The organism is Salisaeta longa DSM 21114 (assembly GCF_000419585.1).
In the GTDB taxonomy this organism is placed as follows: Bacteria; Bacteroidota; Rhodothermia; order Rhodothermales; family Salinibacteraceae; genus Salisaeta; species Salisaeta longa.
In genome coordinates this window covers 284,994-746,366 of record NZ_ATTH01000001.1, presented here as the reverse complement: position 1 = coordinate 746,366, position 461,373 = coordinate 284,994, and the positions used below count along the sequence as shown (strand labels likewise).

Annotated in this window: 364 protein-coding genes, 6 tRNA genes, 1 other RNA gene, 1 CRISPR repeat array and 2 riboswitches (1 of these 374 cut by a window edge); of the genes, 169 read left to right on the top strand and 202 right to left on the bottom strand. The window is 64.1% G+C overall.

Annotation, left to right across the window (positions count from 1 at the left end):
• The 4 genes in view from SALLO_RS17580 to SALLO_RS14835 are tightly spaced (at most 50 nt apart) and all read right to left on the bottom strand, a layout consistent with a single transcriptional unit that may run on beyond the window.
• On the bottom strand, positions 1–1,445 hold the start of the coding sequence (locus SALLO_RS17580) for an efflux RND transporter permease subunit (protein ID WP_022834872.1). Its footprint begins 2,446 nt before the window's first position; only the first 1,445 of its 3,891 coding nucleotides appear in the window; the start codon lies at positions 1,443–1,445; the stop codon falls past the left edge of the window.
• 42 nt (positions 1,446–1,487) lie between these two features.
• Entirely contained in the window at positions 1,488–2,678 is a 1,191-nt protein-coding gene (locus SALLO_RS14840; RefSeq protein WP_051141273.1) for an efflux RND transporter periplasmic adaptor subunit, read from the bottom strand.
• A gap of 50 nt (positions 2,679–2,728) precedes the next feature.
• Complete coding sequence (locus SALLO_RS0103165; RefSeq protein WP_028566844.1) at positions 2,729–4,351, bottom strand: TolC family protein; 1,623 nt, start codon at positions 4,349–4,351, stop codon at positions 2,729–2,731.
• 45 nt (positions 4,352–4,396) lie between these two features.
• A complete protein-coding gene (locus SALLO_RS14835; protein WP_040605714.1) occupies positions 4,397–5,104 on the bottom strand; it encodes a TetR/AcrR family transcriptional regulator in 708 nt (235 codons plus the stop codon).
• A gap of 413 nt (positions 5,105–5,517) precedes the next feature.
• On the opposite strand from SALLO_RS14835, the gene SALLO_RS14830 reads away from it, so the two are divergent.
• The 8 genes from SALLO_RS14830 to SALLO_RS0103120 all read left to right on the top strand — a co-directional run bounded on the left by SALLO_RS14830 (position 5,518) and on the right by SALLO_RS0103120 (position 18,618).
• Positions 5,518–6,753, top strand: coding sequence for a hemolysin family protein (locus SALLO_RS14830; RefSeq protein WP_228702763.1), 1,236 nt, complete (start codon positions 5,518–5,520; stop codon positions 6,751–6,753).
• Between the two features lie 94 nt (positions 6,754–6,847).
• Positions 6,848–6,921 (top strand) — tRNA-Met (locus SALLO_RS0103150).
• A 229-nt stretch (positions 6,922–7,150) separates the two neighbouring features.
• Positions 7,151–8,146 carry a LacI family DNA-binding transcriptional regulator gene (locus tag SALLO_RS0103145; protein ID WP_022834869.1) on the top strand — a complete coding sequence of 332 codons (996 nt, stop codon included), beginning with the start codon at positions 7,151–7,153 and terminating at the stop codon, positions 8,144–8,146.
• Between the two features lie 317 nt (positions 8,147–8,463).
• Positions 8,464–11,544 carry a SusC/RagA family TonB-linked outer membrane protein gene (locus SALLO_RS0103140; protein WP_028566843.1) on the top strand — a complete coding sequence of 1,027 codons (3,081 nt, stop codon included), beginning with the start codon at positions 8,464–8,466 and terminating at the stop codon, positions 11,542–11,544.
• A 99-nt stretch (positions 11,545–11,643) separates the two neighbouring features.
• Positions 11,644–13,107 carry a RagB/SusD family nutrient uptake outer membrane protein gene (locus tag SALLO_RS0103135; protein ID WP_157621177.1) on the top strand — a complete coding sequence of 488 codons (1,464 nt, stop codon included), beginning with the start codon at positions 11,644–11,646 and terminating at the stop codon, positions 13,105–13,107.
• A gap of 157 nt (positions 13,108–13,264) precedes the next feature.
• The gene (locus SALLO_RS17575) at positions 13,265–15,016 is read left to right on the top strand and encodes a PKD domain-containing protein (protein WP_022834866.1); all 1,752 of its coding nucleotides are present in this window, start codon (positions 13,265–13,267) and stop codon (positions 15,014–15,016) included.
• Between the two features lie 86 nt (positions 15,017–15,102).
• Entirely contained in the window at positions 15,103–17,634 is a 2,532-nt protein-coding gene (locus SALLO_RS0103125) for a glycoside hydrolase family 3 N-terminal domain-containing protein (protein WP_022834865.1), read from the top strand.
• A gap of 81 nt (positions 17,635–17,715) precedes the next feature.
• Positions 17,716–18,618, top strand: a complete 903-nt coding sequence (locus SALLO_RS0103120) for a glycoside hydrolase family 16 protein (RefSeq protein ID WP_084696123.1) — start codon at positions 17,716–17,718, stop codon at positions 18,616–18,618.
• Between the two features lie 297 nt (positions 18,619–18,915).
• Here the strand turns inward: SALLO_RS0103120 and SALLO_RS17570 are convergent, their stop codons facing one another.
• The gene (locus SALLO_RS17570) at positions 18,916–19,422 is read right to left on the bottom strand and encodes a Dps family protein (protein ID WP_051141271.1); all 507 of its coding nucleotides are present in this window, start codon (positions 19,420–19,422) and stop codon (positions 18,916–18,918) included.
• A 214-nt stretch (positions 19,423–19,636) separates the two neighbouring features.
• Here SALLO_RS17570 and rsmH point away from each other — a divergent pair, with 214 nt between their 5' ends.
• The 4 genes from rsmH to SALLO_RS0103095 all read left to right on the top strand — a co-directional run bounded on the left by rsmH (position 19,637) and on the right by SALLO_RS0103095 (position 23,788).
• The gene (gene rsmH, locus SALLO_RS0103110; RefSeq protein WP_022834862.1) at positions 19,637–20,608 is read left to right on the top strand and encodes a 16S rRNA (cytosine(1402)-N(4))-methyltransferase RsmH; all 972 of its coding nucleotides are present in this window, start codon (positions 19,637–19,639) and stop codon (positions 20,606–20,608) included.
• A 32-nt stretch (positions 20,609–20,640) separates the two neighbouring features.
• Positions 20,641–21,078: a hypothetical protein gene (locus tag SALLO_RS17565; protein WP_022834861.1), complete on the top strand. Its 438-nt coding sequence runs from the start codon at positions 20,641–20,643 to the stop codon at positions 21,076–21,078.
• 83 nt (positions 21,079–21,161) lie between these two features.
• Positions 21,162–23,105, top strand: a complete 1,944-nt coding sequence (locus tag SALLO_RS0103100; protein ID WP_028566839.1) for a penicillin-binding protein — start codon at positions 21,162–21,164, stop codon at positions 23,103–23,105.
• Between the two features lie 77 nt (positions 23,106–23,182).
• Positions 23,183–23,788 carry a DUF1684 domain-containing protein gene (locus SALLO_RS0103095; protein WP_022834859.1) on the top strand — a complete coding sequence of 202 codons (606 nt, stop codon included), beginning with the start codon at positions 23,183–23,185 and terminating at the stop codon, positions 23,786–23,788.
• A 63-nt stretch (positions 23,789–23,851) separates the two neighbouring features.
• Here SALLO_RS0103095 and thiS read toward each other — a convergent pair whose 3' ends face one another.
• Positions 23,852–24,082 carry a sulfur carrier protein ThiS gene (thiS, locus tag SALLO_RS0103090; protein ID WP_022834858.1) on the bottom strand — a complete coding sequence of 77 codons (231 nt, stop codon included), beginning with the start codon at positions 24,080–24,082 and terminating at the stop codon, positions 23,852–23,854.
• Entirely contained in the window at positions 24,079–25,206 is a 1,128-nt protein-coding gene (thiO, locus tag SALLO_RS0103085; protein WP_022834857.1) for a glycine oxidase ThiO, read from the bottom strand. Before thiO ends, thiS begins: the two co-directional genes overlap by 4 nt.
• Positions 25,207–25,329: 123 nt before the next feature.
• On the opposite strand from thiO, the gene SALLO_RS14810 reads away from it, so the two are divergent.
• On the top strand, positions 25,330–26,409 hold the full coding sequence (locus tag SALLO_RS14810; RefSeq protein ID WP_022834856.1) for an NAD(P)/FAD-dependent oxidoreductase: 1,080 nt from the start codon (positions 25,330–25,332) through the stop codon (positions 26,407–26,409).
• Here the strand turns inward: SALLO_RS14810 and SALLO_RS0103075 are convergent.
• Both SALLO_RS0103075 and SALLO_RS0103070 read right to left on the bottom strand, forming a co-directional pair.
• The gene (locus SALLO_RS0103075) at positions 26,392–27,858 is read right to left on the bottom strand and encodes a M20/M25/M40 family metallo-hydrolase (protein WP_028566838.1); all 1,467 of its coding nucleotides are present in this window, start codon (positions 27,856–27,858) and stop codon (positions 26,392–26,394) included. The genes SALLO_RS14810 and SALLO_RS0103075 overlap by 18 nt on opposite strands.
• A 28-nt stretch (positions 27,859–27,886) precedes the next feature.
• Positions 27,887–29,245: a class II 3-deoxy-7-phosphoheptulonate synthase gene (locus SALLO_RS0103070; RefSeq protein ID WP_022834855.1), complete on the bottom strand. Its 1,359-nt coding sequence runs from the start codon at positions 29,243–29,245 to the stop codon at positions 27,887–27,889.
• A gap of 533 nt (positions 29,246–29,778) precedes the next feature.
• Between SALLO_RS0103070 and SALLO_RS0103065 the strand changes: the two genes are divergently transcribed.
• The gene (locus SALLO_RS0103065) at positions 29,779–33,792 is read left to right on the top strand and encodes an ATP-binding protein (protein WP_022834854.1); all 4,014 of its coding nucleotides are present in this window, start codon (positions 29,779–29,781) and stop codon (positions 33,790–33,792) included.
• Here the strand turns inward: SALLO_RS0103065 and SALLO_RS14805 are convergent.
• The 8 genes from SALLO_RS14805 to SALLO_RS0103025 form a co-directional block, all read right to left on the bottom strand.
• Positions 33,789–34,499, bottom strand: a complete 711-nt coding sequence (locus tag SALLO_RS14805; RefSeq protein ID WP_051141270.1) for a sulfite exporter TauE/SafE family protein — start codon at positions 34,497–34,499, stop codon at positions 33,789–33,791. The genes SALLO_RS0103065 and SALLO_RS14805 overlap by 4 nt on opposite strands.
• Entirely contained in the window at positions 34,496–34,966 is a 471-nt protein-coding gene (locus SALLO_RS14800; protein WP_022834852.1) for a copper chaperone PCu(A)C, read from the bottom strand. Before SALLO_RS14800 ends, SALLO_RS14805 begins: the two co-directional genes overlap by 4 nt.
• A gap of 17 nt (positions 34,967–34,983) precedes the next feature.
• Positions 34,984–35,592 carry an SCO family protein gene (locus tag SALLO_RS17560; RefSeq protein WP_022834851.1) on the bottom strand — a complete coding sequence of 203 codons (609 nt, stop codon included), beginning with the start codon at positions 35,590–35,592 and terminating at the stop codon, positions 34,984–34,986.
• A 112-nt stretch (positions 35,593–35,704) separates the two neighbouring features.
• Positions 35,705–36,175, bottom strand: a complete 471-nt coding sequence (locus SALLO_RS0103045) for a nucleoside deaminase (protein ID WP_028566836.1) — start codon at positions 36,173–36,175, stop codon at positions 35,705–35,707.
• A gap of 74 nt (positions 36,176–36,249) precedes the next feature.
• A complete protein-coding gene (locus tag SALLO_RS0103040; protein WP_022834849.1) occupies positions 36,250–37,242 on the bottom strand; it encodes a 3'(2'),5'-bisphosphate nucleotidase in 993 nt (330 codons plus the stop codon).
• A 30-nt stretch (positions 37,243–37,272) separates the two neighbouring features.
• Positions 37,273–37,728, bottom strand: coding sequence for a type I restriction enzyme HsdR N-terminal domain-containing protein (locus SALLO_RS0103035; protein WP_022834848.1), 456 nt, complete (start codon positions 37,726–37,728; stop codon positions 37,273–37,275).
• The gene (locus SALLO_RS0103030; RefSeq protein WP_022834847.1) at positions 37,715–38,218 is read right to left on the bottom strand and encodes a dihydrofolate reductase; all 504 of its coding nucleotides are present in this window, start codon (positions 38,216–38,218) and stop codon (positions 37,715–37,717) included. The genes SALLO_RS0103035 and SALLO_RS0103030 overlap by 14 nt, the downstream gene beginning before the upstream one ends.
• An 83-nt stretch (positions 38,219–38,301) precedes the next feature.
• On the bottom strand, positions 38,302–40,392 hold the full coding sequence (locus SALLO_RS0103025; RefSeq protein WP_022834846.1) for a peptidylprolyl isomerase: 2,091 nt from the start codon (positions 40,390–40,392) through the stop codon (positions 38,302–38,304).
• 254 nt (positions 40,393–40,646) lie between these two features.
• On the opposite strand from SALLO_RS0103025, the gene SALLO_RS0103020 reads away from it, so the two are divergent.
• From SALLO_RS0103020 to SALLO_RS14780, 5 genes are all read left to right on the top strand, one after another.
• Complete coding sequence (locus SALLO_RS0103020) at positions 40,647–41,360, top strand: acetylglutamate kinase (RefSeq protein ID WP_022834845.1); 714 nt, start codon at positions 40,647–40,649, stop codon at positions 41,358–41,360.
• A 145-nt stretch (positions 41,361–41,505) separates the two neighbouring features.
• Positions 41,506–41,697: a histone H1-like protein gene (locus tag SALLO_RS0103015; RefSeq protein WP_022834844.1), complete on the top strand. Its 192-nt coding sequence runs from the start codon at positions 41,506–41,508 to the stop codon at positions 41,695–41,697.
• A gap of 133 nt (positions 41,698–41,830) precedes the next feature.
• Complete coding sequence (locus SALLO_RS14790; protein WP_022834843.1) at positions 41,831–42,721, top strand: DUF3078 domain-containing protein; 891 nt, start codon at positions 41,831–41,833, stop codon at positions 42,719–42,721.
• An 8-nt stretch (positions 42,722–42,729) separates the two neighbouring features.
• Positions 42,730–44,955 (top strand): hypothetical protein, encoded by a 2,226-nt coding sequence (locus SALLO_RS14785; protein WP_022834842.1) that lies wholly within the window; start codon positions 42,730–42,732, stop codon positions 44,953–44,955.
• 103 nt (positions 44,956–45,058) lie between these two features.
• A complete protein-coding gene (locus tag SALLO_RS14780) occupies positions 45,059–46,021 on the top strand; it encodes a hypothetical protein (protein WP_022834840.1) in 963 nt (320 codons plus the stop codon).
• Positions 46,022–46,094: 73 nt separating this feature from the next.
• On the opposite strand, the gene hpt is transcribed toward SALLO_RS14780, so the two are convergent.
• Together hpt and tilS are read right to left on the bottom strand one after the other, a co-directional pair.
• The gene (gene hpt, locus SALLO_RS0102985) at positions 46,095–46,676 is read right to left on the bottom strand and encodes a hypoxanthine phosphoribosyltransferase (protein WP_022834839.1); all 582 of its coding nucleotides are present in this window, start codon (positions 46,674–46,676) and stop codon (positions 46,095–46,097) included.
• 83 nt (positions 46,677–46,759) lie between these two features.
• Complete coding sequence (gene tilS, locus SALLO_RS0102980) at positions 46,760–48,178, bottom strand: tRNA lysidine(34) synthetase TilS (protein WP_051141268.1); 1,419 nt, start codon at positions 48,176–48,178, stop codon at positions 46,760–46,762.
• A 276-nt stretch (positions 48,179–48,454) separates the two neighbouring features.
• Here tilS and SALLO_RS0102975 point away from each other — a divergent pair, with 276 nt between their 5' ends.
• Complete coding sequence (locus tag SALLO_RS0102975; RefSeq protein ID WP_084696120.1) at positions 48,455–50,137, top strand: Eco57I restriction-modification methylase domain-containing protein; 1,683 nt, start codon at positions 48,455–48,457, stop codon at positions 50,135–50,137.
• 69 nt (positions 50,138–50,206) lie between these two features.
• Positions 50,207–50,962 (top strand): PaeR7I family type II restriction endonuclease, encoded by a 756-nt coding sequence (locus SALLO_RS0102970; protein WP_022834838.1) that lies wholly within the window; start codon positions 50,207–50,209, stop codon positions 50,960–50,962.
• A gap of 171 nt (positions 50,963–51,133) precedes the next feature.
• Here SALLO_RS0102970 and SALLO_RS0102965 read toward each other — a convergent pair whose 3' ends face one another.
• Complete coding sequence (locus SALLO_RS0102965) at positions 51,134–52,621, bottom strand: aldehyde dehydrogenase family protein (RefSeq protein WP_022834837.1); 1,488 nt, start codon at positions 52,619–52,621, stop codon at positions 51,134–51,136.
• 846 nt (positions 52,622–53,467) lie between these two features.
• Here SALLO_RS0102965 and SALLO_RS0102955 point away from each other — a divergent pair.
• The gene (locus SALLO_RS0102955; RefSeq protein ID WP_022834835.1) at positions 53,468–54,382 is read left to right on the top strand and encodes a DMT family transporter; all 915 of its coding nucleotides are present in this window, start codon (positions 53,468–53,470) and stop codon (positions 54,380–54,382) included.
• Between the two features lie 129 nt (positions 54,383–54,511).
• On the opposite strand, the gene nadA is transcribed toward SALLO_RS0102955, so the two are convergent.
• From nadA to SALLO_RS0102940, 3 genes are all read right to left on the bottom strand, one after another.
• Positions 54,512–55,504: a quinolinate synthase NadA gene (gene nadA / locus SALLO_RS0102950; RefSeq protein ID WP_022834834.1), complete on the bottom strand. Its 993-nt coding sequence runs from the start codon at positions 55,502–55,504 to the stop codon at positions 54,512–54,514.
• A 72-nt stretch (positions 55,505–55,576) separates the two neighbouring features.
• Positions 55,577–56,290, bottom strand: coding sequence for an ABC transporter ATP-binding protein (locus SALLO_RS14775; RefSeq protein WP_022834833.1), 714 nt, complete (start codon positions 56,288–56,290; stop codon positions 55,577–55,579).
• A gap of 38 nt (positions 56,291–56,328) precedes the next feature.
• Positions 56,329–58,242 carry an ATP-binding cassette domain-containing protein gene (locus tag SALLO_RS0102940; RefSeq protein ID WP_022834832.1) on the bottom strand — a complete coding sequence of 638 codons (1,914 nt, stop codon included), beginning with the start codon at positions 58,240–58,242 and terminating at the stop codon, positions 56,329–56,331.
• Between the two features lie 128 nt (positions 58,243–58,370).
• Here SALLO_RS0102940 and SALLO_RS0102935 point away from each other — a divergent pair, with 128 nt between their 5' ends.
• Positions 58,371–59,507 carry a glycosyltransferase gene (locus SALLO_RS0102935; protein ID WP_022834831.1) on the top strand — a complete coding sequence of 379 codons (1,137 nt, stop codon included), beginning with the start codon at positions 58,371–58,373 and terminating at the stop codon, positions 59,505–59,507.
• Here SALLO_RS0102935 and SALLO_RS0102930 read toward each other — a convergent pair.
• The 6 genes from SALLO_RS0102930 to SALLO_RS0102905 all read right to left on the bottom strand — a co-directional run bounded on the left by SALLO_RS0102930 (position 59,480) and on the right by SALLO_RS0102905 (position 68,534).
• Positions 59,480–60,652 (bottom strand): glycosyltransferase, encoded by a 1,173-nt coding sequence (locus tag SALLO_RS0102930; RefSeq protein WP_028566831.1) that lies wholly within the window; start codon positions 60,650–60,652, stop codon positions 59,480–59,482. The genes SALLO_RS0102935 and SALLO_RS0102930 overlap by 28 nt on opposite strands.
• Positions 60,653–60,655: 3 nt before the next feature.
• Positions 60,656–62,635 carry a S9 family peptidase gene (locus SALLO_RS0102925; RefSeq protein WP_028566830.1) on the bottom strand — a complete coding sequence of 660 codons (1,980 nt, stop codon included), beginning with the start codon at positions 62,633–62,635 and terminating at the stop codon, positions 60,656–60,658.
• A gap of 137 nt (positions 62,636–62,772) precedes the next feature.
• Positions 62,773–64,653 (bottom strand): hypothetical protein, encoded by a 1,881-nt coding sequence (locus SALLO_RS0102920; protein ID WP_022834830.1) that lies wholly within the window; start codon positions 64,651–64,653, stop codon positions 62,773–62,775.
• Complete coding sequence (locus tag SALLO_RS0102915; protein ID WP_084696117.1) at positions 64,650–65,657, bottom strand: T9SS type A sorting domain-containing protein; 1,008 nt, start codon at positions 65,655–65,657, stop codon at positions 64,650–64,652. The genes SALLO_RS0102920 and SALLO_RS0102915 overlap by 4 nt, the downstream gene beginning before the upstream one ends.
• Positions 65,658–66,046: 389 nt before the next feature.
• On the bottom strand, positions 66,047–67,102 hold the full coding sequence (metX, locus tag SALLO_RS14770; RefSeq protein ID WP_022834828.1) for a homoserine O-acetyltransferase MetX: 1,056 nt from the start codon (positions 67,100–67,102) through the stop codon (positions 66,047–66,049).
• A 97-nt stretch (positions 67,103–67,199) separates the two neighbouring features.
• The gene (locus tag SALLO_RS0102905; RefSeq protein WP_022834827.1) at positions 67,200–68,534 is read right to left on the bottom strand and encodes an O-acetylhomoserine aminocarboxypropyltransferase/cysteine synthase family protein; all 1,335 of its coding nucleotides are present in this window, start codon (positions 68,532–68,534) and stop codon (positions 67,200–67,202) included.
• A 172-nt stretch (positions 68,535–68,706) separates the two neighbouring features.
• Positions 68,707–68,834, bottom strand: a riboswitch (SAM riboswitch).
• A 307-nt stretch (positions 68,835–69,141) separates the two neighbouring features.
• On the opposite strand from SALLO_RS0102905, the gene SALLO_RS0102900 reads away from it, so the two are divergent.
• Complete coding sequence (locus tag SALLO_RS0102900) at positions 69,142–69,816, top strand: SIMPL domain-containing protein (protein WP_022834826.1); 675 nt, start codon at positions 69,142–69,144, stop codon at positions 69,814–69,816.
• 111 nt (positions 69,817–69,927) lie between these two features.
• Here SALLO_RS0102900 and hslU read toward each other — a convergent pair whose 3' ends face one another.
• The 20 genes from hslU to SALLO_RS14745 form a co-directional block, all read right to left on the bottom strand.
• Complete coding sequence (gene hslU, locus SALLO_RS0102895; RefSeq protein WP_022834825.1) at positions 69,928–71,361, bottom strand: ATP-dependent protease ATPase subunit HslU; 1,434 nt, start codon at positions 71,359–71,361, stop codon at positions 69,928–69,930.
• A 36-nt stretch (positions 71,362–71,397) separates the two neighbouring features.
• Positions 71,398–72,522, bottom strand: coding sequence for an NYN domain-containing protein (locus SALLO_RS14765; RefSeq protein ID WP_022834824.1), 1,125 nt, complete (start codon positions 72,520–72,522; stop codon positions 71,398–71,400).
• A gap of 80 nt (positions 72,523–72,602) precedes the next feature.
• Positions 72,603–73,172 (bottom strand): ATP-dependent protease subunit HslV, encoded by a 570-nt coding sequence (gene hslV / locus SALLO_RS0102885; RefSeq protein ID WP_022834823.1) that lies wholly within the window; start codon positions 73,170–73,172, stop codon positions 72,603–72,605.
• A 90-nt stretch (positions 73,173–73,262) separates the two neighbouring features.
• Positions 73,263–74,738 (bottom strand): D-alanyl-D-alanine carboxypeptidase/D-alanyl-D-alanine endopeptidase, encoded by a 1,476-nt coding sequence (gene dacB / locus SALLO_RS0102880; RefSeq protein ID WP_028566826.1) that lies wholly within the window; start codon positions 74,736–74,738, stop codon positions 73,263–73,265.
• Between the two features lie 55 nt (positions 74,739–74,793).
• Complete coding sequence (gene mreC, locus SALLO_RS0102875; RefSeq protein ID WP_022834821.1) at positions 74,794–75,615, bottom strand: rod shape-determining protein MreC; 822 nt, start codon at positions 75,613–75,615, stop codon at positions 74,794–74,796.
• Positions 75,616–75,692: 77 nt separating this feature from the next.
• Positions 75,693–76,700 (bottom strand): rod shape-determining protein, encoded by a 1,008-nt coding sequence (locus SALLO_RS0102870; protein ID WP_022834820.1) that lies wholly within the window; start codon positions 76,698–76,700, stop codon positions 75,693–75,695.
• Positions 76,701–76,845: 145 nt separating this feature from the next.
• On the bottom strand, positions 76,846–78,477 hold the full coding sequence (gene purH / locus SALLO_RS0102865) for a bifunctional phosphoribosylaminoimidazolecarboxamide formyltransferase/IMP cyclohydrolase (protein WP_022834819.1): 1,632 nt from the start codon (positions 78,475–78,477) through the stop codon (positions 76,846–76,848).
• A gap of 13 nt (positions 78,478–78,490) precedes the next feature.
• The gene (gene purN / locus SALLO_RS0102860) at positions 78,491–79,135 is read right to left on the bottom strand and encodes a phosphoribosylglycinamide formyltransferase (protein WP_028566824.1); all 645 of its coding nucleotides are present in this window, start codon (positions 79,133–79,135) and stop codon (positions 78,491–78,493) included.
• 90 nt (positions 79,136–79,225) lie between these two features.
• On the bottom strand, positions 79,226–80,089 hold the full coding sequence (gene pyrF, locus SALLO_RS14760; RefSeq protein WP_022834817.1) for an orotidine-5'-phosphate decarboxylase: 864 nt from the start codon (positions 80,087–80,089) through the stop codon (positions 79,226–79,228).
• Between the two features lie 40 nt (positions 80,090–80,129).
• Complete coding sequence (alaS, locus tag SALLO_RS0102850) at positions 80,130–82,976, bottom strand: alanine--tRNA ligase (protein WP_040605712.1); 2,847 nt, start codon at positions 82,974–82,976, stop codon at positions 80,130–80,132.
• 81 nt (positions 82,977–83,057) lie between these two features.
• Positions 83,058–83,228 (bottom strand): hypothetical protein, encoded by a 171-nt coding sequence (locus SALLO_RS18360; protein ID WP_022834815.1) that lies wholly within the window; start codon positions 83,226–83,228, stop codon positions 83,058–83,060.
• A gap of 164 nt (positions 83,229–83,392) precedes the next feature.
• The gene (locus tag SALLO_RS0102840) at positions 83,393–84,328 is read right to left on the bottom strand and encodes a DUF5655 domain-containing protein (RefSeq protein ID WP_022834814.1); all 936 of its coding nucleotides are present in this window, start codon (positions 84,326–84,328) and stop codon (positions 83,393–83,395) included.
• 174 nt (positions 84,329–84,502) lie between these two features.
• The gene (locus SALLO_RS18660; RefSeq protein WP_051141266.1) at positions 84,503–84,751 is read right to left on the bottom strand and encodes a PIN domain-containing protein; all 249 of its coding nucleotides are present in this window, start codon (positions 84,749–84,751) and stop codon (positions 84,503–84,505) included.
• Complete coding sequence (locus SALLO_RS0102830; protein WP_022834813.1) at positions 84,744–85,022, bottom strand: ribbon-helix-helix domain-containing protein; 279 nt, start codon at positions 85,020–85,022, stop codon at positions 84,744–84,746. Before SALLO_RS0102830 ends, SALLO_RS18660 begins: the two co-directional genes overlap by 8 nt.
• Positions 85,023–85,222: 200 nt before the next feature.
• On the bottom strand, positions 85,223–85,462 hold the full coding sequence (locus tag SALLO_RS0102825; protein ID WP_022834812.1) for a CopG family transcriptional regulator: 240 nt from the start codon (positions 85,460–85,462) through the stop codon (positions 85,223–85,225).
• A 2-nt stretch (positions 85,463–85,464) separates the two neighbouring features.
• Positions 85,465–85,917, bottom strand: coding sequence for a PIN domain-containing protein (locus SALLO_RS0102820; RefSeq protein ID WP_022834811.1), 453 nt, complete (start codon positions 85,915–85,917; stop codon positions 85,465–85,467).
• Between the two features lie 56 nt (positions 85,918–85,973).
• Positions 85,974–89,471: a methylmalonyl-CoA mutase family protein gene (locus SALLO_RS0102815; protein WP_022834810.1), complete on the bottom strand. Its 3,498-nt coding sequence runs from the start codon at positions 89,469–89,471 to the stop codon at positions 85,974–85,976.
• Between the two features lie 112 nt (positions 89,472–89,583).
• Entirely contained in the window at positions 89,584–90,984 is a 1,401-nt protein-coding gene (locus SALLO_RS14750; RefSeq protein WP_228702762.1) for a sugar porter family MFS transporter, read from the bottom strand.
• A 31-nt stretch (positions 90,985–91,015) separates the two neighbouring features.
• Positions 91,016–91,924, bottom strand: coding sequence for a carbohydrate kinase family protein (locus SALLO_RS18655; RefSeq protein ID WP_022834808.1), 909 nt, complete (start codon positions 91,922–91,924; stop codon positions 91,016–91,018).
• A 25-nt stretch (positions 91,925–91,949) separates the two neighbouring features.
• Positions 91,950–93,479, bottom strand: a complete 1,530-nt coding sequence (locus SALLO_RS14745) for a glycoside hydrolase family 32 protein (RefSeq protein WP_022834807.1) — start codon at positions 93,477–93,479, stop codon at positions 91,950–91,952.
• A 671-nt stretch (positions 93,480–94,150) separates the two neighbouring features.
• Here SALLO_RS14745 and SALLO_RS0102795 point away from each other — a divergent pair.
• The 5 genes from SALLO_RS0102795 to SALLO_RS0102775 all read left to right on the top strand — a co-directional run bounded on the left by SALLO_RS0102795 (position 94,151) and on the right by SALLO_RS0102775 (position 102,628).
• Positions 94,151–96,292, top strand: a complete 2,142-nt coding sequence (locus SALLO_RS0102795) for a TonB-dependent receptor (protein ID WP_157621171.1) — start codon at positions 94,151–94,153, stop codon at positions 96,290–96,292.
• 205 nt (positions 96,293–96,497) lie between these two features.
• Positions 96,498–97,499, top strand: a complete 1,002-nt coding sequence (gene dhaK / locus SALLO_RS0102790; protein WP_022834805.1) for a dihydroxyacetone kinase subunit DhaK — start codon at positions 96,498–96,500, stop codon at positions 97,497–97,499.
• A 48-nt stretch (positions 97,500–97,547) separates the two neighbouring features.
• Positions 97,548–98,174, top strand: a complete 627-nt coding sequence (dhaL, locus tag SALLO_RS0102785; protein WP_022834804.1) for a dihydroxyacetone kinase subunit DhaL — start codon at positions 97,548–97,550, stop codon at positions 98,172–98,174.
• 69 nt (positions 98,175–98,243) lie between these two features.
• The gene (gene ptsP, locus SALLO_RS14740; RefSeq protein WP_022834803.1) at positions 98,244–100,829 is read left to right on the top strand and encodes a phosphoenolpyruvate--protein phosphotransferase; all 2,586 of its coding nucleotides are present in this window, start codon (positions 98,244–98,246) and stop codon (positions 100,827–100,829) included.
• Between the two features lie 221 nt (positions 100,830–101,050).
• Positions 101,051–102,628 carry a glycerol-3-phosphate dehydrogenase/oxidase gene (locus tag SALLO_RS0102775; RefSeq protein WP_022834802.1) on the top strand — a complete coding sequence of 526 codons (1,578 nt, stop codon included), beginning with the start codon at positions 101,051–101,053 and terminating at the stop codon, positions 102,626–102,628.
• A 97-nt stretch (positions 102,629–102,725) separates the two neighbouring features.
• On the opposite strand, the gene SALLO_RS0102770 is transcribed toward SALLO_RS0102775, so the two are convergent.
• Complete coding sequence (locus SALLO_RS0102770) at positions 102,726–103,502, bottom strand: DeoR/GlpR family DNA-binding transcription regulator (RefSeq protein WP_022834801.1); 777 nt, start codon at positions 103,500–103,502, stop codon at positions 102,726–102,728.
• 231 nt (positions 103,503–103,733) lie between these two features.
• On the opposite strand from SALLO_RS0102770, the gene glpK reads away from it, so the two are divergent.
• From glpK to SALLO_RS0102755, 3 genes are all read left to right on the top strand, one after another.
• The gene (gene glpK / locus SALLO_RS0102765; RefSeq protein ID WP_022834800.1) at positions 103,734–105,242 is read left to right on the top strand and encodes a glycerol kinase GlpK; all 1,509 of its coding nucleotides are present in this window, start codon (positions 103,734–103,736) and stop codon (positions 105,240–105,242) included.
• Between the two features lie 69 nt (positions 105,243–105,311).
• Positions 105,312–106,082, top strand: a complete 771-nt coding sequence (locus SALLO_RS0102760; RefSeq protein WP_022834799.1) for an MIP/aquaporin family protein — start codon at positions 105,312–105,314, stop codon at positions 106,080–106,082.
• Positions 106,083–106,130: 48 nt separating this feature from the next.
• Positions 106,131–107,342, top strand: a complete 1,212-nt coding sequence (locus SALLO_RS0102755; RefSeq protein ID WP_022834798.1) for a hypothetical protein — start codon at positions 106,131–106,133, stop codon at positions 107,340–107,342.
• A gap of 92 nt (positions 107,343–107,434) precedes the next feature.
• On the opposite strand, the gene SALLO_RS0102750 is transcribed toward SALLO_RS0102755, so the two are convergent.
• The 26 genes from SALLO_RS0102750 to SALLO_RS0102625 all read right to left on the bottom strand — a co-directional run bounded on the left by SALLO_RS0102750 (position 107,435) and on the right by SALLO_RS0102625 (position 133,743).
• Complete coding sequence (locus SALLO_RS0102750) at positions 107,435–109,402, bottom strand: aconitate hydratase (protein WP_022834797.1); 1,968 nt, start codon at positions 109,400–109,402, stop codon at positions 107,435–107,437.
• 198 nt (positions 109,403–109,600) lie between these two features.
• An RNA gene (rnpB, locus tag SALLO_RS17950) (RNase P RNA component class A) lies at positions 109,601–110,013 on the bottom strand.
• A 107-nt stretch (positions 110,014–110,120) separates the two neighbouring features.
• Positions 110,121–110,897, bottom strand: a complete 777-nt coding sequence (locus SALLO_RS0102745) for a zinc ribbon domain-containing protein (RefSeq protein WP_022834796.1) — start codon at positions 110,895–110,897, stop codon at positions 110,121–110,123.
• Between the two features lie 185 nt (positions 110,898–111,082).
• Entirely contained in the window at positions 111,083–111,421 is a 339-nt protein-coding gene (locus tag SALLO_RS18355) for a hypothetical protein (protein ID WP_157621168.1), read from the bottom strand.
• A 300-nt stretch (positions 111,422–111,721) separates the two neighbouring features.
• Entirely contained in the window at positions 111,722–113,017 is a 1,296-nt protein-coding gene (locus tag SALLO_RS14735) for a peptidoglycan DD-metalloendopeptidase family protein (protein WP_084696114.1), read from the bottom strand.
• Positions 113,018–113,121: 104 nt separating this feature from the next.
• Positions 113,122–113,715, bottom strand: a complete 594-nt coding sequence (locus SALLO_RS14730; protein WP_022834794.1) for a cob(I)yrinic acid a,c-diamide adenosyltransferase — start codon at positions 113,713–113,715, stop codon at positions 113,122–113,124.
• A gap of 43 nt (positions 113,716–113,758) precedes the next feature.
• Positions 113,759–114,583, bottom strand: coding sequence for an ABC transporter ATP-binding protein (locus SALLO_RS14725; RefSeq protein ID WP_022834793.1), 825 nt, complete (start codon positions 114,581–114,583; stop codon positions 113,759–113,761).
• A complete protein-coding gene (locus tag SALLO_RS0102715; protein WP_028566820.1) occupies positions 114,576–115,334 on the bottom strand; it encodes a segregation and condensation protein A in 759 nt (252 codons plus the stop codon). The genes SALLO_RS14725 and SALLO_RS0102715 overlap by 8 nt, the downstream gene beginning before the upstream one ends.
• A 42-nt stretch (positions 115,335–115,376) precedes the next feature.
• Entirely contained in the window at positions 115,377–116,357 is a 981-nt protein-coding gene (gene galE / locus SALLO_RS0102710; RefSeq protein WP_022834791.1) for a UDP-glucose 4-epimerase GalE, read from the bottom strand.
• Between the two features lie 108 nt (positions 116,358–116,465).
• A complete protein-coding gene (pnp, locus tag SALLO_RS0102705) occupies positions 116,466–118,613 on the bottom strand; it encodes a polyribonucleotide nucleotidyltransferase (RefSeq protein WP_022834790.1) in 2,148 nt (715 codons plus the stop codon).
• Between the two features lie 192 nt (positions 118,614–118,805).
• On the bottom strand, positions 118,806–119,072 hold the full coding sequence (rpsO, locus tag SALLO_RS0102700) for a 30S ribosomal protein S15 (protein ID WP_022834789.1): 267 nt from the start codon (positions 119,070–119,072) through the stop codon (positions 118,806–118,808).
• Between the two features lie 123 nt (positions 119,073–119,195).
• Positions 119,196–120,131 carry a bifunctional riboflavin kinase/FAD synthetase gene (locus tag SALLO_RS0102695; protein ID WP_022834788.1) on the bottom strand — a complete coding sequence of 312 codons (936 nt, stop codon included), beginning with the start codon at positions 120,129–120,131 and terminating at the stop codon, positions 119,196–119,198.
• Positions 120,132–120,159: 28 nt separating this feature from the next.
• Positions 120,160–120,897 carry a tRNA pseudouridine(55) synthase TruB gene (gene truB / locus SALLO_RS0102690; protein WP_022834787.1) on the bottom strand — a complete coding sequence of 246 codons (738 nt, stop codon included), beginning with the start codon at positions 120,895–120,897 and terminating at the stop codon, positions 120,160–120,162.
• Between the two features lie 11 nt (positions 120,898–120,908).
• On the bottom strand, positions 120,909–121,310 hold the full coding sequence (gene rbfA / locus SALLO_RS0102685) for a 30S ribosome-binding factor RbfA (protein WP_022834786.1): 402 nt from the start codon (positions 121,308–121,310) through the stop codon (positions 120,909–120,911).
• A gap of 115 nt (positions 121,311–121,425) precedes the next feature.
• A complete protein-coding gene (gene infB, locus SALLO_RS0102680; protein ID WP_022834785.1) occupies positions 121,426–124,596 on the bottom strand; it encodes a translation initiation factor IF-2 in 3,171 nt (1,056 codons plus the stop codon).
• Positions 124,597–124,710: 114 nt separating this feature from the next.
• Positions 124,711–126,312, bottom strand: coding sequence for a transcription termination factor NusA (gene nusA, locus SALLO_RS14720; RefSeq protein WP_022834784.1), 1,602 nt, complete (start codon positions 126,310–126,312; stop codon positions 124,711–124,713).
• A gap of 57 nt (positions 126,313–126,369) precedes the next feature.
• Positions 126,370–126,852, bottom strand: a complete 483-nt coding sequence (locus SALLO_RS0102670; protein ID WP_022834783.1) for a ribosome maturation factor RimP — start codon at positions 126,850–126,852, stop codon at positions 126,370–126,372.
• Between the two features lie 278 nt (positions 126,853–127,130).
• Positions 127,131–127,724: a CvpA family protein gene (locus SALLO_RS14715; protein WP_022834782.1), complete on the bottom strand. Its 594-nt coding sequence runs from the start codon at positions 127,722–127,724 to the stop codon at positions 127,131–127,133.
• A gap of 9 nt (positions 127,725–127,733) precedes the next feature.
• Positions 127,734–128,183 (bottom strand): GatB/YqeY domain-containing protein, encoded by a 450-nt coding sequence (locus SALLO_RS0102660; protein WP_022834781.1) that lies wholly within the window; start codon positions 128,181–128,183, stop codon positions 127,734–127,736.
• Between the two features lie 42 nt (positions 128,184–128,225).
• Complete coding sequence (gene ptsP / locus SALLO_RS14710; RefSeq protein ID WP_084696113.1) at positions 128,226–130,019, bottom strand: phosphoenolpyruvate--protein phosphotransferase; 1,794 nt, start codon at positions 130,017–130,019, stop codon at positions 128,226–128,228.
• Entirely contained in the window at positions 130,016–130,291 is a 276-nt protein-coding gene (locus SALLO_RS0102650; RefSeq protein WP_022834779.1) for an HPr family phosphocarrier protein, read from the bottom strand. The genes ptsP (SALLO_RS14710) and SALLO_RS0102650 overlap by 4 nt, the downstream gene beginning before the upstream one ends.
• 89 nt (positions 130,292–130,380) lie before the next feature.
• Complete coding sequence (locus tag SALLO_RS0102645; protein ID WP_022834778.1) at positions 130,381–131,355, bottom strand: polyprenyl synthetase family protein; 975 nt, start codon at positions 131,353–131,355, stop codon at positions 130,381–130,383.
• A gap of 35 nt (positions 131,356–131,390) precedes the next feature.
• Positions 131,391–132,023 carry an adenylate kinase gene (locus SALLO_RS0102640; protein ID WP_022834777.1) on the bottom strand — a complete coding sequence of 211 codons (633 nt, stop codon included), beginning with the start codon at positions 132,021–132,023 and terminating at the stop codon, positions 131,391–131,393.
• A gap of 23 nt (positions 132,024–132,046) precedes the next feature.
• The gene (locus SALLO_RS0102635) at positions 132,047–132,559 is read right to left on the bottom strand and encodes a hypothetical protein (protein ID WP_022834776.1); all 513 of its coding nucleotides are present in this window, start codon (positions 132,557–132,559) and stop codon (positions 132,047–132,049) included.
• 34 nt (positions 132,560–132,593) lie between these two features.
• Positions 132,594–133,082, bottom strand: a complete 489-nt coding sequence (locus tag SALLO_RS0102630; RefSeq protein WP_022834775.1) for a phage holin family protein — start codon at positions 133,080–133,082, stop codon at positions 132,594–132,596.
• Positions 133,083–133,173: 91 nt separating this feature from the next.
• Complete coding sequence (locus SALLO_RS0102625; protein WP_022834774.1) at positions 133,174–133,743, bottom strand: DUF4126 domain-containing protein; 570 nt, start codon at positions 133,741–133,743, stop codon at positions 133,174–133,176.
• Positions 133,744–133,919: 176 nt separating this feature from the next.
• On the opposite strand from SALLO_RS0102625, the gene SALLO_RS14705 reads away from it, so the two are divergent.
• The 19 genes from SALLO_RS14705 to SALLO_RS0102530 all read left to right on the top strand — a co-directional run bounded on the left by SALLO_RS14705 (position 133,920) and on the right by SALLO_RS0102530 (position 152,667).
• The gene (locus SALLO_RS14705) at positions 133,920–134,882 is read left to right on the top strand and encodes a R2-like ligand-binding oxidase (RefSeq protein WP_084696112.1); all 963 of its coding nucleotides are present in this window, start codon (positions 133,920–133,922) and stop codon (positions 134,880–134,882) included.
• A gap of 86 nt (positions 134,883–134,968) precedes the next feature.
• Positions 134,969–135,913, top strand: a complete 945-nt coding sequence (locus SALLO_RS14700) for a cation diffusion facilitator family transporter (protein WP_157621165.1) — start codon at positions 134,969–134,971, stop codon at positions 135,911–135,913.
• A 138-nt stretch (positions 135,914–136,051) separates the two neighbouring features.
• Complete coding sequence (gene icd, locus SALLO_RS0102610; RefSeq protein ID WP_022834771.1) at positions 136,052–137,320, top strand: NADP-dependent isocitrate dehydrogenase; 1,269 nt, start codon at positions 136,052–136,054, stop codon at positions 137,318–137,320.
• Between the two features lie 248 nt (positions 137,321–137,568).
• Positions 137,569–138,297: a DUF3047 domain-containing protein gene (locus SALLO_RS0102605; RefSeq protein WP_022834770.1), complete on the top strand. Its 729-nt coding sequence runs from the start codon at positions 137,569–137,571 to the stop codon at positions 138,295–138,297.
• 662 nt (positions 138,298–138,959) lie between these two features.
• Positions 138,960–142,169: a hypothetical protein gene (locus tag SALLO_RS17550; protein ID WP_157621162.1), complete on the top strand. Its 3,210-nt coding sequence runs from the start codon at positions 138,960–138,962 to the stop codon at positions 142,167–142,169.
• 288 nt (positions 142,170–142,457) lie between these two features.
• On the top strand, positions 142,458–142,997 hold the full coding sequence (locus SALLO_RS18065; protein ID WP_022834768.1) for a PAS domain-containing protein: 540 nt from the start codon (positions 142,458–142,460) through the stop codon (positions 142,995–142,997).
• A gap of 64 nt (positions 142,998–143,061) precedes the next feature.
• Complete coding sequence (locus tag SALLO_RS0102590; RefSeq protein ID WP_157621159.1) at positions 143,062–143,826, top strand: hypothetical protein; 765 nt, start codon at positions 143,062–143,064, stop codon at positions 143,824–143,826.
• A gap of 51 nt (positions 143,827–143,877) precedes the next feature.
• On the top strand, positions 143,878–144,858 hold the full coding sequence (locus SALLO_RS18060; RefSeq protein ID WP_022834766.1) for a helix-hairpin-helix domain-containing protein: 981 nt from the start codon (positions 143,878–143,880) through the stop codon (positions 144,856–144,858).
• Positions 144,859–144,990: 132 nt separating this feature from the next.
• Complete coding sequence (locus SALLO_RS14680; RefSeq protein ID WP_022834765.1) at positions 144,991–145,236, top strand: gas vesicle protein GvpG; 246 nt, start codon at positions 144,991–144,993, stop codon at positions 145,234–145,236.
• A 20-nt stretch (positions 145,237–145,256) separates the two neighbouring features.
• Positions 145,257–147,134: an ArsA family ATPase gene (locus tag SALLO_RS18650; protein WP_022834764.1), complete on the top strand. Its 1,878-nt coding sequence runs from the start codon at positions 145,257–145,259 to the stop codon at positions 147,132–147,134.
• A gap of 22 nt (positions 147,135–147,156) precedes the next feature.
• The gene (locus SALLO_RS18055; protein WP_084696111.1) at positions 147,157–147,399 is read left to right on the top strand and encodes a gas vesicle protein; all 243 of its coding nucleotides are present in this window, start codon (positions 147,157–147,159) and stop codon (positions 147,397–147,399) included.
• A gap of 58 nt (positions 147,400–147,457) precedes the next feature.
• Positions 147,458–147,742 (top strand): gas vesicle protein K, encoded by a 285-nt coding sequence (locus SALLO_RS14675; RefSeq protein ID WP_022834762.1) that lies wholly within the window; start codon positions 147,458–147,460, stop codon positions 147,740–147,742.
• Between the two features lie 81 nt (positions 147,743–147,823).
• A complete protein-coding gene (locus SALLO_RS18050; RefSeq protein ID WP_084696110.1) occupies positions 147,824–148,228 on the top strand; it encodes a gas vesicle protein in 405 nt (134 codons plus the stop codon).
• Between the two features lie 281 nt (positions 148,229–148,509).
• Entirely contained in the window at positions 148,510–148,734 is a 225-nt protein-coding gene (gene gvpA, locus SALLO_RS0102555; protein ID WP_022834760.1) for a gas vesicle structural protein GvpA, read from the top strand.
• Between the two features lie 168 nt (positions 148,735–148,902).
• Positions 148,903–149,865 carry a gas vesicle protein GvpN gene (gvpN, locus tag SALLO_RS14665; RefSeq protein WP_022834759.1) on the top strand — a complete coding sequence of 321 codons (963 nt, stop codon included), beginning with the start codon at positions 148,903–148,905 and terminating at the stop codon, positions 149,863–149,865.
• Positions 149,866–150,061: 196 nt separating this feature from the next.
• Positions 150,062–150,280, top strand: coding sequence for a hypothetical protein (locus tag SALLO_RS0102545; RefSeq protein ID WP_022834758.1), 219 nt, complete (start codon positions 150,062–150,064; stop codon positions 150,278–150,280).
• A gap of 48 nt (positions 150,281–150,328) precedes the next feature.
• Entirely contained in the window at positions 150,329–151,069 is a 741-nt protein-coding gene (locus tag SALLO_RS0102540) for a GvpL/GvpF family gas vesicle protein (RefSeq protein WP_084696109.1), read from the top strand.
• Positions 151,070–151,129: 60 nt separating this feature from the next.
• Positions 151,130–151,924 carry a GvpL/GvpF family gas vesicle protein gene (locus tag SALLO_RS0102535; protein ID WP_084696108.1) on the top strand — a complete coding sequence of 265 codons (795 nt, stop codon included), beginning with the start codon at positions 151,130–151,132 and terminating at the stop codon, positions 151,922–151,924.
• 11 nt (positions 151,925–151,935) lie between these two features.
• Positions 151,936–152,667: a GvpL/GvpF family gas vesicle protein gene (locus SALLO_RS0102530; RefSeq protein ID WP_022834755.1), complete on the top strand. Its 732-nt coding sequence runs from the start codon at positions 151,936–151,938 to the stop codon at positions 152,665–152,667.
• A gap of 61 nt (positions 152,668–152,728) precedes the next feature.
• Here SALLO_RS0102530 and hisB read toward each other — a convergent pair whose 3' ends face one another.
• Positions 152,729–153,337, bottom strand: coding sequence for an imidazoleglycerol-phosphate dehydratase HisB (gene hisB, locus SALLO_RS0102525; protein ID WP_022834754.1), 609 nt, complete (start codon positions 153,335–153,337; stop codon positions 152,729–152,731).
• 201 nt (positions 153,338–153,538) lie between these two features.
• Between hisB and SALLO_RS0102520 the strand changes: the two genes are divergently transcribed.
• From SALLO_RS0102520 to SALLO_RS0102510, 3 genes are read left to right on the top strand one after another with little or no spacing between them, the layout of a single operon-like run.
• Complete coding sequence (locus SALLO_RS0102520) at positions 153,539–153,865, top strand: hypothetical protein (RefSeq protein ID WP_228702760.1); 327 nt, start codon at positions 153,539–153,541, stop codon at positions 153,863–153,865.
• Between the two features lie 48 nt (positions 153,866–153,913).
• Positions 153,914–156,013 (top strand): methionine--tRNA ligase, encoded by a 2,100-nt coding sequence (metG, locus tag SALLO_RS0102515; RefSeq protein ID WP_022834752.1) that lies wholly within the window; start codon positions 153,914–153,916, stop codon positions 156,011–156,013.
• Between the two features lie 58 nt (positions 156,014–156,071).
• On the top strand, positions 156,072–157,268 hold the full coding sequence (locus tag SALLO_RS0102510; RefSeq protein WP_022834751.1) for a hypothetical protein: 1,197 nt from the start codon (positions 156,072–156,074) through the stop codon (positions 157,266–157,268).
• On the opposite strand, the gene SALLO_RS14660 is transcribed toward SALLO_RS0102510, so the two are convergent.
• Both SALLO_RS14660 and SALLO_RS0102500 read right to left on the bottom strand, forming a co-directional pair.
• Positions 157,237–159,153: a penicillin acylase family protein gene (locus SALLO_RS14660; protein ID WP_157621156.1), complete on the bottom strand. Its 1,917-nt coding sequence runs from the start codon at positions 159,151–159,153 to the stop codon at positions 157,237–157,239. The genes SALLO_RS0102510 and SALLO_RS14660 overlap by 32 nt on opposite strands.
• Before the next feature lie 48 nt (positions 159,154–159,201).
• Positions 159,202–160,881 carry a helix-hairpin-helix domain-containing protein gene (locus SALLO_RS0102500; RefSeq protein WP_040605709.1) on the bottom strand — a complete coding sequence of 560 codons (1,680 nt, stop codon included), beginning with the start codon at positions 160,879–160,881 and terminating at the stop codon, positions 159,202–159,204.
• Positions 160,882–161,020: 139 nt separating this feature from the next.
• Between SALLO_RS0102500 and pgl the strand changes: the two genes are divergently transcribed.
• Positions 161,021–161,743: a 6-phosphogluconolactonase gene (gene pgl, locus SALLO_RS0102495; protein WP_022834748.1), complete on the top strand. Its 723-nt coding sequence runs from the start codon at positions 161,021–161,023 to the stop codon at positions 161,741–161,743.
• Between the two features lie 185 nt (positions 161,744–161,928).
• Complete coding sequence (locus tag SALLO_RS0102490) at positions 161,929–164,010, top strand: thioredoxin domain-containing protein (RefSeq protein WP_022834747.1); 2,082 nt, start codon at positions 161,929–161,931, stop codon at positions 164,008–164,010.
• Positions 164,011–164,105: 95 nt separating this feature from the next.
• Here the strand turns inward: SALLO_RS0102490 and SALLO_RS0102485 are convergent, their stop codons facing one another.
• Complete coding sequence (locus tag SALLO_RS0102485; protein WP_157621153.1) at positions 164,106–164,423, bottom strand: hypothetical protein; 318 nt, start codon at positions 164,421–164,423, stop codon at positions 164,106–164,108.
• 181 nt (positions 164,424–164,604) lie between these two features.
• Positions 164,605–165,900, bottom strand: a complete 1,296-nt coding sequence (serS, locus tag SALLO_RS0102480; RefSeq protein WP_022834745.1) for a serine--tRNA ligase — start codon at positions 165,898–165,900, stop codon at positions 164,605–164,607.
• Positions 165,901–166,085: 185 nt separating this feature from the next.
• On the opposite strand from serS, the gene SALLO_RS18350 reads away from it, so the two are divergent.
• The 3 genes from SALLO_RS18350 to SALLO_RS0102465 all read left to right on the top strand — a co-directional run bounded on the left by SALLO_RS18350 (position 166,086) and on the right by SALLO_RS0102465 (position 170,048).
• Complete coding sequence (locus tag SALLO_RS18350) at positions 166,086–166,262, top strand: hypothetical protein (protein WP_022834744.1); 177 nt, start codon at positions 166,086–166,088, stop codon at positions 166,260–166,262.
• Positions 166,263–166,516: 254 nt separating this feature from the next.
• A complete protein-coding gene (locus SALLO_RS0102470) occupies positions 166,517–167,827 on the top strand; it encodes a thiolase family protein (RefSeq protein ID WP_022834743.1) in 1,311 nt (436 codons plus the stop codon).
• 55 nt (positions 167,828–167,882) lie between these two features.
• Entirely contained in the window at positions 167,883–170,048 is a 2,166-nt protein-coding gene (locus SALLO_RS0102465; RefSeq protein ID WP_022834742.1) for a 3-hydroxyacyl-CoA dehydrogenase NAD-binding domain-containing protein, read from the top strand.
• Positions 170,049–170,057: 9 nt separating this feature from the next.
• Here SALLO_RS0102465 and SALLO_RS0102460 read toward each other — a convergent pair whose 3' ends face one another.
• Entirely contained in the window at positions 170,058–171,827 is a 1,770-nt protein-coding gene (locus tag SALLO_RS0102460; RefSeq protein WP_022834741.1) for a SulP family inorganic anion transporter, read from the bottom strand.
• Between the two features lie 246 nt (positions 171,828–172,073).
• On the opposite strand from SALLO_RS0102460, the gene SALLO_RS0102455 reads away from it, so the two are divergent.
• Positions 172,074–172,742 (top strand): RNA polymerase sigma factor, encoded by a 669-nt coding sequence (locus SALLO_RS0102455; RefSeq protein ID WP_022834740.1) that lies wholly within the window; start codon positions 172,074–172,076, stop codon positions 172,740–172,742.
• A gap of 31 nt (positions 172,743–172,773) precedes the next feature.
• On the opposite strand, the gene phoU (SALLO_RS0102450) is transcribed toward SALLO_RS0102455, so the two are convergent.
• The 4 genes from phoU (SALLO_RS0102450) to SALLO_RS14655 form a co-directional block, all read right to left on the bottom strand.
• Positions 172,774–173,445: a phosphate signaling complex protein PhoU gene (gene phoU, locus SALLO_RS0102450; RefSeq protein WP_022834739.1), complete on the bottom strand. Its 672-nt coding sequence runs from the start codon at positions 173,443–173,445 to the stop codon at positions 172,774–172,776.
• A 112-nt stretch (positions 173,446–173,557) separates the two neighbouring features.
• Positions 173,558–174,466, bottom strand: a complete 909-nt coding sequence (gene pstA / locus SALLO_RS0102445; RefSeq protein ID WP_022834738.1) for a phosphate ABC transporter permease PstA — start codon at positions 174,464–174,466, stop codon at positions 173,558–173,560.
• Between the two features lie 3 nt (positions 174,467–174,469).
• The gene (gene pstC / locus SALLO_RS0102440) at positions 174,470–175,402 is read right to left on the bottom strand and encodes a phosphate ABC transporter permease subunit PstC (RefSeq protein WP_022834737.1); all 933 of its coding nucleotides are present in this window, start codon (positions 175,400–175,402) and stop codon (positions 174,470–174,472) included.
• Positions 175,403–175,453: 51 nt separating this feature from the next.
• Positions 175,454–176,530, bottom strand: a complete 1,077-nt coding sequence (locus SALLO_RS14655) for a PstS family phosphate ABC transporter substrate-binding protein (protein WP_084696312.1) — start codon at positions 176,528–176,530, stop codon at positions 175,454–175,456.
• A gap of 270 nt (positions 176,531–176,800) precedes the next feature.
• Between SALLO_RS14655 and SALLO_RS0102430 the strand changes: the two genes are divergently transcribed.
• The 3 genes from SALLO_RS0102430 (at position 176,801) to SALLO_RS0102420 (ending at position 180,752) form a co-directional block, all read left to right on the top strand.
• On the top strand, positions 176,801–177,838 hold the full coding sequence (locus SALLO_RS0102430; RefSeq protein WP_022834735.1) for a polyprenyl synthetase family protein: 1,038 nt from the start codon (positions 176,801–176,803) through the stop codon (positions 177,836–177,838).
• A 133-nt stretch (positions 177,839–177,971) separates the two neighbouring features.
• Positions 177,972–179,684 (top strand): S8 family peptidase, encoded by a 1,713-nt coding sequence (locus SALLO_RS0102425; protein WP_228702759.1) that lies wholly within the window; start codon positions 177,972–177,974, stop codon positions 179,682–179,684.
• Positions 179,685–179,747: 63 nt separating this feature from the next.
• Positions 179,748–180,752, top strand: coding sequence for a zinc-binding dehydrogenase (locus SALLO_RS0102420; protein ID WP_022834733.1), 1,005 nt, complete (start codon positions 179,748–179,750; stop codon positions 180,750–180,752).
• A 105-nt stretch (positions 180,753–180,857) separates the two neighbouring features.
• Here SALLO_RS0102420 and SALLO_RS0102415 read toward each other — a convergent pair whose 3' ends face one another.
• On the bottom strand, positions 180,858–182,246 hold the full coding sequence (locus SALLO_RS0102415) for an alkaline phosphatase (RefSeq protein ID WP_022834732.1): 1,389 nt from the start codon (positions 182,244–182,246) through the stop codon (positions 180,858–180,860).
• A gap of 494 nt (positions 182,247–182,740) precedes the next feature.
• On the opposite strand from SALLO_RS0102415, the gene SALLO_RS0102410 reads away from it, so the two are divergent.
• The 3 genes from SALLO_RS0102410 (at position 182,741) to SALLO_RS0102395 (ending at position 185,730) form a co-directional block, all read left to right on the top strand.
• Positions 182,741–183,283, top strand: coding sequence for a hypothetical protein (locus tag SALLO_RS0102410; RefSeq protein WP_022834731.1), 543 nt, complete (start codon positions 182,741–182,743; stop codon positions 183,281–183,283).
• A 730-nt stretch (positions 183,284–184,013) separates the two neighbouring features.
• Entirely contained in the window at positions 184,014–184,943 is a 930-nt protein-coding gene (locus tag SALLO_RS0102400) for a patatin-like phospholipase family protein (protein ID WP_022834729.1), read from the top strand.
• Positions 184,936–185,730: a YdcF family protein gene (locus SALLO_RS0102395; RefSeq protein WP_022834728.1), complete on the top strand. Its 795-nt coding sequence runs from the start codon at positions 184,936–184,938 to the stop codon at positions 185,728–185,730. The genes SALLO_RS0102400 and SALLO_RS0102395 overlap by 8 nt, the downstream gene beginning before the upstream one ends.
• Here SALLO_RS0102395 and SALLO_RS0102390 read toward each other — a convergent pair.
• A complete protein-coding gene (locus SALLO_RS0102390; protein ID WP_022834727.1) occupies positions 185,712–186,725 on the bottom strand; it encodes a DUF4382 domain-containing protein in 1,014 nt (337 codons plus the stop codon). The genes SALLO_RS0102395 and SALLO_RS0102390 overlap by 19 nt on opposite strands.
• Positions 186,726–187,794: 1,069 nt before the next feature.
• On the opposite strand from SALLO_RS0102390, the gene SALLO_RS0102385 reads away from it, so the two are divergent.
• The 7 genes from SALLO_RS0102385 (at position 187,795) to SALLO_RS17540 (ending at position 196,529) form a co-directional block, all read left to right on the top strand.
• Complete coding sequence (locus SALLO_RS0102385) at positions 187,795–190,071, top strand: acyl-CoA dehydrogenase family protein (RefSeq protein WP_022834726.1); 2,277 nt, start codon at positions 187,795–187,797, stop codon at positions 190,069–190,071.
• A gap of 106 nt (positions 190,072–190,177) precedes the next feature.
• Positions 190,178–191,533 (top strand): Trk system potassium transporter TrkA, encoded by a 1,356-nt coding sequence (gene trkA / locus SALLO_RS0102380; protein ID WP_022834725.1) that lies wholly within the window; start codon positions 190,178–190,180, stop codon positions 191,531–191,533.
• Positions 191,526–193,061 carry a TrkH family potassium uptake protein gene (locus SALLO_RS0102375; protein WP_022834724.1) on the top strand — a complete coding sequence of 512 codons (1,536 nt, stop codon included), beginning with the start codon at positions 191,526–191,528 and terminating at the stop codon, positions 193,059–193,061. The genes trkA and SALLO_RS0102375 overlap by 8 nt, the downstream gene beginning before the upstream one ends.
• A 144-nt stretch (positions 193,062–193,205) precedes the next feature.
• On the top strand, positions 193,206–193,565 hold the full coding sequence (rpsF, locus tag SALLO_RS14650; RefSeq protein WP_022834723.1) for a 30S ribosomal protein S6: 360 nt from the start codon (positions 193,206–193,208) through the stop codon (positions 193,563–193,565).
• A gap of 41 nt (positions 193,566–193,606) precedes the next feature.
• Entirely contained in the window at positions 193,607–193,819 is a 213-nt protein-coding gene (gene rpsR / locus SALLO_RS0102365; protein ID WP_022834722.1) for a 30S ribosomal protein S18, read from the top strand.
• A 45-nt stretch (positions 193,820–193,864) separates the two neighbouring features.
• A complete protein-coding gene (gene rplI, locus SALLO_RS0102360) occupies positions 193,865–194,323 on the top strand; it encodes a 50S ribosomal protein L9 (protein ID WP_022834721.1) in 459 nt (152 codons plus the stop codon).
• 100 nt (positions 194,324–194,423) lie between these two features.
• Complete coding sequence (locus SALLO_RS17540) at positions 194,424–196,529, top strand: protein-disulfide reductase DsbD family protein (protein WP_051141261.1); 2,106 nt, start codon at positions 194,424–194,426, stop codon at positions 196,527–196,529.
• Between the two features lie 3 nt (positions 196,530–196,532).
• Here SALLO_RS17540 and SALLO_RS0102350 read toward each other — a convergent pair whose 3' ends face one another.
• The 3 genes from SALLO_RS0102350 to SALLO_RS0102340 all read right to left on the bottom strand — a co-directional run bounded on the left by SALLO_RS0102350 (position 196,533) and on the right by SALLO_RS0102340 (position 200,236).
• Entirely contained in the window at positions 196,533–199,022 is a 2,490-nt protein-coding gene (locus tag SALLO_RS0102350) for an endonuclease MutS2 (RefSeq protein ID WP_022834720.1), read from the bottom strand.
• Between the two features lie 103 nt (positions 199,023–199,125).
• Positions 199,126–199,629 carry a hypothetical protein gene (locus tag SALLO_RS0102345; protein ID WP_022834719.1) on the bottom strand — a complete coding sequence of 168 codons (504 nt, stop codon included), beginning with the start codon at positions 199,627–199,629 and terminating at the stop codon, positions 199,126–199,128.
• Positions 199,630–199,750: 121 nt separating this feature from the next.
• Positions 199,751–200,236 (bottom strand): BrxA/BrxB family bacilliredoxin, encoded by a 486-nt coding sequence (locus SALLO_RS0102340; RefSeq protein ID WP_407689954.1) that lies wholly within the window; start codon positions 200,234–200,236, stop codon positions 199,751–199,753.
• 293 nt (positions 200,237–200,529) lie between these two features.
• On the opposite strand from SALLO_RS0102340, the gene SALLO_RS0102335 reads away from it, so the two are divergent.
• Positions 200,530–201,099 (top strand): hypothetical protein, encoded by a 570-nt coding sequence (locus SALLO_RS0102335; RefSeq protein WP_169577872.1) that lies wholly within the window; start codon positions 200,530–200,532, stop codon positions 201,097–201,099.
• Between the two features lie 201 nt (positions 201,100–201,300).
• Positions 201,301–202,068 carry an MBL fold metallo-hydrolase gene (locus SALLO_RS0102330; RefSeq protein ID WP_022834716.1) on the top strand — a complete coding sequence of 256 codons (768 nt, stop codon included), beginning with the start codon at positions 201,301–201,303 and terminating at the stop codon, positions 202,066–202,068.
• 17 nt (positions 202,069–202,085) lie between these two features.
• On the opposite strand, the gene trhA is transcribed toward SALLO_RS0102330, so the two are convergent.
• A complete protein-coding gene (gene trhA / locus SALLO_RS0102325) occupies positions 202,086–202,730 on the bottom strand; it encodes a PAQR family membrane homeostasis protein TrhA (protein WP_022834715.1) in 645 nt (214 codons plus the stop codon).
• A 188-nt stretch (positions 202,731–202,918) separates the two neighbouring features.
• Between trhA and ccsA the strand changes: the two genes are divergently transcribed.
• The 5 genes from ccsA to SALLO_RS0102300 all read left to right on the top strand — a co-directional run bounded on the left by ccsA (position 202,919) and on the right by SALLO_RS0102300 (position 209,704).
• The gene (gene ccsA / locus SALLO_RS0102320) at positions 202,919–203,632 is read left to right on the top strand and encodes a cytochrome c biogenesis protein CcsA (RefSeq protein WP_051141260.1); all 714 of its coding nucleotides are present in this window, start codon (positions 202,919–202,921) and stop codon (positions 203,630–203,632) included.
• A gap of 10 nt (positions 203,633–203,642) precedes the next feature.
• Entirely contained in the window at positions 203,643–203,900 is a 258-nt protein-coding gene (locus SALLO_RS14640) for a CcmD family protein (protein ID WP_051141259.1), read from the top strand.
• 19 nt (positions 203,901–203,919) lie between these two features.
• Entirely contained in the window at positions 203,920–204,318 is a 399-nt protein-coding gene (locus tag SALLO_RS14635; RefSeq protein ID WP_022834714.1) for a cytochrome c maturation protein CcmE domain-containing protein, read from the top strand.
• Between the two features lie 3 nt (positions 204,319–204,321).
• Complete coding sequence (locus SALLO_RS0102305) at positions 204,322–204,723, top strand: DUF1499 domain-containing protein (RefSeq protein WP_028566808.1); 402 nt, start codon at positions 204,322–204,324, stop codon at positions 204,721–204,723.
• A gap of 658 nt (positions 204,724–205,381) precedes the next feature.
• The gene (locus SALLO_RS0102300) at positions 205,382–209,704 is read left to right on the top strand and encodes a S8 family serine peptidase (RefSeq protein WP_211214072.1); all 4,323 of its coding nucleotides are present in this window, start codon (positions 205,382–205,384) and stop codon (positions 209,702–209,704) included.
• Positions 209,705–209,766: 62 nt separating this feature from the next.
• Here the strand turns inward: SALLO_RS0102300 and SALLO_RS17535 are convergent, their stop codons facing one another.
• The gene (locus SALLO_RS17535) at positions 209,767–213,219 is read right to left on the bottom strand and encodes a T9SS type A sorting domain-containing protein (protein WP_169577871.1); all 3,453 of its coding nucleotides are present in this window, start codon (positions 213,217–213,219) and stop codon (positions 209,767–209,769) included.
• A gap of 197 nt (positions 213,220–213,416) precedes the next feature.
• Between SALLO_RS17535 and SALLO_RS0102290 the strand changes: the two genes are divergently transcribed.
• The 3 genes from SALLO_RS0102290 (at position 213,417) to SALLO_RS0102280 (ending at position 224,132) form a co-directional block, all read left to right on the top strand.
• Positions 213,417–213,875, top strand: a complete 459-nt coding sequence (locus SALLO_RS0102290; protein WP_022834711.1) for a DUF4385 domain-containing protein — start codon at positions 213,417–213,419, stop codon at positions 213,873–213,875.
• Between the two features lie 1,011 nt (positions 213,876–214,886).
• Entirely contained in the window at positions 214,887–219,059 is a 4,173-nt protein-coding gene (locus SALLO_RS0102285) for a hybrid sensor histidine kinase/response regulator transcription factor (RefSeq protein WP_022834710.1), read from the top strand.
• Positions 219,060–219,440: 381 nt separating this feature from the next.
• The gene (locus tag SALLO_RS0102280) at positions 219,441–224,132 is read left to right on the top strand and encodes an FG-GAP-like repeat-containing protein (RefSeq protein WP_028566807.1); all 4,692 of its coding nucleotides are present in this window, start codon (positions 219,441–219,443) and stop codon (positions 224,130–224,132) included.
• Positions 224,133–224,268: 136 nt separating this feature from the next.
• On the opposite strand, the gene SALLO_RS18045 is transcribed toward SALLO_RS0102280, so the two are convergent.
• The 10 genes from SALLO_RS18045 to SALLO_RS14625 form a co-directional block, all read right to left on the bottom strand.
• Positions 224,269–224,439, bottom strand: coding sequence for a His/Gly/Thr/Pro-type tRNA ligase C-terminal domain-containing protein (locus SALLO_RS18045; protein ID WP_022834708.1), 171 nt, complete (start codon positions 224,437–224,439; stop codon positions 224,269–224,271).
• 152 nt (positions 224,440–224,591) lie between these two features.
• Positions 224,592–225,965 (bottom strand): hypothetical protein, encoded by a 1,374-nt coding sequence (locus SALLO_RS0102270; protein WP_022834707.1) that lies wholly within the window; start codon positions 225,963–225,965, stop codon positions 224,592–224,594.
• A 333-nt stretch (positions 225,966–226,298) separates the two neighbouring features.
• The gene (locus tag SALLO_RS0102265; RefSeq protein WP_040605877.1) at positions 226,299–226,907 is read right to left on the bottom strand and encodes a Uma2 family endonuclease; all 609 of its coding nucleotides are present in this window, start codon (positions 226,905–226,907) and stop codon (positions 226,299–226,301) included.
• A 511-nt stretch (positions 226,908–227,418) separates the two neighbouring features.
• Complete coding sequence (locus SALLO_RS0102260; protein WP_157621138.1) at positions 227,419–230,106, bottom strand: TonB-dependent receptor; 2,688 nt, start codon at positions 230,104–230,106, stop codon at positions 227,419–227,421.
• A 22-nt stretch (positions 230,107–230,128) separates the two neighbouring features.
• The gene (locus tag SALLO_RS0102255) at positions 230,129–231,157 is read right to left on the bottom strand and encodes a FecR family protein (RefSeq protein ID WP_022834704.1); all 1,029 of its coding nucleotides are present in this window, start codon (positions 231,155–231,157) and stop codon (positions 230,129–230,131) included.
• Positions 231,158–231,349: 192 nt separating this feature from the next.
• Complete coding sequence (locus SALLO_RS0102250) at positions 231,350–232,234, bottom strand: hypothetical protein (protein WP_022834703.1); 885 nt, start codon at positions 232,232–232,234, stop codon at positions 231,350–231,352.
• Positions 232,235–232,370: 136 nt separating this feature from the next.
• Positions 232,371–232,988, bottom strand: coding sequence for an RNA polymerase sigma factor (locus SALLO_RS0102245; protein ID WP_028566805.1), 618 nt, complete (start codon positions 232,986–232,988; stop codon positions 232,371–232,373).
• 110 nt (positions 232,989–233,098) lie between these two features.
• On the bottom strand, positions 233,099–233,281 hold the full coding sequence (locus SALLO_RS18345; RefSeq protein ID WP_022834701.1) for a hypothetical protein: 183 nt from the start codon (positions 233,279–233,281) through the stop codon (positions 233,099–233,101).
• The gene (locus SALLO_RS0102235) at positions 233,244–233,726 is read right to left on the bottom strand and encodes a hypothetical protein (RefSeq protein ID WP_022834700.1); all 483 of its coding nucleotides are present in this window, start codon (positions 233,724–233,726) and stop codon (positions 233,244–233,246) included. Before SALLO_RS0102235 ends, SALLO_RS18345 begins: the two co-directional genes overlap by 38 nt.
• Positions 233,727–233,776: 50 nt before the next feature.
• Positions 233,777–236,125, bottom strand: coding sequence for a S9 family peptidase (locus tag SALLO_RS14625; protein ID WP_022834699.1), 2,349 nt, complete (start codon positions 236,123–236,125; stop codon positions 233,777–233,779).
• A 240-nt stretch (positions 236,126–236,365) separates the two neighbouring features.
• On the opposite strand from SALLO_RS14625, the gene alr reads away from it, so the two are divergent.
• The 6 genes from alr (at position 236,366) to SALLO_RS0102200 (ending at position 244,684) form a co-directional block, all read left to right on the top strand.
• On the top strand, positions 236,366–237,535 hold the full coding sequence (gene alr / locus SALLO_RS0102225) for an alanine racemase (protein WP_084696103.1): 1,170 nt from the start codon (positions 236,366–236,368) through the stop codon (positions 237,533–237,535).
• A 145-nt stretch (positions 237,536–237,680) separates the two neighbouring features.
• Positions 237,681–238,394: a response regulator transcription factor gene (locus SALLO_RS0102220; RefSeq protein ID WP_022834698.1), complete on the top strand. Its 714-nt coding sequence runs from the start codon at positions 237,681–237,683 to the stop codon at positions 238,392–238,394.
• Positions 238,395–238,508: 114 nt separating this feature from the next.
• Entirely contained in the window at positions 238,509–239,933 is a 1,425-nt protein-coding gene (locus SALLO_RS0102215; RefSeq protein ID WP_022834697.1) for a sensor histidine kinase, read from the top strand.
• A gap of 58 nt (positions 239,934–239,991) precedes the next feature.
• Positions 239,992–241,122: a tRNA guanosine(34) transglycosylase Tgt gene (tgt, locus tag SALLO_RS0102210; protein WP_022834696.1), complete on the top strand. Its 1,131-nt coding sequence runs from the start codon at positions 239,992–239,994 to the stop codon at positions 241,120–241,122.
• 72 nt (positions 241,123–241,194) lie between these two features.
• Complete coding sequence (locus SALLO_RS0102205) at positions 241,195–242,607, top strand: DUF2851 family protein (protein ID WP_022834695.1); 1,413 nt, start codon at positions 241,195–241,197, stop codon at positions 242,605–242,607.
• A 241-nt stretch (positions 242,608–242,848) separates the two neighbouring features.
• Positions 242,849–244,684 (top strand): SLC13 family permease, encoded by a 1,836-nt coding sequence (locus tag SALLO_RS0102200; protein ID WP_022834694.1) that lies wholly within the window; start codon positions 242,849–242,851, stop codon positions 244,682–244,684.
• A 95-nt stretch (positions 244,685–244,779) separates the two neighbouring features.
• Here SALLO_RS0102200 and glgP read toward each other — a convergent pair whose 3' ends face one another.
• The 4 genes from glgP to SALLO_RS14610 all read right to left on the bottom strand — a co-directional run bounded on the left by glgP (position 244,780) and on the right by SALLO_RS14610 (position 249,881).
• Complete coding sequence (gene glgP, locus SALLO_RS0102195) at positions 244,780–246,831, bottom strand: alpha-glucan family phosphorylase (RefSeq protein ID WP_022834693.1); 2,052 nt, start codon at positions 246,829–246,831, stop codon at positions 244,780–244,782.
• A 141-nt stretch (positions 246,832–246,972) separates the two neighbouring features.
• A complete protein-coding gene (locus SALLO_RS17530) occupies positions 246,973–247,434 on the bottom strand; it encodes a luciferase domain-containing protein (RefSeq protein ID WP_022834692.1) in 462 nt (153 codons plus the stop codon).
• 64 nt (positions 247,435–247,498) lie between these two features.
• Positions 247,499–249,046 (bottom strand): formate/nitrite transporter family protein, encoded by a 1,548-nt coding sequence (locus tag SALLO_RS18580; RefSeq protein ID WP_022834691.1) that lies wholly within the window; start codon positions 249,044–249,046, stop codon positions 247,499–247,501.
• Between the two features lie 124 nt (positions 249,047–249,170).
• Positions 249,171–249,881: a DUF3047 domain-containing protein gene (locus SALLO_RS14610; RefSeq protein ID WP_051141256.1), complete on the bottom strand. Its 711-nt coding sequence runs from the start codon at positions 249,879–249,881 to the stop codon at positions 249,171–249,173.
• Between the two features lie 298 nt (positions 249,882–250,179).
• Between SALLO_RS14610 and secA the strand changes: the two genes are divergently transcribed.
• The 6 genes from secA to SALLO_RS0102150 all read left to right on the top strand — a co-directional run bounded on the left by secA (position 250,180) and on the right by SALLO_RS0102150 (position 260,456).
• Positions 250,180–253,659, top strand: a complete 3,480-nt coding sequence (secA, locus tag SALLO_RS0102175) for a preprotein translocase subunit SecA (RefSeq protein ID WP_022834689.1) — start codon at positions 250,180–250,182, stop codon at positions 253,657–253,659.
• Positions 253,660–253,706: 47 nt separating this feature from the next.
• A complete protein-coding gene (gene recN, locus SALLO_RS0102170) occupies positions 253,707–255,425 on the top strand; it encodes a DNA repair protein RecN (RefSeq protein ID WP_022834688.1) in 1,719 nt (572 codons plus the stop codon).
• Between the two features lie 95 nt (positions 255,426–255,520).
• Entirely contained in the window at positions 255,521–257,149 is a 1,629-nt protein-coding gene (locus tag SALLO_RS0102165; RefSeq protein WP_051141255.1) for a peptide chain release factor 3, read from the top strand.
• Positions 257,150–257,251: 102 nt separating this feature from the next.
• On the top strand, positions 257,252–258,250 hold the full coding sequence (locus SALLO_RS14605) for a glycosyltransferase family 2 protein (protein WP_022834686.1): 999 nt from the start codon (positions 257,252–257,254) through the stop codon (positions 258,248–258,250).
• 136 nt (positions 258,251–258,386) lie between these two features.
• On the top strand, positions 258,387–259,418 hold the full coding sequence (locus SALLO_RS0102155; RefSeq protein ID WP_022834685.1) for an exostosin domain-containing protein: 1,032 nt from the start codon (positions 258,387–258,389) through the stop codon (positions 259,416–259,418).
• Positions 259,419–259,430: 12 nt separating this feature from the next.
• On the top strand, positions 259,431–260,456 hold the full coding sequence (locus tag SALLO_RS0102150; protein WP_022834684.1) for a sulfotransferase family protein: 1,026 nt from the start codon (positions 259,431–259,433) through the stop codon (positions 260,454–260,456).
• A 77-nt stretch (positions 260,457–260,533) separates the two neighbouring features.
• Here the strand turns inward: SALLO_RS0102150 and SALLO_RS0102145 are convergent, their stop codons facing one another.
• The 5 genes from SALLO_RS0102145 to SALLO_RS0102125 all read right to left on the bottom strand — a co-directional run bounded on the left by SALLO_RS0102145 (position 260,534) and on the right by SALLO_RS0102125 (position 267,037).
• Entirely contained in the window at positions 260,534–261,739 is a 1,206-nt protein-coding gene (locus SALLO_RS0102145) for a thiolase family protein (RefSeq protein WP_022834683.1), read from the bottom strand.
• Positions 261,740–261,779: 40 nt separating this feature from the next.
• The gene (locus SALLO_RS0102140) at positions 261,780–264,185 is read right to left on the bottom strand and encodes a 3-hydroxyacyl-CoA dehydrogenase/enoyl-CoA hydratase family protein (protein WP_022834682.1); all 2,406 of its coding nucleotides are present in this window, start codon (positions 264,183–264,185) and stop codon (positions 261,780–261,782) included.
• A gap of 245 nt (positions 264,186–264,430) precedes the next feature.
• On the bottom strand, positions 264,431–266,041 hold the full coding sequence (locus tag SALLO_RS0102135; protein WP_040605872.1) for a trehalase family glycosidase: 1,611 nt from the start codon (positions 266,039–266,041) through the stop codon (positions 264,431–264,433).
• A gap of 5 nt (positions 266,042–266,046) precedes the next feature.
• Positions 266,047–266,643, bottom strand: a complete 597-nt coding sequence (gene coaE / locus SALLO_RS0102130) for a dephospho-CoA kinase (RefSeq protein ID WP_022834680.1) — start codon at positions 266,641–266,643, stop codon at positions 266,047–266,049.
• 49 nt (positions 266,644–266,692) lie between these two features.
• On the bottom strand, positions 266,693–267,037 hold the full coding sequence (locus SALLO_RS0102125; RefSeq protein ID WP_022834679.1) for a histidine triad nucleotide-binding protein: 345 nt from the start codon (positions 267,035–267,037) through the stop codon (positions 266,693–266,695).
• Positions 267,038–267,235: 198 nt separating this feature from the next.
• Here SALLO_RS0102125 and SALLO_RS14600 point away from each other — a divergent pair, with 198 nt between their 5' ends.
• The 4 genes from SALLO_RS14600 to SALLO_RS0102105 all read left to right on the top strand — a co-directional run bounded on the left by SALLO_RS14600 (position 267,236) and on the right by SALLO_RS0102105 (position 272,690).
• Entirely contained in the window at positions 267,236–269,155 is a 1,920-nt protein-coding gene (locus tag SALLO_RS14600) for a PAS domain-containing sensor histidine kinase (RefSeq protein WP_022834678.1), read from the top strand.
• 98 nt (positions 269,156–269,253) lie between these two features.
• A complete protein-coding gene (locus SALLO_RS0102115) occupies positions 269,254–270,309 on the top strand; it encodes a hypothetical protein (protein WP_022834677.1) in 1,056 nt (351 codons plus the stop codon).
• Between the two features lie 88 nt (positions 270,310–270,397).
• Complete coding sequence (locus SALLO_RS0102110) at positions 270,398–271,135, top strand: SDR family NAD(P)-dependent oxidoreductase (RefSeq protein WP_022834676.1); 738 nt, start codon at positions 270,398–270,400, stop codon at positions 271,133–271,135.
• 25 nt (positions 271,136–271,160) lie between these two features.
• Positions 271,161–272,690 (top strand): cryptochrome/photolyase family protein, encoded by a 1,530-nt coding sequence (locus SALLO_RS0102105; protein WP_022834675.1) that lies wholly within the window; start codon positions 271,161–271,163, stop codon positions 272,688–272,690.
• A 206-nt stretch (positions 272,691–272,896) separates the two neighbouring features.
• On the opposite strand, the gene SALLO_RS0102100 is transcribed toward SALLO_RS0102105, so the two are convergent.
• The 14 genes from SALLO_RS0102100 to SALLO_RS0102035 form a co-directional block, all read right to left on the bottom strand.
• Positions 272,897–273,622 (bottom strand): energy transducer TonB family protein, encoded by a 726-nt coding sequence (locus tag SALLO_RS0102100; protein WP_022834674.1) that lies wholly within the window; start codon positions 273,620–273,622, stop codon positions 272,897–272,899.
• A 21-nt stretch (positions 273,623–273,643) separates the two neighbouring features.
• The gene (locus SALLO_RS0102095) at positions 273,644–274,780 is read right to left on the bottom strand and encodes a PorV/PorQ family protein (protein ID WP_022834673.1); all 1,137 of its coding nucleotides are present in this window, start codon (positions 274,778–274,780) and stop codon (positions 273,644–273,646) included.
• A gap of 104 nt (positions 274,781–274,884) precedes the next feature.
• On the bottom strand, positions 274,885–276,189 hold the full coding sequence (locus SALLO_RS0102090; protein WP_022834672.1) for an RsmB/NOP family class I SAM-dependent RNA methyltransferase: 1,305 nt from the start codon (positions 276,187–276,189) through the stop codon (positions 274,885–274,887).
• A gap of 75 nt (positions 276,190–276,264) precedes the next feature.
• The gene (locus SALLO_RS0102085) at positions 276,265–277,848 is read right to left on the bottom strand and encodes a phytoene desaturase (RefSeq protein ID WP_028566796.1); all 1,584 of its coding nucleotides are present in this window, start codon (positions 277,846–277,848) and stop codon (positions 276,265–276,267) included.
• 107 nt (positions 277,849–277,955) lie between these two features.
• Complete coding sequence (locus SALLO_RS0102080; RefSeq protein WP_022834670.1) at positions 277,956–278,363, bottom strand: hypothetical protein; 408 nt, start codon at positions 278,361–278,363, stop codon at positions 277,956–277,958.
• Positions 278,364–278,368: 5 nt separating this feature from the next.
• Entirely contained in the window at positions 278,369–279,022 is a 654-nt protein-coding gene (locus SALLO_RS0102075; RefSeq protein ID WP_022834669.1) for an NUDIX hydrolase, read from the bottom strand.
• A 3-nt stretch (positions 279,023–279,025) separates the two neighbouring features.
• A complete protein-coding gene (locus SALLO_RS0102070; RefSeq protein ID WP_022834668.1) occupies positions 279,026–279,694 on the bottom strand; it encodes an SDR family oxidoreductase in 669 nt (222 codons plus the stop codon).
• An 18-nt stretch (positions 279,695–279,712) separates the two neighbouring features.
• The gene (locus SALLO_RS0102065) at positions 279,713–280,009 is read right to left on the bottom strand and encodes a hypothetical protein (RefSeq protein WP_022834667.1); all 297 of its coding nucleotides are present in this window, start codon (positions 280,007–280,009) and stop codon (positions 279,713–279,715) included.
• Positions 280,010–280,033: 24 nt separating this feature from the next.
• On the bottom strand, positions 280,034–280,852 hold the full coding sequence (locus SALLO_RS14595) for a ParA family protein (RefSeq protein WP_022834666.1): 819 nt from the start codon (positions 280,850–280,852) through the stop codon (positions 280,034–280,036).
• 114 nt (positions 280,853–280,966) lie between these two features.
• Positions 280,967–281,794: a ParA family protein gene (locus tag SALLO_RS14590; protein ID WP_022834665.1), complete on the bottom strand. Its 828-nt coding sequence runs from the start codon at positions 281,792–281,794 to the stop codon at positions 280,967–280,969.
• 239 nt (positions 281,795–282,033) lie between these two features.
• Complete coding sequence (rlmD, locus tag SALLO_RS0102050; protein WP_022834664.1) at positions 282,034–283,437, bottom strand: 23S rRNA (uracil(1939)-C(5))-methyltransferase RlmD; 1,404 nt, start codon at positions 283,435–283,437, stop codon at positions 282,034–282,036.
• 78 nt (positions 283,438–283,515) lie between these two features.
• A tRNA-Pro gene (locus SALLO_RS0102045) sits at positions 283,516–283,592 on the bottom strand.
• A gap of 71 nt (positions 283,593–283,663) precedes the next feature.
• A complete protein-coding gene (locus tag SALLO_RS14585; protein WP_022834663.1) occupies positions 283,664–284,194 on the bottom strand; it encodes a shikimate kinase in 531 nt (176 codons plus the stop codon).
• A gap of 51 nt (positions 284,195–284,245) precedes the next feature.
• The gene (locus tag SALLO_RS0102035; protein WP_022834662.1) at positions 284,246–284,791 is read right to left on the bottom strand and encodes a GNAT family N-acetyltransferase; all 546 of its coding nucleotides are present in this window, start codon (positions 284,789–284,791) and stop codon (positions 284,246–284,248) included.
• A 156-nt stretch (positions 284,792–284,947) separates the two neighbouring features.
• Between SALLO_RS0102035 and SALLO_RS14580 the strand changes: the two genes are divergently transcribed.
• The 5 genes from SALLO_RS14580 (at position 284,948) to SALLO_RS17525 (ending at position 292,850) form a co-directional block, all read left to right on the top strand.
• Positions 284,948–286,093: a glycoside hydrolase family 113 gene (locus tag SALLO_RS14580; RefSeq protein WP_022834661.1), complete on the top strand. Its 1,146-nt coding sequence runs from the start codon at positions 284,948–284,950 to the stop codon at positions 286,091–286,093.
• Between the two features lie 62 nt (positions 286,094–286,155).
• Entirely contained in the window at positions 286,156–287,400 is a 1,245-nt protein-coding gene (locus tag SALLO_RS0102025; RefSeq protein ID WP_022834660.1) for an ABC transporter permease, read from the top strand.
• A 45-nt stretch (positions 287,401–287,445) separates the two neighbouring features.
• The gene (locus SALLO_RS0102020) at positions 287,446–288,663 is read left to right on the top strand and encodes an ABC transporter permease (protein WP_022834659.1); all 1,218 of its coding nucleotides are present in this window, start codon (positions 287,446–287,448) and stop codon (positions 288,661–288,663) included.
• Positions 288,664–288,760: 97 nt separating this feature from the next.
• On the top strand, positions 288,761–291,664 hold the full coding sequence (locus SALLO_RS0102015) for an FAD-binding and (Fe-S)-binding domain-containing protein (protein WP_028566795.1): 2,904 nt from the start codon (positions 288,761–288,763) through the stop codon (positions 291,662–291,664).
• A 124-nt stretch (positions 291,665–291,788) separates the two neighbouring features.
• On the top strand, positions 291,789–292,850 hold the full coding sequence (locus SALLO_RS17525; RefSeq protein ID WP_022834658.1) for a glycosyltransferase: 1,062 nt from the start codon (positions 291,789–291,791) through the stop codon (positions 292,848–292,850).
• 2 nt (positions 292,851–292,852) lie between these two features.
• Here the strand turns inward: SALLO_RS17525 and SALLO_RS14570 are convergent, their stop codons facing one another.
• Positions 292,853–293,755, bottom strand: coding sequence for a sucrase ferredoxin (locus tag SALLO_RS14570; protein WP_022834657.1), 903 nt, complete (start codon positions 293,753–293,755; stop codon positions 292,853–292,855).
• 61 nt (positions 293,756–293,816) lie between these two features.
• A complete protein-coding gene (locus SALLO_RS0102000) occupies positions 293,817–295,517 on the bottom strand; it encodes an amidase (RefSeq protein ID WP_022834656.1) in 1,701 nt (566 codons plus the stop codon).
• Positions 295,518–295,677: 160 nt separating this feature from the next.
• Between SALLO_RS0102000 and SALLO_RS0101995 the strand changes: the two genes are divergently transcribed.
• The 4 genes from SALLO_RS0101995 to thrA all read left to right on the top strand — a co-directional run bounded on the left by SALLO_RS0101995 (position 295,678) and on the right by thrA (position 301,631).
• Positions 295,678–296,418, top strand: coding sequence for a YggS family pyridoxal phosphate-dependent enzyme (locus SALLO_RS0101995; RefSeq protein ID WP_022834655.1), 741 nt, complete (start codon positions 295,678–295,680; stop codon positions 296,416–296,418).
• A gap of 177 nt (positions 296,419–296,595) precedes the next feature.
• Complete coding sequence (locus tag SALLO_RS17520; RefSeq protein ID WP_022834654.1) at positions 296,596–298,248, top strand: DivIVA domain-containing protein; 1,653 nt, start codon at positions 296,596–296,598, stop codon at positions 298,246–298,248.
• A 51-nt stretch (positions 298,249–298,299) separates the two neighbouring features.
• On the top strand, positions 298,300–299,160 hold the full coding sequence (locus SALLO_RS0101985) for a purine-nucleoside phosphorylase (protein WP_040605708.1): 861 nt from the start codon (positions 298,300–298,302) through the stop codon (positions 299,158–299,160).
• A gap of 20 nt (positions 299,161–299,180) precedes the next feature.
• Entirely contained in the window at positions 299,181–301,631 is a 2,451-nt protein-coding gene (gene thrA, locus SALLO_RS0101980; RefSeq protein WP_022834652.1) for a bifunctional aspartate kinase/homoserine dehydrogenase I, read from the top strand.
• A gap of 188 nt (positions 301,632–301,819) precedes the next feature.
• Here the strand turns inward: thrA and SALLO_RS0101970 are convergent, their stop codons facing one another.
• Entirely contained in the window at positions 301,820–303,109 is a 1,290-nt protein-coding gene (locus tag SALLO_RS0101970) for a dihydroorotase (RefSeq protein WP_022834650.1), read from the bottom strand.
• 231 nt (positions 303,110–303,340) lie between these two features.
• Between SALLO_RS0101970 and SALLO_RS0101965 the strand changes: the two genes are divergently transcribed.
• From SALLO_RS0101965 to SALLO_RS0101935, 7 genes are all read left to right on the top strand, one after another.
• The gene (locus SALLO_RS0101965; protein WP_022834649.1) at positions 303,341–303,856 is read left to right on the top strand and encodes a carboxymuconolactone decarboxylase family protein; all 516 of its coding nucleotides are present in this window, start codon (positions 303,341–303,343) and stop codon (positions 303,854–303,856) included.
• A 225-nt stretch (positions 303,857–304,081) separates the two neighbouring features.
• The gene (locus tag SALLO_RS0101960) at positions 304,082–305,509 is read left to right on the top strand and encodes an OmpP1/FadL family transporter (RefSeq protein ID WP_051141252.1); all 1,428 of its coding nucleotides are present in this window, start codon (positions 304,082–304,084) and stop codon (positions 305,507–305,509) included.
• Between the two features lie 53 nt (positions 305,510–305,562).
• Complete coding sequence (locus SALLO_RS14560; protein ID WP_022834647.1) at positions 305,563–306,915, top strand: SGNH/GDSL hydrolase family protein; 1,353 nt, start codon at positions 305,563–305,565, stop codon at positions 306,913–306,915.
• Between the two features lie 223 nt (positions 306,916–307,138).
• Entirely contained in the window at positions 307,139–307,765 is a 627-nt protein-coding gene (locus SALLO_RS0101950; RefSeq protein ID WP_022834646.1) for a thymidine kinase, read from the top strand.
• Between the two features lie 172 nt (positions 307,766–307,937).
• Positions 307,938–308,996 (top strand): recombinase RecA, encoded by a 1,059-nt coding sequence (recA, locus tag SALLO_RS0101945; RefSeq protein ID WP_022834645.1) that lies wholly within the window; start codon positions 307,938–307,940, stop codon positions 308,994–308,996.
• Between the two features lie 144 nt (positions 308,997–309,140).
• Positions 309,141–309,968, top strand: a complete 828-nt coding sequence (locus tag SALLO_RS0101940) for a purine-nucleoside phosphorylase (RefSeq protein ID WP_022834644.1) — start codon at positions 309,141–309,143, stop codon at positions 309,966–309,968.
• Positions 309,969–309,997: 29 nt separating this feature from the next.
• Positions 309,998–312,385 carry a S9 family peptidase gene (locus tag SALLO_RS0101935; protein WP_028566792.1) on the top strand — a complete coding sequence of 796 codons (2,388 nt, stop codon included), beginning with the start codon at positions 309,998–310,000 and terminating at the stop codon, positions 312,383–312,385.
• Positions 312,386–312,395: 10 nt separating this feature from the next.
• Here SALLO_RS0101935 and SALLO_RS0101930 read toward each other — a convergent pair whose 3' ends face one another.
• Positions 312,396–313,478: an LptF/LptG family permease gene (locus tag SALLO_RS0101930; protein WP_022834642.1), complete on the bottom strand. Its 1,083-nt coding sequence runs from the start codon at positions 313,476–313,478 to the stop codon at positions 312,396–312,398.
• A 107-nt stretch (positions 313,479–313,585) separates the two neighbouring features.
• On the opposite strand from SALLO_RS0101930, the gene sucC reads away from it, so the two are divergent.
• From sucC to SALLO_RS0101910, 4 genes are all read left to right on the top strand, one after another.
• A complete protein-coding gene (sucC, locus tag SALLO_RS0101925; RefSeq protein ID WP_022834641.1) occupies positions 313,586–314,758 on the top strand; it encodes an ADP-forming succinate--CoA ligase subunit beta in 1,173 nt (390 codons plus the stop codon).
• A gap of 76 nt (positions 314,759–314,834) precedes the next feature.
• Entirely contained in the window at positions 314,835–315,326 is a 492-nt protein-coding gene (gene ispF / locus SALLO_RS0101920; protein ID WP_022834640.1) for a 2-C-methyl-D-erythritol 2,4-cyclodiphosphate synthase, read from the top strand.
• The gene (locus tag SALLO_RS14555; RefSeq protein ID WP_022834639.1) at positions 315,323–315,943 is read left to right on the top strand and encodes a DedA family protein; all 621 of its coding nucleotides are present in this window, start codon (positions 315,323–315,325) and stop codon (positions 315,941–315,943) included. The genes ispF and SALLO_RS14555 overlap by 4 nt, the downstream gene beginning before the upstream one ends.
• A gap of 96 nt (positions 315,944–316,039) precedes the next feature.
• Positions 316,040–316,112, top strand: a tRNA-Thr gene (locus SALLO_RS0101910).
• 119 nt (positions 316,113–316,231) lie between these two features.
• Here the strand turns inward: SALLO_RS0101910 and SALLO_RS0101900 are convergent.
• The 8 genes from SALLO_RS0101900 to nirK form a co-directional block, all read right to left on the bottom strand.
• Positions 316,232–317,029: a hypothetical protein gene (locus SALLO_RS0101900; protein WP_040605707.1), complete on the bottom strand. Its 798-nt coding sequence runs from the start codon at positions 317,027–317,029 to the stop codon at positions 316,232–316,234.
• A gap of 26 nt (positions 317,030–317,055) precedes the next feature.
• Positions 317,056–317,742 (bottom strand): heme ABC exporter ATP-binding protein CcmA, encoded by a 687-nt coding sequence (ccmA, locus tag SALLO_RS14550; protein ID WP_228702757.1) that lies wholly within the window; start codon positions 317,740–317,742, stop codon positions 317,056–317,058.
• Positions 317,712–319,064: a nitrous oxide reductase family maturation protein NosD gene (nosD, locus tag SALLO_RS14545; protein WP_022834636.1), complete on the bottom strand. Its 1,353-nt coding sequence runs from the start codon at positions 319,062–319,064 to the stop codon at positions 317,712–317,714. Before nosD ends, ccmA begins: the two co-directional genes overlap by 31 nt.
• Positions 319,065–319,078: 14 nt before the next feature.
• Positions 319,079–319,705 carry a hypothetical protein gene (locus SALLO_RS0101885; RefSeq protein ID WP_022834635.1) on the bottom strand — a complete coding sequence of 209 codons (627 nt, stop codon included), beginning with the start codon at positions 319,703–319,705 and terminating at the stop codon, positions 319,079–319,081.
• Between the two features lie 93 nt (positions 319,706–319,798).
• Positions 319,799–321,667 carry a Sec-dependent nitrous-oxide reductase gene (nosZ, locus tag SALLO_RS0101880; protein ID WP_022834634.1) on the bottom strand — a complete coding sequence of 623 codons (1,869 nt, stop codon included), beginning with the start codon at positions 321,665–321,667 and terminating at the stop codon, positions 319,799–319,801.
• A gap of 42 nt (positions 321,668–321,709) precedes the next feature.
• Positions 321,710–322,246 carry a plastocyanin/azurin family copper-binding protein gene (locus SALLO_RS0101875; RefSeq protein ID WP_022834633.1) on the bottom strand — a complete coding sequence of 179 codons (537 nt, stop codon included), beginning with the start codon at positions 322,244–322,246 and terminating at the stop codon, positions 321,710–321,712.
• Between the two features lie 141 nt (positions 322,247–322,387).
• Entirely contained in the window at positions 322,388–322,846 is a 459-nt protein-coding gene (locus SALLO_RS0101870) for a plastocyanin/azurin family copper-binding protein (protein ID WP_028566791.1), read from the bottom strand.
• A gap of 82 nt (positions 322,847–322,928) precedes the next feature.
• The gene (gene nirK / locus SALLO_RS0101865) at positions 322,929–324,026 is read right to left on the bottom strand and encodes a copper-containing nitrite reductase (RefSeq protein ID WP_051141251.1); all 1,098 of its coding nucleotides are present in this window, start codon (positions 324,024–324,026) and stop codon (positions 322,929–322,931) included.
• Between the two features lie 328 nt (positions 324,027–324,354).
• On the opposite strand from nirK, the gene SALLO_RS14540 reads away from it, so the two are divergent.
• The 5 genes from SALLO_RS14540 (at position 324,355) to SALLO_RS14535 (ending at position 328,150) form a co-directional block, all read left to right on the top strand.
• Complete coding sequence (locus tag SALLO_RS14540) at positions 324,355–325,047, top strand: helix-turn-helix transcriptional regulator (RefSeq protein ID WP_022834631.1); 693 nt, start codon at positions 324,355–324,357, stop codon at positions 325,045–325,047.
• An 888-nt stretch (positions 325,048–325,935) separates the two neighbouring features.
• Positions 325,936–326,358 (top strand): group III truncated hemoglobin, encoded by a 423-nt coding sequence (locus SALLO_RS0101845; protein ID WP_022834628.1) that lies wholly within the window; start codon positions 325,936–325,938, stop codon positions 326,356–326,358.
• Between the two features lie 65 nt (positions 326,359–326,423).
• Positions 326,424–327,155: an iron-sulfur cluster repair di-iron protein gene (gene ric, locus SALLO_RS0101840; protein WP_022834627.1), complete on the top strand. Its 732-nt coding sequence runs from the start codon at positions 326,424–326,426 to the stop codon at positions 327,153–327,155.
• Positions 327,156–327,161: 6 nt separating this feature from the next.
• The gene (locus SALLO_RS0101835) at positions 327,162–327,665 is read left to right on the top strand and encodes a DUF4149 domain-containing protein (protein WP_022834626.1); all 504 of its coding nucleotides are present in this window, start codon (positions 327,162–327,164) and stop codon (positions 327,663–327,665) included.
• Between the two features lie 182 nt (positions 327,666–327,847).
• Entirely contained in the window at positions 327,848–328,150 is a 303-nt protein-coding gene (locus tag SALLO_RS14535) for a hypothetical protein (protein ID WP_022834625.1), read from the top strand.
• A 77-nt stretch (positions 328,151–328,227) separates the two neighbouring features.
• On the opposite strand, the gene SALLO_RS0101825 is transcribed toward SALLO_RS14535, so the two are convergent.
• The 3 genes from SALLO_RS0101825 to SALLO_RS0101815 all read right to left on the bottom strand — a co-directional run bounded on the left by SALLO_RS0101825 (position 328,228) and on the right by SALLO_RS0101815 (position 330,592).
• A complete protein-coding gene (locus tag SALLO_RS0101825; protein WP_022834624.1) occupies positions 328,228–329,049 on the bottom strand; it encodes an ABC transporter permease in 822 nt (273 codons plus the stop codon).
• A complete protein-coding gene (locus SALLO_RS14530; protein WP_022834623.1) occupies positions 329,042–329,719 on the bottom strand; it encodes an ABC transporter ATP-binding protein in 678 nt (225 codons plus the stop codon). Before SALLO_RS14530 ends, SALLO_RS0101825 begins: the two co-directional genes overlap by 8 nt.
• Positions 329,720–329,812: 93 nt before the next feature.
• Complete coding sequence (locus SALLO_RS0101815; RefSeq protein WP_022834622.1) at positions 329,813–330,592, bottom strand: J domain-containing protein; 780 nt, start codon at positions 330,590–330,592, stop codon at positions 329,813–329,815.
• 290 nt (positions 330,593–330,882) lie between these two features.
• Between SALLO_RS0101815 and SALLO_RS14525 the strand changes: the two genes are divergently transcribed.
• The 6 genes from SALLO_RS14525 to SALLO_RS0101785 all read left to right on the top strand — a co-directional run bounded on the left by SALLO_RS14525 (position 330,883) and on the right by SALLO_RS0101785 (position 339,565).
• Entirely contained in the window at positions 330,883–331,764 is an 882-nt protein-coding gene (locus SALLO_RS14525) for a ParA family protein (protein ID WP_022834621.1), read from the top strand.
• A gap of 7 nt (positions 331,765–331,771) precedes the next feature.
• Positions 331,772–334,243 carry a penicillin acylase family protein gene (locus SALLO_RS0101805; RefSeq protein WP_022834620.1) on the top strand — a complete coding sequence of 824 codons (2,472 nt, stop codon included), beginning with the start codon at positions 331,772–331,774 and terminating at the stop codon, positions 334,241–334,243.
• Positions 334,244–334,303: 60 nt separating this feature from the next.
• Positions 334,304–334,672, top strand: a complete 369-nt coding sequence (locus SALLO_RS0101800) for a hypothetical protein (protein WP_022834619.1) — start codon at positions 334,304–334,306, stop codon at positions 334,670–334,672.
• Between the two features lie 3 nt (positions 334,673–334,675).
• Positions 334,676–335,374 (top strand): cell division ATP-binding protein FtsE, encoded by a 699-nt coding sequence (locus SALLO_RS0101795; RefSeq protein ID WP_228702756.1) that lies wholly within the window; start codon positions 334,676–334,678, stop codon positions 335,372–335,374.
• Positions 335,375–335,623: 249 nt separating this feature from the next.
• A CRISPR array of direct repeats spans positions 335,624–335,985; the repeat unit is 30 nt; unit sequence CTTTTAATCGCACCTTTGAGGTATTGAAAT.
• Positions 335,986–336,096: 111 nt separating this feature from the next.
• Entirely contained in the window at positions 336,097–339,051 is a 2,955-nt protein-coding gene (locus tag SALLO_RS14520) for a TolB-like translocation protein (RefSeq protein ID WP_022834617.1), read from the top strand.
• A gap of 133 nt (positions 339,052–339,184) precedes the next feature.
• A complete protein-coding gene (locus tag SALLO_RS0101785; RefSeq protein ID WP_022834616.1) occupies positions 339,185–339,565 on the top strand; it encodes a hypothetical protein in 381 nt (126 codons plus the stop codon).
• Between the two features lie 87 nt (positions 339,566–339,652).
• On the opposite strand, the gene SALLO_RS0101780 is transcribed toward SALLO_RS0101785, so the two are convergent.
• Entirely contained in the window at positions 339,653–340,522 is an 870-nt protein-coding gene (locus SALLO_RS0101780; RefSeq protein ID WP_022834615.1) for a fructosamine kinase family protein, read from the bottom strand.
• A 71-nt stretch (positions 340,523–340,593) separates the two neighbouring features.
• Here SALLO_RS0101780 and SALLO_RS14515 point away from each other — a divergent pair, with 71 nt between their 5' ends.
• Positions 340,594–341,328, top strand: coding sequence for a methyltransferase domain-containing protein (locus SALLO_RS14515; protein ID WP_022834614.1), 735 nt, complete (start codon positions 340,594–340,596; stop codon positions 341,326–341,328).
• On the opposite strand, the gene SALLO_RS14510 is transcribed toward SALLO_RS14515, so the two are convergent.
• Positions 341,321–343,390, bottom strand: coding sequence for a putative porin (locus SALLO_RS14510; protein WP_022834613.1), 2,070 nt, complete (start codon positions 343,388–343,390; stop codon positions 341,321–341,323). The genes SALLO_RS14515 and SALLO_RS14510 overlap by 8 nt on opposite strands.
• Positions 343,391–343,429: 39 nt before the next feature.
• Positions 343,430–345,088, bottom strand: a complete 1,659-nt coding sequence (gene pgm / locus SALLO_RS14505) for a phosphoglucomutase (alpha-D-glucose-1,6-bisphosphate-dependent) (protein ID WP_022834612.1) — start codon at positions 345,086–345,088, stop codon at positions 343,430–343,432.
• Between the two features lie 625 nt (positions 345,089–345,713).
• Between pgm and SALLO_RS0101760 the strand changes: the two genes are divergently transcribed.
• The 7 genes from SALLO_RS0101760 to SALLO_RS14495 all read left to right on the top strand — a co-directional run bounded on the left by SALLO_RS0101760 (position 345,714) and on the right by SALLO_RS14495 (position 354,235).
• Positions 345,714–346,097, top strand: coding sequence for a hypothetical protein (locus SALLO_RS0101760; protein ID WP_022834611.1), 384 nt, complete (start codon positions 345,714–345,716; stop codon positions 346,095–346,097).
• A 13-nt stretch (positions 346,098–346,110) separates the two neighbouring features.
• Positions 346,111–349,233 carry a S8 family peptidase gene (locus tag SALLO_RS0101755; RefSeq protein ID WP_157621135.1) on the top strand — a complete coding sequence of 1,041 codons (3,123 nt, stop codon included), beginning with the start codon at positions 346,111–346,113 and terminating at the stop codon, positions 349,231–349,233.
• A 131-nt stretch (positions 349,234–349,364) separates the two neighbouring features.
• Entirely contained in the window at positions 349,365–350,651 is a 1,287-nt protein-coding gene (locus tag SALLO_RS0101750) for an amidohydrolase family protein (RefSeq protein WP_028566789.1), read from the top strand.
• Between the two features lie 45 nt (positions 350,652–350,696).
• On the top strand, positions 350,697–351,896 hold the full coding sequence (locus tag SALLO_RS0101745; RefSeq protein WP_028566788.1) for an amidohydrolase family protein: 1,200 nt from the start codon (positions 350,697–350,699) through the stop codon (positions 351,894–351,896).
• Between the two features lie 43 nt (positions 351,897–351,939).
• A complete protein-coding gene (locus SALLO_RS0101740; RefSeq protein WP_022834609.1) occupies positions 351,940–352,935 on the top strand; it encodes an MDR family oxidoreductase in 996 nt (331 codons plus the stop codon).
• A gap of 93 nt (positions 352,936–353,028) precedes the next feature.
• Entirely contained in the window at positions 353,029–353,766 is a 738-nt protein-coding gene (locus tag SALLO_RS14500; protein WP_022834608.1) for an outer membrane beta-barrel protein, read from the top strand.
• 7 nt (positions 353,767–353,773) lie between these two features.
• Positions 353,774–354,235 carry a DUF4174 domain-containing protein gene (locus SALLO_RS14495; RefSeq protein WP_040605704.1) on the top strand — a complete coding sequence of 154 codons (462 nt, stop codon included), beginning with the start codon at positions 353,774–353,776 and terminating at the stop codon, positions 354,233–354,235.
• Here the strand turns inward: SALLO_RS14495 and SALLO_RS14490 are convergent.
• A complete protein-coding gene (locus SALLO_RS14490) occupies positions 354,229–355,920 on the bottom strand; it encodes a hypothetical protein (RefSeq protein WP_169577868.1) in 1,692 nt (563 codons plus the stop codon). The genes SALLO_RS14495 and SALLO_RS14490 overlap by 7 nt on opposite strands.
• A 112-nt stretch (positions 355,921–356,032) precedes the next feature.
• On the opposite strand from SALLO_RS14490, the gene SALLO_RS14485 reads away from it, so the two are divergent.
• Positions 356,033–357,475, top strand: a complete 1,443-nt coding sequence (locus SALLO_RS14485; RefSeq protein WP_022834605.1) for an HAD-IG family 5'-nucleotidase — start codon at positions 356,033–356,035, stop codon at positions 357,473–357,475.
• Positions 357,476–357,504: 29 nt separating this feature from the next.
• On the opposite strand, the gene thrS is transcribed toward SALLO_RS14485, so the two are convergent.
• Together thrS and SALLO_RS0101710 are read right to left on the bottom strand one after the other, a co-directional pair.
• A complete protein-coding gene (gene thrS / locus SALLO_RS0101715; protein ID WP_022834604.1) occupies positions 357,505–359,469 on the bottom strand; it encodes a threonine--tRNA ligase in 1,965 nt (654 codons plus the stop codon).
• Between the two features lie 227 nt (positions 359,470–359,696).
• Positions 359,697–359,770: transfer RNA gene (locus SALLO_RS0101710), tRNA-Val, on the bottom strand.
• Positions 359,771–360,547: 777 nt separating this feature from the next.
• On the opposite strand from SALLO_RS0101710, the gene SALLO_RS0101705 reads away from it, so the two are divergent.
• Positions 360,548–361,141 (top strand): hypothetical protein, encoded by a 594-nt coding sequence (locus SALLO_RS0101705; protein WP_022834603.1) that lies wholly within the window; start codon positions 360,548–360,550, stop codon positions 361,139–361,141.
• A 61-nt stretch (positions 361,142–361,202) separates the two neighbouring features.
• On the opposite strand, the gene SALLO_RS0101700 is transcribed toward SALLO_RS0101705, so the two are convergent.
• From SALLO_RS0101700 to SALLO_RS0101635, 14 genes are all read right to left on the bottom strand, one after another.
• Positions 361,203–361,847, bottom strand: coding sequence for a DUF6992 family protein (locus SALLO_RS0101700; protein WP_228702755.1), 645 nt, complete (start codon positions 361,845–361,847; stop codon positions 361,203–361,205).
• 33 nt (positions 361,848–361,880) lie between these two features.
• A complete protein-coding gene (locus tag SALLO_RS0101695; protein ID WP_022834601.1) occupies positions 361,881–363,188 on the bottom strand; it encodes an amidohydrolase family protein in 1,308 nt (435 codons plus the stop codon).
• Between the two features lie 41 nt (positions 363,189–363,229).
• The gene (locus tag SALLO_RS14480) at positions 363,230–364,609 is read right to left on the bottom strand and encodes an amidohydrolase (RefSeq protein WP_022834600.1); all 1,380 of its coding nucleotides are present in this window, start codon (positions 364,607–364,609) and stop codon (positions 363,230–363,232) included.
• A gap of 45 nt (positions 364,610–364,654) precedes the next feature.
• Positions 364,655–366,442, bottom strand: a complete 1,788-nt coding sequence (locus SALLO_RS14475; protein ID WP_169577867.1) for an amidohydrolase family protein — start codon at positions 366,440–366,442, stop codon at positions 364,655–364,657.
• A gap of 88 nt (positions 366,443–366,530) precedes the next feature.
• Positions 366,531–367,892, bottom strand: a complete 1,362-nt coding sequence (locus SALLO_RS14470) for a Na+/H+ antiporter NhaC family protein (RefSeq protein WP_022834598.1) — start codon at positions 367,890–367,892, stop codon at positions 366,531–366,533.
• Between the two features lie 90 nt (positions 367,893–367,982).
• A riboswitch (SAM riboswitch) is annotated at positions 367,983–368,095 on the bottom strand.
• Positions 368,096–368,230: 135 nt separating this feature from the next.
• Positions 368,231–368,752, bottom strand: coding sequence for a DUF192 domain-containing protein (locus SALLO_RS0101675; RefSeq protein WP_022834597.1), 522 nt, complete (start codon positions 368,750–368,752; stop codon positions 368,231–368,233).
• 26 nt (positions 368,753–368,778) lie between these two features.
• On the bottom strand, positions 368,779–369,264 hold the full coding sequence (locus tag SALLO_RS0101670) for a DUF192 domain-containing protein (RefSeq protein WP_228702754.1): 486 nt from the start codon (positions 369,262–369,264) through the stop codon (positions 368,779–368,781).
• Between the two features lie 12 nt (positions 369,265–369,276).
• On the bottom strand, positions 369,277–369,756 hold the full coding sequence (locus tag SALLO_RS0101665; protein WP_022834595.1) for a GNAT family N-acetyltransferase: 480 nt from the start codon (positions 369,754–369,756) through the stop codon (positions 369,277–369,279).
• Between the two features lie 104 nt (positions 369,757–369,860).
• A complete protein-coding gene (locus SALLO_RS0101660; protein WP_022834594.1) occupies positions 369,861–370,775 on the bottom strand; it encodes an alpha/beta fold hydrolase in 915 nt (304 codons plus the stop codon).
• Between the two features lie 58 nt (positions 370,776–370,833).
• Complete coding sequence (locus SALLO_RS0101655) at positions 370,834–372,348, bottom strand: AMP-binding protein (RefSeq protein WP_022834593.1); 1,515 nt, start codon at positions 372,346–372,348, stop codon at positions 370,834–370,836.
• Positions 372,345–373,865 carry a sodium:solute symporter family transporter gene (locus tag SALLO_RS14465; protein WP_022834592.1) on the bottom strand — a complete coding sequence of 507 codons (1,521 nt, stop codon included), beginning with the start codon at positions 373,863–373,865 and terminating at the stop codon, positions 372,345–372,347. The genes SALLO_RS0101655 and SALLO_RS14465 overlap by 4 nt, the downstream gene beginning before the upstream one ends.
• Before the next feature lie 18 nt (positions 373,866–373,883).
• Positions 373,884–374,879: a 3-oxoacyl-ACP synthase III family protein gene (locus tag SALLO_RS0101645; RefSeq protein ID WP_022834591.1), complete on the bottom strand. Its 996-nt coding sequence runs from the start codon at positions 374,877–374,879 to the stop codon at positions 373,884–373,886.
• A gap of 43 nt (positions 374,880–374,922) precedes the next feature.
• Positions 374,923–375,669: a 3-oxoacyl-ACP reductase FabG gene (gene fabG, locus SALLO_RS0101640; RefSeq protein ID WP_022834590.1), complete on the bottom strand. Its 747-nt coding sequence runs from the start codon at positions 375,667–375,669 to the stop codon at positions 374,923–374,925.
• 84 nt (positions 375,670–375,753) lie between these two features.
• A complete protein-coding gene (locus SALLO_RS0101635; RefSeq protein WP_022834589.1) occupies positions 375,754–378,225 on the bottom strand; it encodes a TonB-dependent receptor in 2,472 nt (823 codons plus the stop codon).
• 135 nt (positions 378,226–378,360) lie between these two features.
• Here SALLO_RS0101635 and SALLO_RS18040 point away from each other — a divergent pair, with 135 nt between their 5' ends.
• Positions 378,361–379,011 carry a Bor family protein gene (locus tag SALLO_RS18040; protein WP_084696096.1) on the top strand — a complete coding sequence of 217 codons (651 nt, stop codon included), beginning with the start codon at positions 378,361–378,363 and terminating at the stop codon, positions 379,009–379,011.
• Positions 379,012–379,100: 89 nt separating this feature from the next.
• Here SALLO_RS18040 and uvrC read toward each other — a convergent pair whose 3' ends face one another.
• Positions 379,101–380,999, bottom strand: coding sequence for an excinuclease ABC subunit UvrC (gene uvrC, locus SALLO_RS0101625; RefSeq protein WP_022834587.1), 1,899 nt, complete (start codon positions 380,997–380,999; stop codon positions 379,101–379,103).
• Between the two features lie 82 nt (positions 381,000–381,081).
• Between uvrC and cdaA the strand changes: the two genes are divergently transcribed.
• The 3 genes from cdaA (at position 381,082) to SALLO_RS0101610 (ending at position 382,894) form a co-directional block, all read left to right on the top strand.
• A complete protein-coding gene (gene cdaA / locus SALLO_RS14460; protein WP_022834586.1) occupies positions 381,082–381,885 on the top strand; it encodes a diadenylate cyclase CdaA in 804 nt (267 codons plus the stop codon).
• 26 nt (positions 381,886–381,911) lie between these two features.
• On the top strand, positions 381,912–382,730 hold the full coding sequence (locus SALLO_RS14455; RefSeq protein WP_084696095.1) for a lysophospholipid acyltransferase family protein: 819 nt from the start codon (positions 381,912–381,914) through the stop codon (positions 382,728–382,730).
• Between the two features lie 88 nt (positions 382,731–382,818).
• Positions 382,819–382,894 (top strand) — tRNA-Gln (locus tag SALLO_RS0101610).
• Between the two features lie 75 nt (positions 382,895–382,969).
• On the opposite strand, the gene asd is transcribed toward SALLO_RS0101610, so the two are convergent.
• The 6 genes from asd to SALLO_RS0101575 all read right to left on the bottom strand — a co-directional run bounded on the left by asd (position 382,970) and on the right by SALLO_RS0101575 (position 389,991).
• Positions 382,970–384,022 carry an aspartate-semialdehyde dehydrogenase gene (gene asd, locus SALLO_RS0101605; protein ID WP_022834584.1) on the bottom strand — a complete coding sequence of 351 codons (1,053 nt, stop codon included), beginning with the start codon at positions 384,020–384,022 and terminating at the stop codon, positions 382,970–382,972.
• Positions 384,023–384,080: 58 nt separating this feature from the next.
• Complete coding sequence (locus tag SALLO_RS14450; RefSeq protein ID WP_022834583.1) at positions 384,081–385,058, bottom strand: aspartate kinase; 978 nt, start codon at positions 385,056–385,058, stop codon at positions 384,081–384,083.
• A 242-nt stretch (positions 385,059–385,300) separates the two neighbouring features.
• Positions 385,301–386,527: a hypothetical protein gene (locus SALLO_RS0101595; protein WP_028566783.1), complete on the bottom strand. Its 1,227-nt coding sequence runs from the start codon at positions 386,525–386,527 to the stop codon at positions 385,301–385,303.
• A 1,032-nt stretch (positions 386,528–387,559) separates the two neighbouring features.
• Positions 387,560–388,609: a M24 family metallopeptidase gene (locus SALLO_RS0101585; protein WP_022834579.1), complete on the bottom strand. Its 1,050-nt coding sequence runs from the start codon at positions 388,607–388,609 to the stop codon at positions 387,560–387,562.
• Between the two features lie 71 nt (positions 388,610–388,680).
• Positions 388,681–388,950, bottom strand: a complete 270-nt coding sequence (locus tag SALLO_RS0101580; RefSeq protein ID WP_022834578.1) for a hypothetical protein — start codon at positions 388,948–388,950, stop codon at positions 388,681–388,683.
• 57 nt (positions 388,951–389,007) lie between these two features.
• Entirely contained in the window at positions 389,008–389,991 is a 984-nt protein-coding gene (locus SALLO_RS0101575) for a YpdA family putative bacillithiol disulfide reductase (RefSeq protein WP_022834577.1), read from the bottom strand.
• A gap of 216 nt (positions 389,992–390,207) precedes the next feature.
• On the opposite strand from SALLO_RS0101575, the gene SALLO_RS0101570 reads away from it, so the two are divergent.
• The 3 genes from SALLO_RS0101570 to SALLO_RS14445 all read left to right on the top strand — a co-directional run bounded on the left by SALLO_RS0101570 (position 390,208) and on the right by SALLO_RS14445 (position 396,098).
• On the top strand, positions 390,208–391,305 hold the full coding sequence (locus SALLO_RS0101570; RefSeq protein WP_022834576.1) for an alkene reductase: 1,098 nt from the start codon (positions 390,208–390,210) through the stop codon (positions 391,303–391,305).
• A gap of 339 nt (positions 391,306–391,644) precedes the next feature.
• Positions 391,645–394,632 carry a SusC/RagA family TonB-linked outer membrane protein gene (locus tag SALLO_RS0101565; RefSeq protein ID WP_022834575.1) on the top strand — a complete coding sequence of 996 codons (2,988 nt, stop codon included), beginning with the start codon at positions 391,645–391,647 and terminating at the stop codon, positions 394,630–394,632.
• Between the two features lie 59 nt (positions 394,633–394,691).
• On the top strand, positions 394,692–396,098 hold the full coding sequence (locus SALLO_RS14445; protein WP_169577865.1) for a RagB/SusD family nutrient uptake outer membrane protein: 1,407 nt from the start codon (positions 394,692–394,694) through the stop codon (positions 396,096–396,098).
• Between the two features lie 167 nt (positions 396,099–396,265).
• Here the strand turns inward: SALLO_RS14445 and SALLO_RS0101555 are convergent, their stop codons facing one another.
• Together SALLO_RS0101555 and SALLO_RS14440 are read right to left on the bottom strand one after the other, a co-directional pair.
• Complete coding sequence (locus SALLO_RS0101555; protein WP_022834573.1) at positions 396,266–397,006, bottom strand: ZIP family metal transporter; 741 nt, start codon at positions 397,004–397,006, stop codon at positions 396,266–396,268.
• 90 nt (positions 397,007–397,096) lie between these two features.
• On the bottom strand, positions 397,097–397,948 hold the full coding sequence (locus SALLO_RS14440; RefSeq protein WP_169577864.1) for an alpha/beta hydrolase: 852 nt from the start codon (positions 397,946–397,948) through the stop codon (positions 397,097–397,099).
• A gap of 179 nt (positions 397,949–398,127) precedes the next feature.
• Here SALLO_RS14440 and SALLO_RS0101545 point away from each other — a divergent pair, with 179 nt between their 5' ends.
• A complete protein-coding gene (locus tag SALLO_RS0101545) occupies positions 398,128–398,787 on the top strand; it encodes a deoxynucleoside kinase (RefSeq protein WP_022834571.1) in 660 nt (219 codons plus the stop codon).
• Between the two features lie 34 nt (positions 398,788–398,821).
• On the opposite strand, the gene SALLO_RS14435 is transcribed toward SALLO_RS0101545, so the two are convergent.
• The 3 genes from SALLO_RS14435 to SALLO_RS14425 form a co-directional block, all read right to left on the bottom strand.
• Positions 398,822–399,295, bottom strand: coding sequence for a septal ring lytic transglycosylase RlpA family protein (locus SALLO_RS14435; RefSeq protein ID WP_022834570.1), 474 nt, complete (start codon positions 399,293–399,295; stop codon positions 398,822–398,824).
• A 123-nt stretch (positions 399,296–399,418) separates the two neighbouring features.
• A complete protein-coding gene (lon, locus tag SALLO_RS14430; protein ID WP_022834569.1) occupies positions 399,419–401,935 on the bottom strand; it encodes an endopeptidase La in 2,517 nt (838 codons plus the stop codon).
• Between the two features lie 159 nt (positions 401,936–402,094).
• Positions 402,095–403,531 carry a hybrid sensor histidine kinase/response regulator gene (locus SALLO_RS14425; RefSeq protein WP_022834568.1) on the bottom strand — a complete coding sequence of 479 codons (1,437 nt, stop codon included), beginning with the start codon at positions 403,529–403,531 and terminating at the stop codon, positions 402,095–402,097.
• A gap of 139 nt (positions 403,532–403,670) precedes the next feature.
• Here SALLO_RS14425 and SALLO_RS0101525 point away from each other — a divergent pair, with 139 nt between their 5' ends.
• Positions 403,671–405,080 (top strand): cystathionine beta-synthase, encoded by a 1,410-nt coding sequence (locus tag SALLO_RS0101525; RefSeq protein ID WP_022834567.1) that lies wholly within the window; start codon positions 403,671–403,673, stop codon positions 405,078–405,080.
• Positions 405,081–405,172: 92 nt separating this feature from the next.
• A complete protein-coding gene (locus tag SALLO_RS0101520) occupies positions 405,173–405,505 on the top strand; it encodes a DUF3467 domain-containing protein (RefSeq protein ID WP_022834566.1) in 333 nt (110 codons plus the stop codon).
• A 19-nt stretch (positions 405,506–405,524) separates the two neighbouring features.
• Here SALLO_RS0101520 and SALLO_RS0101515 read toward each other — a convergent pair whose 3' ends face one another.
• From SALLO_RS0101515 to SALLO_RS0101505, 3 genes are read right to left on the bottom strand one after another with little or no spacing between them, the layout of a single operon-like run.
• Positions 405,525–406,445, bottom strand: a complete 921-nt coding sequence (locus SALLO_RS0101515; protein ID WP_022834565.1) for an SDR family oxidoreductase — start codon at positions 406,443–406,445, stop codon at positions 405,525–405,527.
• Between the two features lie 20 nt (positions 406,446–406,465).
• The gene (locus SALLO_RS0101510) at positions 406,466–406,918 is read right to left on the bottom strand and encodes a hypothetical protein (RefSeq protein ID WP_022834564.1); all 453 of its coding nucleotides are present in this window, start codon (positions 406,916–406,918) and stop codon (positions 406,466–406,468) included.
• 3 nt (positions 406,919–406,921) lie between these two features.
• Positions 406,922–407,425, bottom strand: a complete 504-nt coding sequence (locus SALLO_RS0101505; protein ID WP_051141246.1) for an acyl-CoA thioesterase — start codon at positions 407,423–407,425, stop codon at positions 406,922–406,924.
• A gap of 247 nt (positions 407,426–407,672) precedes the next feature.
• Here SALLO_RS0101505 and cysS point away from each other — a divergent pair, with 247 nt between their 5' ends.
• The 8 genes from cysS to hemL all read left to right on the top strand — a co-directional run bounded on the left by cysS (position 407,673) and on the right by hemL (position 416,321).
• A complete protein-coding gene (gene cysS, locus SALLO_RS0101500; RefSeq protein ID WP_022834562.1) occupies positions 407,673–409,223 on the top strand; it encodes a cysteine--tRNA ligase in 1,551 nt (516 codons plus the stop codon).
• Positions 409,224–409,269: 46 nt separating this feature from the next.
• Entirely contained in the window at positions 409,270–410,271 is a 1,002-nt protein-coding gene (hemB, locus tag SALLO_RS0101495) for a porphobilinogen synthase (RefSeq protein WP_022834561.1), read from the top strand.
• Between the two features lie 84 nt (positions 410,272–410,355).
• A complete protein-coding gene (locus SALLO_RS0101490) occupies positions 410,356–411,057 on the top strand; it encodes a response regulator transcription factor (RefSeq protein ID WP_022834560.1) in 702 nt (233 codons plus the stop codon).
• A gap of 30 nt (positions 411,058–411,087) precedes the next feature.
• Positions 411,088–411,957, top strand: coding sequence for a phosphate ABC transporter ATP-binding protein PstB (pstB, locus tag SALLO_RS0101485; protein ID WP_022834559.1), 870 nt, complete (start codon positions 411,088–411,090; stop codon positions 411,955–411,957).
• Positions 411,958–412,000: 43 nt separating this feature from the next.
• Positions 412,001–412,705: a phosphate signaling complex protein PhoU gene (phoU, locus tag SALLO_RS14420; protein WP_022834558.1), complete on the top strand. Its 705-nt coding sequence runs from the start codon at positions 412,001–412,003 to the stop codon at positions 412,703–412,705.
• Positions 412,706–412,854: 149 nt separating this feature from the next.
• The gene (gene hemH / locus SALLO_RS14415) at positions 412,855–414,231 is read left to right on the top strand and encodes a ferrochelatase (protein ID WP_022834557.1); all 1,377 of its coding nucleotides are present in this window, start codon (positions 412,855–412,857) and stop codon (positions 414,229–414,231) included.
• A gap of 19 nt (positions 414,232–414,250) precedes the next feature.
• On the top strand, positions 414,251–414,850 hold the full coding sequence (locus SALLO_RS0101470) for a class I SAM-dependent methyltransferase (RefSeq protein ID WP_022834556.1): 600 nt from the start codon (positions 414,251–414,253) through the stop codon (positions 414,848–414,850).
• A gap of 154 nt (positions 414,851–415,004) precedes the next feature.
• Entirely contained in the window at positions 415,005–416,321 is a 1,317-nt protein-coding gene (gene hemL / locus SALLO_RS0101465) for a glutamate-1-semialdehyde 2,1-aminomutase (protein ID WP_022834555.1), read from the top strand.
• Between the two features lie 14 nt (positions 416,322–416,335).
• Here hemL and SALLO_RS0101460 read toward each other — a convergent pair whose 3' ends face one another.
• Together SALLO_RS0101460 and SALLO_RS0101455 are read right to left on the bottom strand one after the other, a co-directional pair.
• Positions 416,336–417,964 (bottom strand): UDP-N-acetylmuramoyl-tripeptide--D-alanyl-D-alanine ligase, encoded by a 1,629-nt coding sequence (locus tag SALLO_RS0101460; protein ID WP_022834554.1) that lies wholly within the window; start codon positions 417,962–417,964, stop codon positions 416,336–416,338.
• 26 nt (positions 417,965–417,990) lie between these two features.
• Positions 417,991–418,782 (bottom strand): alpha/beta fold hydrolase, encoded by a 792-nt coding sequence (locus SALLO_RS0101455; protein ID WP_028566775.1) that lies wholly within the window; start codon positions 418,780–418,782, stop codon positions 417,991–417,993.
• Positions 418,783–419,375: 593 nt separating this feature from the next.
• On the opposite strand from SALLO_RS0101455, the gene rho reads away from it, so the two are divergent.
• A complete protein-coding gene (gene rho / locus SALLO_RS0101450; protein ID WP_228702753.1) occupies positions 419,376–420,464 on the top strand; it encodes a transcription termination factor Rho in 1,089 nt (362 codons plus the stop codon).
• Positions 420,465–420,548: 84 nt separating this feature from the next.
• On the opposite strand, the gene SALLO_RS0101445 is transcribed toward rho, so the two are convergent.
• The 3 genes from SALLO_RS0101445 to SALLO_RS14410 form a co-directional block, all read right to left on the bottom strand.
• Positions 420,549–421,247 carry a metallophosphoesterase family protein gene (locus tag SALLO_RS0101445; RefSeq protein ID WP_022834551.1) on the bottom strand — a complete coding sequence of 233 codons (699 nt, stop codon included), beginning with the start codon at positions 421,245–421,247 and terminating at the stop codon, positions 420,549–420,551.
• Positions 421,248–421,384: 137 nt separating this feature from the next.
• Positions 421,385–421,870, bottom strand: a complete 486-nt coding sequence (locus SALLO_RS0101440) for a YybH family protein (RefSeq protein ID WP_022834550.1) — start codon at positions 421,868–421,870, stop codon at positions 421,385–421,387.
• On the bottom strand, positions 421,870–422,424 hold the full coding sequence (locus tag SALLO_RS14410; protein ID WP_022834549.1) for a GbsR/MarR family transcriptional regulator: 555 nt from the start codon (positions 422,422–422,424) through the stop codon (positions 421,870–421,872). Before SALLO_RS14410 ends, SALLO_RS0101440 begins: the two co-directional genes overlap by 1 nt.
• Positions 422,425–422,678: 254 nt before the next feature.
• On the opposite strand from SALLO_RS14410, the gene SALLO_RS0101430 reads away from it, so the two are divergent.
• Genes SALLO_RS0101430 through SALLO_RS0101420 form a run of 3 tightly spaced genes read left to right on the top strand, consistent with a single transcriptional unit; the run spans position 422,679 to position 425,636 of the window.
• Positions 422,679–423,485 carry an SAM hydrolase/SAM-dependent halogenase family protein gene (locus tag SALLO_RS0101430; RefSeq protein ID WP_022834548.1) on the top strand — a complete coding sequence of 269 codons (807 nt, stop codon included), beginning with the start codon at positions 422,679–422,681 and terminating at the stop codon, positions 423,483–423,485.
• Positions 423,486–423,488: 3 nt separating this feature from the next.
• The gene (locus SALLO_RS0101425; protein ID WP_022834547.1) at positions 423,489–424,691 is read left to right on the top strand and encodes a hypothetical protein; all 1,203 of its coding nucleotides are present in this window, start codon (positions 423,489–423,491) and stop codon (positions 424,689–424,691) included.
• 36 nt (positions 424,692–424,727) lie between these two features.
• Positions 424,728–425,636 carry an RsmB/NOP family class I SAM-dependent RNA methyltransferase gene (locus tag SALLO_RS0101420; RefSeq protein ID WP_022834546.1) on the top strand — a complete coding sequence of 303 codons (909 nt, stop codon included), beginning with the start codon at positions 424,728–424,730 and terminating at the stop codon, positions 425,634–425,636.
• Between the two features lie 86 nt (positions 425,637–425,722).
• Here the strand turns inward: SALLO_RS0101420 and SALLO_RS14405 are convergent, their stop codons facing one another.
• The 3 genes from SALLO_RS14405 to cmk all read right to left on the bottom strand — a co-directional run bounded on the left by SALLO_RS14405 (position 425,723) and on the right by cmk (position 432,524).
• Entirely contained in the window at positions 425,723–428,335 is a 2,613-nt protein-coding gene (locus tag SALLO_RS14405) for an acyl-CoA dehydrogenase (protein ID WP_022834545.1), read from the bottom strand.
• A gap of 837 nt (positions 428,336–429,172) precedes the next feature.
• Positions 429,173–431,635 (bottom strand): 30S ribosomal protein S1, encoded by a 2,463-nt coding sequence (rpsA, locus tag SALLO_RS0101405; RefSeq protein WP_028566773.1) that lies wholly within the window; start codon positions 431,633–431,635, stop codon positions 429,173–429,175.
• Positions 431,636–431,831: 196 nt separating this feature from the next.
• Positions 431,832–432,524, bottom strand: a complete 693-nt coding sequence (cmk, locus tag SALLO_RS0101400) for a (d)CMP kinase (protein WP_022834543.1) — start codon at positions 432,522–432,524, stop codon at positions 431,832–431,834.
• A gap of 251 nt (positions 432,525–432,775) precedes the next feature.
• Between cmk and SALLO_RS0101395 the strand changes: the two genes are divergently transcribed.
• On the top strand, positions 432,776–433,417 hold the full coding sequence (locus tag SALLO_RS0101395; protein ID WP_040605700.1) for a LolA family protein: 642 nt from the start codon (positions 432,776–432,778) through the stop codon (positions 433,415–433,417).
• Positions 433,418–433,423: 6 nt separating this feature from the next.
• Complete coding sequence (locus tag SALLO_RS14400; protein WP_228702752.1) at positions 433,424–434,512, top strand: lysylphosphatidylglycerol synthase transmembrane domain-containing protein; 1,089 nt, start codon at positions 433,424–433,426, stop codon at positions 434,510–434,512.
• Here the strand turns inward: SALLO_RS14400 and SALLO_RS0101385 are convergent.
• From SALLO_RS0101385 to SALLO_RS0101340, 10 genes are all read right to left on the bottom strand, one after another.
• Positions 434,478–435,281 carry a CPBP family intramembrane glutamic endopeptidase gene (locus SALLO_RS0101385; protein ID WP_022834540.1) on the bottom strand — a complete coding sequence of 268 codons (804 nt, stop codon included), beginning with the start codon at positions 435,279–435,281 and terminating at the stop codon, positions 434,478–434,480. The two genes, SALLO_RS14400 and SALLO_RS0101385, sit on opposite strands and share 35 nt — an antisense overlap.
• 12 nt (positions 435,282–435,293) lie before the next feature.
• Positions 435,294–435,953, bottom strand: a complete 660-nt coding sequence (locus tag SALLO_RS14395) for a 4'-phosphopantetheinyl transferase family protein (protein WP_022834539.1) — start codon at positions 435,951–435,953, stop codon at positions 435,294–435,296.
• Complete coding sequence (locus SALLO_RS0101375; RefSeq protein ID WP_022834538.1) at positions 435,950–436,477, bottom strand: Na+/H+ antiporter subunit E; 528 nt, start codon at positions 436,475–436,477, stop codon at positions 435,950–435,952. The genes SALLO_RS14395 and SALLO_RS0101375 overlap by 4 nt, the downstream gene beginning before the upstream one ends.
• Positions 436,478–436,503: 26 nt before the next feature.
• Positions 436,504–437,994 (bottom strand): proton-conducting transporter transmembrane domain-containing protein, encoded by a 1,491-nt coding sequence (locus SALLO_RS0101370; RefSeq protein ID WP_022834537.1) that lies wholly within the window; start codon positions 437,992–437,994, stop codon positions 436,504–436,506.
• Between the two features lie 40 nt (positions 437,995–438,034).
• Positions 438,035–438,433, bottom strand: coding sequence for a Na+/H+ antiporter subunit C (locus tag SALLO_RS0101365; protein WP_022834536.1), 399 nt, complete (start codon positions 438,431–438,433; stop codon positions 438,035–438,037).
• Between the two features lie 41 nt (positions 438,434–438,474).
• The gene (locus SALLO_RS0101360; RefSeq protein ID WP_022834535.1) at positions 438,475–438,912 is read right to left on the bottom strand and encodes a Na+/H+ antiporter subunit B; all 438 of its coding nucleotides are present in this window, start codon (positions 438,910–438,912) and stop codon (positions 438,475–438,477) included.
• Positions 438,909–441,272, bottom strand: coding sequence for a putative monovalent cation/H+ antiporter subunit A (locus SALLO_RS0101355; protein ID WP_022834534.1), 2,364 nt, complete (start codon positions 441,270–441,272; stop codon positions 438,909–438,911). Before SALLO_RS0101355 ends, SALLO_RS0101360 begins: the two co-directional genes overlap by 4 nt.
• Positions 441,273–441,306: 34 nt before the next feature.
• A complete protein-coding gene (gene mnhG, locus SALLO_RS0101350) occupies positions 441,307–441,705 on the bottom strand; it encodes a monovalent cation/H(+) antiporter subunit G (protein WP_022834533.1) in 399 nt (132 codons plus the stop codon).
• Entirely contained in the window at positions 441,702–442,004 is a 303-nt protein-coding gene (locus SALLO_RS0101345) for a monovalent cation/H+ antiporter complex subunit F (protein ID WP_028566769.1), read from the bottom strand. Before SALLO_RS0101345 ends, mnhG begins: the two co-directional genes overlap by 4 nt.
• A 252-nt stretch (positions 442,005–442,256) precedes the next feature.
• Positions 442,257–442,871 (bottom strand): superoxide dismutase, encoded by a 615-nt coding sequence (locus SALLO_RS0101340; RefSeq protein ID WP_022834531.1) that lies wholly within the window; start codon positions 442,869–442,871, stop codon positions 442,257–442,259.
• Between the two features lie 343 nt (positions 442,872–443,214).
• Here SALLO_RS0101340 and SALLO_RS0101335 point away from each other — a divergent pair.
• A tRNA-Arg gene (locus tag SALLO_RS0101335) sits at positions 443,215–443,288 on the top strand.
• A 35-nt stretch (positions 443,289–443,323) separates the two neighbouring features.
• Here the strand turns inward: SALLO_RS0101335 and SALLO_RS0101330 are convergent.
• The 5 genes from SALLO_RS0101330 to SALLO_RS0101310 form a co-directional block, all read right to left on the bottom strand.
• On the bottom strand, positions 443,324–444,895 hold the full coding sequence (locus SALLO_RS0101330; protein WP_022834530.1) for a GAF domain-containing sensor histidine kinase: 1,572 nt from the start codon (positions 444,893–444,895) through the stop codon (positions 443,324–443,326).
• Between the two features lie 38 nt (positions 444,896–444,933).
• Positions 444,934–446,304: a nicotinate phosphoribosyltransferase gene (locus SALLO_RS0101325; protein ID WP_022834529.1), complete on the bottom strand. Its 1,371-nt coding sequence runs from the start codon at positions 446,302–446,304 to the stop codon at positions 444,934–444,936.
• Positions 446,305–446,406: 102 nt separating this feature from the next.
• Positions 446,407–447,975: a T9SS response regulator signal transducer PorX gene (gene porX, locus SALLO_RS0101320; protein ID WP_022834528.1), complete on the bottom strand. Its 1,569-nt coding sequence runs from the start codon at positions 447,973–447,975 to the stop codon at positions 446,407–446,409.
• A 136-nt stretch (positions 447,976–448,111) separates the two neighbouring features.
• Positions 448,112–450,679, bottom strand: a complete 2,568-nt coding sequence (locus tag SALLO_RS0101315; RefSeq protein ID WP_022834527.1) for an ATP-dependent Clp protease ATP-binding subunit — start codon at positions 450,677–450,679, stop codon at positions 448,112–448,114.
• A 318-nt stretch (positions 450,680–450,997) separates the two neighbouring features.
• Entirely contained in the window at positions 450,998–451,345 is a 348-nt protein-coding gene (locus tag SALLO_RS0101310) for a HesB/IscA family protein (RefSeq protein ID WP_022834526.1), read from the bottom strand.
• A gap of 446 nt (positions 451,346–451,791) precedes the next feature.
• On the opposite strand from SALLO_RS0101310, the gene SALLO_RS14390 reads away from it, so the two are divergent.
• Positions 451,792–454,515, top strand: a complete 2,724-nt coding sequence (locus SALLO_RS14390; RefSeq protein ID WP_022834525.1) for a TonB-dependent receptor — start codon at positions 451,792–451,794, stop codon at positions 454,513–454,515.
• A gap of 59 nt (positions 454,516–454,574) precedes the next feature.
• Positions 454,575–456,320, top strand: coding sequence for a gamma-glutamyltransferase (gene ggt, locus SALLO_RS0101300; protein ID WP_022834524.1), 1,746 nt, complete (start codon positions 454,575–454,577; stop codon positions 456,318–456,320).
• 52 nt (positions 456,321–456,372) lie between these two features.
• Here ggt and SALLO_RS14385 read toward each other — a convergent pair whose 3' ends face one another.
• Together SALLO_RS14385 and SALLO_RS0101290 are read right to left on the bottom strand one after the other, a co-directional pair.
• The gene (locus SALLO_RS14385; protein WP_084696091.1) at positions 456,373–457,209 is read right to left on the bottom strand and encodes a UDP-2,3-diacylglucosamine diphosphatase; all 837 of its coding nucleotides are present in this window, start codon (positions 457,207–457,209) and stop codon (positions 456,373–456,375) included.
• A gap of 169 nt (positions 457,210–457,378) precedes the next feature.
• A complete protein-coding gene (locus tag SALLO_RS0101290) occupies positions 457,379–457,852 on the bottom strand; it encodes a putative molybdenum carrier protein (RefSeq protein WP_022834523.1) in 474 nt (157 codons plus the stop codon).
• Positions 457,853–458,074: 222 nt separating this feature from the next.
• Here SALLO_RS0101290 and SALLO_RS0101280 point away from each other — a divergent pair, with 222 nt between their 5' ends.
• On the top strand, positions 458,075–459,265 hold the full coding sequence (locus SALLO_RS0101280) for a DUF819 family protein (protein ID WP_028566768.1): 1,191 nt from the start codon (positions 458,075–458,077) through the stop codon (positions 459,263–459,265).
• Between the two features lie 117 nt (positions 459,266–459,382).
• Positions 459,383–459,808: an EamA family transporter gene (locus SALLO_RS0101275; RefSeq protein WP_022834521.1), complete on the top strand. Its 426-nt coding sequence runs from the start codon at positions 459,383–459,385 to the stop codon at positions 459,806–459,808.
• 12 nt (positions 459,809–459,820) lie between these two features.
• Here SALLO_RS0101275 and SALLO_RS14380 read toward each other — a convergent pair whose 3' ends face one another.
• Positions 459,821–461,197, bottom strand: a complete 1,377-nt coding sequence (locus SALLO_RS14380; RefSeq protein WP_022834520.1) for a wax ester/triacylglycerol synthase family O-acyltransferase — start codon at positions 461,195–461,197, stop codon at positions 459,821–459,823.
• Positions 461,198–461,373 lie beyond the last annotated feature (176 nt).

Below are 461,373 nucleotides of genomic sequence, written 5' to 3'. Positions count from 1 at the left end.
ATGAGCGTAAGCGGCATGTAGCTCATAAACTCGCCCGTGATGCCCGGCCAAAAGAGCATCGGCGCAAACGCGGCCACCGTGGTGGCCGTTGCCGCCACTACCGGACCGCCCACTTCAAGCGCGCCCAGCTTCGCCGCCTCCCAGCGGCTGTAGCCTTCCTCGCGAAAGCGGTAGATGTTTTCGACGATCACGATGGCGTTATCCACCAGCATGCCCAGCGCGATGATCAGCGAAAACAGGATGATGAAGTTGAGCGTGTAGCCCAGCGCCTGAAAGACGACAAACGACACCATCATCGACAGCGGAATGGCAATGCCCACCAGCGTAGCGGTGCGCACGCCCAAGAAAAACAGCAGCACCGCCACCACAAAGATCAGCCCGCTGATGATGTTATTCTCCAGGTCTTTCACCAGCGTCTCCACATTTTCGCTGCGGTCGCCGGTAATCAGCGTTTGGGTGCCCGGGGGAAACGGAAATTCGTCGAGCGTGCTGCGAATCTTGGCCGCCGTCTCCAGGATGTTCTCGCCGGAACGCTTCGTGATGTTCAGGCTAATGACCTGCCGCGTGCTGGTATCTTGCACGGCCACCAGCTCGCCCTCGGCGTTTTCGCGCTTCAGAATGCGCAGCCGGGCGTAGCTCGATCGCTCCTTGTAGCCAAACACCACATCGGCGACGTCGCGCACGTAGATGGGCGCGCCGCCGGGCGGGGTCTTCACCACCAGGTCGCCAATCTCCTGGGCCGGATCGTCAAACTGCCCGTTCACGCGCACCAGGTAGTTCAACCGATCAACATCGATGGAGCCCCCTGGTATGTTGGCGTTCTCCTGCTGGATGATGCGCGTAATGTCGGCAAACGTGAGGTTGTACGCCTTCAGCGCCGTCAGATCCACATTGACCTGCACCTCCTGCTCAATGCCGCCAATCAGCGGTGCCTCCAGGATGCTCGGAATCTTCTCCAGCTCGTCCTGTAAATCCTCGGCCACCTCCTTCAACCGCGACAGCGGGTAGTCCGCCGCGAGGTTGACGGTCATGATGGGAATCTCGGAGGTGTTGATCTCATTGACGAGGGGCTCCTCGGCATCCTCCGGCAGCTCCGACTTGGCCACGTCCACCTTGTCGCGCACCTTTTGGTAGGCCTCGTCCATCGAGATGTCCGGCGTAAACTCCACGATGACGGTCGAGACGCCTTCGGTGGAGGTCGAGCGGATCTCCTTGATCCCGTTAATGCCTTGTATCTCCTGCTCGACCGGCTGGGTTACCAGCGATGCGATGTCGTCGGGACTGGCGCCCGGATAAATCGTCGTGACGACGATGTTTGGAATTTCGATGGACGGGAACGACTCCTTCGGCAGCGTGAGGTAGCTGTAAAGGCCGCCCAGCGCAAAGAGTACCGTCAGCACAAAGACGCTGGTGCGGTACTTGATGGATGTATTGATGATCTGCATAGCAGCAGGAGGAATCGGTGAATGAACGCGGCAAGCGGGCGACTACTGGGCCGAGGGGGCCGGTTGCGTAGGCGCGGGGAGCGCCGTTTCGGGTGCGGGCGTGCGCGGGCGGAAGCTGTTGGCGGCCTCTTCGATGCTTGTGTACTGCTGCACCACCTCCACGGCAACGCCTTCGGTAAGGTCGGTTTGACCCAGCACCACCACTTCGTCGCTGGGCTGCAGGCCCTGGGCGACCACCACGGCGCCGCCGTAGGCGGGCCCCAGCTGCACCGGCTGTCGTTGCGCGACCTTTGTGCTGTCGGTGGCCTTGACGGTGAATACGCTGTTGCCGTTTTCGCTACGGATCACCGCGGCCCGCGGGATGACCAGCGCGTTTTGCAGCTCGTTACGCGGGAGCACCACGCGTGCGACCATCTCGGGCTTCAGGAGGCCGCCGGGGTTCTCCAGCTCAATCTCAATCGGAAAGGTACGGCTCTGGGGATTGATGGTACGCCCCACAAACGTCACGGGCGCCGTGCGCGGCGCAATGCCGTAGGCCTGAAAGGCTACCTTTACCGACGTACCTTCCTCAATGTCGCTGGCGTATCGCTCCGGCACACCGACGCGTACCCGCACGCGCTGTGTGCTTACCAGACGCACCAGCGGCGCACCGGCTCCGGCTTGCTCGCCCACCTCGATGAAGTGCTCCTCAACCGTACCGCTGAAGGGCGCCAGCACCACGGTGTTGCGCAGCTGCTTTTGGGCCTGGGCCACGGCCGCCTTGGCTTGTACCAGCTGGGCCCGCGCCTGCTGGTAGTTGGTGCGCACCTGCTGAAACTCCAGCGCGCTCAAGATTGAATCCTTGTAGAGCGGCAGTTGCCGCTGGTAGCTGTCTTCTGCCAGGTCAAATTGCGCCTGGGCGGCCTCGTAATTGGCCTGTGCCTGCTGCGTGTTGGCGCGCGCAATGTCTTGGTCGAGCACGGCCAGCGTGTCGCCGGTTTGCAAAAACGTGCCAAGGCGGCGCAAGCGCTCGACGGTGCCGGCTGCTTGTGCCGAAATTCGTACGTCGTTTAGCGACTCAACGCTGCCGGTAATTTCAATAGCATCCTGAAACGACGTGGGCGTCAGGCGCAGCGTCTCGACGCGCGTCCGGTTGTCGGGCGCGGCGGTGGCATCGGCCGGTGGACCGCTTGAGCAGGCCGTCCACAGCACAGGCGCTGCGAGCAGCAGGATAACAAGAAGGCGAGAAGGCATGAGCGAAGGCATCAACGGTTCGGGGGTTGTTCGGTACACGAAAGTCGACATTAGCGCTGGGTGGTCAGGATCTCGGGCGCCGGTGCGGTGAGCGATACGCCGAGCGCGGTGCGTAGGCTGGCGCGCGCCACGCGGAGATCGTAGGCGGCCTGCAAGTAGTTGAGGCGGCTCTGGTCAAGCTGATCGGAGGCCTCGCGCAGCTCCAATTGGGTCGAGACGCCTGTGCGCACGCGCTGTGCCACGTAGCGGTAGTTGGTTTGGGCCGTCTCCACATTTTGCTGCTGCGCCTGCAGGCGCTGGCGGGCGGCGGCAAGGTTTCGCAGGGCCTGCCGCACCTCAATGCGAATGGTTTGCTGCAGGCGGTCGTACTGCACCTGCGCCTGGCTGATGGCAATTTCGTCCTGTTGCACGCGGGCGCTGGTTTGAAATCCGTTAAAGATATTCCACGTAAGCTGCAAGCCTACGCTGAAGGACGGATTCCAATACGAATCGGCGAAAAAGTCGCTGGAGGTTCGCTGGAATGCGAAGGGGTCGAGCGGGTCCGATACAATGCTGGTGCGGTCGTCGGGCACGCGACCGCTGTACGCAAAGTTGGCCACGGCGGAAAGGCGCGGGAAATACTGCGCTTGGGTGATATCTTTCTGGACGCGCTGCAGCTCGATGTTCAGCCTGGCCCGCTCCAGGTCGGCCCGCTGCATTTCTGCAATGTCCAGGGCTTGCGTGAGTGAGACCTGTTGAAAGCGCTGCGGGTCGTTCACCTGCAGCGCTCCGCGTACGGCCACGTTCAAATCGGCGCCCACGCCAAGCACACGCTTCAGATTGTCTAGGGCCCGCTGCGCGTTGTTGCGTGCCTGAATGAGCTGCGTCTTCTGGTTGGCCAGCTGCACCCTGGCGCTCAGGCGCTGGTACTTGGGGATGGTGCCCTGTTTTACCTGCAGGGTAATTTCCTGAAGTGTCTCGCGCGACCGCTGCACGCGCTCCTCCGCAACCTTCGCCTGCGCCTGCGCCAACATCGCACCGTAGAACGCCTCGTACACCGACTGCGCCACCTGCTGCCGCTGCCGCACGCGCGCCAGCTGACTGACGTTTTTGAAGGACTGCGCGCCTTCAATGGCGGAAAAGGCGCTTCCGTTATACAGCGTTTGCGTCAGCTGCACGCCCGTCAAAAACTCATTGTCTACGCCGAAGGGGTTGCCCGCACTGGCATTCGGATTCACACCAATGGCGCGCAGGCTGTCGTTCTGTCGCTCAACGAATTCCTGAAACGTAATGGGGTCGGTGGCCGGATCGCTGTCGAGTCGCCGGCGCTCGTTGAAGGCCACCCAATCGGCTTGCCCGCCGCCGCCCAAGAAGCTCGCCACGTCGCTGCCAGCAAAGGGGTTGGCCGTCACCACGTTGCGCGTGTAGCTGCTGGTCACATCAATGGACGGCAGTACGCTGCCCCATGCTTCACGCACCTGGGCATCGGCGGTGCGCACATCCAGAGAGGCGCTACGCAGGGCATGGTTGTTGGCAAAAGCCACCCGCAGCGCGCGCTCAAAGGTGAGCGTGAGCGACGAGTCGGGCGCAGATGGAAGCAGGTTCTGGGCCGCTACAGCCATTGGGTGCACCGGCAGCCATGCGGCGACGAGTACACATGCCAGCAACCAGCGCGGAGGAGCGAATACGGTCATAGAGACGTCAGACGGTGGGGATTCGTTCATGGGGTGGTTTGCGGGTTACAGCTGCAGCCCATCAAACAACATGGCCGTCACGAAGTCGGCCGCATCGGATGGACGATCGAGCAGCCCAGACGGGGTACAGACGGACGGCAGATCCTCGGATTGCGCCTGCTGCATGCGTTCGGTAAGGCAGCGGTGCACCACCATGCCGTTTACGTTTTCGAGCAGCATGTGGGCGACGGACCGGGGGGGCAGCGTGCGGATGGTGCCCGCCTCCATCGCCTGCTCAAGCACCGGCACAAGCATGCCTACCATGCGCTCTTGCTGCGCCCGAAAGTAGGCCGCGCGCTCGGGGTCTTCGCTAAAAGCCAACCGATACGCTTCTTTCGTCAAGATCAGAAACAGATCTTCGCGGGCCCTGAAAAAAGAAAACGCTTCTTTCACAAACTCACGAAAAGCCGCGCGAAGGCCGTTTTCCTCTACTGCCGCCTCGTTAAATGACGTCTGCAGAAGATCGCACACGTCGTCGTACAGCTCATCGAAGATGGCATACAAAATGGCCTCCTTGCCGCCGTCGAAGTAGTTGTAGAGGGTGCCCTTCCCAAACTCGGCACGCGTGGCAATTTCGTCGATGGTGGCACGCGCGTACCCCTTTTCGGCGAACACGGCGCGGGCCGCGTCGAGCATGGCATGGCGGCGGGCCCGGCGCTCGCGTTCGCGCCGCGAGAGCGCATCGGAGGCCGAACCGTTCGAGGTACGCGACATAGACGTATAGCGAAATTATGAACAATCAGTCAGTAGGTGACTACCCGGTCACGTGATGAATGATTCGTCACTTTGCATGGAAAAGATTCCGCGGCTGCGTAAATAAGCTGTTAAGCACGCCGCAAGGGCTCACAGATGCGCTGAGGCGCTGCCCATTGGCGAATCGCATGCCCGTTGCCCCGGCGCGGTGCATGAATCGCCGAAAACCTGGAACGCTTCCCGCCGTACGCGTTTGTCCTACGGCCTTTTGTTTGCATGTACCTTCAATGCATCATCGAACAGCGATACATCCGGTCCTACGTAGCTTGCCCGGCGGTCTTTGGGCCTTGATGCGGCTAAGTCAGCTACAAACGCTTCGGTGCTGACCGGCGCGTTACAGCACTCGTTGCCGTGCAATTGTTCTTCGCTGTCGAATGGATTTGTCTTTCCCTGCTCTTTTTCTGATGGTCCCCCCCGATGGAAGCCTCACGCTTCTAACGGTGTACATCGCCCTGGCACTGGGTGTCTCGTTTTTGTGCTCGATGATGGAAGCCGTCTTGCTGAGCGTAACGCCCTCGTATGTCGCGGCCCTCGAGCAGGAGGGCCACGACTTTGGCCAGCGCTTGCATGCGTTCAAAAGCGACATTGATCGGCCACTGGCTGCCATTCTGAGCCTCAACACCATTGCACACACCGCGGGCGCCGCGGGCGCCGGGGCCGAAGCCGCCGCGTACTTTGGCGAGGCATACGTGGGCGTCATATCGGCCGTGCTTACGCTTCTCATCCTCGTCCTATCGGAAATTATTCCGAAGACGCTTGGTGCGATGTACTGGCGACAGCTGGCTCCGGCCGTCACGCGCATGCTGGCCGTTATCATCATCTTGATGTGGCCGCTCGTGAAGCTCTCGAAGGGCATCACGCACCTGCTTTCCAGCGACGAGTCGACCAACACCTTTAGCCGCGAGGAATTTACAGCACTGGCGGAAATCGGCAAAGAGGAGGGCGTCTTCGAGGAGAAGGAATCGCGCATCCTCAAGAATCTGTTTCGCTTCAACTCGCTGCGCGTGAAGGATGTGATGACGCCGCGCACGGTGATGTTTGACCTGCCGGAGAGCCACACCATCGGGGAGGTGGTGGATACGTACAACGAGTTTCGCTTCTCCCGCATTCCGGTGTACGACCGGAAACGCGACGACGTAACGGGCTACATCTTGAAAGACGAGTTGCTGCTACGCGCGGCGCAGGAAGAGCTCGATGTAAAGCTGCGCGAGATGCGACGCGACATTTTGGTAGTGCACGAAACGCTGCCGCTGCCGGATCTGCTGGAGCGCTTGCTCGATCGGCTGGAGCATGTGGCGCTTGTGGTGGACGAGTACGGCGGCGTGGCCGGCATTGTGACGATGGAGGACGTGGTGGAGACGCTGCTGGGCCTCGAAATCGTCGACGAAGCCGACTCGGTGGAAGACATGCAGGCCCTGGCGCGGCAGCAGTGGTTCCGGCGCGCACAAAAACTTGGGATGGTTTCGGAGCAAGAAGCCTCGGAGGCATCGGTTGCGCCACGCCACGCCCGCTACAGCACGCCGGACGACGCCCCGGCCGACGCGCCCCCCACCGACGACGCCCCTATGGAGCCCGCCGAATCGTCCTCCAACGATGCCTCTGAGCAGTAGTGCGCGGCCCGCGGGGGTCCACTGCTTCTTCACGACGCCGCGGAAACAACCCGGCGGTCTCGTCGCATTCAAGCGCACGCTGCACGACGAAAACGGCGTGGTAGCTCAGGCGGTTAGAGCGTCGGATTCATAACCCGGAGGTCGAGAGTTCGAATCTCTCCCACGCCACCGTTAAGGCCTGAAGCGGTGCTCGCATTGCGCGGGCATCGCTTTTTGTGTATGGCCCCACCCGTCGTGGGGAGCGGCCGACGCGTTTGCGCAGAACGCGCACGAGCTGCGTTCACGCACAAACCAGCTACCGGCTGGAAGCTTGTGCCCCGAGCGCTTCCGAAACCGCGCAATACAGCTTACGTGTCATCTGTTCACTTCTCACTGTGTTAGGTTTTGTTTCTGTGCCATGGCCGTTACCATACGCGATGTTGCCAAAGCTGCCGGCGTCTCGGCAACAACCGTCTCGCGCGTGTTCAACCACAGCGACTTGGTTACCAAGCAAACGCAGGAACGCGTGCAAGCCGTGGCCAACCGGATGGGCTACCGGCCCAACGCCACCGCCAAAAGCCTAAGCCACGGACGTACCCAAACCATTGGCATTATCGTACCCGCGCCACACGGCGAGTTCTTTTCGGAAATCATCCGCGCGGCCGACGAGGTCGCCCAACAGTCTGAGCACTACCTTCTCATTTCGAGCGCACACTACAGCCTGGAAGAAAGTGAGGTGGCCCTGCAGTCGCTGCAGGGGCGCGTCGATGGGCTTCTCGTCATGACGACCCACGTGCAGGCTCAGGCCGAGCTGCTCGACCGATACGCGATCGACATCCCGGTTGTGTTCATGAATAGCCCGGTGGAGGCCTCGCCGTACCCGTCGTTCCAGATCGAAAACAGGGGCGGCGCGCAAGCCGCTACGCAGCACCTCATCGACCGGGGCTATCGCCACATCGGCATCATCTTGGGGCCTCGGGACAGCCACGATGTTCAGGAACGGGTTGCGGGCTATCGCGCGGCCCTCGCGGCGGCAGGACGCGACCCCGACGCGCAGCCCGTCATAGAAGGCGACTTTACACAGGCCAGCGGGTTCGACGCCGGCCGTCAGCTCCTGGCGCTCGATACCCTCCCGGATGCCGTCTTTGCTTGCAACGACTACATGGCGATCGGCGCGATGGCCGCGCTCCAAAAGGAGGGCATCGTGATTCCAGACGACCTGGCCATCGTCGGATTCGACGATATTCCGAGCGCGCAGTACACCACCCCATCGCTCACTACCGTCCGCGTGCCGGTGTACGAGCTAGGGCGCCGCGCCGCCGAGCGGCTCATTGCCATGCTCGGCGCCTCCGTTGCCGAGGCCCCGCTGCATACCACCATGCCGTCCGAGCTCGTCGTGCGCACGAGCACCTAAGCCCACCGTCTTCAGGCACTTGTGCGGCCCATAACGAACATCTAGCGCCGCCCCAGCGCTTCGATTCGAGAAAAACGCCGGGCCGACTTGCAATTGTGACCCGCGTAACACTATCATTATTTCCAGTAATGAAACCGGTTTCATTTTTTTTGCTACGCATTGTAACCGGTTTCACCCTTGGGTTTCGGGAGCAGATTGTTCGCTGAACGAGGCACATACGCCCGCATCGATACGCGGTCTTTTCGGAAGCGCTTTGCACACAGTCGCCCCTATCCAAGCCATCCGTTACCCTTCGCACGAAGAGTTCTCCAACCATCATGCTCTGGAAGAGGCTACTTTCACTTGTGGTGTGGTTTGCGCTTGGCGCTGCCGCGCTTCCCTCCACGGCTGCTCACGCGCAATCTGGCACCATATCCGGCGTCGTTACCGAAGCTGAAGGCGGCGCGCCGTTGCCCGGCGCTAACGTCGTGGTCGTTGGAACCACCAACGGCGCAAGCACCAATGCCGAGGGGCGGTATTCATTTTCTGTTGCGCCCGGTACCTACACCCTACAGGCATCGTTTGTCGGATACCGCACCGAGCTCAAGGAAGCGATTGTGGTGACGGCCGGCGAAACCACCACCGTCAACTTTGCCATGCAAACCGGCATGCAGCTCGATGAGATGGTGGTAGTGGGATACGGCGAGCAAGAGCGGCGCAACCTGACCGGGTCGGTGGCCTCTGTTTCTGCAGAGGAGATTGAAGATCGGCCGATTGAGAGCGTAGAGGAGGCCCTTCAGGGCAAAGCAGCCGGCATTAACATTGTGCAGAACTCGGGGAGCCCGGGCTCGGCCTTTACCGTTCGGATTCGTGGCACCGGCACCATTGGCAACAACACACCGCTGTACGTGGTGGATGGCATCCCGGTAAATGGCGACATCAGCTATTTGAACCCGAATGACATTGCCTCCATCGACGTCCTGAAAGGCGCGGCGTCCGCGGCCATTTATGGGACGCAGGCCGCAAACGGCGCGGTGCTCATCACCACCAAAAGCGGAAATCCCGGCGAGCGCTCCGTAACATTTCGGAGTTCGTTGGGGGTGCAGGAAACCCCGCGCACCATCGATATGCTCTCGGCTGCGCAGTACGCAACGTTGCGGAACGAAGCCCTCATCAACGACGGGAGCCCGCCCGCCTACTCGAATCCGGCTGAGTTTGTGGGACGAAGCACCAACTGGCAGAACGCGATCTTCCGCACCGGCCTGATTCAGGACTACGGCTTGGCCGTGTCGGGCGGAGAGGAGAGCTTCACCTACCGCCTCAGCGGCTCATACATGCGCGAAGGCGGCATCATTGAAGGATCGAGCTACGAGCGCTACAACGTGCAACTCAACTCGACCTTCGATGTGAGTCCGCTCCTTACCGTAGGCGAGCGCATCACGCTGACCAACTCGGCCCGGCAAACCTTGCCGGAGACCGATGACGTGCGCAACATCATGATCCAAACGCTTCAGATGGACCCCACGGTGCCCGTCTTTAATGCCGACGGATCGTACACCGCCCCCCGGTTCTCAAACACGCAGAATCCGGTGGCCGTGATCGACTTTAACAACAATACGTTTCGCATCAACCGTTTCGTGGGGAACGCCTTTGCGGAGCTTACGCCCCTGGATGGGCTGACCGTCCGCTCGGATGTGGGCCTCGATGTGCGGTACGGCAACAACTACTACTTCCTGCCGACCTACAACGTAAGCCCCGACTTCACGAACCCGAACAGCGTGGTGGCGCGCTACTCAGACCGGGTACGTTCCATTGTCTGGAACAACACCGCCACCTATACCCGCGCGTTCGGGAGCCACGATATGACGCTTTTGGGGGGCACCACCGTAGAAACCAATAACTACCAGTTCATCGATGCCTCAACGCTCGGTACGCCCAGCAACGATCCGTCGCTGCGGTACCTGTCTTCAGGCACGCAAATAAACGGCGCCGCAGGCAGCGCCTCGAACTCGCGCCTGCTTTCCTTCTTCGGACGCGCCAATTACAACTACAGCAACCGGTACCTGCTCACGCTCGTGGCCCGCTATGACGGCTCGTCGCGCTTTGGATCGCAGAACCGGTTTGCCTTCTTCCCGTCGGTATCGGCCGCCTGGCGCGTCTCCAATGAGCCGTTCTTCCCCGAAACGGACGTCGTCAGCGACCTGAAGCTGCGCGTTGGATGGGGACAAAACGGCAATCAGGAGGTGGGCGATTACACCTTTGCCGCCCTCATCACCTCGGGGCAAGACTATCCGCTGGGCACGGGCGAGTCGCGCGTTCCGGGATCGGCCCCGCTCGGCGCTCCGGCGCCCGACCTGAAGTGGGAAACCACCACCCAGTCGAACATCGGGCTCGATGCGTCGCTGTTGGACCAACGCTTTAACGTGACGCTCGACTACTTCATCAAGACCACGGATGACGTGCTCTTGTACCCGCCCAACATCCCCACGAGCGGCCTTACCTCGCTCTCGCCGTCCAACATCGGCAAGATCGAGAACCGCGGCTTCGAAGCATCGGTCAACTACTACGGTGAGGCGCTCGATGGCGACTTCACGTACGACGTGGGCGTTAACTTCTCGGCGCTGGACAATGAGGTCATACGCCTGGTAGAAGGCGTAGACATCGTGCAGGGCTTTTACCGTCAGGGCGCCATCACACTCACGCAGGCCGGAAGCGACGTTGGTGCGTTCTATGGCTGGGTGACCGACGGCATCTTCCAGACGCAACAGGCCATTGAGGAAGCCAACGCCCGCGACGGCGACGCCAGCACACCGTATCAACCCGATGCGCGTCCCGGCGACATCCGCTTCAAAGACCTGAACGGCGACGGCCGGGTGAATGACGAAGATCGGACCTTCATCGGCAGCCCGACGCCCGACTTCTCCTACGGGTTTACGTCACGTCTTTCGTTCCGCGGGCTTAGCCTAAGCCTCTTTCTGCAGGGCACGCAGGGGAATGAAATCTTCGCAGCCTACAAGTACTACACCGAAGGCGCTGCACTCTTTAACCTCTCGGAGGCCGCGCTGGATCGGTGGACGGGCCCCGGCACGAGCAACACCATGCCGCGCCTGACGGCCAACGACCCGAACCAAAATACGCGCATCTCCGATCGCTACGTGGAAGACGGGTCGTACCTGCGGCTGAAAAATGTACAACTGGGCTACACGCTGCCCACGTCGCTCCTTACCCGCATCGGCGGCCTGCAGAAGGCGCGCGTGTACGTAGGCGCACAAAATCTGCTTACCATCACGGGATACGACGGCTACACGCCTGAAATTGGTGTGGGCGACGACGAGGCGGCTACGCTCGACCGCGGCATCGACCGCGCGACCTACCCGCAGCCGCGCATCTACACGGTGGGCCTAAACCTGACGTTCTAGCGCACTCCGCAGCCGTCCCGTTTTTTCTGATTGATGATCGCTTTTGAACCCATGCGTACTCTCACACCTTTTCGCGTTGCCTTCGCGCTCCTCCTTAGCATGAGCCTGCTTATTGGCTGCGACAGCTTCTTGGAGGTCACGCCCCAGGGCCAACTGACAACCGCTAACTTCTACCGCAGCGCCGCGGATGCCGAAAAGGCCATCGCAGCGGCCTACAGCGGCCTGCAAGATCCCGCCGACTACCTCCTGCCCTATCCGATTGTGTTTGGTGGCGTTGCCTCCGACAATGCGGCAAAGGGCGGCGAAAGTGGGAATGACCAGCCGGACATCCAATCCATCCAGAACTTCGTCCATAATCCGTCCAACGGATATGTCGACCTGGCCTGGGACGAACTGTATGCGGGCGTTCACCTGGCCAACCTCGCCATCGCGAACATCCCAACTATCGACATGGACACCGCGCGCCGCGAACGGTTCGTGGCCGAGGCGAAGTTCTTACGTGCCTACTACTACCATTACTTGCTCCTGCTCTTTGGTCTGGAAGGCGAAGGCGTTCCGCTCATCTTAGAACCGGTGCAAAATGAAGAGGCCGATGTGCCCAAGACGCCTGAAGATGAGGTGTGGGCCCAAATTGAACAGGATCTCACCGAGGCTGCTGCGGTCTTGCCCGCGACCTATTCGGCCGCCAACGTAGGCCGCGCCACCCGTGGGGCCGCGCAAGCGCTGTTGGTAAAAGCCTACATGTTTCAGGAGAAGTGGGCCGCGGCCGAAGCCATGGCCGAGAACGTCATCGCCGGCCCCTACAGCCTAGCGCCCGATTACAGTTCCATCTTTACGCTGGAGGGCGAATACGGGCCGGGCTCCATCTTCGAAATCAACTACGCCAACATCAGCGCGCAGGCGGAAGGCACCGATGCAACGGTGTACCAAACCAGCCGCAGCACCTGGGGCTACGGCTTTAACTGCCCCACCGAGAGCCTGGTGGATGCCTACGAAGCGAACGATCCGCGCCTTGAGGCGACCGTCATCTTCGATGGCGAAATGATGCCCGACGGATCCACCATTGATACCGGAGCAAGCCCCACCGGCTATTACAACGAAAAAATATGGATTCCGCAAAGCGCGTGGCCCCAAAACGCCGGCGGCGACGTGCTCGATGGTCCCACGAACCGGCGCTTCATTCGTCTCGCACAGGTGCTGCTGTGGCACGCCGAGGCGGCCAACGAAAACGGCCATCCGATGGAAGCCCTGGAGTCGCTGAACCGCGTGCGACGACGGGCCCGCGATGCCGACGCCGACCCGACCAACGATCCGGCCGGCGTGCTGCCCGACATTACCACAACGGATCAGGCGCAGCTGCGCACCCTCATTTATCGCGAGCAGCGGGTTGAGTTGGCGATGGAGTACCACCGCTACTTTACGCTTGTGCGTCAAGGTCGCGCGGCCGAAGTGATGCAAGCATTCGGCAAACCCTTCCAGGAAGGCAAGCACGAGCGCCTGCCAATTCCGCAGCTGCAAATTGACCTTAGCAACGGCGTCATCACCCAGAATCCTGGCTACTAACCGCGCACCGCGCGTCGTTACCGTTCGCGCGGCCCGTGCACTGCGCAGCGGGGCCGGCCTCCTCAACCCGGGCCGCCCCGCGCGCTCCCACGGGGCTCCCGCGGATGCCTGACGCGCCCCGCTGGTTCGTTTCCGTATGCCTCAATCCACGACTGTCATGACCATGCACCCTTTTGCCTTCCGCTCGCTCGCTGTTCTTACCCTCGTTGGCCTTATGGGCCTCCTTACCGGCTGCGACTCGGGCGGCGGAAGCGGCATAGCCAGCAATTTTATGGTCCCCAATACGTCAGCCCTTAACTTTGAAGTGGAATCGGGCGAGACGCAAACGCAGGAGCTCACCTTGGTCTACCAGAAGTTGAGCGAGCGCCCAGCGCCCGAAGAAACCGAGCTGCAGTACTACACCATTGAGCGTACCGAAGATACCGGAACGCCCGAGGACGGCTCCAGCACGTTTCGGGTGACGTTCACCGCGCCCGACGAGGCCGGCTCGTATGCGCGGCCGCTCGTCTTTCGCGCCGGCACAGCAGCTGTGACCATCCGGCTTGCCGGCTTTGCCACCGGCGGCCCGCAGCCCATCACCGACTTTAGCGGTAACGAAACGGGCTTCACGCCTTTTAACGGCGCCATCAGCCTAAGCCTCGAAAATGAGCAGTTGGTTATGGAAGCCAGCAACGTCGGCGGCACGGGCGTCTTCCCGGGTATGTTCACGGCGTTCGACCAGCCCCTCAACTTCGAGCCGACGCCCGTCCTAGCCATCCGCATGAAGGTTACCACAGACAGCGACGGCCCGCTGCGGGTGCGCGCGGCCCTCAACCAGGCCGGCGATCTGCCCGATGCCAACGCCACGGTGCCCGAGTTGCTGGCCAACATACCGGCCGACGGCGAATACCGGACGTACTACTTCGATTTCCGCAACAACTTCGTGCAGTTCGACGGCCAACCGGTCGATCCGGGCAATATCAGCGAGCTGGTGCTGCTGTTCAACGACAACATCGCCGACACCTTTACCGGCACGTTGTACATCGACAGCATCGTGCGCCGCCCCGACATTCCCGATGACGCCGACATCGCCAACCAGGCGCCCACGGCGGCCTTCAGCTTTAGCCCAACGACGCCGGCCCCCGGCGCTGAGGTCTCGTTCACAGATGATTCCTCCGATCCCGACGGTACCATCGCATCGTACGCATGGGACTTCGGCGATGGCGCAACCGGCAACGGACCGTCGCCCACGCACACCTACAGCGCAGCGGGCACGTACACCGTGGGGCTTACCGTCACTGACAACGACGGGGCCACTGCCGAGGTCACACGCTCCATTACGGTGCAAGAAAACACCGGCAACACCTCGGAGCTGGTCTTCGATGACTTCGAGGACGGCTTGCAAACCGATGAATACTTCACGTTCTCGGGCGGCGGCGCATCCATTCAGCTGGCGACCATCAGCGACGTACCGAGCGGATCGAGCGGTACCACGGCGCTACAGGCCACCATCACGGGCGGAAGCGACGGCTTCGCGGGCTTCGGGAAAACATCGCTCACCGACCTTAGCACGCTCAGCGGTACCACGCGCTACATGAACTTCTACGTGCGCACCAGCGCCGCCACCGCATTTTCGCTGGAGATCAACCTCCAGGAAGACCAGGACGGCAACGGCACGTTCGATGGCAGCGGCGCGGTGGACGACGAGTTCCAGTACGTCTACGAGGCAACGTCCGGGAGTGGCTACACGCTCGTGAGCATTCCGATTGGCGACTTTGCCGATGACAACGCTGTAAACAACGGCGGCGATGGCACGCTTTCCAGTTCGATTCTGAACATTGTCTTTGCCATTGGCGGCATCAACGGAGCCGACTACACGCTGTCGGTTGACGACATCGTCTTCTCCACTGACCCGCTGGCGGGCAACTGACCTGTGCTGTCGATGCATCGAGGCGGCGCGCACCAACAGCGCGTCGCCTCATCCTTTTTGTAGACCTCTGATTTTTAGTTGCGATAATGCTTACCTCGAACGGCCCCTCGCTGGCCCGCACCCTCGCGTCGCTTCTGCTCATGGGCAGTCTCGTTTTCTTTGGATGCACGCACACCCAATCGACAACGACAGCGCCGGCTGATGAAGCGTCGCCAGCAACAAGCGACGGCTCAAGCACGCTTAGTCAGACGGGCGCCCGTGCGCCGGAAGAAGGCGCTCCGATGCCGCTCAACCGCTCGGTGTCGCTCATCGATGCACCCGGCGCGCCGGTTGCTGTAAGCGGGCAGTCGAGCCAGGCGTTTGCCAACCGTATCATCGCCGATAGTGCCGGCACTTCGATCCCCAACATCGACGCCCGCGTAGATTCCGTGCTGGCGCTGATGACACTGGAGGAAAAGGTGGGCCAGATGATGCAGCTGGAGCTGGGCATGGCCACCAACCGCGATACCTACCCCCAAACGATCAACGAGGAAAAGCTCCGGCGTGTGATCCGCGAATATCACGTGGGCTCGTTGCTCAACGTGGTTAATGCAGCGTTTACGCTCGACCACTGGCGCAGCCTCATGACCAAGATCCAGGCGGAAGCCGCCCAAACGCGTCTTGGCATTCCGGTGCTGTATGGCATCGATGCCGTCCACGGGGCCAACTACACCCGCGAGGCGGTTCTCTTTCCGCAAAATCAGGGGTTGGCCGCTACGTGGAACCTTCCCCTCGCCACCCGCGCCGCCGAAATTACGGCGCACGACGTACGGGCGAGCGGTATCCCCTGGAATTTTGCGCCCGTGCTTGATGTGGGCCGCGACCCGCGCTGGCCGCGCCTCTACGAAACCTTGGGCGAAGATGCACACCTTACAACCGCCATGGGGCTCGCCCTCATCCGCGGCCTGCAAGGCGACGACCTGAGCGCCCGCACAAACGTCGCCGCCACCATGAAGCATTTCATCGGCTACTCCGGACCGGAAAGCGGCCGCGACCGAACGCCCGCCCGCATCTCCGACATCGAGCTGCGCGAGCACTACCTGCCGCCGTTTCGGGCCGCTGTGGAGGCCGGCGCCGCCTCCGTGATGGTCAACTCGGGCGAAGTGAACGGCGTGCCGGTGCACAGCAGCCACTACCTGCTCACGGAGGTGCTGCGCAACGAGCTCGGCTTTGAGGGCCTCGTCGTCTCCGATTGGCTCGACATCAAGAAGCTGGTGTCGCTGCATCACGTGGCCGCCAACGAGCGTGAGGCCACCAAAATGGCGATCCAGGCCGGCGTCGACATGAGCATGGTGCCGTCGGACGTTTCGTTCTTCCATCACCTAACCGATTTGGTGCGCGACGGCGAGATCTCCGAAGCCCGCATCAACGCATCGGTACGGCGCATCCTCCGGCTGAAGTTTGCGCTGGGGCTCTTTGCTGACCCGCTGCGGGGCCTCTCGCTTGCCGATTCCGCTGGCACAGCAACCGACCGCCGGGTGGCGCTCCAAGCGGCCCGCGAGTCGATTACCCTGCTGCGCAATACCAACAACGTGCTGCCGCTACAACCCGATCAGCGCGTGTTGGTCACCGGCCCCACCGCGCACTCCATGCAGGCCCTCAACAACGGATGGACCTACACCTGGCAGGGCGGCGGGCGCGCGCAGTCGTTTTTCCACTCCGATCGCCCCACGCTTATGGAAGCCATTAAAGGGCGCTCACGTGAGAAACACGTTTCTTACGTACCGGGGAGCACGCTCACACAGCCCGATCGGATGGCCCAAGCGGTTGCTGAGGCCAGAGCCTCCGATGTAGTCGTGGTGGCGCTTGGCGAAGGCGCGTACGCGGAGACAGCTGGCAACCTGGAATCGCTCATGCTTCCGGACGCCCAACGCGCGCTGTTGCAGAAGATTGAGGCCACCGGCACGCCCGTTGTGCTTGTGTTGGTACAAGGGCGCCCGCGCACGCTTGGGAACAGTCATGAAGGGGTTGAGGGGATCATTGCGGCGCATAACCCCGGTACAGAAGGCGGCCAAGCACTCGCTGAAGTGCTGTACGGCGATGTGAACCCGTCGGGCCATTTGCCTTACACGTACCCGAACCAGCCCACCGGCTACGCCTTGTACGATCATAAAACGAGCGAGCAGCTGGCGGCCAACTTTGGAAACGAGGGCGCCAACCCGCTCTTTCCGTTTGGATTTGGTGCTTCATACACGACGTTTACCTACAGCGATCTCAAACTGAGCGCCCCAGCGGCCTCGCTCGATGCCATCCAGAACGGCCGTGCCGTAAGCGCAGAGGTTACCGTCACCAACACCGGCGCCCGCGCAGGAAAGGACGTCGTGCAGCTGTACATGCGCGACGTCGTGGCCTCCGTTACACCAGCCGTGCGGCGCCTGAAGCGCTTCGCCAAGGTGGACCTGGCCCCGGGCGAATCCAAGACCCTCACCTTCGCACTCACCGCTAAAGATTTCAGCTTCATCGGCCGCGATGCCCAACCGACGATCGAACCCGGGCGCTTCATCATCCAGGTCGATAGCCTACAAACCGAGTTTACCATCGAAAAGCACTCCCTACAGACCTCACAGGCCGTCCGCTAATCACTCCTCGATTGGTGCCGGCCCCAAACTATTGCCTGTAGCGGCTGTCTTCTGTTTCAGTACATAAACACGCCAACGATCATGACTCTACGAAAGAAGCGATTGCACGCATCAGCGCTCCTTGTGGCGCTGGTGGGCCTCTTGTTGATCACCGCCGGCTGCGACAACCCGGTACGCACGCGCGCCCAGCCCGTCGACGATCCTACGCCGTCCGACAACTGGCCCGACGATGTCACCTGGACGCATGTGTGGGGCGACGAATTCGACTACCAGGGCGCCCTCAACGGATCGAAATGGACCTTTGAGACCGGCGGCGGAGGCTGGGGCAACCAGGAGCTGCAGTACTACACCGACCGGCGCGAGAATACGCGCGTAGACGGCGACCACCTCATCATTGAGGCGCGCCGCGAGTCGTACGGCGGCAACCAGTACACCTCTGCACGGATCAATTCCGCCGCGTCGTGGACCTACGGGCGGTTCGAAATTCGGGCGCGCCTGCCCGAGGGCTTGGGCACGTGGCCCGCGCTGTGGATGCTGGCCAGCCAGGATACGTACGGCGATGCCTACTGGCCCGACAACGGCGAAATTGACATCATGGAGCACGTGGGCTACGACCCGGGCATTGTGCATGCCACCGTGCACACCGAGGCGTACAACCATGCCGACGGCACCGAAGTAGGCGCATCGAAACAAGTGCCTGATGCCACCGACGCGTTCAACGTATATGCCATTGAGTGGACGCCAGACGAAATTCGGGCCTACGTGAACGGCGAACAGTACTTTAGCTTCGCCAACGAGCGCCAGGTAAGCTCCAGCGCAACCTACGAAGAGTGGCCCTTCGACAAGCCGTTTCACCTGCTGATGAACATTGCCGTTGGCGGCACCTGGGGCGGCGCCCAGGGCGTGAACCCGGATGCCTTTCCCGCCACGATGGCCATCGACTACGTGCGGGTGTATCAGCCGGAATCGCTCGTCAACGACTAGGCTGTGTTTAAAAACACCTCGCGGACTACGCCCGGTTGGACAGCCGCTGCTGCTGCGTTGTTCTGCATCGCGGTAGGCCCGCTACAGCTGCTTCGAACGCCTTGCAGCTACGGCTTCCACCACGGGCTCGCGCTCACGTTGATTTTTCAAACACAGCCTAATGCCAGGGGAAACAGGCGATAGACCGTCTGCGAAGCAGCTTCTTACCCCGGCAACATACGCGCGCCGCCGCTTCGGAACGTCTGTATCGACGCTTCGAAGGGCGGCGCTTTTTGTTTGCGCTACGTTTCACGAAGCCTACGAGCCATCCATCACATCGCCCGCGTAGCTCTCGATTCCAACTTTTTGGATGAACTCGCGGAGGAACCACGCTTGCTGCTCGTGGACGCGCAAGTACTCAATGAGCAAGTCTTCGGTCGCAATGTCTTCCACGTCTTCGGCAAAGCTGCGGAGGGCCCGGCTGTAGGCGACCTCCATTTTGAAGGCTTCGCCCGCGATGGCCAAATCATCCGCCAGCGACTCATCGGGCGCCGGCAGGATATCTTGCTTCGAAAACTCGCTCGGGTTCCACACCGGCGTGCCGCCCAGCGTACGGATACGCTCGGCGAGGCCGTCAATTTCTTGCTCCAGCGTCTCCATGTGCTGATCGAACAGCTCATGCAGCGGGAGAAAGTGCGGCCCGGTGACCATCCAGTGGTACCGCTTGTACAAATCTTCAAAGTACAGCGCGCTGGACAGCATACGGTTCAAATCATCGATCAGCGATCCATGATCACCGGGTACAATCTGTTGTTGGATGTCCATATTCGGAGCGGGCATTGGGCACAAAAATTATGACACGTAGTGAACCTTCAGGCCGCAGGAGTAGATTCCCATGTTTTGTAACACTTGTTCGATACCCGCGGCCCGCTCAACAGCGCAGGGTATGGAGAACACGTGCGGCCCTTGACATTGCGCAACGTGCCGGTGCTTCTTGCAATATAGTGCCCTTCTGCCTTCTTGTAGGATCCTCCTGGTTATGGCTACCGCTGCCCCCCACACGCCGTACGCTACGGCCTATCATGCGCCGGTGCTGTGCGACGCCGTTGTTGCGCACCTCATGCACGACCCGTCCGGGTGCTACGTCGACGGCACGCTGGGCGGCGGCGGGCACACCGCCGCGCTGCTCGACGCCCTCGGGCCCGACGGCCACGTCATTGGGATCGACCAAGACCCTGAAGCGCTCGACGTCGCACGCAACCGCTTGAGCGAAGCGCGGGCCGCCGGTCGCTGCACCCTCCTGCGGGGAAACTTCCGCAATCTCTCGGCGCTCCTTGCCGACGCGGGCGTTTCCTCGGTCGATGGCGTGCTGCTCGACCTGGGCGTTTCCTCGCACCAGATTGACGAAGCCGCCCGGGGCTTCAGCTTCCAGCAGAACGGTCCGCTCGACATGCGCATGGACCCGACCCGCGGGCTCACGGCCCACCAAATCGTAAACAACTGGCCCCTTGCCGACCTGCGCGATGTGCTGCGTCAGTATGGCGAAGAGCGCCGCGCGCACAACATTGCCCGTGCCATTTGCCGCGAGCGCCCCCTCGATACGACCCTGGCTTTGGCCCATGTGGTACGCGGATGCGTGCCGCCGCCCGACGAGAAGAAAACCCTGGCCCGCGTGTTTCAGGGCCTGCGCATCGCGGTGAATGCCGAGCTGGATGTGCTTGAAACGGTTCTTGAACAAACGACCGACGTGGTGCGCATTGGCGGGCGGCTGGCCGTGCTCACCTATCATTCGCTTGAAGACCGGCGCGTAAAGCGCTACCTGCGCGACGGCAACTTTGAGGGAACGCCGCGGCGCGATATGTATGGAAATCGGGTGGCCCCGTGGACGCCGGTCCATGAAACCACTGCGACCGATGACGAGGTGGCTGCCAATCCACGGGCCCGCAGCGCGCGCTTGCGCGTCGGGCAGCGCCGCGACACCGCGGATGTTGGCCCGGCCATGCCCCAGTAGCTGTTCCTCTTGTGCTGCCCTGAGTCTCGCGTATGCCAAATCGCCCGCCACGCATTTCGTCGCCGCCCCGTAACGGCCGCAACGGCCACACCCGCTGGACGCGCCACGGGACGGCCCTGCCCGGCTGGAAGGAAATCGAACGCTCCACGCAAAACCATGCGCGCGAGCGGACGACGCCCCCGCGCCGCGACTCGTTCTTTGAGGGCCTATCGACCGGCCGCTTCGCACTGCTGGTGTTGTGCGTCGGCGTGCTGTTTACCGCGTATGTAGGCCATGTGCAAGCCACCCAAGAGCTGCTCAACAACCTGGAACGCGCCCGCACACTCAACCAAGAGCTGCATTTGCGGTACAACCGCGTGAAGGGCGCCTACGATCGGGCCACGGGGCCATCGGTCATCCATCGGCGGGCGCGGGCCCTTGGCCTGCAAGAAGCCCCGCCATCCGAACACGCCATCGTTGTGCCCAAATAAGTGCTTTTGGGGTACCGAAGCCGCCCCCTGCGCGCTCGTTTCCATATGTGCTCCGCACTGCTCACTGATTGCTGCTACGCGTTGTGACGCCGATTGACGAAACCCGCACCCGGATGTACCTGATGCTGGTCGTGCTTTTCGGCCTGCCGGTGGGCATTGTTGGGCAGATGCTGCACATCTACTGGAGCGAGGGCAACGCCCTGCAGGCGGCGGGGCGCGACCAGGCCCGCTCGATTGTTGACATCCCCGCGATGCGCGGTTCCATCCTGGATGCCAACGGCCGGGCCCTTGCCATCAACACCGCGCGCTACGACCTGGCGCTCGACCCAACCGTGGAGGGCTTTGCCGCCCGTGCCGATTCGTTCTACCACCAGTTGGGGGCCTTGCTGCCCGACCGCACGGCCCGCGAGCTCCGTACAGCCGTGCGGGAGCGTTACAGCCCGCAGTACGTGTTGCTGCAGCGCGGCCTCACCGACCGGCAGCAAACCGAGATTGTGTCGTGGGATGTGCCCGGCGTGATCCTGTCGCCGACGTTCGACCGTCGCTACAACTACGGAACCACCGCGGCCCACGTGCTGGGATATGTGGGCGCCAATGGGCAGGGGCTCGCCGGCTTGGAGCTTGCCTACAACGAGGCGCTGAGCGGAACGGATGGCTACCGCGTCGTGCAGCGCGACCGCCACGGACGCATCAAAGCGATGGTAGGCGGAACGGTGGTGCCGCCCAAACACGGCCAAAACCTTCGCCTGACCATCGACCTGGTCCGGCAGGCTGCACTTGAAGACGAGCTGGCCCGCGGCGTAGCGCGCACCGGCGCCGCTTGGGGCACAGCCGTTGCCATGAATCCCGAGACGGGCGCTATCCTGGCCATGGCGAATGTGCCCACCTACAACCCCAACCAACCAGCGGCCTACGGCAGCGCTGCGCGCCGCAACCGGGCCATCACCGACCGCTTTGAACCCGGTTCCACGTTTAAGCTTGTAGCCGCCACGGCGGCCATCGAACAAGGCATCATTAGCATAGACGACTCGGTGGAGACGGGCGATGGCTGGGCGGTCTTTCATGGCTACACGATGAAAGACGTTACGGCGCACGGCACGATTCCTTTTCGCGACGTGATTGCCCTCTCAAGCAATGTGGGCGTCGCCAAAACGGTGCAGAAGCTCAATCCGGGCACCTTTTACCAATACGCTCGCAACTTTGGCTTCGGCCAATCGACCTGGATTGACTTACCCGGCGAGGTGCGCGGGGTCCTGAAACGGCCTAGCGCGTGGAGCCAGACCTCGCAAACGTCGATGAGCATCGGGTACGAGGTGGCCGTCACGCCCCTGCAACTGCTTGCGGCCTACGCGGCGTTAGCCAACGATGGCGTGCTCATGCAGCCGTACGTGGTGGCCGAGCGGCGCAGCGCGTTGGGCACGCTGCTGTGGCAGAACCGCCCGGATTCGGTGCGTCGCGTCATGAAACGCGCCACCGCGCGCAAACTGCTGCCTGCGTTTGTGGAAGCTGTTGAGGATGGGACGGCGGAAAATGCGCAGGTGCAGCACCTGAAGGTGGCCGGCAAGACGGGCACCGCGCTTGCCATTTCGGAAGGATCCTACAGCGCCGAAAAAGCGCGGGCGTCGTTTGTGGGATTCTTTCCGGCCGACGACCCCAAAGTTGCACTGCTCGTTCTCATTGGCAGTCCGCAGACGAGCATGTACGGCGGACAGGTGGCTGCTCCCATCTTCCGCCGCATCGCGGAGCGCTGGCTGAGCACCTTCCCAACGGTGATGCATCAGGTGGTCGCCGAGGGCATCCCCGCCGATTCGATTATCCAGCAGGAGCCCCACCTTTCGCCGCCCGCGCTTCCCGACAGCACCACGACGATGCCCGACCTCACCGGCCTGAGCGTGCGGGCGGCTGTGCGGTGGCTACGCGCCCACGGCATCGAGCCGCAGGTGCATGGCCACGGCGTCGTGCATTATCAGTCGCCCGCCGCCGGTGCGCCCCTGGGCCGCCAAGCCGTTCTTACCGCCCGCTCCTAACGCGCCTCGGAAACTAACGAGCGGGCCTCGGTACAACGCAACGCACCGTTTTCCTTCCCGCCCAAACCGGCTCACCGATGCGAATTGCTTTGGCCCTTGGCCTGCTCACCAGTGCCCTCATCGCAGGCTGCGCATCCGACGCCCGCTCTTCGTACAGGCAACGGATTTTGCAAGAGCGCGTAGAGCGCGACCTGGAGATGCGTGAGGACGGCAGCCCGCTCAACCTCCAGCAGCGGAAAACATTTACGGGCCTGCACTACTACCCGGTCGACTCTACCTACCGCTTCCAGAACTTGCCGCTGCGCCCCCTCAGCCCGCCCGACACGGTGCAGATGCTCACCAACACCGGCGCCGTAGAAGCGCAAGCGAAGGTCGGCTGGGTTCACGTGCCCTTTCGGCGGGATACGGCCCGCCTGGCTGTTTTTCATGTGAGCGGCGAGCCGCCCAACGCGCTGTGGATGCCGTTCACCGATGCCACCAACGACTCCACGACCTATCCGGGCGGGCGGTATGTAGACCTCACCCTACAGCCCGACAGCACCGTCACGGTCGACTTCAACACGGCGTACAACCCGACGTGCGACTACAACCCACGGTTCAGTTGTCCGCTGCCTCCCCCCGAAAATCGGCTGTCGATTGCCATTCCGGTCGGCGAAAAGCGCTCCGGCCTTCATCCGTACTGAGGCACGACGCTAACCTCTTGGTGGATCGGGCAACTGCTGACGGTCAAACCAACGGTTGAGCCGTCATCCGCCCTGCAGGGCCTGTATGACCTCGACCGTGTCATCAGCGCCTATCGTGGATTCGGCCCACCTGCCGCGTGGCACGACCGATTCGTTGACGGCCACAGCCACGCCTGTCGTTTCCTCCGGATCGATGTCGAGCTGACGGAGGACCTCGGAGACTGTGGCGCCGGCCGGCACTTCCCGCGGCTCGCCATTCACCGTTACGGGTATCGCTGGTTCGGATGCACTCATGGGGACGAAGCGGTTGCCGATGAAAAACGCGTCGGCGCAAACGGCTCGATCCATTCGGAGGTTTCTCCCGCCAGCACGAGGCGCGCCACCTCTTGGGCCGTCACCGGCGTGAGCAAGATGCCGTGGCGGTAGTGCCCCGTGGCGTACACCACGCCCGGCGCCGCGCGGCCAAGCAGCGGCGCATGGTCGCGGCTGGCCGGACGCAGCCCGGCCCACGTCTCTTCCACCTCCAGCTCGCGAATCCCCGGCACCACCTCCCACGCGCCCTCCAACACATCGTAGATGCCGCCCGCCGTCACGCGGGTGTCGAAGCCCATCTCTTCGCTCGTCGCGCCTACCACCAGCCGCCCGTCGCTTTTGGGCGCCAGGTAGGCCTCTGGGCCGCGCACCACGTGCTGCATATCGAACGGGAGCGCCATGCGCAGTTGCAGGCTTTGCCCTTTCACCGGACGAATGGGCGGCGCCGGCACGAGGCCTTCGACTTCGCGTGACCACACGCCCGCGGCCACGATCACGGTATCGTAGGCCGTGCGCGTCCCCTCTGTCGGTACGATGGCGGGCTCGTTGCCGTCGGGCTGAACGGCCGTGACGGGCGCGTCCTCATGCAGCGTGCCCCCGGCATCCACAAACGCGGCCCGTAACGCCTGGACGAGCTTTCGGTTGTCGACCTGATGATCGGAGGGCACCCACACGGCGGCCGACAATCGCGGTGCCACAAAAGGTTCAATCTCGCGCGCCTGGCTTCCATCCAACCACTCTACTGCCAGCTCGTGCTCGCGCTGAAACGCGTAAAGCCGACGCAGCTGCTCAGCGGCGTCGTGGTCGTCGGCCACCAGCAACGTGCCCTCGTCACGGTAATCCACCGACTGGCCGCTGGCTGCTTCGAGGTCCCGTGCAAAATCGGGCCAACGCCGCAGGCTTTCCCGATTGAGCGCGTAGAGCTCCAGCTCCTCGAACTGCAACTCGGCATCGGGGGCCAGCATGCCTGCTGCCCACCACGAAGTGCCCCGCCCGGCGCGCCCGCGCTCCCACACCGTCACGTGCGCCCCGCGCTGTGCGAGAACCCAACCGGTGGCGAGTCCAATAGCCCCGCCGCCCACAATGCCAACCGATGGTGCTGCCATGTCCGTCCTGTGTTTTTTGAATAACTGCCGCCTCGCAAGAAACAGGCGCGCGTCGTTACGATAACGAGCGTGCCGCCCCAATGTGTCGGGGTCGATTCCGCTTTCTTGCAACGCATTCTCGCCATGAAAACCGATTTTATTGTCGTGGGCGCTGGCATTGCCGGTGCGTGTGCCGCCTTTGAGTTGAGCAGGAAGGGAACGGTGCGCGTGCTTGAGGCACAGACGCCCGCAGCGGGCGCCTCGGGGGCCGCCGCCGGGCTGGTGAACCCGCTGATGGGGCGCAAAGCGAATCCCACCTGGCGCCTCCACGAGGCGTTGGCGGCCACCCGGTCGCTCATCGCGCGGGCCGCGGCAGAGCATACCTTTTCGGACGACGGGGTGCTGCGCCCCACCGTGGAACCGGCGCAGGTGGACTTTTTCAAGGAGCGCCACGACGAATTTCCCGAGCTCACCGCATGGCTCTCGGAAGCGGAGGTCGCCGCGCGCTTTCCTGACGTGCAGACGTGCGGCGGCGCGCTCTTCATCCCGCAGGGCGGCGCCGTAGACGTCCCGTCCTTTGTGCGATGCCTCCTGCAGGCCGCACAACAGCGCGGGGCGGATGTTCTTACGCACACGCCCATGACGTCGTGGACCGCCGATGCCACCGGGGCGACGGTGACGGTCGGCACCAGCGATGGCCCGGCCACCTACCGCGCCCGCCATGTGGTGCTGTGCCTGGGCCAAGGCTATCCCGGGCATCCGGCGCTGGAGGCGCTCGACCTGGAGGGCATCAAGGGGCAAACCGTGCGTATGGCGCGCCCGGCGGCTACGGGCACCGGACCGCTCGTGCCCATGTCGGGCCGCGGGTACCTCGTGCCCAATGGCGACACGCTGATTGCGGGAAGCAGCTACACGCACACGTTCGATTCGCTTGCGCCCGACCCCGAGAATACGCGCTACATTTTGGAAAAGACCAACCAGATGCTACCCGGCGTGGCCGGTGCAGCGCCGCAATCCGTTACCACCGGCGTTCGGGTGAAGCACCGCAGCAGCAACCTGCCGCTGGTTGGCCCGCTGCCCGAAACAAACGAGCGCGTGTGGACGCTCACGGCCCTCGGGTCGAAGGGGTTGCTTACGGCACCGCTGCTGGCCCGCGCGTTGCCAACCTACATCCACGATCCCGCCACCATCCCCTCTGACGTGCGCCTACCCACGAACCGGTAGCTCGTCGCCCGCTGCCATCAGGTACCGGTAGAAGGCAATCATGCGGGCCACGTCGGCAGCCGATATGCGCTCGTCAACGCCGTGAATGCGCGACTGGTCATCGGGCGTAAGCCGGAACGGCGCAAAGCGGTACACACGGTCGGTGTAGGGCGCGTAGTGGCGGCTGTCGGTAGTGCCCGGCACCACGAAGGGCGCGACCACTACATCGCGGGGGCCGGTGGCATGAATGGCGTCCTTAACCAAGGCGAACGCGTCGGACGTTGTGGGGGCCACGGGCGTGGGCTCGCCTGCTTGCACCACGTGCGTTTCGATGGGCAGGTCTTCCAGCACATCGGCAACATGCGCGTGCACATCATCCACCGATTGGCCGGGCAAAATGCGGAAATTCATCGTGGCCCGCGCAGTAGACGGCACCACATTGTCTTTTACGCCGGCGGTAAGCCGCGTGGGGGCGGTGGTGGTGCGGATGGCTGCGTTGCTTGGCGCGCGTCGGGCAAGCAGCTTTTTGGCCAGCCCGTTGAACAGCCACCGATTCGCGAAGATGAGACGCCCCACAAACGGCATCGCGGGCGTTAGCGTGTCGAACGTCGTTCCGGTGACGCCGTCGAGGCGTGCGGGAAGCGGCGTGTTGCGGAGGCGCTGCACCGCCTCGGTGATGATGTCGACGCTCGTGCGAGTGGTGGGCACCGAAGAGTGGCCGCCGGGATGCGTCGCACGCAGCGCTAAGCTCAAGTAGCCCTTCTCGGCCACGCCCACGAACGCAATGGGCGCGTCGATGCCCGGCAACGCCCCCTCGGTAAGGGCACCGCCCTCGTCCACTACCAGCGCGGGCGGCGGGCCGTCTGCAGCAATACGGGCCGCCACCGCCGAAGCGCCCGCCGCGCCGCCCACTTCCTCATCGTGCCCAATGGCCAGGTGGATGGTGCGCTGCGGCTGGTAACCGGCCGCGAGCAACTGATCGACGGCTTCGAAGAGCGCACACACGCTTGCTTTATCATCCAGCGCGCCGCGCCCCCACACGTGCGTGCCGTCGTACACCCCGCCAAATGGGGGATGCGTCCAGTCGGCGGGCTCATCCACGGGCACCACATCGTAGTGAGCCATAAACACGAGCGGTGCGCGCGCCGCATTGCTCCCGGGCCACGTGTACAGCACGCTGTGCCCGTTCACCACGGAGCGTGTCAGGTGCTCGTGCACCCGCGGATATTTCGCGCGCAGGTAGGCCCGGAAGTCCGCGTACGCCGCATCGTCGCGGTCCTCCGGCGCGCGGGCCGTGATGGTCCGGTGGCGCAAGGCCCCCGCCAGCCGCTCCATGGCTTCATCGCTGATGGTCACATCGGCCGCTTCTACCGACGGCCGCTCGGGGCTCGTGGCCCACGCTGCACGTCCCACAACCGTTGCCGCGAGACCACCCAGCGCCGCCACAGCGCTCCACAGATACTTATTCATACGCTTTGGAAGGAGATGAGAACAGCAGTTACTGATGAAGTTGGCGGTACTTGCGCACCACGCTAAACGCCATTTCAAGGGCTTGCTCGTAATTGAGCCGCGGATCGACCCGCGAGTGATACGCGCGCTCCAGGTCGTGCTCGGTAAGCCCGCGCGCGCCACCGATGCACTCGGTAACGTCTTCGCCGGTGAGCTCGAAGTGGACGCCGCCCAGGTGGGACCCTTCGGCTGCATGGATATCGAACGTTTGCTCGAGTTCCGCCGAGATGTTGGAGAAGCGCCGCGTCTTGAGGCCGCCCTCGGTGCGTTCGGTATTGCCGTGCATGGGGTCGCAGCACCAGAGCACGGTGCGCCCGGTGGCCTGCACCGCCTTCAGCAGCGGGGGCAGCTTGGTGCCCACGGCATCGGCCCCGAAGCGCGTGATGAGCGTCAGGCGGCCGGGCGTATCGTCGGGGTCGAGCACCTCGATGAGGTCGAGCAGCTTCGTGCGCGTCATGCTCGGTCCCACCTTCAGCCCGATGGGATTGCGCAGCCCACGCATGTACTCCACGTGGGCGCCGTCCAGGTGATTGGTGCGTTTGCCAATCCACGGCAGATGGGTGCCCAGGTTGTACACGCCATTCTGATGCGGCACGTGACGGGTAAAGGCGGTCTCGTACGGCAGCAGCAGCGCCTCGTGGCTCGTGTAAAACTGCACGCGATCCAGCGAGCCGGGCGTGCCGTCGGCCACCACATCCATGAACCGGAGCGAATCCTCAATGGCCTGCACCAGGGCGTGGTACTCGTCCGCGAGGGGCGAATGCTGCATGAAGTCCACGTTCCAGTACTCCGGATGACGCAAATCGGCAAAGCCGCCCTCCGAAAGCGCCCGGACGAGGTTCAGCGTCAGCCCCGACTTGGTGTAGGCACGCTTCAGCCGTTGCGGGTCGGGCGTGCGCGCCTCTTCCGTAAACGCCGGGCTGTTGATGATGTCGCCACGGTAGCTGGGCAACGTAATGCCGTCGCGCGTTTCGGTAGGCGAAGACCGCGGCTTGGCGTATTGCCCGGCAAAGCGCCCCACCCGCACCACCTTGGTGTTGAGCCCGTAGGTGAGCACGAGGCTCATTTGCAGCAGAATTTTGAGCCGGCTGGTGATGATGTCGGCCGTGCAATCTTGGAACGACTCGGCGCACTCGCCGCCCTGCAGCAAAAAGCGCTCGCCGCGCGCGGCCGCTGCCAGCTCTTCACGGAGCGCATCAACCTCCCATGAGGTGACGAGGGGCGGAAGGGTCGTCAGATGGTCCACGACGTCATCAAGGGCCGCCGGATTGGGATAGGTGGGTTGTTGCCGGATCGTTTTGCTGGTCCACGAGTCCGGCGCCCAGGCAGCCACCGAAGAATGTGCCATAACATCAGAAGGGATTCGAGAGACTAAAGGAGTGTTTGAACGGCGCCCCGAACCCGGCGTTTCAGTGTTTATTGAAAGCGCTTCTCGGTGTGGGCTGCTGTCTTGGGCCGGCGCGGTATGATGAGGCGCTGTCCGCGGGGCCCGTTTACACATGACAGAAGCCGCCGGACCAGCGTGTGGCCCGACGGCTTCTGTTCTCCCCCTAGTACGTTTGATCGTCCCCTCGAGACGTCTGCAACACGAGTACGTCGTCTCGGAATGTTTTCTTTCGTTGCGCTGCGCTTGGCAGCATGTCGCGTGTTGTACTCAATGTTGCAGTCATACGATAGGAGCGGCTCAGGAAAGATGCTTGGAGATCTGTTCCAGAAGCTTGGGCTGGCGTCTCAAACCCTTTGGGATCTGTTTCAAACGCTTCGGATTTCGTCTCAACACGGATAATGCAACTCCATGGGGTGGCTCAGCCGTTGGAGGGACGAGCTGGCACCTTGCCTGCACACCGCGTACTGCTCGCTTATGATTACGCCTTGCCTGCTATGAAGAACACGCCGACGCGCTGGTGGATGGGCATCGGGGCGCTCCTCTTGATTGCAGCCCTAACCACCTGGGGCGCGCGCTCGGTGTGGCTGTCGCGCCTGGAGGCCCGCCCCGCGGTGCACCGGCAAGCGCAGGTTCAGGACGCGCTGCACCATGCGCAACGCGCCTTTGCGGAGGTCATCCACCAAACGCGCACGGCCGCCGAGCGGTGGGCCACGCGCCCCGCCCTTGTGCGTGAACTGTGGCAGGCCACCGAACAGGGCAAGGGCGCCGGCGCGCTGATGCGCATCGTAAGCACCGCTCGTCTGCCCGCGCGCACGGCGCTTGAGGTGTATGCCCCCACGCCGCGCCTGCTGGCCTGGAACGGCCCACGCCTTCCGCTATCGGATGCGCCCAACACGGCCTCTTTCCTGGAGCGCCCGCAAGTGCGCATCGTTACCGATGGCGACATACGCACGGCGCTTGCGGTGTGGTGGCCGATACAGCGCAACGGCGCGGTGATCGGGGTGGTGCGGTGGGTGCGCGTGCTTCGGTTTGAGCCCCCCATCCGCAACCGCTACCTGCAGGCGTACAGCATCACCGAAACCTGGAGCGCCGAGACGCCCTGGCCCGTTGCCCTCATCGTTCAGCCGTCGCCTGCCGCGCCCGCCGCGCAGTCCGCCACAGCCGTAGTGCGCACCGCGGAAGGACACCGCCTCGCCACATTGAGCGTCCGCGCACCATCGCTGGACGCGCTTCGTGAGCGCGCGGCCCAGTCCTTCGACGACGCGCTTTCGGTCATCGGACTCCTTGCCCTTCTCTGGCTGCTCACCGGCCTTTTGTACGGCTACGTGCACGCCGCCACGGCTGCACGCCGCCTCCGATGGCTTATCGGAATGCTCTGCGGGCTGATTGGATTACGCGTGTGGGCCCTGTGGGCCCACGTGCCCGCCCGGTGGATCGGCCGCGAGCAAACCCTCTACGCGCTCTTTGAGCCTACGTACCTCGCTTCTTCGCTGGGTATGGGCCTGATGCGCTCGGTGGGCGATTTGCTCCTCTCGGGCCTCGTCGCTTTTGCCCTCAGCGCCTTGCTGCTGTATCATGCCCGCACGCGATGGACCCTCCGCGCAACCGGCTACGCCACGTGGCGCCACGCCCTCACGACCTCTTCAGATGCGTCACGCCCGTTTCTCTTTGCCGGGGGCGTCGCGGTGCTCGCTTCACTCATGGGCGGGTTGTGCTGGGGCCTCTCGCACGTCGTTGAACGGGCGGTGCTGGATAGTACCCTAAACTTTTTTGCGCGTTCGGGCCTGCTGCCGGAGCCGCTGCTACTCGTGGTGCTCTGCGCACTGCTCCTGTTGACCGCCGCTGGTCTCATGACGGGGGGTGCGGCTGTGTGGGCCGCGGGCCCCTGGCTCGTGCGCCGTTGCCCGCGCACATGGGAAGGGCTAGGGCGCCTCCTGGCGGTGGCCCTCGTAACGGTGGGCGGCGCGTACCTCTTGAACAGCACCGCGATGCCCGTATCTCCTGGCGTACTGCTGGGGTGGATCGCGCTCATCGGCAGTGGGAGCTTGGTGCTCTTGGCCCGGCATACCTTTACGATGGGCGTGCTCGTGATGCGCGGGCTGCTCCTGGTCGTGCTGGTGCTTACTGCCATGCTGTATCCGCTACTGTACGAGGGCATGGACCAGCAGCGACGCAGCCGCATGCGCGAGGCTGCCCTTGCGTTTGACGAGGGCCGCGACCCGCGAGCGCTCTTTTCCATTGAGCAGGTCTTCGATACCGCCATCGACGTATTCCCGCGCCGCCCGCAACCGCCCGCAACGGTCGACTCTACCGTTACGCAGCTCTTGCGGCAATCGCTACTTGCTTCGCTTACCACCTACGCCACGTCCCTCGCCCTGCTGGATGCCACGGGCACCCCGCTCGCGTACGCGTCGACCGTGGGCGGCGGCATGCAACGCGCCGATCAGGCCGTGTTTCGCGCGTGGACGTCGGGGGCTTCGTGGGCGCCGGGCGAGCGGCGCGTATCGCGGTGGCGCTCGGCCAACGACGAACGCCTCCGCCCGCAGTACGTGGGCCTCATGGCGCTGCCCGGGCGGCCCCGCACGTGGCTCTTGATGCGCGCCGAGCCGCGGCCCCTACTGCCCGGCACCGGCACCGGCGTGCCGCGCGTGCTCCTGCCGGACGGGTCCTTCACCGATCTCTACGCCGAGTTGTCGTTGGCCGCCTTCCAAGACGGCCTCCTCACGCGCAGCCTAGGACGCGACTTCGACTGGGCCCGCCTGCCCCAACCGCTCCAGCAACAGCTTCAAACCACCTCCCCGATGTGGCGGCAGGCCACCATCAGCGGAACCGACTACCTCACCTACTACCAAAACGCTCAGGTACAGCCGCAAACCGTTGTTGCGGTCCGTATCCCGTCGGTGCGCCCCTTCGACCACCTCTACTACATGCTGCGACTTTCGGTCGCCGGTATGTTGCTCGCGCTGCTCGCGTACGTGGTGGGGTTGGCGGTACGCTACGACGCCGGTTATCTGCCCGCACCGCGCATCCGTTTTCGCGACAAAGTGCTCAATGCCCTCCTCGGCGTAGGTGTTCTGTCGGTCATTGCCGTTGGGGCTGTGGGCGTACAGGTCGTCACAACGGAAAGTGCTCGTGACGTGACCTATCGGCTGCACGATCAGCTCAGCCGTGTCGAGGAGCTTCTCGCGGCCCGCGCGCGTCCCGAAGAGCGCATTTACGAAGTCCTTGCCCGCACCGATGTGGACTCGCTGGCTGCCCAGGCCGGACTCGACCTCAACGTCTACATCGACGCCCGCCTCATGGCCACCAGCCGCCCGCGTCTCGTACGCGACCGCCTCATGGAGCGCCGCCTGCCGGGGCCCATCTATCACCGCATCTATTACGATCACTACCGCTTTGTGACCGCGCCCTCCGACATCGGCAGCTTTCGCTACGCGGTGGGTTACCAGGCCCTGCTCGACGACACCGGCACGCCGCGCTACATCGTGGCTGTCCCCACCATCGCCCAGCAAGAGCGCCTTCAGGAGGAGCGCGCCCGTACGCTGGCCTACTTCTTTGGGGGCTTGCTGCTGCTCGTCGGAGCGGCCCTGGCGACCGCGCTGCCCCTTGCAAACGCCCTCACGCGGCCCATCGGACGCCTCAGAACGGCGCTCGAAGCGGTGGGCGAGGGCCGCTACGTGCAGCCGCTTCCGGTAGAAACCCGCGACGAGATTGGTACGCTCGTGCACACCTTCAACGAAATGCGCGCGCAGCTCTCCGAAAGCCGACGGAAGCTGGCGCGCCAGGAGCGCGAGATGGCGTGGCGCGAGATGGCCCGGCAGGTGGCGCATGAAATCAAGAACCCGCTGACGCCCATGAAGCTCTCGGTGCAGCACCTGCAACGGGCCTTTCAGCGGGTGGAGGGTGAATCCACGCCCGCCTGGACCCGCTTCGCTGAGCTGTTTTCGCGCGTGACGGCCATGGTCGTCGAGCAGGCCGACACCCTCGTTCGGATCGCCGACGAGTTTTCGAGTTTCGCCCGCATGCCCAAGCGCGTCGCCGAGCCCCTCGACCTCAACGCGGTGGTGCAGGAGGCCGTGCGCGTGATGGAATCCGACGCGCCGCCCGACACCATCCGCCAAACGCTCGCCGATCGCCCGCTCATCGTATCGGCCGACCATGAGGAGCTGCGGCGCATCTTCATCAATCTCATCAAGAACGCGCTCCACGCGCTTCCAGACGGCGAAGGCACCGTTCATATCCAGACGCAGGAGGCACCCACGCGTGCATCACATGCGCGGGCCACGGTGCGAGATACCGGGACCGGCGTGCCGGACGATATCCGCGACAAGATTTTTGAGCCCAACTTTTCGACCAAAAACAGCGGCACGGGCCTTGGACTTGCCATCGCGCAGCGGGCTGTTGATGCCCTCGGGGGGCGCATGGGCTTTGAGACGGAAACCGGCGTCGGCACGACGTTTTGGATTGAGCTGCCGCTTGCCGACCACGCGCCCGACGCCTCTGATTAGCCGCCGACGCTACCTTCAATGGCCTGCTGCAGGGCGTGCACCGCGTGCTGCATGTGTGCCCCCATGGCCGTTCCGCGCAGCACGAGCAGCACTCCCACCACAAAAAGGCCGATCGGTGCAAAGCGTGTGAGGCGCTCGCGCCATGTTGCCGAGGCCACCCGCCCCGCCAGGCTCACCGCGAGCATCGCGGGAAAGGTGCCCAGCCCAAAGCCCGCCATAAAGGCCATGCTACCGGCAAGCGAGCCGGCCGCCACGGCCGTAGCGAGCGCCGCGTAGACGAATCCGCAGGGAAGCAGGCCGTTGAGGAGCCCCACGCCCAGCAGGGCGACCCACCCGCCCCGGGCATACAGGCGCTGGATCGGCTTCATCAGCGGACCAAACCACTGCGCCGGCCCGCGCTCCACGCGCCCCCATTGCTGCCGCACCCACGGCACCACGGCCGCCGCCATCATGCCGCCGCCCACCGCCACCGACACGACGCGCTGCAGGCCCGCAAACGACAACGCCAGTCCCACCGTACCCGCCAGCGCCCCAAGCAGGGTGTAGGTCACCACGCGGCCGCTGTTGTACACCAGCCGCTCGGCCAAAAACCGCCAGGGCGCATGCTGCGCACCCGGCAGCCCAAGCGCCAGCGGGCCGCACATGCCCACGCAGTGCACGCTCCCCACAAACCCAAACGCCAGCCCGGCAGCGATCCACTCCATCATGGCGCTGGGGGGGCCGATTGACGAACCGGAACCTGGACGCGCTGCGTGTCGGATTGGGCAAACACGAAGGTGGCCACGAGCGTGTCGCCCGGCTGCAGCGGCTGCGCAAGGGCTTTGAGCATCACATGCCGTCCGCCCGGCGCAAAGGCGATGCGCGTGCGCGGCGGCACGGCCACGTGGTCAATGGCGCGCATGCCCATCAGCGAATCACCGGCCGTATACGTCTCATGCAATGATGCCGCACCGGCAGGCGTGCGCACGGCGCGCAACGTATCTTCCGCCTGCGTGCCATTTGCGACCTGAAAGTAGAGCGCGCTCGTGCCCGTAGCCGGCGCCATTCGGGCCCAGGCTTGCTCAATGGTTAATCGATTGGCCGGAAGGGGTGGCTCGGCCGGGGCGGTAGACTCTGCTCCGCAGCCGCTCAGGAATAGACCGATGCACAGGAGAACAACAGATCGAATGGGCATACGTGCAGGAGAACCAATTAAAACATCCACTCCGATTGTAGCGCTTCAATGGTTTCCACCACCATGTCGGGCGGCGTGCGGCTCCCGCTGAAGCGCGCCCTTAGGCGGCCCTGCGCGTCGAGCACCACGATACGATCGGTGTGCAAAAAGGTGTATGCGCTGGCCGTGTCCGGATCTACCGGATCGCCGGCGGGCGTCACGGGCTTGTGTACGATGTTGAGCGTTGCCATTGCGCGGTTGATAGCCGACGTGTCGCCCGTCAGAAAGGGCCACTGAGGGTCCTGAATGCTATACAGCGCGCGGTATTCGGCCAAGCGCTGGGGCGTGTCGCGCTGCGGGTCGAACGTGATCGAGACGAACTGAACCCGCGCCGTATCGGGGCCAAGCGCGCGGCGGATTTCCTTCATGTTGGCCGTAATCAGCGGGCAAACATCCGGGCAATGTGTGTAGATGGCGCCCACCACCGTCGGTGTGCCCTCAAAATCGGTAGGAAAAACCACCCGCTGGCTGTCTTGGGTGACGAGCGTCACCGAGGCGTCCGCTAGCGGATCAATCACCCGCGGCGCGTCCGACTGACACCCCAACATGATGATCGCGAGTATCGCAATGCCAATGAAGCGCCCCATGTCATTTCCTACGTTAATCAACGTCTGGATTGCTTGTTATGACACGTCTAGAGTAGCAGTTTCACTCATTTGGTGTTAAGGCCCTCGAAGCAGCCGCAGCGGCGCGGGCCCGTCAGTATTCCACGCGTTCCTCAAAATCGTCCCACACGGCAAACGCCCGCTGGCCCTCGTCGCGCAGCAGGGGCTGCATCGGAAGCGAGCGCTCGCTCGGGGCGCGCTCAATCTCGTTGTAGATGTGCGCATCGTCGAACCCGGCAGCGGCCGCATCGGCCCGCGTGCTGGCGTACACCACACGGTCGAGGCGGGCCCAGTAGATCGCCCCCAGGCACATCGGGCACGGCTCGCACGACGCATACAACGTGCAGCCGGTCAGTTGGAAGTCGTCCAGCGTGTCGCAGGCGTGCCGGATGGCCATCACTTCCGCATGTGCCGTGGGGTCTTGGATCGTCGTCACGCGGTTGGTGCCGGCGCCCACGATGGTGTCATCGCGGACGACGAGGGCGGCAAATGGCCCGCCGCGTCCCGCCTTTACATTCTCAACCGCTCGGTCAATGGCTTCACGAATCCAGCGTGTATCGTTCATGTGGTGCAAAAGAGAAGATAAGCAATACCATCGAGAAGGAAGGCCGCGGCCTGTTGCCCGCAGCCCACTCGGCGTTATTCGTCTGAGAGATCCGCGTCGAGGGCCGCGAGCACGCGGTCGTGAAAGGCCCCATTCGTGGCCACGATGCCGGTGTTGTGCTCAAGCAACGGAGCCGCGGTGAAGTCGAGCGGCGCGCCGTGCATGTCGGTCACCGTGCCGCCCGCCGCCTCCACGATGAGCATGCCCGCGGCATGATCCCATATCTTTTCGACATACGTGCTCCCGGGCCGGGGCAGCCGGAAGTAGATGTCGGCATCGCCGCGCGCCACCGCCGCATACTTGGCCTGACTGTCCAGCCGCAGCGGATCTTCGGTAATGCCCAGGCGCCGCCCCACCGACACCGCGCGGTCGTGTGCGCTGTGCGCCGACACAAACGAATCGGTAAAGCGCCCGCCCGCCGGATCGGTCGTGTCGCTGGCCGTGATGGGCTGCAACGGCGCGTCTTCCGTCAGTCCCTTTTGGTACGCGCCCGCGCCACGCACCGCCACAAACGTTCGGCCGGCCGCGTGGGGATCGTCAAAATCGTCAGGAAGGTTGGGGCAGCACAACGCCGCTACCTGCGGCGTGCCCTCAACCACCAGCGCCAGCGCAATCGCGTACTGATCGCCGCGCACAAAGCCTTTGGTGCCATCGATGGGATCGAGCGTCCAAAAGCGATCGCTGTACGCCCCGGCGTTGCCGTAATCAATCCAGGCGCACACGTCGTCCACCGTGGCCTCGGGATGCTGCGCCCGCACGCGGGCCACCACCTGCTCGCGCACGGACCGGTTGGCTTCGGTTTGCAGCGCGCTGCTGTCTTCCTCGGCAATGATCGGGTCGTTGGGGAACGCATCCCGCAGGGCTTTGCAAATCACCGCCTGACTGCCAAAATCGGCGACGGTAACGGGGGTGCGGTCGTCTTTTTCGAGCACGCTGCCCGCGATGGATGCTTGCACGGTCTGGCAGAGGGTGGCGGCAGCGCGCACGGCCCGAAGGGCAACGGCGCGTTCATCGGCGTACGTCGGCATGAGGCAGATTGATTGGTGAGTACAGGCGGCTCAACAGGCGTCGAGCAGTTCGTTGTATGGCGGTAAATCGTCGAGAAACGTGTATCCGTCGGCAGACACCCGGCAGGCGTAGTGCTGCCGTCCGTTGGTGACCACGAGGTATGGGGCCTGGAGGGCCAGGTTGTACTGCGCGCCCTGGTCGAACGCGGCTTGGGCAATGGCTACGCGCGGCGCCTTGCACTCGGTGACGAGCAGCGGCGTGCCGCGCCGGGTGTACACCACCAGGTCGGCGCGCCGGTCCTGATCGTGCACGGTGAGGGTGGCTTCAATAGCTACCAGCCCCGGCGGCACCGCAAGCACTTCCACAAGGTAGTGGGCAAAATGCTGGCGGACCCACTCCTCGGGCGTCAGGCGTACGTAGCGGTCACGAAACCGATCGTACACCATGCGGCGGCCCGCGGTCTCCGTAATGCGCAGGTCGCATGCGGGCAGGTTAAGCGGTTCCATCGGCGCGCACATAGGTGACGAACCGAAAGCCATCGTGCGGCTCCTCGCGGGCGACGGTGAAGACGTCGCCCACCAGATGCTTGAACGGCGGAAAGTAGGTATCGCCCGCGTGGGCCCCCTCCACGAGCGTCAGCTCCATGCGGTCGGCGCGCGGCAGAAACTGCTTGTAGATGTCGCCGCCGCCGCCAATGTACACCACGTCGGCATCGGCCACGGCCGCCATCGCCGCATCGATGGACGAATAGGTCTCAATGTCCGGATAGTCGGGCAGGCCCTGCGTGGTGAGCACCATCATCCGCCGGTTGGGGAGCGGGCCGCCGAACTGGTGCACCACCGATTCGAAGGTATGGCGGCCCATCAGCAGCGGGTGGCCCGTGGTGAGGCGCTTGAAGCGCTTCAAATCTTCCGGCAGGTGCCACGGCAGATCTTTGTCCTTTCCAATGACGCGGTTCTCCTCAGCAACCGCTGCAATCAGTACAATGTCGGGCATACACACACATCAAAGGCCAACAGAAGAAGAGGCGGAGGCGCTTGTTTGCGAGCCTCCGCCTCTATCGCGTCGTCACGGGGTCGTTAGCGGAGGATCTCCGACCGGTTGTCTTGGATCTCGGCCGCGTCGCGCAAGCTGGCAATCCATTGCTGCACCACCTGCTGCTGCTGACGCTGCAGGAGTTGCTGCTCCAGTTCCTCCCGCTTCTCAGCCGTGAGCGGCGCCGGCTCGTTCCGGCCGGTGCACTGAACCACGAAGGCCGCGTTGTCTCCGCCGATGACGTTGCTCATCTCGCCGGGTTGCAGGGCCATGGCCGCGCCGGCAAACGCCGCATCGCGCCCAATACCGGCCACGGTGGTCGTGTTGAAGGTCACGTCCTGCTTCGTGCGCACACGGGTGCCCAGTGCCTCCGCAACGCCATCGAGGCTGCCGGTGGCGGCCAAGGCGCGGCGCATCATGGCCACCGCTACGTCGCGCTTCTTCTGCAGCTCAACCTGCGAGCGGACCTGCGCCTTCACATCTGCAAATGCACGGTAGCCTTCCGGCTGCACGCCCATCACCTTTACGACGGCAAACTGGTTCTGAAACTCCAGCACCGGACTGATGGCCCCTTCTTGCACGCCCTGCACGAAGTTGGTGAGCTCGTAGCTGCGGCCCAGGCCCGGCACGGCGTTCTGGTCGGCCTCAATTTGCACCGTTTGGACGTCCAGGTTTTGGCGCTTGGCCTCCGCAGCGAAGTTTCCATTTTGCTCCGCATAGTACGCCAGGTCGTCCAGGTCGGCCTCAATATCGTTGAGCGTCGCCATGCTGGGATTGAGCGAGAACGCCAGGTCGGCAATCTGCACCGCCTGCTCGGCGCGCGCTTCCACCTTGATGAGGTGATAGCCAAACTGGGTTTTTACCGGTCCCACCACCTCGCCGGGGGCCGCGTCAAACGCAGCGTCGTTGAAGGCCGCCACCATGCGGCCGCGTCCAAACCAGCCCAGGTCGCCGCCTTGCGAGGCGCTGCCGGGATCTTCGGAATACTCGCGGGCCAGCTCCGCAAAGCTCGCGCCGGTTTGCAGGCTGTCGCGCAGGCGCTGCATGAGGCCCAACGCCTCCATGCCGCCCGTTTGCCCGTCGGTCGGAATCAGGATGTGGCGGGCGTGCACAAACGTCTCATCCGAGGGGCGCGCGTCGATCACCTTCACGAGGTGCCCGCGCTCGTTGGCAAACACCGGACCAACGATTTCGCCCGGCTGCGCGTCGCCGTCGGCAAAGATGGCGTCGGCGATGGGCCCTTGCATGTTGGTGGGCGTGAGATAGGCGCTAGAGAACGAGCGGACGGATGCGTTCTCAGCAACAAAGGCCGAGTCGTTCGCGGCCGCCGCAAATTCGTCGCGGTAGCCTCGCAAATCCTCCGCGATGGCCGTGCTATCGGCCGCGGTGGCTTTCTTCGAGCGCGTGACGTACGACAGCTTGTACGTCTTGGGCTGTTTGAAGTCCTCTTTGTTCGCCTCGTAGTAGTCGCGCAGGTCCTGCGTCGTGACCGTGACGGAATCGTCTGGCACGGTGGCGTAGCGAACGGATACGTAGCGCGTGTCGACGGTCGTGTTTTGCCGCTCGTAGAAGGATGCTACATCTTGCTTCGACACGAGCACCGTAGAGGTGAGCAGGGTTTGCAGCTTTTGCTGGCGGCGCTGGCGGCGCAGGAATTCTTCTAGCTGCTTCCAGCGCTCGGCCATCTGCGGATTTTGCGCCAGGTTGCGAATCATCTGCCGGTTGATCGCGCCCGTCGAGTCGGCAAACTGCTGGCGGATGATCGGGTGCGGGTTTTCGCCGTACACCATGTCCAGCACTTCCTGGTCGGTTACGGTAATGCCCAGCCGCTGCATCTCTTGCTCAACAAGCTGCTGGCTCACGAGCTGATCGAACGTGCGCTGCCGGATCATGTCCTCCATGGCCGGCGACACCTCGCCCATGCGCTGCTGAAATTGCTGGCGCTGTTGCTGCAGGGCGCGCTGGTATTGCTCGTAGGGCACCGGCGCGCCGTTGACGACCGCAATATTTTGCGTCGGTTGCCCCACAACGTTAAACACATTGGAATCCTGGAGCGTCCAGATGACGCCAAACGCGATCACGAGAATCCAAAGAATGACCCCGGTGTTCTTCCGGAGCCGCATCATTACACCCATGAGAAAACCGTTCTACTAAATTAAGCGGACGACGACCATGCGCCACGTGTGCGCATGTTTGCATGCTCGTTGCATTCAATGCACAACCGCCCTACCCGCGCTCTGGCGGATTGTTCTTTTGTGGGCGCCGATGCGCACGCCCGGTCTCATTTTCCGTAGATTGTTCGCATCGCCCCTCGGACACACTGCACTGCGGCTGCGGTTGGAGGATGCTGTGCGGCTTGCCCTCTTTACGTCAATCGTTACACACGCCTATGCCTACGCTTCACCTTGTGTACCTCGACCGCGACCACCTGAGCGACCCGGTGTTTCTGAACACCTTGGCCCAAACGTTTGCGAAGGTGCCCCCGGCCCAGCGCACGCCCATGGTGCTCGTGCATGGATCGGGCGAGAAGGTAGAGCGCACGCTTGAAGCCGACGGCCGCCTCGTCGAGCGCACGGATGCCGGCACCCTGCCCGTAACCGACCCTGCCGACCGTCAACTGGTCGAGCGCGCCGTGCGGGAGACGAATAAACAAATTTTGAGCGCCCTCGCCGATGAGGTAGTGCCCGCGGTGGGCATCCAGGGCACCGACCGCGGGGTGCTGCGGCGCACCGACGACGGCGGCCTCACCACCGGCCCGCTCGGCTGGGTGGAAGCGCTCCTCTCGCAGCATGTGTTGCCCGTCATGTCCACGCTCGCGCCGCCCCAAGCCAACCAGTCCACTGCCGAGGAGGCCGCCCCCGCGCAGGTGCTGCAGGCGCTGGCCAAAGGCTGGAGCGACCGCTACGCGCCCGTCCTCACCTTCATTCAGCGGGCAGACTGGAGCGCCGTCCCCGATGGGCTCTCGGCCGATGCGCTCGACGCCTCGGCATACAGCGAGCCCGCCGTCGTTCGGTCGTGCCTCCACGCGGCGCCCATCCGCCTCACACGCCTCGAAGCCCTCCTGAACGGCGATTCAGCGTCTCAAACGCCGGTGGGGGAGTGAACCTTTGCCTAAGAACCCCCCGAATCCTGGAAAATAGCCGCCAAAAGCGGCAATGCCCCTTGACAGCCGCTCAGCCCGCACTTAGGTTCGTTCTATCGTTTTCACAAGCCAACGAACCATTCATACTACCGGAGGCGACTCGCATATGAGCAAATTTGAAGAGCGTTACGCAGAGCTGACAGACACCGTAGAAGAGGCCGAAGAGGACCTCATGAAGTTCTACGAGAAGGGCAACAAGGCTGCCGGGACCCGTGCCCGTAAGAGCATGATGGCCCTCAAGAAGCTGGCCCACGAGATTCGCCAAGAGATCCAAGACATCAAAAACAACGAGCTTTAAGCTTGTATCGGGATGCTTCGGCATCTCTGCGTTTTGATCCGGGGGCTGTGCCGAGCATATCGGCACGGCCCCTTGGCGTATCTTCTCCTCCCTACCGTTGCTACGTATGGTGCCCACACGTCCTCGCACCGCTTTGCTGGTTCGCCTGTGGCTGCTCCTCTTAGCCGCCGGTGGCTTTCTGAGCAGCCCGCTCTACGCGATGCCCGCTGATACTACCTGGTCGTTTGGTCTATCGGGCGAGGTGGCGGGCTCGCAGGCGGCGTACCGGAACTGGCAGAGCGGAAGCACAAGCTCCCTCATGTTAAAAGGCGCCCTCGATGCCCGCGCGGTGCATGCGGGGCAGCCCTGGCACACCACCATCAAGAGCCACCTGGCATTTGGCGTCCTGCGGCGCGACGAGGAGCGGCTGCAAACCGCCGATGACGTGATCCACGTTCAGGTGCTGTCCGATTACCGCACCAACGACTCGATCGACGACCTCCTCAACCCGACGCTCGGAGCCAGCGCGCGCACGCAGTTCGCCAAAGGGTTCAACTTCTCCCAAAATCCCTATCCGGCCGGTCATCCGCGGGCCGATGCCGACCTCCCCGTCGTAATATCGCGGTTTCTATCGCCTGCGTATTTCACGCAATCGGTCGGGCTTACGTACAGCTACGCGCCGGTGCTGGAGGTGCGTGTGGGCGGCGCTGCAAAACAGACGATGGTGCTCGATGATAGCGTGCGCGTGCTGTACAACCTGCAAACGTCGCAGGCCGTACGCTTTGAGGCGGGCGCCGAGGTGTCCTCGAAGCTCCAGTACGGCATCACATCAAACATTCGCTACAACAGCGCCCTGGATCTCTTCTTCGCGTTCAACCAGTCGGATACGCCGCCCGACATGAGCTGGGAGCATACGCTGAAGCTCACCGTGAACGATTGGATGCACACCAACGTCCTCTTTGTGGCGCTGTTTGACCGTGACACCAGCCGCGCGCTGCAGCTCAAACAACGCCTCTCGGTGGCGGTCTCTTTCGATATTATCTGACGTCAATCGTGCGCTCTACCACCCGACGCGTTGCGCTCACGTACGGCCTTACGGCCGTGCTGCTGTGGCCGCTGCCCCTCGTGCAGGTCCTGCACGTCGAATCGGCGGCCGTCGTGGCTACGGTTGGGTTTTTTGCAGGGGGATGGGCGGCGCTCCGGGAGTGCGCGCATGGCACGTCGGTGGCGCATGTTGCAGCACAACAGCTCGCTCTACTGGCGCTTCCGGCGTTGCTCCTCACCGTTTCGATGGCCTGGGCGCCAAACTGTGGCTATCTCGAAGGGCTTCTGCTGTACGCTGTGTTCACCATCCCGTCGGTGCTGCTGGGCGTGGCGTTGGGCTTTGCCCTTGGCGGTACAACCTGGCAGCATCCGCTGCGGATGCTTGGGGGCTTGGGCGTGGGGCTCATGGTGGCTGGACCGGTGTACGACCTCGGCTTTCATCCGCAGTTTTACACCTACAACCACGTGTTTGGCGGCGTGCTGGGCCCCATCTACGACGAGCAACTGGCCATCCGCGCGGGACTTTTCTTCTTTCGCGGTCTCACGATGCTGTGGGCGGCGCTTCTTGTGGGCGTGGGCCTGCGGCTTCGCGGACGCCTCGGCGGCTGGCGGCGCGCGTGCGTTCCGGCGTTGGCCCTCTGCATTGGGGCGGTGTACTACGCGGCCCCGGCGCTGGGCATCAACACGACGCCCGCGGTGCTCCGAAACGCGCTCGGCGGCCACGTCCAAACGCGCCACATCGACCTGTACTACGACCCCGCCGATCTGTCGCGGCCCGCGGCGCAGCGGCTGGCCCGCGAACATGCGTTCCAACTGGCCCGCCTGGGCCGTCGGCTCAACCTGTCACTCGACCGCTGGCAGGGCGCCCATCGCATCCAGAGCTACATCTACCCCAGCCCTGCAGCCAAAGCCCAACTCGTGGGCGCCCGCTACACCAGCGTGGCCCCGGTGTGGCTGGCGCAGCCGCAGATTCACGTGCTGGATGCCTACGTGGATGCAACGCTGGGGCACGAGCTGGCGCACGTGGTGGCTCGTCCGTTTGGGTTGCCTTTGCTAAAGGCCACGTGGGCCGTGGGGCTGGTGGAGGGATGGGCCGTGGCCCTGGAGCCGCCCAGCGGCCGTCCCTCGGTGCACGACCAGATGGTGGCGCAGCTCGCGGAACGCTCCCCCGAGGCCTGGGCCGCCGACGTCGCGGCCCGCTTGTCGCCGTGGGGCTTTTGGACGGGCCGCGGGGCGGTGTCGTACACGGCCACGGGCTCGTTTGTGGCCTTTCTTTTGCAGCGTTACGGCGCAGCGCGGCTGAAGCGGGTGTACGCGCGGGCCAACGTTGCCGCGGTGTACGGGCAGCCCGCCACGGCCCTTGCGCAAGAGTGGGCGCAGTTCTTGGCCCAGCGCCGGCTGGTGACGCGCGCGGCCCATGACCTCGTGACGCGCCGCTTCGCGCGGCCCTCGCTGTTTGAGACGCCCTGTCCGCATTACGTGCCGCCCTACCGGCGCCGCTACCAGGACGCCACCGCGGCGCTAGACCGCGGCGACACGACGCAGGCCCGGCGCGCCCTAAACGCTTCGCTCCGCCTCGCCCCTCGCTTCCTGCCCGCGCGCACGCTCTGGGCCCGCCTGTTGCTGCACGACGGCCAGGTGGCACCGGTTTACGCCGCGCTCGACACCATCGCTACGGCGCACCATACCCTGGCAACGCGTTACCTGCTGGGCGATGCAACGGCGCTTCGGCAACAGCCCGATACGGCACGCGCCCACTACACCGCCGCCCTCCAGCGCGTGCCGCGCTACGCCTATGCCCTCCGCAGCCGCATCGCATTGCGCCGTGCCCTGGCCCACCGCCCGGCGTTGCTGCGCGCCCTGCAACGACCGGGGCGCGTCCCGCCGCGCGATACCACCGAAGCCCTGGGGCGCCTGTGGGCCGGGTTGGGGGCGCTCGACGCAGGCCATCCCGCACGCGCCCTGGCCGCCTGGGAGGGACTCAGCCCGCCATTTCTTGCGCCTTCGGCCCCGCCGGCCCTGCGCGCTGTCATCCGTCATCAGTGGACCGTGTGGCAGGCGCGGGCGCTCCGAGGGGCGGGGCGCGCACCCGCGGCGCTGCCGCTGTGGACGCAGGCGCGCCGCGAGGCGCAGTTCTGGGGCGACCGACCGCGGACTGCGTTCCTTGCGCTGGAACATGCCCGTACGCGCTTCCAGATGGAACACCCGCTCCCGGCGACGGCTTCACACCCATGATTTTGTCGCTGCCGCTGCACACCAATGCCCTGCGCGGCCGCTTCATCGCTGGGCCCGCGCCGGCGCCCGCCGTTCTTCGCTATCCACGAACCACCGCTCTTCTGTGATTACTGACCGCATCAAGGCTCTCCGTGCAACGGCCACCCGGTGGCGCGAACCCGACGACGAGCGCCGTCACGCGGCGGTGCATGCGGCCTTAGACGGCGACGCGCGCTGGACCGAAGCCAGCGTGGCCTTTGCCATCAATCAGGTAATGGAGGAATTGCGGACGGAAGGCTTCGCTGAGCGGTTTCCGCCCATTGAGGGTGCCCCCACGGCGGCCGTGCTCCATGGAACGGCGTATCCGCTGCAAACTCTGCGCGTCGCCGCGGCGGCCTGGGTGATGGGCTACACGGTGCGCAGCGTCGCGCCCTCCCCCCTTCTGCCCGCGTTTTTGGACGACCTCGCGGCTGAATCGTGGACGCGCGGGGCACTCACGGGCGCCGATCGGGTGGTGCTGGGCGCCGGCACCACCGCCGATCCCAATGTCCTCCCCGACGATTCGCTGGTGCATCGCGTGCCCGACACGCCCCACATCGCGGTGCTCGACGGCCACGAGACAGACGACGAGCGGCTGCAATGGGCCGAGGATGTGCTCCTGTTTGACAACACCGGCCCGCGGCGCGTCACGCTTGTGTGGGCGCCGGCCGGCTGCTCGCCCGATCCCTACTTCGATGCCCTGGCGCAGCTGCGCGGGCTGTTTCCGGGGCACGACGCCACCCCCGGCGCGCTGCAGATGCAACAGGCCTTCCTGGAAGCCACCGATCAGCCGCACGCCTACGACGACGCCCTCACCTTCTTGATCAGCCGCGGCGCGCCCGAGGTTCAGTCGCCCGGGCACATCCGCTGGGTGGAATACGCGTCGCTCAATGACGTGGAAACGGCCGGCGCGCATGTGGTGGCGCGCACCGACTTGTCGCTTCCCACCAGCGATTATGCCACCATCCAGCCACCGGGCCACGTCCACCGGCCCACGTTCGACGCCCCAGCCATATCCGACGCCTGCGCCTTTTTAAGCGCTAATTAAACGCCCCCCACGCGCCAGATTACAAACAGCGCTTGGCGGAGGTGCAGCTGCTGCACGTTGTAGCTGCCCGCGGTCATTTATCCAAGATGTAGATGTCGGGCAGATTGCGCGCGATCTGGCCGTAGTCCAGCCCGTACCCGATCACGAACAGGTCGGGAATCTGAAACCCCACGTAGTCGAGGGGCACGTTGTGTTGTGTAGACGCCGGTTTATGGAGCAGCGTGCACACCCGCAGCGAGTTGGGCTTTAAGGGGCGCAGCTTCTCTATGATGTACTCCATGGAAAGGCCCGTGTCGACAATGTCTTCCACGATAATCACGTCGCGCCCTTCAATGTTGGCATCGATGCGCTTCAGCTCGGTCACCTCGCCGCTCGACACCTTGGCATCGCCGTAGGACGAGAGCTTCAGGAAATCGACCTCGCAGTCGATGGTGATGCCCCGCATCAGGTCGGCGGTAAACATGAACGCGCCGTTCAGCACGCTCACCAGAATGGGCGTCGTATTGCGGTAATCGCTGCTGATGGTGGCCCCAAGTTCGGCAGTGCGGGCCTGAATATCCTGCGCGGTAAGGTAACGCCGAAACCGCTCGCCGCGGCATTGGATGGTGTGCTCGTCGGAAGAAGCCGTGACGTCGGTAAGATCGTGGGCGGGCATGGAAGGGGGCATGCTGCTAATGAGAGAAACTCGAAGCCGTGGACCAACAACGTAGGGCGATGCCCGGAGGAATGCACGTCGTCCTATCGTTTTTCATCGGGGTGGAACGTGATGCGCACGCAGCGGCGGGTGTGTGGGCGGACGCGCACGGCATGGTTCAGGCGATAGCCCACCACCCACACAATTTTTTCTTCATCGCACAGCACGAGCACCCCGTCGCGCCGGTGCGACGGCACCTTCATGTCTGTTAACAGGTCGCTGACGCGCTTATGCCCGTCGGCCATGCCCAGCGGCTGCAGCCGATCGCCCTCTTGCCACGTGCGCACGGTGAGCGCCCCGCTGAGGGCATCGGCATCGGCATGCGCGATGAGGGGCGTGGTCATTTGGAGCGTGTCGGGCGGCGCGCCGCGTTCTTCCACCAGCAGACGGCCGTGCGGAAGCTCGATGGCCGTATCGAAGGGCACCGGGCGGGCTGAGAGGCGCGCGGGCACCGCATCGTGCGGCACAAAGTAGAGCCCTTCGCGCTCGCGCCACACCATCCCCGCCCCAAAGTCGACGTGGCGCCCCACCTGCGCATCAACCAGTTCCTCGATCGTTTCTGCGGTTTCGGTGGCGTACGGGGCCTGCGGAAGCGCCGTGCGGAGCGCCTCCAGGATGAGACGATGACGCCACACCGTGGGCTGTCCGCGCAGGGCCTCTAGGGCCAGCCAGCCGCCATCGGGGCGATCGTCGTAATGCTTCTGGAAGCGGGCGCGCAGCGCCGGCTGCAGCGTCTCGACCAGGTAGTCGCGCAGCAGCTCGGCCGCGTGGGCGATGTGGCCGCGGGCACCGGGAAACGACTGTTGGATGCGCGGCAGCAGCTGATTGCGCACGGTGCCGCGGGCATACTTCGTGGTCTCGTTGGAGGGGTCGGTGCGCCAGTTGATGCCTTGCGACGTGGCATACGCCTCGATGTCTTCCCGCGAGAGCTCCAGGAGCGGGCGCACCAGGTGGCGTTCGGCATCGTGCTTGAGTGGGCGGCGGGGCGGCATGCCCGCGAGGCCCTCTACGCCCGCGCCCCGAAACAGCTGCAACAGAAAGGTTTCGGCTTGATCGAAGCGATGATGCGCCACCGCCACCACCGGGGCGTCCGTCTGCTGGGCCAGATCCGTCATGAACGCGTAGCGGATGTCGCGGGCGGCGTCCTGAATGCTGGTGTCTTGGTGTTTGGCCCACTGCTTGACGTTGGAGCGCGTGACGTGGCACGGCACCGCGGGCGTTTGGCTCGCGCACCAGTTGCGCACGAACGTTTCGTCGCCATCGGCGCCGTCGCGCAGGCCGTAGTTGACGTGCGCCACCACGATGCTGTAGCCCAGGTGCAGCAGGACATGGGCGAGGACCATGGAGTCGACCCCGCCGCTAACGCCCACGACCACGCGCGCGCCGTCGGGGATGAGCTGGTGCGCGTCGATGTACCGCACGACGTGCGTCTCCAGTTCGGACGTCGTCGTGGCAGTACGCATCGGTACGAAGTGAAACTAAACGTGAATAAATGCAGCCGGCAGGGTGAACGGGGTGTACGCTATACCGTCGCCCCCCGCAACCGGTCCTGGGTCCCTCCCCAAGCGCGGACAGCCGTCAAGATAGAGCGCGCGCCATCACTTTTTCAAGCGGGCGCCGCGGGCTGCAGGGCCATCGCACCAATCCTTGCCGAGCCGCATCAGAGGTGGGTACTTGTAAAACGATCCAAGATGTGGCATACTGTGAAATGCTTTAGGGAAGCAATCATCTGACAACGCATGGCTCAGGCACGCCTCGGCTTGAAACGACCGCGCATCGTCCAGCAGGCGGTCAATGACTTGGCTACAGCGAGTAATGAAGACCGAGGTGCGATTTTGACGCGCCCCGAAGTGGTACGGTTCATTTTGGACTTGGCCGGATACACCACCGACCAAAATCTGTGCTCGTTTCGGCTGCTGGATCCGTCGTGTGGCCATGGTGCGTTCGTGTGCGAGGCTGTGAGCCGCCTCCTCACCTCGGGACAACCTGCCGTTGAGCAGATTGAAGGCGCAATTCGTGCAGTTGAGCTGAACGATGCGTCGTACCGGCGCACGCGCAAACGTCTTCACGACTTGCTTTCAAATGCGGACATCGATCCGGCGGGCATAGACCATCTGCTTGACGCTTGGGTGACTCAAGACGACTTCTTGCTTGCCGATATCGAAGGGCCTTTTACCCACGTGGTCGGCAATCCGCCCTACATTCGCCATGAGCAGATCCCAGACGTCCTGACGGCGGCGTACAAGCAGCGCTACGATTGCATTCAGGGCCGGGCGGACCTCTATGTCCCATTTATTGAACGCGGGCTAGACCTGTTAAGCGCCGATGGCCAGCTTGCTTACATCTGCCCGGATCGATGGGTCAAAAACGCATATGGCAAAGGCCTGCGCCGACGCATCGACCGAGCATTTCATGTCTCAGCCTTTGTGGATATGACGGGCACCGCGGCCTTTGCACAAAAAGCCACAGCCTATCCCAGCATTTTCCTGATCGAACGGGCGCGGTCGTCCTCTGCATCAACAAGCATTGTTCGCCGCCCCGCGATCGATGACTTGACCGCTTTGGTGGCACCGTTGCGTCAGCAAAAAAAGAACGCCCGGGTCCACGTCCTTCCTCGTGTGACCGATGACGACCAACCGTGGCTGTTGGATCGTCCAGAGGAGGTGGCGATTCTGCGTGGAATCGAGGAGCGGTTTCCGACAATTGAAGACATCGGATGCAAGGTTGGGATAGGGGTTGCCACCGGAGCAGATGATATTTTTGTTCGCCAATCACTACCCGTGGAAGGGTCCCGTCAACTGCCCGTGGTGAAGACTGCTGACATCCAAGAGGGGAAGCTTGATTGGGGGGGCTATCATGTCCTCAACTTATTCAACACAGATGGCAGCCTGGTAGACCTTTCCGAGTATCCGAAGTTGGCGGTATATCTCAAGAAGCACGAGGAGCGGATTCGTAATCGCTACATCGCCCGAAAATATCCCGACCAATGGTATCGTACGATTGACAAGATCCACACAGCACTTCTGAAGCGACCCAAGCTGCTCATCCCCGACATCAAGGGAGAAGCCGCTGTGGCCTATGATCCGGGCTCTCTCTATCCGCATCACAATGTCTATTATGTGGTCTCGGACGACTGGGATCTGCAGGCACTGCAAGCTGTGCTTCGATCGACGATTGCCGAGTTCTTCATTGCCATCTATTCGGTCTGGATGCGGGGCAATTACTTGCGTTTTCAGGCCCAGTATCTGCGCCGCATTCGCGTGCCCCGTTGGGACGACGTGTCGCGTACGATGCGTGACCGTCTGCGTGAGGCCGCTCGGCAAGATCAATCGGCCTGCGATACGGTCACGTTTGACTTATTTGGACTCTCTGATCGCGAGGCAGCGGTTATTCGTGCTGCAGTGGGCGACGTAAAGTCGTAGTCGATTGTCTTGGCTATTTCTGAATGACTGGCACGGCACTTTATAGCACGTCTGAAAATTACATCGCTTATGGCATTGGACCTAGCTAATTACGAAGCTCGTGCGGAGGAAGCCGTCCGTCTTTTCTGGGAGACGCGTGGAAAGGCGCGTGCAGCGCAGGAGGAACGAAGAACGGTTTCCGATCGGGGCAACCGTGCGGCTGTCACTGCTGGCAAGAACATGGATGGCTTTATTGGCCTGATCAAGCAGATCGTAATAGCCAATGGCCTTGGCCCAGGGGCTATTTACAGCGGCGCTGAGACTGAGACGGCCCATCGTCATGTGACCTTGCCTGGATTCTATCGACCCGTAAAAGACTGGGATTTCCTGGTAATCCACAAGAACCAGCTGGTGGCCGCCCTGGAATTCAAATCACAGATTGGCCCCTCTTTTGGCAACAACTTTAACAATCGATGCGAAGAGGCAATCGGTATGGCCTCTGATTTATGGGTAGCATACCGCGAGGGCACATTCGGAGACATTCCGCGGCCGTTTTTGGGATACATCATGCTACTGGAGGATGATGAGGGTTCGCGCCGACCGGTATCGATTCGTTCCGAACACTTTGATACCCTCGAAGTGTTCGAGAATGCAAGCTATGCTAAGCGCTATGATGTTATGCTTCGGCATCTTATGCAGGAACGCCTGTATGATGCCGGCACGCTTCTCCTATCGTCTAAAGAAGAAGGGCCGAGTGGCATCTACACCGAGTTGGGTCCACCGACCGGCCTTAAGCGCCTGGTCAGCGGATTGGCTGGTCATGTGGCCACTTCCTCAGTAACCTGAGGTTTTCAACCCCGTCCTCTTGTGGGTTGTGCTGTACTGCTTCTGTGAAATCCTCGATGCAACGACAATTCCGGGCTTTCCGCAGCTCGCTAGAGGATAGAGCAGAAACGGTACACGCGGGCCATCGGCTCCCCCGACCGCCCGCGCGCTACCCGTGCCGCCCTGCCCGAATCAGTCGTCTACGTTGTCCATCTGGGCTTTTTGGAGCTCGCCCGAGAAGTCGACGTACACGGTTTTCCATTCGGTGAAGAAGTCGAACACCGTCCAGCCGCCGTCGCGGTGCCCGTTGCCCGTCTCCTTCACGCCGCCGAAGGGCATGTGCGCCTCGGCCCCGATGGTCGGGCCGTTGACGTACGTGATGCCGGCCTCCAGGTCGTGCATGGCCCGGAAGCTGTGCCGCACGTTCTCGGTGTAGATGCTCGACGACAACCCGTAGCGCGTGTTGTTCGCCACGTCGACGGCCTCTTCATAGGACGACACCTTAAAGACGGAGAGCACCGGGCCGAAGATTTCTTCTTGCGCGATGGTCATCGCTGGCGTCACGTCGGTGAACACCGTGGGCGCAAAGAAGAAACCGTTGTCGCGGCCGTCGCCCGTCACCCGCGATCCGCCCAGGGCGAGCGTTGCGCCTTCTTCCTGCCCGACGGCCACATAGTGCTGCACCTTTTGCAGCGCCCCCTCGTTGATGAGCGGGCCGACGTCGATGCCGTCGGTGCGGCCGTCGCCCAGCGTGAGCGCCTGTGCTGCTTCGGTAAGCATGTCGACGAACGTGTCGTGGATGGCCTCGTGCAGGATGAGCCGGCTCGTGGCCGTGCAGCGCTGGCCGGTGGTGCCAAAGGCGCCCCACAGCACGCCCTCCAGGGCCAGGTCGAGGTCGGCGTCGTCCATGACGATCATCGGGTTCTTGCCGCCCATCTCCAGCGATACGCGCTTGTTGGTGCGCCCGCACACTTCGCCGATGGCCTTGCCCGTTTCCGAGGAGCCGGTGAACGAGATGGCGTCGACGTCGTCGTGCGCCACGAGGTGTTGCCCGGCCGGGCCCCCGCCATGCACCAGGTTGATGACGCCGTCCGGCACGCCGGCGTCGTGCAAAATCTCCACGAGCAGCACGCCGCAGTGGGGCGACTCTTCGCTGGGCTTGTACACCATCGTGTTGCCGGCCGCGAGCGCCGGGAAGATCTTCCACGTGGGCACGGCCACCGGAAAGTTCCACGCCGTGATGATGCCACACACGCCCACGGGCCGCCGAATGGCCATGTTAAACTTGTCCGGCAGCTCGCTCGGCACGGTGTGCCCAAAGAGGCGGCGCGTCTCGCTGGCCGCGTAGTACGCCGTGTCGATGGCTTCCTGCACGTCGCCCTTCGTCTCGGCCACGGTTTTGCCCATCTCGCGCGTCATGGCCTGGGCCAACGCGGCCTTCCGCTCGGTGAGCAGGTCGCCGATGCGCCGCAAGATCGTGCCCCGCTGGGGCGCGGGCGTTGCGCGCCAATCCGGCAGTGCCGCCCGCGCGGCCGCCACCGCGCGGTCTACGTCTGCTGCGCCAGAGGCCGGAAACGTGCCAATGGTATCGGTGGTGTCGGCCGGATTTGTGCTCGTAAAGGTGTCGCCGGTGGCGGCATCTACCCAAGCACCGTCGATACAGTTCTGAAACGTAGACATACAAGCAGGAGACATTTGTGAACGTGGGCGTGACGTAAAAGCGCTTTCAAAGTAGCCGACAGGCGCGCCGCTTTGCAAGCCCCCCGAACGAAGGTCTGTCAAAACTCAGGAGCTGTCTGAAATCCTCTGTCGAGTCTGCGTACACGCCGACGGTTCGAACCGCCCTTCGGACGGCGTTGTCCCCGGGCAATCGCATCAATCGTGCCGGCTCGCGCCGACGCCGCTCAGGGGTGATTTGTAAAGGGGTGACGACATGCCTCGGCAGCAAGAGCCGCCGGGGGTTCAGATGGTTGTTCGGATTCATTCGGGCATCTGCACGCTCAACGTCCGGAAAAGCAATTCCTTTCTTGTCATCGCGAGGAATGAGCGGACGCGAAGGACGCGGGGGCCGGACTCCATGTACGGGCAAAGGCGCCCCATTGCGGAGATTGCGCTTCCAGCATGACCTAAAGGCCCCACCTACGGCATGACCTAAAGCCCCCACGCTCACTTCGTTCGCTCGCAATGACAAGAGGGGGAAATGCAGAAACGATACGTTGATGGTTCAAGTGGCTGTTCGGACGGGTTTCACCAACTGCACGCCCAACGCACAAAAAAGCAATACGCTTCTTGTCATCGCGAGGAATGAACGCACGTGAATGACGTGGGGGCCGAAGGTCATATCTATGATGGGGCCGGAGGTCATGCCCCTGGTGAGATCTCCATGTGCGCGCAGGGGCGAATCAATGAGCGTTTTCCTGCTTGTTTGACATGCGGCATGCGGCATGGCAGCTGGCCGCTTCCTACATTGCCGGGGCAGCCTATTGCTGCGCATCCCCACGCATCCAACGGCAACGATCGCTCCTTATGAAACGCACGGATTGGCTCTCGGACGCGTCGCTTCTTGCCACCGTGTGCATCTGGGGCGCAAACTTTCCCATCTTGAAGGCGGCCCTCGCGGTGATGCACCCGCACGCCATCAACGTCTTCCGCTTCCTCATTGCGGCGGTCGTGCTGGGCGCGCTGTACGTGTGGAAGCGCCCGGCCGACGAGTCGTTTACGGCGCCGCTCCGGTCGCACGGCTACCGCATTGCCGGGTTGGGCCTGCTGGGCTACGTGGTGTATCAGGTTTTCTTCATCATTGGCGTACACAACACCACGGCCGGTAGCGCGGCCCTCATCCTGGCCTCGGCGCCGCTGTGGACGGCCCTCGTGGGGCGCGTGTTCGGGTACGAGACGCTCCGTCCGGGGCAGTGGATCGGGCTGGTGTGCTCGCTGGTCGGCACGGCGCTCGTCATCATTGCGGGCGCAAACGATGTGGGCCTCGGGGCGGGCAGCCTCTACGGCAACCTCATGATGCTCGCCGGGGCCATGCTCTGGGGCAGCTACACGGGCCTCAACAAGTCCGTGGTCGACGACGTCTCGCCCGTGGCCACGGCGTTTTGGGGCATTGTCGTGGCGCTGCCGTTCCTGGTGGCGGTGGGCGTGCCGTACCTGCCGGCCGTGGAGTGGGCCGCCGTGGGGCCGTGGACGTGGGCTGCGGTGGTGTACTCGGGCGCGCTCTCCATCGGGTTGGCGTTTGCCATCTGGACGACCGCCGTGCGCAACGTGGGGGCGTCCAACACTGCGGTCTACAACAACCTCGTGCCGTTTGTGGCGCTCATCGGCGGCGCGGTCTTTCTGGAAGAGCCCATCCACGCGCTGCAAATTGGCGGCGGCGTCCTGATTATTGTGGGCCTCGTGCTCATGCGCCGCCTGCGCCCCAACAAAACGGCGGCGTAGCAGCGGGCCATAGGAGCTCCGTGCAACGTGTCATGGCGCCTACGCCGCTCTCACCAGTTGCGTGCGCGAGCCTTCGAATGGGCCATGATCTGAACGGAGCAATGACGTGCCACCGCGGGGACGACCGGCCTATTTCACCCCCTGGCTCAACTCCAGCATCCGCTCGATGGGCTGTAGCGCCTCGCGGCGCAACTGCTCCTCCATCGTAATTTCCGGCTGCTCATGCTTCAGGCACAGGTACAGCTTCTCCAGCGTATTCAGGCGCATGTGCGGGCACTGGCTGCAGTTGCATCCGCTCTCGGGCGGCGCCGGAATGAGATTGTTGTCCGGGCAGTCTTTCGCCATCTGGTGCAAGATGCCCTCCTCGGTGGCCACTATGAACGCGGCCGGACCGTTCTCGCGGGCGTAGCGCCGGATCTGGCTCGTGGACCCCACAAAGTCGGCGTGCTGCAACACCGCGTCGCGGCACTCCGGATGCGCGAGCACCTCGGCATCGGGGTGTCGCGTCTTGAGGCGCAGGATCCGCTTTTCGCTAAACGTCTCGTGTACGATGCATACGCCGTCCCACAGCACCATGTCGCGGCCCGTCTCCTTGATCAGGTACTCGCCCAGGTTGCGATCGGGGGCAAACAGGATCGGCTGATCGTCCGGCACCTGGTTGATGATGTGCGCCGCGCTGGACGACGTGCAGATGATGTCGGAGAGCGCCTTCACCGCCGCCGAGCTGTTGACGTACGTGATGACCGTGTGATCGGGGTACTGCGCGCAGAAGTCGGCAAACGCCTCGGGCGGACACGTGTCGGCCAGCGAGCACCCGGCGTTTAGGTCGGGCAGCAGCACCTTCTTCTCCGGATTCAAGATCTTGGCTGACTCGGCCATGAAGTGCACGCCCGAGAAGACGATGATCTCGGCATCAGTGGCGGCCGCCTCGCGCGCGAGACCCAGCGAGTCGCCCACGTAGTCGGCCAGGTCTTGGATGGCCGCCTCCTGATAGTAATGCGCCAGCAGGAGGGCGTTTTTCTCCGCTTTGAGGTCCTGGATGGCGTCAACGAGGTTCAGCGTAGGGTCAACCGGCTCGTCGACAAAGCCAAGGGCCGGATCAAGCGTAGCTGTTGCAGGCATAAGAGGGAGCAAAAGTACCGATGGACTGAATCGTTGTGTGATATGCCCGCCCCGGGCCGATGTTGCAGCCGGCTACGCGCCGGCCGAGGCCGAAGATGCGGGAGCGTTGCGGTGCAAGGTGCCGTACACAAGATGCAGCGTGCGCCCCGCGATGCCCGCCAGGCTCGCGTTATGCGTCACAATGACGAACGTTTGATCGAGCTCGCGGCGCAGCCGCTGAATTTCGGCATGCAGCGGCTCGGCCGTGCGGGCGTCCAGGTTGCCGGTGGGTTCGTCCATGAGCACCACATCCGGCGCGTTCATGAGGGCACGCGCCACGGCCACACGCTGCTTTTCGCCGCCCGACAGCTGCTGCGGCCGGTGCGACGCCCGCTCGGATAACCCCAGCAGATCGAGCAGCTCGCGCGCCCGCCCTTCCACCGACGCCAACGCCCGCTGCTGGATGAGCGCCGGCATGGCCACGTTCTCCAGCGCGGTAAATTCCGGCAGCAAGTGGTGAAACTGAAAAACAAATCCAATCGACCGATTGCGGAAGGCCGCCAGCGCCTCGTCATCTTTCGTAAAGAGGTCGTTGCCGCGGAAGGTAACCGTGCCGCTGGTCGGCCGGTCCAGCGCGCCCAGCAGGTGCAGCAGGGTCGACTTCCCCGATCCGCTCTCGCCAACAATCGACACAATTTCGCCGGTGCGCACCTGCAGCGATACGCCCGAAAGCACCTCCAGCGGCTCATCGCCGCCGGTGTCGTACTGCTTCACGAGGTCCTTCGCTTCCAGTAGAAGATCGGCCATAGGCGTAGCGGAATATCAGTTGGTGAATCGAACCCGGCTCACGACGCCCGCTTGTCTTCGAGCGTCGCCCAGCGGTCGTAGGCGTCCTCAATGGCCTGCGCCAACGCATCCAGACGCTTCGAGGCGTCGGTGATGGCCGCCGCCTCCTGGTCATAAAACGCCGGATCGGCCATCTCCTCCTCCAGCGCGGCTTTTTCGTCCTCCAGCGCCTCAATCTTTTCCGGCAGGGCCGCCAGCTCCTTGCTCTCGTTGTAATGCAAGCTCTTCGTTTGCTTCTTGGGCTTGGCCGGTGCGGAAGCGGTGCGGGCCGCGGCCGACGATCCATCGCCCCCATCGCCTGCAGGCGTGGGGTCCGGACGCTGCCGCAGGTAATCGTCGTAGCCGCCGGGGTACTGCCCCACCTGCCCGTCGCCTTCCAGCGCCAGCGTGCGGGTCACCACGTTGTTGATGAACGTGCGGTCGTGGCTAACCAGCAGGAGCGTGCCCGGATAGTTCGTCAGCACGTCCTCCAGTAGCTCCAGCGTCTCGATGTCGAGGTCGTTGGTGGGCTCGTCAAGCACCAGCAGGTTCGAGGGCCGCGTAAACAGGCGCGCTAGCAGCAGGCGGTTCCGCTCGCCGCCCGACAGGTAGCGCACCTCGGTGCGGGCACGCTCGGGCGTAAACAGGAAGTCCTGCAGGTAGCTGATGATGTGCCGCTCCTGGCCGTTGATCGTTACCTGATCGCCCAGCCCCTGCGTGATGTTGTCGCGCACCGTGGCATCGGGGTCGAGCTGCGCGCGGTGCTGATCGAAGTAGGCCACCTGCAACTTGGTGCCGTGGCGCACCGATCCGGCATCCGGGGCGCGCTCTTTCAGCAGAAGTTCGATGAGGGTTGTCTTGCCGGATCCGTTGGGGCCCAGCAGCCCGATGCGCTCGCCGCGCTCAATGATCGTATCGAAGTCATCCACGATGGGGGTGTCGGCGTCGTACGCAAACGAGAGCCCCTCCACCTCGATCACCTTTTCGCCGGAGCGCTGCGCGGTGCTCACCGAAAAGTCGACGGTGCCCGTTTCCGATCGGCGGTTGCGGGCCTTCGCGCGCATCTCCTGCAGGCGCCGCACCCGGCCCATGTTGCGCGTGCGCCGGGCTTTTACGCCCTGCCGAATCCATTCTTCTTCCTTGGCCAGCTCTTTCTCGAACTGTTCTTGTTCGCGTGCCTCCACATGCAGCAGGTGCTCTTTGCGCTCGCGGAATTCCTCGTAGCCGCAGTTGAAGTCGAGCAAGCGCCCCTGCTCAATTTCCACCACGCGCTGCGCCGTGCGTTGCAGAAAGCGCCGGTCGTGGGTTACAAACAGGAGCGCGCCCTCAAAACGGGCGAAGAAGTCCTCCAGCCACCGGATGGCGTTGAAGTCGAGGTGGTTGGTGGGCTCGTCCAGCAACAGCAGGTCGGGGCGCTGCACGAGGGCACGGGCCAGCAGCACGCGCCGCTTTTGTCCGCCCGAGAGCGGCGCAAAGGGCGCATCGGCCGCGAGGTCCATGCGCGACAGGGTCTTCTCGACCTGCGTTTGCAGCTGCCACGCATCGGCAGCATCCAGCTGACTTTGCAGCTCCCCCAGCGCGTTGATGTGGGCCTCGGTGGGATCTTCGGCCACGTTGCGGCTCGCCCGGTGGTAGCGTTGCAGCAACGTGCCCTCCCGATCGAGCCCGCCCGCGACGACGTCAAACACGGAGCCTTCGGCATCGGGCACGCGCTGCTCCAGGTAGGCCACGCGCACCGCACCGCTTGTTTCGATGGTGCCCTCGTCGGGCGTGAGCTGTCCGCTGATGATTTTGAGGAGGGTCGACTTGCCGCAGCCGTTGCGACCCAGCAGCCCGATGCGCTCGCCCCGGTCGATGGTGAGCGAGAGGCCGTCGAGCAACGGATGGTCGCCGCCAAAGCGGTGACGAATGTCGCGGAGGGTGAGAAGCGGCATGGCAGCACAAGGTCAGGAACGAGATACAGCGTACGTTTACAAGCGCGCTGCGGGCGGGTGTTCGGGAAGGTTTGGGGGAAACGACGCCCACAGAACCACCGGCGCGCACGAATCGTTCGGACCGGCGCATGGTCCCCATCCACCCCACGGCACGCATGGCCCACGTCGTCCACCTTACCACCGTGCACCACGTGCACGACCCCCGCATCCTGCACCGCGAACTCAAGACGTTACAAGCGGCCGGGCATCGGGTGGTGCTGGTGGGCCCGCACGAGCGCCACGAGCGGATTGACGGCGTGCCGGTGCGGGCGTTGCCGCGGACGTCGGGCCGCTACCGACGCCTCGTACTGCAAGCGCCGGCCTTCCGCGCGGCCCGCGCAGAAAACGCCGACGTCTACCACATCCACGACCCCGAGCTCATCCCGCTCGCGTATATCCTCAAACACGTGACAGGCGCGGCCGTCATCTACGACATGCACGAAAATTACCGCACGAAGGGCGGGGCCGAGGGCCGCCTCGTACGCGGACTGGAGCGCTGGTGCTTCCGCTGGGTCGATCACGTCCTTCTCGCCGAACGCGGCTACCGGCCCATCCTGTCCGGCACCCCAACGCCACACACCGTGGTCGAAAACTATTTTCAGCCGCCAACCGCCACGCCCCCGCCGCCGCATCCGTACACCGCCGACCGCCCGCTACGGCTGGTGTGCTCGGGCGTCCTCACCGCGCGGCGCGGCCTGTTTGAGCTGTTGGAGCTCGTCCAGCGATGCGCCGCAACCGGCACGGACTGCCAGATTCGCCTCGTGGGATGGGCGCCCATCGCAGCGGAGCGCACAGCGGCGTTGCGCCAATTGGACGCGCATTCCGAGTGGCCGATCGCGTGGATCGGGCGCGGCCGGTACGTGAACCATCGCACGATTCAGGAGCAGTTGCGCTGGGCCGATGCGGGCCTTGCGCTGTACGACAATCATCCCAACTTTGCCTGCTCATACCCAACCAAGTTCTACGAGTACATGCACTATGGCCTGCCCATCTTGTACAGCGACTTGCCGCTTTGGCGCACGTTCATGGAACGGCATGGCTGCGGCGTGGCGGTGCCGGTGGGCGACATAGACGCGCTGCTAGCCGCCGTGCAGCGGTGGCAGGCGTCGCCCGATCGGTGGGCCAAGCTGTCCGAAGCCGCGCGGCACGCCGCCCCCTCTTTCTACTGGGAGCAGATGGGCGAGCGCCTGCTGACAGCTTACGACGCCGTGCTCACGCGCCGGTAGCAGTCCGTGAGCCGTCGGGCGATGGCGGAGGCTCCGTACGTGTCCGCGGCTGCCCGACGAATCGCTGCGGGGTCGTACGATGCGGCGGTGGTGCGCATCTCTTGCAGTGCCGCAGCCAGCGCCTCCGGCTGCTGGGGCGGTACGAGGAGCCCGTTGGCGTCTGTTACGATGTCCTCGGGGCCGCCGCAGGTTGTTGCAATAACGGGCATACCCGTCGCCAGGGCTTCGATGAGCACCACGCCAAAGGTCTCGCTGTGGCTGGGCAGCACAAACGCGTGGGCGCGCCACAGCCCATCGCGCACGGCGCCCCGGGTGAGGGCACCGGGAAACGCCACGTGATGTTCAATGCCCAACCTGCGCGCTTGCGCTTTTAGGGCCTGCGCCTCGGGCCCGTCGCCGCCTATCACCAGACGGGTATCGCGGCGGGTGCCAAAGGCGCGCGCAAACGCATCCAACAGGTCGTGCATGCCCTTGCGCTCGTGGAGGTGCCCCAGCGCAAAAAACGTGAAGGGGCCGGAGGGGCGCGGCGTCGGCGGGCGCGTGAAGAACGAGGTGTCGACCATGTTGGGCAGCACGTCCACCGCCTCCGGTGCCACCCAGCCGCGCGCCACGATCGCATCGCGCAGCGCGGAGCTCACGGCAAAGGCCTGCGCGGCCGTCTGTAGGCCGTACGCAGCCCGCGCGGCGGCCCGCTTGGAGACATGGGCAGACGGCAAGAACTTGGTGAAGTGCTCCGTCACCACGTGCGGCACCTCCAGGCGGGCCCCGATGTCGGCAGCGGCGGCAGCGGCCCAGCGTGCGCTGTGGGCATGCAGCACGTCGGGGCGGCCGAAGCGACGCACGTACCGGCGGGCCAGACGCCGCGCGTGGGCGATGCGTACGTCGTGCCGGCGGTCGTAGCGCCACCAGACGTTCCAGCCGTGGTAGCGCACCGTGGGCAGCCCCTCCTCGACGCGCACCACCGTCTGAAAGTGGTGCCGATAGAACGCGGCCGGCGTCCAGCGACGCAGGCTCTGTTGCTCCGGGTACACCACCCCCACGCGGTGCCCGGCGCGCTGCAGCGCCTGCGCCTGATCGACAAAGTACAACCCGTCGTGCGGCAGCTCGGCCGTTGGATACCACGACGGCACCAGCAAAACGTGCATACGCTACCGGCTCAGGTGCGTGTCAAACCAGTCCAGGATGCGCGGCGTCACGCCCATCAGCAGCTTGGGCTCGCGCGGGCCGTGCGGCGTACGCGGCAGCAAGATGAGCTCGGTGGGCACGCCCACGCCCTTCAGCGCACGGTACATCTCGATGCCCTGACTGGTCGGCACGCGGTCGTCTTCCATGCCGTGGATGATTTGTGTGGGCGTCTCGGCCTGATCGATCCGGTAGAGCGCCGAGTGCTTCTCATACGTCGCATAATCCTCCCAAAACGGACCGCCCATGTGGGCCTTCAGGTATTGCGGGATGTCCGTCGTGCCCACCATGCTGATCAGGTTGGGCAGGCCCGCGCCCATGCTGGCGGCCTTGAAGCGGTTGGTGCGGGTGATCGCGAAGCTCGTCATGTAGCCGCCGTAGCTCCAGCCCATCAGCGCAAGGCTGTCGGGGTGCGCCACGCCCTGTTCGATGACCGCGTCGGCGCCCGCCATGATGTCGTCGAAGTCGCCGTAGCCCCAGTCCTTGATGTTGGCGTACCGAAACGCCTTGCCGTAGCCCGTGCTGCCGCGCGGGTTGGGCCGAAGGACCGCGTAGCCGTGCTGCGCAAACACCTGCGTCATGTAGATGTCGGGGCCGCCGGTGAACGAGCGGCTGTGCACGCCCGCGGGGCCGCCGTGCACCTGCACCACGAGCGGCACGCGCTCGCCCGGCGTGTAGCCGACGGGGTAGGTGAGCAGTCCCTCGATGGGCATGTCGCCGGGGCCCGTCCACGAGAGGGCCTCGGTGCGGCCCATGGGCGGCTGCGGCACCTCGGCGTTGATGCGCGAGAGCTGTCGCCGCTCGGTTCCCCCCACGGCGCGCGCGTACACCTCGGGCGGCGTATCGGAATCCTGAAAGCTGAACGCCATCTGCGTGCCGTCGGCGCTGAATGACACGTCGCCGAACACGCCGTTAGCGGTGGTCACGGGCGTGGGCGCCGCGCCGTTGGTGGGAAGCCGCAGCACGTGCACATTCAGCTCCACCGCCTCCTGGATAAACACCGCATCGGTGCCATCCCAGGCGATGAGATTGGCGTTGCGGTCGGGCGTGTCGGCCAGCTTGCGCGGCTCGCCAGACCCCGCCAGCGGCAGCACGTACACATCCTGCAGCCCCACCGGCTCGGGCTGCCCGCCGTTCGATACAAACGCCAGCGCCTGCCCATTGGGCGCCACGTGCGGATCGGTATCCACCCCGGGGCGCGTAACGAGCGGCGTTACCGCGCCGCTGTCGGCCGGCACCTGCGAGATGTCCTGTTCCACAAAGCCGGTGTTGATCCGCGGATCGGCCTGGTGCGCAAAGACCAGCGCCGCCCCGTCCGGCATCCAATCGAAGCTGTTCACGCTGAACGTGCCGCCCGTGAGGCGCTGCACGGCGCGCGTGGAGTCGTCGTGGGGCGCTACGGTGGTGGTGTAGAGGTGCGTGTACCGAAACTCCTCGCCCACCACGGTCACGTCGCGTTTTGCGCTCTCGCGCGCCTTCTCGGCCTCCGACTTTTCGTCTTGCGCGGTGTACGCGATGCGATCGCCGGATGGGCTCCACTGAAAGGCCTGCACGCCGGTCGGCCGGTCGGTTACGCGGTAGGATGCGCCGCCCTGCACGCGCATCACCCACACCTGCGGCTTGTCCTCGTGAGCGGAGAGGAACGCCAGGTGCGAGCCGTCGGGCGAGAACGCCGGGGCATACGCCGATGCGGTGCCGTACGTGTACTGCACGGCGGACGAGCCGTCGGCGGCGGCGACGTGAATCTGCGAGCGGAACGTCGACGTGTTGTCGTCCATGATGGCCGAACGCACGACATAGGCCACATGCTTCCCCTGGGGCGACACATCGGTGCCCGCGATGCTCTGATACCGCATCGAGAGGGCGGGCGTCCACTGCGCGGCCGGTTGGCCGGTCGCGGGCGCGAGGGTACAGCAGGCAAGAAGAAGCGTGAGGAGCGTGCGCATAAGGGGGCGGGGCGGGGGACACAACATCGAACACCCGTAGTATAGCGCGCATCGCGCCGGACGTCAAGCAACGGCATGTCCCGGGGCCGTTGGCTCAAGCTTGAACGCTGTGGCACAGCCCGTAGGCGGTGGGCGGTTTAGCGACGAACCGGATGAGCGGAACCAGAGGAACGGAAGAAAAAAGGAGATTCGCTTCGTCTACCTAACTTGCTGGCGGAGAACGTGCTGTACGTGATGCGTACCATGAACTCCGCGTCGTTGTTGAAATATGGTTCTCCTTGCGGTGTGAACTCAAACAGCGTGTCGTTAGGCTCGTACTGCACTCCGTTTCTAAACGCAGTGTCATACCCAGTGAATGAACTGTAAATCTCAGATAAAAACGTAGCTTGACCACTTGATGTACTAAAGCTTGCAGTTGAGTTTTCGATGAACCGTCCTCGTGGTCTAACCCCGTTTCCTGGTGGCCCTTCTTCTATACGGGTTATGAGTGCGTTATTCCGGTCCTCGTAGATTTGTTCGAGTGGGTCGAACGTCAGTCGTTTCGCGTCGCTCGTTGGGACTGGTATGATTTTTCGTATGTCTGCGTATGCTTTTCGTGCGCGGTCGAAGAATGCTTGGCTCTGCCCGGCGTCGTAGAGGTAGACTTTGTCTTCGTCGAGGCCTTCCAGGCTCGTCCACCGTTTCGTCCTCCCTCCGTTGAGGTGGGGGAAGTACTCGCCGTAGACGCTGTATCCTTCAGGGCTTGTCTTGGGGATGACGCGGACTTCGTAGCTCGTGTCGATGTTGTCTGCGGGGAACTCGATGTTCTCGTTCCCATTCGTCGCGTTCCCAGCCGTTCCGTTCTTAAAATCTGGACTCCGCGTGTTTTTGTCGTAGTTGCTCTGGTAGTCGGGTTCGGGCGCGAACTCCGTTCGGGCTGCCCCTGTGATGGTGAGGTCCGGTGCGTCTTCACTCCCAGTGCGGTTGAGCATCCACGTGCTGATGTAGTCGTCGTCGCTCATCGTGACGCGCAGGGAGTCTGTGAGTCGAGTCGTGGGAACGGTGACGGTTCCGGAGCCGTCTGTCATATCCGTCGTGTACGTGTCGTCTCCGACGGTGACGCGTAGTTCTTCGAGTGTTCCGGGGGCGTCCCCGGTGTCGTAGAGGTCTTCTCCGACTTCGTGTAGGGAGAAGTCGATCACGTTTTGTTTCGGTGTGAGGACGTCGACGTTTCCGTCGAGGACGCTGTTTGCGACGACGGTGTTGTCCGTTGTCCGCATGGGGTCGTTGTCGACGATGGTCATGTCGTCTCGGAGGGTGAGGTGTGAGATCGTGCTTGAGCCGTCGGTGACGAGTACGCCGCTTGCTTCCGGCGCCTGGTTTTCGTTGACGACGACGTTTTCGAGGGTTGCGGTGCCGTCGATATAGAGCCCGCCGCCTTGTTCTGCTTGGTTTTGTTGCACCCATACGTTGTGGAGGTGGCCGCTTTCCACGTCTATGCCGCCGCCGCGTCTGAGCTCGTCGGGTCCGTCTGCGTTTCCGTGTGCGACGCGGACGTTGTCGAGTGTTCCGCCGTTGAGTGTGACGACGGTGTAGCTGTTGTCTGCTGCTCCGACCCCTCCGATTTCTCCGCTGAGCGTGGTGGGGTTTGCGCCGCGTGCGAGGAGGCGGTCTTCAGGGTTGGTTTCGGTTCCGGTGAATCGTCCGTGGATGGAGACGCCGCTTGGCACGGTGAACGTTGCGGTGCGGTCGCCGAGTTCGACGTTGTTTCCTTCGTCTGGGGTGTATGTGCCTTCTGCGACGTAGATTGCGTCGGTCCCATTGGTTTGTTCTGCTTCGCTGAGCGCGTCTTGGAGCGAGGTGTATGCGTCTCCCCAGTTGTTTCCGTTGTTTGCGCCTTGTGCGTCTTCGTCGACGTAGTGCGTGTGTTGCGCGTTTGTTTGTTGTCTGTGTTGTTGTGGTTGCTGTGTGCCTCCGAGCGTGGTGAGGGCGGTGATGCCTGCGAGGAGGTAGGTGAGGGGGGTGTTTGCTTTGTTCATTGCACTATCGTCAGTCGTTCGGTGGCCGTGCGCCCGTCTTCGTAGGTGAGGTGGAGGAAGTACTGCCCGCTGCTTACCGCTGGCAGATGCACCGTTTGTTGCGTTTGTCCTTCCGCGATGCGCACATCGTCCACACGATGCACGCGCTGCCCGAGCAGGTTGTAGATGGTGAGATCCGCCGTGCCCTGTCGCAGCGCCTCGATGGCGAGCGTCACGCGCCCCGTGCTCGGGTTGGGATAGGCGGTGACGGTGTTGCCGGCCGCGACGCGCTCCAGCGTGATGGCCTCGGTATACGTCGCTGCGCCGTCGGCATCCACCTGGCGGAGCCGGTAGCGGAGGGGGGCCGCGCCCGGAGAAACGCGAAGCACCGCGCGGTAGGACTGGGGCTGGTTGGTAGACCCGGCGCCGGGCACGCGCTTCAGGCGCTCCCAGCCCTCCTTTGTTTTGCGTTGGATGGCAAAGTACGCGTTGTTCGTTTCGCTGAGGGTGCGCCACGCCACGCGGACTTCGTCGTCGCCGGGGCCCGGCGCGTTGGGGGCATAGCGCACGCTAAACGACGCAAGCTCAACGGGCAGCGCGTCGCTGTGCGACTCGAAGGCTCCAAGGTCGCGGTCGGCAGGGTCGCCGGTTTCTTGCAGGGTCGAGCTATCGACGAAGGGTTGCTCGTTGAGCGCCACCGGAAGCGCCGTGTACGCCGGTTCGGCGGCATCCAGGAGGGGGCTGCCCTGTGTTTTGTCGCCACGGAAGTCGTCGTCGAGGGTCCCGAGGGTGCCGTCTGCGCCGCTGGGGTTGTAGAACGCGGGGGGGGCGACGACGGTGTTGGTTGCGGTGCCCGGAAGGGCGTTCTTCGCCACGTTGGTGTCGAACGTCTGCGCGCGGGTGGTGGCGACGCCCAGCAGGCCCGCGCCCAGCAGGGCCATCCACGCCACGACACGCGCGAGCGCCCGGAATCTGCGCGAGCTGCCCTGTGGCCTTCGGTGATGCGACGTGCGGAAATACGACATGCTGTGCTGGCTCTGTGTGTGCGCGTTAGAACTGATTCGACCGATGCAATGGATGATCCACGGTGCGTGAACTCACGTGCGCCGGGGATTTTATTCACAACATAATCTAGCCCATCGACGAGAAAAGATGCAAGTTTTGCGTGTACCCGCAGCAGGGTTTGCTCGTTCGTGGAGATTGCACCACAGGGATGACCTTCGGCCCCCCCCTGCGGCATGACCTAAAGGCCTCACTTCCAGCATGACCTAAAGGCCCAAACCTCGTTTTCATTGCATGGTGCGTTCCTGCTCGTCTGCGGAGATTGCACCACAGGCATGACCTTCGGCCTCCCCTGCGGGATGACCTAAAGGCCCCCACGCTCCCGTCCCGAACGAGCAGGCCCCAGCGCCCATCACGCGGCCGCCGGCACGTGCGTTTGCAGCCACGGACGCAGCAGGTCGTTCAGCGCGTCCAGCGCAATCAGGAAGCCATCGTGCCCGTGCGGCGTGTGGAGCGTCTCCAGCGTGGCCCGCGGCATGTGCCGGGCCAGCTCCTCTTGCTCGCGCAGCGGATAGAGCACGTCGGAGGGAATGCCCACCACGAGGGCGGGTTGCGCGATGGAGGCGAGCACCTCGTCGTACGCGCCCCGGCCGCGCGCCACGTCGTGCGTGTCCATTTGGCGCGTGAGGGCCATGTAGCAGTTGGCATCGAAGCGGTCGGCTAGCTTGTCGCCCTGGTACTGCAGATAACTTTCCACCGCATACGGCGCCGCGGCGCCGGCCGCGCCATCACCGCCCGGATGCTGCAGCGACCGCCCAAAGCGCGCGTCAAACGACGGCTGCGACCGGTAGCTGACCATCGCCATCTGCCGGGCTACCGCCAGGCCGGCGGCGGGCGGCTGCTCGTCTGTGTACTGCCCGTCGTTGTACGCCGGATCGGCGGCGATGGCGGCCCGCTGCGCTGCGCTCCACCCAATCTGCCAGGCGGTGTGGCGTCCGCCTACGGCGATGGGCACGAGGGCCTGCACAAACGATCCGGTAAAGGCCCATTCCAGCGCCTGCATCCCGCCCATCGACCCCCCCACGACGGCCGCGACGTGCCGCACGCCCAGCCGGCGCACCAGCCGGTGGTGCAGCCGCACGGTATCGCGGATGGTGACGGCGGGAAAATCGGGGCCGTACGGGCGGCCGGTGGCAGGGTTGGGGGTCAGCGGCGATGCGGTGCCGTAAGGCGACCCCAGCGCGTTGGCGCACACCACAAAGTAGCGGTCGGTATCCAGCGCGCGCCCCGGGCCGAGCAGCGGGCCCCACCAGTCGGCAACGTCGCAGGTGCCTGTGAGGGCATGGCACACCACCAGGGCGTTGGTTCCGGCGGCGTTGAGCTGGCCCCAGGTGCGGTACGTCACGGGAACGTCGCGCAGCACGGCCCCCGATTCGAGGGTGTGGCGATCAAACGTGAGGGTTGGCATAGGAGAGACGGCAGAACGAGAGGAGACATACGGAAGCCCCCGCGGATGGCGCGGCCGGCGCGGGGCACGGCCGCACGCCATTCCGTGAGGCGGCTGGTTAGGCGGTCACCGGCACGCGCTGGAGCGCCTGATCGAAGTCGGCGGTGAGGTCGTCGATGTGCTCGATGCCCACACTCACCCGCACCAGGTCGTCGATGACGCCCGCGGCGCGCCGCTCCTCGTCGGCCAGCTGCTGGTGCGTCGTAGAGGCCGGGTGGATGACGAGCGTCTTGGCATCGCCCACGTTCGCCAGGTGGCTGGCCAGCTCGACGTTTTCCACAAACGCCTGCCCGGCGGCTGTGCCGCCCTCCACGCCAAAGGCGAGCACCGCGCCATACCCGTGCGTGAGGTACTCCGACGCCCGCTCGTGGTACGGATGGTCCTCCAAGCCCGGATAGCTCACCCACGACACCGCCTCATGCGCCGACAGCCACTGCGCCAGGGCCAGGGCATTGTCCACGCTGCGTTGCACGCGCAGCGAAAGCGTCTCCAGCCCCTGCAGCAGCAAGAACGAGCCGAAGGGATTCTGCGACGCCCCCACGTCGCGCAGCCCCTCCACACGGGCGCGGATAGCAAACGCGACGTTGGTCTCCAGCACGCCCTCCGGACCAAACGCCTCCCAGAACTTCAGCCCGTGGTAGTCGGGCGAGGGCTCGGTAAATCGCGGAAAGCGGCCGTTGTCCCACGGAAACGTCCCCGCATCCACAATCACGCCGCCGATGGTTGTGCCGTGGCCGCCAATCCACTTCGTCGCACTCTCGGTCACAATGTCGGCGCCGTGGTCGATGGGGCGGCACAGGTATCCGGCAGCGCCAAAGGTGTTGTCCACCACCAGCGGCACGCCCTGATCGTGGGCCACGTCGGCAATGGCGGCAAAGTCGGGCACGCTAAACCGCGGGTTGCTGATCGTTTCGACGTACACCGCCTTGGTTTGGTCGTCGATCAAGTCCGCAATCTGCTCCGGATTGGGCCCGTCGGCAAACTTCACGTCGATGCCCAGGCGCGGAAAGGTGTTCTTGAATTGGTTGTAGGTGCCGCCGTACAGGTGGCTGGAGGCGACGATGTTTTCGCCGGCCTGCGCGAGCGTCGCAATGGTGAGAAACTGGGCCGACTGCCCGCTGGCCGTGGCCACCGCCATCGCCCCGCCCTCAAGCGCAGCCACGCGCTTCTCGAACACGTCGTTGGTGGGGTTCATGATGCGCGAGTAGATGTTGCCAAACTCCTTCAGGGCAAACAGATCGGCCCCGTGGGCGGCATCATCGAAGGTGAACGAGGTGGAGGCGTAAATGGGCACCGCGCGGGCGTTGGTGGCCGGATCGGGCTCCTGGCCGGCATGCACCTGCAAGGTGTCGTAGTGAAGCGGGCGCTTCGCGTTGGATTCAGACGTTGCCATGCGTAAGACGAGGTTGGATGCAGAACATCGAAAGTTCAGCATCCAGAAGAGCAGCGGCGGCCTGCCGCACGGGCACCACCGACGAGCGATCCGGCGCGACGAGGCATAGAAAAATCCTCGTCCGCGCGACGGCAGAAGAGGATGGCACCCTACACAGGCAACGAATCCCTTCCACTCATCTTCCCTCGCGGCACTTGTCACGTGCGAGGCAGGACGTAGCACCTTTCCCGTGCCGGGATCGACAGCGGGCGGTTGCCAGAGCTTCGTAGGGCCTGCACCCTCCACTCTTCTGGATGAGTCAGCAGCCGGGGCTGCTGGTTGTTCACGCCGGTAAATGAAGCCGGGACGCCTCGGTTCCGCCGCCCCGCCCGGCGCCCGTCCAGGGGGTTTAACGTCGCTGCAACACCGCCGCGCCGCGAACCCCACACGCCCCGTGCCATAGATGAACAGCCCCGGCGCGCGTGCTGTTGGAACGTACCCGGTGCAATAACGCCGCTGCTGCTTCGTTTCATGGAGGCGTATCGCCCGTACATGCTCCAACCGCCGCACGTTTATGCGACCTTCCCTGCTGCATCTTTGTTGTCTCGGACTCGGACTGCTCGTTGCTATGCCCGCTGCTGCCCAAGAGCGCGCCCCGCGTCAGGTGACCGTGAGTGGCGAAGCCACCGTGACGGTGCCGCCCGATCAGGCCCAGGTGCGCTTTGGCATCTCCACCACCGCCGCGACGCCCCAAGCGGCCCGCACGACCAACGCCGAAGCCTCCGCCCAGGCGCTCAACGCCGTGCGCGCCCTCGACATTCCCGAGGACCAGATTCAAACGACTACGCTGCGCCTGCAGCCCAACCGCGTGTACGACGAGGACACCCGCACGCACAAGACGAAGGGCTTCACCGCGGAGCGCTACGTGACGGTCACGGTGCGCGCCCTCGACCGACTGCCGACGCTGTTGGCGCGCGTGGTGGATGCGGGGGCCAACCGTGTTGAAGGCATCACCTACGAGGTGCAAGACCGCGATGCGCCCCGGAATGAAGCGTTGCAGCAAGCCGCCGCGCAGGCCCGCGCCAAGGCCGATCTGCTGGCCCGTACGCTGGGCGCCGCGCTGGGCCCGGTACAGCAAATCAGCGAGGAGAATCTTTCGTTTCCGCAGCCGCGCATGGCCTACGATGCGGCGCTCATGAAGCAAACGACAGCGAGCGGCGGCACGCCCGATGCCTTCGCGGCCGGCGAGATTGAGGTCACGGCCCGGGTGCAGGTGGCGTTTGCCCTCACCGACGCGCCGTAGCTGCACCCGCAGGCGCTGACCCCTAGGCTGCAACAAAAAGCGAGCGGAGCCTCCCATCGGGCGCTCCGCTCGCTGGTTTATGCTCCGTCGTTTGGGCCGGCTGCGTGCAGGTTACAGGATGTACTGGCTCAGGTCGCGGTTCGACACAATCGAGTCGAGTCGCTCCTCGACCATGGCGTCATCGACCTCGACGTGCGCGCCGGGCGGGAGCTCTTCGGGCACGTCGAACAGGATGTCCTCTAGCAGCGTCGTGAGGACGGTGTGCAGGCGCCGCGCGCCGATGTTTTCCACCTCGCTGTTTACGTGGGCCGCGATGGATGCAAGCTTGCGCACGCCGCCATCCGTGAACTCAATCGTCACGTCTTCTGCCGCCAGTAGCGCCTTGTACTGCTTGATGAGCGCATTTTTGGGCTGCGTGAGGATCTTGTAGAAGTCCTCCTCGTCGAGGTTGTTAAGCTCCACGCGGATCGGGAAGCGGCCTTGCAGCTCAGGAATCAGGTCGCTGGGCTTTGACACGTGAAAGGCGCCGCTGGCCACAAACAGGATGTGGTCGGTTTGCACCATGCCGTGCTTGGTGGTGACGGTAGACCCTTCCACGATGGGCAGCAGATCGCGCTGTACGCCCTGCCGCGACACGCCGGCACCTTCTTCCTTGCGGCTGTGCCCGGCGGCCACTTTGTCAATCTCGTCGATGAAGACGATCCCAGCGTTCTGGACCCGCTCCAGGGCGTCTTCCTTCACCTGCTCCATGTCGATGAGCTTCTGCGCCTCTTCTTGCGTCAGGAGCTCGCGGGCCTCTTCGATGGGCACCCGGCGCTTCTTGCGCTGCTGGCCCATGTTGCCAAACAGCTCTTGGAGGTTTACGCCCATCTCTTCCATGCCCATCGGGCCGAAGACCTGCATCATGGGCGACGACGCATCCGACGACACCTCAATCTCGACCTCGCGGTCGTCCAGCTCGCCCCGCTCCAGCTTCTCGCGAAATTTCTCACGAGTGCGCGCGCGGCGGGTGGCAGTGGCCGACGCGTCGCCAGACGTGTCGTTGGCTGCGGGGGCATCCTCCATGACGAAGAATCCGCCGGAGCCCGTGTCGCTCGATCCGTCATCGGCCGGCGGCACCAGCAAGTCAAGGATACGCTCCTCGGCCCGCTCGGCGGCCCGCTCTTGCACCTCGGCCTTGTGCTCATCGCGCACCATGTTCACCGCGATGTCGGTAAGGTCGCGGATCATGCTGTCCACGTCGCGCCCCACGTAGCCCACCTCGGTAAACTTCGAGGCTTCAACCTTCAGGAAGGGCGCGCGGGCCAGCTTCGCCAGGCGGCGGGCAATTTCGGTTTTGCCCACGCCGGTGGGCCCAATCATGATGATGTTGTTGGGCATGATCTCGTCGCGCATCGCCTCGGGCGCATGCTGGCGCCGCCACCGGTTGCGCAGCGCAATGGCCACGTTCTTTTTGGCGTTCTCTTGCCCAATGATGTAATTATCGAGCTCGGCCACAATTTGGCGGGGCGTAAGCTCGTCTATCGTCGGAGGGGTCGGGTCCATAATGAATCAACTAGAAGCAGGAAAGAGTGGTGGACTTTATGAAACGTCGGCAGACGGCCAAGAGGGTTCGCGGGATGTACGTGGCGAAGAGGTCTCTTCCGGAGATTCATCCGGCGCGTCGTCCGGGCCCTCCGCAGCCTGCGAGCGCTCTGAAGTCTCAGTCGTGCGCGGCGCACCTTCAGGCGAATCGGCGGCGGTTTCCTCCGCGGGCGTGGCACCGGACGCCTCGCCCCCACGTGTCGCGTAATAACCGTTGCTCATCTGGTTGATGCGGCTGTAGTAGGCATCGTGGATCTCTTGCACGTCGGGGTGCTGGTCGTTCACGATGAGCACGGTGTAGTCGTACGGGTAGCCGTCGCGCTTCTCCAGGACGGCCGCGCCCACCGCCTCCAGGTCGCTCACGATGGCCTTCGGATCGTACTCTTCGCCCAGCTCTTCGGAGAGCTTGCGCAGCAGCGGGGTGAGGTACACCTCGTCGTACTGGCCAAAGAACTCTTCGGTCACCTCAACGGCGCGCCGCAGGATCGAATCTTCGATGGGGGCCTGGTGTTCGGGCGGGGCGAACGATGCCCCGCTGGACGACCGGGCCGAGCGGGCCGCGCCGGCACGCAGGTCGTTGCGCGTATCCTCGTCGAGGAAGTTGCGGGCGTCGAGGTACACGTCTTCTTCGGCAAACGAGGTGTCGTACACCTCCGGCGGATTGAGGGCCGTCACCAGCACGCGGCGGCCGGCAGCGCGAATGGTGCGCACCAGCGGCAAGAACGGACGATTGCCCGTCACGATGAGGATGGTTTGGAGGTCGCCGCGCGTGTGCAGCACCTCGGTTACGTCAATGCACAACTGCTGCTCGGAGGCGTTGCTCTGGATGTCGCGGAGCGTCACCACCGGGTCGATGCCCATGCGGTGCAACTCGCGCTGGATGCGCGGGCCGTTGGCCTCTTCCATCGCGGTAAAGTCGGCGTAGGCGCGGCCCATCACCGTCGGCACGTCGTCGAGGTCGGCCAGGTAGCGCTGGGCTTCGCGCAGGATATGCTCTGCAAACACGCGGGGCAGGGCGTCCGGCGGACTCTGGGCCTGCAGGACCGCCAGGAGGTTTTCGTAATCGACAAACACGCCGGCGTGCTGAGCGGCCTGCGTGCTGGGGGAGGATACGTAGGTCATATGCTTGGTCTTTGTTGTATCATTAGAATGTAGGCGCATGCGCCGCTGGTGGGCAGAAGGCGCCGCGCATGCCAGCCCCATCAGTCCTCGGCGCTTTCAAGATCGAGGATCGTCCGATGGTGGTTCGTGTAGATGCAAATATCGGCGGCGATGGACAGGCCTTCATCCACCATGTCGCGCGCACTGAGCTCGGGGGCATGATTTTTTAGGGCCCGCGTTGCAGCCAGCGCAAACGCACCGCCCGATCCGATAGCCAAAATATCGTCGTCGGGTTCAATCACATCGCCGCTTCCGCTAATGAGAAGCAGCCGCTTGGGAGAGGCGACAGCCAGTAGCGCTTCCAGCCGCCGTAAATAGCGGTCGGTGCGCCATTCCTTGGCGAGTTCTACCGCGCCCCGGGTCACATTTCCGCCGTATTCTTGCAACTTTTCTTCAAACCGCTCAAAGAGCGTAAAGGCGTCGGCGGTAGAGCCTGCAAAACCGGCAAGGATTTCTCCATCGTACAGGTTGCGCACCTTTTCGGCCGTGTGCTTCATGACCGTGTCTCCCATGGTGGCTTGGCCGTCGGAGCCGAGGGCGATGCGTCCGTTGTGGCGCACGCCAAGCACGGTGGTTGCGTGAAGCGCGTCGGTTGAAGCAGCTGTGTTCATGCAGGAAACGGTTGGGTTGCGGCAGCTCGAGGGAATGCTATATTATCGGTATGTGTATACCGTGGCGCGTCATGAGAGTTCGCGCCGTTTCTATTGCGTTGCCATCGCGATCCGGCGCAGCAGCGCGTCTTGTGCGGCCCGCACGCGCGAGCCGTCTACGGTGTAATGGTTGGCCAGAATGGAGAAGAGAATGGGCGCGCGCGACGACCGTTCGATGTAGCCGCTAAGCGCCGATACGCCGGTCAGTGATCCGGTTTTCGCCCGCACGTTGCCCGCTACCATCGGGGCCTGCAGCCGGTAGGCCAGCGTGCCCGACCGACCGCCCGCGGGCAGCGAGCTGAAGAAGGCGGTTTGTACCGGCGGGGCCGCGGCGCGCATGGCCGCAAGCAGCGTTACGAAGGCGGCCGGCGTGGCCAGGTTCTGCCGCGAGAGGCCCGACCCATCGGCCATACGCACGGCCCCCGGACGCACGCCCAGGGTGCGCAGCGCGTGCTCGACCACGGCAATGCCGCGCGCGTCCGATCCACGGGGCGCTTCCAGCGTGTCGGATGCGACGTAGCGCCCCACCGTGCGCAGCAGGTGCTCGGCGTAGAGGTTGTTGCTCTCGTGGTTGATCTCCCGAACGAGCGCGGGCAGCGGCGGCGACGGCCAACGGTCCACCACCTGCATCGTGTCGTACGCCGGCGGTTGCGGCAGCCTATCAACGTCCAGCGCGCGGCCTTGCACGCTTATGCCTTCGCTGAGCAGCACCTCGCGGAAGACGTGGGCGGTGTAGCGCGTGGCGTTGCGCACGGCCAGCTCCTCGCGTTCTACGCGGCCCGCGGGGACCTTTGAGCGCACCACAAAGCGGTTGCCCCGGCCGTGCCGCGCGTAGTCCTCGTCAAACGTTCCAGCAGTGGTAAGCGACCGGTTGACAAACGAAACGTAATCGGTTTGCAGGGGCGCCCACGACAACCGGCCCGGCGCGTGCACCTGCTGCCCGGCCACCGTCAGATCCACGATGTTGTCATAAAACGACAGCCCGCTCGTCTCTGCGGCATAGTAGTACAACAGATCGCTCCAGGCCCACGCCCGGCCCAGCGTCTCGTCGGTAAACACGTTGTCGTCGCCGATCACGTCGCCCGCCACCTGCCGAATGCCCTGCGCCTTGAGCGCCGCGGCCCACGTGCGCAGCGGATGCAGCGGCGCGCCGCTCGCCTGGCTCCCAAACGACGGATCGCCGCTGCCGCGGACGTACAGGTCGCCGTGCAGCACGCCGTCTTTCACGCGGCCCGTCGAGTACAGGGTCGTCTCGTAGCGGAAGTCGGGCGGGAGGACCTGCAGGGCCGCGGCCGTGGTGAACAGCTTGATGTTGGATGCCGGCACGAAGCGCGCCTGCGCGTTGCGGGCATACAGCGTGTCGCCGGTCGCCGCATCCACCACCAAAACGCCCCACAGCGCGCCCGGCGCCGCGGCTTCAAGCACGGCATCTAGCTGACGCGCAAGCGCTCGGTCTTGGGCATGGCCGCTGTCTACGGCCCATCCCATCAGCAGTACGGCGCACACCACAAACCAACGACGTTTCATAAGCAATCGGGAACGGAGCAGTGAAGCAAATGAGCACGAGCGGTGCCACGCGGGATTACGTTGGGGTGCGCTGCTCCAGCGCCGTTCGCTCCGGCGCGGGCTGCGTGCGCAGCACCACCGCAAACCCGGTTTTGTAGAGCGGCGCAGCCGGCCGCAGGTAAATGCGCAACGCGTTGCGGCCCGGGCGCACCGCGACCGAGTCGACGGTTCCCACCGGGTAGCCCGCCGGAAAGACGCCGCTCAGTCCATCGGTAACGACCGGTTGCCCCGGACGCACCGGCTCGGTTTTTACGATGTGCTGCAGGGTCAGCCGGTTGAGTTGTTCGCCGTCCCACCGCACGATGCCTTCGGCCTGCAGCGGCTGGATCACCGCAGGCACGCGGAAATCGGTGTTGAGGTACGACATGACGCGGGCGTAGTGCGCGCTCACCAGAACCACCGTCCCCAAGATGCCATCGCTGTTCACCACCGGCATGCCCACGGCAATGCTATCCGCGCGGCCCACATTGATCGTGAAGTAGTTGCGCTGCCGGGTCAGGTCTTTCGATACGATGCGCGCCGGCACCAGCGGCACCTCGAGCGTATCGCGCAGGTTCAGCAGGCGCGTGAGCTCGCGGTTTTGCTGGCGCACGGCACGCGTGCGGGCCACGAGGCTAGAGAGCCGGATGTTTTCGCGACGCAGCGCTTCGTTCTGTTGCAGCGCCTGGAAGTAGCGGCCCATCCAGGCAAATCCGTGCTCCACCCGCGCCGTAGCACTCAGCAACTCGGCGCGCAGCCCGCGCACCAACGGCTGGTTTTGGCCAATCATGAGCAGCAGCGCCGCCAAGAGGAGCCCAAAGAGCAGCACCCAGTCCCGAAGTTGCTCCCACAGTTTCATAACGCGGCGCGGTGTTCAGCCGAAAGATACGGCGCATGGGGTGATTCGGTGGGCGAGAGGGCCCCGGCGGGGCGGGCTTACGTGAGCACGCGGGTGTACTTCTCCAAATTCTCCAGCACATTGCCCGTACCACGCACCACGGCCGTCAGCGGGTCCTCGGCCACGTACACCGGCAGCTCCACGCGGTTGCGCAGCATCTCGTCGAGCCCTTTCAGCATGGCCCCGCCGCCGGTGAGCATGATGCCGCGCTCCAGCACGTCGGCGCCCAGCTCGGGCGGCGTGCGCTCCAGGCACTGCAAGACGGCCGTCCCAATCTGATCGAGCTGGTCGCGCAGCGCCTCGCGCACGTTTACCGAGGAGACCGTGCGCAGCTTCGGGATGCCACCCACCAGGTCGCGCCCCTTCACCGAAAGCTCCATCTCCGGGTCCAGCTCCACGGCACTTCCAATCTCGCACTTGATGCGCTCGGCCGTGCGGGAGCCAATCAGGAGGTTGTGGTTGCGCTTGAAGTACTGCACAATGGCCTCGTCGAACTCGGTGCCGCCCACGCGAATCGACTCGTCGATCACGATGCCCGACAGCGCAATGACGGCAATCTCGGTGGTGCCGCCGCCAATGTCTACCACCATGTTGCCCACCGCTTCGCTGACGTCCAGCCCAATGCCCACCGCAGCCGCCATCGGCTCGGAGATGAGGCGCACCTTTCGGGCCCCGGCGCGCTCGGCGGAGTCGCGCACGGCGCGCTTTTCGACCTCGGTGATGCCGCTGGGCACGCACACCACCATGTTGCGGATGCTGGTGAGCCAGTTCTTCTTCACCTTCTGCATCATGCCGCGCAGCATCTGCTCGGCCACCTTAAAGTCGGCAATGACGCCGTCCTTGAGCGGCCAGATCGTTTCCAGATCCTGGTGGGTGCGCTCGTGCATCTGGAGGGCCTCGTACCCAATCTCGCGGACCTCGTGCGTGGAGCGCTCGACGGCTACGATGCTGGGTTCATTTAATACGATCCCCTCGCCTCGGATGTAGATGAGCGTATTGGCCGTGCCGAGGTCGATAGCGACGTCTTGCGAAAAGTTGAACAGCATTGAGGGCGGGTCGAAGGATCAGTGCAAAACAGTCCGTACACGGGGAAACGCCGGACGCGACAGGGATACTGTGACCTGATGCGTTACAAAGTCGTTCCCTGAAAAATTGCGCGGCGCGCGGCGCCGTGAGCCACGGCAAAGGGGATTAGTGGCGGAAATGGCGCTGACCGGTCATGACCATGGCCATGTCGTGCGCGTTGGCGGCTTCAATCACTTCGTCGTCGCGGATGGAGCCGCCCGGTTGCACGGCCACGCGGGCGCCGGCGCGGGCCGCCGCTTCGAGGCCATCGGCAAAGGGAAAGAAGGCATCCGAGGCGACGACCGAGCCGTCCAGGTCGAGCTCCGACTTCTGGCTTTTCATGACGGCCAGCTCCGAGGCGTCGATGCGGCTCATCTGTCCGGCGCCAATGCCGAGCGTGTGCCGGTCTTTGGCGTACACGATGGCGTTGCTTTTTACGTGCTTCGCAACGCGCCAGGCAAAGTCGATGTCGGCCCACTCCGCGTCGGTAGGGGCGCGCTCGGTGACCACGGTCCAGTCGTTGCGCGTGTCCTCCGCCGGGGGCAACGCCGCATCGGGGGTTTGGGCGAGCACGCCGCCCAGGGCCGAGCGCACGTCGAGGCGCGCGTCGGTACGCGCCGGGGCGGTGGCCCGTACGATCCGGCGGCGCTTTTTCTCTTGCAGAAAGCCCAGCACGCCGTCGGCAAAGTCGGGCGCGATGATGATTTCCGTAAAGATGGCGTCGATGGCTTCGGCGGTGGCACGGTCGAGCGTGCGGTTGACCACCACGATGCCTCCAAACGGCGACTGCCGGTCGGTGGCAAACGCTTGGGCGTGGGCTTCTTCGAGCGTGTCGGCCGTGGCGACGCCGCACGGGTTGGTGTGCTTCAGGATGGCGCACGTGGGCGGCGCGTCGCGGAATTCGTCGATGAGCCGCAGCGCCGCACTCAGATCCATCAGGTTGTTGAACGACAGGTCCTTGCCGTGCAGCTTGGTGTACTGCTGCGTGGGCGTGCCGTAGAGGGCGGCCTGCTGGTGCGGATTTTCGCCGTAGCGCAGCGTTTGTACGTGCGGCTCGTGCAAGGCCAGCTCCGAAGGCAGCGCATCCGTCGTGTCGTTTGCCTCGCCTGCCGATGCCGCGTCCGTCGCCTGGGCGTGCTGGGCCGCAAAGTACCGGTGGATGTGCCGATCGTAGGCCGCGGTGTGCGCAAACGCTTGCTCGGCAAGCGCGCGCCGGGTGTCGAGCGTCAGGTGCCCCTCGGTGGCGTTCAGTTCTTCGACGAGCGCCTCGTACAGGCTGGGCGCGGTCACGACGCCCACGAAGAAGTAGTTCTTGGCGGCCGCGCGCAGCATGGTGGGCCCGCCAATATCCACGTTTTCCATCGCGCGGGCCGCGCCGGTAGCGGGGGTCACCGCCTCGTCGAACGGATACAGGTTCCCCACCACCAGGTCGATGGGCGCGATGCCGTGCGCTGCCAGATCGTCCATGTCCGACGGGTCGGTGCGGCGCGCCAGCAGCCCGGCGTGAATGGCTGGATGCAGCGACTTGACGCGGCCGTCGAGGAGCTCGGGCGAGCCGGTGACGTCGGCCACGTCGGTGACCGGCAGGTCGGCGTCGCGAAGGGCCTGGGCGGTGCCGCCGGTTGAGAGGAGCTCGATGCCGTGGGCGTGGAGCTGCGCCCCGAGCGCTGCGATGCCGGTCTTGTCGTAGACCGAAAGGAGCGCACGCTGCACGCGCACATGATCGTCGGGCGGCGGCAGGTCTTTCGCGGGAATCATAAGCAGGAGGCGGTTAACGGGAGGAAGGATCGTCGATGCGTACCGTGCGGCCGTCCACCGCTATCCGGCCCTGCGCAAAAAGCCGCAGCGCGCGTGGGTACAGGCGATGCTCGACCGCCAGCACGCGGGCCGCGACGTCGTCGGGCGCGTCGCCGGGCCGCACCGGCACGGGTTCTTGCAGCACAATCGGCCCCTGATCGTACGCATCGTCCACCAGGTGGACGGTAGCGCCCGTCCAGTGCACGCCGTAGTCCACCACGGCGCGGTGCACGCGCATGCCGTACATGCCGCGCCCACCAAAGGCAGGAAGCAGGGACGGATGGATATTGGTCATGCGCCCGGCATACGCCGCCACCACGTTCGGCGGAATCTTGCGGAGAAAACCGGCCAGCGCCACGAAGGTGACGTCGTGCGTGGCGAGCGTTTGGAGCAGCGCCGCGCCATAGGCGGCCGGCGTATCGTAGGCGTCGGGGGTGCAGACGGCCGTGGGCACATCGTGCGCGCGGGCCCGGTCAAGCGCACCGGCGGTATCGCGGTCGCTCAGGCACAGCGCGGGCGTCGCGGGGAGGTCGCCCGCCGCCATGGCATCCAGGATGGCTTGAAAGTTGGTGCCTCCGCCGGAGGCAAAGACGGCCAGTCGGAAATCGGCAGCAGACACGGCATCCGGGGCTTGGGAGCGGCTCGGTACGCGCTTAACATCCGGGTTATTCGGCGGAAAGGCCACCGCGTTTTGCTGATTCGCCGGATTTTAGTCGACGGCGGCGTCGGCCGGGTCCGAGCCCTTCGCGGGCGTCGCGCGGAGGGCATCGCGCAGCGCTTGCGCAGCAGCAGCAGCGGCGTCGGCAAAGTCGCGCCCCGCGCTGGCGTAGAGGATGCTCCGGCTGCTGTTGACGAGCACCGGACCGTCGGCTGTTGCTGCGGCGGCCATCACCGCAGCGGGCGTGCCGCCTTGCGCGCCGACGCCCGGAATGAGGAAGGGCGCCGTGGGGCACGCGGTACGCACCGTGCGCAGCGCGTCTGGCGCGGTGGCGCCCACCACCAGCCCCCCGGTGCCGGGGGTCGCGCGCGCCCAGGCCTGCACCGCTTCCGCCACCTGTTGGTGCAGGGGCGTGCCATTACACTGGCAGGCTTCCTGGAAATCGGACGCGCCGGGGTTGGAGGTGCGGGCCAGCACGAAGGCCGCCGTGCCGGGGTGCTGCAGAAACGGCGTCACGCTGTCGTGGCCCATGTAGGGCGCTACGGTGACGGCATCGGCGCCGAGATCGTCGAACAGCGATTGCGCATAGAAGCGCGCCGAGTTGCCAATGTCGCCCCGCTTGGCATCGGCAATGACGAGAACATCCGACGGCAGGGCCGCCACCACGTCTTCGAGCACGGCGCGACCGTCGCGGCCCAGCGCCTCGAAGAACGCAAGGTTGGGCTTGAAGGCGCACGCAAACGGGGCCGTGGCCTCGATGATGGCCCGGCAGAAGCGCCGTACGGCCTCGGGCGTGTCGTGCGCCGCCCGCAGGTGCGCGGGCAGCCGCGCGGGATCGGGATCGAGACCGACGCAGGCCGCCGTTTCCTTTTGGGTTTGGATGGCGCGCAGGCGGTCGTTGAACGAAGCAGGCATGGGCCGAACGGTTGTGGGGGCAGGATGCGAGCGGAGGGACCTACGCGCGTTGTTTTTGGACGAGCGCCGGTACGTCGGCGAGCACATCGTCCAGCGCCTCCGGCTTCCGCCCGCCGGCCGCGGCCAACGTGGGGCGCCCGCCGCCGCCACCGCCCAGGTGCTGCCCCAGCGTGCCCACGAGGTCGCCCGCCTTTAGGCCGTCCTGGATGAGGTCGTCGGCCACGGTGGCCACCACGTACACCTTACCGTCCGCGCCCGGATCGCTTCCGAGCACGCCCACGGCGCCCGCGCCCAACCGATCCCGCAGCTGTTGGCCCAGCGCCTGCAAGTCGTCCATGTCGGCACCGTCGACGCGGCCCGTAGCCACGCGGATGCCGTCGACGGTCTGGGCATTATCGATGATGGCATCCAGGCGGCCGGCCAGCTGCTCGCGGTGCAGCGTCTCCACCTGCTCGGCCAGCGCGTCGCGTTCCTCCTGCAACGCGGCGATGGCGTCGGGCAAGGGCTGCTGGAGCGACTTGAACTGCTGCTGCGCCTGCCGGTAGGCGGCCAACTGCTTGTCGACGTGCAGTTGGGCCGGGACGCCCGCAACGGCTTCCACGCGCCGTACGCCCGCGGCCACCGAGCCTTCCGACAGGAACTTGAACAGCCCAATCTCGCCGGTGGCCTCCACGTGCGTACCGCCGCACAGCTCAACCGAGTGGTCCGGGTCGAAGGTGATGACGCGCACCTCCTCGCCATACTTCTCGCCAAAGAGGGCCATCGCGCCGCGTTCGAGCGCGTCGTCGATGGGCACGTTCCGATCTTCTTGCTTCGGAATGTTGCGCAAGATGGCGTCGTTCACGTGCTGCTCGATGGCCGCCAGCTCGTCGGCGGTGAGGCCCTCGAAGTGGCTGAAGTCGAACCGCAGCCGGTCGGGGGCCACGAGCGATCCCTTCTGCTGCACGTGGTCGCCCAGGGTGTTGCGCAGGGCCGCGTGCAAGAGGTGCGTGGCGGTGTGGTGCCGCGCCGTGTGCCGCCGCCGCTCGGCATCCACCATGGCCTCCACCGGGGCATCGAGCGCGTCTGGCAAGGCATCGACGGTGTGTACGATGCGCGCGCCGCGGCGCTGCGTATCCAGCACCTTCACCTCCTCGTCGCCCACACGCAGCACACCCGTATCGCCCACCTGACCGCCGCTCTCGGCGTAAAACGGCGTCACGCTCAGCTCCAGCTCAAAGCGATCATCCGCGTCGCGCGTCACGGTGCGCACCGCCCGCACGGCGCTGTCGGTAACGGCCAGCCGGTCGTAGCCCACAAACACCGAGGCCTCGCCGCTGGACACCTCGTGCCACGTGTCGGCGCTGCTCTGGTCGATGCTGAACGTGGAAGCCGAGCGCGCCCGCGCCTTCTGGCGGTCCATCAGCGTCTCGTAGCGGTCCATGTCCACCGCCAGCCCCTCCTCGCGGGCCATCAGCTGTGTAAGGTCGATGGGAAAGCCGTACGTGTCGTGCAGGAGGAACGCGATCTCACCCGACAGGCGCCCCGCGGCGGCGGTTGCCACAAACGAATCGAGGATGGCCGCGCGGTCGTCGGTATCTACGTAGGCCTTCTCCAGCAAATCGACCGCGGCCGCATCATCGGCCAGCTCATCGCGCACGGCATCGGCCGACCCGTCGGCCGCGGCATGCACGTACGGCGTGAGGCGCTCAAAGAACGACAGGCCGGTGCCCAGCGTCTGCAAGAAGCTTTCCTCCTCCGAGCGGATCACCTGCGCGATGTAGTCTTGCTGCCCGGCGAGCTCCTCAAACGCATCGCCCATCTTCTGCACGAGCGGGTCGACGAGCGTGTGCAAGAACGGCTCACGCAGCGCCAGCGTTTGGTAGCCGTAGCGCACGGCCCGCCGCAGGATCCGCCGAATGACGTAGCCGCGCCCCACGTTGCCCGGCATCACGCCGTCGGCAATGGCGAAGGCGATCGTGCGGATGTGATCGGCCACCACGCGCAGCGCCACCCGCACTTTCTCGCGGGCGTCGGGCGAGAGATCGCCCAGGGCATCGTAGCCGGGCACGTCCGCGCGGGGCGAGCGGTCGGCAGCGGCTTGCAAGAGCGGCGCAAACAGATCGGTGTCGTACGTCGACGACCGCCCCTGCAGCACCGCACAGATGCGCTCAAAGCCCATGCCGGTATCGACGTGCTGCTGCGCCAGCTTCTGGAGGCTTCCATCGGGCTGCGCGTTGTATTGGATAAACACCAGGTTCCAGATTTCCATCACCTGCGGATGATCCGCATTGACGAGCGAGTGGCCCGGCGTGTGGGCCCGCTCGGCATCGGAGCGCAGGTCGACGTGAATCTCGGAGCACGGCCCGCACGGCCCGGTGTCGCCCATCATCCAGAAGTTTTCTTTTGAGGGCTCAAACAGGATGTGCTTGGGGGGAATGGCGGTTTCGCTGCGCCACAGGTCGGCCGCTTCGGTGTCCGCGTCGAGCCACAGGGCATCGTCGCCTTCGTGAACCGTGGCGTAGAGCCGCTCCGGATCGAGGCCCCACACGTCGGTCAGCAGCTCCCACGCCCACCGGATGGCCTCCACCTTGAAGTAGTCGCCGAAGCTCCAGTTGCCCAGCATCTCGAAGAAGGTGTGATGGTAGGTGTCGTGGCCCACCTCCTCTAGGTCGTTATGCTTGCCCGACACGCGCAGGCACTTTTGGGTGTCGACGGCGCGGTCGTACGGCCGCGTGCCTTCGCCCAAAAACACGTCTTTGAACTGGTTCATGCCCGCGTTGGTGAAGAGCAGCGTGCTGTCGCCCGTGGGCACGAGCGAGGCGCTGGGCACGATCTCATGGTCTTTCGCGGCAAAGAAGTCGAGGAATTGCTGGCGAATGGTTTCGGACGACGGCGCGTCGGGCATGGGCAGAAGCCGGTGCAGGTGCAAGGAACGATGAATGCCTGGGGGTATCGTTCGTATTGCGCGGCCCGCGCCCGGTTTCTTTTATTTTGGATGGATGCCGCGACGGGCCTGCTGCGCGCCGCCGGCCGATTGCTCAACGGCCTCCACGCCCACGCCGTACCGATACACGAGCTGCCCGCCATTTTCGCCGACCCTCCACAGCGGCCCGCCCAGGGCGCGGGCGGCGATGGTTGCAGCGTGGCTATGCCACAACCGACCGCCGGAACTGCAACGCAGCAACGCACGACGCAACGCCGAACGCCTCCGAGGTACCAGACCCAAACTGCTTGAGCCACTCCACGCCGTATGCGCCGCAGAGCGCGTGGAGTTCAGCTTTGTAGAGTTAAATGTTGGGACTGAAGTCGGTCATGTGCTGCCTATCCACCAACTTTTTGATATGCCTTTTCGATAAAGGGCTTAGCTACTGCAAGCTCTTCTTCCGTGCTGACGGACAATTCAAGGTCTCCGGTGCCGTAATGCCCAATATCAGTGACATCCCGCGCTGTATCAGGCAGTTGACCCAGCGTCTTAGGTTCAAGTTTTAAGTGAAGCAGAACCCGCCGTTTTTGCACCTGAACGCATATTATGTTTTGCGATCCCTTATAAGCAATGTAATGCTTTTTTGGTACCTCTTCGATGGACGGATCGAGATTTACAACAAACTCTTGGACAGCCAACGTAAGATCCTGGATTTCCTCCGGTTTACCCTCTAGATGTTCGTCAAATGTGTAAGTTGCCGTTGCACGGGTGATGGCTGCTTTCTTGCCTGCCTCCACCATGACAGGATTTTTGCCGTCATGGCGCATTGATGGCGATGAGGCAACTGATGCCTGATAGACTTCTTCCAGGTATAGGGTCGAGTTCTCGAACAAGCGATACTTCCAAAGCTCGATATTTGCTCCCATCACCTGCACGGCGTGAATGTCATATCGCTTGTAGTTGGGCGCAATGCAGATGACGCGTATATCGGCCCAATCCACTTCTACATCTGGTCCGATTGCGTGCTGCACGGCAATCTCGAAATCGCCTTGATGATCCTGAAGCCAGTGCAGGTAAAATAAACTCTGGTTGATCAGCTCCGAGGATTTGACCTTCTTGTACTCGATAATCACCGGATGATTCTCTTCGGAGAGCGCGAGCGTGTCGATGCGACCCGCATGAACCGCACCCGTTGAGAACTCCGAAGCCACGAACCGGCAATTAAAAACCGGTCCCAAATTCTTCTCAATCAGCGTCTGAAGCTCTTTCTCGCGATCGAAGGTATCCTGCGAGATTGTGAAGAGCGTTTGGTCTTCGATTTGAAATATGGGCATCGCCGAAGGAATCTGACATTGATTTCCACGTTTCTTCCCCTATAACGCCCGATATGGGACGGTGACTTCCTCCAGCATCGGGACGTAACGCTCATTGAGGGTTACGAGATGCGCGCCGTGTACCTCTGCGGTGGCTGCAATGAGCGCATCGGCCAGCCCGGTACCGTGCGAGGGCTAATAGTCCCGCTTGAACAGCCCGCCGCGTTTCGCGATGGACGCGGTGACGGGGTAGATGTCAAAAGCACGGAGCGTCGTTGCCAACGCTTCGCGCTTACCGTCTCGTACGCCCGCATACAATTCCGCGACGACAACCGTCGGTAGCAGCAGGGGGCCCGTACGGCTCTCGATGTATGGAATGGCATCGTCTCTGCCCCGCAGATAATCGACCAGAACCGAGGTATCGAACAGTGGGCGTTCAGCCATCGGAAGCAGGATGGTCTTTGCCAGACGGGCCCTGCACATTACGGTCCATGCTCTCACGAATGGCCCGAAACGTCGCGTGGACATTCGCGCGGTCGTTCCACATCCCGCGAGCGGCTCTTAACTTTGCTAATCGCTCTTCGTGCGAACGGTCGTCAAGATACAGATCGACCGCCTCGCGTATTAGCGCACTCTGCGACGCACCACGCTCTGCCGCCAACCGCTGCAGCGCCGCCCGCTCCTTTTCCATGAGATAAATCTGTGTGCGAATCATGGGTGCGCACTAGGTGATGTACGTAAGCGATGTATAACACTTACAGAAAGCCCCCACATACCCGTTCCTCTACGGATTATATTTTACGCCCCTACATATTCCGCCGGTACCGGCCGCCGACGTTGAAGAAGGCGTGCGTGATCGGGACGAGCGAACACCCCTTCACGGCTGTCATCAGCGCAAGGACGCTCGGGGAACACCTACTCGATACGATCCCGCTCGTCCGGCTCGATATCCGGGACGCGCGACAGCGCCGCCTCGTACTTCTCCCGGCTGCCACGACGCCCTCGTCGTTCAAGGTATTCCTCTGTCATAAGTGCCGACATCTTTTCGGCAACCGCCGTGGCGATGAACTGATCGGCCGAAATGCCTTCTTGCTCGGCGAGCTCCCGCAGTTGGCGCTCCAGCGAGTTCGGAAGGGTAACATTGATCGTGCTCATGGCTAAACCCCCGGACCGGCTCCAATTTGTTTCAGAAATTCTCCCGGCGTGCGTACCTCTATGCCGAATTCTTCTACGCCGACAAAGTCGCTTTGGTTGAATGTGACGATTACATCGCAATTCGCGCGGACGGCCAACTCGAACACCATCCCGTCGTCCGGATCTTTCAGCCGCGGTCGCCACAGGTAAAATATGCGATGCTTGCGTGCCACACGGCAGTGAAAGTCAATCACGGCCTGGATGACCTCTTCGTCAACCGGCAGGTCCGGCTCCATATCGAGCAAAACGGCTTCATATTCAAGGACGAGGGGCACCGAAAGGTTGATGTCGAAACGGCCGGTACCCACCCGCTGCAACAGGCGGTGGGACCAGCCTTGGCTCGACCGAAGGCCAGACACGAGCACATTCGTATCGATGACGATCTGCGGCACGGGGCTGCTTTCAACATACGGCATATCGCCTACAGGATTCACGCCAGGTGCCCCTCACAATCTCACATCCTCACACGACATTACATATTCCGCCGATACCGGCCGCCCACCTCGAAAAACGCGTCGGTGATTTGCCCGAGCGAGCAGTACTTCACGGCGTCCATGAGCACGTCGAAGGTATTCCCCCCGGCGCGCGCGGTGCTACGGAGCGCATCGAGGGCGTCGGCGGCCTTGTCTTCATACCGCTGCTGAAACGCCCGCAGGCTGCGCAGCTGATGCTGCTTCTCGTCGTCGGAGGAGCGCATAAGGTCGACCTGCTCGTCCTCGGGCTGCTCGCTGTCTTCGTCGCGCGTGAACGTGTTCACGCCAATGATGGGCCGCTCGCCGGAGTGCTTTTTCTCCTCGTAGTGCATCGACTCCTGCTGGATCTTGCCGCGCTGGTACATGCTTTCCATGGCGCCCAGCACGCCGCCCCGCTCGTTGATGCGCTGAAATTCGTGCAGCACGGCCTCCTCCACCAGGTCCGTGAGCTCCTCAAAGATAAACGAGCCCTGCAGCGGATTCTCGTTCATCGTGGTGCCCAGCTCCTTGTTGATGATCATCTGGATGGCAATGGCCCGCCGCACACTCTCCTCCGTGGGCGTGGTAATGGCCTCGTCGTAGGCGTTGGTGTGCAGGCTGTTGCAGTTGTCATAAATCGCGTAGAGCGCCTGCAGCGTCGTGCGAATGTCGTTGAACTGGATCTCCTTCGCGTGCAGGCTGCGGCCCGAGGTCTGGATGTGGTACTTGAGCTTCTGACTCCGCTCGTTGGCGCCGTACTTCTCGCGCATGGCCACCGCCCAAATGCGCCGCGCCACGCGCCCAATCACGCTGTACTCGGGGTCCATGCCGTTCGAGAAGAAGAACGACAGGTTCGGCGCAAAGTCGTCGATGTCCATGCCCCGGCTCAAGTAGTACTCCACGTACGTGAAGCCGTTGGCCAGCGTAAAGGCAAGCTGCGTGATGGGGTTTGCTCCGGCCTCGGCGATGTGATACCCGGAGATGGACACCGAGTAGAAGTTGCGCACGTCGTGGTCGATGAACGACTGCTGGATGTCGCCCATCATCCGCAGTGCAAAATCCGTTGAGAAGATGCAGGTGTTCTGTGCCTGATCCTCCTTCAGGATGTCGGCTTGCACGGTGCCGCGTACCACATGCAGCGTCTCGTCGCGGATACGCGCGTACGTGTCGGCGTCCAGCGCGCCCCATTCTACAAGCTCAGCGCCGGTGCAGCCCAGCAGGCCCAGGCCGCTGCCGTCGTGCGTGGGCGGCAGGTCGTCTTCGCGGCCGTTGGGCCCGTACGGCACGTAGGAAGGCCGCTCGTCGCCCAGCTTCTCGTCAATGAGCCGATCCACGTCGTCCCAGCGGCCTTCGTCCTTCAGGTGCTTCTCTACCTGCTGGTCGATGGCGGTTTGCAGAAACATCGCCAGAATCATCGGCGCCGGGCCGTTGATGGTCATCGACACGCTGGTCTTGCGGTCGGCCAGGTCGAAGCCCGAGTAGAGCTTCTTCATGTCGTCGAGCGTGCATACCGAGACGCCCGCGTTGCCCACCTTCCCGTAGATGTCGGGCCGCTCGTCGGGGTCGAAGCCGTAGAGCGTGACGCTGTCGAAGGCGGTGGAGAGGCGGTTGGCGGGCGTGCCTTCGCTGACGAGGTGAAACCGCCGGTTGGTGCGCTCGGGCGAGCCCTCGCCGGCAAACATGCGGGTGGGATCTTCGCCGGTGCGCTTAAACGGATACACCCCGGCCGTAAACGGATAGTAGCCCGGCAGATTCTCCAGCAACGCAAACGCCAACCGCTCGCCGGGATCTTCGGTGGTGGGCAACGCCACGCGCGGAATTTTGGTGCCGCTAAGGCTCTCTTTGTACAACGGCACGGTGATGTCGCGGCCGCGCACGGTGTAGGTAAACTCGTCCTGCTGATAGTCCGCCGCCAGCTGGTCCCACTCCGAGAGGATTGTTTGGCAGCGGGCGTCGAGCTTGGCCCACCAGTGGTCGACCATCGCATCGAGGCGCGCGCCAAGGTGCTCGCGGTCTTCGGGGGCCCAGTCGTCAACCTGCGCGCGGGCGCCCTTGGCCTCGCCCCATTTGCGGGCATAGGTCACTTGCTGCTCGGCCCATGCGCGGTAGTCCTGGCACGCTTCCACAATTTCGCCCAGGTAGCGCTGCCGATCGGGCGGGATGATGGCGACCTCGGCCGGATCGGGCTCAGGGATCGTGTCGGCGTAGAGCGTCGAGCGGCGGTCGAAGTCGAACGCCTCGTTGAAATGTTCGAGCAGCGCCTGGTAGAGCCGCGTGACGCCCGGATCGCCAAAGTGCGAGGCCATCGTTGGGTACACGGGCATGTCCGCTGGGTCTTCGTCGAACCGCAGGCGGTTGCGCTGCACCTGCTTGCGCACGTCGCGCAGGGCGTCTTGGCTGCCGCGCTTCTCGAACTTGTTGAGCGCCACGAAGTCGGCCAGGTCGAGCATGCCGATCTTTTCGAGCTGCGTCGGCGCGCCAAAGTCGTGCGTCATCACGTAGAGCGACGCGTCGGTGAGGTCCACAATCTCGGTGTCGCTCTGCCCGATGCCCGCGGTCTCCAGGAGGATAAGATCGAAGCCCGCGGCCTGGCACACGCCAATGGCTTCCTTGAGGGCCTCGCTGGTGGAGCGGTGGGCCTGCCGCGTGGCAAACGAGCGCATGTACACCCGGTCGGCCGCGCCGTCGCCGTAGATCGCGTTCATGCGGATGCGGTCGCCGAGGAGCGCGCCCCCCGTGCGGCGCCGCGTCGGGTCCACCGACAGGATCGCAAGCTCCAGGTCGTCAAAGTCGTTCAGGAAGTGCCGCACGAGCTCGTCGGTAAGGGTCGACTTGCCCGCGCCGCCGGTGCCGGTGATGCCCAGGACCGGAGCCGTCGCCCGGTCGGACGCCGAGGTCTCCACGGCGGCGGCTTCTGGCAGTCCGTCGCCCCCGGTCGCCGATTCGGCCTCGCCGCCCGCGGCCACTTTGGTCTGCACCGCCTCGCCGGCCCCGTGGGCCAGCTCAAGGCGCGAGAGCAGGCGGGCGATGCGGCGGGCATCGCGGCCCGCGTACGCATCGGGCGCAAAGCCCTTCTCGATGATCGGATAGTCGCACGCCTCCACCATGGCGTTAATCATGCCCTGCAGGCCCATCGCCATGCCGTCTTCGGGCGAGAAGATTTTGGCGATGCCGTACGCCTCCAGTTCCTCAATCTCCTCGGGCACAATCACGCCGCCCCCGCCACCAAAAATCTGAATGTGGCCGGCGTCGCGCTCCTGAAGCAGGTCGTACATGTACGTGAAGTACTCCATGTGCCCGCCCTGGTAGCTCGACACGGCAATGCCCTGCGCGTCTTCCTGAATCGCCGTGTCCACAATTTCTTGCACCGCGCGGTTGTGTCCCAGGTGAATGACCTCAACCCCGGTGGCCTGCAAGATGCGGCGCATGATGTTGATGGCCGCATCGTGGCCGTCGAACAGGCTGGTAGCCGTCACGAAGCGCACCGGATGGTCGGGGGTGTAGGGCGACGTATCCATGGGCAGGGAGAAGCAGTTGGGGAAAGCGATGGAGGCAAAGCGCTTCCAAACAAATGCACAGCGCCCCCGCGTAGTTGCGTGGAAAGACTGTAGAGCGCAGCGCGCGAGCCGCTCAGGAGGCCGCCGGCGGCTCGGACGTCTCGGCAAGCTCCTCCACCGCTTCCACCGAGAGGCCCAAGTCGTCCTCCAGTTCTTCGAGCGTGCGGCCCTTCGTTTCGGGCATGAGCGCCCACACAAACGCCAGTTGCAGCACCATCATGCCAGCAAAGAAGGCAAAGATTTGTGCGCCGGAGAAGGCGCCCAGCACCGTTGGCGTGACGAGCGTGATGATTGCCGCGCACACCCAGTGCGTCCCCGACCCCAGCGACATGCCGTAGTCGCGCACGGCGTTCGGGAAAATTTCCGAGATGAACACCCAGATGACGGCGCCCTGCCCCACCGCGTGGGCCGCGATAAACGCGCACACAAACGCTACCACCACCGCCCCCTCGGCGCCCGTGGCAAACGCCCACGCCACGCCGCTCAGCGACGCGATGTAGCCCACCGAGCCGATGTACATGAGGCGCGTGCGCCCGGCGCGGTCGATGAGGTACATGCCCAACAGCGTAAACACGAGGTTGACCACTCCAATCGGGATGGAGGCGCTCAACACGTCGCCCGCGGCAATGCCGGCCTGTGCAAAGATGCGCGGCGCGTAGTACAACACGAAGTTGATGCCCGACATCTGGTTGAAGAAGGCCACCAGCACGGCCAGCGTAATGGGCACGCGAAAGGTGCCGGAGAAAAACTCGCGCAGCGGCACGTGCTTCGATACGGACGCGCGAATGGACGCAACCATCTGCTCCACGTCGTGCGACGGGTTGAGCTGCTTCAGCAGGGTGCGCGCGGTGGCTTCGTCGCCCTTCCGCAGGAGCAGCCAACGCGGACTCTCGGGCACGCCCAGCACAAACGTAACGTAAACGGCCGCCGGTAGCGCCTCGGCCCCCAGCATCCAGCGCCATGCATTGGCCCCAAAGGCTTCGCCGATCAGGTAGTTGGAGAAGTACGCGACGAGGATGCCAAAGACGATGTTGAACTGATAGAGCGCCACGAGCTTGCCGCGGTTGCGCGCCGGCGTGATCTCCGAGATGTAGATGGGCACCGCGACGGACGAGGCCCCCACGCCCAGCCCGCCGATGAACCGCGCGGCCGAGAACAGGTACGGCCCGGGCGCGAGCGCCGAGCCGAGCGCCGAAGCCAGATACAGCACGCCGATCCAGAAGAGGGTGCGCCGCCGCCCGTACCAGTCGCACGGCCAGCCGCCCAGCAGCGCGCCAATAACGGTGCCCCACAGCGCCATCGACATGATAAAGATGCCGTGGAACAGGTCGCTGGTTTGCCACAGCAGCTGGATTGGCCGGTCGGCCCCGGAGATCACGATGGTGTCAAATCCGAAAAGAAAACCGGCCAGCGAGGCCACGATGGTGCTGAGCAGGACGGAACCGTAGTTTTTCATGGCGAGGCAGAAAGACAAGGAGCGCGATGGAGCGGAGGCAAACGGTGCGTTAAACGGCCGATTCGTCAGGCGCGGGGTTGCGCGTGAGCGCCGGCAGCGATGCAAACCCGTCGTACGGGGGCGTGGCGCCTTGCTGCGAGGCCACGTAGGCCCCCAGGCGCGCCGCGTGGTCGAGCAGATCGGCATCGGAGCGGTCGTGCAGGTACGCCACGAGCAGGCCCGCCAGAAAAGCGTCGCCCGCGCCTACGGTATCGGCGACGGACACCCGATACCCCGGATGCGTCGTCCACCGGCCCTCGTGCCACAGCATCGCCCCGTGCGCGCCCCGCGTGACGCATACCATCGACAGGTGGAAGCGGTCGGCGAGGGCCTGCATGGCCGCGCGGTCGCCCGACGGCAGTCCGAACCACGCCTGCATCTGGGCGAGCTCCTCGTCGTTCATCTTGGCGATGGCTGCCGCGTGCAACGACGCCTCGATGTGCGCGCGCTCCACGTGCGGCGGGCGCAGGTTCACATCGAACACCAGCGGGGCGCCCGTAGCCCACAGCCCCCGTATCGTCGCCCGCGAGGTGTCGTGGCGTTGCGCCAGGCTCCCAAACACCAGCGCCGAGGCGTCGCGCGCCGCAGCGGTAAGCGCTTCCGACGACGCGATAACGTCCCACGCCGCCGGGGCCCGGATCGTGTACGCGGGCGTGCCGCCGCCATCGAGCGCCACCTCCACAAACCCGGTGGGATGCGCGGCGTCCACCTGCACGCAGTCATCGGACATCCCCCGCGCACGCACACGCCGCAGCGCCTCGTGCCCCAGCACGTCGTCGCCCACGCGGCTTGCGATGCGCGCGCTCGTTCCCAGCTGATGCACATGACACGCGACGTTGAAGGGCGCGCCGCCCAGAAAGAGGCCGCGCGGCAGCGCGTCCCACAACAGTTCCCCTACGCACAGCACAGACGTTGACATAGCCATGGTCTTGTTGAACCGATTGTCAGCGAACAGCCCAGGCCGAACGTAGCGTCCACACATCCATTGACACGATGCGCGCGTCGCCGCCCTCGGCGTACACGGCCACGCCCTGGTGTTGCGGTTGCGGAAAGATGCGATCGGTGATGACGGTGTAGCCCTCGTCGGCAAACACCTCTACCGATGACCAGTCCACGAACACGCGCAGGGTGACGCGGCCGTCGGTGATGGGCAGCGGTCCCTCGTGGCGGCCGGCAAAGTGCGCGCTGAAGTCGGTGACGCCCGAGCGCGACCGATCCACAAACACCTGCTCGCCGCGCACATCCACGCCCACCAGGGTCTCTTCGGTGCCGCCGCGGCGCACCTTCAGCCCCACCTCTTCGGCCGTGCCTACGTCGATGGTTGCTACAATTTCGAGCGCACGCCCGCTGATGCCGTGATCGCGCAGGCTGTGCGTGCCCGCGGGCACCGGAAGGTCGGTGAGGTGCCGGTGGATGTCGCGCAGCTGCTGCAGCTCCTGCACCGGATACTGCACGAGCCGAAAGCCGTCATCGGTGCGACGCAGCGCGAGCCGCCGCGGGATGCTCTGCGCGCTGCGCCACGGGTGCGTGGGAATCTGCTCGCCGTACTGCCAATTGTTCATCCAGCCGATCCACACGTGCCGGTTTTGCGCATCCGGCAGGTTGGCCCAGTCGATGGCCGCGTAAAAATCCTTCCCATAGTCGACCCAGTTGACGGTGCTCGTGTCGGCCGTGGGCAGCCGCGTGAACGTCGTGCCATCAAACGAACCCACAAAGTACTGCCCGCCCGAGCCGCCGTGCAGCGCGCCGGGATTCATGTCTACCTCCAGCACCCACCGCGTTTCGTTGGTTCCTTCCACCGGCAGCCGAAAGAGATCCGGGCATTCCCAGATGCCCCCCGTGCCGCCCTGCGGCCCGAAGGTGCTCATGAGGGTCCAGTCCTTCAAATTCTTCGATTCGTAGAACTGCACCTTGTACTCCGTCGGCAGCGCCACAAGCATGACCCACTTCTGCTCGGGCGCATACCAGAAGACGTTGGGATCACGGAAATTCTTTCGCCCGATGTCGAGCACCGGGTTGCCTTCGTAGGTCGTCCACGTGCGGCCGCGGTCGGTGCTGTAGGCCAGGTACTGCGCCTGCTTCGTGGGCTGATGGCCGGTGTAGATGGCCACCATCGGCGGATGTTCTGTTGTGCCGAATCCGCTCGTGTTTTGATGATCCACCACCGCACTTCCGCTAAACGCCATGACGCCGTTCTGCTCGGGGATGGCCACCGGCAGGTGCGTCCAATGCACCAGATCCGTACTCACGGCGTGGCCCCAGCTCATGTGTCCCCACTGGATGCCGTACGGATTGTACTGGTAGAAAAGATGGTATTCCCCGTTGTAGTACACAAGCCCGTTCGGGTCATTCATCCAGTTGATGGCCGGCGTGAAGTGGTACTGCGGGCGCTGCGGCTCCACGTACGTGGGCCGGTACGTGATGCGCTGTGCGGCTGCAGGCGCGGCCAGGAGCACAACAAGCGCAGCGAGCACACCGAGGGGAGAAAGTGAGGGCAAACGCATGGAAGATCGCAGAATCTGACGGGCAGAACCAGAGCACATCGGGGGATAACGTACAAACGAGTCATCAAGAATGCATCCCCCGGCGCGCAATCGCGTGGTGCCTGCTTCCACGGCACCATCACAGCCTTACGTGGTGGCCCCTGAAGGGCGTGCCGGCCGGGATCGTCTGTTTGTGGCGTTTGCCCGGTTGTGGAGATTGCCCGGTTGTGGAGATTGCCGCGCTCACTATGTTCGCTCGCAATGACATCATTGGTTGATGAGAAAATGAACACCAAATGGTTCAAATGGCCAATCGGGTTGGTTTGCCCAACTGCACGCCCAACACACCATAATAGCAGCCCCTTCTCTTGTCATCGCGAGGAGCCGAAGGCGACGCGGGGGCCGGAGGTCATGCCACTGGTGGGGCCGAAGGTTATATCTACGATGCGATCTCCGTGTACAAGCAAAACACGCTCAGTAAATTGCCTCACTGCCGGGATTTCCCCTACGGAATGACCTGTGGCGCCCTCCCTTCCAGGATGACCAAGCGGCCCCGTTGCAACTCCGAGGTGCGAAAGGCGATACGTGTGGGAGGCTCATTTCCCACGGCGCAACGCAGGGGGAAGCGGGCCCCGCGGTTTATTCATCAGAGAACCTGGCGCGTGCGCATCGTTTGGCTTGCTGTGTTCGGTATGGTGTGGGGATTGGGGCCCGTAGCGGCCCAGCCGGTACCCGCCGATACGCTTGTGCTATCGCCCCGCTACACCATGCCCCGCGGCCTCGCGCACGTGGCTGCGCCCTCCCGCTACGGACTGGCGCCCGACCGCAGCCTGCGCCTGCGCATGGGCCGCCGCGGACTCCCCACGCCGCTGCTTTTGCACACGGCCCCTGGGCGGTGGCTTGGCGCACAGCCGCTGGATGCGTCGTGGACGCCGCCCCTGGCCCGCGCTTCAACATACGCCGTCGCCCCGCACAACGCACTGCGCTACGGCACTGACGTCCTGGGCGGCGTGGTGCGCACCCGCTGGCCCAACACGCCGCTCCCGCTTACCACAACGCTGCGCGCCGGGCGCACCGGACCGGCCCGCGTTCCTTCCGACGGCGCCCACTATGCCGCGGCCCTCGCGCGCGGCTGGCGCCTGCCCAACGACGGCTTCCTCAACGCCTATGCCCACGGACAACACCGGGCCGTCACGCAGCGCGCCGTGCAGCCATCCCACGGCTGGTGGGGACAGCGTGCCGTGCGTCAGGCCGGCGCGTGGGTGGACGGCGCATGGCCGCTGGCCGATGGCCCCACGCTCTACGCGACCGGCGGTTTGCGGTGGAAAGCAACCGATACGCCCCGCTTCCGCTGGACGCCAAGGCCCGATGAGGCCCGCGCTGTACAACCGTGGAGCCAGACCGACGTGTACAGCGGCGCTGTGGTGGCGGGGGTGCGTGGGCCATGGACGCCTACGTGGCGCTACGACCTCTCGCTGGCCGCGCAGCACCACACCGTGCACCTCCGCTCAACCGCCACGGCCGCTCTGCCGCTGGGCACGCCCGTGCGGCCCGATGTGGGCGTCGGGGCGCGCATCGCACGCCTCGGCGCGCTGCGGGCTACGCTTAGCGGAACAGTAGATGTCGGCTTCGTGCGGCCGCTGGCCGTCCACGCCGGCGCGCGCGTCAGTCACGAGACGCTAACGCAGCAGGCAGGGGCTCCGGCCGGGACGCAGGTGGCCGGTCTGCAGCCGCTAGATCCCGCCCTCGCACCCGACGGGCGCCGCACGCGGGTCGATGCAACCGTCGACGTGGCCATCCCGCTGGCGGCGCGCCTCACGCTCGATTTTGGCGGCCGCTTTGCCTTTGCCTCCGACTCCAGCGCTACGCTCAACGGCCTCACGGGCCTTCGCCTTTCGGCTTCCCCGCGCCTCCGCTTCTTCCTGATCGGCCGCATGGGCTTGCGCCTGCCGACGCTCATGCAGCGCTACGCCACCACCACGCTGGACACGTGGGTCCTCCCGCTCCGCACAACCGGCGACCAAAACCTTGCACAACCGCCGCGCACCGTCGCCCGCGTCACGCATGTGGCGTCGGCGCAGCTGGCGCGCAGCGGCGATGCCAACCGGCTCCGCGAAGAAACCACGCTTCTAGCAGCCCTGGGCGGACAGTACCGCGGGTCGTCGCTCCGCCTAAGCGGCCGCCTCTTTTACCAGCTCATCCGCGACCGCATTACCCTCTCGCGGGCCCTGCCCGACCGGCTGTTTCGACAGTCCGCACAATCGGCGCCCTACATCCGGCACTTCGACAATGCGTTCGATCTGGCAGTCCCCGGCGTGCAAGCGCGGGCGGCGTACCGGCGCCCGCTCGGCGCCCACCGGCAACTCGTCGTGCAAGCGGCCGCGCTGTACACCGCGCCCCGCGTGCTCAAAACCGTCACGCGCGAGCCCGGATTCGGACGCGCCACCCGCCGCGCCCTCGTCGATGCGCAGCCCCGCGCCCTCACCGGCGCGGCCCTCACGTATGCCACGGCGCGCTGGCGGTGGGGCGTACGTGTCCAGCATGCCGGGGCCTTTCATTGGCGCGGGGTTCGGCCCGCCCACGACGTGCGCTTTGCTCCCGAAACGCGCGTGGCCCTGCACGTCCGGCGCTCCATGTGGGGCAACCGGCTACGCGTGGGCTTGCGGGTCAACAACCTGCTCGACCAGTACCCCACCGCGTGGCCCGCTCCGTATCAGGGCGACGACGTGGCGCGCTACCCCCGCGCGGCCCCGTACGGATTTGCCGGACGCTCCGTGGCGCTGTCTGTGACTTACCGCCCGTAACCACGCCCCGAAGCGTCAGCGCGCGGACCCGCAGCGCACATGCAAGAAAAGTGGCGCCGCCGGTTGCGTTTTCTGCCCCCAATGTTCATCTTACTTCAACACTCCGGAGTCATACAGCGCCTGTTGCCCCCTTCGTGCACAACGGCTTATGCTGGAAGGGCTTCCAAGAATCCACGCGGTCCATCGTCCATCTGCCTATCGGCCCATGAAAAAACTCATCAACGACCCGGAAGCCGTCGTCCGCGAATCGCTTCAGGGCTTCGGCGCCGCCCACCCTGACCTCGTCACGGTGCACACCGATCCCACGTACGTCGTTCGCGCCGACGGGGCCCAAACGGGCAAGGTGGGTTTGCTGTCGGGCGGTGGGAGCGGACACGAGCCCATGCACAACGGCTTCGTGGGCCGCGGCATGCTCGATGCGGCCTGCCCCGGCGAAGTGTTCACCAGCCCCACCCCCGATCAGATGCAAGCAGCCACCGAGGCCATCGACGGCGGCGCGGGCGTGCTCCACCTGGTAAAAAATTACACAGGCGACGTGATGAACTTCGAGATGGCCGCCGACCTTGCAGCAGACAGCGGCGTCGAGGTGCGCAGCGTGGTCATCAACGACGACGTGGCGGTTGAAGACAGCACCTACACGGCCGGCCGGCGCGGCGTGGGCGGCACGGTTCTGATCGAAAAGCTATGCGGCGCAGCGGCCGACGCGGGCTATTCGCTCGACGACGTTGCGGATTTGGCCGATCGCTGCAACGACACCGTGCGCAGCATGGGCATGGCCCTCACGTCGTGCCAGCTGCCCACCTCCGACACGCCAACCTTCGACCTGAGCGACGACGAGATGGAAATCGGGATTGGCATTCACGGCGAACCGGGGCGCGCGCGCAAACCCCTGGCGTCGGCCGATGAAATTGTGGACATGCTCATGGAGCCCATCATCAAGGATCTGCCGTTTACCGCGGGCGACGACGTCCTCCTCTTCGTTAACAGCATGGGCGGAACGCCGCTGATTGAGGTCTACCTGGCGTACCGCCGGGCAGCCGCTGTCGCCGAACAGCACGGCCTGCGGGTGGTGCGCAACCTCGTAGGGCCGTACATCACGAGCCTCGAAATGGCGGGGCTCTCCATCACGATGCTGCAAATGGATGACGAGCGCCTCCGCTTGTGGGATGCGCCCGTGCACACGCCTGCGCTGCGGTGGGGCGTATAGCTGTATCGGCTGCCCATTCACTGGCTTCACCAATGACTTTTGTCTTTCATGGCGCTCACCACCAACGACCTCGCACGCTGGATTCAGGCCTTCGCTGACCACGTGGCCGAACACAAGACGTATCTCACCACGCTGGATTCAGCGATTGGAGACGGCGACCACGGTCAAAACATGACCCGTGGCCTGCGTGCGGCCTCTGCGGACCTTGAGGAGGCGTCTACACCGCCTGCGCTCCTTAAAAGCGTGGCGATGGCGCTCATCTCCAAAACCGGCGGGGCCAGCGGACCGCTCTACGGGACGTTTTTTATGGAGGCGGCCAAGGCGGCCCCTGCCGATACGGTGGATCTTGCCGCGTGGACGGCCATGATGCAGGCGGGCCTCGATGGGGTGAAGCGCCGGGGCAAGGCCGACCTGGGCGACAAGACCATGGTCGATGCGCTTGTGCCCGCCGTGCGCGCCCTACACGCGGCGGCAGACAACGACGAAGCGTTTGGCGCTGCGCTGCAGCAGGCGGCCGCAGCCGCCAAAGATGGCATGAATGAAACAACCCCGCTCGTTGCACGCAAAGGACGCGCAAGTTACCTCGGCGAGCGCAGCAAAGGACACCAAGACCCCGGCGCCACGTCTACCTACTACCTGTTTGCCACCGCAGCCGAGGCCCTACGTCCTGCGTGAGCGCCAGCCCGTGGATGCCGCCCGTACAGCCCTCCGCGTTCTTTAACCGGGCCTTAGCGCCCTGCTTGCATGCTTCACCTTGTGCTTGTCTCCCACAGCCGCCCCCTCGCCGAGCGCCTGGTCGACTTCGTGCGGCAGATGGCGGGCGACGACGTACCCATCTCCATCGCGGCCGGTACCGACGACGGGGTGGCGTTTGGAACCGACGCGACGGCTATCGTAGCGGCCATCACCGACGGCCCGCCCGACGCCGAAACCCTCCTGCTGGTTGACGTGGGCAGCGCCGTACTCAGCGCAGAACTGGCCCTCGACCTCCTGCCCGATGCGGTGCGTTCCCGCGTGCGCCTGTGTCCCGCCCCGTTTGTAGAAGGCACCCTCAGCGCCGCCGTGCAGGCCAGCGTGGGTGCCAATCTCGACGCGGCGTATCGCGAGGCCGTGGGCGCCCTTCAGCAGAAAGTGGCCGCCGTTGCGGAGGCTACCGGCGACACCGTCCCCGATGATACAGCGCCGGAGGACGCTGCCGCGGCTGCACCGACCGATGCGACGCGTACGGTGGAGGTTACCCTGCCCAACCCGCACGGATTGCACGCGCGCCCCGCGGCCCAACTCATTCGCACCGCCAGCACGTTTGACGCAACGATTCGCATCGAGAACCGCACCGCCCGCCGCGGCCCCGTGTCTGCCCGCAGCGTGTCGTCGGTTATGATGCTGGGGGCCGGGCACAACGATCGATTGCGCCTCTCGGCCGAGGGTCCACAGGCGGAGGCGGCGCTCAGCGCACTTGCCGATCTCATCCGTGAGGGGTTTGGAGAACTTGAAGCGCCCCGCGACGCAGCACCCGATCCATCGACTGCTGAAGAACCCGCGGCGCCCGCTTCAGCCACGGGCCCCGAGGCAACCATTGTGGGGCAGCCGGTGGCCGGCGGCATTGCGCTTGGCCCGATCTACCAACAGCGCGCCACGCGTCCCGACCTGCCCGACACGCCCCCCGATGCCCCCGAAGCTGCCTGGAGCGATCTCCAGGACGCTCTCGACACGGTAGCGAAACAGATGGACGCCGAACAATCGGAGATGGCCGCTGCCGGGATGCACGACGCCGCTGCTATCTTAGACGCACAGGCCCTCTTGCTTGCCGACGAGGCCCTGCGCCGCCGGGTGCGCCGCGCGATTGTGGAGGCCCATCGCCCCGCCGCCCGCGCCTGGATGGAGGCCGTAACAGCACTCGCAGAGGAGTACGCAGCGATGGACGATGCCTACCTGCAACAGCGCGCCGACGACGTACGCGACGTAGGCCATCGGGTGGTGCGGCACCTCCTGGGCGAGGCGCCCGCCCCCATCGATCCTGGCGAGCCGTTTATCCTTGTGGCCCGCAGCCTCGCGCCTTCTGACGTCCCCGCACTGCAAGACCGACCGGTGCGGGGTATCCTCTGCGCCCAGGGCAATGCCACCTCGCACAGCGCCATCCTGCTTCGCTCGCAGGGCCTCCCGGCCGTTTTTGGCGCCGGCGCAGACGTGCTCGCGATCCCCGATGGCACGCGCGTGGCCCTTCGAGGCGACACGGGCGCCGTGTGGATCGATCCGTCGTCCGAAATTGAGCGAGACCTGCGCGGCCAGCAGTCTGCCGCGGAGGAGGCGCGCGCCGAGCGCGTGTCCGCGGCCCACGCGCCGGCCCACACCCCCGACGGGCCCCGGGTGTTCGTAACGGCCAACGTCAACCGTCCCGCCGACGCCGCAACCGCTGCCGCGATGGGCGCCGATGGCGTTGGGTTGCTGCGTACCGAGTTTCTGTTTACCGGCCGCAACGACCCGCCGTCAGCAGACGAGCAGGTTGGCGCGCTCAACGATGTAGCCACGCGCCTCGGCGGGAAGCCCGTGGTGGTCCGTGCCCTCGACGTGGGCGGCGACAAGCCGCTGCCCTACGTGCCGCTCCCGCCGGAGGCGAATCCATTTCTGGGGCTGCGCGGCATTCGCGTGCTGCTGCAGATGCCGTCGCTGTTCCAGTCCCAGCTTCGGGCCATTTTGCGCGTTGCAGCCACGCACGACGTGTCGCTGATGCTCCCGATGGTTGCCGTACCATCCGAGATTGAGCAGACGCGGGCGGCCCTCCACGCGGCCCGCGATGACCTGCAGCGCGCCGGCGTACCGGCCGCAGATGCGCTTCCACTGGGCATGATGATCGAAACGCCCGCCAGCGCACTCGCCGCCGCACGCTTCGCCGCCCACGTCGATTTCTTCTCGATTGGCACAAACGACCTCACGCAGTACACCATGGCCGCCGACCGCGAGCACGACGGCCTCCAGAGCTTGTCGGATGCCTTGCACCCGCCGGTGCTATCGCTCATCGATCAGGTGGCCACCGCCGCGCGCGAAGCGTCGGGGCCGCTTCCGGTGAGCGTGTGCGGGGAACTCGCCGCGCAGCCCGCGGCCGTTCCGTTGCTTTTGGGATTGGGCATCGAGCGCCTCAGCGTGGCTCCGCCGGCCGTTCCGCTGGTAAAGGCCATCGTCCGCCACTGCCCACGCGACCCGGCGCGCGCCCTCGCCCACGAGGCATTGGCCGCCCGGGACGCAGCCGACGTCCACGCCCTCTGCCGTGCGTTCTTGGAAGACACCGTGGGGCTTGACGCGGGCCCCGGGGGTACGGCCCGTCGCGCATGAAGCCTCTCGCGTCCCACCCCTCGTTCCATAACGCCTGGGTTACGTTTTGGCTTGCATTCAATCTTCGTTTTACCTATACTATCTTTCGTAACGAAACCCTGCGGGTGAACCCATTGCCCGCCATTTGTGAAGATCGCGCGCGATGACGTCCACAACGGGCGCCTCCAATAGCGCCCCACGTCATCCGTTGCCCCGCCTCCTTTCCTAACCCTAACAGCACCATGGATCGCGACGCAGCCCTGCAGACCCTTGAAGCCCACAACGAGCCGTGGGATTTTATCGTCATCGGCGGTGGCGCCACCGGGCTCGGCTGCGCCATTGAAGCTGCCGCCCGCGGCTACGACACCCTCCTCCTGGAGATGCACGACTTTGCGAAAGCCACGTCGAGCCGCTCCACCAAGCTGGTGCATGGCGGGGTGCGCTACCTGCAGCAGGGCAACGTATCGCTCGTGTTGGAAGCGCTTCAGGAGCGGGGCCTGTTGCAGCGCAATGCGCCGCATCTGGTGCACAACCTGGCCTTCATCGTGCCCAACTACGACTGGTGGGAGGGGCCGTTTTACGGGATTGGCATGAAGGTGTACGACATGCTGGCCGGACGTCAAAACTTCGGCCGCTCCAAAAACCTAAGCCGGGAAAAAACGCTCGAGCATTTGCCTACCATTGCGCCGGAAGGGCTGCGCGGTGGTGTTATCTACTACGACGGGCAGTTCGATGACGCGCGCCTCGCGGTAAATATGGCCCAGACGTTTGTCGAACAGGGCGGCACGGCGCTGAACTACTTCAAGGTGGACGACCTCACCAAGTCGGACGATGGCGTTGTGGATGGGGTCGTTGCCACCGATCAGGAAAGCGGCACCACCCACAGGCTACAGGCGCGCGCCGTGATTAACGCCACCGGCATCTTTACAGACAGCATCCGGAAGATGGACGACCCGGAGGCGCACGATACGCTGCGCCCCAGCCAGGGCACGCACATCGTGCTGGATCGCTCGTTCCTTCCCGGCGATGCCGCCATCATGATTCCGAAAACCGATGACGGGCGCGTCCTGTTTGCCATCCCGTGGCACGACCGCGTGGTGGTCGGCACAACCGACGAAGAAGTGGAGGGGCCCTCCCTGGAGCCTACGCCCACGAAGCAAGAAATCGACTTTCTCGTGGAGCACGCCGGGCGGTATCTGGTGAAAGCGCCGACCCACGACGACGTATTGAGCACGTTTGCCGGCATCCGTCCGCTCGTCACCGATCCCAGCCATCCGGCCAGCGACACGTCCGAGATTTCGCGGGAGCACGTGGTGCACATTTCCAAGCACGGCCTCGTCACCATCTCGGGCGGCAAGTGGACGACGTACCGCAAGATGGCCGAGGATACCATCGACCGGGCGGCGGTGCTGGCAGACGTTGAGGAGCAAGAGAGCGTGACGAAAGACCTGCACATCCACGGCTGGCACGAGCATGCCGAGCAGTTTGGCGACCTGGCGCACTACGGCTCGGATGCCACCAAGCTTCGCACCCTCATGCGCGACCATCCCGAATGGGCCGAGCCCCTCGACGATCGCCTCCCGCTGCGTCCGGTACAGGTGGTGTGGGCCGCGAAGCACGAGATGGCCCGTTCGGTGGAGGACGTACTGGCCCGGCGCACGCGCTCGATCCTGCTCAATGCACAGGCCAGTATCGACTGTGCCCCCGCCGTGGCCCGCTTAATGGCCGAAACGCTCGGACACGACGAGGCCTGGCAGCACGCACAGGTGGAGGCATACGAAGCGCTCGCCGCCAACTACCTCATCAGCAACCTGACGTAGCACCGATCCTGCGCCGTTCCAACCGCACGTGTCCGATACCCCCAAGCAGGCACCGTCTTCTTCCGAGGGCGGTGCCTGATCTACATCACGTCGCCCCCTACACCACGTCGACGGTGATGCCTTGCCCCTCCAACGCATCGACCACGCGCGGCTCCACAGCATCGTCCGTGATGACCCGGTGGATGTGGTTGAGCCCGCAGATGCGACGAAAGCCGCGCCGGCCAAACTTGCTCGCATCCGTAACCACCACCGTACGCTGCGCCGTGTGCATCATGGCCTGGTTGAGACTGGCCTCCAGCGCATTCGTTGTCGTTAGGCCGTACTCCACGTCAAACCCGTCAACGCCCATAAACATCGTATCGCAGGTGTAGCCCGTCAGCATCTCTTCGGCATGCCTGCCTACCGTCGACTCGGCGTTGTGCCGCACGATGCCGCCAAGCATCAGGATCTCGATGCCTTTACGCTGGGCGATGAGGCGGGCCACGTTCATCGCATTGGTGATGACGGTCAGCTCATTCGTCTCCGGCAGATGACGCGCCACCTGCAACGTAGTAGTGCCCGAGCCAATGATGATGGAGTCGCGCGCCGACACCAGCGCGGCCGCCGTTTCCCCGATGCGGGCCTTCTCGTCTGCAAACTCCGTTGCCTTCTCGCCCAGCGGCCGCTCGCCCACATACGGCGCCCGCAAGTTTGCCCCGCCGTAGGTGCGATGCAACAAGTTCTGGTCTTCCAACTCCCGCAGGTCTTTGCGGATGGTGACCTTCGAAACGTGTAGGGCCTCACTGAGCGCCGCAACCTTCACGTACCCCTCGTTCTTGAGCCGTTTCAGAATAAAATCGTGGCGCTCGGCCGGGCTGTGCGCATGCTCAGACATACATCGACAAGGGAAGTAGGGCAGTAGATGGAATGGAATGTGTGACCTGCGCCATCCAACGGCACACGACACACATCGTTTTATGAAGGAAACGTAAATAGGTGGTTGGGATACCCACCTGCACCCGCAAATAGTTTTCTTCTTCTTGACAAAAGCGCTTCCAGTGATTATGATTTGATAACCAATCGAAGGAAATCGAAACCAAAACCGATAACCAATCGGAAGATCGCCATGAAATATATTCTGGCACTGGATCAAGGCACCACGAGCTCGCGGGCGATAGTCTTCAATCATCGGGGGCAAACAAAAGCCGTCGCCCAAAAGGAGTTCGAGCAGATCTTTCCGGAACCGGGCTGGGTGGAGCACGACCCCAACGAGATCTGGTCGTCGCAGAGCAGCGTGATGACGGAGGTCATCAACCGGGCCGGCGTACAAGCGCGCGACATTGCCGGACTGGGCATCACCAATCAGCGGGAAACGACGATTGTGTGGGATCGCGAGACGGGCCAGCCCATCTACAATGCAATCGTGTGGCAAGACCGCCGCACCTCGGGCATCTGCGACCGCCTGCGCGATGCGGGTCACGTCGATACCTTTCGCGATGCCACCGGACTGATCCTCGATGCCTACTTTTCGGGTACCAAAATTAAGTGGATCCTGGACCACGTAGACGGCGCCCGCGCCAAGGCCGAGGACGGGCGACTGGCGTTCGGGACGGTGGATAGCTGGCTCGTGTATAAGCTGACGGGGGGCGATGTACACATCACCGATGCTACCAATGCGTCGCGGACGCTTCTTTACAACATCCACGAGGGGCGCTGGGACGATGAGCTCCTGGACATCCTCGACGTTCCGCGCGCCATGCTGCCCGATGTGCGCGACAGCAGCGAGGTGTACGGGCATACCGACCGCGACATCACGCCGGCGTCTATTCCCATCGCGGGCATCGCGGGCGATCAGCAGGCGGCCCTCTTTGGGCAAATGTGCACCGAGCCGGGCATGGGCAAGAATACGTACGGCACGGGCGCCTTCATGGTGCAGCACACCGGCACCGAAGCGGTCCGCTCAGAGAACAACCTGCTTACCACCGTCGCCTACCAGATCGACGGCGAAACGAGCTATGCCCTGGAGGGCTCCATCTTCATCGCCGGGGCCGTGGTGCAGTGGCTGCGCGACGGCCTCGAACTGATCCGCGACTCGGCCGAGGTGGAAGCGCTTGCGCGGCAGGTGGATGACAACGGCGGCGTGTACCTCGTACCGGCGTTTGTAGGCCTGGGCGCGCCGCACTGGGATCAGTACGCCCGCGGCGTCATCGCGGGCATTACGCGCGGCGTCTCGAAGGCACACGTCGCCCGCGCGGCCCTCGAAGGCATTGCCTATCAGGTGGCCGACGTCGTCGATGCCATGGAGGCCGACAGCGGCATCGAGACGCCGGAGCTGCGTGCCGACGGCGGGGCGGCGGCGAACAACCTGTTGCTGCAATTCCAATCCGACATCCTGGGCATTCCCGTGGTGCGCCCGCAAACGCTTGAAACCACCGCGCTGGGGGCCGCCTATCTCGCGGGCCTCGCGGTGGGCTACTGGGATACCCAAGAGGAAATCAAGAACCAGTGGACCGTCGACCGCCGCTTCACGCCCAGCATGGACGCGAGCTACGTCAAAGAGCTGCGCACCGGCTGGGACAAGGCGCTGGAGCGCTCGAAGGCATGGCAGGACGCCGAGAAGGCGACTGCTGCGTAACCGCACGGGGACTGCCCTGCGCTCCTGGCAGTCCCCTTTTTCTTTTTTCCATGAGCACACGCACCAACTATGTCTCCTTTTATAGCTGAAATCATTGGAACGGCCATCCTCATTCTCCTCGGCGACGGTGTTGTGGCGAATGTGGTGCTGAAAGACACCCTCGGAGAGAACTCCGGCTGGATCGTCATTACGTGGGGCTGGGGCATGGCCGTCTTCGTAGCTGTATTCTGCGTAGCGGCCTTCAGCGGCGCCCACATCAACCCGGCCGTTACCGTGGGCCTGGCGGCCGCGGGCATCTTTCCGTGGGCCAGCGTGCCCCTCTACCTCGCCGGCCAGTTCATTGGCGCGGCCATCGGCGCATTCCTCGTCTGGTTGCACTACCGGCCGCACTTTGCCACCACCGACGATGCCGACGCCAAGCTCGGCGTTTTCTGCACCGGCCCCGCCATTCCGGACGTGCCCGCAAACTTTATTTCGGAAGTCATTGGCACCGTCATGCTGGTGTTTGCCGTCCTCTACCTCACGGGGCCTTCCATTCAGCTCAACGGGCTCGAAACAGCCCTCGGCAATGGCGCGGCCATCGATACAGCGATTGGACTGGGCGCCCTCGATGCACTGCCTGTGGGCCTCGTGGTGCTCGTCATCGGTCTTGCCCTTGGTGGTACCACCGGCTACGCCATCAACCCGGCGCGCGACCTCTCACCGCGCCTCATGCATCAGATCCTTCCCATTCCGGGCAAGCGCGACAGCAATTGGGGATATGCCTGGATTCCAGTGGTGGGGCCGCTGGTAGGCGGCGTGTTGGCTGCCCTTCTCGGCCTCGCCATCGGCGGCTTCTAACACCCGTCTACGGCTTCTCGTGCCTTTTTCTTTACGCCCTTTACCGTCATGTACAAACCAACGGGTGCTCTCCACCATTCATCTTCTGCCCTTCGGCGCATTGCCCTGGGCCTTCTGCTCATCCTTTTGGCTGCGCCAACCGCATACGCCCAAGACGCCGAAACCGTCCAAACGCTGCTTCCCGAGCTCACGCTTGGGGCCCAAGTGATGCAAGGGGCGCAGTTCATCCAAACCGAAAATCCGGGCCCAGAGGGCAATGCCGAGTTTGGCTTCCAGCGCGTCCGGTTTAACTTCACCATCGATGCGCGCTTCCACGAGCGCATCACCGCAACAGTCGATCTCGGCCACGAGCCGAACGACTTCGGCGGTAACTTCGCGCCGGTCGTCGATTACGCTGCGCTCGACCTCGCGCTCTCCGATCACTACGTGCTGCGCCTCGGCACGCCCGTGGTGGGATTGTTCAACTTCCGCGGCTATTCCGATGGAGCGGCCGTGCAGGCGAATCCCCTGATTGGCAACTCGCCCATCGACTTCTTGACGGCAGAAACCGGCGTGCAGCTCGTGGGCACGTACGGAGCGTCGAGCTTCGACCTCACGGTCACGTCGCCCACCTTCTTTGAAACGTTTGCGCCGGGCACGGGACTCTCGCTCATTGCCCGCGGGCGCACGTCGCTCGGCGAGCAGTTGCAGGTTGGCGTTGCCATCGGACAGGGCACGAATCAAGTGGGCGGCGACCGCGCCAACTGGATCTTGGGCGACGGCGAGAACTACGTGGTGGGCACGCGCGGCCAGCCCAACCGCTACACGCATGCGTACTTGCTGCCCGGCGTTCAGCCCACGTTTTTGGCGGCCGATCTCCGCTTTTCGAGCGAGCGCCTCGTGCTGGATGCCTGGGGCGGCTTTGCCACCGAGCCGTACAGCTTTGCCACCGCGAGCGGTGCCCCCACCACGCCGCGCCTGGGCACGGCCGGACTGGTGGAAGAAACGAGTCAGATGTGGTGGGGCGGCACGACGGTTAAGCTGAATGCGTCGGAGGCCTTCTACGTCGCCTCGCGGGCTTCGTATGCGGCGAATAGTTCGTCGTGGGCTCCCAGCGACGAAACCGGCCTCTTCCGATTGCAAGTCGGGTTTGGGGTAAACTTCTGGGACGTTGCGCGCTGGAAAGTGGCAGGCGTCTCGCAGTGGGAAGGCCGCAACAGCCCCGGTCAGCTGGGCGAGCAGTGGTACGGCGCCGTTACCGAACTTTCCGTGAGCCTCTAGCCTCCTCGTACAGCAGGACGTCCACCAAAAAAGCGGGAGCCTCCGTACCTGGAGGCTCCCGCTTGTGGTTGGTCACACCAGCCGCGCTGTGTTTATGCGCGGGCGTCGGTAAATTCTTTCTTCACGACGCTGATCTGGCTGCCTTCCAGCACCATCTCCAGCTCGCGCTCCGAGAGGTCGTGCTCCGTGACGTAGGTTTCATCCTTCGTCGCGTTGTAGACCTCGACGGTGGAGCCGTCTTGAATCGTCTCACGGAGATTCCGCAGCTGCAGCGTATCGCCCTGCTCGATCTTCTCGTGATCGGCTGGATCTTTAAACATCAACGGCAGAATGCCGAAGTTGGCCAGGTTCTGCCGGTGGATGCGCGCGAAGCTCTCCACGATCTTGACGCGCGTGCCCAGGTAGCGCGGTGCAATGGCCGCATGCTCGCGGCTGGAGCCCTGGCCGTAGTTGCTGCCCGCCACAATGGCAAACCCGTTCTCCTGATGCTCCATGGCCCGGTCGTAGAACGTCTCGTCGACCTGCTCGAAAACGAATTTGCTGATTTCCGGGATGTTGGAGCGGTACGGCAGGATCCGTGAGCCGGCCGGCATAATCTCGTCGGTCGAGACGTCGTCGCCCACCTTGAGCAGCACCGGTACGTCGAGCGCGTCGGGCAGCGGCGCAAATTCAGGGAGCGACACCACGTTGGGGCCCTTCTCCAGCTCCAGATCTTCGGCTTCCTCGGCCGATGGTGGCTCAACGAGCTGATCGGTGTTGATGGTGATCTCCTCGGGCTCTTGCACGTGCGGGTACGACATCCCGTAGATCTCTTCCAGATCGCGGGGGTCCGTAATCTTGCCCGTGAGCGCTGAAGCGGCCGCCGTCTCGGGGCTTACGAGGTACACGGCGTCCTCCTTGGTGCCCGAGCGGCCCGGGAAGTTGCGCGGAACGGTGCGCAGCGCGATGCGCCCGGTGGCTGGCGCTTGCCCCATGCCAATGCATCCGTTGCATCCGGCCTGGTGGATGCGCCCGCCGGAGCGCGTCAGCATTTGCAGGTGGCCGGTGTTCATCAGGTTCTCGAGAATCTGTCGCGAGGTGGGGTTAATGTCCCACGAGACGCGGTCGTGTACCTGCTTGCCGTCCACGATCTCTGCCGCCACGGCAAAGTCGCGGAAGCCGGGGTTGGCCGACGACCCGACGTAGCTCTGGTAGATTTCCTGGCCTTCCACCTCACGCACCGGCACCACGTTGCCCGGACTGCTGGGCTTGGCGATGAGCGGCACGAGCTCCGAGAGGTCGATCTCTTCGTAGACGTCGTAATCGGCATCCGCGTCGGCCCTTACTTCGCGCCAGTCGTCTTCGCGGCCCTGCGAGCGCAAGAAGCGCTTCACCTCTTCATCGGACGGAAAGACCGTGCTGGTGGCGCCCAGCTCGGTGCCCATATTGGCAATGACGTGGCGGTCCATGCAGCTCAGGGTATCGAGCCCTGGGCCGTAGTACTCAATGATGCGGTTCACGCCGCCATCCACGTCGTGGCGCCGCAGCATCTCCAAGATCACATCTTTGGCACTCACCCAATCAGGCAGCTCGCCTGTCAGCTTCACCCCCCAAATCTCGGGCATGCGAATCGTGTATGGCTTCCCGGCCATGGCCATGGCTACATCGAGCCCGCCGGCACCAATCGCCAACATGCCCAGGGCTCCCGCGGCCGGCGTGTGGCTATCCGAGCCAATCAGCGTTTTGCCCGGCTTGCCAAAGCGCTCCTGGTGCACCGGGTGGCTGACGCCATTGCCGGGGCGGCTGTACCACACACCAAACTTCTTGCACGCGCTGCGAAGAAAGAGATGATCGTCCGGATTCTTGAAGTCCGACTGAATGAGGTTGTGATCGACGTACTGCGCGGAAAGCTCGGTTTGCACGCGCGGGATGCCCATCGCCTCAAATTCGAGCATCACCATGGTGCCCGTAGCATCCTGCGTAAGCGTCTGATCCATCGTCAGACTAATTTCCTCGCCTACGCTGAGGGTACCGTCGGCAAGATGGCTTTCGATGAGCTTTTCTGCGACGTTTTTGCCCATGGGATTGTAGCAATCGGTTAGGGGTTATGTGCGCTACAACATCCAATGCGTGAGCACCTCGGAAGACGTGAATCGGGTGTAATAATTGCGTATGTTGGCCGCATGAGTGGCCGTACCGAGCGGTCGCTATACGCTACGGCCCATCACGCTGCAGAACGACCCGAAGATAGGGATAAACAAAGATGGGGATAAACAAAAAAAGAACACGAGCCTGTAAGCCGAATTCTGTCTGCCGAGGCGCCGCGTGGACGCACCGGGAGGCTATCATCTATCTGGGACGCCGGTTGCCCGGCGCCTCAAGCGGTCGACCTGCGTCGTACGCGATGGGCCACCGCGGCCTGTGCGCTGCACAGGACGAACGCGTCTTGACCTTGCACCCCGTGGGTTTTGCCTGGCCGCCTTCGTCACCGAAGACGCCGGTGCGCTCTTACCGCACCCTTTCACCCCTTACCGCGGGCGCTGGGCCCGGGGCGGGACTCCTCTCTGTTGCATGTGCCGTCGTCGTGCCGAAGCACGACGCCTTCCCGTTAGGAAGCACGGTGCCCGCTGGTGTTCGGACTTTCCTCACCGCTGCCCGATCGGGTCAACGGAGCGACAGCCCGGCTCGTGTTCTATAGGCAGTGTACATGATGGGGCCGCGGATGGTGCCGGCCCGGGCTGGATGGAACGATGCGGGAGCCCAATTTAGGGCGTACCGGCAGGTGTCCTCACGCAGCGGCTACTCCAAATCCAGTTGCTTCTGCATGTCCTCGATGGTTTGCTCGTAGAGCTCCTGGTCGACGATGATGCGCCCGGTATGCTCGCAGGCCACGATGCGCTTGCGCTTGCGAATTTCGACCTGGCGCTGAGGCGGCACCGCAAAACCGGCCGCGGCCCCGCGCTTTAGCGGCACAACCGCCCGCCCATCACGCAGCCGGTCGCGCAGCTTCGTGTACGCATTCAGGTAGCGGTCGTCGACGGCCGCTTGTGCTTCCTCACGGATGCCTTCGAGGGCCTCTTCTTCGGCCTTCGTTTCGGCGAGGACCTCATCGAGCTTTTCGCGCTTTTCCTCAAGCACCGTCGTCAGGTCGTCCAGGCGCTCCTTCGTATCCTCGATGGCTTCTTCGTGCGCCTCGATGGTGCGCTCGGCATTGGCCGAAGCCTTCTCGGCATTTGAGATGCGTTCCTTCTGCGCTTCAATTTCTTTCGTGAGGGCCTCAAACTCACGATTGTTGCGCACCTGCAACTGTTGATCTTCATACTTGTCGATTTGCAACTCGGCCTCTTTCAGCGTGCGCTCGGCCTTGCGTTTGGCGTCTTTCTTCTCTTCAAGCTCTTCCTGGTAGTTCTCCAGACGCGTCTCAAGCCCCATCTTCTCATCCTGCAGGTCTTGAATCTCGTCCGGAAGGTCGCCACGCAGTTTATGAATCTGGGCGATCCGGTTGTCGATGTGCTGCAACCGAACCAGCGCGCGCAACTGATCTTCGGTTGTCGACTTTTTCTGAACGGTGGCCATAAGGCTGATAGTTGTGAGCGTATACGCTGGAGTGCTGAGAATATATCCTCATCTGTAAATAACGAAAACCACCGCCATGGGTTCGCCACGACGGTGGACCGTGTTTCTATTTTGTGCAAATCCTTTGTGCCCAAAGGATCCACAGGAGACGAAACTTCCCTTAGCTTAGTGCAAGGAAACGCAGCCTATGCCTTGGACGACGTGCGCGGGACCGTAAAGTCGAAGATGGAGCGCGTCTCGTCCACATCGCGCTCCAACTTGATGGTAATCGTGAGCTTCTGGTGCTCTTTGTCTACCGCCGTAACCCCTATGCCCACCGGCGTCCAACCGTGCGAGATAGCGTCGTTTAGCTTTTCCAGTGCGTAGTTGCCCTGTGGCGTTTGCACTACCTTAATCACGCGCCGCTCTTTTGCCGGTTCGCGCTTGGTTGAACGAGAGGGCGTCGCAGGCTGTGGTGCTGTTGCTTCCTCATTCAGTAGTGGATCGGATGACGGGTCGCCGAAGAGTTGTTTTGCACTGCGCATAATGACGGAGGAGGTCTGTTAAAGAAGCCTTTTGCGTCTGCCGAGTACGTACCACGACTGTGAGCTTTGGGGTTAGCAAATGCACACACCGTTTCCTGTGCCGCTGTCACACAGTATCAACAACATCCGTTCCGCACTAATGCGGAGGTTGCAATGTAGGGATTTTCCCTACAAGGGGTGCGTACACGTTTCGTTACAATCGCGCCTTTTGGCGGGATGGCTTCTTGCGGTTGCGTTAACAGCCGTTGACTCGTGTTACTTTTTGGTACAATTTGTAACGACGCAAGAGGCAATTATTTCTTATCCAACCTGCGAAATAGCGGGGGCGTACCGCTCGGTGATCATATGGCGCGGCTTGACATACGGCAAGAGGCGATCCACCAGCCGATCGTAGGCCGCGCGGTACGTGGGGTTCACCGGTCGCTCGGGCGGCATCTCGACGTCGCGCGAGTCCACCGGCTCGCCGTTTTTCCAGAAGTGGTAGTGCAGGTGCGGCCCCGTCGCCAGTCCGGTGCTGCCCACGTAGCCAATGACTTGGCCTTGCTTAACGTGCGTGCCGGCCCGTACCCCATCGGCGATGTCGGTCAGGTGCAGGTAGCCGGTGGTGTACACGCTGTTGTGGCGAATTTTGACGTAGTTGCCGTTGTAGCGCCCGTACCCGGCTTCGGTCACGAACCCGTCGCCCACGCTGTGCACGGGCGTACCGGTGGGCGCGGCATAATCGGTTCCTAAGTGCGCGCGCCGCCGCCCCAGCACCGGATGCAGCCGGCTGCGTTGAAAGCCCGAGCTGATGCGCGTGTAGCGCAGCGGTGCCTTCAACAGTGCCCGCTGCAGGCTCTGCCCGGCCCGGTCGTAATAGGTCGCGCCGGTGCCATCATCAAAGCGGAAGGCGTAAAACGGCTCCCCCCGGTGCTCAAAGTATGCCGCCACGACGGCCCCGGGCCCTATGACTTCGCCATCCACGGACTGCTGTTCGTACAGCACCCGAAACCGATCGCCCGGACGCAGCTGGAAGAAGTCGATTTGCCAAGCATACACCTCCGAGAGGGCAAGCGCGAGTTCTGGCGAAGCATTGGCGTCCATGAGCGTTGCGTAGAGCGACGACTGAATGACGCCGCTTGCGGTCTTCCAGTTCGTCTGTACCGGACGGGTGCGCTTGAACGAACGCTCGGGGCGCAGCACGTCGTACACCACATACAACACGGGGCTGCGCTGATACACCAGGTAGCGCGCCTGCCCAAGCCAGGGATCTACGTACACCTGATAGGCATCGCCCGTGCGAAAGTCGCGCACGTCGAATACGTCGCGGGTTTGCTCCGCCACCGCCACAATTTGTGCGTACGGCACGTTGTAATCCAGCAGCAGGTCGGCAAACGTCTGATACCGGTCGATGCGGTGCCGGTCGACGTTGAAACCGGTCACGGGCAGCCCAAACCGATCGACGGCCGCGGTCCGCTCGGGCGGCGACGCCGCGTACGATGCCGAAGAAGCGCCTCCGTCAGCCGAGAGCCGCGGCATCAGGAGCCAAACGAGGGCCGCGAGTGTTCCCAGGCTAATGAACAGGAGTGACCGTGAGCGTGTCATTGCAGCGGGCATACAAGAGACCGTGGGTGGGAGCAAGCAGGATGCGTCGTGCTACGTTAAAGCAAACAAGACGCTGCGGGGATGAATATCAAGCCCTGTGCCGGTGTCGTTGCGGCTTAGGAGGTCTCCTCGGCCGCTGCATCCGAAGACGTGGAAGCACCCGTCCAGCGCTCCTCGCGCGTGCCGGCCTGCCGATTGGCCCAGCGCGCCAGCACGAAAAAGAGATCCGAGAGCCGGTTGAGGTACGTGAGCGCGTGCTCATTGAGCGGGGTGGACGCGCTGGCCTGCACGCCCAGGCGCTCGGCCCGGCGGCACACCGTGCGCGCCGTGTGAAGGGCCGCCGCTCCAGGGGTGCCGCCCGGCAGAATGAAGTTTTTCAGCGCCGGCAGATCGTCTTCAAACGCGTCGATGTGTGCCTCCAACACGTCAACGTGGGCCACTTTCACCCGCGGCACTACCGGCTTGGCATCGGTGGGCGTGGCCAAATCGGCGCCCACTACAAACAGGTCGTTTTGCACATCACTAAGCACGGCGTCCAGCCGGTCGTTGCCCAGCGACGCTTGCAGGTGCGCGCGCGCCAATCCAACGAACGAGTTCACCTCGTCGACCGTGCCGTAGGCGTCGATGCGCGGATGGCCTTTGCGCACGCGCTCGCCCCCAAACAGGGCCGTGGTGCCGTCGTCGCCGGTGCGGGTGTAGATTTTGGGCATAGCAGGCTGAACGTTCTGAAGGATCAATGCGTCAGGTCGCACGCTACCGAGTGGCCCTCGTTTCCTGGGCGGGCAGCGCGTCGTGATACGTGATGCGGAGCTGTCCATCGGGGGCCGCATCTACCGAGGCCCGCATGCGAAAGACCTCGGCGATGCACGCGGGCGTCAGCACGTCGGCCGGCGCCCCGTGCGCCACGATACGGCCCGCCTTCATCACCAGCATGGAATCGGCAAAATGCGCCGCGCGCTCCAGATCGTGCACAATAGCCAGCACCGTGCGGCCGCCATCCACCAGGGCGCGCACCTGGCGGAGCAAGGCGTACTGATAGTGCACGTCGAGGTGAGCGGTGGGCTCATCGAGCACAAACAACTTCGGATTTTGCACAAAGGCTTGTGCCAGAAACGCCCGCTGCAGCTCGCCGCCGCTCAGGGTATGCACCGATCGATCGTCGTAGCCCTGCAGGTCGACGCGCGCCAGCGCATCGTCCAGCCGTTCCGCGTCGCCGCGCGACATGCTTAGCCATCCGCTGTGGGGCAGCTGCCCCATCTGCACCAGCTCGCGCACGGTAAAGTCGAACGCCAGGCGGGGCGCTTGCTGCACCACCGCCATCTGTTGGGCGCGGGCCCGGTCGGATAGCGACGCCAGCGGCTCGCCATGCGCGTGCACGGTTCCACGGTGCGGCAACACACCCGTGATGGCGCGCACGATGGTCGTTTTTCCGCACCCATTGGGCCCCACGAGGCTCGTCCACGTTCCTGTAGGCAAGGTAAACGATGCCTCGTCCACAATGGTCGTACCTCCCAGGACGACCGACAGATCGCGGACGGAAAGGGCCGGCCGGGCGTCATCCATGCGATCCTCATCCATGCGATTCGTGCGCAGCGGCTGCAAGCGACTCGCGCGGTTCAATGACAAAGGCCGTGGGATCTTCTCCGATGTACAGGTGAACGTGCTGCTGACGCGCCAGCTCCAGCACAGCCAGGAAGGTGGCGATCACAAACGGCTTGGTGCGTCGCTGCACGAGCGTCTTGAAGATGATTTGTTGCTCGGTCGCCAGCCGTTCCATCACGTAGGTCTGCTGCTGCTCCATGTTGTACGCCAGCGGCTCCACCTCGTGCACCACCGGTCCTTCGTCTTCCGCATCGGAGGCGGTGAGGAGCCAGCCCAGCGCCTGCACCAGATCGTACACCGAGCCGTCTACGCTGACCTCGTGGTTGGCCTCCGCCACGTTCCGGTCCATGGCCACGTCGCGCCGTGTGTAGCGCGCCAGGCGGTCTTCTTGCTTGAGCGCCAGCTGCTCGGCGGCCTCTTTAAACCGCACGTATTCGAGCAGGCGTTCCACCAGCTCGCGCCGCGGATCGACGCCCTCGCCCTCCTCCTCATCAGACGCATCGCTGGGCAGGAGCGTGCGCGCCTTGATGTTGATGAGGAGCGCAGCCATGTAGATAAAGTCGGCGACGCCGTCGAGGTCAATGTCTTCCATCACGCGGACGTACGCCAGGTACTCGTCGGCGATGTCGGCGATGGGAATGTCGTGGATGTCGACCTCGTCCCGGCGAATGAAGTAGAGGAGCAGGTCCATAGGCCCCTCAAACTGCTGCAGCTCAACCCGATACATGGGCATGGGCGGTCAGTTCGGAAAACACGCGGCGCGTCCGCATCAATCGTCGTAGCCGTGGGGATGCTTCTGATGCCATTGCCAGGCGGTTTCGATGATCGTTTCGAGGGCTGGATACTGCGGCGCCCACCCCAGGTCGTCGCGTATTTCGTCGCTACTGGCAATGAGGGTGTCCGGATCGCCCGGGCGCCGGTCGCTCACGGTGGCCGGAATGTCGCGGCCCGTCACGGCACGCGCCGTTTCGATGACTTCGCGCACGCTGTAGCCCCGGCCGTTGCCCAGGTTGTACGTGCAGCTTCCGTCGCCCAGCGCTTCGAGCGCGCGGATGTGCGCATCGGCCAGGTCGAGGACGTGGATGTAGTCGCGCACACAGGTGCCATCGGGCGTGTCGTAGTCGTCGCCAAAGATGGAGAGCCCGTCGCGCTGCCCGAGGGCCACTTCCAGCACGATGGGGATGAGGTGCGTTTCGGGATCGTGGTCTTCGCCCAGGTCTTCGTGCGCGGCCCCGGCGGCATTGAAGTAGCGGAGCGCAGCAAAGCGCATCGTATCGAGTGCGTCCATCCAGTGCAGAATGCGCTCCAGGATGAACTTCGACTCGCCGTACGGGCTGCCGGGGTCGATCCGTTCGGACGCGTCGATGGGCACCTGCTCGGGGGTTCCGAACAGGTTGGCGGTGGAGGAGAGGATGAAGCGCTCCACATTGTGCGCGGCCGCCGAGCGGATCAGGTTGAGGCCGCAGCGCACGTTACGGTCGAGGTATAGGAAGGGCTCCTCCATCGACTCGCCCACGAGCGTGTGCGAGGCAAAGTGCATCACGGCGTCGGGGCGGTGAGCCTGCATCACGTCGTCGATGGTGGCGCGGTCGTCGAGGTCGCCCCGGACGAACGCGGCCGCCGGGTGGACCGCCGCGCGGTGCCCCTGCGACAGGTTATCGAGCACGACGACGTCGTAGCCTGCCTTCACGAGCTGATGCACGCACGTGCTGCCAATGTATCCGGCCCCGCCGGTTACGAGGATGTTCATTACGATGGAAATCAAAAGAGAGTGCCTGTGAGTGGTGCCATACAACAAAGGCGAGGATCCGCTGATGGATCCCCGCCCCTGATGCGTTTCTGCAGCGATGGCCGCGTGTTACGGCTGGCCGTTGCTGGCGTCTTCGCCTTTCGCCACAAAGGGCTTGCGCGTCAGACGCATCTTGCCATCGTCGCGCACCTCCAGCAGGTGAACCTTCACCTTGTCGCCCACCTTCAGGTGCTCGCTGATGTCTTCCACGTAGTCGTGCGAGATTTCGGAGACGTGCAAGAGCCCGGTCTTGTCGGGCATGATCTCGATGAACGCTCCAAAGTCGCGGATGCTCTTCACCGTGCCGATGTAGTCCTCACCGGCTTCGGGCACCGCCACAATCTGCTTGATCCGCTCAATGGCGGCTTCCGCATCGGCCTGGTTCTTGGCCGCAATGGTGACGTAGCCGACGCCCTCATCTTCCTCGATGGTGACCTCGGTGTTCGTCTCTTTCTGGATGCTCTTCACAACCTTGCCGCCCGGTCCAATCACGGCCCCGATGTGCTCGGGATCAATCGTGATCTTCGTGAGGCGCGGTGCGGTTGCCGAGAGCTCGCCCCGTGGCGCGTCGATGGTCTCTTCCATCGCGTCCAGGATGTGGCTGCGTGCTTCGCGGGCCTGCTTCAGGGCCTTCAGCAGCACATCGCGCGAGAGCCCGCTGATCTTCATGTCCATCTGGCATGCGGTGATGCCGTCGCGGGTGCCCGTGATCTTGAAGTCCATGTCGCCCAGGTGATCTTCCTGACCGAGGATATCCGTCAGCACGCGGGTGTTCTCGCCGTCGGTAACGAGGCCCATCGCGATGCCGGCCACCGGCTTCTTCAGCGGCACACCGGCGTCCATCATGGCGAGGCTGCCCGCACACACGCTGGCCATCGACGAGGAGCCGTTCGACTCCGTTACGTCGGCGTTGATGCGAATGACGTACGGGAACGTGTCCTGATCGGGCACCATGGGACGCAGCGCGCGCTCGGCGAGCATGCTGTGGCCAATCTCGCGGCGCTTCGGTCCGCGCAGGAAACCGGCTTCGCCAACCGAGAACGGCGGGAAGCGGTAGTGCAGGTAGAACGACTTGTCGGCTTCGTCGAACACTTCGTCCACCGGCTGCACGTCCTTCGACGTTCCCAGCGTGACCGACCCCAGCACTTGCGTTTCGCCACGGGTAAAGATGGCCGATCCGTGGACGCGCGGCAGGTAGCCCACCTCCATCCACAGGTTGCGCACCTCGTCGAGGCTGCGCCCGTCGAGGCGGCGGCCGTCGTGGAGGATCATCTCGCGCATCTTGGTCTTCTCAACGGCGCCCACCGCATCGCGAACGTCGCCCGCGGTGTAACCTTCCGGCGTGGTGCGCTCGTCGCCCAGCAGTTCATCCACGGCGTCGCTCTTGATCTCGTCGATGCCGGTGTAGAAGGATTCCTTGCTGTACGGCGCCCGCACGTGGTCGGCCACGCGCTGCCCAAACTGCTCGCTGATTTTCGCCACGAGGGCCTCGGGCACCACGTCGGCCGTCCAGTCCATGGGTTCCGGCGTGCCAAACGCCTCCATCAGGTCGTGCTGGCCGCTGCACAGCGTGCGGATCGACTCGTGCGCGACGTCCAGCGCGTCGATCATTTCCTCCTCGCTGATCTCGTGCGCCTCGCCCTCAACCATCACCAGCGCATCTTGCTTGCCGGCAACGATGAGGTCCATGTCGCTCGCTGCCGTCTCTTCGAGCGTGGGATTGACGATGAAATCGCCCTCTACGCGGCCCACGCGCACTTCGGCAATGGGGCCTTGAAACGGCGCGCCCGACAACATGAGGGCCGCGGAAGAGCCCACGCCCGCCAGGATATCCGAGTCGAAGTCGGTGCCGGCCGAGATCACGAAGTTCACCAGGTGAACGTCGTGGTAGAATCCGTCGGGAAAGAGCGGCCGGATGGCACGGTCGACGAGGCGTGCCGTGAGGGTTTCTTTGTCGGTGGGGCGGCCTTCGCGCTTGATGAATCCGCCCGGTACTTTGCCGCCAGCGGCAAATTTCTCGCGGTAGTCAACCGTGAGCGGGAAAAAGTTGGAGCCTTCGCGCGGCGAGTCGCTGATGGTGGCCGTGGAGAGCACCATCGTGTCGCCGAGGCGCACAACAACGGCCCCGTCGGCCTGCTTGGCGATGCGCCCCGTTTCCAGGGACATCGTTTTGCCCGGCGCGAATGCGATTTCTTGAATGGTTGCTTGCGGTGTCATAACACGTAGTCTCGTTTGGTCAATCGGCACCGCCCGTCGAATGCGCGTCGGGGCGGCGGGTCAACATCGCGGGCACAACGCGCGCTGCCCGTGCTACTGCTGCGAGGGGTGATGCGCGGCAGGCGGCATACACACGCCCGCGGCCCACCCAAACAGCAACGGCGCCCTGCATGAGCGCCGTCGTCGTTGATTCTATTTGCGCAAGCCGAGTTCGCCAATGATGGCGCGGTAGCGCTCAATGTCGCGGTCCATCAGGTAGTTGAGGAGGCGACGCCGCTTACCGACCAGCTTCAGAAGGCCCTGGCGGGTGGAAAAGTCCTTCGGATGCTCCTTGAGGTGCTCCGTCAGGCGCTCAATGCGCTTCGTAAAAATGGCGATTTGCACTTCGGACGTGCCCGTGTCGTCGGGTCCATCGCCGAATTGCTCAATCAGTGCTTGCTTCTCTTCCTTCGTAATCATGTGGGTTGGGGTTTATCCTCTTTAGATTATGCCATCATAAAGAAGAACCAGGCGCCAGCGACGGTGCCGGCCCAGTCTGCCAAAGTGGTGCGTTGTGGGCGCGTCGGCGCGCCAAAACGGCAATTACTTCAGCGTCTCTATAACACTTCTGCAATGAGATTCGTCGGTTGAAAGTTGCGCCACGAGCGCGTCCACCGAATCGAATTTTTGTTCGTCGCGGAGTCTTTGCAAGAATTCAACGGTGAGCGTTTGGCCGTACAGGTCGCCCGAGAAGTCGAGCAGATGCACCTCGATGGTTACGTCCATCCCGTCGAAGGTCGGCCGCCGCCCGATATTCATCATGCCGGGCTGCTTGGTGCCGCCGGGCAAGCGCACGTACGTGGCGTACACGCCCCGTTTGGGTACGAGCTTGCGCGCGTCGGCCACTGCGATGTTGGCCGTGGGATAGCCGATGGTGCGCCCGCGGCCTTCGCCATGCCGCACCGTGCCGGTAAGGGCGTACGGGCGGCCCAGCCACGTTGCGGCCTGCGCTACGTCGCCCTCGTCAAGCAAGCATGCCCGTATTTTGCTGGAGGAGACGACCGTATCGTCAACAATTTGCGCCGGAATGACGTCGACAGCAAAGCCGTGCCGGGCCCCGAGCGTGCGCAGCAGCTCCACGTCGCCCGCCCGCTTGCGCCCGAAGCGATGATCGTAGCCCACCGTAATTTCCTGCAGCCCAATGCGCGACACGAGAACGTCTTCCACGTAGGCCGTAGGCGACAGCGTCCCGAAGTCCTCGTCGAACGGCACCACCACGAAGCGGTCGAGGCCGTAGCGCGCCAACAGGTCGCCGCGCTCGTCGATGGTGGACAGCAGGGGAACGTCTTCGTCATGCACCACGCTGCGCGGATGCGGATCGAACGAAAGCAGCGTGCTAACGCCGTCGCGCGTTGCGGCGCGGTCGATCAGGTACTCAATGATGGCCTGGTGCCCGCGGTGCACGCCGTCGAACGTGCCCACCGTAACGACCGATCGGTCGTCGTGCGTGATCGCATCCCATCCAATTTCTCGTCGCATAGGCACCGGCCGCTGCCGACTGATTGCATTAGGGGTGGTCATCGAGCGCATCACAGAGCACGTCGAGGGGCCACGCATCGGCCACGCGGTACGCCCCAATCGCCGTGCGCCGGAGGGCAGTGAGGTGGGCCCCGACGCCCAGCGCCTGCCCCAGGTCGTGCGCGAGGCTCCGGATATAAGTGCCCTTCGAGCATTCGACCCGGAACGAGACGTCTGCCCCGTCGCGCGCGGTGATCGTCGCGTCGTAGATGGTTACCTGCCGGGGCGGGCGGTCTACCGTTTCGCCGCGGCGCGCTTTTTTGTACAGCCGCTCGCCGTCTACGCGCACGGCCGAGTACATCGGCGGCCGCTGCATGATGGTGCCCTGGAACGCCCCCAGGGCCTCGGCAAGCGCAGCATCGGTGATGTGCGAAGCGTCGGCGCGCGCGGTTACCGCCGTTTCGGCATCGTACGAGGGCGTCACTTCGCCCAGGCGAAGCGTGCCGGTGTAGGTTTTGCGCTGCGCCATGAACGCATCTTGCAGGCGCGTGGCCGGGCGCGCCACCAGCACAATGAGCAGGCCCGTGGCCAACGGATCAAGCGTGCCGGCATGGCCTACTTTCTTCTGCTTCGCAGCCCGACGAACGGCCCGCACCACAGCGAACGACGTATCGCCCTTGGGCTTGTCAACCAAAAACGCCGCACCGCGCGACAGGTCGCGCGGCAGTGTGCGGCCCGCGGGATACACGAGCGCTTCGTCAATGGATCGATGGGCAGCCCCTGTCACAACAGCACGCGCTACTGGTCCGACGACTCGTCGTTCGACGCCTTGGCCCGCTCGCGCATCTCGCGCTCCTTCCGGAGGCGATCAAACAGGTCCTCCATCCGCTTCGCCTTTTGCAGCGACTCGTCCAGGAAGAACTTGAGCTGCGGCACGGTGCGCAGCTGATGACGCACCCGCGAGGCCAGCTGGTCGCGCACCTCGGGCGCCAGGGCCTTCAGTTGACGAAACGTCGCCTCGCGCTTGGCCGAGGTATCGCCCAGCACGCTCGCGTACACGTAGGCAATCGACAGGTCGCCGGTTACGCGGGCGTCGGTGATGGTCACCATCGGCTGCAGCTGATCGGCGTAATTTTGCTGCAGGATGCTGGCTACTTCTCGTTGAATGAGCGCAGCGACGCGTTTTTTTCGGATGCTCATGGCAGAAGTTGGGCAAACGGTGGACGGAACGCACAAGGCGCCTGGCCGCACCACACGGCGCCGATCATGCGGCGCCGCGGTGCAGTACAACAAGGCGTGACCTATCAACGACGCGCTAGACGTCGAGCGTGCGGCGCTCCTCAACGATCTCGTAGGTTTCGAGCTCGTCGCCCACCTTGATATCGTTGAAGTTTTCGACGGACATGCCACACTCGTAGCCGCTTTGCACTTCGCGCACGTCCTCCTGGAAGCGTTTCAACGACCCGATGGTGCCGTCGTACACCACCACGCCGTCGCGAATCACGCGGATCTTGTCGTTGCGGTGGATGCGGCCGTCGGTGACGTAGCATCCGGCCACCGTGCCTACGTTGGGCACCTTGAAGATGTCGCGGACCTCGGCGCGGCCGTTCGTTTCCTCGCGGCGCTCGGGCGAGAGCATGCCTTCGAGGGCGTCGTGCACGTCTTCGATCATGTCGTAAATGATCGAGTACGTCCGGATGTCAACGTCCTCCTGATCGGCGGTGGTGCGTGCGCCCGTAGTGGGCCGCACCTGGAAGCCAAGGATGACGGCATCGGAAGCGCGCGCCAGCATGACGTCGCTCTCGGTGATGGCGCCTACGCCGCTGTGGATGATGCGCACGGCAACCTCGTCGGTCTTCAGCTTCAGCAGAGCGTCGGAGATGGCCTCGACCGAACCGCCCACATCGCCTTTCACGATGAGGTTGAGCTCGTTGAACTCGCCGGCGGCCACGCGCTCGCCAATCTGTTCGAGCGACATCTGGCTCTTGCGGCGCAGCTTCTGCTCGCGGTGGATGCGCTGGCGTTCCTGCGCAATATCGCGGGCCTCGCCTTCTTCTTGCATCGCCACAAACTGGTCGCCCACTTCCGGTGAACCGTTGCAGCCCAGCACGAGCGCCGGGTGCGAGGGGCTTGCTTCTTCGATGCGGTGGTCGCGCTCGTCAAACATGGCGCGTACGCGGCCGCTGTAGATGCCCGCCACAAACGGATCGCCCACTTTGAGCGTGCCGTTTTGCACGAGCACCGTAATTACGTTGCCGCGGCCCTTCTCCAGGCGGCTCTCGATGATGACGCCCGAGGCTTCCCGGTTGGGATTGGCCTGCAGCTCCATCAGCTCGGATTGCAGGAGCACCTTCTCCAGCAGGTCTTGCACGCCTTCACCGGTTTCTGCGGAAACCTTCGCCACCTGCACGTCGCCACCGAACTCTTCAACCAGCACATTGTGCTCGGCCAGCTCGGTCATGACACGCTGCGGGTCGGCCTCGCGCTTATCCATCTTGTTGATAGCCACCACGATGGGTACGTCGGCGGCTTGGGCGTGGTTGATGGCCTCCACCGTCTGCGGCATCACGGCGTCGTCGGCCGCAATGACGAGAATCACGATGTCGGTAGCCTTCGCGCCGCGTGCACGCATCGCCGTAAAGGCCTCGTGGCCCGGCGTGTCGAGGAAGGTGATCGCGGCATCGCCGTCGGCGCCCATGTCGGGCAGCTCCACGCGGTGCGCGCCCACGTGCTGCGTAATGCCGCCTTCCTCGCCGGCCACTACGTTCTCGTTGCGGATATAGTCAAGCAGCGAGGTCTTGCCGTGGTCCACGTGGCCCATTACGGTCACAACCGGCGCGCGGCCCACGAGGTCTTCCGGGTTGTCTTCCCGCAGCTCAATATCCGCCTGCGAGAATTCGTCGATAAACTCGACCTCCAGGTCGTATTCGGCCGCGATGTACTCGATGGTTTCGCGGTCGAGGCGCTGGTTGATGGATACCATCATGCCCGCCTCAAAGAGCGTGCTGATCACCTCGTTGACCGGCTCGCCCATGAGGTTGGCCAGCTCGCCTGTCGACACGAACTCGGTGACGCGCAGCTTCTGCTCTTCTTCGCGGCGCTCTCTACGCCGGCGCTCGCGTTCTTCCTCGTGGCGGCGACGACGGCGGCGGCGACGGCGCTGACGCGCGCGGCTCGCCCCCTGCTCCAGCTCTTGCAGCGTCTCCTGAATGGTTTGCTCGACATCTTCCTCGTCGACGTTGTCGCGCTTGCTGCGACGCTTTTTCTTCTTCTGTTGCTTCTGTTGCTTCTTCTTACGTTTGCGCTTCTCGCGCTTCTTCTTCTTATCCTCCTCTTCTTGCTTGCTCTTCTTGCGCTTGCGCTTACGCTTGCGGCGCGGACGCAGTTGGTCGAGGTCCACCTTGCCCATTACCTGGGTACCCTTCAGGCGGTAGCGGTTCGCCTTCAGTGTAGCGTCGTCCTCCTCGTCTTCGTCTGCGGCCTCGTCGTCTTCCGTGTCAGCGTCGGCCGTAGCCTCGACGTCTGCTTCATCCGCAGCGTCCTCGTCGGCGGTATCCTCGTCCGTGGCTTCGTCTGCGGCCGTTGCGTCGGTGGCTTCTGTAACCGGTGTTCCGGCTGAATCAGACGCCTCGTCGTCCGCGGCAGCAGCATCTTCGGTGTCGCCTGTGGCGTCAGCGGTTGCGTCGGTCGCTTCTTTTTCATCAGAAGCTTCGGGCGCGGCTGCCGCGCTCGCACCTGCTTCGTCAGCGGCCGATGCCTCAGGGGCCGACGCGGCTTCTGCATCGGCGGCGGCCGCCGGTTCGTCTGATGCCTCTTGTGCTTCTGCACGGGCGGCGTCTTCGCTGGTAGCTTCGGGCGCTTCCTCGGCCGCGGGTGCAGCCTCGGTGCGTTCGGCTTCATCGGCCGTCGGTTCGTCGGCTTCGTCGGACGGCGCCGGCGCCTCTGTCTCGGGCGCGGCCTCCGTCTCGGCTGTCGCTTCGGCGGATGGCTCGGGCGTGGACGCCTCGGACGCCTCCTCAGGCGGTGCGGCGTCTGCTTCAGTCGACGTATCGGCGGGGGCGCCGTCTCCAGCGGCTACCGCAGCGGAGGACGTGGCATCAGCGGGCGGCTCCTCGGACGGCTCTTCGTCCGCCGTGTCCGCCGGCGCTTCGGCTTTCGCCGACGGCTCGTCTGCAGCCTCGGCAACGGGCGGTTCCGGTTCCTCCTCTTCTTCGATGGAGGCTACGGCTTCTTGGTCGGCCGTGTCTTCGTCTTTGCTGCGCAGCTCGCGAATCCGCTCGGCCGCTTCGGCATCATCGGCGTATTCTTCGCGGAGCCGCAGGTAGGCTTCCTCATCCACAATCGAGGCGTTCAGCCCTTTGCCTTTGAGGGCGTCCTCGTACCCTTCTTCCTCAAGAAACGCGACGATGCGCTCCTCTTTGACATTCAGCTCGCGGAGGACCTTGAAAAGGCGCTTCTTCTTAAATTTCGTCTCAGTCGTCGCCATGCAATCGGTATTGTGTTACTCAATAGAGGTACTGCTGGGCCTTGCTTGAAAACCCTCCGCGGGCTTACCCACACGCTGACTTTCCAAACAGGGCTTAAAAGAAGCGGTTAATCATCACGAATGAGAGGTCTCCTCCCGCACTGCATCCTCGTCGGATGCACTGCCGTCTGTGTCTTCGGTATCGTCGATGGTGTCGGCGGCCTCATCGGCCGCGTCATCAGTTGATGCAGCGGCCGCCGGCGTGTCGCCTGATTCTTCCGTGGCCACCGGCGCGTCTTCGCTCGTTTCGTCTTCCGTCGTTTCGTTCTCGGCCACCGTGTCTTCAGGCGCTGTGTCTTCAGGCGCTGTGTCTTCAGGCGCTGTGTCCTCGGTCGCTGTGTCCTCGGTCGCTTCGTCTTCGGTCGCCTCAGCTGCTTCAGCGCCCTGCTCCACAACGAACCGGCCCCGTTCGAGCGACTCTGCCAGGCTCGGGCCGCGTTCAAACTCTCGTTCAATAGTATCTAACACGTGCTCAGCGGTTTCACGATCCATGTCGGCGCGGCGTCCAAGCGCGGGCGCCGAGAGCTCCAGCACGGCCTTGGCCGTATCGCACCCAATCATTTTGAGCTTCTCGATGGTGTCCATCGACAGCTCGTCGGCAAACTCTTCAATGTTGATGTCTTCTTCGTCGGGCGGAATCTCGCGGTATACGTCGATCTCGTAGCCCGTCAGCTTGCCCGCAAGCTTGATGTTTACGCCGCGGCGGCCAATGGCTTGGCTCACCTCGTCGGCGGGCACCTCTGCGCGGGCCCGCGGCGGGTTGGCGTCTTGCTTCAGGGTTACGCGCGTCGGGTTGGCCGGCGACAACGCCCGGGTAATGAGCGTCCGCGGGTCGTCCGACCACTCCATCACGTCGATGTTTTCGTCGGACAGCTCGCGCACCACGGCGTGAATGCGCACGCCCTTCACGCCAACGCATGCGCCCACCGGGTCCACGCGCTCGTCATGACTCGTCACGGCCACCTTGGCGCGGTCGCCCGGTATGCGGGCCACGCGCTTAATCTCCACAATGCTGTCGTATACCTCGGGCACTTCAAGCTCGAAGAGCCGCTCGATGAAGACGTCTGCCGTGCGGCTGACCACAACCTGCGGGTCGCTGCCCGCGTCGCGCATCACCTCTTTCACCACCGTCCGCAGCATGTCGCCCTTGCGGTAGTGGTCGTCGGGAATTTGCTCCTGCCGCGGCAGCACCATCTCGACGCCCTCGTGCATCAGGAGCACCTCGTGGCGCCGCACCTGATAGATCTCGCCGACCACAATCTCGCCGATCAGCTCGGAATACTCCTCGTAAATCTGTTCCTTCTCGATGTCGCGGATGCGCTGCTGAAACGTCTGCTGCGCCGTCATGACGGCACGACGCCCAAAGTTGGTGATGTCGAGCGAGCTTGCCACTTCCTCGCCCACCTCAAAGTCTTCGTCGACCTTCCTGGCATCCGTGAGGCGGATTTCGGTGACGGGATCTTCGACCTCCCAATCGCCCACCACCTCTTGGATGTGCAAAATTTGGATGTCGCCCTGGTTGGGGTTGAAGATGATCTCGAAGGCCTCATCTGCACCGTAGCGCTTGCGGATCATTGCACGAATCACATCCTCGACAATGATCTGCAGCGTGTCGCGGTCAATATCCTTGACCTGAGCGATTTCCCCAAAGGAGGAAACAAGGTCTTCGCTTTGCATAATGAGCGTGGTTCGTTCGGAAAGCGTGAGCGCGGCGCGCTGGGAGCGGGCCGTCGTCTACCAGGGCAGTTCTATTTTGGCACGGGCGATGGCATCGTATGGTACGGTTTCGCGCGTTTCATCGGGATGCTCGATGACGACCGCTTCGTCGGTGGCATCGATCAGCGTGACGACTTCGTACTGCGTCCCGCGTCCATCATCCAGGTCGTACTTAACGCGGAGCGACCGTCCCACGTTCTTCTTGTACTGGCGCGGCATGGTAAGCGGCCGCTTGATGCCGGGCGACGAGACGTCGAGCGTGTAGCCGCCTTGCACCACCTCCTCAACCTCCAGCAGAAAGCCAAGCTCGCGGCTGATGGTTGCGAGGTTGTCGTGGCCGATGCCCGCGTCGCCATCCACGTACACTTCCACCACGCGCGTGCCGCGATGGCCGCGCACGTTCACGTCAACCAAAAAGTAGTCGGTGCCGGCGATAAGCTCTTCCGCCAACTGGCGGATGCGCTCGGGCAGGGGCTGCGCCGGGGCGTTGGCTTCAGTCATACAACGGTTGGTGCTATGCAGCAGGTGCTTCAGCGGTTGGTTGTTGCAGGTGGCGATCCATCGGAGCGCTACGATCTATAGCTACAAAACGCCCGACCCCCAAAGCGGGACGAGCGTTTCCGTACCGGATGCCTGTCGGGGGCATCCTTCGTCCGTGTAGGCAAGGCGCCCATTCAGGCGCTTGCTTTGTCCATCATCACGCAACGCCAGGCCACATCCGATGTTTCTCTGTAGCGCTGTGTTAACGGTTTCTGGATGGAAGGGGAGCGCCGCCCCCTTCACGGCGCGTCGGTGGTGTCGGCCGGCGGGGCGTGCAGCGATTCGATGGACTGGCGGGCGTCGCGGAGTTCGTCTTGCAGCGACATCGTAAGCTGCTGGGCGGCCGGAAGATACGGGGCCACGGCGTTCCACGTGGTAGGCAAGGCGTGGGCCACGGGGCGATACAGCTGCGAGCGGGCACGGACCTCGGCGGAAGGTACGCCCACGTGGTGAAGCACGAAAAAGAGCACGCTGAGCATCAGCGCGGCTTTGGCGGCCCCAAAGAGGCCGCCCGACAACCGATTCACGATGGTCAGCTTCAGCGCATCGAGGGTCTTTTCGAGCAGGTGCGCCAGCGCATACGTGATGATGAGCGCGCCGACGAAGGCCAGCACAAAACCGACGAGCGGCTCGGCCGCTGCGGCAAGGTTTAGGCTGTCGCCCACGGCGCGGCCGACGGGATGCATAAACGCGGCGCCCACAAGAAATGCGAGCCCCCAGCTCAGTAGTCCCGCCACCTGGCGCACCGCGCCGGCCTGCACGCCCCGAGCCAGTCCGATGGCAAGGACGGCTCCAATGAACCAGTCGATGGCCGTGAGGCTTCCTACATCCATGGCGATCGCTTAGCTGAGCAACTCTTTCGCCACCTGCTGCACCCGGCCGCCGTCCACGCGGCCCTTCAGGTCGCTCATGGCGCGGCCCATCACCGGGCCCATGTCGGCCATGGAGGAGGCCCCCACCGCGTCAATGACTTCCTGCACGTGGCCGCGCAGCTCCTCCTCGGTCATGGGCGCCGGCAGGTAGTCCTGCAGCACGTCCAGCTCCTCCTGCTCTTTGGCCACGAGATCCGAGCGGCCGGCTTCTTCGTACTGCGCAATGGCTTCCTTGCGCTGCTTGGCTTCTTTGCGAACCACCGCCAGGGCCTCCTGATCGCTCAGGTCCTCGCCGGCATCAATGGCTTTGTTCTTGAGCGCGCTGCGGAGCTGCCGGATGGTGCGCAGGCGCACCTTGTCCTTGGCGCGCATGGCATCTTTCAGGTCGTTGGTGAGGCGGTCGGCAAGGGATTCGGCCATAGGAAGCAACAAAAGCTAACGGGAGACAAATGGACGTGCGCTCTACTGCTGGGCCCGGTGGGGCGTTCCGGCACCGTCCGTGGCGTGCGCGTCCAGCAGGGCGGCCGATCGTTTGCGCACGACGGCGGCGCTTGGCGCGTCCAACAGCGAGGGGAGAAGCGCGCGGGCGGCGCGGTAGGAGAGGCCGCGGAGGTGGCGCTTCACAGCGGGCACGCGGGTCGGCGACATGCTTAGCGTATCGACGCCCATCCCCACCAAGGCCGGAAGTGCCGTGGGCTCGTGTGCCAGCTCGCCGCAAACGCTCACCTCGATGGACGCGTCGTGCGCGGCCGTGGTGGCGGCCTCCATGAGCCGCAGCACCGCGGGATGCAAGGCGTCGTACCGATCGGCCACGCGCGGATTGCCCCGATCGACCGCCAAGGTGTACTGGGTCAGGTCGTTCGTGCCGATGGAAAAGAAGTCGGCGTGTGCTGCAAATGCGCTGGCTTGCACAGCCACGGCGGGCACTTCCACCATCAGCCCCACGGGCAGGTCCGGGTCGTGCGCCACCCCGTCGGCGTCCAGCGATGCGGCGGCGGTTGCTACGGCGTCTTGCACGCGCTCCACCTCTTCCAGGTGGGCCACCATGGGCAGCAAAAGGCGGAGCGCCCCGTGCCGGTTGGCGCGCAGTACGGCCCGCAGTTGACGCTGCATCAGCGCGGGCCGGTCGAGCAGGATGCGAAGCCCGCGCCACCCCAAAAACGGATTTGCCTCGGCGCGGCTCGCCGTCACCAGCTTGTCGCCGCCAATGTCCAGCAGCCGAATCGTCGCGGGCGCTGGATGTGCGGCCTCCGCGATGCGCCGAAACGCCTGGTATTGCGCATCTTCGGTTACGCTGAGCGGTTGCTGGCTCACAAACAGCATCTCGGTGCGCACCAGCCCGATGCCCGCGGCCCCCACGCGGTCGAGAAGCTCCAGCTCTTCCAAAAACTCGATGTTGGCCTGCAGCACCACCCGGCGCCCGTCGGTTGTTTCGGCGGGTTGCTGCGCCTGTTCGCGCTGGGCCTCTTGTACGGCCGCACGGTGGGCCTTCCGCGCCTCGTAGTACCGCCGCGCTGTAGGGGTTGGCTCCACCACCAGCTGCCCCTCGCCTCCGTCCAGAATAAGCGGCGCATCGGCGGCCACGCGGTCGAGGGCCTGATCGACGACCAGCACCGGCACGCCCAGCGCCCGCGCAATGATTGCAACGTGCGAGGTGGCCGCCCCCTGCGCCAGCACGTACCCGCGCGCATCCTGCTGATTGAACCGGACGATGTCGGAGGGCGTGAGCTGCTCGGCCAGCACGATAGCGCCCGGAGGGGGCGACGGCCCGTCGCTTCGTTGCGAGAGGGCGTGCAACAGGCGTTTTTCCACATCCGCGAGGTCGTCCGATCGCTCGCGCACGTGTGGCGTGGCGCGCTCCTCCAGGCGCTCCCGGTGCGCGCGCATCACGGACCGAATGGCTGTATGTGCGCTTTCGTGCTGCTCGCGAATCCGGCCCCGCACCTGCTCCGTGAGCGCGTCGTCCGATAGGATCATCCGGTGCGCGCGCAGGATCGAAGCGCTGTCGGCCCCAAGCGTCTCCTGCGCCGTGGCGATGGTTTCGTCCAGCGTCGTGCGGGCCTGCGCGAGCGCCGCGGCAAAGGTGGCCAGCTCATCGTCTACGGCGTCTGAGGGAATGGTTTGCCGCGCAGCAGAGGCCGCCGCCGGCGCGTAGACGTACGCCGGCCCGGCCGCCAGGCCCGGCGCCAACACCTGCCCCGTCAGTACGTCTCGTCCCAGCGATGCCCTCGCCGGGGGCGCGTCGTAATCACTCATGGATCGATGGCCTCCCCAAACCCGTCGTCGAACAAGTGCGCCAGCGCATCGGCTGCTTCTTCCTCATCGGGCCCGTCGGCCACCAACGTGAGCGTAGCGCCCTGCTCGGCCGCCAGCGTCATGACCCCAATCACGCTCTTGGCGTTGATCTCGTAGCCATCGCGGCGCAACACCAGGTCGGACGCAAACTTGGAGGCGGTGCGCACCACCATCGACGCCGGCCGCGTGTGCAGCCCGGCATTGTTTCGAACCGTGAGCTCGCGCGTGGTCATGGACACGGGAAGGCTGGTGAGACGGGCTACTCGGTAATCCCTTCGGCTGCTAAAGTTCGCTGTGGGGCACGGTTGCCTTCAACCCATCGTCAGTGGGTCCGCTCGCGCAGCTGATTGACGAGCCCACGCAGATGAGTGGCAGCGGGCCCGTCGGGCAAAGCGGACAAGTGACGGAGGGCCGCTTCGCTGTAGCGGTGCACGGCCTCGCGGGCGGCGGTAAATACGTCCAACGCCTCCATACGGGCGCGGGCCTCGGGGATGCGTTCCGGCGCAAACCCGCCGTCCAGTCCCCTCATAAACCAGGCCCGATCGTCACCTTCCGCACGTTCCAGCGCGGTGAGGGTGATGTAGGTGCGTTTGCCCACGCGCAGGTCGCCCCCCACGGCCTTTCCCCAGGCATCGTCCTGCGCCACAACGTCCAGGAGGTCGTCCTGAATTTGGAAGGCGCGCCCCAGTGCCTTTCCGGCCCGATGCAGCGATTCAACGGTGGGCTCTTCCGCCCCTCCCATGAGGCCGCCAATGGCCAGGCAAGCGCCCAGCAGTGCGCCGGTTTTGCCATCGATCATGTCGAGGTACGCAGCCACCGACACCTCTCGCTGCGTCTCGAAGTCGGCATCCAGCGCCTGACCGCGACACAGCTCGGACACCATGGTGTGGTACCGGGTGAGGCTTTTGGAGACGGCTTCCGCAGGCCCCTGCGTGAGCAGCTCGTACGACAGCCCCATCAGACGGTCGCCCACCAGAATGGCAGTGCCTTCGTCCCATGCTTCGTGGACCGTTGCGCGGCCCCGGCGCTCGGGCGCGTCGTCCATGATGTCGTCGTGGACGAGCGTGAAGTTGTGAAAGACCTCAACCGCCAGGGCAGCCTCCCAGGCGTCCTCTACCGCACCCCCCGTCGCCTCGGCCGCCAGCAGCACGAGCAGCGGCCGCACGCGCTTGCCGCCGCCCGTCAGCACGTAGTGGGCCGGCGCGTAGAGCACGGCGGGCTCGCGATCATGAACGAGCGTCGCGAGGGCATCGTCAATCTGTTGGCGGAGCGCCACGAGGCGCGGGGCATCAAACATGGACCAGAGAGCCGAAAGCAGAGAAGCGGGTGCGTCTACGCAGCCTCTAAGGCCGCCGTGATGCGGTCGTAGATATCCTCGATGCCGCCGACACCGTCGACGGTGACGAGCGTGCCGCGCGCTTCGTAGTAGGCCTCCAACGGTGCGGTTTCCTCACGGTAGACCGCCAGGCGGTTGCGCACGGTCGCGGGCTTGTCGTCATCCCGCTGAATAATGTGGGCCGGGTCTACGTCATCCGGCGGCGGGTTATGCTCCAGGTGGTACGTGTCGCCGGTTTTCGTGTGCACGCGGCGCTTCGACAACCGGTCGACAATCACGTCGTCGGGCACTTCGAGGCTAATCACGACGTCGATGGGCGCATCGTGGGCCGCTCCAAATTCTGTCAGCCACTCGGCCTGCTGCGTGGTACGCGGGTAGCCGTCCAGCACGAAGTCGTCGTAGCCTTCATCAGCGATCGCGCCTTCGGCCAACTTCCGCACGACGCTGTCGGGGACAAGCTCGCCTTTTTCAACGTACGCCTTCGCCTCTTTGCCCACGGGCGTCTCGTTTTTCATGGCCGACCGGATGATGTCGCCAGTCGAGATTTGGGTATAGCCTTCGCGTTCTTCGAGCAGACGGGCTTGCGTGCCTTTGCCCGCGCCGGGCGGGCCAAACAGAATGATGCGCATAGAGCAAGTGCGTGGTGCGTCAGTTATGTTAGCGGATTATATTCGTCGAGCGTAGCCTGAACCGAAGGATCTTCGAGTGCGCGCGCCAGCACCTCACGGAGCACGAGCCCAACCGCGGCACTGCCCAGCGCGCGGGCCCCGGCGCGCACCCAGCTCGTTGAGGCGGGCGCATCGCCGGTGTGTACGACCAGCGGAACGCGTTGCTGCAGGGCCGCCTCCAGCGCATCGGCCGGATCGTCGCCCGCGTCGACCGAAGCGCGCACCTCGGAGGCGAGCGCATCGAGGTATTTGTCGGTGAGCTTGGTGTAGCGACGCTGGCGGCGCCGGGCGGGGCTTCCGCCAAACAGCAGGCCCACGGCCAGCCCAGCGGCCAGTGCGCCGCCCACGCCGATCCACGGGTTGTTTATGACGGCCGCGCGCACGTCATCGCCGGTGGTGGCCACTTCATCTTGCAGCGCAGCCGTTCGCTCGCGCATGTCGGCAGCCCGCGAGCGCAGCGTCTCTTTCAGTTCTTCTTTGGTCGATCCAAGCGGCATGGGCAATACGATATGCTACGAAGGAGAGCGGCAACTACGCGTCGGTAATGGAAACATCGTCGGGGGCGGCGGTGCGCTCGGGCCGTGCGGGCGCTTCGTCGGCCGAGTCGGCCGCGGCTTTTGCCGGCGTTCCGCGCAGCTTGGCTTGCAGGCGCGTGCGCACCGGGGCAATATCGGCGGCCCGCAGCACGGCGGTGCCTACGCCCAGCAGCACCGTCACGATAAGGAATCCCCAAAACGGATGCCCCAACAGCCACCCGAGTCCCCACGCCACCGTAAGCAGCGCAAAGAGTCCGGTGAGTGCGCCCACCGCCGCCACCACGCCTTGCTGAATGGCCTGATTGATGCGGGCGTCGGCCTGTTCCTCGGCCTCGATGAGCGCCAGGTCAATACGGGCGTCGACCCATTCGCGCAGGTCTTCAACCAGCCCTTGCGTGTGGGCGGCCATGCGTTGCAGCTTCGTACCCGTGGGCCGCGCAGGCGTGCGGCGCTCCGACGGTGGCGTGTCCGGAAGACCCTCCATGGCGTGCAGGTTTCGTCGAAAGGGGTGACGGATTCATAATATAGCGGTTGGCGCCCAGACTGCAAATGAATAACGCGTCCGGAAGCCCGGCCTACCGTGCATGGCTGCGTTGGCGCCAGGTGCGCCATACCCACAGCCCCAGTAGGCCCAAGACAAGCGCGGTTACGCCGGGCACGAGCAGCGCACCAATCGTCGCGCCCACCGATCCAATCATCTCGCCGGTCGCCACCAGCGGATTGGCCAGTCCCCCGGTAGTGGCCGTCGAGCCGCCCCGCACCAGCGTGGTGGCCCCTTGCGTGAGGCCCGCCGTACCGCCGCCCGCGATGGTCGCCACCGTCCACTGCACCACCGGCGGCACGTCGCCCAGCACCGACGCCGTCAGCAGCGTGCCCGCGCCCGTGGCAAGCGGCACAGCGAGGCCATCGAGCGCATTGTCGAGCCACGGAACGTAAAACGCCACCACTTCTACCGCGGCCGCCGCGCCGAAGGCAACCGTAGCCAGCGGCGTTCCCATCCACGCCATGTTCGCCGAGAGGTCCAACACACCCGCCTGTGCCGCCACATTCGCCCCAAGAAGCGGCACGAACACACGAAACCCACTGGCCGCGCTCAGCCCAATGCCCATCAGCACACCGAGAATAATTTCAGCAGAAGCTGTCATTGCAAAGGATTGTTCAACACCAAACGATAGCGCAAATGCAGGGCGAATAATTTTTCGGCGTCGCCCGCGGCACTTTTGTTGCTCTAACGTGTTACGTTACTGAAGTAATATAAAACATAATAATTAGCACCTGTAGTCGCGCGCTGCCCACTTTATTTCATCCTGCTACGTGCCTTATGCCAAACGCTGCCGAGTCGCCCTCCGCTGTCTCTCGCCCGCTCGAAATGGACCGCTACCCGATGCGCCTCTGGGCCAAAGCCAAACGCTTGGGTACATGGGACCCTGCTGCCATCGATCTGTTGCAAGATCGCGCCGACTGGCAGCAAATGTCTGACCGCGAGCAAGACCTATTGCTCCGCCTCACCACCCAATTCATGGGCGGCGAAGAATCGGTTACCCACGACCTCTTGCCGCTGCTTCATTGGACCGGCGCCCAGGGCTGGATCGAAGACGAAATGTTTTTGACGAGCTACTTGTGGGAAGAGGCCAAGCACGTGGAGGCCTTTCACCGCCTTGTGCAGGACGTGATGACGCCCCCGACCGATCCGTCGCAGTATTTCACGACGGCCTACGAGACGCTGTTCTTCGAGGAATTGCCCGCGGCCATGGAGGCGCTGCACGATGATCCTTCGCCTGCCACCGTCGCCCGCGCCGCGGTAACGTACCAGATTATTGTGGAAGGGGTGCTGGCGGAAACTGGCTACACGGCGTATTACAGCGTGCTCGACACGCACGACCTGATGCCCGGCGTGCGCGCTATCGTACGAAACATTCAGCAAGACGAGTCGCGCCACATCGGCTACGGCGTCTACCTGCTCTCGCGGCTGCTGGCAACGCACGGCACGCCGGTGCGCGCGGCCATCGACGAGCGGCTGGAAGCCCTCCTCCCGCTCATTATCGACCACATCACCGCTACGCTCGCCCCCTACGGCGACGACGTGCCCTTTGGCATTAGCGCCGAGGCGTTTGTGGACATCGGGATGGCACAGTTTGAAAAGCGCGCCGCGCGCCTGAACGTTGCGGAGGAAAAATCCCTCGACGAGATCGTGTACGCGCGCGAGGCGTCGGCCCCTACAGATGCTGGTACCGTCGCGGCTACGCTGCCGTCAACCGAGGAGGAGGCCAAGCGGAATGCGTAGCGCCCCCGCGCGGCCATCGAACATTGCCGTTTGGGGCCGTGTACGAGACGGTCCATGGCCTTTTTCACTCAGCGGCTCCGGTGCCCATGACGCACACGCATGATCACGCGCACACCTCCGGCGGCCACGCGCACGACGTGGGCGATGTGGGCACCACCCGCCTGGTCCTGGCCCTGGTGTTCAACCTGGCCATCACCCTTGCGGAGTTTATCGCGGGCCTCGTGGCGGGCAGCCTCAGCCTGATGGCCGACGCGGCCCACAACCTGAGCGATACGCTGTCGATGGGCACCTCCCTCGTGGCCCGCCGCGTTGCCACCCGCGCCGCCGACCGCCGCCGCACGTTTGGTTACGAGCGGGCCGAGCTCATCGGGGCGTTCATCAACCTCCTCACCCTCATCCTGATTGCGCTGTACCTGCTCGTTGAGGCGGTGCAGCGCTACCTGAACCCTTCGCCCGTTGACGGCACGCTCATGATTTGGGTGGGCCTCGCCACGCTGGTGGGCAACGTGGCCACGGCCGCGGTGCTCTACAAGCCGTCGCACGACAGCCTCAACATCAAGAGCACTTTCGTCCATATTGTGGCCGACGCGCTGGGGTCGGTAGCGGTTGTGGTCGGTGGCGTGCTCATCATGCAGTACGGTTGGACGCTCATCGACCCCCTGCTCACGGCAGCGCTCGCCTGCTACATCCTGGGGCACAGCTACAGCCTCTTGAAGCAAACCATCCGCATCCTCATGGAGAGCGCCCCGGCGGGGTTCGACTTCAACGGCCTCGTGGCAACCATGGAGGCCGTTGGCGGCGTGTGTGACGTGCACCACGTGCATGTGTGGCAGCTCGACGAGCATCGCACGGCCTGCGAGGCCCATGTCGTCATCGAAAAGCACGACCTGTCGGCCATGGAACAGATCAAACAGCAACTCAAACAGCAGATGAACGACGCCCACGGCATTGAGCATGCCACGCTGGAGTTCGAGTTTGAGCCTTGTGGCAACGCCCGGCGCGTGGCCCGCTCGGCCCACGTGCATGCATAGCGCCTGACAGTAGGCGCGCTCTTTCGTGTTTTCTAACAGACACAATGCGTGCGCCTTTGTATACTACTGGTTGTATGCCTCCCTTGCGTGGCCCTCGCGCCCTACGCAGACCTGTCTTTCCGATCAATAGCAACCGACATGAGCGATACATCCGACACGACCTACACCCACATCGAGCCCCCCGCCAACGGCGAAAAGATCACGAAAGAAGGCGGCACGCTGCAGGTGCCCGACCGCCCCATGATCCCGTTCATTGAAGGCGACGGCATCGGCGTCGACATCTGGCCGGCGGCGCAGACGGTTTTCGACGCTGCCGTGGAGCACGCCTACGGCGGCGACCGCGAAATTGTGTGGTTTGAGGTGTTTGCGGGCGAGAAGGCCCAGAAAAAGTACGGCGAGTGGCTGCCCGAGGATACGTTGGCCGCCATCCGGGAATACCTCGTGGCCATTAAGGGCCCGCTCACCACGCCCGTCGGCGGCGGCATTCGGTCGCTCAACGTGGCCCTGCGGCAGCAGCTTGACCTGTTTGCCTGTGTGCGCCCCGTGCGCTACTTCGACGGCGTCCCCTCGCAGGTAAAGGAGCCGGAAAAGGTCGACATGACGATCTTCCGGGAAAACTCCGAAGACATTTACGCCGGGATTGAGTACCGCGCCGGCACCCCCGAGGCCAAAAAGCTCATCGACTTCCTGCAAGACGAGCTGGGCGCCACAACCATCCGCTTCCCCGAAACGAGCGGCATTGGCATCAAGCCGATCAGCGAAGAAGGCACCAAGCGGCTGGTGCGCTCGGCCATCGACTATGCCATTGAGCGCGGCGACGACAGCGTGACGCTCGTGCACAAGGGCAACATCATGAAGTTCACCGAGGGCTCCTTCCGCGACTGGGGCTACGAGGTGGCCAAGGAAGACTACGGGGCCGAAGCCCTCGACGGCGGCCCGTGGCAGGTGATTACGCTCGACGATGGCCGCGAGATTGTGGTGAAGGACGTCATCGCCGATGCGTTCTTGCAGCAGATCATCCTGCGGCCCGAGGAATACGACATCATCGCCACGATGAACCTGAACGGCGACTACATCTCCGACGCGCTGGCCGCGCAAGTAGGCGGCATTGGCATTGCCCCGGGCGCCAACATCAACTACAACAGCGGGCAATCCATCTTTGAGGCAACGCACGGCACCGCGCCGAAGTACGCCGGCCAGGACAAGGTGAACCCCTCGTCCATCATCCTGTCGGGCGAGATGATGTTCCGCTACATGGGCTGGAACGAGGCTGCCGACCTGATTGTGGACGCCCTGGAGGAGACGATCCGCCAGAAGCGGGTGACGTACGACTTTGAGCGCGCGATGGACGATGCGACGCTGCTCTCCACGAGCGAATTTGGCGATGCGATCGTCGAAAACATGTAATCGCAACGCACAGATCGAAGCCGCGCGTTACGTGCGGCCCTGCAGCAGCCGGGATGCTTCCGCGTCTCGGCTGTTTTCTTTGGATGCTGCCCGGAACGGTAGCGGCCCGGCGCCTTAGCCATCAGGGGTTTAAACCGAACCTATCCTTACCAATCTGTTGCAGGGCGGCTGTTGCGCTTGTATGCCGCGTGTGGTACGCTACCGTTCCCCGGCACTTCATGACACCTACCCACTGAAGCTCCCGGGCCATGCGTACGCTCATCGTTTGTCTCCTCATCGGCGCCACCGCCGGCGCCGTTCACTCTGTGGATCCGCTCCGTGTAGGCCACTTCTCGGCCGCTGACACCACCGGCATGCTCCCCCACGGCTGGGAGTCGCTTGCCTTTACGTCCATCGACCAGGCGACGGACTACCGGCTGGTGCGCCTCGATTCGCAGCGGGTGGTGCGGGCACAAAGCGCGGGCGGCGCGTCGGGGCTCGTCACCCGTCGCACCGTCGATCCATCGGCCTACCCGGTGCTGGAATGGTCGTGGCGCGCAGAAAGCGTCGTGGAAGCGGCCGATGCCACCCGCAAGGCCACCGACGACTATGCGGCCCGGCTCTACCTGCTGTTCGACTACACACCCAGCGGCCTCGGGGCCCGCCTCAAACTGGGCGCGCTGCGCGCTTTGGGGTACGACGAAATTCCAGCGCGGGCCCTGTGCTACATCTGGGCCACCCGCGCACCGAAGGGCCAATTTCTGCCGAGTCCGTACACCGACTGGGTGATGATGCTTCCGGTAGAGAGCGGCCCGCAGCACACCGGCACGTGGCGCACGTACCGCCGCAACATCGTCGCCGATTACCGCGCGGCCTTCGGGGGCGACGGCCCGGTGCCGCCCATCAACGGCGTCGCGCTCATGACCGACACCGACAACACCGGCGGCACAGCAACGACTTATTACGGCGACATTGTCTTCCACAACGGGACTTTGTAGCTTCACACACTATCGGCAACATGGCTTAGAGTGACCACCGTGCACTGCCCACCGGAGGGTGGGCCTTTCAATACCAAATGGGCACGATCTTCAGTTAAGGCGCACGGGGGCTTGTGCTAAGAAAACATGCGGGTACTTATCTTGGGAAGCCGTAACGGCCACGAAGCGGTCGTTACGGTCGATGCGACGAAGCTGGTGCAGGACCTACTGGGTGAACATTGACGCACTGTGAAGTGTGTCGCTAAGACGATTCGGCAAGCACTTCTCTACGCCCCTTCTGCCCGCCGCCTCTGTTCCAAGAGGAGGGTGCGCCTAAGAAGACGGAGCGATCTGATGATCAATCCTCATTAATTGACGCTCGCCCAACAGCTTCTTGGGCATTCACATGCCCCCTCATCCGGTGGGCAGAAAATTCTAATATAGAAGCGAACGCTGAGAAGGTATGTTTTTTGTTGTAGTTTATTGTAAACTGGAAGCGACAATCCCGTACGCTGATGATTGCTACCCACTTGCTGCCCATGCATCGGTCCGGTGCTTGAGCGGGTATCGGCCAGCACCTATGCTCCTTGTATTCAAAACCCCTACGTTGCAGCTGTAGCGGAAGCATTACCCCAATGCTCCAGCAACGCATACGACACCGCTAGCACGCCGCGTGGCCATCGGTGTGGGCACAGTTAATCGCACCCAGAAGCAGCCAGTCGCACCCAGATGCGGGCTTAACCAGCGGCCACAAGTTTTCTACCCAAACGCACAAGCCAATGGCTACACAGCACGATTCGAGTACGCCCCATCCCAACCATTCAAGTGAAAGCGCATCCTCCACAAAACCCTGGAAGCAGCTGTGCGAAATGCTTGGCGCGGATTCGCCTGATGCAGTAGTCACCAAGGTGCGCATGCTACGCGCTCAAACAAACGTGCCGGACCCCGAGGCCCCCCACGCCTCTTCCGATGGCCTGGTGAGCGTATACGACGTTGAGGAAGTGTTGCAACGAATGCAGCACAAGCTCGAAACGCTCCGCGATCGCAATGCGGCCCTATTAGAGCGCCTGGAAGCTGAGGGCAGTGCATCCGAGATGGATACGCTTCACGTTGAGGTCAACCAACTGATGGACAACCTTGACGTGAATAGCCTGGAGGAAGTGCAAGCACGTGTTGAGAGCCTGCAAAGACAAGTTGAGACTCTGTATGATGAAAAAGAGCGCCTTGCAGCAGCTGGCTGGTCGAGCACCGAAGAGGCCCTGGACGAGATCCATGCGCTGCAGGAACGTCTAAACGAAGCCGAACAGACACAGCAGGCCCTGCGCGAGCGTGTAGACCGGCTGACGAAAGAACGCGCAACCCTAAAAGAGCAAGTAGATACATTACGCGAAGAGCGAGATGCGCTGCGCACGCGCTCCATTGATAAAGAGACCCGCGCCCTCCTCGACGCCACCACGTCTGTCCTTGGGATACGCACGCCCGAGGAGGCACGTAACCTAGCCCAGAAGGTGCGAGGCATGCAACGCCACCTTGATGACCTGCTGGCCGCAAAGGAGCAGATCACCGCGGAGGTAGGCGTCGACACAGCCGACGACCTGCTCGACATGATTACAAACATGGAGCAGCAGCTCGTAGACCTTTACGAGCAGCGCGACCAAGGGGACGCGACGCTTCCAAAGGTTATAGAGGACACTCTTGGCGTGTCGAATGCGGCAGAGGTCGACGCTCTCGCCCAAACGGTGCGACGCATGTCCGATAACCTGCACGTCCTTTCCAATCACAAGAAGCATCTCTCCAATGAAACCGGCTTAGAAGACGCCGACGACATACTTACCATGATACAAAGCCTGGAAGAGCAGCTCGCTGCTCTTTATGAGGAGCGAGAGGCAGATCTGGAGGCTTCGTCAGCCGCGTCTGATGCCGTTCTTGAGGAAATACAGCACATCCTGGGTGCACATACGCCCGACGAAGCGCGCGCGCTGCGCGAGCAGCTGCACCGCATGGGTACGCACATTCACGCGCTGTTGGAAACACCAGAACCTGCTGCAACCCATGAATCTTCTTCTCACGCACCGACCATGCGGGCGCTCATCGATACGATGGAGGAGCAACTGGTGGACTTGTACCTGACAGTGGATGAAGAGGAGAATGATGCGCTGGAGAATGATGCGCTAGACAATCCCCCTTCCTCTACAGCAGTTACGGACGAAGTTCATGAAATCCTTGGGGTTACGACCCCAGAGCAGGCGCGCGAATTGGAAGCTTTGGTGCACAATGTTACAGCCCGGATGGAGCACCTCGCGCAAGAGCAGGAAAAACTGCAGCATCATAACATCAGTGACGTGGATGCTGCGCTTGCTATGATCGATAGCATGGAAGAGCAACTGGTAGATTTATACAGGAACATAGATCGTTCGGAAGCCTCCTCCGGGGCGACTCCAGCATCTGCGCTTGTGTTAGACGACGCCCCGGAGGTTGCTGAAGCCCTGAACCACCTTGGCAAGCGGTTGGGAGCCCCTCCTGCACAGGCATCAACGCTCATGGCGGGCATTCAGGCGCTCAGCAACCACACCAACACCTTGCTGGATGCAGGCAACGCTTCGCTGCAGCGCGATGGGCAACCACCGGCCGAGCAGCTGGACGACCTTATCGACCGCACCAGCGACCGTCTTCGCGCGCTGAAAGATGAGCGCAACACCCTTCGCAAGGCGAAGCGCCACCTCCACCACATACGAGAAGCGCTGAACGTGAGCACCGCCAAAGACGCGTCGCAGCTCTCAAAACAGGTGCTGCGCATGAAGGAGCAGCTAGACATTCTGCAAACCGAGCAAGAACGCCTGGAAGAACTCGGCGTCCGCTCGGTGGCTGATGCCATCGACATGGTAAACAGCATGCAACAGCAGCTGCAAGAAATGTACATGGACAAAGAAAATGTGCAGCGGCGCGTTGACAGACACGACATGGGCCAAGATAACTTCGAGCAGCTTGAGGCGTTCTACGCGGAACAAGAGCTGCTAGAACGCGAAATCGGCGTCTCGTCGGCCGATGCCATTGTTGAGATGGTCCAGGGGCTTTCTACTCAGCTCATGGAGGTGTACTCCATGACTGAAGGCCGTCCGTATGACGAGTGGACGACGGGCGATGACGGCGAGAGCCTCAACGACGAAGACACCGAGCTCATGATGCAAAGCATGCAAGAGCAGCTTGATGCCTTTTACGAAGCAAAAGAACTGCTCTTTGCGAAAGGCATGACCAGCATTGACGAAGCCGTTGCAGAAATTGAAACCCTCGAACGACGCATCCAACAGCTTCAGCGCGAACAGGGTACGTACCAGCTGTGGCTGCGGCGGATAGAAAGCATCATTGGAACCGATGACCTTGATAAATTGGTGAGCCGGGTGCGGCTGCTTAAGGAGCGTGCTTTGAAGGACGCAGGATCATCAACAGACGCTTCGGGCACGCAACGCAACGCGTCCGGTGACGGCACGGGCTTCGTCTTCCAGGCCGCCCCGCAGTTTGCCGAACGTGCAACGCTTGAGCAGCTCGACGCCCTCGACAGCACGGCCCTAGACGCACTTCCCTATGGGGTCATTAAGTTGAGCGATCAAGGACGCATACAGTTTGTCAACGAGAACGCTCTTTCGCTCCCTGGTTTAAAAGAGGCGGACAACCAGACGACGCTGACAGGTAAAAACTTTTTTGATGACCTCGCCCCAAGCACCAAAAACAGTTTATTCCTGGGGCGCTTCAAAAAAGGAGTTCAACAAAAGGCAATGGACGCATGCTTCCCGTACACGTTCATCAGCCCCGGACGCGCACCGGTCGTTCTTACCGTGCACCTGTACCGTTCGAGCGATGAAAGAGCCAACTGGCTGCTGTTCGAAGCTATGTAGCGTTGCCTCGCACTATGGCCTCTGTATGGGTGCTTTATTCATGTAAGATGTAATTTATTTCAAAGAGCCCACGCGCCCTCGCAACGCACCGTCAGACCCTTGCCTCGTTTGGGACTCAAATGCCGGTTGGAAATTGCGGCATATGCCCCAGAAACCGCTGTAGGCATACAGCGGAACAGAACAACACCTAGACACCGGCAGCGCACGTTCTTGCATCCCCATGCTGGCACAGTTTTGGATCATATAATATTGCGTGAAGCCATGCCATCTTAACGTCGGTGCGATCATATGTCCACGCAAAGTCTGTACAGCTTTCTCAAAGATAAAGGATTTTCTCCTCAACAAACAAAGGAGTCTACAGCCTCTGGGGGCGAATCTCCCGCTGAGCGACGCGCAGCTCGTCCGCCGTCTTCAAAGCATGCCTCCGAGGAAGACCGGTCCGGCCCCCGCCCCCTTGTTACCTTTGATAGCCCAAACATAACAAAAACCTTTCGCCAAGCCAGCGAGGAGCAACTCCATGCAGCCGATTTCGGCATTGTGAGGGTTGACAACGAAGGCATCGTTTCGTTTTACAATCAGTACGAATCGGATCTCGCGGGCATCGAACCGGAAGAGGCGCACGGTAAAAACTTTTTTACCGAGCTGGCCCCTTGCAGCAACAACCGTATCTTCTACGGAAGGTTTAAGGAAGGCATCCGGAGCGGCAACCTGGACAAGTCGTTTACTTACACTTTTACGTACAAGATGCGTCCAACGCTCGTTGATGTGCGCATGTGTGGCGACGCTTCAGGACGCAATTGGATCTTGATACGCAAGCGTGGCGTGTAACTGCAACATGCTTGTAGGGTCTAGCGAGCGCACACATGTCCCTTCCATCAACCTACGCGGTTTCATGTCTGCTTCCCCTCACACGGTTTCCGAGATCCTATGCCGCGAGCTTGGCGCCAAGCATCCTGACGGCGCACTGCAACAAATCCGCACGATGAAGCGCGTGCTTCGGGCGCATTACCATGTGCACAAGCGATTGCAGGCACTCGGCGTTGAACAGATCGGCGATGCGGTAGGCACCATCGCAACTTTGCGCAAGCAGATACACGCCCTGAAGGCCGATCAGAAGGAGCAAGCGCGCGAGCATCTTTCCGTTACCGGCGAGGTTATGGAGGCGCTCGATCAAATCCGCAGCATGATGTACGGAGCAGGCGCTCCAGAAAAAAAGGCTCAAGCCCCGTCCCAATCTACAACCGTTCCGGCATCAGGCATCAACAATTTGCCCCCGGAAGAGGCCCTGCGTGTGCTACAATCTGCGCTCGACGAGTTGCGGCTTGAGCTCTGGGCCGACCCCTCGAAGCCAGATGTGGATGCCGCCAACCTGAGCACAGCGGAGGACGCGGTGACGCCGGACCAAGCGCTTGAGGCGCTACGGTCGTCTTTGCGCGATCTTGCAAAGCACCGCCCCGACGTACAGAAAGAAAACGAGGTGCTTCAGAAGGAAAACGAGGCGCTCGAAGAAGAAAACGAGCAGTTGCGCTTGCGTCTGCGGGCCGTAGAGCGTACCTTTTATCAGCAGAAGCATAAGCTACAATCGATCGCGCAGCGCTTCTCCAAGTCGGAATCGTTGGGCACCTCTGTGCTCGAAGATGCCCACGAAGCTGCTTAATCGATACATACTCCCGACTCGATAGCACCTTCATCTTTCCCAGCTGTAATCATGCAAGAGCTCGCTGACCAGATGCAGCAACTTCGTAAGGATTTTGCGGCTGCTCGGAATCTACAGAGAGAGCGTTTAGGCACCATCCGAGAGGACGTACACCAGATTGGGGAAGCGGTAGAAGACCTTCTGCATACCTTTCGTGATGAGCGCATCGGGGCAGCAAACGAACTGCAGGCGCAACGTCGCGAGTATTTGAACGAGTTGCAGCAGGAAGTGAAAGCGTTGAGCAGCAGAGTGGCTGCGTCGCTTCAAACGTATCGAGATGCACGCGTTGAGGCGGCGCAAACGAACCGGGCAGATCGGGCCGAAGCGGTCAGGGAAGCACAAGCCTTCGTAGAAAACTTGCGCGTGGAGGTCCGGGACTTCATGAAAGACATGGAAGGCGAACGGAGCCAACGTAAGGAGGCCGCGGCCAACGCGCGGCGCGCGTTCTTGTCCGGCGTCCGCGTTTCGGTGCGCACCCTTCTGGCTGAAGCCCGCACCGCTCGCCACCATCAGCACACCGCTTCGCGGCCCGCCGATACGAAACAGTCCTCCGCACCCAGCAGGTCCACCGAGCCGTCGGCATCATCCGCCGCATCAGCAACGAGCCAGGATTCGTCATCGACGGCCGATGACGCAACAGCCCCGGGAGGAGCGCAAGCTACAGCATCGGAGAGTGCAGCAGCACCCTCCGCTACGGAAGACACTGCTTCTTCGAACCCGTCGGCGGCGTCCTCTGCCGATCCCAAAGACACCTCTGGGAGTACCCGTCATGAAGAATCCAGTTCGAGCCGTACCTTTGACAACCTTGCCGCCATAAAGGGTATAGGGCCCAAAATGGCGTTTCGTTTGCGCCAAGCCGGGGTTGTCACGTTCGACGACCTGGCCGACCTAACGCCTGAGGATCTCCGAGAACTCATGGATGGCTTGCCCTCCTTTGCAGATGTTGAGTCGTGGATTGAGCAGGCGAAGCTGGAAGTCCGAAAGCAGTCGTAGGTGTTTCAATCCAACGGCTGTCGAAACGCGTGTGACGCCTGGTGAGTAGCTGCATTCCGGCGTGAAAGGGCGGGCCTGGCGGGCCTGCCTGCTGCTCACCTAGCAATTTATTTAGGGCTTACGTAACGGCTTGTGTTCTTAATTGATGACATTTTGCTTGCTCCCGTTCGTGGCGTTGCATTTATCGCGCAGGCCGTTCATGATGCAGCGGAAGACCATATCGAGAGCGAACAGCGCGCGCTGCGCGACGAGCTAAACGACCTATACATGCAACTCGATATGGGAATGATAGAAGAAGAGACGTTCGACGCGCGCGAGGAAGAAATACTTGACCGTCTCGATGAGCTTCATGCGATAGACGCGTCGCTTGAGTCGTAGGTTATGACTGTCCAGCACGCATGAACCATCTGCCCTTTTCACTCGCCGCTCCACTCCCGGCACTTCTCTTATTTGGCGGTAAGGGCGGGGTTGGCAAAACGACCATCGCGACCGCTACTGCCCTGCGGCTTGCAGATGAGGGCCCGGTGCGCCTCCTGTCGACCGATCCGGCGCACTCTCTGCGCGACAGCTTGGCTGAAGCGGCGCTTCCAGATACACTGACCGTAGAGGAGTTCAGCGCCGATACTGCGCTCGACGCATTTCGTGCGGCCCATCGCGCCACGCTTCATGAAATTGTTCGGCTGGGCACCCTTTTCGATGCGACCGACATTGAGCGTCTGTTGGATCTGTCGCTTCCGGGGCTCGACGAGATGATGGCCTTTATACGGTTGGCCGACCTGCTTGCGGACGATGACGATGGTGTCATCGTCGTCGACACCGCTCCCACCGGTCACACACTTCGGCTGCTTCATACGCCCGACCAGTTTAGTGCGTGGGTCAACGTGCTTGACGTGATGCTAGACAAGCACCGCTATATGCGGTCGGTGTTTGGGAACGGAGCATCCGATACGCTGGACGACTTTGTTGCCGCTATGTTTAGCAAAGCGGAGCGCGTGCGTGATGCATTTCGCGATGAGGCGCTGTGCCGTTTCTTCGTCGTTGCGCAAGCCGAACCGCTCGTCTTGCACGAGACGCAGCATATCGTGCAACAGCTTCAAATGGCCGATATCGTTGTGCAAGATATCATTTTCAACCAGTGGCCACCGAGTGGTGGCCGGCAGCGTCTGAAGGCGTTCGCAAACCATTCGGCGGTGCAAGGGCAGTCTGCGGTATGGACTGTACCTGCTGTCGACCCAGAACCGCGCGGGCCGGCGCGGTTGCGCAACTTGTTGTCAGACACAACCCGTTTACCCTATGACCGCATCGCGTCTGCCCCTACAACGACACCGCCTCATCCGCCCAAGGTGTCCCTCAGTGTGGCATGCCCGCGGGGCTCTCTCGTGTTTGTAGGCGGCAAGGGCGGGGTGGGCAAAACCACTATGGCTACCGCAACAGCTCTTCGGTTGGCCGAAACGGCGGGCACTCCCAACCGGCCCGTTTTGCTGACCTCTACCGACCCAGCCCACTCCTTGCATTCGTTGCTCGACGAATCCTTAGAACATACCCCCAGGCCGATTGGACAAACGCTTTGGGCCTGCGAAATTGACGCCGAGGCCCAGTTTGAATCGCTACGCAGCCGCTACGCACAGGCAGTTCGTCAATTCTTCGATCGAACAGGCGGCGCCGACGTCGACCTCACGTACGATCGGCCCGTGATGAACGCGCTCATGGATCTCGCGCCGCCCGGCATTGATGAGGTGATGGGGCTCGTGGCACTCATGGATTTTATGGACGAGCGTCCGTATACTACATGTGTTGTAGATACAGCTCCAACGGGCCACTTGCTGCGATTGCTAGAGATGCCGGGGGCCTTTGCATCTTGGATTCGAGCATTTTTCCGCATCTTGCGCAAGTACCGTACGGTGCTCCATCTTCCGCGCCTTACCGACCGGCTGGTACACCTGTCGAAACAGGTCAAACGATTGCAGAAGAACATGCGGCGCTCAGAAGAAACAACGCTGCTGGTAGTCACCCTTCCAACAGAGGTAGCTGCCGCAGAAACAGAAACACTGATCGAGCGCGCACACTCGTTGGGCCTGCCGGTAGGACCTCTCGTAATCAACCGCGTAGCCGCAACGGATGCCGCGGCCAAGCGACGCGCAAGGCATGCGGTTGTTTTGAATCACTACCGGCGCTGTCACGCAGCGCTTTCGCACGCTGTGGTGCATGAAGGTGCTCCGCCGGACAGCCGATCGGCCTGTCAGAAGCTCGGCCGCGACCTATTTCCGCGAATATGAATGCAACGCCACGCTACGTGTTATGCCCCCTGCTCCTCCTAACCGCCCACGCACTACCGAACTTGCCGAAGCGTTGGATCGCATCATGAATAAGGGCGCTGTGCTCCGTGGCGATTTGGTACTTACCGTTGCGGATGTTGACCTGATGTACCTGGATGTACGCATTTTGGTGAGCGCTGTGGATACCGCACTTAAAGCCCCCCACCCGCCGCATCATGCGGACAACACCGATGCCTCACCATCCGCGCCCCCTTCCAATGGCTAGTGCTTGGGGCTCGGTTAGTGCTTCGCGTTGCATGCTGTCTCGATACGTTTAAGCTGTTATGAATGATGACCCCACGTTTCCCTCCAATACAACGGATGGCACGACCACAAACGGTCTTGCCCACCTTGTGCTATCGGTAATCAATCTGATCCATGAGCTGCTGGAAAAACAAACCCTTCGGCGTATGGACAATGGCACGCTTACCGATGACGAAATTGAGCGGCTCGGCCAGGCGCTACAACAGCAAGCCGCAGAGATCGAGCACTTGTGTGAGGTGTTCGACCTCAGTCCGTCTGACTTGTCGCTCCCGCTGGGCACTATTGAAACCAGTGCTATGGAGTGAGCACCGCTTGCGGGCTGTTGTGCTTGACACCAGCAACCGCCGCCAATATTGTTCTTCTATCGTTTTGCTTACGTCTCCGCCATGCCTCGTTCTTCTCGCCGTACGTCGCTCGCCAATTCCGATACCCTCGCCGACATCTTGGAGCGCGTGCTGGAAACTGGCATTGTCGTCGCCGGAGACATCCGCGTGAACCTTAACGACGTAGAGCTGCTTACCATACAAATCAGACTCATCATTTGCTCGGTGGATAAGGCCCAGGAGATGGGCATGGATTGGTGGCGGCATGCCGATTACCTAACGGCCAATCATGGGCGCCTTAGCTCCAACGATCCTGAGGCCTCCCCCCCGCGCGCTGAAACGGCGCAGCGCCTTGAATCGCTTGATGACCGCATGCAGCGTCTAGAATCTCAAATTGCGCGCCTCAGCGATGCGCTTGACCAGGACAGAACGGACGACACGGATCCCCCCGACCCGGAAAAAAGGTAACGGCTCTTAGTAAACGATTGAACGGCTCGTGAACGATTGGGCTCGTCATGGCCCCCCGTTAAGGCTGGAATGGTATTTGGCACTATTTGAAAGTGGCTTGTGCGCCTTTCGGCTCCGCCACAGTACGGCAAACCGTTCTGCCCATGTATGGATGAGCTGTTGCAGTTTACCACGCGCCTTGCTACGTTATAATCGCTGTACGTATCATCAAAAGCAGGCAGTTCTTGTTGTGCTAATCAGCTGCCTCGTCACCTTCCTAATCAAAACCAGAGGACCATTCCATGGCTGAAGTCCAAAAGTCTACAGACGCAAGCGGTTTGGCAGAAGTTGTTGATCGCATTCTCGACAAAGGAATCGTCATCGATGTTTTTGCCCGGGTTTCGTTGGTGGGCATCGAACTCGTTTCCGTTGAAGCGCGCATTGTTGTGGCCTCCGTCGAAACATACCTGAAGTATGCCGAAGGCATTGGCCTGACGGCGATGGCGGCCTCACCGGCGTCGCAATAGGTATCGAGGCTATCACACGCGCTGCGGGTGCTAGTGAAGGAGAGTCGATGGACGGTTGGACCCAGGTCCTCGTCTTACCGGCTCTCCTTCGAACGTCTACGCCCCTAGGGGCATTAGCGATAGCAACGCGCTCGTCTTCACGTTCTCTGTTGAACTGACCGGCTTTTTATGCGACAGGCCGTAGAACATACGCCCACAACCATCCACACGCAGAAGACGGACGGTGCCTTCTTGCCGGTGCCTAGCCGTTCCTTTGTACAGACGCCGGAAGTACAACGGACGACGGCCCGAGCATTGGCGTATATGGACGCGGGCTACCCCGTGCACTTTAGCGGCGTGGCGGGTACCGGCAAAACCAGCCTCGCTTTTCATGTCGCTGCACAGCTCGACCAGCCGGCTGTACTCTTGCACGGCGACGACGAATTTGGACGAAGCGACTTGGTAGGAGGAGAAGTGGGGTACCGGAAGTCTAAAGTTGTAGACAACTTTATTCGCTCGGTCCTTAAGACCGACGAGCAGGTGAAACGCCTCTGGGAAGATAACCGACTGGCAACGGCATGCCGCAAAGGATATACTCTCATCTACGATGAGTTTACCCGCTCACGCGCCGAAGCCAACAATGTGCTGCTTAGCATTCTGGAAGAGCGCATACTGAACCTTCCGTCTCGCGCTGGCGAGGGCACCGGTTACATTCGTGTACACCCGAACTTCCGCGCGATCTTTACGTCGAACACCGAAGAATATGCCGGTACGCACAAGTCGCAAAATGCGCTCCTCGACCGCCTCATCACTATTCAACTGGAATTTCAGAGCCGCTCGGCTGAGGTTGACATTGTACAATCGCGTGCTGGCATAAGCGAGACGGACGCGGCCTGCATCGTCGATATTGTGCGCACCTTACGCGAGGCCCGCCTGTTGAAACGCGGCCCGTCGATTCGCCCGGCCATTGCGCTTGCTCGCATTTTTGCAGACCGGACGGAGGCCATCGACGCCTCCAACGCGCTATTTCGAGCTGCCTGCGTCGATGTTTTGCGTCCCAGCCGCCGCTCTCTGTTAACCGACCCATCGGCCGATGTAGCATCTCACATCCACGATGCTGTGGAAACGGTCCTGCGTTCTGCCGGCCGTTGAGTGCTCCGCGCCGCCGCGGACGCCTCCGTCATTTGTACTCTTGTTTCTCACCCGTTGCATCAATCTCTGACCTCGCATGGCCAACCGAACACGCCCAAATGGTGCTGCTCCGCGCCCTAACCGGCCCAGCCCGCCCTCACTCCGTCCGCCGTCTAGTCTGAACGCGGCCCGCCAACAAGCACCGCACGAGGTATTTGTGCAAATTGCCAACCTTCAGATGGCAAAAGCACGTCAGCAGCGCATCCAGGCGGCCCTTAGTAACCAAGTGGATCAGTGCGCGCGTGAGATTGACCGCATAGACGCCAAGATCAATGCGTTGTGCGAACACGTGGGTCTTGCCCCCATCGAGCAAGATGATGATCCTTCTGCTGACGCACCTGCGGCAGAAGATGATGGGTTCTCTTATGCCTACTGAGTGCTCCTGGGCGCTCCCCCCTTATTCTCTACCGTCCAATTTTGACGTATGTCTTCGCTTTACCTGTATGCTATCGCCCAAGCGACGCCGGAGCTTCCCGACGGCCGTACCGGCATCCAAGGCGCTGCATTGCGTCTTGTTAACGGCGGTGGGCTGTCGGTGGTTTGCAGCCCCATCTCTGCCGGCACGCCCCGCCCAAGGCGCCGTAACCTAAAAGTGCACCACGCAGTGATTAAGCGCCTTCACGCCACCACCACTGTGCTGCCTATGGCCTTTGGCGTGATCGCTGCCTCCGCTGCCGAGGTGCGTGACTTTTTAACAGCACACGCCACACCGTTTCTTGAGCGCCTCGATGCCCTCGAAGGCCGCGTAGAAATCGGCGTGCGTGTAACCTGGAACGTAGACGACATCTTTGCCCACTTTGTCAATCGTCACGACGCACTTCGCACGCAGCGCGATGCTGTGTTTGGAGGGCAAGGCCCTGTTAGCCGCCAAGATAAAATTGAACTAGGCGAGCACTTCGAGGCGCTGCGCGCCGACGAGCGCCACCGCCACCAGCAAACCATCACGTCGCACCTACATCCGGTGTGCGATGAAGTACTGATCGACGAGGTACGCGATGAAACCGATGTCGCACGGCTCACGTGCTTGGTCTCCGAGGCCGCCATCACAGATTTTGAGGCGGCTGTGCACAGGGCTGCCCAAACGTTTGATGACTCGTTCACCTTTACGTATACCGATGCCATGGCCCCGTACAGCTTTGCAGACGTAGCATACGACGCGGCCTAAGGACGTGGCTTGCCCTGCTGTATGCTTCCGTGCGCTTTCTAAAAGCACTACCATGCTGGCATGCCTTCTTCACCAAACGATGCATTGTACTTGTACGGCATCACCGGTGCCCCGTCGGTGTCTATTTCTGCATCGGGCGTAGCGGGTGCCGTGCGCACAATGCAATATGCGGACTGGACAGCCGTCGTAGATGCAGTGCCGTGCGACGAGTGGACAGGTACCACCGGCGAACAAAATCTACAGGCGTTGTCCTGGGTTGCCCCTCGTGCCATTGCACACGAGCAGGTAGTGGAGGCGATGATGCAGCACGGCCCCACGTACCCCGCTCGCTTCGCGACACTCTTTTCAACACACGATGCGCTGAAACAGTCTATCGACTCTTCTAAAGATAAGCTGCGTTCCTTCTTCGAAACCGTTCATGGTACCGAAGAGTGGTCGGTGAAGGTGCACCTAGACCGCGATCAAGCCCTGAAGGCGCGCGCGCAGCTTTCATCCGCGTCTCGGGCGGAAAAGCCGCTGTCGGGAACGGCGTACTTGCAACGCCGCCAACAGGCGCAGCAGGCGGACACTGCCCTCGATGCGTGGATCGACGATACCCTCACCGAGATAGAGCAAGCGCTGAGTGAGCTTGCGCGGGCCACGTCCGTCCGTCAATCGGTCACGCCCGAGTCGCCTGCCGAAGCCCCCATCACCCATTGGGCTTTGCTGGTGCCCACCACCAATCAGGCATCCTTTCTCAAACAAGTCGAGGCCTTTGACGCTGCATATGCGAACGATGGGATCTCTTTAACGCCCTCTGGACCGTGGCCGCCCTACACGTTTCGGCCATCGCTCAATGAGCAGTCACAGACCTAGGCCCTTCTGCCATGCCTCAAATGCCTGCTGCGGATACGCCACTTGTGCTGTACGCGCTAGGCCTCAAACGCACCCTTAGCAACAGAAAATCCCTTGCAGGGCGCTTGGGGCTTTTTGAGCAACCGGTGGACCTAGTATACACCGACCTACTCGCAGCGGTCGTTTCACCCGTCTCGGATACGAACAGGCTCAAGGAGGCTTCTGTAGAAACGCTTCTCCTCTATAAAGACGTTGTTGAGTCGGCATTTGTAAGTGGCACGGTACTACCCATGCAGTTTGGCACCTGCGTGCCATCTGCCGCTGCGTTAATGAACGCGTTGCAAGACCAAGGAAAACGCTACCGTGAGCAACTGCACGCTCTTGAGGGATGTGCCGAAATGGGCCTTCGGATGCGCCTCGTTCCGGCTGATACTGCCCCCGACGATGCCGAGGCCCCTGACGGTCGCGCTCCCGCCGAGCGGCCAGGCACATCTTACCTTCTTAGGCGTCAACGCGAACGGTCGGGGCTTTCAGCGAGCACCCACCGCATCGTTGGGGACGTGCGCAGCGCGCTCGATGCCTTTACGGTGGCGACATCAATCCCCAAACGCGTTGCGGGGAAGGCTCATAGCGTCGTATCTATCGCCTTCTTAATTCAACGCGCGCACGCTCAGTCCTTTCGTCAAGAGGCGCTTCGGCTTTCGGTGCCCGGTTTGAACGGCTTAGATGTGGTGGGGCCATGGCCGCCCTATTCGTTTGTGTGAGCTGTATAGCTGCTACCACACACGCGGCGCTGCTTCATGCAACTCGGTATGCAATGCGTTCCTACAGCTGCCCCTTCGTTGATGGCATGCGCGCGTTGCGCGCCTCGCGCCGCACCGCCGCACGGAGCGCGCGGGCCGCGGCTTTAAACAGCGCTTCGATTTTGTGGTGCGCATTGCGGCCGTGCAGCACCGTGAGGTGGAGGTTGCAGCGCACGTGCTCGGCAAACGAGTACCAAAAGTGCTCAACCATCTCGGTGGAGAGGTCGCCCACCGTGGGCCGCTCGAAGGCCGCGTCGAAGTGCAGGTAGAAGCGCCCCGAGAGGTCGACGACCGCCCGGGCGAGCGTCTCGTCCATCGGCACGTAGGCGTGGCCGTACCGGGCAATGTGCGCCTTGTCGCCCAGGGCCTGCCGCACGGCCTGGCCCAGCGCAATGCCCACGTCCTCCACGGTATGGTGGTCGTCAACGTACAGGTCGCCCGTGCAGCGCACCGCCACGTCGAACCCACCGTGCTTCGCAAACAGGTCGAGCATGTGGTCGAAAAAGCCAATGCCCGTATCGTTGGCGTACGAGCCGTCGCCGTCTAAGGTGAGTTCGATGCGCAGGTTCGTTTCGGTCGTGCCGCGCTCAACGCTTGCCGTGCGGGGCGCAAAGGAAGGGGTAGCAGCCATCGTGTGTTGAAAAACGAGAAGGAGAAAACGAGGAGCGCGCGTGCCCTTGCACCCACCCCTTGCCTACGGAGGGGAGTGCATCGGTATTTTCATGCACGGTTCGCGGCGCTGAACCTGCATGGGGCCGAGCAGATTGCTATACTTTGTATGCGTACTTTGTACGTGTTTGCTTGTTCGTATCACCCGATGCTTTTGCTTTCCATGGCAACGTACAGCGACGCCGACTTCAAGGACAGCCGCTTCTCGCATGGCGAACGCGTCCGCATCTTGTTGCGTCATCCCAAACACGGCGGCGTGTTTGGCGAGGCCGAAGGAACGTGCGCGGCCCGCGAGACCAATGTCGCGTTTGAAGCCAAAGACGGAACCAAACGAACCAAAACGCTCGTGTGGCTGAAAGACATCGAGGGCTACGAGAAGCCGCACCCCAATCTGCCCGACAAAACCCAGGCGGTCGACGAGGCCTGGTTTGCCGAAGAGGCGCTGCGCAAAAAAGAAGGCGACCTACTCGACGGTGTAAGCTTCAACTAACCAGCCGCCCGCCCGCTCGCTTTCCCTTCACCCCACCCCGGTCTTTTCATGGCTGACGCTTCCAACCGCCTTCTCGTAACCGCTGCACTCCCCTACGCCAACGGTCCGGTGCACATTGGGCACCTGGCCGGGGCGTACCTGCCGGCCGATTTGTTTGTGCGCTACCAGCGCCTCAACGGCCGCGACGTGGCCTTTATTTGCGGCTCCGACGAGATGGGCGTTGCCATCTTGATGCGCGCGCTGCGCGAGGGCCGCGACCCGCAGGACATCGTGGATACGTACCACCCGATGATCCGCGACAGCTTTGCCGACTTTGGCATGAGCTTCGACTACTACGGCCGCACCACCTCCGCGACCCATGCGGAAACGTCGCAGGACTTCTTTCGCACGCTCGACGCGCAAGACGCGTTCGACCTCAAGACGAACGAGCAGCTCTATGACCCGGAAGCTGAGATGTTTTTGGCGGATCGGTTTGTGGTGGGCACCTGCCCGGTGTGCGGCTACGACGAGGCCTACGGCGATCAGTGCGAGCAGTGCGGCTCCTCCCTCAGTCCCACCGAGCTGATTGACCCACGCTCTACGCTGACCGACGCGACGCCCGCGCTCCGCGAAACCACCCACTGGTACCTGCCGCTCGACCGCATGCAGCCGTGGCTCGAGGAGTGGATCGGCACGCACCCCGAATGGAAGAATAACGTCCTTGGCCAGGTGCAAAGCTGGTTCAACGAGGGCCTGAAGGGGCGGGCCATCACCCGCGACGTGCCGTGGGGCGTACCGGTGCCCGCCGATGTGGCCGCGCGCCACGGGCTGGAAGCCGAGGGGAAAGTCATCTACGTGTGGTTCGACGCGCCCATCGGGTACATCTCGGCCACCAAAGAGTGGGCCGCGGCGCAGGGCACGCCCCAGCGCTGGAAAGAATACTGGCAAGACGACGACACGGAGCTCGTCCACTTCATCGGCAAGGACAACATCGTCTTTCATTGCCTCATGTTTCCGGCCATGCTGCATGCGCACGGCGACTACGTGCTGCCGGAGCATGTGCCCGCCAACGAATTTCTGAACATCGAGGGCCAAAAGCTCTCCACCAGCCGCGGCTGGGCCGTGTGGCTGCACGAGTACCTGGACGACTTTCCCGACTACGGCGCCGACATGCTGCGCTACGCGCTGGCGGCTACGCTCCCCGAAACGAAGGACGCGGACTTCTCCTGGGATGGCTTTCAGAATCGCGTGAATGGCGAGCTGGCCGATGTGCTGGGCAACTTCGTAAACCGCACGCTCACCTTTGCGCATCGCTACTTTGACGGAGCGGTCCCCGAAGCCCGCGATTTGTCGGACGTCGACCGCGACGTGCTGGCGCAGCTCAAGCAAACGCCCGCCACCATTGGCGCCGCCTACGAGGACTATCGCATGCGCGAGGCCGTCTTCGAGACGATGCAGCTCGCGCGCCTCGGCAACAAATACTTCAACGACACCGCGCCGTGGCACACCCGCACCGACGATCCGCAGGCGGCGGCCAACACGGTGCACATCTGCGTGCAGCTCTGCGCGTCGCTGAGCATCCTGATGGAGCCGGTGCTGCCCGATGCCGCCCAACGGCTGCGCGCCATGCTGAACCTCACCAACGTACGGCCCAGCACACCCGGCGAGGCGCCCGACACCGCCCTCACGTGGGAGGATGCTGCCACGCCGCTTCTTGACGCGGGCCACGCGCTGGGCACGCCGTCGATCCTCTTCGAAAAAGTAGAAGACGAACAGATCGACGCGCAACTCGACAAACTACAATCACCCGACCCAACCCCCGACGATATGGGATACGAACCCCTGAAAGACACCATCACGTTCGGCGACTTTATGGACCTCGACCTTCGCGTGGGGACCGTAACAACCGCCGAGCCGGTGCCCGATGCCGATAAGCTGCTGCGCCTGGAGGTCGACCTCGGCTTCGAGGAGCGCCAAATCTTAGCGGGCGTCGCGCAGCACATGGCACCGGATGAGATTGTGGGCCGCACCGTGGTGGTTGTCGCCAATCTGGCCACCAAAGAGATGTTTGGGCTGGAAAGCCAGGGCATGGTGCTGATGGCCGAAGACCGCGACGGCAACCTGTCGCTCCTTTCCACCGACAGCGAAAACGGCGCGGTGGTGCGCTAATCCCTGCGACCCTTCCCTTCTACGCTTCGCCTTTCATCCACCGTATTGCTGCGTGGTTATGGCCGGATTAAACCTGAAACGTCACGTGCTCATCGCCACCGGATTGTTCGTTGCCGTGGTGGCCGGGCTTGTGGTGTGGAATTGGAAGACGGTGGGCGTGATGGTGGACAACGCCACGGCCATGAACGAGGGCGCACAGGCGGCCCAGGCCATCCAGTCGCCCGACGACTTGCTGGCCTACATGGCGGAGCACCCGGAGCACTTCTCGCTGGTGGCGTTTACCGCGGGCACAACGGGCGACACCCTCCGCTACCGGGCCCACGAGCCGCGCCCGACGGTACACACCGAAATGCTTCCGCTGATCTGGACGCTCGTCGAGGCGCGCCCCGACACCGTCCCGGCCATCCCGCGGCAGGCCCTCGATGCGTTTGCGCTGCCCAGCGCGGGCGGCGCGGCGCACCGGCGCGGGATGGAGGCCCTGGGCGACTCGGTGCTTTCGCCCCTGCAGGTGGCAACGCTCATGGCGCGATACAGCGACCGTGCCGCGGCCGACTGGTGGATGCTGCAGCACGAACCGGAGGCCCTGCGCCGCTGGACGGCAACGCTTGGGCTGACGCCATCGGCCACGCCGCGTCCGTACAGCGGACTGTTCTTGCGCTGGCGTACGCCCACCACCGACACGCCCGCTGTAGCATCCGCCGACGCGCTGCGCGCCCCATCGGTGGCCGCGCTTCTTGATACGACGTTTTTTTGGGCGCGACGCCTTCAGGTTGATCTGCCCTTTCGGATGCGCGTGCGCCAGCAGCTGAAGCAGCGCGGCTCGGGCCTCACCGTGCAGCAACAACGGGCGCTGGCATCGGCTTCGTTTCCGCAAGGCCGGGCCGACCGCTACGCGCGCCTGCTGTTGCGCCTGGCAGCCTCCACGAATCCGGTGGCGCAGCGCGTGCGCGGCTTGATGGAAACGCCGATTCGGGGCGACTCGGTGCAAACGCCGCTCACGGCGGTCGCGTCGTTGGGGGGTGCGTTTCCCGGGCACATCACCTTTGCCGGGTACGCGCGCCGCGCCGATGCCCTGCCCCGCATCGTGGTCCTCTTTGCGAGCGACCTCCCGATGGCTGTCTTTTACCAGCTGCTGCAGACGGGCATCGACAAGGGCTTTTTGCTTCAGCTCATGGCCGATGATGCGTTCTTTGCGGCGGTACGGACGCGGCTCGACACGGCGGTTACGGCATCATCGGGCGCAGACGGGTTGTAGGCGCTGTCGGCTCCACCCGCAGCGCGCGCGTCGGGGTGGGGGCATGCTCGTGCATCGCCCGATCAAACACGCCGCCTGGCAAGCGCCGGCGCCGGACGACCATCGTGTCGCGGCCGCCGCCCATCCACCCAAGCCATTGCACCGTGGGCCGGGGTGCAGAAAGGAGCAAGCTCGTTCCGAAGTGAGGCGCCGAGGGATGCCCCTGTCCCGGCCGCTGGTAGGGCCCGTAGCGCGGAGCGGATAGCTGCGCTCCGGCCGCCGTGCCCCATGCCGGAAAGCGTCGCACGTTGGGGGCCACGCGCTCCCAGCGCCACCGGCGGATGTTGGGGCCCAGGCGCTGCCGTAGCGTATCCACGGCGGCCCGAAACGCCCGCTGCCGCCGCACCGTCGCAAAGAACGTCGTGGTGTCGGGCGGCATGGGCCGATGCCCAATGCGCCGCTGGTAGTTGCGCATCCACGCGTCAAAGATCGATGCCCCAATGCTTGCGCGGGTGTAGCGGGCGTTCCAGTTGCGCAGGTAGAGCAGGGCGCGCGCCATCAGCGAGTCGGAGGGTGCCAGCGACTGCAGCGCAGGCCGCACCGAACGCAGCAGGTTGGCCGCCCAGGCGCTGGTGTCGCGGCGGGCCCACGCCGTCAGCGGTGCCGTTTGTGGCAACGTTTGCTGTATCGAGGCGCGCCACGGGCTGTAGCTCACCAGCAGATGCGTGCGGTCTTGCATGGTGACCGCCGCGGGGGCCCGGACGCGCACCGTGCCACCGTCCACAACCATGTGCCCCCCACTAAAGAGCCGAAAGGCGGTTGTATCGGCGGTTCCGTGGGCCAGTGCCCGCCACGCGCGGACGTCGGTGAGCGGCCGAAGCCCCGGCCAGCGCAACGCCCACTGCAAGCTATCAGCCGGCGCCACGGCATCCGATGAAGGAAAGGGCATCACACCGCGGTAGCGCGGCACAATGACCAGCGCTTCGTCGCCCGACGGATAGCGGAGCCGTGCGTAGCGCCTAGACGCGCGAGCCACCTCCCACGGCACGCGCTCGATGTGGGCCGCGCTGCGCAGCACCGTTCCCCACTGCCGCGGCCCGCGCTGGCCCGTCGGCCAAAACGGCGTCCCCGGAAGCGTCAGACCACGCACCACCGGCCCGCCCCCCACCCGAAGGACCGTCTCCTGAAACGTAGGCAGCGCCGATGCGCCGGTGACGTGGCGCTGCAAGAGGCCCGGCGGTGCCCCCCGCGTGGCGACGAGCACGCTGTGTTGAAAGTCGTGCAGCCGGAGCCAGCGATGTAGCATCCGGTCGCGGGCGACGAGCGAATCGAGCGCGGGCGGCGCGTTGGGGGGCGCCTGCAGGGGCGGGGTGGCCAGCCAGGCAAACAACCGCTCGATGGCCAGTGCGTGCCACGGCTTCCAGGGGCGCGGTTGCCGCCCCAGCAGGACCAGCTCGTCGGTGCGCTGGGCATGGGCACTAGCAAACGCCGCATTGACGCCGCGGGCGTAGGCGGTGAGGCGGCGGCGCGTGCTATTGGGGAGCGCCGCGAAGGCCGCGCGCGCCCCGGCCCCAAGGCCCAATCGGAGCGTCAGCCGGTCGATGGGGGCGGTGGCCGGACCAAACCATGACGAGGTGCGCCCCAGCGCCGTAAGCCGCCACAGCGCAAGCTGCCACGTGCGCCGCTGTCCGTGCGCATACCCGAGGGCCGCGTAGGCATCAGGCGTCGTCTCGGCCGCGATGGCCACCATGTCGTGCGCGCCCCAGCGAACGGTCGCCTCGGCCGTTAGCCCCTCCACGGGGGCCGTCTCGGGCGGCGCCGGGCGCTCGTACACCTGCGTCCACACCAGCGCCGCGACGCCCACAGCAAACAAACCGGTTAGCACCACCACCAACGAACGAGCCACAGGCACCCATCAACCGTGCAGAGAAGAAGCAAAACGAAGCGACAACAGCTACGCGGCCGTCGGCTGGCGCGCATCGAGCCACGCAGCAAAATCGTCCAGCGACAGCGCGTTTAGGCAACCCGCAGCCGTGAGGCCGCCCTTCCGCGCCACCGACACGCCCCAACGCATGTTGTCGAGCTCGTCGGTGGCGTGTGCATCCGGGTTGATGGACAGCAGCACGCCCTTGTCGCGGGCATAGCGCACCCACCGCCAGTCCACATCCAACCGGTACGGGTTGGCATTGAGCTCCAATGCCACATCGTGCGCAGCGCACGCATCGATAATTTTCTCGTGATCGAGCGGGTAGCCTTCGCGCACCAGGAGCAGCCGGCCGGTGGGATGCCCCAGGATGGTGGTGTGCGGATTGCGCACCGCGCGAAGCACACGCTCGGTGGCTTCCGCCTCGGGCATGTTCATGCCCACGTGCACGCTCGCCACCACATAATCGAAAAGCGCAAGCACGTCGTCGTCATAATCGAGCGACCCGTCCCGCAGAATGTCGCTTTCGATCCCATGAAAGATGCGGAAGGGCTGCCCATCATCGGCAAACTGTTCGTTGAGGCGTTGCACCTCGTCGCGTTGGGCGCGCACCTCGTCGGGCGAGAGGCCGCTGGCCACCTGCAGCGACTGGCTGTGGTCGGCGATGCCGAAGTACTCCAGGCCGCGGTCGCGGGCCGCCTTGGCCATGGCATGCAGGGTGTGCGCGCCGTCGCTGTAAGTGGAATGGTTGTGCACCGTTCCGCGCAGGTCGTTGGGGGTGATGAGCGCCGGCAGGCGCCCTTCGGTGGCCAGCGTCCACGCATCCTCCTGATCGCGCAGCTCGGGCGGAATCCAATCGGCGCCGGCGGCTTCGTAAAGCGCTGCCTCGGTCGTCACGTTGGTGGCTGCGCTGCTGGGATGCGCCTCGATGTGTGCGTGCGGCCCCGTAGCGCGCCAAAGTGCACGCCCCCAATCGTTGGGATTGGCCCAGTGCAGCGCCACAGGCACGCCGTCGTCGAGCTGTCCGCGGACGGTATCCTCAGTGGTTTCAAGACCGGCGGTGTAGTTGCCAAGCACGTCGAGCACCGGCTCGCGCTCGGATGCAGCCACGAGGAGGTCCACCTGCTCCACCACTTCCATGGCCCGCCGAAACGGCCCAGCGGCCGCGACATTGTGCACGGCCTCGTGGGTTTCCAGCGCCTCGAACAGCGGCGCCACGGCCTGGTGCGCCTCCGCATAACGCGTGTAGCGTTGGTAGCGCCGCAGCTGCTCCACGTTCTCCAGGATCTTGTCCTGCGTCTTCTGCCCAAAGCCGCGCAGCGACGTAATCCGATCCGCCTGCGCCGCTGCCTCCAGCGTATCCAACGACGTGATGCCCAGCTCGTCCCACAGCGTGCGCACCTTCTTCGTGCCAAGGCCCTTCACCTTCAGGACGTCGAGCAGTCCGGTGGGCACGGCGTTAAGCAACTCGTCGCGGAGGTCGAACGAGCCGCGGGCCAGCACCGATCGGATGTCGGCCGCAATGCCGTCGCCAATGCCGTCAATGGACATCAGTGTGTCGTCTTCCGCGTACTGCGCCACCGGTTCTTCCAGGCCACGAATGGTGCGCGCGGCGCGGCTGAAGGCCTGTGCCCGAAAGCTGTTGCCGCCGGTCAGTTCGATGAGCTTGGCGGTTTCGCGAAAGGCGCGGGCTACGTCTTTGTTCGTCATAGAAACGGTTGATGGGATAAACGCACAGAGCACTGCATGGAAAGCCGCGCCGCCTCGTTTTGTTGCGCGCAGGTAGGGCACTCCCCGCATCGTTTGGCGTTGGCGTTGCGCCTGTTTTCCCTAACTTTTTCCTAAGGCCATGGCCGCCGCTCCCGAAGCGCCCCTCGACGTGTACGACGATTACGAAGCCCTTAGCCGGGCCGCCGCCCGCGCTGTAACCGACGCCCTCGACGCGGCCCGCGCCAACAACCGGCGGTTGGCCGTGGCCCTGGCCGGCGGCAGCACACCCGACCGGCTCTACGCGCTGCTAGCTCGGCACCTCTCGCCCAAGCAGTGGGCCGCGCTAGACGTCTTTTGGGGCGACGAGCGCTGCGTGCCCTACGTGCACCCGCACAGCAACGCGGGCCACGCATACGATGTGCTGCTTCGGCATGCGCCCGTGCCGCCCGCACAGGTACACCGCATGCCGGTTTACGGTACGCCTGCAGACTGCGCCACGGCATACGACGCGCATTTGCACCGTGCGTTCGACCGCCGCACGCACACCTTCGACCTGGTGCTGCTGGGCCTGGGGGGCGACGGCCACACCGCGTCGCTCTTTCCGGAAACCCTCGATACAGCACTAGCGGCCACCGCCTGGGTGCAGGCCGTGCACGCGCCCCCGCGTCACGCCGTCGCGGACCGTCTCACGTGCACGCTGCCTGCCTTGAACGCGGCCCGCGAAGCCCTCTTTTTGGTGTCGGGCGATGAGAAGCGCGAGGCGCTCGCTGCTGTACGCGCCGGCGATCGCTCGTTGCCCGCGACGCACGTTGCGCCGGCCGCGTGCCGCTGGCTCGTAGACCGCGCCGCGGCGGGTCCGTGAAGCGCCCGCAAACGCGCGCGGCCGCCGGGCACAAGCGGTCCCCGTTCCCTGTTGGGAAGAACGTCGGTGGCCTGTCCCAACGATCGGCTGCGCTTCGCTGCTTAACGGCTAGCGCCCAGGCGTGCTGAAGCCCCACCGCCCCCGCCATCGCCGGAACGTGTTCTTCCTTCCATCCCCTTCTGCCCATGCCCAACCGTCTCGCTAACGCCCAGAGTCCGTACCTGCGGCAGCACCAAGACAACCCGGTCGACTGGTATCCCTGGGGCGCGGACGCCTTCGAGGCGGCGCGCACGCACGATCGCCCCATCTTCCTCTCCATTGGCTACGCCACATGCCATTGGTGCCACGTGATGGCGCACGAATCGTTTGAGGACGACGAGGTGGCGGCCGCCCTCAACGACACGTTTGTGTGCATTAAGGTGGACCGCGAGGAGCGGCCCGACGTGGATAGCATCTACATGAACGTCTGCCAGATGCTTAACGGCCAGGGCGGATGGCCCCTCACGGTGCTGCTTACGCCGGAGCGCAAGCCGTTTTATGCAGCCACCTACCTTCCGAAGCACGGACGCGGCGGACGCACGGGCCTCATGGAGCTCACGAAGCGCGTGGGCGAGCTGTGGGCCTCGGACCGCGAGAAGCTGGTGAGCGACGCCGATGGCATTACGCAGGCGCTCCAGCAATCGGAGGAGGAGATTGGGGGACGCGCGCCCCTCGACCCGGAGGTGCTGGAAACGGCCTACGGACAACTGGCGCGCCGCTTCGATTACGATGAAGGCGGCTTTGGCTCGGCGCCCAAGTTTCCATCGCTGCATAACCTGCTGTTTCTGCTGCGTTATGGCGATCAGGCCGAGCAGCCACGGGCCGAGCAGATGGTCCGCCGCACGCTGCACGCCATGCGACGCGGCGGCCTCTTCGATCAGGTGGGCTACGGCTTTCATCGCTACGCCACCGACGCCACCTGGACGCTGCCGCACTTCGAGAAGATGCTGTACGACCAGGCGCTGCACGTGGCGACGTATGCCGAGGCCTATCAGGCCACCGGCGACGAAGCGTTTGCGAAGACCACGCGCGACGTCATCACCTACGTGCTGCGCGACCTGCAAGCCCCCGAAGGCGGCTTCTACTCCGCCGAGGATGCCGACAGCCTCACCCCCGAGGGCACGAGCGAGGAGGGCGCGTTTTATGTGTGGACGGTGGACGAGGTGCGCGATGTGCTCGATGCCGACGCCGCCGACCTGGTCATTGACGCGTACGGCCTTACGCCGGAGGGCAACTACCGCGACGAGCGCACCGGCCAACGCACCGGCGCGAACGTGCTGCACCAAACGGCGCCGCTGGACGCCCTCGCCGCCCGCTATGAGATGTCGGAAGACGCCGTGCAGGCACGTCTCGATGCGGCGCGCGCTGCGCTGCTCGATTGCCGTGCCGAGCGCCCGCGGCCCACGCTGGACGACAAGATTTTGACCGACTGGAACGGCCTCATGATTGGGGCGCTCGCGCGTGCCAGCCGCATCCTCGACGACCCGTCATATGCCGACGAGGCTACGATCGCCGCGCACTTCCTGCTCGACGCCCTCCGCGATGACGAGGGCCGGCTGCTGCATCGCTACCGCGACGGCGACGCCGCCATCCGTGCGCACCTCGACGATTACGCGTACCTCATCTGGGGCCTCATCGCCCTTCATCAAACCACGCTCGACCCGCATTGGCTGGGCGAGGCGCTGTGCCTCACCGAAGAAATGATGGATGCGTGCTGGGACGACCAGCAGGGCGGCTTCTACTACACGGCGCACGATGCCGAAGCGCTCATCGTGCGGCAGAAGAAGCTGGATGACGGCGCGCTGCCGTCCGGAAATGCCGTTGCCGCGCTCAACCTGGTGCGCCTCGCGCGCCTTACCGGCACCACCGCGTATGCCGAGCGGGCCGACACCATCCTGCGCTTTGCCGGGCGCGCCGTGCGGAGCCGTCCGGGCGCCTTTACCGGCATGCTGTTGCCGCTGCTTGCGCAGCACGCCGACGCCCGCGAGATTGTGCTGGCCGGCACCGGCATCGACCCGTTGCTCGCGGTGGTGCATGATCGCTACGCCCCGCACGACGTGGTGCTGCACCGTCCGGCGGGCGACGCGCCGCGCATTGCCGCGCTGGCCCCCTTTACCGACGCCCAACGCCCCATCGACGGGCAGCCCACCGCGTACGTGTGCCGCAACTTCGCCTGCGACGCCCCCACCACCGATGCCGAGGCGCTCCGCAAGCAACTGACCCCGTAGCAGCTGCGCCTACCCGGCCGCATGCTCGTACTGCCACGGCGCGCCATGTCGGTACGCACGCCGTGGCGGCACCATCACATCCTGGTCCCTCGGCGCTAATTGAGGCAGAGCATGCAGCGCCGCGCGCCGTTGGCGTTGGAATCGGCCACCCGCACCTGAGCCGCCATATACCGCACGGTCACCATGTGGGCCGCCGCGGGGGGCTGCACGCCACGGTGCGCCTGCTCGCGCCGCGTGGTGGGCTCCGATACCGCCCGGCGGTTCAGCGCCTTGACCGGCACGGGCACCCGGCGCTTCAAAAGCACCGGCGAGGCGTCAACGACCGACGGATCTTCTTTCAGATACAGCGCAAGCAGCAAACCCGCAGGAAGCAGCCAACATGCAACAAGAAGGGTAAGGACCATAACAGACATGACGAGCGCGTGAGCCAATGACGTAGAGGGAAAGATACATTGGCTATCATCTGCAAGTGTAATGCCACCCCACAGTATTTCACGTTCGTTGCGTGCGCCGTCGCTACATGCGATCTATTCGCCGGCTCTATCTCGACCGACGGAATTTTTGTAACCCCTCGTCACGTCATATGCTTCATTCTTACCGGGAAGCGTCCGACCCAATGGTGGTAAATCCGGTGTACGGGTGCAGCACCTCTGGCAGTTGGATGGTGCCGTCGGCTTGCTGGTTGTTTTCGAGCAGCGCCGCCACCACCCGCGGCAGGGCCAGACCGCTGCCGTTGAGCGTGTGCACCAGCGCTGGCTTATCCTCGGGCGTGGCGCGGTAGCGGATCTGCATGCGGCGCGCCTGAAAGGCTTCAAAGTTGGAAATCGACGACACCTCCAGCCAACGCTCCTGCCCGGCGCTCCACACCTCCAGGTCGTACTTCTTCGCTTGCGTAAAGCCCATGTCGCCCGTGCACATGAGCAGCCGGCGGTACGGCAACTCAAGCAGCGTAAGCAGCCGCTCGGCATCGCTGCGCAGCGCCTCCAACGCGCGGTAGCTCTCATCGGGATGCACCACCTGCACGAGTTCTACCTTATCAAACTGATGCAGGCGGTTCAGCCCGCGCACATCCGACCCGTGACTGCCGGCTTCGCGCCGAAAGCACGGCGTGTACGCGCAAAACTTCTGAGGGAGCGTCTCCTCCTGCAGAATTTCGTCCCGCAGAAAGTTGGTGACGGGCACTTCGGCTGTGGGAATGGGGAAGAGGTCATCGCGCGGAATCTCGTACATCAGATCCTCCTTATCCGGCAGCTGCCCGGTGCCGTGGGCGCTATCGGCGTTGATGAACAGCGGCGGCTGCATTTCAATGTAGCCGTTGGACGAAGCTTGATCCAGGAAAAACTGCACCAGGGCCCGTTGCAAACGCGCCCCTTTGTCCAGGTAAAACGGAAAGCCTGCCCCTGTTACCTTAGCCCCGCGCTCAAAATCAACCAGATCGTGCTGGGCCGTGAGCTTCCAGTGCGGACGCGGCGTGAATCCGTCGAATGTGGGCTTCTCGCCCACCTCCTCTTCAACCTCATTATCCTCGGGCGAGGTGCCCACCGGCACGCTCCGATGCGGAATGTTGGGCACCTTGAGCAGCAAACGTTGCGTGTGCGTCCTCTTCTCACGCGCCGTCTCTTCTAGCGCCTTGATGCGTTGCTTCAACTGCTGGGTTTCCTCGATGACGGCTTCCGCTTCCTCGTCTTTGCCCTCCCGCTTCAGCGCGCCAATACGACTGGAGATTTCGTTGGAGCGCGCCTGCGCGTCCTGAAGTTCGGTGATGGCCGCCCGCCGCTCCTCGTCAAGCTCCAGCAAGCGGTCAACAAGTTCGGGCTGATCGAGGCCTTTGGCGCGCATCGCTTCCTTCACGCGGCGCGGTGCTTCACGAATGGCATTGAGGTCGAGCATGGAACACAGAAGACGCGTTTGAAGGGGATGGACGCCTATATCATAAGGAGGAGGCTCCGCATTGTGGAGGCAATGTGTTAAATCAACGGCTAATTCGTCTGCCCCATGTTACGATGCGCCCGGCCGCGGCGTCTTGATGAGTGAAGTGACTCACCCGATCTTGGGACTTGAACCGACGGTTTCGCATGGATAGCTCTCGCACCGATCCGTTCGACGCTTCGCGCACCCTTCGCCGCCAGCAGCTCCAGCACGGGTGGCAGCATGCCCGGCAGGCATATTTGGCCGCGGGCGCGCCCCTGGGCGCTTCGATGCGCGCCTTTGAGGTGTGGCTAACGTTTGGCGCTCCCACCACGCGCAACTAGGCGCGGCCGGTCCATCTTTCGCGGGCGGCATCTGCATGCCCCCCTACCACGCCCTTCTTCAGATCCGAGGCGCGCGCCTGCGCGTCACCCTAAGACGTTCAGCACAGGCGCTGCGCAACGAACCCGGCGATACGGACGTACATGAAGCCTGTTGTATCGCTTGCGTTAGTTAACGCTGTTAACTATACTCCGGCTAGCTGCGGTTCTACCCGCGGCCCGCGCCTGCCCACTCGTTTTTGGAACCGCTTCCTGCCATGGCTGCTCATACGCCCCACTCTCCCGATCGCACCCCTGTGCTTGTTGACGGCTGCCGCCTTCCGTTTCAGCGCGCGGGCACCGGCTATGCCGACCTCATGGCCTACGACATGGGCCGCATGGCGCTGAAGGGCCTGCTCGCACGCACGGGCCTCGATCCGGCAACGCTCGACCGCGTCATCATGGGCTGCGTGATTCAGGACGTGCAGACGAGCAACGTGGCCCGCGAGTCGGCGCTCGGCGCTAGCATTCCCAATCACGTGCCCGCGTTCACCGTCACCATGGCGTGCATCTCCAGCAACCAGGCGGTAACCAGCGGCATGGACCTGATTCGTGGGGGCATCGCCGATGCGGTGATTGCAGGCGGCACCGAAACGATGTCCGACCCGCCGGTGCGCTTTCGCAAGAGCGTGCGCAAGCGGCTCTTCAAAGCCCAGAAAGCCAAAGGGCCCGGCGACTACCTGGAGCTGCTGAAGGGCCTGGGCCCCAGCGACCTGCTGCCTGAAGCGCCGTCCATTGCCGAGTTCTCCACCGGCGAGGTGATGGGCGAAAGTGCAGACAAGCTCGCAGCCATGTTTGGCGTCTCACGCGAGGCGCAAGACGAATACACGCTACGCACGCACCAAAAGGCGGCCGCGGCGCAGTCTGACGGGCGCATGGACAAGGAGCTGGTTCCGGCTACGGTGCCGCCGTCGTTCGACCCGATTACAACCGACAATGTGGTGCGCCCCGATACGTCGCTCGAAAAGCTGTCGGGCCTGTCGCCGGTGTTCGTGAAGCCGTACGGCACCGTGACGGCGGGCAACAGCTCGGCGCTCACCGATGGGGCCTCGGCCACCTTGCTCATGAGTCAGGCCCGCGCCGAGGCGGACGGCTACACGCCCAAGGCGGCGTTGCGGCAGTACACCTACGTGGCGCAAGACCCCGGGCGCGAGCTCTTGCTGGGCCCCGCCTACGCCATCCCGCAGGTGCTGCACGCGGCGGGCCTTTCGCTCAACGACATTGACGTCATCGAACTGCACGAGGCGTTTTCGGGGCAAGTGCTCGCCGTGCTGGAGGCGTTGCGCTCCAAGACGTTTGCTGCCACCCACCTCAACCGGGGCGAACCGGTGGGCAATGTGGACATGGATCGCCTGAATGCCCGGGGCGGATCGGTGTCGCTGGGGCATCCCTTTGGCGCCACCGGCGCGCGCCTCGTCACCACGGCGGCCAACCGCCTGCACGAAGAAGACGGCCGGTTTGCCCTTGTGGCGGCCTGTGCGGCGGGCGGGCAGGGCCATGCGCTGTTGCTGGAACGCCTGGAGGGATGACGCCCGCCCCGGCCCCTTCCGCTGACACTCTTTTCTCCTGAACCGCTGCTGCCTTATGCCTGCTTCTGCATCCACTGCTTCGCTCCTTCGCTTCGATACGACCGACGACGGCATTGCGACGGTCTGGCTGGACGACCCCGACGCCTCGGTCAACAAAATCTCGGAGGCGGTCCTCGACGCCCTCACCGAGGCCATTGCGCGCATTGAAGACACGCCCGAGATTCGGGCGGCGGTGTTCATCAGCGGCAAAGACGACTCGTTTGTTGCGGGCGCCGATTTGGACATGCTCAAGCGCCTCGACACCCCCGCCGACGTCCGCGCCATCAGCGAGACGGCTCACCAGCTCCTGCACCGGGTGCGCACGCTCGGCAAGCCCACGGTGGCCGCGATCAACGGGGCGGCCATGGGCGGCGGCCTGGAGCTTACGCTGGGCTGCACCTACCGCATCGCCACCACGCACGACAAGACCAAGCTGGCGCTTCCGGAGGTGCAGCTGGGCCTGCTGCCCGGCGGCGGGGGCACGCAGTACTTGCCGCGCCTCGTGGGCCTGCAGCAAGCCCTGGGCATGATGCTCACCGGCAAAAACATCTACCCCAAGAAGGCCAAACGCATCGGCCTCGTCGACGCCCTCACCCACCCGCCGGGGCTGCACCACGCCGCGCTGATGGCCGCCCGCGAGCTGGCCGACGGCACGCGCAGCGCCGACCGCTCCGACCACGGCTCCCTCACCGATACGCTGCTCGAAAGCAACACGCTCAGCCGTCGCTTCGTCTACCAGCAAGCGGGCAAGCGCACCGCCAAGCAAACGCGCGGCAACTATCCGGCCCCGCCGAAGATCCTGGATGCCGTAAAAACCGGGCTCGAAAAGGGGCTGGACGCCGGCCTACAGCGCGAGGCGCAGCACTTTGGCGACTTAGTGTTTACGCCGGAGTCGCGCGCGCTCGTCAGCCTCTTCTTTGCCAAGCAAACCGGCGACAAGCATCCCAACCCCGAGGCCGCCCGGCCGGTGCGCACCGTGGGCATCATTGGCGCCGGTCTCATGGGCGCGGGCATCGCCAACGCCAGCGCCAAGCACGGCACCGAGGTGCGCCTGAAGGATCAATCGCTCGAACTAGCCGCCAAGGGCAAGAAGCACATCTGGCAGACCGCGCGCAAACAGGCCCGTAAGGGCATCATCAGCACGTTTGAGCGCGACCAAATCGTGGAGCGCGTGGTGCCTACCGGCGACTACGCCCCGTTTGCCTCGGCCGACGTGGTGATTGAGGCGGTGCCCGAGGATCTTGAGCTGAAGCAGCAGGTGCTCAGCGACCTGGAGGCTGTGGTACGCCCCGACTGCGTGCTGGCCTCCAACACGTCCTCGATTCCCATCGCCGACATCGCGGCGGCCGCGCAGCATCCGGAGCGCGTGCTGGGGATGCACTACTTCTCGCCGGTCGAGCAAATGCCGCTCCTGGAGATCATTGCCACCGAGGATACGTCCGACGAAGCCATTGCCACCGCGCGCACCGCGGGCCGCCAGCAGGGCAAAACAGTGATTGTGGTGCAGGATGGCCCCGGCTTTTACACCACCCGCATCCTGGCCATCTACATGAACGAAGCGCTCCTTCTGCTGGAAGAGGGGGCCGACGCGGAAGCCATCGACCGGGCCATGAAAGACTGGGGCTTCCCGATGGGGCCCTACGAGCTGTTCGACCTGGTGGGCATCGACGTCGCAGCCAAAATTACGAAGGTGATGGAGGCGCACCTCGACACCGAGCAGTACACCATCAGCCATAGCGCCGAAGACCTGGTTGACGTCAACCTGCTGGGCGAGAAGACCAAACGCGGCTTCTACAATCACGAGACGCAAGACGACGGCGACCTGAAGCGCACCGACTTCAATCCCGGCGTGTACCAGTTCTTTGGCGGATCAAGCCGCGCGGACATCGACGCGGCCGCCGTGCAAGAGCGCCTGGGGCTTATGATGGTCAACGAGGCCATCCGATGCCTTGACGAGGGCATCTTGCGCAGCCCCACCGACGGCGATCTGGGGGCCGTCTTTGGCTTGGGCTTTCCGCCGTTTCGGGGCGGACCGTTCCGCTACATTGATCAGGAGGGCCCCAACGCCATCCGCGCACGGCTGCGACGCCTGGCGCAGCAGCACGGCCCCCGGTTTGCGCCGCCCGCCGGACTGGAAGAGCGCGCCGCTGAGGGCCGCCGCTTCCACGACGACGCCCGTTGACGGAGCGGGCTACGAGGCCGCCGGCGTGGACTCTTTTTTCTCGGGCTCTGTTTGGCCCATGTAGCGCGATTCGCGGGAGGTGCTTGTGATATCATCGTCGCGGTCCCACTTCTGCAGCACGTGCGTCACCGCGTCGTGGGGGTCCAGGTGGAAGTGGTCCTCGCCCAGGTCTTGGTAGAGGTCGGAGCGCCGCACCACCTCGCGGACCGGTCCGATGAGGCTGGTAAAGTGCAGGTCGATGCCACGCTCGCGCAGTGTCTTGAGCATCGATTCAAGCGCCTCGATGGCCGTGGTGTCGAGGTCGTTAATGCTGGTACCATCGATGACCACCACCTTGATGGAGCGGCCCTCGCGCTCGCTCTTATCCAGAATAAAGTCTTTAAAGTACTCCGCGTTGGCAAACGAAAACGCAGCGTCAACGCGCAGCACCAAGATATCGTCGATGGGCTCGGCCTGCTCGAAGCGCTCTAAATCTCGGAAGAGCCGCGTGCCGGGCACGTGGCCGAGCTCCGCCACATTGGGGCGACTGATGCGATGCAGCACCAGCAGCACCGACGCCACAATGCCGATGATGATACCCGCCTGAATGCCGATAAACAGCACCGAGCCGGCGGTGAGCAACGCGATGGTGCCGTCGCGGCGACGCGTCTCAAAGAGCTCCTGAATCTCTTCCAGGTCGATCAGTCCAAACCCCGCGACCATAATAATGGCCGCCAGGGCGGGCGCGGGCAGCGGGCGGAAGAGGGGCGTGAGGAACAGCAGCGTGAGGATGATAACGACCGACGCCATCACGTTGGCCATGGGCGTGCGCGCACCGGCCTGATCGTTAACCGCCGAGCGCGAGAAGCTGCCCGACGCCGGAATCCCCTGAAACAAGCTGCCAATCGCATTGGCCGCCCCGATGCCCACCAGCTCCTGATTGGCATTGATGGTGTAGTTGTGGCGCGTAGCAAAGACGCGCCCCAGCGATGCGTTCTTCATAAACTGCACCAGGGCAAGCGTGAGCGCAGCTGGCCACAGCAGCTCGATGTTGGCAAGGGAAAGATCCGGCAGCCGCGGCTCCGGCAGCCCGGTGGGGATCGATCCCACAATGTCGACCCCCGCCGCCTGCACATTGCCGAGCCAGCTCACCAGCGTGGCCCCCACTACCACAACCAGCGCGCCGGGGACCCACGGCGCCAATCGCCGCAGCAGCACAAGCACAGCCACGCACCCGCCGCCAATGGCTAGCGACAGCAGGTGGGTACTTTCAACGTTCTGGATGGCGGCCGTCACCAGCACATGCACGTATTGCGACTGGGGCAACGAGATGCCCATGAGCGTGCCCAGCTGGCTGCCGGCGATGATGATGGCCGCCGCCGTGGTGAGTCCTGTGATGACGGGCCGCGAGAGGAGGTTGGCCGCAAAGCCAAACTGCGCCAGCCCCATCCCCACCTGAAACACCCCGGCGAGCGCCGTCAGGGCAATGGTAAGCGCAACATACTCAGCTGAACCCGTCGCCGCCAGCCCGCTCAAGCCCGCCGCCACAATGAGCATATCGAGCGCCACAGGTCCGATGGCCAAGTGGCGCGACGAGCCCAGCACGGCGTAGATGAGCGGCGGTGCAAGCGCTGCATACAATCCGTAGATGGGCGGGAGTCCGGCAATGACAGCGTACGCCATCGCCTGCGGAATGAGCATCACGCCCACCGTAACGCCGGCCACGGCATCGGCCCGCAGCGTCTCGCTCGAATACGACGTCGCCCAACGAGCGGCCGGTACCATGCGCAACCAGTTCATCAAGCGTCTTATGTTTTCACATCGTAGAAGAATGGCACACGGAGCGCCGCGCGTCGGCACGCCGCACCGCCTCTGAAGGCAGTGCGCACGCGCTACCCGCGCCGGTGTTTTGTCAAGACACGATACGGGCGGCAAGATCCGCTGTCCAGTGGGGCCCTTCCAAAATGGTTACGCCAGCAGATAAACAGCTGTCAAGGCGCTGCCGTAGCGGCATACGCGTTTTTTGGTACCAATTAGCCTGTTCCAATGTCCGATCTGCCAGCCAACGCTCGCGAGCTATTCACCGACGACGAGGCCTCGTTTCGGGAGCGCGTGGGGGCGCTTCTCCCCGTCTTGCGCTCAGCCGCTGCCTACGACATTGACTACTACGTGGCCCGCGACATCATGCACCCGGATAACCTCCATCCCGACGACGTGGTGGCCGAGACGCTCATCTATGCGTGGTCGCACCGCGCGCAGTGCCCGGCCGACATGAGCGCCCGCGGCTGGCTCCTGGGCGTGCAGGTGCGCGTCATCCGCGACATGGTCGACCGGATCGTCTCCTACCGCCAATCGAAAGCCCTTTCGCTCGACGAGCCGCTGCCGGCAACAACCGGCGCCCGCGACGGACAGGCGCAGCAAGACCTCGTACAGCCCGACGAAGCGCCCACCTGGGCCGAGGTTACCCCGGCTGCCGCTCCCGAAGACATCGAGGCGCCGCTGTTTGCGAACGAAGACACGTTTACGCTGGAGGCCGACACGCGCCACGTGGCCATGCTCCACGACGAGTTTGATGTGCCGCTCGCCGAAGTGGCCACGATCATGGAGCGCGCCGCGAAAGACACCGCCGCGCTGCTTCAGGAAGCCCGCACCCACCTGCGCGCGCATGACGACGCCTCGCCTACGTCGTCGGTGAGCGAACCACCAAGCGCGTAGCCGGCGCAGTTCCCGACGGGCAAGGCCATGCCTAATCCTGCGCTTGCACGCTCCGGTGACGAATGTCGGTGCCTTCGGCCAGGAAGACGACCGCCTTCGCGATGTTGTTGGCGTGGTCGGAGAACCGCTCCACCGCTTTATTCACGCCAATCAGGTGCGCGACCGCCTCGGCATGCTCCGGGTGGGACTTCAGGTAGGTCACCAGCGCCTCAAAATTTTGATCGTGCAGGCGGTCCACCTGATTATCCAGCGACAGCACCTGGCGCGCCACGAGCCGGTCGCGCTGCCGCAGGGCATCTTGCGCGCGGTGGAGCATGGTGCGGGCATTGTCGCCCATCGTTTCCAGATTCATCACCGCTAAGGCACCGCTGGCATCTTGAATGGACCGCACGTGGCGCGCCACATTCCGGCAGTGGTCGCCCATACGCTCCAGATCGGTGTTTACCTTCTCGGCCACCAGCAGCATCCGCAAGTCAACCGCAACAGGCTGATAGAGCGCCAGAATGCGCTCGCACTGCTTATCCACTTCCAGCTCCAAGGCATCAATCGACTGGTCTCGCGTCACCACTTCATCGGCCAACTGCTCGTCGCCCCCAAGTAGCGCGTTGAGCGCATCGGCCAGCTGCTCGTCGACCTTGGCCGACATGTCGAGCAGGAGCGAGCGCAGCGTTGCAATTTCTTTCAGTAAATTGTGACTGGACATACAAACCAGAAGGCGGATGAATGAACGTGCGGGAAGCCCTGTACAGCGTGCACCGTTAGATGTGCCACGCCTCTATATTAGTGCCCGTCACAAAGCATACCTGCACGTGCGCCTACTTGCCCTTCAGGCTTTTTTCGAAGTAGTTGCGCAATAGAATAGCACTCAGATTGGTGAGCATCAGGAAGACCATCAGCACAATGATGCCCGCAGCCGCCAGGTACTGAAATTCGTCCTGCGGGCGCTTCGTCCAGTTAAAGATTTGGATGGGAAGCACGGTGAAGCGGTCGAGCACCGATTGCGGCAAAAAGGGAATATACGTCGCGGCGCCCACCACAATAAGCGGTGCGGTTTCGCCCACAGCCCGGCTTACGGCCAAAATGACCCCCGTAAAGATGCCCGGCGCAGCGACCGGCAGCACATGATGCCAGATCACCTGCCAGCGCGTCGCGCCCAGCGCATACGCACTTTCCCGCAGCCCCTGCGGCACCGCCCGAATCGCTTCCTGCGTGCTGATCACAATGATGGGCAAAATCAGCAGGCTCATGGTAAGGGCCCCGGCCATGATGCTAGAGCCCAGCGCCACGAGGCGCACAAAGAGCGCGAGCCCCAAAATGCCATAGATGACGGACGGAATGCCGGCCAGGTTGGAAATATTCACCTGCACGATGCGCAAAAACCAACCGGACGTCGCATACTCTTCCAGGTAGACCGCCGCCGCCACGCCCATGGGCACAGCGATGAGCGCCGTAAGCCCCATGACCCACAACGAGCCTACGATGGCCGAGTAAATCCCCGCCTCCTCAGGGAAGCGCGAGGGAAAGTTGGTGAGGAACTCCGCATTGAGCCACGGCGTGCCCTTCACCACCACGTCTACCAGGAGCGTCACGAGCACAAGGATCCCGAACAGCGTGGCAATGCCGAAGAGCCCAGCCAGCACCATGCCTACCCGCCTGCGCTGCGGGAGGTTGATGGCAAACGACGCCTCGTCGCGCGAAGTAGTCGATGTTGACGAGTCAGCCATGGGTTAGTAGCGTTCCTGAAATTTGCGAATGATGGCGTTGGCAAACAGGTTCATGCCGAGCGTAATGATGAACAGCATGAGCCCCACTGCAAAGAGACTCTTGTACTCGGTGGTGCCCTGGGGCGTATCGCCGAGGCTGACCTGCACAATGAAGGCCGTCATGGTTTGCACCGATCCGGTGGGGTCCAGCGTCAGGACCGGGCGCGCGCCGGCCGCGAGCGTCACAATCATCGTCTCGCCAATCGCGCGGCTAATGGCCAAAATAAAGCTCGCTATGATCCCACTTAGGGCCCCGGGCACCCGGATCCGCGTGATCACCTCAAACTTGGTGGCTCCCAGGGCATAGCCACCCGCACCGAGCGCCTTGGGCACCGCCTGCAAGGCGTCTTCGCTAAGGGAAGCCACCATGGGGATAATCATGATGCCAACCACCAGCCCCGCGCTGAGCGCGTTATACACCTGCAGGCCCGGAATGAACGTTTGCAGCAGCGGCGTCACAAAGGTGAGGGCAAAATACCCATACACCACCGTAGGAACGCCCGCTAGCAGCTCCAATCCGGGCTTGAGCCATGTGCGCAGCCGCGGCGGCGCATAATCGGCGATGAAGATGGCACTGGCCAGACCAATCGGGAGCGCCACAATGGCCGCAATGGCCGTAATGAGAAAGGTGCCCGAGAGGAGCGGCCAGATGCCGTAATGCTTTTCCGCAAACTGCGGCGTCCACTGCGTTTCGGTAAAGAAACGAATCAGCGAAACGTCTTGAAAGAACCCAATCGACTGCCAGATGAGCACGCCGGCAATGGCCAGCGTCGTTGCAATGGTAAGCAACGCGCTAAGGGCGAGCACACGCTCAATGAGCCGCTCACGCGGCGCATCGTACACGTTCTCTGAAAAGTCGATCGACAGGCGATCTTCCGACGGGGGAGAATCGGACATGGCCCAGCGGCGGTTGGTCGGGAGGGCAGGGGATCGAATCCGGCGGAGCCGCTACTGCGCAGCGGTCGTATCCGGTTGGGTAGCGGTCGTATCCGGTTGGGTAGCGGTCGTATCCGTGGCCGTCGGCTGCGTGGCCTGACGGAGCAATGCTTCCATCTGCACGCCAACGGCCGAGCCATCAGCGAACATAGTGCCTGTTACGCGCTGCTTGAAGCGCTGCTGCGCCATCTGGTACGCGTCCCTGCTCAGCGGCACGTAGCCCACTTGTTTCGCGAGCGTGTCGGCATGCGTCAGGTAGTAGTTCACGAAGTTCTGCACCGCCTCGCTTTGCGCGGCCTCCCCGCGCACGTAAATGAACTCGGGGCGCGCCAGCGGCTGATAGGTTCCGTTGTTCACCGTTTGGAACGACGGCTTGATGCAGCCCTGGCCGTTGTTGGGGTTGTTGTCGTCAACGCCCAGCAGCTTCAGCTTGTCCTTGTTCTCCTCGTAGTACGCCAGCCCCATAAAGCCTAGCGCGTTCGGATCGCCGTTTACGCCTTGCACAAGCACGTTGTCGTCTTCGCTAGCGGTGAAGTCGGTGCGGCTTGCGCCTTCCTCGCCCACAATGGCCGCCGTGAAGTAGTCGTAAGTGCCCGAGTCGGTGCCTGCGCCGTACAGGTTGATGGGGCGATCCGGAAAGCTTGGCCGGATGTCGCTCCACTGCTCCACCGTGCTGTTCGGCTTCCAGATCTTGCGGAGCTCCGCAACGGTTAGGCACTCCACCCAATCGTTCTTCGGATGCACCACGAGCGACAATCCATCGTACGCCACCGGCAGCTCGATGTACGAGATGTTGTTCTGCTGCGCGAGCGAATCTTCCACCTGCGTGATGGGCCGCGAGGCGTTGTTGATGTCGGTACTGCCGCGCACAAACTTCGAGAAGCCGCCGCCTGTGCCGCTCACGCCCACAAGCACGCGGGCCTTCGGGTTGTCAGTCATGTACGACTCCGCAACAGCCTCAGATAGCGGGTAGACCGTGCTCGATCCATCGACACGAACGGTGCGCTGCGATGAATCGCTACCGCAGCCCACCAGAAGCAAAAGAGCCGCCGCAACAAATGCCCAGCGCGTAAAGACCGAAAGATGCATGCGTTTGAGAAACAGTTGGATAAAAACCGAGGGTGTGTACATTCACTATGCTCCAAGCATACGTGCCAGACCGTTCAGATGTGCGAACACGGCTTTAAGAGTGAATGCGCACTGTATTATAAAATTGTAACATGCGGGGCCCGCGCCTTGTGTGCTGTCGTTGCTGCTTGGCGGCACCAACGCTCTGCTGCCGGGTGTACAGGCCTCAAACATCTCTCCCGAACCGGCGTAGCATTGCGCCGAACCTTTCAATGGTAAATGAAAATCAAAATGCCTGACGCACCGCCTCCTTCGGTCGACGGTTCTGCGCATGCACCGCCCGAGCCGCCCATTCCCACCGACCTTGCGGCCATCCGGGCCCCCGTAGCGGACGAGCTTTCGGCCTTTCGCACCTACTTCCGCGAGGCCATGCGCGCCGATCAGTTCCTGTTGGATAAGGTGACGCAGTACGTGCTGCGCCAGAAGGGCAAACGGATTCGCCCGCTCCTTGTCCTGCTCTCTGCGCAGCTGTTTGGCCCAGTGGGGGAGCCGAGTTTCCGCGCGGCGGCACTCGTCGAACTGCTGCACACGGCCACCCTCGTACATGACGACGTGGTGGACGAAGCGGACGAACGGCGCGGCGTGTTTTCGGTGAACGCCCTGTGGAAGAACAAGGTGGCGGTGCTGCTCGGCGACTTTCTCCTGAGCCGGGGCCTGCTCCTGTCGCTCGACCATCAGGATTACGACATCTTGCATACGCTCTCCGACGCGGTGCGCCGCATGAGTGAGGGCGAGCTCCTGCAGATCGAGAAGTCGCGCCTGCTCGACATCGACGAGGCGACGTACTTTCAGATCATTGGCGACAAGACGGCCTCGCTCATTGCGGCGTGCACCAAAAGCGGCGCCGTGAGCACCACCGACGACGACACCGCCATTGAGCGGATGCGCGTGTTTGGGGAAAAGCTCGGCCGTGCGTTTCAGATCCGCGACGACTTGTTCGATTATGCCGGGGCCGACGTGGCGGGCAAGCCCATGGGCATCGACCTGCAGGAGAAAAAGATGACGCTGCCCCTGATCTACGCCCTTCGCGAAGCGCCGAGCGCCGAGCGCAAGCGTATCCTCAAGATCGTAAAGAAAGACGACAAGGATCGCAGCGATGTGCGGGCAGTCACCGCATTTGTGAAAACGCAGGGCGGCATTGCCTACGCCCGGCAGCAGATGACAACCCTCGCCGCCGAAGCCCGCGCCTGTTTGGACGACCTGCCGCCGTCCGACGCGCGCGCCTCGCTCATCGGCCTCACGCAATACACCATCCGCCGCACCCGATAGCGCTACGCGCACGGCTCAGCCGATCCGGCACTGCACCTCCGGTAGCAACATCACCGAACCGTCATCGTTCGGATGCTCCAACGGTTTGTTTCATAGCGCCTTCCGCTCCATGACGTCAGCGATACGCGTTTCCATGGGCCTGCTCCTGGCCCTCACCCTCACCGGGTGTGCCGCCTCCCGCTCCACCGCGCCCGCCACAACCGCCGCATCGTCGGGCGCAACGGCTCCCACAGCCGCCGCGCCCGACACCACGGCCCCTGCCGCCGCCACGGCACCATCCGCGCCCGACTCCGCCGCAACGCCGCCCCCCGCTGCGCTGGTGCCCAACACGGCCGGCAAGGCCTGGCACCTGCAAAGCGGGCAAACCTCGCCCTATCCCGGCCTCAACGTCACCGGCGCTTACGCCCTACTGGCCGACCGGGCGCCGAAGCAAACGGTAACCGTGGCCGTCATCGATGGGGGCGTGGACACCGCACACGTGGATCTGGACGACAACCTGTGGGTGAACTCCGACGAGGTGCCGGGCAACGACACAGACGATGACAAGAACGGCTACGCCGACGATGTGCATGGGTGGAACTTCATCGGTGGCCCCAACGGCCAAAATGTCAACCACGACACCTACGAGCTGACGCGCATCTACGACCGCCTGCACGCACGCTTTGCCTCGGTTGACAGTGCCGCTGTGGCCGATAGCGCGCGCCAGGCGTACCAGCGCTACCAGGAGATTAAGGCCACCTTCCAGAAACGCCGGTCCGAGCTGCAGACGCAGTACAACCGCATGCAGCAGGTCAACCAGCGCGCGCAGCGGGCGGTGGCCACGCTCAAAGAAACCACCGGCCTCGATTCGCTCTCGCAAGCCGCCGTGGAGGGCGCACAGCCGTCGTCGCAAGCAGCCCAGCGCGCCAAGGCGATGCTGCTCTTTCTGTACAATCAGAACGTATCGCCGAAGCAGCTCGACGACTACGTGACGTACCTGCACGACCAACTGAAGTACGGCTACAACCCCGACTTCAACCCGCGGCCGCGCGTGGGCGACACCTATGCCGACAAAACCGAGCGCTACTATGGCAATCCGGACGTGACCGGCCCCGATGCCGAGCACGGCACCCACGTGGCCGGCATCATTGGCGCCGAGCGCGACAACAACGAAGGCATCAACGGCATCGCTCCAGTGCGCATCATGGCCATCCGTGCGGTGCCCAACGGCGACGAGCGCGACAAAGACGTCGCCAACGCCATCCGGTATGCCGTAAACAACGGCGCCGACATCATCAACATGAGCTTTGGCAAGAGCTACTCGCCGTACAAGAAGGTCGTCGACCGCGCCGTGCAGTATGCCACCCAACACGACGTGCTGATGGTGCATGCGGCCGGCAATGACGGTACCAACATCGACTCCACCGCCAACTATCCCTCCAAGTATTACGCGGGCGGGGGGCAGTCGTCGACGTGGATTGAGGTGGGCGCCTCCTCCTGGAAAAATAACGGCCAGTTGGCGGCCGACTTTAGCAACTACAGCGCAACGCGCGTCGACGTGTTTGCCCCGGGCGTTGACATCTACTCAACGGTGCCGGGCGGCAAATACAAGCGCAACAGCGGCACGAGCATGGCCGCGCCCACCGTCTCGGGCGTGGCCGCACTGCTGATGGCGTATTTCCCTGAGCTGAGCGCCCAACAGGTGCGACAGATCATCCTGGAAACGGCCACGCCGTACGCCAGCCGGTCGGTCACGCGCCCCGGGGGCAAGGCATCCGTTTCTTTTGGGAAATTGTCCGTGACGGGCAGCATCGTTAACGCCAAAGCCGCCGTTAAGCGCGCCCAGCAGCTCACGGACGACTCGTAACGCGCGCCGCCGCGCCACGCGTTGCATCGTTCATCCATTGTGTCATCTTACCGTTTCCATCCTATGGCCGATACGTACGAGAAGTGGGTCGCCACCTCCTTCAGCACCGACTTTCGCGCCGCTGCCGAGCGCGTTGAGGAGCCGCTGCCCGACCTGGGGCCGCACGACGTGCTGGTGCGCAACCGATACGCCGGCGTCAACGCGACCGACGTCAACATCACCGCGGGCCGCTACACGCCGGGCGTCCGTCCGCCCATCGATCTGGGCGCCGAAGCGGTGGGCATCGTGGAAGCAACCGGGGCGAAGGTCCGCCACCTGCAGCCCGGCGACGCCGTGGCCACCAATACGCTGGGCGGCGGCTACCGCACGCATCACGTGGTGCGCGCGAGCCAGGCCGTTCCCATCCCCGAGGCCTCGCCCGAAGCCCTCAGCATCATGGTGAGCGGATTGACGGCTTCCATCGCGCTGGAGGAGGTGGGCGGGCTCTCGACCGACGAGACGGTGCTGGTAACCGCGGCCGCCGGCGGAACCGGCCAGTATGCTGTGCAGCTGGCGAAGCAAGCGGGCAATCACGTAGTGGGCACCTGCGGCACCGACGCGAAGGCCGCGCTGCTTGACGACCTGGGCTGCGACCGCCCCATCAACTACCGAACCGAAGATGTGGCGACGGTGCTCTCCGACGAATACCCCGACGGCGTAGACCTCGTGTACGAAGGCGTGGGCGGCACGCTATTCGACACCTGTGTGCAGGCCCTGGCGCGCCACGGGCGGCTGCTGAGCATCGGCTACGTGAGCGAGTACCGCGACGGCCCGTCCCCGGTCCAGGCGCCCCGCATCTACACGCAACTGCTCCAGAAGTCGGCCGCCATCCACGGGTTCTTTCTGCCGCACTTCGCCGAGCACTTCGCCGACCACATGCAACGCCTCATGAAGCGTCAGCAGACGGGGACGCTGCAGGTGGCCATCGACGAAACCGTGTTTGAGGGCCTTGCGACCGTGCCGGACGCCGTGGAGTACCTGCACAGCGGCGAGAGCCGGGGGAAAGTGGTGGTGCGCTTCCCCGAATAGCCCGGCCCACGGTCTCATCCACCCAACCATAAGTACCGACAGGGCGCGCCGTGTCGATGCGCGCCGTGTCGGTACGGCGTATGCAGCACAGGATGCAGGCGCGTGCTATTTTCCAGCGGCCGCTTTGGAGGCCATATCCTTGCGCAGCTGTGCGGTTTGGGCGTCCAGGTTCACGCCCATCAGCCGGGCGAGCGTGTCGCCGACGTACGTGTTGTCGTGGTGCCCGATGAAGTGCGCGCGCCCCGGGCCGAAGGCGTACAAATTCACGTCGCGGGCCGTGTGGCCGTGGGTCGTCCAGCCCGTGCGCACCCGGCGGCCCACAATGTCGGTGATGACACCACCAAACGTGTAAACATCTCCAATGGTGGCTGCTTCAGCAATGTGCTTGCGCTCCTCGTCGGTCAGGTTGCTGAAGCCAAGCATTTTCTGCACGACCTTGGCCGGTTCGCGGGCTTCTTTGGCGGCTGCATACATCGCGCCGTGCGAGGCCTGCACCTGCGCGAGCTTCTTCGGATACCAGTGGTATTCGCTTTCGCCGTCCACCTCGCGCGCCAGCGACAGGCCGCCGGTGGCATGATCCGAGACCACCACGACGAGCGTGTTGCCCTGCGCGCGGGCCGCGTCGAGCGCCACCTGTACGGCATCATAGAACGCAAGGATATCGCCGGCGTGGGCCGCGGCGTCGTTGGCATGCCCGGCGTGGTCGATCCGGCTCCCCTCAATCATGAGGAAGTAGCCCTCGGGATCGTCTTTCACCAGATCGATCGCCGTGCGCGCCATCTCCGCAAGGGACGGCTGCTGGGTCGTTTCGCGATCAATCTCGTACGCCATGTGGCTCGCGGCAAAGAGTCCGAGCACCGGCGGCTGCTCAATAGCGGCTAGTTCCTTGGCCGTCGCGGCATACCGGTAGCCGTCGGCCGTGGCCGCCTCGATCAGGTTGCGGCCGTCGGCGCGCCGCCCGTCATCCGATGTGGGGAGAAAGTGCCGCCGCCCACCGCCCAGCACTACCTCGATGTTATGCTTGAGCATCTGCGCCGCGATCTCGTTCTCCTGGTCGCGGTCGGGCACGTGCGCCGCGAAGGCAGCCGGGGTGGCATGCGTGATGCGGCTCGTAGCCACCAGCCCGGTTGCCATGCCGCGGGCCTCGGCGGCCTCCAGAATCGTCCCCAGCGGTTGCTTCTTGGGGTTTACGGCAATGGCGCCGTTGTACGTTTTGACGCCCGTGGCGTACGCTGTGGCCCCCGCCGCCGAGTCGGTGATCCGCTGGCTGGTGGAGTAGGTGTGCACCGAGCCCGTCTGCAGGCTATCCAGCACCGTCATCTCCTGCCCTCGCAGCGCGCGCAGCATGTCGCGCCCCATGGTGTGCGAGGCGGGCCCAAAGCCATCCGGAATGAGAAGGATCACTTTTTTTGGCGTATCGGACGTCTGGCCGTGGGCCATGGGAGCGCTTCCCAGCAGGAGGAATGCAGCAACGAGCAGCAGGCGACGGAGCATAGCACAAGTCATTTGTGGACAGAGGAGTGCGAGGGATGCAATGCGGCCTTTTTTTCATCAGTTCCCCCGCCGCAGCATACGCGGGCAAAGATAGCACTCCGTTAATCTGATGTGCGCCGCGGGGACATCGTCGCCTCACATACGAACGCGGGCCGCGGGGGGTAGATTGGAACGGTGGATGCAATTGCCTTGGAGCGCGTGCCACAGGATTGCGAATGATGCAGGAATCTGTTATTTTATGCAATGCTTGAAAGCTCGATTTTACGAAAGCAGCGCCGGATGCTGTCCGCCTTTGCCGACGCGAAGGTTAATCATCTGATCGAGACCAAACAGGCGTTAGGACGGACGCAAGGCTCCGGCATTTCACCCAACGCCGCGTGCTGTGTCGTAATTGTAATTCACCAGTGGTGCCAGGCTCCCCAGGGCTGCTAAGCTCAATCTCGTTATGCAGCAGATGTTATCGTTGACAATTCGAATTGAAAATCAAGACGCTTATGCTCCGTTCGATCTTTTTTCTGCTTGTACTGATTCTTATCTCCGATATCTCGTCTGTCACAGCACAGGATAGTACTTATGTGCCCGAGTATGAGCTCAAGGCTGGCACGGAACTCGTTGCTGTATATATGGGGGCTGAAAGCTGTGGCCCTTGTCATGCCCCCAAGGTGAAGCAGGCTATAAAGAGGATGAAAATTATCCTCGACCAGCGCGCGAAGGAACGTGGCTGGTATTTTTCAGCGATGGGAGTAGCCATGGACTGGAAGGTGTCCACTGGGTACAAATTTCTTCAGGAAAATGGCCGGTGGGACGAGGTGATCGTGGGGAAGAACTGGATAAATCTCGCCGTTTCTCGGTTTTTATGGTCCGATTCTTCAGCCCATACTGGAATCCCTCAAGTCGTACTCTTGAAACGCACGGTTAATCCTCAATCTGGATGGATTGAGTTGTCCGAGTATCAGGTACTGGCGCGTCATCACGGCTCGGACGATATTTCGAAATGGATTGGAAATGGTGCGCCTCTCCCAAAAAAAGTTAAATAATACATTGGATTTATTATTAATATAATTATTTAATATGTTACGTGACAATCAAGCCAAGAGATACCGCAACCTTCTGTTCGGTAGCCTTGCCGGCACACTGCTATTTCTGACCCTTGGCACACTGGCCGACCAAGCATGGCTGCTCGTTGGGGCGGCTGCCTCTGTGGGTGCGTTGGTTTTGCTTCTCGGGCGAGGCGTCGCCCTTCTTCTTGACGGTCTTCAACGCACCGAATTAACCGCGGCGCTGGTCGTAGGGGTGCTGATGGGGCTCCTTGGAATTGCACTCGGTGATTTACACGGATCCCTCGTCCTCATGCTGCTGAGCGAGGGAGCCGGTGGGGTGGCCGCAATGTTGCTTTGGCCGTCTGTGCGCCACACGTCGGCCGCTACACGTAAGCCGTAGCCGACATGCCGAGCGGATGTGTGGCACACAAGACGCTGTAGCCCCCGCAGGGCGTTGGCAAGCCAACCATCTTCCATCGGTTTCAGCACTTTGACACATTGGATTTAGGCAATGCCGGCAACCGCTCCGTATGGGTGCGGTGGGAGACCGGCACGCAGGGGGCTCCTTTAGCGCGGCCCTCCGATAAGGAGACGGGCAGTGATGCCCCGTGTGCCCCGCTGCAGCGTAGAATGCGGGGGAACCCCTCTCTGCGATCGATTGGGTTGATGTAGGGCGTGCCATCTCGTATGCTGCATACGTTACGCCCGTCACAACATCTACGGTTGTATGCCAGACGCACACACTGCATCGCAGCACCCGCATCGCCCCTTTACGCTGGTGTTGGCCGGCGGCGGCGCCCGCGGCTATGCGCACGTGGGTGTGCTTCGCGCGCTGGCCCAAGAGGGCTGGCGACCCCACGCCATCGTAGGCGTGTCGATGGGAGCCCTTGTGGGGGCAACCTATGCCCTGCGCGATGACTGGTACGAGGCGCTCTTGCGCATGGACACTACAGCCTTCCCCGATCCATTTCCCACGAGCCACGACTTTCGCCGGGGGTGGCGCCCGCGCATCGAGGCCATGTGGCACGTGGTCCGGTCGCTGGTGACGATGGGCACCGGATGGGGCGTCGGCGAGCCGTGCCAGGCGGCCGGCATGCGCGTGCTGCAGGACGTCACCAACGACCGCGACCTCTCAGACAGCCGCCTCCCACTCGCCATCTGTGCGTCCGATCTGCGGTCGGGGCAGCGGGTCGTCTTTCGTGAGGGCAATGCCGCCGAACGCGTCTACGCCAGCGTGGCCATCCCCGGCGTGCTTCCGCCGTATGCTCTCAACGATCGCCAGCTGGTGGACGGCATCTTTACCGACTCGGCGCCGGTAGACCTCGCCCGCACGTTTGATCCCTCGGTGGTCATTGCGGTGGACCCGACGCAGACCCTCGCGCCCACGTCGGTGTGCAACGGCTTTCAAGCGGCGTTGCGCGCGGTTGAGATCTGCCAGATGCGGCTGTCGGAGATTCGGTTTGAGCAGGCCGATTGCGTGCTGCGGGCGCGCTTCTCGCGCACCATCGACACGCTCGACTTTAGCATGCGGCGCGAGTGCATCGCGGCCGGCGCGTTTGCTGTGCGGCAGCAACGCGAGGAGCTGCGCCACCTGCTGCGCGCCTCCGTCTCACCGTCCGCTCCTGCCCCGTTGTCTTCCGCCCGGGCGCATGGGTAGCCTCTACCTCTCCAAGGTTCTGACGCTGCTGCTGTACCCGCTCACCTGGAGCCTCCTGGCGGTGCTGGGCGGCGGGCTGTGGGCGCTGCGCGCGCCGCGGTGGGGGCTTGGAGTGGTGTTCGCGGGCGGCCTCCTGCTGTATGTAACCGCTCTGCCCGTCGTTTCCACGGCGCTGCGTCGTTCGCTCGAACAGCAGCATCCACCCCAACCGATCGCCGCTACCCCCTCGGCCGATGCGATTGTGGTGCTGGGCGGTGGCATTGCGGCAGCCCACCCGCCGCGGCTCTATCCCGACCTCAACAGCGCAGCCGACCGGGTGCTGCATGCCGCGCGCCTCTACAAGGCGGGCCACGCGCCCTGTATCATCGCGAGCGGCGGTGCGGTGCCCTGGCATCAGCAGTCGGAGGCACCGGCCATGGAGATCGTATTGCAACAGCTTGGGGTGCCGCCGCGCGATGTGATCCTTGAGGCGGAGAGCCGCTCGACGTACGAGAATGCGCAACACACCGCCCAGCTTGCCCGCCGCACCGGGCGCGACACACTCTTGCTCGTTACGTCGGCGCTCCATATGCGGCGCGCGCTTGCCACCTTCCGGTCAACGGGCCTGGTGGTACACCCTGCCCCAACAGACTACGAAGCAGTGGAGCGGTCCGATACGGTGCTCGCATTTCTGCCCGATGCGGCCGCGCTCGCCGGTACCACCGCCGCCCTCAAGGAGTACGCGGGCTACGCCGTATACCGCTGGCGCGGATGGATTGCCGCACCGCCTCATTCTTCTTCAAACTGAACGTAGCGTGCCAGGTTGTCGTTGCGAAGCTCGCCCCAGCCAACGTTCACCCGTACGCCGGGCGCGAGGTCGTCCACCGCGTAGCCGGCTTCAAACTCCGTTTCCTCGACCACCATCAGGGGGACACCCAGCAGATCGAACGTCACGCGCTCGGCCGAAGTATCTACGGAGGCAATGGGGGCCTCAAAGACGTACACCGCCCCGCGATCGTAGGGCTCGATGTTTTCCACCTTGCGCGCCACCAGCGTCCCGTCGTCACGCAACACCGCGTCGATGCCCAGGTCGATGCCGTCGTAGTAGCTGTCGAGGCCGTTTTCCAGGACAAACACCGTAGATTCGTTGTAGTGCACCGGCACGCCGCCCACTTCAACGATGCGGGCTTCGGTGTCCAGTCCGTGCGAGATGCCATCGAGCTGCACCGTCGTCACGGGCTCGGCATTAAACGTAAACGATTGCACCCGCACGGTGGGCTTCAGCAGAAAGCGCCCCGGCGTTTCGATGAACGACTGCTCGACATTGAAGTCGAGCGTTACGCTTCCCACGTCGCTTCCGGCGTCGACCGTAAACGAGGGCAGCAGGATCTTGATGCCGGTTTGCGGCCCGCTGGGCACTTTCAGATCCACACGTGCGCCGTTCGCCTTTTCGACGTACCCCTCGGTGCCCACAATCAATCGGAGCTGTTCGTAAGTGCCCGGCGGCACCGGGGCATCGGCCAGTTGCAGCGTCCGGCCATCCTGCAGCGTCAGCAAATCAACGGTCTGGGCCGCATCGCTGAGCACCACCGGCTCGCGGGCCGCGCCGGAGGGCACTAGCGTCACCCGCTCGATGGTCACCACCGCCTTGGCCAGCTCGGCCGGGGCATCCGTGAGATGGACCTGCAGCCGACCATTGGCTTCAGGATACGGCACCGAAGAGGCGGTTGTGTCGCAGCCCACAAGCACAAGAAGGGCTACAGATAGTACGCCGAGGGCGCGCTTGATGAGATGGTGCGTCATACGTTCGATGTACGGTTGAGTAGATGTCGAGGCGGCAGGCCCTGCACCACGCATGCGGCGGCCCCACGGTCGTTCAGGATGCTTCCGCTCCCCAAGCCCCCCGTACCGCGAACCAATGCGCGGGTGTTGCCCGCTGTACAGACACAATCTGTAAACACAAAAATGATGCCGGCGCCGGTAGTTTCTACAGATCGGGAAGATCTTGCCACCTGTAGGGAGGAGGCAGACGGCGGCTTGCATCCACGCGGCCTGCAGGCCCATCGCACGCGTAATCGTGCATCCGTCTTGGGCACTTCAAAACTGGCTCGCGCTTCCGCGGCACGTCGGTGTCATTTTGCATATCACTTCCGAACAGCGTAAGCGCGAACAAGCACAATGTATGCAACGGCCCTGGACATCTTGGGAGAGAGTTTGGGCATGCCCGTGCCGAAGCCTCTAGCTAGGCCATCCAAGAAGGAGGAGCAAGGTCATGCTGAAAGGGCAATCTCCGCAATGGGACGCTCCTGCCTGTACATGGAGATCTCACCAGGGGCATGACCTCCGGCCCCCACGTCATTCACATGCGTTCATTCCTCGCGATGACAAGGAGTGTACTCCTTTTTTGTGCTTTGCACGTGCAGTTGGTGAAACCTGTCCAAACAGCCATCTGAACCACCAACATTGCATTTCTATCATCAACCACTGTTGTCATGGCGAGGAGCCGAAGGCCGCGCGTGGGCCCTTAAGTCATCCCGGAGGCGAGGCCGAAGGTCATGCCTGTGGTGAGGCCTTTAGGTCATCCCGGAGGGGCAATCTCCACAAGCGAGCAAAAACTTGCCGGATATTGCAATCGGAGAGAGACGCACTGACAGAACAACGGCATGAGGAATCGTGAGACCGCGCCGAGTGCTTTAAAGCCAGCTCATACTTCCGGGCCACATCATCGTCATTTTGCAAATCACTTCTGATCGGCATCAACACGAACCTAAAATTGATGCGATTGCCCTGACGCAGCGTGCAGGCGGTGGCCTTTGCCGCATGTGGTTTGTACATTGGGTGGGCATGTTTTACACACAAATCGCCCGGCCGTATGTCCTCCGCTTCCAATGTCCCCCGCCCGCTGCTTCCGCTGCTGTACCTGGCCTGGGCCGACGGCATCCTGACGCCCGCCGAGCAGCGCCTGATACACGACCGCTGCGCCGCGCTCGATGATGCCGCACCGGACCTCTGCAAACGACTCAAGGCATGGACCGACCCGTCCGATCCCCCCTCGGCGACGCAATACTTTCGATGGGTGCGCGCGCTGCAGACGGCTGCGGACGATATTCCCCAGGCGACGGCGCGCTCCCTTACCGAGCTGGCGCAGGCGCTTGCTACCAATGGCGATTTACCGGACGCCACCGCGCGGGCGCTGGCCGACATCGAAGCCGCACTGGGCGTGGACAGCCGCGAGGTGCTGGGGGATCTGCTGGGACACCGATCGGCCGACACGCCCCCGCCCGACGCGCCCGATCTTCCGTTTGCTGTGGAGCAGCTGCAGGCGGTGCTGGATGGCGACCGGGCCGAGATCAAAGACCGCCTGCGCACACTCCTCAACGACCCGGCATTGCACCCCGACCCGTCGCTGCCCACGCCGGCCTACCGCGAGGCCGTACTGGACGTTTGCAAGCGGCTGGCCGCACAGGGCCTCGGCGCCCTCTCCTATCCCAAGGCGTACGGCGGCCGCGGCGACATTGGGGCGTTCATCACCACCTTTGCCATGCTGGCGTATGGCGACCTCAGCGTGGTGGTGAAGTACGGCGTGCAGTTTGGGCTCTTTGGCGGCAGCCTGCAACAGTTGGGCACCCAACGGCACCACGAGACGTACTTAGAACGCGCCGGGACGCTCGACCTTCCGGGGTGCTTTGCGATGAGCGAAACCGGCCACGGGTCGAATGTGCGCGACCTGCAAACCACCGCGCGCTACGACCCTTCCGATGAAACGTTTATCCTGCACACGCCCCACGACAGCGCGCGCAAGGATTGGATCGGGAATGCCGCGGCCCACGGGCAGCTGGCCACGGTGTTCGCCCAGCTCGAAACCGAAGGCACCACGTACGGCGTGCACGCCTTCCTCGTACCCATCCGCACGGCCGACGGCGCCCCCGCCCCCGGCGTGCGCATCGAAGACTGCGGCGAAAAGATGGGCCTCAACGGCGTCGACAACGGACGGCTGTGGTTCGATCAGGTGCGCATCCCGCGCGCCAACCTGCTGGACCGCTACGCCACCGTGCACCCCGACGGCAGTTACGAAAGCCCCATCCCCAGCGCGGGCCGCCGGTTTTTTACAATGCTCAGCACCCTGGTGGGCGGACGCATCAGCGTGGCGCGCGCCGGGCTCAACGCGGCCAAGAAGGGCCTTACCATCGCCATTCGCTACGGCAACACGCGACGACAGTTTGGCCCTAAAGATCGCTCCGAGGTGCGCATCCTGGATTACCGCACGCACCAGCGCCGCCTGTTGCCGCCGCTCGCCACTTCGTATGCCCTGCACATGGCCCTGGAGGACCTGACCGAACGATTTGCCGCGCGCGCCGCGGGGGCGAACCTCTCCGATATTGAGGCCACGGCGAATGCCCTGAAGGCCTATGCTACTTGGCACACCACCCACACGCTCCAAACGGCCCGCGAGGCCTGCGGCGGGCAGGGCTACCTCGCCGAAAATCAGATTGCCCAGCTCAAAGCCGATACCGACGTCTTTACGACCTTCGAGGGCGACAACACCGTGCTGATGCTGCAGGTGGCCAAGGGCTTGCTCTCGGACTTCCAGCGCGAGTTTCGTGACCTCAACGTGCTTGGCATGATGCGCTTTGTGGCCGGCGAGGTCACCACCCGCGTCACCGAGATGAACCCCATCGTGAAGCGTGCCACCGACACCGAACACCTGCGCGAGGCCGATATGCAAGGCGACGCCCTGCGCTTTCGTGAACGCGCGCTCGTACAATCGGCCGCCCAGCGCCTCAAGCACCGGATGGACAACGGCGCGGCCCCGTTCGATGCGTTTGTGGAGGTTCAAGATCATCTGCTTACCCTTGCCCACGCGCACGCCGAGCGGGTCGTGTTTGAGCGCTTCGTCGATCGCATCGCTACAGTAGAAGACGCTTCCAGCCGCTCCGTGCTGAACACGATCCGTTGCCTGTACGGCCTGCATCGGTTGGAAGCGCACCGTGCCTGGTTCTTGGAAAAGGGCTACTTCGAAGCGCCCAAGTCGAAAGCCATTCGCACCGAAGTGAACACGTTGTGCGGCGAGATCCGCCCCTGGGCCCGCGCCCTAACCGACGCCTGGCAGATCCCGAGCGGCGCCCTGCAGGCCCCCATCGCCCAATGACGGCCCCGCTGCCCGCGCCACCTACCGGCAGGATCACCCCGCCCTGCTGCGAGTTGGCACGCCTGCACTTTTTTCCTCTCCATGATCCAATGCTGCGGCCCCTCCCATGCGAATTGTAGTCGTTGGCGCCGGCGAAGTAGGCTTCGATGTCGCCCAGATGCTGGCCACCGAGCAACACGATGTCGCCGTCATCGACATCAATCCAGAAATTTTAGATCGCGTCCGGCAGCAGCTCGATGTGCTTACGGTGGAAGGAAGCGGCACCTCCACCCGCGTTCTCGACCGGGCCGGCATCCAGGCGGCCGACATGCTCATCGCGGTAACGGCCATCGACGAGGTCAACCTCATTGCCTGCATGATGGCCGACCGCATGGGCGTTGAAACCACCGTGGCCCGCCTCCGGTCTGACGAGCTCAAAGATACCGACGCCGTGTTAGGCGGCGAAGATTTTGGCATCGACCTCATCATCCACCCCGAAGAGAGCGCCGCGCTGGAGGTGGTACAACTGATGGAGCGCGCCGGCGCTACGGATGTGCTTACGTTTGGCGACGGGCGGCTTCACCTGGTCGGCATCCGCCTCGACAAGTCGTCGCCCGCGGTGGGGAAAACGTTGCGGGCGTTCGTCAAAGAGCATCCGTCCCTGGCCTTTCGCGTGCAGGGCATTGTGCGCGGCGCGCGCTCCATTTTGCCGCGTGGCCATGAGACGTTGCAGGCCAACGACCAGGTGTTTGTCCTCGTAAAGCCCGACTGCGCCGCCGACGTAGCCCGCGCCATGGGTAAGGGCGACGTGCAGATGCGCGACGTGATGATCCTTGGCGGAACGCGCACCGGTGCCAGCATTGCCGAGCGGCTCAGCCACAGCCCCGAGCGGCGCGTGAAGCTTATCGAGCCCGACCGCGAGCGAGCCGCGGCCCTCGCCGAGCGCCTGGAGCATGTGATGGTGCTGCACGGCGATGCGACCGACGTCGACCTGCTGGTGCGCGAGGGATTGGGCGAAATGGATGCCTTTGTGGCCGTCACGAACGACGAGGAATCAAACCTCGTCACCAGCCTGCTTGCCAAGCACCTGGGCGTGTACAAAACCGTCGGCCTCCTTTCGAAAGGAGCGTACATCCCCATCAGCCAGGCGATCGGCCTCGACGCCGCCATCAGCAAAAAGCTGGCGGTATCGCGCGAAGTCCGGCGCTACCTGCGCGGCAAGCACGTGCTGAGCGTGGCGACGGTGCACGGCCTGGATGCCGAAATTTTGGAGATCGTGGCCGCCGAGGACGCGCCCGTCACCCGCCAGCCGCTCAAGGGCCTCGACATTCCCAACGGCGTAATGATTGCCGCGGTGGGGCACGACCAAGCAGACGCCGAGATTGCAACCGGCGACACCCGCATCGCGCCGCACGACCGGGCCATCGTCTTCGTTCTTCCCGACAAAGTTGAAGCCGCCGAGCGCCTGTTTCACCATGCGTGATATCGATACCTGGGATTTGTCGAAGGGCGTGCTGCACGTGCCGGTGGTGGTGCGCACGATGGGCGGGCTGCTGCTCTTTTTAGCGGCCGCCCTGCTCGTGCCTGCGCTCACGGGGGCGTATTACCTCGAAATGCAGGCCGCGCTCAGCTTTTTCACGACGGCGACCGTTGCCGGGGCGTTGGGCGGCGCCGCTTGGTGGGGCATCGACGATCCGGGCGAGGACGCGCTGCGGGTGCGCGAGGGCTTCGTGATCGTGGCCCTGGCCTGGGCCGTGCTCTCGGCCGTTGGTGCCCTTCCGTTCATCTTTGGCGGCGTATTGGAGAGCTACACCGACGCCTATTTTGAAACGATCAGCGGCTTTACCACTACCGGCGCTACCATCTTTGGCGGCGGTGGCAATATGGCCATCAGCGCCATGCCCCGCGCCCACATGCTGTGGCGCAGCCTGGCGCACTGGATGGGCGGCATGGGCATTATCGTGCTCACGCTGGCCATCCTGCCCATTTTGGGCGTCGGCGGCATGCAGCTCTTCAAGGCAGAAGTACCCGGCCCCTCGGCCGACAAGCTAACGCCACGCATTCGCGAGACCGCTCGCAAGCTGTGGCTCATCTACGTTGCCATCACCGGGGTGCAAATTGCGCTGCTAACCCCGGCCATCGGCCTTTTTGAAGCCGTAAACCACGCGTTTGCCACCATGGCCACGGGCGGTTTCTCCACCCAGGATGCGTCCGTCGCGGGCTTGCAATCGGTGTACGTGGAGTGGGTGATCATCGTGTTTATGTTTTTGGCCGGCATGAACTTCGTGCTCCACTTCCGCCTGCTGCGCGGGAACGTGGGCATCGTGGCAAAGGACACGGAGTTGCGCACCTACGCCGGCATTGTGGGCGGCGCGGCGCTGCTCATCACGGTGGCCACGTGGCGCCCGCTTGCCGATCTGCACGGCGCGGCCTTCGCACCCGTGTACGAGGGCTTCCACGAAGCCGTACGCGTGGCGCTCTTTCAGGTCATCTCGCTCGTAACCACCACCGGCTTTGCCACCGCCGACTACGAGCTGTGGCCGCCGCTTGCCATTGGCGTCGTCTTTCTCCTCTTCTTTGTGGGCGGCATGGCCGGGTCAACCGGCGGCGGCGTGAAGGTCATCCGGCACGTCTTGCTCTACAAAAACTCGTTCAAGGACCTCAGGCAGCTCGTGCACCCGCAGGCCATCTTGCCGGTGCGCCTCAACGGATCGGTGGTGCCCGACGACGTGATGCGCAACGTCCTTTCGTTCATGGTGTGCTACGCCGGGCTCATTGCCGTGGGCACGTTCTTGCTCTTCTGCACCGGCGTAGACCTGCTGACCGCCATCGGCGGCGTGCTCTCGTGCCTTGGCAACATCGGCCCCGGGTTTGGCACCTTGGGCCCCACCGAAAACTACGCCCACCTCTCGATGTTTGCCAAATGGGTGCTGTCATTTCTCATGCTGGCCGGGCGCCTGGAACTGTTTACCGTACTCGTGCTCTTTGCCCCCACCTTTTGGCGTCCGTAGGCGCTCGTTGGGGGTTTCCACGGGCTCTTCAACTGATGGCGGGACATTTCAGGCGTCACGCCGTTAGCATGAACTGCTATATTTTCCCTGCTCCGCTTGCAACGGGGCATGCATTACGTTCATTCCATAGGGAGCATCTATCACATGGCTCAACGCAAAAACCAGTACGAATTCACTTACGTCATCAGCGGCGTGGTGAAGCAAGACCAGGTCGACGGCATCATCCGCAACACCAATCAGTTTGTGGAAGAGCACGGCGGCGAGATTCTTGAGGTCGACGAGTGGGGCAGCCAGCGCCTCGCGTATGAGATTGACCGCAAGCGCAGCGGCTACTACGTGAACATGTACTTCAAGGCCCCCGGCACGCTGATTCAACAGCTGGAGCGCCAGATGGAGATCAACGACGACGTGCTGCGCTACCTCACGCTGCGCATGGATGCGAAGATGATTCGCCACTACGAGAAGCAAGCCTCGCGCCGCGCCGTGGCCTCCGACGACGCGTAACCGCCCCTGCCCGTCCATTCACTGAACGACACCAACGACTGATGGCTGACCAAAACGACCTCGAGTACGACCAGATTGAGTACATCGACTACAAAGACGCCGAGTACCTGGAGCAATTTGTGAACAAGCAAGGCAAGATCCTGCCGCGCCGCGTAACCGGCCTGCCGGCCCGCCTACAACGCCAAGTGACGCGTGCCATCAAGCGCGCCCGTCACCTCGCCCTCTTGTCCTTCGTGGAAGACAACGTGCGCTAACCCCGCGCCTCGCTTGTTACCTGTTGAACCACAACTTGTAAACGCATGAAAGTCATTCTGAAGGACAACGTTGATCACCTCGGCAACGCCGGGGAAATTCACGAAGTGGCCGACGGCTACGGCCGTAACTACCTCATCCCGCAGGGCCTCGCGCGCATTGCCACCGACGGCATGATTAAGCAAGTGCGCGAAGAAGAGCGTCAGGCGGCGCGTAAGCTTGCCGCCAAAAAGGAAGACGCCGAAGCCCTTAAAGAGGAGCTGGAGAGCATGCAGGTCGTCTTTACGGCAAAAACGGGCGAAGACAACCGCATCTTTGGCACCGTTACCACCCAACAGATTGCGGTGGAGCTGGCCAACCGCGGCTTCGATATTGACCGCCGCGACATCAGCCTCGACGAAGACATTCGCCGCGTGGGCAACTACACGGCGTACATTCAGGTGCACTCCGACGTCGAAGCCCGCTTGAGCTTGCAGGTCATCCCCGAATCGGGCGGTGATTTTTAGCACAGCCCGCACACGACGCTGAGCAACATCCGAAACGGGTGCTCGTTACGAGGACGTAGCGTGGCACCCGTTTGGTATGTAGGCTTCATGTAGGACGTTTATGACGGTTTCTTCTCTGCTTCGCCGCTGGTTGATGGCTGCTGCCGTGCTGTGGGTCGCGGGCCTCGCGGCGCCCACGGCCCAGGCGCAGCTCCTTGGCTCGGCCCAACAGGTGACCTGGACGGCCGAGGCGCCGCCGGTTGTCGCCCAGGGCGATACGTTCACGGTGCGCCTGCGCGCCCAAATCGCCGACGGCTGGAAGATGTACGCGCTCGACTCGCCACCGCCCAGCCGCGCCGTCAACCTTCAATGGGATTCCCTGGCTGCGGGCTTCGCGCCCAACGGCCCCACCCGGCAATCGCCCCCGCAGCGAGGGTACGCCCCGAATTTCAAAAAGGACGTCACCTACTTTACCGATACGGCCACGCTGCGCGCGCCGATGCGGACGACCGCTAGCGCCTCCACCGGCGCACGCTCGGTGACCGGCGTTGTGGAGTACATGGTGTGCGACCCCACCATGTGCCTCCCGCCTACCCGCACCACGTTTAACGCTGACTTGCGCGTGATTCCGGGACAAGCCCCATCGGCCGATGCACAGGCATCGCCGGTTACGGCAGACGCCACGACAGACACTGCCCCCGCTACTCCATCAACCGACGCATCGGCCCCTAAGACGACCCCAAGCACGACGCCGCCCGCTGCATCGTCGGGAGACGCTGCCGCGCCTGCTCCTTCCGCGAAGGCAAAGCCGGCGCCCACAACGGCCCCCGAACCGTCGCTCGCGGATGCTTCCGGCGTTACCGCGGGGGCCAACGGCGGCCTGTGGGGGTTTCTGCTGCTGGCCATTGGCGCCGGAGCGGCCGCCCTGCTCACGCCGTGCGTCTTTCCCATGATTCCGCTCACGGTGTCTTACTTCACCAAACACACCGGCGGCCGGGCCGAAGCGGTGCGCATGGCGGGGTGGTACGGCGTGGCCATCATCGCCACGTTTACCGGACTGGGCGTGCTCATGGCGCTGCTTGTGGGGGCCTCGGGGGCCCAATCCATTGCGGCGAATCCGTGGGTCAACCTGTTCATTGGCAGCATCTTCGTGATCTTTGCGCTGTCGCTGCTGGGCCTCTTTGAGCTGCGCCTGCCCAACCGCCTCATCAACTACGTCAACAGCCAGGGCGAGGCCCGCTCGGGCATGGCGGGCGTAGTATTCATGGGCCTCACGCTCACGCTCGTTTCGTTCTCCTGCACCGCACCGTTCGTGGGCGGGCTGCTGGCGGCCACCGCGGGCGGCGCGTGGTTCTATCCCGTCGTGGGCATGGCCGCTTTTAGCGCAACGTTTGCCACGCCGTTCATCGGATTTGCGCTGTTCCCGCATGCGCTGGAGCGGCTTCCCAAATCGGGCGAGTGGATGAACGTGGTGAAGGTGACGCTAGGCTTTGTGGAACTCGCCGCGGCGCTCAAGTTCTTGTCGAACGCCGACCTCGTGTGGGGCACCAACCTCCTCTCGCGCCCGCTGGCGATTGCGCTCACGGTGGTCATCTTCTTCCTGGCCGGCCTGTACCTCATCGGCAAACTGCGCCTTGCGCACCATCCGCCACCCGCATCGATTGGGGTGGGCCGCCTCCTCATGGCCGTGGGCTTCTTCGGAACGGCCTTGTACCTGCTGCCCGGCCTCCTGGGCGCGCCCCTGGGGGCGGCCGACGCCTACCTGCCGCCCCGCCAGGCCTCCGACGTGAGTCTGCTGGCGAGCACCTCAACGGCTACGTCGGCCCCCTCGCACGCCGAGCGCTGGCACACCGATGCCCCGAAGGACGCGTTCGAACAGGCGCGGGCTGCGGGCGAGCCGCTGTTCATCGACTTTACCGGATACACCTGCACCAACTGCCGGGCAATGGAGGCCAATGTCTTTCCCAAACCGGCCGTGGCGCGCCAGTTTGACGCGCACTACACGCTGCTGCGGCTGTACACCGACGGCGACGAGGGCCCGCGCTTCCAGCGGATGCAGTTACGCATGACCGGCACCACGGCGCTTCCCACGTATGCCGTCGTGGATCCCTTCAGCCGCACCGTGTTGGCGCAGCACAGCGGCACGGCCTCCGTTGACGCCTTTGCCGACTTCCTGGCGCAAGGCCGCGCGGCTTTTGCCGCCCAGCAGCCCCTCGCGCAGCGCTAACGGCTACGTCAGGCGGACGATGGTGACGCCGCTGCCGCCCTGCTCGATGGGCGCGATCTCGAACGACGCGATGTCGGGGCGCCGCGTCAGCATCTCATGGATGGCCGCGCGCAGCGCGCCGGTGCCTTTGCCGTGCAGAATTTCGACGGAGTCAAGGTCGGCGGCAATCGCATCGTCGATGAAGTGCTGCACCCGCAGGCGTCCCTGCTCGGCGCGCTCGCCGCGAACGTCAATGGACGGACTCGCCTCCAGCGCGCGCATCATATCGTCGGTGTAGCCGCCAGAGCGCGGGGTCTCGTTGGTTTTGGGGCCGCCCACCTTGGTCAGGCGCTCCAGGTCGACGCGCATGTGCATCTGCCCCATGATGACGACGGCCTCATCGTCCTCGACGCGCTCTACTTCCAGCTCGGTGTCGCCGTCATCGAGCACCACCCGGTCGCCGGCGGCAATGGGTCCGGCGACGGCTGCCGGTGCGGTTTGCGGCGCGGGCGATGGCTGGGCGGGGGACGAGGAGCGGGCGTCGGAAGGGGCCTCGGAAGGCGACGCTGTGGGTGTATCGTCTGCTGGTTCGCGGGCGTCGGCGGCCTGCTCTGCCTCGTCCTGCAGATCCTCCTTGAAGTCCTCAAGCGCCGCCCGCGCTTTCTGGGTGGCCGCCTTTTCGGCCTCGGCCTCCTTGATCTCACGGATGGTTTGCTCGATCCGCGCGTTTGCGTTCTTCACGATGCGCTCGGCCTCCTCCAGCGCCTGCTGGCGGTAGTCCTCGCGCTCCTTCTGCACGGCGCGCCACTTGTCCTCGTAGCGCTGCTGCTCCTTTTCGGCGGCCCGCCGGGTCTTGCGCGCCTCGGCCAGCTCGCGCTCCAGCGCCTGGGTGCGCTCCTCGAACGTGGTGATGAGGTCCTCCATCGCCGTCTTCTGCTCGCCCGCCAGCGCTCGCGCCCGGTCGAGCAACGACGCCGGCAAGCCCATCCGCGAGGCAATGTCGAAGGCGTACGAGGAGCCCGGAATGCCTTCCTGGTACTGATACGTGGGCTCCAGCGTCGCCTGGTCGAACGCCATCGACCCGTTTTCCACCCCCTCGGCCTCGTGGGCATACACCTTCAGCGTACCGTGGTGCGTGGTGGCCAGCGTGCGGGTGCCACGAGCCGTCAGCTCCTCCAGTACCGCCTGCGCCAGCGCACCGCCCTCGTCCGGATCGGTGCCGGTGCCGGCTTCGTCGATCAGCACCAGCGCCTGCTCGTCGGCGTGCTGCAGCATGTGCTTCAGGTTGCCCACGTGCGAGCTGAACGTCGACAGGTCGTCTTCAATGGATTGCTCGTCGCCAATGTCGACCATGAGGCGGCCAAACAGCGGCAACGTGGAGTGGGGAGCGACGGGCACCGGCAGGCCGTACGCCAGCATCAGCGACAGCAGCCCCACCGTTTTCATGGCCACGGTTTTGCCGCCGGCGTTGGGCCCGGTAATGACCAGCGTGTTGAAGTCGTCGCCCAGCGATAAGGTCAGCGGAACGACCTGATCGCGTCCGTTGCCCTCGTGCGCCTCGGCAAAATGAAGCTGCAGCACCGGGTTGCGCGCCTCGTGCAGATCGATACGCCCGGTGGTGTTAAGCTGCGGCACCACCGCTTCCAACCGATTGGCGAGGCCCGCCTTGGCCTGCAGCAAATCGAACTGCGCCAGCGCCTTCAGATTATCATCCATCGCCGCGCGCGCCGCACGTAGCCGACCGGTGGCTTCCCGCAAGATGCGTTCAATCTCGCGGCGCTCGTCGCTCCGCAGCTCGCGCACCTCGTTGTTAAGCGACAGGCACGCCGCCGGCTCGATGTACACCGTCTGCCCCGTGGCGGAGGTGTCGTGCACGAAGCCTTCCACCTTGCGCTTCGCCTCGGCCCGAATGGGAATGACCATGCGCCCCGCCCGCAGCGTCGGCTGCTCCTCGGTGGCGTAGCCTTGCCCCACGGCCTTGCGCAGCTCGCGGTCGAGGGCCGCGCGCAGGTCGGCCTCGCGCTGCTGAATCTGGCGGCGGATGTGCTGCAGCTCCGGCGATGCGTCGTCACGCAACCGCCCCTCGTCTGTAAGGATGGAGCGGATGTGCGCCCGCACATCATCCAGCGGATCGACGCGGGCCACGGCGTGTGCCAGCTGCGGGTAGTCCGACGCCCGATCGCCAAAGTAGCGCTGCAGGTCGCGCAGCGTCCGCAGCACCAGGCGCACCTGATGCAGCTCCTCGGGGTCTACGTACGCCTGCTCGGGTGCCGCCCGCTTCAGGATTGGCCGAAGGTCGTGCACGTGATGCAGCGGCACGGCCGCATCGTAGCGGAACGCATCTTGGAGCTCCGCCACACGCGTGAGCTCGTCTTCCAGAAATGACATCGTGCGGGCAGGCGCCATCTTCTCAATCCGCTCGCGCCCCAAGTCGCTCTTGGCACGCGCAAGCAGGCGCTGACGCAACACATCGAAGCCGAGTTTTTCTTCGAGCCCGGCGGGGTAGGTTTTCATAACAGGGACGGCAACGGAGCAACAGACGGCGCGATGCGCTCTACTCTGCCAAGCAGCGGGCGGTTCACCGCGCGTATGCACATCCTGGAAAATTTACGGACGGCTACGGCCGTTGCGCGCGCCAGGTGCCCGTTACGTGCACGGTGCCTTCCCACCCGCTGCCCGGGGCCGGAGGCGCCTGCAGCACAAGGTCGAGCGTGCCGCCAACGGTGGTTGGGCTCACGTGCGCAACGTGCAGCGACCCGGCTTCCGTTGTGAAGGTGTGGCCGCCGGTGAGCTCCAAAAACCCCGCCATGCCCGGACGCCCGCCGGGGCGCTTAACGGCAAGCAACGCCGGATCGATGACGTGGTAGGTGCGGCGGCGCAGCGGGAGCGGATCGACCTCCACCGAAAGGCCCATCGCGCCGGCCGCGCCAAGCTCCAGGCGCACCAGCCGATCGTCCGCCGTGAAAAAGTACGCCGGTCCACGCAGCGTGTCGACGCGCGCGCCGTCCACAAAAAGTTGATAGCGTCCGGCCGCGATGGGCGGCGGCGCACCGGACTCGTTCTGGGGCCAGCAGCCGATGCTGCATACGGTCAGAAAGAGAAGGACGGCGAAGCGGGGCATCGTTGATGAAACCACAACAGTGCACGGCTGGGGATGCAAACGAAACGCCCCACGGGCCAATGAGGCAGCGTGGGGCGCGATGATGAAGGTGCGCGCTGCAAGCAGGCAGCAACGCGCGGGGCTACATGATGGAACGGAAAGTGGACGGCACGTTGTCGTTGGACGCCGTGCGCGGATCGGCCGGATGCGTGGGCGCATCGGACGGCGGTTCCTCGTCTGTGCAATACGCCTCAAACGCGTGCTTTAGGTCCGCCGCAATGGCGTTGGCGCTACGCCCTTCAATGTGCTTCCGCTCGATGATATACACGGGCTCTCCGTTGCGGAAGAGGGCCATGAACGGCGACGACGGCGGGATGCCGGGCAGGTAGGTATCGCGCACGTGCTTGGTGGCCTCCAGGTCTTGCCCCGCAAACACCGTTACGTAGCGGTCGGGTTGCACGTCGGCCTCGCGGGCCATCGCGACCGCCGGGCGGGCGTTGCCGGCCGCGCATCCGCACACCGAGTTCACCACGAGGAGCATCGTACCGTCGGCCGCGTCAAATGCAGCGTCCACGTCCGCCGGCGTCTTCAATTCGTCAACGCCCAACTGCGTAAGCTCTGCACGCATGGGCTGTACCATTGCTTCTGGGTAAGGCATAAAACACCAATCAATCGGTCGGAAAATCAGCAAGGGGCTGCACTGCACCGTTGCAATGCAGCTTGTGAACGACACAGCCATCGGGCATGATCCACAGGCGGCCGTGCGCCAGACATCCGGGGGTCTTACAGGAAAGCGTACAGCTGGCTGCGCCAATTCTTCCGTTAACACCGCGCCAACGGCCCTACTTTGTTGTAGCGATCGTGGTGCATGTTGTGTGCGTCGTTCTTCACCACCTTCTGCCCTGATTTGGGAGCATGATTATGAGACGGTTAGCTGTTGTGAGCGGAATTGTAGCAGCGGCCTGGTTGGTCGTTAGCATTATTGGCGCCATGGTCAATCCCGGCCGCGCCGACTTCTGGAGCACGAGCGTTGTGGCTTCACTTGTGGTGAGCACGGTGCTCATCCCCCTTTCGGTATTTAACGCACGCCCGCTGCCCCCGCGCAGCACGCAGACGGTGCGCTGGTCGCGCGGCCGTGCCGTGCTGTACGTGGTGGGTGCCCTGCTTACGGGCTGGTACCTCACGAGCCTTGTGGGGCTTGGCTTTGCCGTCATGGACGGGAGCGACCCGCGCATTGCGTACTGGTCGACCCACATGTTTTGGGCCCTGGGCGTGCTGCTGAGCTGGCTGGGCCTGGCCCTCACCGTAGCCCTTATCCGGCGCTCCACAACCGACGTTGAGGTGGCGGAGCCGTTCGTTCCCGAGCAAGCGCAGCGGCTCTCGCTTGAGACGTTCGAGGATACCACGCCCGACGAGCCGTGGACGGCCGCCGATGAGGCAGTGCCCGCGGGCCACGATGTCAACCACGGCCGCACGTCCAACAACGGATAGTATCCCCGCACAGCTGCTCTCCGCTCGCAGCTCGATCTGAATGGCGCATCCGATCCGTCGGGTGCGCCATTTGGCGTTTCCCCTGCACGGGCTCGCGTCCAAGCGCTGTATGATCCCTTGCGAGCGCGGCCCGCTAGACATTGCGCCGCTGCTATGCGTACGTTACGTTCCCGCGTCTCGCCCATCAGATGCCCTGTGCTCATGCCCGCCCTTCACCTGCTCGGAACGGGCGCATCCATCAGCGATGCCCACCGGACCACCACCATGCTTGCCCTCTCGGACGCCACGGCCGGCGCAACGCTGTTGGTAGACTGCGGCGGCGATGTGTACCAGCGGTGGATGGCCACCGTCCCCGACGCCCACATCAACGACCTTGCCGCGCTGCTCATCACCCACGCGCACCCCGACCATACGAGCGGCTTTCCGCTGTTTATGGAAAAGGCCTGGCTGGCAGAGCGTACCGCGCCGGTGCCCGTATGCGGCATCGAACACGCCCTGGCGCAGGTCCAACGCACATGGACGGCCTTCGACGCCATCACCGACGCGTGGGACGTCCCACCAATTGACTGGCGCACGATAGACGCGGCCCGCGATGCCGTGGTGTGGGACACGCCCCCCTGGCACGTGACGGCCGCCCCGGTGGCCCACGGCAGCACTCCCAACGTGGGCTTTCGGTTCGAGCACCTTCCCACGGGGCACGTGGTGGCGTACTCATCGGACACGACGCCGTGCGATGGCGTGCGTCACCTGGCGCGCGATGCGCACGTGTTGGTGCATGAGGCCAATGGCAACGCGCCGGAGGTGCACTCCACCGCAGCAGAGGCTGCACAGGTTGCCGCTACGGCAGACGTCGACCACCTGCTCCTTGTGCACTTGCCCCCGGGGGATAAGCGGGCGGCGCTGCAGGAGGCCCGCGCCCACTTTCCGAATACCGACCTGGGCACCGAGGGCGGCACCTACGCTTGGTAATGCGCGCGCTTCGTGGCCTACGCCGGCAGCACGTACAGCGCGATGGCAAGGTAATGCAGGATGCTGCCAAGCAGCACAAAGCCGTGCCAGATGGCGTGACTAAAGCGGAGCGAGTGCCACCCGTAAAAGATGACGCCCGCCGTATAGGCGAGTCCGCCGGCAGCCAGCAACACGAGCGCACCCGTCGGCAGCGCGCTCCACATCGGTTCCACAAAGATGACACTCACCCAGCCCATCAGCAGATAAAAAATGGTGGCGCTCCAGTGGAAGCGGTGGCGCGAGAAGAGCTTAAAGAGCAGTCCGGCAACCGCGAGGCCCCACACCAGCGTGAGAATCGTCCAGCCCCACCCGTCGCGCAGCAGCACGAGCGTGAAGGGCGTGTAGGTTCCGGCAATCAGCAGAAAGATCGCCACGTGGTCCACCACCCGCAGCGCGCGCTTCATCCGCGGAGTCCGGGCGCTGTGATAGAGCGTTGAGGCCCCGTAGAGAAACACCAGCGTGCCGCCATAAATCAGGGAGCTGGTGATGTGCCACACGTCGCCAAACAGCGTAGCGAGCACAAGCAGCACCGCCCATCCGGCTGCGCTGAGCACGAGTCCAACTCCGTGCGTGAGACTATTGGCCACTTCCTCGGCGTGTGTTTGCTGATCCCAGACTTCCATGGGCGTGTTGGGTTGGTTGTATGCGGCACTTGCCTGTTAAAACGACAACGCACGCGTATGCTCCGCATGATCCAGTACGTGGTTCGATGATCAACTTTTGGTAACGAATTCGCACAGCATCCGACACCTGCACGCTGCCCTGCAGTTGAGGGATCATCCCACGCACTCTGTGCTGTTTCTACTGGCCCATGGCAACCGCTCCCCTGCCCACTCGGTCCTGGACCTACCGGCTCATTCGCGGCCTCAGCGCGCTCCTTCTTGTGGGCGTTGTGGTGGCCGGGTTTTTGGGGGCCATTCCACGGCTGAACATCATCGAGGAGTCGGCGCGCAACCTGTACTTCCACGTGCCCATGTGGTTTGGCCTGATGGCGGCCACGCTCGTGTCGGCGTACCATTCCCTCCGCTACCTGCAGACGCAAGCGCCGCTTCGGGATGTGCGTGCCCGTGAGGCGGCTCGTGTGGGCCTCGTGCTGGGGCTGCTGGGCATTACCACCGGAATGGTATGGGCCCGCTTTACATGGTACGCCGGGACCAATTTGTGGTGGAACTTCGACCCCAAACAGTCGATGGCCGCGGTGCTGCTTCTCATCTACGGCGCGTATTTTGTTTTGCGCGATAGCATTGAGGCCGAAGAAAAGCGCGGACGCATTGCAGCCGTGTACAACCTGCTCGCGTTCGTCACGATGCCGTTTCTCTTGTACATCATCCCGCGGCAGATGGTGAGCCTGCACCCGGGGGCCGAGGGAAGCCCAGCGTTCAGTCAGACCGACTTGGCCCCCTCGATGCGCTGGGTCTTTTACCCGTCCGTTTTGGCCTTTATGGGACTGGCGTGGTGCCTGTACACGCAGCGGGTGCGCCTGGCCTGGCTCAAGCTTACCCTTCGCCACGATCCCCTCCGCTAACCCGATGCCCATGACGATCCATCCGCTGCCGCAACAAGCCCCGGCCGACTCGGCGGTGTACGACTCGGTATGGACCGAACAGCCGCCCGTGCGCCCCTCGCAATCGGCGTTCGAGCAAACGATGATGCAGGATGGGAAAATCTACGTGGTGGTTGCCGTCCTTGTGCTGATCTTGCTCGGCCTGCTGGCCTTCGTCTTTCGTACCGATCGCAAGATTGCGAAATTGGAACGGCGCGTAGATGCAGGCGATTCGAACGACACCTTGTAGCTTAACCTCTTGATGTGCTATGAAGCCCAAAACGATTGTTGGATGCGTGTTGCTGCTCGGATTTGGCGGGCTGCTGTTTATGAACTTTGGCAGCCAAGTGGGCGGTTACATGACCTTTAAGGAAGCTACCGCGAGTGGCGCCCAGGCGCACGTGGTGGGTACCTGGGCCAAGCAGAAACCCACGCACTACGACCGCGCCCGTAACGTCTTCACGTTTTACATGCGTGATAAGAAAGGCAACCTCCACAAGGTGCGCTACGCCAACCCGATGCCCGCCAACTTCACCGAGGCCACGCAGCTGGTGGTGCAGGGCTATGCCCGCGACGATGCGTTTGCCGCCGAACACATTTTGGTGAAGTGCCCCTCGAAGTACAACGGCACCGGCAAGCGGCTCCAACAAACCAGCACGTCCCGCTGAGCCATGCGCCGCCTCGGTCTTCTCCTCGTCGCCTTGCTGCTGCCCATGCCTGCCGCCGGCCAATCGCTTATCGAACAGTCGCCCCTCGCGGCTTGTCCCGACACGCCCAACTGCACCCACGTGGCACGCACCTTTGAGGCGCCGCCCGACACCGTGCGTGCGGCGGCGCAAGCAGCCCTGCGCGCCCTCGGACCGCTGTCGGTTCGCCTCCGCGACGACGGCACCTTTGCAGCGGTCTACCGCGTGGCGCTTGTCTTTAAAGACGACATGACGGTCGCCGTAGCGCCGCACGAGACGGGCAGCGTACTGTTTGTACGCAGCGCCAGCCGCGTCGGCTACAGCGACCTGGGCGTGAATGACCGCCGGGTGCAGCGCTTCCTGCGCAAGGTCCGCGCACAGCTGTAGCCTTCGGCTTTCCATTCGGCTCCTCGACGTGACACAGGGGCAGGTGACGGGTCAGATGGCTGTTTGGGTCGGGTGGCCTACCTGTATGCTCAACACATCAAAGCAGCAGAAACCAATGCGGCGACGCGGGGGCCGAAGGTCATGGCTGTGGTGGGGCCGAAGGTCATATCTACGATGCGATCTCCATGTACGAAAGAGTACGCACTACTGCGGAGATTGCCGCGCTCACTGCGTTCGCTCGCAATGACAAGAGGGGGAAATGCAGAAACGATACGTGAATGGTTCAGATGGCTGTTTGGGCCGGGTTGCCCACCTGTACGCTCAACACACCAAAACAGCAGAAACCAATGTGTCATCGCGAGGCGCGAACGACAGTGAGTGACGCGTGGGCCGGAGGTCATGCCTGTGGTGGGGCCGAAGGTCATATCTACGATGCGATCTCCGTGTATGGGCGGAAGCATTCCAACGCAGATGAGTGCTCAATTGTAGAGACTCCCCTTCCAAAACAGCCGGTCGTTTGCATTGGGACCTTTTGGGTTCGTTTTTGAATACAGCCTGAGAACGAGCCCCTGTGCAGGCTGATGAGTAACACGAGCGATCGTGATGCTGCGTGCTGCCTCGGTCGTTCCGGATGTCCTCCTCCATGCGCCGCTTAACTGTGCCTCGCTCCGTGTATCGCTTTGTCCTTGCGCTCTTTTTCGTCGCGGCTTGGCCGGGCGTGCTCCTGAACGCTCCCTTCGCTTACGGCCAACCGGCGCCCGTCTCGTTCATCGTGCGGCTTGCCCCCACCGCGCCGCCCGCGCTTCAACAAGCCGCTCGGCAGCCCGCCGCCAAAACCAGTGGCCCGTACGCCGCCCTTACCGCGAGCGTCATCGCAAGCGCACCGCTGCTTCCCGAGGCCACGCCCCGCCCCAAAACCGGCGGCGCCGGCTGGACGACCGTCTACACCCTCACCGTCCCCGACTCGTCGTCGCTCGCGCGCGTGCTTCCCGCGTGGCAAGCCACCGACGGCGTCTCGTACGCCCACCCGAACGTGCGGTACCGGCTGGAAGACACCCTGCCGCCCGAGCCGCTTGCCGACAGCCTCGACCATCTGGACGTCACGCGCACACGGGCCGCGTGGCCCCTCACCACCGGCCGCGCCTCGGTGCAGATTGGCGTCGTGGACACCGGCATCTGGCCCGACCACCCCGACCTCGACGGTCAGTTTGCCATCAACCCCGGCGAAGATGTGAACGGCAACGGCCGCTTCGATGCGCCTGACCGCAACGGCATCGACGACGATGGCAACGGCTGGGTGGATGACGTGCGCGGCTACGATTTTGTCGACCAGCCCGGCACCTTTCAGGTCGGCGAGTACACCACGCGCGACCCCGACGCCGGTCCCGACCCCGACGGCGGCGGCTTTGCGCGTCACGGCACCGAAGTCGCTGGCATCATTGGCGCCGCGCGTAACGGCATTGGCATGGCCGGTGTGGCCCCGGGCACCCGCTTGCTGCCCCTGCGCGCCTTCAGCGCCGATGGGTTTGGCGAGACGGACGACATTGCCGCGGCCATCGTGTATGCCACCGAGCGCGGCGTGGATGTGCTCAACTTCTCCTTTGGCCGACGGCGCCCCACGCAATTGCTGGAAGACGCCATCGCGTATGCCATCAATCGGGGCGTGGTGGTCGTGGCTTCCGCAGGCAACAGCTCCGGCGACGAGCCCCACTATCCGTCCGATTACCCCGGGGTCATTTCGGTGCCGTGGCTGACTGAAGACGGCCAGAACCTGGCGCGCACGGTGCTGCAGGATCTCGTCATCATCCGCGGCCAGTACGGCAACGGGCTCGATGTGGGCGCACCCGGCACACGCGTGTTCACCACGTTGCTGCCGCCTGACCTGAACGCCTCGTCCTTTGCCGACGAGGAACTGTTCGGCGCGCTGGACGACGGGTCCTCCTTTGCCGCCCCGCAGGTCGCCGGGGCCGCCGGACTGCTTCGCTCGGTCGACTCGACGCTCACCCCCGCTTCCATCCAGAACATCCTCACCGGCACGGCCACCGATCTGCGGACGCCGGGCTGGGACTACTTCACGGGCAGCGGGCTGCTAAACGTGGAGGCGGCCCTTGCTGATGCGCTGCCGGCCCAAACGGCCCTTCTCTCGCCGGCGCACAACGCGGGCGTCGCTGCGGGTCCGGTGCCAATCGTGGGAACCGTCCTGGACCCTGGCTTCACGTCGTACGAGGTCTCGTATGCCGTGGGCACCCTGGGCCTCGATCAGCAGACCGATCCCTGGACGGTCATTGCGACGGGCACGCGCCAGGCCCTGCGCGACACGCTGGCGCAATGGCGTATCGACGCGCTGCCCGACACCAGCTACACGCTGCGGCTGGTGGTGCGCCGCCGCTCGGGGCGCGCGCTAGACAACCGGCGGCGCGTCTTTATCGACCGCACCGCCCCGCAGCTCACCCTCCGGGCCGTTACCGCAGCGCTGCATAACGACGGGCGATCCGTGGTGGCCGATGTGGCCACAGACGACCGCACCACCGTCACCATGCGCGTGCAAACCGCGCAAGGCACCGGAACCGAAGCCTCGGAATTCCTGACGACCCGCCACGGCCTCGCCTGGCCCCTGCCGCCCGACGCCCGCGGTGCGGCCCGCGTCACCCTCACGGCCACCAACACCGCCGGCGCCACCACAACCGCCACCCGCACCGTGCCGGTGCCCACGCCAGCCACCAACACCGCCTTGCTCACCCGCACGGAAACGCGCGTGCCCCGCGGCCGCCTCTTGCCGTTCGCCCCCGACTTCGACGGCGACGCCCTCCCGGAGCTCGTCTTTAACCAGTACGCGCAGGGCGGATTGGGCGACACCCTGAAGGCCTTCGAATGGACCGGCAGCGGCTTCCAACCGGCCGATGCCCTCGTGGCCAATGTCATTCCGCGCGACACCGGCGACACAGATGCCGACGGCCGCGCCGAGTTGCTCACGCAAATTGCAGGCGTTACCCTCCTCTTGGAACGCAACGGCACACGCCTGCTTCCCGCACAGCAGGCCTTTCTCGATACCACCGGCCTTGCCAACCCCTCGGCCCTCAACGCCCTGATTGGCGCCCGCCTTGGCGACTTTGACGGCGACGGGCGCGGCGCCATCCTGGGCAACAATCAGTCGGCGTGGCGGGTGCTGGAGCGCACCCCGAGCGGCACCTTCCGCGAAACGACGCGCCTGACCAACCCCACCGCCGGCGGCTCGACGCCCTATGCCAATCAAATCGGAAATGCGGCCGCCCTCACCGGCGATCTGGACGGCGACGGCCGCATCGAGGCGCTCTTTGGCGATGGCGACGGCGACTGGTTTGCCTACGAGTGGACCGGCAACAACACCGCAACGCATGTGTGGAGCTATCCGACCGATGGATTCTTTGCCGACGATCGCTTTGCCCAAGGCGAAACGGACGGCGACGCGGGCCGCGAGTTTGTGACGTTTACCGGCTCCTTTCCGTTGTCGCTGGATGAAGGCGCGCAGGCCCCGCCGCTCAGCCGCTACTACATCTGGCAGTCCACCGGCGACAACGCCTTTGCGCCCGAAGCCATCGTGCCGGTGTACGGCGCGCGCTCGGGCAACGGAAGCGTGGCGATGGGCGACCTGGACGGCGACGGAACCGACGAGGTCATCATCAGCCATCCGCCCTATCTGTACGTCCTCGACCGTGAACCCGACGGCTCCTGGCAGCGCATCTTTGTGGATGGCGCCGCGCCGGAGCCTGTGGTCCAAAGCCGGAGCCTGGTGGTGCACGACTTCGATGGCGACGGGCGCGCTTCCATTGTAGCAATGACGAGCGACGACACCTTTGCGCGCTACGTGCCCCAGCCGGCGGCCCTTGAGCGGCCCCCGCCCCGGTGGCGCGCGGCCCGCGCGGTGGATGCCACGTCGCTGCGCTTGTCGTGGACGGCCCCCGGCGCCGACTCCGTGACGGTCCTCACCGGGCCGATTGGCGGCACGCTCAACCGCCGCGCGTCCACAACCGACTCCACGCTCGTGCTTTCCGAAACCGCCACGCGGCGGTATGCGCTGCGCGCCTGGCAAAGCGGCACGGCCTCGCCGCTGTCACCTGCACGCGTCGTGCGCCCCCATGCCCCCGCCACGGTGGCAGCCATCGAATACCCAACGGACACGGCCGTGCGCCTCACGTTTACCGAGCCACTTGCTGCTGCCATCACGGCCCCGCAGTTTACGCTCGACGCCCAGCGCGCCCCCACGCGCCTGCTCCGTGCCGACGACGGCCGCGCGGTGGTGCTGCGCTTCGAGGCCCTCGCCCCCGGGTCGCACACGCTGCGGTGGACCGGCGTGCGGGACACCTCCGGCGTACCCGTTGCGCAAACGGAGGCCGTGCTGGCCGTCCCCGCTCCACAGCAGCCGCCCTTTATCGTGAAGGACTGGACCGTCACCGATCCGCATACCGTGCAGGTCACCTTCAGCGCGCCGCTGCGCCCCGCACAAGCCGAGCGCGCCGCCCGCTACCGGCTGGAGCCCGTCGGCACGGTGACCCGCGCGGCCCTCGATGCCGCCAACCCGGCACGGCTCAGCCTAACGGTTGCGGGCACCGCCATTGGCGCCACCGGCCGCACCACCACGCTGGTTCTCGACACGCTGCAAGCCGCCACAGGCGCCCGTCTTGCCGAGGAGAGCCGCCGGCTCCGCCTGACGCAGTTTGCCGAGACGCTGGCCAACGCGTACGTCTACCCCAACCCGTACCGCGCCGCGCGTCACAGCGCGCCCCTCATCGTGGCGGGCGTCCCGCGCGCGGCCACGGTGCGCATCTACACCGCCAGCGGGCAGCTCGTACGCGTGGTGCGCGCCGATGGCACGCGCGTGGGCGGCGTGGCCTGGGACTTGCGCGACCGCCGGGGGCAGCGCGTCCCCTCGGGCGTGTACCTGCTCCGCATCGAAGCCCCAGACACCGCGCCGGTCCTCCGCAAGGCCGCCGTCATCCGGTAACAGCGATTGCTTGCAGCAATGGCGCCGGTCCCGTAGCCCAAGCCCTCAGGATCAGCCCGGGGCTACCGTACCACCATCAGCTTCTGCGTGCGCGTCTGGCGGTTGGTGTGCAGGCGCACAAAGTAGATGCCGCTTGCCAGCTGCCGGGCATCAAAGACAACCTCCTTACGACCGGCCGGCTGCTGCTCGTTGGCCAAAATCGCGACACGGCGGCCCAGCACATCGTACACCGCCAGATGTACGTCGGCCGCACGGGGCAGCGCGTAGCGAATCGTGGTCTGCTGCGCGACGGGGTTCGGGTAGTTACCGTGCAATGCGAACCGCTCCGGGGCGTCGAGCTGGACCTCCACCACGTCGCTGTACGTGGCCGCTCCGTCGGTATCAACCTGCTTGAGGCGGTACGTCAGGCGCTCGGCGGCGTACGGCACGGCGTCGTCGGTGAAGCGGTAGCGACGGGGGCGGTTCGTGGTGCCCGCGCCGTCCACAAAGCCGACCGCGGTGAACGCCCCGCCGTCTACCCGACGCTCGACGGCAAACCCGGCGTTGTTCTGCTCGGCAGCGGTCTGCCACGTGAGCCGAACGCCGGCGTCCGTCTGCGCCGCGTCGAAGGTCGTCAGCTCAACGGGGAGCGCCGTCGCATCCGGGCCGATTTGCACGGCGAGGGGTGAGCCAAAGAGCGGCCCTCCGGTATTATCGTAGCGATACTGCAGTCCGTTGCCGCCCGATGCGTTCTCAATCCCCACCGTTGCGCCTTCTAGGTAAATCGACGCCCCGTGCGCTTTGTACTGGAGCTTGATCGCCCCATTCGTGCTGGCATCCGGACCGGCTAGCAACACAACCTGCGCTGTAATCCAGCCATCTGCGTCGGCTCCATGCTCCGGATAGTGCTCGAAGGTGATGACGTGCGCATCCACGCCGTTCACCGTCGTCGTTTGCACATAGAGATGGCGGCCGGTAACGTCTGTGTCGGACGGATCGAGGTCGTCCCAGAACCAGGCTACGAGCGCGTTGGGGGCGTCCGCATCCGGGATGATGGAATTGAACGACTCGGCCTCACCCCCTGGGTCCGAGAACGCAATCCATCCGTTCGAGCTGATCCAGTACTGGGTGTAGTCTTGACCGAAGAAGCGAAACGTAAAGCCCAAATCAAACGGGCCAATTACACTGTTATCGGAGAGGGCCCCGATACGATCGATCCCCGTGCTGGAGATGTCGATCCAGTCGAATGTGGGCTGCGAGGGCGCTTCATCCGAGAAGAACGTCGAGTTGGCGAAGAAGTAGCCTGCAGCTTGACCATAGTTCGGGTTAACGATCTGATCGGCCACGACGGGAACGGACGTGGTCGCCGAACCATCTCCATCGCCGTCGTGCGCGAGGTCGAGCGTGGCCGAGACGCTGCCGCTCGTCTCGGGCCCGACGACCTGCACGGCCACATCCACTGTCTGGCCCGTGCTGAGATCGACGGGGAAGCTCGGCTGGACGACATCGAACCGTGCCGCGTCAGCCCCGCTCAGCGACGCGCCAGAAAGCGTGAGCGTGCCACTGCCCACGTTCTCGATTTCAATGCGTTCGATAGCGCTGACTTCGGCATCACCGAAGTCGATATCAAGGGGTGAACGGTCCAGCAGCGGATAGGGCGTCTCGGTGATGTCGAGCGTGACTGCGTCGGTCGCATAGCGCATGTTTGCCGTGTACCCTGAGGGAACTGCCACCTGTGCGAAGGTGCCCGTAATGGTTTCCGATGTAGCAAAGTTAAGCGTGACGATTTCGTAGCTGCCGAGCGGTACGTCGTCCAACGTGAGGTCTAACGTTCCATCGAGCCCCACCGCGCCATTCACCTCCAACTCATCAACAGTGCCGGATCCGGCTGCCCCTTCGATATCCAGCGTAGCGTTTGGGCTCATTACAAAGTCGCCAACCACTTGCAGCCGCGCGTATGGAAAACCGGGACGACCCGGCGCAAAGGTACCGTCGTTGGTCACGGTGGTGGCCCCGCTCCAATCAAGCTGCCCGGTCCCGCTCACGATGCCGCTCGTGGCATTGGTGAAGGCTCCCGTGGCGGTCACGGTACCCAACAGTCGAAGCTCACCGTTGTTGGTCCAATCTGCCCCAAGCGAATAGTCGCCGAAATCAAAGACCACCCGTCCGTTGTTGGTTACCACAGGCGGCGTCGTGAATGAGCCTACCGTAGGAAATCCGTTTCCGTCGACCGTGAGCGTTGCATTGTTAATCCAGGCCGTTGCATCAGCCATCGTTACCGTACCCACCTGCAAGTCCACGTTATTGGTCACGCTCGCACCGCCCGTTAGACTGATTGTGCCAGAACTTCCGAAGCTTCCTACCCCATCGATGGTGACGGTGCGGTTGTCGATGGTGCCGCGGGTTACTTGAAACGCATCGGACACGGTGACAGCACCGCTGCCCCCAAGGGTACCTCCCTGCGTTTGCAGCGTGGCGAGGGCGATGTCGTGTTCGATGATGGCTGCTTCATCCTCCGTTGCGTCTTCGTCATAAATGAAAAGCGTCTTCCCGACGTCTACGAGCGTCATGGACGCGGGAAATGTCACCTCAGCTTCAGTAATGAGTGTCTCCGCCTCGGGCGCTCCACTCAGATCGTACGTGACGTCGGTCAGGGCAATCGGTGAACGGAAGTCTTGGAACTGCACTCTGCCACCGCCCTGAATGAGGGCTCCCGTGAGGTCGTGCGGTGTGATGCCAAACTGTTCCGTGAATCGCAGCGCAGCAATTTCAACGCCATCATCCGGTGTCGTTTCAGTCGGAACGATGAACGTACCATTCGAGGTGCCCCCGCCACTAAACATAACGGTATTGCCGGGAGGGACTTCCACAGTCCCTGCGTTGTTAAAGATGGCATTCGTACCCGCGCGCATCGTCGCATCGACCTTGTTGTTCACGATAGGATACGGCGTCACCTCTTCTTGCCCGTTGTCCAGCGCGCCGACGACCGAGATGCTCACGCCCGCCTCGATCACGCCGTAGTTGTCGATCGTCGTCCCGGCCTCCATGTCGACGAAGCAGCTGCCGGAGAGCGTGCCGTTGTTGGTAAACGTGTTGCCTTCCCCGATGCGAAGGCGCGTCCCGCACGAATTATTGCTGTCGGACGGCAGGGTGATGGCCACGCTGATCGTTCCGCCGCTGAAATCCGCTTGCTGATCGACCTCGACGTCGCCATCCCCGCTGATGCTGCCGGTATCCAGAAAAAGATAGTTCACGATGAGGGTAGCGCCCCCATCAATCGTGAGCGTCCCTGCCAGCTGGAGCTCGTTGACCGTCCGGCCGCTGGCGAGCTCGACCGATCCATTGATGATGGCCGTATCGCCCGCCCCCGGCGTGCACGGATCGCCGCTGGCATCATCCCAGTTGTCGGGGTCGCTCCAGAAGACGCCGTCCCCCTGCCCCGTCCAGGTGCAGGTTCGGGCTTCGGCTGGAGACGCCGTCGCCATCGCGACGAAGAGGAGAACGACAAATACGGCACACGTCTTTGCGTATCGCATAAACGAAAATGAGGTCGTGAGGCCCATACGGGGATCAAAGTGTTATAATATAATTAGCGTGCAACGATGAGTGGGCCGGACATGCGGTGGCGCTTTTTAGCTCGTTCCCGTCTTATCGGCCTCACGTGATCCGAAAGCTGAACAGCGCACCGCACCCCGGTGGCAACCGCATTCCTTCCCATTTCTTTTCCGCTTACATGGCTGGCGAATACGACCTCGACTTCCGCGCCCACCCCGAAGCATACCGGGTCCAGTCGGGCGAACAGGGCGTCTTCAAGGTGGAGCCGTACAAGAGCGCGCTGCTTCCGCACTGGCAGTTTAAGGACGAGGCCGCCGCTGAAGCAGCCGTCGCCGCGTTGCGCGACAAGTACGCGGCCTATAAATCGGAGGGCGACTTCGTGGGGATGGACATGGTGCGCAAGTACCTGCAGATGGGCTTCACCCGCGCCATGCGCTATGCGAAGTACCCGGGTGGGCAGAAGTACGATGCCGACGGCACCGAGCGCGCCCCGCAGCAGTGGGCCGATGCCGACAAGCGCCGCGCCGCTGTCGTCTTTCGGGACGCCTGGCAGGCCGTGCGCGACGACCCCGCCTACCAGCGCCTCAAGCAGCACCACATCGACGCGGTCTACGACGAGGAGGCCTGTCCGATGTAGCGCATCGGGGGACTTCCTAAAGGGGCATTGTCATCATGGGAATCAGGCTGATCGGCGCTGCATGTGAGATAACCATCGCGTGAGCGGCGCTGGCCGTACGATGACGACGGCACGGAGCCTGCAGCATAATGCCAAGCCCTCAACGCATCATATCAGAATGAGGCGCGGAGCGTGAACTTCGGGAGCACCGTTGCGCTGGAAAAAGTCATCCGAGACTGTCGCACCGGCGCTTCGATATGCGGTGTTATGCGCATCTCCACGTTGATCCCTGCACAGAAAGACCTGTCAGGTCTCGGCAGACCTGACAGGTTTGGAGCAGATGTGCATACTGAACCCTTGCATTTGGTATAAGAAGATGCATTCACGTCTTGTCATGTACAGTGCCTATCTTTACACTGTTCTGATCCCGACCGAAGAATACCTCCTTCAAAATAGAGCGGCTGTAGCCGCCTCAAAGTTGCACGGACTATTGAAGGGAAAAGTTAACTTTGTAGCACTATTCTATGGCCTGCCCATTGAACCTGCAAGCGACCGCCCTCTCGTCCAGGGGCGGGAATCGGGGGGCTTCCTTTTTGGCAGGACTTAGGCAGTTGAAAATACGACGATGGGCGTCGATGCTCCGTATTCTCATTCAAAGGGCAAACTGTTCATGACAAATTTTTGGACGGTGCTCAGCCCACCTGTCTTTCAAAACGGATCAGGCAGGGGCAGCGACGGAGGTCGAACGAGCAAAAGGGTGTTCATTTTTGGCTGGATCCAGACGAGCGCCGAGAGCGCTCAAACAGCGGTGATTTTGGCCGCGGATCCCTCCGGGTTGTCCAAGACGCCGTTCTCTTCAAGGCCGGGAAACCGTGCTTTGACATAGGAAACGATTCCAAGTGTGTAAGTCCCTTTTGACACTGGTTGACCCGGTGGGTCCGACGCGTGTCCGCACGGGTGGCAGAAGCGAACGCGTTTTCGTATCGTACAACTGCGCTGCTGAAGCCATTCCCGGCACCGCATTCATTCGACATGGTTGTCGCTCCCATCGTTCATCGCTGCCTCCTTGTGGGTGCTCTCCTTGCGACCATCGCGGTTGTATGGGGGCCACCCACTCTCCTCTGGGCGCAGCAGCCCGCCACGGCCTCCGGGCTGGAGGTGGCGGAGGGCTACCAGGCCGTGCACTGGACAGCCGAAGACGGACTTCCCGTAGATGCCGTTAACGGACTGGCGCGTGGCCCCCGGGGCTACCTGTGGGCGAGCACGTACGACGGTCTCGTGCGGTTCGACGGCGTCCGCTTTACGACCGTGCGGACCGACACGCATCCGGCCTTCCCTAGCAATCGCCTGGTTCAACTCGTGCGCGGGCCCGATGGAGCGCTGTGGATGACAACCGAACAGCCGGTGCTCGTTCGCTACGATCCACGGACCGACTCCGTACGCACGTTCCAGTACCGCCCCGACCGTGCGGCAGACCCGGTCGACTTTACCTATCTGCGCGTCGCTGACGACATCCTCTGGGTCGGCACGCAGCACGGCCTGCTGCGCGTGGCAGACGATGGGCGTCCAGCAGCAGGCCCGGCGCTCGTGCCCGTTGGGCCTCCCAACGGCGCCGTTGTGCATCTCGACGCCGTGGGAGACACGCTCTGGGTTCTGAACGACCGGCACCACCTCTGGCGATACGCCGAGGGAGATCTCCGCCCCGTACCGTTTGCGTCCCGGAACGTCCCGAAGCGCCCGCTGCGCCTTGCCATTGATGCGCAGCACCGCCCGTGGCTGCTGGCGGGGCTGACGCTCTACGGGCTTCGGGAGGGCGTACTGCAGGCCGTGGGATCGGTGCCGTGGTCGGGGCCGGACACGATCGGGCACCTGTTGCCGATGCCCAACGGGACGGTGCTGCTGGGAATGGAAGAGGGCGCCTATCGCTTCTCGGAGGCCCGCCTGACGGCGTGGCGCACCACGGGCGTGCCGATACAGCCGATGTGGGCAGAGGCCGCCACCTCACTCGACGATCTCCGCTACCCACGTGAGCGTCCGCATCGTGTGGAGGCGGCCCACGGGCACTGGCTGGGCATCAGTGCCACGCCGCGCCATCCGAGCGGCACGGTGTTCCACGACTCCACGCCGGTGCTGCACCTCCCGGGTCCCATCAACGGCGTGCTGAAAGACGGCGAAGGGCACGTCTGGATCGCCTCGGGAACGGCAGGCCTCGTCCGCCTCGCACCGACGCCGCTTCGGTCGTATGGGGCGCCCGAGGGCATGGCCGTTCCCAACGTGTACCCCGTGGTGCCCGACCCGACGGCAAACGACGCCGTATGGGCCGGGACGCTGCTGGGCGACGCCCTGGTGCACATTGCGGGCAACACGGTGACGCCCTACGACACGAGCCCGGTGCGCGTGGTGTGGTCGATTCTCCCACGGCCCGACGGCACCGTGTGGATGGGCACGAACGGCGACGGAGTGATTCGCCTCTCCCTGCCCCCCGACACGGCGAAGACCCCTCGCCCGCACATCACCCGCTTGACGACCGCCGATGGCTTGTCGAGCAATCTCATCCGCTCGCTCTACGAAGACCCAGACGGAAGGCTCTGGATCGGAACGGAGGACCGCGGGCTCGTCCGCCTGGACCGGCGCGGCACCGCATCGCCCACCGACGACCGCATCGCGCCGGTCACCACCGCCGACGGGCTCTTTGCCAACAGCATCCACCAGATCCTCCCCGATGACCAGGGCCGCCTCTGGATGAGCACCAATCAAGGCATCTTCTGGGTGCATCAGGAGGCGTTGAATGCCGTGGCCGATGGAGAGGCCGACCACCTGTTCCCAACCGCATACACCGAGCACCACGGCCTGCGCAACCGCGAGGCCAACGGTGGAGTGCATGCAGCCGGAACGCGCACCGCCAGCGGGCGCCTTTGGTTTCCCACGCAAGCCGGCGTGGTGGCCATGGATCCGGCACGGGTGCGGAGCGGGCCGCACAACGCCCCACGGGTTGTGATTGAGCACGCCACAGTGAACGGAGAGACGCGAAAGCCGCTCGGCACGTCGCTGCGGCTGGATGCGGAGGCCCGCGAGATGGCGATTCGGTATACGGGGATCAGCTTTTATCGTCCGCGTGACGTTCGCTTCCGATACCGCCTGTCGGGCGGACCCTGGACGGACGCGGGCACACGGCGCGTCGCGTATTTTACCAACCTGGATCCCGGTCGCCACACGTTCGAGGTGCAGGCCACGCATGGCAGCGACGCCTGGCATGCCCCGACAGCGCGCCTCACGTTCGTCGTGACGCCCCGGTGGTGGGAGACCGGATGGTTCAAGGCGCTGGTCGTTCTGGCGGGCCTGGGCCTCATCGGAGCCGCAGGATGGGGACGCGTCCGGTGGCTTGAAGTCCAGCGGCAGCGCTTGCAACAGCTCGTAGCCCAACGGACGGAGGAGATCCAAACCCAAAACCAGCGCCTCAGTCGCCAGTCGGAGCAACTGGTGAAGCAGGCCCGCCGCCTCCAGGAGGTGGACGCCGCCAAGTCGCGCTTCTTTGCCAACGTCAGTCACGAGTTGCGTACGCCGCTGACGCTCATCTTGGGACCGGTGCGCTGGCTGCGGCAGGGGGAGCGGTCGCCGGAGGCAACCGACGAGCAACTGGCTCTGGTGGAGCACCATGCTGCTCGTTTGCAGCGCCTCGTCGATCAACTGCTGGACCTCGCCCAACTCGACGCCGGGAGCCTGCGGGTGCAAGCCCGTCCCGTGAACGTGGTGGCTGCGGTTCGACGGTTGGCCCAAAGCTTCGCCGGGTGGGCGGAGGAAGAAGGGCTCACCCTCACGTTTCATCACGACGTTCGTTCGGAGGCGGCGAAGGACGTCGTCCAACCCCCGTCGGCGTCGACCGAGTCGGTGTACGCCGATCCGCAGCACCTCGACCAGATCGTGAGCAACCTGCTGGCCAATGCCCTCAAGTACACGCCGGCCGGTGGACACGTGGACGTGCGCGTGATGGAAGATGATGCGGGCGTTTGCTTGACGGTGACCGATACGGGACCGGGACTCAGCGCGGCGGCCCAAGAACGCGTGTTCGAGCGTTTCGTGCGGGGAGAGGAGTCGTCCGCAGGGACCGGTGCTGGCTTGGGATTACCACTCGCCCGCGATCTGGTCCGGCTTCACGGGGGCACCCTCACGCTCGACAGCGCACCGGGAGACGGAACGACGGTCACCGTTACGCTGCAACGGGGAAGCGACCACCTGCACGCCGATCAACTCGTCGCAGCAGCCGACGCGGAAGCCGACGGGCAGGGCGATGGATTGAGAGATCCAGGCGAACGGGGCGGCCCCTCGGGCGATGATCTGGTGGTCGTGCCGACGGGGGGCAACACAGACGCGATTACGGCCCAACCGCTTGGGCAGGGGGCGTCGCCCTCCGGCGATGGGCAGAACGACGGACGCCGACTCGTGCTCGTGGTGGACGACCACGCCAGTGTCCGGCAACACATCCGCACCGTGCTCGGTGATGCCTATCGTCTGGCTGAAGCTGCCACCGGCACCGAGGGGGTGGCGCAGGCCGAAGCGCTCTTGCCGGACCTCATTCTTGCCGACGTCATGATGCCCAAGATGGATGGCCTGACGATGACGCGCCAGCTGAAGGGGAACCCCGTGACGGCGTCGATCCCCATCGTGCTGCTCACAGCGCGGGGCGGGACGCATGCCGAAGCCGAGGGACTGGAGACCGGCGCCGACGACTACATCACCAAGCCGTTTGCGCCGCGTGTGCTGGAGGCGCGGGTGCGAGGGATGTTTGCGCTCCAAGAGCGCTTGCGGGAGCGCCTGCGAGACGAACGCAGATCCGAACCTTCCGACAGCGGGGCCGCCGTCGGTTCCACATCGACTCCGGACGAGGATCCACGGCCCCACGCAGCGGCGGCGCGCACGGTCGCTATGCGCCACCTGAGCGATCCCGACTTTGGCGTGGCCGAACTGGCAGCCGCGCTGGATACGACGCGCTCCACCCTCTACCGCCGCCTCCGTGCCGAGGGCAGTCCCTCACCGTCCGAGCTCCTCCGTACCGTACGCTTGGACGAAGCCCGTCGGTTGCTGGCCGAAGACGCCGGAACCGTCACCGAGGTCGCCTACGCCGTGGGGTACGAGAACCTGTCGGCCTTCAGCCGCGCCTTCCGCGAGCACTTCGACGCGACTCCGTCTGAGATGGCAGCCCCGTAGGGCACGGGTCGGCCCGTAGTGGTGGTGGAGGGCGTCTCGGGCAAAATCTGGCCTTGCAGGCGCTGAGGGTTGATCTTTGTATGTGTTTTCTATGAATATAGCACGTGTGCACGCTGCTGCACAGCCGTGCACGATGGCGCAAAACAAGAGTTCGCAGCGGCGTCTACGTTGTGCACCGCGATGACGCAGCACCGGCGCCTCAACGACGCGAAAGGCTCCACTGGAGAATCATCCACTGGAGGATCATTCGCGCCGAGGCGGGGACTGTGCCTCGCATCGACCCTTGGTGCACACCTTCGACCCCGCGCTATGTTTGTACCCACGTTCTGCTCCACGTCTGCACGCTGGTTGCTCACTCCTGGGACGGCGGCCGCCTGGAAGATGGCACTCATCACAGCCGCGTTGTTTCTTGGATTCCTGCCCACGGCGCACGCACAGATTTACGTCGACGCCGACAACACCTCCGGCATCCGGGACGGCACCTCCTGGGCCACGGCGTACTCCAGCTTTCGCACAGCGCTTCTCAACGCCAAAGAGGACGACGCCATTTGGGTCGCCGACGGGACCTATCCCACCGGCGACACGCGCGACAACAGCTTCACGTTTACGGGCGCCAAAGACGGCCTCAAGATCTACGGCGGCTTCCAGGGCCAAAGCCGGCCCGGCGGGGGCGAAACCACGCTCGACCAGCGCGACCCGGACGCTTACGAGGCGGTGCTCACCGGCGACGTGGACGGCGATGGGACGCTGGGCGGCAATGCCTACCACGTCTTCGTTCTCGACGGCACGAACGACCCCATCACCCCCACGACGGTGATCGACGGGGTGACCATCACCGGGGGCAACGCCAGCGGCAACAGTTTTCCTTTGAACGCGGGCGGCGGCCTCCTGTGCCGCGGCGAAGGCGGCCTGTGCAATCCGACGATTGTCGGCGTCACCTTCCGGGGCAACCGTGCGGGTTTCGGCGGTGCGATGTTCAACGAAGGCGAGCATGGCGGCCAAAGTCGACCGATGATCGTCAACAGCGTCTTCGTGGGAAATGAAGCGACGAGCAACGGCGGGGCGATGCTCAATTCCGGGAAAGGCACAAATGGCCAGGGCAGTCCGGTAATCATCAACACGACGTTTACGGGCAACACGGCCGGGGGCAACGGCGGCGCGATGATCAACAACGGCCTCAACGGTGGCCGCGCAGAGCCGCAACTGACGAACGTGATCCTCTGGAACAACGATGCTACGGACGGCGCGGAGCTCTATAACCTGGATGCGACGCCGACGCTCACGCACACGCTCGTCGAAGGCGGTCTACAAGGAAATGGCATTTCGAACAACAACGGTAGCAGCCTTCAGGATGGCGGGGGCAACCTGAACGCCGATCCGGACTTCGTGGATGCCGATGGCCCCGATGACACGTTCGGGACGGCGGACGATGACGTGCGTGCCCTGCGGACCAGTCCGGTGTTGGACGCAGGCACCAATGTTCCCTTCGAAACCGTGGCGCAGACCATTGAGACCGATGTTGCCGGCAACGACCGAATCCAGGACGATGACGGCGACGGCACGGCAACGGTGGACCTTGGGGCCTTCGAGGGCGGCGAGCCGCGCATCTGGTACGTCGATGCCGATGCGACGGGCGCTACCGACGGCTCGTCGTGGACGGACGCGTTCCGCGATCTCCAAAACGCCTTTGCAGCCGCGCAGGCAGGCGACGAAATCTGGGTTGCCGAGGGCACGTATTATCCAGACGAAGGACAGAACGTGGACGAAGACGACCGAACCGAAAGCTTTCTCATCCCTGGTGAGAAAGACGGTCTTCAGATCTACGGCGGCTTCGCAGGCGATGAGACGCAGCGCTTCCAGCGCGACCCATCGCAGCACCGGTCGATCCTCTCCGGTGACATCAGCACAACGGGGGATCCGAACGATCGCAGCCGCCACGTCGTCTGGCTCGATGGCACCAGCAACGACCCAATCACGCGAGCCACGGTAATCGACGGCGTGACCATCACGGAGGGGAACGCGAGCGGCAGCCCCGGCAGCTCCGACACTGCGGGCGGCGGTCTCTACTGCAACGGCTCGGGGAACAACGTTACGTGCAGTCCGACGCTCAGCAACATCATCTTCCGAAACAACAGGGCCTTCTATGGCGGGGCCATCTACAATGGCGGATACGATGAAGGCACGAGCAATCCGCTGATCGTCAACGCAGTCTTTATCGACAATCAGGCTGCCCGAGGCGGAGCCATCTGCAACGATGGGTCGAAAGATGCAATCACCGGCGGCGAATCCGGTTCGGCGGGCGGAACGAGCAGCCCCACCCTCGTGAACGTGACGGTCGCCAACAATACTGCTGGGAACTACGCGGGGGCGATGTACAGCTACGGCGGTGATAACGGCACGAGCCAGCCGACGCTCGCCAATGCCATTCTGTGGAACAATACGGCGGATCAAAGCGGCGATCAGCTGTTCAACAGCAACGCAACCCCGACGCTCACGCACACGCTCATCGAAGGCGGTCTAAGCGGAGACGGCATCGCGAACGACGACGGCGGCAGCCTCCAGGATGGCGGTGGGAATTTCGATGCCGACCCGCTCTTCGTAGACGTCAACGGCGCGGACAACGACGTCCGCCTCTTCGTTGGCAGTCCGGCGCTCAATGCGGGCACCAACGATGCTGTGCCTGCCGATACGCCCGACCTCGATGGCGATGGCGACACGACCGAGCCGCTGCCCATCGACCGTGCGGGCGAGGCGCGCATCCAGGTGGGCACGGTTGACCTTGGCGCCTACGAAGGCGGAATTTTGCGCGTCCGTGAGGGAACCAGCGGCTTGCCTCCCGTGCGAGGACCTGCCGACTGGGGCGACGTCGATAACGACGGCGACCTCGATCTTGCCCTGGCGGGCGGTTCTGCTGGGAATCCCGTAACGGCCCTCTATCGCAACGGAGGCGATACCGATGGAGATGGACGTCCCGACTTTACGGATGTGCAAGCCGGATTTTTGAAAATCAACCCGGATGGTGATATAGTGTGGGGCGACTATGACGCAGACGGCGACCTCGATCTTCTCGTCATTGGGCAGCAAGCGACGACAACGGGGGGCGCTACTGCGCGCATCTACCGAAACGAGGGCGATACCAACAACGATGGCACCGTAGACTTCACTACGCTCTCTGCATCTGATCTCAATCTCCCGGGATTCCGCTCCGAATCGACAGCCGCCTGGGGCGATTACGACAGCGACGGCGATCTCGATCTTATCATTGGAGGCCTCAACCCCAGCAGCCAACGCCTAACGTCCATCTACCGAAACGATGGGGATACCGATAACGACGGCATCGTGAACTTCATCGACATCCAGGCGGACCTTCCCGATCTGAGCGACCCGTCGATAGCGTGGGGCGACTTTGACGAGGACGGGGATCTCGATCTCATTCTCCAGGGCCTACCAGACACCGGCTCCCCTGTGACGGCCATCTACCGCAACGACGGCGACTCCGATGGGGACAACCTCGCCGACTTCACCGACATTAGTGCTGGACTGTTGAGCGTCGAGGATGGCTCGGTGGACTGGGGCGACTACGACAGCGACGGCGACCTCGACCTCGTCATTACAGGGAGCAACTCAAGCGGGAATGCAACGCGGATCTATCGCAATGAAGGCGACATCGACAGCGATGGTACGATCGAATTCGTGGGCCTGGCCGCGAGCACCACGGGGCTTCCCAATGTAGGCACCACAGGGGTTCCCAGTTCAAATGTAGAAAAGAGCAGCGTCGGGCAGTGGGGAGATGCCGACCTCGACGGGGACCTCGACCTCCTTCTTGTTGGGGTTGCCTCCACTGGTTCCTCAACCTTTGAAATCATCACGCGCCTGTACCGCAACGACGGGGGCGACCGCTTCACGCAATTTCCGGGCATCCTCGCGGGGGTCATCCCTGGCGATGGCACCTGGGGCGACTACGATGGCGACGGCGATCTCGATATTGTCGTCACGGGTTCCGTAAGTGGAAAATTTCTGACGCGAGTGATTGGCAATGAGCGTTTCACCACACCGCGCGACGATGCCGCCACCGTGTCGGTTGTCAGCGACGGACGCGTCGATTTCGGCACCACGGGCCTTGCCATCGACTTCGGACCTGGCACCACCCCCGGGTCCGTCACGGTTTCGCGCTTCAACACGCCTCCGCCGGACACCGATGGGCTTCCATCTGACGAAAATATCAGTCAGTACCGCTTCCTCATCACCACCGACGGAGACGCCCTTCCTGGTTCCGGAACCAGGGTCCGCTTCGACCCCGACGCCCTTGGCGGCATCACCACGCCCGGCAACGTGACCGTCTACACGCGCTCTGCACTCGATGCAGGCACGTTCGTCGAGCTGCCCACGACCGTCGAAAACGGCGAGATCGCGGCCACCGTGACGGGCTTTAGCGAGTTTGTGCTCACAAGCCCCACTGATCCGCTCCCCGTCGAACTGACCGCGTTCGACGCCCAGCAGCAATCCGACGCCGTCCTCCTCACCTGGCAAACTGCCGCCGAGACGAACAACGCCGGGTTTTACGTCCAACGCCGCGTGGGCAGCAGCACGGCCGCGCCGGGCTCTGTCAGCAAAGCATCATGGACAGAGCTTGGCTTTGTGGAAGGAGGCGGCACGACCAAGGAGCGGCAGTCCTACCGGTTCGAGGATACAGACCTACCGTACGAAGCCGAGAGCCTCACGTATCGGCTACGCCAGGTAGACCTTGACGGTACCGCCTCAACCAGCGACCCGGTGACCGTGAACCGCTCGTCTTTGGAAGCGGAGCTTTTGCCCAGCTATCCAAATCCGGCGCAGAGCATGGTTACGCTCCGCTACGCCGTCCCCGACAGAGGAGACGCAAGCGGTCCGAGCACAGTACGCATCGAACTCTATGACCTTCTGGGGCGCCATGTGAAAACGGTTGTAAACACCAAGGCTACCGGTCGCCACGAACAGGTAATCGATGTACGTGGGCTGGCCAGCGGTATGTACTTCCTGCGCATGCAGACCGAAGGGTTTACTGAGACGCGGCGCCTCACTATTGTACGGTAAGGCCTGCGTATGAGCGCACCTCACGTTCGTCGTAACCCAAACCTCGAAGGGCCACTCTCACACGGAGCGCCCCTTCGGGCATTGCATGCATCGGTTGGCAATGCGCAGCGGCCCATGCCCCCCTGTGGTGAAAAACCTACACATCCTCGCGGCTCCAGCCGATGGAGCGGTCGTTGATGTAGGCAATGCGCTGGTCGATGATGGCGCGGGCTTGCTCCATCGAGTCGCGGTCGCGTACGGTGTCCTGCCGGCTGTCGAGCGTGTCAAAGTTAGCGATAACACAAAACGGCGTGCCGGCTTCATCCATGTGGCGGCAGCATTGGAACCCTAGCGCTGTGCTATGCGCACATCACGTAGAAGGGTAGACGCCAGTCGTCCTCAATCGCGTGAGCGGCGCTGGCCGTACGATGACGACGGCACGGAGCCTGCAGCATAATGCCAAGCCCTCAATGCATCATATCAGAATGAGGCGCGGAGCGTGAACTTCGGGAGCACCGTTGCGCTGGAAAAAGTCATTCGAGACTGTCGCACCGGCGCTTCGATATGTGGTGTTATGCGCATCTCCACGTTGATCCCTGCACTGGAAGACGACTCGCGACGGCGCGCACTATCGGAAAAGAGGCCGTATGTGATGCCGAACCCTAGACCGGAACCGACAGCCTGCATAAGAGCTACGGCGCTCCCATTGGCATCGGACACCGCAGCTAGACCACCACCGAGTAGTGAGCCAGCCACCGAGCCCAGAAAGATCAGGTTGGCTTCGCCTTTGGAGAAGTTGCGCTCTTGAACGAGCGAGCGCCCTAGCGCCAACCCGCCGACACCGGCCCCTGTGATGAGTGCTGCGACGCCCCGGCGGTCTTCCATGCCGGTGGCCGCAGCCAACGATCCAATGAAGTTGGCGGCCTGAACGCCGGTCTGGAGATAGATCCGGGCATCGCCCTGGGTGTACCGTCCGGTGCACCCCATACGATGACCGATGTACGCCCCTGCAAGCGAGCTTATCAGCGAAGAAGCGGCGATGGTGCGCGAGACGGCACCGTCATCTGTTTCTCCGGCGAGTGCTGTACCCAGGCCGAGCCCCAACAGGTTGCCAGAGATGCCGGTAAGGCTGATCATCTCAGCATGGCCTCCACTCCACCCATTGCGTGTGGCAGCTAGGTAGCCCGCTGTGCCTTCCACCGCGCCGAACAGCGCAGCCAGTCCGGCAACCGATGAGCCGTCTGGATCTTTACTCACAAGCTCTGCAAGCTGCACCGCGTGGGCATACCCCTGCACACCACCGTAAAACGTGAGGTCGGACTCGGCCTCAGAAACGGATGCGTTTTGCGTAGCTAACAGCGGAATGAAAAACCCCAGCGCGCCCCCCATCAACGGAAGCGCTGCGGCGGCGTCGGATTCGGCTTCCAGCGCGCCGACCAGTAAGCTCCCCTCTACCAATCCCAAGAACGTAGTGGATGCCACAAGCCCCACCCGCCCCTCCTGGTTGAGTCCGACGCGGATGTTGGCCGCTTGGAGTTGCGACGCGACGCGCTGGCGCAGCTGCTCGACCTCCGCAGCCGTAAGGGGGCGTCGCTGACGCAGCATCTGGCCACCCGTACGGTATTCAACGACGAGTTCGTAGGTGCCGGGGCCCGTCCGGAATAAACGGGCGCGCTGAAAACCCGAAACGTCTGGAAATAAGCCGAGCGCGTTGCGAAGCTCAGCGTCGATGGTTGTGACGGTGCTGTCGGGGCTGAGGGGCACCTGCACCTCCTGTGCGACAGCCGGACCGGTAACAAACAATCCGACGCATAACATAAAAGGGATAAAAGAACGCAGCTTGCATGTAGCCATGAGGAGTGGCGTTTGGGGAATGGATAGAAACGAATCTCCGCGACGAGCCGTCACACGATACGTGCGGGCGTACCTACCCTATCAACACAGCGCATGCTTGTTCGACGTCAGATGCAGTGCTCTATTGCGGCTCCTGTTGGCTAGAACTTGAAATCGAGCAAAGCCATTACCCGCAGGAGCGTCCAGAATTGATCGGAGTGGCTGTATGAGGGCTCAAACATGGCTACTGTAGCTGCGCGCGATCGGCTTTAAGCTCCTTCGGCGATGAGGGCCCTGTGGACGACCGTAAGGGACGCGAATACTTCCACGGGAAGCTGGGGAGCCTCCTGCTGCTCACCTCGCGCGCCCAAAAGGATTCCAGACGCGGGCCATCGGCAGCGTAAAGCCGTCCACCACGGTTTCCGCTACGACCGTTGCCGGTTGGTCGAGGGTCTCTTGCGTGCCGTCGTCGCGGTACATTGTCACGGTTTTGGTTTGTGGGTCAATCAGCCACCCCAACCGCACGCCGGCCCGCATGTACTCGTTCATCTTATCCTTCAGGGCCGAAAGATCATCCGTTGGCGAACGCAATTCGATCACGAAGTCTGGGGCGAGCGGAACGAAGCCCTCACGCTCTGCTTCCGAAAGCGCCAAGAATCGGGCGCGCTGCACCCATGCAACATCCGGCATGCGGTGCGCGCCGTTGGGCAATCGAAACATCGTATTGGAATCGAACCCGAACCCGCCATGCTCCTCAATCCATGCGGCAAGGTGAAAACCAATCGTGAGATTTCGGTTACCAGACGCACCACCCGTAGGGGCCATGAGGACGAGAGAACCGTCGGGGGATTGCTCGATGATCAACTGTGGATTGCGCTGACACAACGTTTGGAACTCGTCGTCGGATAGCGGCGCGTCCAGGTGGATGCTCATCCGACGACGCGGCAGGACGGGTTGCATCATGCGGTCATCAATTCGCTCGGCCATTGGTGAGGCATCCGGAGGCATGGCGGCGGGCCAATAGTCACGTGTCGGTTCGTATACAGACATACGTTGATCTAGGCCAGCACGTTCGCGCTGCTCCCATCTTTGTCGTCTAGAACCTGTTTTGATTTTGCATCAGACGGCGAGCGCGAGCAACGATGGTGCGAAAATCGGACCTCGGGCGCGGTTCGCACCCCAAGGGCACTTGCTACGCAGCGTAGTGGCGCTACGGGCTAAGGCCGGGGCGATTTGCAGCCCATCGGGGCCGCGCGGAGCCCGGAGGCATGAATTAGGCTGTGTCTAAAAACACCTCGCGGACTGCGCCCAGTTGGAGAGCCGCTCCTGCTGCGTTGTTCTGCATCGCAGTAGGCCCGCTACCGCTGCTTCGAACGCCGTGCAGCTCCGGCTTCCCCCACGGGCGCGCGCTCACGCTGATTTTTCAAACACAGCCTAAAACAGGTTCTTAGTCCCCAGCGGCCCCGCCCAGCAGTTACCACTGAATGCTGAACGAAAACGCAGGCTGCAGGCCGAGGTCGTACACGGTGGCTCCGGTCCAGGACGCGGCGATGGCTGGGCCCGGCGCACGGAGGGGCGATTGCTCAATCGCCAAGACGGGCGTTCGGTACCACGGGTTGTCGCGGTTGTATATGTTGTGCACCGTTAGCTGTGCGGTGAGCTGCGCCGTGTTGACGGTTGCCGTCAGCGCGGCGCCCACATCCAATCGATGGTAGGGCCGGAGGCGGGCCGGTTCGCCGGGGAGGGCGGCGTACGTGTTGGGGACGCCGGTGCCGTAGTAGGCGCTGGAAAACAGCGTGAGGCCGGATCCTACGCGGGCTTCGAGGCGGGCGGTGGCCTGATGGCGGCGGTCCCACGGCGCGGGCCGCGAGCCACCAGACGGCGGATGCAGCTGCGCACGCGCCCACGTGTAGCTCGCACTCGCCGTTACGGGGCCCACATGCTGCTGGGCCAGCACCTCTAGCCCCCGAGCGGTTACGGTGTTGGCGGTGGTAAACGGACGGCCTTGCCCGCGCTGAGGCAACACGCTGCGCTGCGTAAAGGAAGTGTACTGCCACAGGTGATGCTGCGTCTTGCGGTAGCCCTCCACCTGGACCGTCGTCCCATAGCTGGCGGACGGGCGACGCGTCCAGTACACACCCGCGGTCCACTGATCGCTGGTGGTGGGCGGCGTGCGTGGCCCCTGAATCGCCCACAGGTCGATGCTATCGTTGGTGAGCGCGAGCCGATGCAGAAACTGGTGCGTGCGGCTGTAGCCTATCCCAAGCGTCAGCGGCGCCTGCGGATACAAGCGCACGGCCACCCGCGGGGCAAGCTGCGCCCGCGAGCCAAGACTGAAAAACTGCCCGCGCAGGCCGGCGCGTACGTCCAGTAGGGGATCCACCGTGTGGGCCCACTCCACATGCGCATCGGCCTGCCACGCGGTGCGGTCCAGGCGATACCGCGCGTCGTCATCTACGGCATCGGTCAGCGTGCCTCGGTGCATGCGCACGTCGTAGCCCATCGTCCACGTTCCGGGCCCGGTGGGCATCCATGCCAGCTGCTGCGCCCATCGGCCGGTAAAAAGCGTGTTGCGGAGCGTGTAACGGTAGGCCCAGCGGACCGGATCGGAGCGCGTGCGGAATCCGACACCAATAAAGTCGTCGCGCAAGAGGCGCGCATGGTAGTAGCTGCCGGCGGCCGTTGTGTGCAGCATCAGGCGATCCGACAGCGGCCAGGTGCTTTGCACGCCCACCGATTCGTTTCCCCAGGCATGGTTGGCGTCCACCGGTTCCTGCTGAAGGGTGCGGTCGCGCCGGTCCTCCCCCACCAAAAACACGCGCTGTGCCCTCTCCTGCGCCTCGTCGCCGCCCACGTACACACCAAGTGCGAAACGCCCGCCCGCGTCCGTTTCCCACAAGCCTTTGGCATGTACGTCATAGAACCGCGCCGTCCGCGCTTCAGACTGCACCACCGGGGGGCCCGATACCGTCCGATCGGCCGGTATCGCCTCCATCCGCGGGTTGATGCCCAGCCCTTGCCGAACGATCTGCGCATTGCCGAGCCAGTCTACGGCGTTTAGGTAGCTGTGCCGCGCGGCCACCAGCCAGCTGCCGTGCCCGCCAGCTACCGGTCCTTCGGCCATTGCCTGAAGCGCCGTGTTGCTGGCCCCCACCTGCAGACGCGTGGCGGTCTGGTCGCCGGCTTGCGTTTTGAGTGCGAGCACTCCGCCCGGAGCGGCTGCATAGGTCGCCGGCGGCACGCCGTAATAGAAACCCACCGCCTGCAGGGCTGCCCCGCTGTAGGCATCAAACAGCCCAAACAGATGGCTCGTGGCGTACATCGGGGCTCCGTCGAGCAGCACGCGGAAGGCATCGGGCGGGCTGCCGCGCATGCTAAGCCCACGCCCCAGTGTGGGACCGAGCGTGGCCGACGGCAGCATCTCCAGCGCATGCAGCACGCTCGCCTCGCCCAGTGGCGCCATACGCCCGGGGCGCACCAGCGCATGCAGGTCATCATTGAGCGGGGACTGCAACGCGACGGAGTGCACCGTTACGGCCGGTGCCTGCGTGGGCTTCGGCTGCAAGCGCACCGCGAGCTCACGGGGAAGCTGCTGCGGCCGCACGACCACACGAGCCGGCTGATGCCCTACGTATGAGACGCGCAGATGCAGCGTGTCGTGCGGCGCCACACCGCGCAGCTTCGTCTGGAACAGGCCCGACCCGTTGGCCACCGTCCCGCGCAACGCGCCGTCTGCCCACCAGCTAACCGTTGCATACGGCAAGCGGGCGCCAGTCGCGGCATCCAGCACGTACCCGCGCAATGTAGCCGGTGATGCACGGTCGCTGGTTGCGATAAGGATTGCCTGCTGGCCCGACGCGTCAAGCACCACGTGCAACCCAAGGGGCCGAAGGGCTGCATTGAGCGCCCGGGCCCATTGGCTTATGGGCGCTTGCAGCGAGACATTGACGCCCGCAACGAGCGCATCTCGATACAGAAACCGAACGTTCGTCTGCGCCTCGATGTCAGCTAGCACCGTCCGGAGCGGCGCCCGCGCATAGGCGAGGGCTGTTGTATCTGTCGCAACGGAGGGCCTTCGTGCATCGGAAGGCACAGCGTGTGTCCGATCTGCCCATCCCAGGAGCAGAACGACCGCAAGTCCCCACATCTGTAGCAGGCGCATGACGTGCAACCAATTGTGAACGCTAGGGGGCAACGGCGCCCGGGGCCGAACGCGCCTCCCACCGGTACGTGCGGGGCGCCGTGCGCACGAACTGCCCGCCCAGCACAAGGCCGAACTCACGCAGGGCGCGCGAGCGCTCGGTAAGCATGATGCGGCCGGTGAGGCGCTGCGTGGCTACCGTGTCGGGCATCTGCACGGCGATGTTGAAGTGCTGCTCCATCTCGCGGGCCACATCGCCCGCGGGCCGCGAGGTAAACGTGAGCGTCTGCTGCAGCCAGCCCATGTACGGGGCCGCGGCCGCTTGCGTAACCGCGACGGAGTCCTCGGCCACCAGGCTCCCGCGTTCGCCCGGCGCAATCGTCGCCGCAGCAGCGGTGGTCCGGCTCGATAGCCGCACGCGCCCTTCCGACACATACACGGTTGGGGCGGGCGCCCAGGTGCGCACAGTAAACGCGGTGCCCACCACCTGCACCTTGGCCCGGTCGGTGACGACCGTAAAGGGCGCGCCCTGCTGCGGGGGCACCTGAAAGTGAGCCTCGCCGGCCAGACGGAAACGGGGCGCGTCGGTCGCGTCCACGCGATACAACCGCGAATGCGGCCGGAGCCGGACCGTAGCGCCCCCGGCCGTCTGATACGTTACGATGGATTGCTGGGCCGCTGCAAGAAGTGTGGGCGCCGGCGGGCGGAGCACCGTCCACCACACCACCCCGATCAGCACGGCCACTGTGGCCGCTATGGCCCCCCACCAGCGCACGCCCATCGGCGGCTGCCTGCGGGGCTGCGGCGGCCGATCGGCTCGGCGCGCGCGCGCCGCATCGTCGCCGATTTTCTCCTGGATGCCCTGCCACATCCGCCCCGATGCGTCCGGCGCGACCTCGCGGTCTTGTTGGCGCACCGCACGATACGCGGCCAGCGCGTCGATGAGCGGGTCGTCTGCGAGCGCGGGCGGCGCATCGTCGAGCGTGCCCTGTGCATCGAGCACGTGGCCGATGCGCGCCGCAAGGGCACGGTGCCGGTCGTCGGGGGGAAGCGGTTCGGGAGATTCAGGCATACCCGCACGGGGGATGGATTGTGGGTGCACCGCGCCCCGTCTCTTTCAGACTATGACAGGTGCGCGGTGCCTGCTTTAGTACAAAACAATTGACGGCGTTGTGCAAAGGCCCAAAAAGCGAAGGCAGCCGGGCGAGTGTAGCCTCGGCCGCGCTGCCTCCGTCGTGCAATGCAGCAACGGCACGTCACTGCGTTACTCTACAACGTCTCCCGTTTCCAGGTTCGTGGTGAAGGTAAACGCATCGCCGTTGAAGCGCACGCCGTCTCCGGTGATGGTCACCGTGGCTTGGCCGTTCTCGATCTCGGCAACATACTCCAGCGCGATGCTCCGCGTAACACTTTCACCGTCGCGCGTGCGCTCCACCTCAGCGGCGTACGTTCCTTGGATGGTGCCGCTGTGCAGTCCGCTGCCCTGCACGAACACCACATCCTCAAACGTGGACGATGCCTGCGCATTGCGTATACGAATCGTCCGCGCGGTGGTCAGCGAATCGAACCGCGCATGGCTCCGCTGTCCGTTGACTGATAGGGTGTCGCTGTCGATGTTGGCAACGGTCCACTGCGAGGGGTCAGCATCGTTCAGGTTGATGGTGTACCGCCCTGCAAGCCGCGGGCCCTCGAAGTCGCCCGCGCCCTCCAGAATCGTGTACGTCAGCGACTCGGCGGTCTGGCCATCTGATGTTTGGTACCGGGGCTGCGGCGTGCCGCTGGCATCAAAAAACTGCAGCCGTACGGTCCGATCGATCGATAACGTGCGCAGGTTATTGCCGACAGAGCCGTCAACCGTGCAGGTCCACCAGACGTTTGCGTCGTCGTAGTCGCAGTCTCGGCTGAATGCTTTGCTCGTGAGTAGGCTGGAGGGGTCGCCGTGGTACACGCCGCCGGCCGCGTCTTCAACTTCGGCAATGGCCCCTCCGGTCGTTTCGCCTAGAGCGGCTGCAACCGCTTCGGCTGCGTCCGCGCTGGTAACCGTGAAATCGTCCGTCGCGGTGGGAGCGCCGGAATCGCACGCCGTCACGACGAGGAACAGGGGCAGGAGCAGGGCGACAAGGCGTCGCGTTATGGGTAAATGCATCATGGATCTAAAGCAGATCGTTGGTTGGTAGTGAATGTCGTGCAGTGTTGCTTCACCCGGCATACACGACCCCCCAACGGCTCCCCCCAATGCTTTTTATTAAGATATGATGAATCAAAGATAGATGGTATTCGCTGCCTCATGGGCCGCTACCAGCGGACCCGTCCTCCGCCAGGCGGAGCCGCTCACGCAAATCTTTGAGCGCGTGGCCCATGTGGTTTTCGACGGTCTTGCGGGTGATGCCCAGCACCTGCGCGGCCTCGCGGTACGTGAGTTCTTCGAGCATACAGAGCTCAATGACGGATCGGCGGCGTTCGGAAAGTTGCGCGATGGCGGCTTCGATCTGCTCGGTGCGTTCCTGATCAGCGAGCGCTCGGTCGGGCCGTTGTGCGGTGGCTCCATCGAGAGACGACGGATCGTCGGTGAGTTCCTCCCGCGTACGATCGCGCCTATGGTTGAGGGCGCGGGTGTATCCGATGCGAAAGAGATACGCCCGAAGCGACTGCTCCGGGTCGATGGCCTCACGGTGGGTCCAGATGTACAGGAACGCTTCCTGCACGATGTCTTCGGCCGCGCCTTGTGGCACACCGCGCGACCGCACGTAGCCCACAAGGCGCGCGTGGTGTCGATCGAAGAACGTGCGGAACGCCTCGCGGTCGCCCTCCCGGATGCGTGCGGCCAGCGCGGCCCCGTCGGGGTCGGTGTGCAGGGCACACGCCAGTTCCCAAAGAAGAACGGGCAGCATCGGACTTGTCATGGATCGGGAATGGATTCGGACCAAACGCGTGGCGGATACACCCAACGCGCCGCCCACTAGATGCCCATCGTCACACGCATCTCCTGAAACGGGAATCTTCCACGCAAAACCTAGTCGAAATCGCTGCACGACATGTAGTAATGGCATGCCGGGCACACGTACTTGCAGCGTTTGTTCTGCAGCCGGCTGCCGCAGTTGGGGCAGTAGTCCCAGTAGTTTTGCACCGCATCGGCCGGGGCGTCGCGGGGGGCGGGCTCATCGGTGGCTTCGTTGGGTGGTGCGGCCTCGGGCATGGTTGATGGCGTCGGTCAGTTCAGAGTAGCTGGGCCATTGACTCGGACGCAGAGTATACGTTTGTGTTTGCGTCACGAGCGTGACGTGGTCCCCCGCGAGGCGCGCGCCAAGGATCGGGGTCCATTGCAGCACGCGCCCGGCCAGCACGTCGTGCACGCGCCGCACCGCCACCTGATCGCCGCGCACCACCACCGCCGCCACCTGGGCCCGCACAATGAACGGCATCCAGGCGGCGGCAACGCCCACAGCGCCCGCGCTTCCCCACAGCGCCAGGGGCCAGACGCGCGCGCCGAGGAGGGCCTGCACCGTCACGCCAATGAACACCGGAAGCACGCACACCAGCAGGGCCTTCCCGAACCGGCGCGCATAGTACACCGCCGGCGTATCCGCGCCCGGGTGATGAATGCTCCGAAACGTCGACCGCGTGGCGGCAGCAGGCGGCATAGTACCCAACGAATTGCAACGTCCAACCGGCATGCGATCGTGCGGCAAAGCTAACGCGCGGCACCCACCATCGCCTCCTGCTCAATCAGCGACTCCTCAACGAAGGTCGTTAGCATCGTGAACAGGTGCAGCCGCGTGTTGCCGCCGTAGATGCCATGGTCGCGCAGCGGGTACACCATAAACCGAAACTGCTTGTTGGCCGCCTGCAGCGCCTTCACCATCTGCGCGCTGTTCTGGTAGTGCACGTTGTCGTCGTAACTGCCGTGCACCAGAAGCAAGTCCTGATCGACGTTCAGCTCGTCGGCATACGTGACGGGCGCCCCGTTGCGGTAGCCGTCCATGTTTTGCTGCGGCGTCTTCATGTAGCGCTCGGTGTAGATGGTGTCGTAGTTGCGCCAGTCGGTAACCGGCGCAATCGACATCCCGGCAGAAAACGTGTCGGGCCCCTTTTGGTACATCATCGACAACAGCGTCATGTAGCCGCCGTAGCTCCAGCCCCAGATGCCCACGCGGTCGTCGGCGATGTAGTCCATGGCCTTAAAGTGCTCAGCCGCGGCGATCTGGTCTTTTGCCTCGGGCTGGCCCAGTTGGGCATACGGAATGTCCTGAAACGCCTTGCCGCGCCCACCGGTGCCTCGGTTGTCGACGCTTGCAACCACAATGTTGTACGTGTCGGCAAGGTACTGATGCCACAGCATGCGCGAGCCGCCCCAGCGGTTGGTTACGGTCTGCGCGCCCGGCCCGCCATACACATACATCAGCAGCGGATATTCGCGGGCCGCGTTGAAGTCGGTGGGCTTGATGATGTAAGCGTTCAGCGGCATGCCGTTGGCGGCGGGCACCGAGGTGAACGTAGGCACCGGAACGCCCAGCGCCTCAAGCTGCCGATCGAGCGCCTGATTCGATTGCAGCACCGCCAGCTGTTCCCCCGAGGCGCGGTGCAGCGTCCACGACGGCGGCGTAGTCACGCTGGAGTACTGGTCGATGTAGTAGGACAGGTCGTTCGAAAAGTTGATGCTGTGCCAGCCCGTCTGTTCCGTGATCCGTGTGGGGGCAGGCGCCGCCTCATGACGACTCAGCGACACGGGTACCTTGTACAACTGTCGCTCGATGGACGTGTCGCGCGTAGCGGTAACGTACGCCGTCAGCGTCCCCTCGTCGATGCCATGAAACTCTGTAACTTCCCAGGTTCCATCGGTGATGGGCCCAAGGTACGTGCCGTCATTCCGGTACAAGTGCACATGGTTGTAGCCGGTGCGCTCCGAGAGGTATACGAAGTGCTTGCCGTCATCCAGGAACTGGAGCTTGCCGTCCTCAACGTCAATGTACGTCTCTTGCCGCTCTTCCAGCAGCACCTTGGGCTGCGTAGCGCCGGGTGCACCGAACAGCACATCGAGGCGATTTTGCTCGCGGTTCAGGCGAAACATCCACACCTGATGCGTCCCGTCTATCTTGGGCGTCCAGCCCATACGTGCGAGGTATTCATGCGGGTCGGTCGCCTCCTCCGCCTTCGTCAGTTGCGGGTCCCAGGTCTGGGTGTCGAAGTAGGTGATGGCCTCCGGCGTGCCCGCTTCGGCCATGTCAATCACGCCCACCTTAATGTCGCTGTTTTGCTCGCCCGCCTTCGGGTATTTGAACGTCGTGTAGGTGGGGTAGCGCGTGGTGTGATTCGTCATCCGATACTCCGGCACCACCGACTCGTCGAGCTTGTAGAATGCGATGTGCTGTCCATCCGGACTCCAGCGGAAGCCGTCTCGCAGTCCGAATTCCTCCTCGTACACCCAGTCGAACGTGCCGTTGATGATGCCATTCTCGCCCCCATCGGTGGTCAGCGCGGTTTCGGTGCCCGTCGCGAGGTCTACCACATGCAGGTCGCGCTCGCGCACGAAGGCCACTTTCGTAGCCGACGGGTTGAACTTGGCAAACATCTGATAGCCTTCATCGCGCGGCGCAATGGGCGTTAGCGTCTGCTCTTCGAGATTATAGACGTAGTAGAACCCTTTCGTGGCCCGGCGCCACACCATCTTCGAGTCGGTGTAAATGAGCACCTTGCTGCCATCGTTGCTGTACTCGTAGCCCTGAATTTTAATGAGGCGATCGACATCATCGGCATAGAGGTTTTCGCCGTTGATGAGGCGCGTGCGCTCATCCGTCTCCAAGTTGTAGCGCATCAGGTGCGTTGCCGCGCTGGAATCCGACGGCTCGATGTACGTAATCACCGGCCCGCTATCGGCCCAGCGCCCGCCCTGAAAGCGCTCGGGGCTGAAGGCGCCGCTGGCGTGGATGGCCTCAAGCGTGAACTGGACTGTGGTATCCGCCGGCGACGGCTGCGCCTGTGCCGGTCCGACGAACACAACACAAAGCGCAACGGCAACGAGGCAAGAAAATAAGCGATGCATGAGACCACCGATCTGTGAGCAGAAGCTTAGAGCATCGAAGGCTGCGCCGGCTCCGTAGCCACAGCCGGGAGGATCACCGCCGGGGGCCGAGCGAGCAGCCGTTCGTTTGTACACCAAACGTAGCACGAACCGCATCCGTTCGCAAGATGCCCACGAATCCTTCACGCCACGTTCCCGCAATGGGAGCGCTTCCTGCCGGAACCCATCATGAAGATCCGGCCTATACAACGTCTGTAGAAAATACACCTGCCAACGTCTGCTTGCACCATCGAGTCTCTTGCCTCCCCAACCATTGCGGCATGCGCCACGGGCCCGCAGGCCACTATCGACCTGGGGGCCTTGCGGCACAACGTGCGTGTTCTGGCGCGCCGCGCGGCGCCGGCCGGCCTCATGGCTGTCGTAAAGGCCAATGCGTATGGACACGGGACGGTGCGGGTGGCCGAAACGTGCATTGAGGCAGGCGCTGAGCAGCTCGCCGTCGCCCGCCTCGCCGAAGGCGCTGCCCTCCGCGAGGCCGGCATTAAGACCCCAATCCTGGTGTTGGGGGCGCCGGACACAGACGCCTTAACGCGCTATGCGCAGTTCGACCTCTCGGTCACGGCCTCGTCGGCCCGCGTGGTGGCGGCGCTTGCCAGCGCTCGTACCCCCCTGCGCGTACATCTGAAGGTGGATACCGGCATGGGCCGCCTTGGGTGCTCGCCCGCCGATGCGCCCGCGCTGTTGGAGCAGCTCCAGGCGGCTTCGCACCTGAAGGTGGACGGCCTGTGGACCCATTTTGCGACCGCCGACGAACCGGACAGCGCCTACGCCCGCGAGCAACTGCAGCGCTTTCAGCAGCTTCGCGCAACGCTCCAGCGGCCCCACGTGCCGGTGCATCTGGCCAACAGCGCCGCCCTGTTGTACCTAAACGAGGCGATGCAGCAAACCGAGCACAGCCTTGTGCGCGCCGGTCTTTCGCTGTACGGCGTGCCGCCCGCGGCCGACGCTCCACTCACGGTGTCCCTACGGCCCGTTATGCGCCTCAGCGCGCCGGTCGTGCACCTGAAAACGGTGTCGCCCGGAACGTCGATTTCGTACGGCGCGCGGTGGACCGCCTCACGACCCACACGCATCGCCACCCTCGGCGTAGGCTACGGCGATGGCTACCCGCGGCTGTGCTCAAAATATGGGCGCGTACGCATCAACGACACGCTCCGCCCGTTTGCCGGGACCATCTGTATGGACATGTGCATGGTCGATCTTGGCCGTCCGGAGGGCGCGCTCGCCCAACGCGTACACGAAGGCGATACCGCCGTGCTGTTTGACGCCGAAGGCCCCACGGCCCACGACGTGGCCACATGGGCGCGCACCATCCCCTACGAAATTTTCTGCCGCCTCGACGCCCGCGTGCCTCGCAACTATGTTGCATGAGCCGCCGTTTGAGCGCTGCTCCGGAAACAAGACAACATTATTACAACTTTAGCCGTAACGTTAATCCGCGCTCTGCTTTTTTGATGTGTGGACGACGTGCGCCTTACACCGTCCGTTTTTCCTGTTGACTACTTCCAGTACCCTTATGCCTATTACCGCTGATCCGAGTGACATCAATGTGCTCGTCGTTGACGACGAAAAGGATGTTGTGGAGGTCGTAAGCCACTTCCTGAAGGAAGAAGGCTACACCGTTCACACCGCCAACTCCGGCGAAGAAGCCATCGAAAAAGCGAGCCCCGACATCGACATTATCGTGCTCGACATCATGCTTCCGGAGCTCGACGGCTACGAAGTATGTCAACGCATCCGCTCGCGCGTCGAAACCGAAACCATCCCGATCATCTTCCTCAGCGCCAAAACCGAGGAGGAAGACCAGGTGCAAGGCCTCATGATGGGCGGCGACGACTACCTCACAAAACCCGTCTCCCCACAGGTGGTGGTGGCTCACGTGAAAGCCGTGCTGCGCCGCTCGGGCATTGAAGAGAGCAAAATCCTGGAGGTGGATGACCTCGTCATCTACGAAGACGAGTACCGCGCCGAGCTTGGCGGCGAAGACCTCGGGCTTACCCTCACCGAGTTTGAGCTGCTGCGCTACCTCGTGCGTCACCCGCGCAAGGCTTTTACCCGGCAGCAACTCCTCGAAACCATCTGGAAAGATGCCATGATGGTCACCGAGCGCACCGTCGACGCACACATCAAGAACCTGCGGGAAAAACTGGGCGACTTCGCCAAGCACATCCAAACCGTGCGCGGCGTGGGCTACCGGTTTGTTCGTGAAGAGGAATCGGCCGAGGCGTAATGCGGCCCGCCGTTCTGTTGATGCGCGCCTGCGACCCTACGCGATGGGTCCAGGCGCGCATTGCGTTTAGCTCTGCGCTGATGTGTTCGCTCTTAGCTCCGGCCCGTCCTGCTTATGTTTAAGAAATTAGGCGACCTCTTGCTTCCGAAGCGCGCCTCCACGCAAACGTGGATGGTGCTCACCTTCGCGCTGTTTGTGGGCACCGCCGTCGTGCTCGCCGCCCTCTACGTTACCACCGTGCTGCGCAGCGAGATGCACACGGCCATGCGCAAAACGCTGTCTTCCCAAATGCACCGGCTCGCCGTGCAGGTGACGGCCGACACGTCAACCGCCGACCTCCAGCGCACCGTGTCGGGCCTGGAGCAGCTCACGGATCTGCACGTCGCCATCGTAACGCCCGATACCACCTACGGCCACTTGCCGGACTACGTGCAACGCAACTCCGACTTCATGCAAGCGGGCGCCGCGCTGCACTACATGCGCCAGGAGAACGGCCCCTCGGGGCCCGTCTTTTTTGCAGCCCGAACGATTGCCCCGGCGCGCACGCTCGTCATTGGGCAACCCGCTCCGCCCCTCTACGCGCTCGCGCAACGCACGCAGGTGGTGCTCATCTTGGGTATGGTGCTCGCCCTCATCCTGGCCATCATCGGAAGTTGGGTGGCCGCTTATCAGGTGACGACGCCCCTGAAGGCCATCAGCAACACCGCCAAGCGCGTGGCCGATGGACGCCTTGCCGGGCGCATCTCGGTGGAGTCGCGGGCGGCCGAGTTCCAAGACCTCGCCGAAAGCCTCAACCGCGCCTCGGAGGCCTTCCGCGAAAAGATCGAGGAGCTCGAACGGCTCGCCCAGCTCCAAAACGAATTCATCGGCAACGTCTCGCACGAGGTGCGCAACCCCATCCTTGCCATCAGCGGGTACCTGGAGGCGCTCAGCAGCACCAACCTTACAGACGCAATGCAAAAACGCTTTGCCGAAAAAGGGCTCACAAACCTGCAGCGCCTCAGCAACCTCTTCGAGGACCTGATCGAGATCGCGCGCCTCGAATACCGCGAAGACCTCATCTCGCGCCAGGAGTTCAACCTGAAAGGCCTCGTCCGTGAAGTCGCCGACATGCTGCGCCCCAAGGCCGACAAGAAGGATCTCGTGTTTGACACGGACGTCCAGGAGTTTTACGTGAACGCCGATCGGGCGCGCATCCGGCAGGTGCTCGTCAACCTGATGGACAATGCCATCGCGTACACCGATGAGGGCTCCGTGCGCTGCCGCGTCACCAAGCGCCTCGATAAGGTTCGCATCGAAGTTGTGGATACCGGCAAGGGCATCCCGGAGGAGCACCTGGATCGCATTTTTGAGCGCTTCCACCGCGTCGATAGAGATCGCTCGCGCGAAAGCGGCGGCACCGGCCTCGGCCTCAGCATCGTGCAGCAAATTGTGCAGGCCCATGGCGAAAAGGTTCACGTCGAGAGCACCCAGGGCCGCGGCACGCGCTTCTGGTTTGAACTTCCGCACGCCTCGGTGCCCGCTTCAGTTGAGGCCTAACACGTTAACGAACGCGCACGCCAACCGCTCGCCCCTTTTCCCGCAACAGCCGCTGCCTGTGGATTTTACGCTGGAACACACGGATGCTACGTCAAACGCCCGCGCCGCCCATCTTCAAACCGCTCACGGTAGTATCCAAACGCCCATCTTTATGCCGGTGGGCACGGCGGGGAGCGTGAAAGCCGTGCAGCCCCGCGAGCTGAAGGCCGACCTCAACGCGCAAATTATCCTCGGCAACACCTACCACTTGTACCTGCGCCCCGGCCTGGATGTGCTGGAGACGGCCGGCGGGCTCCATCCCTTTATGCAATGGGACGGCCCCATCCTCACCGACTCGGGCGGCTATCAGGTGTTTTCGCTGGCCGACCGCCGGACCATCGACGAAGAGGGCGTCACCTTTCGCAGCCACATCGACGGCTCGAAGCACCTGTTTACCCCCGAGTCCGTCATCGACACGCAGCGTAGCATTGGCTCAGACATCATGATGGTGCTCGACGAGTGCCCCGCCGCGGATGTCTCCGAGGCGTATGCGCGCTCGTCCAACGAGCGCACCGTTCGGTGGGCGGCACGCGCGAAGGAGCACCTGGCCAATACCGCCCCCCGGTACGGGCACGAGCAGGCCGCGTTCGCCATCGTGCAAGGCGTTACGTACCCCACGGTGCGTCGCGCATCGGCACGTGCCCTGGTCGACCTCGATTTTCCGGGCTACGCGATTGGGGGGCTGTCGGTGGGCGAATCCCACGAGCTGATGTACGCCATGGTGGAGGTCGTCGAGCCGCTGTTGCCGCCGCACAAGCCACGCTACCTAATGGGCGTGGGCACCCCCGAGAACCTGCTCGAAAATATCGCGCGCGGCGTGGATATGTTCGACTGTGTGATGCCTACCCGCAACGGTCGCAACGGCACCATCTTTACCACGGAGGGCCGCATCAACATCACCAATGCGCAGTGGGCCAACGACCATAGCGCCATCGACCCCGGACTGGACAATTATGCCTCACAGTACTTCAGCAAGGCTTACCTGCGCCACCTCCTGAAGTCCAACGAGATCCTGGGCCTGCAGCTGGCCACGCACCAAAACCTGGCGTTTTACCTCTGGCTGATGGCCGAAGCCCGCGCGGCCATCCTGGCGGATCGGTTCATGCCCTGGAAGGATGCCATCCTCCCACAGATTACCCAGCGCTTGTAAACGACGTTACGAGCGTAAGGCGTGGCGTGTCTTAAATATCCCACACGCCTCCTCATTGCTTTGCGCTCGGTTATGCATGCTTCGTCGCAGGTCTCGCGTCATGTCTACACGGTGGGCGGCACCGATGTCGCGGTGCTGCTCTGCGAACCCGATGCGCAAACGGCAGCGGTGCCCGAGGCGTTCGTGCACGACCTGTGGCACCAGCAGCGCTTTTCTACGGACGGCCTCGAAACGACCACGCGGCGTCCCGTGACGGTGTTCGACCCGGGCACGCCCAATACCGATGCCGGCCCCGACTTCCTCGATGCCCACCTCAAGATTGGTCCCACCACGTGGCGCGGCGCCGTCGAAATTCATACGGCTTCGGGGGACTGGTTCGCCCACGATCATCAGGCCGATCCGCGCTACGACAGCGTGGTGCTACACGTGACGCTGTACCCCGATCTGTGGACGGGCGGCTTACTGCGCCACGACGGCTCTACGCTGCCAGAGGTGGTGCTTGCGCCACGCCTGCAAGACCGCGTCCGCACGCTGCTGCGCGCGTACCGGCTGCGCGATGACACCTTGCCGTGCACCCCGGCGTGGCCCGCGCTGTCCCCAGCCAAACGGCGGGCCTGGATCGCGCGCCTCGGGCGCGAGCGCCTAACGGCCAAGGCCCGTGCACTGCCCGCCCCCATTACGCTGACCGATGCGCTCCACCATCGGCTGTACGCCGGGCTGGGCTACGCCAAAAACGACGCCCCCATGACCCAGCTGGCCGAGCGCATCCCACTCGATCTGGTGCGCTGCATGGACGCGCCCCGCGATATTGAGGCGTTGCACCTGGGCGTGGCCGGCCTCATCCCGCAACCGGGCGACCTGCTCGATGCCGACCGCGCAACGGCCGACTACGCGATGGCGCTGCGCGACCGCTTTGCTCGGCTCAATGCACGCCTGCAGCTGCAAACGCTTCCGCGCACGGCCTGGACGTTCTTCCGGCTACGCCCCAACAACTTTGCTCCGCTACGCATTGCCCAGGCGGTGGCGTGGTGCCGTCCCGGGGGCTTCCTGCGCGACCGGCCGCTGCCCGCGCTCCGGCAGGCGCTGCGCGACGATGCCCCCGTGGAAGCACTCCGGGCGCTTCTTGCCGCCACCCCTTCAGACTTTTGGCGCACGCACTACCGGCTGGGCAAACGCGCCGCAAAACCCTTTGACCCCTCGATTGGACGCGCGCGCATCGATACGCTCATCACCAACGCCCTCTTGCCCGTGATGCTGCGCGATGCCCACGAGCGTCAGGACGAGGCCCAGGAGCACTCCGTCTGGCAGGTACTGCGCGCCCTTCCGGCACCAAGCAACGCCGTTACCCGACCCTACGAAGCCCTCGGGGCCGACCCAAAGTCGGCGCGCGATGTCCAGGGACTGCATCGCCTGCACCAGCACTACTGCACCCCGGGGCGCTGCCTGCAATGTCCCATCGGCCAGCAGATGCTTGGCGATATGTAATAACGTCTCAACGCTTCGGGTTTGCAATGAAGCAGCCAAACGGTCACATCTTTCCACGCCGCTAACACAAAGCGCCCGCACAGGCTGTCGATGTCTTTTGCTATGCGCCGGCTGCGTACTCAGCACCGCAATTGGGACGATTGAGCATTACGCCCCGCCACTTTGGTCGGGAACCGGCAGCCGTATCGGATTTACCTGCATCCCCTCCTGGTGCTATCTCCCGCAAAGCAGAAGGCGTACGATGAGCTTTAGTGTTGCATTCATGCTGCTGCTTTTGGTAGTGGTCCTCACCGCACTCATGCTCGACTGGTTGAGCCCCGACGCCGTTCTTGTGGCGGGCCTTCTGGCAACTATTGTGGCCGGCATCATTCCTCTGGAGCGTGCCATGCGTGGGTTCGGAAATTCCACGCTGCTAGCGCTTGGCTCGCTGTACGTCGTGGCCGCTGGCCTCCGCGAAACCGGGGCGCTAGATCGTGCCAGCAATTTCATTCTGGGCAGCACCCCGGATGTACAGCGCATCCTCCTGCGGATGTGCCCGTCGGTGACGGTTTACTCCGCGTTCCTGAACAACACGCCCGTGGTGGCCATGGGCATCCCGGCGATTCGCAGCTGGTGCCGCCGCAACGACGTCTCGCCCTCCAAGCTGCTCATGCCCCTCTCGTTTGCGGCCATCCTTGGCGGCATCAACACGCTCGTCGGAACGTCCACCAACCTGGTGGTGCATGGCTTGCTGCAGTCGCACAACATGGCGGGCTTCGGATTTTTCGAACTGGCGTGGCTGGGCGTGCCGTGCGCCGTCGTTGGCCTGTTCTATGTCATCTTTTTTGTTCCGTACCTGACCCCCGACCGGACGGACATCCGCGAACAGGAGGAAGAGGAGCGCGCCGAGCTTGTCGAGGTGGAGCTGACCGCCGACTCGCCCTACATCGGCCAATCGGTGGAGGAGGCGGATCTGGAGTTTGTGCCGGGGTTTGCCCTCGTGCAAATTGAGCGGGGGAACCGCTTCATCGCGCCGGTGGAGCACGACGAGACGATTAAGCCGGGCGATCGGCTCTTCTTCGCAGAGCGCGACGTCGTACGATCGCTCGAAGACGACACAAACGGCACTCCGGTGCCCGATGAACAACTCGATCTTGACCCGTATCCTGGGCTGCGCCTGGCGCTTACCGATGTGGAGCGGGCCGCCGAAGATGAGCGCGAGCTGCATCAGGTCGTCATTCGCGAAGGATCATCGCTGATTGGAGAAACCGTCGGAGAGGTCAAATTCCCGGAGCGCTTTGGGGCGGCTGTAACCGGCCTACGGCGCAAAGGCGAACGCTTTGAAGGGCCCCTGACCGATGTAGAGCTTAGGCCCGGCGACACCCTCTTGCTCGACACCGAGCGCGAATTCCGCGAGACCTTCGAGGAGTCCGAGGAGTTTTTCATTACCAGTGAGGAGGGCGGTGAGGCCACGGAGGAATCGGTCGCTCCGCGCCGGTTTGGCGGCTGGCGGCTCTGGTTGTCGGGTGCAGTGATCGTAGCCATCGTTGGGCTTGTGGCCTCTGGCCTGGCCAACATTGCAGTGGCTGGGCCGCTCGGCGCGCTCGTCATCGTGGCAGCGGGCATCCTCACGCCGGGCCAGGCCCGCGAGGCGGTCGATTGGAACGTACTGATTGTGATTGGCGCGGCCCTCGGGCTGGGCCAGGCGCTGGAAGCGAGCGGCGCAGCACGGCTGCTGGGCGAGGGCATCGTGGACGTCATGAAGGCCTATGGGCCGCGGGCAGTGCTTGCCGGCGTGACCATCAGCACCATGATTCTGACGCAATTGATCACGAACAATGGCGCCGTTGCCCTCATGTTTCCCATCGTCCTCTCCATCTCACAGACGCTCGGCTTTGACACCCGCGCCCTCATGATCTCCATGACGCTGATGGGCTCGATGGCCTTTATAACCCCCATTGGCTACCAAACCAACCTGATGGTGTACGGCCCGGGCGGCTACAAATTCTCGGACTTCATTCGCATTGGCGGCATCTTGCAGATCATCTTGCTCATCGTTGTCATCGTGCTCGCCCCCATCATCTGGCCGATGCGTTAACGGATCGATGGCTTGAGTAGATATTTTCAGACATAAAAAAAGAGCCTGCAAGCGGAATGCTCGCAGGCTCTTTTGCGCTGTGGTGGAGACGGGCTTTAGGAAAGCGCCGGAGTCCGATACATTTGCTCTACGTAGTCGAACACCATGCGCTGGGCCGAGAACGGTGCCGGGAGCCCCGTCATGGCGTTGCGCATCTGTGCGACCCACGCTTCGGGGATGCCATCGGTGCGGTCGTAAAACGTGGGGATGACGTGCTCCTCAAGCTGCGTGTAAAGCGATTCGGCATCTTGCTCGTCCTGCACCTCCGCATCGGCCGTGCCGTAGTCGCCCGTGGGCTCGGGGCCGATGGCCCACCCGTTGTCGCCGGTGTAGCCTTCCGGCCACCAGCCGTCGAGCACCGACAGGTTGAGCCCGCCGTGCGCCGCCACCTTCTGACCGCTGGTGCCGCTGGCTTCGAGCGGGCGGCGCGGGTTGTTCAGCCAAATGTCAGAGCCTGACACCAGCATCCGACCAATTTCCATGTTGTAGCCTTCCAGGAAGATCACCTTCCCGTGAAAGCCCGGCTGCTGACTGATCTCGTAGATGCGCTGGATGAAGCGCTTGCCGCCGTCGTCGGCCGGGTGCGCCTTGCCGGCATAGATCAGCTGAATGGGCCGCTCGGAATCCGAAAAGAGCGCCCGGGCGCGCTCCAGGTCGGTGAAGATCAGCGGGGCCCGCTTGTAGGTCGCAAAGCGCCGCGCAAAGCCAATCGTTAAAGCGTCGGGGTTGAGCGCGGGCTGCTGCGGCAGCGTTTGCTCCTTCACGTGCTTGTCGATAAACGCGATGAGCCGCTTGCGCAGCATCGTGCGGTAGTGCCACAGCGTCTCGTCGTCGAGATCGCCGAGGGGCGCCCAAAACGACGGCTTGTGCTGCTCGGTCTCGAAGTCGCCGGACAGATGCTCGCGCAAAAAGGCGCGGGCCGGCTCGGCCGTCCAGGTGGGCAGGTGCACGCCGTTGGTGATGTGGCCGATGGGCACCTCGTCGAGGCTCTTCTCGGGGTACATCCCCTGCCACTGCTGGCGCGCGACGTGGCCGTTGAGCTTCGAGACGCCGTTCGCAGCGCGCGACAGCTTGAGGCCAAGCACGGTCATACAAAACGACTCGGTGGCATCCGACGGGTCTTCGCGCCCGTAGGCGAGCAGCTCCTTGCTCGACAGCCCAAGCGCCTTCCGAAAAGGCGCCATCTGCTCCTCAAAGAGCGGCGGCGCAAACCGGTCGTGGCCCGCGGGCACCGGGGTGTGCGTGGTAAAGACGGTACGTTCGCGCACCCACGCCTCGGCATCGGGCAGCGGGTCGCCAGCATCGAGGCGCTCACGCAGCAGCTCCAGCATCAAAAACGCGCAGTGCCCCTCGTTGGCATGGTACACCTCGGGCGTCTCGCCCAGTGCGCGCAAGAGGCGCAGGCCGCCAATGCCAAGAATGATCTCCTGTTGGATGCGCTCGCGGTCGCCGCCCTGATACAAGCGGGTGGTAAGGCTGCGCAGCGCTTCCGGATTCGCATCCAGATCGCTATCGAGCAAATACAGGTCGGTGCGCCCCAGCGCGATCTTCCACGCTTGCACGTGCAGCGGCTGTTCGCCAATCTGCACCGTAACCATGAGCGGGTCGCCGTCGTCGTCCGTGACGCGCGTCATGGGGTGGTTGTCGGGGTCGAGCGCCGGGTAATCGTCCTGCTGCCACCCTTCCGCATCGAACGACTGCTTGAAGTAGCCCTCGCGCAAGAACAGCCCCACCGCCGTGAACGGAAGGCCGACGTCTGAGGCAGTCTTGGCATGGTCGCCCGCCAAGACGCCCAGCCCGCCCGAGTACAGCGGGAGGCTCTCGTGCAGGCCGTACTCCATGCAGAAGTAAGCCGTCGTGGGGGCATCGTCCACCAGCGGCGCGCGGTCCATGTAGTCCTGAAACCGCGCATACACGGCGTCAACATCGGCTTGGAACGTCGCGTCTGCCAGCACCTCCGGGTCGAGGTTTTCAAGCGCTGCCTGCGGACTGTTGCCCGCTGCTGCGTACACCTCCGGATTCAGGCGGCGGAAGAGCCCGCGAGCGCGCGGGTGCCAACTCCACCACAAGTTCTTGGAGAGGGCATCGAGCTTGTCACGTGTGTTCATCTAAATAGACGAGTGATTAGAGAAATCAAGCGGAACACCCGTGAGGCGGGACCGGCCTCATCGGACGATACGGCAACCCTGTAGCCAAAGGCTGCGTGAGACATTGTACTGCGCATTGGATCGAATGCGGTCCGTAGAGTTTCATTGTGCGCCATCTTTTGGGCCGCGGCGGCGCGCCAGCACGCGCTGATACCTATCCAGCACAGCCGGCGGCACATCGAGCGTGGCCAGTTCCTCGCGAAGCGCCTGCCACTCGGCGGCTGCATCGCTCCGCACGATACGGCGATAGATGTAGGCCAGGCGCAACAGCCGCACCGCCTCGGGCACGTCCTCCACCGAATCGATGCGGAGCACCACCCAGTTTTTCTTTTCGTCGATGGGGTGGCGGGTTGCGTTTGTCTCGTGCCGCAGCACCGCTGCAATACGCTCGGGAAACGGAATATCCAGCCGCCCGGCCGGGTGGAGATGCCCAATTTCGGTTGTGTTGAGCACGAAGGCGAGCACGCCGGGCGCCCGCGGCCGAATACGGACGCCCGTCCACGGGCGCACCGTGTCGAGCAGGGCCTGCAAGGCCGGCGTGATGGACGTCGTAGCTGCTGTCATAAGTGGGGATGGTGGGTAAAAGGGGGAACGATGCAGCGCATACGTTGCACAATACAGACACGCATTACGCCGGCACCGCCTCTTCGTTTGTGGGCACCGCGCGCATCCGTCGGATCGATCGTTGCAGGGCATCCGCAGTGAACGGACCGGGATACCGTACGCCGTTGATGAACAGGTTCGCCGTGCGCCGCACGCCGCTCTTGAGCCCCGACTCCCGATCGGCGCGCACCTCATCACGCAGCGTGTCGTCTGACAAGTCGGACCGAAACTGCTCCACATCAAGCCCGAGGGCCTGCGCGTGGGCCATCACATCATCGCGCCCCAGGTGGTCTTGCTGCTCAAAGAGGCAGTCGTGCATGCGCCAAAACGCATCTTGCCGCGCTGCCGCTTCCGCTGCAATCGACGCGAGCTCCGCGTGCGGGTGCCGCTGGCTCAAGGGCAGATGCCGGTACGCGTACGTCACGTCGTCGGTTGCCTCCAGCACGCCCTCTACCGCGTCGTAGATGGAGCGGCTGGTAGGACACTCGTAGTCGCCATACTGCGTGAGGACGATCGCGTCGTCGCCGGTTGCTCCCTTCGCGTGGTCGTCGGCATCGACCGGCGGCGCAAGCGTTGGCTCGCCACGCGGGTCGAACGTCTCGGGTCCGCCGCCTGTCCCCGTAGCCAGGAGGTCGGGCCGGCCTGATGCATGCCCAAAGATCCACTCGCTCCACGTCAGCTCCAACCGCCCGCAGTCACGATCCGGGAAGCGCCGATCACGGGTCTGTGAGTAGTTCAGGATGGCCACCAGCAACACGCCACCGGCCGTATTTCCCAAAACAGCCGGCACCAGGAAGTCGATCAGGTATGTGAGGATGCTTGCGTCGCCATGAAAGACCACGTACAGCACCTCGGCGGAGCCCACAATGCAGTGCGCCAGGCCCGCTGCCGATACGGTAAAGATCAGAAAGAAGGTGATAAAGAGCCGCGAAGTCATGTCGCGCACCGCGTAGTTGAGCCATACCATTCCCGCCACCAGCCAGCCCGCAAAAACGCCTTTCCAGAAGAGCTCGCTCCACGTCATCTCCAGCTGATGATGCCCCAGCTCCATCGCCACGGCGGCCATCTCGGGCTCAAACACCGCCGTGGTCGCCAGTACATAGGCCGTGATGCCCGCACCAATCACGTTGGCGAGCAGCACGCACCCCCACACGCGCAACAGTAGCGGAATGCTCGCGATGCGCGTGAGCACCAGCGCCACCGGCGTGAGGGTGTTTTCGGTAAAGAGCTGGTAGCGCCCCACCACCACAAACAAGAAGCCCAGCGGATACATCAGGCTGCCCACGACGGCAGCCCCCTCGCCCGGCACTGCAGCAGAAAGCGCCACCATGCCCACAAACGACAGACTAATGGACAGCCCGGCGGCCAATCCGCTCAAGAAGAGCAGCCGCGTCGAGCGGCTAAACTCTTCATCGGCCGCCACCACCAGCCGATGGAAGATTTCGTCGGTTGAAAACTGATCACGCAGCGTTTCGCCCGCCGCAGGCGCTCCACTCCGCGACTCATCGAGCGCGGCCCGCATTTCTTGTTGCGTTCCGGACGTCCCGTCGCTACGGGTACCATTTGCTTCCATACAACGGCCTAAAAGTTAGCAGCAAGATAGAACTGCGGTGTTGCACGAGCGGTACGTGAGCACCGTTCAACAAACGGCGGGGGTATTGCAATAACGTCGCGTCTACGAACGTGCCGCCAATCCGTCATCGCCGAAAAGGCGGCAGCAGTACGATGTCGTCGAAGTCAGCAAGGGCTCTGCCATGTGTCGTATCGGAATCGCTCCACACCGTGATGGAGACCGGGCGGTTCGGCGGCGTGCCGCCAAACACCTGCGCATAATCGTCTGCAACGCGGCGCTGCACCGTCTTCCACCGGCCAATTTTCCCATTGACCGCCGAGCTCACCACAATCACGTGCAGCGCGCCAAACGACACGACCGTGCCAACCGGCAGGCTTGAGCTGTACGTGTACTTGATGCTCTTGGGGCGCCCCAACCAATCGGAGCCAAACGTGACGTAAAGCGCAGCCCCGGTGTCGTTTTTGTCCTTTTCGCTGGCCCCTTCCGGCAGGTGCAGCGCGCGCCATCGCCACTGCAGCCGCGGATGCTCGTTCAGCGACCAGTCAAACTCCTCGCCGTTGCGCTGTGAAAACCGGAGCGCCTCATTTCTGGTGCCAACGCGCAGAAATTTGTTGCCATCCTCCGCTTTCACCGCAAACGTTTCACCCGGCTCCAGGGCCTGCTGGATGGACGTCACCTCTCGACTTTCCGTTACGTGAATCCAACCCTGGGGCGGTTGGCCCACCGCATTTGTCTCGAAGTTGTCAACGATCTGTGGGCCGTACATCCACGCACCAACCAGCAACATGGCACCGGAGGCCGCCCCCAGAAGCGTGCGAACAAAAAACTTCTTCATATGCAAACGCGCCGCTATTGAAAAGACAAGCGAGTTGAACGTCATGGCTCAAGCCGCTGGAGTCCCGGGAAAGGTAACGGTTACCCGTAACCGACGGCACAAAGGTCGTTCCGGCATATCGCGTGGGTGGTGCCAGGCAACCAGACGTTACAAAAAGTCTGCAAGCCCCCACCACCCGGCGGCCGCGCGGGGAACGGAAGGGGCCTGCTTGCGTGCCATGCACGCCGTAGCACACGGGCGCTCCTTGCCCGCTCCCTGCGGCACGTTCACTGTTCTTACGGCACGGCTTTGTAGGTACATGTTTGAGTGGCTTAAAGATCTGTTTGGCGATCGCAACAAGCGTCGACTGAACGAACTGTGGCCCATCGTCGACGAGATTAACGCCCACTACGAAACGCTTGAGTCGCTCACCGACGATGAGCTCCGCGCCAAAACCGACGCCTTCCGGGCCGAACTCCGGGACGCGGTGGCCGACATCGAAGCCGACCAGGAGGCCATCCGCGAGCAGCTCCAGGCCGCGCCCGCGCCGGCCCCCGATGCGGTGCAAGGCGACGGCGCGCCGCCCGCGGCTCCCGAAGCAAGCGTGTCGCTCAGCGAGCGCGAGGCCCTGTACGACGACCTCGACGCCCTGGAAGAGGAATGGCTCGACACGGTAGAGGACGTGCTGGCCGATCTGCTGCCCGAGGCCTTCGCCGTGATGAAGGAAACCTGCCGCCGCATGCTTGGCAAGACGTGGCACGCCGGCGGCTCCGAGATTGAGTGGGACATGGTGCCCTACGATGTGCAGCTGCTCGGTGGCATCGTGCTGCACCGCGGCACCATCGCCGAAATGAAAACCGGCGAAGGCAAGACGCTGGCCGCCATCATGCCGCTGTACCTGAATGCGCTGGTGGGCCGCGGCTGCCACCTTGTTACGGTAAACCCCTACCTGGCCAAGCGCGATGCCGAGTGGATGGGGCCGCTCTTTGAGTTTCACGGCCTGTCGGTGGACTGCATCGACCGCTACGACCCGCACTCGCCGGAGCGCAAGGCGGCCTACGATGCCGACATCACGTACGGCACGAATAACGAGTTTGGGTTCGATTACTTGCGTGACAACTCGTTCGTGATGCGCCCCGAGCAGCTCATGCAGCGCGGCCATCACTTTGCCATCATTGACGAGATCGACTCGGTGCTGATCGATGAGGCGCGCACGCCGCTAATCATCAGTGGACCGGTGCCCGATCCGCAAGACGATCAGTTCGCTGCCCTGCGCGATCCGGTCGAGCGCTTGGTGCGTGCGCAACGACGCCTTGTGAGCAAACTGACCACCAAGGCGCGCGGCCTCCTTGAGGAGATGGAGGAAGCCGAGGCCAACGAGGAGAAAAAGAAAGCCCGGCAGCTACGCGACGAGGCCGGGCTTGCCCTCTTGCGCGCCACGCGCGGCTTCCCCAAGGACGACGACCTGCGTGCGCTCTTGCAGGAACCAGGCGTGGAGCGCCTCCGCCAAAAGACGGAGTACTTCTACCTGCAGGATAATGCGAAGCGCATGCCCGAGGTGGATGCTGAGCTCTACTTTGCCCTCGATGAGAAGCAGCACGCCATCGAGATGAGCGAGAAGGGTCGCGCCTACATGGCCGAGCTTATGGACGCCGAAGAAGACCTGTTCGTGCTGCCCATGATTGGCGATCAGCTCGCCGAAATCGACCAGGCCCAGGAGGAGGCCGTCCGCGAGCTAGAGGCCGAGCTTAAGGAAAGCGATCTCTCGACCGAGGAACGCGAGGAGCGCCTCATCGATCAAAAGCAGGACCTGGCCCGCGAGGCACAAGAACAAAAGCGCGAGCTGTACAGCACCTACGCCGAGCGCGCCGAACGCCTGCATGCGATTGAGCAGCTCCTGAAGGCCTTTGCACTGTACGAAAAGGATACCGAGTACATCGTCGAGAACGGCAAGGTGCAGATTGTTGACGAGCACACCGGCCGCGTGATGGAGGGCCGTCGCTACTCGGAAGGGCTGCACCAGGCCATCGAGGCCAAGGAGCAGGTGGAGGTGCAAGCCGCTACCCAAACGTATGCCACCATCACCCTACAGAACTACTTCCGGATGTACGACAAGCTGTCCGGCATGACCGGTACGGCCGAGACGGAAGCCGAAGAGTTTGGGGAGATTTACGACCTGGATGTTATTGTGGTGCCGACGCACGAACCGGTGCGGCGTGAGGACAAGGACGACCTCGTGTTTAAGACGAAGCGCGAGAAGTACAACGCGGTGCTCGACAAGGTGAAGGCCTACCACGAGAAGGGCCAACCGGTGCTTGTAGGAAGCGCCTCGGTGGAGGTCTCGGAGCACCTGAGCCGCCTCTTTAAGCGCGCGGGCATCAAGCACAACCTCCTCAACGCGAAGCAAGACCGCGCCAAGCAGGAGGCCGAGGTGGTGGCCGAAGCCGGACGCAAGGGGGCTGTGACCATCGCCACGAACATGGCGGGCCGCGGCACCGACATCAAACTGGGCGAGGGCGTTCGCGAGTTGGGCGGACTGGCCATTGTGGGCTCAGAGCGCCACGAAAGCCGCCGCATCGACTTGCAGCTGCGCGGCCGCGCGGGCCGCCAGGGCGACCCCGGCGTGAGCCAATTCTACGTCTCGCTCGAAGACGATCTGATGCGCCTCTTTGGCTCCGACCGCGTGGCGAAGGTGATGGACCGCATTGGCCTGGAAGAGGGCGAGGTCATCACACACCCGTGGATCAACAAGAGCATCAAGCGTGCGCAGAGCAAGGTCGAGCAGAACAACTTTGCCATCCGTAAGCGCCAGCTGGAGTACGACGACGTGCTCAACGCACAGCGCGAAGTCATTTACACGCGCCGCCGCCAGGCCCTTACCGGCGACCGCTTCCACGGCCAAATCTTGAGCATGCTGCACGACCTCATCGAGGAGCTTGTGGAACGCCATTACGGCGATGGCAACCTCGCGGGCCTGCGGGAAGACCTACTGCGCCTGCTGGCATTCGACTTCGACGTCGACCGCGAGACCTTCGTGCAGCTCGGGGCCGACGGCGTAACCGACCGCATCTTTGAGGAAGCCACCGCGTACTACGACGAGAAGCGCGCCGTACTGGCACAACCCTTCTACGAGAGCCTCAAGCAGCTCAAGGCGAACCACGGCGACGACACCCCCGAGCAGGTCTTTGTGGATTTCTCCGAAGGCCAGCAGCTGCTACGCGCCGTGGCCGATGTCGACGAAGCGATTACCACCAACGGGCAGGAGATTAACGACGCGCTGGAGCGCGCCGCGATGCTGTCGATCATTGACTCGAAGTGGACCGACCATCTGCGCGAGCTTGACGAGCTGAAGGAGGGCATCAACCTCCGCTCGTTTGGCCGAAAGGACCCCGTGGTGGAGTACAAGATGGAGGCCTACGAGCTGTTTGCGGACATGATGCACGAGATCAGCCGCGAGGTCGTCTCGATGGTCTTCCGCGCCGGCCCGCTCGTCACCGACGAGCAAGAGCGCGCCGACGACCGCGCGCCCAAGGGCCGCCTCGATCCCTCGCGCGCCCAGACGCAGCACGACGCGGCCGACCCAAACTTTGCCATTCAGGGCGGCGACGGCACCGGCGGCGCCAACCAAGCGGCCGACCGCGACCCGACCGCCGAAGGCCAACAGACCGTGACCGTGGCCGACGAGCCCGGCCGCAACGACAAGGTCACCATCCGTAACAACGCGACCGGCGAAACGGCCGAGATGAAGTACAAGTACGCCAAGAAGAAAATCAAACAAGGCTGGTCGCTCATCGGATAGCCCCGCGTGCTGCCCAGCCCTGCCCCAACCGCCCCCATGCCGCTGCCATGCTTCGTTCGCTGTACGTTCGGGACTACGCCCTGATCGATGAGCTGGAAATTACGTTTGGCAGCGGCCTCAACATCATCACCGGCGAGACGGGCACGGGCAAGTCGATTTTGGTGGGCGCGCTGCGCATGATCTTGGGCGATCGTGCCAACACCGACGTGGTGCGCGAAGGCGCCAAAAAAGCGGTAATCGAGGGGGTGTTTGACGAGGCGAACCTCGACCGCGTCCGGCAATTGCTCGCCGAGCACGCCATCGACACCGATCCGCTGCCGCGCCTCATCTTGCGCCGCCAGATCACGAAGCACGGCAGCCGCGGCTTCATCAACGACACGCCTGCGACGCTCGATGTGATGCGTGCGGTTTCCTCCGAGCTAATGGACCTGCACGGGCAGCACGAGCACCAGAGCCTGCTTGACACTGCCACGCACCTCCGGCTTGTAGACAGCTTTGGCGGTTTGGGTGGACTTGTGCAGCACTACCAGCAGAAGCGGCGTGAGGTGGCGGCGCTTGTGGACGAATACGACGAGCTGGCCGCCCGCGAGCGCGAGCTGCAGGAGCAGCGGGAGCTGTACGGCTTTCAGATCAAGGAAATTGACGCCGTCGACCCGCAGCCCGACGAGGAGGAGCAGCTGCGGGCCGAGGAGCGCGTGCTGGAGCACGCTGAACGCCTCTACGACGCGACGGCCGCGCTGTATGAGATGCTCTTTGCCTCCGAGAACGCCGTGCACGATCAGCTCGTGGTGGCGCGCAACGAGCTGCAAGACCTGGCCCGCATCGACGATGCGTTTGCGCCGCAGGTCGAGGAGATGCAATCGGCGCAGATCATCGTGAACGAGCTCGCCAGCTTCCTGCAGGACTACAACGCCCACGTCGAGTTCGACCCCGAGCGGCTGGAGGTCATCCGCGAGCGCATCACCGAGCTGGAGCGCCTGAAGCGCAAGTACGGCGGCTCGCTGGAGGCGGTGCTCGACCACCGCGCGCGCATCGGCGAACAGTATGCCCTCGCCGAAGATTTTGAAGGCAACCTGGAGCGCCTGGCCCATCAGATTGAAGCGGCCCAGACCGAACTGACCGATGCGGCCCAGCGCCTGTCGGCGAAGCGGCGCGAAGTGGCCGGCCGCATGGAGGCAGCTATCGAAGAGGAGCTGCGCACCCTGGGCATGCCCGACAGCCGGTTTGACGTGCGCTTCGAGCAGCTCCCCGCCGACGACGGCTGGATCCGTCCTACCGGCACCGAGGCCCGCTACAAGGCCCTCCCGCGCGGCATGGACCAGGCGGCGTTCTACCTGAGCACCAACGTCGGCGAGCCGCCCAAGCCGCTGGTGGACGTGGCCTCCGGCGGCGAAATTAGCCGCATCATGCTGGCGCTCAAAACCATTTTGGCCAAAAGCGAACGCCTGCCCATCCTCGTGTTTGACGAGATCGACAACGGCGTCTCGGGCGATATGGCGCGCCGCGTGGGCGAAAGCATGTACAGCCTGGCGCGCTACCATCAAATCGTGGCCATCACCCACCTTCCCCAAATTGCGGCCCTGGGCGATGTGCATTTCGTGGTCGACAAAACGGTAGCCGACGGCCGCACCCACACCACCATCCGCCGCTTGCCTGAAGACGAACACGCCGCGCAGGTGGCGACGCTCATTAGCGGCACCGACGTGACCGATGCCGCCCTCAAAAGCGCACGCGAGCTCATGCACACGCCCGGCAACTCGTGCTGAGCGTCCGTGGGCACCTATGCCGTTTGCAACTTGCGCGTGCGTCGGTCGTTTTTACCCGCTCCATCTTGTTGTTTTCCGATCTGTTGCCTGTGCCCATGGAAACCGCTGCTCCGCCCCAGAAACACCACAAGCAGTCGCCGCTGGAAAAAGAAATCGCAAAGCGCCGCACCTTTGCCATCATCAGCCACCCGGATGCGGGAAAGACAACGCTCACCGAGAAGCTGCTGCTGAAGGGCGGCGCCATCCGTGAGGCCGGCGAGATTAAAGCGCGCAAGGCCGACCGCCACGCCCGCTCCGACTGGATGGACATGGAAAAGGAGCGCGGCATCAGCGTGACGAGCTCCGTCATGAAGTTTCCGTATCGCAACCTGGAGCTCAACCTGCTCGATACGCCCGGCCACCGCGACTTCTCGGAGGACACCTACCGCGTGCTCACGGCCGTCGACAGCGTGATTATGGTGCTGGACAATGCCAACGGCGTGGAGGAGCAAACCCGCAAGCTGATGGAGGTGTGCCGCATGCGCGACATGCCGGTGATCACGTTCATCAACAAGATGGACCGGTTTGGGCTGCCGCCGCTTGAGCTGCTGGACGATATTGAACAAACCCTCGACCTGGAGACCGTGCCGCTGTCGTGGCCCATTGGCATGGGCGATCGCTTCCGCGGAACCTACAACCTGTACCGCGACGAGCTGCACCTCTTTTCGCACGCCGACCTGGAGGGCAACCACGAACGCCTGCCCATTGACGACCTGGCCGATCCGCAACTGGACGAGGTGCTGGGCTCGCAAGCCGACGACCTGCGCTTCAACGTGGAGCTCATCAGCGAGGCCGGCAACGACCTCGATGCGCAGCGCTACCTGGACGGCAAGCAGACGCCGGTTTTCTTTGGCTCGGCCCTGAGCAACTTTGGCGTGGGCGATATGCTGGATACCTTCGTGGAAATCGCCCCGCCGCCACAGCCGCGTCCGACCACCACGCGCGTGGTGCAGCCCAATGAAGACGAATTTACGGGCGTGGTCTTCAAGATCCAGGCCAACATGGATCCCAACCACCGCGACCGGATGGCTTTTGTGCGGGTGTGCTCGGGGACCTTCGAGCGCGGCATGCGTGCGGTGCATCAGCGGACCAAGGACGAGACGCGCCTCAACAACGCCACCACCTTCATGGCCCGCGACCGGGCCGGCGTCGAGCAGGCGTTTCCGGGCGACATCATCGGGATTCACAACCACGGCACCATCAAAATTGGCGACAGCTTTACCGAGGGCGAGGATTTGCAATTTACCGGCGTGCCCAGTTTTGCGCCGGAGCACTTCCGCAAGGTACACCTGGACGACCCCTTTCGCGCCAAGCATCTGGGCAAAGGCCTGAAGCAGCTGAGCGAGGAGGGTGCCATTCAGGTCTTTCGGCCGCTCCGCGGCAACGATTACATCCTGGGCGCGGTGGGCGCGCTACAGTTTGACGTGACCGTCGATCGGCTGTCCGATGAGTACAACGTGGATGCGCACCTTACCGGCGTGCAGTACACGTGCTGCCGCTGGGTTGAGGGGCCTGCCAAGGAGCTGGAGGCGTTTGAGCACAAAAACATCAACCAGCTCTTTCGTGATGCCGAGGGCGCGCTGGCCTACCTGGCCATCAGTCAATGGCGGCTCGATCGCATGATTGAGGAGTGGCCCGCGCTCACGTTCCCCTCCACCAAAGAGCACCACGCGGCGACGCAGTAGCGCGCTGTCGTGCGTTTGCGGGCGTTTGGGGGGCGGCAGGATCTGCCCGACGGAGCCCGCGTAATTTGCGATACGCGTTTGTTTGATTCGCCTGATGTGTCCATGCCTGCTGCTGACGCCGCGCCGGAAGCGATCGACGTGTCCATTGTCGTTCCGGCGTACAACGAAGCCGCCTCGCTGCCGGAGCTGGCCGATCGGATCCGCACGGCCTGCGCGTCGGCCGATCGCACGTTTGAGGTGTGGCTGATGGACGATGGGTCGCGCGATGGAACGTGGGCCGCCATTCAATCCATTGCAGCCGAGGACGACCGCTTTCGGGGCGTGCGCCTGCGCCGCAACTACGGCAAATCCGCTGCGCTGGCTGTGGGCTTCGAGCGGGTGGCGGGGCGCTACGTGGTTACCATGGACGCCGACCTGCAAGACGATCCGGCCGAGATTCCAGGCTTGCTTGCTACGCTTGAGGAGGGCTACGACCTGGTAAGCGGTTGGAAAAAGACGCGCCACGATCCGATCTCCAAAACAATCCCGAGTCGCTTCTTCAACATGGTGACGCGCTGGATCTCGGGCCTCCCGCTGCACGACTTCAACTGCGGCCTAAAAGCGTACCGCACGGAGGTCGTCCAAAACATCAACGTGTACGGCGAGCTTCACCGCTACATGCCGGTTCTGGCCAAGTGGGCGGGCTTCGAGCGCATCACCGAACGCCCTGTGCAGCACCATCCCCGCAAACACGGCCGCACCAAGTTTGGCGTTGAGCGTTTTGTGCGCGGCTTCTTGGACCTCATCACGGTCATGTTCTTAACGCGCTTTGCGGTGCGGCCCATGCACTTTTTTGGGTCCCTTGGCACGGTGTCGTTCCTGCTGGGCACTGTCATCAGCGTGTGGCTGTCCATCACGAAACTGGTGTTTGGGCAGAACTTGAGCGACCGTCCGCTGCTCCTGCTGGGCGCGCTGCTCATCCTGTTTGGCGCGCAGATGTTTACCACCGGCCTGTTGGGCGAGATGGTGATTCAGCCCCGGATGGAGACGACCGCCACGTACGACGTGGCCGAGGAGGTACGCCCGTCGGCGGCCAGCGCCACGGCCGGCATGGCAGCGTAGCACCGCGCGCGCTGATGCGGCAGGCCAGAAGGCGTGTCCAGACGTGCCACGCGCGATGCGCCAAAGGAGCATGCGGGTGCAATAGTCGGCATGCACATTGGGGAGGCCTTCCCTCCTTGCCCCTGCCCCTACGCCGATGGCCCGCGTATTCCTGACCGCCTCGCTGCCGTCGCCCGCCGACGACCCGACGGTTCCGCCCTATGCGCACGATGACCTGGCGCGCCTGCAGCGCTTTGCGGCCCGCGACCGCCGGGGCGTGCATACCGTCACCGATTCGCCGCTCGACGCCGACCTGATTCTCTTTGTCGATCGTGCCCACGCGGCCGGCGATTATCAAGAAGTCACGCGGCGCCACCCGGTCTTGCGTCGCTACCGGCACAAGGCGTTTGTGGTGAACAGCCGCTACTACGGCGTGCCCTTTCTGCCGGGCGTGTACGGCTGCGTGCGCCGCCCCGATTGCCTGTTTCCCGACCGCGTACGCTCGGGCACATACCTTGAAGTGTGCGACTTCGACCACCTCACGTTCGATCCACACGTGGCCGATCGCCCGTACCTGTACTCGTTTGTGGGCGCCATCGACACCTGGCCCCAAACGCGGGCGCCGCTGCTCGCCATTGCCGATGACCCGCGCGGCTTGATCCGTGACACCTCGGCCCAGCGCGACCGCCTGACCGACGACGAGACGCCCTTCGACGTGGCGGCCTATCAGCAGCAGTACGTGGACCGCTGCCACAACAGCCAGTTCATCCTGTGCCCGCGCGGCGACGCCGTAAGCAGCATGCGCCTCTTTGAAGCCATGCGCATGGGCCGCGCGCCCGTCATCATCGCTGATGACTGGATTTACCCCGACGGCCCCGACTGGCCGTCCTTTAGCGTCCACGTCGCTGAAGATGCAATTGCGTCCATCCCGGAGCGCCTCGCGGCGCTGGCCCCACGCGCCGAGCAGATGGGCCGCGCCGCCCGCGCCGCCTGGGAGGACTGGTTTGCCGCCGACGTCATCTTTCACCGCACGGTCGCGTGGTGCCTCGACATCCAGCGCGCCCGCCGATGGCCCGAACCGCTCACCCGGCGCCTGCAAGCCGCCGCGCTGCTCGCTCCCTTCCAACTGCGCCGCTACGTGGCCACGCGCTATCACATGCTGCGCCGCGACGGACGCTTGCTCCTTTAGCTCCCGCCCCCTATGCCTGCACCCGTATTCATCGTTGGCGCCAACCGCTCAGGCACCACCCTCCTTCGGCTGATCCTGAACGCGCATTCGGCGCTGGCCATCCCCGACGAAATCAGCTACTTCTATTCGTTTCGGGGGCGCACGCCCTTCCATCGGTGGCGCACCCCCGGCATGGATCGCGCGGCCTACGACCGCTTTGTGGCCGACTTCTTTGCGGCGAACCGCTCCGTCGTGCCCGAGCTGGACCTCGATGCGCTACGGCGTGCCGTTGTAGCCGATCCAATCGACCTCCGCCGGCCCTACGAAGCGCTGCTCACGGCCTGGGCGGCGCACCACGACAAGCCCCGCTGGGGCGAGAAGACGCCCGGCAACTTGTTCTGGTCCGACGTGCTCATCGACATGTTTCCAGACGCGCGGTTCGTGCACATGGTGCGCGACCCCCGGGCCTGTGTGGCATCGATGCAACGGGTCGACTTCTTTCCGAGCAACGTCGTGTTTAATGCGCTCAATCACCGCAAGAGCCTCACCGCGGGCCGCGCCCTCTTGGAGGCGCATGTGCCCACCGAACAGCGTTGCTTGGTGCGCTACGAAGACCTTGTGCACGACCCCGAAGCTGTGGTGCGGGCGGTGTGCACTTTCATCGACCTCCCGTTTGAACCGGCAATGCTCGCGTACCACGAGCGCGCCGCGCGGTACATGACGCCCGCCGCCGCCCGCTCGTTCAACGCAACGGCCACGCGGCCCATCGCCCCGCAACGCGCAGAGGCCTGGCGCGACCGCCTCAGTCCGCGCGACATCGCGCTTGTCGAGGCCATCTCCGGCGCCGTCATGCGTCCGCTTGGCTATGCACCCGATGATGCACCGCCGCTGCCCTGGATGGCGCGCGCGCGTCGGTTGTGGCCGCAGGCGCTCTACTGGCATTGGCAAAACTGGCGGAACCGGCACATCCGGCACTTCACCGTCCAGTCGCCCATGTTTGCGCGCTGGCGGCAGCGCACCCATCGCTGGAAGCAGCGCCTGCACCTTGCCCGCACCTAACCCCACGCAAACGAACGCGGGGCCCCACACCATGTGAGGCCCCGCGCGCTTTCTGTTCCAGCAGTGGCGTTTGACGCCTAGGCCGCAAGGTTCTCGAAGATACCCGCCGCGCCCATGCCGCCGCCTACGCACATGGTGCACAGGCCGTACCGCACGCCGCGCCGGCGCATCTCATGCAGCAGCGTCGCCGACAGCTTTGCGCCCGTGCAGCCGAGCGGGTGGCCCAGCGCAATCGCGCCCCCGTTTACGTTCACGATGGAGGGATCGAGGCCCACTTCGCGAATCACGGCGAGCGACTGCGCCGCAAACGCCTCGTTGAGCTCAACCAGCCCAATGTCGTCGAGCGACAGGCCCGTCTGCTTGAGCACCTTCGGGATGGCTTCCACCGGCCCAATGCCCATCACCTCGGGCGCTACGCCGGCAACGGCAAAGCCCACGAGGCGCGCGATGGGGTCGACGCCCAGCTCTTCGACCATGCGGCCGTTCATCACCACGGTGGCCGCGCCGCCATCGGAGCGTTGCGACGAGTTGCCCGCGGTTACGCTTCCGCCCTTCTTGAACGCGCCGCGCAGGCCGCCCAGCGCCTCCAGGCTGGTGTCGCGCCGCGGGCCCTCGTCCGTGTCAAACGTCGTTTGCACCGCGGTGGTCGTCCCGCCTTCGTAGGCCGCGCCTTCGTAGTGCGATTCCTCCACGTGCAGGGGTACAATCTCGTCCGCGAAGCGGCCGCTGTCGATGGCGTCTACGGCGCGCTCATGCGACTGCAGGGCAAAGCGGTCTTGGTCCTCGCGCGAGATGTCGTAGCGTTCGGCTACGTTCTCCGCGGTGATACCCATCGACACGTAAAAGTCGATGTCGTCTTCGGCGAGCCCCGGATCGGGCTGGAAGAAGAAGCCGCTCATGGGCACCTGACTCATCGACTCGGCGCCGCCGGCTACGATGACCTCCGCTTGCCCGGTCACAATCGACTGCGAGGCCATGGCGATCGTTTGGAGGCCCGAGGAGCAAAACCGGTTCACGGTAGCGCCGGGCACGTGGTCGGGCAAGCCCGCTTTTTGTGCAATGGCGCGGCCCACGTTCATGCCTTGCGGGCCTTCCGGAAAGGCGCAGCCCATGATGACGTCGTCGACCTGCTCGGGCGTAAGGCCCTCAACGCGGCCGATGGCGCCTTTAACGGCCTCGGCGCCCAGCGCCTCGGGGCGATAGTTACGGAGCGTGCCACGGTCGGCCTTGCCGACGGCCGTGCGCACGCTGCTCACGATGTATGCTTCGTTGGTTGCTTGCATAATGGTGTTGATTGGTATGGAAAGCGGTGCGAGGGCGTGCTTAGTTGCGGAGCGGCTTGTTGTGCTTCAGGATGTGCTCCACGCGGGCCTGCGTCTTCTCCTCGCCCAACAGGCTCAGGAAGACTTCGCGCTCCAGCTCAATCAGGTAGTCCTCATGAACCTCCTGCGGGGCCGAGAGATCGCCGCCCGTGAGCACGTAGCCCAGCTTGGTTGCCAGAAATTCGTCGTACGCCGAGATGTAGTTGCCTTCGCGGTACTGGCGCAGCGCCACTTTGAACGCGGCCAGCGTTTTCTCGCCCAGCACCTTCACCTTGTTCTGTACCGGCGGCGGCAAGTAGCCTTCTTCGCTGAGGCGCAGCACCTCTTGCTTGGCCACATGCAGGCGCCGATCGGCGTTCATCACCACGCGCGTGTGCTCCGGCAAGAAGCCCTTCTGGATGGCCTGCGGCGCGCTCTCGGCGACCTCTGCCATGGCGATGGTTTCGAAGTAGCTGCGCAGCGTTGCCTGGATGTCGCTGGCATGATCGCTCGGCGTGCGCTGATGGGCCCAGGCGGCCATGCGCATCGTGCCGGTGCCCGCCGGAATCAGGCCCACCCCGAGTTCCACAAGGCCGATGTATGTCTCGGCCGCGGCCACCGGGTGCGGGCAGGCCATGGCCATCTCGCAGCCGCCGCCCAGCGCCTTCTGGTGGGTGGCCACCACCACCGGCTTGCTGGCATACCGCACGCGCTGAATCGTCTCCTGAAACCCGGCGATGTACTGCCCGATCTGGTCGAACTGGCCTTGCTGGGCGGCCGTCGCCATCTCGCCCAGGTTGGCGCCCACGCTAAAGTTTTTGCCTTCGTTGCCTACCACGAGGCCCCGCAGGTTGGGGTCGTGCTCCACCTTCGCGATGGCCTCCTGCAGCCCCTCCATTACGGCACGGCCGAGGCTGTTGGCCTTCGAGCGAAACTCGAAGAGCGCCACGCCATCGCCAATGTCCAGCAGCGCCGCCTCGTCGTTGTGCCACAGCTCGTTCGACGGCTCCGCCTTGATGGGATCCAGCGTGAGTTCATCCGCGGGCGTCGGGTCGGGCACGTAGCCGCCATCGGACGGCACGTAGACGTGGCGCTTGCTTTCCGTCGTTTTGTAGAACGCCGTTTGCCCGGACGACGCCATGGTGTCCACCCAGTCGGGCGTCTCAATGTCGTGGGCTGCGAGGCCGTCGCGGACGGTCTCGAACCCGAGCACGTCCCACATCTCGAACGGCCCCAGCTCCCAGCCAAAGCCCCAGCGAATGGCACGATCGACATCGGCCGGGTTGTCGGTGATCTCGCCCAGGCGACGGGCGCTGTAGCCGATCAGGTCGAGCGTGGTCTCGCGGAAGAACTGCCCCGCACGGCCGTCGTCTTCGTACAGCGCTTGCAGGCGCGCCTCTACGCCGCCCGCGCTCCAAATTGCATCCAGATTCAACTCTTGCTCGTCGGCCCCGGTGTACGTGAAGCTCTTGGGGTCAATCGACTTGATTTCACCGTTTTCCTTCTTGTAGAACCCGGCGCCCGTCTTGGCCCCCAGGCGGCCCTCGTCTACCAGGCGCTGCAGCAGCTCCGGCACCTGAAACGCATCGCGCTTCTCGTCATCCACCGCCTTCTCGTGGAGGTTTGTCGTGACGTCGGCCAGCACGTCGAGGCCCACCACATCGGCCGTCCGAAACGTGGCCGACTTGGGGTGCCCCACCAGCTTGCCCGTCAGCGTGTCGATCTCCTCGATCGTGTACGCGCCCTCGGTGAAGTAGCGGATGGCTTGCAGCTGAGCATACACGCCAATCCGGTTGCCAATGAAGTAGGGCACATCGTTGGCGACCACGATGCCCTTGCCCAGGTGCAAGCGGCCAAACTGCGCCACGCGCTCCACCACGGCCCGATCGGTCGCGGGCGTCGGGACGAGCTCCAGCAGCTTCAGGTAGCGCGGCGGATTGAAGAAGTGGGTGCCCAAAAAGCGCTGCTTGAAATCCTCGGAACGGCCCTCGGCAATTTCGTGGATGGGCAGTCCGCTGGTGTTCGTGGAAATGACAGCGTCGGCAGCGGCGTGCGCCTCGATGCGGGCATGCACATCGCGCTTGATGTCCATGCGCTCCACCACGGCCTCTATGATCCAGTCGGCGTCGGCAATACGCGCGAAGTCGTCGTCGAAGTTGCCGGTGTAGATGCGGTCGGCGACGTCATCGGTAAAGAACGCCGCTGGTTTGGCGTTTTGGGCTTGCTTCAGCCCTTTCTTGACGACCGCGTTGGGATCGTCGTCGCCCGCGATGTCCAGCAGGTGCACGTCAAGGCCGGCGTTGGCGAGGTGCGCAGCAATCTGCGCGCCCATCGTGCCGGCGCCCAGCACGGCCGCGGTGCGAAACGGTGGATGCGTGGCGGGGCTGGACAGCGCCAGCGCCCGCGTGTCGGGAGCGGTGGTTTCCATAAGACGATCTCTTGGGTGTGGTAGCAGAAGAATGGACGCTTAACGGTGTTAACCAATGAAGCAAGAGCATTCATTGGAACCGCTTTCGTTACAAGCATCAGTCGCGGTTTCGTTTCCCTCGGGGGCCGCGCTTTTTTGCAAACGCCGAGCATTTGCAATAACGGATTCAACACCCGGCGCGCGCCGCGGGGCGGGGCGCCGCGCTTCATCGGCGCCCCTACGCCCGATCGTAATACGCCCGGTCGTTACCGGAGCTGTTCAAGCAGCACCAGCATCGTGGCGTTCGTCCAGCCAAAGCCAATCACGTTTTCGCTGTATCCGTATTTGATACCGGAGGCAACGTCCGACTCACGCTGCACCATGTCGTACTTTTCGACGATCACGCGGTGCTCGGAAAACTCCTTCGCCACCAGGTCGACAAACTTCTTGGCCAGCCGATCGGCGGCCGCGGTGTACCCGTAGCGGCGCAGCCCCTCCACCGCAATCAGCTGCAGCGGGGCCCAGCCAAAGGGCGCGTCCCACTGGTTGCCGGTGATGTGCGAACTGGTGAGCAGCCCGCCCGGCGCCTCAAACTGGTAGAGCCGCTGCACCAGCTGCTGTGCTTGCTCGGCAGAAGCCGCACCCACCCAAAGCGGATAGAAGGCGGTTGCAAACTGGTAGGCGTTGGGGCGCTGCGTACGAAAGTTGTAGTCACGATACGTGCCGGCAGCATCGTCCCACAGGTAGCGGTCGATGGCCGCGAGGCGGTCCGCGGCGCGCTGACGCCACGTAGCGGCCGTGCTGTCGCGACCCAACGTTGCGTAGATCTGTGCCGCTTCGCGCTCCATCTTGTACAACAGCGCATTCAACCCCACCGGCGCATGATGGATGATGTCAATGCTGAACGGCCCGAACCGGTTGGTTGGGTCGAAGCCCGATTCGCGCATCGTACGGTCACCCTTGTAAAACAGCGGCGTGAGGCTATCGGCGGCCGCCACGTAGTACATCGACTCGTCGTACGCCGTCACCTCGTGCGTGCGGTAGTAGGCCCGGATGCGGTCGTAGTGGGTTTGCCCATCGGCATCCACCTCGCCCATCACCACCTCGGGCGCCGGCCCCTCGCCAAACGCCCAGTAGCGCGCCAAGCCGGTGTCGCCCGCCTGATGGGCCGGCTGCGTCCAATACCGGTAGTAGGTTTCAATTTCGGGGAGGGTCGACGCGAGCCACGAGGTATCGCGCGTGGCCTGGAAGACATTCCAGATCATGGCCGTCAGGAAGGGCGGCTGCGAGCGCGTCAGGTAGTACGTGCGGTTGGCGTTGAGGACGGTGCCGTAGTGCCGCACCTGGTAGAGGTGGTTGTCGATCATGGCCTGCGCGAGTTCCAGGCGGCCGGCTGCCAGCAGGCCACGCTGGATGAAGTAGCTGTCCCAGCCGTACATCTCGTTGAACCGCCCGCCCGGCACCACATACGGATGCGGCAGGTAGAGCAGCCCGTGCGGATCGATCTGCGCCATGTGCGCCTGCGGGTTGCGCGGCAGCTGCTGGATGTTGATTTGCGCGAGCGCCGCGTCGGAGAGTGTTTGCGACAGCGTACGGCGCACCGCCGCGGGATCCTCGCTAGCAGCCACGTACAGCGGGTACGGCGTGCCGGGCGTGTGCTCGATCTTCGAATCGGGGAGCGCCGCGAGGAGGTCGTCGTGCGAGCGCGTGAGCGTGTCCCACGTTCGGTCGATGTACTCCAGCATGGGGGCAAGCTGCACCGAGTCGGGCGCAGGAACCAGAAGCACCGGCGCAGCCTGTCCAACGGCCTGCGGAACAGCCAGCAGGCCCGTGAGGCTCATGAGCAGCGCGACGCGCAGCAGGGAACGTTTACACATGCCAATCATGGGGTGGTGAGGGTTTGGTACAAGGTGTAGGCACGACGGCGCAGATCTTCAAGCGAGCCGTCGTTCGAGATAACGTAGTCGGCCCGGGCGCGCAGCTTCTCTTGCGGCCACTGATGCTGCATGCGCGCCCGTACCGCCTGGGGCGTAGTGTCGTCGCGTTCTACCACGCGGGCCACGCGGTCGGCCTCCGGTGCCACAACGACCGCCACGGCATCCACATGCGCATCGCCGCCCGCCTCAAACAGAAGGGCCGCCTCATGAACGAGCAGCTCCACATCCTCGGCCGCCGCGCGGGTCTTCGCTTCTTCAAAGGCGTCGAACACGAGCGGATGCACAATGCCATTGAGCGTAGCCACGCGCTCCGCATCCCCGAACACGTGGTCGGCCAAATACGCCCGGTCGAGCGATCCATCGTCGGCATAGCTCTCGGCCCCAAACGCCGCAACGATGGCCGCACGCGCCGCCTCATCGTGCTGCATCAGGCGCTTCGCTTCCAGATCTGCATAGAAGATACGTGCGCCGAACGCTTCCAAAAATCGACAAAAGACGGTCTTTCCGCTGCCAATGCCGCCGGTAACGCCCAAAGTGTACATACGTTGGGGATATGAGGTGAGGGGAGTACGCGAGAAATGGGCGGCGTGCTCACCCCGGCGGCCACTCCATCGGGCGCCCGCCCAGCAGATGCAGGTGCAGATGATCGACCGACTGCCCCGCGTGGGCGCCGCAGTTGAACACCGTGCGGTAGCCCTCCGAGAGGCCCTCCTGGGCCGCGAGCTTCCGTGCCACCACAAACAGATGCCCGATGAGCGGCGCGTCGTCGGCCGTCACCTCGTCGAGCGACGGAATGGGCGTGCGCGGCACCACCAGAAGGTGCGTGGGGGCTTGCGGGTTGATGTCGCGAAACGCGATGCAGTGCTCATCTTCATGAACGATATCGGCATCAATGGCACCGTCCATGATCTTTTGAAAAAGGGTGCGTTCGGCCATAAGCAAACACGGGCGGTTTGACAAATCAGTAGGTTGTGATGCAATATAGCAACGCGTTATGATGAATGCACACGCTGGATGATTTCCGCGTTTGCTGCTAATTGGGCGACCATGCGACACTGCGGAACGCATTTTGCATTGTCTATCCCACACCATCGCTTTCCCTTGACTTACGATTCCTGACGGGATCTTCGCTGCATGCTTCATCTCTTTCCCGAAGGACACTTCGGGCGCACGCTTGGGCGCACTTTTTTGCTGGCCGGGGTGCTAGCTGGGCTATGGACGGCCCCCAGCATTGCGCAACCGCTCACGCCGGGGCAGATCATCGACGCCGCAGCGCGCGCGGCGCTCCAGGGCCCCGTGCGAGTAGTAGGGCGGGCCTCGGTAGCCTCAAACGTACTTGAAAAGCGCCGCGTCTTTATTCAGCACGACACCAGCGGCATTGCTCTAGACCTGCCCCAAAAAGGGCCGCCAGTACAACGTGGCGACAGCGTGGTAGCAACAGGAACGGTTCGCACCATATATGGCCTTCCCGTGATGAAAGTCACATCGTACGAGGTCGTGCCCACGCCGCCGGAGCCCCCCGCGCCGGTTCCTCTTTCGCTGCCGGAAGCCGTTGGCAACCGCTATGAAGGCCAGCTGATTCGCATTCAGGGACACGTTGTCAACAAAGGCTCCAACGGCGGCGGCCACTATCTCCTGATGAATATGCGCGAGCGCCGCGCCGTATTGGCCGTGTTCGTCGACCATGAGCGCCTTCAACCGGTCCCTCTCACGTCGTACGAAATTGGTGACGAAATTGTCGTAACGGGCATTTTGGGGCAGTATGACCTCACCAAACCTTACACAAGCTACTACGAGGTGTACCCGCGCACCCCAGACGACATCACTTATGCCGCCACCCCGCGCCGCTACCTGGAGTGGATCGGCATCGCCAGCGCCATTGCCATTGCCATAGGCCTCCTGGTGGTGGGGCTGCTGTACGTCCGCCTCCGGCGCCGCTCGCGCGAGCTTTCGGAGAGCCGGACCCGCTTCAAGCGTCTTGCGGAGGCCACCTCCGAGGGCATCTTGGTTCATTGCGAAGGTACGATTGTGGATGCCAACACAGCCCTTTCCACAATGACGGGGTACCCACGCGAGACGATTCTAGGAAGTAACGTTCTGAATTACCTCACCGAATCCTCACGGACCGTCGTCCGCGAACGCTTAAAAACCCAGGGCGAGAAGCCGTATGAGGGCACAATTCTTCGCAAAGACGGCACCACCTTTACCGCCGAAATCGAAGCGCGCAACATTCAGATGGACGACCGGGTGGTGCGCGTGGTGGCGGTGCGCGACGTGACCGAGCGCAAGCGGTACGAGGCCGAGCTCACCAAAGCCAAGGAGCAGGCCGAAGCCGTTGCCCGCCTCAAGTCGAGCCTCCTGGGCAACATGAGCCACGAGCTTCGCACGCCCATCACCAGCATCATCGGCTATGCGGAAATTATCCGCGACGACCCCGAGGCGCCCCACGCGGCGTTCGCCCGACACATTTACGCCAACGGGCAACGCCTGGCCAACACCCTCGACGCCGTCCTTGAAATGGCCCAGCTGGAGTCGGGCATGCTGCAGGTTACGCCGTATTCCGTGCACGCCCACGAGTTGATGGCCGAGGTGCTTGCGGCCTTCGAGGCGGCCGCCCAACAGAAAGGGCTTGCCTTGGACATGACAGTTGCAGAGGATGTATCGCTGGAGACGGATCGGGCCCTGCTGCACCGCGTGCTACGCCATCTCGTTGATAATGCCATCAAGTTCACCCCGGAAGGCTCGGTGCATCTGTCGGCAGAAAACACCGCAGACGGCGTGCGCTTCATCGTACGGGACACGGGCATCGGCATCTCTCCGGCCTTTCAACTGCAACTGTTTGAACCCTTTACGCAGGCCTCGCGCGGTCACTCGCGCACGCACGAGGGAACGGGCCTGGGCCTTGCAATCACGAAGCGCATGGTGCACCTGCTGCATGGCACCATCACGTTTCAGAGCACGCCCGGCTACGGCACAACGTTTATCGTCACGCTTCCGCATGTGCATGCCAGCCAGAACGCCTCGTCGCCCGTGATGGATGACGTGTCCGCGTAAATCACAGGAACGCCTGCCCGCACACTGCGTGCATCCGAGCCCTGCCGGATCGGTGCCGGGGGCGCTTCGTGCTTCGTTTTACTGGTTGCTGTCTGCTCATGTCGGATACCAATGCCGTGTCAAACGGTCTGCTCGCTTCTGTTGGCGCGCTCGTCGGCGCGCTGGTGCTTTCTACCGTGCTGTACATGGTGGGCTATCCCCAACCGTTTGCGCCGTTTAATCCGTTGGTGTGGGGCAACCTCTTGCTGGGCACGCTGCTGGCCGTCACGGCAAACAGTGGCGTCTTTTATGTTTTGCGCTCCATCTTGGCCGACGCCGTTCCCCCCGCCACGCGCGCGGCGATTGCGGGGCGCGCCCTCATTCAGGCGTTTGCGCTGGCCGGGGCCACCGCCGGCATCTTCTTTGGCCTGGCCGTCGTGCTCGAAGCGCCCCTGCTGGAGGCCGATCCCGTACTAGGCACCGGGGTGCTCATGGGCGCCTTTGGAGGCCTCTTGGCAATGCTCGTGACCGACCTCAAGGAGCGCTTTGCCGATGCAGCGGCCAACGAGTTGCGCGCGCAGCGCGACACCATCCGAACGCTGCGCACCGAGCTGACGCCCGAACTGCTGGACGAGGCGCTTGCCCTGGCCCTCGAGCGCCTCCCCGAGCAGCCCGACGAGGCGCGCACCGTCCTCGAGCATACGCAGGAGCTGCTGACCTACGCCCGCTCGTCGCGCGCGGCGGGGACGCAACCGCTCTACGCCGAAATTGACGCTACGCAGTCCTACTTCGCCCTGGCCCGGCTGCAGTATGGCGATCGCTTCACCGTTAACACCGACATTCCCACGGCGCTCTACGACGTGCCTGTCGCCGGCTTTACCGTGCAGCCCCTCGCCGCCCACACCCTGCACCACCGCCTGCGCACCGACGAGGCGGACACCTGCACCCTCACCATTCGGGCCCGCTCCAACGATGCCATGATCTGCCTCGCCGTCACCGACGACGGCCCGAGCTTCTCAGAAGATGTGGAGGCCTTTGTTGAACGCAGCGCCGACCTGGCCGACCTCCAGGAGCGCCTGCAGGAGCTGTATGCCGGACGCGGCGAGGTGATGCTCACGCCCGAGGGCCTCCTCGTTTGCACACCGCTCGACGAGGCCTCCACTAACGAGCCGTAACGATTCCTCTATATCCGCCCGCTCCACGAATCACCGGTTCGCGCACCGCTTCCAAGCCATTGCTTTCTTTTCCTAATTCCCCAACGCAATGGCTGATGCTCCTGTCTACATTCTCATTGGCGCCACCGGCGGCATCGGGTCGGAAGTTGCCCAGCGGCTTGCCGACGACGGCGCGCAGCTCGTCCTGGCAGCCCGCTCTGCGTCCGATCTGGACGAACTCGCCGAAGCTACCGGCGGCGATGCTCGCCCCACCGATGCAACCGACCTGGGGGCCGTGCAAGAACTCATCGATTACACCACGGATACCTACGGGCGGCTCGATGGCGTGCTGAATGCCGTGGGCTCCATCCTCCTAAAACCGGCCCACCTGACGTCCGAAGACGAGTACCGCGAGCAGCTTCGCCTGAACCTCGACACGGCGTTCTTCACCGTTAAAACCGCCGCCCGCGCCATGATGAAGGACGGCGGCTCCATCGTGCTGATGTCCTCGGCCGTGGCCCGCACCGGCCTCAAAAACCACGAAGCCATTGCCGCAGCAAAAGCAGGCGTGGTGGGCCTGGCGCGCGCCGCAGCCGCCACGTATGCCGGACGCGGGGTGCGCGTCAATGCGGTAGCGCCCGGACTCGTGGATACGCCCATGGCCGAAGGTATCCTGAGCAGCAACGCCGGCCGCAAGCAGTCTGAGGCCATGCACGCCCTGGGGCGCGTGGGCACACCCGCAGACGTGGCGCCGGCCATCTGCTGGCTGCTTCGCCGCGACACCGACTGGGTGACCGGCCAGGTCATCGGGGTGGATGGCGGCCTGGGCACCGTGCGCAGCTCGTAACCTTCGTCTTTTGGCTTCCCACGCGATGCGCACGCTCGCCCTCGTTTTACGCGATCAGCTCGACCGCGACGCAGCCCTCTTCGATCGCCTCGACCCCTCGCAGGATGCCCTCTGCATAACCGAGGGCGCCTTCGACGGGCGCGAGCACAAGCAGCGCCTTGTGCTGGGCCTCGCGGCACTGCGCGCCTTCCGCACCGACCTTGAACGGGACGGCTGGACGGTGCACTACGCCCCGGTGGAGTCGGCAGCAGCCCGCCCGGCGCCCGCGTTCCTGCGCGACCAGATCGCGCGCCACGAGCCGGCGCGCGTGGTCTGGACCGAGCCGAGCGACTACGCGCTCAACGAGGCGCTCAAGGAGGCCTGTGCGGCAGAGGAGTGCCCGCACACGGTCGTTCCCGACGCCCACTTCCTGGTGTCCCACGAAACGTTCAACGCGTGGGCTAGCGACCGCAAAACGCTCACGATGGAATACTTCTATCGCGAGCAGCGCCGCGCCCACGAGGTGCTCCTCACCGATGCGGGCGACCCGGTGGGCGGCGAGTGGAATTACGACAGCGACAATCGCGAATCGTTCGGCCGGGAGGGCCCCGGACTTGTGCCCAACGGCCCCTCGTTTGCCTACGGCGATACCCCGCTGGCCGAGGCGCAGCAAGCGGTCGAGGCCCATTTTGCGGATGCGCCTGGGGCCTGCGAAAAATTTCAATGGCCGGTAACGCCGGCCCAGGCCGAGCAGGCGCTTGACGACTTCATCACGAACCGCCTGCCCACTTTTGGCACGTACCAGGACGCGATGTGGACCGAGCGTCCGTTTCTGTACCACTCGCGGCTCGCTGCGGCTCTCAACCTAAAGCTGCTCGCGCCGATGGACGCCATCCGCCGGGCAGAAGCGGCCTACACGGCCGACGAAGCGCCGCTCAACGCCGTCGAAGGATTCATCCGGCAGATCCTGGGCTGGCGCGAGTACGTGCGGGGCGTCTACTGGCGCCACATGCCCGAGTACGCCACCCGCAACGCGCTAGACGCCACCCGCCCGCTGCCCGCGCTGTACTGGACCGGCGACACCGACATGACGTGCCTGCAGCAATGCACCACGCAGGTGCTCACGCACGGCTACGCGCACCACATCCAGCGCCTCATGGTGCTGGGCCTCTTTGCACTACTGTACGGGGCCGATCCGAACGCCTTCAACGCATGGCACGAGCAGATGTACGTCGACGCCTGGCCGTGGGTCTCCGTGCCCAATGCCCTCGGCATGTCGCAGTTTGCCGACGGCGGCCTGATGGGCTCGAAGCCCTACACCGCCAGCGGAAAGTACATCAACCGGATGAGCAACTACTGCACGCAGTGCCGCTTCAACCCCGACGCGGCCACCGGCGACGACGCGTGCCCCTTCACCACCCTCTACTGGGATTTTCTGGACCGCCACGCCGATCGGTTGAGCAATAACCACCGCATGAACTTCCAACTCGCCAACCTCCGGCGGAAGTCGGACGAGGAGCGCGCGGCCATTCGGGAGCGCGCATCGGTGGTACAGGAGAAACTGCAGGACGGCTAGGCTATGTTTGAAAAATCAACGTGAGCGCGAGCCCGAGGGGGAAGCCGTAGCTGCAAGGCGTTCGAAGCAGCAACGGCTCTCCAACCGGGCGCAGTCCGCGAGAGGTTTTCAAACACAGCCTAAGCACAGATCGCCCGGTTACGCCATGCCACTCAGCATGCAACGCCGTCGGCCCATGACCGACAAAATGCGGCGTAGCGGTCCCGCTACTCCACGCGAAAGACGAACGTGATGATGCCCGTCTGATTTTTCTGCGGGGCCTCGGACGGCAGCCGGTTGAAGCGCCAGCGCTGCAGGGCCGTCATGACGGCATTTTCGAGCGCCGGGTTGCCCTTCATCAGCGGAATGCGGCGCACAATGCGCCCGTCCGGTGCCACCGTAATGCGCACCCGAATCGTGGCGTTCACCTTCTCGGCATAGGCCGGAAGGGGCGCGAGCCGTGGGTCACGATTCAGCCCTTCAATGTTGTAGGGCGCGGCTTTCTGCTCGGTAGTGCCGGTGCCCGGATCGCCCTGATTGGCCCCCGTCTCGTTGTTCGACTCTTGCTCGTCGGCGCCTTCCTTCTGTGGTTCGGGTTTGGGCTGCGGTTGCGGCGGGGTTGTTTCTTTCTCTGTTGGCGGAATGGTTTCCTTGGCCTTCGGCTCCGTCTTCGGCGGATCAACCGGCTCGGCTTCGGGCGTGGCCGCTGGTTTTTCTTCGACCGGTTTCGGTTTGGGCTCTGGCGGCTCCTTGGGCGGATCGGGCGTCGTCGACTCGGGCGCCTTGTCGACCGCCTTCACCGGCTGCCCGGTGGAAAACTCGCCGAAGGCCACCTCAACGTATCCCAGCCGCGGCGGCTGCGGACGCGAGGCCGTCAGCAATGCAAGCAGGAGCAGCAGCAACGCATGTATCGTCGCGCTGATGCCTAGCCCAATCCAATCGCTTCTACCCATAGCACTGCCTCCGGCCGATGACTACTCTTGTCCGCGTTTCATGCCGGGCTGCTCCAGCGTCAGGGTCGCCGAGATCCGGTACGTGTAGCCCAGGTCCTGTGCTGCCAGCCCCGTGAAGTCTCCGAAACTAGCATCGATGCTGAACTGATCCAACCGCAGGCCCGCGCCCACCGACGGGGCGACGTCCCACCCGATGCCGTTGCCCACCTGCAAGCGGCGCAGCCCCGCGCGCACTTCCGCCACGCCCTGATAGCTAAACGCCGCGCCCAGGCGCGGATGAAACGACACGTCGCCCACATTGGGCACGAAGGCCTGCTGCCCGTCAAACGCGACATCCATATCCAGCCCTACCGTAAGCTGATGCGGCCCGATGGCGCGCACGTAGCCTGAGCCCAGCCGCACCACCGGCAGCACCAGCGCCGTGCCGCCCTGCGGGATGTCTTGCCCAAACACCTCCTGGTACGTAAACGGATTGCCCGTCGCCGGGTTGATCTCGTCAAGCTGAAAGGCCGCGGCGTTTACGCTCCAGCTTTGCAGCATGGTGGAAAGGTCTTGCACCGTTACGCCCAATCGGTACGGCCCGGTGCGGTACTGTGCGGCGACGTCAACGCTGTAGCCGGTGGCCTCGGCAAAATCCCCAATCGAGCGCTTGATGCCCTTAAACGACACGCCCACGTCCAGTTGCGCCGAGACGCGGCGGCTATAATGCACGAACAGCGCCCAGTCGGCCGCCGAGAAGGTGGTGACGAGGCTTTCGTAGTTGGGCCGCGGCTGCTGGCGCACGGGGTCCCACGCGTTGAGCGTGTTCACGATGTCGTTTACGCCACTGCGCATAAGGGAGAGGCCGAGGGTCGATTGCTCACTCAGCGGAAAGGCGCCGGCGGCATAGTCGAACGACACGGCCCCGCCGAAGCGCTCGACGTGCATGTACGCAATTTGCGGGTATTGCAGATGCGAGAGTCCGGCGACGTTCCAGTACCCGGCGCTCACCTCCTGAGCCAGCGCCACGTAGGCCCCGCCCATGCCCAGGGCTCGCGCATCCACGCCGCCCGCCAGAAAGTCGGCGCCGTATTTGGCAATGCGCTGCGCCGATGCCGGGGCCGAGAGGACGGTGAGGAGACAGAAAAACGCACCGAGGCGGCGCAGCAACGTAGGCATGGGGCTTGGGCGTAGTCTGTTGAGAGACGCACGGGCGTTAACGACCGGAGCGGGCATCGGTTCACCGGTCTGCCGGTTGCTGGCGAAAGCAGGCGATTGGGGATTTAGTCCAGCCGCCGCAGGCGCGCGCCAAACGCCCCGTCGACGCGGTCGCGGGAGGGCAGCGTCGCATAATAGCCCGCCTCCGTCGCCAGAGCCGCTGGGACCTGCGCCGCGGCCGGCTCCAGCACAAACGAGGCGTGGCGATCCAAAAACGCTGCCACGCGGTCTTCATTCTCCTCGGGGGCGATGCTGCAGGTGCTGTACACCAGGCGCCCGCCCGGACGCACCAGTCGTGCGGCGGCATCCAGGAGCGCATCCTGGCGTTGGGCCATCGTCGACAGGTCGTCGGGGGTGCGGCGCCAGCGCAGGTCGGCCCGCTTGGCCAGCACGCCCAGCCCGGTGCAGGGGGCATCGAGGAGCACGGCGTCGGCCTGTGGCGGATTGGGGCGGTCCGCGATGGCCTGCAGTGCAGCGGCCTCGGCGGTGAGCTGTGGGTGGGCCGGAAGCCGCGCGAGCCGGTCGGCGCTCCGGTCGAAGGCCAGCACCCGGCCGCGGCCGTCCATGCGATCGAGGATGTAGCGCGTTTTGCCCCCGGGGGCCGCGCAGGGATCGAGTACGGTTTCGCCGGGCTGCGGATCGAGGAGCTGCACCACCAGCGCCGCAGCGGCGTCTTGCACCACGCAGCGCCCCGCAGCGAGCCACCCGGCCGCCACCAACGGCTGCAGCCGCTCCACCTCCATCACGTCTGCGAGGTAGGGCGAAGGGGTCCAGTCAACGCCCAGCGCCTCCAGATCGTCGCGGGTGGTGCCGTCTCGCAGCCGCACGCCATACGCGGGCCGCGTGTTGTTCCAGCGGCACAGGGCCTCCGCCGTGCGCCCGCCGTACCGATCCATCCAGCGCTTGACAAGCCACGTGGGGTGCGACTGCCGGATGGCAAGATCCGCAGCCATATCGCCGGTTCGCGGCTGCGGGAGCGCCTCGCGCTGGCGATGCAACGTGCGCAACAGCGCGTTGGCGAGGCCGCCCACCCGCGGATGCACGCGCTCTTTGGCCAACGCCACGTACTGATCGACCGCAGCGTGCGGCGGCGTCTCTTGCAGCAATAGCTCGTATGCGCCCAGCTGCAGGAGCACCCGCAGCGGCACGTCCATACGGTCGTACGCGCCGTCGTACGCATCGGCCAGGAGAAAGTCGAGCCACCGCTGCCAGCGGGTAGCGCCGGCCACGAGCTCACGCACCTGCCGCCGCAGCCGCGCATCGCCGGAGGGGGCGGGCAGCGCATCGACGTACGCACCATCTTGCACCACCGCCATCCGCTGCTTGAACGCGATGGTACGTGCGTTGGAGGCGACGGTGGTGGACGACATACCGGCTTGGGGCGCGTGAAGGCGATGGGCGTACGTGCGTCCTAAGCCGCAGCCCACACACGTGATCCCAACCGATTAGGCCGCTACGGGCACGCGGCGACGCAGCGCTTCCGGATCGGGCACGACGGTATCGAGCACGCGGGCCGAGGAGAGCACGCCGGGCATGCCAGCGCCGGGGTGCGTGCCGGCCCCCACAAAGTAGAGCTGGTCGATGTCTTCGCTCGCGTTGTGGGGGCGGAAGTAGGCGCTTTGCCGCAGGATGGGTTCTACGCTGAATGCCGCGCCCTTCAGCGAAAGGTACTCGTGCCGGAACTCGCGCGGGGTGAGCATGCGGGAGGTTACCAGGTGGTCGCTCAGGCCGGGCAGGATGGTGTCTTCGAGATAGCGGGCCACGGCTTGGCGGTACGGCTCGGCCTGCAGCCGCCAGTCGACGCCGCTGTCGAGGTGCGGCACCGGCGAGAGCACATAGAACGCGTCGTGCCCCGCGGGCGCCATCGACGGGTCGGTTTTGGTGGGGCGGTGCAGGTAGAGGCTAAAGTCGTCGGCCAGCTCTTTCCGGTCAAAGATGTCTTCCAGCAAGCGCTGGTAACGATCGCCCAGCAAGATGGTGTGGTGCTCCACGTCCTCGTAGGTGCGGTCGGTGCCAAAGTACCACACGAACAAGCTCATCGAGTAGTTCATGTTCTCGACACGCTCGTCAGACCACGAAGGCCGCGCCTCGGGACGAATCATGTGCCGGTAGGTGTAGCCCACATCGGCGTTGGACACCACGAGGTCGGCGTCGATGACGGTGCCGTCGGTAAGGCGCACGCCCGCCGCCCGCGTGCCTTCCACCAATATCTGCTCGACCTCGGCGTTGTAGCGCTGCGTACCGCCCAGATCGTCGATGAGATCGGCCATGCCCTGCACGAGCGATCCGGTGCCGCCCATGGCGTACCACACGCCCCACTTCCGCTCCAAGAACGCAATGAGCGTGTAGATGGAGGTGGTGGTAAACGGATTGCCGCCCACCAGTAACGGATGAAACGACAGCACCTTGCGCACCTTGGGGTGCTTAATGTACTTGGCGACGAGGCTGTAGACCGTGCGGTGGCTCTCCAGCTTCATCATGGCCGGAATGATTTTGAGCATGTCGCTCAGCGAGCCAAACGGTACGTGCCCCAGCTCCTCGAAGCCGATCTCGAAGATCTCCTCGCTCTTTTTCAGGAAGCGCCGGTAGCCCTCCACGTCGGCCGGGTTGAACTTCCGGATTTCGCGCTCCATGGTGGCCGCGTCGCCGGTGTAGTGGAAGTAGGTGCCGTCGTTGAAGCGAATGTTGTAGAACGGATCGACCGGCACGAGCGTCACGTCGTCGCTGCGGGTGCGGCCGGCAAGGCGCCAGAGCTCGTCGAACAAGAACGGCGCGGTGACCACCGTGGGCCCGGCATCGAACGTAAAGCCATCTTGTTTAAAAACCCGTGCGCGGCCGCCGGGCTGATCGAGGCGGTCGAGCAAGGTTACACGGTAGCCGCGCGCCCCGAGGCGAATGGCCGCCGCCAGCCCGCCCAGTCCCGCACCAATGACCACGGCGTGCGGGCTCTCGTCGGTGACCGGAACGGGCGCGGAGGCGGTGTTGAGCGAAGCGTCGTCGCGGTGGACGAGTCGTTGCATCCAGGACATAGCGGGCAGAAAATAGACTTGGGCGTACGGACAACTCCCTGAACGGGGCCTGCGCGTTCCTGGTTTGGCGCAACCTTTCCAAAAGTTGCAACAAGCTGCGCGTTATTTTATTTCTGTGGGGGTTGCTCGGAAAGCGCGGGGAGGTAGTCCGTGAGTGCAGTGGTGAGCAGTTGCCCGCGCGTGCCGGTAAGATCCATATCGAACGGCTGATCGGCGCCATCCACCGAAGCGCCCGGGAGCCCGCGCCGGGCGTTGGCCGGATCGGTGCCCGTCTTGGTTTTCAGCAGGAGCCCGGCCGTGGGCGCATCGGAGGCCTCGGAGGCCGCCACGGTGTCCATGTACCGCTGCTGCGCGGCTTGCCAGTTGCGCAGGGCCGTGGCGATGGCGGTGTAGTGGGCGTCGGTGGGGGCCTCGGCGGCCGCAGCGGCGTCGAGCGCGTCCTCCAGCGCAGCGCGGGCGTCGTCGCACGCCGTCACGTCGCGTTCGAGGGCATCGAGGGTGTCGTCGGAGAGCACAGGAGCTAAGAGGGGATGGTGAGGGAAGGATAGAGCGGGCGCACCACGGCGAGCAGTTCCGCCAGCATCATGGCGGTGGCGCCCCAAACGGTGTGATCGTCGACAGCAAAGAACGGGACATCCACAGTGGAGCCGTGCAGCGTCCAGGGTTCGCGGCGGCGCGCCTCGGGGCGCAGCAAATGATCGAGCGGCACCCGCAGGATGTGCGCCACCTCGGCATCGGTTGGGCAGAGCGCGGGCGGCGCGGCGGTAACGCCAACAAATGGATGAACGCAGAAGTTGGACGGCGGGATGTAGAGCGGCGTGAGCGCGCCCAGCACCTGCACACGGTCGCGTTGCAACCCAACTTCCTCGTGGGCCTCGCGGAGGGCCGTAGCGCGCAGCGACTCACCCGCCTCGCGCTGCCCGCCCGGAAACGCAATCTGTCCGGGATGATCGGGCAGCTCGTCGCGGCGCACCGTAAGTACCACGTGCACGCGCGAGCCGTCGGGGAACAGGAGCGCCAGCACGCCGGCTTCGCGGCACGACTTGCCCTCCACGCGCGCTTGCTCGGGCGTCATGCGGTAGGACGGCGCCATCGTCAGTTGGGCCGACGTACCGGGCAAGGGGCCGTCGAGCTGCTCGCGCAAACCCGTTACAAAGCCATCAAATGAATCCATGCGCTATGCCGCGTGAACCTTCAACTCCGCCAAGTGTCCGCGTGGCGACCGCGTAGCCAGGTGCACCATGCTCGCCGCCAACTCCTCGGTCGCAATCCACGACGCCGGATCGCCATCGGGCATAGCCTCGCGGTTGGCCGGCGTATCCACCACGCCCATCGGGTAGAGGGTGCTCACGCGCACGTCGTCCCACTCCTTATCAAGCGACTTTAGATACGCCGCCACGGCGCCCTTGGACGCCGCGTAGAGGGCCGACTGCGCCTGTCCGTTGAGCGCGGCTGGGGCCGAGACGCCCATAAACAGCGGCGCATCGGAGCGGCCGGTAAGGTGCGGCCCCGCTGCTTGGGCCGTGTGGAAGAGGGTCTGAAAGTTGAGATCCAGCATGTGCGCATACGCATCGGCCGTGGCGTCGAGCGCTGCCTGCATAGCAAAGCCGCCCGCAATCGCGAGCACCGCATCGATGGCGCCCGCCGCCTCGAAGGCCGCTTCGGTAGCCGAGCGGTCGGTGAGATCCACGTCGTGCACATCGGCCGTCGGATAGGCGTCGCGCAGCGAAGCGGCGTTTGACGCGCCGTAGTCGATGAGGACAAGCGACCAGCCGGCGTCATCGAACGCGCGGGCCGTGGCCGAGCCGATGGCGCCCGCGGCGCCCGTGATGGCTACAGTAGGCATAGGAGAAAACGGAAGGCATCAGGAGACGGAATCGAACAACGGCCGTGGCGCCGGCCGCTTCAAGGTGACAACCAGATGCTGATGCGTGGGATCCGAAGCGTTCGCGTCAGCCAGCTCCAGGCCGTCAATCTGCCAATCGTTGGCCACCGCATCGTTTAGGGCCTGCAGGCGTTCGGCCTCTGGATGGGGCAACCGGATCGTAAGACGCCGCATACGCCCAGAAGCTTCCCCCTGCGCAAGGGCCAAAGGCGGCTGCAGCAAGGGATCGTCGGCGGGCGTATCGAAGGCGCGGGTAAATACGGTGGAAGCGCTCATGGCATCAGCAGACTGAATGAAGCATTACGCGGAGGCGCGCTTTCGTTTGCGCTCGTTCACACTTTCGTACACCTCGCTGTAGCGATCTACGCGGTCGATTACCTCATCAACTAGGGCGCTGTATTCGCGCGCGCCGCGGGTGTCGGGCGCAAACCTGAAGATCGACTGGCCCGCCTCGGGGGCCTCTTCCAATGGGGGATCGTGATGAATCTCGGTGTTAAAGACTTTTCCGCCGTAGTGCTCGCGCACGGCTTCGATGTTTTCCTGGGCCTGCGCATCGCCCTCGCGCACCATCGTGAGCAGCACCCCCAGCACCGGCGCAGCCTCGCCTAGCTCGCGGCGCACGGTGCTCACTACCTTGCCGAGGCTCACCACGCCTTCCAGCGAGAGGTACGACGGCGAGGCGGGAATGAGGAACGCATCGGCGGCCACCAGGGCATTGATGGTGAGCAGCGAAGTGGACGGCGGGCAATCGACCAGCACGTAATCGTAGCGGTCGGTGACCGACTCGAGCACGTTGAGCAAGCGCGCCTGCCGGTTCTGAACGCGCGACAGCCGGGTGTCGGCATCGGCGAGGCGGAGCGCGCCGGTAATCAGGTCTACGTTCCGCTCGCTCGTGGAGCGTATGGCCTCGCCGGTGGACGTCTCGTCAAACAACACCTCCGCAACAGACGGCCTCAGGTTGTCGCGGGATACGCCCAGCGCAAGCGAAGCAGAGGCCTGGCTGTCCAGATCCACAAGCAGCACACGCTGCCCTTGGCGGCCGAGGCCTGCGGCTATGTTCACCGTCGTCGTCGTCTTGCCGACGCCGCCTTTGTTGTTGATGATGGGTATGATGGTCATAGCAGCATGAAATGATGGAAACAGGGTATGCACGAGGTCGGCTGACGGGTTAAACCGTAAGGTCCACGCATCAGGCGTGTCTGTGCACGTGAACCATCAAAAAGCGTGCGAGCCCTACGCAGCGGTCGTGGCGCGTGCCGTGTGCTTGATGACGTTCGCATACACCGCGCCGTAGCGCTGCAGGCGGTCGGCCACCTCGGCCGTGAGCGCCGTGTAGTCGACTGCGCCGTCGCTTTCCGATGCAAACGCGGCCACCGGCGCATGGGCCGCCATCGCATCGCGGATGGTGGCATCTTCTCGGATCACGGTAGAAAAGACCTTACCGCCAAAGTGGTCGCGCACCTTCTCGATGGATGCGCGCACGCCCTGCGACGGACTGCGCGGCACGCGCGTGAAGGCGATGCCCAGCACCGGCGCCGCGGCGTTCAGTTCGCTGCGCACGCGCCTTACCACCGCGCGCAGATTGATGATGCCCTCCAGCGAGAGGTACTGCGGCGTGGTAGGGATGATGAACGACTCGGCCGCGACGAGGGCGTTGATGGTTAGGATCGACGTCGACGGCGCGCAGTCGATCAGCACGCGATCGTAGCGGTCGGACACGGTGCGCAAGACCTCACGCAGCCGCCGCGTGCCATCGGACTGCTGCTGCAACCGGACGTTCGCATCGGCCAGCGCCATGCCTCCGGGGAGCACATCAACACCTGTGAAAGCGGTGGATTGAAGGGCGCCCGCCGGAGCTACCTCCCCGAACAACGCCGCCGCCGTACCGGGCGCAAGCGCGCTGCGGTCAAGGCCCATCGCCAGCGACGCCGACGCCTGACTGTCCATGTCGACCACCAGAACGCGTTGCCCGCGCTGCACAAAGCCGGCGGCAAGGTTCAACGTTGTCGTCGTTTTTGCTACGCCGCCTTTGTTGTTAATGACTGCGATGGACTGGAGCATACGCGCTACCGGAAAGATTTTGCGGGCTATCGTTGCCAAAGACATGCAAGCATACCTGTAAACCGAGAAGAAGTACACCAGCAGAAGAAACGAAAATGTGAGCGCACACAATCTTTACGTTTTAACCCATATGGAAGCGCATCCATCGTTCGTTTTTTCCCATCGGTTGCCACGGTGGGGCGGCGCGTGCGGCCGTTTCCCGCAGCGAACCTGGTTTAACCCGACGTGTCGGCGCGGGCTTAGCGGCGCCGCAAGGCGGCCACCGTTTCGATGTGAACGGTGTGCGGAAACATGTCGACGGGCTGCACCCACTCAATTGCGTACGCGTCGTGGAGCCGGTCCAGATCGCGCACCTGGGTTTGCGGATTGCAGCTCACGTACACGAAGCGCTCCGGCGCGAGGGCCGCGATGCGCGCTGTCACGTCGTTGTGCAGTCCGGGGCGGGGCGGGTCCACCACCAGCACATCGGGCGCGCCCTGCGCATCCACCAGCGCGTCGGTCACATGGTCCCTCGCGTCGCCCGCGACAAACGTAGCGTTGGCGATGGCATTGGCCGCCGCGTTGGCCCGCGCATCTTCCACCGCGGGCGTGTTGCGCTCGATGCCCACCACCTGCTCCACGGCGTCTGCCATCGACAACCCAATGGTGCCCGCGCCGCAGTACAAATCGTAGAGCACGTCGGTGGACTGCAGGGCGGCCGCCTCTCGCACGACGTCGTAGAGCCGCTCGGCCTGGCGCGTGTTGGGCTGGAAAAACGCGTGCGGGCTAATCCGGCAGTCCAGGCCTCCAATCCGTTCGCGAATGACGCCCGGCCCAAACACCACGTCGGCCGTGTGCGGGGGCGTTGGGCCGCGGCCCGCGTGCACCGTATGCACGAACGTAGTGACCTCGGGAAATTTGTCCTGCAGGATATCGCCCAACGTCGCGATGCGCTCCGGCGCCCCGCCCGCCGTTACCAGATGCACCATCACGTCGCCGGTGTGCGTGCCGGTGCGAACGATGAGCTGGCGCAAAAATCCGGTGTTGGCGCCATGATCGCGCACCGACCACCCGCGTGCCTTCACCACCTCACGGATGCCATTCAGCAGGCGCTCGGTCACTTCGTTTGGCAAATGGCACTCCTGCAGGTCAATCACCTTGCGGAAATTGCCCGGCACGTGCAGCCCCAATGCAAAATCGGTATCGAAGTCCTGGCCCGAATCAATTTCGTCGCGCGTCAGCCACCGATCGGCGCTGAAGTCGAAATCCATGCGGTTGCGGTAGCGGAAGGTGGTGTCGGCCCCAATGATGGGGCGCACGTCCACCGCGTCAAAATCCGACTGGTACTGAAACGCCTCCGCCACGCTCTGTTGTTTGGCCTCGCACTGCGCGGCGTAGTCCACGTGTTGCCACTGGCAGCCGCCGCAGGTGTCGGCATAGCGGCAGCGCGGGGTGGTGCGCAGGTCGCTAGGGGCAATGACCGTATCGATGGTTGCCTCGGCGTAATTCTTTTTGGCGCGGTAGACGTATGCTTTTACGCGGTCGCCGGGCACGGCATCTTCCACGAACACCACGTAGCCATCACGGCGTGCCAGCGACTTGCCCTTGTCGGCGAACTTTTCGATGTCGAGGGTGATGAGATCACCGCGATCAATGGACGCCATTGGTGCGCTGGGGCCAGGTGGGGGGAATACAAAAGCAAACAGGCGATCTCCGCGATGTGCGAAGACCGCCTGTGGTGGTGGTCGGGGCAGCCGGATTTGAACCGGCGACCTCTTCGTCCCGAACGAAGCGCGCTACCGGGCTGCGCCATGCCCCGTGTGATAAAAGCAGAGGGTTTTAAGGGAGCGATGCGCGCCGGTTCCGTTGTGCCTTGCAGGAGCTTCAAGTTCAACGGTTATCCACACGCGCCAGGATGCGGCGGGCCACGGCCTCCGGGGCCTCATCGGCCGGTACGATGTGGTGCGCAGCCGCTTCGTACCCGGCGCGCCGGTCGGCCAGCAGGGTGCGCAGGCGGTCTTTGAGCGCATCGCCGGCCAGCGGCTCGCCCTTGGGGCCGTGCAGCAGCGGACGGGCCGCGGCGGTAGCGCGCAAGCGCTCGTAGAGCACGTCCGGCGGCACGTCCAGAAAGACGATCTGTCCGCTCGCGCGGGCCACTTGTGCACTGGCGCCATGGTGCAGCGTACCGCCGCCCAGGGCCACCACCGCCTCGGGTCGCGCGGCCACCGCCTGCAGGGCTTCGGCTTCGAGCGCACGAAAGTGCGCCTCGCCACCCGCCGCAAAAATCTCGGGCACCGGCCGGCCCGCGCGCGCCTCGATCACAGCATCCAGGTCTACCACCGCGCGGCCCGCGTGCTGGGCCACCCGCGGCGCCACCGTGCTCTTGCCGCTCCCCATAAATCCGGTGAGATAAATGTGCATGGCGCAGGGTAGAATAATTCACGTCGTACAAACGACCGCGGGCGTCGCGGCCTACGGCTTTTCCATGTCGATGGCTTCCAGCAAGGTACCGCCCGGCAGATCGATGACGCGCGGCGCCACGTCGCGGTAGCCCGCCGCGCGGTAGAAGGCGTGCCCGGTGTGCGTGGCCGTTAAGGCAAAGCGGGTAAAGCCGGCGTCGCGGGCCGCGGCCTCGCAGGCGTCGAGCAGCCACGAGGCGATGCCCGACCGTGTGTGCGCCGGATGCACGAAGAACGCGCGGATGACGGCCGGATCGGTGGACGGATCGCGGGCCGCCGCGTTTTGGGCCGCCGCCTGATCGCCCCCAAACGGCGTCTGCCGCCAGCTCCACCCCCCGCTACCCACTACATCGCCGTCGCGTTCGACGACCAGGTACGTGCCATCGGCGATGAGCTGCGTATCTACGCCAAAGAGATGCTTCAGCGATGCCTCGATTTGCGCTGGGGTGTAGGCCCGCGGCCCCAGCGCGCGCACCGAGGCCTCAATCAGGCGATCCAGCGCGGCGACGTCCGCGGCCGTCGCTTTACGGAGCGTGCCTGGCGAAACGGATGATGTCATGCCCCTGCACCAACAATCCAGGAAAAACAGGAAATTAGAAGGACTTGCATGCACGACGACCCAAAGAAAAAGATTCGCTGCACGGCCGGTTGGGGATCGTGAAACCGTCGCACGGGTTGGGGCTCCTCCGCACCTATGCCCAAGGGTTATTGCTCCATGATGCGCCGCATACTGCTGGTTATTGGATTTGCGTTGTGGGGCCTGGGCCTGGCCGGCTGCGGCCGCCCGCCCGACCGCCCCGCGGCCCGCGCGCTGCCCCCCACCGCCTCACCGGACAGCGCCTCGCCTGATACCGCCCCTGCGCCGCGGCCCTTTCCCATCCAGGCCGTAACGCTCGACGCCCGCGACCGTCCGCCCGACAGCACGCTCCACGCGATTGCTGCACTGGGCACCACGCACCTCACCCTCATCCCGTTTGGGTGGCAGCGCACGCCCACCACCCCGCACGTAGCGCTCGACACCAGCGACGGATGGTACAGCGAGAGTCACACGGGCATTCGCGATCTTGCGCGGCGCGCCCGGCGCCTGGGCATGGGCGTGATCCTGAAACCCCACATCTGGATTGGCGGCTACAGCAGCGACGGACAAGCCCGCCACCGCGTCCTCTTTGAAGGCGACAACTGGCGGCGCTGGAGCCGCTCGTACACCCGATTTATCCTCACGTATGCCCGCCTGGCCCGCGCCGTACAGGCCGACGTGCTGGTGCTGGGTACCGAAATTGACCGCACCGTGCGGCGCCATCCGGCATACTGGCGCGCGCTCATCGACACGGTACGCAGTGTGTACGCCGGCAAGCTGACGTACGCCGCCAACTGGCACAACGGCTACACCACGCTCGACATCTGGGACGCCCTCGACTTTATTGGGGTGCAGGCGTACTTCCCGCTGAGCGACACAACCGACCCTGCGCTGCCCGCGCTGCGCTCGGGATGGCAACGCCACAAAGCGGCCCTGCACGCCGCGCATCGGCAGTACAACCGGCCCGTGCTGTTTACAGAGCTGGGCTACCGCAGCGCAGCCGATGCCGCACGCACTCCGTGGCGCTGGCCCGAACATGCCGCCGCCGACCGCGCACATCCGGCCCTGCAGGCGCGCTGCTACCGCGCGTTCTTTGAGGTGTGGGCGCCGGTGCCGTGGATGGCAGGCGCGATGGTGTGGAAGTGGTCGCCGCGCCGCGTGGCCCCCACCGACCACCGCTTCACGCCCAAGGGCAAGCCCGCCGCCCAGGTCATCAGGCACTGGTTTACCAACGGCAGCGCGCCTGCCCCTGCGCGGGCCTCGCACCAGCGCCCCGCGCTGTAACCTTCGCCTGCTGTGATTCGTACCTTTGCACGAACCCCCGCTCACCAACTCGCTGCTGCTCCGTGCGTCGTTTTTTCTTTGATCTCTTCGAGGGCCTGCGCATTGCCGTTCAGGCTATTTGGGCCAATCGCATGCGCTCGGTGCTCACCACGCTGGGCATCATCATCGGCATCACGTCGGTGACGCTCATGGCCACCATCATCAACGGCATCAACCAGCAGTTCGAGCAGTCGCTGTCGATGCTGGGGGCCGACGTGGTGTACGTAAGCAAGTGGCCCTGGGGCATGAACACGAGCCTCGACTGGTGGAATTACATCAACCGGCCGCCGATACAGATGCAGCTGGTGGACGCCATCGATACCCGTGCCGCACATGCCGCGCGCGTCGCGCCGCTGGTGAGCACCGGCCGTACCGCACGTTACAAAGAAAACGATCTCGACGTCGAGATTGAAGCCTCCACAGCCGCCTACGGGCAAATCCGCAACGTCGAGCTGTCCATGGGCCGCTTCTTCACGGCCGCCGATCAGCGGTCGGCGAACAATGTCTGCGTCATCGGGGCCGACGTGGCCGACGCGCTCTTTCCCATTGCCACGCCGCTCGGAAAAACCATTCGTCTGGGCAGCTTTCCGTGCCGCGTGGTAGGCGTGCATGCGCGCGAGAGCGGCGGATTGTTTGGGAACGATGTGGGCCCCAACACGCGCGTGATGATGCCCGTGAGCACCTTCGAAAAAACATTTGGCATCAGCCGATGGCGCGACATCAACATTATGGTGCAGGTGGCGCAAGGCACCACGCTCAACCGGGCCAAAGAAGAACTCACGGGCATTCTGCGCGCCGAGCGTAACGTTGCACCTGGCGCTGAGAACAACTTCGAGATCAATGATCAAGAGCAAATCCGCGCGTCGTTTACGCCGGTAAAAATCGCCATTTACGGCGTGGGCCTGTTCCTCACGGCGCTCGCGCTGTTGGTGGGCGGCATTGGCGTTATGAACATCATGTTTGTGTCGGTCCGCGAACGAACCAAAGAAATTGGCATCCGAAAGGCCGTAGGTGCCAAGCAGCACACCATCCTGATTCAGTTTCTCATTGAAGCCGTCATTGTGTGTCTCATTGGCGGAGGTATCGGCGTTGGGGTATCGGCCGGGCTCGCCGTGCTCATCAACCAAACCGGATTTACGGCGGTGTTGCCCGCAAGCACCGTTGCCCTCGCCTTTGGCATCTGCGTAGGCGTCGGCATCCTGTTTGGCATTGCCCCGGCCTGGCAAGCCGCGCGCGCCCATCCCATCGACGCCCTGCGCTACGAATAGCCCACGCGTCGCCGCTCGCCCTTCCTCCGCAACCGCATACGCATCATGAACACCTGGGATACGTTTCGCATGGCCCTCAACACGCTGGGAGCCAACAAGCTGCGCTCGGGCCTCACGCTCGTGGGCATGGTCATTGGCGTCTTTGCTGTGATCGCCTCCGTCACCGCCGTGGAGGTCATCGACGTGTACTTCAAGGAGTCGCTGCAATTCTTTAGCCCAACGACCGTCTCCATCGACCGCTACGAGCGGGGCCGCGGCGACGAGGTATACCATCCGCCGCTCACGTACCAGCAGGTGGTTCGCCTCAAAGACCGAGCAAGCGGCGACTTGAAGGTGAGCGTCACCGAGGCGTTCGAGTTTATCGCGCGGGTGCGCTTCAAGGGCCGCGAGACGGAGCCCAACATCCGGCTGGAAGGCACCGACCAACACTTTCTAGGCAACTACGGCTATGCCATCGCCGCGGGCCGCCCCCTCACGCCCCAGGATGTGCGCTACGGTCGCCCGGTGGCCCTCATCGGCGCGCCGGTGGCCGAAACGCTGTTTCCCAACGAAACGCCGCTGGGCAAGATGATTGAAGTGGGCAGCGTGCGCCTGGAGGTGGTGGGCGTGCTGGAAGAAAAAGGCGGCTTTTTGGGCATGGACTACGACACCCGCGTGTACGCGCCCATCACGTACCTCCTCACTGCATATGGCGGAAATGGTCGCAGCATGAACAGCATCACGGTGCGCGCGGCCTCCATGCAACGGATGCAGGCCGCACGCGACGAGATTATCAGCCACCTGCGCGTCATTCGCGGGGTAAAGCCTGGCCAGCCGAACAACTTCGTGGTGCAAACCAACGACGAAGTGCGCAGCACCTTCGCATCGTTCACAACACAGCTCACCATTGGCGGTGCGCTCATCGGACTCATCTCGCTGCTCGCTGCTGGCATTGGCATCATGAACATCATGCTGGTGTCGGTAACCGAGCGGACCCGCGAGATTGGCGTGCGCAAGGCCATTGGCGCCAAGCGCCGGCACATCCTCCAGCAATTTCTCATTGAGGCGATTGTGCTGTGCCAAATCGGCGGCCTCGCAGGCATTGTGCTGGGCGGACTGTTTGGCAATGGCGTGGCGCTCTATTTTGACATCAGTGCGGCCTTTCCCTGGCTGTGGGCCGTGGCGGCGGTGTTGGGCGTTACGGGCATTGCCGTTGTCTTTGGCGGCTACCCGGCGTACAAAGCGGCCCGGCTCGACCCCATCGAATCGTTGCGCTACGAGTGACGCGCCTGCTACATGCTGCGCGCCACGCAAACCCGCACCGCGGCCCTTCGTATGGTAAGTGTCCATCTATTCTTTTCGTGCCGTTTCTGGTTGACGCATGCCCACCACTCCCCTCACCGAACACCACCAGGCGCTGTGTGCCGAGCTGCGCCCCCAGCTGGCCGGCACCCTGCACGACGATCCCATGACGCGGGCGCTGTATGCCACCGACGCCAGTATGTACGCCGTTACCCCCGTTGCGGTGCTCGTCCCCCAACACACGGGTGACGTGCAGGCCGCCCTGGAGGTCGCCCATCGCATGGATGTGCCGGTGCTGCCGCGCGGCGGCGGATCGTCGCTGGCGGGACAAGGCGTCAACGCGGCGCTCGTCATCGATTGCACGAAGCACCTCAATCAGATCCTGGAGCTTAATGCCGCGGAGGGCTGGGCCCGCGTGCAGCCCGGCCTTACGCTCGACGCCCTCAACGAAGCGGCCGCAGCGCACGGCCTGATGGTGGGCCCCGATCCCGCAAGCAGCAGCCGCGCCACCCTGGGCGGCATGCTCGCCAACAACTCCACCGGCACGCACTCCATCCGCTACGGCAACATGATCGACCACGTGCGCTCGGCGGAGGTGCTGCTGGCCGACGGCACGGCCACCACGTTTGGCCCCACCGACCACGCCGCGTGGCAGCGCGGGCTGCGGGCGGACGGCCTGGAGGGGCGCATCTACCGCAACCTCGACGCGCTGCGCGCGAAGCACCGCGACGTCATTGCCCGCGACACGCCCGCCCACTGGCGCCGCAACAACGGCTACCGCCTGGAGGCCCTGCTCGACGATACGCCCAACCTGGCCCGGCTGTTGGCCGGGAGCGAAGGCACGCTCGCCTTTACCACCGCCCTCACCGTCAACCTCGTCGAAAAGCCCCCCCACACGGCCCTGGGCGTGGCGCACTTCGACACGCGCGCCGACGCACTGCGGGCCGTCACCACCGTGCTCGACACCGATCCGGCCGCCGTTGAGCTCTTCGACGGCGTCGCCATCGAGCGCACCCGCCAAACGCCGGGCTTTGCCGAGCGCCTCACGTTCGTCGACGGCGACCCCGGCGGCGTGCTGATCACCGAATACTACGGCGCGACGCCTGCGGAGCTCGACGACCGGCTGGATGCCCTGGAGCAGACCCTGCGCGCCTCCGCGCATCGGTCGCACGTGGTGCGCCTCACCGAGCCCGCGGCCATCGCCAACGCATGGTCGATCCGCAAGGAAGGGCTGGGCCTCATGATGGGCGTAAAGGGCGACTACAAGCCCTGGGCGATCATCGAAGATGCCTCGGTGCCCGTCGAGCACCTGGCCGACTACATCGACGAGCTCTCCGCTTTCATCGACGATACCGGCACGCGGGCGGTGTACTACGCACACGCCTCGGCCGGCTGCCTGCATGTGCGTCCGTTCATAAACACGAAAGACGCCGACGACGTCCGCAAGATGGCGTCCATCGCCGAGGCGTCGCTCGACCTCGTCACCAAGTACGGCGGCGTGACCTCCTCGGAGCACGGCGACGGCATTGTGCGCGGCTGGACGAACCGTGCCGTGCTGGGGGACGCATTGTACGGGCTCTGCCAGCGCACCAAAGCCATCTTCGACCCGGAAAACATCCTCAACCCGGGGCGCGTGGTGGATGCCCCCCGCATGGACCAAAACCTGCGCATGGGGCCCGACTATCGGACCGAGCCGTTTGGGTCGGTCATGGATTTTTCGGAGGCGGGCGGCTTTACGGCGATGGTGGAGAAGTGCAACGGCAACGGCGCCTGCCGCAAGCACGGGCAGGGGACGATGTGCCCCAGCTTTATGGCCACCCGCGACGAGGAGGACTCCACCCGCGGCCGCGCCAATGCGCTGCGCATGGCCTTGGCGGGCCGCCTCGACGACGACGCGCTGACCAGCGAGCGCATGTATGAGGTGATGGACCTGTGCATTCAGTGCAAGGCCTGCAAGACGGAGTGCCCCTCGAACGTGGACATGGCGAAGCTGAAGACCGAGTGGCTGGGGCACTACTGGGAGACCCACGACATGCCGCTGCGCACGAAGCTCTTTGCGCATCAACCCACCCTGGCCCGCTGGGTGAGCGGCACGCCGCTGGCGTCGCTCGTCAACTGGTCGAGCCGCCGCGGGCTGCTGCGGCAGGTGGGCGAGCGCCTGCTGGGCATCAGCGCGGCCCGCGAGCTGCCGCCGTTTGCGCCGCGCACGTTCCGGCAATGGGCGCGCCGCCAGCAGTGGACCGCCGACGGTCCGCGCGTGGTCCTCTTTGCCGACTCGTTCAACAACCTGCACACGCCGCCCGTCTTAAAAGCCGCCGCCGCGTTCCTCGCGCGCACCGGTCATGCCGTCGAGGTGCCGCAGGCCGACACGTGCTGCGGGCGCACCTACCTCTCGAAGGGCCTTACGGACCACGCCCAGGCGCGCGCCCTGCAGACCGTGGAAGCGCTCTACCCTTACGCGCAAGCCGGCGTGCCCATTGTGGGACTGGAGCCCAGTTGCCTGCTCACGCTCCGCGACGAGTTTTTGGCCCTGCTGCCGGGCGAGCCGCGGGCCGAGGCGGTGGCCAACCACGCGTTCACCTTCGAAGAATACGTCGCACAGCGCGCTACCGAGGGGGCGTTTGACGACATCGCGTGGCGCCGCGGCGCCACCGACGCGCTCATGCTGCATGGGCATTGCCATCAGAAAGCGCTCATCGGCACGGACGCCACCGAGCGCGCCCTGGCCCTTCCGGGCTGGTCGGTGGAGGCGGTGGACGCCGGCTGCTGCGGCATGGCCGGTGCCTTCGGCTACGAGGCGGAGCATGTCGACATCTCCAAAACGATGGCCCGCGACCGGCTCGTGCCCGCGGTCGAACGCGCCGATACGGCAACGGGCATCGCAGCCACGGGCTTCTCGTGCCGCTCGCAAATAAAAGACACCACGCCGCGCACCGCCCAGCACCCGGCCGAGTGGTTGTGCGCGGCGCTCCCCGAGCCCTGATGGGCGCGCACAGGGCGATGTGCGCCAAAAGCGCAGGCAGCATCCGCGTACGGCGAATGCACCGCGGGCCCCACCCTGCTACGTTGGGGCGTTCACCCTGCATACCGCCTGCCCCCGCCGCATCATGGCTGTCCCCGTCACCTTTTTCTATCCGTACCCCGAGGAGATCGAACAGGCGCCGACGCTCGACCTGCACGATCCGGCATTTTGGAGCCACGAGGGAAAGGAACGCCGCCGCGCCTGGCTGCTGCAAACGTGCTGCTGGCTCACGCACTTCGGCTACGACGCCCGCCTCGCGGCCACGCTTCCTGCTGAAGGCATCGTGGTGCTCATGCCCGAGCCCGAGCAGCAAGCCGCCTTTCAGGCCCAGTTTCAACCGGCACGCCACCGCAACATCCTGGTCGCTACGATCCGGGCCGACGTCATCGGGTTTCGCTCGCCGCTGGGCGACGCCGACATCGTACAAAACGGTCGATTTGCGGACGACCGCCGGACGTTCTTCGTCCCGCACTGGCCGCAGCCCGGGCTCATCCCGCGCGACGCGACCCGCGACGTGCGCATCGAGCACATCGTGTTCAAGGGCGGGTTTGGCAGCTTGCAGAAAGACTTTCGTTCCGATGCCTGGTACGAGGCCCTGGAGGCCCGCGGGCTGACGTTCGAAATTGCGTCTGCCGAGACGCAGGGCACCATCCCGCGCTGGCACGACTACCGCACGGCCGACCTCTCGCTTGCGGTGCGCCCCGACCTGGGCGACGGCGGCCTGCGGTGCGAGAAGCCCGCATCGAAGCTCATCAACGCCTGGCATGCGGGCGTGCCGTCGCTGCTAGGGCCCGAGTATGCCTACCGCGAGCTGCGGCAGTCGCCCCTCGACTACATCGAGATTGAAACGCCCCGCGACGCCCTTCACGCCATTGACGCGCTGCGGTCGGATCCGGTGCGCTACCGTGCCATGGTGCGGCACGCCCGCCGCCGCGCGCGCTCGTTCACTCCGGCAGCCATCGCCAAGCGTTGGGCCCAGGTGCTGTACGACGACCTGCCGCGCCTGGCGCGTACGCGGCCCGTGCAGTGGACGCGTGCCATGCCCCTGAGTGCCCGCCGGGCGGTCAACTTTGTGCTGATGCCGCCGGCTCCGTTCGAGCTTCGCAAGCAGCTGGGCCACGTGTGGCGCCAAACGACCCGCCCGTAGCCCTACGCCGCCTCATCGTCCCACGCCACCGCATAGCGCGTCGTGGGCTTGGCATCCTCCGACGTGCAGCTGAGCCGCATGGCAGGCCCTGCCGTGGCGCGCACGGTGGACCCGTACCGCCGCCCGCGATGGCGCAGTTCGATGTGCCACGTCGCATCGTCTTCGGCGGCCGCGCGTACCGTCTCGATCGCCCCATAGTCGACGCTCGCGGTGCGACGGCGCAAGGCGATGCGTGCGGCCTGCACCGGGCGTGCCTCGGCCACGCACCCGCGGTAGCGCGACAGGTCGAACAGCCGCCCCTCGCGGTGCGCAGCCACGAGCGCCGGGGCCTCTGCCGGCGCGATCCATCCGTAGTGGGCGCCGTAGGGGAGCGCAAGCACCGTGGGCGCAAAGCGATGCCCGCCCAGGTGGCTCGTCTGCCAGGCATGCTGCGGCGCGGCCGCCTGCACCGCCGCGGCCACCGGACGCCCCCACTTCGCGCAGCACGCATCGCGGCGCCCGTTCGTGCACGTAAGCACCAGCGGCGGCGCGTCCTCGTCCACACCCGACGCCCGCCACAGCGCGAGGCCCTCCAACGCACCAAGCGCCGCATACGCCGGCACCGACCGCTGATGCACCACCGGCGCCGTACCGGCACGCACAAAATAGCACCGGATGCGCCCCGGCTCGTCCCACGTCTTCAGCGCGCGACGAATCAGCTGTACGCGGAGGTCGGGGAGCGCAGCCTGCCAGCGGGCCACCGCATCGGCCACCTGCGGGTACCACGCGGCATCCTGCACAGCCGCAGCCCCCCACGGCGTTGGGTCTTCAATCAGCAGCCAGTGACGCGCTTCGGTGGCGGTACCTGCCACAGGCACCGCGGCCGCTCGGGCGCGATCCGAACAAAAGGAGGAGGGAGCAGCCATACCGGCAGTAGGTACTGAGGGGAACGGACGAATCGTATAAGATAAGGCCCTAGAGGCCACCCTACTTAAGCGGCGGGCGCCGACGGTGAAAGTCGGTGGCTTGTTGGAAGGCGTGCGCAAGGCGAAGCGGCACATCGTCGCGGTACAGCGCCCCGATGAACGAGAGGCTGCCCGGCTGCTTCTGCGGCCCGGCGCCCTCTACCGCCCGAAACGCGTTCGGCACGCACACGCACGGGTGCCCCGTAAGATTGGTGATGCTGAGCGTGCCGCCCTGAAACGTGGGCGACACAAACCCGTCGAGGTCGCCCATCGCGGCGTGCATCTGTTCCATGAGGTGGGTGCGCACGCGGCTCATCTGCACATGCTCCACCGCCGGCACAAACCGTGCACCTTTAAAGACGCGCGGCCACGTGTTTTCCCCCTGACTGACCAGCTCGTCGACCCGGCCGGAGCGCAGCAGCTCATCGAAGGCGGCTGCAGCCTCCACCTCCAGCGTGTTGAGCAACGCGCCAATGGGAAGATCGGTGGGAAGCGACAGCGGTTCGAGTGTTACGCCCGCCGCACGCAGCACATCGAGCGCCTCCTCATCAGCCGCCGCGTTGTCGTAGTCTCCCGCAAACGCCTCCTCCAGGTAACCCACCCGAAGCGCCGACAGGTCGGAGGACGGATCGAACGCAAACGGCATCGCCACGGTGGTGGGGTCGCGCGGATCCTTGCCCCGGATCGCCTCGAACACGAGGGCCGCATCGAGGGCAGAGCGCGTCATGGGCCCCAGCTTGTCCATCGTCCACGAGAGGGCCATGGCACCGTGGCGACTTACCGCCCCAAACGTGGGGCGATGGCCCGTGACGCCGTTGCGGGTCGACGGCGACACGATGGAGCCCAGCGTCTCGGAGCCAATAGCAAACGGAACACACCCGGCGGCCACCGCCGATCCTGGGCCCGCCGAGGAGCCGCTGCTGCCCTGCGACACGTTCCACGGATTGCGCGTCTTTCCGCCAAACCAGACATCGCCCCAGGCCAGCGCGCCCAGCGAGAGCTTCGCAATGAGAATGGCTCCCGCGTCGTCTAGCTGCTGCACGACCGCGGCCGTGGTGTCGAGCGTTTGATCTTTGTAAGGCGTTGCGCCCCACGTGGTGCGGTAGCCCTCCACGGCAAGCAGATCTTTGGCGCCGTAGGGGATGCCGTGCAGCGGGCCGCGCCAGGTACCCGCGTCGAGCTCTGCATCCGCGCGTCGGGCTGCACGCTGCGCGCGGCGCTCGGTGTACGTGATGACGGCCTTCAGCTTGGGATCGAGGCGCTTGAGGCGATCCAGAAACAGCACGGTGAGCTCCTGTGCCGTGATCTTGCGCGCGCGTAACAGGGCCGAGAGCGTAGCGATGCTGGCATACGCGAGGTCCTCCTCCCGCGCCGGCCGCGCAACATCCGCCGGGGGCTGCCAGGTAAACGACGCGTCGCCGGACGGGAGGGCGGCCCCGCCCAGGCGCGGATCGAACACCGTAGACGGGCGGCGGTGGTTGGGCAGCGGCTCCTTACGCAGCGCCTGGTACTGCGCAAGCTTATTCCGCAGGCTCTCCACCAGGGCCTTGCGCTCTTTTTCCGAAAACGAAAGGCCGGCGAGGTTGGCCGCATGGGCAATGTCCGCCGCGGTGATGGTGGGCGGCGTGTGGGCCGCGGCGCGCGCATAAAGCGCCCCGGGGAACAGTCCGGTGAGGCCCAGGGCTGAACAGCTTTCAAGAAAAGCCCGGCGATCGATAGCCATGGCATGCAGGTCGTTGTGAAAAAGTATGACGCGTGCACAACATACAAGGCATCCGCGACTAAATCGACGCCTGCCTGCAAATCGGGCCCGTCCCAAGAAACGTGGGCGTGTTCATCCGTTGAACAAACGGACTGCCCCCTGCACCTATTTTCTGTAGCTTATGCCTTCAACCTCCGATACTCAGCTTGCGCACGACGCGGTTGCGGCCCGCGTCGCGAAGGTACGCGCCCGTATCGAAGCCGCCTGCGACCGCGCTGATCGCTCGCCCGATGACATCACGCTCGTAGCGGTCTCCAAAACCTTCCCGATGCAGGCCATCGACGCCGGACAGGCCGCCGGCTTGATGCACTTTGGCGAGAACCGTGCCCGGCAGCTCCGCGACAAAGCCAAGGCGCGCCCCGGACAGCACGCGGGCGGCGACGTCATCTGGCGCATGATTGGACACCTGCAAACCAACAAGGCCAAGTTTGTGGCCCGGCATGCCGATGCGTTTGACGCGCTCGACAGCCCGCGCCTCGCGGAGGAGCTCAACAAGCGCGCCGCCAAAAACGACCGGGTGCTGCCCTGCCTCGTGCAGGTAAACATCAGCGGCGCCGATCAGAAATACGGCCTCCCGCCGCAAGACACCCACGCGTTCCTCGATGCCCTGGCCGACCACGAACACCTCGCCGTGCGCGGCCTGATGGCCATGGCCTCGTTCACCGAAGACCCCGAAGACGTACGCGACCAGTTTAAGCAGATGCACGAGCTGTTTGCCACCTACGACGCCCGCAACAACCCACGCGTCACGATGGAGACCCTCTCCACTGGCATGTCGAACGATTTTGAAGTGGCCATCGAGGAAGGCAGCACCATGGTGCGCCTGGGCACAGCCGTGTTTGGCCCGCGCTCCTACGACTAGCATGCACGACGCGCCGACGACGGAAACGCCCCGCGGTGGAAACTCCCAAACGTACGGTTCGTGTTACGTTATCCAGCGGGTTGCCTGCAAGGCTGCTAGTGCCTATGCTATATATTCGCTGCGCCCCATCTTGTCTGCGCTTTGCGCCGCCCCGACGATTACCGACCCCCGCACATTATGAATTTGACGCCCCTCGACATTCGGAAGCAAGAGTTCGAAAAGAACCTGCGCGGCTATGCGCCCGAGGAGGTCGACACCTTCTTGGATATGGTCGCCTCGCAGGTCGAGGAGCTCACCGAAGAACGCCGGCGGCTGAACGACCGCATCGATGAGCTGGAGCAGCGAACGGCCGATTATCAGAAAGTCGAAGAGACGCTCCAGGAGGTCCTGGAAACCACGCGGAGCAGCGCCGAGCAGCAGCTCGAAAACGCCAACCAGAAAGCAGAAAATATCGTCGACGAGGCCCAGAACAAGGCCGACCGGCGCATCCAAGACGCCGAAGCGAAGGCCCAATCGATTGTGCAAGAGGCCAAATCCGAGGCCGAAGCGATCCGCCGCACCGCCGAAGACGACGTCGCGGCGACGGCCAGCCAACTGCGCGAAGAGGTGCAGCACCTGCAGGGGCGGCGGCAGGAAATTGTCGCGCGCCTGCGATCGTTTCTTGCAGCCGAAATGGATATCCTGTCCGGCTATGCCGAGGGCGGGCACGTCGTCTCCGCCGCGCCTGAGGACGCCACGGACGAAGACACGGCCCCCGACACCACCACGCTGCACGCGGTCTCCCCGGAGGAGGCCGCCGATGCCGCACCCGAGACTGCCGACGACGCAGCAGCGACGGATGCGGCGCCCCCGGCACAGGAGGATGCCCCGCCGGAAGAGCCGTCTACGCAGGCCGACGCGGCCCGCGAGGCCGCCGACACCTCGGATGACATCGACGGTATCTTTGATGACCTGAGCAGCATCGGCGAACCAGGCGAGGAGACGCCAACGTCTTCGGAGCCTAGCACGGAAACCTTCGACGCCTTTGATGACATCCTGAACGACCTTTCCGGGGCCTCTGCCGAGACGGCCGATGAGGCCGATGCGCCCGAGGACGCGAACGCGCCCGCAGCTGACGCGGGCAGCGAGGCGGCTGACGAAGACATCGACTTTGGCGCTGTTTTTGGCGGGGAGACCGCAGATGAAGCCGAAGAGCAACCGGCCGAAGCGTCTGACACCGGCGCAAGCGGCCCCGAAACCCTCCGCGATGCCGCTGCCGAAGACGACGAACTGGGCGCCGTAATGGAGGACCTGTTCCCCGACGACGAAGCGATGGCGATGGGTCCGTCGTTGGACGAAGCGGAAGCAGACGAGGATGCCGGAGCGAAAGCACCTGAAACCGTCGATTCGACCACCGAGGAGCTTTCCGTTGAAGACACCGACGCTGGCTCGGATACCATGGCGGCCGCCGCGGCGGAGGACCAAGAGCTCGGCGCAGCAATGGAGGCCCTCTTCCCTTCGCTTGAGCAAGCCGAGGACGCATCCGAAGGTCCTGACACGCAGGCCCTCGACACGTCTTCGATGGACACCCAAACGCTGCAAGCGCCCACTGAGGACGACGAGCCGGCTTCCCGGGACACGCAAGAGCTGGACACCCAGGCCATGGACACCACGCAGACCAATCCGCCGACGGCCTCACAGTTCGAGGCGATTAAAGAGGATGTTCAGAACCGCGATGTGTCGGAGGACGAGAAAAGTGCACAGAAGCAACGCAGCCGGTCGTCGGATGAAGACGAAGCCTCGACCGAAGAGATCGAGAAGATCTGGAATATCCTGGAGGATATGGACTAAGACCGGCCCCTTCACCACCACGTCTCCATCTTTGCATACGACACGCGTTTCATGAGCACTGCTTCTTTGCGCACCGCTGACGACCTCACCACCTACCGGCATCAGGTGGACGAGGCGGCTCAGTTCATCTCCGCCCGCGCCGATGCGGTCCCCTCCACGGCGCTCATCCTGGGCACAGGCCTGGGCGGCCTCGCCGACCGAATGGCCGTCACTCATACGCTGCCGTACGACGAAATTCCGCACTTCCCGGTGTCTACGGTGGATGCGCACGCCGGCCGCCTGCTGATCGGTACGCTTGACGAGACGCCGGTGGTGGCCATGCAGGGGCGCATGCACGCGTACGAGGATTATGGGCCCTGGCAGTTGGGCTTTCCGGTACGTGTGCTCGGTACGCTGGGCATCGACACACTGCTGATCTCGAACGCCGCTGGCGGCCTCAATCCGCACTTTTCGGCGTCCGACATCATGCTCATCACCGACCACATCAACTTCTTGGGTCTGAACCCGCTTACCGGGCCAAACCATGACGGATGGGGGCCGCGCTTTCCGGACATGAGCGAGCCGTACGATCCTGCGCTGCGGCGCTGCCTGCAGGATGTCGCCCTTGAACACGGCATCAAGCTGCAACAGGGCGTGTACATGGCCGCCCTCGGCCCGTCGCTGGAAACGAAGGCCGAGTACCGCTTCATGCGGCAGATGGGTGCCGATGCGGTGGGCATGAGCACGGTGCCCGAGGTGCTTGTGGCGCGCCACATGGGCATTCGTGTAGCCGCGCTTTCCGTCATTACGGACGAGTGCTTCCCCGATGCCCTGGAGCCGGTGCACATTGACGATGTGCTTGCAGCGGCCGACGCGGCCAAGCCCCAGCTCACCCGTCTCGTCACCGATGCCCTCGCGCGCATCGCGGCCTAACCTTTCAGTCCCCGCTTTCCATGACTGCACCCTCTAGCGCTGCCTGGGCTGTTTACAAGTTTGGCGGCACAAGCCTCGCAACGCCCGATCGTCTCCTCCGCGCCGCCCGCCTGGTTCACGAGGCCGGCCGCCCGATAGCCACGGTCGTTTCGGCCATGGGCGGCGTTACCGACCGGCTGCTCGACCTCGCCCAGGCAGCCCCCACGGCCGATGCGCCGCCCCTCGAACCCCTCGACGCCCTCATCGCCGACCAGCGGGCTGCCGCCACCGCCCTCCTGGACGATCCAGCGGCCGTACATGCGCAGCTGGCCACCGACCGCGACGCCATCGCCGACGTCCTCCGCACCATGCAGCACCTGCGGGCCGTTCCCCCCGCGGCCCACGCGCTCATTGGCGGCTTTGGCGAGCAGTGGAGCGCCCGGCTGCTCACCGGCGTACTGCGCGCGCAAGGCAAAACCGTGGGCCTGCTCGACGCCCGCGATGTCCTGATCGTCTCGCATGAACGCACCGGCCCCTCGGTTGACTGGGACGCCACCCGCCGCCGCTTCAACGCGTGGCGCGCTGAGCACCCATCCATCGACCACGCCGTCGTCACCGGCTTCATCGCTTCGACGCCCGCCGGCGTGCCCACCACCCTGGGGCGCAACGGCAGCGACGTATCGGCAGCGCTCTTTGGCGTGCTGTTCGATGCCCACAGCGTGACAATATGGACGGACGTGGACGGCGTGATGAGCGCCAACCCGCGGTACGTGCCCGATGCACAGCCGCTCGATGCGCTCTCCTACGACGAGGCGCTGGAACTGGCCTACTTTGGCGCCCACGTGATCCACCCGCGCACGCTGGCGCCGGTGATGGCCCACAACCTGCCGCTCATCATCCGCAACACCTTCAACCCCGAGGCGCCCGGCACCCGCATCGACGCCACCGGAACGGAAGACCGCCTTGTAAAGGGCTTTTCCACGATTGATGACGTCGCGCTGCTTACCCTTGAGGGCACCGGCATGATGGGCGTGCCTGGCACCGCGCGGCGCTTGTTCGACGCGCTGGAGGCGGCTGGCATCTCCGTCATTCTGATCTCGCAGGGCTCCAGCGAGCACTCCATTTGCTTTGCGGTGCCCACCGCCGAAGCCGACACCGCTGCGGAGGTGGCCAACGATGCGTTTTACGCGGCCATCGACCGGGGGCATGTGCAGCCGGTGCGCGTGGCGCCAGACTGCAGCATCCTTGCCGTCGTCGGGCAGCAGATGTCGGGCACGCCCGGCGTTGCGGCTACGTTCTTTAGCGCCCTCGCCCACGCCGGCGTAAACGTGCGGGCCATCGCACAGGGCGCCTCCGAGCGTAACATCAGCGCGGTGGTCGACCGCGACGCGGCCCAGCGGGCGTTGCGGGCGGCGCATGCGGGCTTCTACCTGTCGCCCCGCACCGTGTCTATTGGAATCATTGGCGCGGGCAACGTGGGCGCGGCCCTCGTGGAGCAGATACACGCCGAGCGCGAGCGGCTCTTGCGCGATCACACCATCGACCTGCGCGTGCGGGGGCTTTGCACGTCGCGGCAGATGCTGTGTGGCGCCACACACCTCGACCTCTCCACCTGGCACCACGACCTGAACGCGGCGCCCGCCACCGACCTCGATGCGTTCGTGGATCACGTCCATAGCGAGGCGTACCCGCACACCGTCCTCGTCGACTGCACCGCAAGCGGCGCTGTGGCCGATCGGTACGCCGGCTGGTTGCAACGCGGCATCCACGTGGTAACGCCCAACAAACGCGCAAGCACCGCGCCGTGGACGGACTATCTGCGCCTGCACCGGGCCCGCGAGCACCGCGCACGTTATCTCTACGAAACCACCGTGGGCGCCGGGCTGCCCATCTTGCAAACCCTGCACAACCTCATCGAAACCGGCGATCGCGTGCACCACATCGAGGGGATTCTCTCGGGCACGCTGTCGTACCTCTTCAACGCGTTCGATGGCGAACGTCCGTTCTCTGCCATCTTGCAGCAAGCAAAAGACGAAGGCTTCACCGAGCCCGATCCGCGCGACGATCTTTCCGGAATGGATGTCGCCCGCAAGGTGGTGATTTTGGCCCGCGAGATGGGCATACCGCTGGAAGTAGGCGACGTCTCGGTCGACGGCCTCGTGCCCGACGCCCTCACCGACGGTCCGGTGGAGGACTTTATGGACGCACTGCCTGCGTACGACGACGAGATGACGGACATCCTTCGCACCGCACAGGCCGAGGGCAAGGTGCTCCGCTTCGTGGGCCGCGTGGATGCGGAGGGCAACGCCTCCGTGCGCCTGCGCCGCTACGACGCCGAGCATCCGTTTGCTCGCATCAACCACACCGACAACATCGTGCGCTTCCAAACGGATCGCTACGCAACCAATCCGCTGATCGTGCAGGGCCCCGGCGCCGGGCCCCGCGTGACTGCTGCCGGCGTCTTCGCCGACATCCTACGTCTGCTACAGTAACGCCGCTAAATGGTTGTTGCAACATGAAAAGCGGCGTTGCCCGTTGCAGACAACGCCGCCTGGTGCTTTCTTGCGGTGCCGGATGGATTACTTCACCGCCAGAAGGTCGACCGATGCAATCTGGGGCGGCTGCGTCAAGAGCTCATCGGCGCGGCCCACGGCAAAGGTTGCGAGGCCCAAACAATTGGCTACGCTTCGTCGCAGATGTTGAGCGTGCCCTTGGTATACACCGCCCACGCTTTGCCCTGCATCGCGGCGCCCACGAACGGCGTGTTGCGGCTCTTGGAGCGGATGTCATCGCCTGAGAACGTCCACGACGTATCGGTGTCGAAAATGGTGAGATTGGCCGGTGCGCCTTCGTCCAGCGTGGGGGCGGGCAGGTTCAGAATGCGGCGCGGCGCCACGGTGAGCTTCCCCACCGCTTCCTCAACCGACAGGTGACCCGGTGCGATGAGCTCGCGGCCGATGAGGCCCCAGGCCGTCTCCAGCCCGATGATGCCAAACGGAGCGGCCGTAAACTCGACCTCCTTTTCGTGGGGCGCGTGGGGGGCATGATCGGTGCACAGCGCATCGATGGTGCCATCCGCGAGGCCCGCTTTTAGCGCATCCACGTCGCGGGCCGGACGCAGCGGCGGGTGCATCTTGGTGTGGGTGGAGAAGTCGCTCGATGCTACCGCCTCGTCGGTGAGCGCCAGGTGGTGGGTGCACACTTCGGCGGTGACCGGCACGCCCTCGGCTTTGGCGCGCCGCACGAGTTCTACCGAACGCGCCGTAGAGATGTGGGCCACGTGCAGGTGCCCGCCCGTGTAAGCCGCCAGCTCGATGTCGCGCGCCACCATCACATCCTCCGAAAGGCCCGGAATGCCGCCAATGCCCAGCCGCGCCGACACGGAGCCCTCGTGCATGTGGCCGTCGGGGTTGAGCGCCCGGTTTTCCATGTGGTTGATGATGGGGCGCTTGAGCGTGGCGCTGTATTCGAGCGCGCGGCGCATGAGGCCCGCGTCGTAGACGGGCGCGCCGTCGTCGCTAAAGGCCACCGCACCGCCCGCGGCCAAATCGCCCATTTCGGCAAGCGACCTTCCGGCGCGTTCCTTCGATACGGTGCCGATAGGGTGCACCGTGATGGGCGTTTCGGCGGCGCGCTGGCGCACGAACTCGACCACATCGCGCGTATGAATCGCGGGCTCGGTGTTGGGCATGCAGGCCACAGCCGTAAAGCCGCCCTTCACCGCAGCGCGCGCGCCGGTGGCGATGGTCTCTTTGTGCTCGAACCCCGGCTCGCGCAGGTGCACGTGCATGTCGAGCCAGCCGGGCGATACCAGCCGGCCGGTGGCGTCATACGTCGGCACATCGGACGCCGCTACGTCTGTACCCACAGACGCAATGTTTCCATCACGAATGAGGATGTCGGCCGTGCGCACCGTGCCCGCTACCGGATCGAGCACGCGGCCATTCTGAATCAGCAAATCGGGCGTCATGGGGCAATCAGGCAGATCGGAAGGAGGGCTTTGCTTTTTTTGCAACGTACGTCTCGCGGGCGTTGGATGCGAGCCCTTTGCGTTCTTTTGATCTCACGGCCCGCCCGGCTCCAGGCGCGCCTGATGGCTTTGCTGACAAAACCGTTACATTGCGTGTTGTAACGCACGGTGGGGTGGGCCTACAAACAGGGCGTAATCAAGCGCGATACTTTTTAGCAATCCCCAACGTTTATGTCAACCACCGTATCCAACGCCGCCCAAGAGGTTCGCAGCGCCGCGAAAGACGCCATGGGCTTCGTGCCCAACCTCATCACCGAGATGACGGAGCACAACCCGGCCGTTGGCGCCACCTACTTGCAGGCCAACGGCGCCATCGACGACGGCGTGCTCGCGGGCCCCGAGCAACAGGCCGTCATCCTTGCAATTTCCAGCTACAACGACTGCCACTACTGCACGAAAGCGCATGCCGCGGCCGGCAAAGCCGCCGGACTTGACGCTGCGACCATCGCAACCATTAACGAAGGCGGGCTGCCCGAAGATGAGCGCCTGCGCCGCCTCGTGCAAGCCACTCGGCGGATTATGGGCAAGCGCGGATGGCTCTCGTCGAACGATCTCGACGAACTGTCGGCCCAGGACATTTCCAAGGCGGAGATCTATGAGATCGTGACGCTGCTGGGCATCAAGACGATCAGCAACTACGTCAACCACATTGCCCAAACGCCGGTAGACGACGCGTTTCAGCAGTAGGCGTGCTGCAGTACGCGGGCATCGGAGGGCCATCCCTCCCAAACGGAGGCCCCTATTTCGGGGCCTTCTTTTTTGCAAAACAGAAGCGCCACACGCTGGAGCGCGCTGATTGGAAGCGCTTCGTTTTCATTTGCAATTTGTTAACACCGTTAATAACCTGTGGACTGCATGGGCGCAGCGGCTGCGCCTTTCACTGCTTTCCGTTCACTGGTCCCCAAGGTACGCATGTCCAATCGAACTCGCTCGCGGCTTTCGGCCGTGGCCCGCCTGGTTGTTGCGGGCTTTCTCCTTAGCACGCTGGCATCTGGTGGTCTCTGGCAGGCCGCACACGCGCAGGGTTTTTCCGTCTATGAACAAGGCACCTGCACGATGGCCCGCGCCGGCGCCGGTGTCGCCAACACCTGCAACGACGGCAGCGCCATCTTCTACAACCCCGCCGGGCTGGCCGGTACGGAGGGCCTGACCGTGAGCCTGGGCGCTACGCTCATTGCCGCGCAGGGCGACTTTACAAGCGACTACACCCAGAACACGTACGAGCTGCAGAATCAGCCGATTCCGGCGCCGCACCTGTATCTCACCTACGGCATCAATGAGAAATTGGGCGTGGGCCTGGGCGTGTACGTGCCGTACGGCCTGGAAACCGAGTGGGACCCGCAGACCTTTCCGGGCGCGTTTGAGAGCTACAACGCGGCGGTTCAGAGCATTTACATCCAGCCCACCGCGGCCTACGAGCTTATTGACGGGCTCCGGATTGGCGCGGGCCCCATTGTAGCGATTGGGAGCGTGGAGCTGAAGCAGCGGCTCGATCTTGCCCAGCAGGACGTGGCACCCGGCGTTACCTTCGGGCAACTCGGCATCCCGTTCCACACCGCCTTTGCCGATGCCCAGCTGGAGGCCACCGGCGCCACCGGCTACGGTGCCCACGTGGGCCTCACGTACGACATTACCGACCGGGTGACGATTGGCGCGCGGTACCTCTCGCAAATTGAGCTTGACTACGACGGTACGGCCAACTTCTCGCAGGTTCAAACAGGATTGGTGATTCCGGCCGATGTGCCCGGTACACCGTTACAAGCCGGTACGCCGGTGGACGCCGTGGTAGCCGGTCAGTTTTCTGGCAGCGGAGACCTTACCAAGCAGAACGTGCAAACCGCCATCACGATGCCCGCGCAAGTCGTGGCCGGCCTCAGCGTCGACGTAACGGAAAAGCTCACCGTAATGGCCGACTACCACTGGACGGAATGGTCGAGCTTCGACCAGCTGATCCTGCGCTTTGAGAAGCTGGGCACCGAGGTGCGCAATGAGAACTACAGCAATACCAATGCCTTCCGGTTTGGCGCGAGCTACGACGTAAACGAGCAATTTACCGTCCGTGGCGGCTACCTCTACAACGAAGCAGCAGCGCCCGATGGCCAGGTGACGCCGCTGCTGCCCGAGGCCGATCGGCACCACCTCACGGCCGGCTTGGGCTGGCGGCCCCTCGACCTGCTGGACGTCAGCGTGTCGTACCAGTACCTGGGCCAGCAGGATCGTCGCGGACGCATCCGCGGCCCGCTGCCGGGTGAATCCGTTGAAGACCTCGCCTCGCTCAATAGCGGGCTGTACAACTTCAGCGCGCACCTGATTGGCACGACGTTCACCCTGCACTTCTAACCGCGCGCTGCCCCCTGCACCCTCCTGCTCCTTTGTTTATAGCTGCACGACCCATGACCATCTTTCGACGTCTTTCGCTTGGCGCCTTGGCGCTCCTCCTGGCCGGCACCGTTGCCCTCAGCGGCTGCGACGGAGGCGAACTCCTACCGCCCGATCCGCGCGGCGGCGACCTCTTCAGTCGCTACGTCTCGCTGGGCAACTCCATCACCGCGGGCTTTCAGTCCAACGGAATCAACATCAACACGCAGCGGGAGGCCTACCCGGTGCTCGTCGCCCAACAGATGGGCACAGAATTTAACCTGCCGGAGCTCGCGCTCCCCGGCTGCCCGCCCCCGCTCACCAATGCGCTCACCGGCGCCGTAGTGGGCGGCGACCCAACGGTGCAGTGCGCCTTGCGCCGCCCCCCGATCCCCACGACGCTGAACAACGTGGCCGTGCCGGGCGCCAATGTTGCAAGCCTCACCACCAACAGCCCTAATGAGGGCGCAGCAACCAACGCGCTCACGCAGTTCGTCTTGGGCGGACGCACGCAGGCCGAGGCCGCGCTGGATGTGGAGCCGACGTTTGCAACGGTATGGATTGGAAACAATGATGTGCTGAACGGAGCCATCGTAGGAACCGACGCGGCTCCTGTGGTGACGTCGTTCGATGCGTTCCAGGACCGCTACACGGCAGCGATCAACACGCTCAAGCAGGCCGAGCGTTTGCGCGGGGCGGTGCTGTTTGGCGTGGCCGACCCAACCATCATCCCGTACCTGTCGCCCGGCGTGTCGTACTTTGGCGCCGAGCAGCAAATCAATCAGTTTGGCGCGGCGACCTATCCCACGTGGGGCAGCTTCGATGTGGCCAACAGCTGCGCCCCGCAGGCGGCCGGCGGCGTGGGCGACCAGATACTCGTGCCCTTCCGCTACGGCTTTCAGGGGCTGTTTTTGGCGGCGGCTCAGGGGGCATCGGTAACGCTCGACTGCGCCAACGATGCGCCGCTCGCCCAGCGCTATCCGCAGCTCTTTGCCGACGGTCCGCTTGCAGCGTATTCGCTCCTCACCGGGCTTGAGATTCAAACGCTTCGTACCCGCGTGGCGCAGTTCAACGGCTTCATTCAGCAGCAAGCGCAGGCGAACGGATGGGCGTACCTCAGCCCCAACCCCGACCTGCGCGCGCTGTACGCTGTGGGCACCAACACGCCGACAGACCCGACCGATGACGTGATTCCGAAGTTTCCGAACATCACGGATCCCGCCAACCTGTTTGGGCCGTACTTTAGCCTCGACGGCATTCACCCGAGCGGTGCCACGCACCAGCTCATCGCGCAGCGGTTGATCCAAACGATCAATGCGCAGTACCCCAACCAGAGCAGCATTCCGGACCTGAGTGGCGCCATTCCGGCGGTCCTGTCGGGGCAATAGACGCCCGGCTGGATTTTATCGCACAACGGTTGAAGCGGGCGCGGCCTTCGAGCGGCGCCCGCTTTTTCTTGGGGCGTGTAGCTTTTTCGGGCGTATGGATGGTCGCGGCCGGCGCCCGCGAGCGAGCCACCGGCGCTGCATCTTCGCTAAAATCCATTGGCAATCGACCGCGCCACGCGTTTAGTTAATGATGCCGTGATCTTCTGCATGAGTCTTTTTGCGCATGGAACCGCATATCGTGGACCGCACCCGCGCCGCTGGATGGATTGAAGTCATCTGTGGCTCGATGTTTAGTGGAAAAACCGAGGAGCTCATCCGCCGCCTGCGCCGCGCGCGCTTCGCCCGTCAGCAAATTTGCGCCTTCAAACCGGCAATGGACACCCGCTACAGCGACGAGGCGGCCGTCTCGCACGACGAAAACGCAATCGCCGCCGTATCCGTCGCATCGGCTGCCGAAATTCCCGACCGCGTAGACGGCGCCGACGTGGTGGGCATCGACGAAGCGCAGTTCTTCGACGACGCGCTGCTGGCCGTCTGCCAGACGCTCGCCGAAGACGGCGCCCGCGTGATTGTGGCGGGCCTGGATATGGACTACCGCGGGCAGCCGTTCGAGCCCGTCCCCCAGCTCATGGCCGTCGCCGAGCACGTCACCAAGCTCCACGCCGTATGCATGCAATGCGGTGCCCCCGCCAACCACTCGCAGCGCCTGGTTACCGACGGCGAGCGCGTGCTTTTGGGGGCCACCGAGGCCTACGAACCGCGCTGCCGGGGCTGCTTCAGCCCGCCGTCGGCCGCCTCGGCAGCCGCCGCCGAAGCCCCCGTCGAAGCGTCGTCATCTGCCGCCGAATAATTACTGTGCAAACAATGTGCATGCTCGAACCAACGCCACCGGTGCAGCGTTGATAGCGGGCAACGGCGAAGGCAAAGCAGGCGCCCGCACACTTTATGTTTTGCGCCGGGCTGTGTCTATTTACCAGCGGAGGACACCGCGGCAACGGGCTTTTATCTAACAAACGAATGTTATGGCAAACGACAACGGATCGGAAAAAGGCAAAGCGTTGAATCTGGCGATGAAGCAGATTCAGCGAGAGCACGGCAAGGGCGCGATCATGCGGATGGGCGAGCAGCCCGACCGTGACATCAAATCCATTTCATCGGGCTCGCTTACGCTGGACGCTGCGCTTGGCATTGGCGGCATCCCGCGCGGGCGCATCATCGAGATTTACGGGCCGGAGTCTTCGGGCAAAACGACCCTGGCCATTCATGTGATGGCCGAAGCGCAAAAAGCTGGCGGCTCGGTGGCGTTCATTGACGCGGAGCACGCCTTCGACCCGAACTATGCCGAAGCGCTGGGCGTGAACATCGACGACCTGCTCATCTCGCAGCCCGACACCGGCGAGCAGGCCCTCAACATTTGCGATACCCTCGTGCGCAGCGGCGCGCTGGACGTCATCGTGATCGACTCGGTGGCCGCGCTGGTCCCACAGGCCGAGCTCGAAGGCGACATGGGCGACACCCACGTGGGCCTGCAGGCCCGCCTGATGAGCCAGGCGCTGCGCAAGCTGGCCGGCACCATCAACCGCACCAAAACCGCGCTCATCTTCATCAACCAGATCCGCATGAAGATCGGCGTGATGTTTGGAAACCCCGAAACGACCTCGGGCGGACGCGCGCTGCGATTCTACTCATCGGTGCGCATGGACATTCGCCGCATCGGCGCGGTGAAGGACGGCTCGGACGTGGTGGGCAACCGCACCCGCGTAAAGGTGAAAAAGAACAAGGTTGCGCCGCCGTTTAAAGAGGCGGAGTTCGACATCATTTACGGCGAGGGCATTTCTTCGCTCGGCGAAATCATCGACCTGGGCACCGAGTTCGACATCATCGAGAAGCGCGGCTCGTGGTACTCGTACGATGACGACACCATCGCGCAGGGCCGCGAAGCCACGAAGGAGTGGCTGGCCGAACACGACGAGGAACGCGAGGCCATCCGCACGGCGATTCGCCGGGAGCTTGGCGTTGCAGGCGCCGAGCCCGAAGAAGATACGGAAGAGGAAGCGGAAGCCGAAGCGGAGGAAGCGTAGAGCGCTGTGAAGCAAGTCCTGTACCGACACAGCGTACCGTGTCGGCACGGTGCGCCGTATCGGTACGGGTGGTGTCTGGATCACGCGATGCCGCAACGGGTGTGAACACATCGTTCGCTCGTTTCGCACGCAACGTCTCCGTTCATGGAAGCTACCGCCCTTACCGACGCCGTTGATGCCGTACGCGCCCGCACCGACCAAACGCCCACCCTTGCGCTCGTCTTGGGCTCTGGGCTGGGCGACCTGGCCGATGCCGCCGACGATGCCGTGCGCATTCCAGCGTCAGCGATTCCGCACTATCCCGAGTCGACGGTTGCCGGACATCACGGACAGTTGGTGCTGGGGCAGCTGGATGGCGTGCCGGTGGTGTTCATTCAGGGGCGGGTGCATTTCTACGAGGGCTATCCGGTGACGCGCCTCACCTTTCCGGTGCGGCTGGTGCACGCGCTGGGGGCCGAGCGGCTGCTGGTGACCAACTCGGCCGGCGGCATCAACCGGCAGTTCGATCCGGGGACGCTGATGTTCATCACCGACCACATCAACTTTGCTTTTGCGAACCCGCTCGCGGGCCGCGTGCCGGGGCCGCGCACGCCGCGGCATGAGGGCGCCCTGCATCGCCCCTACTACGACGCCGCGTGGACCCGCCGCGCCGAGGCGAAGGCGCGCGCGATTGGACTGGACACAAAGCGCGGCACTTACATCTGGACGACCGGTCCGAGCTACGAGACGCCCGCTGAGATCCGTGCGTTTGCACGGCTGGGGGCCGACGCGGTGGGCATGAGCACCGTGCCCGAGGTGATTCAGGCGCAACGCCTGGGCATGCGCGTGCTGGGCGTCTCAACCATCACCAACCCCGCCGCCGGCATTGGTGCCGAGCCGCTCGACCACGACGACGTGCTACAGGTCGGCCAACAGGTGCGTGCCGACTTGCGGCGCCTGGTTCGGGCCATTGTGGGCACCGTGGACGCGTAACCCTTCCTCCCGTTTTCCCCTATTTGCTTATGCTTCGCCGTTGTTTGCTGCTTGCCGTGTGGCTTGGATGCCTCACGGGGGCCGCGCACGCCCAATCGTCGTCGCTCTCCGTCCAACAGATTATGCAGCGCCCGGCCGCGTGGGTGGGCGACTGGCCCGAAAACATCCGCTGGCACGAGAGCGGCGCCGCCCTGTACTTCGATTGGAATCCGAACGGGCAATTTCCGAGCGACTCGCTCTACAAGGTGCCGCGCGGCGGCGGAGAACCGGTGCGGGTGGGCGCAGGCGAGCGCCGCGCGATTCCGTTCTTTGACGGCTGGAAGCATGGCACGCATACCTACACGGCCGATTTTCGCTACAAGGTGTACGCCGATGCGGGCGACCTGTACGTGTACGACCGGCAGCGCGACGCGGTGCAGCGCCTGACGCAGACGCGGGCGGAAGAGCGCGCGCCCCGGTTTAGCCTCGACGGCACGCGCGTTCTCTTTCGGCGCGGCGACAACCTGTTTGCCCTCTCGCGCACCTCGGGCCTCATCGTGCAACGCACCGACCTGCGGGACGGCGACGCCCCCAAGAAGCCAGCGCCCACGCCCCGCGAACAGTTCTTGCGAGAACAACAAACCGCGCTGTTCGAGTCGATCCGCACGGCACAACAAAACGAGCGTCAGAACAAAGCGGCTGAGCGACGCGAGGCCCGCGCCGACGACCCGCCGCCCACATTTTACACGAGCGGCCGCTCCATCCAGCAGCTGCAGCTGGCCCCCGGCGGCCGGTTTGTGACCTTCGCCGCCGTAAAAGACGGTCCCGACGGCACGACCCAAATGATTGACTACGTGACCGAGACGGGCTTTGCAGAGCCGCTGGAAGCCCGCCCCAAGGTGGGCCACGGCCCCGATGCCTTTACGCTGTACGTGCAAGACCTGCAGCGCGACACCACCTACGTGGTGAACCTGCACCAACTGCCCGGCGCGTACGATGTGCTGCCGTATCGCGCAGACGACGTGTCGGCCGATTCCCTGAAGCGCACGTTGGTGGCCTTCGGCCCGCTGTGGAGCGGCGATGGCGCCCACGCGGTGTTGGAAGTGCGCGCCCGTGACAACAAAGACCGCTGGATTGTGGCGCTCGATGCCGCCACTGGCGAGCTCACCGTGCTGGACCGGCAGCACGACGCGGCATGGATCGCGGGCCCCGGCATCTCGTGGTGGGGCGGCGCCTCGACCATGGGCTGGTTGCCCGACAACGAACGGATCTTCTTCCAGAGCGAAGCCAGCGGCTACAGCCACCTCTACACCGTAAACGTGGAAACCGGCACGAAGCGCCAGCTCACGAGCGGTGCCTTCGAGGTGTTTGACCCGCGCCTGTCGCAAGACGGCCAAACGTGGTACTTTGCCAGCAACGAGGCGTCGCCGTACGAGCGCCATCTGTACCGCATGCCCGTCGATGGCGGACCGCGCACGCGCCTTACCCAGAAGACCGGCATGTACTACGGCGCGCTCTCGCCCACGGGCGACCGGTGGGGCCTGCTGTATGAAGTGACCAACCGTCCGCCCGAGGTGTACCTGAAGGACAACGCGGCCCGCGCGTCGGCCGCGCGCATCACGCAGTCGCCCACGGAGCAGTGGCTCGCCTACGACTGGCGCAGGCCCGCGATCATCCGCTTTGAAGCCTCCGACGGCGTGCAAGTGCCCGCGCAAATCTTTCGCCCGGACTCGTCGAACGGCGCGGCTGTGCTGTTTGTGCACGGCGCCGGCTACCTGCAGAACGTGCTGCGGGGCTGGACGCATTACTTCCGTGAGTACATGTTTCACAACCTGCTCACGGACCTGGGCTACACCGTCATGAACGTCGATTACCGCGGATCGGCGGGCTACGGGCGCGACTGGCGCACGGCCATCTACCGGCACATGGGCGGCCGCGACCTGCAGGACTACGTGGATGCGCAGCGCTACCTTCAAGAGACCGCGGGCATCGGGCCGGAGCGCACCTTCATCTACGGCGGCTCGTATGGCGGCTTCCTGACGCTGATGGCCCTGTTTACCGAGGCCGATCACTTTGGCGGCGGCGCGGCCCTACGCTCCGTGACCGACTGGGCACACTACAACCACCCGTACACGGCCAACATTCTGAACACGCCCCAAACTGACTCGCTGGCCTACGCGCGCTCGTCGCCCATCTACTTTGCGGACGGGCTCAGCGACCCGCTGCTCATGGCGCACGGCCTCGTGGATACCAACGTGCAGCCGCAAGACATCTTTCGGCTGAGCCAGCGCCTGATCGAGCTGCAGAAACGCGACTGGGAGCTGGCCATCTACCCGGAGGAGGCGCACGGCTTCGAGGATCCGGATGCCTGGACAGACGAGTACCGGCGCATTCTGGAGCTCATCCGCCGGAGCGTAGGCCCTGCGGCACAGCGCTAACCGGCGCGGGCTACGTTCGGGTGCGGGCGATAACCACAACCGCCACCACGGCAAAGACGACGTGCGGCAGCCAGGCCACCAGCACCGGCGGCGCGGCCCCGGTGTAGCCCAGCGGGGCCGAGAGCTTCTGCACCGCCAGGTACACAAACGCAACCAGGAGTCCGATGCCAAACTGCACCGCCTGCCCGCCGCGGCGGCGGACCGAGGCGAGCGGCACGCCCAAAAGCACCAGAATGAGGTTGGCCCACGGATAGGCAAACTTGGTGTAGTAGGCGACCAGCGAGCGCCCCAGGTTGCTGACGCCCGCCCGGCGCATGGCGGCCAGGTAATCGCGGGCCGCGGGGAGGGTCATGGCCTCCACTTTGTTCGCCGAGCGCGCCAGATCCCGCGGGTAAATGGTGAGCGTCGTATCCACCGACCCCAGCTCGGTGCGCGTGATGGCGCCCCCGGCAAACGTGCGCCGTACGGTGCGCTCAAACCGCCAGCGACGGGTCGAGTCGACCCACACCATGCGCGATGCATCGAGGCGCGCCACCATGCGCGTGCTGTCGGCAAAGCGCTGCAGCGACACCTCGTAGCCCACCGAGTCGCTGGTGTTGTAGTATCCCACGCTCAAGATGCTGTGCGGACCGTTCTGCCGGTGCACCTCGCTGCTTCCGCTCCCGGCCCGCTCGGGGTGCAGGTACTCATCTTCGTAGCGCACCACCGTCTCGTTGGCGCGTGGCACCACCCAGCCGTTAAACGCAAACATGCCCACCGACAGGACGAGGCCCACCGCCGCGTACGGCATCATGAGGCGATACAGCGACACGCCGGTGGTTTGCAGCGCAATCAGTTGCAGCTCCTGCGCCAGGGTGCTCGTAACGTAGATGGTGGCCAGAAAGATGGCGAGCGGCGAGATGAGCCGCACGATCTCCGGAATGTAGCTCGGGTAGAACACCCCAAACACCTCGCCGACCGTGGCCCCGCCATCCAAGAAATCGTCGCTGTACTCCACCCAGTGCAGGACAATAAAAAACAGCACCAGCGCGCCTACAAATAGCAGGAAGGTTTTGATGAGGCGCGCTGCAGTATGGCGATCAAAGGTAGTCACAGACCGGGCTTTGCAAAATATGTAATGACTTTTGCTGCGGGGTAGATACTCTTCCCGTGCCTCTGTACTTTGAGGTCAAACAACTGTTCATCCAAGGCCCGACGTTCATGAAAGTCCACGAGTACCAAGCGAAAGACATTCTCCGTTCGTACGGCGTACCCATTCCCGGCGGCGTGGTCGCCGAGACGGTTGACGAAGCCGTTGCTGCTGCCGAGGAGCTTAAGGAAGACGGCGCCTCGCTCTTTGTCGTAAAGGCGCAAATTCACGCGGGCGGCCGCGGAAAGGGCGGCGGCGTAAAGCTTGCCGAGTCGGTGGATGAGGTGCGCACGCATGCCAGCGACATCCTAGGCATGCAGCTCGTCACGCACCAAACCGGCCCCGAAGGCCAGAAGGTGCGCAAGATCCTTGTGACCGATGGCGTTGACATCGCGCAGGAGTACTATGTGGGCGTGACGCTCGACCGCGCCAAGAGCATGAACGTGATCATGGTCTCTAGCGAAGGCGGCGTAGAAATTGAAACCGTTGCCGAGGAGAACCCGGACGCCATCCACAAAGCGTGGATAGACCCGACGCTAGGGCTGCGGCCGTTTCAGGCACGCAAGCTGGCCTTCGGGCTGGGTTTGGAGGGCGATGCCTTCAAGCAGTGCGTGCGCTTTATCATGGCCCTGTACGAGGCCTTTGAAGAGACCGACAGCACCATTGCCGAGATCAACCCGATGGTGCGCACGCCCGACGGCGACATTGTGGCCGTCGATGCGAAGGTCAATCTCGACGACAACGCGCTCTTCCGTCACAAAGACCTCGCCGACCTGCGCGACATCCACGAGGAAGACCCCACCGAGGTAGAGGCCAGCGAGCACGGCCTCAGCTACATCAAGCTCGACGGCAATGTGGGCTGCATGGTGAACGGCGCCGGCCTGGCCATGGCCACGATGGACATTATCAAGCTCTCGGGCGGCGAGCCGGCCAACTTTCTGGATGTGGGCGGCACGGCCAACGCCGAAACCGTCGAGGAAGCCTTCCGCATCATCCTGAAAGATGAGAACGTGGAGGCAATCCTCGTCAACATCTTCGGCGGCATTGTGCGCTGCGACCGCGTGGCGAAGGGCGTCATTGAGGCCGCGAAGAACATCGACATTCACGTGCCGCTCATCGTGCGCTTGCAAGGCACCAATGCCGAGGAGGCCAAGGAGCTGCTGGAGGCCAGCGACGTCGAAATTGAATCGGCGGTGCTGCTGAAGGAAGCCGCCGACAAGGTGGAAGCGGCACTGACTGCGTAACGGCAGCGTGGAGTCATTCGCAGGCGGGCGGCCGAGGGGCGGCCCGCCGTTTGTGCATCACAGACCTCTTGAGCGCATGCGGGTAGGGTTTGGATACGACGTCCACCGCCTCGTGGAAGGCCGCCGGCTCATTCTGGGCGGCGTCACCATCCCCTTCGAGAAGGGCCTCGACGGCCACTCGGATGCCGACGTGCTGCTGCATGCCATCGCCGATGCCCTGTTGGGCGCGGCCGCGTTGGGCGACATCGGCGCGCACTTCCCCGACACCGACGCAGCCTGGAAAGGGGCCGACAGCACCGTCCTCCTGGCCCGCGTGGGTACGTCTGTACACGCGCAGGGCTACGCGATTGGAAATATCGACGCAACCGTGGTGCTAGAGCGTCCCAAGCTGCGCCCGTACATCTATGCCATGCGGCAAATCATTGCACGCACGCTAGCCCTGAACGTCACGCAGGTGTCCGTTAAGGCCACCACAAGTGAAGGCATGGGCTTCGTGGGCACCGGCGAAGGCGCCGCGGCCTACGCGACGTGCGCGCTCCATCCAACCGAAACGCCCGAGGCCGCATGATTGAATGGGTTGGCAACTTTTTCGAGTGGATGGAGCTGCTGGCGCCTGCATGGGCGTACGCGGTGCTGCTCCTTGTGGCCTACGGCGAAAACGTTGTGCCGCCCATTCCCGGCGACCTCGTGGTCGTGTTTGGGGGCTATCTCGCGGGCATCGGACGCCTCAATCTCTTGGTTGTTATCGTTTTGGCTACGGCGGGCGGCGCGGCCGGCTTCATGACGATGTACGCCATCGGCCGGCGCTTTGGGGCCGCGGCCCTAGACCCCGACCGGATGCGCTGGCTCCCGTCGGAGGGGCTCGAACGCGCCCAGCAGTGGATGGACCGCTACGGCTTTGGCGTGGTGCTGGCCAACCGGTTTCTCTCCGGTGCGCGCTCCGTGATTTCGCTTACGGTGGGCGCCGCGCAGATGGACGCCACGCGCACGGCCATTTACTGCACGATCAGCGCCGCGGTGTGGATAAGCATCATCACGTATGCCGGCTACGCGGTAGGGGAAAACTGGCGCATCATTGGCGAATACCTCCGGGCGTATGGACGCGTCGTGCTGGTGGTGCTCTTTCTGGTGGGCCTGGCATGGCTCGGGCAGAAATACCTCCGGGCATCGGACGATACCGCCTGAAGCCCCTGTGAATGCGGAACCTCCCCGGCGCCCTTCGGTCGACAGCACCACGACCTACAGGCAGAGCCAGCACATGCTGTATGCTGCCATCCACACGCTGACGTAGCTCAACTGGTAGAGCAGCTCACTTGTAATGAGCAGGTTAGCGGTTCAAGTCCGCTCGTCAGCTCCGCTGATTCGCAAACGCCGGTGCTCCTTGTGGGCATCGGCGTTTTTGTTGTCGATCGTCGCCCGCGGCTCCTGCCGGCGGCCGTCGACGTGCCGCATGGGGCGTCAGACATAGCCTAGTTACGGTTGGGTGCTTGTGCGCACCGCGTAGGCCAACAGCCCGCCGGCCCACAGCAGCGTGAGGAGCACCACCCACGCCGGCAGGCCTGCGATGACCGCCGGCATCCAGCTTGGTGCCCCCGCAACCGAGAACGGCACGCCCTCTAGCCCAAACAACCCGGTCAGGCGCACCGCATCGATCGGATTGATGAGCAGCACCGCCATCCACAGGGCCGGCCACTGCTGCGCCGCCTCGGTGCCCGCCAGGAGCAGTGCCGCCCCGTCGTAGAGGCCAAACGCCGCAAACCAACACAAGAGCGCGCCCATCAAACCACGCGCCCGCGACTGCGCCGCATAGCCCACCGCGAGGCCCGCGCTCACGCTCACCAGGGCGAGCGCTGACCCCAGCCCCCACAGCATGGCTCCTGCAGCGAGCGATACCCCACGCCCCCAGCCCACACCTACCACCAGCCCAATGCTCGCCACGAGCAGCAGACTCAGCACGGCGGCCTTGCCCAGCACAAACCACCGCGGCGGGACCGGTTGCGTGTGCAGTAGGGGGCGCTCGGCCGCCGTGTCCTGGGCGCTACTTACACCCGCCAGCACGCCAAACAGCGGCACGGCATACAGAAGCAGCGTGAACAAGCCATACGCGACGGCCGCGGGACGCCCGGCGGTTGCAGCTACGCCCAGGCCGCCCGCTAGCAGCACAAGCGCCACCGCGTGCAGGTACCGGTTGTGGCGCGCGGTAAACACCTCGCGGCGCACCACGGCGCGTAGGGCCGCTCGATGGGTCGGCGGATGAGAAAGCGTAGGCATACGATCGTGAGAGCCAGAGCAAATGATTACGAGCGGGCGGCCGACGCGGACGCTTCCACCGGCGCGATGTGTCCGTTGGCGCACCGGAGGCGACGATCCACCACCGGCGCCCACACCTCCGTCAGGTGCGTGCTGAGGAGCACAGCCGCGCCGGCATCGGTGCGTGCCCGCAGCCACTCCATCAGCCAGGCGCGCCACGTGGGGTCGAGGCTCAACCCGGGTTCGTCGAGGAGGAGCACCGGCACCGCCGCCAAGCCCAGCACCGCCAGTCCCAAGCGTTGCCGCATGCCGCCCGAGAGGGCGCCGCAGGGGCGGTCGGCCGCAGATTGGAGTTCGACACGTGCCAGCGCCTCGTGCGCACGCTCTACGGATACGCCGCGGAGGGCCGCATAAAACCGGAGCACGCGGCGGGGCGTCAGGGCCTCGTGAAACTGCACGTTTTGCGGCAAATAGCCGAGCCGCTGCAGGGCCTCGGCACGGCGCGCCTGCACATCGAGGCCCTCAACGTGCACCGTGCCCGCATCGGGCCGCACGAGGCCCGCGCAGCAGCGCAGGGTCGTCGTCTTACCCGTGCCGTTGGCGCCTTCCAGCGCCACCAGCGTGCCAGGCGCCACGGTGAGCGACGCCCCATCGAGCACCGGGGTCGCCCCAAACGCCTTTGTCAGTCCCGTCACTTCAAGCATCATGCCCCGTTGCGTAGCGAAAGAATCCATCGGTAGCCGCCCCACCCAACCAGCACCCCAGCGCCCAGCAGGCCCACGGCCCAGCCCGGCCAGCCGCCGCCCGCCTGGGCGCCCGGCGCGTACATCAGCGGGTGCGGATCGACGATTGTGGGCACCGACGCCAGCGGCACACGCTGAACGACGCGCTCCGCAAGCGCAAGGCCCGGACTCCCGGCCAGCACGCCAACGAGCGGAAAATCGGCCCGGGCCACCGCCATCAGATCGACGGTGCGGTGCGGCCACTCGCTCACGCCGTCGCCGGTGAGGTCCAGCAATCCCGTAGGGCCCCAGTAGTTGCCACGGCCGCCAATGTGCCACGTGTTGGCCCCCTGGGTGCCCGCGAGCGCCGCGGTGTGCAGGTTGCCCTCCACCACATTTCCGCTGAAACGATTGCCCATCGAGCTGCCCGTAAGCCGCACGCCCGTGTAGTTGCGCGCCACTACGTTCCCTTCAAAGCGGCTGTTGCTCGTGTTTTCCAGATATACCCCAAACGTGTTGCCGATCAGGCGATTGTCGGTAAACGTGGACGCCTCCAGCGACTGCACGAGGAGTCCGTAGCCGCCCTGCGACCGGTTGTTACGGAAGGTGTTGTGGCGCGCCGTCACCTCCGATGAGTACATCAATGCCGACCCCGACACGTTGCCATAAAAAACGTTGTGCGCAAACGTGTTGTGGTCGGAGTACATGTAGTGCAGGCCGTAGCGCACGTGATGCACGGTGTTGCGCAGCACCTGCGAGCGGTCGGCAAACGAGAAGTAGATGCCGTCGCGGGTATGCCGAATCCGGTTGCCGGCGATGCGGTTGTGGGTCGACTTCCACAGGTGGATGCCGTTGCCCCGCTGCGCCAGCGCGCGCGTTTTTTGGCCGGTAATGCGGTTGTTTTGGATGTACGCATGCCCGACGCCCTTCACGTAGATGCCGTGCAGCACATCGCGCAGCACGTTGTCGCGCACGGTAGCGCGCGGCGCGCGAACCATGACGCCGGCATGATCTTGGTTGAGTTGCTTCCCCGACCGGCGAATGACAAACCCTTGCACCGTCACATGCGGCGCGTTGATCGTGACGACGTGCGTCGCTCCGTTGCCGCTGAGCACCGGCCGGCCCCGCCCGATGAGAACGAGCGGCGTGTCAATCGAAAACGGCCCGGGATGGATGCCGCCGCGCACCACCACCGTATCGCCGGGCGCAGCAGCGGCCAGGCGTTGCGCTAGCGTCTGCCCCGCGGCCGGCGCGGCCAGACCGGCGACCGCCAGCCCCAGAACAACGCAGCGCGCCGCCTGCCAAAGCCTCTGAAAGCGTAGTCGTGTGACCATCGTGCGAAGGGGGCTTAAGCCTCGGATGTATGCGCGGGCCGCGACAGCCACATGGCGCCTACAAAGCAAACAATCGCCAGCAACAGCAACGCCGAGCCCTCGCGCGGAAAGCTGTACTGCGTGAAGTTGGCAATCTGGTTTTTGCCGATGAGCGCCGGCATAAACGGGTCAATGTCGACTGGTGCCCTCGGATCGAGGGTGTGCGAATACGTGTACAGCCGGTAGTAGAACCGGTACATGGAAAATGCGCCAAAGTACACAAACAGCACAGTCAAATCCACCACGGCGCTCACTTTGGCAAATACCGCCGCCCGTAGGGCCAGCAAGACAAACACCCCCAGCGCAAACGGAATCCACTGCATCTCGGTAAAGTCAGATTCCTGGATGGCCTGCATCCCAATGTAGTGGTTCAGGCCGTTGATCTCGGTGATGTCTTGCCCCTCGTTGCCGCCCACCAGCTTGTGGCTGTAGATGTACATGTCGAGGCCCTCTTGGTACTGCGGGGCCACGAGGTGAATCTGCCAGAGCGGAAGCACGATAGCGCCCGCGATGAGAAGCGCCCCCGCCATCAGGAGGAGGCGCCCCGTGCCGGTTACGCGGCGATCGAGAACGTCGGGAAGAGACTGCGGGAAAAGGCGCATAGCACACACGTCATCAGGAGGTAAGCACAGCGACAACCAAGCACCAGGGCGTTTGGTGACGCCCTGGTGCTGGCAGCGACGTAGTCTAGTCGGTTATTGCGGGCGCACGGCCAGGTAGCCCTGCATCTCCTGGTGGAGCGCCGAGCAGAAGTTCGTGCAATAGAACGGGAAGACGCCCGCCTTCTGCACCGTAAACTCCATGGTTTTGGTCTCGCCCGGATCCACAATCGCATTGACGTTGTGTTCGGCAATGCCAAAGCCGTGGATCATGTCCGATACCTGCTCGATGTTCGTCAGGTGAATGATCACCGTGTCGCCCACCTGCGCCTCAATCTCGTCCGGATAGTATTGGCTGCGTTTGGCGATGACATGCGCCGTCACCTCGTTGGGGCCGGTGCGCTTAACGCCGGTGTTTTGCTGCTCCCACACGGCCTCGGGGTGCGTGTTATTTTCCTGCTCGTAGACCTCAACCGGGTTGATGACGTCTTTGTGCACCACCTGCGCAAAGTGCGGCTCGGGCGGCGTGTAGGCCTCGGCCACCATCTTCATCTCTTTCCCCGAGATGTCGATGAGCTGGCTCGTTTCGGGCTGCGATGGGCCCACGCTGATGTGGCGTCCCTTCGACAGCTTGTTCATGGCCACGAGCCACTCCCCATACGGGTCTTTGGTGTCGCTGCCGCCAATGACGATGTGGCCCACGTTGTAGTGCACGCTGATCTTGTCGACCACGGCTTTGCTCATGTCCTGCGCGGTGGCTTCGTCCCACGGCGGGAGCTTCCACTTGGCCACCGACGACTCGATGTACAGCGACGTGTAGGCGTTGCCTTCGCCATCGAACTGCGTGTGCAGCGGACCTTGCCCCACCGGGACTTCGCCCTCCACGATGCTCTCGTAATTGATGACAGGTACGCCGCGGAATTCGCCCTGAAAGTCCTTGTTTTCGATGGCCGTAAGCACCTGCTTGAAGTCAAACACGGTGGCTGTTGGCTGTAGTTTTCCGGAGGCCACGATCCAACGGCCCGAGGGCGACGCGTCGATGCCGTGCGGCGACTTGCTAACCGGCACGTAGTACATCACGCCCTCGTGCTCCGCCGGGTCGATGAAGGGCACGCCGTTGCGGGTTCCGGCGTTGCCGTTCGCCACAATCTCGGCGGCGCGCTTCCAGTTCACGAAGGCCGCGTAGTCCCGATCGCGCTGGCTCGCGTTGATCTCCAGCGAGTCGTGCGCCATCTCGGTGTTGTAGGACGTCCAGAACGCCCAGCCATGGCTCGGGCCCTTTCCGGTAGAGCCAAGGTCCCAGTTAAAGGGCGGCGTTTTGATCTGCCAGCCGACGGACATCTCGCCCGTGGTGGAGTCGACCTTGACGCCGCTGACGATGCCGTTAAAGTTTTCCTCGTACGTCTCCACGGGCGCATACGTCCCCTTGGGCAGTGGCACCGAAAAGCGCGTTGCGACGAGGACGTACGTGGTGTTCGGCGTTACGAACGACGATCCGTGGTTGCCCATCGAGTTGGGGATGGGGCCCAGGATTTGCTTCGTTTTGAAGTCGCGCAGGCTGATGCGGGCAATCCGGTTGTTGGCGTTATCGTTCACGAAGAGCCAGCGGCCGTCGTACCGCCCGTTGGTTTTGGAGAGGCCCGGGTGGTGCACATCGCCCCAGGTGTACTCGCCCATCATTTCTTTCGTCTCCTTCGTGTAGCCGTAGCCCATCCCCGGCGCCGGCGTAAACACCGGAATCTTTTGGATCATGCGGAGCGAGGGGAGGCCCGCCACCCACACGTTGCCCGAGTGGCCGCCGGAGTAGAACAGGTAGTAGTTGTCTTTCTCGCCGGGCGGCACGTACGAGGCCGGTGCCCCGCCGTCTGCACCTGTAGAGGACGATTCCGTGCCGCACCCGGCCAGACCAAGGCCGAACGCGAGAAGAAGCACAAACGAAAGGGACTGCGATATTCGAGAACGCATGGGATTGAAGGGGTATGGGTAAAGTAAACGCGGCGCGCCGTCCTACGAGCGGACGTGCATAACGCCTTGCATGGTGGCCCAGTGGCCGGGGAAGGTGCACACGTAGCCGTAGTCGCCCGTCTCTGACGGCGCCGTGAAGGTTACCGAAACGGTTTCGCCGGGCTTGGCAATTGGGGTGGCAGCCAACACAAGCGGCAGGTCGGGGACGTAGTCGTTGCTCATGCCGGCCTGCATCCCGGTGGTACCCACCTCCTGAAAGTGCTCATCCGTGGGGCCTTTGGTAAGCACCACCACGTTGTGCTGCATGGACGGGCTGGTTGCGGTGTTGTCAAACACGAGCTTCACCTTGGCCCCGGGCGCTACCGTAAACTCCGTTTGCTTGTACTTCATCTGGTTGCCTTTCGGCTCGATGGTCACCAGCTTGTCAACGCCGGCCGGTGTGGCTTGCGACGTCGAAGCGGTGGCCTGCTGCTCTGCAGAAGCGGATGAGGCGTCGCCGCTAGAACCGCCGCAGGCGGTAAGAAACAGCACCGAAAGCGCCAGCAAAGACAAGCGGCGAAGCGAGAAAAACGTTTGCATGGGATGGGTTGGGTTGGTAAAAAGTATACAGCGGTACTTAGCGGTCGTACAACGGAGCGTGTCTTGCCTGCCTGCAGGCTGCAATCACGTCATTAGATTTATTCTAAAGAAGCTTTGAAGCATCCCTCGCGGGGCATTCCCCTACTTGACTGTCATGGTGCCTTGCATCGACACATAGTGGCCCGGGAACGTGCACAGGAACCGGTACTTGCCGGGCGCTTCGGGGGCCGTGAACGTGACGGACACCGTTTCGCCGGGCTTGGCCACCGGCGTAGCGGCCATCACTGCCGGGTCGTCGGGCACGAAGTCTGCTGCCGAGAGCGCGGCCTGCCCCACGCGGGTGGCTGCGGCGTCGTCCATCGTGTTCAGGAGCACCACGTTGTGCTGCATGGCCGGACTGGTGGCCGTGTTCTTGAATACCAGCCGCACCGTCTCGCCGGCTTGTACGGTGAACGCTTTGGTGGCAAACGCCAGCTGGTTGCCCTGGGGCTCAATGGTGATGGTGCGCGGGGGCGCATCGGTGGCCAGGCCGGTGGTTGGGCCTACGACCCCGAGGGCCAAGAGCAACAAAAGGAGGGAGGCAAATACACGAGTCGTCATAACGAACCTCATCAAGGAAGGACTAAAAGGAGCGCGGAAGGCCCCTGCGTGCTTGCAAGCCCCCTCCGCGCGGACCGGGCGCCTAGCGCGCCGCAAAGATGTCGGGCTGCTCGGGGCCGGTCACGTTGATGGTGGCCTTTGCGCCTTTCCGCGCAACGCGCGACAGCGCGTGGTCGACCAAAAAGACGGGCCCCGGCACGGGAAACTTCATGTGGAAGATGCCGCAGCTTCCGGGCGCCACCGGCGTGGTTTGCACGTTCTTCTCCGGTGCACTTTGAATGGCGCCTTCGCGCCACACGTCGGTCCACACGTTGCCAATGGGGTGGAAGCTGCTGGTGAGGTTTGGGCCGCCGGTTACCATAAACACGCGCGCCGTCTCGCCCACGTTGGCCTCCATCGCGCCCAACCGATCGGGTGTTAAGCCGTATTTTGCGCCGTTTAGAAGCACATAGGACGGCTTTTCGTCCATCATAGCGTCAAAGTCGAACGCGTGATGCCCTGCTTCGCCCGTCTTTTTGTTCGTGTACACCTCGTGCTGCCCGATGTAAAACTCGTGGTCGACCGGGGGTAAGCCCTCGGGCGGTTCTACCACGATCATCCCAAACATGCCGCTGGCGATGTGATAATCCAGGTTGGGCACCGCACAGTGGTAGATGAAGGCGCCGGGGTACATGGCCTGAAAGCTAAACGAGCGCGACTGCCCCGGCGCTACAAGCGTGGCCTCGGCGCCGCCGCCCGGCCCGTACACCGCGTGGAAGTCCACGTTGTGCGGCATGCGGTTGGAGGCGTCGTTAGTCAGGGTTAGGTTGACGGTATCGCCCTGTCGCACCCGAATCATAGGACCCGGCACCTGACCGCCAAACGTCATGAAGTTGAACGTGACGCCGGGCTCAATCTCAGCCACCACCTCTTCTGAAGTGAGGGTAATGTCGTGCGTCTTGGAGGTGTGCCGGCGGATGGGCGGCGGAATGTCGGTCGGGTCGGCTGCCACGCGGTTGACCTTGCGGCCAACCGGCCCAAGCGGAATATCGGGCCGCTCCATGGCGTAGTCGGCACCAAAGGCCTCCAGCCCCGAGGCCATGAAGCCTCCGGCGGCAGCCGCGGTGCCCAGGCCCTTCATGAACGAGCGGCGCGAAACATTTGAACGATCGGATGCGGTCCTGCGGTTGGTCTGTAGCATCGTACCGAGCGGGTTAGTTGGCAAAATCAGTGGAAAGACGTCAGCCCGTGCCCGTCTTTCTGTATTTAATAGTACGTTGTATTAAATACTGGTAGCTACTAAATACGAACGCTAAGAAAGTTCGGGCCAAATGGCGGACTCACACAATCTCGGTGATTCGTTGGCACCTCCTTCGTCTGGTGTTGATCTTCTCTTCATGGAAGGGGGTTCATGCCGGCATTGAACCGGCGCGCGCGATTCTCCGTACGTTATCTTGCGTCCAATCTTGCGCGTACTTGCATCCGCTAGCGCCCCCGTCGCCCGCTCCTCCACAGACGAGTATTCTTTCATGCGTGCCCTCGACCTTGTAGGATCCGACACGCGCCGCCGGCTGCTCCAGCTTATTAAACGACGCGGCAGCCTATCGCTCGATGACGCCATGCAGGCACTGGACATGGCGCGCACCACCGTGCGCGAGCACTTGCTGCGGCTGGAAGAAAAAGACCTTGTGGAGCGCTTTACGCGGTCGGAAGGGCGCGGGCGGCCGCGTTTGTATTACAAGATGACCCCGCGGGCGCAAATCCTCTTTCCGTCCCGCGATGGCGAGCTGCTGGGCGAACTGATTACGTTTCTGGAGGATCACGCAGCCGAGGACCTTGTCGCTTCGTTTTTTGAACACTACTGGGCCGAGCGCACCCAGCGCGTGCAGCAGCAACTCGACGCCGAAGCTTCCGACGACCTTGAGGCGCGGCTGCGCGTGCTTCTGCGCATTCTTGAGGCGGAGGGCTTTATGCCGAAGGTTGAACACGACGGGGGCCAACTTACCATCCGCGAGTGCAACTGCCCGTTTCCCGAGACCGTGAAGCGCACCCACCTACCGTGCCGCCTAGAGGCTGCGTTCTATGAGGCGCTTTTCGACACCGATGTGGAGCGGACGCGCTACATGCCCGATGGTGCGGCTTCCTGCTCATACGCGCTTCCCGTACCCAGTCCTTCGACCGACGAACCTCCGGTGCCCACAGCAGACGAACAGGCGCCGTGAGGGGAAGCCAGGGCAATCGCATCAATTTTAGGTTCGTGCTGAGGCCGATCAAAAGTGATTTGCAAAATGACCATGATGTGCCCCGGAAGTGTGAGCTGGCTTTAAAGCGCTCAGCGCGGGTTCACGATTCCTCATGCCGTTGCTTTTCCCGCATATCCTGCTGATTGCATTGTGCGGCAGGTTTTTGCTCCCTTGTGGGGATTGCCTTTTCACGATGACCTTCGGCCTCACCTACGGCACGACCTAAAGGCCCCCACGCTCCCGTTGGTCGCTCGCAATGACAACAGAGGGAAATTGAGAAAACGAAGCGTTGGTGGTTCAGGTGGCTGTTCGGACAGAATTGGGCATCTGCACGCCCAACGCGCTAAAACAGCAGCCCTCTACTTGTCACCGCGAGGAATGAACGCACGTGAATGACGCGGCGATCTCCATGTACGGGCAGAAACGCCCCATTGCGGAGATTGCCCTGCGGGATGGCCTTCGGCCTCACCTGCGGCATGACTTGAAGCCCCCTTCCAAGATGTCCAGGGCCGTTGTATCAATCTTGCTTATGCGTGCTGACGCCGTTAAGTGGTGATTTGCAAAATGACGACGACATGTCCCGGCAGCAGAAGCCATCTTTGAAGCGCTCAGGACGGATTCACAATGGCGCATTCGATTGTCCTGGTGGGGAAGCAGCTCCCGATCCGAAACTTTTCTATTTAAATAAAACGTTAATTGGCTAATTAAACAACGAAAGGCGGAAAACTTTGATGCCGTCCGCAGTAGAGGTCGATGCCGTGGCGGCTGATCGCATGCAACCGACTGTAACATCGCTGCCGCTGCGATGCATCGCGCGCCGCGGTGCGCCTGGACGCCCGCCCTCTTTCCTCGAATGCTTCGATTGTGATGCCCGAGCCCCCGCCGCCCGCCGATATACAATCGCGTGATGATGTGCACGCCGTGGTCAGCGCGTTTTACCGCGGCATTGCCGAAGACCCGCTCCTCGGGCCGTATTTTGCATCGGTCGACCTCGATGCGCACGTGCCCCGCCTGGTGGCCTTTTGGACGTCCATCGTCTTTCAGTCTGGGACCTACCGCGGCCGCCCATTCGACGCCCACGCCCAGCTTGAGGGGCTGCAGGCGCGCCACTTTCGCCGGTGGCTTCAGCGGTTTGAGGCGACCGTCGATGCGCGCTTCGCCGGGCCGCGGGCCGCGCGTATGAAGCAGCGCGCCCGCCAAATCGCCACCGTCTTTCAGTCGAAGCTCGGCGTTTTAGAGGCCGGTGATGGTACGGCACGCTTCAACCCGAATGCGGCGCCCTCGCCATAGCCAGCGCGCGCTCGGCCCACAGCCTCCGGCATCCCTCTTTTGTCTCCTAACTGCTATACCATCCCATGACGTCCCTCCTCCAAACATCCCTTGGCGACCTCGTTGCCCAGAACGACCGCCGCGCTGTGCTCTTTGACCGCCTCGACCTGGATTACTGCTGCGGCGGCGACCAAACCCTTGAAGCGGCCTGCCAGGCGCGCGGGCTTGCCCCCAGCACCGTGGCGGCGGCGCTTGAAGCGCTCGACGCTGCCCCGCCCGCGCCCGATGCCACGGCGCCCGCCACCGATTGGACCTCGCGTCCCCTTCCCGCACTCATCGACCACATCGTCGATACGCACCACGCCTATCTGCGCCGCACGCTCCCCGAGCTCGACGCCCTCTTTGCCCGCGTCAGCAAGGTGCACAGTCACGACCACCCCTGGCTCACCGACGCCGCGGATGTGTTTGGGCGGCTGCGGCTGGAACTCAATGCGCACATGCAGAAAGAGGAGACCGCCATCTTCCCCATGATCCGGTCGCTGGCTGCCGGGGATGCGCGGCCGACCGAGGATGAGGCCGAGGCCCTGATTGCATCGGCCGAGGACGAACACGACGAAGCCGGCGCGGCCCTTCGCACGCTGCGCACCTTGTCCGATGACTTCACGCCGCCGCCCGATGCCTGCGGCAGTTTTCGGCGCTTGCTGAGTGGATTGGACACGCTGGCATCGGACATGCACCGGCACGTGCATAAGGAGAACAGCATCCTGTTTCCGCGGGCGCGCCGCCGGCTTGAGACCCAGCGCGCACAAACATCCTAGGGGCCCATGACCTACGGCTGGTACCTTGTCATCGTAAGCCTGCACGTTCTCGCGGCCACCGTTTGGGTGGGCGGGATGGTCTTTTTGGGCGTGGCGGTCGTTCCGGTGCTGCGCGCGCCCGACCTCGCGCCCGTCCGCACCACGCTGCTGCACCGGCTCGGCCTGCGGTTCCGGTGGGTGGGGTGGGCGCTCCTTGGGGTGCTGGTGGGTACGGGCCTTCTGCTGCTGCACGCGCACGGCTACACCTGGGCGCACCTGTGGAACGGCACGCTATGGCAGGGGCCGTGGGGCCACGCGCTGGCCTGGAAGCTTGGCTTCGTCGGGCTAGTGCTCGTCGCCAACGCCGTGCACGACTTTTATCTCGGCCCGCGCGCGATGAAGCAGATCGAAGCCGACGAGGCCACGGCAGCACCGACCCGCCGCGCCGCAAGCTACCTGGGCCGCCTTACGGCCGTTGCGTCCATCATCATCGTGATCCTGGCCGTCATCCTCGCACGCGGTGGTTTGTAGGCGCTAGCATCCTGACGTGTCAGACGACACCGGTCGCAACTTCTCGAATCAGCGAATGCGCGTCGCATGAATGACGCTCCCTGGCACACCCCGCTGCGCTTGTTGCCATTGCCGCATGGCTCACCCTTTACGACATTGCGCGGCGCACGGTACACAGCGGAGGGCTCACGCGCTTCATCGCCGTGTGTCTCCTCGCGGGCTACGGATGGCTGGCCGTGGGCGGGGCTCTCATGGTGGTTTACGGCAATCCCGCCGCCGGTCCGCTCTACGACGCCGTGCTGCATGCCGTCTTCGTGGGCTTTGTCTTTAGCATGATCTTCGGCCACGCCCCCATCATCTTCCCGTCGGTGCTCGGCCGCCCGATCCCGTATCGATCGTTCTTCTACGTCCACGCGGCGCTCTTGCACGCAGCGCTCGCGGCCCGCCTCGTAGGCGACCTGTTATTGCTGCCGTCGCTCCGCGTGTGGGGCAGTTGGGGAACGTGAGAAAAAGCGCTTTCAAGTAGCAGTTGCATCATACGTAGCAAGCTGCCAGAACGTTACAACAAGCGCCTTGCCCCGGTTCACCCGGCCAGCCAGTTGTTGTCTTCGGCTTCGCGGAGGCGATCGAGGCGCAAGGCGTGCCGACGCGAGAACAGCACGCGGAAGCCCAGCAGCACCGCCCCGAGGGACGCGAGTGCCGTGCAGGCGGCAATCATGAACATGATGACGACCTGGTAGCGCACCGCATCGGCCGGCGCGGCGCCCGCGAGAATCTGTCCGGTCATCATGCCCGGCAGGCTGACGATGCCCATCACCATCATGGAGTTCACCACGGGGATGAGCGCCGTGCGCATGGCGTCTTTCACGATGCGATGCCCGGCCTCCCAGCGCGTGGCTCCCAGGCCCAGGAGCGTTTCGAGCACGCCGCGCTGCTGCACACACCCCTCCATGAGGCGGTCGAGCCCCAGCGAGATGCCCGTGAGCGCGTTGCCCAGCACCATGCCCAGGAGCGGGATGGCATACTGCGGGTCGAACCACGGCTGCGCCTGCACGACGCCCAACAGCCCCACGCCCGTCACCACAAACGACGCCCCCACGATGGATACCAGGCTGTTCCAGTAGATGCCCGGAAAGCGCCGTTCGGTGCGGTTGACCGCGGCGACGCTCGCCAATCCGGCCATGAGCAGGGCAATGCCCAGAAGCAGCGCCGGCGAGCGCGTCTCGAAGAGCCACTCCAGCACGAGGCCCACAAGGAGCAGTTGCACCGTCATGCGCAGCGACGCCACAAGCAACTTCCGCCCAAGGCCCAACCGCAGCCACACCGACAGCCCGATGTTGACGAGCATGAGCACGGCCGAGAGGGCCAGCTGCGCGTAGCCGATGGAGATGTAGGCGTCAGTCATGGACGGTGGCGGTTGCAGACGGATCTTGGATGGTGCCGTCGGGGAGCGTAAGCGCCCGGTCGGTCATGCGCTCGACCTGATCGGCGTCGTGGCTCGTCCACACGAACGCGGCCTCGTCGGCGCTGTCCATCCACCGGTTGACGAGCGCCTCAATCTGCTGCGTGCGCGCGGCGTCAACATTGGCGGTGGGCTCGTCGAGCAACAAGATGGTCGGTGCGAGCTGAAGGGCGCGCAGCAACGCTGCAATCTGTCGTTCGCCGCCCGAGAGGGCATCCACCGGCCGCTCCAGAAAGTCCTCCGCCTGATCCAGCTGCTCCAGGTACGCCATCACGCGGGCGGGATCGTACGACCGGTCGCGGTGCACGGCAAAGGAAAACGGCACGCGCAGGTTATCCGCCACGGTGCCCTCCACGAACGCCGGGGCCTGCGGCACATACGTGACCGCCGCACGGTAGGCGGGCAGCGACCAATCGGACAAGGCCCGCGCCTGAAAGGTGATGGCGCCCTCATCCAACCGATCGAGGCCCGCGAGGGCACGAAGCAACACCGTCTTTCCAGCGCCCGAGGGCCCCACCACGGCCCAGCGCGTGCCGGCGTCAACCGTCAGCGACAGCCCGCGCCAAATCCACGCATCATCCAACAAGCGGCCGCCGTCTGAGAGCGTCAACATAAGGGGAAGCAGTTGTGAACGACAGGAGGATACCGAATGCCCGCAGGTGCTGCCGTTCCGAGCGCCGTGTAACGATTGTACGCCGCGCGCCGGTTACGCGGCAGCAGGCTGAAGCGGCGGCACGGCGTCGGTAGCCTGTAGCCATTGGCGGAGGGTGGTCGTGCGGACCTGCGTGCACGAGAGGTCGAGCACCGCGGTGCGGCGCGTGGCGTTGGTGTGCACCTGCGGCAGCACCGGATCGGCCGCTTCGAGCACGTCGGCGGCGGTGAGCGTCAGTTCGAGGCGCGGGCCCTCCGGGCGCAGCGTGAGCCGCTCAACGGCCGTCCACGCCACGCGGGCCACGCAGTGCTGCGCCACCCACACCTTCAGCCCGCGGCGGTCCATGCGCACCGACACGCGATCGGACGTATCCGGAAACCAGCGAAACACGACGACGGCAAAGACGCCGGTGAGCCCCGACGCGCCGGTAAGCGCGCCCAGCAGCACCCACGGGGCATCCACGTGCCACATGCCCAGCGCCTCCAGCACAAGAAAAAGCACACACGCCATTAATCCAATGGCGACCCGTGGCAGGTAGTATGCCACACAGCCCAGGTTGTCGTCGCTCGCCAGCGTGAGAACGGGCAACATGGCGGCGTCGGGGGGCGCGCGGCGGGCGGCATCGTACTGCCGGCGCAGCTCGGGCGTGCTCAACACGCGCTGTGCGGTGCGCAACTGCCGAAAGCGCCGGGCCGCCTCGGGGTCGTCGGGGTTCACGTCCGGATGCACGCGCTTGGCCCGCTGCCGAAACGCGCGGCGTATGGTGGCGCGGTCGGCGTCAGGAGCCACATCGAGCAGCGCGTAATAGTCCACCGTCGGATCGAACCGAGCCATAGCCATCCAGCAAGCCATTCACGAAAGGGAATGCGTGAACCCGTTGGTTGCCGGAAAGATCACATGTTTCGGCGATTTTCTGTAACGCATCGGTTGCAAATGAGTGCGCCAATCGGTTCGTTGTAGAGGTGTAGGATAAAGTGTCCTCCCCCGCCCAACCGTGCGGTGCGTGGCCGTGCGTTTGCCGCTGCTCACCGTGCGTCTCAGCAACGGCATGCAGGTGTCCTTGACAGACCGGGCCGTTGCTTCTATCTTACAAATACGCTAAATGGAATTGGACGGCCTGGTTCATGAAGGTCCTTACCATTTGTAACCATAAAGGCGGTACGGGTAAAACGACCACGGCCATTCACTTGTCCGCAGCCTTCGGACTGTCCGGTCGGCGCACGCTCGTGCTCGACCTCGATCCGCAGGGCTTTCTGTCGCGCGCGCTGCATGTGGGCGAGCCGCCGCCCGAAGAATCGGTGCTCGCGCTGTTCGATACGGACCTGGACATCCGGCGCATTCAGGCGCGCTCCCTCAGCGGGTTCGACCTGATTCCCTCCTCGGGGCGCCTCACCAAACAGATGCGCAGCCTCAACAAACCCACCGATGTCTTTTGGGTGCGTGAAACGCTCGATCAGCTCACCCTCAACTACGACATGGTTGTGTTTGATACCGCAGCCGCGGTGACCGTGTACAGCCTCAACGCCCTCGTGGCTAGCGATTACGCGGTGATTCCGGTCCTGCCGGAGTATCAGGGCATCATTGGGGCCGAGCAGACCTACCAGACGGTGAACCTGGTCCGCAAGCGCCTCAACCCGTCGCTCGCGCCGCCGCTGTTTCTGTTTACGCAGGTGGATGCCCGCAAGCGCATCCACCACACCTACCAGCAGTACGTCCGCCGGAAGTACGGCGACCAGGTGCTGGAGCAGGTCATTCGCACCAGCACGTCGCTTGCCGTGGCGCACGAGGAAGGGAAAACCGTCTTCAACCACGACGCCACCGCCCGCGGCGCCCGCGACTATGCCAACGCGGCCGACGAACTGTTGCGCCACGTGACCGGCGGCGCCGAGGCGTCGTCCGATGACGAGACCTCAAACGATGCCTCGACGTCTAGCAACGCCCCGCCGCCTGCGTCGTCCGATGGCGCCAGCAACGACCCGTCTACGCTCTCTGTAAAATCCTCCTAAGGCCGCTTTGACTTCCTCCTACCGCGCGGCGGGGTGGGGCGCCACCGCGCTGGGCCTTGTGCTTGTTGGATTGCTGTCGATGCGGTGGGCCGGGCTCGCACCGCTTGCTTCGCTTCTAGACCCGGCCGATGGGCTGTGGCGCACCGCCCGCACCGAAGCGCGCGCGCCGGCCCGCACCACACTGCGCCTGCCCGCGCTCCAACAACCGGTAACGGTGGTGCGCGATGCCCGCTGGGTGCCGCACATCTACGCGGCCTCCGACCGCGACGCCATCATCACGCTGGGCTACCTCATCGCCCGCGACCGCCTCTTCCAGCTCGACTTCATCCCGCGCGTCGCGGCCGGTCGCCTCGCGGCGGCACTGGGCCCCTCGGCGGTGCGCACCGACCGCTTCTTGCGCAGCACCGGTATGGACTGGGGCGCGCGCCGCAACCTCCAACGCATCAAGGCCAACGGCGGCCGCGCCTGGGATGTGCTGCAGTGGTACAGCGCGGGCGTGAACGCACACCTCAAGGCGCTGCCGCCAGACGACCTGCCGTTTATGTTTCGGCTCTTTGGCTACCGCCCGGCGCCGTTCCGGCCGCTCCAGTCGATGCGGCTGTTGCAGTACATGGCATTCAACCTGACGTACGGCACCGACGATGCCGCCTACGGTGTGCTGCAGAGGCGCATGGATTCGACGAGCCGCGCGCGGCTGTATCCCCACGAACCGGCCGGGCTGTACGTGCCCATCATTCCGCCGGCGCAGCAGCTTGCTGGTCCGGCCGCCACAGGCGCTGCGCCCACGGCAGCGGTTGCAGCGGCCCGGGCGGCGTTGGCGCGTCACGTGCGCACCCAGCGCGGGCTGCGGGGAGGCGTGGCCGAAGGGTTTGTGCCCGGCAAGGGCTCCAACAACTGGGCCGTGTCCGCGGCCCGCTCCACCACCGGCGCCCCGCTCCTTGCCAACGACATGCACCTGCAGCTCACGCTGCCGCCCATCTGGTACGAGGCGCACCTGGTGACGCCCACGATGAACGTGTACGGCCTCACGGTGCCGGGCGCGCCCCTGCCCATTCAAGGCATCACGCCCACCACGGCCTGGGGCTTTACCAACACCGGCGCCGACGTGATCGACCACTACGCGCTCACCCTCGATTCGACCGGCACGCGCTATCGCTACAACGGCACCTGGCGCCCCCTGCGCACCGTCTACGACACGATTCGGGTGAATGGCGGCGCGCCGGTGCCCGATACGCTGCGCTACGCCCACTGGGGGCCCGTCATTGAACCGCCCGATAGCATGCAAGCCGGCGCGGTGGCCCTTCAGTGGACGGCGCACAAGCGCAGCCGCACCCTCCAGGCGCTGTGGGGCATGCTGCACGCCGATAGCCTCGCGGCGTTTCAGGAGGCGCTGCGCTTTTGGGACACGCCGATGCAAAACATTTTGTATGCCGGGCGCGACGGCCACATCGCCATCCGATCCACCGGCTACGTGCCCACACGCCGCGCGGGCCACGGGCGCGGCCTCCTCGACGGCTCCACCGATCGCTTCGCCTGGACGGGCCGCATTCCGTTTGACGACCTTCCGTATGCGCGCGACCCGGCGCAGGGCTTTCTCACCTCCTCCAACCAGAAGCCCACCGGCCCCAACTATCCGCACTACCTCAACCACGACTGGCGCGACGGCTGGCGCTCGCTCCGCCTCGACACGCTGCTGCACCGCACGCCCCACAGCCCGGCCGACCTGATGCGCTTTCAGGCCGACGTCGACGTGCAGCAGCGCGATGTGTGGGTGCCGTTGCTTCGGCCGCTGACGGGCCTTTCCGCCCGCGCCGATACGCTCCGCCAATTGTTTGCCCGGTGGGATGGCACCGCGGCCCGCGACCGGCCCGAGCCGCTGGCGTTTTATGTGTTTACCCGTCAGCTGCATGCGCTGGCCTGGGACGAGCCGGTGTTCGCGCTGGCGCCCGATCCGGAGGTGGCGCCGTTCGTCGACCTGATCCGGCAACAACCGTCGTCGCGCTGGTTCGACATCCAGTCGACACCCGCGCCCGAAACGGCGCCCGACCTGCTACGCGCCGCGCTGGAGGCTACGGCCGATACGCTGGCCGCGCGCTATGGCTGGACGCCCCGCCGCTGGCGCTGGGGCGACCATCACGCCGTCGTCTTCAAGCACCTGTCCCAAACCGACGCCCTGCAGGCCCTGTGGCGCGGTCCGTTTTCGTATCCCGGATTTGCGTCGACCGTCTCGCCCGCCCGCGACACGCTCACCACGCACAGCGCGAGCCAGCGCCTCGTGGTCGACTTTAGTACCACGCCGCCCACCGCCCACGGCCTGGTGCCGGGCGGGCAGAGCGGCCATCCGCTGAGTGCGCACTACGGCACGTCGCTCACGCCATACGTCAACTTTGACTACGTGCGCCTTGACCTGGCCGCAACTCCGGCGGGCCTGCCCGATTCGCTCGTGCGGCAGCGCGCTACCCTCCGCCCGTCGCCGTAACGATTGGCGGGGGCGCCGCGTTGTATATCCAACACCCTTCTCACTGCTTCCTGTACTGCTATGGCTGCATGGATCTGGGTCCTCATTCCGCTGGCTGCAATCCTCGTCGGCGGGTTTAAGGAGTGGCTGTCCTTTCGGGAAAAGCAACGCCGCCTCGGCTCGTCGACGACCGCGCTCGAAGAAGAACTGGCCGCGCTGCGCGAAACGCTCGACGGCATCGCCGACGAACAGCAGCGCCTCACCACCCGCGTGGAGCACCTCGAAACGATTGTGACGAGCGAGGCCTGGGACCGCAGCCGCGCGGCAGATGCCAACGCGCTCGATGCGCCGTCGCCGCCCCTGCTCGACCTGGAGGCCTCGCCAACGGATGCGCCCGACCCGGAGGCCATCGCCTCACGCATGGCGCGCGCCCTCCATTCCCGCTCGTAACGTTTGCCGCCTTCCGCTGTGATCGACCTCAACCACGTTACGCTCACGTACACCCTGCCCAACGGCACCCCAAAGCGCGTCTTGAACGACGTGTCGCTGCACCTCGACCGGGCCTCGATGGCATACCTGATTGGCCCCACCGGCAGCGGCAAGAGCACCATCCTGCGCATGCTGTACATGGACGTGTTTCCGGAAACCGGCACGGCCAAAATCGGGGACTATCGCTCCGACATGATCGACCCGGGCGACGTACCGATGCTGCGCCGCGAGATTGGCGTCGTGTTTCAGGACTTTCAGCTGCTGCCCGACCGCAGCGCCTACGACAACGTGGCGTTTGCGCTGCAGGTGACGGGCGCGTCGCGCCGTGACGTGAAGGAGCGCACCATGAAGGCGCTGGGCGAGGTGGGCCTCAGCCACAAGCGCAACCACTTTCCGCATGAGTTGTCGGGCGGCGAGCAGCAGCGCGTGGCCATTGCCCGCGCCATTGCCAACGACCCGTGGGTGCTGCTCGCGGATGAGCCGACCGGCAACCTCGACCCCGTGGTGGCCAACGAGATCCACAAGCTGCTGCTGGGCCTGCACCGCCAGGGCATGACCCTGCTGATGGCCACGCACGACTACCGGCTCGTGAAGCAGTTTCCGGCACGTACGCTGGCCATCATGAACGGCCAGGTGGTGGATGTGGACCCCGAGACGCTGTAGGTTATGGGGACGCCGCGGGGCGGGGATTGTCGTCGGCCGGCGGATGGGTGGCGGTGGATTCATCGCGGGCCGCGGGCTTTACGCAAAAAGACGGATGTTAAATGGTTGACATGCAAGAGCTTGCGACAATGTCGTCGTCCCCGGGGGGTTTATGCGCGACCGCCGGGCGACGACATTGCGCCCGAAAAATTCGACGCGCACCCCGCGTTCATTTGCATTTGGCCGGGATCTTTTGCAGCATACGGTAGGCTTTTAATCGCACCTTTGAGGTATTGAAATAATCGTTGTGCGCATCGCACGACCTTCGACGACGACCTTTTAATCGCACCTTTGAGGTATTGAAATTCTCGGTGGGCTGCCCCTCTACGCGGTAGCGATCCACTTTTAATCGCACCTTTGAGGTATTGAAATGGCATGAGTAGCAGCACGCAGGTCACGGAGCGCGTGCTTTTAATCGCACCTTTGAGGTATTGAAATCCAGACGTGAGCTCGATGTCATCACGCTGGAGGCGTGCTTTTAATCGCACCTTTGAGGTATTGAAATTAGCGACTCATGACATCTGTATGACTAGAATGATCGTCTTTTAATCGCACCTTTGAGGTATCAATCACGTTGACGGCCGGGCCTTCGGTGACAGGAGGCGCCGGTCGTTGCTTTTCTGTGGGCTGTCGGGCATCTTGGAAGTCCTTCGGCTCACCTTTTCCCTGACGTTGCCCCTTTCATGCGCTGGGTTTTTCTGCTGCTCCTCCTCTGCGCGTCGGCCGCGCCGGTCCACGCGCAGTCAGCCACCTCGCTGGCGTCTGCAACCTACGGCACCATCTACCGCCCCTCCGCCGTCCACTACCGGGTATTGCCGTACGGCGCGTACAACATCATCTACCAGCGCGGCTACGAAGCGGCCGCGTACCGGTTTGGGCGCATCCTCACGAAAAGCGCCGCCGTCACCGACTCCATCGTGGGCCCGCACCTGGCCCCGCGCGTGCGGATGCCGGTGGTGCTCAATGGCTACAACGACCGCTCAAACGGCTACGTGACGCCGCTTCCATTTAAGCAGGAGATTGAAATTCCCAGCATTCAGGGCAGCCCCATCCCGCTGCGCTATTCGTCGTGGCCCGCGGCGGTCGCGCCCCACGAGCAGGTGCACGCCGCTCATGCCGAGATCAACGCGCCCGTGGGCGTGGGCTCGGTGGTGCGCTGGCTGGGCCCCGACTGGGCGCGGGCGTACAACCTCTCGGTGCCCAACGGATGGACCGAGGGCCTGGCGGTGTACCGCGAAAGCATGTTTGAGGCGGGCGCCGGACGCCTCAACGAGCCGCTCTTTACCGCCCGCTTTTGGGCAAAGATGGCCTCGGAGGATCCGTGGAGCGTCACCCAATTTCTGGAATCGCCGACTTACACCCAACCGTTCGACCGCCATTACCTGGCCGGCAGCTTCATGATGCGCCACCTGGCCCGGCGTAACGATACGGCGTGGCCCGAGGTCTTTTGGGACGCGGCCGCCTTCCAAAACCGCATGCCATTTCTGGGAACCGGCGTGACGCTGTGGCACGCCACCGGCGACCGGCCCTACGTGCTGGAGGATTCGCTGCAGACGGTGTACACGCAGGCGGCGGCCGAGCGGCTGGAACGCCTCGGCCCGTTTACCGCGCGCACCGTCATCGACGGCAAGCGAGGGCTGAACTACCGGCGGCCGTACTGGCTGGACAACCGCACGCTGGTGGCTTACGCCCGCGGGTACGATGTGCGCCCCGGGTTTTACCGCATCGACGCCCGCACCGGCGCCCGCTCGCGCATCAACGCCGAAGCCATCACCGGCGACTACGCCTACCGCCTGTCGGCCGACTCCTCGGCGCTGCTCGCCAGCCGCTACGTGCCCGACCCGATTGTGCCCACGCAAGCGATTGCAGACGCCTACCGCCTCGATGTGTCCACGGGCCGCGCGCAGCGCCTCACCAACGGCGCCCGCGTCTTTGCGCCCGTCGATGCCCCCAACGGCGCCCGCTGGGCCATCCAAACGGACGGTTCGTACACGCAGTGGGTGCGCATCACCGCGGGCGGCGTGACGCCGCTCACCGATTTTGTCAACAGCCGCTTTCAGCAGATCGCCCCCGCCCCGCACAGCGACCGCGTGGCCGTGCTGCTCAACGTGAAGGGCGATCAGCGCATCTACCACGGGCGCGTCACCGGCGACCGCGCCACCCTGCGGCCCTGGATCGGCTTTGCCGACGCGGTGATCTACGATGTGGCCTGGGGCCCCGCAGGCCGCTACCTGCTCTTCTCGTCCGATGCGCAACGCGACGTCGTGAACGCGTACGCCTTCGACACCCAAACGGAGACCTGCTACCGGCTTACCAACGTGCCGTACGTTGCCCGCGAGCCCGCGCTCTCGCCCGACGGCCAGACGTTGGCGTATGTGGAGTACCGCAACGAGCGCCGCGTGCTGGTGCGGCAGCCGTTCAACATCGAGGAGGCCACGCCCGTGCCATCGGTGCAGGTGGGCAAAGCCGCGGGCCTTCCGCGCCTGCGGCGCACCCCGCTCGATGACCCGCCGCCCCAAGCAACGGTCGGATCGGCCACCGACTACCAACCGCTTCAGCACCTGGCCCCGCGTCTCATTGAACCCATCGTGCGGTTTGGCGAGGACAGCGTTGTCGAGGAAGCCCTGAACGAGGATAGCTTCGACAGCGCGCTGGGCTTGGGCGTTGGCGTTGGCATTGCGGGGGCCGATCCCCTGCAGCAGGTGGCCTACAGCGCTGAAAGCTATGTCCAGAACGGCCGCCTCTGGGGCGAAGCCCGCGTAGAAACCGGAGCCTGGGCGCTGCGGCCGCGCCTGTTTGCCTACAACCGGCCGTTCGCAACGCCCGTGCAACTCCAATCCAGCAGCGCGCTCCTAACGGTGCCCGCGGTGGCCGAGGAGTTTGGCGTTGGCGCCGGCCTGCGGCTGCCCATCACGCTGCAATCCAACGTGTACCAATCGGTGCTCAACCTGGGGGTCGACGCCGAGTACAGTGGCGTGCGCCTCCGGGATGTCGACGAGCCGCCGTTCGTGCAGCTGCGCGACGAGACGACGCCGTTCACCACCCGCCTGATGGTGGAGCCGCGCGCCACGCTGGGCCTGCGCCTGCAGCAAAACCCGCGCGACCTGATTCCGAACACCGGCGTGGTGCTTAGCAGCAGCGCCACCCTCGAAGCCTGGTCCGAGACCGCCGCCCGGCACGCGCTTATCACCGAAGCGCGCGTGTACCTGCCGTGGCTGCGCGCCATCAACGGCGGACTGGCGCTTGAGGGCGGGCTGCTCACCCAAAACCGCGGCGGCATCTACGACCTCGACACGTTTGTGCCGCGCGCCTTCAGCGAGCGTCTGTTCCTGGGCAGCGGAACCTTTGTGCGCCTCGGGGCCGAGTACGTTCAGCCCTTCGCGTTTATCGACGACGGCTTCTCGCTCTTTCCGCTCTACTTCGAAGCGCTCTACGGCTACGCCTTTGGGCAAACCTTGCGCGGCGTGGGCGACGCGTCGTTTTTCGCACAAGCCCTCCCGCAGCCCATCGCGCAGGCCCATTCGGTGGGCGGTGGCCTGGGGCTGGAGTTCCGGTTCTTCTACGTCTTTAACATCGACTTGCGCCTGGGCGTCGCGTACCGCTCCACCGACCAGGACTATTCGTTCGTCGGCCGATAGGGCAGATGGAAATTGTGCGCATATTGGCATATCCCCTTTCATCTGTAGCTGCTGCACCACGTGTGGGGAATCTACCGGCGGTCTGGTGGGTTAAGGCACCGCACATATTCTTGCGGATCCCCAACCTGCTGCTATGGAAAAGCTGACGTGCAAGACCTGCGGGTGCCAAAGCTTGCAACCCATGCAAGTGGTGCTCGATGATGAAGACGACGACCTGTCGCTGCTTGGCGGTGAGCAGGAATCTCGGTTTTACAGCTGCCAGGTATGCGGCGACAACTGGCTGTCGGTGAAGGAGAAGACGACCGACGGCGCATGCACCATCACGTTTGTGCACCAGATGGGCACCGCGCCCGTCCTGAAGCGCATCGCGCACATGGACAACGCCATCGTGGTTGAGACCGACAACGTCGACGAATGGGAGTATTACGTGGACGAGGAGCGGGTGGACGAAAGCGACTGGCGCGAGGAGCTCTCGGACCGCCGCGATCTCTTGCGGGCTACGTGCACGAACTGATGATCGGGCGTTGTTTTGCTACGGCGCGGGCCGTCCGGCATTGGCGCCGGGCGGCCTTTCGTATGTAAGTGCGCAGCGCCGCTGCGCTCACTCAAACCGTTGAAGGATGCGAGCCACGCGGGCCGCGTACGACGTGCCAAAGTGGTTTAAGTGGTTGATGAGGTGATACAGGTTGTAGATGGGTCGCTGCTGGGCATACGCATCGCGCAGCGGCCACGCCGCGTTGTACGCCTCGTAGAAACGCGCCTCGAACCCGCCAAAGAGCTCCGTCATGGCCACATCCGCCGCCCGGTGGCCGTGATAGACCGCCGGGTCGATGAGGGCCGCCCGGCCGTCGGCCGTAGCCAGCACGTTGCCGCTCCACAAGTCGCCATGCAACCGCGACGGCGGCGGGTCGAACGGCAGCAGCTCCGGCAAGCGCCGGTAGAGCGCATCGAGCGGAGCGTCCCAGGCGGCCTGCCATCGTCCGTTGGCGCGGGCGCGCTGCACCTGCGGGGCCAGGCGGGCCGTGCGGAAAAACGCGGGCCAGTCGTCCTTTGACGGATTGGCCTGCGGCAGCCGTCCGATGACGTTGTCGGGATGGTCGCCGTAAGCCGCGCCCGTGACGCGGTGCAGTTGCGCAAGTCCTTCGCCAAGGGCCGTCCAAAAGGCCTCCGTTTTAGGGCCGGGCTCGATCCACGAAAGCACCAGGTAGCCGGGCCGCTCGGGCGTCGCCGCATCCTGCGCGATCACCTCTGGAATGACGAGGGCATCGGCCGCAGCCAGGGCCCGAAGGCCGCGCGCCTCGGCGGGAAACGTGCGGGCCACCTCTGCCTCGCCGTACTTCAGAAAGAAGCGGCCCGCGGCGGTGTCAAGCCGCGTGGCATGGGCAATGCAGCCGCCCCCCACGGCCGTAGCCGACTGGAGCGGGGTGCCAAGGGTCTGTTCGAGCGTAGCGCGCAGCGCGTCAGGAAGCATAGGGGCACGGTTGGTTCGCATGGGCGTTGGCTGTATGCAATCGCTGACACCGCCCCAGGGTTTTCTGCCACATGGACCGCTCGCGCCGCCTACACGTCGACGAACAGATGGACGACTTTTCGATCACCGACGAGCGGCTGACGGGCGCGCTGGCCAACCTGCGGTGGACCAACCGGCTCCTGGGCGGCTACCGCGCCTCCGACGCCCGCTTCGATCCGCTCCTCAAGCAGCGGCGCACCCTGCACGTGCTGGATGTGGGCACCGGCGGCGCCGACTACCTCGCCCACCTCGTAGCCCGCGGCGCGCGCTTCGGGTGCACGGTGACGGCCGCGGGCGTCGATGCCAACCCCGCCACGGTGGCCTACGCCCGCCGCTGGCTCGATGCGCACCTTTCCGCCGCCCACCGCGGCCGCGTCACGATGCATGTGGGCGACGCGCGGGCCCTTCCCCTCGACGACGGCGCGTGCGACGTGGCGCATGCCAGTCTCTTTCTGCATCATTTTTACGGAGACGAGCTGCGGGAGGTGCTTGCGGAAATGGATCGCACGGCCCGCCTCGGCCTGATCGTCAACGACCTGCACCGGCATCCGATAGCCTACTGGGGCATCCGCCTGCTGGCGGCCGTGCTGCCCGTCTCGTCCATGTACCGGCACGACGCGCCCGCCTCGGTGGCCCGCGGCTTTACGCGCGCCGAGCTGCAGCAGTGGGCCCGTGCGGCCGGCCTCGGACCGGCCCATGTGCGCTGGCACTGGGCGTTTCGGTGGACGCTTGCCACGCGGGCCGCGGCCGGCGTGGGCGTCAGTTGAGGATGGGCCAGTGCACGCCAAACCGAAAGAGCTGCGGCGGCAGCGGATACACGGGTGCGATGAGCGCGCCGGGTTGCACGGGCGTGCCGCCGGCGGCGTGCTCGTACGAGAAGAACAGCTTGGCGCCACGCAGAATGATTTCGGCCTGCACATCTACCACCCCCAAGGGGCCGTACGACAGCAACGGCGAGGGCGGCACCGGCGTTTGCGGTTGCGGCACGGCCAGCAGGCCCGTCGGCGGATGAAAGTCGCGGCTTTGGAACGCCGTCCACCCGCGGCCCGCCACATACAGATCCACGTAGAGGTCATCAAACGCAATGAAGCGCGCCCCCAGCCGGCCACGGCCAAACAGCGTCGGCACCGTGTTGGCGATGCGGGCGTGGAGCGGCGTCTCGGTTGCATTCAGCACCTGCACGGCCGTGCCCTCGGCGATGGCGTAGAGGCCGCGCCGGGCCTCCGAGCGCCACGTGAGGCGTCCGGTCGCCCCCACGCGCTGCAGCGGCGCAGCGAGCTGACGCGCCGCGATGGTGGTGGTATCGCCCGTGGCAAAGTAGTCGACCAGGCGGGTGTGGAGCTGCGCAAAGCCCTGCAGGCGTAGCGAGAACGGTCCGAAGCGCGCGCGGGCCCCGAGCGTGGCGCCCACACTTCGTGGCGTGCCGAGGGGTCCAGCAAGCGGCTGCGTGAACGGCCCAAACGCCTCCTGCGCCGTACGCCCCAGCGGCTGCCCGCTCAGGCGCACCTGCGCCCACGGCCGCACCCACCCGTCGGCGCGCGCGATGCGCACGTGGCCCGTAGGCATCCACCGCCCCGGCGCCCAGCGTCCGCCCACGTGCCCCGACAGCGCATACGCCCCGACGCGGAGCGAATCGGACAGCCGAGCGCTTACAAAAGAATCGGTCGTTGGCGCCATCACCGTATCGCCGCGCACCTGCGGCCGCACCGTGCTGCGCACCTGCAGCGCCAGGTGGTGCCGCCCCAGGTGCCAGGGCTGGGCCAGCGCCGCGTGGTAGCCTTTCGTTTTGACGCGCCACGCCGGCGACTGCCGGTCGGGGTAATACGTGTACGTGTGGCTCGTCCACCCCACGCGCGCCGTCAACGGCGCCTGATCCGCACGCCACCACCAGCGCACCGCGCCCACCAGGTCGTTGCGCAGCGTTTGCTGCTGCTGGCCGCTGTTGAGGACGTTTGCAATGAGCGGCTGGTAGATGGACGGAAAGAACGACGGCACCGGCGGCACCACCCCGTCGTGCATCTCCACCCGCAGGCGCGTCGCGTAGTCCGTGAGGGAGACGCTCAGCCGCGGCATCCGGTAGCGGATGCGCCCAAACAGGCGACGCGTGCGCTCTTGTGCGCTGCTCGAATAGGGGCCGTTGGCCCCGCGCCCGCCAAAGCCGCCCGTAACCTGAAGCACGCCGCCGCGCCCCCACCAGTTGAGCCGGTGTTGTTGGCTGTGCAGCACCTCCACCGCCTGCAGGCCGTTGCTATCGCGCCAGTAGCGGATTTCGGTGAGGGGCCGCTTTTCGGAATAAGGCCGCCAGGCCGTCTCCACGCCCAGCCACGCCCCAAAGCCCGCGGCGGTGGTGCGGGGGCGCCGCAGAAACGACGGCGGCAACAGGTCGTAGCGCGGGCGCCCGGTGATCGGGCTGACGTAGGGCACCCCGTTGAGCCAAAGCTGCGGCCGGTTGGGACTCAGGCCGTTGGGGCTCCACCCGTGTGGCCAGCCTTCGTTCCCCAAATCGTACAGGAACGACCCCGCCCGCCGCGCGAGCACGTGCGAGACGTCGGTGATGGGCAAACGCGCCGGCAGCGAATCGATGACCGGACGCCCCGGCGGAGGCCCCGGAAACGACAGCGGCACCTGCAACGAATCGGGGCGGCGGGCCGCACGCTGCACGCTATCGGCCTGTAGCGAGTCGGTGACCGGTGCATCGGACCGTAGCGAATCAGCCACCACCCGTAGCGAATCCCTCTGCTGTGTGGTGTCGGGCACCTGCGCCCACACGCGCGGCGCAAGCACCGCCCACACCACCCATCCCAGCCACCAGTACCGACGCGTGCGCATTGAACAAATCAGCCGTTGGAGAACGAGCGGGCCGCGGGGCTATGCCGCAGCAGACGCGTCATCGAAGGCCCGCTGCACCAGGGCGCGGGCGCCGTCGAGAAGCGCCTGCAGGTGCTCCTCCCCCTGAAAGCTCTCCGCATACAACTTGTAGACGTCTTCCGTCCCCGACGGCCGCGCCAGGAACCACCCGCTGCCCGTTTCCACCTTGAGTCCGCCAATGGGCGCATCGTTGCCCGGCGCGCGGGTGCGTACCGCCGTGATGGGTTCGCCCGCCAGCTCGTCCTGCGTCACCTGATCGGTGGAGAGCTGCTTGAGGACGCGCTTTTGCGTGCGCGTAGCCGGCGCCTCGACCCGCTCGTACGACGGCGCACCATAGATGGCTGTCAGCGCGTCGTAGCGTTCGGCCGGATCTTGCCCCTGTTTGGCCGTAATTTCTGCGGCCAGCAGGCATGCGATGATGCCATCCTTGTCGGTGCTCCACACCGTGCCATCGGTGCGCAGGAACGACGCCCCGGCGCTCTCTTCCCCCACGAAGCCCAGCGTTTCGTCGGCGAGGCCCTCCACGAACCACTTAAAGCCGACCGGCACCTCGGTGATGGAGCGGTCGTGGGCGGCGGCGATGCGGTCGAGCAGGCGGGTGGTCACGACCGTTTTGCCCACGCCCACGCGCGGGCCCCAGTGGGAGCGATCGGCCAGGAGCGCATCGAGCATGACCGCGAGATACGCATTCGGCTGCATGAGGCCATCGCTGCCCGTCACGATGCCGTGGCGGTCGTGGTCGGTATCGCAAGCAAAGGCCACGTCGTAGCGGTCCTTGAGCGCAATGAGCGACTGCATGGCGTAGGGCGACGACGGATCCATGCGGATGGAGCCGTCCCAGTCGAGCGTCATGAACCGAAAGGTCGGATCGACGTCGGTGCGCAGCACCTCCAACGGCAGGTTGTAGTGCTCGGCGATGGCGCCCCAGTAGTCGACCCCGGCACCGCCCAGCGGATCGACCGCCAGCGACAGCCCCGAGGTGCGGATCGCCTCCATGTCGATGATGGCGTCGAGGTCGCGCACGTAACGGCCCATGTAGTCAAACGTGTGCGTGGTGTCGGCGCGGCGGGCGGCCTCTTGGCCGTGCCGCTGCACGCCCGCAAGGTCCTGCTCCAACAAATCGTTGGCGCGGGCTTCGATCCAGGACGTCACCTCGGGACCGGCCGGGCCGCCGGTGGGCGGGTTGTACTTGATGCCACCGTCGGCCGGCGGGTTGTGCGACGGCGTGATGATGACACCATCGGCCGTGCCGCCCTGCGCTGAGCGGTTGTGGCTGAGGATGGCGTGCGAGACCGCCGGGGTGGGCGTAACGCCGTCATCGGCCGCCACCATCACGTCGAGGCCGTGGGCCGCGAACACCTCCAGGCATGTGGCATGCGCGAGCGGCGAGAGGGCGTGCGTATCCATCCCCAAAAAGAGCGGGCCGTCGATGTTGGCCTGCGCGCGGTACTCGGCAATGGCTTGCGCGATGGCCAGGATGTGCGCTTCGTTGAACGTGGCGTTGAAGGCGCTGCCCCGATGCCCCGAGGTGCCAAACGACACGCGCTCGGCCGGCACCGTAGGATCGGGCGCAAGCTCCTGATACGCCGCCAAGAGCTTTGGAACGTCGAGCAAAACCTCGTCGGGCGCCGGCTGGCCGGCCAATTCGTGGATGGGCATGAGGAACAGACGGTTGGTGAGCGGTGCGCGTACATCCGAAACGGCACAGATGCGTGTCTCCTTATCGACCGGCGCGGACGGTGTTGCAAACGCTGGAAAATGGACCGATTGTACCGCAATGCTTGTGGGATGCCCGGCAGGGCCTACGCGTTTCTTTCTGTACCTTCGCCCTCCGCGTCGCTCGCATGCGTACCAGTGGCATGACCAAGGCCCCACGTCATTCACATGCGTTCATTCCTCGCGATGACAAGGAGCGTACTGCTTTTTTGTGCGTTGGGCGTGCAGTTGACCAAACCCACCCGAATGTCCAATTGAACCATCGACGTTTGAGCCCTCACCTAACTATTCATGTCATTGCGAGCGAACGAAGTGAGCGTGGCAATCTCCGCAAACGAGCAGGAACGCACCATGCGATGAAAACGAGGTTGGGGCCTTTAGGTCATTCCGGAGGGGAAGCCGTAGGTCATGGCTTTGGTACGTGGCAATCTCCCCAAGCGAGCAAAAACCTGCCGCACATTGGTGCGATTGCCCTGCCTACAGAACCTGCACGTTGCATTTGCGTGACGATTTCAGTAGTTAGATGAACCCGACGCTCATCCCATGCCCCATCCACCGCCAGACGCACATGACCGCACACAGCTACATCTTATTTTTTAGCGGGCTGCTGGTCGTGGCCCTTGCGGTGGGCGGGTGCGCCAACTCCTCCTCGCTGACGGCCGCCGAGCGCGCCAAGTTGAGTCCGGCGCTGCAGGCCATCGTTCAGGGCCAGGTCCCGCAACGACCGGGCGTAGCGCCGGTGGCAACGCGACCGGATGGCACGCCGGTGTACGCCGTCATCGTGCGCACCACCGATCCGGTGGCCCTGCGCAACAGCGATCTGGCGTGGAATACGGTGCGCGGGCGCATTGCGACGGCTCGTTTTACGCCCGATGAGATCCGGCAAGCCGTGCGCCTGCCGGCCGTCGAGTCGATCGAACTGAGCGGTACCGCATCCCCAGCCTCCAACTAAACACGTACGTACCGTGAATCGTCTGTTTTCTCTTTGTTGTGCGTTCCTTCTCGCGGGCCTCGCCGTGACGCCCGTTCATGCCCAAGATCGGCCGTTGACCGCCGCCGAGCGCCAAAAGCTCGACGGTGCCTTCCAGATGCTCCTGTCGACGCCCGCGCCGGCTCCGATGGCCAAACGCAGCGCCCGCGCCCTTCCGTTGCCCGTGCTTGAGGCAACCGCCGTCACCCACGGCGGCACGGTGCGCTTTCCCGCCATCGTCCATACCACCAACGTCACTGCGCTGCGACAGGCCGGGATTTCGGTGGGAAGCGTCTTTGCGGGCCGGGCTACGGTGCGGGCCACGCGCCGTGAGCTGCGCACGCTCGCCGGCCTTTCGGCGGTGCGCCGCATCGAAACGGCAACCATGGCCCACTCGCACAACGACGAAACCGCTCGCGAGGTGGGAGCACGCACGCTCAACAACGGCGCGGTGAACAACACGGCCTACCAGGGCGCAGGCGTCATCACCTGCGTTATCGACTCGGGCATTGACTATGACCACGGCGACTTCGTGGATGCCAACGGCGATACGCGCATTCTCTTCCTGTGGGATCAGACCGCGAGTACCACAACCACTCCGGCCGATCGGGATGCAAGCTTCAGCGGGCTGGATTACGGCGCGGAGTATACCGCGGCAGACATCAACGCGGGCACCGTCAGTGCGACGGATACCGATGGCCACGGCACGCATGTAGCCGGCACCGCGGCCAGCAGCGGATACGCGCTTGTAAACAGCGGCGCGCAGGCGACGCCCGAGCATCGCGGCATGGCCCCAAAGGCCGACATTGTCGTGGTCAAAGCGGGCAACGGCTCCTTTCCCAACACTAATATCATTGACGGCATGACCTACTGCGGGCAGGTCGCAGCCAATCAGAACAAGCCCGTCGTGGTAAACATGAGCCTCGGGTCGCAGGGCGGCCCGCACGACGGCACGAGCGCGCTCGACCTGGCCGTTGATGCCTTCACCGACGGAACGCCCAACGACGGATCGCCTGATCCCGGCACGGCTCCGAATCGTGTGGCCGTCGTGTCGGCCGGGAACGATGGCGGGAGCAGCATCCACGTGTCGGGCTCCCTTGGGGCCGGCGCTACCGCCAACGAACCCTGGACGGTTGGCGAATACACGCCCAAAAGCGGCGCACCGAACGATTATTTTCTCACCGAATACTGGCTCGACGGCAACGGCCCGCTCACCATCACGGTCACCGCGCCCAACGGCACCGATCAACTGGCCCTTTCAGCAAGCGGCACGGGCCCCCAGGCGGTGGGTGACTCCACCGGATCCGGCATCATTTACATCGAAAGCGGTGTTGATGGCGATAACAACGATCGGTACGTGTCGGTGATAGTCTATGACATAGTCTATGACGAGGTACAAGGCGCAAACCAAGTGGCCCCCGCGGAAGGGCAATGGAGCATCCAGCTTACCAACAACGGCACTGCCTCCACGGGCTACCACGGCTGGACCACCGCAACGCAGACGCTGACGGGGAGCTTCGATAACGGCAACGGGCAGTACACCATTGGTACGCCCGGCAGCGCAGCCGGCGCCATTACGGTAGGGGCGCACGTCCACCGCTGGCGGTGGACGTCCACCGACGGCTCCTCCCTTGGCTATGATCAGTCGTTCGACCTCCGCGACGACATTGCGCCATTCAGCAGTATCGGACCGCTGCGCGATGGCGCGCTAAAGCCCGACCTTACCGCGCCCGGCATGGGTACGGTATCGGCCTATTCGCAAGACATGAGCAACGTATCATCTCTCCGAATCATTGATCAGGACGGCTTGCACCGTCTAAGCCAGGGCACGAGCATGTCGGCGCCAGCGGTGGCAGGATCGGTGGCGCTGCTCTTGGAAGCAGCCATGCAAGCCGGCCAGTCGCTTACGGCCAACGAGGTGCGCACGTATTTGACGGATGCCGCCGATACGGACACCTACACCACGCAATATGGCGCGATGCCGAATCCGGTGTTTGGGCATGGGAAGTTGGACATCCTGGAAGCCGTTACCAATTTCTTAGGCGGCTCCGCACAGCGCGAATACCTGATCTATCACGATCCGTACACCCTTAGTGAGCTTACGGGTCACACGCTGGGTGGCACCGGCGCCGAACGTCTCGCCCTTCGGTTTACGCCCTCCATCAGCGGGGTCGTGACGGGTGCGCTGCTCACGCCTGGCCCGGCGGGCTCCATTCAACTTACGCAGCCGCTCAACGTGGAGGTCTGGTCGAGCTCCAGCGCGGGCCTGCCCGACACGAAGCTGGGCGCAACCACGGTGCCGCCCGAGCAGCTTACGGCCTTTGGCCCCAACAGCGTAGATCTCGTGCCCACCGGCGTACAGGTGCAAGCCAACACCGATTATTTCGTGGTGTTAACGCCGAGCGGACCGGGCTCGCTCACCATGCAAGGCGAAGCCGCCGGAAGCACCAGCGGGCGCAGCGGCTCGTTCGATGGTACGTCATGGTCACCGCTGGCTGCCGACCTGATCCTGCGTCCGCAGATTGCTGCCACCAGCGGCATCGCCTCGGCCCTGCCGGTCGAGCTTGTGGCCTTTAACGCCGTTTCGACGGCCAACGGCGCCCGCCTGTCGTGGCGCACGGCCAGCGAGACCAACAACGCGGGCTTTTACGTCGACCACAAGGCCCCCACGGCCGAGGCCTTCACCAACCTGTCGTTTGTCGCGGGCGCCGGGACGGCCTCTGCTCCGCAGACGTACCAGTTTGCCGTGGCCGACCTCGCGCCGGGCACGCACACCTTCCGCCTCCGCCAGAAAGATGTGGACGGCACCTCCACCGACCAGTGGACAACCACCGTCACGATTGATCTGCGCGACGCCTTTCGCCTCTCCAAGGTGGCCCCCAACCCGCTGACGCGCAGCGGCCGGGCTACGCTGTACGTGCAACAACGCCAGAAGGTAACGGCTGCGCTGTACAACGTGCTGGGCCAACGCGTTCGGGTGCTGCACGACGGGGCCGTGCCGCCGAAACAGGCGCTTCACCTGCCCATTGCGGCCGACCAGCTGGCGAGTGGCATGTACTTCCTCCGCGTGCGCGGCGAGCGCTTCCAGGCCACGCAAAAGGTGATGATTGTCCGCTGATCGCGCCAACACGTCCACTTACATCATCAAGGGCAACGCCTGCTGCGCACCCCGCGGCAGGCGTTGCGTCTGTAGAAGCGCTTTCGTAGTTTGAGCGCTCCCACGCCTGTTCGTCCAATCCCGCACCGCTTATGCGCCGTCGTCTCCTCGCTGTCCTTCTCGCCCTTGTGTGGATCGCGCCCGCCGCGCATGCCCAAGAGGCCCCGCATGCGTTTGTGGGCGCCCGGATCGTCCCCATCGCCAGCGCGCCCATCCCCGAGGGCGTGCTCATCGTTCAGAACGGGCTGATCCAGGCCGTGGGCACCGCCGACGCGGTGGCCATTCCCGACGACGCCGTACGCCACGACGTGCGCGGCAAGGTCATCATGCCGGGGCTTGTGGATACGCACTCGCACGTGGGCAGCGTAAGCGGCGGCGACCGGTCGGCCGCCTTGCACCCCGCCGTGCGCACGCTCGACGCGATTAATGTGCGCGACCCGTCGATGATGCGCGCGCGAGCCGGCGGCATCACCACGGTGAACGTGATGAGCGGCTCCGGCCACCTCATGAGCGGGCAAACGACCTACCTGAAGCTCCGAAGCGGCGGCACCATCGACGACCTGATGGTGTGCGACAACCCGCAAACCGACATCTGCGGCGGTATGAAAATGGCCAACGGCACCAATCCGCAGGGCGACCCGCCGTTTCCGGGAACGCGCGCGAAGGCCGCCGCCAAGGCGCGCGCGCTCTTCTTGAAGGCGCAGCAGTACCGCGCCAAGCTGCAATCGGACGACCCGCCGAAGCGCGACTTGCAAATGGAAGCCCTCGTAGAGGTGCTGGAAGGCAAACGCACGGTCCACTTCCACACCCACCGCCATGACGACATCATGACGGCCATTCGGCTCAGTCAGGAGTTTGACTTCGAGCTGGTGCTGCACCACGTGAGCGAAGGGTGGAAGGTGGCCGACGAGATTGCCGCCGCCAACGTGCCGGCATCCATCATCGTGATCGACGCGCCGGGCGGCAAGCACGAAGCCGACGAGCTGGTGTACCGGACGGGGGCCGTGTTGGAAGACGCCGGAGCGCTTGTGGCGTACCACACCGACGACCCCATCACCGATTCGCGCTGGTTCCTACGGTCGGCCGCTTTCGGCGTGCGCGCCGGCATGTCGCGGGCCACGGCCCTCCGCTCCCTCACCATCAACGGCGCCAAGATGCTCAACATGGCCGACAACGTGGGCACGCTGGAGCAGGGCAAGGATGCCGACTTCATCGTGCTCTCCGGCGATCCGCTCAGCGTGTACACCAACGTGGAGCAGACATGGGTGGAAGGGCAGAAGGTGTTTGACCTCAGCAACCCTGCCCACCGGAAGTACGCCACGGGCGGCTATCGTGTGTTTGAGGGCACCATGCACCACATTCACGGCCTCACCGAATAGCGCGCCCCGCCCGTCGCCCCTCTCACTACCAACCGTTGTCTGCTTATGCGTCGCCTTCTTTCATTTGTTGCACTCCTCCTTGGCCTCGGGGTGTGCCTTCCGGCTGCAACCCATGCCCAACTGGCCATCCGTGCCGATACGCTCTACACCATGACCGGCCCGCCCATCGTAAACGGCGTCGTGGTGGTTGACGGAACAACCATTGCCGCCGTCGGCCCCGCCGGGGAGGTTTCCATCCCGGCCGGCGCGCGCGTTCTCGAAACGTCGGTGCTCACGCCCGGCTTCGTGGATGCCCATGCCACCGTGGGCCTCTCGGGCCTCTACAACGTACCGGCCGACCAGGACCAGCTCGACACTTCGGCCCCCATCCAGCCGCACCTGCGCGCCTTCGATGCCTACAACCCGCGCGAACAGCTCGTGCACTTTGTGCGCAACCTCGGCGTCACCACGGTTAACAGCGGCCACGCACCCGGCGCGCTCATCAGCGGCCAAACGGCCACGTTCAAGACGCACGGCGAAACCATCGGCGACGTGCTGGTCGACTCGATGACCACCGTCGCCATGACCCTCGGCCCTGCCGTAAGCGAGCACTTCAAGAGCCCCGGCACCCGGGCCAAAGGCATGGCCATGCTGCGCGCCAAGTTTCTGGAGGCGCAGCAGTACATGGCCAACGACGACGCCACGCCCACGCTGGAGATGGAAGCCCTGGCGAAGGTGCTGCGCGGCGAGGTGCCCGCCCTGATTACCGCCCACCGGGCGCACGACATTCAGGCGGCGCTACGGCTAGCTGAGGCGTTTGACTTCAACCTTATCCTCGATGGCGCCGCCGAAGCGTACCTGCTTACCGACGAGATCAAGGCCGCCGGGGCGCCGGTCATCTTGCACCCCACCATGATTCGTCCGTTTGGATCGGCCAAGAACGCTGCCGTCACCACCGCCGCCACGCTGTACGAGGCCGGCATTCCGTTTGCCATTCAGAGCGGGTACGAAGCCTACGTCCCCAAGACGCGTGTGGTGCTCTACGAAGCCGCCATGGCTGCCGCCTACGGGCTCCCGCGCCAGGCTGCCCTGGCCAGCATCACCCGAAGCGCCGCCAACATCATTGGCATGGGCGACCGGGTGGGGCGCATTGCCCCGGGGCTAGACGCCGACCTTGTGCTCTTTGACGGCGACCCGCTGAGCTACACCAGCCATGCCTGCACGGTCATCGTAAACGGCGCCATCGCCAACGAAACCTGCGACTGATTCTGCTGCGCCCACGCTTTGCTCATTCACCCATTCCCGATCTATGTTTGACGCGTTTGTCCTGGAAGCGACCGACGACGGCTACACCGGCGCGGTGCAATCGCTCACGCGCGACGACCTTCCGCCCGCCGACACGCTGCTGGATGTGCTGTATTCCAGCGTCAACTACAAGGACGGCCTTGCCATCACCGGCGCGGGCAAAATCATTCGGGGCGACTTCCCCATGGTGCCCGGCATCGACCTCGTGGGCCGCGTGATAGAGAGCGCCGCCGATCGCTTCGCACCGGGTGACCGCGTCATTGGCACCGGGTGGCAGCTAGGGGAAGCGGTGTGGGGCGGCTACACGCAAGAAGCGCGCGTGGCCTCCGAGAAGTTGGTGGCGCTGCCGGAGGGCCTCGCGCCGCACGATGCCATGGTGATTGGCACGGCGGGGCTCACGGCCATGCTCTCGGTGCTCGCGCTGGAAGATCATGGCTGCACGCCCACGGCTGACGGTGAGGTGGTGGTGACCGGCGCCTCGGGCGGTGCCGGCAGCATCGCCACGGCCCTGCTCGCGGCCCGCGGGTACCGCGTGGTGGCCTCCACCGGCAGCGCCGACGCTTACGATTACCTGCGGCAGCTCGGCGCAGCGCGAATCATCGACCGCCACGACCTTAGCGAGGGCCCCAGCCGCCCCATGGAGTCGGCCCGCTGGATGGGTGCTGTGGATGCCGTGGGCGGCGATACGCTGGCTACGCTCATTGCCCAGATGGCGCGGCACGGCAGCATTGCCGCGTTTGGCAACGCGGGCGGCGCGTCACTCCACACCACCGTCTTTCCGTTCATTCTGCGGGGCGTCAACCTGCTCGGCATCGACTCCAACACCTGCCCCAATACCACGCGCGCCACGGCCTGGGACCAGCTGGCCACGTTGCTGGACGCCGAGACGCTAGCGCGCCTCACCAACCGCGTCATCGGACTCCACGATTTGCCCGACGCAGCCCGCGACATCGTGCACGACAGCGTGCGCGGGCGCATCGTCGTCGATGTACACGCCTGAAAGAGCCGGCGCGCGTAACGTTTGTCCGCCTGCGTGCGTCTGTATCGCACATGTAGGTGTACCGTTCTCTTTCACCGATGGCCGCGCGTCCCGATGCGTACGTTTCTTCTGCTGCTTTGCTCACTCGTTTGCTTCTCTTCTGCCGTCGCACAACCCGCCCCAACGGTGTCGGGCGAGGGCAGCATCAGCTTCATGACGGGGCTGCCCGCCGGGCCGTTTGCCGACAACATCGACGGCCTGGGGTACGGCGGCAACATCTACGCCGGAGTTAACATTGCCAACGTGCCGGTTAGCGTGGGCCTCGACCTGGGGTTTGTCATCTATGGACGCAACACCGAGCGCGTCCCCTTCAGCCGAACGGTGGGCCCCGCCGTGACGGTGGACGTGGTTACGACCAACAGCATCGTGCAGCCGCACCTCGTGCTGCGCTTCCAACCCGAGCGCGGGCTGGTGCGTCCCTACCTCGACGGCTACTTCGGCTTCAAGTACCTGTTTACGCAAACGCGCGTGGAAGACGACAACACCAACGACGAGCCGATTGCCAGCACCACCAACTTCGATGATATAGCGCTGAGTACTGGCGCGGGCGCCGGGGTGCACATCCGCCTGTACGACGCAAGCACACGCCCCCTTCAAGCCCAGGGCAGCGTGCGCGGGCTGTACCTGAAGCTCGGTGTGCAGTACCTGTGGGGCCAGGAAGCGGAGTACCTTGACGAGGGCGCGCTCAACGACACCAACCAAAACGGGCAGCTGGATGCGTCGGAGCTCGACATTCGCCGGTCCACCACCAGCCTCATCACTCCCATGATTGGGATCGCCCTCCAGTTTTGAACCCGCTATGATTGTTTTGCTCCTGGGCCTGGCCCTTGCGATGCCCGCCGACACGCTCGACAGAGACCTCTCCGATTACCGGTGGCGCTACCGGCTCCTGCTCGTGTTTTCGCCGCCCGGTGATACGACCGCGCGCCACGCCCAACGCGCCCGCTGGGCCCCGCACCGCGCCGGATTTGCAGAACGCGACCTGCGCGTCATCCACGTGCAAGGGGCTACCAACGCCGTGCTTGCCCCCATGCTGGGCGAACGCCCCTCAGCGCGCAGCGGCCCCGCCGTCGCCCGCGCCTTGCGCACCCGCTTTGCCATTCCGGGCGACCGCTTCGCGGTGCTGCTCATCGGCAAAGACGGCACCGTAAAGGCCCGATACGACGCGCCGGTCAACGCCCGCACCCTCTTCGAGCGGATCGACGCCATGCCCATGCGCCGCCGCGAGATGCAACGCCAATCCCCGCCCGGTTCTCAGTAGCGGATGCTACCAAACGGCAGGCCCCATCGCAGCGCGAGGCCCGGCGCCACCCACCGCGTAACGCCCTCCGCCGCGTCGTCAATGCCCTGCGCCTGCAGCGTCGCCTCGGCAAAAAAGCCCGGCAGCACCTCGTAGCCCACATGGCCCTCCACAATCCACCGCGCCTGGCGCACGCCCTGCAAGATGTCGACGCCAAAGTCACGGGCGCGCGTGGTGCTCGGCACGGTGGGATCCGACCCGAAGTTTTGGGTGGCGGTGTTGCGCCCGCGCCGCGTGTACGAAAGGTTGAGGCCCGCCTGCCACGGCCCCGCCGGCCGATACTTCAGAAAAACCGCGTAGTCGATGCTGTTGGGTCCGGCCGGGTGGCCCAGGTAGTCGCTCCAGTGCGCAAAACCGTTCCCCGCAAACCGGTGCGCGCCCAGGTACGGACGCTGCCGCGCCCACTCGATGCGCGCCGAGAAGGCCGGCCATTGCGGCGGCACGTAGTGCACCCCGGCCATAAAGCCCCACTTGTTCGACCACCAGCCGTCGCCAATGTACTTGGCCAACAGCTCATCCAGCAGCATTTGGCCGTACACCTGCACGCCCGGCGTTACGATCCACGACGCATCCACGCCAATCATGGCATTGTCGGGGCTGCCCAGGTCGCGCTCCACGGCGCGGTAAAAGATGATGGGGTTCAGATAGGCCAGGTCGAAGCCGGTGCGGCTCACCGTTGAGTCTTGCTCGGGCGCAAAAATCACCGACTCGAAGAGCCCCACGTTCAGCCGATCGGTAATGTTGATGGACAGGCGGTGGAACGCACCGTAGCGGCGGGGCTGGATCGCATCCACGCGGTTGCCCTGCGGCGCCAGCCGGTCGCCATCAACGAACCGCGCAAAGAGGTTGGTGTACTGCACCGGCCCCACGGTGGTGCGAAGCTGGAGGTGCGTGTAGTTGGTCGCGTAGTCCGACAGAAATAAACTCCCCGGCCCCGTGCTCCACCGGTTGCGCGACTGCCCGAAGCGCACCTCGAAGAAGCGCGAGCGGAATCCTACGACGCCCGTTGCCCCGGTGTAATCCAGCGTGTTGGGCGCCGGGCGCAGGACAAAGCCCTGCCGCGGCGCCGTGCCTTCGCGCCCGGTGCTGCTAAAGTTGGGCCGCACCCGCTGCTCCTGATTTTCGGTGAGGCGCGACTCAAAGAACAAGTGCTCGCCGATGTGCCCCGACACCCGCACGCCCCGCGTGTTGCGCCAAATGGCCGATGGCGCGCCCGCGGCCCCGCTCACCTGCGCCGGTTGGTAGGTGGCGTACATTAGCGGATTGAGCTGCAGCGCGTAGCCATCGCCCGACGCCGACACCAGGTCGCGGCCGTTTTCGTAGAGCCACCCCACCCGGTTGTTGAGCCAGCGGGCCCGCGGGTTGCTGCACAAACCCCGCAAGCACTGCAGGCGCCGCCGCGAAGCAGGGGCGAGCACCGTCTGGGCGGAATCTAGCGCCGCGAGCGAGTCAAGATACGCCTGCGCGGCTTCCACCGAGAGCGGCTGCTGGCGCAAAAACGCATCCGGCAGGTGGCCGAGCGTGTGCTGCTGCTGCAAAAAGACCTGCACCGCATCGTCCAGTTGCTGCAAGCCGTCTGTTTGGGCGCGCGCCGCGGTGGATGACAAGACAAACACGAGCGCCCACATTCCCCAAAAACGAATCATAGACCTGTAGATGTGATCTCTAAACGATTTGCTGTTAACATATGGCAACGACGAAGCACTACCCCGTCCTCCTCGTATAGCGAAGCCCGCTTTTTTCCAAATCCCCTGTGCTATGGCCGACCAATCGTCCACCCGCGGACTCTTTTGCAACCGAACGCTTAACCTGCGCGGCATCCACGCCATCGGGTACGACATGGATTACACGCTGATCCATTACCACATGCGCGCATGGGAGCAGCAGGCCTACCGGTTCATTAAGGAGGGTTTGCAAGCACGCGGGTGGCCCGTGAGCCAGCTGTCGTTCGATCCGGACCTGGCCATCCGCGGCCTCATCATCGATACGGAGATGGGCAACGTGGTGAAGGCCAACCGCTTTGGGTATGTGAAGCGGGCGTTTCACGGCACCGAGCCGCTGGGCTTCGAGGAGCAACGGCGCGTCTACCAGCGCACCCTGGTCGACCTCGGCGATGCGCGGTGGCACTTCCTCAACACGCTGTTCACCATCTCGGCGGCCTGCATGTACATGCAGCTCGTGGATTTGCTGGATGCCGGACAGCTGTCGCACGCCATGGGCTACGACGACCTGTACGATGCCGTACAGCAAACGCTGGATGAGGCCCACATGGAGGGGCGCCTGAAGGAGGAAATCATTGACGATCCCGGGCGCTTTGTCGACCTGGATGCCGAGATGCCCCTCACGCTGCTCGACCAAAAAGCAGCCGGCAAGAAGCTGCTGCTCATCACCAACTCGGAGTGGAGCTACGCCCGCCCGATGCTCGCGTATGCCTTCAACCGCTTTCTGCCCGACGGCATGACGTGGCGCGATCTGTTCGACATTGCCATTGTAGGCGCCCGCAAACCCGACTTCTTCTCGGTGCGCATTCCGGCCTTCAAGGTTGTGGACGAGGACGGCCTCTTGCGCGAGCACGGCGGCGGCCCGCTGACGCAGGGCGCGGTGTACGTGGGCGGCAACGCGGCGCTGGTGGAGGAGACGCTCGATCTTCGCGGCGAAGAAATTCTGTACGTGGGCGATCACCTGTTCGTTGACGTCAACATCTCCAAGAAGGTGCTGCGTTGGCGCACGGCCCTCGTGGTGCGCGAGCTGGAAGAGGAGATTGCCGCGTTCCAGTCGTTTGCCGACGACGAGCGCACGCTCACGGCCATGATGCAGAAAAAAGAGGAGATGGAGGCCGAATACTCGGCGATGCGCCTGCAGCGCCAACGCCTCATTGATTCGTACGGGCCGCAGAACGGTGAATCCACCGAGGCGCTGGCCAACGACATGGCCGCACTCAAGGAACGCATCGTGGCGCTCGACGAGCGCATCGCGCCGTATGCGAAAGCCGCAAGCTCGCTGGTCAACGAAAACTGGGGCCCGCTGATGCGTACGGGCAAGGACAAGAGCCTCTTTGCCCGGCAGGTGGAGCGCTATGCCGACGTGTACACGGGGCGGGTGTCCAATTTCCTGGAGCACACGCCGTTCATTTACCTCCGCTCGCACCGCGGCAGCCTCCCGCACGACGACCTAAACGAGCCGCAGCCCGAGACGGCTTAGCCTCGGGCCGGCGCTGTACAGCCGTCAGCCTACGCCTTGGCCGCTTCCACCTCATCGGTGAGCTGCTGCACGAACGCGTCTACGGGCACCACGTCTTGCTGCCCTTCGCCGTGGGCGCGCACGGCCACCGTGCCGGCCTCTTCTTCGCGGCCGCCCACAACGAGCATGTACGGAATCTTTTGGGTCTCGGCCTCGCGAATCTTGTAGCCCACCGTCTCGTCGCTGTCATCGACGGTGACGCGGTGATCGGCGGCACGCAGCTGCTGCGCCACCTGGTGCGCGTAGTCGTTGAAGGCGTCGCTCACGGGCAAGACAGCGGCTTGGACCGGCGCGAGCCACGTGGGGAAGTCGCCGCCGCAGTGCTCAATCAGCACGCCAATGAAGCGCTCCAGCGAGCCAAACGGTGCCCGGTGAATCATGACGGGGCGCTGCCGTTCGTCGTTGGCATCGACGTACGTGAGGTCGAAGCGCTCCGGCAGGTTGTAGTCCACCTGAATGGTGCCCAGCTGCCAGGCCCGGCCCAGCGCATCCTCGACCATGAAGTCGAGTTTGGGGCCGTAGAACGCCGCCTCGCCCGTTTCCTCGCGGGCGTCGAGGCCCATCTCGGCCGCCGCCTCGCGGATGGCCTGCTCGGCCTGCGTCCACAACGCGTCGTCGCCCACGTATTTTTCGGTGTCGTCCGGATCGCGCACCGAGATTTGGGCCTCAAACTCCGTGAAGTCGAGCGCGCCCAGCACCTTCAGCGTCAGGTCGATGACGTCCTTAAACTCTGCCTTGAGCTGATCCGGCGTGCAAAAAATGTGGGCGTCGTCTTGTGTGAAGCCGCGTACGCGCGTCAGCCCGCCCAGCTCGCCGGTTTGCTCGTACCGGTACACGGTGCCAAACTCGGCCAGGCGCACCGGCAAATCACGATACGAGTGCATCTCGTGATCATAGATTTGCGTGTGGTGCGGGCAGTTCATGGGCTTGAGCAGGTAGCCATCCTCCGCGTCGCCGTCCTGCTCAAACAGGATGGGCGGAAACTGGCTTTCCTTGTAGTACGGGTAGTGGCCGCTGGTGCGGTAGAGGTCGAGGCGGCCAATGTGCGGCGTAACCACCGGCTCGTAGCCCCGTTTGAGCTGCTCGTCTTTCAGAAAATCCTGGAGCGTTTCGCGCAGCGTAGCGCCTTTGGGCAGCCACATGGGCAGGCCCGGCCCCACCTTTTCGGCATTGAACGTAAAGAGCTTCAGCTCGCGGCCCAGCTTCCGGTGGTCGCGTTCTTTCGCAAGGCGCTGGCGCTCCAGAAACGCGTCGAGGAGCTTCTTCTTCGGAAAGCTGATGCCGTAGAGGCGCGTCAGCTGCGGGTTGGTCTCGTCGCCGCGCCAGTAGGCCCCGGCCACCGACAGCAGCTTCGGATATTTGATGCGCCCCGTGGAGGGAATATGCGGCCCGCGGCACAGGTCGGTGAAGTCGCCCTGCTCGTAAAACGTGATCTCGCCGTCGGCCAGCCCCTCAATGAGCTCCAGCTTGTACGGGTTGTCTGCGCGCTCGTAGTACGCCACGGCCTCGTCCTTGGAGACCTCGCGGCGCTCGTAGGGCACATCGCGGCGCGCAAGCTCCTGCATCTTGGCCTCGATCTGCTCGAAGTCGTCGCTGGACAGCGAGCGGTCGCCCAGGTCGACGTCGTAGTAGAACCCCTGCGCGATGGGCGGCCCGATGGTAAACTTCACGTCGGGGTAGAGGGCTTGCAGCGCCTCCGCCATCAGGTGCGCCGAGGAATGCCAGAACGTCTCCTTGCCCTTCGGGTCGTCCCACGTCAGAATGGCGATGGACGCGTCCTTCAGGATCGGGCGGTCGAGATCGCGCACCGTGCCGTCCACTTCAATGGCGAGGGCCGCGCGCGCCAGGCCGGCGCCAATGCTTTCCGCAACCTCGTAGCCCGTCGTGCCCGCCGGGTAGGTGCGCGTAGAGCCGTCGGGAAGGGTGAGGGTGATGGACGAAGCGTCGGCAGCCATGGGCAAGCAAAGGGTCGATGATCGGAGGACGAGGCAAACAAAAAGCGCTCCGCCAGGGGGCAGAGCGCCGTCAACAACAGCGGGCGAGGCGCCGGGTGTAGGCGCTCGCAAAACGAACAGGTGCACCCCCTACGCACACGCGTCGCCCGCCCCGTTCGGCGTTCGCGTAAATCGTTGGATGTACACCGGCAATCGAAACATAGGGGCAGCGGGCGGGACGCAAGCGGTGGGTCCAAGTGGATTCGAACCACTGACCTCTACGATGTCAACGTAGCGCTCTAACCAACTGAGCTATGGACCCGTAGGCGGATTGCATAACGTAGGACGAAACGGCGCGGTTGTCAATGGATGACGGATGAAGAAGATACGCCACGCCATTCAATTCACCGAAAGTTGGACGACCGCACGCTTCGCGAGCCCCCAATGGTCTTTGCTTTCTCACGCGCTGCGCGCGCTGTGGAGTGAACCGCCCCGAAAGACCATTTGAACCATCGACGCCGCACTTCCATCATTAACGAATGTTGCTATTGCGAGGAGCCAAAGGCAAGCGCCGTAGGTCATTCCCGTGGTACGCGGGGGCCTTTAGGTAATCCCGCCGGCGAGGCCGAAGGTTTTCCTGAGAGGGGGCCTTTAGGTCATCCCGGAGGGGCAACCGCCGCAATTGTACGTGTTATTTCGTACATGGAGATCGCATCATAGATATGACCTTCGGCCCCACCAGGGGCATGGCCTCCGGCCCCCGCGTCCCTCACATACGTTCGGTCCTCGCGATGACATGGAAGGGCTTACTGTTTTGGCACGTTGGACGTGCAGTTGGGCGAAACGAGCTGATCGGTCATCTGAACCATTCTGGCCCTGTTTTTCTACTACACCTCTGGTGTCATTGCGAGGAGCGAAGCGACGCGGCAATCTCCACAATCGGGCAGTCTCCGCAGTGCGGCGCAACGCTGCATACAGGACGATCACACTACAGGCGATGCGCGTTGGGGGCGCAGCTGCTCGGGCACGCGGTTGCACCTGCGGCGTGCAAGCCGTATCTACCGTACACGCCCTCCGCGCTCCCAACCCCGCTGGTCCCATGGTTCGCCTTCTCTGCTGCCTCGCCCTCTTGCTTGTTGCCGGCTGCCAGTCGGAACGCACCGATCGGCTGAAGAACCAGCTGAAGGACGCCGCACAGGCGCAGGTCAATGCCCTCCTGGACAGCGCCGAGGTCCGATTGCGGTCCGAGCTGAACCTAACCCCTGCGCAGGAGCAGGCCCTCACCGATGCGCTCAATCAGGCCCAGGCGCGCCTCAGCGATGCCATCGCCCGCGCGCCGTCGTGGGAAGAGGCGCAGCAGAACGCCCAGCAGTTCCTTGCCGAAAACCGCGACCTGCCCCCTGCTATTGCGGAGCAGCTGGTGGCCTCGCGCATGATCGAGCAGTGGTTGCTACAGGGCGAGCTGACGCCCGCGCAGCGTGACGCCTTGAGCCGCTACACCGAGATGCTGATCGAACAGAACAGCGCAGAGGCCGCCGTGGTGGCCAACGCCTTGGGTCAGCTCCAGGGCACCTGGTCGCCCGAACGCATTCGCGCGGCTGCACAACAGGCGCTGCAAACCGCCCAGCAGCATGCGCCCGACTCCGCCGCTCAGCACCAAGCCGTCGAAGCCCTCCGCGGACTCTCGCAATGACACCGGGGCCAAGCGCTGTCCCGCACGCAGCGGCGCCCGCTCCTGTACAACCGGCGTGCCGCTAAAACTGATACGTGAGCAGCACCGCCCCGGGGGCCACGTGCATCGAGAGGCCGCTCATAGCCTCAGCAGAATGCGCGAGGAGGCGATCCAGGCGGCCCCGCGACGCCCACAGCGCGAGCCCGTCGAGCACGAACAACCCCGCGCCCTGCACAATGAGCGCGGTGCCGTGCCCCCGCCACGCCGCGGCATTCCGCACACCCCGCGACCCGGCAATCAGCATCGTCGTTCCGACAGCGCTGTAGGCCACGTTGAGGCCCATGTTGAGGAGCAGAATGTCGTGAAAGGTGCGCTCGGCCGCCAGCGCCCTGGCGTAGGATGGGGGCGGCGTCGCGTCGCCCGCGAGCACACCGGCCGCGGCAATGCCCATGTTCACCACGCCCCACGCCGCCGACTGCGCGCCAAAGCCCCAGCCCGCCGGCCGCTCCGACCGCCGCAGGCCCGCGACCAGCGCAAGGCCCCCTGCTGCGTTGAGCGCGCCCCACGCGCCCACCCGCCACAGATGGGCCCGCTCGGCGGCCACGCGCTCCGCTGCGAGCGCTGCCACGTCTGGTTGGGCATACGCCAGCGACGTACCGTGCAAAAGCAACAGGAGGAGCACCCCGCACCAACGCATACGCTTCACCCAACTTCTGGTCATGGCCATGGACGCTATCGCGATTCGCGAGCGTTACGTCTCTTATTCGGTGACGCCCGGATTCCGGTTCAGAAACTCGTCGTAGAGCTTCGTATGGCGGCTTTCCAGCGGCAGCTTGTAGCCCTCAATAAAGAGGTGCTGCACCTGCGTCGTGGTCTCAAACGGGTCGCCGTTGGTCACAAACAGGTTCGCCACCTTGCCCACCTCCAGCGATCCGACGGCGTCCGCAATGCCAAAGATGCGCGCCGGCGCGATGGTCACGGCTTTGAGCGCCGCGGCTTTGCCCAACCCGTAGGCCGCGGCAAACCCGGCGTTGTACGGCAAATTACGGACGTTCTCGGCGCCGCCGGTGCGAATCGCAAGCTGCACGCCGGCTTCGGCCAACAAGCCCGGATTGGCGTATGCCTTGTCGTACCGGTCCGACGGCCGCGTGGGTACAGACAGCACCGGCCCCACGAGCACCGGCACGCCGGCGGCTGCAATGGCATCGGCCACGCGCCAGCCCTCCTGCGCACCGCTCAAAATAACCTGATCGGTAAGGCCGCGCGCCGCGGCCCATTCCAGCGCCTTGGTGATGTCGGAGGCCTTGCTTGCCTTGATGATGAGCGCCTGCTCGCCCCGCACCACCGGGAGGAGCGCCTCCATGCTGGGCACGTAGGTGGGCGCGCGCCGGTCGCCCGCGGCAGCGGCCGAGTCGATGCGCGCATACAGCTCGGCCCGGTCCCACACGTCGCTGAGCTTCTTGATGGCCTTCTTGGCCTGCTTCTCAATTTCCTCCGGGCTGCGGTCGTCCCACCAGCCGCGCCGGCCGGTCGACGGGAAGTTGAGCACCTGCCCGGTAAAGCTCCGGTGCATCTGATCGGGCGTGTAGCCGTGCAGGTCAATCATGGAGGCCGCGCCCGGCAGCAAGCCGTTCGACGGCTCCGCGAGCACCGTGGTGATGCCGTTGACCCGCGTAACCGGGATGTTGACCGAGTTCGGATTTACCGCCGTAAGGGCGTCCATGTGCGCGGTGAGATCGCCGATTTCGTTGTAATCGCGCGTCTCGGAGAGCGAGCCCACCTCCACCAGGCCCAGCCGCGTGCCGCTGTCAATCAGGCCCGGATACACGGTGAGGCCGGTGCAGTCGATCACTTCGGCATCGTCGGGCACCGCCACGTTCGTCCCGAGGGCCGCGATGGTATCGGCCCGGATGACCAGGGTACCGCCGGAAATCGTATCGCTCGTAACGGTCACGAGGCGCGCGTTGGTAAGCGCAAAGGTGCCCTGCCGGCCGGGCGTCTTTTGTGCAGACGCGTCGAGCGGCGCGGTGAGGAGGAGCGTGAGGCAAAACGTAAGAAGGAGGCGCATAGCAAAAGAGGTCCGTAAAAGAGCGAGCGGCGAGGGAGGCGTTACTTCAAGTACAGGCCGCGCTGCGTGGCATGAAGGCCCGTGCCCTGCATGCAGCTACCGTGGCGCTTGCCCGTGTCCGACCAGTCGTACGCCGTTTCCACGGGACGCTCCGGGTTCACGCGCAGCCGCATATCGTCCGGGTCATTCTGCCGATCAAAGCGCACCACGCCGTCTACATACGTGCGCTGCGCAATGGCATAAATGGATAGCGGGTGGCGGTTAAAGATGGCCAGATCCGCGTCTTTGCCCACTTCAATGGAGCCGACCCGATCGGCAATGCCAAGCTGGCGCGCCGGGTTAATCGTGATGAGCGACAGCGCCTGCGTGTCCGAGAGGCCGCCGTAGTGCTGCGCCTTGGCCGCCTCATGGTACAGGTGCCGGTTGAGCTCGGGCGAGTCGGAGTTGATGGAGGTCGTAACGCCATTCTTCGTCAGGATCGCGGCGTTGTAGGCCGTCGAGTAGTACACTTCGAACTTGTAGGCCCACCAGTCGGAAAAGATGGAGGCCCCGGCGTTGTGCGCCGCGAGCTCGGGGGCCACTTTAAATCCTTCGTTGACGTGGTGGAACGTGTAGTTCGTCACGCCAAAATCCTCAAACACCTCCATCAGCATGTAGATTTCGTCGGCGCGGTAGGAGTGGCATTGCACCAGTACCTCGCCCCGCAAGATGTCCGCGATAACGTCCATTCGCTCGCTGTGGGGCGGCGGCGCGTCGCGCTCGCCGTTCCGGTAGGCCGCCTGCGCTGCCATGTATCGCTGCGCCTTATGGAACGTGGTGCGGATCACCTGCTCGACGCCCATCCGCGTCTGCGGCACCACCTCGTTGCCCTCGCCATGCACGCGCGTCGGGTTCTCGCCCAGCGCAAACTTGATCGTCCGCGGCGCGCCCTCCAATCGCAGCGCATCCGGCGTGATCACCCCGTAGCGATGCTTGATCGTCTCATTCTGCCCGCCAATCACGTTCGCCGAGCCGTGCATCACGTGCGAGGTAGTAACGCCGCCCGCCAGGGCGCGGTACAGCGCAACGTCGAACGGATCGAGCACGTCGCCCACGCCCACCTGGGCCGTCACCGGCGCGGTCGCTTCGTTCACGCTGCTGATGGCGATGTGCGAATGCGCATCCACAATGCCCGGCATCACGTATTGCCCGCTGGCGTCGTACGTCGCAATGCCCTCGGGCGCCGAGAGATTGGAGCCCACCGCGGCAATTTTTCCATCTTGCACCAGGATGTCCGCCGATTCTTGGACGCCGTTGGTGACGGTGAGCACCGTCGCGTTGGTGATCAGCCAATCGTTGGGCGCATTGGCCCGCAGGAGGTCTTGCGCCTGCGCAGGCGCAGCGGCAAGCACGAAAAGGAGCAGGAGAAGCAGTCGGGTCATGGGCTTAAAGAAGTACCAAAAGAAGCGAGCGGGAGCAGGCGGTGGCTACTGCGGCGCGTCGGTGCGTTCGAGCATCATGGGGAAGGTGCCGTACGACGACGACGCCGAGCCATCGACGGTGTCGCCCTGCACGGTTCCGCTGAAGCTGACCGTGCCAATCTCGCCGGCATCAAACGCAAACGAGAGCGTTGTCCCGTCAAAGGAGAGGTCTTCCAGCGGGGTTGCTTCGCCCGACGCCGGCGAGGTAATCGTGCCGCTGAGCGTCTCTTGCGTGCCCGACAGCGTGACGGTGCCCGTAAACGTTTGCTGCGGCGTGTCGACGCTGTACGACCACGCACCCACCAACGCCTCCACCGAGGCCGTGACGCCGCCCGACGCCTCCTCGGCGCTATAGTCGAACACGCGGCCCTCGACGAATACGTGGGTTACGTTGGTGTCTTTCGCAAAGTAGCTGCCATCGGTAACGACCAGGTTGGCGATTTTACCCGCTTCGACGGTGCCCAGACGGTCGCTAAGGCCCAGCAGGGCGGCCGCATCGGTGGTGAGCGCCGCGAGGGCCGCGTCTTCCGAGAGGCCATGCTGCAGCATCAGCCGTAGGTTGGCCCGCACGTCGGTAGCCGTTGCGTTCTTGGAGCTAAACCCGAAGCGCAGGCCGGCGCCGCGCAGCGTAGCGGGCGTTGCGTAGTAGCGCTGCACCTCGGCCTTCAGGCGGCGCTGCAACGCGTCGGCCTCGGCCCCCACGTCTTCATGCGAGCGCGTGCGAAGGTCGGTTTCAAAGAAGCTGCCCTGCGGCGCCGGCGTGACCGGTGCGGCCGCCACCGAGTCCTCCACCACGGCATCGGGAGCATCGGGCAGCGCCAGGGTCAAAAAGAGCGGAACGTCGGCATCCCGCAGCGCCTCCACCGCCCGAAACGACTCGTTGAGGCCGGTGAGCATCAGCGGAAAGCCCAGTTCGTTCTTCAGGGCCAGGATGCGGTGGATGTCCAGAACGTCCTCGCTAAAGAAGGCCACCGGACGCTCGCCGGCCACCACCGGCAGCAAGGCGTCGTGCTGCGGATCGTGCGGCGGGCGCTCCATGCCGCGCGGCGACGTTTCGTACTGCTGCAGGAGGGTGCGGCGGCGCGCCGTCTCGCGGTACAGCTGGCGGAATTGGGCCAGCACGCCCATCGGGGTGCTGGGGTAGACCGACGAGTTCCAGTCGCCCCGCGACCCTTCCAGCTGCGCGTACAGGCTCGTGGGCGCTTCCAAAATCATGGCGCTGGGCTGTGCACCAGCCAGCAGCGCCACGGCCCCTTGCCCCGGGAGCATCTGCCCCTCGGGCGCAATGTGCGCCGTCGTGAAGCCGATCTTGCGCCATGCCCCTACCGAAGCATCCGACGGATCCAAAAACGTAGCGGCCCGCCGTTCCGGCTGGATGCCCGCGCGTCCCGGCGGCGGACTCCCCGGCCGCTCAACGTCGTATTCCTTAGGCTTGGGCATGTCGATGCCAATGTGGCCGAATCCGTCGATGAATCCGGCGTACACGGTGAGCGAGTCGCCCGCGATGCGCTGCGCGTCGAAGGGAATGTCGACCGACGGGCCCACCGCTTCGATGAGGCCGTCGCGCACCACCACCGTGGCCCGCTCTAGCACCTGGCCGGGCGCCTGCACGACGCGGGCATTGGTGATGGCAAACGTGCGCGTAACCGCGGGCAACGGGTCGTCTTGGGCGCGGGCGCTGAGCGGGCTTCCGCCCACCAGAAGTAGCGCACAGGCCACAGCAAAGAGGCGACGGGCAAACAGCATACGAAGCGAGGCATCCGTGAAGAGTAGATCCGGGTGGATGATTAACATAAGCGCTGCGTCCTTCATTTGCAGCCCCGGCCCCCGCGCTCTGTTGTGCGTTGCACGTCTTTTGCAATAGACGGCAGCGCAGCGCCGGTCAAGAGGCCTCCGCAGCCGCCGGCACGGTCGATGCAGGCACCGCCGCGTAGCGCTTGGGGAAGCCCCAAAAGATCGCGCCCAGCGTAAAGAGGCCCAAGATCCAGGTGTAGTGCACGGTGCCCACCAGCGCCAGGGGCGAGAGCCCGGCGATGGAGCCCGCCAGCAGAAACTGCGCGCCGTAGGGCAGCGACCCTTGCATCACGCAGGCAAAGATGTCGAGCATACTGGCGCTGCGTGCCGGGGAAATGTTGTGGCGCTCGGCAATGGAGCGGGCCACGTCGCCCGCCAGCAAGATCGAGACGGTATTGTTGGCCGTTAGCGCATCGCCCAACGCGCCCAGCGCGCCGATGCCCAGCTCACCCGCCCGCGGATCTTTTCCGGCCACGCGACGCGTGAAGCCCACGATCTGGTTCGTGATCCACTGCAGGCCGCCTTGCTGTTTCATGAGCGCGCCGAGGCCGCCAATCAGCATCGACAGCAGCATGATTTCGATCATGCTCTCGAAGCCCGCGTAGATGTCTTTGGCGTACGTCCCCAACCCGTAGCCCGCCGCCCACAGCCCGACGCCGCCCGCCAGCACGAGGCCGGTGCTGAGCACGATGAGCACGTTGAGGCCCGCGACGGCCAGGCCCAGCACCGCCAGGTACGGCAGCACCTGCACCAGCGTGTAGGCCCCGCCGGTGGGCTGCGCCGGGGCATCGGCCCAAATGCCCAGGCCCACCACCGTAACCAGCGCCGCCGGCACCGCGATGGCAACATTGGCCCGAAACTTGTCGCGCATCGAGCAGCCCTGCGTGCGGGTGGCAGCGATTGTGGTATCGGAAATGACCGACAGGTTGTCGCCAAACATCGCCCCGCCAATGACCGTGCCCACCGTAAGGGGCGTCGAGAGGTCGGTGGACGTGCTGAGGCCCACGGCGATGGGGGCCACCGCGGCCACCGTGCCCATCGACGTACCCATGGCTGTAGCCACAAACGCGCTAATCACGAACAGGCCCGGCAGCAACAGCGCCGAGGGCACGTACGCCAGCCCAAGGTTCACCGTCGCCGCAACGCCGCCAATGGCTTCCATCACCGTCGAGAACGCCCCGGCCAGCAGGTAGATCAGGCACATCAGGATGATGCTTTTGTCGCCGATGCCGCGCAGCAACGTGTCGAAGGTTTCCTCCAGGCGCTCGCGCCCCAGCCATACCGACAGGGCCAGCGCCGGCAGGATGGCCACGGGCGATTTCAGCTGGTAGAATGCGTAGTCGGTGCCATTGAGCTGATGGTACAGCCCAACGCCAAAGAAGAGGCCCAGAAACAGAACGAGCGGGAGCAGCGCCGTAGCCGAGGCGCGCGGCGAATCGGTAGACGTCATTGCAGGGAGCGGGTGAGAGCAAAAGGACGGTAAGGGGCTCACCCAGAAGTGCAGAAGCCATGCGCCGCATACGTACGCGGAGCGCGCTGGTGGTCATCTTTCCTTGCCACGGCAAGGCAGGATGTGGCACCGTTCCGGCGCATGAGCGCCAGCGGTTGCCAGGGCATCGCGGGGCCTGATCCCTCCGCCCTTCTGGATGAATGCGTCAACATCGCGTCATGGACGCGGAAGCTGTGGAATGCATCGATAGAACACGAGCGCCAACGTGTACTCGATCTGCGCGTTGTGCAAAAGCCAATGGGCTGCGATGGCTTTTGTGTGAAGGCTAGCGCAAAGCGTTAGGGCGTTTGGGTCGGCTCGGTGCGCGTCCACCGCACCGCGTCGCCCACCAAAATGCCGTAGCTATCGGCCACCCCGGCGGATACCTCCAGCACATACTGCGCGGGGGCATCCGAGGTGATGTTCTTCGAGGAGAAGGGCTGCGTGTACTTGGCGATGTCTACGATCTGCGAGTCGCTGTTGATGTAGATGATGTCGAGCGGCAACGGGGTATTGGCCATCCAGAAGCTCTGCGTGCGCTCCTCTGGAAACGGAAACAGCATCCCCGAGCGCTCCGGCAGCGACGTACGCTCCATCAGCCCGCGCGTGCGCGCCGAATCGGTCTCGGCAATTTCAATGGTGAGCGTGACCGTGGTATCGCGGCCCTGCAGCACGGCCAGCGTGCCTTCGGGGTCGAAGGGAATCGTGCGGGCCGTGTCGTCCGACGAGGACGAAGCGGGCGGCGTCTGCTGCCCGTCGTTGGCGCATCCCCCAAGGAGCAACCCAGCGAGGAGCGCGAGAAGAAGAGAGCGTACAAGCATGCGAGGCGGCAAACGGTGCGGGGGAACTACGACGTGCGGGTCCACTGCAGGCGCGTATCGGACGTGATGCCGAATCGTTTCGCAAACCCGGCGCGCACCTCAACCACGTACAGCGCCGGCTGGTCCGGACGAATGGGCGTCTCGGAGAAGGGCGTGGTGCGGCGCGCGATGTTAATCACCTCTTTCTGCTCATTCACAAAGATGATGTCGAGCGGCAGCGGGGTGTTTTTCATCCACATGCCGTTGGTGTCGGGCACGTCGTAGATGAACAGCATGCCCCGGTTGTAGCCCAGCGAGCGGCGGCGCATGAGTCCGCGGGCCCGCGTGTCGGGCGTGTCAGCAATTTCGATGGCGATGGTCGTCAGCGTATCGCCCTGTGGCGCCAGAAATGCAAGCCGCCCTTCGGCGGTGAAGCCGGTGGCGGCGTCGCCGGTTGGCTCCGCATCGGGGGTGCAGCCGCTCAGCGCAAAGAGCACGCCGGAGAAGAACGCCGCAAGCATCAAACGAACCATAGACACGGGAGATTAGGTGAGGGAACGCTTCATGTACACCACATCGGGCAGCGGGTTATGGTAGTAAGCCTCCGTGCGCGAGAAGCCCAGCGACCGGTACACCGCGCGGGCCGCGTGCATCGAGGCGACGGTGTCGAGGTACATGGCGGCATAGCCCCGCTCGCAGGCCGCCGTCACGATGGCTGCGCCCAGGGTGCGGCCCAGGCCGTAGCCCCGGTAGGCCGGACGCACGTACAGCCGCTTCATCTCGCACGCCGCGTCTGCCGCGCCGTCGACCGTCAGCGGTTTGAGCGCAACGACGCCCGCAATGGTTCCGTCCAGTTCGCCCAAAAGAATGGTGCCCGCCGGGGCGCTGTAGGGCGCCGGGAGGGCGTCTAGCTCTTCCTGGAAGCCCTGAAAGTCGAGCGTAAAATCCAGGGCCTCGGCATACGCCGTGAAGAGGGCGCGCACGGTGGGGAGGTCGTCGGACTGCGCGGGCCGAATGAGGGGCATAGGCAAGCCGGGGTCTGCAGCAGATGGGTGTTCTCCCATAGACCCGCGACGCGCGTCAGTGTTTGGATGTGGGGCGCGCCTCGTGTCAGCGCCCGGCGCGCGCCTTAGGGCGTGCGCGTCTGTTGCAGGAAGGGGCGCACGTGGGTACGGAAGGCCGCGGGACGCTCCAGCATGAGCAGGTGCCCGGCGTCCTCCACCACCGTTACGGTAGCCGACGGCAGCGCCGCGCGCGCACCATCCGCCACGTCGTCGATGGTCTGCTCGGGATGCAAATACGGATTCGGGATGAGCCGGTCGCCGGCGCCAAAGAGCACCAGCATGGGCATCGAGAGCGTATCGAGGCGGTCGTACACCGCGCCGTCGAGCATACCCGCCACCGCCCGCGCATTGGCCGCGGCATACGCCGAAAAGTCGTCGCGCTGCGCAAGGGCATGCCGCTGTTCGATCAGCCACTGGTGCTTGGGCGACCACGTGTCGAAGTTGGCCCGCACGCTTTGCGCCACCTGCGCATCGGTAGACTGCGCGATGGCCTGCGGGGTGGTGAGCTGCTTGAGCGTGGCGGCTTCCTCCGCGGTAAATTGCTCGATGCCCGCCGGCGACACCAGCACCATCCGCGCCACGCGCGCCTCCGCAGAGAGCGCCAGCGTAAGCCCCACCTGCCCGCCCATCGAAACGCCCACGTACGTCGCCCGCGCAATCCCCAGCGTGTCCATAAACGCCGCCACGTGCTGCGCAAAGAACGGCATGGTCGCCGGCACGTCGGCCTTCTCCGAGAGTCCAAAGCCGGGCAGATCGAGCGCTACCACCCGATGCGTTTCGGCAAACGTGTCCAGTGCCGTCCGCCAAAGCGACAGGTTGGAGCCCAGCCCGTGCACAAACAACAGCACCGGCCCGTCGCCGCGGTCCACGTAGGCCGTGCGATAGTCGCCCACCTGCACGTGCTGCACGTCGGCCGGGTAGTGCGGAAGCGAATCGGGGGCAGGCGTCATAAGCGCGAGACCTATAAGAAGAGCAATCATGGGCGTTTGGGGGTATTGACGTTGGGAGCAGTGGGCGATCGGTAACCGGCGGCACCGATCAGGGGGGAGCGGCCTCGTCGCGGAAGCGGTCGCGCAGCGCGCTTTTCTGGATCTTGCCGCTGTGGCCCTTGGGCAGCATGGGCAGGATGCGGATGTGCTTGGGCACCTTGTAGCGGGCCAGGCGGGCGGCGCAATGGGCGCGCACCGCGTCGGCATCGGCGTTGGCGTTGGCATCGGCGTGCAGCGCAACGAACGCCGCCCCCACCTCGCCCCAGCGATCATCGGGCACCCCCACCACCGCGGCCTCGGCTACGGCCGGATGTTCGTGCAGCACCGCCTCGATTTGGGCCGGGTACACGTTCTCGCCGCCGCTGATGTACATCTCCTTCTTTCGGCCCACTACGTAGAAGTAGCCTTCGTCGTCGGTGCGCACCAGGTCGCCGGTGGCAAACCAGCCGTCGGCGTCAATCGCGGCCGCGGTGGCCTCCGGGTCGTTCCAGTAGCCGGGCGTTACCACGGGGCCGCGCATGTGCAACTCGCCGGGCGTGCCGGGCGGCACCGGGTTGCCGGCGTCGTCTACCACGCGCGTGTCGATGTAGAAGTTGGGAAAGCCGATGGAGCCGATTTTGCGGAGGGCGTCGCGCGCGGGCAGCGAGAAGCAGTTGACGCCCACTTCCGTCATGCCAAAGCCTTGCCGGATGGGCACGCCCACGTCTTGCCAGGTGCGAATGAGCGGCTCGGGCATGGCCTCGCCGCCCACGATGGCGTACCGCACCGAGCGGAGCGTCTCGGCAGAAAAGTTGGGTGCTGCGGCCATCTGCTTCAACATCGTGGGCACGCCCCACACGATGGTGAGCGCGTCGTCGGCGCAGCGCTGCAACAGGGCTTCGGCATCAAACGACGGGTAGAGGACGGTGCAGGCGCCATGGTGCAAAAACGGCGTCAGGAGCACGTTCCAGCCGCCGGTGTGGTAGAACGGCGCGGCGTTGAACGAGCGATCCTGCGCGGTGAGGTCGAGGCGGAGCTCGGTGTTTACGCTGTTCCAGAAGAGCATCCGATGCGTGATGAGCGCGCCCTTTGGCCGGCCGGTGGTGCCGGAGGTGTACAAGATCATCAGCGGGTCGGTGAACGCGGGCGACGGGCCGGGCGAGGGGTCGGCCGGAGCGGTTTCTACGAGGCGCTGCACGGCATCGAGCGGCTCGCGGGCGCCGTCCCAGGCGATGGCGTGCATGGTGTCGGCAAAGGCGTCGTGGTAGAAGCACACCGCCGGCGCGCTATCGTCGAGCAGATACGCCAGCTCGGGCGCGGCCAGCCGGTAGTTGAGCGGCACCAGCACGAAGCCCGCTTTTTGTGCGGCGATGAACAGCAGCACATGCGCGACGCTGTTTTCCGAGAGCACGGCGATGCGATCGCCCGGGGCCAGGCCCATGGTGTGCTGCAGCGCGTGCGCCAGGCGCGCGCCCTGCGCGTCGAGGTCGGCAAAGGTGTAGCGGGCATTGGTGGGCGCCCACACCAGCGCGGGCGCCTCGGGGGTGTACAGCGCGTTGCGCGCCAGCCAGTCGGTGCGAATCATGAGGACGTTGCGGGGGTCGTTGCAGACGTAGGCGAATCGGCCGGGCGCAGCGCCTGCCCGACGAGGGCCACGGCCGTGCTGGCCACCAGCGCGCAGAAGGCCGGTACGGCCGGGTTGTTGGCATACACCGTCACCTCGCCGTAGTACATGCCAAAGTGCACGATCAGGGCGACGACGGCGGACAGAAACACCGTGCCGGTGCGAATGCGATCCGAGAAAATGCCGAACAGGATGGGCACAAACGTGGCCGCAAACAGGGCGTAGACGCCGTTTTGGCCGAGGATGGCCACCGAGAGGTTCGGATCCACAATCTGCTGGTAGCTGATGAGCGCGACCACCGGGACGAGGCCCACCAGAAAGAGCCGGCTGTAGCGGAGGCTCCGCCGCTCAATTACGTCTTCTGCCAGCTCCTGCCGCGCGGCCCACGGGCGGTACAGGTCGTTGGTGAAGATGGTGGAGAGGGCCACGAGCAACCCCTCCATGGTGGAAAAACCCGCCGCCACCAATCCGATGAGGATGACCGAGCGCATCACCGGCCCAAAGACGTCTACGATGTAGGTGGGCACCACCGCGTCGGGGGCGAGGCCCGCCTGCGGCATGAGAAGCCGCGCGTAGAGGCCCACCACGATGACCAAAAAGAACAGCACCAGCACGCCGATGGCCGTGGCGAGGTACGTGTTGACATCGCGCTTGCTGTTCAGGTAGAGCGCCTTCGACATGACGTGCGGCTGGTTGACGATGGCGATGCCGATGGCTACGTTTGCCACCACCACCTCAAACCAGTCACGAAAGAGCAGACTCTGGGGGTTAATTGGCTGCGCCAGCACCGGGTCGATGGTTGCCAATTGCGCCAGGAAGCCGTCGAGGCCGTCGGCGAGGTAGTGGGCGCCGCTGGCGAGCAACAGCAACGCCACCATTATCATGAGCACCGACTGTGCGGCGTTGGTGAGCGTGTGCGCACTGGCGCCGCCCCAAAACAAGTACACGAGCGGGATGAGCAGCGTAAGCGCCATCGCCGCAAGCATGGGAAGCGCCAAAACGTTCGCCAGGACGCGCGTAAGCCCCACGGTGATGAGCACCAGAAAGGCAATTTGCAGCAGACTGGCGACGGCAAAAAAGACCTTGAGGCGCCGATCCCCAAAGCGATCGCCAATCCATTGCGGCACCGTGCGCGCGGTTACGGTATCGCCCACGCGCCGAAATGCCTTCGAGAAGACGATAAGGCCAATGAACACGCCCAGCGGCAGCGCCATCGCGTAGGCCACGACGCCGCTTACGCCGTACAGGTAGATGAGGCCGGGATTAATGATGAACGTCGCGGCGCTCGTCAGATTGGCCGCCAGCGACAACCCCACCAGCACGGGCGACACGTTTCGGCTGCCCACCGAGAACGCATCAAACCCCGACATCTTGCGAATGCCGATGGTGGCTGCGATGCCCACCAGCACCAGATAGCCCACGAAAAAGGTCCAGGCAATCGCCGTTTCGGTCATGGTCTCTTGGATGAAGGGAAGCAAAACACGCAGCGCCTGTTGTTAGCGCGCCGGCCAGCGGAGCGCGATCCCCGCGAGGGCCGCGCCGCCGCCGGAGGCAATGAGAAAGATCAGGTCGCCGGGCGCGAGCAGGCCCTGATCGTCGGCATCGGCGAGCGCCATGGCCACACACGCGTTGCCCGTGTAGCCGAAACGGTCCATGACGTTGTGCGCCCGGTCGTGGGGGAGGCCCAGCCGGTCCATCGTCTCGCGGATGCTCTGGATGTTGATCTGCGTAAAGAAGTACCGATCCACAGCGGCGGGCGTTACGTCCAGCCGGTCGGCCAGCGTGCGCACCATTGTTGTCCACTGATCGGGGTTGAAGCCGTCGGGAAATTTCTTGCGGAAGGCCAGTTTTTGGGTGCGCTCGGCGTGGGCGTCGGTGACGGGGCGGGCCGCGCCGCCGGTGTACACGCCCATGTAGCTGTGGTACTCGCCCTTCGAGATAAGCTCCGAAGCCAGCACGCCCTGTTGGGCATCATCGGTAGGTCCGATCACGGCCGCGCCGGCGCCATCGGCAAAGAGCGACGCGACGTTTTTCTGCTCGTAGTCGATGAAGCGGCTCATCAGATACGCGCCAACGACGAGCACCCGGCGGTAGCGCGCGTCGGCCTCCACGAACTTGCGCGCCGTGTCGAGCGCCGTCACGAACCCCGCGCAGGCCGTGTTCAGGTCGAACGTCGCGGCGTTTGGGGCCTTCAGCTTGTCTTGCACGACGGCCGCGGTAGACGGCGAGAGGAAGTCGGGGGTGTCGGTGGAGACGATGATGAGGTCGAGGGCATCGGGGGCTACGCCCGCATCGGCGAGGGCGTCGCGCGCGGCTTCTACGGCCAGGTCGGAGGTCGATTGCTCGTCGGTGGCGTACCGCCGCTCGATGATGTTGCGGTTCGCGCGCAAGAAGCTGTCGACGTCTTCGCCGTACAGGGCATCGAAGTAATCGTTGGTCACAACGTGCTCCGGCGCATACAGGCCGGTACCCAGAAGTTGTGCGTGTCGCATGGCAGGGGGAAGATGGGTGGATGGGTAGCGAACGGGCGGCGCGTTACAGCACCAGCCCGCCGTCGACACTCAATACAGCGCCCGTGATGAACGCCGCGTCGTCGCTCGCCAGAAACGCATAGGCGCGGGCGATGTCATCGGCCCGGCCCAGGCGCCCCAGCGGCGTCTGCTTCACGAGGCGATCCATCACCTTGTCGGGCACGGTCTCCACCATCGGCGTCTCGATAAAGCCCGGCGCCACCGCGTTGACGGTGATGCCGTCGCGCCCCAGCTCGCGGGCCCACGTCTTGGTCATGCCAATGACGCCCGACTTGGAGGCCACGTAGTTCGTTTGGCCAAAGTTGCCGTACAGCCCCACCACCGAGGCGGCGTTCAGGATGCGGCCGTGCGCGCTCCCTTGCAGATACGGCAGCGCGGCCTTCGTGGTGTTGAATACGCCCTTCAGGTTGACGTCGACCACCGCATCGAACGCGTCGCCGTCCATTTTGGCGAGGGTGGCGTCGCGCGTGATGCCGGCATTGTTGACGAGGATGTCAAGGGCGCCGTACGCTGCTTGCGCGGCCTCCGCGAGGGCCTCGGTGGCGGCGCGGTCGGTGACGTCGGTGGGCACGAATTGCGCCGTGCCGCCGTTGTCTTCAATCGCTTGCACGGCCGCTGCGCCGGCGGCTTCGTTTACGTCGGCGATGATGACGCGCGCGCCGCGCTGCGCAAATAACGCCGCGGTGGCGCGCCCAATGCCCTGACTTCCGCCGGTGATGAGGGCTACGCGATCGGTGAGTGGTGCAGCCATAAATGGTGGGTCTTAAACAGGTGAAGGCAAACGAGACCAGGGGGCCGATGGCGCGCCGCTCCGGGTGCACCACCGGCCATTGTGTTAGAAGCGAAGCCCCTTAAACGAGTAGGTGGCCGACAACCAGATCAGGCGCTCGGTGACGGGCGCGCCCAGCACGTCGGGCCGCTTGTTGTTGAACAGGTTCGTGACGCTGAGCTTCAGGTCGACGCCGTAGTCCGGGAGGGCGTAGCCTGCCGTAAGGCCCGCGGTAAACCGGCTGGGCACCTCGCCATCCGCGTAGAACCGCGCGCTGTCCCAGTAGCCCGAGCGAAATTCGTACGCGCTGTGCCACCGGCCCGAGAGGCTCAGAAACGAATTCTTGAGGCCCACGTCGCGCATCGTCATGGTGCCCTTGAGCTTCGTATTGGGCACATTCAGCAGGAGGCGCTGGCCGCTCTCGCTCTCCTCAAAGCTGCGCAGGTAAATGTACGAGCCGTTGACGTTCACGTTAAAGTGATTCCCCAGAAAGAGGTTAACGCCCAGATCGGCGCCCTGCACCACCGCTTCCCCAAAGTTGAGGTAGGTCGACAGCGCGTTGAACTGGTTGTTACCCGGCGCATCGACCGGCTGGCCGTCGGGGTAAAAGGGAATTTGGGTGATGCCGTTGGCGACGGTGGTGAGCGGGCTGATAAAGTTTTTGTACCACGAGTTGTACAGCACCGCGTCGACGAACAGCCGCTTGCCGAACACACCTTTGTAGCCCAACTCGACGGCGTTTACTTCCTCGGGCGCCAGCGGATCGATGCGGTTGATGACGGTGCCGCTGGGGTCTTGGATGACGTAACCGGTGTAGTTCCCCAGTGCATTCACCACGTACCCCGGCGCTACGCTGGGCACGGGAATGGGAATGAACAGGTTGCCTTCCAGCACGGTGGGGCTTTTGAAGGCGCGGTTGTACGTGGCACGCAGGTTATGATTCTTCGCCACGGTGTACACCAGCGCGGCCTTCGGGCTGAACTGGGTGGTGTACTCGCTGTGGGTGTCTACCCGACCGGCCAGGTTGATGCGCAGCCGATCGGTGGGGCGGTAGTCCAGCTGCAGGTAGCCGCCAATCTCCGTAGCGTCGATGTCGCGCCCAATGGCGTCGGCGAGGAACGTGCCGTCGGAGTCGGGCGCGTAGTAGCGGTACTGTCCGCCGGTCACGAGGTCGAGGCTACCGCCGCCCACACTGAACGTGGTGCGGTACTGCAGCTCCGAGTCCCACAGCTCGCCGTTGTCCACAAACCGGTTGGCCTCGCGCAATGCGGGCAGCTGATTGATGGCTTGCTGGCGCGCCTCGCTTGGCGACGCGCCGTTGGCCATGGCCTGCAGCATCACGGCCGTTGCGCTGGTGGCCACCCCGTTGATCTGGTACGTATTTCCGGCATCGTTGGAGGTGTGCGTCGCCTGCGCAAACCAGCTCTCGCTGCTCAGCTGAAGGCTCTGGTACTGCACCTGCCATCCCTTGATGCGGTTGCGGCCGTTGTTGGTAAGCCCAAAGTTGTCGTTCTGCGAGAAGCCGTACACGCCGTTGATCTCCCAGTCGTCGCCGAGGCGGTAATAGAGGCTGGCCTCGGTGCGAATGGACTCAATCTCGTAGTTCTCAACGAGCGCACTTTCGTGAAAGGACGTGCCAAAGTAATGCGTTGAATCGGCCATGGTGGCGTTGGGGCCGCCCACTGGCGGACGGTAGTCGGTGGCCGTCATGTACTGCCCGGTGACCTTCCACCCAAAATCCTCGCTGATGATGCCGGCCACGCGGCCGTTTACATCCACCAGGTCGTTCTGGCCGGCCCGCACATCGAGCGCTAGGCCGGACTGATCCCAGGGTGTCTTCGTAATCACGTTCACCACGCCGGTGTGAGCGTTGGGGCCATACAGCGCAGCCGCTGGGCCCACCACCACCTCGATGGTTTTGAGGTCGAGCCCCGAGGTGGGCAGAAAGTTGCCCTGCGGCAGGCCCGTCCCCGGAAGCTGCGCGATGCGTCCGTCTTTCATTTGCAGCATACGCGTGTTGAAGTGGTTGTTGAAGCCACGCGCCGAGATGCCCTGCCCGTTGATGCCCACGTTCACGAAGTCGACGCCTTTTAAGGTGGAGAGCGCCGAGAGGTAGGTGCCGCCGCCGCTCACGTTCAGCTCCTCAGCGCTGATCGCCTCCATGGTCACCGGGGCCTCCAGCAGCTTCTCTGGCCGCTTCGACCCCGTCACCACAATCTCTTGCCCCACGAAGGTACGCGGCGCGAGCACCAGGTCGAGGGTTTCCGTCTCGCCGGCCGCGATGTCTACCGTACGGGTTGCCGGCTCGTAGCCCACAAAGGTGACGCGCACCGTGTAGGTGCCCGCCGGAAGGCCGTCAATGCGGTACTCGCCGTCCGCGTCGGTGCTGGCCCCGCGCTGGGTGCCGTCGAGCACGACATTGGCCCCCGGCAGCGGTTCCTGCGTGTCTTGATCCGTTACCACGCCCTGCAAGACGCCCGCGTCTTGCGCGTGCGCCGGGAGGGGAAGCGCCAACACCCCCACCAAAAGCCAACCCATCCACTGTATGCAATGCCTCATGACCGTCCTCGTCTCGTCTATGGTACGATTGCGTGCTGCCTGCCCTATGGGCAATATTTGTTGTGTTTGGAAAATACCAAACGTTAGGATCAAGTGTAGGAAGCGCTTCCACCAATGTCAAGAGGCCGCGAACATTTTCCGCTCTGCCCGCATGCGGAGGGAGGAAAAACGTGCACGGCATGGAGGTATATCGGCCGCGAATGGCCACAGCGGCCCATGGTCTGGTGCATACTGCATAAAGCGCACCCGGCTTGGTCTTGCAATTTAATGAGGCATCTTCTATGTTTTTGGTGTTCTCAAGCTCAAACGTTTTACCCCTTCTATAACATGCGGTATAACATGCGGTATATTCGATCGGTAGCACTTCTTGTGCTGTCCACAGTTCTTTTCACGGGCTGCTATCATGCAAGCATCACAACTGGCAAGCAGCCGTCAGCTAAGAAAATTAGGAAGCCGTTCGCGAGCAGCTGGATTTACGGGCTTGTGCCTCCATCGACGGTTGAGGCTGCTGAGGAATGCCCGAACGGCGTGGCCCGCGTGGAGACGCAGCTCAGCTTCGTCAATCAGCTCGTTAGCTTCCTAACGAGCGGCATCTACACGCCCATGTCCATCACGGTCACCTGCGCGGCCGGCGCGTCGGCGCACAATGCGCAGACGCCGGTGCTGGACGTGCCGCTTGGTACCAAAACGCGCGCCGCGCTGGCCACGGCTGCGAAGCGTTCTGCTCAGGCGCAGCAACCTGTGCTCTTGAACCTGCATCGCTGACGATGCGGCTGATGATATGCAACGTCCCGAGGTCCGTCCGCAATTTGTTTGCTGGCGGGCCTCGTTTGGTTTGGGGCGCGCCGTGTGGTTTACGCGGTCGTCTCTGCGGGCTCCGGCGGCGCGTCGAAGTATGCGCGGACGGTGGCGGCCTTCGCGGGGCCCACAACCGCTGCAAGGGCCTCTTCATCGGCCGACCGTACGCGCTGCACCGACCCAAATGCCTTCAGCAGCTTCTGCGCGGTCTTCTCACCGATGCCGTGAATATCGAGCAGCTCCGACGTGAGCGTCTTCTTCTTGCGGCGCTTGCGCTGGTACGTCACGGCAAAGCGGTGCGCCTCATTCCGCACTTTTTGCAGCAGCTGCAGCGCCACGCTGTCCTTGGGCAACAGCACCGGGTCGCGGTCGCCGGGCACAAACACTTCCTCAAGCCGCTTGGCGAGGCCCACCACCGGAAATTTCCCGTACACGTCCAGGTCCTTCAGCACCTGCACGGCGCTTGACAGTTGTCCTTTGCCGCCGTCTACCATCAGCAAATCGGGCCACGGACCGTCCTCTGCGAGCATGCGGCGGTACCGCCGCTCTACCACTTCGCGCATCGACTGATAGTCGTCGGGGCGGCCGTCTTCCACCGAGCGTATCTTGTACGTGCGGTACTCGCTTTTGCGCGGGGTGCCTTCCGTAAACACCACGCACGAGGCCACCGTCTCGGTGCCGCCGAGGTGCGAGACGTCGATGCCGTCGATGCGGCGGGGCAACGCGTCGAGGCGCAGGTGCTCTTTTAGCGCCTTGATGGATTGCGGAATCCGGTCGCGCTCGCGCTTCATGCGCTGCAACGTCCACTCCTTCACCAACAGCTTGGCATTCGAGGTGGCCATACGTACGAGGCTGGCCTTTTCGCCGCGTTGCGGCACCTTGACGGGCACCTGCTTCCCCTTTTCTTGGCGGAGCAGGGCTTCGAGCGCTACGGTGTCTTGGGCGGGATGCGCGTTGGGGTCAACGGAAAGCAACACCTCCTCGGGAAAGACGCTGGCCTCGGCATAGAAGCGCTCCAGGTACGAGAGCATCAGCTCGGCATCGGTGCGGCCCTCGATGCGGCGGATGTACTTGTGGCGGCGGCCAATCATCTTGCCCTCGCGCACCACGAACGCCACGCCACAGGCCACGCCTTCGTCGCGGTCGGTGAAGAGCGCAAACACGTCGCGGTCTACAAAGTCCTGGCTGACGATTTTTTGGCGGTCGGAGTATGTCTGCAGGGCTTCAATCTGGTCGCGCAGGCGGGCGGCTTCCTCAAAGTTGAGCGCCTCAGACTGCGCCTCCATCTCGGCGCGCAGTAGGTCTTGCAGTTCTTGCGTGTGGCCCTTCAGGAGCGTTTCCACCTGGTCGATGGTCTGCTGATAGTCGTCGGCCGATTGCTTGCCTACGCACGGCCCTTTGCAGTTTTCGATGTGGTACTGCAAGCACACGTCGTATTTTCCCTCGGCGATGGGCTCGGGGTCGAGGTTGAGCGAGCAGGTGCGCAGCTTAAAGATGGACTGAATGGCGTCCATCATCTGGTTGAGCTGCTTGACGTCGGTGTAGGGCCCGTAGTACGTGGAGCCGTCTTTGCGCACGGTGCGCGTCTTAAACACGCGCGGAAACCGCTCATTCTTGATGCAGATGTACGGATAGGATTTGTCGTCGCGCAGGTTGACGTTGTAGCGCGGCTGCAGCTCTTTGATGAGGTTGTTTTCCAGGATGAGCGCTTCAACCTCGGTGTCGGTCACGATGACCTCCACATCGGCGATCTTTTTCACCATGATCGCAATGCGGCCGTCGCGCGGGCGGCTGTCGTGAAAGTACGAGCGCACCCGGCTCCGCAGGTTTTTTGCTTTGCCCACGTACAACACTGAGCCGCCGGCATCGAGGTGCTTGTACACGCCCGGCTGCGTGGGTAGGTTGTCGAGCTTTGTGCGGAGAACCTCCGGCTTCGAATCGAGCAGTGTAGCCATGCGCGAAAGCGTGTGAACCGTCCAGCGTATTGGTCGTCTTATAGGCATACACGAACGCCACTCTCCACAGGTCCACCGGCCCTTGACCCTTTTCGAGATCATTCGAATTAGCGTGGGCGACGTGATTGAAATCGCCCTCGTGACGTTCATCCTGTATCAGCTGTATTTGCTGATGCGCGGCACCATTGCGGTGCAAATCTCGCTGGGCCTGGGGGCGCTGTTTGCCGTGCAGCTGGTGGTGTGGGCGCTGGACATGACGGTGCTTAGCACGGTGTTCAGCTACTTCAACCAGGTGTTTGTGCTGGCGCTCATCATCATCTTTCAGCCCGAGATTCGGCGCCTGCTCCTGGTGCTGGGCAAAAACCCGCTGGTGCGTCGCCTGATGCGGACTTCGGACCAGCAAGAGATGATTCGGGAGATAGTGGCCGCCGTGGAGGCCCTCAGCAACCAGCAGATGGGGGCCCTGATCGCGGTGAAGCAGTCGACGGGCCTGCGCAACTACATCGAAACGGGCACGCCGCTGCATGCCGAGGTATCGCGCGACCTGCTCATGGCCATCTTTTACGGCAAAAACCCGCTGCACGACGGGGCGGCCATTATTGGCGACCGCCGCGTTGAGGCCGCCGGTTGCATCTTGCCGGTATCTACCAGCATGAAACTGAGTCCGCAGCTGGGGCTGCGCCACCGGGCGGCCGTGGGCCTTACCGAGCAAACCGACGCGTTTGTGGTGGTGGTGTCGGAGGAGACGAGCAACATTTCGATCTCGCGCGACGGCGCCCTCATCTCCAACATTACGCCCGACGAGCTGCGCACGCACCTAACCAACGCGCTCGCGGCCGGCGAGGGGGCGGGGGCGAAGCGGGCCTCGGCGCGGGCGGCTGCATAGTTTTATTGTACGCTATCTCATCGATCATGCGCGAAGTTCTGCTGTCTGTTTGGGTTTGGGTTGCCATTGCCACGCTCATCGTGGCGTGGGTCCCCATCACCGCCGTGGTGTGGCTGTTTGACCGCGACCCGGCCCGCTACCGTACGGGCTACACGCTGCGTATCCTGGGGCGGCTGCTCACCTACGTCAACCCTTTTTGGGATATCGACGTCACGGGGGCCTTCCCCGATGATCCGCGCCACCCGTACGTGTGTGTGAGCAACCACCTGTCGCAGGGCGACCCGCCCATCATTGCACGCGTGCCCTGGGAGATGAAGTGGGTGGCCAAGGCCGAGCTCTTTCGGCTGCCGTTTGCGGGCTGGCTCTTGCGCATGGCTGGCGACATTGCGGTTGACCGTCGCAAGAAAAAGAGTCGTGCCGAGGTGCTGGTGAAGGCCCGCAACTACCTGGAGCAACGCTGCAGCGTGATGTTTTTTCCGGAGGGCACGCGCTCGCGCGACGGCCGCGTACAACGCTTCGCGGATGGCGCCTTCCGCCTCGCCATCAAGGCCGGCGTTCCGGTGCTGCCCATCGCCATCGATGGCACGCAAGACGCCCTGCCCAAACACAGCCTACGCTTCCGCTCCGACGCCCAAAAGATCCGCGTAAAGGTGCTGCCCGCCGTTGACACCAGCGGCTACGCGCCCGAGGACGCCCGCCAGCTGCAACGCACGGTGCGCGCTCGCATCATCGAGCAGGTTGCTGCCTGGCGAGGCATCGCGCCGGAGGCCGTAGACGCGCTCGCCCGGGATGAAACGCCTGTCAATCCATCCGGCACGCCCGATGCCTCGGAACCGGCGCCCTAACGGCTGCATTGGACGGCGTGCTGTTTTATCGCTGCAGCCCGCGCGCTGCGTGATTGCACGCGCTGCACGATGCAAGGCAGCACTCTCTTGCCCCGTAGCTCAATTGGCAGAGCATCCGGCTCTGGACCGGAAGGCTGATGGTTCGAATCCATCCGGGGCAGCCACGTGCACCATGTCTGAAGGCCCAACGGATGTGCTCCGTTGGGCCTTTCGCTTTTTTGTTCGCCATGCCAAACGTGCTACGTCAAATAGCCTTCGTCGGCGAGCAACTCGGCGTTGAGCACCGCGCCGCCCGCGGCTCCGCGCACGGTGTTGTGCGACAGCACCACAAACTTTACGTCGTGCACCGCACACGGCTGAATGCGCCCCACCGACACGGTAAAGCCCTTTCCACTCTTGGCGTGGCGAATCGGCTGCGGCGCATCCGGCGCCTCCAACACCTGAATGAATGGATCGGCTTGTGAGGGCAGGTGTCGGTCGGCCAGGGGCGACGTGTACGTCTTCAGGGCGTCGGCCACCGCCTCGGCCGTCACCGGCTGCGCGAACGAAATGGACACGCAGCCCAGGTGCCCGTTGCGCACCGGCACGCGGTTGCACTGCGCGCTCACGGTGAGCGTAGCCGGCGCCACCGACGTGCCGTCAAACGTGCCCAGCAGCTTGCGCGGCTCGGTGGCCAGCTTATCCTCCTCGCCGCCAATGTACGGCACCACATTGGCGAGGGCGTCGAGCGACGGCACCCCCGGATAGCCTGCGCCGGAGAGAGCCTGCAGCATCGTCACCTGCACCGTCTCCACCCCAAACGCATCCACCAGCGGCCGCAGCGCGCACACCAAGCCCACCGTTGAGCAGTTCGGGTTGGTGACGATGAAGCCGCCGCTATCGCCCCAGTCCTGCGTGTCGATCAGCCCCACGTGGTCCGGGTTTACCTCCGGAATGAGGAGCGGCACGCGGTCGTGCATCCGGTAATTTTTTGCGTTGGAGATCACCGGAAGGCCCGCACGGGCGAACGCTTGCTCTATCTCGCCCGCTACGCTGGAGCTAAGGCCCGAAAACACAAAATCGCAGTCGGATAGCGCCGCGGGCTCGGTGGGCTGAACGGTGAGGTTGGCCACCGCTTCGGGCATGGGCCGCCCGCTCAGCCAATTGGTCGCGGCGCGGTACGTTTGGCCCGCCGAGCGCTCAGACGCCGCTACAGCGCCGATCGTAAACCAGGGATGATCGGCCAACAAGCGAACGAAGGTCTGTCCTACGGCGCCGGTGGCACCGAGAATGCCAACAGAAAACGAATGCATAGATCCAAAGGGGGAAAGCGAACGAACGAAGAAACGAAGGCGCTGATGATCAGGTGCCCTACGCGGCCTCTATCGGCGGCAGCGGATGCACCTCCTCCACGCCCTTGGGCACAATGAGCGTACCCGCGGCCCGCGGATTGCGGATGCTGCGCACTTGCATGGGCACCCCGGCCTCGGCCAGCGGGCGCAGCGTTTTGGGGTGCATGCCCAGGTGCCCCGACTCCGTCATGGCAAACGCCTGCTCCATCGAGAGGCGCTCCAGCCGCTCGACATCGGGGTTGGTGCCCGGATCGGCGGTGTAGAGGCCGTCGACGTCGGTAAACCGCGTGAGGCACGTGGCGTTCAGGAGGGCCGCGAGCAGCGAGGCCGTGTAGTCGCTGCCTTCAAAGCCGAGGGTGGTGGTGCGGCCATCCGGCGCCCGCCCGATGTACCCGGCCAGCACCGGCAGGGCATGCGACGCAAGCCCCGCGTACCAGCGCCGGACCGCCTCGGCCGTGGCGTCGCGGTCTACGGCGGCCGCGCCAAATGAGGCGTCGGTGTGCAGAAGGGCCGTCGCGTCGCAAAACGGCGCCACATGCCCCCGGTCGCGCAGCGCCAGCGTAACCATTGGGACGGCCAGCTGCTCGCCGGTCGAGAGCACGGCGTCGCGCCCGGCCGGCGAAAACCCCTCGGCGGCGATGCGCCCAAACGTGTCGCGTAGCTCCGCCAGCTGGTCGTCTAAGCGGGCCCCGTAGGCCTCTTGGGCGTCGGACGAGAGGAGGGCCTCGGCGTGGGTGGTGTGGCGTTCGCGGAGGGCATCCAGCAGCTCCTGCACCATCGCGCGGCCCGCGGGGTCATCGGGACGTGCCACAAAATTCTCCAGCGCGTTGGAGAGCTGCCGCGTGACCATCGACAGCGCCGATACCACCGTAACCACACGCGCCGATTCGGCCGTCCACGTCACCGTGTCGATAACGTTACGGAAATGCGCGGGCGTGCCCACCGACGAGCCGCCAAACTTGAGAACGACGAGCGGCTTCGATGCGGCAGACGACATACGCGGTTGGGTGGGTGACAAGTGCGCGGCGTGAGCACAACCGCGCTTTTTTGGCTCATGTTCCAAACGTACGGCCCTGCGGGGTTGGTACAAAAAGGCAACAAGACAGCAGACCCGTGGCGTGAGGTGCTGCTGCTTCGTTTTTGGACCTAGCCCAAAAATGAACATCGAAGCGAGCCTACAGCGGGAGGTGGTACTGCCCCCAGCCCTGATGCAGTGCCGAAACGGTTTTGATACAGGGCCTAAAATTGCACCGAGAGCTGTGCTTGGGGCCGCACGGCTTCCGCACCCCGATCCCAGTACGGGACGATGCCCCACGACACCGATGCGGACGACGAAGCGGAGCGGCTGCCCGTTGCTCGGGCGGGCCGAAGCACAACGTACGTCAACCCGACGCCCGCCAGTTGGCCGATCGCCGCAGCCACCACAGACGCGCGGGACGTTTCGATACCGGGGCTGACGGCCAGCTCGCCAACGAGCCCGCCTACAAATCCCCCGAGGGCAAGAAGCCTCGAATCGCGCTGTGACAAATCGTGCGTGGCCGCCGAGAGCGTCCCGGTACCGAGTCCGGCCAGGGTGCCGCCCAGGAGCCCCAGCGCAACGGTGCGGCCCGACGAGTGGAAGCCGCCCGCGCCCTCGTACAACGCCGCTGCGGCCGTACTAGCACCCACAAGGCCCATGTATCGGTAAAAGTCAACGTCGCCCGCGGTAAACGACACGTGCCGCCCCAACACCGCCCCGCCATACCATCCGGCAACAGAACCCAGCATGCTGCTCGTCCCAATGCGACGCACGGTCGCATCCGGCACCATCCCAAACCCGGCCGCCACGCCCAGCGCGTTGCCAAACAGGCCGCTCGTGGCTGCCAGGCGTGCCCGCGGGCTCGACCACCCCACGCGCTGGCCGATCCAGTAGCCGGCGGCAGCTTCTACGCCGCCCATCGCAAACGCCAACGCGGCATGCCCACGGGTCAGCTGATCGGGACGAACGATGCCAATGAACTGAAGGCTGTGCAGGTAGCCTTGTAGTCCTCCAAACCCCGCAAAAACCGGCGTAGCATCCGCAATGGGGGTGTTGCGCGTGAAGTAGGCCGGCAGCACGCTGCCCAGCGCGGCCCCCGCGGTCATCGAAGCCGGAAACCAGAAATCGACCGACTGCTCCGCTGGCATGTTTGGCGCGAGCGCCGTGTACAACAAGAAGCCTTCGGTTGCACCCAACAGCGCGGTTGAAAGGAGAAGCTCACCCCGGTTACCTGTAAGATCGACCCAGGCCGCGTCACTGGGCGCAGACGGATCGCCCGGGATGGGCTGCGCGCAGCTCACCCGGCTTGTGAGCCCCCCTGCGGACATGAGCATGACGCCGCAAAGCCCAACGATCCACGCGATCCAGTCGTCTTGCCTTCGCATACTTCCCGCCTCAAGCACATTCGGCACGCAGCCAAAGTTGCTCTTTTGCAAGTGATCTATCATGAAGGAAAGATGAGGGAACGCCTAAACAAATGCAAGGCCGCCGTACGCACGCAGGATAATCGCATGCGTAATCGTAATCCGGCCTGCGCGACTCAAAGTTAGGTCGTCCTTCCGGGGCATGGCATCTTCATTTTGCAAATCACCCCTGACCGGCGTCAGTACGAATGAACAAGTTTGATACAGCGGTCTTGGTCATCTTGAAGGAGGTGGCTTGGCCATGCACGTCCGAATAGCCATCTGAACCATTAACATAGCATTTCTGCATTTCATCCCTCTTGTCATTGCGAGCGAACGAAGTGAGCGTGGGAGGCTTTAGGTCATGCCGTAGGTGCAATCTCCGCAATGGGGCACCCCTGCCCGTACATGGAGATCGCCACGTCCCTCTCTAACGATCGGTCCTCGCGATGACAAGGAGAATGCTGCTTTTTTTGTGCGTTGCGCGTGCAGTTGGTCAAGCCCGCCGGAACAGCCATCTGAACCATCAACGTATCGCTCCTTCATTTTCCCTGTTGTCATTGCGAGGAGCCGAAGGCGAGGGCCGTGAGGTCATGCCCGTGGTACGTGGCAATCTCCGCAATGGGGCGCTCCTGCCCGTACATGGAGATCTCACCAGGGGCATGACCTCCGGCCCCCGCGCCATTCACATGCGTTCATCCCTCGCGATGACAAGGAGGGTACTGCTTTTTTGTGCGTTGCGCGTGCAGTTGGCCAAACCCGTCCGAACAGCCATCTGAACCACTCACGTATCGTTTCTGCATTTCACCCCTCTTGTCATTGCGAGGAGCGAAGCGAGGGCCGTAGGTCATGCCTGTGGTACGCGGCAATCCCCACAAGCGAGCAACAACCTGCCGTACAGTGCAACCAGCGAGACGTACTGACAGAGCCATTGCATGAGTCATCGCGAATCCGCCCTGTGCGCTTCAAAGTCAGCTCCTGCTTCCAGGGCATGTCGTCGTCCTATTGCAAATCACTCCTGATCGGCGTCCGTGCGAAACCCAAAGTGATGTGTACGCACGACGCGGCATCCGCCGTCTACGAGATGACGATGAGGTCTTTGGGAGAGGCCGTGAGGTTGTCGTGGCCCTCGGGCGTCAGGTGGATCATATCCTCGATGCGCACGCCAAACCGGTCGGGCCGGTAGATGCCCGGTTCAATGGTAATCACCGCCCCGGTGGGCAGGGGCTCCGAGGAGCGGTGCGAGACGCGCGGCCACTCGTGGGTTTGCAGGCCGATGCCGTGGCCCAGGCTGTGCGGAAAGGCCTCGCCATGACCGGCGTCCTCGATCACCGAGCGCGCCGCGGCGTCCAGCGCATCCGATGCGATACCGCCCACCGCCGCCTGCAGCGCTGCCTCTTGGGCCGCCAGGACCACATCGTAGACGGTGCGCACAGCCGGCGCAGGCGCGCCAATTGCTACCGTGCGTGTCATATCCGACGCGTAGCCCGCCCGCACGCCGCCCATGTCAATCACCACGACGTCGCCTGCCTGCAACCGGCGGCTCGTGGGCCGCGCATGCGGTAGCGCGCCGTTGGGCCCCGACGCCACGATCGGGTCGAACGCCATCCGCTCGGCCCCGCGCCGCAAATGCTGATACACAATCTCGGCGGCCACTTCTTGTTCGGTTTGGCCCGGACGCAGCCAGTCGCAGAGGTGCTCGAACACGGCATCGGTGATGGCCTGCGCCGCCCGCAGCTTCTCCACTTCGTCGGCCCGCTTGCGTGCGACCAGGGCCTGCAGTACGCCGCGCTCGGGCTGCCACATGGCGGCCGGCTGCTGCTCTTGCAAGCGCTCCAACTGCGCAACGCTTAGGCGATCGGCCTGCACCACCACCGGCCCGTCGGGCAACAGATCATGCGCGGCGGCGTGCTCGATCAGCGACCCGTCGGCGATGTGCACCGTGGCGTCCTGCACCTCGGCCTGCGCCTGCGTGGTGTAGCGGCCGTCGGTGACGAGATGCACAGCGCCCGCAGCGGTGACGATGACCAGCGCGTTCGATCCGGTGAAACCTGTGAGCCACCGGACGTCGGGCGGAAACGTGACGACCAGCGCGCGGCCGTCGAGGTGGGAAAGGAGCGCATCCATAACCATTCGCGGGACAAATGAAGTGAAAACCGTACGCAGCTAGCACAGCACAACGCATGCCGGCGTGTTCTTTAATGACCCGCCGGATCGATGATGTCGCGTTCTAGCTTTACCGTGATAATGATTGCGCGGGCATCGGCGTCTATGCCAGTTACCGCGATACCCACCGGCCGCCATCCCTCATCAAATGCTTCATTAAGCGCCGCCAATCCTTTATTACCATCCGCTGTTTGGCGCACCCGCACCGTGCACGTCGCCTGCGAGACGTTGCCCGTCGTCGACGGGGGCGGATCGTTCAGAAGGTGTTGAAGCGCTTCGTGGTCGAGCGGGAGATCTTTCATCAATCAAGCCGTGAAGAAGGAAAAGCGCGTTGGAAGACGCACGCGACCACGGTTGGCCTACGAAACGGGAGCCGGTGCACGAGTCGTTACAATGTCTTCCATAATTTTTTCGGCGTGGAAGCGGCCGTTTTCGATAAACCACCGGCTCGTGTCGCAGCCGCCGCAGATCGTGCCTGCCAGGTACACGCCCGGGCGATTCGTTTGGTAGGTTTCACCGGCCGCGTCGTGCACGGGCGTGCGGGCCTCGTCGTCCGCAATTTCGACGCCGAGCGCATCCAGAAGCGAATAATTGGGTCGGTACCCAATAAGGGCAAGCACAAAGTCGTTGGCAATGGTTGGCGGCGCGTCATCGCCGTTGAGCACAAGCGTGTCGCCGGTAATCTCCTCAACGGTCGTGTTAAAGTACGCCGTGATCGATCCCTCGGCAATCCGATTTTCCAGATCGGGGGTGATCCAGTACTTGACGCCGTCGTCGATGCCGTCATTGCGCACGATGAGGGTCACGTTGGCATCGTGCCGATAGCACGCGAGCGCCGCTTTGGCCGCCGAGTTGCCGCCGCCAATGATCGCTACATCCGTGAGCGCGTACGGATAAGGCTCTTTGAAGTAATGCCGCACCTTCGGGCGGTCCTCGCCGGGCACCTCCAGGCGATTGGGGATGTCATAAAATCCTGTTGCAACGACGACCTTCCGTGCCTCGTGCGTGGTTTTGCTCGTGTGCACCACAAAGGCTTCATCGCTTCCGGTAAGCCCCGTCACTTCTTCATACAACCGAATGTTTAGGCCCTCGGCCGTCGCCACGCGGCGGTAATAGTCGAGGGCATCCTCGCGGCGCGGCTTGTAATCACGGGTGGAGAACGGGTAGCCTCCAATTTCGAGCTTCTCGGGGGTAGAGAAAAACTCCATCCGGGTAGGATAGCCAATGAACGAGTTGCACAGGGCGCCCTTGTCAACAATGAGGGGCGATAGGCCGCGCCGTTTGGCCGCAATGCCGCAGGCAAGGCCCACCGGTCCCGCGCCAATAATGAGTACGTCGTGCATAGAACGCTGCGTGAATGCAGAAAGGATAGCCACGAAAGAACCGCGCAGTATGTTTAAAAAACCGATACCTGTAGCCATCGGTTTCGCTTAGCGGACGCGCTTCGTAAACAACAAGCAACATCTGTTCCATTCACAGGCCGCGCAAAAACCCATCCGCCGGTTGCGCTTACGCATGTTGCAACAAATAATGCACTGTAGGTACAGCCCAACGTTTTTATGGCACGCACGCTAATTACCCCGTACACCCTTGGCGCCCTCTCGCTACCCAACCGCGTGGTGATGGGACCCATGACCCGCAACCGCGCAACCGGCACCATTCCGCAGCCCATCATGGCGACGTACTATCGCCAGCGGGCCAGCGCAGGCCTCATCGTCTCGGAGGCGACGCAGGTAACGCCCATGGGCCAGGGCTACCCCAACACGCCCGGCATCCACTCCGATGAGCAGGTGGAGGCCTGGCAGGCCATCACCGACGCGGTGCACGCGGCCGGCGGGCGCATCTTTTTGCAGCTGTGGCACGTGGGGCGCATCTCGCACCCGGCCTATCACGACGGCAAGAAGCCTGTGGCGCCGTCGGCCATCCAGCCGGACGGCCAGGCCATGACGCCTTCCTTCGAGATGGCGCCCTTCCCCACGCCGCGCGCGCTCAACACCGAGGAGTTGCCCGAAATCGTGGAGCAGTTCCGCCAGGGAGCCGCCAACGCTAAGCGCGCCGGCTTCGACGGCGTTGAGGTGCACGGCGCAAACGGCTACCTGCTCGACCAATTTCTGCAGAGCGCAACCAATGCGCGCACCGACCGCTACGGCGGATCGCCCGAAAACCGCGCCCGCTTGCTGCTGGACGTGACCGAGGCCGTCACCGAGGTGTGGGACAGCCAGCGCGTGGGCGTACGCCTCTCGCCCGCCGGCGGCATGAACGACATCAGCGACGACGACCCGCACACCACCTTTGGCTACGTGGGCGACGCCCTGAATGCCTATGACCTGGCCTACGTGCATGTGGTGGAAGGCGCCATCGACGACGACACCAACGCCTCGGACGTTGTGCGCGCCGCGTACGACGGCTCGCTCATCGTGTGCGGCGGGCTGGACCGCGAGCGCGGGGAGGCCCTCGTGCAGGAGGGCCGCGCAGACCTAGCGGGCTACGCGCGGTGCTTCCTCTCCAACCCCGACCTGCCCCGTCGCTTCCTCGAAGAAGCGCCCCTCAACGACTGGGACCGCGACACCTTCTACGGCGGCGGCGCCGAAGGCTACATCGACTATCCCACCCTCGACGAAGCAAACGACGCGGCACCATCAACGGCTGCCGCCTAAGCGCTGCCTAAAGCACCGCATTAGCGAGGCGCCTATCACATCCTGTCAGCGCCCGGTGGTCTTCTAGGGGAAGCTGCCGGGCGCTTTCTGTTTTCCGGGGGATCGCCGCCCGTCCCTCATTTCCACAGTTTCGTTACATCATCCGGCCCTGCGTTCCTCAGACGCCATCTCGGGTACCCGCCTGCACATCATAATTTGCTATCAGCGATACAACAGCGCGCCATCTATACAATATTTTTGTTTTTTGTTTACACAGAGCCTACAATTTACGGGTAAAGCGCTTTCCAAGCGGTCTCAGGAAAGCCATTCGATGCTTCTATCACCCAACCAACACTTGCCATGAACTACCGATACCGGCTCAGCGCTGCGTTGGCGCTTATGGTGCTTTTGGCTGCAGTGAGCGTTACCGGCGCCTACGCCCAGCGCACTGTAAGCGGAACCGTCACCGATGCACAGGGAGGCGATGCCCTGCCCGGCGTGAATGTGCGCGTTGAGGGCACCACCACCGGCACCATCACCGGCCCGCAAGGTACCTACGAACTTCAAGTGCCAGCCGGGCCGCAAACCCTCGTGTTTTCGTTCATCGGTTATCAGACGCGCGAAGTAACCATCGGTCCCGACCAAACCGATGCCGATGCGCAACTGCGCGAAGACGTGGTAGGGCTCAGCGAAGTGATCGTGACGGGCCTCGCTGCCAGCGTGAAACGCGAAAACGCAGCCACCTCCATCGAAAGCATCAGCGGCGAAGACCTTGCAGGCACCACCTCGGTGGAAACGCTTGACGGCGCGCTGAGCGGGAAGGTGGCCGGCGCACAGATCTCCTCGTACTCCGGGGCCCCCGGCGGCGGCATGTCCATCAAGCTGCGCGGCGTCTCGACCATCAATGGCAACTCCGATCCGCTGTTTATCGTGGACGGCGTCATTGTGAGCAACGCGGCCATCCCCACCAATGTGAACGCCGTAACGCAAGCCGCAGCAGGCGGGAGCCGCTCGAACCAGGACAACCCCGTGAACCGCATTGCCGACCTCAACCCACGCGATATTGCATCTATTGAGATCCTGAAAGGCCCGTCGGCCGCGGCCATCTATGGCGGAAAAGCCGCCAACGGCGTGGTGCTCATCACCACCAAGATGGGGCAGGCCGGCCAAACGCGGGTCAACTTCTCGCAGAGCGTGGGCATCACCACCATTCGCCACAAGCTGGGCATGCGCGACTTCAACGCGCAAGAAGCCGAAACGGCCTTCGGGGCACGCGGCCGCGACCTCTTCGAACAGGCCAACGGACAGACCTACGACTACGAGGAAGCCATCTTTGGCCAGGAAGGACTCCTCTCGCGCTCGCAGCTTTCGGTGAGCGGCGGCAGCCAGAACACCCGTTTTTACATCTCCGGCCTCTGGCAGGACGACGAGGGTATCGTGGAGCGCACGGGCTACGAAAAGCAATCCGTGCGGGCTAACGTAACGCACGACTTTGGCACGAAAGCCACGCTAACCGGTCGCTTCAACTACATCAACAGCACCACGCGACGCGGCCTCACCGGCAACGATAATACCGGCACCACCTTTGGCGTGTCGTTGACGGCAACGCCGGAGTTTGTCAATCTCTTTCCCAACAACGAAGGGATTTACCCGGATCACCCGTTCAACGCGTCCAATCCGCTGCAAACCATCCAGCTGATGACCAACGAGGAGCAGGTGAACCGTATTATTTCCAGCGGGCGGTTTGAGTACAACGTATTCTCCACCGAGACGCAGACGCTGCAAGCCATCGTGGAAGGGGGCGTAGATTTCTTCTCCTTCGAGAACGTGGGCTTGTTTCCACGCATCTTACAGTTTGAGCGCCAGAGCGCGCAGCCCGGTACATCCATTTTGGGGAAAACCAATTCGCTGAATACCAACCTGCGGCTGCTCGCCAATCACACGCTCACCCAAAACGACTTCACCTTCACGACACAGGGCGGCCTCATTGGCGCCAACTCGGACCTCGACTTTGCCAACCTGGTGGCGGAGAACCTCATTCCGGGGCAGCAAAACATCACGCAGGCCGCCTCACTGGCCGGCGATCAGCTACGGACCTTCCAGAAGGATCGTAGCTTCTTTGTCCAGGAAAACATAAACTGGGCCGATCGGATCATCGTGACCGGCGGGCTGCGCGGCGACCGCAGCTCGCTCAACGGCGACCCAAACAAGTTCTACCTGTACCCGCATGCTTCGCTTGCCGTGCGCATCGCCAACTTCGACTTCTGGTCCGTCGGAGCCGTCGATCAGCTCAAGCTGCGGGCGGCGTTTGGCCAAACAGGAAACAACGCGAGCTTCGGGACGAAATTCACCTCCTTCAATGCCACCAACATTGGGGGCAATGTAGGAACCATCATTGACCTGCAGCGCGGCGCATCGAACATCAAGCCCGAGCGTCAAACAGAGATCGAAGCGGGCTTCGACATTGCAGCGTTCAACCGGCGCGCCCGGCTCTCGGTGACAGGGTATCGAAAGGAGATCTCCGATCAGCTCCTGCAGCGCGAAATACCTTCATCGACCGGCTTCCGCCTGGAGACCATTAACGGCGGCACACTCATCAACCGTGGCATTGAAACGTCGCTCACCCTGGCGCTCGCGCAAAGCGAGGCGTTTACGTGGGAATCCACCACCAGCTTTTGGATGAACCGGGCCGAAGTCACCGAGCTTCCGGTCCCTTCCTTTCGCGCAACAGGCGGCGGCTTTGGCGCTACGCTGGGCGAGATCCGCATCGAGGAAGGCAAGAGCCCCACACAGATTGTGGGCATCGATGACACCGACGGCGATGGCGTCTCCGACGGCATCTTTCAGCTTGGCGACGCTGCTCCTGACTTTCAGATGTCGTTCTCAAATAACATCACCTTCTTCGAGAACCTACGCCTGTCGTTCTTGGCACACTGGAAGAAGGGCGGCGACAATCTCAACCTCTCGGAGCTGCTGTTTGACCTGAGCCGCACCACCCCCGACTTCGATGCGGACTACGACGGCGACGGCGTGCGGGCGGGTGTTGAGCGGTTGGCGCTGTTTGGCGTGTCGGCCCGCCAATTCGTGCAAGATGCTTCATACTTCCGACTCCGGGAAATTGGTCTCTACTACGATCTGCCGCAGGCGCTGCTCGATCGCTTCACGAATGGCACGCTGCGGCGTCTCTCAGTGGGCGTATCGGCCGACAATATCCTCACCATTACGCCGTACGACAGCTATGACCCGGAGGTCAATAACTTTGGCGCCACGCCAGTGGCTACTGGGGTTGAAGTGACGCCCTACCCGGCATCGAAGCAGTTCTTCTTCCATCTGAATGTGGGGCTGTGATGCCACGCCACCCGCTGCACGCCAACTATACTTTGTTCAGTCATTTGCCGATACCGACCATGTTTTTAGATCACTGCTCTTATCGGTGCCGCCTCGGTGTATTGTTCATCGCCCTGGTGGCCCTGACCGGCTGCGACGCCTTCGAAATCAAAAACCGACCCGACCCGAACGGTCCGAGCCTGCAAGACATCGTTGAAAACCCTACGCGCGGCAAAATTGCCAACGTAGCCGTGGGGATGGAAGCCGGCATGCGCACCGACATGAACCTGTACCTCACCGACGTAAGCGCGATTGGCCGCGAGGTCTTCCGCTTCAGTAGCTCCGACCCGCGTTATACCTCGGAGCTCTTGGGCGAAGGCTCGGCCGTCTTGAACAACAATACGTTTTACATCACGCGCCCTTGGGCGGAGCGCTACCGCGTGGTGCGGAACGGAAACATCATCCTGGATGCGCTCGGAAACGCCCCGCAGTCGCTTTTCACTGATGCCGAAGAAGCAAGCATCCGGGGCTTTGTGGGCACCATCGCCGCGCACCAACTGCTGCTCAACCTGAACCTGACGTACCAGAATGGTATTCGGGTGGAGGTACGCGCCCTCGACGAAAACGAGCTGGGAACGGTGGTTGGGTACGACCAGGCGTTGCAGGCGATTGCCGATCGGCTCGATGCCGCCTACCAGGATCTGCAGGCCGGTAGCGGACTCCCGTTTCCGCTTTCGGAAGGATTCTCTTCGGTCGATTTTCCAGCGTTCAACCGCGCGTTGAAGGCGCGCGTGGCCATCTATCAGCAAGACCCCGCCGCCGCGCTCGATGCGCTGCAAAACTCGTTCATTGGCACGCGGGCCACGCCGCTCGTGCCGTTTCCGAACCCCGGCGGCGACGCCCGACAGGTGGGCGCATACCACGTATTTTCGACAAGCGCGGGCGACCTCACCAATCCGTGGTACATTCCGCCGCAGGCGACGGGCGACCTCATTGCGGCCCACCCAAGCTACATCACAGACATCGCGCGGGATAGCAACGGCAACATTATTGACCAACGCGCTTCGAAGGTCGTGAACCGCGACGAGACGTTCGCCCGCGCGGGGCTTTCGTCGGACTGGGGCTTTTTCGTCTACAAGACGAACGTGTCGCCCATTCCCATCATTCGCCGGGCCGAGCTCTTCCTGATTCGCGCCGAGGCGCACATTTTACAGGGCGGCGCCGGCAACCTCAACGATGCGGTGGACGACCTCAACTTCATTCGCAATAGCGCGGGCCTGCCGGATTACAGCGGCCCCGTGACGCAGGACGCGCTCACCGATGAGCTGCTGCGGCAGCGTCGCTACGAGCTGTATGGCGAAGGCCACCGCTGGATCGACATGCGCCGCTACGACCGGCTCGACCAGCTGCCCATCGACCGTCCCAACGACGACGTGTGGCAGCAATTCCCGATTCCGGCAAGCGAAAACGTCAACAGTCCCGGCTGATGGCGCCGGTTTATACACGACGCTTGCTACACCGAACCTACACCGCCGGAGCCCGCCAAGGCTCCGGCGGTTTGCATTTGCATGCGCTGGTTGGGAGCTCCCCCTGCGATGTCGAAAAAGCAACGGCGGCTGCCCGGACCAGCGCAGTCCGCGAGGGGCGCACAGCGCTAATGCATCAGGTACTGAAACAGCGTCATGGCCACCAGGCCCACCGCAACGGCACCCGCCACCGTGCGGGGCGGCGCGTCGCCAAGCGCTTCGGGGATCATCTCGCGGCCCACCATCCACGCCATCGCCCCCGCGGCAAACCCGAGCCCCACCGGCAGCACCGGCGCAAACGATTCCACAAACAGGAACGCCGGCAACGCCATCAGCGGCTGCGGCAGGCTCGACACAACGCTCCACCCCCCGGCCTTCCACGCCGACACGCCCCGCGGCACCAGCACCAGGCTGATGGCCAGGCCTTCGGGGATGTTGTGGATGGCGATGGCCACCGTAACGAAGACCCCTAGCGTGTCGCCATCGCCGTACGATACGCCTACGCCCACGCCTTCGGCAAACGAATGGGCCGTCATGACGCCTACAATGAGCAGCGCCTCCAGCGCGTCGGCACCGCGGAGCTGTCCTACCGCAGCCTCCTCGTCCGATCCATCAAGCAGGTACCGGCTGATGGCGATGGCCACCACGCCAAGCCCAACGCCAAGCGCCATACGCCCGAGGCTGTGCAGGTACCCTTCGTACACGAGCATGCCGCTTGCCGAGAGCATCAGACCGGCCGCGAGTCCGTTGGCCCGGCCGAGGGCCACAGACGAAAAGTTCTGGTAGAAAAAGAAGGGCAGCGCGCCCAACCCGGTGGCCACGGCCGTAAGCAGCGCAGCCAGTGTTACGTTCAAGGCGGAAGGATCCATGCAGCATGCGGTCAATGATGCGCGTTCAAGAGCGCAGGATCAACCGCGGGCCGCACAGGGTGTTCACCAGCAAAGCCAATTTAAAGACAGTCAATATCTAGCTTCGCCGGCTCCCGAAAGGATAGGCGCTAAGAAGTCTTGATACGCCGCGGTGTAGGCATCGTACGTGTACAGTTTGTTGTGCCCGCCGCCCGCAATCATCACCAAGCGCTTGCGGGGTACAGCGGCCGCCGCATGCAGGGTGCGCGCCATCTCGGGGGCCGTGATGTTATCGGCCGTTCCGCCAACCACAAGCAGCGGCGCATCGAGCGTGCGCACCAGCGCCAGGTTGCTTTCGTCGCGCAGCGCCGGCGCAATCTCGAAGTCGATGAACAAGCGCACAAACCAGGGCGCCAGGCCGTTCACCCAGCCGCGCACGTCGGTGGCTGGATTTTCGAGCACAACGCCTGCCACGTCGCGGCGCGCCGCGGTGTGCGTCGCCAAAAACGTACCGAGCGAGTGCCCGTGTACCAGCAAGCGCTCGGACGGCACGTCGTAGCGCTGTCGGACAAAATCGTAGGCGGCCAGCGCGTCGCGCTTAAACGCGGCCACGCTGGGCACGCCCCCGCTGTTGCCGTACCCCCGGTAATCCCACATAAACACGTTGACCGGAAATTGGGTGAGGGCCCGGATGTACCCAAGCGATTGCACCAGGTAAAAGCCGTTGCCGCCAAAGAAGAGGACCGTGGCCTGCGCGCCGGGCTGCGAGAGGTACCAGCCGTTCAGGCGCGTCGAATCGTACGACGAAAAGTAGACCGACGAAAGCTGCACCGTCTCATGATCGAACGACGCCGGCGTCACCGACGGCTTGGGCATAAACACCGCATCTTCGCCGATGGGAATGGTGGTGCAGCCGGTAGCAGTAACGAGCAAGAGAAGAACAAACCAGCGGAAGACGTCCATGCGCATGCGCTATTGAGGAGAAACACCGCATCACTCACGCGCAACCCGCCCGCTAGGTTGATGATCAACTTGCAACAAGATCCCGGCGTGCGCCATTTTTCCACGGACCGACCGCCTGTGCTCATCGTTTGGCATCGGCGATCCTTCATTCACTTGTGTTCACCTGCATCGCTTCACCCATGCCCGACTTGTTCGATGACGCGCCACGGAAAAAAAAGTACGTGGCCATCTCCGGAAATATTGGCGCCGGGAAAAGCTCCCTGACCGAAATTTTGAGCGACTATTTTGGCTGGGAAGCCTTTTACGAGCAGGTGGATAACAATCCGTACCTCACGGATTTCTACAACGACATGCGGCGGTGGTCCTTTAACCTGCAGGTGTTTTTTCTGTCGAGCCGGTTCAAGCACCAGCAGCACATTGAGACCATTGACGCCTCGGTGGTGCAAGATCGGTCGATCTACGAGGATGCCGAGATCTTTGCGCGCAACCTCCATCAGATGAATTTGATGAGCCCGCGCGATTACGAGAATTACACCGAGCTCTTTTCGATCATGACGTCGTACCTGCAGCCGCCTACGCTGCTGGTGTACCTGCGGGCTTCGGTGCCCACGCTGGTGAACCACATTCAGCAGCGCGGCCGCAACTACGAGTCGACCATCCGCATTGACTACCTGGAGCGCCTGCAGGGCCACTACGAGCGCTGGATTGACACCTACGACTTGGGCCCCAAGATGATTATTGACGTGGACGAGCTCGACTTCGTCAACGACGAGAAAGACCGGCGCGATGTGATCAACCGCATCGAGAGCCGTCTCTTTGGGCTGTTTCCCGACGAGTGAGCGCGGCCGCCGGGGGCAGTGAACGGGGCGCCCGTTACCATCCGCCCGACGGATCGGCCGGGGCCGCTGGGGCCACCGGGGCCGGCGTGGCGCGTGGCGGCGCCGTAACGTACGAGCGGGCGCGCTCTACGAGCGTAACGCGCACCGGCACGATGCCCGCGCGAATCATGCGGATACGGCGCGCCGCGGCCTTCGAGAGATCGATGATGCGCCCGTCAACAAACGGGCCGCGGTCGTTGATGCGCACCACCACCGAGGCCCCCGTGTCCAGCCGCCGCACGCGCACCCGCGTGCCAAAGGGTAGCTGCCGATGCGCCGCCGTAAGCGCCGACGGCCGGTACGGCTCACCGCTCGCCGTGGTATTACCCGCCAGCGCGTCGCTGATGTAACTGGCCTGCCCCTCCTGCGGAAGCACCTCAGGGGCGGGCGCCACCGCCGCCCGTGGCCCCCCGCAGGCAACAAGCAGGCACGTGGCAGCGATCATCCATCCGGTGCGGAGCAGTTTCATGGGCTTGGGGGCGCAAAAGCTATCAGGCAGGGGCGGTCAGCGGTTGTCTTCAAACGGCGGCAGCGGAACGAGCGTGCGACATAGCGCCGTAGCGCGTGGCCGCACACGGGAATCTCGCAGCGCCTACGACGCCTCAACGGTGACGGCCTCCGCTGGTTTAGCGTTGCGGTACGAGCCTTTCTCATGATCGGGCACCGCGAAGAACGCCTCGGGGTCCGTCATGGGCTCGGGCTCCAGCACCGTGTCAATCACCGGATCCATGCGCTCGGCGTACGTGATGGTGAGCCCCTCCAGGGCCTCGTCCTTAATCTCCTTCACGTCTTTCTCGTTCTTCTTCGGGAGCAGCACCTGCTCGATGCCCGCCCGCTTGGCCGCCAGCACCTTCTCCTTGATGCCGCCCACCGGCAGCACCAGGCCACGCAGCGTAATCTCGCCGGTCATGGCAATGGTATGCTTCACGCGGCGCTGCGTAAACGCCGACACCAACGCCGACAGAATCGCCGTACCGGCCGAGGGGCCGTCTTTCGGGATGGCGCCTGCCGGCACGTGCACGTGCAAGTCCCAGTAGCGGAAGGCGTCCTGCGGGATGCCGAGGTCGTCCGCATGCGCCTTCACGTACGAGAGCGCCGCCTGGGCCGACTCCTTCATCACGTCGCCCAGCTGGCCCGTGAGCGTCATGCGTCCCGTGCCGCGCGACAGCGAGGCCTCGATGAACAGAATGTCGCCGCCGGTGGGCGTCCACGCCAGCCCGGTGGCCACGCCCGGCACCTCCGTGCGCTGTGCCACGTCGCTGAAGAACTTCCGAGCGCCTAGCAGCTCCTCTAGGTCGCTCGCTTCCACAGTCGCCGCTTCCGTTTCCCCGGTGGCCACTCGCTTCGCAATGCTACGCGCCACCGCCCCAATCGAGCGCTCCAACTGCCGCACGCCACTCTCGCGGGTGTAGCCGTCAATGAGCAGGGCCAGCGCATCATCGGCGAGCGTCAGCTGATCGTCGCTGAGCCCATTTTCCTCGATCTGGCGCGGCACCAGGTATTGCTTGGCAATCTGCACCTTCTCGTTCTGCGTGTAGCCGGTAATCTCAATCATCTCCATGCGGTCACGCAGCGGCGCCGGAATGCGCTCCACGTAGTTGGCCGTGGCCACAAAGAGCACCTTCGAGAGGTCGTAGTCGAGCTCCAGGTAGTGGTCGTTGAAGTTGTCGTTCTGCTCCGGATCGAGCACCTCCAGCAGGGCCGACGACGGATCGCCCTGGAAGCCGGAGTCGAGCTTGTCGACCTCGTCGAGCATGAACACGGGGTTGTTGGTGCCCGCCTTTTTGATGCCCTGAATGATGCGGCCCGGCAGCGCGCCCACGTACGTCCGGCGATGCCCGCGAATCTCGGCCTCGTCGCGCACGCCGCCCAGGCTCATGCGCACGAAGTTGCGGCCCAGCGCCCGCGCGATGCTCTTGCCCAGGCTGGTTTTCCCCACGCCCGGCGGCCCGTGGAGGCACAAGATGGGCGCCTTCATGTCGTTTTTGAGCTTCAGCACCGCCAGGTACTCCAGGATGCGCTTCTTCACATCCTCCAGCCCGTAGTGGTCCTCGTCGAGGATCGTCTCGGCCCGCTGAATATCGAGCTGGTCTTCGGAGTATTCCTCCCACGGAAGATCCAAGATCCAGTCGATGTAGTTGCGCGTGACGGCATAGTCGGGCGCGGCGGGGTTGGTGCGCGCCAGCCGCGTAAGCTGCTTGTCGACTTGTTCTTGCGCGTGCTCCGGGAGGTTTTTCTCGCGGGCCCGGTCGCGCAGCTCCTCAATCTCGGCGCTGTCGTCGGCCTCGCCCAGCTCCTCCTGAATCGCCTTCATCTGCTGACGCAGGAGGTACTCGCGCTGCTGCTCATCCACATCGGTTTTTACGCGCGAACGGATCTCCTCGGAGAGCTCCAGCACCTGCAGCTCTTCCTGCAGCTGGTCCATCACCGTGCGGGCGCGCTCCACCAGCCCGGTCGTGGAAAGGATGTCCTGCTTCGTCTCCACATCGACCTGCAAGTTGGAGGCGATGAAGTGGATCAGGAACGCCGGGCTCTCGATGTTCTCAATCGCCTCGGCCGCCTCGCTGGGCAGGTTGGGCGCTTTGTGAACGATTTGGATGGCCAGCTCCTTGATCGACCGGATGAGCGCCTGCATCTCGACATGCTCGGGCGCCGGGTCTTCAGGCATGGGCGCCACCTGCGCGCGAAAATACGGCTCGGTTTGCGTGAACGCTTCAATCTGGAAGCGACGCTTGCCCTGAATGACAATCGACTTGGAGCCGTCCGGCATCTTGATGAGCTTCAAGATTTCGGCGACGGTGCCCGTGCGATACAGGTCCTCGGAGGTTGGCGTCTCAATCTCGGCCGTGCGCTGGGCCACCACGCCGATGAGCGCGTCGTGCTCAAACGCTTCTTTCACAAGTTCAAGCGAGGCATCGCGCCCCACCGTGATGGGCAGCACGACGCCCGGGAAGAGCACGGTGTTGCGCAGCGTAAGAATCGGCAGTTCGTCCGGCACATCGGCACGTCCCATCTCGATTTCCTCGTCGGGGGTGGGCAGCGGGATGCTCTGCTCCGACGACGTCTCGTCGAACGGATCGTCAAGATCGAACGCATTGAAATCAGTCATGCGAGCGGGGAATGATCAGAAAGAATGGAGAGCCAGGCGGCAAGATGCCGGCGCATCATAGGACGCCGTACCCAGGTCAAGAATCACACCAACTAGATACAGAACCACAATGATGCCATGTTGGCACACCAGATTCAATGATCTCGTAACGGCTGCTGTTCATCTGGCAGTTTGCACGTAGGTGTGGATGACCTCTTGAAGGTCGGCGAGCTTAAACGGTTTGGTGAGCACTGTGCGCACGTGGCGCACATCGACATCGGGCTCGGTGTAGCCGGTGAGCAGCACGACGGGCAGGCTGGGCTGCCGATCGTGCAGGGTTTGCGCAAGCACGGCGCCGGTCATTTCGGGCATGCCAAAGTCGGTAAACACAATATCGAGCGCGGTGTCATCTACAATGGACAGCGCATCGGGACCTGAGGAAGCGGTGTGCACCGTGTGGCCCTTGAGCTTGAGCAGCTTGGTGAGGGTCGAGCGCACCATCTCTTCGTCGTCGACGACCAGCACCCGCGCGGGCGCCGGGGCTTCAGACGGCGCTGGAGCCGTTGGCGCCGTCGGGGCTTCCTGATCGGAGGACGGAAACGTGATGGTAAAGGTGGAGCCTTCGCCCTCGGTGCTATCGACCTCGATGGCGGCCTGATGCTCGCGCACAATGCCGTAGCTGGCGGCCAGTCCCATGCCGGTGCCCTGGTCGCCCTTGGTGGTAAAGAGCGGATCGAAGATGCGTTGCTGCACCTTCTCGGGCATGCCGGTGCCGGTGTCTTCCACACTTACGTTTACGCCCGACGCGGGGTCGTGCCACGTGCGAAAGGTAAGCACGCCGCCTGCGGGCATAGCCTGCACGGCATTCAGGATGAGGTTGACGAACACCTCGCGCAGCTCGGTGGCCGCGCCCTGTACCGGCGGCACCGGCTCAAACTCGCGCACCACGTCGATGCGAATGCCTTGGCGCCGCGGCTCGTTGCGCCAGTACGGCTGCGTGAGCTTGATGCAGTCCTCCACCAGCTCCGGCAGGTCGACGGGCGCAAAGTGCACCTCGGTATCCTGCCGAATGTAGCGCTGCAGCTTGTTGATGAGCGCCGCCCCATCGCTCGCTGCCCGATCAATGGTTTGCAGCGCCGATGCCATATCGGGCGCATCCTTGGGAACGCGCTCGCCGAGCAGTTCAATATGGCCAAGCAGCCCGCTCAGCAAGTTATTCAGGTCGTGCGCCACGCCCATCGTCATGCGGCCCAGCGCCTCCATGCGATGCCGCGTGGTTTGGTTGTTCATCCACGTGGAGGGCTCAGCCATCACTTCGCCCGTCACGGTTACGGCCTTCGACGCATCGTCTTCGTGCTTCACGGGGATGAAGTTGAGAAGGACCGGCAACGGGTCGTCGCGGTCGGCCACCGTCGCGCTTACAATTTGGTTGGTTACAAGCGTCCCCGCAGCGGCTTCCCCCAGGGCCGTGAGCGCCAGCTTGGCATCGTCGTCCGAGAGGCGGGCCCATGGCGTGCTGCGCGGGCCGATCACCGAACGCCACGCATCGTTGCAATGAACAATCGAGCCATCGGCCGTGCCGGTGGCAATGAGCAGTTCGGCATCAACAGGAAGCATCGCAAAAAATCAATAGCGGCGGAAGAGCGTATGGGAGGTTCATGGGCAATCCCATGAAGGCGGGCATCCTCATTCGTATGTTTGAGGTGCCGCCGCATGAAGCGGCGACTTCAATGACCTTGCGCAATCAACAGAGACCATGTGGCACGACAGCGTTTTGGGCACAATCGGCAATACACCGCTGGTGCGAATCAACGATCTCGCAGCAGACCTCCCTTGCACAGTACTCGGTAAGGTGGAGTTTTTCAATCCGGGCGGGTCGGTAAAGGACCGCATCGGCCTTCAGATGATTGAAGACGCCGAAGCGCGCGGCGCCATTGAGCCGGGCGGCACCATCATTGAAGGCACGAGCGGCAACACGGGCGCCGGGTTGGCCATTGCCGCCATCGCCAAAGGCTACCGCTGCATCTTTACCACCACCGACAAGCAGAGCAAGGAAAAGGTGGACGTGCTGCGCGGCCTGGGCGCCGAAGTGCTCATCTGCCCCACCAATGTGGAGCCCGACGATCCGCGCTCGTACTACTCGGTGGCCCGCCGCTTGGCCGACGAGATCCCCAATTCCATCTACCTCAACCAGTACGACAACCCCGCCAACGCCGAGGCCCACTACCAAACAACCGGTCCCGAGCTTTGGGAGCAAACCGAGGGACGCATTACGCACTACATTGCAGGCGCCGGCACCGGCGGCACCATCAGCGGCACCTCGAAGTATCTGAAGGAAAAGACCAGCGACCTGACCGTCGTGGGCGTCGATCCGTACGGCTCGGCCTTCTACACCTACTTCCACGAAGGCGTGTTTGACGAGGACGAGATCTACCCCTACTTCACCGAGGGCGTGGGGGAGGACATTCTGCCCGAAAACATGGATTTCGACATCGTCGACGACTTTGTGCGGGTCGATGACAAGGCCGCCATGCAGATGACGCGCCGCCTGGCCCGCGAGGAGGGGCTGTTCATCGGGCAATCGTGCGGCATGGCCATGGCCGGCGCGCTCGACTGGCTCAACGCCCACCGCGACGCCCTCACCGAAGACGACGTCGTGGTGGTGCTACTGCCCGACTCGGGCTTCCGCTACTTGTCGAAGACCTACAACGACGAGTGGATGACCAACCACGGGTTCTTGGAGCGCTCCTCGGACGTCACCGCGGGCGCCGTGGTCGAGGCCCGCGACACCTCCGACGTCATCACGGCCTCGCCGGACGACACGCTGGGCGCGGTGATCGACACCATGACGCACAACGGCATCTCGCAGATGCCCGTCGTGGATGCCGACAGCAACATTGTGGGCAGCCTCACCGAAACGCGCATCCTCAACCACCTGCTCAACCACCCGTCCGCCCGCGACGAAGCCGTGCGCGGCGTCATGGGCGATCCGCTGCCGGTGGTGCCGGCTTCGCTCCACCTCGAGCACCTCTCGGCCTACCTCGACCAGGATGCCGGGGCCGTGCTCGTGGAAGACCAACAAACGCCCGGCACCTACAGCGTACTCACCAAGAGCGACCTGATTCGCGCCCTCGCCCGCCAGAACGGCAAGAACGCCGGGCAATAGCGGTTTAGGGAACATCCCGGGCGGTGCCTGCTTCGACCGCGCCGCCCGCCTTTGGCCAATCGTTCACTTTTTTACGACCACGTTCCTGTTTTATGGAAGACTTTGAACACCCCAACGCGCCCCAGGGGCAAGAGATGAATGTTGAGATTGACGAGGAGACCGCCGAGGGCACGTATGCCAACCTTGTAATGGTATCGCATTCGCCGGAGGAGTTCATCCTGGACTTCATCCGAATGATTCCCGGCACGCAAACATCCCGCGTGAAGAGCCGCATCGTCGTCACGCCACAGCATGCCAAGCGCATCTTGGGCGCCCTGAAGGAAAACGTCGATCGGTACGAGGCCGCCCACGGAACCATCCGGGAGCCCGGCGACGACGACAGCCCGCCGCCCATGCACTTTGGCGGGTTTGAGGGCAAGGCATAGGCCGCAAGCCGCCGGCGCATCATAATGCCGCGTCGAGGTCCAGCACGCGCTTCAGGGCCTGCAATCCGTCGCGAATGGCGAGCGGGCGGTAGCCCAGCTCGCGGCGCGCTTTTTCGATGACGAACCCGGTGCGGGGTGGCCGCGGCGCCGCATCGAAGAAGTCGCTTTCCACCGGCACCACGCGCGACGTGTCAAGCCCGAACGTCTCGGCCACCGCCACAGCAAACGCATATACCGACGCCATCTCGGGGCCACTCAGGTGATACACACCGGTGGCCTCGCGTCGTATAATGCGTTCAATGCCCAGGGCCAGGTCCTCCACGTACGTGGGCGTGCGCAACTGATCGGTGACCACGTGGAGGGTTTCGCCGGCGCGCAGCTGCTGCACCACCCACAGGGCAATGTTGGCCCGCGACAAGGCATGGCCGGTGCCGTACACGAGCACCGTGCGCGCGATGCTCCACTGCGAGAACCCGGCATCGCGGAGGGCATTCTCGCCCGCCAGCTTCGAGCGCCCGTAGTAGTTGACCGGATCGGGACGCGCCGTCTCGTCGTAGGGCCCGCGCGCACCGTCAAATACGAAGTCTGTTGACAGATGCACCATGCGCGCGCCGTGCCGGCGGCACGCATCGGCAAGATCGGCGACCGCCGTTGCGTTGGTCGCCCAGCAGTCGGTGCGCTGCTCGGCGCACACGCCCACCTGCGTGATGGCGGCGCAATGCACTACCACCGTGGGTGTAAACGCCGCAAACAGATCATCGATGGCCGCTTGATTCGTCACATCGAGCGGCGCATAGCCACAGGACACGCCGGGCACGCGCAACGCATCGTCGCGCGCCGTAGCCAGCACGTCGAAGGTCGGCTCACGGCTCAGCCGGCGCACCAGCGCTTGCCCCACCAGCCCGTTGGCTCCGGTAATTAGCACGCGTTCGTACAGCATCGCCGTGCACAGAGGAAACGTTAGAAGTAGTAGCGAAGACCGGCGCTGCCCGTAAGCCGGGGCTCACGGTGTGGCAGGATGCGGAAGGCAGGGGTCATCTGCAGAAAAACCTCGAAGCGCTCTGCAAAAAAGTTGATGCCGGCCAAGGCGCCCACGCTCAGCAGCACCGGGTCGCGCCCCGGATCGCGCCGCCCGCCCGTAATAACACCGACGCCCGCGAACGACCAAAAGGGCGATTGCGGGAGCGGACGCTCCCACGCGTGGTACGCATGCACCTCCACGTAATCGTCAAAATCGGACGTGGTGGCCACAGACAGCGCGCGATGGCCCGGCAGGTACACCTTCAGCGACAGCCCGCTGGGGGTGCCCACCTGCGGGCCCACGCCCAGCCGTCCGGCGCTGCGTTGCGCCGCCACGCGCTGCCCTGCCCCCAGCAGCCCCACCGCAATCAGTATCCCGAGCAAGGCACGCATAGCTTACGCCGGCGCATCGGAGGAATGCAGCGTTGCGAGCAGGTCGGGCTTCAGGCGCGTCGCCTCGTCGAGGTCGATGCGCCCGGCCAGCAGCAGCCGCATCTCGCGGCGCTTGGTGGCTGCCTCGTAGCGCTCGCGCTCCTCGGTCGTTTCGGGCTGCACCGGCGGCACCGGCACGGTTACCCCCGCATCGTCGATAGCCACAAACGTAAAGAACGCGCGGTTGCAGCGATGGCGCGTCTGCTCGCGCGGGTTCTCGGCCCACACGTTAAGCTCGACCTCCATCGACGAACGAAACGCGCGGTTCACCTGGCTTTCAATGACCACCACGTTGCCGCCGCGAATGGGCCGCTGAAACTCGACGTTGTCTACCGACGCCGTGACGCACACCCGGTTGGCATGGCGCTGCGCCGAGATGGCCGCGCATTTGTCCATCAGGTGGAGCAACCGGCCGCCCATCATGTTGCCCAGGCTGTTGGTGTCGTTCGGAAGCACAATTTCGGTCATGACGCACCGGGAGGCGGATACCGGCTTTGCATCGGGAACGGAAGAAGCCACAGGCACAAGCGATTCACGTGAACGAATGAGGCGCACGGTCAAAGAAACAAAACGGCGCGGCCACTCCCAACGAACAACCGGCAAAATTACAACAGGCGGCGCCCCGCGCTGCATGAACTGCAAGCAAACGTGGGCACATCCGGCGTGCTGTCTCGTAATGCAACGATAGCTTTTGTTTCATAACCACGCGGTGTGCATGGCCGACGCCCCCACCTTCCGGATCTACAACTCGCTTACGCGCCAAACCGAGCCCATCGAGCCGATTTCGCCCGGCCACCTGCGGTTCTATGGCTGCGGGCCCACGGTGTACACCTACGCGCACATCGGCAACTTCCGTTCGTTTTTAACATCCGACCTCATCCTGCGCACCGCCCGCGCCATTGGCTGGGACGTAACGTACGTAAGCAACGTGACCGACGTGGGGCACCTCACCCAGGACGACCTGGTGGATCCGTCCGGCGCCGACAAGATGGCCGCTGCCCTGGAGCGCGAAGGCGAGCGCTTTGCCAACATCTACGACCTGGCGCGCTTCTACACGAATGCGCTGGTCGACGACTGGCACGCCCTCAACCTCGTGGAACCGGATGTGCGCCCACGCGCAACCGAGCACGTCACCGATCAGCTCAAAGCCGTCATCCAGTTGGTGGAACAGGGCGCGGCCTATGCCACCGACCGGGGCGTGTACTTCTCCGTGGAGGCTTTTCCCGACTATGGCAAGCTGAGCGGCAACGACGCCGCCGAACAGCTGCAAGCCACCGACCGCGAGACGGTGGCGGACCCGGACAAGCGTGACCCGCGCGACTTTGCCCTCTGGAAGCTCGATGACGCGCACCTCATGCAGTGGCATAGCCCGTGGGGATGGGGCTACCCCGGCTGGCACATTGAGTGCTCGGTGATGGGCATGAAATACCTGGGCGAACGCTTCGACCTGCACACCGGCGGCGAAGATCTTACCTTTCCGCATCACGAATGCGAGATTGCACAGAACGAATCGCTGACCGGCCACCAATCGGTCAACTACTGGGTGCACACACGCTTTTTGCAGGTGGAGGGCAAAAAGATGTCGAAGTCGTCCGGCACCTTTTACACCGTGCGCGACCTGATCGCCCCCACGCCCACAGACGACCACGTGCCGGCGCCCATCCGCACACAAGGCGGCGTCGACCCGCTGGCGCTGCGCTATGCGCTTATTTCCGGACAGTACCGCAAGCCGTTCAACTTTACGCTGAAGACGCTGCGAGACAGCGCGCGCGCCGTACGGCGGTACCAGGCGCTTGCCGAAAATGCAGCGGAGGCCCTCGATCGTGACGACGGTGATGAAACGAGCGCGCCCATCGGCGAGGCCCTCCAGGCGCAGTACGACGCGGCCCTGCAGGCCATGTGCGACGACCTGAACACGCCCGCTGCGCTGGCCGCGGCCCTCGATGGCGTGAAGACGATTGAACGTGCGCTCGACGATCCGTGGAGCGCAGCAGATGGCCAAATGGTGCACGACTGGCTGCACAAGATCGACGATCTGTTGGGCATCGTCTATCCCGCGACCGACGAGGCAGCAGACGAGCCAACCGCCGCCGATGACGACGACCGCGCCGCCACCATCGACGCCCTCATCGCGGCCCGCGAGGCTGCGCGCGCCGCGGGCAACTACGACCGCGCCGATGAAATCCGCGACCGGCTCGATGCCATGGGCATCGAGGTGATGGATGGCCCCGACGGCACCACCTGGCGCGAAAAAGTGACCATCTGACCAACGCCCGTCTCCTTCGCACGCTTGCTTCTAACAGTTCTCGTTTATGCACGACTTGCCACTGCGCCCGCGTCGCCTGCGCCGTTCCAAAAACATCCGCCGCCTGGCCCGCGAAACGCGCCTGTCGACGGACCACCTGATCGCCCCGCTGTTTGTGAAAGCAGGCACCAACGTGCAGGAAGAAGTGTCCTCGATGCCCGGGCAGTATCGCTTTAGCGTGGACCGGCTGGTGGACGAAGCCGCCGCGCTGAACGCGCTGGGCATTCCCGGCATCGCGCTGTTTCCCGCCGTCCCCGACGCCCGCAAGACCCCGGACGCCCGCGCGGCCCTCGCCCCCGATGGGCTGTACCCGCGGGCCCTCCGCGCGCTCAAAGAAGCGGTCCCCGAGCTGCTCATCATCAGCGATACCGCCCTCGACCCGTACAACAGCGACGGCCACGACGGCATCGTGCACGGCGGCGTCATCGACAACGACGCCACGCTCGACGTTATGGCCGAGATGGCCGTGCTGCACGCCGAGGCCGGCGCAGACATCATCGCGCCCTCCGACATGATGGACGGCCGCGTGGGCTACCTGCGGGCGGCACTGGACGACGCCGGCTACGCCGATGTGGCGCTGCTTTCGTATACGGCCAAGTACGCCTCCAGCTTCTACGGCCCCTTCCGCGACGCGCTCGACTCCGCCCCCCGCCACCGTGCCCACGTGCCGCGCGACAAGGCCACCTACCAGATGGACCCCGCCAACAGCGACGAGGCCCTGCGTGAATTGCGGCTTGACCTCAACGAAGGCGCCGACCTCGTGATGGTCAAACCGGCCCTGCCGTACCTCGATGTCATCCGCCGCATGAAGGAAGCGAGCGACGTGCCGGTGGCCGCGTACAACGTGAGCGGCGAGTATGCCATGCTTAAAGCCGCAGCCGCCAACGGATGGCTCGACGAACGCGCCTGCGCGCTGGAGATGCTGCTCTCCATCCGGCGTGCCGGGGCCGACGTAATTCTTACCTACTTCGCCAAATCTGCCGCCCAATGGCTCGCGGGCCGCGAATAAATAAACTTCCGGTAACAACAGCGCCTCCGCGACTGACTTTAAATTGTAACTGAATAGTTTACATCGCGCGAACCCCAAGGTCCTGTGGAAGACACCGCTGATGCGCCCACCGTGCTCGTCGTCGACGACGAAGAAGACCTGCTCAGCTTGCTGGAGTACAACCTGACCCAGGAAGGCTTCACCACCCTTACCGCAGAGAACGGCGTGGAGGGGCTGGAGAAAGCACGCAACGCCGTGCCCGACCTGATCGTGCTCGACATCATGATGCCCAAGATGGACGGCATCGAGGTGTGCCGGCGGCTGCGGCAAGACGCCCACCTGCGCACCATTCCCGTCATGATGCTCACCGCGCGCACCGAGGAGGAGGACCAGGTGGAAGGCCTCGACGTGGGCGCCGACATCTACCTGAGCAAACCCGTGTCGGTCTCCGTGATCGTGAGTCAGGTGAAGGCCCTGTTGCGCAGCGCGCGCCGCTACGAAACGCCCCCCGACCAACTTTCGGTGCACAACCTCACCATCGACCGCGACCGCTACCTCGTCTTTCAAGGGACCAACGGCGATGCCACCGAGATGCGCATGCCGCGCAAGGAGTTTGAGCTGCTCTACTTCCTCGCCTCGCACCCCGGCAAAGTTTTCTCGCGGCAAGAAATCTTAAACGAAGTTTGGGGGCCCGATGTCTACGTGGTGGATCGGACGGTGGACGTTCACGTACGCAAGATCCGGGAAAAAATCGGTAGTCCCTACATCGAGACGGTTAAAGGCGTGGGCTACCGCTTTAAAGAGTAGCCAGCGCTGCACTTGAGCCAACCAACTTCTATGGAACAGGAAACCACACACGACGACTCCTTGATTGCCGAGGAGCCTTCCACAAACGGCCGTGCGGCCCCTACGGCGCCCGCCGCGGCCGATGCGTCGCCCCCCGCCAACGAGGCTTCCCCCCGCGTGCCAAAGATCAAGGTCAAAGACCTGCACTTCTGGTACGGCGACACGCAAGCGCTGAAAGGCATCTCGATGAACATCCCGCCGAACGAGGTGACGGCCCTCATTGGCCCCTCGGGGTGTGGCAAGTCGACCCTCTTGCGGTGCATGAACCGCATGAACGAGCTGATTGAGGGCACCACCATGGAGGGCGAGGTGCTGGTGGACGGCCAAGACATCTACGACAACGCCGACCCGGTGCTGGTGCGGCGCGAAATTGGGATGGTCTTTCAGAAGCCAAACCCTTTCCCCAAGTCGATTTACGACAACGTCGCCTGGGGCCCGCGCATCAACGGCTACACCGGCGACATCGATGCGCTGGTAGAGCGCTCGCTGCGGCAAGCGGCCATCTGGGATGAGGTGAAGGACCGGCTCGACGACAGCGCCTACGGCCTGAGCGGCGGCCAGCAACAACGCCTGTGCATTGCGCGGGCGCTGGCTGTGGAGCCCAACGTGCTGTTGATGGACGAGCCGGCGAGCGCGCTCGACCCGGTGGCCACGGCAAAAGTGGAGGAGACAATTGCCGACCTCCGCGACACCTACACCATCGTCATCGTCACGCACAACATGCAGCAGGCCTCGCGCGTGAGCGACGTTACGGCCTTCCTGTACATGGGCAACCTGGTGGAAATGAATCCCACCGATCAGCTCTTCACGCGCCCCGAGAAGGATCGCACCGAGGCGTACGTCACCGGGCGGTTTGGATAACACGCGCCCGCCTCGTTCTGCTGCCTACCCCCTGCCGGGTACCATGGCCCATTCCCGAAGTCCCATTGACCGCGAAATTGCAACGCTCCGTGCGTTGCTGCTCGATATGGCCGCCCGCGTGGATGAGCAGCTTACCGATGCAACCAACGCGCTGCTCGCCGGCGACGTCGCCCAAGCGGAGAAGGTCGCCGCCCGCGACGATGCCATCGATGCCCTCGAATTACGCATCGACCGGCAATGCGAGCGCGTCCTTGCGCTGCACGCCCCCGTGGCCGCCGACTTGCGCATGTTTATCGTGGCGGTAAAAATTAACACGGACCTGGAGCGCATTGGCGATCACTGCCGCAACCTTGCGCGATACACTGCCCCGGTAGCCGCGGCCCCCGGCATTGTATCGAACACAAACCTCCGGGCCATGGCCGACATGGCGCGCCTCATGCTGCGCGAAACCGAATCGGCCTTTCTCACGCGCGACCGGCTGCGCGCCCGAAAGGTCATCGCCCGCGACCTGCAGGTGAACCGCATGCACGCCCGCACCTTCCGCTACCTCGTCGACGAGTGCGTGCGTACCACCACCAACCCCGACGCCGTAGCGCACCTCTTGCACGCCAGCAAGGCGCTCGAACGCATCTCCGACCACATCAAAAACGTGGCGCAAAGCATCGTCTTTCTCATCGAAGGCACCGACCTGCGCCACGGCGGGGCCGCACAATCCCTTTCCAAAGGGCCCACCGCCGCGTCGGTTTAACACCAACGAGCGGTCCTGGCACAGCCCCGCCAACATACGCGCAGACAAGGTTTTAGGGGAAAGTTCAACGCGGCATGGAATCGGTTGCCGCACGGACCGCATTCGATTGATCAATCAAACGGGTGCTTTCTACCAAACCGCCACTTTCTATGACGCCCCGCGAGTTTCTTTCGGAGTACGAGTACGACAAGCGCATCATCCGCGGAACCTACTTTTCGCACGACCCGCTGACCATTGAGGCGGGCGACCGTGTGGGCGTGGTGATGATGAACCTGGGCGGTCCCGACACGCTTGATGACGTGGAGCCGTTTCTGTACAACCTGTTCATGGATCCGGCCATCATCGACATTCAGGTGCCGGTGTGGGGCCGAAAAGAGATCTCGCTGAACTGGCTGTTCGATAAGTTTGCGGGCGGGGCCTTGCGCGACAACCTCTTCTCGTTCGTAGCGCGCAAGCGGTCCGAGTCGGTCTCCGAAGATTATGAGATGATTGGCGGCGGCTCGCCCATCAACCGGCTCACGCGTGAACAGGCCGATGGGCTGGAGAAGCACCTGAACGCGCAGTACGGCGACGCGGCGGGCGCGACCTTCAAGACGTACATCGCCATGCGCTACTGGAAGCCGTTTAGCGAAGACGCGGCCCGCCAGATGCAGGACGATGACATCAACAAGGTCGTCCTGCTGCCGCTCTACCCGCACTACTCCAAGACCACCACGGGCTCCTCGCTCGTCTACTGGAAGGCCCTCGAAGACAACGACGAGATTCCAGAGTGGCCCACCACCACGGTGTTCGAGTACGCGGCACACCCGAAGTACCTGCAGGCGCTCTCCGAGCGCATCGACGAAGGCCTGCAGCGCTTTCCGGCCGACGTGCGCGGCGATGTGCATCTGCTCTTTAGCGCCCACGGCACGCCCGTCAACGAAATGCTGAAGCGCCGCGACCCATATTGCTGCCTCGTCCACTCGACCGTCGAACAGCTCATGCGACGGCGCGGCCACGACCGGCCCTTCCACACCGCGTTTCAAAGCAAGGTGGGCCCCAACGAATGGCTCACGCCCTCAACGCCCGACAAGCTCGAGGAACTTGCCGACCACGGCCACACCGCGGTGCTCGTTATCCCCGTCGCCTTTGTTACCGATCACGTAGAGACGAGCTACGAGCTCGACATCGAGGTGCGCGAGGAAGCCGAGGAGTTTGGCATTGAACACTACGAAGTGACGAGCGGCCTCAACAGTCATCCGCTGTTCATTGAAGCCTTGGCCGAGGCCACCATCGCCCAGCTCGACCTGCCGGTCGACGCCAACCAGCTCCGCCAGCGTGGCGATGGCGCTACCGAGCGCTACGACCTGACGCCCATCAACGAGTTGCCCCGCTACCCCACCGAGGGCCGCGACACCCGCTGCCCCAACTGCCAGTGCGTAACCGAAGCCCGCTGCTGGACCGGCAACCCGAAAGCCGATGGACCGGAGGAGTCGTCTGCCGAGCACCCGCCCGTGCCGGTTGCCAACCCGTCGTCGACCGCGTAAGTGAACCCGCACCTGGCCCATGGCTGCCACCCAAACGCTCTCCGACCATCTCCTGCGTACCCTCGCCGCGGTGCCGCCGCAAAGCACCATCCTGGAGATAGGCAGCGGCACCGGCACGCACACCGAGGCGCTCTTGCGCCTGGGCTTTCCGCTGCACGCCTGCGCCGCAACCCCCGAAGCTGCAGAAGCGACGCGCGCGGTTGTTGCGGAGCTGGTTGACGACGCGACCGCCGCACGCTGCGTGCGCCACGCGACCGCCGCGGCACCCGACCTGCCGGAGGCCACCTTCGACTGGGTGGTGCTGCCGGTCGCCGAGCGCTACGTCTCCGGTCCCGAAACGCTCGCTACGGTGCTGCAGACGGCGCGGCGCGTCCTTAAGCCCGGCGGCTGGTGCTACCTCGACCTGCCTGCGGCGCCCGCTGACGTTGCCACCGAGCTGCAGACGCAGGGCGACGGCGCGCCTTCCGAAACGCCCGCGGATCCGGCACTTACCATCGACGCGCTGAATGAAGCCCGTGTTGCGGCTGGGCTGGCCGAGGCCTCTGCGCCTACGCTTGCGACCGACACCCCGCGCGGGCCGCGTGTGCGCATGATCTTCCGCTGCCTCGATCCGCAGTAGCGGCTGTGGCGCGGCGCCTGGGCATGATGCAATGCGCTCCGCTTCGTGAACCGCGCGTAATACCGGGCTTCCCCCGTCTGCTTCCGGAATCATCCGGTGCGCCGGTGGTGTTTTCTATACCGGCGCTTCCCCCCGAACAACCGACCCGCCTTTGATGGACGACGTAGCTTCTCCTGCCCTCGACATTCGCACCAGCGAAGCCCTCTACGCGAAGGCCCGCCACACCATCCCGGGCGGCGTCAACTCTCCGGCGCGCGCCTTCAAGAGCGTTGGCGGCACGCCGCTGTTCATTCAGGATGCCCAGGGCACCACGCTTACTGACGTAGACGGCAACACCTACATCGACTACGTGGGCTCGTGGGGCCCCATGCTGTTTGGCCACGCCGACCCCGATACGGTTGCGGCGGTGCAAGACGCCGCAACGCGCTCCACCTCCTACGGCGCCCCCACATCCATCGAAATCGACGTTGCCGAACTGGTCGTCGACCTGGTCCCCTCGATTGACAAAGTGCGCATGGTGAACTCGGGCACCGAGGCCACGATGAGCGCGGCCCGCGTGGCGCGCGGCTACACCGGGCGCGACAAAATCATCAAGTTCGCCGGCAACTACCACGGCCACGGCGACTTTTTCCTTATCGGTGCCGGCAGCGGGCCGCTCACCCACGGCACGCCCGATTCGCCCGGCGTAACCGAGGGCAATGCCAAAGACACCCTCCTGGCCCGCTACAACGACCTCGACCACGTCGAACAACTCCTGGAGGCCCATGCAGGCGAAGTGGCCTGCATCATCGTGGAGCCCATTGCCGGCAACATGGGCTGCATCCCGCCCGAACCCGGCTTCTTGGAGGGCTTGCGGCGGCTGTGCGACCATCACGACGCCCTCTTGATCTTTGACGAGGTGATGACGGGCTTTCGCGTGGCCCCCGGCGGCGCGCAGGAACGCTACGGCGTCATTCCCGACCTTACCACCCTGGGCAAAATTATTGGCGGCGGACTGCCCGTGGGCGCGTACGGCGGCAAGCAAGCCGTCATGGACCACGTGTCGCCCGAGGGTCCGGTGTACCAGGCCGGCACGCTTAGCGGCAACCCGCTGGCGATGCACGCGGGCTACACGGTGCTCCAAAAGATTCATGACCGGCGCGACACGCTCTACGACCAGCTCGAAGATTACGCTGAGGCCCTCGCCCGCGGCACGCGCCACAACCTGGACGCCCTCGGCCTGTCGTATTACACCACGCAGGTCGGCGCCATGGGCTGCTTGTTCTTCACCGAACGCACGGTGACCGACCTAGACGACGCCAAGGCCTGCGATACCGAACGCTACGCGGACTACTTCCACGCCATGCTCGAAGAAGGCGTGTACCTGGCGCCCTCGCAGTTCGAAGCGTACTTCTTTGGCGCTCTCCACGACGAGGACACGCTCGATGCCACGTTGAAGGCCCAGCGCCGCGCCCTCAAGCGCGTGCATTGAGCCCTCGTGCCCCATCAGGTGCTGTACTGGTCGGGCAGGTCGTTTTCGTAGAGGACGACGTCGCCGGGCTGCAGGTATGCCTGCAGTGCCTCCTGCGCCTCGAACAGCGAATCGTAGACCGCTACCTGCTCACTCGGGAAATGGGCCGCGCGCAGGCCCGCCTGCAATGCGGCGGTTTGCTCTTCGCCAATGAGCACCACCCGGTCGATGGCATGCTCGGCGATATGCACGCCCAGGGCCTTGTTCTCCTCCCACGCCCGATCGCCCAGCTCAACCATGCCGGGCGTGACCATGATGCGCCGCCCGTCGCCCATCTGCGATAGGATCTCGACGGCATTGCGAGCACCGATGGGGTTAGAATTGAACGCATCGTCGATGATCGTGATGTCGCCGTTTTGGCGGAGCTGCAGCCGGTGCTCCACCGGCTCGATGCGTCGCACCGCGTGGGCCATCTGCCGCAGCCGCAGGCCCATGGCGCGGCCCACGGCCAGCCCCAACAGCAGATTTTGGATGTTGTGACGCCCCAGCAGCTTCGAGCGGATGGTGACCTCGGTGCCGGTGTCGTCGCGGGCCGTAAACGTGCAGCCGGTGGTGTCGTAGCGGATGTCGTGCGCCGTGAGATCGGCCTTGGGGTTGTCGTCTACCGAGGCGCGCCAAATCGGCCCCCGGGCACGCGCTTCCATCGCGGCTACGTGCGCGTTGTCCACGTTTAGCACCGCCGGGGCGCCGGGTGCCGCATGCTCCAGGATCGACCCCTTCTCCTGGGCGATGTTTTCGATACTGCCCATCGTTTCGAGGTGCGCCACGCCTACAGTGGTAACCACCGCCAGGTCGGGCGTGGCAATGTCGCACAGCTCCTTGATGTCGCCAGGATAGCGGATGCCCATTTCCAGCACCAGCACCTGATGCTCCGGCTTCAGCTTCTCGTTGACGACCAGGCATACGCCCATCGGGGTGTTGTAGGAGCTCGGCGTGGCGAGGACGTTGTACTTCTGGCGAAGCAGCTCGGCCACGATGAATTTGGTGCTCGTCTTGCCATACGAGCCCGTAATGCCGATCACGGTCAGATCGGGGCGGGCGGCGAGGCGCTGCCGCGCCTGGCGCTTAAATCCGTTGTGGATGGCCGTCTCCACCGGCTGCATCAGAAACGCCGCAAGCGCTACCCACACCGGCGCGCCCACATCGGCCAGGTACAGCCCGCCGAGCAGCCAGCAGACACCACGCACGGTGTCGGCCGTAGCGGCGAGGAATGCCCCGCCCCCCACAAGCAACACCGCAAGCAGGACCGCCGTAACGGCCAAGCGGGTCATGCGCGCCGTAAACGCCAGCGGCTTCTTCTCCTGATCGCTGCGGTAGCGTTTTGAGGAGATGAAGACGCCCGCCCAGGCCACCAGCAGCGCCGCCGCCCCCCCCAGCGCGCCGCCTTCCAAGAGCCCGAGGCCCGCGCCGAGCACCACCGCCCCGGCCCCATGCGAGCGCCGGATCACCGCATCCCGCACGTGGGTCTTCAGCCATCGCCCGTAGCGATCCGGTTTGTAGGTCTCCAGCTGAAAAATATGCAGAAAGAAGCGCGTGCGGCGCCAGATGCGCCATCCGGCAAATCCAACAGCGCAGGCAGCAGCGAGTCCAACCAAAACGGCCATAGACGAAAGAGGCAGGAGGCCCAGGGTTACGAATGCTCCAGAAAGTATCGGGTCGCCGCCGCGACGGTTTCAAGCTGATCCAGCTGCCCGTAGTGCCCGGCGCCCTCCAGCTCGACCAAGCCCGCGTCGGGGATGGCCGCTTCGAGGCGCGCCATCTGGTCGCGGCTGATGGCCGTATCGTGCGTTCCCCAAAAGATGAGGGTGGGGGCGGTGATGCGATGCACCGGACCATCCAGGTGGTGCGTCACGGTTTTAACGAACGTGTCGCGCATCACGCCCGAGAGGGCATTGTAGTCGGAGGAGCCGAGCGCCTTCCACAGCAGCGAGTGCCGCAGAAAATCCTCCGCGGGCGCCCGTGCCGCCGCGGGCAGCATCCGCAGTGGAGCCTTCAGCGCCCGGGCCGCGTACTTCCGCGCGTAGTAGTCCCACGAGCGGTTGGGCGTCATGCCCGACGGGCTGATGAGCACGAGCCGCGCAACGGCATCGGCCGTTTCGGGCGTGCTTGCCAGGTACAGGCCCAGGCGGCCGCCGTTGGAGTGCCCAATGATTGTTACCGGCGCGCCAATGACGTCGTCGATCAGCATGTGCAGCAGCGCCGCGTGCTCGGGGACGCCCCACGGCGTGGGCGGGGGCGGCGAAGCCCCATGGCCCGGCAGATCGACGGTGTACGTGCGATACGTATCGGAGAGGGCGCGGGCCAGCGGGCGCATGTGGGTCGATGCACTGCCCCATCCGTGCAGCAGCAACAGCCGGGGCGCCGCTTCCGGACCGTGCGTCTCCAGGTGCAAATCGTGGGGGGTCAAATCGGGGTGATTCACAGACAAAGAAAAGACTGAGGAGCGTACCTGCGACGTCATTTGCACGTTCTTAAAAAGCAGTGCGGGAAACCATCAAATATACCGGGCGTTCCGTAGTAGTAGACTTGTCATCCTGTCTGCCTGCGCACCTCCGCGCGTTCGTTGTACGTCCTCGTGCGTGCTGGTTGTTTGCGATGCACAGCGTTCACGTGAACGCGCATCATCAACCGTTGTGCAGCGACCCAACGTTTGCACCATCGGGGGCGCAGCTTGCGCATCTGCTCCGGCGTTTGCAGATGGTCAGACCTCGCATCACCTACGTCGTACCTCAACCGTTTATCACGCACGCTCTGTGCTTAATGCTCGCGGCTCGTCTGCCGCTCACACCCTACCAACCGCCTTGTTTCGTGGCTTTCGCAGGCCCGCGCGCTCCGCTGAACGGCGCCCCGTAGCATCGCTCGGCAGAGACCACCGCACAGCGGCTGCCTAACGTCCCATACGTTCCATCATCCGTATTCGACGGCTTCTAACGTGCCGGGTTACCGTGCTACGTTGAGCCCACCACGTACTCACTTACGCACCAATCACCCATGTCAAAACCACCGTTTCGCAGAATGCTCGAACTCATTGGGGAGAAGAAGTACGGCTTCATGCGGGAGCTGCATCCCGCCCTTCCCAAGGACGACGACGACCCGTTCATGCCCCCGCCCCTCATCCGGAAGTTCAACCTTCGGGATGGCGTTGTGATTGAGGGCACCCTCAAGCCCGGACGCAAAGGCGGGATGCAGGTGGGCTGGATCGATGAAGTGATGGGCATGCCCCCCAAGGAATGGGCACAGGTCAAAGACTTTGACAACGGCGCCATCATCTACCCGGACGAGAAGCTCAATCTCATCACCGGGCCCGACGACATCTCGATGCGCGTCTTGGACCTCGCCACGCCGCTGGGCAAGGGGCAGCGGGCCCTCATCGTTGCGCCGCCGCGCGCCGGTAAAACCGTCTTGCTGAAGCAAATCGCGGCCGGCGTTTCCCAAAACCACCCCGAGGTAGAACTCGTCACGCTCCTCGTGGACGAGCGGCCTGAGGAGGTAACCGACTTCCGGCGCTCGACCAATGCCCAGGTCTTTGCCTCTTCGAACGACCGCGGCGAGGACAACCACGTGCGCGTTTCGGTGCTTGCCCTAGAGCACGCCAAGCGGCTTGTGGAAACCGGAAAGGACGTAGTGATGCTGCTCGACTCGCTGACGCGCCTGGGGCGCACGTTCAACCTGTACGTGGACGGCAGCGGGCGCACGCTTTCGGGCGGCCTCGATGCGAAAGCCCTAAAAGTTCCACGTCAGATCTTTGGCGCCGCGCGCAACATCGAGAACGGCGGGTCGCTTACCATCATCGCCACGGCGCTTGTGGAGACCGGCAGCCGCATGGACGATGTGATCTTTGAGGAGTTCAAGGGCACCGGCAATGCCGAGATCGTGCTCGACCGCGAGATGGCTGACAAGCGCATCTACCCGGCGGTCAACCTCCGCGAAAGCGGAACGCGCAACGAGGAGCGGCTCCTGAACGACATTCGCCTGCAGAAGCACAATCAGCTGTTTCGGGCCCTCAACTCCCGGCCGCCCACACAGGCTATGGAGGCGTTGCTGCGCCACCTGCGCAACAGCCCAACCAACGCCCACCTGCTCAACGAGCTCGTGCCGGAGTAGCGGGCAGGCATTTACTGCTTGTTGGGTAAAGGCCGCTCCCTCGAGCGGCTTTTGCCTTTGGGGCTGACACGTGCACCTTCGGCGTTACGTACCCTCAAAGAGGCGTCGCGCAAGGCTGTGGGGAAGTCCGGCCGCTTTAATCTTCGCAGCCGCGGCATCCACATCGTATCGCAGCCGCACCGTTTGATGCTGGAACGTCTCCGTATCGAACAGCGCAAACGAAAGCCGTGGGTTATGGTCGCGGGGCTGGCCCACGCTGCCCACGTTAATTAAGAAGCGGTGGCCGGGCCGCGGCTGCAGCACGCCCAGCCGGTTGGCCATCACTGCCGGCACGTGCGTGTGTCCGATAAAGCACACGTCGGTGTCGAAGTGCTCAAACTGGGCCTGTGCTGCCGGATACGCCGTGAGACGCTTCCAGGCGCGGGGCTCGTCGGGCGTGGCGTGCACCAACGTGCAATTTTCGACGGTGCGTGACAGGGGCAGCGCGCCAAGATACGCAATGGCGTCGGGCGAGAGGGCGTCGCGGTTGTGCTGGATCGCGGCCTGCGCGTCGGACGGCAGCCAGGCGCCCTCGTTTTCCACCAAGGCCTGATCGTGATTTCCGGCCACCGCGCCCGCACACCGTGTGCGCACCAGCTCGACGCACGCTGCCGGATCGGCCCCGTAGCCCACAATATCCCCAAGGCAGTAGATCGCATCTACGCCCGCCTGCTCGATGGCATCGAGGGCTTTGGTGAGGGCTTCGAGGTTCGAGTGAATATCCGAGATGACAGCGAGGCGCACAATTAGCAGGGCCGTTGCATGGATATGTTGCGAGACGTCCCCCCAACGACCATGCGCCGCGCATGTTGCTTGGGCTGTGTGTGCGAACCCCTCGCGGGCGCGCGCTCACGCTAATTTTTCAAACGCCGCTTAGTGCGCTACGCCCGCTCGGCATTGGGGCGCGTCTGGTAGCTCACCGGCTCTAGGCCCTCCCCCCGAACGGCCACATTGGTTTCGCTGCCCGGCACAACGTCGGTGTTGTGCGCGGCCGCGCAGCGCCAGCCGTCCGCCACCCGATGCACCACAAACGTGAACACGGTGTGCCGCGTGCCGGGGCGCGCGGCCGTTCCCGGCGGTGGCGTTTGCCCCGTAAGGCGCAGCTTGGCGTGCACCACCGCCACCGAGTCTGCCAACTGCTTTACGCGCGTTTCCACACATGTGAGCGTCGACGCATCAAAGATCTGCCGGAGGCCATAGGCATGCGCCTGTTCAATAGCCGCGCGCGAATGCCACCAGAGGCCCGTCACGTTCACAAACTCGGCGTCGTCGTCGAAAAGCGCACCAATCGCTTGGGGGTCGCGTGCGTTCCAGGCCGCTACAAAGGCGTTCGGGATGTCGGCGGGCGTGCGTTGTAGGTCTGCCATCAGGCCCCGCTGGAATTAGAAAACTCCGTGGCTTCGATGGTGCGCACAAAGGCGATGAGCTGGCGAATCACCGGTTCGTTGCGCCGCCGCACGAGCGGCAGAAGCGCCTCAGAGAAGCCCTCAAACACCTCCATGAGTTCCTTTAGGCTCTCGATGCGCGCATGCAGCACACGGTCGGGCTCGGGGAGGTCCTGCGGTGAGGCCTGCTCCGGCACCAGCGCGCGCGTGCAATCGTCGAGGGCGGCGTGCACCGGGCGCAGCTCGCGCTGCTCGCGCTCCCGTATGATGCGCGCCGTAATCTGCCACACGTCTTTTTCCGCAACGTAGTAGTCCTTGCGTGACCCGTCCATCCGAATCTTCTCGACCAGCTCCCAGTCGGTAAGCGACCGCAAGTTCATGTTGGCGTTGCCGCGGCTGATGTCTAGGCGCTCCATGATATCGTCGGTGTTGAGGGGCCTTTCCACGCAGTACAAGAGCGCGTGGATTTGCGCCATCGTGCGGTTGATGCCCCAGGTAGACGCCATCTCTCCCCAAAAATCAACAAATTGCTGCACGACCTTCGCGTGCCGTGGGCTCGGAGACGCCCCATTGGGCGTAGAAGGAGCAGCGGCGTTGGACATAGCGCAGTACGGGAAAGACGAGAGAAGCACACGACCGAACAACTCCAGGGGAGGTGATCGTTCGTAGTTATTCCGTTGCGCCTTGGCTGTGGTTCCGGCCGGTGGGTTGTCATTCGAGGCGCGCGCTTTGTACGTTGGCTATCGCCAGTGCCTTCGTCTCCGTATCTTCTCGACTGCTTATCCGCTGCATGATTACCCTGACTACCGATTTTGGCACGCGCGATGCCTATGTGGCCGCCATGAAGGGCGTGATTCTGGGCATCCATCCGCAGGCCCGCCTCGTCGACGTGACCCACAAGGTGGATCCGCAAGACGTAATGGAGGCCGCCTTTACGCTGCGCACGGCGTGTCCGTACTTTGGCGACGGCACCGTCCACCTCGTCGTTGTGGATCCGGGCGTGGGCACCCGCCGCAAGGCCGTGGCGGTGCGCTACAACGACGCGTACTATGTGGGCCCCGACAACGGCGTCCTTCCACTGGTGATGGACGGCGAACCCGACGCGATCGTGTCGCTCGACAAGCCCGGTGTGTGGCGCACCGAAACGCCGAGCGACACCTTTCACGGACGCGACATTTTTGCCCCGGTGGCCGCGCACCTCGACGCGGGACGCGCGCTTACCAGCGTGGGAACGCCGATCGACGCCCTAGAGCCGCTGCGCTGGGCCGTTCCCATGAGCGATGCGCAGAGCATTGAAGGTTGGGTGGTGCATGTCGACCGCTTTGGCAACTGCATCACCAACATCCGACGCGAAACGCTGGCCGCGGCGGCGCCAGATGCGGCCGATGGCCAGCCCGCTGTGAAGTGCTACGTGGGCAACACGATTCTCGACCAGCTGCACCGCACCTACGGCGACGTTGCCGCCAACGAACCCGTCCTGCTGTTTGGCAGCTCCGGCTTCTTGGAGGTCGCCGTGCGCGGCGGTAGTGCCGCCGAGCTTCTGAGCATCTCCAAAGGCGACACTGCGAAGATCGTGTTTCAGGAAACGTTGTCCTAGCTTATGCCCTCTGCCCCCCTTACGCAGTTTGTGGACGACGTGTATGCCCTCGCGTGCACCGTTCGCGCCCCCGATGCAGCCGAAGCGGCCACGCGTGCCATCTACGAGGCGCTTTGCGACGAGCACGAGCCGGCCACTGCCAACCGCTCCATGCTCTTCACCTACGCCGTGCGCACGCTCGCCGCGTCTGAGGATGCGCCGACGGACGCCTCGTGGTCCGCTCCCGAACAGGCGCCGGAAGCGCCAACTGACGCTGCATCCCCCCCACAAACGTTCTCCGATCGCGCCCTTGCCGATTGGCTCCATACGGTCGTTCCGCTGGCCCTGGCGCACTGCATGCCCATGCAGCGCCTGCGCATTGCACACGCGGCGCTGCAGCGTTCCGCGACGGCGCCGCCCGATGCGGTAACGACGCCCCTGCGGCGCGCGCTCCGGGCCGTCACACCGCAGGGTACCCATGCCCTCCTCCACTCGGTGGCGGACGACCGGCTGTATGCGGTTGTTCGGTCGGTCCTCGAGGACTACTACCACCCGGCGCCCAGCACACTCCGCGCCAGCGTAGCGAGCCTGGTCGCCTCCGCTGGTACAAACGCGGCCGCCGAGGCTTCGCCCACAAACAGCGACGCCTCCACGTCGCCCCCATCTTCAACCAGCGCGCTTGCGTTCGTGCCGTGGCGGCGCCTCATCGCAGCCGTCACAGCGCTGCTCGTCATTGGCGGAAGTGCCTGGGCCCTCATGAGCTTTTTGGAGCCTGCGCCCGCGCCCACTCCCGATCTCTTGCAACTGTCGGTTCGGCGCTCCGAAACCGTGCGCCCCGTCGCCCCCCAGCCCTCCCCTGAAGCGGCGGCAGCTTACATCCGCACGACGTTTGGACGGCGCGTGTCGATGCCTCGCATTGACGGAACGCGGCTCACCGGCGTGGGCACCTTGCGCCTGGGCAGCACGCCCGTTCCGGCGTTTGTTCTCAACGATACCACGACGACGATGCGCCTCGTGGTGTATGCGTACTCCTACGCGCTCTTTGATGCCCTCGCCGACCGCGCCTCCGTACCGCGCGAAGTGCGCGTCGTGCTCGAAGATAGCTCGGCCGTCTTTACGCGCCGCTACACCGATCGCGGCGCGCTGGCCTGGCGCGTGCGCGACGACATCTTCGTAGCCGTAACGCCCGGCCCACCGGCGCGCTGGCGCGATCGCATCCGTCCCTGACCGTGCGCTTCCCCCTCCGTTTCATTTCTTCCCTGCATGCCTGCTCATCCTTTTGCGCGCTACCGCCCGTTAATTGACCGGTGGACGGCTTTTACCGAGGCGCTCGCGCGTCCGTTGCCCGAGGTGGTGTGGACCAACACGCTCCGCACCACGCCCCGCCGCATACGCCGCCATCTGGACGCCCTGGGGGTGCAGCCCACGCCGCTGCCGTGGCTGCCGTATGCCTTTCAGCTCGCGTCCGATGCCACCCCCGGCACCTTGCTGCCGTTTGTGACAGGGCACGTGCACATTCAAGAGGCCGCCTCCTTGCTTCCGGTGCCCATTCTCGATCCACAGCTCGGCGAGCGCGTCCTCGACCTGTGCGCGGCCCCCGGGAATAAGACCGCACAGCTGGCTGTGCACATGAACAACCGCGGCACCGTGGTGGCCAACGACCGAAGCAGCGGACGCCTCTACGTGCTGCGCAGCACCCTCAACCGCATGGGCATTGCCAACTGCGCCGTAACACAGCACGACGGCACCCAGCTCCCTCACGACGTCGGGCGCTTCGACCGCGTCCTGGTCGACGCTCCATGTTCGTGCGAAGGCACCTCGCGCAAGCACCCCATGGCCACAGCAGATTCCGACTACGATGCGCTGGCCGCTACGCAGCGAGCGCTGCTGAGCAAGGCCCTCACGCACTGCCGCGTCGGAGGGCGCGTGGTGTACTCCACCTGCACGTATGCTCCCGAGGAAAACGAAGCGGTGGTGGATGCCGTCCTCACACAATGGGACGGCCGTGCAACGCTGCGCCCCATTGCGGTAGAGGCCCTACGCACAGCGCCCGGCTGTACGGAGTGGAACGGCACCTCCTTCGATGCCTCGCTGCAGCACGCGGCGCGCCTCTGGCCCCACCACAACAACACCGGCGGGTTCTTCGTGGCCCTGCTCGAACGCATCGCGTAAGCGCCGCCATCCATGCCAAAGGGCCCAACCGGTTGCCCGGCTAGGCCCCTCACAAGCATTCACGATTGCGCTATGGCAGATCGTCCCTACACCGTTTCTTGCGGCGGCTCAGGCGACTTCGTGGCACCGTCGCCCCGTACGCCCGGGGCCCCGTCGCCCACGTCGTCGGGCGTCACCTCCGTGTCGGTAAGGTCGCGGTCGAGCGTCTCTTGGATGCTGGACGCCAACGCGCCCTCGCCCACAGGATCGCCCGGCATGTCGCGGTTGGTGCGGTACGCTTCCAGCTCGAACGAGTCGACCTTGATGTACTCGGCGCGCGCTTCCTCCGCAGCCTTTACGGTATCGTACTCGTCCTGCGAGATCACGCCTTCGGCCAGAGCCTCGTCGAGCAACGCCGCCGGACGCTTCTTCGGCAGCTGCTTGTTGCGCACGGCGTCCTTGATCTTCTGCGCAATGTGGTACGCGTCGCGCGTGAGGCCAAAGGCCCACTCCAGGCGGCCAAGGGCTTCGTTCTTGTCGGTAGGGATGTACACCCCGTCGCGCGTGAGCCACTCGCGGGCTCCGTCCTTTTCCTGAATCGCCTGCGCAATTTCGTGGCCGAGCGCATCGGACGGTGGCGTGCCGATGGTGTTGAAGCGCGCCCACGGGGCTACGATGCCGCGGATGAGCCACGTGAGGCCCGGCACCTTCAGGTTTGCAAAGAGCCCATCGAACGCCTCCTGGATCTGGGCCAAGCTGTGCTGCATCGCCCAGTGCATAAACGGCTCTTGCTCGGGTTTGCGTCCTTCTTTTTCGAAGCGCGCCAGCGTGGCCATGCCCAGGTACATCCACGACAGGATATCGGCAAAACGACCGGTAATCTTCTCCTTCCGCTTCAGGGCGCCGCCCAGGCTGCCCATGGCCATGTCGGCCCAGAACGCGAAGCTCGCCGAAGCCCAGGCCAGCTTGCGGTAGTACGACGCGTGTGGACCGCTTACGGGGGTGCCGGCGAGGGTGCCGCGGCTGAGACTGAGTCCAAAGGCCCGGAATCCGTTCCGCACCACATGCCCGATGTGGCTCCAGAAGGCCTTGTCGAACGCCTTCACATCGCCGTCCATGAGCGCCTCAATTTCCTTGAGCGCGTACGGATGGCAGCGAATGGCGCCCTGGCCAAAGATCATCATGGTGCGCGTTAAGATGTTCGCGCCCTCCACCGTGATGCTGATGGGCGTGCCGATGTAGGCATTGGCCAACAGGTTGCGCGGGCCGCGTGAGATGCCGTTGCCCGACAGCACATCCATCGCATCGTTCACAGCGTCACGCTGGATCTCCGTGAAGTTGTACTTCGCAATGGCCGATACCACCGACGGCTTCTCGCCGCTATCTACGGCACCGTTGGTGTACTTGCGGGCCGCGTCCAGAATGTACGTTTGTCCGGCAATGCGCGCCAGTGGCTCCTCGACGCCTTCAAACTTGCCGATGTTGAGCCCAAATTGCTGCCGGATGGCGGCATGACCGCCTGCCACACGGGTGAAGTACTTGAGGCCGCCCGTCGATTGCGCAGGCAGCATGATGCCACGCCCGGCCGAGAGGGCATCCATGAGCATGGCCCAGCCCCGTCCGGCGCCATCTGCTTCGCCGATAATCGCGTCAATGGGAAGCACCACGTCCTCGCCTTCCGTCGGGCAGTTATAAAAGGCAATGCCCAGCGGATCGTGGCGGCGCCCCAGCTTAACGCCAGGCGTGTCGGTGGGCACCAAGGCACAGGTGATGCCCAGGTCTTCGCCCTTGCCCAGGTGATTTTCGGGATCGCGCAGCTTGAATGCGAGCCCCAGCACGCCCGAGATGGCCGCCAGCGAAATGTAGCGCTTGTTCCAGTTCAGGCGGAGCTTCAGCTCGCCGTCTTCGTCTTTGAAGACCTCGCCGCGCGACGTCATAGCGCCCGCATCCGAGCCGGCCTTCGGTTCGGTAAGTGCAAACGCCGGAATGAGCTCGCCGCTCGCGAGCTTCGGCAGGTAATGCTCTTTCTGACGATCGGTGCCGTAGTGCAGCAGCAGTTCGCCCGGCCCCAGCGAGTTGGGCACCATCACCGAAATGGAGAGCGGCAGCGAGCGCGTGCCCAGTTTCTGCACGACCGCGCTGCGCCCTTCAGCCGAGAAGCCCAACCCGCCAAACGCCTCCGGGATGATAAGACCGAAGAAGCCCTTTTCCTTCATGAAGTCCCAGGCTTCCTGCGGCAAATCACCGCGCTGGTGCACCTCCCAGTCGTCCACCATCGCGCAGAGTTCTTCCACCGGACCGTCGATAAACGCGCGCTCCTTGTCGGACAGCTCCGGATAGAGCTGATCCAGCGATTTTTTGAAGTCGGGCTTTCCGGAAAAGAGCTCCGCGTCCATCCATACCGTCCCGGCGTCGATGGCGGTTTGCTCGGTCTCGGAAATGACCGGCAGAAATTGCAGTGCCTCCATTGCCTTCATGACGCCGGCCGAGAGGGCGCGGCGGATGGGCGGCACGTTGAAGAGCACCGCGAGGGCGAGATAGGGAATCCAGACGGCCAGCGGCGCGCCCAGTCCCGAGAGCGCCGCGGCGCCCGCTAGGGCCCACACGATGAGCGGGGCACCGGTAAAGCCCAGCACAAAGAGCACGACCAGACCGCTAACGACGAGCCCCCAGGTGGGGAGCGCCTCGGCATAGGGCGCAAGTAGGTTTAAAGCATCCATGGCTGTTGTTCTTCAATTTGTTCGACGAGCAGCGCAGCTGGAAGGGCTTACAACGGCAACGCCTCGACCGACTGCTTAACACCGTTAAGCACACACTACTACATACTTAACAGTGTTATGTTTTGCAAGTCCTTCGTTTTTCTGCAAGCGACCGATGGATGGAGCAACCCGCCGTTCATCGGCAATGGACTTCTCTGCTGTGGAGTGGTCTCCATGATGCGGCGTTTGTCTGTGTACATGGAGATCGCATCATAGATATGACCTTCGGCCCCACTAGTAGCATGACCTCCGGCCCCATCATAGATATGACCTTCGGCCCCACCAGGGGTATGACCTCCGGCCCCCGCGTCACTCACGTGTGTTCATTCCTCGCGATGACAAGAAGCGTGCTGCATTTCTTGACGTTGGGCGTGCAGTTGGTCAGGCCCGTCCGAACAGCCATCTGAACCATTCACGTATCGTTTTGCATTTCAGCCCTTTTGTCATTGCGAGCGAACGAAGTGAGCGTGGGGGCCCTTAGGTCATCCCGCGGGGGCAATCTCCGCAATCGGGCGCTATTGCACGTACATGGAGATCGCACCAGTGGCATGACCTCCAGCCCCTCAGTCCTCGCAATGATAAGAAGCGTGCTGCTTTTTGTGCGTTGGGCGTGCAGTTGTGCCAATCGCAACCAAACAACCATACTGAAAGCAACACAGGCGTTTCGGGCGTGGAACCTGCAACTCCCGTCACACGCTGTCGGCCGTCGGGCTGGCGCCCATGCATCATGCAAAACGGGCGACAGGGCTACGCCCCATCGCCCGCTGTGCGGAATGCTCCGGTATGTGGGAGGCGCGATTAGCTGCGCGCTTCGTCCATAGCCGCCAGTGCATCTTCGAGCTCGCCGGCGTACACTTCGCCGATGCCCTTAATGGACTGGAAGTCGTCGATCGCACGGAGCTCAGCCACCGAGTTGATGTCGGCACCTTCCAGCACGCTCACATGCGGGAAGTTGTCCGGGAAGCCAGCGCTCTCGTCAAAGCCCGCGGCGTCGGTATCTTCATCGGTCTGACGCTCTGCCTCTTCCATCTCGGCTTTGAGGTCAGCCAAGCCCGAAAGCTCGCCCAGCGTGGTCGGGCCCGTGGTCGGACCACCGGTCGACTCGCTGCTGCTTTGCGATTGCTGATAGCTGCGTACGGCCTGCTTCTGTTCGCGCTTCTCTTGACGCTCGGCGTGCCGTTCCTGACGACGCTCCGCTTGCTCTTCTTCGCGGTCTTTCGCCGTTTCGCTGAGGACGATATCCTTGCGCCCCTTGTCGAAGCGAATGACGCGCAACTCGAGCTCTTGCCCGATGCGGTAGAAGGTCTCGAAGTCGCGCGGACCGTTTTTGAGCTCGCTGCCGGGCACAAAGGCCTCCACATCGAGGGGAAGCTCGACCACGAGGCCCTTGTCTTCCACGCGTACAACCTCTCCGGTGGTGTCGTTGCCCTCGGCGTACGCCTCGGAGAACTGGTCCCACGGATTCGTCTTCACCTGCTTGTGGCCCAGCGAGATGCGGCGGCGGTCCTCATCGATGTTGAGGATCACCACATCCATCTCTTGGCCCTTCTTGACCATATCGGACGGATGGCGCACCTTCTTCGTCCACGACAGATCCGAGATGTGCACGAGGCCGTCGATGCCCGGCTCGATCTCGACAAAGACGCCGAAGTTGGTGATGTTGCGCACGGTGCCGGTAAGCACGGTGCCCGCCGGATACCGATCGCTGATGCCGTCCCACGGGTCGGGCTCCAGCTGCTTCATGCCCAGCGAGATCTTCTTCTCCTCCTCGTCGATATTGAGGATCTTCACCTCCACGAGCTGGCCAAGCGAGACCATCTGCGAGGGGTGCTTGATGTGACGCGTCCACGACATCTCGCTGATGTGAACGAGCCCCTCGATGCCTTTCTCCAGCTCCACGAAGGCCCCGTAGTTGGTGATGGAGACCACTTTGCCCTCCACCGTTTCGCCTTCGTCGTACTTCTCCCCGATGTTGTCCCACGGGTGCGGCTGCAGCTGCTTCAGCCCCAGCGAAATGCGCTGGCGCTCTTCTTCGTAATCGAGCACTACCACCTGGATCTCCTCGTCGAGGTCTACCACCTCGCTCGGGTGCGAGACGCGCCCCCACGAGAGGTCGGTGATGTGCAGGAGGCCATCCACGCCGCCGAGGTCGATAAAGACGCCAAAGTCGACGATGTTTTTGACGGTTCCTTGCAGCACCTGCCCCACTTCGAGCTCGGAGAGGATCTGCTCGCGCTGCTCTTCCAGTTCGGCCTGGATGAGCTCGCGGTGCGAGACCACGATGTTCTCGTTCTCCGGGTTGAGCTTGACAATCTTGAACTCCATGCGCTTCTCGAGGTACGCATCGAAGTCGCGCACGGGGCGCACATCGATTTGCGAACCCGGCAGGAAGGCTTCGAGCCCTTCGAACAAGTCGACGATCATGCCGCCCTTGATGCGACGGATAATCGTACCTTCGAGCACATCTTCGTTCTCGTAGGCTTCTTCCACGCGCTGCCAACGACGTTCCTGATCGGCGCGCTCCTTCGAGAGCACGAGTTGGCCGTTGCGATCTTCCTTGCGCTCCAGCCACACCTCAACGGTATCGCCGCGCTTCAGCTCGCGGTCGAACTCGTCACGCGATACGATGCCGTCGCTCTTGTATCCGATGTCGATGATGACATCGTCATCGTTGACCTCCAGCACGCGCCCTTGCACGATTTCCAGCTCGCGGAGGTCGGTGGTGGTGCGGTCAATCAGCTGGCGGAACTGCTCGTACACCGGATCTTCGGTGTGGCTACGCTCCTCGGCTTCCAGCTCCTCAAGGGTTACGGTACGCCCCATGATGTCGCCGGTGAAGCCCTGGGCTTCTTCCGACCGTACCAGGTCGGTGGCGGCCATCGACATGGGTTCCTCGGTAGCCGCGCCACTGTCGGGCGTTACGGCATCGCCGGTCGGAATTTGCATCTCGTGCGAGGCTTCCTCTACCGCTTCCTCAATCAGGCGGCTCACCTCGGCCGGTTCTGGCGCTTCTTCGTCTTCGGCTGCTGCTTCGTCGGCCGGGGTCTCGTCGGTTGCCTCGGCAGCGGGTGCGTCGTCCGTCGCAGATGCTTCGGTCTCGACTTCGCCGTCGGCCGGCGCATCGGTGTCCACGGGCTTGTGCGCCGCTTCCGCTTCTTGTCCTTCGGCGGCGGGGGCGTCACCAGCGTCCGTTGTTTCGACGTCGGACGCGTCGGGCGTGGGCGTTGTGGAAGGAGGGGCTTGTTCTTGCTCTTGTGCCATATACGTTGGTTGGGTGAATGAATTTGTCTGACAGCGTCATGCTGCAACGCCGCAAACAACATAGTGCGCAGCACGCGGCGCCTGGCGCGTCGGCAATGCCGGCGGATGAAAGTTTCGGGGTGTTGGCGGTGCTGTGCCAGGCCTCAAGATGAGGACAGCACCGGGTTCGGAAAGGTGTTAAAGCGCCGCCCCCATCCTACGTTCCGTTTGCATCGGGGCGCCGGGCGTCTTCCACCTGTGCTACCACAAAGTCCACCTGCTCTTCAATTGTGCGCGCGGTGGTGTCTAAAACGACGGCGTCTTCGGCTTTTCGGAGTGGGGCGATGTCGCGCGTGCGGTCTTGCGCGTCGCGGGCAACGATCTCTTTGTGAACCGCTTCGAGCGATACGCTGCGCCCCTCGGCTTCTTGTTCTTTCTTCCGCCGCCGCGCGCGCTCCCACGGATCGGCGTCCATAAAAATCTTGACGTCGGCCTCCGGAAAGACAACCGTGCCGGTGTCGCGCCCGTCCAACACCACCCCGCCGTGCGTTTCGACGTGGTGCGTTCCGAGGCGGCGCTGCTCGGCCACCATCTTCTCGCGCACGGCCTGCAGGGTGCTAATTTGGCTTGCCATGGTGCCCACCGCCTGCGTGCGGATCTGGTCGGTGACGTCGCGGCCGTTGAGGCGAACGCCCATCGTATCGCCGGTGTAGAACACGTCGACGCGCAGGTCGTCGAGCACGCGCGAGGCGGCGTCGGCGGTGGGATCGGCATCGGCTTCTACAAAGGCGAGCGCTACGGCGCGGTACATGGCGCCGGTGTCGAGGTACACGTAGCTGAGGCGGGTCGCCACGGCGCGGGCCGTGGTGCTTTTTCCCGACCCGGCGGGGCCGTCAATGGTAATGATCACAGGCAATCAGCCGTCGGTGAATAGCGGGCGGCGGTGCGTGCAAAGGTACGAAGCCGCGGGCCGTTCCGAAAAGCTCCGGCGTGAAACACCGATGGAAAGCACCACGCCCCGAACAACAATGCGCGATCGTGCATCGTTGAGGCTGCACAATCGGCGGCGTGCGTCCGGCCATGCGGCGTGAACCGCGCCCCATCTGTGCGTAGGCCTCGATGGCCTGCCCCCTGCTTCGTTTCATTCAACCGTTCGGTGCCATGCGTTCGCTTCTCGTTTGTGTCTTGTGGCTTGTTCTTGCCGCCGGCGGCCTGGTAGCCCAGCCGGCACCCGCTACGGTGACGCTCCAGGCGGTTCAAGCGCGCTACAACGCACTCGACGGGCTGCGCGCACAGTTCACGCAGCGCACCACGTCTACCTTTGGCGACGGCAGCCAAACCACCGACGGCATCATCTGGCTGCAGCGCAATCGGTATCGGATTGAGACCGGCACGGAGACGATCGTTTCGAACGGCACGACGCTGTGGATTTACGACCGCGTGCAAGAACAGGTGATCATCGACCGGGTTGACGACCGTGCGCAGGGCCTTACGCCCACCGCGTTTTTTTCTGACTTCGCCGCGCGCTTCGCGGTCACCGAGCGTCGTTCGGGGACGCGCCTCGGGGCGCCGCACGCCGTACTCACGCTGGCCGCGCAGTCCGATACCACGCGCTTCGAGGCCCTTACGCTGTGGGTGCGCACCACCGACCGGCTCATCACGCAACTCGTGGCGCGCGACCGTAACGGCACGTCGTTCGAGATTGCGCTGCGCACGCTCGTGCCCAATCCTTCCCTTCCGGCGAACACCTTCCGCTTCACCCCGCCCGACACCGCCGACGTTGTTGACCTTCGCTCATCCTGACCGCCTGTGAGTTCTCGCCTTCGCCGCTTGCTCCTTCACATCGGCAGCTTGCTGTTTGCTGCCGGGTTGCTTCTGGTTGCGCTCTACGGCGTAGACCTCGACCGGCTGTGGACGGCCCTTCGACAGGCCGACTACCGCTGGCTGGCGCCTTTGGCCCTTCTGATTGTGGCGAGCAACGTGATGCGCGCTTGGCGCTGGAACGTCCTCATCGACGCGCTGCCGTCCTCGCCCGAGGCACCGCCCGAGAAAAACACGCTACGGGCCTCGTTTGCGTCCATCATGATTGGCTACATGATGAATTACGTAGCCCCGCGCATGGGGGAAGTGGCCCGCACGGTAAACATGAGCACGCGCACCGGCCGGCGGTTCAGCGCGCTCTTTGGCACGGTGGTCAGCGAGCGCATCTTCGACACGATCGTCCTGGGCCTGGCGTTGCTTAGCGCCGTTGGATTGCTCTTCTCGAAGATCGACACGTTGTACACGCATTTCCTGGCGCCGATCACCACGCGCCTGTCGGTCCTCTCCGATGCCCGCTTGCTTTGGATCGCGGGCCTCGTCCTGCTCGCTGTCTTGCTCCTCGGGGGCGGTACGTGGTACGCCCTGCGCCGCGAAGGCTCTACGCTGCGCCGCTGGTGGACGACGCACTTCCGCCCGGCGCTCGCGTCATTTCGGTCGGGGTTGCGCACCCTCCTCACCTCGCCGCGCCGCGGCACCATCCTGGGCACCACGCTGGCCATGTGGGGCGGCTACCTGCTGATGGCCTACTTGCCCTTTCGGATGCTTCACCTGGCGGCGCCCTACGACATTGGGTTGGTCGATGCATGGACCCTCATGGCCCTCGGCGCGCTGGGCCTGCTCGTGCCCACCCCCGGGGGCTTGGGCTCGTATCATTACATCACCATTCAAGCGCTCACGCTGCTGTACGGCGTCCCCGCTGCCGAAGCGGCCACCTATGCAGTGCTCACGCACGCCGCGCAGTTCATCTTTTACGTGGCGTTTGGTGCCGGCGCGCTCATCGTGCAAGGCCCGCACTGGCGACGCCTCTTTCAGCGGACCACCGCTACGAGCGACTCATCGCCTGCAGCGCGTCCATGAGCGCCCCAAGGCCAAGGCCCGAGGCGCCGCTGCGGATGCGCAGGGTGCACCAAAAATCCAGCAGCATCATCTGGGCGGCATGCAGCGGCACCGCAATCCAAAACGACCGGCAGCGCCACACCAACGCCCCCAGCGCCAGGCCGCCCACCACCGAAAGGAAAGCTTCGGGCCAGGGCTTTTGCACGTGCAGCGCAGCAAAGGGAATGGCCTGCACGAAGATGGCATACGCGCCCAGCGTATGACGCGTGCCAAAGATCATGAACCCGCGCCACAGATACTCCCACCCCATCCAGTAAAACAAGAACAGGGCCTCATACAGCAACCACACGTCCCATGCATGAGCGGCGGGCTGGTAGTGCGGGTACTGCTGCTGAAAGGCCGCGCCGTCCGACAGCACCCACGTGCCCACCGCCACCAGTGGCAGATACACCGCGAGGCCCGCGCCCGCCAGACGCGCGTTGCCCGCCCCCAGCCCCATATCGGCCCACGACCGCTTGAACGCGCCCCGCAGCACGGCCAGCGGAACGACAAAGCCCAACACGCCCTGTACGCCAAACCACCACGCCCAGGCCCCGAGGCCGCGCCACGCCGCCGGGAGGACATCGGCCACCACCGCGTAGTACATGTCGCGCCCGCCCAGCACATACTGCGCCACGACCAGGAAGGCCGTGAGCGTGCAGACCGTCATGGTTTGGGTGTCGAGGCGCTGCAGGGCCCCGCGCAGGCGCTGCCACTCGGCGGATAGAAGCGAAGAGACCGACGACATCATTGGCGGAGTGATTCATGAAAGGGAAGCAGGCACGGCCACGCTCAGCCAGTACCCGGCGCCTTGCGCAAAGTGCACATGCCACCGCGCGCCGTTGAGGTCGGCTACGGCGAAGCGCGCGTCGGGATGCACGGTGAGGTACAAGTGCTTGGGGGAGCACTGAAAGCCGGTGCGCTGGGCCTTGAGCACCGCCTCTTTCAGCGTCCAGCACAAAATGAGCGCGCTGTCGGGCGGGTACGGCAGCGTATCGGGGAGGGTGCGCTGCTCGGGCGCAAACAGAAACCGACGAACCGACGCATCACGCGGCTGAATCTTTTCCAGGTCGCCGCCCACAGGGTGCCGGGCGCATGCGGCAAGGGCATAGGGCCCGGAGTGCGCGATGCTGCAATGCCAGGGCGTGCCCGCTACCGTTACGCCGCCATCGTCGGCCTTAATGAGCGGCACCTCGGCCGGGGGCCGCTCCAGGACCTGCCCCAGCGCCTGCCGTGCCGCCGCCCGCCCGCACACAAAGGCGCGCTGCCGCTTCGGGTGCCCAAACGATGCCACGCGGGCCTGCTCGGGCGGCGATAGCCACGCGTGCCAGCGCGCTGCCGCAGCTGCCGTGTACGTGCAGGTGCGAAGGTGCACCGTCGCGCAACGCGCCGCCACCGATCCCGCTGCAGCGTCAAGCGTCATGCCACCTCTGTTGCCGATCGGGGGCCGAGCGCACGTTGCACATGCTTCTCCAACGAACCCTTGATGTCTTCAATCACGTCGTGGCCATCCTCCGACGCAACCGTGATGGCGTGCACATACAGCGTCGAGCGATCTTCGGAAACGTGCAGGCTCATGGTGCCGGGCGTTAGCGTGATGAGGTTGGCCAGCGCCGTAATCTCCCGATCCGTCGCTACGTCGAGCGGATAAGCCACGATGCCCGGTTGAATGTCGAGCGTCGGCTTCAGGACGATCTGCGCCACCCGCGTGGCCGACAGGGCCAACTCGCGCAGGAACACCAGCACCAGAACGACAAATTTCCATAAGCGCCGTATGGGCCGTGGGGCGGCTCCGCTGGCGGCGTCATCGGCATACAAGGGGCGGACGACCGCGAGCACCGCGCCGCTCACCAACACGCCCACAAGCACGTTCCCCACGCTAAACGACCCCTGCAGCGCCGCCCAGATGAGCGTAAAAATCAGAATGCGAACCAGCGTAAAGATCATAACAGCCCAAGCAAATCAGGGGAGGCTTACGAACCGAGGACGGCTTGAATGTAGGGTGCGGGATCCATGAGGGAGGCCGCGGCGGCCTGTGCCACCACGTACAGCGGCTGCGCGTACAGTCCGGCCACAAACAGGACCAACGCCAGCACGACCACCGGAGCATGCATACTCAATCGCTCGCGCCACGTGCCACGCACCGGCAGCTCATCCGCCTCAGTGGGCGCCCAAAACGCCTGCGACCACAGCTGCGCGACCGCAAGCAGCGTTAAGAGCCCAACCACAAGAGCAACCGCCACCATCACGTACTGCCCGCTCGCGAGGCCCGCTTGCACGAGGGTCAACTTTCCCCAGAACCCGGGAAACGGCGGAAAGCCCGCGAGCGAAAACGCCGGCACGATGAACGACAGCGCCAGTACCGGACGGTGCCAATACAACCCGCCCATTTCTTTGAGCGACCGCGCCTGGGTCTCGCGCTCCATGAGGCCGCCCACCAGGAAAACCGTCGCCTTGACGGGCACATCCTGCAAAATGTAGAAGATCGCGCCCACAAGGCCCAAGGTGGTAAAAAACCCGAGCCCCATGATCACGTAGCCCATCGCGCTGATAACCAGGAAGGCCAGCAGGCGCTGCACCTCGTGTTCGACCAGCGCCCCCAGCACGCCCACAATCATGGTGGCGGCGGCCAGGACAAGCAGCAACGTCTGCGTGTATCCGGTGGGATCGGGAAAGAGCAGGGTAAACACGCGGATGAGCGAGTAAGCGCCCACCTTGGTTAACAGCCCGGCGAAGATGGCCCCAATGGCGGCGGGCGGCGTATGATACGAGGCCGGCAGCCAGAAGTAGAGCGGAAAAATCGCTGTCTTGAGCCCGAAGGCGACCAGGAAGAGACCTGCCATCATCGCCTCCAGCCCCGATCCGCGAATGTTTTGCATGCTGCCTGCGAGGTCGGCCAGGTTAAGCGTGCCGGTCATGCCGTACATCAGGCCAATGGCCGACAGAAAAGCCGCCGAGGCCACGAGATTGATCCCCACATATTTCACGGCACCGTCCAGCTGACGCTTTTCGTTGCCCAGCACGAGCAGCACAAACGACGCGATAAGCAGCACCTCGTACCACACGTACATGTTGAACAGGTCGCCCGTAAGGAACGCACCGTTCACGCCCATCAGCTGGATGTGAAACAGGGTGTGAAAGCCAAAGCGCTGTCGCTCAAGGTCGATGCCGCCCAGGGCGTACACCGCGATGCCCACGGCCACGAGGCCCACCACGGCCACGAGGCCCGCGCTTAGCGGGTCGGCGACGAGCGTGATGCCAAACGGTGCGGGCCAGCTGCCCATTTGGACGGCCTGAATGCCGCTGGTCATAACACGCCAGAGGATGGTACCGGAAACGCCCGCGAGCACTACGGTGCCCAGCACGCTTACCACCCGCTGCGCCGTGAGGTGGTTGCGCAGCAGCAACGCGATGATGCCGGTGATCATCGGCACGATAACGGGCAGAACAAGCAAGACGTCCATAAAGCGCAAAGATCAGGCGGGAGAAACGAGCAGGCGGGCGCTACGCAGGCAGGCGCGGCGTACCCTCGGGGTTGATGGCGGGCGGACGGGCGGGCTCCGAAGCCTGCAACGCATCCGCGTCGACGGTGCGGCCCACGGTGTAGTTGCGATATACCAGCACCAACGTGAACGCCAGCAAGCCAAAGCTAATCACAATCGCTGTGAGGATAAGCGCCTGCGGCAACGGATTGGCATACGGAGGCGCTAGCGTAGACGCCCCATGGTGCGGAATCAGCGGCGGCTCGCCGCGGGTGAGGCGGCCCATCGTAAAGATCAGCAGGTTAACGGCATTGCTCAGGATGATGAGGCCAATCACGAAGCGCAGCAGGTTGCGCCGCATCATCAGGTAGAAGCTGCACGCAAAAAGAAGCCCAGAGACGATGGCCAGTACAATTTCCATAGCGTTGCGTCATCGAATGCACATGCAAAGGAGGCCGCGGATCAGTCTTCTACCAATCCCGGCAAGCGGTCTTCCACAGAAAACACCATCAGCAGCACCGTGCCAATGACCACGAGCATTACGCCGATGTCAAAGAGCAGCGTCGTTCCCAGCTTTACGAGGCCCAGCAGCGGCAGATGCACCTTCAACCAGAGGCTCGTCATGAACGCTGTGCCGGAAAAGAGCCCAATGAGCCCTGCGCCCACGGCACAGCTAAGCCCCACCCCCAGCAATGATTGGGGCTCGAAGCCCAGCAGCTTGCGCGCCGTCGTTACGCCGGCAGCCAGTGCGTACATCACAAACGCGCTACTCGCCACCAAGCCGCCGACAAAGCCGCCACCGGGATAGCTATGCCCGCGCAGCAGCATGAAGACCGAGAACAGGAGCAAGAGCGGCACCAGCAACCGGGCCGCCACCCGAAAAATAAGCGAGTAGATCATGCCGAAGAGGCGTTTGCAGAAGAGGAACCAGAACCGTCATCGTCCGAGGCCGCGAAGGGCAGCGGGGTGCGGCGCATCCGCATCATCACAAACACGCCCAGCGCGGCGATGGTGAGCACCGTGATTTCGCCCATCGTATCAAACCCGCGGATGTCGACCAGGATGACATTAACGACGTTGTGCCCCTTCGCGCGCGGCAAGGTCATATCCACCATATACTCGCTGAGGCGTGTGTTCAGCGGCATGGTGAGGGCCGCCAGCATCGCTGTGGTGAGCACGGCGCCCACACCGGTTGCAACCAGGGCATCGCGTATGCGGCGGGATAGCGGCTCGCGCTCCTCGATGCCCGGCAAGTGAATCAGCACGATGACGAGCAGGATGAGCGACAGCGTTTCGACGGAAAACTGCGTGAGGGCCAAATCCGGCGCCCCAAACAGCAGCCACAGCAGCGACACGCTGTACCCGCCAATGCTAAGCGCCAGGATGGACGTAAAGCGTTCACGGGCCCGGATGGCCGCAAACGCCGAGAGCACAATCAGGACGGCGAGGGCCAGCTCGTAATATTTGATCGTGCCCAGGGTGTGCGTCCACGTTACATTGGCCTGTGCCACAAAGCCGCCCCCTGCAATAAGGATGAAGGCCACAAAAACTGTTACGAGGTACGTCCGGAACTGTCCGGGCTGCGCTACGCGCGTTGCGGCCGCGCTGAGGCGCGCCGTTTCGTACAGGCCGCGCTCGAACACCGCGCCGGGGCCGTCGCCAAAGAAGCGATCGAGGGCCGCCATGGGCGCACTTGCTTGCAGGCGCTCCCAGAAGTAGTAGAGCGCGCCGCCCAGCGCAAACGTCACAAGGCTCGCGATGAGCGCAGGCGTAATGCCGTGCCACAGCGCCAGGTGCATCGCATGGGTTTCCTGCAGGATGGCGGCCTGCGCGCCTTGCAACAGCGCATGGTCCACCAGCCCCGGCAGGATGCCAAAGAGAATGCTGAGCGCCCCCAGCACCACCGGCCCCAGCCACATATCCCAGGGCGCCTCGTGCGGATGCCGCGTGAAGGCCCCCTTCTCGCGCCCAAAGAAAGGCTTGATGCCCACCACAAGCCCCGATGCCACGAGGGCCGCGTTGGAAAGCACGGCCACCACCAACAATCCGCTACTGAGCGCCCCGGCGTGCAGCGCCGCCTCGTACACCAGCTCCTTGCCCACAAACCCAAACAGCAGCGGAATACCCGCCATCGAGAGCGCCACCGCCAGTCCGCCGGCCATCGTAAAGGGCATTTCTTCCCTCAAACCACCCAGCTCGCGCACGTCGCGCGTGCCGGTCTCGTGGTCAATGTTACCCGCCATCATGAACAGGCCGCCCTTGTACAAGGCATGCACCAGGGTAAAGACGACCATTGCCGCGACGGCCGCTTCGGTGCCCACGCCCAGCAGCAGCACCAGCAGCCCCAGCACCATGGTGGTGGTGTACGCCAGAATCTGTTTCAAATCGGTGTAGCGCAGCGCCAGCCAGGCCGTAAGAAGCATCGTAAACCCGCCAAACGCCACGAGCGTGTTCGTCCACAGGGCCGTGCCGCCCAGCACCGGCAGCAGCCGGGCCAGCACGAACACCCCGGCCTTGACCATCGTCGCCGAGTGTAGATACGCGCTCACCGGGGTGGGCCCGGCCATGGCAGCCGGCAGCCAAAAATGAAACGGAAACTGCGCCGACTTCGTGAACGCGCCAATCGCCACGAGCACAAAGATTGGGGTGTAGAGCGAGTCGCCCGTTACCGCCGCGCCCATCGACAGCATGTCGGAGAACGCCCACGCGCCCGTCACCTGCTGCAGCAAGAGCAACCCCGCCATCAGAGCAAGGCCGCCGCCGCCCGTCACCACGAGCGCCTTACGCGCCGCCCGCCGCGCACTCTCCTCGTTGTGGTAAAAGCCAATGAGGAGGTACGACGTGAGGCTCGTAAGCTCAAAGAAGATAAAGAAGAGAATGATGTCGTCAGCCAGCACGAGCCCCAGCATCGCGCCCATGAACGCCAACAGCTGCACGTAAAAGCGTCCCAGCTCGTCGTTGCCCGCCAGGTAGCCGCCCGCATACAGCACGATGAGCGTACCAATGCCCGTAACGAGCAGAGCGAACAGCAAGCTCAGCCCGTCGAGGTAAAAGCTGAGCGACAGGCCATAGGCCGGCACCCAGGGATAGGCCTCTTTGACCACCGCGCCTGCAGCAATAGACGGCGCCTGCTGCACGAAGAACACGAAGGCCGCCGCCGGCAACAGGGCCAGCACAACGCCAGCTTGGCGCCGGGCCACGCGTGTAATCAGCGGCGCGAGCACCGCCCCTCCAAAGATGGCAAGAACTGCCCAGAGCATAAGAGATCAGAGAGTTTTGAGGAGAAATCCGGTGCTAGGCCTCGGGCGCATCATCGGGCGCAGCGCGCTCCACCGCCGACTCGTCGACCACCGACTCGTGCGGCACATTCTCAAGCGACGCTTCCCACTGATCGAAGCGCGAGCGATCCCACAGCGCAATGCCCGACAGATACGCCGCCCGCCCAATCAGATGCGACGACACCGGCGCCGTGAGCAAGATGAAGAGGATGACCGCCACGGCCCGCGTCGTAAAACTGAAGTGGCTAAAGTGCACGGTCAGCCCAATGAGCAAAAGACCAACCCCTACCGTGCCCGCCTTTGAGATGGCATGCATGCGGGTGTAAAGGTCGGGCAAGCGCAAGAGCCCCACCACGGCAATCAGCATGAACAGGGTGCCGCCAATCATCAGCAGCGCTGCAACCAGGTCGGTCATGGACGCTCAGTGGTTTCGTCGAGATGCATGCGTTCGATGTAGCGCGCCACAGCTACCGTTCCCAAGAAGGCGAGCAGGCCAAGCACAAGCGCCGCATCGATGTACGTCGACTCGTCGGCCAGCACCGCGTACGTACCTAAAAAGCCAATGGCAAGGTACGCCACCAGATCAAGTGCCACGATACGATCGGCCAGCGTAGGCCCGCGCAGTACCCGAACGAAGGCCGCCGCGATGCCCAAACTAAGGGCCGCAAGCGTGCCGTAGACCGTCCAGAGCATTAATCCGTCGAGAGAAGCCATCACAAAGGTGGGTCAAGTGAGGATACGTCCCGGCCGTGTATCGGTGGAGACACCACGCACAATCTAAAATAGAAGACAGCCGCGAATCTATCCACTCGATTGGCAACGCAAGCCGTGCAGCTCGTGGCTTTCACGCAGAATCACGATTGCTTGGTGCAACAAGCGGTTGGCCCGGTGATGCACGGCCCAGATACGAACGAGGGACAGAAGGGAGTGCCTTCTGCCCCTCATGCGAAATACGTGCCGTCGTGTTTAGCTGGTGGCCGCTTCGTAGTTTTCAGCAACGGCATCCCAGTCGACGATTTCCCAGAAGTGATCGACGTACGTGCCGCGTTCGTTCTGGTAGTGCAGGTAGTACGCGTGTTCCCACACATCAACACCGAGGATGGGCGTGTGTCCCTCCATCAGCGGATTGTCTTGGTTGGGCGTCGAGGTCACCTCAAGCGAGCCGTCGGGATGCGCCACGAGCCAGCCCCATCCGCTGCCAAACTGCCCAGTGGCCGCGTCTTTAAAGGCGCTCTTGAAATCGTCGTACGAGCCGAACGCCTCGTCAATGGCATCGGCCAGTGCGCCCGAAGGCGTGCCGCCGCCGTTGGGCGACAGGATGGTCCAGAACAGCCGGTGGTTGTAAAACCCGCCGCCGTTGTTGCGCACCGCCGTTTGGATGTCGGCCGGCAGGTTGTCGATGCTCGTCAGGAGCTCCTCAATGGAATGCTGGGCCAGGTCGTCGCGCCCTTCAAGCGCAGCATTCAATTTGTTGGTGTATCCTTGGTGATGCTTGCCGTGGTGAATCCGCATCGTTTGCTCGTCGATGTGCGGCTCCAGGGCGTCGTAATCGTACGGAAGATCGGGGAGTGTAAAAGCCATAGTCGCTGTATGTCGTGGGAAATAACCGTGCGAAATTGGGCATCTGCGTTGCGTCAATCCTGTACACTCCACTGGTGGGCTTTGTTTTCCCTTCACGGGCCGGTTACATCCGTAAAACGTGCCCGAAGATCGGCGCCTGCGTGCCCTGTGAACCCTCCATGAGAATCGCGGGCCGCGGATCTTTCAGGGCGTGCGCTGCGTGTACGTCGCCTGGATATGCAGGGCAGCCGCACCACCGCCGAGCGCGTGTGATTACTTTCACCAAGGCTTTGCTTGCAAGTGCGCACCGCGCGTGCTACCCTGTGATTCCTGTTGCGGCACGGACGCTGCAACATCCGGTTTTCTGCCCGTAGCTCAGATGGACAGAGCGGCGCACTACGGATGCGCAGGTCGGGGGTTCGAATCCTCCCGGGCAGGCTGAAGCGGCTCTCACGGCATGTGAGGGTCGCTTTTTATTTGTCGCTAAACGCGCGCGGCAACGTGACAACAAAGGTAGCGCCCTCGCCGTCGGTCGACTCCATCGTTATCGTGCCGCCCATCAGTTCGGTGAGGCGGTGGCAGATGGCAAGTCCAAGGCCCGTGCCCTCGCGGCCGCTGTGGTCGTCGTTGCGGGTAAAGGGCTCAAACAGCACGTCCTGAAAATCCTCGGCAATGCCCGGACCGGTATCGGCTACGCACATGCGCACCGTTTCCTCGGTGCCTTCTACGGTAACAGTCACGCGCCCGCCGGCGTCGGTAAACGTGAGGGCGTTGCTTACCAAGTGGTCGGCGATGCGGTGCAGGCACGACGGGCACAGCGTGGCTTCGATGACATCGGGCGTGGCGGTTGCGCGCAGCGTTATGTCTTGCGCGCGGGCCTCGGCCTGAAAACACTCAACGGTGCCCAGCACTTCATCGGCCACGTCAACGCGCCGCGGCGCAGGCGTTACGCTGCCTGCTTCGAGTTTCGAGAAATCGAGCACGGCGTTGATGGTGGCGAGCAGTCGTTCGCTGCTGCGCTGGATGAGCGCCACGCGTGGCTGAAGGGCCGCCTCCACCTCGCGCTCCAACAGCTTGGTGCTGTTCATGATGGAGGCAAGCGGCGTGCGCACGTCGTGGCTGAGGTTCGTTAGGAACGACGACTTGAGCCGGCTGGATCGCTCGGCGGCTTCTTTGGCGTCTTCGAGCGCCCGCTGCTGCTCCACCTGCTCGGTCACATCGTTGAAGTACACGGTGAGGCCGCCCGGAAATGGAAATATCTTGAGCGCCAGCCAGCGCGCTAGCGGCGGGTAGTAGTCGGTAAACGCTACGGTGGTTTGCTCCGCCGCCGCCCGCTCAAACTGCTGCCGGAATGCGGGATCGAGCGCCTCCGGCAGCACCGCCCACGCCTTGCGGCCCAACAGCGCATCGCGCGACTGCCCCAAAAGGTCTTCGGCATGCCGGTTGACGTACGTGAAGCGCCACGACGCGTCGATCGCCACAAAGGCGTCGGTGATGCTCTCCAGGATCCGGGTGGCATGCGGATGCCGGTTGGCCGTGACGGCTTCGTTTCCCAGATGAAAAGCATAGTGCCGCATGTTGATCTCGTCCATCACCACGTGGGCAAGATCGGCGAGCAGCGCCCGGTCCTCGGCATCAAACGTGTGCGGCTCGTGGTCGATGAGGCACAGCGACCCTAGCCGGTGGCCATTTGGGGCCACCAGCGGCGCGCCGGCATAAAACCGTATCTGGAGCCCTCCAGTCACCATCGGGTGGTTGGCGAAGCGTGCATCATCGCGCGTGTCTTCCACCACCAGAAATGGCGCCTCGCTGTCTACAAGGTGCGTGCAAAACGACAGATCGCGCGACATCGTAGCATCGGCCGTGTTCTCTCCGGCAACGCACCACTGCTGATCCCGGTCGATAAAGTTTACGAGCGCGATGGGCACGTCAAAGAGGCGGCGGGCCAGCCGCACGATCCGGTTCAGCGGGGCCTTCGGCGGCGCATCCACCACTGCGTACTGGGCCAGGGTACGCAGCCGGGCGGATTCGTTAGAGGAGGTCATGGCAGCACTCATGCGAGGCAATAAAACGGCGCGGGTTATTATGCCGCAGGGGTGGCCAGCCGTGCTTCAATGGCGGCCTTGGTGTCGCGGATGCGCTCTTGAAGCCCTTCGCTGTAGGCCACCGGGTACGCGGCATCGGCATCGAGCGTGCGCAGCGCTTCCGGAAGCTGGGCGGTAGCCGCCGCGCACCGGGCCCGCAGCGCATCCGCCGACGGCCGCTCGCCCACGCGCTGCCCCGCTTCCATAACTTTCTGCAGCAGCGGCGTGCCCTCCACCGTCTCTTCTTCGGTGGCAATGACGTCTTGCACGGCCGTGCCGTTCTTTAGCTGGCGGTACACCTGCTTGCGACCGGGCAGGTTCGACTTGTCGGTTGCGAGCTTCATGCGTGGCGTGCCGTCGTAGCCGCTTAGCTTGTAGGCGCTATCGAGGTACGGCTGATCGGCGCTGGTGGCCATGCGCGTGCCCACGCCAAACCCATCGATGGGCGCGCCATCGGCCAGGAGCTCGGCGATGCGGTACTCGTCGAGGCTGCTGCTGGCAACGAGCTGTATGTCGTGCAGCCCGGCGTCGTCGAGCAGGCGACGCGCCTCCTTCGCGAGGGCCGCGAGGTCTCCAGAGTCGAGGCGCACCCCCCGCACCTTAAAGTCGTCGCCCATCCGCTGGGCCAGGTCAATGACCTTGCGCACGCCGCGCAGCGTGTCGTAGGTGTCCACCAGCAAAATCGTCTCCGGGTACGTATCCATGAAGGCCGTAAACGCCGCCGCCTCCTGATCGTGCGCTTCGATGTAGCTGTGGGCCATGGTGCCGGTTACCGGGAGGCCGTACGCCTGCCCGGCCGCCACGTTGGAGGTCGCATCGACGCCCGCAATGTACGCGGCCCGCGCGCCTTTCAACGCCGCATCGAGGCCTTGTGCGCGGCGCATGCCAAAGTCGGCCACAAGGCGGTCGGTGCCGTCGGCGGTGGCGGCCTGCACCACCCGCGCCGCCTTCGAGGCGATGGTCGTCTGCAGCGTCATCTGGTTGAGCAGGTAGGTCTCCACCAGCTGCGCCTCGCCAATCGGGGCCACCACCTCCAGCAGCGGCTCCTCCGGAAACACCGGCGTGCCTTCCGGCACCGCGTACACGTCGCCCGTAAACGAAAAATCCGCCAGGCCATCGACGAACGCATCGTCGAAGTCGTCCAGCGAGCGCAGATACGCCTGGTCTTCAGACGTAAACCCGACGCCCTCCAAAAAGTCGAGCACCGTCTCCAGTCCCGCCGCAACGAGGTAGCCCCGATCCTTCAGGCGCCGCACAAACAAATCGAAGACGGCCGTCTCCTGCATGCCCTCGCGCTGGTAGGCGCGAAGCATGGTGAGCTGATACAAGTCGGTATGCAGGGCAGAGGTGGCGCGTGGCATGGCGGTCATGGGCTCGCTTGGCGGTCGATGGTTGCAGAGGGGCTTCTTCGCACGGGCACGTCCGCCTGCAGTTTGTTGCGTTGCATCATTTTTTCGGAAGCGGGTGCACGGTCAGGCACGCGACTTGGGCGTAAGCGTGGCAACAGGCAACATCATTTCTTCCATCGAGATGCCGCCGTGCTGCATGGTATCGCGGTAGCGGTTTTCGTAGTGATGGAAGTTGGTCGGGTAGACGAAGTAGAAGTCTTCCTTTGCGAAGATGTAGTTGGTGCTCAAGGAGTGCTGCGGGAGGCCGAACGTCTCGGGATTGCGGACGAACACGGCGTCTTCTTCGTCGCACTGCAGGTTGCGGCCGTATTTGTAGCGGAGGGCCGTGGAGGTTTCGCGGTCGCCAATGACTTTGCTGGAGCGCAGGCTGCGAATGGCGCCGTGGTCGGTGGTAAGGACGACGGTGGCGCCCTGCGCGGCCAGCGACTGGAGCGCTTCAAGCAGCCACGAGTGCTCGAACCACGTGCGCGTGAGGCTGCGGTACGCCGGCTCGTTGGGCGCCAGCTCCTTGAGCACGTCCGAGTCGGAGCGGCTGTGCGCCAGGATGTCTACGAAGTTGACGACGACGGCGGCCAGGTCGTGCTGCGTCACGTTATGCACCGACTGCGCGAACGAGCGGCCGTCGTCGGTGGTGATGAGCTTGTCGTAGCGCAGATTGAGCTGCATCCGGTGGCGCTTCACCAGTTGCTGCAGCAGCAGCTCCTCGTGCTGGTTGCGGCTGTGCTCGGTATCCTCGCCCGCCCACACCTGCGGGAAGCGCTCTACAAAGTCACGGGGCAGCAGGCCGCTGAAGATGGCGTTGCGCGCGTAGGGCGTGGCGGTGGGCAGGATGCCAAAGTGAAAGTCGACCTGCATGTCGAACCGATCCTGCAGCAAGGGCCGCAGCATCTGCCACTGGTCGTACCGCATGCAATCGATGACAAAGAAGACGACCGGGGCGTCGTCGGCCTCCACGTGCGGGAGGACGTGCTGCGCCACCACTTCGTGCGAGAGCAGCGGGCGCTCGTCATCGCGCGAGCGGTCGGTGGCCACCCAGTCGGCGTACCGGTCCTCCACAAACTGCCCAAACGCGCGATTGGCTTTCTGGTACTGGTCGTGGAAGATTTGCCGCGCGCCCTCGTCGCCCTGCAGCTCCATGTCGTAGCGCACCAGGCGCTGGTAGAGCGTTACCCATGCATCCGCGGTGCGCGCGGTATCCACGGCATGTCCAATTTCCCCAAACGACTGCAAGTAGCCCTGCGCCGTCGACTCCTGCCGCAGCCGGGTGCGCTCCAGCAGGCGCTTGCACGTGAGCAGGATTTGGCTGGGGTTTACCGGCTTTGTGAGGTAATCGCTGATGCGCTCGCCCAGCGCCTCCTCCATCAGGCGCTCTTCCTCGCTCTTGGTCACCATCACGACAGGCACGTCCGCCCGGAGCCTCTTGATTTCCGTGAGCGTCTCCAGCCCGTCCATGCCGGGCATCTGCTCGTCGAGCAGCACGAGGTCGTAGGCCTGTTCGCGCACCAGGTTGATGGCGTCGGCGCCGTTGGCGGCCGTGTCTACGGCGTAGCCCTTGTCCTCCAGGAAGAGGACGTGTGGGCGGAGCAGGTCGATCTCGTCATCCGTCCACAGGATGCGGGGCGTGTGCGGCATGGCAGCGGGATGGTTTACGGAACAGGGCGCGTCGGAGTGCTCAACCGCAGCCCCTCCGTTTTGTGCCCAACGCAAAACGCCCGAGGCGATGTGGGCCCCGGGCGCGGTGCGTTGTATCGGATGTGCGGCGCACCGATTATTCCTCCTCGGCCGCGGCTTCTTCAGCCGACGCCGCAGGCGCTTCCTCATCGGCCGCCGGCTTGGCATCGTCGTCTTTTCCCTCTACAGCAAAATCGAGCTCTTCGGCGCCGTCGTTGTGCGTGAGCACCACCGTGTTGCCTTCCTCGATCTCGCCGTGCAGGATGGCCTCGGCCATCGGATCCTCCACGTACTTTTGCAAGGCCCGGCGGAGCGGGCGGGCACCGTACTTCGGATCGAACCCTTTCTCCGTCAAGAACTCCTTGGCCGACGTGTCGAACTCGATCGTGAGGCCCAGCTCCTCGGCCCGCTCAAACAGATCCTCGGACATGATGTCGATGATCTGGAAGATGTGATCCTTCTCCAGGGCGTGGAAGACGATCACATCGTCGATGCGGTTCAGGAACTCGGGGTTGAAGACGTTCTTGAGCGCGTCCTCTACCGTCGACTTCATCGACTGGTAGTTGATGGCCGCGTCGCCTTCGTCCTGGCTAAAGCCTATGCCCTTGCCGAGCGACTTGATGTCGCGCGCGCCAATGTTGGACGTCATGATGATGATGGTGTTGCGGAAGTCCACCCGGCGGCCCAGCCCATCGGTGAGGATGCCGTCATCCAGCACCTGCAAGAGAATGTTGAACACGTCGGGGTGCGCCTTCTCGATTTCATCCAACAGGATGACCGAGTACGGCTTGCGGCGCACCTTCTCGGTAAGCTGTCCGCCCTCTTCGTATCCAACGTAGCCAGGAGGCGCCCCTACCAAGCGGCTCACGGAGAACTTCTCCATGTACTCGCTCATGTCGATGCGGATGAGCGACTCCTGCGACTCGAACAGGTACTCGGTGAGCACCTTCGCCATCTCGGTTTTGCCGACGCCGGTGGGTCCGAGGAAGATGAACGACCCGATCGGCTTCTCTGGGTCTTTGAGACCGGCGCGCGTGCGGCGAATGGCCTTGGAGAGCTTCTTGATGGCTTCGTCCTGGCCCACCACGCGCTCCTTGAGCGTCTCCTCCATCTTGAGGAGCTTCTTCTGCTCCGGCTCGCTGATCTTGTCGACCGGAATGCCGGTCATCATAGCCACGACCTGTGAGATGTCGCGCTCCGAGACGTCGTACACCTCGTGCTCGGCCTGCTCCTCCCACTCTTTCTTGGCCTGTTCCAGCTTCTCCTGCAGCGTCTTCTCTTTGTCGCGGAGGCGCGCGGCCTCTTCAAACTTCTGACTTTTTACAACCTGGTTTTTCTCTTCTTGGACTTCCTCGATGCGCTCTTCGAGCTCCAGGATTTCCGGGGGCACCTTGATGTTGGACAGGTGCACGCGCGCACCGGCTTCGTCCATCACGTCGATGGCCTTGTCCGGCATGAACCGGTCGGTGATGTAGCGATCGGCCAGCTGCACCGCGAGCTCGATGGCATCGGTCGAGTAGCGAACGTTGTGGTGCTCCTCGTAGTACCGCTTGATGTTTTCCAGAATGTGGATCGTCTCCTCGGTCGTGGTCGGATCGACGATGATCTTCTGGAAGCGGCGGTCGAGCGCCCCGTCCTTCTCGATGTTTTGCCGGTACTCGTCCAGCGTGGTTGCGCCAATGCACTGCAGATCGCCGCGCGCAAGGGCGGGCTTGAACATGTTGGAGGCGTCGAGCGAGCCGGAGGCCCCACCGGCGCCCACAATTGTATGAATCTCGTCGATGAAGAGAACGACCTCGGGGCTCTTTTCAAGCTCCTTCATCACGGCCTTCATGCGCTCCTCGAACTGGCCGCGGTACTTCGTACCGGCCACCAGCGAGGCTAGGTCGAGCGTGATGATGCGCTTGTCGTAGAGCACGCGGCTTACCTTGCGCTCCACGATGCGCATGGCCAGGCCCTCGGCAATAGCGGTTTTTCCAACCCCCGGCTCGCCAATGAGCACCGGGTTGTTTTTCTTGCGGCGGCTCAAAATTTGCGCCACACGCTCAATTTCTTTCTCGCGCCCAATGATGGGGTCGAGCTCGTTCTCTTCGGCCAGTTCCGTCAGGTCGCGGCCGAAATTGTCCAGTACGGGCGTTTTGCTCTTGTCTGCCATTTTGCTTCCCTCTTTTCCGTATCCCGATGACAGGCCACCGCCCGAACCGCTGCTGGTGCTCGAGGAGGCCTTGCCGCTAATGATGGAGTCTAGCTCACTGCGTACCGCATCGTAGGTAATCGAGAATCCTTGTTGCAGGATCTGAGCGGCAATGTTTTCGTCATCGCGGAGCAAGCTTAGCAGCAGGTGCTCGGTCCCGATGACGTCACTTTTGTACAGCTTTGCTTCGAGGTACGTAATTTTGAGAACCTTCTCGGCCTGCTTCGTGAGCGGAATGTTGCCCACCGACAGGGAGCCGCCGGGGCTACGTACCGAGTCCTCGACGGCCTTTTTAAGCTTTAACAAATCACACCCCAGGTTCCGAAGAATCTTTACGGCAACCCCTTCTCCCTCGCGAATGATGCCCAGCAGCAAATGCTCGGTGCCGATGTAGTCGTGCCCAAGCCGCAGGGCTTCTTCACGACTGTAGGAAATGACATCGCGTACGCGGTTTGAAAAGTTGCCTTCCATGCTCTACAGGATCCAGGGGTGCGTGCGCGCAAGGGCGCAGAACGGACGAACGACGCGCGTCGGGTTCTTCCCATGCGTGCAGAAGGACCCGTGAGCGGTACGTCACCAAGGCAACCGTCCGCTTCCGAGCACTGTTCCTCTCATGCGGCGCGCAGCGGCATCCGAAACGAGAATGAAACGGTTGCGGAGCGTAGACGAAGCTGTACGGCCGTCCAGCGGACGGCTAGGGCCACGCACGCCGTGCAGAGATCAAGCGGGCACCCCGGGTTGGGGAAGTACAGGCCCCGTCTTTCATTTAGCGCCGGATAGGACTAGGGCTTAGGCTGCGAAGCTCGAACCGCAGCCGCACGTTTCGGTGGCATTGGGATTATCGAACGTAAAGCCGCGGGCGTTGAGCCCATCGTGGTAGTCCACCGTCGTGCCCATCAGGTAAAGGCCATGGCGCTTGTCCATAAAGACGGGGATGCCGTCGATGGTAAACGAGGTGTCGTGCTCGCGCTCTTTGTCGAAGCCAAGCACGTAGCTCATCCCCGAACAGCCGCCACCTTTCACGCCCACGCGCAGACCATAGCCGTCCGGAATCTTCTTCGTCTGCATAATCTTGCGGATCTCGCGAGCCGCGGTGGGGCTCATGTCGATGGGCGTTTTCTGAGCAGTTGCTGGCATAAGACGCGTGCGTTCAGTCAGGCAAGTACTTCGTGCGTAAGCATGGGGTGTACCACGCGCCGAAAACAGCTGTTCCTTTTCGCTGGAGCAGTGCCTGAAAACCCTCTGGGCACGGCACACGGCAGTACAGCAGCGCCACATGCCTCGGCTTCGTTTCGTCGCTGGCGCTTCAGGCACGGTACGATTGCACGCAGCAGCCCGCGCGACGGGCCAAAAGAACGCGTCATAAGGGCAGAATGCGACGCTCACGCCGGTAACCTGCAGGCTGCTCACGCGGGCTGCCGTGTCTCCTGCACACGCACGTCTACCTGTCGCAATACGGCCCTATCCGTTCAACATCGTAACACTTTCAGTACACCCGTCAATTTTTGCTATTTGAAGTTCACTGGAAGTCTCTGTAGACTTGTTTCGCAAACAAACCATCAAATGTTCGCATAGATACTGCGATGACTTACTCCAAGCTGCTGGCTGTCTTAACACTCATTTTCTCGGTTTTCTGCGCGGCCCCCTCGGTTGGTTTCGGGCAAGGCACGGGAGAGCTCATTGGGCGCGTCACATCGGCCGCGGGCGACTCGTTGCCGGGAGCGAACGTTGTGTTGGATGGCACCCAGCTGGGCGCAGCTGCTGGAACGGATGGGCGGTATCGCATTGAAAACATTCCATCGGGGCGTTATACGCTGGTCGTTTCGTTCGTCGGGTTCGAGCGCAAACGCATCCCCGACGTGCGCATTCGTGCCGGGGAAACCACGCGGCGCGACATTGAACTGCGCGAAGAGGCGCTGCAGGCGCGACAAATTACGGTGACGGTTGGCTCGCGGGCCGCGCACACTGCCGCCGATGAGCTGGCGGTGCCGGTTGACGTGTATGGCCCCGAACAGCTTGAGGTTACCGGCACTACCGAAACGGCACTGATCCTGCAGCAGGTGTCGCCCTCCATCAACTTTCCGCGTCAAACCGTTGCAGACGGCATGGACGCCTTGCGGCCGTTCACGCTGCGCGGCCTAAGCCCCGATCACACGCTCGTGCTGATTAACGGCAAGCGCCGCCACCGTTCGGCCCTTGTCAACCGGCTGGGATCTGGCATTCCCAAAGGGTCGAGCACCGTCGACCTAAATGCGATTCCTAGCAGCGCCATTTTGGGCATCGAAGTACTCCGCGACGGCGCAGCGGCACAGTACGGCTCGGACGCCATTGCCGGGGTCGTCAACATCCAGCTCAAAAACGACCCGGTGCCGCTCACCGTGGGCGCCCAACTGGGTGGTCACGTCTCGGAGGGCTTTCAGCGGGACGGTACGTCCTACAATATAAATGCGGCGTACGGCATTCCTGTGGGCGACGAGGGGTTCATTAACGTGTTTGGTGAGCTGCGCTTTCGTGACCCCACCAACCGGGCGGGCCCCGACCCGCGCGACCAAGTGGCCGCCGGCGATGGAGACATCGTGCAGGATATTGACGGCGACAACGCAAACGAGGTCATCGAGAAGAACAACCCGGTGCCGCAACCCAGCTTTCACTGGGGCAACGGCGCATCCGATAACTACTACCTGTGGACGAACAGTGCGATTCCGATTGGTAATCGGGATACGGCCACGCCTACGGAGATCTATGCCTTCGGAGGCTATAGCTATCGCGATGCCTTAGGCCAGGGGTTCTACCGGCGCGCCATGGGCAATCGCAACTGGCCTTCCATCTACCCCCTTGGGTTTTTGCCTGAGTTCGACATCAAGATCAATGACTATTCCGGTTCCGTGGGGCTGCGCGGTCTGCTGGGCGACTGGAACTACGATCTCAATGCGCAAACGGGATACAATGGGTTTGAGTACAACATCGCCAACTCGCTGAACGTCACCCTCGGCCCCAACTCGAACAAGACGCGCTTTTACGCGGGCACCGTTTCGCTGCGGCAATCGAGTACCCAGCTTGACGTTCGCAACACCTACGAGGTGGGGCTGGCGGGTCCGCTGAACGTTGCCGCCGGCGCTATCTTCCGCATCGACGAATACCAGATTGAAGCCGGCGAACGTGCGAGTTGGGTGGATGGCCCCGTCAAAACAAACCAAAACGGCGGCCGCGCAGCGCCGGGCGCGCAGGTCTTTCCCGGCTTTCGCCCCTCACAGGCGGTAGACGAATCTCGCTCGAACGTGGGCGTTTACCTCGACCTGGAAGCCGACCTTACCGACCGGCTGCTGGCTAACGTTGCCGGGCGCTTTGAACGCTACAGCGACTTCGGTTCGACGGTCAACGGCAAGCTGGCCCTGCGGTATCAGGCACAGGAGAACCTCGTCTTTCGGGCGGCGGCCGGCACTGGCTTTCGGGCACCCAATCTTGCACAGCGTTATTTTTCGAAGATCTCTACCACCTTTATCGACAATGTGCCCTTCGAGGTGGGTCTCTTCCCGAACGACAGCCAAGTGGCCAACGCCCTGGGCGTTCCCGAGCTGACCGAGGAGCGCGCGGTGAACCTGAGCGGCGGCTTTGCGCTCAGCCCGTCCGATAAACTCACGTTTACCACCGACGTGTTTTACGCCCGCATCTACGACCGCATCATCCTGTCAGGGAACTTGGGCGGGCCGCGGATTGAAGATCTCGTCGGACAGTTTGGCGCGCAGCGGGTGCAGGTCTTTTCCAATGCCATCGACACCGATACGTGGGGCATGGACCTAACCGCCGACTACCGAACGCCCGTCGGCAACGATGCAGTGCTTACCCTCACGGGCTCCTTTAACTTTACCCGAAACGCTGTGGTGAGCGATATTGCCACCCCCACGCGGCTCGACGAGACGTTCGATGCTAGCATCTTTGGGCGCGAGGCGCGTCTGGAACTGACCAAAGAGCGCCCCGAAAGCACCACCAAGCTGTCGGTGACCTACGAGGAAGGACCGTTTCGGGTAAACGTGCGTGGCACGCGCTACGGTCAGGTGCTCGTTCCCGACGATACGCCGCAGGAAGATTTTACACTGTCGCCGGAAACCGTCATAAGCATGGAGGTTGCCTACGATATCGTGCCCGATTACGCCACGCTGTCGGTAGGGGCTCGGAACTTGCTCGATAACTACCCCGATCCCACGCCGCCGGGCGAAAACTTCAATGGCATCTTTCCGTTTCCGACGGCGTCGCCCTTCGGGTTCAACGGACGGTTTGTGTACACACGGATTTCGGTGCAGCTGTAGCCGCACGCCAGCGGCAATGCGCCGACGTCCGCACTCTTCCTCAATTGATCTGCTAGCCTATGCGCATCGTATGTGGATTTCTTGTGCTGCTCTTTCTGGGCAGCGGTTCGCCTACCCCCTACGAGCACATTCGCTCGCACCCCGCACCGGCAGCGCCGGAGTATGCCGAATCGGGCATGGTCGTCTCGGCCCGCCGGCTCGCCTCCGCGGCTGGGGTGCAGATGCTCAAACAAGGCGGCAACGCCGTTGACGCAGCGGTGGCTACGGGCTTTGCCCTGGCCGTTGTGCATCCGGTGGCGGGCAACCTGGGCGGCGGGGGCTTTATGGTCATTCGCCTGCCGGATGGATCGGTGACGACCATCGACCACCGCGAGGAGGCGCCCACCGGCGCTACGCAAGAGGTCTTTTTGGACGCTCAGGGAAACGCGGCCCGCGCGCGGAGCCGCCGTGGCTACCTGGCTTCGGGCGTGCCGGGCACCGTGGCCGGCCTGCTGATGGCGCTGGAACGCTACGGGACCATGACGCGCGCCGAGGTGATGGCTCCGGCCATTCAACTGGCGGCCGACGGCTTTCCGCTGTCGTACTTGCAGGCGCAGCGCTTCAACGAGGCATACGATGCCTTCGCAGCGTTTCCCGCTACGAGGAAATACTTCACCAAGGGCGATTCGACACGGCGCTACCGGGCCGGCGAGGTGTTTGTGCAACGCGACCTCGCCAAGGTCCTGCGGCGCATCCGTGACAAGGGCCGCGCGGGCTTCTACCAGGGCCCAACGGCGGCGCGCATCGCCGAGCAGATGGCGGCCCACGGCGGCCTGATCGATCGGCAGGACCTCGCGCGCTACGAGGCGGTGGAGCGGGCGCCGGTCTCGGTGGACTATCGCGGCTACACTGTGCACTCGATGGGCCCGCCCTCCTCCGGCGGCGTGGCGCTGGCGCAGCTCTTTCATGCGGCCGAACAGCGCAACATCGGGGCAATGGGCTACAACAGCAGCGCCACGGTGCACTACCTGGGCGAAGCGATGCGCCGCGTATATGCCGACCGTGCCAAGTGGCTGGGCGACCCCGACCACGTCGCCGTCCCCACCGACGCGCTCACCGATTCCAGCTACATGCAGCAGCGCATGGCGTCGTTTCATCCCTACCGCATCACGCCCAGCGACTCGGTGCACGCCGGCGCGCCCGTGCTTGCGGGCGAGTCGATGGAGACCACCCACTACTCCGTGGCCGACGACAGCGGCATGGCGGTGAGCGTGACCACGACCATCAACAGCGGCTACGGCTCGAAAGTCGTGATTGATGGCCTCGGCTTCTTCATGAACAACGAGATGAACGACTTTGTCCTGAAGCCGGGCGTGCCCAACCTGTACGGCCTGTCGGGTACGAAGCGCAACCTGGTGGCCCCCGGGCGGCGCATGGTCTCTTCGATGTCGCCCACCATCGTGGAAGACCGGCAGGGGCGGCTGCACATGGTCATTGGCGCGCCGGGCGGGTCCACCATCATCACCACGGTGTTTCAGTGCATCATGAACGTCATCGATCATGGCATGAACATCGAGGAGGCCGTGACGGCCCGGCGGTTTCACCACCAGTGGAAGCCGCGCGCGCTCATGATGGAAGCGTACGCGCTGTCGCGCGATACCGAGCAGCGGCTGGCGGCCCGCGGCTGGCCGGTGCAGCTTGGCTTCTTTGGCTACGAGACGTGGGGCCGAGCCCAGGGAATTCGCGCCCGCTACCGCACGCCCGATGACCCGTCGTACTTTGGCGGCTCCGACCCGCGGCGCGACGGCGCTGCTGTTGGCTACTGACCCGCCGGGGCGTCGTGCAACGCGCCAGCGGTGCTTCGTTTAGGCATCGGGGTTAAGCATCGGCGAAGACAGGCAGGGCGGTATCTTGGCCGTCGCCCGCGAAGGCCTGCGGCTGCGGCTCGGCCGCCACCACCCGGCGCGGCCCGCGATCGGACGGCACCCATTGCTTGATCTCCAAGCGCCCATCGTAGTGCTCCACCAGCGCGGTGCAGCTCTCGACCCAGTCGCCCGTGTTTACGTATTGCACGCCGTCAATCATGCGCATCTCCGCATGGTGAATATGCCCGCAGATGACGCCATCGGCCCCGTCGCTGCGCGCCCGGCGGGCTACGGCCGCCTCAAAGTCGGCGATGAATTGTACGGCGCGCTTGGTGCGGCGCTTCAGGTAACTCGAAAGCGACCAGTACGGCCGCCCCAGCCAGCGCTGCATCCGGTTGAGCGGACGATTGAGGCGAAGCAGCGCGTTGTACGCCATCCCGCCCAGCACCGACAGCCAGCGGGCATGGCGCACCACGCCATCAAACGCATCACCATGAAGCACCAAGAATTGGCGTCCGTCGGCCGTGGTGTGCAGGGCTTCGTCGCGAATGGTGATTCCCCCTAATGAAAGTCCCGGAAAACGACGTGCGGCCTCGTCGTGATTTCCGGGAATGTAGGTCACATCGGCATGGCGGGCGATTTGGAGAAGGGCCTGCACCACCTCGTTGTGCGAGGGCGGCCAGTACCACGAGCGCTGCAGCGCCCACCCATCAAAGATGTCTCCCACCAGGTACAGCGCATCGGCCTGGTGATGCTCCAAAAAATCTAGAACAAACGACGCCTTCGAGGCGCGCATGCCTAAATGTATGTCAGAGAGCCAGATGGTGCGGTACCGCGTGCGCGAGGCCATAGTGGATGGAACCGGCAAAGATGATTGTGTTGTGTAACCCCTCGTGGATCTCTTCCGTCGGCGCACTCACGCGTCTGCGTCAAAGGCAACATCACACAGCGAAGCGCAAGCGTACACAGCTATCAGTCAAAGTATAGCATCCAGATGTTACACAGGCATTACCGGCGCGCTACGAAACGATTGTCTTCGCACGATCGGCGCGCAACACGCCTTCCATCACGCGCAGCGCCCGCTTGTATATGCCCGGCTCGGTGCGCGCCCGCGGCCCGGCCACGTTCAGGCGGCGGATGCGGTGCTGCTGCACCCAGCTCAGGATGCGCGTGACGTGCGCAAGCGACGGCTCCACCTGCATCAGCGGCCGCCCCAGCCGTTGCGCCTCCTGCCGCGTAAAGGCCGTTCCACCGGTCAGCGGCTCAGGCGACAGGATGAGCGTGCCGTCGCTGTCGCGCACGTTCCAGGTGGTCCGCTGCGCGTAGTCTGCCTCCGGGGTTTCCTTCAGTGGATACCGCTCGGGGATGACACCATCTGCGGCCCGGCGCCCGCGCGGGCACCATCCGCCAATGGCCACCTGCTCGCGCTGTGCCGCATCGAGCGCCGCGCGGTCGACCCCTGTTTGTCCCCCCGACACAATCGTCTCAATCATACCCTGGTGCTTTTCGGTTCGCTACATCTTACGAATCGTTTGGCCTGCCACATGCTTGCCCCTACGCATCACGCAGCGCGCAGTTGGCCTCTACGGCGCCTTCAGCACCGCCACGGCGACGCCCATTGCGCGTCCGTGACATTGACACCATGCCGCTTGCACCTGAGGCGCATGACCGGCATCTTACAAGCCGGTCTTCTTTTTCCTAATCCCACCCGCATCGTGCCTTCTACGCTTTTTGCGTCGCCCATGCCCGTTCTCGCCTTCCTGGTAGGCGTCTTGGGCATCGTCTTTTGGCTCAGCCGCATAGGCCCACTGGCACCGATCTTTAAATTTTTGCCGCCGGTCATCTGGGCGTACTTTGTACCCATGCTGGCCACGACGTTTGGCATTATTCCGGCCGATAGCGTGGTATACGACTGGATGTCGACCTACCTGCTCCCGTTCTCGCTCTTTTTGCTCATGATGACCGTCGACCTGAAGGCCATCTTGCGCCTCGGGCCGTTAGCGCTTGGCATGATGCTCGCTGGTACGCTAGGCATCGTCATTGGCGGCCCGCTTACGTTTGCCGTGTTTGGCGGATTTTTTGAGGACCCCGTGGCGTGGAAGGGGTTTGCGGCGCTGTCGGGCAGTTGGATTGGTGGAACGGCCAACCTCGTGGCGATGAAGCAAAGCTTTGGCACGCCCGATAGTACCCTCGCCCCCCTTCTTGTGGTTGACGTGGTGGCCGGATACGGCTGGATGGGCATTCTGATTGTGCTGAGCTCCTACCAGCAGACCTTCGACCGCTGGGTGGGCGCCGACACGTCGGCCGTGGAGAAGATGAACCAGCGCATGACGGACGACTCAACCAAGCGCCCCATCACCATCGAGCAGCTTGCCATGATCGTAGGGCTCGGACTCGTCGCGGCCGTCGGGTCGCGGCAACTGGGGGGGCTGTTTCCGGCCCTGGGCGACCCCACCATCATTAGCGCGAGCACGTGGGCCATCCTGCTCGTGGTTACGATTGGGTTGTTGCTGTCGTTTACGCCGCTGCGCCGCCTCGAAGATGTGGGCGCGTCGCGCGTGGGGTACGTGGCGCTCTACCTCCTCCTCACCTCCATCGGCGCCAAGGCCAACCTGCAGGCCGTGCTCGATGTCCCGTTATACCTTGCCGCCGGGGCCTTCTGGATTGCCATTCACGTGGTGGTCCTCCTCATCGCCGCCCGCCTCCTGCGCGCGCCGTTGTTTTTTGTGGCCACCGGAAGCATGGCCAACGTAGGCGGCGCCGCCAGCGCGCCCATCGTAGCGGGCGTGTACAGTCCGGCCCTCGCCCCGGTGGGCCTTCTGATGGGCGTAGCAGGCTACATCCTGGGGATCTACGCGGCCTTCGGGTGCGGCGTGCTCATCCAACAGGTAGCGCTGTGGCTGTGACGAGGGCGTGAGCTTTCGGCCAACCATGAACTTCTGTGCAGAACGGGTCGTAGGGCAGCGGCTATAGGAGGCCTGTGCGCCTCTTCGCTGCTGTACTCACTTTTGCACGCTTTCTTGATGGCTTCTCACGTCGTTTGGGCCCTCGTGGCCATGCTGGCTTATTCGTTCGTCGCCCCGTTTGTGCGCCAGTCGGTTACGCGCGGCCTCCCCGGCTTTTCGACCTTGCTCATCACCTCCACCATCCTCCTGATTGCGGCGGCAGGCGTTGCGGTGGCTAGCGGCGACTTCCGCTGGACGCAGCTGCAACGCCCGGCGGCCAACAGCGCCTACCTCGCCGGGGGCTTTCTGTCGGTGGGCATTATCGCGTATTACTACGCCTTGTCGACCGGTCCGGTGAGCGTCGTTGTACCCATCTTTGGCATGTTTCTGGTGCTTAGCCCCGTCGCGGGCTACTTTTTGCTCGAGGAAGCGCTCACGCCCCGTAAGCTTGCGGGCATCGCGCTGGCGGCCGTTGCCGTGTATTTGGTTGTGGGCGGCGATTAACCGATGCCTGACTCAGTCGGCCGGGGCAGACGCCTCGGCTTCTGCATAGAGCGCGTCGACCTCGCGGTTGTAGGCAGCCAGAATCGTCTCCGGGTCGGGGATGCGGCCGGCGTCGCATGCAATACCGGTGCGCACTTCGCCGTCGTAGCTGAAGATGCTAATGCCCAGCCCAATGCCGCCGGCGCGCGGCACCCACGGCATGATGTGCTGCACGCGCCGGCCCTTCATGTGCACCTGCTCGCGCGGGCCCGGCACGTTGGTGATGACGGCACTGGCCTTGTTGCTGAAAAACTCGACCGCCTGCTCCTCCAACGTGAGCGGGAAGTTGCCTAATACCTCCAGCAGGCCCAGCGCCGTCACCGCTTCCGACGAGCCCTTGATTTCGTCCATCTGGCGCTTCACCGCTTGCACGCGGCGTATGGGATCGTCGAGGTACAAGGGCAAATCGAGGTACACGAGCCCAAAGTGGTTGCCCAATTGAAACGCGCGCTCTGCCGAGCGCAAGTTTACGGGGATGAGCGCGCGCGCCGTGGTGTCCGTAGCCGCCCCGCGCTGTTCAAAGTACGCACGCAGCGCTCCCGCCACCGCCCCAAGCAGCACGTCGTTCACCTTGGCATCGAGCCGGTAGCCAATGCTCTTGATGCGCTCCAGCGCCAGCGGCCCCGACCACGCCGCCCGCTGCGCCACCCGCAGCGGCCCGCGCAACAGCGTGTCGTTGTCTTCGCTGAGCAGGGCAAACTTCGAGAGCGCCGCGCCCAGGCTCATGCCCTCACGGGCCCGCTCCAACGCATGATGCGGATGCTGCACCGCCGCCAGTCCCTCCGCCACGGCCCGCCGGCCCACCGAAGCCGCCGCCTGTCCGGCCTGCCACGCCCCCTTCAACACGCCCCATCCGCCGGCAGCGCGGGTGTGGGGAAAGCGCGACGGATCGAAATACTCATCTGTGAGCGAAAGCAGCACCTGTACCAGCGCAATGCCATCCGCGATGCAGTGATGCAACCGTATCACAATTGCCGTTCCGCCCTGGTACTCCTCAATGCAGTCCATCGTCCACAGCGGCTTCGTCTTGTCCAGCGGCGTGCTCATCTGCTGACTCACGTACGCCTGCAACGCGCGCTGGTCGGCCGCACCGGGCAACGCAGCAGGGCGCACATGCTGGTCGAGGTCAAAGTACGGATCAAGCGCCCAGCGGGGCGTCCCGTCAAGGTCTTCAATGCGCTGCCGAAACCGTGTAAACCCCAGGAAGCGCTCCTCGATGAGCGCCTTTAGGGCGTCGGTGTCCATAGGATCCTGCAGCACCACCACCGCCGTGATGGTCATCAAGTTGGTGGGCCGATCCATGCGCAACCACGCGGCATCGACGCCCGAGAGCGGCTCGTAATCTTTCATGAACACGGAGAGACTCGAAAAAAAGAAGCGGGAGGGATCATTGGCGGATCGCTACACCCTTTAAGAAGAACCGCAATCCCCCACAAGTGCAAACGCTGCCCGCGACATAACACTGTAACACTTGCGGAACAGCCCGTGTCCTACGGGAACGGTTGTTTTTCATTACTGATACAGTA

Excerpts from the sequence above, each read along its gene's own strand:
- SALLO_RS14510 (WP_022834613.1), bottom strand. The coding sequence starts at position 343,390 with ATGCGCACGCGTCGGTACTGGTGGCTGGGATGGGTGGTGTGGGCGGTG.
- SALLO_RS0102165 (WP_051141255.1), top strand. The coding sequence starts at position 255,521 with ATGGAAACCGCTGCTCCGCCCCAGAAACACCACAAGCAGTCGCCGCTG.
- SALLO_RS17570 (WP_051141271.1), bottom strand. The coding sequence starts at position 19,422 with ATGGACATCCAACAACAGATTGTACCCGGTGATCATGGATCGCTGATC.
- SALLO_RS0103045 (WP_028566836.1), bottom strand. The coding sequence starts at position 36,175 with ATGAACGATACACGCTGGATTCGTGAAGCCATTGACCGAGCGGTTGAG.
- SALLO_RS14555 (WP_022834639.1), top strand. The coding sequence starts at position 315,323 with ATGATTGAATGGGTTGGCAACTTTTTCGAGTGGATGGAGCTGCTGGCG.
- serS (WP_022834745.1), bottom strand. The coding sequence starts at position 165,900 with ATGCTCGACCTCAATGCCATTCGTGAAGCACCGCGCCGCGTGAAGGAA.
- SALLO_RS14475 (WP_169577867.1), bottom strand. The coding sequence starts at position 366,442 with ATGTTAATCATCCACCCGGATCTACTCTTCACGGATGCCTCGCTTCGT.
- hemH (WP_022834557.1), top strand. The coding sequence starts at position 412,855 with ATGACGCCCCGCGAGTTTCTTTCGGAGTACGAGTACGACAAGCGCATC.
- SALLO_RS0102385 (WP_022834726.1), top strand. The coding sequence starts at position 187,795 with ATGTCCTCCGCTTCCAATGTCCCCCGCCCGCTGCTTCCGCTGCTGTAC.
- hslU (WP_022834825.1), bottom strand. The coding sequence starts at position 71,361 with ATGGACCCGACCCCTCCGACGATAGACGAGCTTACGCCCCGCCAAATT.
- hemL (WP_022834555.1), top strand. The coding sequence starts at position 415,005 with ATGGACGACGTAGCTTCTCCTGCCCTCGACATTCGCACCAGCGAAGCC.
- SALLO_RS0101325 (WP_022834529.1), bottom strand. The coding sequence starts at position 446,304 with ATGACCGCCATGCCACGCGCCACCTCTGCCCTGCATACCGACTTGTAT.
- SALLO_RS0102870 (WP_022834820.1), bottom strand. The coding sequence starts at position 76,700 with ATGCTGTTCAACTTTTCGCAAGACGTCGCTATCGACCTCGGCACGGCC.
- SALLO_RS0102270 (WP_022834707.1), bottom strand. The coding sequence starts at position 225,965 with ATGGCTACATGCAAGCTGCGTTCTTTTATCCCTTTTATGTTATGCGTC.
- nusA (WP_022834784.1), bottom strand. The coding sequence starts at position 126,312 with ATGCAAAGCGAAGACCTTGTTTCCTCCTTTGGGGAAATCGCTCAGGTC.
- SALLO_RS18580 (WP_022834691.1), bottom strand. The coding sequence starts at position 249,046 with ATGGAAGCAAATGGTACCCGTAGCGACGGGACGTCCGGAACGCAACAA.
- SALLO_RS0101330 (WP_022834530.1), bottom strand. The coding sequence starts at position 444,895 with ATGACCTCCTCTAACGAATCCGCCCGGCTGCGTACCCTGGCCCAGTAC.
- SALLO_RS0103030 (WP_022834847.1), bottom strand. The coding sequence starts at position 38,218 with ATGCCCGACATTGTACTGATTGCAGCGGTTGCTGAGGAGAACCGCGTC.
- SALLO_RS0102605 (WP_022834770.1), top strand. The coding sequence starts at position 137,569 with ATGCGTACGCTCATCGTTTGTCTCCTCATCGGCGCCACCGCCGGCGCC.
- SALLO_RS0101670 (WP_228702754.1), bottom strand. The coding sequence starts at position 369,264 with ATGGTTCGTTTGATGCTTGCGGCGTTCTTCTCCGGCGTGCTCTTTGCG.
- SALLO_RS0102015 (WP_028566795.1), top strand. The coding sequence starts at position 288,761 with ATGCCCACCACTCCCCTCACCGAACACCACCAGGCGCTGTGTGCCGAG.
- SALLO_RS0101655 (WP_022834593.1), bottom strand. The coding sequence starts at position 372,348 with ATGATTCGCACCGACTGGCTGGCGCGCAACGCGCTGTACACCCCCGAG.
- SALLO_RS14580 (WP_022834661.1), top strand. The coding sequence starts at position 284,948 with ATGATGCGCCGCATACTGCTGGTTATTGGATTTGCGTTGTGGGGCCTG.
- SALLO_RS0101985 (WP_040605708.1), top strand. The coding sequence starts at position 298,300 with ATGAGCACTGCTTCTTTGCGCACCGCTGACGACCTCACCACCTACCGG.
- SALLO_RS0102975 (WP_084696120.1), top strand. The coding sequence starts at position 48,455 with ATGGCTCAGGCACGCCTCGGCTTGAAACGACCGCGCATCGTCCAGCAG.
- SALLO_RS0102535 (WP_084696108.1), top strand. The coding sequence starts at position 151,130 with ATGCCTTCTTCACCAAACGATGCATTGTACTTGTACGGCATCACCGGT.
- SALLO_RS0102375 (WP_022834724.1), top strand. The coding sequence starts at position 191,526 with ATGCGTGATATCGATACCTGGGATTTGTCGAAGGGCGTGCTGCACGTG.
- SALLO_RS18040 (WP_084696096.1), top strand. The coding sequence starts at position 378,361 with ATGTCAAGAGGCCGCGAACATTTTCCGCTCTGCCCGCATGCGGAGGGA.
- SALLO_RS0101885 (WP_022834635.1), bottom strand. The coding sequence starts at position 319,705 with ATGCGCCTTTTCCCGCAGTCTCTTCCCGACGTTCTCGATCGCCGCGTA.
- SALLO_RS0102205 (WP_022834695.1), top strand. The coding sequence starts at position 241,195 with ATGCATGCTTCGTCGCAGGTCTCGCGTCATGTCTACACGGTGGGCGGC.
- SALLO_RS0101700 (WP_228702755.1), bottom strand. The coding sequence starts at position 361,847 with ATGGCCATGACCAGAAGTTGGGTGAAGCGTATGCGTTGGTGCGGGGTG.
- SALLO_RS0102625 (WP_022834774.1), bottom strand. The coding sequence starts at position 133,743 with ATGACAGCTTCTGCTGAAATTATTCTCGGTGTGCTGATGGGCATTGGG.
- SALLO_RS0102815 (WP_022834810.1), bottom strand. The coding sequence starts at position 89,471 with ATGGATACGTCGCCCTACACCCCCGACCATCCGGTGCGCTTCGTGACG.
- SALLO_RS14480 (WP_022834600.1), bottom strand. The coding sequence starts at position 364,609 with ATGACCCGACTGCTTCTCCTGCTCCTTTTCGTGCTTGCCGCTGCGCCT.
- SALLO_RS0101965 (WP_022834649.1), top strand. The coding sequence starts at position 303,341 with ATGTCAACCACCGTATCCAACGCCGCCCAAGAGGTTCGCAGCGCCGCG.
- SALLO_RS0103035 (WP_022834848.1), bottom strand. The coding sequence starts at position 37,728 with ATGGAACCGCTTAACCTGCCCGCATGCGACCTGCGCATTACGGAGACC.
- SALLO_RS0102340 (WP_407689954.1), bottom strand. The coding sequence starts at position 200,236 with ATGCGTGCAGAGCTTACGCAGTTGGGCGTTGACGAATTGAAGACGCCG.
- SALLO_RS17565 (WP_022834861.1), top strand. The coding sequence starts at position 20,641 with ATGCCAAATCGCCCGCCACGCATTTCGTCGCCGCCCCGTAACGGCCGC.
- SALLO_RS0101355 (WP_022834534.1), bottom strand. The coding sequence starts at position 441,272 with ATGCTCTGGGCAGTTCTTGCCATCTTTGGAGGGGCGGTGCTCGCGCCG.
- SALLO_RS14470 (WP_022834598.1), bottom strand. The coding sequence starts at position 367,892 with ATGACGTCTACCGATTCGCCGCGCGCCTCGGCTACGGCGCTGCTCCCG.
- SALLO_RS0103145 (WP_022834869.1), top strand. The coding sequence starts at position 7,151 with ATGGCCGTTACCATACGCGATGTTGCCAAAGCTGCCGGCGTCTCGGCA.
- coaE (WP_022834680.1), bottom strand. The coding sequence starts at position 266,643 with ATGTACACTTTGGGCGTTACCGGCGGCATTGGCAGCGGAAAGACCGTC.
- SALLO_RS0102250 (WP_022834703.1), bottom strand. The coding sequence starts at position 232,234 with ATGATGCATTTACCCATAACGCGACGCCTTGTCGCCCTGCTCCTGCCC.
- fabG (WP_022834590.1), bottom strand. The coding sequence starts at position 375,669 with ATGGCTGCACCACTCACCGATCGCGTAGCCCTCATCACCGGCGGAAGT.
- SALLO_RS14655 (WP_084696312.1), bottom strand. The coding sequence starts at position 176,530 with ATGCATCTTTCGGTCTTTACGCGCTGGGCATTTGTTGCGGCGGCTCTT.
- SALLO_RS14520 (WP_022834617.1), top strand. The coding sequence starts at position 336,097 with ATGCGCTGGGTTTTTCTGCTGCTCCTCCTCTGCGCGTCGGCCGCGCCG.
- SALLO_RS14435 (WP_022834570.1), bottom strand. The coding sequence starts at position 399,295 with ATGAAACTGCTCCGCACCGGATGGATGATCGCTGCCACGTGCCTGCTT.
- rpsF (WP_022834723.1), top strand. The coding sequence starts at position 193,206 with ATGGCTCAACGCAAAAACCAGTACGAATTCACTTACGTCATCAGCGGC.
- SALLO_RS0102235 (WP_022834700.1), bottom strand. The coding sequence starts at position 233,726 with ATGCCGCCTGCTGCCGCCACGCGGTCGACGTTTCGGAGCATTCATCAC.
- SALLO_RS14805 (WP_051141270.1), bottom strand. The coding sequence starts at position 34,499 with ATGATGGAGTGGATCGCTGCCGGGCTGGCGTTTGGGTTTGTGGGGAGC.
- SALLO_RS0102290 (WP_022834711.1), top strand. The coding sequence starts at position 213,417 with ATGGCTGGCGAATACGACCTCGACTTCCGCGCCCACCCCGAAGCATAC.
- nosZ (WP_022834634.1), bottom strand. The coding sequence starts at position 321,667 with ATGCGTTCTCGAATATCGCAGTCCCTTTCGTTTGTGCTTCTTCTCGCG.
- SALLO_RS0102330 (WP_022834716.1), top strand. The coding sequence starts at position 201,301 with ATGCCCGCCCTTCACCTGCTCGGAACGGGCGCATCCATCAGCGATGCC.
- SALLO_RS0102460 (WP_022834741.1), bottom strand. The coding sequence starts at position 171,827 with ATGAACTGGTTGCGCATGGTACCGGCCGCTCGTTGGGCGACGTCGTAT.
- SALLO_RS0101750 (WP_028566789.1), top strand. The coding sequence starts at position 349,365 with ATGCGCCGTCGTCTCCTCGCTGTCCTTCTCGCCCTTGTGTGGATCGCG.
- SALLO_RS18345 (WP_022834701.1), bottom strand. The coding sequence starts at position 233,281 with ATGCCCGAGGCCGCACCACCCAACGAAGCCACCGATGAGCCCGCCCCC.
- SALLO_RS14490 (WP_169577868.1), bottom strand. The coding sequence starts at position 355,920 with ATGATTCGTTTTTGGGGAATGTGGGCGCTCGTGTTTGTCTTGTCATCC.
- SALLO_RS0102970 (WP_022834838.1), top strand. The coding sequence starts at position 50,207 with ATGGCATTGGACCTAGCTAATTACGAAGCTCGTGCGGAGGAAGCCGTC.
- porX (WP_022834528.1), bottom strand. The coding sequence starts at position 447,975 with ATGCCGCACACGCCCCGCATCCTGTGGACGGATGACGAGATCGACCTG.
- SALLO_RS14595 (WP_022834666.1), bottom strand. The coding sequence starts at position 280,852 with ATGACCATCATACCCATCATCAACAACAAAGGCGGCGTCGGCAAGACG.
- SALLO_RS0101310 (WP_022834526.1), bottom strand. The coding sequence starts at position 451,345 with ATGCCAGCAACTGCTCAGAAAACGCCCATCGACATGAGCCCCACCGCG.
- SALLO_RS0102920 (WP_022834830.1), bottom strand. The coding sequence starts at position 64,653 with ATGAACAAAGCAAACACCCCCCTCACCTACCTCCTCGCAGGCATCACC.
- SALLO_RS0102125 (WP_022834679.1), bottom strand. The coding sequence starts at position 267,037 with ATGGCCGAACGCACCCTTTTTCAAAAGATCATGGACGGTGCCATTGAT.
- dhaL (WP_022834804.1), top strand. The coding sequence starts at position 97,548 with ATGGCGCTCACCACCAACGACCTCGCACGCTGGATTCAGGCCTTCGCT.
- SALLO_RS14765 (WP_022834824.1), bottom strand. The coding sequence starts at position 72,522 with ATGACCTACGTATCCTCCCCCAGCACGCAGGCCGCTCAGCACGCCGGC.
- SALLO_RS0102095 (WP_022834673.1), bottom strand. The coding sequence starts at position 274,780 with ATGCCTACGTTGCTGCGCCGCCTCGGTGCGTTTTTCTGTCTCCTCACC.
- SALLO_RS0102255 (WP_022834704.1), bottom strand. The coding sequence starts at position 231,157 with ATGCCTGAATCTCCCGAACCGCTTCCCCCCGACGACCGGCACCGTGCC.
- SALLO_RS14775 (WP_022834833.1), bottom strand. The coding sequence starts at position 56,290 with ATGGCCGATCTTCTACTGGAAGCGAAGGACCTCGTGAAGCAGTACGAC.
- SALLO_RS0102035 (WP_022834662.1), bottom strand. The coding sequence starts at position 284,791 with ATGACATCATCCGTTTCGCCAGGCACGCTCCGTAAAGCGACGGCCGCG.
- SALLO_RS0102415 (WP_022834732.1), bottom strand. The coding sequence starts at position 182,246 with ATGCTCCGTCGCCTGCTGCTCGTTGCTGCATTCCTCCTGCTGGGAAGC.
- SALLO_RS0101575 (WP_022834577.1), bottom strand. The coding sequence starts at position 389,991 with ATGCACGACGTACTCATTATTGGCGCGGGACCGGTGGGCCTTGCCTGC.
- SALLO_RS0102955 (WP_022834835.1), top strand. The coding sequence starts at position 53,468 with ATGAAACGCACGGATTGGCTCTCGGACGCGTCGCTTCTTGCCACCGTG.
- SALLO_RS0102670 (WP_022834783.1), bottom strand. The coding sequence starts at position 126,852 with ATGACTGAAGCCAACGCCCCGGCGCAGCCCCTGCCCGAGCGCATCCGC.
- SALLO_RS0102145 (WP_022834683.1), bottom strand. The coding sequence starts at position 261,739 with ATGCAAGCAACCAACGAAGCATACATCGTGAGCAGCGTGCGCACGGCC.
- SALLO_RS0102770 (WP_022834801.1), bottom strand. The coding sequence starts at position 103,502 with ATGTCTGAGCATGCGCACAGCCCGGCCGAGCGCCACGATTTTATTCTG.
- SALLO_RS0102645 (WP_022834778.1), bottom strand. The coding sequence starts at position 131,355 with ATGTTTGATGCCCCGCGCCTCGTGGCGCTCCGCCAACAGATTGACGAT.
- SALLO_RS14405 (WP_022834545.1), bottom strand. The coding sequence starts at position 428,335 with ATGGATGCTTTAAACCTACTTGCGCCCTATGCCGAGGCGCTCCCCACC.
- SALLO_RS0101570 (WP_022834576.1), top strand. The coding sequence starts at position 390,208 with ATGGCACGCACGCTAATTACCCCGTACACCCTTGGCGCCCTCTCGCTA.
- ric (WP_022834627.1), top strand. The coding sequence starts at position 326,424 with ATGACGTCCCTCCTCCAAACATCCCTTGGCGACCTCGTTGCCCAGAAC.
- SALLO_RS0102400 (WP_022834729.1), top strand. The coding sequence starts at position 184,014 with ATGCCAGACGCACACACTGCATCGCAGCACCCGCATCGCCCCTTTACG.
- SALLO_RS0101525 (WP_022834567.1), top strand. The coding sequence starts at position 403,671 with ATGTGGCACGACAGCGTTTTGGGCACAATCGGCAATACACCGCTGGTG.
- SALLO_RS0102820 (WP_022834811.1), bottom strand. The coding sequence starts at position 85,917 with ATGCCGTATGTTGAAAGCAGCCCCGTGCCGCAGATCGTCATCGATACG.
- SALLO_RS0102140 (WP_022834682.1), bottom strand. The coding sequence starts at position 264,185 with ATGGAAACCACCGCTCCCGACACGCGGGCGCTGGCGCTGTCCAGCCCC.
- SALLO_RS0101995 (WP_022834655.1), top strand. The coding sequence starts at position 295,678 with ATGCCTTCAACCTCCGATACTCAGCTTGCGCACGACGCGGTTGCGGCC.
- SALLO_RS0102105 (WP_022834675.1), top strand. The coding sequence starts at position 271,161 with ATGCGCACGCTCGCCCTCGTTTTACGCGATCAGCTCGACCGCGACGCA.
- SALLO_RS0102350 (WP_022834720.1), bottom strand. The coding sequence starts at position 199,022 with ATGAAAACCTACCCCGCCGGGCTCGAAGAAAAACTCGGCTTCGATGTG.
- SALLO_RS14560 (WP_022834647.1), top strand. The coding sequence starts at position 305,563 with ATGACCATCTTTCGACGTCTTTCGCTTGGCGCCTTGGCGCTCCTCCTG.
- mreC (WP_022834821.1), bottom strand. The coding sequence starts at position 75,615 with ATGAAACTGTGGGAGCAACTTCGGGACTGGGTGCTGCTCTTTGGGCTC.
- mnhG (WP_022834533.1), bottom strand. The coding sequence starts at position 441,705 with ATGACCGACCTGGTTGCAGCGCTGCTGATGATTGGCGGCACCCTGTTC.
- SALLO_RS0102020 (WP_022834659.1), top strand. The coding sequence starts at position 287,446 with ATGAACACCTGGGATACGTTTCGCATGGCCCTCAACACGCTGGGAGCC.
- rsmH (WP_022834862.1), top strand. The coding sequence starts at position 19,637 with ATGGCTACCGCTGCCCCCCACACGCCGTACGCTACGGCCTATCATGCG.
- SALLO_RS0102220 (WP_022834698.1), top strand. The coding sequence starts at position 237,681 with ATGCCTATTACCGCTGATCCGAGTGACATCAATGTGCTCGTCGTTGAC.
- SALLO_RS0102425 (WP_228702759.1), top strand. The coding sequence starts at position 177,972 with ATGGGCCTGCTCCTGGCCCTCACCCTCACCGGGTGTGCCGCCTCCCGC.
- SALLO_RS0102695 (WP_022834788.1), bottom strand. The coding sequence starts at position 120,131 with ATGCGACGAGAAATTGGATGGGATGCGATCACGCACGACGACCGATCG.
- SALLO_RS0102345 (WP_022834719.1), bottom strand. The coding sequence starts at position 199,629 with ATGCCCCGCTTCGCCGTCCTTCTCTTTCTGACCGTATGCAGCATCGGC.
- SALLO_RS0102520 (WP_228702760.1), top strand. The coding sequence starts at position 153,539 with ATGGCAACGTACAGCGACGCCGACTTCAAGGACAGCCGCTTCTCGCAT.
- pgm (WP_022834612.1), bottom strand. The coding sequence starts at position 345,088 with ATGCCCATCCACGAATTGGCCGGCCAGCCGGCGCCCGACGAGGTTTTG.
- SALLO_RS0102215 (WP_022834697.1), top strand. The coding sequence starts at position 238,509 with ATGTTTAAGAAATTAGGCGACCTCTTGCTTCCGAAGCGCGCCTCCACG.
- pnp (WP_022834790.1), bottom strand. The coding sequence starts at position 118,613 with ATGACACCGCAAGCAACCATTCAAGAAATCGCATTCGCGCCGGGCAAA.
- SALLO_RS0101825 (WP_022834624.1), bottom strand. The coding sequence starts at position 329,049 with ATGACTGACGCCTACATCTCCATCGGCTACGCGCAGCTGGCCCTCTCG.
- SALLO_RS0102115 (WP_022834677.1), top strand. The coding sequence starts at position 269,254 with ATGTCGGATACCAATGCCGTGTCAAACGGTCTGCTCGCTTCTGTTGGC.
- SALLO_RS14635 (WP_022834714.1), top strand. The coding sequence starts at position 203,920 with ATGAAGCCCAAAACGATTGTTGGATGCGTGTTGCTGCTCGGATTTGGC.
- SALLO_RS0102150 (WP_022834684.1), top strand. The coding sequence starts at position 259,431 with ATGCCTGCACCCGTATTCATCGTTGGCGCCAACCGCTCAGGCACCACC.
- SALLO_RS0102395 (WP_022834728.1), top strand. The coding sequence starts at position 184,936 with ATGGGTAGCCTCTACCTCTCCAAGGTTCTGACGCTGCTGCTGTACCCG.
- SALLO_RS0101395 (WP_040605700.1), top strand. The coding sequence starts at position 432,776 with ATGCGTTCGCTTCTCGTTTGTGTCTTGTGGCTTGTTCTTGCCGCCGGC.
- SALLO_RS0102200 (WP_022834694.1), top strand. The coding sequence starts at position 242,849 with ATGAGCTTTAGTGTTGCATTCATGCTGCTGCTTTTGGTAGTGGTCCTC.
- hpt (WP_022834839.1), bottom strand. The coding sequence starts at position 46,676 with ATGCCCGCCCACGATCTTACCGACGTCACGGCTTCTTCCGACGAGCAC.
- SALLO_RS0103095 (WP_022834859.1), top strand. The coding sequence starts at position 23,183 with ATGCGAATTGCTTTGGCCCTTGGCCTGCTCACCAGTGCCCTCATCGCA.
- SALLO_RS0102280 (WP_028566807.1), top strand. The coding sequence starts at position 219,441 with ATGGCACTCATCACAGCCGCGTTGTTTCTTGGATTCCTGCCCACGGCG.
- SALLO_RS14840 (WP_051141273.1), bottom strand. The coding sequence starts at position 2,678 with ATGCCTTCTCGCCTTCTTGTTATCCTGCTGCTCGCAGCGCCTGTGCTG.
- SALLO_RS0102760 (WP_022834799.1), top strand. The coding sequence starts at position 105,312 with ATGTCTCCTTTTATAGCTGAAATCATTGGAACGGCCATCCTCATTCTC.
- SALLO_RS0102830 (WP_022834813.1), bottom strand. The coding sequence starts at position 85,022 with ATGATTCGCACACAGATTTATCTCATGGAAAAGGAGCGGGCGGCGCTG.
- SALLO_RS0101870 (WP_028566791.1), bottom strand. The coding sequence starts at position 322,846 with ATGACGACTCGTGTATTTGCCTCCCTCCTTTTGTTGCTCTTGGCCCTC.
- icd (WP_022834771.1), top strand. The coding sequence starts at position 136,052 with ATGAGCGATACATCCGACACGACCTACACCCACATCGAGCCCCCCGCC.
- SALLO_RS0101845 (WP_022834628.1), top strand. The coding sequence starts at position 325,936 with ATGCCCGAGCCCCCGCCGCCCGCCGATATACAATCGCGTGATGATGTG.
- SALLO_RS0101510 (WP_022834564.1), bottom strand. The coding sequence starts at position 406,918 with ATGCGTGCCTTGCTCGGGATACTGATTGCGGTGGGGCTGCTGGGGGCA.
- SALLO_RS0101695 (WP_022834601.1), bottom strand. The coding sequence starts at position 363,188 with ATGCGCCTCCTTCTTACGTTTTGCCTCACGCTCCTCCTCACCGCGCCG.
- SALLO_RS0102245 (WP_028566805.1), bottom strand. The coding sequence starts at position 232,988 with ATGACAAGTCCGATGCTGCCCGTTCTTCTTTGGGAACTGGCGTGTGCC.
- SALLO_RS17520 (WP_022834654.1), top strand. The coding sequence starts at position 296,596 with ATGAATTTGACGCCCCTCGACATTCGGAAGCAAGAGTTCGAAAAGAAC.
- dacB (WP_028566826.1), bottom strand. The coding sequence starts at position 74,738 with ATGAAACGTCGTTGGTTTGTGGTGTGCGCCGTACTGCTGATGGGATGG.
- SALLO_RS18055 (WP_084696111.1), top strand. The coding sequence starts at position 147,157 with ATGCCCCCTGCTCCTCCTAACCGCCCACGCACTACCGAACTTGCCGAA.
- SALLO_RS0102745 (WP_022834796.1), bottom strand. The coding sequence starts at position 110,897 with ATGGCCACCGTTCAGAAAAAGTCGACAACCGAAGATCAGTTGCGCGCG.
- SALLO_RS0102940 (WP_022834832.1), bottom strand. The coding sequence starts at position 58,242 with ATGCCGCTTCTCACCCTCCGCGACATTCGTCACCGCTTTGGCGGCGAC.
- SALLO_RS0103140 (WP_028566843.1), top strand. The coding sequence starts at position 8,464 with ATGCTCTGGAAGAGGCTACTTTCACTTGTGGTGTGGTTTGCGCTTGGC.
- SALLO_RS0101370 (WP_022834537.1), bottom strand. The coding sequence starts at position 437,994 with ATGGACGTCTTGCTTGTTCTGCCCGTTATCGTGCCGATGATCACCGGC.
- rpsO (WP_022834789.1), bottom strand. The coding sequence starts at position 119,072 with ATGATTACGAAGGAAGAGAAGCAAGCACTGATTGAGCAATTCGGCGAT.
- SALLO_RS14835 (WP_040605714.1), bottom strand. The coding sequence starts at position 5,104 with ATGTCGCGTACCTCGAACGGTTCGGCCTCCGATGCGCTCTCGCGGCGC.
- SALLO_RS0102260 (WP_157621138.1), bottom strand. The coding sequence starts at position 230,106 with ATGCGCCTGCTACAGATGTGGGGACTTGCGGTCGTTCTGCTCCTGGGA.
- SALLO_RS0101360 (WP_022834535.1), bottom strand. The coding sequence starts at position 438,912 with ATGATCTACTCGCTTATTTTTCGGGTGGCGGCCCGGTTGCTGGTGCCG.
- SALLO_RS0103040 (WP_022834849.1), bottom strand. The coding sequence starts at position 37,242 with ATGCCGACGTACGCCGATGAACGCGCCGTTGCCCTTCGGGCCGTGCGC.
- purH (WP_022834819.1), bottom strand. The coding sequence starts at position 78,477 with ATGATTCCCGCGAAAGACCTGCCGCCGCCCGACGATCATGTGCGCGTG.
- nadA (WP_022834834.1), bottom strand. The coding sequence starts at position 55,504 with ATGCCTGCAACAGCTACGCTTGATCCGGCCCTTGGCTTTGTCGACGAG.
- secA (WP_022834689.1), top strand. The coding sequence starts at position 250,180 with ATGTTTGAGTGGCTTAAAGATCTGTTTGGCGATCGCAACAAGCGTCGA.
- SALLO_RS0102775 (WP_022834802.1), top strand. The coding sequence starts at position 101,051 with ATGGATCGCGACGCAGCCCTGCAGACCCTTGAAGCCCACAACGAGCCG.
- SALLO_RS0102930 (WP_028566831.1), bottom strand. The coding sequence starts at position 60,652 with ATGCACGTTTTGCTGGTGCCGTCGTGGTATCCAACGGCCGAGCTGCCG.
- SALLO_RS0101585 (WP_022834579.1), bottom strand. The coding sequence starts at position 388,609 with ATGGATGCGCTCCTTTCCCACCTCGACGGCCGCGCGCTGGTCGTCACG.
- pstB (WP_022834559.1), top strand. The coding sequence starts at position 411,088 with ATGGAACAGGAAACCACACACGACGACTCCTTGATTGCCGAGGAGCCT.
- SALLO_RS0101315 (WP_022834527.1), bottom strand. The coding sequence starts at position 450,679 with ATGGAAGGCAACTTTTCAAACCGCGTACGCGATGTCATTTCCTACAGT.
- SALLO_RS0103135 (WP_157621177.1), top strand. The coding sequence starts at position 11,644 with ATGAGCCTGCTTATTGGCTGCGACAGCTTCTTGGAGGTCACGCCCCAG.
- recN (WP_022834688.1), top strand. The coding sequence starts at position 253,707 with ATGCTTCGTTCGCTGTACGTTCGGGACTACGCCCTGATCGATGAGCTG.
- SALLO_RS14385 (WP_084696091.1), bottom strand. The coding sequence starts at position 457,209 with ATGGCCTCGCGCACGCGGTACCGCACCATCTGGCTCTCTGACATACAT.
- SALLO_RS0102455 (WP_022834740.1), top strand. The coding sequence starts at position 172,074 with ATGTCCGATCTGCCAGCCAACGCTCGCGAGCTATTCACCGACGACGAG.
- SALLO_RS0102420 (WP_022834733.1), top strand. The coding sequence starts at position 179,748 with ATGGCCGATACGTACGAGAAGTGGGTCGCCACCTCCTTCAGCACCGAC.
- SALLO_RS0101970 (WP_022834650.1), bottom strand. The coding sequence starts at position 303,109 with ATGACGCCCGATTTGCTGATTCAGAATGGCCGCGTGCTCGATCCGGTA.
- SALLO_RS14590 (WP_022834665.1), bottom strand. The coding sequence starts at position 281,794 with ATGCTCCAGTCCATCGCAGTCATTAACAACAAAGGCGGCGTAGCAAAA.
- SALLO_RS14625 (WP_022834699.1), bottom strand. The coding sequence starts at position 236,125 with ATGCATCGCTTATTTTCTTGCCTCGTTGCCGTTGCGCTTTGTGTTGTG.
- SALLO_RS18355 (WP_157621168.1), bottom strand. The coding sequence starts at position 111,421 with ATGCGCAGTGCAAAACAACTCTTCGGCGACCCGTCATCCGATCCACTA.
- SALLO_RS14600 (WP_022834678.1), top strand. The coding sequence starts at position 267,236 with ATGCTTCATCTCTTTCCCGAAGGACACTTCGGGCGCACGCTTGGGCGC.
- hisB (WP_022834754.1), bottom strand. The coding sequence starts at position 153,337 with ATGGCTGCTACCCCTTCCTTTGCGCCCCGCACGGCAAGCGTTGAGCGC.
- SALLO_RS0102410 (WP_022834731.1), top strand. The coding sequence starts at position 182,741 with ATGCTCCGTTCGATCTTTTTTCTGCTTGTACTGATTCTTATCTCCGAT.
- SALLO_RS0102635 (WP_022834776.1), bottom strand. The coding sequence starts at position 132,559 with ATGCCGCTTGGATCGACCAAAGAAGAACTGAAAGAGACGCTGCGCTCG.
- metG (WP_022834752.1), top strand. The coding sequence starts at position 153,914 with ATGGCTGACGCTTCCAACCGCCTTCTCGTAACCGCTGCACTCCCCTAC.
- SALLO_RS14610 (WP_051141256.1), bottom strand. The coding sequence starts at position 249,881 with ATGAAGAAGTTTTTTGTTCGCACGCTTCTGGGGGCGGCCTCCGGTGCC.
- SALLO_RS0101470 (WP_022834556.1), top strand. The coding sequence starts at position 414,251 with ATGGCTGCCACCCAAACGCTCTCCGACCATCTCCTGCGTACCCTCGCC.
- SALLO_RS0101760 (WP_022834611.1), top strand. The coding sequence starts at position 345,714 with ATGACCGCACACAGCTACATCTTATTTTTTAGCGGGCTGCTGGTCGTG.
- SALLO_RS14395 (WP_022834539.1), bottom strand. The coding sequence starts at position 435,953 with ATGACGCTTGACGCTGCAGCGGGATCGGTGGCGGCGCGTTGCGCGACG.
- SALLO_RS0102335 (WP_169577872.1), top strand. The coding sequence starts at position 200,530 with ATGAGACGGTTAGCTGTTGTGAGCGGAATTGTAGCAGCGGCCTGGTTG.
- SALLO_RS0101940 (WP_022834644.1), top strand. The coding sequence starts at position 309,141 with ATGGAAGCTACCGCCCTTACCGACGCCGTTGATGCCGTACGCGCCCGC.
- SALLO_RS0101545 (WP_022834571.1), top strand. The coding sequence starts at position 398,128 with ATGCCCGACTTGTTCGATGACGCGCCACGGAAAAAAAAGTACGTGGCC.
- ccsA (WP_051141260.1), top strand. The coding sequence starts at position 202,919 with ATGGCAACCGCTCCCCTGCCCACTCGGTCCTGGACCTACCGGCTCATT.
- SALLO_RS17560 (WP_022834851.1), bottom strand. The coding sequence starts at position 35,592 with ATGGGGCGCTTCATTGGCATTGCGATACTCGCGATCATCATGTTGGGG.
- SALLO_RS18065 (WP_022834768.1), top strand. The coding sequence starts at position 142,458 with ATGTCCACGCAAAGTCTGTACAGCTTTCTCAAAGATAAAGGATTTTCT.
- SALLO_RS0102750 (WP_022834797.1), bottom strand. The coding sequence starts at position 109,402 with ATGGGCAAAAACGTCGCAGAAAAGCTCATCGAAAGCCATCTTGCCGAC.
- SALLO_RS0101520 (WP_022834566.1), top strand. The coding sequence starts at position 405,173 with ATGGAAGACTTTGAACACCCCAACGCGCCCCAGGGGCAAGAGATGAAT.
- SALLO_RS14500 (WP_022834608.1), top strand. The coding sequence starts at position 353,029 with ATGCGTACGTTTCTTCTGCTGCTTTGCTCACTCGTTTGCTTCTCTTCT.
- SALLO_RS0102135 (WP_040605872.1), bottom strand. The coding sequence starts at position 266,041 with ATGTGTAAACGTTCCCTGCTGCGCGTCGCGCTGCTCATGAGCCTCACG.
- sucC (WP_022834641.1), top strand. The coding sequence starts at position 313,586 with ATGAAAGTCCACGAGTACCAAGCGAAAGACATTCTCCGTTCGTACGGC.
- thrA (WP_022834652.1), top strand. The coding sequence starts at position 299,181 with ATGACTGCACCCTCTAGCGCTGCCTGGGCTGTTTACAAGTTTGGCGGC.
- SALLO_RS14425 (WP_022834568.1), bottom strand. The coding sequence starts at position 403,531 with ATGCTTCCTGTTGATGCCGAACTGCTCATTGCCACCGGCACGGCCGAT.
- SALLO_RS0101635 (WP_022834589.1), bottom strand. The coding sequence starts at position 378,225 with ATGGGTTGGCTTTTGGTGGGGGTGTTGGCGCTTCCCCTCCCGGCGCAC.
- infB (WP_022834785.1), bottom strand. The coding sequence starts at position 124,596 with ATGGCGACGACTGAGACGAAATTTAAGAAGAAGCGCCTTTTCAAGGTC.
- SALLO_RS0101780 (WP_022834615.1), bottom strand. The coding sequence starts at position 340,522 with ATGCTTCCTGACGCGCTGCGCGCTACGCTCGAACAGACCCTTGGCACC.
- SALLO_RS17540 (WP_051141261.1), top strand. The coding sequence starts at position 194,424 with ATGACGGTTTCTTCTCTGCTTCGCCGCTGGTTGATGGCTGCTGCCGTG.
- SALLO_RS0102430 (WP_022834735.1), top strand. The coding sequence starts at position 176,801 with ATGCCTGACGCACCGCCTCCTTCGGTCGACGGTTCTGCGCATGCACCG.
- SALLO_RS14540 (WP_022834631.1), top strand. The coding sequence starts at position 324,355 with ATGCGTGCCCTCGACCTTGTAGGATCCGACACGCGCCGCCGGCTGCTC.
- SALLO_RS0102470 (WP_022834743.1), top strand. The coding sequence starts at position 166,517 with ATGGCTGCTCATACGCCCCACTCTCCCGATCGCACCCCTGTGCTTGTT.
- SALLO_RS0101430 (WP_022834548.1), top strand. The coding sequence starts at position 422,679 with ATGATTACCCTGACTACCGATTTTGGCACGCGCGATGCCTATGTGGCC.
- SALLO_RS0101800 (WP_022834619.1), top strand. The coding sequence starts at position 334,304 with ATGGCTGCATGGATCTGGGTCCTCATTCCGCTGGCTGCAATCCTCGTC.
- SALLO_RS0102530 (WP_022834755.1), top strand. The coding sequence starts at position 151,936 with ATGCCTCAAATGCCTGCTGCGGATACGCCACTTGTGCTGTACGCGCTA.
- SALLO_RS0102905 (WP_022834827.1), bottom strand. The coding sequence starts at position 68,534 with ATGGCAACGTCTGAATCCAACGCGAAGCGCCCGCTTCACTACGACACC.
- SALLO_RS0103120 (WP_084696123.1), top strand. The coding sequence starts at position 17,716 with ATGACTCTACGAAAGAAGCGATTGCACGCATCAGCGCTCCTTGTGGCG.
- SALLO_RS14450 (WP_022834583.1), bottom strand. The coding sequence starts at position 385,058 with ATGTCGTCTGCCGCATCGAAGCCGCTCGTCGTTCTCAAGTTTGGCGGC.
- trkA (WP_022834725.1), top strand. The coding sequence starts at position 190,178 with ATGCGAATTGTAGTCGTTGGCGCCGGCGAAGTAGGCTTCGATGTCGCC.
- SALLO_RS17530 (WP_022834692.1), bottom strand. The coding sequence starts at position 247,434 with ATGACAGCAGCTACGACGTCCATCACGCCGGCCTTGCAGGCCCTGCTC.
- hemB (WP_022834561.1), top strand. The coding sequence starts at position 409,270 with ATGCACGACTTGCCACTGCGCCCGCGTCGCCTGCGCCGTTCCAAAAAC.
- ptsP (WP_022834803.1), top strand. The coding sequence starts at position 98,244 with ATGCTTCACCTTGTGCTTGTCTCCCACAGCCGCCCCCTCGCCGAGCGC.
- SALLO_RS0101275 (WP_022834521.1), top strand. The coding sequence starts at position 459,383 with ATGGCTTCTCACGTCGTTTGGGCCCTCGTGGCCATGCTGGCTTATTCG.
- SALLO_RS0102590 (WP_157621159.1), top strand. The coding sequence starts at position 143,062 with ATGTCTGCTTCCCCTCACACGGTTTCCGAGATCCTATGCCGCGAGCTT.
- glgP (WP_022834693.1), bottom strand. The coding sequence starts at position 246,831 with ATGAACACACGTGACAAGCTCGATGCCCTCTCCAAGAACTTGTGGTGG.
- thiS (WP_022834858.1), bottom strand. The coding sequence starts at position 24,082 with ATGAGTGCATCCGAACCAGCGATACCCGTAACGGTGAATGGCGAGCCG.
- SALLO_RS0101785 (WP_022834616.1), top strand. The coding sequence starts at position 339,185 with ATGGAAAAGCTGACGTGCAAGACCTGCGGGTGCCAAAGCTTGCAACCC.
- SALLO_RS0101505 (WP_051141246.1), bottom strand. The coding sequence starts at position 407,425 with ATGACCGAAATTGTGCTTCCGAACGACACCAACAGCCTGGGCAACATG.
- ccmA (WP_228702757.1), bottom strand. The coding sequence starts at position 317,742 with ATGGATTCTTTCGCTACGCAACGGGGCATGATGCTTGAAGTGACGGGA.
- SALLO_RS0102825 (WP_022834812.1), bottom strand. The coding sequence starts at position 85,462 with ATGAGCACGATCAATGTTACCCTTCCGAACTCGCTGGAGCGCCAACTG.
- SALLO_RS18650 (WP_022834764.1), top strand. The coding sequence starts at position 145,257 with ATGAACCATCTGCCCTTTTCACTCGCCGCTCCACTCCCGGCACTTCTC.
- SALLO_RS0101875 (WP_022834633.1), bottom strand. The coding sequence starts at position 322,246 with ATGCAAACGTTTTTCTCGCTTCGCCGCTTGTCTTTGCTGGCGCTTTCG.
- SALLO_RS14605 (WP_022834686.1), top strand. The coding sequence starts at position 257,252 with ATGCCTGCTGCTGACGCCGCGCCGGAAGCGATCGACGTGTCCATTGTC.
- SALLO_RS0101815 (WP_022834622.1), bottom strand. The coding sequence starts at position 330,592 with ATGGCTCGGTTCGATCCGACGGTGGACTATTACGCGCTGCTCGATGTG.
- SALLO_RS0102000 (WP_022834656.1), bottom strand. The coding sequence starts at position 295,517 with ATGGCTATCGATCGCCGGGCTTTTCTTGAAAGCTGTTCAGCCCTGGGC.
- metX (WP_022834828.1), bottom strand. The coding sequence starts at position 67,102 with ATGCCAACCCTCACGTTTGATCGCCACACCCTCGAATCGGGGGCCGTG.
- SALLO_RS0102935 (WP_022834831.1), top strand. The coding sequence starts at position 58,371 with ATGGTCCCCATCCACCCCACGGCACGCATGGCCCACGTCGTCCACCTT.
- SALLO_RS0101460 (WP_022834554.1), bottom strand. The coding sequence starts at position 417,964 with ATGGCCGTTTTGGTTGGACTCGCTGCTGCCTGCGCTGTTGGATTTGCC.
- SALLO_RS14735 (WP_084696114.1), bottom strand. The coding sequence starts at position 113,017 with ATGCCCGCTGCAATGACACGCTCACGGTCACTCCTGTTCATTAGCCTG.
- SALLO_RS14800 (WP_022834852.1), bottom strand. The coding sequence starts at position 34,966 with ATGCCCATTCGATCTGTTGTTCTCCTGTGCATCGGTCTATTCCTGAGC.
- SALLO_RS18655 (WP_022834808.1), bottom strand. The coding sequence starts at position 91,924 with ATGTCAACGTCTGTGCTGTGCGTAGGGGAACTGTTGTGGGACGCGCTG.
- SALLO_RS18660 (WP_051141266.1), bottom strand. The coding sequence starts at position 84,751 with ATGGCTGAACGCCCACTGTTCGATACCTCGGTTCTGGTCGATTATCTG.
- pstC (WP_022834737.1), bottom strand. The coding sequence starts at position 175,402 with ATGTCCGATTCTCCCCCGTCGGAAGATCGCCTGTCGATCGACTTTTCA.
- SALLO_RS0102540 (WP_084696109.1), top strand. The coding sequence starts at position 150,329 with ATGTCTTCGCTTTACCTGTATGCTATCGCCCAAGCGACGCCGGAGCTT.
- SALLO_RS0101425 (WP_022834547.1), top strand. The coding sequence starts at position 423,489 with ATGCCCTCTGCCCCCCTTACGCAGTTTGTGGACGACGTGTATGCCCTC.
- SALLO_RS17575 (WP_022834866.1), top strand. The coding sequence starts at position 13,265 with ATGACCATGCACCCTTTTGCCTTCCGCTCGCTCGCTGTTCTTACCCTC.
- alaS (WP_040605712.1), bottom strand. The coding sequence starts at position 82,976 with ATGCCCGACGCGCCGTCGTCCGAAACCATTCGCCAGCAATTCCTCGAC.
- SALLO_RS0101420 (WP_022834546.1), top strand. The coding sequence starts at position 424,728 with ATGCCTGCTCATCCTTTTGCGCGCTACCGCCCGTTAATTGACCGGTGG.
- SALLO_RS0101660 (WP_022834594.1), bottom strand. The coding sequence starts at position 370,775 with ATGATTGCTCTTCTTATAGGTCTCGCGCTTATGACGCCTGCCCCCGAT.
- SALLO_RS0101835 (WP_022834626.1), top strand. The coding sequence starts at position 327,162 with ATGACCTACGGCTGGTACCTTGTCATCGTAAGCCTGCACGTTCTCGCG.
- SALLO_RS0101440 (WP_022834550.1), bottom strand. The coding sequence starts at position 421,870 with ATGGCAGACCTACAACGCACGCCCGCCGACATCCCGAACGCCTTTGTA.
- SALLO_RS0102155 (WP_022834685.1), top strand. The coding sequence starts at position 258,387 with ATGGCCCGCGTATTCCTGACCGCCTCGCTGCCGTCGCCCGCCGACGAC.
- SALLO_RS0102285 (WP_022834710.1), top strand. The coding sequence starts at position 214,887 with ATGGTTGTCGCTCCCATCGTTCATCGCTGCCTCCTTGTGGGTGCTCTC.
- SALLO_RS14485 (WP_022834605.1), top strand. The coding sequence starts at position 356,033 with ATGGCCGACCAATCGTCCACCCGCGGACTCTTTTGCAACCGAACGCTT.
- SALLO_RS0102485 (WP_157621153.1), bottom strand. The coding sequence starts at position 164,423 with ATGTCTGTTATGGTCCTTACCCTTCTTGTTGCATGTTGGCTGCTTCCT.
- nirK (WP_051141251.1), bottom strand. The coding sequence starts at position 324,026 with ATGCTACAGACCAACCGCAGGACCGCATCCGATCGTTCAAATGTTTCG.
- dhaK (WP_022834805.1), top strand. The coding sequence starts at position 96,498 with ATGAAAAAACTCATCAACGACCCGGAAGCCGTCGTCCGCGAATCGCTT.
- trhA (WP_022834715.1), bottom strand. The coding sequence starts at position 202,730 with ATGGAAGTCTGGGATCAGCAAACACACGCCGAGGAAGTGGCCAATAGT.
- SALLO_RS0101365 (WP_022834536.1), bottom strand. The coding sequence starts at position 438,433 with ATGGAAATTGTACTGGCCATCGTCTCTGGGCTTCTTTTTGCGTGCAGC.
- SALLO_RS18045 (WP_022834708.1), bottom strand. The coding sequence starts at position 224,439 with ATGGATGAAGCCGGCACGCCGTTTTGTGTTATCGCTAACTTTGACACG.
- ispF (WP_022834640.1), top strand. The coding sequence starts at position 314,835 with ATGCGGGTAGGGTTTGGATACGACGTCCACCGCCTCGTGGAAGGCCGC.
- SALLO_RS0102100 (WP_022834674.1), bottom strand. The coding sequence starts at position 273,622 with ATGGGTAGAAGCGATTGGATTGGGCTAGGCATCAGCGCGACGATACAT.
- SALLO_RS0101960 (WP_051141252.1), top strand. The coding sequence starts at position 304,082 with ATGTCCAATCGAACTCGCTCGCGGCTTTCGGCCGTGGCCCGCCTGGTT.
- SALLO_RS0102755 (WP_022834798.1), top strand. The coding sequence starts at position 106,131 with ATGTACAAACCAACGGGTGCTCTCCACCATTCATCTTCTGCCCTTCGG.
- asd (WP_022834584.1), bottom strand. The coding sequence starts at position 384,022 with ATGCATTCGTTTTCTGTTGGCATTCTCGGTGCCACCGGCGCCGTAGGA.
- SALLO_RS0103070 (WP_022834855.1), bottom strand. The coding sequence starts at position 29,245 with ATGGCACATTCTTCGGTGGCTGCCTGGGCGCCGGACTCGTGGACCAGC.
- SALLO_RS14585 (WP_022834663.1), bottom strand. The coding sequence starts at position 284,194 with ATGCACATTTATCTCACCGGATTTATGGGGAGCGGCAAGAGCACGGTG.
- SALLO_RS0103015 (WP_022834844.1), top strand. The coding sequence starts at position 41,506 with ATGAGCAAATTTGAAGAGCGTTACGCAGAGCTGACAGACACCGTAGAA.
- SALLO_RS0101340 (WP_022834531.1), bottom strand. The coding sequence starts at position 442,871 with ATGGCTTTTACACTCCCCGATCTTCCGTACGATTACGACGCCCTGGAG.
- SALLO_RS0101665 (WP_022834595.1), bottom strand. The coding sequence starts at position 369,756 with ATGCCCCTCATTCGGCCCGCGCAGTCCGACGACCTCCCCACCGTGCGC.
- SALLO_RS14380 (WP_022834520.1), bottom strand. The coding sequence starts at position 461,197 with ATGAAAGATTACGAGCCGCTCTCGGGCGTCGATGCCGCGTGGTTGCGC.
- SALLO_RS14700 (WP_157621165.1), top strand. The coding sequence starts at position 134,969 with ATGACGCACACGCATGATCACGCGCACACCTCCGGCGGCCACGCGCAC.
- ggt (WP_022834524.1), top strand. The coding sequence starts at position 454,575 with ATGCGCATCGTATGTGGATTTCTTGTGCTGCTCTTTCTGGGCAGCGGT.
- SALLO_RS0102490 (WP_022834747.1), top strand. The coding sequence starts at position 161,929 with ATGCCCAACCGTCTCGCTAACGCCCAGAGTCCGTACCTGCGGCAGCAC.
- ptsP (WP_084696113.1), bottom strand. The coding sequence starts at position 130,019 with ATGAGTGATTACGACGCGCCCCCGGCGAGGGCATCGCTGGGACGAGAC.
- SALLO_RS17535 (WP_169577871.1), bottom strand. The coding sequence starts at position 213,219 with ATGCGATACGCAAAGACGTGTGCCGTATTTGTCGTTCTCCTCTTCGTC.
- rlmD (WP_022834664.1), bottom strand. The coding sequence starts at position 283,437 with ATGGCGTCCATTGATCGCGGTGATCTCATCACCCTCGACATCGAAAAG.
- SALLO_RS18050 (WP_084696110.1), top strand. The coding sequence starts at position 147,824 with ATGCCTCGTTCTTCTCGCCGTACGTCGCTCGCCAATTCCGATACCCTC.
- rpsR (WP_022834722.1), top strand. The coding sequence starts at position 193,607 with ATGGCTGACCAAAACGACCTCGAGTACGACCAGATTGAGTACATCGAC.
- gvpN (WP_022834759.1), top strand. The coding sequence starts at position 148,903 with ATGCGACAGGCCGTAGAACATACGCCCACAACCATCCACACGCAGAAG.
- pstA (WP_022834738.1), bottom strand. The coding sequence starts at position 174,466 with ATGGCTGACTCGTCAACATCGACTACTTCGCGCGACGAGGCGTCGTTT.
- SALLO_RS0102390 (WP_022834727.1), bottom strand. The coding sequence starts at position 186,725 with ATGACGCACCATCTCATCAAGCGCGCCCTCGGCGTACTATCTGTAGCC.
- SALLO_RS0102110 (WP_022834676.1), top strand. The coding sequence starts at position 270,398 with ATGGCTGATGCTCCTGTCTACATTCTCATTGGCGCCACCGGCGGCATC.
- SALLO_RS0101935 (WP_028566792.1), top strand. The coding sequence starts at position 309,998 with ATGCTTCGCCGTTGTTTGCTGCTTGCCGTGTGGCTTGGATGCCTCACG.
- SALLO_RS14715 (WP_022834782.1), bottom strand. The coding sequence starts at position 127,724 with ATGGATGTAGGAAGCCTCACGGCCATCGACTGGTTCATTGGAGCCGTC.
- SALLO_RS14530 (WP_022834623.1), bottom strand. The coding sequence starts at position 329,719 with ATGTTGACGCTCTCAGACGGCGGCCGCTTGTTGGATGATGCGTGGATT.
- SALLO_RS0103165 (WP_028566844.1), bottom strand. The coding sequence starts at position 4,351 with ATGACCGTATTCGCTCCTCCGCGCTGGTTGCTGGCATGTGTACTCGTC.
- lon (WP_022834569.1), bottom strand. The coding sequence starts at position 401,935 with ATGACTGATTTCAATGCGTTCGATCTTGACGATCCGTTCGACGAGACG.
- SALLO_RS0102915 (WP_084696117.1), bottom strand. The coding sequence starts at position 65,657 with ATGTCGTATTTCCGCACGTCGCATCACCGAAGGCCACAGGGCAGCTCG.
- SALLO_RS0102065 (WP_022834667.1), bottom strand. The coding sequence starts at position 280,009 with ATGAGCGCTTCCACCGTATTTACCCGCGCCTTCGATACGCCCGCCGAC.
- SALLO_RS14730 (WP_022834794.1), bottom strand. The coding sequence starts at position 113,715 with ATGCCCAAAATCTACACCCGCACCGGCGACGACGGCACCACGGCCCTG.
- SALLO_RS0102630 (WP_022834775.1), bottom strand. The coding sequence starts at position 133,082 with ATGGAGGGTCTTCCGGACACGCCACCGTCGGAGCGCCGCACGCCTGCG.
- SALLO_RS0102085 (WP_028566796.1), bottom strand. The coding sequence starts at position 277,848 with ATGTCCTGGATGCAACGACTCGTCCACCGCGACGACGCTTCGCTCAAC.
- pyrF (WP_022834817.1), bottom strand. The coding sequence starts at position 80,089 with ATGCCTGCTTCGTTCAACGACCGCCTGCGCGCCATCCAAACCCAAAAG.
- SALLO_RS14640 (WP_051141259.1), top strand. The coding sequence starts at position 203,643 with ATGACGATCCATCCGCTGCCGCAACAAGCCCCGGCCGACTCGGCGGTG.
- tilS (WP_051141268.1), bottom strand. The coding sequence starts at position 48,178 with ATGCGTACTGCCACGACGACGTCCGAACTGGAGACGCACGTCGTGCGG.
- SALLO_RS0103125 (WP_022834865.1), top strand. The coding sequence starts at position 15,103 with ATGCTTACCTCGAACGGCCCCTCGCTGGCCCGCACCCTCGCGTCGCTT.
- SALLO_RS0102090 (WP_022834672.1), bottom strand. The coding sequence starts at position 276,189 with ATGTCGTCCACCACCGTCGCCTCCAACGCACGTACCATCGCGTTCAAG.
- SALLO_RS14525 (WP_022834621.1), top strand. The coding sequence starts at position 330,883 with ATGAAGGTCCTTACCATTTGTAACCATAAAGGCGGTACGGGTAAAACG.
- SALLO_RS0101950 (WP_022834646.1), top strand. The coding sequence starts at position 307,139 with ATGGAACCGCATATCGTGGACCGCACCCGCGCCGCTGGATGGATTGAA.
- thrS (WP_022834604.1), bottom strand. The coding sequence starts at position 359,469 with ATGGCTGCCGACGCTTCGTCCATCACCCTCACCCTTCCCGACGGCTCT.
- rpsA (WP_028566773.1), bottom strand. The coding sequence starts at position 431,635 with ATGGCACAAGAGCAAGAACAAGCCCCTCCTTCCACAACGCCCACGCCC.
- SALLO_RS0103025 (WP_022834846.1), bottom strand. The coding sequence starts at position 40,392 with ATGGGTGTAATGATGCGGCTCCGGAAGAACACCGGGGTCATTCTTTGG.
- SALLO_RS0102265 (WP_040605877.1), bottom strand. The coding sequence starts at position 226,907 with ATGATGCAACCCGTCCTGCCGCGTCGTCGGATGAGCATCCACCTGGAC.
- SALLO_RS0101375 (WP_022834538.1), bottom strand. The coding sequence starts at position 436,477 with ATGATCTTTACGCTGGTTCGCATTCTGATTTTTACGCTCATCTGGGCG.
- SALLO_RS0101740 (WP_022834609.1), top strand. The coding sequence starts at position 351,940 with ATGTTTGACGCGTTTGTCCTGGAAGCGACCGACGACGGCTACACCGGC.
- rbfA (WP_022834786.1), bottom strand. The coding sequence starts at position 121,310 with ATGAGCATCCGAAAAAAACGCGTCGCTGCGCTCATTCAACGAGAAGTA.
- SALLO_RS0101580 (WP_022834578.1), bottom strand. The coding sequence starts at position 388,950 with ATGAAAGATCTCCCGCTCGACCACGAAGCGCTTCAACACCTTCTGAAC.
- SALLO_RS0102925 (WP_028566830.1), bottom strand. The coding sequence starts at position 62,635 with ATGCGCACGCTCCTCACGCTTCTTCTTGCCTGCTGTACCCTCGCGCCC.
- SALLO_RS0101745 (WP_028566788.1), top strand. The coding sequence starts at position 350,697 with ATGCGTCGCCTTCTTTCATTTGTTGCACTCCTCCTTGGCCTCGGGGTG.
- galE (WP_022834791.1), bottom strand. The coding sequence starts at position 116,357 with ATGAACATCCTCGTAACCGGCGGGGCCGGATACATTGGCAGCACGTGC.
- SALLO_RS14830 (WP_228702763.1), top strand. The coding sequence starts at position 5,518 with ATGGATTTGTCTTTCCCTGCTCTTTTTCTGATGGTCCCCCCCGATGGA.
- SALLO_RS0102500 (WP_040605709.1), bottom strand. The coding sequence starts at position 160,881 with ATGACGAACAAAGACGTAGCCCGCGCCTTTCGCGAAACCGCCAAGCTC.
- cysS (WP_022834562.1), top strand. The coding sequence starts at position 407,673 with ATGGCCGACGCCCCCACCTTCCGGATCTACAACTCGCTTACGCGCCAA.
- uvrC (WP_022834587.1), bottom strand. The coding sequence starts at position 380,999 with ATGGCTACACTGCTCGATTCGAAGCCGGAGGTTCTCCGCACAAAGCTC.
- SALLO_RS0101385 (WP_022834540.1), bottom strand. The coding sequence starts at position 435,281 with ATGATGTCGTCGGTCTCTTCGCTTCTATCCGCCGAGTGGCAGCGCCTG.
- SALLO_RS0102640 (WP_022834777.1), bottom strand. The coding sequence starts at position 132,023 with ATGCGCATCATTCTGTTTGGCCCGCCCGGCGCGGGCAAAGGCACGCAA.
- SALLO_RS0102070 (WP_022834668.1), bottom strand. The coding sequence starts at position 279,694 with ATGCCTACTGTAGCCATCACGGGCGCCGCGGGCGCCATCGGCTCGGCC.
- SALLO_RS0101595 (WP_028566783.1), bottom strand. The coding sequence starts at position 386,527 with ATGATAGATCACTTGCAAAAGAGCAACTTTGGCTGCGTGCCGAATGTG.
- SALLO_RS14390 (WP_022834525.1), top strand. The coding sequence starts at position 451,792 with ATGACTTACTCCAAGCTGCTGGCTGTCTTAACACTCATTTTCTCGGTT.
- SALLO_RS14455 (WP_084696095.1), top strand. The coding sequence starts at position 381,912 with ATGCGCGAAGTTCTGCTGTCTGTTTGGGTTTGGGTTGCCATTGCCACG.
- SALLO_RS0102075 (WP_022834669.1), bottom strand. The coding sequence starts at position 279,022 with ATGGATTCATTTGATGGCTTTGTAACGGGTTTGCGCGAGCAGCTCGAC.
- SALLO_RS0102840 (WP_022834814.1), bottom strand. The coding sequence starts at position 84,328 with ATGCCCATATTTCAAATCGAAGACCAAACGCTCTTCACAATCTCGCAG.
- SALLO_RS0103065 (WP_022834854.1), top strand. The coding sequence starts at position 29,779 with ATGAAGAACACGCCGACGCGCTGGTGGATGGGCATCGGGGCGCTCCTC.
- SALLO_RS14495 (WP_040605704.1), top strand. The coding sequence starts at position 353,774 with ATGATTGTTTTGCTCCTGGGCCTGGCCCTTGCGATGCCCGCCGACACG.
- glpK (WP_022834800.1), top strand. The coding sequence starts at position 103,734 with ATGAAATATATTCTGGCACTGGATCAAGGCACCACGAGCTCGCGGGCG.
- SALLO_RS14445 (WP_169577865.1), top strand. The coding sequence starts at position 394,692 with ATGTTTTTAGATCACTGCTCTTATCGGTGCCGCCTCGGTGTATTGTTC.
- SALLO_RS0103020 (WP_022834845.1), top strand. The coding sequence starts at position 40,647 with ATGCCTACGCTTCACCTTGTGTACCTCGACCGCGACCACCTGAGCGAC.
- SALLO_RS0101345 (WP_028566769.1), bottom strand. The coding sequence starts at position 442,004 with ATGGCTTCTCTCGACGGATTAATGCTCTGGACGGTCTACGGCACGCTT.
- SALLO_RS0102900 (WP_022834826.1), top strand. The coding sequence starts at position 69,142 with ATGCCCGCTGCTGCCCAAGAGCGCGCCCCGCGTCAGGTGACCGTGAGT.
- recA (WP_022834645.1), top strand. The coding sequence starts at position 307,938 with ATGGCAAACGACAACGGATCGGAAAAAGGCAAAGCGTTGAATCTGGCG.
- phoU (WP_022834739.1), bottom strand. The coding sequence starts at position 173,445 with ATGTCCAGTCACAATTTACTGAAAGAAATTGCAACGCTGCGCTCGCTC.
- SALLO_RS18350 (WP_022834744.1), top strand. The coding sequence starts at position 166,086 with ATGGATAGCTCTCGCACCGATCCGTTCGACGCTTCGCGCACCCTTCGC.
- SALLO_RS0101645 (WP_022834591.1), bottom strand. The coding sequence starts at position 374,879 with ATGCGACACGCACAACTTCTGGGTACCGGCCTGTATGCGCCGGAGCAC.
- SALLO_RS0102305 (WP_028566808.1), top strand. The coding sequence starts at position 204,322 with ATGCGCCGCCTCGGTCTTCTCCTCGTCGCCTTGCTGCTGCCCATGCCT.
- pgl (WP_022834748.1), top strand. The coding sequence starts at position 161,021 with ATGGCCGCCGCTCCCGAAGCGCCCCTCGACGTGTACGACGATTACGAA.
- SALLO_RS0102465 (WP_022834742.1), top strand. The coding sequence starts at position 167,883 with ATGCCTGCTTCTGCATCCACTGCTTCGCTCCTTCGCTTCGATACGACC.
- SALLO_RS0102965 (WP_022834837.1), bottom strand. The coding sequence starts at position 52,621 with ATGTCTACGTTTCAGAACTGTATCGACGGTGCTTGGGTAGATGCCGCC.
- SALLO_RS0103075 (WP_028566838.1), bottom strand. The coding sequence starts at position 27,858 with ATGAATAAGTATCTGTGGAGCGCTGTGGCGGCGCTGGGTGGTCTCGCG.
- rplI (WP_022834721.1), top strand. The coding sequence starts at position 193,865 with ATGAAAGTCATTCTGAAGGACAACGTTGATCACCTCGGCAACGCCGGG.
- thiO (WP_022834857.1), bottom strand. The coding sequence starts at position 25,206 with ATGGCAGCACCATCGGTTGGCATTGTGGGCGGCGGGGCTATTGGACTC.
- SALLO_RS0101705 (WP_022834603.1), top strand. The coding sequence starts at position 360,548 with ATGGTTCGCCTTCTCTGCTGCCTCGCCCTCTTGCTTGTTGCCGGCTGC.
- gvpA (WP_022834760.1), top strand. The coding sequence starts at position 148,510 with ATGGCTGAAGTCCAAAAGTCTACAGACGCAAGCGGTTTGGCAGAAGTT.
- SALLO_RS0101290 (WP_022834523.1), bottom strand. The coding sequence starts at position 457,852 with ATGATTGAGACGATTGTGTCGGGGGGACAAACAGGGGTCGACCGCGCG.
- SALLO_RS14725 (WP_022834793.1), bottom strand. The coding sequence starts at position 114,583 with ATGGATGAGGATCGCATGGATGACGCCCGGCCGGCCCTTTCCGTCCGC.
- SALLO_RS0102650 (WP_022834779.1), bottom strand. The coding sequence starts at position 130,291 with ATGACCACGCGCGAGCTCACGGTTCGAAACAATGCCGGGCTGCACACG.
- phoU (WP_022834558.1), top strand. The coding sequence starts at position 412,001 with ATGGCCCATTCCCGAAGTCCCATTGACCGCGAAATTGCAACGCTCCGT.
- SALLO_RS18060 (WP_022834766.1), top strand. The coding sequence starts at position 143,878 with ATGCAAGAGCTCGCTGACCAGATGCAGCAACTTCGTAAGGATTTTGCG.
- SALLO_RS14810 (WP_022834856.1), top strand. The coding sequence starts at position 25,330 with ATGAAAACCGATTTTATTGTCGTGGGCGCTGGCATTGCCGGTGCGTGT.
- SALLO_RS0101900 (WP_040605707.1), bottom strand. The coding sequence starts at position 317,029 with ATGCCTACGCTTTCTCATCCGCCGACCCATCGAGCGGCCCTACGCGCC.
- SALLO_RS0102510 (WP_022834751.1), top strand. The coding sequence starts at position 156,072 with ATGGCCGGATTAAACCTGAAACGTCACGTGCTCATCGCCACCGGATTG.
- SALLO_RS17525 (WP_022834658.1), top strand. The coding sequence starts at position 291,789 with ATGGCTGTCCCCGTCACCTTTTTCTATCCGTACCCCGAGGAGATCGAA.
- SALLO_RS0101515 (WP_022834565.1), bottom strand. The coding sequence starts at position 406,445 with ATGCTGTACGAACGCGTGCTAATTACCGGAGCCAACGGGCTGGTGGGG.
- rho (WP_228702753.1), top strand. The coding sequence starts at position 419,376 with ATGCTCGAACTCATTGGGGAGAAGAAGTACGGCTTCATGCGGGAGCTG.
- hslV (WP_022834823.1), bottom strand. The coding sequence starts at position 73,172 with ATGAACACAGCTGCTTCAACCGACGCGCTTCACGCAACCACCGTGCTT.
- SALLO_RS14705 (WP_084696112.1), top strand. The coding sequence starts at position 133,920 with ATGCCAAACGCTGCCGAGTCGCCCTCCGCTGTCTCTCGCCCGCTCGAA.
- nosD (WP_022834636.1), bottom strand. The coding sequence starts at position 319,064 with ATGGTCACACGACTACGCTTTCAGAGGCTTTGGCAGGCGGCGCGCTGC.
- SALLO_RS0102660 (WP_022834781.1), bottom strand. The coding sequence starts at position 128,183 with ATGGCCGAATCCCTTGCCGACCGCCTCACCAACGACCTGAAAGATGCC.
- SALLO_RS14515 (WP_022834614.1), top strand. The coding sequence starts at position 340,594 with ATGGACCGCTCGCGCCGCCTACACGTCGACGAACAGATGGACGACTTT.
- SALLO_RS0101555 (WP_022834573.1), bottom strand. The coding sequence starts at position 397,006 with ATGGATCCTTCCGCCTTGAACGTAACACTGGCTGCGCTGCTTACGGCC.
- SALLO_RS0102715 (WP_028566820.1), bottom strand. The coding sequence starts at position 115,334 with ATGTATCGGGTTGAGCTGCAGCAGTTTGAGGGGCCTATGGACCTGCTC.
- SALLO_RS14675 (WP_022834762.1), top strand. The coding sequence starts at position 147,458 with ATGAATGATGACCCCACGTTTCCCTCCAATACAACGGATGGCACGACC.
- SALLO_RS14570 (WP_022834657.1), bottom strand. The coding sequence starts at position 293,755 with ATGGCTGCTCCCTCCTCCTTTTGTTCGGATCGCGCCCGAGCGGCCGCG.
- SALLO_RS0101675 (WP_022834597.1), bottom strand. The coding sequence starts at position 368,752 with ATGCTTGTACGCTCTCTTCTTCTCGCGCTCCTCGCTGGGTTGCTCCTT.
- SALLO_RS14440 (WP_169577864.1), bottom strand. The coding sequence starts at position 397,948 with ATGGACGTCTTCCGCTGGTTTGTTCTTCTCTTGCTCGTTACTGCTACC.
- SALLO_RS0101565 (WP_022834575.1), top strand. The coding sequence starts at position 391,645 with ATGAACTACCGATACCGGCTCAGCGCTGCGTTGGCGCTTATGGTGCTT.